The sequence below is a fragment of the Chryseolinea sp. H1M3-3 genome, from assembly GCF_029360725.1.
In the GTDB taxonomy this organism is placed as follows: domain Bacteria; phylum Bacteroidota; class Bacteroidia; order Cytophagales; family Cyclobacteriaceae; genus Chryseolinea.
On sequence record NZ_JARKMY010000001.1, the window covers coordinates 1,153,433 to 1,614,805 of the forward strand.

The following is a 461,373-nucleotide window of genomic DNA, read 5'->3' on the forward strand; positions in this document are numbered from 1 at the left end:
TATCAACTAAAAAGAAGTTGGTGAATTGACGATACTCGTTATTTGTGATTTCAGTGTCATCCATGAAGAATGAACCAATCGTAACTTGCTTGTTAAAATTAATCTGCGTGGAAGCAGGATCTTCATCAGCTTGCCCCATGTGGAAAGTACCTGAAGGAATTGGCACCATACCGAAGGGAATGGTCATCACCCAACCCTCACGTCCTGGAACGCCAACAAGTTCGCCTTGATCGCCGCCCTTGTTACCGCCTAGGCCAAGTAACCCACAAGCGCTGACTCCGGCTCCCGCCAGAATTAAAAGTATTTTAGAAACAACTCCTTTATTCATACTTCTTTTGCTCAGTTTGTCTACGCTAATTTTCGTATTAAAAAGTTAACTATTTATTCTCCTTTATTCTTGAGAAACTATTTACAAATTCCACAAATTCTTAGTGATCCTTAAACCAATTGTCGGTTAGTGCCTATACCGAGGGGTTCGAACGACTTTTTTACCGCTGCCCGGATTGACCGGTAGGTCATAACTCAACATTACCTCTAAAGAAAAGTTTTCTTTAGCTGCACGATCCCATATAATAAAATCCACAGCTGATCCCAGTTTTAATGATTTGTCCTTTAAAAGGCTATAACCTAACAACAAACCAACCGCCTCCTGACTTCTAAACGCCAAACCTCCCCACATCGTATCTTTGATGTGAGCAATTCCTGCAAAATCAAATTGCGTTTTGTTGAGATCCGTTCTAACATTGGTGCTGAACTGCACCTTCAAATCAAAACTCACTTCATAAAAATAACCTCCGGTAAAATTAATATGATTAGCAAGAGCGCCCCGTACACTGTCTGCGCCAAAATCAAATTTTGATCGTAGCAAGTGATTAAATCCGACGCCTGCATAATATTTTTCAGTACGATAAAATACACCCAGACCAATATCAGGTCTCACCTGTGATTCTTTACCTTCAACGATCAACGGATCTCCTTCTTGTATATATCTATAATATTTTCCGTTAATCGTCTGCGAATAAATTCCAAGCTTCACACCGAAACTTAATTTGGTTTCTTTAATACCAAGGTGATAAGCATATGATACTTGGGCTTCAAGATTATTTTGCGGACCGAGTTGATCACGTAAAATATAAGCACCAAAACCACTTCGTAATTTGTAGATAGGCGTAGTAAAACTTGCCATGGTTGTAGTCGGTGCGCCACCATCTCCAAAGCTGGACTGGTACCCAATCCATTGGCTCCTGTGAATCGCCTGCAGTCTAGTAACGCCATCGACACCCGCATATGCAGGAGTGAGGTATAAGTTATTAAACATGTACTGTGTAAAGAGCGCATCTTGCTGTGCAAAAGCACTGGCTCCAAAAAGGGATAGCACAAGGGTATAAAAAGTCCTTTTCAGCATTAAGATTAAAAAGTAGAAGTTAAAGTAAGCGCTTTTTCACGACACTTTCAAGGAATGTAATTAAAGTGTAATAAAATAGGCTACTTTCTAAAATTCAATAAATGAACGAGTTATTTGATGCCGTTTGCCTTCTTTATGTACAGCTCCAGAGCACCTGTCATCGATGGTGCGTTGGGTAGCGGAGCCTCTATATCAAGGATTAAACCAGCATCACGAACTGCCTTGGCAGTGGTGGGTCCGAATACGGCGATTCTCGTATTATTTTGTTTGAAGTCCGGAAAATTTACGAACAAGGAATTGATACCTGAAGGACTAAAAAATGCCAGGATATCATAATATACTTCTTTCAAATCAGAAAGATTCGCAGCAACCGTATGATAGATTATTGCTTCGGTATAATTGTATCCGCCATCCTTTAAAAAATCGGGAATATCATTCTTGCGGATATCCGAACAGGGGAAAAGGTATTTTTCGTTTTTGTGTTTTTTTAAAATTTCTAAAAGGTCTTGCGCTGTCTTAAGGCCAGTAAAAATTTTACGCTTGCGAATAACGATGTACTTCTGGAGGTAATTTGAAGTCTGTTCAGAGATGCAGAAATATTTCATTTCTGGAGGCATCTCGATTTTTAATTCTTGACAGATGTGAAAAAAATGATCTACAGCATTTCTACTGGTAAAGATGATCGCAGTATGATTTAGAATATCAATTTTCTGCTTTCGAAATTCCTTAACGGGAACGGGCTCGACCTGAATAAACGGTCTGAAATCAATTTTTAAATTGAATTTCTCTGCCAGTTTCAAGTAAGGAGAATTAGCATCGGCGGGGGCTTCTTGAGTCACTAGGATACTCTTTACTTTCCGCATCCTGTCAGTTGCAATTTCACTCATATCTTCGCGTAACGAAATCGGGCTAGTTGTAAAGAACCTTTATTGTAATTAATAAGGGTATTAATTCTGTGGCACAAATGTACGAAAATAAATGAAACATCGAGTGACTCATCCGCTTACTCAGTTTAATAACGATGAGAAACATCCAACCTATCAACAGCCACGAAATGATTTTTAATAATACAATATGAAAATTTTCATTCTGCCCATGCGAGATAAAATAGAAAAACAACAGGAGCGTTAATGATCCAAAAATTATTAAAAGCAGTCTAATCCAATTAAAAATATGCAGGCCTGCAATCTCGGTGAAGCCAAATAAAATCGACAAACAATACACCAAAACAACTTTAAAAAAAACAATTGCCAATATAATTCCACTCAGTTTAGCCCATAAAAACATTGCCTCCCCAAATGTATCGGACTGAAATCCTAAGGCGACAACGTACTGATGCGGAATGAATCTGAAAATGATCATCAAGTAATAACCGATCATTAAACTACAGTACACGTAAAAGAGAAAATTAATACTGCTGGTAATGCGTGAGTACATTTGACTGTCTTCGCCTTCACGCGAAAAAAACATTTTAATAATCGAAAAATAATCCGAGGCTAATTTTGGATTCAGTTGAACAACAATAATAAGCACACTGACCAATATCAACATTCCCACAATCACGAAATCGCGAAAAAATGAAAAGCGCATCGGGACTTCGGCCGATGCAGATTTGATTGGAGAAGATGAAAGGATGACCGTCCTTAAACCGCCTGGCCTTATTTTTTCCTGATGAATTCCTATCAATAACACAGGTGCCTTGTAGATCTGCTGCAAGCTGTCAACACGCACGTCGAATCTTGCATTGCCGCTTGTAAAGAGTTGTCCGTTTACAAAAATTGTATAGGGCTCATTACTTTCAATACGCAGCACGTTGCCTTTCAATTGCGATGGTTCAAGCCCAAAATATATTGTTGTTATTTTTCCTTTGTCAGCTTCAAAAGGAATGTAACGTTCGCCTTCGTATATCTGCCACTCGGACTGTAAATCACTGACGACAAAAAAATTCTGCGCGCTTACTGCCTGGTCAGCTAGGAGCAGCAATAGTAATAATGATATTCTAATCAAGGGTCTCATGAATGTTTCACCAAAAATATGCGTTCTGGCTTGATATCTGAAATCGACGTAATTTTACAATTGAAATGGCTGGTATTTACATTCACATTCCCTTTTGTAAGCAAGCGTGCCACTACTGCGATTTTCATTTCTCGACCAACACCCGTAAAAAACTTCAAGTCCTTGAGGGTATCGCTACTGAGATTGCCTTACAGCAGAATTATCTGGCGGGCGAACAAATCGACACCATATATTTTGGCGGAGGCACTCCATCGTTACTGTCCGCCGAAGCGTTAGATCGAATATTGAAAGTCATCGAACAAACATTTGAAATATCTGCCTCAGCAGAAATAACCTTAGAAGGAAATCCTGATGATTTGGATTTTGAAAAACTGAAGGAACTAAAAAATATTGGCATCAATCGCTTAAGCATCGGCATTCAATCTTTCGATAATGCTGTTTTAAAATTTCTGAATCGCGCCCACGACACTACAACGGCCTTAGCAAGTTTTCACAATGCACGCAAGCTAGGTTTTCAAAACATTAGCATTGATTTGATGTATGCAATCCCTGGTCAGAATGTTGAGGAATGGAGAAACAATATTCAGCAGGCAATTGAATTAAATCCTGAGCATATTTCCTCATACGCATTGACCGTTGAAGAAAAAACAGTCTTTGGGAAGTGGGCCGCGCGTAATAAAATTAAAATTATTGATAATGATGTTTCAGCTGAGGAGATGGTGTTACTGATCGACGCACTGGAGGGGGCAGGCTATCATCATTATGAAGTCTCTAATTTTTCGAAACCTGGGTCGGTTTCGAAGCACAATAGCAGTTATTGGAAAGGCGAAAAATATTTAGGCGTGGGGCCCAGTGCACATTCTTACGATGGAGGAAGCCGCCAATATAACATCAGCAATAACCACCTTTACCTAAACTCCATTCAGTTACAAAAAATACCTGCCATCGTCGAGCCTTTAACGCTCGATGACAAAATAAACGACTATTTGCTAACCAGGCTGCGCACATCGTGGGGAGCCGACCTCAAAAAACTTCTCCAGGACTATCAATATGATTTATTAAAGCTTCATGGCGATTATGTTAGCCGGTTAGTGGATCATAAACACGCTTTGCTATCGAATGAAACCCTCATATTGACGAAATCCGGACGATTATTAGCAGATAAAATTGCGGCTGACTTATTCTCAATGACCTGTATGTAGAAAAACAGTGACGAGAGTCATTGGGAAGGGTAACAGAAACTTGCTAATTTGTGCATCTTTAGAACCCAAATGTTATCAGTGGAAGAGAAAAAAGTATATATGCTTCTGAAATCGGTCATTTTCCATTACCACGGACTTGATGATCAGGAAAAGAAGGATTTAGACAAGACCGCAAACGATCTTAATGCACATGATGAATATCAATGGGCGATGAATTTTGTAGCAACTGACTATATCACGGCTTTTGACCGCGCCCGATTGTTCCTAAACGACATTATTGGAGATTACCAAAAAGAAAAGCGAATCGAATTAATCAATATGGTTTGGCAGGCTAATAATCTTAAAGGTTATGTTACTGAGATGGAAGCTACCGCAATGCTCAAATTAGCCAAAGACTGGAATGTGCAGAAAGAATTAATACAGCTTGTTTTAAACTAAAACTCAAAAAAAAGCGGGAGGTTAATCCCGCTTTTTTTATTCCTTTTTCTCTTTCGAAGAGGCTTTCGCCTTTTTGACTTTTACAGTTAACACCTCGCCTTTACCATCATAATCTGCGAAGATTGTGCCGCCTTCTTCAATTTCACCTTTTAGGATTTCCTCCGCTACCGGATCTTCCAGATATTTTTGAATGGCACGGTTCAAAGGACGAGCACCAAATTGTTGGTCATATCCTTTTTCAGCTAAGAAATCTTTTGCCTTATCACTAAGCTCTACATTATAACCAAGCTGAATAATACGGTCGAACAATTTACGAAGCGTAATATCAATGATTTTATGAATATGCTCACGCTGCAGTGAATTGAACACAATCAAGTCATCCAATCTATTCAAGAACTCCGGACTGAAGGCGCGCTTCAATGCATTTTGAATGGTGCTCTTCATGTTCTCGTCATCGCTTTGACGTTTCGTTGCCGAAGCAAAACCAATACCTGATCCGAAATCTTTTAAGTCACGGACACCGATATTGGAAGTCATGATGATTATCGTGTTTCTAAAATCAACACGTCTGCCCAAACCATCGGTCAAAATTCCATCATCCAAAACCTGGAGCAGGATATTAAATACATCAGGATGTGCTTTTTCAATCTCATCCAGCAATACTACCGAGTATGGTTTACGTCTTACTTTTTCTGTTAACTGGCCACCTTCTTCATATCCTACATAGCCGGGAGGCGCGCCGACAAGTCGAGACACAGAAAACTTTTCCATGTACTCACTCATGTCAATTCTTACAAGGGCATCTTCCTTATCGAAAAGATAGGTCGCCAAAACTTTTGCAAGTTCAGTTTTACCAACGCCGGTAGGACCGAGAAAAATAAATGATCCAATTGGTTTTTTAGGATCCTTCAATCCCACCCGCGTACGCTGTATTGCCTTGGTCAATTTCTTAATCGCTTCCTCCTGACCGATAACCTTACCGTTAAGCTCTTCGGCCATGTTCAGAAGTTTATTGCTTTCCTTCTGGGCAATTCGATTAGTAGGTATGCCTGTCATCATCCCCACTACGTCGGCAACATTATCTTCCGTTACCGTATATTTTTCCGTACGGGTTTTTTCTTCCCATTTCGCCTTAGCAATATCAAGCTGTTCAATGAGCTTCTTTTCGCGATCACGAAGTTGTGCAGCTTCCTCGTATTTCTGGCTTTTAACCACCCGATTCTTTTCTTTCTTCACTTCTTCGATTGCCTCTTCGAATTTTACGATGTCTTCAGGCACATGGATATTGTTTATATGCACACGGGCTCCGGCTTCATCTAATACGTCAATCGCTTTATCTGGCAAATAACGGTCGCTGATATATCGATCAGATAGTTTCACACAAGCTTCAATCGCTTCTTTTGTATAGATCACGTGGTGGTGATCTTCATATTTTTCTTTGATGTTGTCAAGAATTTGTATCGTTTCCTCAGGTGTAGTAGAATCTACCAGCACCATTTGGAATCTTCTCGCCAGTGCCCCATCTTTTTCAATGTACTGCCTGTACTCATCGAGTGTTGTGGCGCCAATGCATTGGATTTCTCCGCGGGCTAAGGCCGGCTTGAACATATTCGAAGCATCGAGGGAACCGGAGGCTCCACCAGCACCAACGATGGTATGTAACTCATCAATGAACAAGATGACATCGGGAGATTTTTCAAGTTCATTCATCACAGCTTTCATCCGCTCTTCGAACTGTCCACGATATTTTGTGCCTGCAACCAGTGAAGCAAGATCAAGTGTAACTACCCTTTTACCGAATAATACACGCGATACTTTTTTCTGGATGATTCTTAAAGCAAGACCTTCGGCTATAGCAGTTTTACCTACGCCTGGTTCGCCAATAAGAATTGGGTTATTTTTCTTTCTCCTTGAAAGAATCTGGGCAACACGTTCAATTTCTTTTTCACGACCAACGATTGGATCCAATCTGTTGTCTTCTGCAAGGCGCGTCAGATCGCGACCAAAATTGTCAAGTACCGGAGTGCGCGATTTTTCTGCCCCCTTTTTCTCTTTACCGGGATTGCCAGCGCCGGCGCCTCCAAATATTTTTGAGGAGTCATCATCTGGATCGTCGGTATCCTGGGATGCCATAGGGCCTTCATTTTGATATTCTAACATTTCTTTGACGGTCTCGTAGTTTACGTCGAATTTATTTAATATTTGAGTTCCCAGATTATCCTGATCACGAAGTATTGAGAGCAGAAGATGTTCTGTACCGATGAGCTGAGCTTTAAAAATTTTTGCCTCGAGATAGGTAATCTTTAATACTTTCTCAGAAGCTTTTGTCAGGGGAATGTTGGCCAAATTTTTAATCTGGTGTGTGGCCGTGCCTTTTGAAATTTTTTCTATTTCATTTCGCAGTTCATCCAGCGGCACGCCTAACTTTTTTAGAACGCCAACGGCCACGCCTTCGCCTTCGCGAACCATGCCTAAGACGAGGTGTTCAGTGCCTATATAATCATGACCAAGGCGTAACGCTTCTTCCCTGCTAAGTGAGATAACTTCCTTGACACGATTGGAAAATTTTGCTTCCATAGAAGTGTAATAAAATGATTAATGTAAATGTAAAGTATTTTGTGTGTTCAACGCTACCCAATCTCTAAGATTTAATAACGATAAAAAAACACACTCGACTTTCTATTTGTTCATTTTCGGATTGATGAGGCTTGAACGATTTTACTAGCTTCCGGTCCTGTACAAAATACCAAATCGATAAGGCTCAAGTTATCTACAAACGTATTGCCAAATACTTGATTATACATTGTGGGGTAATAAAATTTATAACATTGCTCCAATTTTTTCGGATTTATAGCGGAACGGAGGTCTAAAACAGTTTCCGACGGCGTTTGGAGGTAACATCCGCTTTCCTTTATTGGCATACTCCATTTTAGCCAGCCAAGACACATTGACAGCAACATGTAATTTAATTCATAAAGAAAGTCCACTTTCCTGAACAAAACAGCGTGAAGATCATCGGCGTAATGTTCAAAGAATGGCGCTTTCGCGTAGGCAGATTGAATGGTTCGCCAGTGATTATTCACCCATTTCTGGGTCATATCTAACCGAACATCCGTAATGAGTACCTTCCCATGCTTGGCGGTTACAGGTACACTCAGTTGTATCACACCATTCGCTGTTTGAACGCAGCAGCGGGTGCGAAAAGTTTGTTTAACGTAATGCTCATGACGCTCAAGCTGGATCGCCTCTGATTGTTGAATGGCGGCAAAGTAGGCTATGCAGGGCAGATAGTGGGCTTCAATAAGTGCTGTCAAAAGATTCTTGTAGAAAGATTTGAAGTTATTAGTATTGCACAAAAAAATAAAAGTTGTCCGTATTTAACCAACTACCTTTACCCGTCACATTATTTTTGGAAGACAATTGGTGTCGTTATACCTTCACTTTTCTGCGAACTATTAAAAATTTATTTCGTTTTATCCTCGGGTCATCAAATTTCTAATGAAAGAATTAAAATACCTCAATAAGTATCTAATTAAATATAAATGGCACTTAATTCTTGGAACGGTCTTCGTAATTATTTCAAATATTTTTCAAATCGTTCCCGGACCATTGGTTAGGCTTTCCATTGATTTGGTGGTCGATAATATTCGTGTTTATCAGACCTTTTCAGGCACAAATCTCCAAAATAATTTTTTTGATGTTTTTGCTTTTGGCATTGTGATTTATGCCGGTCTTATCCTTTTAATGGCGCTTCTACGCGGTATATTCTTGTACTTTATGCGGCAAACATTGATTGTGATGTCACGTCTGATAGAATTCGATTTAAAGAATGAAATCTTTGAACATTATCAGGTCCTGCCACTTAGTTTTTATCGAAGAAACAACACCGGCGACCTGATGAACAGAATTTCCGAAGATGTAGGACGAGTGAGAATGTATCTGGGGCCAGCCATCATGTATGGATTAACTTTGGTAACCCTGTTTTTGATGTTGATTCCCTTAATGTTTGAAATTAGTCCAACGCTAACGTGGTACGCTTTGAGCCCACTGCCGTTATTATCCATCAGTATTTTCTGGGTCAACAATAAGGTTGAGAAACGCGCTGAACAAATTCAGGAAAGTCAGTCAAAGCTTTCAACTTTTGTGCAGGAAGCTTTTAGCGGAATCCGGGTCATAAAATCCTTCAACCGCGAGCATGAATCAATTGGCAGATTTGATTTGGAGACTGACTATTATAGAAAACAATCGCTGAAACTCACCAAAGTTCAATCCCTGTTCTTTCCCCTCATCATGGGTTTAATCGGTTTAAGTACCATTCTTACCGTTTATGCGGGTAGCACTGAGGTTATAAAAGGCAATTTGACTTTTGGCAACATTGCGGAATTTATTATTTACGTCAATTTATTAACCTGGCCCGTCACTTCCCTTGGCTGGACCAGCAGCCTGGTTCAACGTGCAGAAGTATCTCAAAGAAGAATCAATGAATTTTTGAAGACACAAACCAGTTTAGTGTCCGAAAAGGAATTGGTTCATGAAATAAAAGGGAAGGTCGAATTCAGAAATGTAAGCTTTACCTATCCTGACACGGGCATTAAGGCTTTAAGAAACATTTCATTCACGATCAATCCAGGAGAATCGCTGGCGATTATTGGAACTACAGGTTCGGGAAAAAGTACCGTATCAAATTTAGTCTCGCGGTTATACGATGTAAGGGAAGGAGAAATTCTAATTGATGATATCCCCATCTCACATTATAATCTGAATTCACTTCGTAGTCAAATTGGATATGTACCTCAGGACGTTTTCCTTTTCAGCGATACAATTTTTAACAATATAGGATTTGGGATAAAAAATCCCGATGAAGTGAAGGTTATTCAAGCTGCTAGGGATGCAGATGTTTACGAAAATATCATGCAATTCCCCCAGGGATTTAATACCAGGGTAGGAGAGCGTGGCATTACACTTTCGGGTGGCCAAAAACAACGTGTATCGATTGCCCGTGCCATCGTGCGTGAACCAAAAATTCTTATGCTTGACGACGCCCTTTCGGCAGTTGACACCAAAACGGAGAACAATATTCTTAACAGCATGAAACGGATCATGGAGGGAAGAACAACCATCATCATTTCTCACCGGGTTTCATCCGCGAAACTTGCTAACAAAATCGTTGTTTTAGTCGATGGACTTATTGCCGAAGAAGGGACGCATGAATCATTGCTGATGAAGGAAGGTATGTATAAGGATCTCTTCGAAAAACAAGGACAGCTAGATCCAGCGGCAACCGAAGAATCTGAATCAGAAAACGTATCTTAAGCCAACACCGCCTTCAAAACGACTCCAGCCCGGATCAGCTTGTATATCAGTGAAATACTCTAACTCCATGAATGCAGAAATGGGTATTTTAAAATTGGCGTATTCAATGCCCGCAACGGCCTGTGGGCCCATCGTTAGGCGGGACCTTTCTATCCGTCCAAATTTTTTGTCATCGCCCATACTTTCCATATACGTATAGTCATACTGAATTTTGGTACTCTTCCATTCCCATCCGGCGCCTACATAAAGTTGCAGGCCAGGAGAAATCTGTTCTACATTAACGTGATAAAGCAATTTGATTTCACCTATTAAATCAGACTTTACTTTGTGCGTGTAGTATTCCAGTGAGTCCTCTCCATTCATGAATTTTTTGCGCTCCAATTCTTCGTAAAATTTCTCCGCAAAATAACGGTTGTACAAACCGCTGGAAGCCTTGCCAATGTCAGCGACAATGGCAAATTTCTTGTTCGCATAATACTTATAAGTAATGGCGAATGGATCACCCAGTTTTACGCCGATGCCATGGTAGGGATACTTACTATTCTCAAAAATAGGACAAACAGTTTTCGCTTTGGCGCCTCTAACACGTGCGGCAGCATGGTTGTGGCGTTCGCGGGTATACATACTTTTACCACCATTGTAAATGCGCGCCTTTTGGGCTATTACGAACTCCGCACTCAACAGGAAAAAAATGAATAAAGTAACCTTTGTAAAAAAGTGCATTTCGCAGTAAATATACTGCATTTGCCCCGGAATGACCTTCTAAGGCCCGGTTACCGACCGATTTAAGCTTTAAACAAACTCTTTATACTGCATCTTGTGGAGTTGCGCATAAAATCCTTCCCGAACCAGCAGTTCCTCGTGACGTCCAATTTCTTTTATTTCACCATGATCAAGGACGATAATTTTATTTGCTTTTTGAATCGTTGAAAGCCGGTGTGCTATTACTATGGATGTTCTTCCACTCATCATTTTACCAATCGCTTGCTGAATCAGCTCCTCGGTTTCGCTATCCACGGAAGATGTTGCCTCATCTAAAACAAGAATTTTTGGGTTATACACCATGGCACGAATAAAGGAAATGAGCTGCCGTTGCCCTACCGACAACGTTGAGCCACGCTCCATCACATTGTATTGAAGCCTACCTGGCAACCGTTCAATGAATTTTCTTGCGCCCACCACGTCGGCAGCATGCCAAACCATCTCTTCTGTTACTTCGGGATTGCCAAGCGTAATATTGTTAAGGATGGAATCGGAAAAGAGAAAAACATCTTGTAAAACAACGCCAATATTTTTACGAAGGGTGCCCAACTCATAATCTGCAAGGTCAATCCCGTCAACCTGAATTGACCCGCGATTAATTTCGTAAAACCGGTTTAACAAATTGATGATAGAAGACTTGCCAGCACCGGTCGCTCCCACCAATGCAACCGTCTCCCCAGGCTTAATATCCAGATTGATGTCTTTCAAAACATATTCCGCGTCATTATATGCGAACCAAACGTGGCTGAATTTAACTTCCCCTTTAACATGATCAGGTTTATACTTGCCGTTTTGCTGTATGTCATCCGTTGCATCCAAAAGATTCAGGATCCGGGATGAACTTACGATACCCATTTGTAGCGTGTTGTAACGATCGGCAATCATTCTGATGGGCCTAAAAAACATTTGAATGTACATGATAAAGGCAATCAGCTTTCCAATAGTGATTCCGGTTTCGTCATAATTGATAACGCCCTTTGCACCATACCATACCAGCAATCCAATTCCAGCCGCAGCGATAATTTCGGCTACCGGGAAATAAATAGAGTAATAAAGCACGGATTTTAAATTGGCCCGTTTATGTTCTTCATTTATTTCCTTAAACTTTTCAAATTCCCTTTTCTCACTACCAAAAATCTGTACAATGTTCATACCGGTAATGTGCTCCTGAACAAATGTGTTGAGGTTGGACACCGCATTTCGAACATCATTAAAAGTGACTTTGATTTTTTCTTTAAATATGTAAGTACTAATCAAAAGCAAGGGTAAGGTAGACAAGCTCACTAATGCTAACCTCCAATCTTGCGAAAACATAAACGCCAAAATAAAGATGATCTGAAGCAAATCCCCGACCATGGCGGCAAGGCCTTCACTAAAAACATCTGATAAAGTTTCAACATCTGAAATCGTCCTTGTGACAAGTCTTCCTATAGGCGTCTTATCAAAAAATTTCAGACGCAGCGATACAATGTGTTGGTATAGTTTGGAGCGAATGTCGCGAATGACTTGCTGACCAAGCCAACCTGATAAATAAGTATGGACATATTGCACAACAGAGTGAAAAATGAGCAAACCGAGCAGAACGATCATCATATTGACCATGCCCTGGTAGTTCCCGCTAGCTACATCGTTATCTAATGTATATTGAATCAAGAATGGCCGGGTCGGAGCCAGCAGGCCTAGTAACACAGTAAGTACAACCACTGTAATAAACCTTCCTTTATAAGGCATCACAAACCTCATTAGCCTGGACAGTACCGACCAATCAATAATATTACCACTGCTTACTTTTTCTTTCTCCACGGGTTACTGAATTTACTGAGTTGTGTATACGTCGAATTGTGGTCACCGGATAAAGATATGAGGTGGATATTTAACTTTAATGAGATATAAACCGTACGCGGGTACATTGGCGCCGGCCTTTTTTCGATCCCTGCTCTGAATAATAGACTGAAATTCTTTCATCGAAGTTTTTCCAGTGCCGATGTTCAACAGTGTCCCAACAATTGCTCTAACCATTCCTCTTAAAAAGCGATTCGCGGTTATTGTAAATTCCAACATATCTCCCTTTTTCTGCCATTCGGCTTTTTTGATCTCACTAAGAAAGTGATTCACATCTGTTTTTACTTTGCTAAAACATTCGAAATCATGTTCCCCCAAAAGCAACGCCGCGGCTTGGTTCATGGTCTCAACATCAACCTGCTTAAAATAATGCCACGCCAAGCCCTCCAAAAGCGGATTCTTTTTTTGCGTGATGAGATACCGGTACGTCCGTTCCACTGCATCATGGCGTGCACTTACGTCATGCTTAACCTTTCTAATAGATTGGATGGATATATCCTTTGGCAGAAATGAGTTCAACCGTGGTATAAGTAGCTCTGAATCAAATTCCTTTTCAATATCAACCTGGAAAAATTGCTGAGAGCAGTGTACGCCAGCGTCAGTTCGACCGCTGCCAAAAATCTTGAGAGGCTCGCGAAGAATTTTGCTTAACGCATCTTCCACCACAGCCTGAACACCAATAGCATTTAATTGGCTTTGCCAGCCAACATAATTTTTCCCATTGTAAGCGATTTCAAAAAAGTAGCGCATCCAGACAAATATTAACCGACATCAAATGGCGGCTCGGGGTAAGCATTTATTTTATTTACTTTGCGGCAAGTTAAAGCAACATCACTATGTGGCAAAGAATCCAAACTGTATTTCTGGTTATTGCAATTATCAGCCTTGTCGCCTCGATATTCCTTCCGATTTGGGCGCACATCGATGAAGAGGGAAAGAAGCATGTTTTGTATGCCCTGCATTATACCGCTACTGAAAAGGATCAACCGACCACCACTTACCTGCCGTATTCGATTACAGCTATCTTCGCCATTGCATCCGCTACCATTGCATTTATCGAAATCGGTAAGTTCAAAAACAGGATGTTGCAGATGAAACTGGGGGCACTTAATTCACTTTTTTTAGTCGCAACCATCGGTACCGCATTATATTTTGCCAGCCAAATGATCAAGGCACATGAGGGAGGAACCTATGGCTTGGGCATGTGGCTTCCTGGTATTGCAGTTTTGTGCAATTTACTGTCAAATCGTTTTATCCGGAAGGATGAGAAACTAGTAAGAGATTCAGAAAGGCTGCGATAGCTCCAAAAAAATTCCGTTTTTAAAATACGCTTACAAAGGTAGTTAAGATGTAAAAATTTACTGCAACTATTTTACAGATGTTTGAGTATAAGGTGCTTATAACTCCAAACATCATGAAAAAATATTTAGTTGGTTGCATTGTTTTTTTATCAATCGTGACCAATGTCGCTGCACAAGAGTATCGCATTGTAACTACCATTGAATCTATCGTGCCGATGGGTATTGGCCGATCCAGGATTTTGGATCACAAAACACCCGAAGACTACCACCCGCTTACGACCGAGCGTACCGATGGAAAAAAATCTGAACAGGGTGAAGTTAAACGGGAAGACATCAAAATTGAGAACTTTGAGGAAACCAAACTCCTGAACTTCTACAGTATAGCCGGTATAAATTTTCAAAACATCTCGTCAAATGATGCTGTGGTTTCTTCGAAACTCTCTGAAATGGCAAAAGAGGGTTGGAACCTAGTTTTCGTAACCAGTGGTGTAGAAAGCGATGCAGGAGAAAAAGACGGCAACGGAATTTTTATAACACGTTATGTTTTTAAACGCTGAAGGCCCCATAATCCCTCTCCTTTCGAAGAATTGAACTACATTTTTCTGCCAACCTGACACCCTTGCCGTGTTGGAATAAGATTTGAAAGCCCTGCCCTTCAGCAGGGTTTTTCGTTCCTTGCAGTTAAAATCTAAACATCAACCTGAAACAAGTACAATATGGCAGCAGTAACAGAAAAAGGTAACATTTCCATTCACACGGAGAATATTTTTCCAATTATTAAGAAGTTCCTTTATTCCGATCATGAGATTTTCCTCAGAGAGCTCGTGAGTAATGCTGTAGATGCAACTCAAAAACTTAAAAAACTTTCTTCGATCGGAGAATTCTCCGGTGAACTGGGAGATCTGACCATCGAGGTGAAGTTCGATAAAAAAGAAAAAACCATTACGGTTAGTGATAAAGGAATAGGAATGACTGCCGATGAGATTAAGAAATACATTAATCAAATCGCATTTTCGGGAGCAACAGAGTTCGTCGAAAAATTCAAGGATAAAGGTGACGCAAAGGATATTATTGGCCGATTTGGCTTAGGCTTTTATTCTGCCTTTATGGTGGCAGATAAAGTGGAAATTATTTCCAGGTCTTTTAAAGCGGATGAAACCGAAGCTGCCCGTTGGGAATGTGATGGATCCACTGAGTTTGAACTCACCGAGGCAATAAAGCAAGATCGTGGTACCGATGTTATTCTTCATATCAATAATGACTCAGAAGAATTTTTGGATGAATTCCGATTGAAAGGGATTTTAGAAAAGTACTGCAAATTTTTGCCTGTTGAAGTAAAGTTCGGTACAAAAGAAGAAAGCGTTGAAGATGGAGTGGACAAAGATGGTAAACCTCAATACAAGACGGTTACAAAAGATCGCATCATCAATAATCCGTCGCCACTCTGGACGAAATCACCTAAAGAATTAAAAGACGAAGATTACCTTAATTTTTATAAAGAATTATATCCGTTTTCAGAAGATCCATTGTTTTGGATTCATCTGAATGTTGACTATCCATTTAACCTTACAGGCATCCTTTACTTCCCCAAAGTGAAGAATGACTTCGAAATTCAAAAAAATAAAATTCAACTCTACTCTCGTCAGGTATTCATTACTGATGAAGTAAAAGATGTTGTGCCTGATTTCTTAATGATGCTACATGGAATTCTTGATTCACCCGACATCCCACTTAACGTGTCGCGAAGCTATCTGCAAAGTGACGCCAACGTAAAAAAGATAAGTCAGCACATTACCAAAAAAGTCGCCGACAAGTTATCGGAGTTGTTCAAGAAAGATCGAAAGGATTTTGAAAAGAAATGGGACGACATCAACATTTTCGTGAAGTACGGAATCATCAGCGATGAAAAATTCTACGATCGCGCCAAAGAATTTTCTTTACTAAAGAATGTGGACGGCCAGTATTTTACTTTTGACGAATATCGTGAAAAGGTAAAGGTAAATCAGACTGATAAGAATGACCAGGTGATTTACCTATATTCATCCAATCCTGGCAAGCAAGACAGCTTCATACAAGCTGCGAAGAATAAGGGCTATGATGTGTTAAACCTGGATGGCGTTCTCGATAGTCATTACATCAACAGTCTCGAACAAAAACTAGAGAAGACTCAAATCAAACGTGTAGATAGCGAGACTGCCGACAAACTCATCGAGAAAGATCAAAAATCAGAGAGTGTGCTGAGCCAGGAAGAGCAGGACCAGGTAAAAGGACTTTTTGAAAAGGCAATTAACAATAAAAATATGACCTTGGCCGTAGAGGCTATGTCGCCCGATGAATTACCCGTGGTGATCACCATGAGCGAATTTATGCGCAGAATGAAAGATATGGCAAAACTTGGCGGTGGAGGTTATAGTTTCATGGGATCTATGCCCGATAATTATAATGTGGCGATTAATGGAAACCATGCAATTGTGCAAAAAATATTGAAGGCAGAAAACGAGGACCAAAAAATTACGTTGGCAAAACAGGCTTATGATCTTGCATTGCTTTCTCAAAATATGCTTACCGGCGCTGATCTAACCAACTTTATCAAGCGCAGCGTTACACTTACCGCTCAATAAATTTACAGAGCTAGTCGTCCGACCATTCAAAGATGATCGGACGACTTTCCCCTTCCCCGGAATAATATTTTTTAGGTAACTTCGTTTCCAGAATCAACTGATGCCTATGCCGTTGAAGTTAATTTTTTCATGCTTTTTCATTGGACTTAGCGCTACCCTTTATGCTCAGGAAGGTGACCCGGAAGAACAACGCTTCACCATAGATACCCCCGCAAGCCTTGATTTTAAAAAAGAAGAGGATCCGGTAAGCAATAAGAAAAAGAAGAAGGTTAAGAAAAGGGTTTACTATGGCGTAAAGACAAAAAAAGGCTTCACGCGAAAAGGCCAGGGTGACCGCATTACTTATGAGCTTTTCTATGTCTTAAAAAAGCCCGAAAAACCTCAGACTTTCGTCCGGGATATTTATTGGTATGATTATACGCGTCGTGAGATCAGAAAGACTACAACTTTTGATCCGTCAAAGGGCGTATTGCTTCATGGGCCCTATGAAAAGCGACAGGGTGAAGTTGTTTTAGAGAAGGGAATTTTTTACAAGGGTACCCGTCACGGCCGTTGGATGAAGTACAACCGCGATAGCACCCTGATGGATAAAGACCGGTTTTATCGGGGCTGGCCAAAGGAATCTCTTGTCAGTTATTACGACCCACAGGAACGGAAACGTATGAAAGAAATGACTCCTATTGAATATGGGGAAAAGGAAGGATACTACTATTTCTTTCATGAAAATGGGCAGCTGGCGGTACAAGGTGAATATCATTGGGACGAAAAAGTGGGGGACTGGACTGAGTTTTATCCTAACGGAAAGCGGAAGAAAATACTTACCTACCCCAAAGAGCCATTCGATGAAACGATCAAGCCGTATGTAAAAGCTGAATGGAACGATAAAGGGAAAGAGTTATATAGGAATAACAAAATGGCGAAATAGATTAGATTTAGGTCTGAAGACAAGTCCAAAGTTCGTCGTCCTGGACCTCGGGCTTAATTCAACTCATTATGATTCCCGAAAAGAAAACTATTGAGGCAGCATACGGGCGTATTCAACCTTATATCCAGCGTACGCCAATAATGACATCCGCTGGGGTGGATGAAATGGCGGGATGTAAGCTGTTTTTTAAGTGCGAAAATTTTCAAAAGATTGGCGCTTTTAAAGCACGGGGCGCCATGAATGCAGCGCTTCAACTGCCACCTCAACAAAGATCCAAAGGTCTTGCCACCCATTCTTCGGGAAATCATGCACAGGCGGTAGCACGTGCAGCGAAAATTTTGGGAATAAAATCCTATATCGTAATGCCTAACAATTCCTCGGAAATGAAAAGAAGGGGCGTGTTGGGGTACGGTGGAGAAATCTTTTTATGTGAGCCCAACCTGCGGGCTAGAGAAGAAACGCTACATGGGATTATTAATAAAACCGGTGCAGCAGAGATACATCCGTTCAATAATTATGAGGTAATTGCCGGCCAAGCAACCGTCGCAAAGGAGCTTATTGAAGATGTAAGAGATCTAGATGTAATTGTCAGTCCGGTCGGTGGTGGAGGCTTGTTAAGTGGCACAGCCTTGACGGTCAAATTTTTTTCGCCAACCACAAAAGTAATTGGTGCTGAGCCTGAAGGAGCCGATGATGCTTTTCGTTCTATGCAAAGCGGAAAGATCGAACCAGCTGCGGTAAATTCTGTTGCTGACGGGCTTTTAACCTCTTTAGGTGAAAAAACATTTAATATTATTAAGACGGAAGTCGCTGAAATCATCACCGCTTCCGACAAGGAAATAGTAGCAGCGATGCGCCTCATCTGGGAAAGACTCAAAATTGTTATTGAGCCATCAGCAGCCGTACCGTTAGCCGTAGTGCTTAAATCAAAGGAAAAATTTTTTGGTGCACGAGTGGGGATTATACTTTCCGGAGGCAATGTGGATTTGGAAAAAGCATGCGAACTTTTCAACAAGTATCGATAGTCATCGAGACCGAACTACTGATTCCAACTCTACCTTTAATTATTTTTCCTAAACTGGTCGAATCTTGAGGGGGTGGACTTTTTTGGAAACACGTTATTTCTCATCTCCACATCAGCCAGCTCAAAATTAGGATCAAGAACAATGTTTACCACTTCTTTTTCCTTGATGAAGACTTTAGTGATGTCATTTTCATTAATTCTCCAAACTTCAGCGGGAATGCGCTCAATTTCTTTCGAACCATCCTTGTACGTCCATTCGATAACCAACGGTGTGACTAAGCCTCCAACATTTTTGAACTTAATCTGATAAATATTTTTACCGTTCAATTTCTCGCGAATGGCATTGTCATCTACGCGGCTTTTAAATTCTCCCTGTAAATATTCGGGAGTATTCATGAGCGTAAATTCCTCCGGGCCGTTGCTAAAATCATTGTCCTTAGTATCCCCGCTGCTGTTTCCCTTTGATTCCAGATCGCCGCGCTTAACCTTTAATTTTTTCTTTTCCGGATCAAGCGTTTCAGACTGCAACTTGAACCATTTAACCTCCTGCATGTCAACGTCTACATAATCTGTGGTATAAAACCAACCACGCCAGAACCAGTCCAAGTCAACTGCCGACGCATCCTCCATGGTCCTGAAAAAATCAGCGGGGCCAGGATGTTTGAAAGCCCAACGCTCGGCATATTCTTTAAAGGCTTTATCAAATAGTTCCGGACCCATTACTGTCTCACGAAGTACTGTGAGCGCTGCAGAAGGTTTTGTATAGGCATTTGAACCAAACTCTGAGGGGCGGACATTATCGGACGATGACATAATAGGTCGCATCTGACTTTTATCCCCTCGCATAAAAGGAACAATTCCTTTTGGAGTACCATGTGTTCCGTACAGTTCAGGATATCGGATACGTGTAGTTTCTTTTTCCAGAAAAGTATTCAATCCTTCATCCATCCATGACCACTGCCTTTCATCTGAATTGACAATCATGGGGAAAAAATTATGACCCACTTCATGCACCACGACTTGTACCAATCCTGTCAACGTCGCCTTTGAATAGGTACCATCTCTTTTTGGACGTTCTCCATTAAAGCAAATCATTGGATACTCCATACCCTGATGCACAGTATGCACGGAATACGCCACTGGATATGGATACTCGAATGTGCGTTCAGAATAAATTTCAAGCGCATTCTTAATTGCCTTAGTAGATTCTTTTTCCCATAGCGGGTTTCCTTCTTTTGAATATAGCGATTGTGCCAACACCGTTTTATCTCCAATCTTCACCGCTTGAGCATCCCAAATAAATTTCCGTGAGCTCGCAAAGGCGAAATCACGAACGTTATCGGCAGCAAATTCCCATGTTACTTTCTTGGAAGATTTTACTTTTTCCTTTTCTCTTGCTTCCGCTTCGGTGACAATAAATACCGGCATATTATAGGACTTCTTTGCTTTTTCATAGCGGTCGAACTGTTCCTTAGTTAAAACTTCCTTAGGATTTTGAATAGTGCCAGTAGCCCCTACGATATGATCGGCAGGCACGGTTATTTTCACACGGTAATTCCCGAAAGTAAGTGCAAACTCACCTTGACCCAGAAACTGCTTGTTCTGCCAGCCCTCGTAATCATCGTAGACACACATGCGTGGAAACCATTGGGCAAAGGTGTAAACATAGTTACCATCCTCAGGAAAGTATTCATATCCCCCACGTCCATCGAATACCTGACGGTTATATTCCGTGTAACTCCAATCCACAGAAAAAGAAAATTTCTCTCCAGTTTTTAAAGGTGCTGGCAAGTCGACGCGCATCATGGTATTATTAATGAAATAGGGCAGATTTTTTCCAGAAGCATCCTTCACGGATTTGATCGAATAGCCTCCTTTATAATCTGTGACGTTAACACCGGATGCGCCACTAAAAAATGCGGCAGGTATCGAATCCTTTACAGATCCTGTACTTGTCTTGTTCGTAATACTTTGATCGGCAAAAATATTCTGATCCAATTGTAGCCATAAAAATTTTAAAGCTTCAGGCGCATTGTTGTGATAGGTGATAGTTTCAGAACCAGTAAGAATCTGTGTTTGGTCATTCACTTCAACGTCAATCACATAGTCAGCCCGTTGCTGCCAATAATTTGCACCCGGCGCTCCGGAAGCGGTACGATAAGAATTTGGCGTTGGAAGTGCTTCTCCCAATTGCTCAAATTTACCCTTCCATTGATTTTGTGAATGCCCCTTTAAACTAGCGACAAAAAGAAAAAATAATATATATGAGAATCTCATCAGTTCTTTGATAATTAAGACACCAAGAAAGTACGTTGATAGCCTATCGATATTCCGTTAGAAAATCAATTTGCTCCTTTTTTAAAAGAATCAAATTTGGACGGAACACCACTTGGCCGTGGAAAAACATTGTCTTGCACATCCACGTCAGTTAATTCCTGATGTGGATCGAGCATCACGTTTGTTACTTCTTTATCCTTAATGAATACTTTATTCACTTTGCTTTCATTCACCCTCCAGATCTCCGCAGGAATCTTTTCAATTTCTTTTGTTCCATCGGCATAAGTCCATTGAATGATGACAGGCATTACCAAGCCACCTTGATTAGAAAGCGTTACTTCATAAATATTTTTGTTTTCTAGCTTTTGAATGATAGCCTTATCATCTACAACACTTGCAAATTCACCATTCAGTCGCGGGTCGGTTGGAATTAAAGTGAAAGGCTCCGGGCCGTTATTAAAATTTTCAAATTTTTTCTCAGTTTGATTTGTAGCAAGGTCACCCTTCTTTACTCTTAGATTTTTTCGCTCCGGATCTTTTTCTTCCTTCCTCACTTTGTACCACTTCACCTGGTCGATGGATTGATCGCAATTATCAGTAGTGTAAAACCAACCTTTCCAAAACCAGTCCAAGTCGACAGCGGATGCATCTTCCATTGTACGGAAAAAGTCAGCAGGCTTAGGATGCTTGAATGCCCAACGGTCGGCATACTCCTTAAACGCTTTATCAAAGAGTTCAGGACCCATGATCGTTTCGCGAAGCATATATAACCCCGTAGCTGCCTTTCCGTATTGTTCGTCTCCAAAAACAATAACCTGTTCTGAATTGGTCATCAACGGACGCATTTTTGTTTTGTCTCCCTTTAGATACGGGACCATTTCAGATGGTTTACCCCGGGTCCATTTGATATCCGGATAGCGTTCCACCTCTGTCATTAGCTGTACAAAACTATTAATACCTTCATCCATCCAGGTTGTTTGGCGCTCATCGTTGTTAATGATCATAGGAAAGAAGTTGTGTCCAACTTCGTGAACAATTACACCGATCATTTTCTGACGTGTGCTTTGAGAATAACTACCGCCCTTATTTGGACGGCCAAAATTGAAACATATCATCGGATATTCCATGCCGATGTTAGCTGCATGAACAGATATGGCCACCGGATAAGGATAGTCGATTGTAAATCTGGAGTACACTTCAAGGGTGTTTTTTACGGCTTTCGTAGATTCCCTTTCCCAGAGCGGATTACCTTCTTTTGGATAAAACGACATGGCAAGCGGCGTAGTTGTTCCGAGTTTTACCGCTTGTGCATCCCATATAAATTTACGAGAGCTTGCAAACGCAAAATCTCTCACATTATCGGCATGAAATTCCCAAGTTTTCTTTTGTGTTGATTTCGTCTTCTCTTTTTGTATCGCCTCCGCCTCTGTAACAATAATGACAGGCTTATCGAAAGTATTCTTCGCTCTTTGAAAGCGCTCTATCTCTGTTTTTGACAATACGTTCTGTGGGTTTTGAAGAATTCCAGTAGCCCCTACGATGTGATCGGCAGGGGTGGTTATCTTCACCTTATAATCCCCAAAAGGTAAAGCAAACTCTCCTTTGCCAAGGAATTGTTTATTCTGCCATCCTTGATAGTCATCGTAAACACACATGCGGGGGAAAAATTGTGCAATGGTGTAAACATAGTTGCCATCTTCCGGAAAAAACTCCATACCACTGCGTTGACCAAATATGCTTCGGTCTACGATGTTAAAAGACCATTCAATCCCAAATGAATACTTTTCACCGGAGCGAAGTGGCTGTGGCAAATCAATGCGCATCATCGTATTGTTAATAGTATGCGCTAGAGGTTTGCCATTTGTATCGTTTACACTTTTGATATTAAACCCCGCCTTAAAATCTGAAACATCGGCTGCATATGTTTTTGCTTCAGCAGAATCTTTTACAACTCTCGTATCTGCGTTTGATAAAGTGTTTTCTTCGGAGAGAATATTCTGGTCCAGCTGTAACCAAAGATATTTTAAAACATCTGGTGAATTATTGGTGTACGTAATCGTTTCGTTACCCGTGATGCTGTTGGTGCCTTCGTGTAACTCCACACTGATTACATAATCAGCTTTTTGTTGCCAATATTTTGGACCTGGCGCTCCTGAGCCCGTTCGGTATTCATTTGGGGTCGGCAAGGTTTGGCCAAGCTGCTCGAACTTGCCCTCCCATTGCCCCTCCTGCGCCAGTGCAACCAATGCGCAAAGGTTTAAGAGAGAAATAAAAAGAAACTTCATAAAAATTATGTTTAGGTTAATGAGTCATGAGTTGATGCAAAAGTCAATCCCGCCAATACGCGTTTTCATTCATCAGCACTAAGGCCATTCCTGCAATTGCAGACGAAATAACCATTTTCCAGTCCCTTCGGTTCAGTCCAAATAAATCTACTAGAACAAATGCGACCGACATAAAAATAGCAACAATGATGAGTTGCCCGAGTTCCAGCCCCACATTAAAAGCAAAAAGTGGTGTAAGAATATTTTCTTCTTTCCCCAGGATAGCCCGTAAGTAGGAGGAAAAGCCGAGGCCATGCACTAACCCAAAAAATCCGGCAAAAAAATAATTTATTTGAATGCTTTTGCCGGAGAGGTTGTTTTCATTTTTGAAAATATTGGAGAGCGCAGTAATGAAAATTGTAAGCGGAATAAGGAATTCAATTAACTCAGCTTTGACAGACACGATACGTAAAGTAGCTAATGCTAACGTTACCGAGTGGCCAATAGTAAATGAAGTCACCAAAATCAATATCTGTTTCCATTCACGCGTAATGTAAAGCGCGCACAATGCCACTACAAAAAGAATGTGGTCATAGCCATTTGCATAGTCCAGAATATGGCTTTTACCTAATCCAAAATACAACTGAAATTGACTCATCCACTAATTAATTCATGAACTCAAGTATACTAGATTATCTCTATATAAGCATTGATTTTAATCCGGTATTATTTTTGGAAAAGCTATCTTGCCACTAGATAATATTAAATGTTCATTCCTTATACGATTTTATCATTTGCCCAATACATTGGAATTGTGATGTTCTTTCATCCGCTTCATGTTTCGGTTACAGAAATAGAAATGGATGAAAAGGACAAGCGGTTAGAAATCATGATGCGTGTTTTCACGGATGATCTTGAGTTAGCATTGCGTCGGAGTTTAAATCAGCCTGACCTTGATTTATTGAGTTTATCCGAGGACGATCGGGATGAAATAGTGTCCCGATACTTAAAAACTCATTTTAAAATCACCCTGGATGGAAAAGATCAAAAGACAAATTACCTGGGACATGAACAAGAAGATCTTGCTCATATTTTTTATATAGAAGTTCCCAATATAAAGAAATGGAGAACTATTCAAATCCGGAATGACATCATTATGGAAACGCATGCTGACCAGTCTAACCTGGTTCATGTTACAGTGAAGCAAACTGTTCGAAGTTTACGGCTGACTAAAAGCAATCCTGTCGACAAACTCGCGTTTGATTTCTAAAAAAATACCATCTTCGCGTGATCGATTTTTGCCTATGTTCAGAGATATAACACTTTATGTGTTTTTTATTGTGTTGCTAGCCTCCTGCAATTCAGATAATGAAGAAGCGTGCGTGTTTCAGCCGGATGTACCAGCTAAGGTCTCATTGGACTTCGAAATATTACAAGATTCTTTAATGAATATTTCCTCCAAAAAAGATCTTGTGAAAATACTAACAAGCAATCCGGCCATTCGCGATTATACCTTTCGGAGAAGTGAATATCCGGACGATTCAGTTTTTGTTACAGAGATTTATAACCGCCTCACCAATCCACATCTTGATACCTTATACCAGGAGGTAAACCGTGTCTTTGGCGACGTCTCCGGCTTAAAGACTCAGTTTGAAGAAGCATTTTCAAATATGAAATACTACTACCCGGATTTTACGCCCCCTAAAATTCAGACTGTCATTTCCGGATTAGATACCGACTTACTGGTGACGGATTCACTCATTATCGTCAGCCTCGACTTCTTTCTTGGTAAGGAGGCAAAGTACAGGCCGAAGATGTATAGTTATTTGCTTCGCAAGTACGATCCTAATGATATCGTTCCTTCATGCATGCTAATTTATGGTATTAGCAATCGCTTCAATAAAAATCAGCAAACCGACAAAACTGTTCTAGCCGATATGATCACCTATGGCAAGTCATTTTATTTCGCGAAACGTATGTTGCCCTGTGAACCTGACAGTGTTTTCATTTGGTACACCCCCGAAGAAATCGCTGGATCCAAAAAAAATGAAGATCTAATCTGGGCTCGGTTCATTGAAAGCCAAGTGTTGTTTTCTACAAGTAATAAAGTCAGACAAGATTACTTGGGTGAACGTCCGGTAACTATTCAGGTAGGCGAAAAATGCCCGGGTAGAATTGGTCAATGGGTAGGTTGGAGAATCGTTAACAAATATGCTGAGCGTCATCCAGACACAGACTTGCAGTCGTTAATGGCAGTTGACGACGCTCAAAAGATTTTTAAACAGTCGGGGTATAAACCCGGATAGGTTACAAGTCATTTCTTTTTACCCTTTCGATTTTTCTCTTCTCATCCGGTTGCATGCACATCTTACATCATTAAAAGGACAGTGTGGACTTTTTAAAAGTTGTATATCTTTGATGCCGAAATTCAAATAACCAAAAACACAATGCGCAAAAAAATCGTGGCCGGCAATTGGAAGATGAACAAAACATTGGAAGAAGCTAATGTCCTTGCCTCCGAAGTAAAGGGAATGGTGGAAGCTGAAGTAAAAGGTAATGCTATTGTTATTCTTTGTACACCATCCTTGTTTTTATTGCCAGTAAAAAATATTGTTGGTAACAATACTCGTATTTTTGTTGGCGCTCAAAATTGCAGCGAACATGAATCCGGAGCTTATACAGGAGAAATTTCTGCGGCCATGCTAAAATCGATTGGGGTGCCGTATGTTATTTTGGGACATAGCGAACGCAGACAATATTTCGGTGAGGATGGTGCCTTACTTGCAAAAAAAGTTGACACCGTCTTAAAGCACAGTTTGACGCCAATTTTTTGCTGTGGCGAGCCATTGGAAGTTCGTGAGAGCAATGGACATGAAGCATTGGTAAAAAAGCAAGTTGAAGAAAGTCTTTTTCATTTGGATTCTTCGGCGGTTCAAAAGGTCGTTATCGCTTATGAGCCTGTATGGGCCATTGGGACCGGTAAGACTGCCAGTGCTCAACAAGCACAGGATATGCATGCTGTAATCAGAAAACATCTGGCATCAAAATACGGGCAAGACGTCGCCGATTCAATTTCAATTATATATGGAGGAAGTGTAAGTGCTGCCAATGCCAAAGAACTATTTGCCTGCCCTGATGTGGATGGTGGATTAGTCGGAGGAGCATCGTTGAAATCTCGTGATTTTACAGAGATTGCGAAATCAATTTAATCGCGCACCGCATGTACCGTAGCTTGTACCTTTAACAATTTCTTATGTATCATTCCCGTCTGCAAGTTCAATGCGATCCGGACTATTCCGAACTTCTCATGGCAGAAATTGCTGACGCAGGATTCGAAACTTTTTTAGAAACCGATAATGGTTTTGAGGCTTACGTTGAGATGGAGAAGTACGATAAAGAGCAACTTCAGAAAATAAAAGAAAAATACAGCGCGCAGACACCTGTGACATTTCTTGAAGATCGGATAGAAAAACAAAATTGGAATGAACAATGGGAGAAAAGCTACGAGCCCATTATTGTTGAGGACCAATGCTTGATTCGCGCAGACTTTCATAAGATAGACACGAAATATCCCTATGAGTTAATCATCACGCCAAAGATGTCCTTTGGAACGGGGCATCACCAAACAACTTACCTGATGATCAAGAATCAGATGACAATAAATCATCGAGGAAAACGTGTTATGGATGCAGGCTGTGGAACAGGAATACTTTCAGTGATGGCTTGTAAACTCGGTGCCAGGGAAATAGAAGCCTTTGATATTGATGAATGGAGCGTTAGCAATGGAAAAGAAAACATCGAAGTAAACGGATGCTCGAATATACACCATCAACAGGGTAAACTAAGTGAGCTAAATTTTAATGGTAAATTCGATATTATCCTCGCTAACATCAATAAAAATGTTTTAATCGAAGAGATGAATTTGTATGCCGGTTATTTGGCTACGCAGGGACAGCTTTTACTCAGCGGTTTTTACACGGAAGATATTCCAGATCTTCTTGAAAGCGCTTCGCTGAATAACCTCAAGGAAATAAAAAGGGATGAGCGTGATCAATGGGCAGCTTTGCTATTGGCAAATTGACTCTCCCACCGCTTTAACTTGACAGATAAATTTTAGATTTCTACTCAATCAAGATTCGTCTAGGTCGCAAGAAGCATTTCCATTTTTCTTCGGAAAGCCTCTATGCCAGTTGTAGGGTTACTTCTTCTACCTCAATTAACCCGCTATCCGTCTTTGAGATTCATAAAAAAGGGATACGAAACGTATAAATCTAAAGAGTACGATTCAACATGCCAATCCCTGAAATTTTACAAAACATTTTGCGGAATAATTGTAACTTGTGATAAAGGTGTATTCACGCTAAACAACTTGATCATGAGCACCACGCTAACACCCCAGCAAATCGAGTCCTATCATCAGAATGGATATCTCGTGATGAAGAAATTCTTTTCCGATGCCGAAGTAAAGAAAATGTATGAGACAGCACTTGAAGATGATGCGATGAGAAAAAATGCATTGGATCTAAACGATCAGTCGGGCAAGAAAACCAAACTATCGTTGTGGTTTACGCCAGGCAACGACGTCTTTGGGTATATGACCAGGAGTCAACGCATGATCCATGCCATCAAGCCTCTTCTTGACAGCGATGCGCCTGTATGTCATTTCCATTCCAAACTCATGCAAAAGGAACCGCGTGTAGGCGGTGCGTGGGAATGGCATCAAGATTATGGGTATTGGTACAAAAACCAGTTCATGTTTCCAGATCAACTGATCAGTGTCATGGTTGCTCTTACGGAAGCTAATAAGGCAAATGGTTGTCTTCAGGTCATTAAAGGCTCACACAAACTTGGCCGTGTCAACCATGGATTTGCAGGCGAACAAGTAGGCGCTGACATGGTGATGGTAGAAAATGCTTTAAAGTCAATGCCATTGGTTTATTGCGAGCTTGAGCCTGGCGACGCGTTGATATTTCACAGTAATATTTTACACCGTTCTGAAGCGAACCTTTCTGATCGTCCACGTTGGTCCATCATTTCATGCTACTGTTCCCAATCCAATCTTGCTTATAATGAAACGTCAACATCCTGGAAAGTACCGGTAGATGTGGTACCTGACGAAGCTATTTTGACATGGGAAGCTGAATCATTATCCAACGCCGATTTCTTAAGAAAAGAAAATGATCCTGCGTTGAAGGAAACCGGCTGGGAAAAGGAAGTGACTGTAAAGGGAAATGCTTAAATCGTAATCTTGCGGTTGATAATTTTTAGGAAACATATGGGCAGATATGTTTTCCCGGCACGCGCACAAGTAATATTCTCATGGCTATGTGTACTTAACACATTCGGATGGACGTGCAATTTCTAAAAAAGAACTTCCAACATAGCATTCATCCCTGTATATTTCTTTCCTTAATCCATTCTTTATGAAACCGACTGTGTTTGCCAAGCTCTCCGTAATGATGCTGCTAGAGTATTTTATTTGGGGCTCATGGTATGTTACGATGAGCACCTACATGTCGGAGTTCTTAAAATCGTCAGGTGTGCAGATTGGTGCGGCATACAGTGCATTAGCAATAGCAACAATGATTTCTCCATTTTTTATTGGAATGGTAGCCGATCGTTTTTTTGCTGCCCAAAAAATCATGGGAGTGCTCCATTTACTAGGAGGCGTGTTGTTGTACTTAGCAACGCAAATTACAGACAATACCACATTTTATTGGGTTATTGTTTTTTACTCACTATTATATATGCCGACTATTGCCCTATCCAATAGTATTGCCTTTCATCAAATGACCGATCCTGGAAAACAGTTTCCCTGGATTCGTGTATTCGGAACAGTCGGATGGATTGCAGCTGGATTGATGATAGCCGCCTTGTCGATTGAAAAGACGCCATTAACATTTCATATGGCGGCTATTGCCTCCGTTGGTTTAGGATTGATCAGCTTCATTTTGCCAAATACGCCTCCAAAAGGTAAGCCAGCAAGTTCAAGCGCATCAGCTGTGTTAGGCACGGAAGCGTTCGTATTGTTCAAGGACAAACCTTACTTTGTTTTCTTTATAGCCGCCATTCTGGTTTGTATCCCGCTGTCATTCTACTATGGATTTGCCAATTTGTTTCTCAATGAATTGGGCATGGAAAACGCCGCGGGAAAAATGATTCTGGGTCAGGTGTCCGAAGCTGTATTTATTCTCGCCATTCCGTTCTTATTTAATAGTATTGGAGTCAAAAAGATGTTGCTGCTGGGAATGACTGCGTGGATTCTGCGATACGTATGCTTCGCTTATGGGAACGTTGAGTCTAACTTATGGATGCTGTATGCCGGGATCATCCTTCATGGAATTTGTTACGATTTCTTTTTCGTAACCGGATACATGTATACCGAGGCGAAAGCAGGCGAAAAAATAAAGAATGCAGCTCAAGGGCTGTTTACCTTTGCAACGTACGGGGTAGGCATGTTCATCGGAACATGGTTCTCTGGATTTACCACCGACCATTACACCATTGACGGGGTGCATCAATGGAAGGAGATCTGGTTTGTACCCGCCTATATAGCCATCGCCGTATTGCTCTATTTTATTTTCTTCTTTAAGGAAAAAACAGAGATTAAGGCTGCCGGTACGAAATGACACAAACAAAACATCATATTAACGCAACAAACTAAAATTATCAGGATATGAATATTGCAATGCTAGGTTCGGGGTTTATTGGTAGGTTTTATGCGGATTCCTTGCAAGGATATCGCAGTAAAGATAAAATTGTCAGCGTTTTCTCGCGTCGTGAAGAGAGTACTAAAAAATTTGCCAGTGATTACAACGTGGCGTTTGCTACCACAAATATGGAGGAAGCGATCAATAGGCCCGAGGTTGAGGTAGTTTGTATATCACTTCCAAATAATCTCCATGAAGAGGCGGTCATGTTATGCTGCAAACATAAAAAGGCAGTGATCACCACGAAACCTCTTGGCAGAAATGCCGCAGAAGCTAAACGTATGTTAGAAGCGGTAGAGAAAGCCGGGATATTCAATGGGTATCTCGAAGATCTGGTATACACGCCTAAATTCATTAAAGCACTTGAAAGCGTGAAGAATGGAGCGCTGGGGAGAATTCTTTGGGCGAAATCCCGGGAAACACATCCCGGCCCACACAGTGATTGGTTCTGGGATATTGAACAAGCCGGTGGTGGCTGTATTCTTGACCTCGGCTGCCACTGCGTTGAAATCACCCGCAGCTATATTGGGAAAGACATCAAACCCATTGAAGTAATGTGTTGGGCCGATACCCAGGTTAAACCCATTGACGCGGAAGATCATGCTATTGGCCTTGTGAAGTATGAAAACGGTGCAGTTGGCCAATTTGAGGTAAGCTGGACCTTCCGCGGAGGACTTGATTTGCGCGACGAGGTGATGGGTACAGAAGGAACAATATGGATCAATAATTTTTTAAGAACTGGCTTTGAAATGTTTACTACCGGAAAAGCTGCCAATTATGTTTCTGAAAAAGCTGAAAGCGATAAAGGATGGTTATTTCCAGTAGGCGATGAGTTGAACGAACTTGGGTACAATCATATGTTTATGGACATGTTCCAATCCATCGAACAAAAGAAACAACCTAGGGAAACGTTTTATGATGGATACGTCGTAAATGCTGTGCTAGACGCCGCCTATAAATCGGCAAAAACAAAACAATGGGAACCGGTTGTACTGGATGTCTGGCGTGGGAAATCAGGGTTTACAAAAGACAGCCATCTGCAGGAATACGATGGAGACCATTACCTCGTGAAAGAGGAAGTGACACATTACGGTGCTAAGAAAGTTATCTTAAAGAATAAAAAAAGCGGAAAAATTATTGAGAAGGTATTAGCGTAGCACTTCACATTAAAGAGACATTCCGGCGTTGTTATCTCATGAAGATCGATGCAAACCTTTCTCCCAGGATCTTTCTGGAGTAAGCAGACTCAGCCAGCAGGCGACTTGCCTGCTGGTATTGTTTCAATCTTTGAGAATCGGAAATAAATGGTTCAATTTTTTTTACCATATCTGTGGGTCGCTTGGAGTCGACATAAACGCCGCATTTCCTGTTTTCAATTTCACTTTTTATCCAACCGCCAAAATTCACAAGGATGAGCTTACCTGCTGCCAGTCCATCAAAATACTTATTGGGAGAGCCCGTCTCCAGCACAGGCAACGGTTTATAGCAAATGAATGTGGCATCGGTGACGTTCATTATTTCATTTACGCCATTGCGATTTTGAAAAGGAAGAATTGATAAATTTTTCAATGCATATTGCTTAGCAATCCTTTTGAAATATTCTAACAACGCTCCGTCGCCGCATAACATAAAATGTATTGGTAATCCGGCTTGCTGACAAGCTCTTGCGCATTCCACATAAAAATCCAACCCATTAGCAAGTCCTATGGCGCCAATATAGGAGACCACAAATTTTTCTTTTACGCGAAATTTCTCGACCAGCACCGGGTCTTTTGTTTGAGGCTTGTAAAAAGCAGTGTCGGCCATGTTGGGAATTAAGTGAACAAGTTTCCCCGGTACTTTCTTTTCGATAGCAGCTTTAATCATTGGCGATAATGCGACAACGGATTCAGCTTTCCGATAAAGGAACTTTTCCAATCCGTATAAGAATGATTTAAGGAAATAGTTATTTACAAAACCCATTTGAATGGGGGCTTCCGGCCATAAGTCGCCTACTTCAAAAATGTATTTTATTTTATATCTTAACTTAATCCAAAAGGCCGCTAGTCCTATCGTTAGTGGAACTGAAATTGCATAACAAGTATCAATACTCTGTAATTTTCCCGTTAGTCTGATCACTCCCCAGTTATACCTGAAAAAAGAAAAACTCCTTTTCCAAAAGCCAAACCGATTATTATAAGGGACTGGTAAATAATGAACTTCAATTCCTTCAATATTTTCTAATTGGTAGTTCTTCCCTCCATAGCCCGTAATAACCACCACTTGAACATTGCGGTCGACAAGCGCCTTGGCCAAGTAATAGGAACGAAGTGAACCACCACTTTCAGGAGTATTGAAATGTTGATGAAGCAGGAGTACTTTCACCTTGCAAAGAAAAGAATTGTTGTGTGTGTTCTGTTTATGGGTAAGTATTTTTTGATTTGTGAAGAATATCGAAGTGCCTTGTAAAGGATATTAAACAGTGGAGAAGGCACGAAATATGTATTAGAATGAATGGCTAAGAACTTAATCATTCATAAACACGCTTATAAACTACATTAAATAATTACAGCCATGATCAAAAAAATATTAACGGCAGTTCTTCTGATTACCATGCTTAGTACCGGCTTTGGACAGACTAAACTTTTTAATGGTAAAAATCTTAAGGGATGGAAAGTACACGGCACGGAAAAGTGGTATGTAGAAAACGGAGAGCTTATATGCGAAAGTGGCCCAGACAAACAATATGGCTATCTGGCAACTGAAAAAGACTACAAAGACTTCGAGTTGACTGTTGAGTTCAAGCAAGAATCTAACGGTAATAGCGGTGTATTTTTTCACAGCACTATTGATGGAACGAAGATCACCGGCTGGCAGGCAGAAGTCGCGCCATTGGGTCACCATACCGGCGGAATTTATGAGTCGTATGGAAGAGGGTGGCTGATACAACCAGACGCAAGCCTTGAAAGTGTTTTAAAAGAAGGATCGTGGAATACCCTTGTGGTTAAAATGAAAGGCGACGTGGTCGAAACCTTTTTGAATGGCACAAAGATGGCCACCTTCAAAGATGAAAAGATTGGTACAGCAACCGGAAAGATCGCACTCCAAATACACGATGGTGGTGGCGTAAAAGTGCGCTGGCGCAAAGTAGAAATCAAAAAGCTTTAAAAAGACAAAGCTCTCGCTTCGATGGAGGCGAGAGCTTTATTTTTAGGAAGAACGCTCCTGCAAAGTTTTGGAGTAGCTCAAGATAGAAAGTACAGTACTTGAAGATGGTTCAAGCTCCGCAGCATCCATGTCCTTTTTTACACTACATAAGTCGGTATAAAGCGCTTTTAACTCGTTATCTAAAATAAGTGCTTTATCAATTTTGCGGTTCTCCTCCTCCGTCGTCTCTCGGTATAAATACCTGATCAAATCCGTTTGGGTAAAAGTTTGTATCATAGGCTCTGTGTTTGACCATCTTCTTACGCAGATTAATGAGTGCATAACGCATTCTTCCCAATGCGGTATTGATGCTCACATCTGTACGTTCAGCGATCTCCTGAAAACTCATTTGCAGATAATGTCTCATAATTAAGACCTGCTTCTGCTCTGTGGGTAGCTCCTTAATATAATCCCTGAGCTTTGTTCGTGTATCCCTGAAGATTTGCTTGTCTTCAGCAGATTCATCGGCGAAGTCCATAGAATCAAATATTCTGCTCCCGTCTTCCAAAACCACTTCTGGATATCGTTTGTTCTTTCTAAAGTTATCTATCGCCAGATTGTGCGCAATCCGGCTGATCCAAGGCAAAAATTTGCCTTCCTCGTTGTACCGTCCACCACGAATTGTATTGATGGCTTTCACGAAAGTCTCTTGCAACAGATCTTCAGCGGTATACCTGTCTTTGACGATCAGATAAATCGCTGTATAAATTCTGGATTTGTGGCGATGTAGGAGCATTTCGAAAGCTTCATCGTTACCGTTTTGATATAGCGACACTAGTTGGGAGTCGCTTAATCTACTGTCAATCATTCTGTCTCACATTTAGGTAACGTAGAGGTCTCTTTCGATATTGTGCGGGGTTAATAGAACAATTAGTTTGAAAAGATAGAAAGTTTTTGATATCGCGCCAAAAAAAACTTAAAAAATTCTTGCCTGTCATACACTTTGTTTAGCTAATTGCTCGAAATTCCAGTGTTCCTATTGTATGGCCATTAGCAAGAAAAAAATTATTAAGAGTCTTGAAAATCTTTCCGAGGATTTAGTTGAATTAATTCATCAGCAGTATCCAAATGGTTATCAGGCAAGTATCTCACGCATTACTAATGCAAAAAAAGAGCCGATTTTCGTTTTCCCCTTGGATACTGAAGATGCAATTTATTTGATTAAAGTTCCTGTAACTAAAAACAGCTCAGGCGAATACGACGTCGATTCGAAGGAGGAGGATGATTTAGAGAAGGAAGATGCGTTTGATTCAGGTGACGATTTCGAGGCGGCAACTGGCGGAGACGCGGACGCTGACTATGATGAGGAAGGTGGAAGCCGGGGAAACCGAGAGGCAAGCTATGATCCTGACTTTGATAGCTAGTTAAAAGTTGTGTTTAAAGGCCGAAACCGGTCTTTCCAACACAAATCTAGTTCTTGAAATACTCATAACTGGACGTCAATGTCCGAATGGGCCGCAAAGATTAAATTTTGCGGCCTTGCTCTTTTGGGCCATGGCTATAAGAGTTTAAGAATTGACACTATCCATCAGTAAATTCTTTAAGTTTATCCCTTGGCACCAAACTTTATGTTGAAAAGCTAAGTTTACCAGAGGGTAATTGAAATAATTTGAACACACAGGTGAGCCAACAATCTTTAGCCAAGGATTCTCTTTTAGATGAACTGGACCCAAAAGAATTTATAATAATAAAACGTGCCAGGGTTAATAACCTGAAAAATCTAAGTGTAGCTATTCCGCGAAACAAGCTCGTGGTTATAACGGGGCTTTCGGGATCGGGAAAATCCTCCCTTGCATTTGATACACTTTTCGCGGAAGGTCAACGCATGTACGTTGAAAGTTTGAGTTCCTATGCGCGGCAATTTCTGGGACGAATGGAAAAACCCGAAGTGGATTACATCAAGGGTGTTTCTCCGGCCATCGCCATCGAACAAAAGGTTAACACACGGAACCCTAGGTCTACCGTTGGAACGACCACAGAAATCTATGATTATCTTAAACTTCTTTTCGCGCGTATTGGCAAAACCTATTCGCCCATCAGCGGTCGAGAAGTAAAAAGGGATACCGTCACGACGGTTATTGACTACATTAATAAGTTGGGCAATGGAACGCGGATCATGGTTGCATGTCCCTTAACAATCAAGAAAGGGCGCAAATTAAGTGATGAGCTCAATCTCTTGTTAAGCAAAGGTTATGCAAGGATTCTCATCAATGGAGAAGTAAAATTCATTGAAGAACTTGTGGCTGCACCGCCCGTAAAAGAGAAATCAAAATCTGCCAAAACCAAAAATGTAAAAGACGACGTTTACGATGTCCTGATAGATCGCGCCAGTGTAAATCCTGAAGACGAAGACACGATTTTCCGATTATCTGATTCTGTGCAGACGGCTTTTTTTGAAGGTGAGGGAGATTGTACAATTTACATTGAAGGAAAAGCTAAAGTAAATTTCACAGATCGTTTTGAACTTGATGGAATGACTTTTACAGAACCTTCCATCAACTTCTTTAGTTTTAATAATCCATTTGGCGCATGCCAGACGTGTGAGGGATTTGGAAAAATTATTGGTATTGACGAAGACCTCGTTATTCCCGACAAATCACTTTCCGTTTACGAGGGGGCTATCGCTCCATGGCGGAGTGAAACCATGGGCGAGTGGCAGAAACCATTGGTAAAAAACGGTATCAAGTTCGATTTCCCAATCCATCGCCCCTATAACGAACTTACAAAAGAACAGCAGGAGTTACTTTGGAATGGCAATGAGCACTTTGACGGTCTCAATGACTTTTTCAAATACCTCGCATCCAAAACTCATAAGATTCAATATCGCGTATTGCTCTCCCGTTACCGGGGAAGAACTACTTGTCCCGATTGTCGTGGCACCAGATTAAGAAAAGATGCACAGTATGTTAAGATTGCAAACACGTCCATCACCGATCTGGTATTAATGCCAATCGAAGACTTGCTGACTTTTTTCAATGGAATTAAACTTCTCGAATACGATAAGAAGATCTCTGACCGTATTCTTAGCGAGATTAAGTCGCGGTTGGAATATATGGATAAGGTTGGATTAGGCTATCTGACGCTCAACAGGCTAACCTCGACTTTGTCAGGAGGCGAATATCAACGGATCAAGTTGGCCACGTCGCTGGGCAGTGCCTTGGTAGGGTCTATGTACGTATTGGACGAGCCTAGCATTGGTCTCCATCCCCGTGATACTGATCGTATGGTGACCGTTTTGAAATCTTTGCGTGATCTTGGCAATACGGTGATTGTGGTGGAGCACGAAGAAGAGGTAATGCGGGCTGCAGATCAAATCATTGATATCGGACCGGACGCTGGAAGTCATGGCGGGGAATTGGTATTTCAAGGGACGTTGGAAGAACTGGATGGAAATGTAAAATCACATACAACGGACTATCTAAGCGGCAGGGAAAAAATTCCTGTGCCGGCTGCGAGAAGAAAATGGAAAGATTCTATAACGGTGGTAGGAGCACGTGAGAATAATTTAAAGAACCTCACTGTAAAATTCCCACTTGGTGTTTTAACAGTGGTAACTGGGGTAAGTGGGTCCGGTAAATCAACCCTAATTAAAAAAATATTATACCCGGCAACGGGTCGTTTGAGCGGTTCCGCTGCCGAATCCCCAGGCAGGTATGACAAGTTGGAGGGAGATATGTCACGAGTCACGCAAGTGGAATTTGTAGACCAAAATCCAATTGGCAAATCATCACGATCAAATCCGATCAGCTACGTTAAAGCTTATGACATCATCCGTCAATTGTATTCAGACCAACCTATCTCGAAGCAGCGGGGATATAAGCCTTCCCATTTTTCGTTCAACGTAGAGGGTGGACGTTGCGAAACATGCCAGGGTGAAGGAGAGATAAAAGTTGAAATGCAATTCATGGCAGACATCTATCTTAAATGTGAGAGTTGCCACGGCAAACGCTTCAAACAAGAAATCCTGGAAGTAGAATACAATGGAAAAAACATTGCTGACATTCTGGACTTAACGGTAGAAGAAGGACTTGAATTTTTCCGCGACAAAAAAGGAATCTATGAAAAAATTCTGCCGCTCAATGAAGTTGGCCTAGGATATGTGAAGCTGGGTCAATCATCGAACTCCCTGAGTGGTGGAGAAGCTCAACGTGTAAAGCTTGCTTCGTTCTTAGGAAAAAATTCCACCGAAGGCCATATTCTTTTTATTTTCGATGAGCCTACTACAGGGCTACATTTCCACGACATTTTTAAGTTATTAAAAGCAATCAATGCCCTGGTTGACGTGGGTCATAGTGTAATTGTTATTGAACACAACCTTGAAGTTATCAAGTGCGCCGATTGGATTATCGACCTTGGCCCCGAGGGTGGTGAGAAGAAAGGTGGTCACATCATGTTTGAAGGAAAACCGGAAGACATGGTGAAGAAAGGTAAGGGTTATACTGCCGAGTTTTTGAGGAAGAAGTTGGGGGAAAAATAAATACTAATCCGAAATTGCCATCGGTACATTCTTACGCACTGCATTATACTCCTCCTTCACGATAGCGTAATAATTTTTTCCAAACGGGTTTGAGAACGCATCGGCTGGATCGCCGAAAAAAAAACAAACCAAGTCTGCCGTAACAGCCTGAACTTGAAGTTTAAGAATATTTTGCAAAATTATATTCGATAAATTCGGATTCCAAAACAGCGACAGCTGATAACAATGAGAATTCTCCTTTTAGGCGCAACCGGAAGAACAGGCAAATATGTTCTTGAAGAAGCAATTCAAAAAGGCTACGACCTTCACTGCTTAGTTAGGAATTCTCAAAGAATAACAATCCGTTCGAAACAACTAACAATCATTGAGGGTAATCCTGAAAATTTAGTCGATTTAGAAAAAGCCATTCAAGGCTGTGAGGCTGTAATCAGTGTTTTAAACGTTTCCCGTACTTCCGATTTTCCGTGGGCAAAATTAAGGACACCTCCAACGTTCATGTCTCAGGTGGTGCGTAACTTAATTCAGCTAGCTGCCACTGTGACCATCAAAAGAATAATCGTTTGCTCAGCATGGGGAGCTTCAGACACGAGAAAAGATTTACCAGCTTTGTTTCGATGGCTGATCGACCACAGCAACATCGGCTATGCTTATCGGGATCACGAACTCCAGGAAAAATTGTTAAAAGAATCCAGCCTTGCATGGACAATTGTCCGGCCAGTAGGGCTGACAAATTCAAAGAAATATCAACAAGTAGTGGAAAGTTATGACAATAAACCGAGACCAGGTATGACGATCACCAGATGTACCGTTGCAAGATATCTTGTTGATGCAATTCAGAATGAGTCGCTGATTCACCAAGCACCCGTGATTTCGGGCGGGTAAGTTTTCCAACCAACCACGAACGAATGCGACTGTCATTCGTCCGACGAGGAGATAGAATGTTTGGCGGTTCAAAAGATTAACCTTTGCAAACCTTTTTTTTCTTAGGATTCTCTAGAAATCAGTGATCTGGTAAATTCGATCAGTGTAGATTTAGCTTTGTCAGAACATTCCAATTGATTTAACTTTAAGAAGCCTCTATTGAAGTATCGTTTAATTCTTTTTTCTGTAATACGGGGTATCATCAACGAATCATAGATATCCTTTACCGCCCTTACCTTTTCGGGTTTGTGAAATTTTTTCAAAGATAGCCATTGCTCTAACTCAAGACGTTGCTTCTTCCGCGCTAGCTCCAGCGATTTAATAAGTAAAAATGTTTTTTTGTTTGCTATGATATCACCGCCAGGCTGCTTTCCGAATTTTTTCGAATCTGCATACGCATCCAGCAAATCATCTTTAAGCTGAAATCCCAGTCCAATATTGATTCCAAATTCACGCAAAGACTTACAATCTTTCTCCGAAGCGTCTGCGAGTATCGCACCAAGTTCCAAACTAAATCCTAGCAATACGGCAGTCTTAAGTTTGATCATGTTCAAATATTGAGGCTCAGTAACATTTTGCAGTGTTTCAAACTCCATATCCCACTGCTGCCCTTCACATACTTCAGACGCACACTTGTTAAAAGCTCTAAAAACTTTTTTTAACCTGCTGTCATCGATATTAAGAAGGCTGTCGTAAACCTTTATAAGCATTACGTCGCCGGAAAGTATGGCAGTGTTCACATTCCATTTCTCATGAACTGTTTGATGGCCTCTTCTTAAAGGTGCCCTATCCATAATGTCATCATGCATCAGTGTAAAATTGTGGAACGCTTCAACAGCGACCGCATATGGCAATATTGACTTTACGTTTTTTTTATAGAGGCTATAAGCCAATAATGTAAACATTGGTCTAAGCCTCTTGCCTCCCAGGGACATGAGATATCGTATAGGCTCATAAAGTGAAAGAGGCTGCGTGCCGTACTTTTGTTTTTTTATTTCGCGCTCAAGGAGCAGGGAAAATTGGCCGGTCATTAAATTTTCTTTTTCAGTATATACTTATACACAAAGAACGTAAAGTTAACGGCATGTTTTATTGATCTCTTTTAATGACAATTCATCTGTAACTTTAAAACGGGGCGTTCAGACTTGTCTGTAAACATGGTTACCTTAAACTACGGTAAAGCTTAACGTCGTCTGGAACGAGAACTTTTTTTCCGAGCTGTGGGACGCCGCTGGCTTTCGAACTCATCCTCTGAATCGAACTCTTTTACCCCTTCTGCTAGAACCAAATCGATCAGCCTTTTATCGATATCAGTTTTTTTAACAAGCACATTAACTTTATCACCCAGCGTAAACACTTTTCTATTTCTTCTTCCCATCAGACGATAATTCTTTTCATCAAACTCATAGAAATCGTCGGTCATATCGGCAAGCCGGATCATACCTTCGCATTTCGTCTCCACAATTTCCACGTAAATACCCCACTCAGTTACTCCCGAAATTAATCCTTCATAAACCTTCTTCTCTGCAGAAGCCATGAACTCAACCTGCTTGTATTTGATAGAAGCGCGTTCCGCGTCCGCAGCTCGTTTCTCACGCTCTGATGAATGCACACACTTGTCCTCATATTCATTTTTGTTCAGGTGTTTTCCATCGTCCAAGTAGTGCTGTAACATGCGATGTACCATCATATCGGGGTACCTTCTGATCGGAGATGTGAAGTGCGTATAGTGCGTAAATGCTAGTCCAAAATGCCCCTTGACATCCGTTGAATATTTGGCCTTGGCCATCGTTCGAATAGCAAGTTGTTCCAGGATATTTTGTTCCGGTTTGCCCTCAATCTCGCTCATTAATTTATTTAATGAGCTTGAGATCGAATTTTCGTCGATGTTCATTTTATGTCCAAACTGGCGGGCAAAGACAGAAAAGTCTTTTACTTTTTCGGGATCTGGAAAATCATGGATACGATAAACGAAGGTATTTTTTTCTTTTGCTTTCTTGTAGTTATACACGAAGGTAGCAACTTGTTTGTTAGCCAAAAGCATAAATTCTTCAATTAGCTTGTGCGCATCCTTTCTTACCTTCGGGATAACAGCAAGTGGTTTGCCTTTTTCATCCAATTTAAATTTCACCTCAGTGGTTTCAAAGTTCACTGCGCCTTTACTGAATCTTTCTTTCCGGAGTTTTTTTGCAATGTCATTCAGTATGCGAAGTTCTTCTGCCATAACTCCTTGCCCCTGCTCCAAGATCACTTGAGCTTCTTCATAGGAGAAGCGAACGTTGGAATGAATAATGGTTCGGCCAAACCATTCCTTTTTAATTTTTCCTTTCGCATCCATTTCAAAAACAGCGGCAAACGTTAACTTATCTTCCCGGGGTCTAAGCGAGCACAATTCATTCGATAGTCTCTCCGGCAACATGGGCACAGTACGATCCACCAAGTATACGGACGTCGCGCGATCAAATGCTTCCTGATCAAGTATCGAATTGGGAGCGATGTAATGAGTTACATCAGCGATGTGAATCCCGATTTCATATAAATCATTGTCAAGTTTTCGGAATGACAATGCATCATCAAAATCTTTCGCATCAACCGGGTCAATTGTAAAAGTTGTTACCTCTCTGAAATCCCAACGCTTTTTAATTTCTTCTTCTGTGATGCCTTCATGGATTTTTTGAGATTCACTGATTACGCGTTCGGGAAACCTGAAAGGCAATTCGAACTCTGCCATAATCGAATGGATCTCTGCTTCATTCTCTCCAGCCTTTCCTAATATTTCAACTACCTTAGCTTCTGGTTTGCGTTCGGCCTCCGCCCATGAAGTAACCTCGATGATGACTTTATCTCCGGTAGTTGCACCATTGATATTTTCGGGATACACAAAAAAGTCAGTATGAATTTTTCGTGCATCGGCCACTACAAAGGCGAAATTTTTTGAGAGCTCAACTCTGCCCACAAAACGATTTCTATTTCGATGAAGTACTTTGACAACTTTTCCTTCCTGATGTTCTCCATGTCGGGTGGGAAAAACTACTATTTGTACAGTATCACCGTCGACTGCCGAACCTAAGTCCCTTCCTTTGACAAAAATATCAGGCTGGTCATTGCCGAGTTTTACATAGCCGAAACGTGAGCTAACATGATCGACAATACCTGTAAGCTCTTCTTCTTTATGATTACTTTTATATGTTCCATTATCAATCTCCTGAATTCGGCCATCTTCTACAAGTTCGTCAACAAGCTGGCCAACCAATTTGATATCTTCTTTTTTCTTAAGAGTGAATTTCTTAATGATTTGCTTAAGCGAGTATGCTTTCCCCTGACTTTGATCCAGCAGGTTTAATAAGGATGTTTGTAATTCACTTTTTCTTTCCTTAGCCGATTTGGCCTTAGTTTTTGTTTTTTTACTCATATGTTGTTATGACCTATCAAGTCCTGTATCAATAACATGATATGGCTTGGAAGGTTGATGTTTGATAGTATTGTTTATTTGGTGCTGTCAGAAAGTTAAAGGATAAAGGTAACCCATCCTTATCAATGATTCCTGAGGATCACTCAATTAACTGCTCTCTATTAATAGTATCTATTCAATTCTTATTCAGCGTTGTGCACAACCAACGCTGGTGTATCGATGCATTTCAACTTCAGGAATAGCCGCGCCAGCACTACTACATCGCGAACACAGTAGTCTTTGATCTTGATCAAATTTTTTTCCTTGTAATACACTGAATTTACCTGGCTTCCGTCTATTCCATCTTTACTGGAAGGTATGTTAAAGATCGAAGCTAACAGATCAAGCGAAGTATAATGTTTATAATCCCCAAATTTCCACATGTCTAACGTATCAAGGTGTTGAACTTCCCAGGACTTTTTGCACATGATATTCAACGTTGCAGGCAATGGAATGCCGTTTACAAGAAGCCGCCGGCACAAATACGGGTAGTCAAATTCTCTGCCGTTGTGTGCGCATAGTTTCAGTGAAGCTGGATCCAATTTCTCAATCATGCTTTTAAATTCCGCTAGAAGTGCTGCTTCATCATCGCCGTAATACGCCTTTGTTCTCAGCCCAAGTTCACCCGATTCCGTTTCGATAAATTTTCCAACAGCTATGCAGATAATTTTTCCAAACTCCGCGTAAATACCTGCTCGTTCGTGGTAGATCTCCTCATCGGTTTGCTCACGTTCGCGTTTAAAAAAAAGAGCCTTTCTCGCCCATTGTTTTTTCAGGCGTTCATCTAAAGTTTCATAATCCTTAGTGCTGGCAACAGTCTCGATATCGAGAAATAATATGTCACGAAGTTCTTGGGTCATTTCACATCGGGTTAGATGCTAAAGTAAGAAATAGTTCAATGGGTCAAAATTCAAGAATGTAAAACTCCCTCCATTTCAAGTTCTTTTATAAACGAAATATTTTCTTCCCGGATGGAGTCCGGAACAAATACAAAGCGCTTATCAAAAATCTGAGGGCCGATATAATAGCTTACCCAATATTCATTGTTAAGATGAAACACCCCCGGGTCAATGGGTTCAATAAGCATAGCGCTTTTTGGAGGAATGGTTTCGAGGTAATGCCTTAAAATTGAAGTCTGCTGGGGTTCTCCGTCTTTTTCACCATAGCCTTTGCTGGCCACCAAAGTATTTTCAATTGCAACATCGTTATTATTAATCAAGTAAACTTTCCATTCTGACGTTTCACCTGGAGTTTGTTTTCGCGCTACGGCAAGCGTAACATTTTTTACTTCTGGTATTTTAATATCTCGAATCATGTCTGACTTTCAAATTCATTTCAAAAAGGCTAATAATTTTATCCTGCAATATTTCCTGAACCTCTTCAATTTTTACACCATGACCCAATTCCATTTCCAGAGAAGTCACTGCTTTATCCTGGATACCACACGGCACAATGTTATTGAAGTACTTCAGGTCAGGGTTCACGTTCAGCGCCAGGCCATGCATCGTTACCCAGCGACTGGTCTTAACTCCAAATGCGCAGATTTTTCTGGGGTTATTGTCGATGTCGATCCATACTCCCGTGAGGCCCGGAATTCTTCCCGCTTCCAATTTAAATTCTTTCAGCGTCTTAATTACAGCTTCCTCTAAAAATCGCATGTACTTATGAATGTCCGTGAAGAAATTTTCTAGATCTATAATCAGATATCCGACGATTTGTCCTGGGCCATGATATGTAATATCACCACCCCGATTGATACGATAATAAGCGGCATTGACAAGCGAAAGTCTTTCTTGATCAATTAGCAGGTTGTTTTCCTTACCACTTTTCCCAAGTGTATAAACATGGGGATGCTGACAAAACAAAAGAAAATTTTCGGTGATCTGTTGATTAGATTGAGGAAGTAAGCGGTTTTCTGTTTTAACCGCGAGGACTTTTTCAAATAAGGCAGTCTGGTAATCCCAGGCTTCTTTAAAATCTATCGAACCCAGGTCCGTTACAGTAATGTTCTTGTTAATAACAGAATTCAATTCAGAATGCAGCTTGATTAATTTTTTCGATTGGATTCATAATGTAGGTTAAGAATGATTTTTCCTTAACCAATTCTACAACACGAAAACCCCTGTAACTCGTTCCCCAACTTCCTCCGAAGTGAGCGTCAAACATGAATGGAATATTCTTTACCATTTTTACGCCATCCTGGTCGTGTTCATGTCCGTGAAACACACCTCGAACATTGGTATACTTTTGTAAAAGCTCAAAGAAAGCCGGTGTTTCAATTCCATTTTTTGTCCATTTGGCTTGTGGGATGTGAATGAAAATAAAAACATTGTCTTGCTTTTTGTTCGCGTCCAGTTTTTCTTTCATCCATTCGAGGTCAGGACTTAAATATTCACCTTTTTCGTTAGAGGTGGTAGCAAGCAGCAGGGTATTTTTTTTTAATTGAACATCATGATTGACCGGCATTCCCCACACCTCATTCCAATACTGGTCACTTACAATATCGTGATTGCCTTTAGTTACATAATATTTTACAGGCAGTTTATCCAGGTGCTGTTTGGCTGGGGTCAGCAATTCCTTTCCATCGTGTATTACGTCACCATTGATGACGCAAAAATCAAGGGTGTTGTTTGCATGAAAATCGGTAACGTGTTTTATCAACGTTTGATAAAAGGAATCAGATTCCGTTCCCGCTTGACCATAGTGGCCATCCGACGCCACCACAAAACGAAGCAAAGAGTTTTTCCTAAGTTCGGCAGCGTCTGCCGGGGTAAGATTAATTACATTTCCACCCAACATCACCAGGGATGCTGATGAAACGTGTTTTATGAAATCTCTTCTGGATAAAGCCATGGGGGTGGTGTTGAAGTTCGATCCGGTGACGGCTTAAGTTATCGAAATTTTTCCAGCTCCTGTTTAACCATAGTGATGGGATCGGTTGCATCCGGATCAATTCCATTTTCTTTTGCCAGGTATAAAGAAATCCAGTCGGTTAAGTGAATCAAGTAATAATACTGTTCAAGGAGGGATGCGCCCTCACCGATGATATCAACGATAGGATTTGATTTTTTCTCAAAGATATCGCGGCAGATCTCCATGCGCTTTTCGACACGTTCATGATCGTGATCTGAATATAAATATACGGGCTGCAATAATGGCATTATGGCTTCTGGAAAACGCCAGCCTGCCAACTCATTATGGTTCATTTCAGGAAATGTATTGATGTGCGCCATCTGTTTTGCGTTTTCATTTATCTGTTGTTGAAAACGTAGGGCCATCGCGTGCAGTCGGTTATCACAATAAATCACAGGAAGCTTTCCCTTCAATTTTTTTGCAATTAATTCCGCCTCTGATTGAATTCCTTTTTCTCCGCTGTCTAAGAACTCAATTGCATTTTCAGTTTCCTTGATGAATGCTGCGCCAATTAAATTGGTGTGATAAAGAATGTACAGCAGTGCATTCATATGATAGGGAAGCAACGCGCGCGGGCAATCGGGTAACGATGGTAGTTGAATATAAAAGAGGTTATATTCTTTACAAATATCCAGTAGCTTACCGGCTGATGCAACAGCAATAACCTGTGCACGTTTGAGCAATGCCTTATGCAAGGCGGCCACCGTCTCCTCCGTTGTGCCGGTATAAGAGCATGCGATAAACAACGTATGTGGACTTACAAACTGAGGAATGTTATAACTTTTGCATACTGTAATCGGAATAGGTATTCTCCCAAAGGTGAGCGACTCAATCAGGTTAGCGCTAATCCCAGAAACTCCCATTCCTGCAATGACAATATTTCGGATATCACTTCCTGGACGGTCAAGATCAAGCGTTCGTCCGATCTTTAAAGCATCACCTAGCTGACGGGTGAAACCCTCTATCGATTTTTTGGTTGTCGACATAATTGTAAATTGGGAATTCAAATGTAGAACATAATTGTGAGCGATAAAATTGAAATAGGCCGGGAAGGCGAAAATCTGGCCGCCGAATTCTTAAAAAACAAAGGCTGGGAAATTATTTCACGCAACTACCGATACGGTAAAGCAGAAATCGATCTCATCATAAAACGAGATGATTGGACAATTTTTGTTGAAGTAAAAACCCGCTCTTCGTCAACTTATGGTGAGCCTGAAGAATTTGTGGATGAGTTTAAAGCAAGACGAATTTATGACGCTGCTGAAGAATACATCTTTGCAACCAACTGGTTGGGTCATGTGAGATTTGACGTGATCTCAATTAAGCTGGGCTCACCTCCCGAGATCATTCACTTTGAAGATGCAATAAACTAAGTTCTTAACTCTTCTTTTCGGTGAGAATTCTCTTTACTATAGTAAAGCTGCTCAATATCAATGCGCTTCCAGCCAGTTGAATCCTACACCCACCTCAACCTCCATTGGAACCTCTAGATGAACAGCATATTTCATGAGGTTGACAACATTCTCCTTGACAACATCAACTTCATCCTTATGGACGTCGAATACCAGTTCGTCATGAACCTGCATGGTCATCTTTGATCGAAGTTTTTCCTTTTCGAGCCATCGGTGAATATTGACCATTGCGATTTTTATAATGTCTGCGGCGCTTCCCTGAATAGGGGCGTTGATGGCATTCCTTTCTGCAAAGCCACGCGTTGTCACATTTCGGGAATTGATGTCGCGCAGATATCGCCTTCTGCCTAACAGGGTTTCCACGTATTCTTTTTCGCGGGCATTATTAATAGAATCATCCATGTAGCGTTTGATGGCTGCAAATTCTGTAAAATAGGCCTGAATGATTTCTTGTGCTTCGCTTCTCGAGATACCAAGGTTTTGCGACAAACCAAAAGCAGTGCTACCGTAAAGAATTCCAAAGTTCACTTCTTTTGCTTTCCGCCGCATATCCGGTGTAACACTCGCGAGGTCAACCTTAAAAACCTTTGCTGCGGTTGTTGTATGGATATCACGTTTGTTTCTAAAGGCTTCAATCATTGTAGCATCCTTAGCGAACGAGGCGGCTATGCGCAACTCAATTTGTGAATAGTCAGCCGACATAAAAAGAAAGTCATCGTTGCGCGCGATAAATGCCTTGCGGATGGACCTTCCTTTTTCTGTTCGGATGGGTATGTTCTGCAAATTGGGGTTGTTGGAGCTCAACCTTCCAGTCACAGCCCATGCCTGCCGATAGTCTGTGTGCACACGTCCGTCTGTTTTGCTGATCATTCTCGGCAATGCATCCACGTAAGTCGAGCGCAGTTTTTCATACTCGCGGAAGTCCAGGATTTTGCGGGCAATTTCATGCTTAGGAGCGAGCGCCACTAAAACATCTTCGCCGGTTGCATACTGACCTGACTTCGTTTTTTTGGGTTTCTCCAACAACTTCATTTTATCAAAGATCACATCTCCAAGTTGCTTGGGTGATCCGATGTTGAACTCTGTTCCCGCCATCTGGAAAATGTCGCGCTGTACGCGTTCGCTTTCCAGGCGCAACTCTTCCGACATTTTAGCAAGAGCAGATACGTCTATGGTCACGCCTTCAAACTCCATCGCGGCCAGCACCCTACTTAAAGGCATTTCAGTATCCATCATTAGCTTAACATGTCTTCGGTGTTCAAGCTCATCATATAATTTGCTCCGAAGTTGTATCAGGAGGTCAGCCCTTTCACAAAGCTTATCTTTTAAATTAGTCTCCTGCGGCGGAAGCAAATCATAATTCAAATACTGAGCGCACAGAATTGCCAAATCATGTGAAGCTTCGGGTTCAATTAGATAATGCGCAATCATCACGTCAAACAACGGCCCGGATATGTCTGCCTGATGCTTTTTTAGGTTCAGAAGTGTTGCTTTGAGATTATGACCCACCTTCATAATCTTGTTATCCCCAAAAACAGGCAGCAATACTTTCACAACTTCTGCTGCCTTTTCCGTCGACTCCGTGGGAATATAATAGGCTTCACTTGCGCGATAAGATATTGCGACCCCTTTTAGCTCGAAATCAAAGTTAACACCATCATCAGTCACAGAATCGATAGCAATCATTTTCTGTTCTTTCAGCTTTACAGTCAGCTCGTTTAGCTGATTAATATTTTCTATCAACTGATATTGAAGGGATTTAGAAGTGAAGTTTTGTTTTTCTCCAACGTCTGGGATACGCGCTGTGGCTTCTTGCTCGAACATTGACAATTGCCCACCCCGTGGCAAAGGTCGCACCGCTTCCGCACTAGGTTCACCAAAGGCGCGAGCCATAATTGACTTAAACTCCAGGTCTGTGAATATAGGTTTTAGTTTTTCAACATCGGGCCCGGTGTATCGCAGGGCGTCCTCATCAAAAGCCACCGGCACGTCGGTGATAATGGTTGCCAGCTTCTTAGACAGAATTGCTTGTTCTCCATATTGAAGAACCAAGTCCTTTTGTTTTCCTTTTAATTCCGAGGCATTGGCAACAATGTTTTCGACGGTACCATATTGCTTTAATAATGTCGCTGCCGTTTTTGGGCCGAAGCCTGGAATACCCGGAATGTTATCTGAAGAGTCGCCCTGTAAGCCAAGCATGTCTATTACCTGAGATACATTTTGGATGTCCCATTTCTCACAAACCTCTTTGACACCCAGAACATCCACGGCATTTCCCATGTACGCTGGTTTGTACAGGAACACACACTCATTAACAAGTTGACCAAAGTCCTTATCCGGCGTCATCATGAAAACTTCAAAACCCTGGGTACAAGCTTGCATCGCCATAGTCCCGATAATGTCATCGGCTTCATAGCCATCCATTTCAAGAATTGGTATATTGAATCCGCGGATGATCTCTTTCACCTTCGGGATGCCAAAACGAATATCTTCCGGAACCTCCTGTCGGGTAGCTTTATACTCTTTAAATATTTCATCGCGGAAAGTTTTCGCTGCGGTATCGAACGCTATTCCAATGTGCGTGGGTTTTTGTTTTTGTAAAACTTCAAGCAAAGTGTTGGTAAATCCGAAGGGTACAGAAACATTTACGCCTTTGGAGTTAATACGGGGAGTTTTAGTGAATGCAAAATGCGCCCGATAGATCAACGCATAGGCATCCAAAAGAAAAAGTTTTTTATCGGGTTTACTCATGCTGCAAAGTATCGCACAATTAGAAAAGAATCCAATGTTTCACGCAAAAGGAAATTATATTTTTAATTTTGACAAGCGAAACAAAATCCCTATGAAAACAAAAGCGTCTGTTACATTTCTGGTTTTAATTCTTCTGCAATTTCATTTTGTGGGGAAGGCCCAACCGGCGGTTCAGGATTCCATACTTATTAAATACATTGATGATTTAAATCGAAAAATCGATAAAGCGGTAGTGGCGAAAGACCTAAAATTCTTAAATCAACACTATGGGGAAGATTTTGTGTTTACGCATGGCACCGGGCTCATTGATTCAAAAAAAAGCTGGCTTGAAAACATACAAAAAAGCAAAGGCTTTGCATCCCGGCTGCATGATTCTACCATCGTGGAGTTGCATAAAGGTATTGCTATCGTGACCGGTAAATTAACCGTAGGTCGCCTTGAACCGGCAAAGGATGGGACAACGAAATACAGCCTGAGGTACGTTCGTGTTTTTGCACTTCGAAAGAAAAACTGGGAAATGATTTCACACCGAACGACATCAGAGTGGCATCACTAACCGATAACCATACCTCAATTAGTGTTTTCTCCTGCTTGTTAGGATAATTTTTTACTTGCGAACTACATTGCAGTCATTTACTCCAACGTTGTTTGTCTTCCATCATCCACGCAAATGCAATCTGCCGGCTGAAAATATTTTAAGACACAAAAAAACGAAGCAGCTAAGTACGCTTAATTACTCAACGTACAGAACCAATCCTTTTAAATACTCTCCCTCCGGATGAAAAATGGAAACAGGGTGGTCGGGCGCCTGTGAGAGTTGATGCAAAACTTTAATCTGTCGTCCGGCTTGTATTGCCGCCGACACAATGGTATCATAAAAAAGCTTTTTATCAACCACTTGTGAGCACGAAAAGGTAAAAATTATTCCGCCGGCCCTGATGATTTTCATTGCCTCTACGTTTAATCGTTGATAGCCTTTAACGGCTTGATGACGTGCATCACGGTGTTTGGCAAAGGCGGGGGGATCCAGTACAATTACATCATACATGTTTTGTTTGTCTTTCATGAAGTCAAAAACGTCTTCGGCAAAACATGCATTGGCGACTGCATTAAATCCATTCAGCTCAATATTTTTTCGCGTTAGACTGATCGCTTTTTCCGATGCATCTACAGAATGGACGAGTTCGGCTTGTGCTACTAACGCATAAATTGAAAATCCTCCGGAATAACAAAATGTATTAAGCACGCGCTTTCCGGTTGAGTAGGTGCTTAGTAGTTTTCTGTTATCTCTTTGGTCAAGAAAAAAACCTGTTTTCTGTCCCTCCTCCCAATCGACCAGAAACCGATTACCGTTTTCATGGATCAGATGAGGCACGCCACTCATACCTAATAAATATTCATCGGAAAAATTTTCACGGTCTTTTCCTGGTAACGTAGTTTGACTTTTATAATAGACTGCTTTTAAATTTTCCTGGAAATTTTGTTTGAGACCTTCTACAATATTATTGCGATCGATATGCATGCCTACTGAATGTGCCTGCACTACAGCTATTCCGTTGTATACATCTATTATCAAGCCTGGCAATCCATCTCCTTCTCCATGAATAAGTCTAAAGGCATTTGTGGAGTCCGAAGGAATGCCGGCGCTTTTCCTAAGCTGTAATGCCCGATGAATTTTTTTTGTCCAAAAATCTGAAGACGGTATACCATCAAATGAAAGCATGCGTACAGTAATACTTCCTTTCTGATAATGACCCGCACCCAAGTGTTTGTTCCGATGGCTCAGCACCTCAACCCAACAGCCATCGGTTAAATCGCCCACCGTTTCTTGAATCGCTCCTGAAAAAATCCATGGGTGAAAACGTTCGATCGAGTATTCTTTGCCTTTCTTTAGAATTATTTTTCCCTGCATGTAGATTAAATTCAGCAAGGCAAAAGTATTTTAAAAAATGGAATGTTTACGTTTTACAAATTAGGTGAGATGGAAAACCAGACAATTGTTGCAAGGAAAGATATCAGCAGGATAATTAATAAAATTCGCAACCTCTTCAGCATACGCTTAGCAGATTCATTCTCTTTATTTTCCATCTTTGGATTAGCCGAATAAAGGTTTTCCATTATTCTCGTTACGGCACTTTTGTTGTACAAGTTTACCCTATGGATGCATGATGTGTTAAAAAAAGTCCGATTTGAGCAATAAATACCGAACTAAGGGTGACGAAATGCAAACCTGGGCGACCAAACAAAATCGAAGTTTGAAGAAAATTTGAATATACCTAAGCAGCCGATTGTGTACGGAACGTCCAGTCGAAACTCTGGGTCGAATTATTGAACCTAAATCCGAAAGATTTCGTACTTACTGTTGAGAAGGTGTAGGCTGGAAATTATACTATGCTGACAAAATTTCCTGGCAACATTGATCTGCAAGGTTTTTGCTTTTTGAAAAAATTGTGATATTAAATTTGATAACTATGAAAAGATTCGGAACACTGTTTTTGGCTGCGGTGCTGGGAAGCGTTAGTACCGTTGCAACTTTTAAATGGATAGATAAGGACGATGATAAACAAACTAAGATTGAATACCTCTCGGGGGTGCCGACGTCAAAGGTGGCATACAAACTAGATTCGAATGGAGAAGTTGTGCCCCTTGATTTCACAACAGCTGCTGAAAAAGTGATGCCGGCCGTTGTACATATTCGATCAACACAAGAGGCGGGCCGGAGATCTGACGAGACGCAGTACATTGATCCTTTCCGTGAATTTTTTGGTCCACGCGGACCTCAGGGGCCGAGTCAGGCATCAGGATCAGGCGTGATCATTAACGCCGATGGGTACATTGTAACCAATAACCACGTGGTTCAAGATGCAGATGTGGTAGAGGTCACCTTGTACGACAACAGAAATTACAAAGCCGAGGTAATTGGTATCGATCCAGATACAGATATCGCGGTCTTAAAAATAAATCAAAAAGGACTTCCATATCTTTCTTTTGTTGATTCAGATAAAGCAAAGATTGGGGAATGGGTGCTCGCCGTGGGTAATCCTTTCAATCTGAATTCTACTGTGACCGCCGGTATCATCAGCGCGAAAGGGCGCAACATAAATATTCTGAACCGTAATTCGGAACAAGGAAGTACAGCGATCGAAAGTTTTATTCAAACTGACGCCGCCATCAATCCTGGTAACAGTGGTGGAGCGCTGGTAGAACTTAATGGTGGCTTGCTTGGAATTAACACTGCTATAGCAAGTCCGACTGGCGCGTATTCAGGCTATGGTTTTGCAGTACCATCAAATATAGTAAGTAAAGTGGTTGATGATCTTGTGAAATTTGGGGTAGTACAACGAGGTTGGTTGGGCGTAACGATTGGCAATGTAAACAGCCAACTTGCCAAAGAATACGACCTGGAAGTGAATGAAGGTGCCTATATCTCCGGATTTGCAGATAAAAGTTCTGCTAAGGAAGCAGGAATAAAAGAAGGTGATGTTGTTGTCAAGATTGACGACACTCCAATTAGAACCAGCTCAGGACTTATCGAATACATCGGACGTCATCGACCTGGTGATAAAGTAAATATCCTTGTAAACCGGAAAGGCAAAGAGGTTGTTATTCCTGTTGAACTTAAAGGAAGAGACGGCAAAACAGGTACCATTAAGCCGGAAGAACGCGATGCTTTTGCCAGCCTTGGACTTGAATTAGAAGAAGTAGATGGAAAAGTGCTGAAAAAACTAGAACTTGAGAACGGTGTTCGTGTTAAAGACCTGGGTAATGGACGATTATCCAAATACACAGACATCCGAGAGGGTTTCATTATAACTAAAATAAATGATGTACCGGTGAAGTCAGTTAAAGAAGCAAATGACCTTTTAAAGAAAAAGAAAACAGGTGAAATGGTAATTCTCTCAGGTACCTATGAAGATTTCCCAAGAGAATTTAACTATGCCTTTAGAATGTAAAAACACCCGATTAAAATTATGAGGAGACTCTTTAGAAAGGGCGAACGTGTTCGCCACAAGATCGACGGAAAAGTGATGGAGGTTTTGAAGTACATTAAAAACAATTTTGTAGAAGTAAAATGGTTCGACCTTGAAACCAAGGAAATCAGAACTAACAAGATTAAGGAAGACGAGCTCTCAAAGGCTGCATAGATTAAAAAGAAACGTTATCCATTAAAACAAATAACTTTATTGGATAACGTTTTTCATCCTTCCACATATGGCTAACTTTACACCTAGCCTGATAAAATACTGTTATTAAAAAGTTTGAAATTCCAGCCTACTACCGATCGCCAATCACGGGTAAGATCAAAGAATTGCGCAGATTAAAAGACTTGCGTAAACAGGATTTTTCTCCGACACTTTTGGATTTTGGACCGGTTCAATTTTATATCGCGCGACATTTCGGCTTTTGCTACGGCGTTGAGAATGCTATTGAGATTAGCTACAGAGCGATTGAAGAAAATCTGCATAGGCGAGTTTTTCTCTTAAGCCAAATGATCCACAACCAGGAGGTAAACAACGACCTGCAAAGTCGAGGCATTAAATTCATTATGGATACAGACGGTCGCCAGTTTATTCCATGGTCAGATTTAAAACCCGACGATGTTGTAATAATTCCAGCATTTGGAACCACAGTTGAAATTGAAAATCTTTTATTAGACAAAGGGCTTGAAGTGCAAAAGTACAATACTACCTGTCCATTTGTTGAGAAAGTCTGGAATCGTTCTGAAAAGCTCAGCCTCGATCATTATTCAATTATCATACATGGCAAACCAAAACATGAAGAAACCCGCGCTACGTTCTCACATAGTGCGCGGCGTGGACCATCACTGGTTCTCCGTGATATGTCAGATGCAATTTCGCTGGGAGATTTTATCAGGGGAAGTAAGAACAGCCAGGATTTTCTGTTTGAGTTCGCCGGGAAGTACACAGAAGGCTTTAATCCAGAAAAAGATTTACAGCGTATTGGTGTAGTAAATCAAACTACCATGCTGGCGACAGAAACGCAGGCGATAGCCGACTACTTACGTGCGGTGATGGTTCAAAAATATGGCCTGCAGAATATCGCCTATCATTTCGCCGATACACGTGATACTTTATGCTACGCCACTAATGATAATCAGGACGCAACGTACGAGCTACTGAAAACTGATGCAGACTTTGCGTTAGTGGTTGGAGGTTACAACAGTTCTAATACTTCGCATATTGTTGAACTGTGCGAACGAAAATTTCCAACTTATTTTATCAATTCAGATCAGGAAATAAAATCAAGGAATGAAATTCACCACTTTAACTTCCATGAAAAAAAGAAAGTAATAACGGAAAATTTCATTCCTGAAAAGGATCCTGTACGGATAGTATTAACCAGTGGTGCTTCCTGTCCCGATACGCTGGTGGACCGGGTTCTGTTGAAAACACTTTCTTTTTTTGAGAATTCTAAGTCGGTGGAAAATCTATTGCAGGACTTTGAAAGAAAAATTTAAGCGACAGCCTTTTTGCTGCGAGCTTCTTCTACTTTCTTACCGTTTTTGTGCTCACCCAAAATGATTACATCCTTGGTGTTTTCGTACTGTCTGGCTGCTTGCATCATCGCTTCTCTTGTGTCGCGGATGACAATTATGCCAGATTTTGCGCCTTTATTGCGCAATTCGAGATAAAATCCATCTTTCTTCTTCTTCGGTAATACTGGAGGTCTTCCCATGATTGTAATTTATTTTAATGATTTGAGAGCCAATTTGTTGCTCACATCTTCTAAACCGGAAATGGCAAAGTTTAGTTCGATCGCGCAAGATGGCGAAACTTATCGTGTAATCCTTGAGAAATTTGTTTCGGAACGCACTAATTCACATAAATTTCCAACCTTCTGGTAACAATCGCCTGCCAATTATGAATTTATTTTCCTACTTATGCAGCTCTGTTTGTAACCTATGCATAAGATTTGGAGCTCGTTTTTCCTGTTTTCACTATTGGTTGGTAGCGCCTTGGCACAAAATGACCAAGATACCACGCGAATCCTTAATGAAATTGTAATCAAGGGCTATGCTTACAACCGGCCTGCCGATGAGGTACCCGCCGCAGTAGCTGTGGTTAACCAAAAAGATTTTGAACGGTTTAATAATACCTCTTTTCTGCCAGCCGTAAATACCATTCCTGGTGTAAGGATGGAGGAACGTTCGCCAGGCAGTTATCGCTTTTCAATTCGCGGAAGCCTATTGCGTTCTCCGTTTGGTGTCCGAAATGTAAAAGTTTACTGGAATGGTTTACCTTTTACAGATGGTGGTGGAAATACATACCTGAATCTACTTGATTTCAGTTCTGTTGGAAATATGGAAATCATAAAAGGCCCGGGGGGCAGCCTGTATGGTGCAGGTACCGGAGGCGTTGTGCTTTTACAAAGCCCCACATTAAAAACAAATCAGCTTCAGTTTTCCAGCGTCTTCGGAAGCTATGGACTACAGCGCTACCATTTGTCGGGCGAGACGCATTCCAAAAAAACAGATATCAGATTTCATTATGCACACCAGCAGTCAGATGGTTATCGGGAGCAGACCGCAATGCGTAGAGACGGCATCTCCGGCGATCTGACTTTCAGGTTGTCTAATCAGCACACACTTGCTGCGACTTTATTTTATACCAATCTGTTTTATGAAACGCCTGGCGGATTGAATAAGGCGCAGTATGATGCCAATCCCAGGCAAGCACGACCGGCATCACCCGTTACCAGGGGAGCTGTAGAACAACAGGCTACTGTTACAAACAAAACAGGATACATTGGATTCATAGACGATTATCAATGGAACGATGCCTGGTCAACTCAAACTGGAATCTATGGCTCTTTAACTTCCTTTGAAAACCCAACCATTAGAAATTACGAGAGCAGAGATGAACAAAATTTCGGACTTCGGACTCAGACACAATATGTCTTTGAAAAAACGGTGAAAGGAAAATTCACTTTCGGAGGAGAATATCAATATTTTAATTCACCAATTACCGTTTACGGCAACAGCTATGGGGTTATAGATACCGTGCAGACGGACGATAAATTAAAATCAAGTGTCCTTTTATTCTTTGTTCAAGCCGAGTTGGATTTGACCAATAACTTTTTTATAACTGTTGGGGCAAGCGCAAATTTTCTGAAATACAACTTCACAACATTATATCCAGCGCCTACCATAAACCAAAAAAGAAATTTTGATCCGGTACTTTCTCCCCGCCTGGCACTGTTGAAAAAGTTCAACCGATTTTCAGTCTATGCAAGCGTAAGCCAAGGGTTTTCTCCCCCGTCTTTAGCGGAAGTAAGACCTTCTGCCGGATCCTATAATAATGATCTAAAATCCGAACGGGGTCTGAATTTTGAAGCTGGTTTACGTGGAAACCTACTCCAACGACAATTACAATTTGACATTGCCGTCTATGATTTCAGACTTGATGAGACCATCGTAATCCAACGTACCGCAGACGGTGCGGAATTTTTTGTTAATGCTGGCAAAACTGCGCAACGTGGCCTGGAAGCATCGCTATCGTGGTCACCCGATTTAAGTTCAGAGGTCATTTCGTCTTTTTCCCTATGGTCTAGTTACACCTACAATCATTATCGTTTTAAAGATTATGAGAACGATGGAAACAATTTTTCTGGAAAGAGATTAACAGGCGTTGCCCCCACGATCGTACTCTGGGGTGCAGATATCTCATTTAAGAAGTTCTATGCAAATATCACTGCCAATTATACGGAGGCGCTGCCTCTCAATGATGCTAACACACAATATGCTTCCGACTATTTTTTATTGAGCGGAAGAATTGGGTACAAAACTGTGTTTGGAAAAAATCTCGGCTTTGAAGTATTTGCAGGGATTGACAATGCACTCGATAAACGTTACAGTCTTGGCAACGACTTGAATGCTATAGGTGGTAGATACTATAACACGGCAGCACCTCGAAATATTTTTGGAGGAATAAAAATTACACCGTCTTTTAACAGGAAAGATTAATGAAAACTTATGATTTCCCGCGTACCAGTCAATGTTCTTGAAGGTGTAGGGGAACTCTTAAAGATTCCTGTTTCTTCCTTTCTGGATTTTTCTTTCATCAGTGGCGGCTGTATCAACGAAGGTGGGCAGCTCAAAACATCGCTGGGTAAATTTTTCTTGAAGTGGAACAACGACAAGAAATTTCCAGGCATGTTTGAAGCGGAAAGTAGGGGTTTAAAATTGCTGCGTAAACAACAAGCGATCAAAATACCCGACGTAATCGGGAATGGTACTAGGAGTCCTCATCAATTCCTTTTGCTTGAGTTCATTGAGCAAAAAACGCAGATAAAAAATTACAGTCAGCACCTTGGACAACGGTTGGCGGCCCTTCATAGATGTACAGCACCGTCCTTTGGTCTTGACCATAACAACTACATTGGATCACTCCAACAATTCAATCAGTTCCATTCAAGCTGGATCGATTTTTTCATTAACCAGAGGTTAAATATCCAGTTGAAATTTGCCATTGATAATGGTCGCGTGTCTCCTGACTGGATCCAAAAATTTCAATCCCTTTACCTTAAACTGCCATCACTTCTTCCTCAAGAGAAACCATGCCTGCTGCATGGAGATTTATGGAGTGGAAATCTAATCACTGACGATAAGGGTGAACCATGCCTTATTGATCCTGCAGTTTACTACGGAAACAGGGAATCAGATCTGGCGATGACAAAACTTTTTGGTGGATTCGATGAAGAATTTTACGGGAGCTATGATGAGACATTTCCACTTCAATCCGGCTATCAAAAAAGAGCCGACCTATATAACTTGTACCCCTTACTTGTACACGTTAATCTTTTCGGAGGATCGTATATTCACTCCGTTGAAACCATCCTACGCGCTTTTAAATAAATCGCTATTTTTCAAGTGAGCTATGATCATCTCGGCATGGACCCTCGAATTTTCAATAAACCACTTATTTGTTTTTAGTCCCCCACATACTACCCCAGCCAAGTAAAGATTTTTGACGTTAGTTTCCATAGTTTTCTCATCATACACCGGGGTGTGAAATGGATCATCGTGAAATTTAATTCCACAAGCTTTCATAAAATCGAACGGGGGCTGGTAGCCGGTCATCGCGAGGACAAAATCATTTTCCAATTCTATTACGCCAGCAGGAGTTTTAACAATAACAGTATCAGTTTTGATCTCAACAATTTCCGAATTGAAATACGCTTTGATAGATGCTTCTTTTATTCGATTTTCAATATCGGGCTTAACCCAATATTTCACGCTATCTAGAATAGTAGGTTCCCGAATAACCATAGTAACTTTAGCTCCTTTCCGATATGTCTCTAGTGCTACATCGACCGCCGAATTTGCTGCGCCGACCACAATAATATTTTGCCCGAAGTACGGATGGGGCTCGTCATAATAATGTTTAACCTTGGGCAGATCTTCCCCCGGTACATTCAATAAATACGGCAGATCATAAAAGCCCAAGGAAAGTATCACAGCTTTCGATCGATATTTTGCCTTTGAAGTAATAACATGATGGTATCCGTTTTCGGAGACGATGGTGTTGACTTTTTCGTATAACTTCAAATGTAAATTCCATGAAGAGCATACCCGGCGGTAATATTCCAGGGATTCCGCCCGATTTGGTTTGGACCCATGTGAAATGAAGGGTACTTCGCCAATCTCCAACCGCTCGGAAGTTGAAAAAAAAGTCATGTTAAGTGGATAATGATACAAAGAATTTACAAGGCAGCCCTTTTCAATAATCAGGTATTTCAATCCTATTTTTTTTGCCTCAATTCCGCACGCCAGGCCGATGGGTCCCGCGCCAACGATTATTAAATCGTAGTTAGTTTCTGTCATCATTTAAGAAAGATTTCATTCGAATAACAAAACCGGCATGCCAGACTGTTATCCCTTCAAAAATAGGATTTTAACCAGTATCATTTTACCTAAGGTACAATCGGTCAACAAAAGACTGTCCCAAGTCGCAAAATCACTTTACATTTGCAGTCCTAAAGATTAAAGGATGAGAGAAGTTCGCGTACGATTTGCGCCCAGCCCTACTGGCGCATTGCACATTGGAGGAGTCAGGACGGCATTGTATAATTTCTTGCTGGCCCGCCAGCTTAAAGGCACCATGATTTTGCGTATTGAAGATACGGATCAAAACCGCTATGTGCCAGGTGCTGAAGAATACATACTTCAATCTCTTGCATGGGTTGGGATCAAAATAGATGAGGGAGTTGGAGTTGGCGGGCCTTATGCACCTTACCGCCAATCAGAACGCAAGCCGATCTACATGCAATATGCTCAACAACTTATTGATAGTGGAAATGCCTATTATGCGTTTGACACCGAAGATGAGTTGGAAGTAATGCGCGAGCGCTTAAAAACTGCAGGAGTGGCATTGCCACAATACAATAGCATTACGCGCATGCAAATGCGTAATTCTCTTACACTTCTGGAAGAGGAAGTAAAACAATTACTGGAAGCAAAAACTCCTTACGTTGTTCGATTAAAGGTACCTCGTAAAGAGGAGGTAAGATTGAATGACATGATTCGCGGATGGGTAATGGTACATTCTTCTCAAATTGATGATAAAGTCCTGATGAAAAGTGATGGCATGCCCACATATCACTTAGCGAATGTTGTTGATGATTATCTGATGAAAATTTCTCATGTTATCCGTGGAGAAGAATGGTTGCCCTCTGCACCGCTTCATGTGTTGTTGTATAAATATTTGGGATGGGAAAAAGAAATGCCTCAATTTGCCCATTTACCATTGTTGCTTAAACCAACAGGTGATGGCAAGTTGAGCAAACGTGATGCGGATCAAATGGGGTTCCCGATTTTTCCAATCGACTGGATAGATCCAAACACAAAAGAAAAGGCAATCGGATTTAGGGAAGCAGGTTATTTGCCAGAAGCATTGATCAATTTTTTGGCCTTTCTCGGATGGAATCCTGGAACACAGCAAGAAATATTTTCTCTCGATGAGTTGATAAATGCGTTTTCTGTAGAGCGCATCGGAAAGGCCGGAACAAAGTTTGATATCCACAAAGCGCAATGGTTTAATCAACAATATCTGCGCGCTAAGTCTGATGAAGCGCTCGCAGAATACTTACTCGATTCTTTGTCAAAGGAAAATATTTCGTGCACCAAAGAAAAGGCTGCTAAGATTGCTTCCATCATGAGAGAACGTATAACGTTTCCTAAAGATTTGTGGGAACACGGTAAGTTTTTCTTCCATGCCCCGACCACGTTTGACGAAAATGTGGCGAGTAAGCGCTGGAATGATGATGCTGTTAAGGTGTTAAATGCATATAAGATTGAATTGCCTACACTTGCTACGTTCGATGCGCCAACAGCGAAAGCAACATTGGAAAAAGTAACATCGGAACTGGGTATTGGCACCGGAAAAATTCTTCAAGCTTTACGCCTATCCATTACGGGAGCCGGAGCAGGTCCCGATTTAATGATGGTCATGGAAATTATCGGGAAGGATGAAGTCATGAAAAGAATTGAGTACGCGCTTAAAACTTTAAACGTAAAAGTTGCGTAACTTAGATTATGGCAAAAGCTGGAAAAAAATCGTCTAAACCTAAGCCCAAGGTACACAAGGACCTTCAGGGGCTTGATATTGTTATTGATCAATTTGGCGAAATCAAAGCCAATATGAATATCGAAAAACTAAACGACTTCCTCGATAAAAACGTGGATGATAAAAAACTTGCAGAGCGGGATGACTATGAAGAACTAAAGAAGGGAAAAAAGAAGAAAAAATAATCCTACCTTTTCAGAACAGTTTTGTTTCTAGCACGCTGTTCCATGACAATATTCTTCAAGGCATTTTTTATTTCATTTGTCTTAGCTGCACAAGTTGCAGCGGCTCAAACCACGTGGCCGGAATCACTAACAATCACCCCGGAGAAATCAGATTTTGTAAGAACGTCTACCTATGCTGATGTTATTCACTTTCTCGATCATTTAAAATCTAAAAGTGCAAACATTCGTATCATTTCCATGGGCAAAAGCCTGGAAGGAAAAGAAATACCTGTCGCTGTCTTAGCTAGTCCAGCCGTTGCAAATGAAGAAGAAGCAAGAGCTTCAGGTAAACCGGTCATCTATGTCCAGGGAAATATTCACGCTGGCGAAGTTGAAGGCAAAGAAGCGTTACTGATGTTGATGCGCGAAATTTTATTGGGTGACAAGAAAAATCTTATCGAGAATCAAATTTTGCTTTTCGCCCCAATATATAATACCGATAGCAATGATAAAATGGAAAAAGGGAGAAGGCCTTCTCAGGAAGACAGCCCTATTGAAGTGGGGCTTCGTGAGAATAGCAAAGGTCTCGACCTGAACCGCGATGGAATGAAATTGGAGGCGCTGGAGACGCAAGGGCTCATCATGAATATTATTTCAAGATGGGATCCTCAGCTTTTTGTAGATCTTCATACTACAAACGGCACTTGGCATGCTTATCCGCTAACCTGGGCACCCAGTTATCATTCAGCAGGGGAACATGGTACCTATGAATACACCCGGCAGATGTTAAAGTCTATCACCACTACCATTAAAGACAAGCATGGATTGAACTTTGGGCCCTATGGTGAATATCATTTGGAGGAAGGATGGCCATTGAAAAATTTCTATACCTATAATCATCACCCCAGGTACCTTGTAAATCAATTTGGACTTCGCAACCGTATGGCTATACTCAGCGAGGCATTTTCACACGAACGTTTTTATCAACGGATCAATTCTACCTATCAATTTGTGTTGGAAATACTTAACTACACGAATGTTCACACGAGGGAAATTGAAGCTGTTAACAAAAAAGCTGAGGACGACGCAATTCAACTTGTGATCAAGAGCACAGGAAAAGCGAAAAAGGGAGTGAGGTTTAAAATGGTTGAGGGAGAGAAACTTAATCAATTTATAACGTATGATTATATTTCAACAACAAAACCGGATGGCACTTCACAGCTCATAAGAACCGGAAAAATGGTTGCTTATGACAACATTAATTATCACGCAAGCTTTCGGCCCACGGTAGAAGCAACCTTGCCGCGGGGATATATCATCCCTGCGGAATTTGCGAACATCGCTGATCTCTTGCAACGACACGGGATTAAGATAGACGTGCTCTCTAAAGCGAAGTCATTTTCGGGAGAATTTTTTACAATCGAAAAACTTGATAAGGGTGAAAAGAAATTTGAAGGTCACGCTATGGCTACCGCCCATGGACATTTCCTTAAGTCGAATACCAAGTTCAAGAAAGGCGATTACGTCGTTGACTTGGCGCAGCCACTGGCAAACCTTATTTTCTATTTGTTAGAACCGCAATCCGATGATGGCTTGGTGACATGGAATTTTTTTGATTCTTACCTGGAAAAGCAGGGGGTTAACAACAAGCCGGTTCAATATCCCGTATTTAAGTACATAAATTAAAAAATTAATACCATGGGTAGATCACACGAAATTGATTATCAGATTAAAGGTGAAAGTATTCAAATAGTTGAAGTGGAACTAGATCCACGCGAAACGGTAATAGCGGAAGCTGGTGCCATGCTTTTTATGGAAGATGGAATCCAGTTCGAAGCAAAAATGGGTGACGGATCAAATCCCAATCAAGGGCTTTTTGACAAACTCCTTGCCGTCGGATCACGGGTTCTGACAGGAGAGTCCATTTTTATGACCCATTTCACAAACCATGGTAATCGCCGGGCAAAAGTTGGGTTTTCAGCGCCTTATCCCGGAACAGTAATTCCTATCGATCTTTTACAATGTCCGTCCAATCAACTCATCGTTCAAAAGGATGGATTCCTTTGTGCGGCCTTCGGAACGAAAGTTTCTATCACGTTCAATAAAAGATTAGGATCTGGCTTGGTTGGTGGTGAGGGATTCATTTTGCAGAAACTTGAAGGCGACGGAAAAGCTTTTGTTCATGCTGGTGGTACGGTCATTGAACGAACGCTGAACAATGAAACGTTACGTGTAGATACCGGGTGCGTTGTGGCCTTTGAGTCACAAATAGATTTTGACGTTCAAAGCGCCGGGGGACTCCGCTCGATGGTATTTGGTGGCGAAGGTATTTTCTTAGCCACGCTGAGAGGTACAGGAAAGGTTTGGCTCCAGTCGATGCCTATTCGCAAACTGGTTCAGGCCCTGGCTCCATACGGGCGCAATGCAGGAAAAGAATCAAGTTCATTGCTTGGCGGACTGCTTGAGCGGTCATAGAACAAACAGGCTACACGCGTTAAACCAACACTTTTCGTAACGCTTGTAGCCTGCGTTTTGAACGCCTACCTTTGCACGCTTAGCCCATTCTCCATGAACCCCGTCAAAATCGGACTCATTCGCGAAGGTAAAATTCCTCCAGACAAACGAGTCGCATTCACGCCTTTGCAGGTGGAAGAAATTCAACAACGATTTCCCCATGTAAAAGTGCGTTGTGAAAGCAGTCCGATTCGTTGCTTCAAAGATGAAGAGTATAAAGAATTAGACATTGAAGTAACTGACAACGTTCAAGACTGCGATATCCTGATGGGAATTAAAGAAGTGCCCATCAATTGGATTGTCGCTGGAAGAACATATCTTTTTTTTTCACATACACTAAAGAAGCAACCTTATAATCGAAAATTGTTACAAGTCGCCCTGGAGAAAAAAATCAGATTGATCGACTATGAAGCGCTAAAAGATAAACAGGGTAACCGTCTTGTTGCCTTTGGGAGATATGCAGGAATTGTAGGCGCCTATAATGGACTTTGGACCTATGGCCGCCGGTATAAGAAGTTCGAACTGCGTCGGGCCTTTGAATGTTTCGATGTAAATGATCTCAAGCTGGAGCTGGGGAAAGTCAACCTTCCGCCAGTCAAGATCCTGCTCACTGGTGCTGGCCGGGTGGGAAAAGGAGCGATGGAAACATTAGATAGTGCCCGCATCCGAAAAGTAAACATTCATGATTTCCTTTATAAAAAATTCGATGAGCCCGTTTACCTTCAGCTAAGTAGTGGAGACTATCATACGCGCAAAGAAGGCGGCCATTTTAATCGTGAAGAATTCCACCACCACCCCGACCGTTATTCATCTCATTTTTCCGATTTCACAAAAGTAACTGATATTTTGCTGGCAGGTGCTTTCTGGAACCCAAAGGCTCCCGTGCTTTTTACAAGGGAAGATATGCTCTCAACTGACTTTAAAATCAGGATTATTGCAGATATCACGTGCGATATTAATGGATCAATTCCCAGCACCCAACGTGCCAGTACAATTCCAGATCCTATCTACGACTTTGATGCATCTACCAATTCGATTCATCCCCCATTTAGTAACCCTGCTTTTGTTTCGGTAATGGCCGTCGATAATTTACCATGTGAGTTGCCCCGCAGTTCTTCGGAAGAGTTTGGACGCGATCTGATTGATCGTATTTTGAAACCGTTGTTACTTGAAGATTCCGAGGGTGTGATTGAAAGAGCGACCATTACGTTTAACGGGAAGTTAACGAACCATTTTAGTTACCTTCAAGATTATGCATCCGGCGCATAAAACAACCGTTGGATTAAACCCTCGGACGGCAAGCGATAATCGGTAAACAATCCAGGGAAAATTTTTTGATATTTGATCTAATTTTTGAATTCATGGGATCATCTGTTTTCTCCAAACGCGAAGAAATTTCAAATGCAATAACGCACGGAATTGGAGCGTTGCTCGCCATCTCGGCGCTAGTTTTGTTAGTAGTATTTTCCGCATTGCAAGGAACTGCATGGCACGTCGTAAGCTTCGCTATTTTTGGCGCCACGTTGGTAATCCTGTATACCATGTCTACGCTTTACCATAGCCTCACACACGCGAAAGCAAAGCACCTTTTTCGAAAGTTCGACCATATGTCTATTTTTCTTTTGATCGCGGGGACCTACACACCCTTTTGTCTGACGGTATTGAAGGGATGGTTGGGCTGGACACTTTTTGGTATCGTTTGGTTTTGCGCGATAACGGGGATAATTTATAAGGCATTCAATACTGGCAAAGGCGAACGTATCTCCACTTTTCTTTACATCACAATGGGCTGGATTGTCGTCTTCTTCATAAGCCCTGTTTACCATTATATGTCACCTTATGGATTTTCATTTCTCCTAATAGGAGGCGGATTTTACACCCTCGGTGCCTTTTTCTTTATCAAGGATAAGAATCCCTTTTTTCATAGTATTTGGCATCTGTTTGTTTTGGGTGGAAGCATTTTCCATTTTTTTGCTGTCCTAAGTTTGCTATAAGAGTCTTATTATTTTGCATTGAATTTCTGGAAATGCCAGATACCTTTGGGTATGCTTTTGTACAACATAACCGTCGGCATTGATAAAGAAGTTGAAGATGAGTGGCTTTATTGGATGAAGCACGAGCACATTCCTCAGGTGATGGATACAAATCTGTTTTTTGATTTTAAAATGTATAAGGTTCTGCACGACCAGGATGAGGGCAGTATTTCATACAGTATACAATACTTCGCGCATAACTTCGACCAGGTAAATTTATATTTTGAAAAATTTGCGCCGGCATTACAAGAAAAACTACGGCTTCGATTCAAGGATAAACACGTCGCCTTTATGACTTTGTTAGAGGAGATTTGAAATTGTTGTAGAAGATCAGAAATACAATAAATTAAATTTGTAACTTCCCTCACCACAGATGCGCCGAGGATGAGAGTTAAACTGACCATATTTGTTTTATCTGTTTTTCTTTTGGGTGTTAGTTTATTTGCCCCCAAACACCGCTCTGTTTTCTCCAACCATCCTGAAGTAAAAATTACGACTGAAATAGTCAGTCAGGCAGTGATCATGGATGAGGATTTTATCTGGAAAAAATCTTCAGCACATGTTTTCTATGTTATTGTAAACTTAACCCTGGCTAAGGCCCATGCGTCACAGGGTGTATTAAAAACGCTCCCGTACTTCTCGGCCAAGACTGTGAAGTACTACCTGCTCTATCGGGTTCTCAGGAATTAGATTTCCTCCATCAGACTTTCAGATTGCATCCGCGCATTCGCGCGGTGCATGCATTCCTTTTATTCACTTATTAATTTTTATGCCATGAAAAACACCCGACATATTAATCCATCGGATATAAGAATGTTTTATTTTGGTTCGCAAGATGTGCTCTCCAGTAATGAAGAGAAAGAATCTCGCAAACAAAAACTTGAACGCGCCATGATCCTTAGCAACTGTGAACACATTCCAATTAGCCTGTGTATGAAACTGCCAAACGGTGAAATGTTGGAGACCGAGTCTGACGTCGTCGACTATGCAGATGATATCGTGGTACTTAAAGGCGGTCACTATATACCAGTATGGGCAATATTGGATGTAGATGTATAGCCTATTTAATATTCTAGGTTTATAAATGGATAGGGCCAGCGTAAAAAACTGGCCTTATTTTTACTTGCTAAAGAAAGCTTTTATTTGAAAATTTTCTAACATGCAATTCATCCATTCGCTTTGTATTGTCGCGCCGTATTTTTTATAAAAATTGATTGCAGGCTCATTCCAATCGAGTACCTGCCACATCATGCCAGAGCAATTTTCATCGAGTGCATGTTGCATTGTTCGTTCAAATAAAAGTTTTCCGATGTTTTTCCCGCGTTCTTTTTCGGTAACGATGATATCCTCCAGGTACAGACGTTTGCCTTTCCATGTCGAATATCGCCAGTAATACAATGACAATCCTACTATTCCGTTCTCGTTCTCTGCTACAAAAAATCCATAAATCGGATTGGGCCCAAATCCATCTTGTTCCATCAATTCAACAGTATTGATTACTTCATTCGGCGCGCGTTCAAATTCGGCCAATTCCTTCACCAATTCAAAAACGCGGGGCAAATCTTCCTTTCGGCCTACGCGGATGCTAGTAGCAACATTCCTCATGTTCACAGTATATTAATGACTTAAAGAAAGCATGAACCATTCAATTTCAAAAGCCAAGTGTAAATGATATGATTCTTCGATTTGTAAAAGGAGGTTATGGATTTGGAAATTTAGGAATCAGACTTAAATTTGCACTCCTTATTCACCAAAATGCGGGAGTAGCTCAGTTGGTAGAGCACGACCTTGCCAAGGTCGGGGTCGCGAGTTCGAGTCTCGTTTCCCGCTCATTGAAAAAGTCCATAACCACCAAGGTAATGGAAATCCAAAAGTGTGAGACCAACTCGCACTTTTGTTTTTTAAGAAAAAGCTTGTCCGGGGGTAATCGCCTGGGCCTCGTTGTTTGAAACAAAACCAGCATTTTAAAATGCCCGGGTGGTGGAATTGGTAGACACGCAGGACTTAAAATCCTGTGGATAGTAATATCTGTGCGGGTTCAACTCCCGCCCCGGGTACTTGAAAGCAGAAGGCTGGCTGCTTGATTTTTCATTCATGGCCAGCCTATACATTCTATACTCTAGCAAATTGGACCGATTCTATACGGGAAGTTGCAAAGAGTTTCAATTTCGCTTTCAGGACCACCTTAATAAGGTTTATTCTAACAGTTTTACTTCCAACGCTGATGATTGGCAGTTATTTCTTCTTGTAGAAAATCTCACTTACTCTCAAGCTCGTGCAATGGAACGTCACATTAAGAAAATGAAGAGCAACGGGTATATTCAAAATCTTGCCAAGTACCCAGAAATGATAATTAAATTAAAAGATCGTTTTGATAATCATCGCGGTACCTAGAGACCACCTGTAGACACGCTGGCCCCGATAGCCATCGGGGTAAATCCTGTGGATAGTAATATCTGTGCGGGTTCAACTCCCGCCCCGGGTACTTGAAAGCAGAACTGGCTGCTTGATTTTCGTCATGGCTAGTGTATACATTCTCTACTCTACCAAATTGGACCCGGTTTTATACGGGAAGTTGCAAGGAGTTTCAATTTCGCTTTCAGGGTCACATCAATAAAGTTTATCCTGTCAGCTTTACTTCCAACGCTGATGATTGGCAGTTATTTCTTCTTATAGAAAATCTCACTTACTCTCAAGCGCGTGCAATAGAACGTCACATTAAGAAAATGAAGAGCAGCGTGTATATTCAAAATCTTGCCAAGTACCCAGAAATGATAATTAAATTAAAAGATCGTTTTGAAAATCATCGCGATACTTAGAGGCCATCGGTAGACACGCAGGCCCCGATAGTTATCGGGGTAAAATCCTGTGGATAGTAATATCTGTGCGGGTTCAACTCCCGCCCCGGGTACTTGAAAGCAGAAGGCTGGCTGCTTGATTTTTCATTCATGGCCAGACTATACATTCTATACTCTAGCAAATGGACCGATTCTATACGGGAAGTTGTAAAGAGTTTCAATTTCGCTTTTCAGGACCACCTTAGTAAGGTTTATTCTAACAGTTTTACTTCCAACGCTGATGATTGGCAGTTATTTCTTCTTGTAGAAAATCTCACTTACTCTCAAGCTCGTGCAATGGAGCTTGCCCTTGCAAACGGTACAAGGCGCCAGTTTTTAGCTCAAAACTTTGAAAATTATTTCTCGAAGCGGCCTTTGATGGATCCGGAAATTCGCCCAGGCGATTCCATGAATTAGCGCAATAATTCCTAACGAAGCGAAGCCTATGAAGATATTATTGAAGTAGATAGTTAAAAACACGCCTGATAAAACTGCAATGATAGTCCAAAGCACAAGATACATTCGCGTCATTGGCATAAGACGATAGCGAAAAAAGATTAGGCAGCCGGATGAGGTTGGGTCGATTTTACCTTCTACCATTGGCATAAAGCTGTTTAGCCGCCGTTGGCGGATGATTAACTGAAACCGATCATCTTGCACCCAACCAGCCAGTATTTTTGGCGTTCTTCCGACTTCTGCCAATCTATTAGCCGTAACTTCGGACAGCCGTCGCAATACCTCATCCCATTCCAGGGTAACAACCAGTGTCTCGCTTACTTCAGGTAGTAAATTAATCACATCACTGCAATGCAGGAAATTTCGACATTCACGTCTTTAGGCAAGCGGCTAACTTCCACAGTCTCGCGCGCGGGTGGGACTGATTGAAACGATTTCCCATAAACTCCATTCACCTTTGGAAAATTATTCATGTCTTTCAGGAAAATGGTTGTCTTAACCACGTTACTAAAATCCAGTCCCGCCGCTTTCAAAATTTCATTCAAGTTGACCATGACTTGCGCTGTTTCAGCCTCTATATCAGACGTAATAATATTCCCGGAGGACTTCTCAATAGCTATTTGTCCACTAACAAAAAGTAGCCCGCCGGCCTGAATTGCCTGACTATAGGGCCCAATCGGTTCAGGAGCTTTGTCGGAATAAACAACAGTTTTTACCATGTGTATGGGTTTAAAAATTAATTTTGTGTCGTCCAAAAATAACCAATCATGCACCTGATTTAATGTTTGGTGCAAATATTTTAGTGCGTGTATCAAGCAAATCAATTTGCAGTGAAGAAATTCCACGAAACACCGTAGTGATTAGCCAAACAATAAAGTGGAATCCCATCAACCTATCGAAACAACTTTGAAGTCACGGAGTAACATCCGAATCGGATTTTACATTTTTGGAGCGTTCCTTCTTTTTCTATTCGCATTGGATCTGATGACTTCCTCATTGCAGCATACTGGAAAAAATGTTTCAGAGACTATTCTATTAGCGACCGCCAATCCATTTACCGGCCTGTTTATAGGTTTGCTTCTAACGGCGATGCTGCAAAGCAGTTCAACTACAACGTCGTTGGTCGTGGCCCTTGTAGCTTCCGGTTCCATTACGTTGCAAAGTGCTATCCCGATCATTATGGGAGCGAATGTTGGAACGACAATTACCAGCACCATTGTAGCGCTTGGGTTTATTAATAAAAAGAAGGAATTCAAAAGAGCGGTAGCAGCAGGAACCTATCACGATTTTTTTAACATTCTTACCGTTATCATTTTATTCCCACTGGAATATTATTATGGATTTCTGTCCTCCCTTTCTGAACACATTTCGCACTTATTTTATACACCCGCCGTCGAGCCTATTGAAAATCGAATTACGCATTTCTGGTTTGGGTTTGGCCCAATCATTACTTTTTTGCTCGAACATATACCCAGTGCACTGGTTCTTTCGGTAATTGCCTTAGGGTTGCTCTTCGTTTCGATTCTGATCTTTAGAAAGTTAATTTCCGATTTACTGAAAGTACGGTCGCCAGAAGTTATAAGTCGTTTCTTTTTTAACGGCTTGTTGAAATCATTTATGTGGGGCCTCTTGACTACTGCAGCAATCCGGTCAAGTACCATCACAACCTCTGTTGTAGTGCCTCTCGTAGCGAAAAAAGTTATTAAGTTAAAACTTGCTGCTCCCTTCATCATGGGAGCAAATGTCGGCACAACCATTACGGCATTCCTCGCTGCTCTTTTAAATTCAAATTCAACAAGTGCACTGAGCATTGCCATTGTGCATTTCCTGTTCAACTTTTTTGGTGTGCTTATTTTTTTCCCAATGCCGATGTTACGAATGCTGCCAATAAAGCTGGCTAACGGTATGGGTATATTAACGTTAAAATACCGACTCGCCGGGCTGGTTTATTTGCTGACGACTTTTTTCTTTGTACCCTTTTCTCTTATCTACCTAAACAAGGATTCTGTTCAAACGATGAATCTCCTGTATGAGCAAACGAATTCAGAAAATGTGAAATCGCGATATAGAATGATTGCTAAAATCAACACGAGAACGCAAGCAGGCGAGTTTAGTAAATTTGATGATGAGTCGAGCCATATAAATACAATGCCAAACACTATTTATCCTGTTTCTATAAAAAACAATATTCTGTTTATTGGGAAGCAGATGTTTTTATTTAATGGACCGGGCTTTTGCTGGGATGGCGAAAATGAAAACGGCAAATTCCAATCGTGCATAGAAACAATTCTTCCCTCCTATCGGGCCGCAGACATTATGTTTGATTCAGTTTACGTTTGTCGCCTTCGCTACACACATCCCAACGATTCAATCGTGCATAGATATTATGTTAGCGCACCTTATAAAGTTTATTTACGCCATGAGATCGCATCGCCGCAAGAAAAAGTAAAGGTGGTAGAGCAATTGATCCATTTCGAAACGCCCTAATCCTCGGCTTTTTTCAAACTTCTATCTATATTGCATTATAAGTTGCAAACTGGTGCTTAAAGATTCAATTCTCAAATTTTTAAAATTAGATAGCCTGATCGAAAATCTTACCGGCTACGTGGAGGCTCGTATTGAGCTCACGAAGATGGAGATACGAGAAGAGATCGCTAAAGGCCTTTCGAAGGTCGCGCTGTTTATGCTAATGGGCGCCGTGTTTAGTTTATTTATAATTTTGATCAGCGTAGCTATTGCTCATCTGATAGCAAAATCTATTGGGGCATTTGGCGGGTTTGCCGTTGTTGCAGGTTTTTACCTTTTGCTAGGATTGTTACTACTTGCTTTCAGAGGCGCGATCACGGAAAAGCTGCAGGATTATTTAGTTCATAGCATGAAAAAAAAGAAAGAGAAAGAGTAAGTATGGAACTGCTGGAATCTGATGATGCTAAAAACCTCTTGCTACGAAAAACAGCAATGCATAAAAAAGAACTTGAGGATGAAGTGAAGTTACTTTCACACAATACCGAAAAATTTATTACCAACGCCTTAGTCATTGGCGGAACACTGGCTGTTACTTATTTTATTGTTAGAAAACTTTCAAAGTCGAAGGCCAAATCCAAATCTAAAATCCGTCCGAAAGTCAAAAAGGTTAAACTTGTTGATGAAAGAGGTGATGACCAGGAGATGGCAGCTGTTGCACCGTCAGAGCCTACAATCATGTCACAAATTGGTTCGGCGTTGGCTGCACAAGCAACAGTTTTTTTACTGGATCTGGCAAAAGATAAATTATCTGCCTTTTTACAAACACATTTTGACAAGGAAGCCGTAACACCGAATGAGCGTTCTTAAAACATTACGAGAGCGCCACCGCGAAGGAAAAAAATCCATCGCTGTATTGGTAGATCCAGACAAAGTAGAAGATGCTTCACGCTTAGTTCCGCTCATCAATTTGGCTGCGGAAAATTGTATCGATTTTTTTTTCGTGGGGGGAAGTCTGATTACGACAACAAATCTAGGCCAAGTTGTAAAGCAAATAAAGGATAATGTGAAAATACCAGTGGTATTGTTCCCAGGTAATTTTATGCAAGTAGAGCCATCAGCCGATGCGTTACTTTTTTTGTCCTTAATTTCGGGAAGAAATCCTGAATTACTTATAGGGCAACATGTTATTGCTGCTCCCATTCTGAAAAATACCAAACTTGAAATAATTCCTACAGGTTATATTTTAATCAACTCCGGGCCTATAACTTCAGTTGCTTACATCAGTAATACAACGCCAATCCCGGACGATAAATATTCACTGGCAGCATGCACGGCTATGGCTGGCGAAATGCTCGGCCTTCAATCCATTTATCTAGATGCGGGTAGCGGTGCTGATAAAGAAATCAGCGTGCGTATGATCGCTTCTGTGAGAAAAGCAGTAAACGTACCGTTAATTGTTGGGGGCGGAATTAATACAAGTCAAAAAGCGCTAAACGCGCTGGAAGCTGGCGCGGATATGATCGTTATCGGCAACGCGCTGGAAAAAAAACCAAACCTCCTCAGTGAAATTTCCGACAAAGTCTACGAATGGAACCAAAGTGTTGAAGCAAGAAATAGTCTTTAGCTCTTAGATAAACTGAGTCGTTATTCGCTTTTCTTATCCCTTTCCCTGACATCGCGGAATCTCAGGCTTTTCATTGAAGGTGTAACGGGAAGCCTAACAGCAGGATCAAAAGCGATCGGCCCATTAGCATGTAGAATTCAGTCCGGTTAATGATTAAATTCGTTCCGATAATATACCTTCTTCCAAATTGCATTGCCTATGAAATCCATACCGTATTTTTTTACTTTATTTTTACTTGCCGTTGGGTGCGAGCCCAAAACCATGAAAGAACAACCAAACATGATACAAGATTCTCATTCATTTTCTAAACCAAGCGAAGCCCGGGTAACGCATCTTCATTGGGTAGCTACAATTGATTTTTCTTCTAAAACAATCACGGCAACAGCTACCTGGCAAATCGCTGCTGCTGGAGATGCGAAAGAGATTATCTTTGATACAAAGGATCTTTCCATTGAAAAGGTTCTCCTGGACAATGACCAGGTTGCAACCTACAAATTGACCGATGCGGTTCCTACATTTGGTCAGGCTTTAGCTGTCGGCATCGAGCGTGATACAAAAACAGTTTCTATTTTCTATAAAACCAGTCCGGATGCGGAAGCGTTGCAATGGCTTTCACCTCAACAAACAGCAGGAAAGAAGAATCCGTTTCTTTTTACGCAGTCTCAAGCCATTTTAGCAAGAAGTTGGGTTCCTTGTCAGGATTCGCCGAGCGTACGATTTACTTACGACTCAGAAGTGACCGTGCCTTCAAACTTGTTGGCATTGATGAGTGCCTCTAATCCAAAAACAATAAATCATACTGGAGTTTACCAGTTCAGAATGACGCAACCCATCCCTAGTTATTTACTGGCGCTCGCCGTTGGCGAAATTAACTACCAGGATATTAGTTCACGCAGTGGTGTTTACGCCGAGCCCTCGATTGTTGACACAGCCGCGTGGGAATTTGCAGATCTTGAAAAAATGATAAGCGGGGCAGAAGAACTTTATGGTAAATACCGTTGGGATCAATATGATGTGATCGTATTACCACCGAGTTTTCCCTTCGGCGGAATGGAAAATCCACGGATCACTTTTGCAACGCCTACCATATTGGCTGGTGACCGGTCACTCACCTCTCTTATTGCACATGAACTTGCCCATAGCTGGTCGGGGAATTTGGTGACAAATGCAACTTGGGAAGACTTTTGGCTTAATGAAGGATTTACTGTGTACTTCGAGCATCGGATAATGGAAAAACTTTATGGTAAAGATTATTCCGAGATGTTAGCGCTGCTTGCCCGTCAAAGCCTGGATGAAACCATCGAAGATTTGAAAACCCATGACAACTATGCTGACACTAAACTGAAACTGAATTTGAAAGGAAGAAATCCTGACGAAGGTGTTACAGACATTGCTTACAACAAAGGTTATTTTTTTCTACGATCCATTGAAGAAAAACATGGTCGCGAAAAGTTTGATCGTTTTATCAAGGATTATTTTAATGAAAATGCATTCAAAGCCATGGATACCGAAGGCTTTACGGCTTACTTAAAGAATTATTACCAGACGAAGTACTCTATTTCTATAGAAGACAATTTTCTCAAGGCCTGGATTTACACGGAAGGGTTACCCGCTGACTGTCCCCAACCAGTTTCAACGCGCTTTGAAAAAGTTAATGCGTTTTTGCAACAATGGAAAGCCTCAGGAAAATTGGATCCGCAGCAAACTTCCACCTGGAGTACGCATGAATGGTTACATTTCTTAAAAAATCTGCCCGATTCGCTCGCCAGGTCACAAATGGAAATATTGGATAATTTTGGTCACTTCACGTCATCCGGAAATGCAGAAATACTAACTGTTTGGCTAACAAACGCTATCCGGTATGATTACACGCCTGCGGACGCAACATTGGAACATTTCCTTATTCATACAGGCCGACGCAAATTTTTGAATCCTTTATACCAAGAGCTGATCAAAACACCGGAAGGAAAAAAACGGGCTAAGGGTATTTACAGAAAGGCGCGACCAAATTATCACTTTGTAGCAACCAATACTTTCGACAAGCTTTTAAACTAAAAAGCGGTACGATTCAGGTTCATAATTGATTCAGGTTCATAATTTTAAAATCGCTTGATCTTAAGTCCACCTGTTTCAGATACGAAGTAATGCGGGCGGGAAAAAAATTTCTTTATTGCCTTACAACCTTTGGTTTACATTTCTAGTCTATTGAGAGTCATGATAAACAAAAAGGTCATATTATTGATTGTCGGGATTGGTGTAGCAATCGCGATATGCTTTTCGACCAGCCTTTTTGGAATGAAAATAGCTTATAATAAAGCCATAAAGATATCAGCGCCAAAGCTAGAATCTTACTCTGATTTCATCCTTATACCGAACGGGTACGCTGATTGGAAAACCGTGATAACTGAGTTTTAGAGAACCTTCATACACGACTTCAAATTTTTTCCCTCCAATCATTCCTAAAAGTGTATCCATAAAGCCAAGTTCCTTTATCGCAAGTTTTACTTCCAATGGAACCGAAAATTCATCATTAGCTGGAATGACGGTTTTAAGCTGCTGGTTTACCGAGGCAGCCTTTTTTCCGTTTACAAAAATATCAACGTTGATTCGTTTCAGTTTTCCCCGCATGGAATTTGGGTTGTAAAAAATTGCATTTGCCTTTAGCATGGGGTCTGTAGTCGCGTCTATAACAATATCTTTAATTTGTCGCAATACGATATCTTCCTTTGGCCGTTGACACCCCGTAAACAAAAGCACCACGAGAACTAATAAATAGGCGTTCCGCAGCAAGAATCTTTTAACACAAGAACATCTATCCATTGATTTGTTTTCTTTCATAATATTGTAAGTAAAGACTTTCTATTGACAAATTTGTTACATGTAACGTTCTGATAGTTTATTTGCCGTGCGAACATAATTAGACTCATTTTGAATTCCATATTTGAAAACATTGCAAATGGTTTGGCGGAAAATGGCTATGCGGTGGTGGATCATTTCTTAAGTGATGAAGAAGTAAAAAATATTCTTGGTTTAAAAGAATTCAAATCAGGACTTGATCATTTTAAAAAGGCGGGTATCGGCAAAAATCAAAGTCATCATATTAACGAATCAATTCGCGGCGATTATATCCATTGGGTTGACAAAAGTAGTGCGGATCCTTTTTTAAGAATATACTTGAACAGGTTGGAGCAATTGATACAGTTTCTTAATGAAAATCTCTTTTTAAGCCTGAAGGACTTTGAAGTGCACATGACTGTTTATCCTGCTGGCAGTTTTTATAAGCGGCATTTGGATCAATTTAACCGGGATGACCATCGAAAACTCTCTGTCATCTGTTATTTAAACGAGGATTGGCTAGAAAATGAAGGAGGACAGCTACGCATGTTTCTTCCAGAAGGCTCTGTTGATTTTTTTCCCACAGCAGGCAGGCTAATTTGTTTTCGCAGTGATCAGGTTGAACATGAAGTCTTACCGGCAACACGTCCGCGACTGAGCATAACCGGCTGGATCCTGGATCAGCATGCCGCTCTAAAACACCTTTAAAAATGTGTTTACTGGTTACAAAAGCTTCATAAATGATTTTAGATTTGTAGCCCATTTCTTTGCCAACCAATGAAAAAATATTTTCTTAAGCTTTATCAATACAATGCTTGGTCTAACAAACGTGTTTTAAATTGTTTGAAACGCCAGAATGTGGTTGATGAAAAGATTCTTACACTTATGGGACATATTGTGGCGGCCCAATTTCTTTGGCTTCATCGGATCAAAGGACTACCACCTCCGGATGTAAAGTTGTGGGGCAATTATTCTTTGGATCAGCTTCTTGTGATGGCCGAAGATGCTGGAACAAGATGGTTAGAGTTTGTGGAGAGCACCGACAATTTCGATCGCGAACTTACCTACACAAACTACGTCAAAGATCTTTATACAAATAATGTGGAAACGATCATGATTCATCTGGTTAATCACTCCTCTTATCATCGTGCACAAATTGCAATGTTGCTGCGTCAGAAAGGTTATGAACCGATCAATACAGATTTCATTACCTACGATCGCGTGATCCGTGGACAGTTAAAAGAGTAGGTTCCAACTTCCGCTCAACTCCTTGTGTCTAATGGGAAACATTGGATATGAAAGAATTAATTGCAGCTTTTTTTCTTGCCTGTCTTGCCTTCGGTTGCGCTGAAGATGAAGTGATTGAACATGATGATTTTAAAACATGTTCTACTCCCGCAACAATCCGTGACTATAGCGGACTCGATGGATGTGGATATGTCTTGGAATTGAATGATGGAACTGTCTTAGAACCAGCAGTCCTCATCACCTGTGGGCCGCCACCGCATTCAGTTATGAGCATAGACGATCCGTTATCATCGTTTAAGACAGATGGAATGAAGGTGTTGGTAAACTATGAGCCCTATGATGGTGGAAGCGTTTGTATGGTGGGGGAACTGGTGAAAATTACTTGTATACAGCAAGCGCCTGGGTCTTCGTCAAATGAATGATGCGTTCAACCCTGTATTGCACTTCTCATTTGTTTTTCGGGTGCTCTTTCTCATAATGCTCCTTTAAAATATCCTCCGCAAAATCGTTTGTCAAGTCACGAACAACGGAGTGGATATGGTTGGCATTATTCTGAGTGTTATCAAACTCAATAAGCAACATCGGCCCTTGAATACGGTAGTAGTGACCTTTTCCTGGCTTTAAGCTTCCGGCCCATGCAAAACTTAAATTTTCGATTCCTGCTTCCTTGATTTTATTCATGAGGGTTTCAGAAAAGCCCAACTCGTAATTCCTTACATATACATTCAACAAGGCCATGAACGTTTTCTTTTGCTCCTCATTCATTGCCGTATACAAAATCCCGGTTGGTGTTAAGGCCATCGCCTTTCGTTTGTTCTCCGAAAGAATATCTGAATAAGCCGAAGCCGAGACTATTGCGGTTTGCAGTTGGGTGCTTGAAAAAGAGTTTATTAAAGAAAAGCCGAGCGTAGATTCCTCTTTTAAAATTTGTTCTCCCTTTCGCTTGCCGGAAGGTATAGTCGCTGGGTTAGACCCAAAGAAAGAAGGTGTTGAAGACTGAATTTTATTATTGATCGTCGAAAAATTGAGGGATATATGATGCCCCTCCAGCCGCCATCCCCAGGGACTCTCTTTAGAGGGCGTTCCGAAAATGGTAAAAAAATATTTTTTTGGATCACGATAAGTGTCGTCAGTGCCACGTCCTTCCACCTCACGAAGCACGTTTTCCAATGTCATGACATCGGTAGCCTTTTTATACCCCTGGACACTCAATGAGTTCCTTAACAAGTTTAAGGCGGCATCAAGCTGGGGTTGTGTTAGGTCGTGTAACGAAACACCGCTCCTCCATCTAGGTACATAGTGCCAATTGAATCGCTCATTATCGTCAAATTTTAATTGCATTTGTTCTTTCACGTCAGCACTCAGGAGCTTCAGTAAATTATTCGCAGATTCAGTGATATCATCTGATTGTGAAAACCCATTGTGAAAAAACAGTATACCGATCAGAACAATGAATGTCTTTCTCATAAATAAATCGTTAAAATCCAACCACAACCACCCGGCAAACCGAAATGTAAAATCCCCGACATTTTAAGTCGGGTACAAGATCCAATTTTGAATTCGTATCGTAATTTAAGACATCTTATGAAAATAATGCTCTCTTTGTTGATTCTTGCTGTTACGGCAGGAGCCTCCTTTGGCCAAGCTGACGACAATCGAAAGAAACATTTCAATCTAAAACAAAACTTGGCCCTCGACGGATATGACCCCGTAAGTTATTTCGAAGGCGCGCCTTTAAAGGGCAAGTCAAATTTCAAATACACGTTTAACAACATTGATTATCAATTTGCATCGGCCAACAGCCTTGCCAAATTCAAATTAAATCCGGCAAAATATGAACCTGCCTATGGTGGCTGGTGTGCTTACGCCATGGGAGAAACAGGCGAAAAGGTTAAAATTGACCCAGAAACATTTACCATCTTGAACGGGAGGCTTTACCTTTTTTATAATTTTTGGGGTAATAATACGCTGGAGGACTGGAAAAAGAATGAGAAAAAATTAAAAGATGCTGCTGATCATAACTGGGATAATATTGTTAGATAATGTTCAAACTCCGTTCTGAAAGGACATGAGTTTTTATAAATGATTTCAATTAACTTAAATTGGGGCTTATTATGCCAATTATGAATTTAACAGAAGCCTGTTCTAATATTCTATCTCAACTTGCTTACCTGGTTGAGCAGATTCGTGAAGATGATTTTGTAAAACCAGCGGAAACCTTAAGTCATTCGACAATTGGACAGCATCTAAGACACACCCTCGAGTTTTTCATGTGTTTCGAGCACGGATTTGACGAAGGTTTAATTAATTACGATAAACGCGCGCACGACAAACTTATTGAAAGTGATAAATATTTAGCACTAGCCACTATTGAACGGATCTCGGACTTTGTCAATAACGTCTGTGATAAATCACTTAAATTGGAAGTGGGGTACGACCTAAAAAATGAGAGTTTCGTTACAATTGACACAACGGCAACTCGTGAATTGGTTTATAATATCGAACACGCTGTTCATCATATGGCAATTATGAAAATTGGGATAAAAGAAATCGCACCATATATTCAACTCGCCCCTGACTTTGGTATTGCGGCATCAACCATCCGATATAAAGAGAATTCTGTGACTACCTCCAACTAGTATTTATCGCTGAGAATGTTTTTTAATAAAGACGTTACTCGAAGCAATTTCTTCATTCGCCTAAAGAGTTGGGAATACTGGCCCTTTGGAATTGTTCAGCTTCCGGTATTCATTTATTTTTTTTGGTTGTCTTTAAGAGCAAGATCTTTCTTCTTCTTCTCAGCTTCCAATCCTGGAATTGTCATGGGTGGTATGTTCGGCGAATCAAAATTTGATGTCCTTAACAAAGTGCCTTCGCAATATATACCGGTTATGACGCTCGTAAAAACGCCTTGTAAGAAACAGGAGGTAATGGATAAAATGGCGAAACATGGTTTACAGTTTCCGGTGATTTTCAAACCTGATTTGGGTGAACGTGGATTCATGGTTCAACGGATAAATAACGAATCTGAAATAGATGCTTATCTATCGAAAATGAAGCATCCTTTTATTATTCAACAACTGGTAGACTTCCCGTTAGAATTCGGCGTATTCTATTTGCGTTATCCATATCATTCAAATGGGAAGGTGACTTCAGTAGTAATGAAGGAAATGCTTTCCGTTACTGGTGACGGACAATCGACCCTGCAGGAACTTATTTTAAAAAAAGATAGAGCCAAGTTACAATGGAGCAGATTGCAAAAATTGTACTCCAAAAAGTTGCACGAAATAATACCCAAAGGCAAATCGTTTGAACTATCCTCCATTGGCAACCATTGTCTTGGCACAAAATTTTTAGATGGCAGTCATCTCATTAATGAAAAACTTTCGTACACCTTTGATGAAATGAGCAAACAAATTGACGGGTTTTATTTCGGTAGATTTGATTTACGCTGTGCATCGTTGGATGATTTGTATAACGGCAATGTTAAAGTATTGGAGCTAAATGGGTGTGGCGCTGAACCTGCGCACATTTATCACCCGGGTTATTCTCTCTTGAAAGCGATCAGCGTATTGCTGGAACACTGGCGAAATATTTTTTTAATAGCACGCGCAAATGCAAAAAGGGGAGCAGCATATGTACCTTTTAAAGAGGCCAAGATGCATTATAGGAAATTTAAAGTGGCCACGCAGTTACCATGATTGCTACAATAAATTTTTTGCTCGGCTTTTTTTTCAGCTTTATTGGCTCAATTCCGCCGGGTACGATTAACTTAACTTGTGTACAGTTAGGACTTGAAAAGAAGATCGGTATCGCCTGGCGATTTTCAATTGCAGCGTCAGTTATGGAATATCCCTATGCCTGGATTGCAGTTGAGTTTGCAGAATGGATCACTTCGTCGCCTGTAATTGTTGACAATATGCAGCTTATCACGGCGATTGTTATGACAGTTCTTGGAATTCTAACACTTTGGTCTTCTACCAAACCGTCCGCCTTCTCAGCAAAACTAAATGAGAGCGGTTATATGAGAGGGATTATACTGAGTATTCTTAATCCTTTAGCAATTCCGTTTTGGGTCGGTGCAACAGCATATTTGAACAGCTTAAAATGGATTGACCTGTCCACACCGTTGAGACTGCATAGCTATTTAGTTGGTGTTTGTCTGGGTACCTTCGTAATCTTGATTATGTTGGCGTATCTGGCCAAAAGAGTAATATCTCAGTTCTCCCAAAATTCTTGGCTAAATCGAATTCCAGGAATCGCACTGATCGTTTTAGGTATTTACGCATTTATCCAATACCTAATTTAGATAGCGAATAAAAAAGCCCGCAGGATTACGGGCTTTCATTTATTATTGAAAATCTGGGCTTAATATACCAGGCTCTTTTCAGTCATGAATTCTGCAATTTGAACTGCATTGGTGGCGGCTCCTTTGCGTAAATTATCGGCTACAATCCACATGTTAAGTGTATTCGGTTGTGACTCGTCTCTACGCAATCTGCCCACAAAAACCTCATCGCGATTTTTTGAGTTAATCGGCATCGGGTAGATGTTATTTTTCGGATCGTCCTGAACAATAACTCCAGGTGACGTCGCGAGAATTGAACGGATCTCACTTAAATTGAAATCTTCATAGAATTCAACATTCACTGCCTCTGAGTGACCACCTATCGATGGTATTCTTACCGTCGTGGAAGTCACACCGATAGCATTATCTCCCAATATTTTCCGCGTCTCATTTACCATTTTCATTTCCTCTTTGGTGTAACCATTGTCGAGGAATGAATCAATATGCGGTAAGGCGTTCATGTCGATTGGGTGAGGATAAACTTTCGGTCCGTTAATTCCTTTGCGCTCATCCATCATTTGCTGAACAGCATCTTTACCTGTCCCCGTAACGGATTGATATGTAGATACAACAATACGTTTGATTCTATATTTCACGTGCAACGGAGCCAGTGCCATCACCATCTGAATAGTAGAACAATTTGGATTAGCAATGATCCGATCATCTATCGTAAGCTCGTGGCCGTTTATTTCCGGCACAATAAGTTTCTTGGTTGGATCCATACGCCACGCCGATGAATTGTCAATAACAATCGTCCCAGCTTCTGCATATTTTGGAGCCCACTCTAACGAGGTTCCCCCACCAGCTGAAAAAATAGCGATATCAGCTCCGGCTTTGCAGCCATCTTCAATACTAATAATGGTATATTCTTTACCCTTAAATTTTATTTTTTGGCCTACAGACTTCGGTGAAGCAACTAAAAAGAGTTCGTCAAACGCAAAACTTCTTTCCTCTAATACTTTGAGGATCTCCTGGCCGACCAATCCGGTGGCTCCTACGACTGCTAGTTTCATTTTTGTTTTTATATTTAAGGATTGCAAAAATAATGTTTTCCCGTTGTGCTATGAAAAAGAAGAAACAAATATGTTGGCTTTCCAACCTGCAAACGTTTACAGCTAAAATTTCTCTCCTAATTGTCTTGTTATTCCTAGGCCAACAAGCGTTCGCTCAGTTCCTGGAGGACTTTTCAGACAATGATTTCTTGTCATCACCGCCCTGGTCTGGTACCGATTCGCTATTCAAAATAGTTGATCAGCGCTTGCATCTTCATGCTCCTCAAGAAGGCGGCCATGGTTACTTGTCAACGTCAAGTAGCGTGGCGCGGTTCGGTTCTTGGGAATTAAATTTAGCAATGGATTTTAATCCCTCAGGAAGCAATTATACAAGGGTTTACCTGGTAGCTAGTGAGCCAGATCTTACCAAGCCGCTAAATGGCTATTACGTAATGGCCGGGGGAAGTGATGACGACGTAAGCTTGTACAAACAAAACGGTTTGTCGCACGAAAAAATAATTGATGGGCAGGACAAGGTTCTTAATGTTCCGACCGTCGTGCTCAAGCTCAAAGTAATTAGGGATGAAAGCGGCTGGCAACTATTTACGAGCGTCGATACAACGGGCGAATATAAGCTCGAGGGTATTTCTGATGATAATTCTATCCTGAATTCAAAGTATTTCGGCATAGTCTGTTCTTATACCGCCACCAGATCTGACAAATTTTCTTTTGATGATTTTCGTGTTCAGGGAGGGACAGTTCAGGATACGACTAGTCCAACGTTAACAAGATTTGAGGTCGTTTCTGCTCAGCAGATCAACCTCATCTTTTCCGAGCGCCTTGATCCTAAGACGATAAGAACAGAAAATTTTATAGTGGACCATGAGGTTGGTAATCCTGTATCGGTGACCATGAAAGACGATGAAAATAAAATTATGCTGACCTTTGCCAGAAATTTTCCCAACAGCGAATATGCCGTATTAATTATTTCAGGTGTCCAGGATACCGCTGGGAACGTTATGGCGCCCGTTGAAAAACGGTTCTTACACTTGCTCAAACAGGCCGCGGCTAAAGACGTTATCATCACTGAAATTTTTCCCGATCCCACACCATCGGTTGGGCTACCTGAGTCGGAATTTGTCGAAATCTACAACCGAAGCAGCAACGCATTTAACCTCGCAAATTGGACGTTAACGGACCAGAGTGAGTTTGCCATTTTACCGGACTTCACTATACTCCCGAGAGAATATGTGATACTCACTTCCCAAAATGTTCTTTTTCAAGATGGCGAAAAAATCCTGAAACTTGACAACTTTCCCAACCTCAACAACGCACGGGATGTGCTAATTCTTAAAGACGAAAAAGAAAACGTTATTGATTCCATTAACTATTCTGATTTGTGGTACAACGATGAAGAAAAACGAGCGGGTGGTTATACCATTGAAATCATCGACCCGGATAACACCTGCGCCGAACATAAAAACTGGCGCGCTTCTGAGGATGAACAAGGCGGTACGCCTGGTTTTCAGAATTCAATATTTGCAAGTAACCCAGATCTCACAGGTCCTTCACTGACCGCAGCCATACCCATTACCGCATCTGTCATCGAATTGCATTTTAATGAGAAGCTTCAGAAACCTTTGTCTCCCACGATCACAGCCATCATAGATCCCCCAATTGGCATTGAAAATATTTCATTTTCAAATGCTGCGCTCACTTCCCTTTATATTACACTGTCACAGGAGATTGAAACAGGAAAATCATATTCGATTTCTTTAGAAAAAATTTATGATTGTACGGGAAATGGCATTGAGAAAGATAATGCCTCCGCAGCCTTTGGACTGCCTCAACAAGCCGACACGCTCGACGTTTTAGTTAATGAAATACTTTTTAACCCCAGGCCTACCGGCGTCGATTTTGTTGAAATCTTTAACAACTCGAAAAAATACCTCAACCTTAAAGGTTGGTCAGTTGCTACGATGGAAGACGGTGTGATAAAAGACAAACAATCTCTGCCTTCGGAAAATTTCCTTTTCAAACCAGGTGCATTTCTGGCGGTTACTGAAAATCCTAATGTGTTAAAGGGTGAATACATCCTCGGACAAGAAAAGAATTTCATATTGATCCAAAATTTGCCAACGCTAAATGACGATGAGGGATCTGTTGTCCTGTTAGACAATGTCGATAATGTTATAAGCTATTTTAACTACACCAAAGAAATGCATTCCATTTTTCTTAAAGACGACGAAGGAGTTTCTCTTGAACGAATTTCAACGCAGGATATCGCTGGCACAGAAAATTGGAAATCGGCCAGCGGTTCTGTTGGATATGCAACACCTGGTTACATGAATTCAAATGCAATCGCGGATCTCACGTTAAATGCGGACGCCATTAAAGTTACGCCAGAAATTTTTAACCCTATGGCTAGTCAATTCAATTTTGCTTTAATCCATTACAACTTTCCACAAGGTGGACATGTAGCCAACATAAAAATACTAGGTCCCCAAGGCCACTTGATCAAGGAACTCGCTAACAATGATATTTTGGGCACTTCTGGCTTTTATCGATGGGATGGCGATCGTGATGACGGTACGAAAGCAAATATTGGCTACTATATGATTTGGTTCGAAGTGTTTGACCAACAAGGCGGGATCAAACGCTATCAAAATCGGGTTGCCATTGCAGCGTCATTTTAATATATCATTCTTTATAAATGAAAGTTTTTGCTTGGCCTTTTTTTGCAATGTATCCACGATACATTCCTTCTGTACAAAATGGCATTGCGAAATTGCCCTGACGATCCAAAGCAATCAAGCCTCCGTCACCTCCCAGGTTTGGTAGCTTTTTAAGGATTACCGAGTCCGCTGCCTCCTTTAGGGACAGATTACCATACGCCATCATCGCATGTACATCGTGCGCCGCACTTAGTCGTATAAAATATTCTCCCCACCCAGTTGCAGATACCCCGCACGTTAGATTGTTCGCGTACGTTCCCGCGCCGATAATCGGCGAATCTCCGATGCGTCCATACTTTTTGTTGGTCATGCCTCCTGTTGAGGTGCCCGCTGCCAGATTTCCATACTTATCCAAGGCTACGCAGCCTACCGTTCCAAATTTCTTTTCATCAGAAATCCCATCAGTTTTTTTCTCACCAGCTTTTAACTTTAACCATTGCTGATAACGTGTGGAGTCAAAAAAATACAAGGCGGGAACAATCTCCAGTCCCTGCTCTTCAGCGAATTCTTCCGCTCCCTTTCCCGCTAGCAACACATGTTCTGACTTCGTCATCACCGTATAGGCTGCCACAATTGGATTTTTGATAGTAGAGACGCCGGCAACAGCGCCTGCCGCTAAATTACTTCCATCCATAATAGAAGCATCCAACTCATTTTTTCCATCATAAGTAAAAACTGCGCCTTTGCCTGCATTGAATAAAGGTGAATCTTCCAGGATTTTGATGACAGCCACCACAGCGTCGAGGCTCTTGCCACCATTTTCCAGAATGTCATAACCATGATCGAGCGCTTGTTTCATCTGGCGATGATAAGCTTCTTCTTTTTCGGGGGTCATGTTGGCCCTGGTTATTGTGCCCGCACCCCCATGGATCACCAGTGTTATGGGACCTAAAACTGAGGATTCTTCCATTTTCTTCCTGGAGTTTAGGTTACAGCCAGTAACAAAAAATATCAGGGTAATGGCTAAAAAGGTCTTCATAATATCAATCTGGCATTTAGAAAGATAGGTATTTAAGGTTAAAATCAACATTATGGAATTAATTGTACATTATTTTTTGTTTTCGGGGGAACCGCATAATTTTGCGCATCTTTTATCAAACGGAGTCACAACTATGGCTAAGAACAAAAAGTCATCCACTAAGGCAGCAAAAAAATCTCCTGCCAAAGCAAAACCTGCTGCTAAAGTGAAAGCTAAAAAAGCGGCACCAGTTAGGGCTAAAAAAGCTTCGCCTAAAAAAGTTGTTAAGAAAGCTGCTCCTAAGGCCGTGAAGAAGGTTGCACCCAAGAAAGAAGCACCAGTGAAAGTGGTTGCAAAAAAAGAGGCACCGAAGAAAGAAACGCCTAAGAAAGCAGTCGCTCCCCAGGTAGAGAAACCGGAAAAAATTGAGCGCCCAGCACCGCTTCCTAAAGCAGCTGCGCCTCAAGCAGAAAAACCTATGCCAGTTGCTGTTCCGAAGCCGGCGCCTCCACAATTAAGTATTTTCCCTGTGCCAAATCAACGACCCATTGCCCATAAACAATCTAACAATGCTTCTTCCACCGACACCCGTACGCGGTATTCGGAAGATGAATTAAAAGAATTTGAAGAACTGATTCACAAGAAGCTTGATAAAGCCCGTGATGAATATCGAATCTTGAAAGAAACCCTCAATCGTAATAACGATGAGGGCACAGACGCGACTTCAGGTGGAAATACAAAAGTATTGGAAGACGGCGCTGAAACCGCTGAAAAAGAAAATTTAAGCCAGCTGGCAGCACGTCAGCAAAAATACATCATGAACCTTGAAAATGCGCTGGTCCGCATTAAGAATGGTACCTATGGAATATGCTCTGTCACGGGCAAACTGATCCCTAAGGAACGTCTTATCGCAGTGCCTCACACAACGCAATCTATTGAGGCGAAAATGATGCAACACGATTAGTAACTTACTAACTGTTCGGGAAGCAAAAAACAAAAGCATTGGACTTTTTACAAAATCATATCGAGGCCCTTATTTTCTGTTCACCTTCGCCGATACGCATCGGTGAAATCAAGGGCTGTTTGTCGGAAATGTTTAATGCCGATGTTCCTGAAGAAGACATTGTGGGTGCAATCCAACGATTGGAAGAAAAATATCAGGCCGAAGAGTTTTCTTTTCAGCTATTTAAAGCAGCAGGCGGCTACCATTTTTTGACCAAACCTGCATATCAGGCAAGCATTGGAATAATGCTTAAGCAGCAATCCAAAAAGCGGCTTTCAACGTCGGCCATGGAAACACTTTCCATTATCGCGTACAAGCAGCCCATATCAAAAACCGAAATTGAAAATATTCGTGGTGTCAACTGTGACTACGCCGTGCAAAAACTTCTCGACAAAGGTTTAATAGAAATCACAGGAAAAGCCGAAACCATAGGAAGGCCTATGTTATACGGGACCACTATAAAATTTATGGAATATTTCGGCATCAACGATATCGCAGAATTACCCACTCCTAAAGAGTTTGTAGCTGAGGTTAACACTATTGGCGAAAACTTGGATCAAGGCGAAAACTTAGATCAGAAGGAGACAGATGGCCAAGCGTAATACATCAAGACGATCTGGTTCCCGCCCAGGTTCTTCTTCAGACTCAGGTTCGTCCAAAAGACCTTTTAGCCGAAGATCAGACGGGCAATCATCCGCTAGACCCCGCAAATCATCGCCGTCAGGACGGCCACCGAGGAAGGAAGGCGATGGTGCCTTTAACTCAAGACGGAAACCTCGCACAACGTCACCCGGATCTGGCGGGAAGTTTGACTCGAAAAAGTCAGATAAAAACTTTGGGGATAAGCCACCTTACAAAAAAGCTAAAGGATTCACCTCTTCCCGTGGGGGCGAGGATCGACCGCGCAGGAAATTCGATTCAGGAGAAGCAAAAGGTGAACGGCCTTACAAGAAATTCGATCGCAAAGATTCAAGTACCAGAGGTGAATTCCACAAAGAAGGCTCACGCTTTAAGGCAAAATCATCTTCCTCCCCTGGTTTGAGGAGAGAGAGTTCTTACAAAAGGCCAAGTGAAGAACAAGGTGGTGATATAAAAAAAGGGGGCGGATTAAAGAAAAAAGATTTCAGAAGCGAGCCCCGAAAAAAATTGACAGGTAAGAAAGTGTCCACCTTCAGGGGCGACAGTACACAAGGCCTTGAAGCACCTGTTCAAACCGGAAAAATCAGGCTTAATAAATTCATTGCCAATAGTGGCGTTTGTTCAAGACGAGAGGCTGATGAACTAATTAAAATGGGCCTGATCTCTGTCAATGGAAAAACGATTACAGAACTCGGTTACAAAGTAAATCCCGGGGATGAGGTACGTCACGAAAGCAAAGTACTGCATGCTGAAAAGCCTGTGTACATTTTAATGAACAAACCCAAGGGCTTCCTTACAACGACCAGCGATCCCCAGGAACGCAATACGGTAATGCATCTTATCGGAAATCACGTGAAAGAACGCTTATATCCCGTAGGACGACTCGACAGGAATACAACGGGCTTGCTTTTGCTTACCAACGATGGTGATCTTGCTGATAAGCTCATGCACCCATCGTACAATGTAAAGAAGATCTATAAAGTTGAACTTGACAGACCCCTGACAAAAGCCGATGCGCAAACAATTCTCGACGGTGTAAAATTGGAAGAAGGCAAAGCAATGGTGGATGACATCGCCATCATTTCTGACGACAAAAGAACGGTTGGGATAGAAATTCACATTGGATGGAACCGAGTAGTAAGAAGAATCTTCGAAGCGTTGAACTATGAAGTAATAAAGCTTGACAGGTCGGTTTATGCTGGTTTGGATAAAAAAGATTTAGGCCGGGGTGAATGGAGATTTCTTACGAAAGAGGAGCTTGTTAGATTAAAGCATTACAAGTAATTCATTTTTCTTATCAAGCATTCTCTAACACAATTCTGAACTTGCTTCCTTTACCCAGCTCAGAATCCACAAAAATAATTCCCTTGATTTTGTTAAGGGCTTCCTTTACAATATAAAGCCCAAGCCCGGTGCCCTCCGTATCTTCGGCAGCCCTGAAAAACATGTCAAAGATTTTCGGCACATTTTCTTTAGAGATACCCCTTCCGTTGTCTTCCACACAAATTTCGACAACCTGCCGGTTTCGTTTAAACGTAACACTGATAAACGGTCGCTCCTGATCAAGGTTGTGATACTTAACGGCATTTGTAAGGAGGTTATTAAGAATAATTTTTATCTGATTGTAGTCAGACTTGAACGTATGACTAGGATGAGGCTGGTAATCTAAAAAAATGGAAGATGCCCCTTTATTAAATTTTATATCTGCCGTGGTTTCCTCAATCAGTTCCCGCAGATCCAGATCCTCAATTTTAACATCGATTTTTTTGCTTCTGGATAGGTTGAGAATATCACTGATAATTAAATCAAGTTTTTTGATTCTTTCCTCAATGATGTTCATAAATGTTCTGGCCTTTTCTTCCTGCAACTCGATTCTACCTAAATAAGTCAGACCAAGAATAGAAGCAATAGGTGTGCGTAAATCATGAGAAGTGCTTGAGAGAAAACTGTCCAGCTCTTTGTTTTCTTCATTCAGTTTTTGACGCTCATCCTCGAGGAACCACATCACCATACTCATCCCCATAAGGGAAATCAATAATAAGTCGACCGCTCCGAACAAATCCAAAACATCAACTTGAGTACCCAAAAGGTTGAGTAGTTTAATGGTGAAATAATATAATTGGTAGACGCTGAAAATGATGAGCGAGCTGGTCAATAGTTGTTGACCAAATCCTTTCGAAAATTTCTTGTTGGTCCATACCACAATCCCAGCAACCAAAAAGCCAATGCCTGTAATAATAGCGCGACTACCGGAACTTATTAAGTAATGGAAGAAAACGCCGGAAGAACTAAATGCGATAATCGAGACAAAAGCGATAATGATAGAGAGAAGGAGTATTAGGCTAAATCGTCGGCGAGAGAATGCCTTATCGTATATAAGCTCGTAAGTACCTCGCAGAATGAAAATGATTTGGAGAAAGCAGCAAAGCTGGGCGATAATGCTCAAAACGGTGCGTTGAAGTGAACGCTCCTCAATCAAAAAAACCATTACGATGCCAGAACTCGCCATATACAGGGCAAAGGCAATCCAACTATAGGACCAGGTGTGGAGAAACAGTCGGCGATAAAGATTACCAAAATGCCGAAAAATGAAGTAGAAGATTAGTCCAAGGATGATCTCGGACAAATAAATATAAATCAAACGTGCTGCACCTGCTGAAATGTCGGATAAATCCATTTCAATTTTTTGCAAAAATTAACATAAGGACACCAATACTGTTTGCTAAATTATCAAAATTGGTCATTGGTAGTGCTATAAAAATAAAAGCCTCCGTTAGTGGAGGCTGTTTTTTTAAAAGTGGTGATGGAGGGAATTGAACCCCCGACACAAGGATTTTCAGTCCTTTGCTCTACCAACTGAGCTACATCACCGAAAAATGAGGCACAAAAGTATGTAAATTTAGATTCCATGCAAAGCTATGAGCCGATTTCTAGAATTTAATGCGGCTCTGAAAGCTTCGTGAACCAATAGATTTTCCGGATTTGTTCATTATTTCATAGGTTTATAAGTAGTAAAAAGTTTTCGAACTTTATTCGCTTCAAGCGAAGTTAGTATTTAACAGAATATATGGTTCAGCAAATAGCTTTCATCATTACATTGGGTGTCGCGGTTTATTTTATTCGTAAAAGAATTCTATTGATCAGATCAACCATCAAGCTGGGCAAAGAAAAAATCATTAACGACAACAAATCAGCCCGTTTTAAAAACTTGCTTTTAGTTGCCTTTGGACAGAAGAAGATGTTCAAACGACCTATCCCCGCAATTCTGCACTTATTTATCTATGTAGGTTTTCTTGTCATCAATTTAGAAGTACTGGAATTTGTAATTGACGGCCTGTTTGGGACACACCGGATCTTCGCTCCTTATTTGGGCGGGTTCTACAATGTTCTAATGAATTTATTTGAATTCCTCGCCGTCGCTGTTTTATTATCCTGCGTTTTTTTTCTGATCCGAAGAAACATTTTGAAGGTTAAACGCTTTTGGGCAACCGAGATGAATGGCTGGCCACGGTTGGATGCGAACATTATTTTATTAACTGAAATTGTGCTGATGATAGCGATTCTTACAATGAATGCTTCAGATCAGGTTTTACAAGAGAGACTGTCAGATCACTATCCGGCTACAGGTGCGCTGCTGTTTAGTTCGCTTCTCGTGCCATCTTTTCAGAGCCTTGACACCGCTACGCTGATTTTTATTGAACGTGCGGCGTGGTGGTTTCATATTGTTGGCATTCTAGCGTTCTCCGTTTACATTACGTATTCAAAGCATCTTCACATTTTTCTGGGGTTCCCCAATACTTATTTTGCCAAGCTTGAGCCCAAAGGTCACATGGAAAATATGCCGGTGGTGACAAACGAAGTGAAGATGATGTTAGGAATTGCAGACGCCAATGCAGTCTCATCGGCAACACCTGGACGATTTGGGGCCAAGGATGTTAACGACCTCTCCTGGAATAACTTGCTGGCAGCCTATTCGTGCACAGAATGTGGGAGATGTACGGCAGAATGCCCGGCAAATATCACAGGCAAAAAACTTTCACCTCGAAAAATCATGATGGACACACGGGATAGGATGGAAGAAGTAGGCACAAGTCTGGCGAAAAATGGAAGCGGACTAAACGACGGCAAAAGTTTGTTAGGGGATTATATTACCAAGGAGGAAATCAATGCCTGTACCAGCTGCAATGCTTGCGTTGAAGCATGCCCTGTTTTGATTAATCCTCTGGAAATTATTTTGGAATTGAGGCGATATGTGGCCATGGAGGAATCCGGAGCTCCTTCTGCATGGAATTCGATGTTCCAAAATATAGAGACTAACTTTGCACCGTGGAAATTTTCTCCAAGTGATCGTTTTAATTGGGCTAATGAACTAAAAAAATAAGCATGCCAGAAGCGCCTTATCAAATTCCTACCATGGCCGAGATGAAAAGTAAGGGTGAAATACCGGAAGTACTTTTTTGGGTAGGATGTGCAGGATCGTTTGACGATCGTTATAAACGTGTGACGCTGGCATTCGTTAAAATTTTGAATGCTGCCCAAATTAGGTTTGCCGTTCTTGGAACAGAGGAGACTTGTACCGGTGATCCGGCAAGACGGGCCGGCAATGAGTTTCTATTTCAAATGCAGGCCACGAATAACATTCAGGTGTTAAATGGCTACGGCATAAAAAAAATTGTAACGGCTTGTCCGCATTGCTTCAATACGATAAAGAACGAATATCCTGAGTTAGGCGGAAATTATGAAGTTATTCATCATTCCGCTTTTCTCCAGCAATTAATTACCGAGGGAAAAATAAAATTTACCGGAGGCGCGTTCAAAGGAAAAAAGATTACCTATCACGATTCTTGCTACCTCGGGAGAGCTAACAATATCTATGAAGCACCACGATCGGTTTTAGAAGCGTTAGATGCTGACCTGGTAGAGATGAAACGTTGCAGGACCACGGGGTTATGCTGTGGCGCCGGCGGAGCTCAGATGTTCAAAGAACCAGAAAAAGGTTTTAAAGACATTAATGTAGAACGCACTGAGGAGGCCATTTCAACGGGGGCGACCACTATTGCAGTTGCGTGTCCATTTTGTATGACCATGATGAGTGATGGTGTAAAAAATAAAAATCGCGAGTCTGACGTCCAGGTTAAAGACCTAGCAGAACTTATTATAGAAGCCCAAGGTTAATTATCCGGTCAAGAAATCATTAAATTATGTTTGTCCCCTTTGAAAAAATTAATGAGCATGCCCGCATCTGGGTTTATCAGGCAAACCGTAAATTCAATTCCGACGAGTCTAACATAATTTCACAAACACTTTTAGCGTTTACAGAGAACTGGCTGGTACACGGCCAACCGATGCACGCGTCGTTTGATTTGAAGTTTAATCAGTTCATAATTTTGGCTGCCGATGACCAAGTGAGTGCTCCCAGTGGTTGCTCAATAGATGATTCGGTTAGAACGGTTAAAAAATTAGGCGCCGAATTGGGCATTGATTTCTTTGATCGAACGCTTATTGCATTCAGAAGCAACGAAGACATTTTTACCATTTCATCATCGGACTTGAAAGCAAAATTGAAAGAGGAAATGTGGAATAGGGATACTTTGGTATTCAATAATCTTGTCGGTACAAAGCGCGAACTAGTCCAATCGTGGATGGTTCCTGCAGGAACTACCTGGCTAAAACGTTATTTACCACAACAATCAGTGGTCGGGTAAGCCAGATATTTTGTAGCTTTATTACGTTATTTTATATTTTTATTTATGAGGCTGAGAGTTCTCGTGTTAATCTCCTCCATTTTTTTGATGTCATGTGGCATTGAAAAGAAGGCAAACAAAGCATTCATTTTAGGCAAGTATCAAAACTCAATTGACCTGTATAAAAAGGTCGTGAGTAAAAATGCTAACAACGGCAAGGCCAATTATTTCATTGCCGAATCTTACCGACTGAGCAATCGTCCGAAAGAAGCCGAGGCTTATTATGCAAAAGCCGGAGGCAAAGGAATTGACAAAGATTCCGTGCAGTTCTTTTATGCACAATCTTTAAAGGCTAACGGCAAATATGCAGAGGCACGTCAGCAGTTGGATGAGATGATTAAGAGCACCAGTAACAACGCGCTGAAGGACCGCGCACAGGCCGAGCGGAACGGATTAGCATACCTCGAGCAACTGAATGAAAAAACAAGCTACTATAGGGTAAAAAATCTTGAACTGATCAATACTCCTTCGAGTGAGTATTCTCCGGTGTTTTTAAACAACGAGTTATATTTCACCTCGTCACGCGGCAATGATAAAGTCTACGAAGCCACCGGTACCCCATTTACTGATATTTATAAGGTAGCAAGTCGCGGAGCAATTGTTGATGTTGCCACGGTTGCCCCGTTACCTGCAGGAATTAACTCATCAAGCATTAACGACGGATGTATCACCTTTTCTCCAGACGGTAAAACCATGGTCTTTGCAAAAGGTAATTCAGGCAAAAGAAAAAGTACAGAAGACGTTGACCTCTATATCTCAAGGTTTAGAAATGGCGTATGGTCTGACCCTATTATGATCAACATCAATGAGCCCGGTGCATGGGATTCGTCTCCGGCGTTCAGTCCTGATGGTCGTACATTATATTTTGCATCTAACCGAAAGTCGCGGGGCAGAACTCAGATTAGTTATGGTGGTACGGATATTTACTCAGCACAAATGGATACGCGCGGAAGATTTTCCCGCGTGAGAAATCTTGGACCTGAGATTAATACACCAGGCAATGAACTTTTTCCCTACATGGCGGAAGACGCAAAATTATATTTCGCATCTGACGGACATCCTGGGTATGGCGGTTTGGATTTATTCGTAGTGAAACGTGCTAACGGAAAAACAGTCATTGAAAATCTGGCCCAGCCCGTTAATTCCTCCGGCGATGATTTTGGAATATTTTTATTCCGTCCCGATCGTGGCTTTTTAACCTCAAACCGTGAGGGCGGCAAAGGCGATGATGATATCTACACTTTCGTAAATGAAGACCCCAACCTGAAGGTTGTAAACTACTACCTTCAAGGCATTACCTATACTCAGGATAAAGAGGGTAAGCTTCAAATTCTTCCTAACACAAGAGTTAATCTACTGGATGGCAAAGGAGAATTGATGCAAGACTACGTCACGGGAGACGACGGAAAGTTTTTGTTTCGTGTATATGACAATGAAGACTACAACCTCGTTGGGGAAACTGATGGATACTTGGTGAAACGCCAGCCCTACACGACGAAAGGCAGAGGTGTTGATCCATCGACATTGAAAGATCTGATCACCAATGTCACGTTAGATACGATACTCGTGCTTGATAAGATTGAACTCAATAAAATTTTTGCGCTCGAAAATATCTACTACAATTATAACCGGGCCGATATCCGGGAAGATGCTGCTAAAGAATTGGATAAACTGGTCCAACTCCTTATTGATAATCCCGAAATTAAGATTGAGCTAAGTTCCCACACCGACAGCGTCGATACGGACGCCTTCAACTTAAACTTATCTCAACGACGCGCCGAATCTGCCGTCAAGTATATAGTTCAAAACGGCATAGCTCCGGATCGATTGGTAGCCAAAGGGTATGGTGAGTCCAAGCCAATTGCAAGAAATACAAATCCCGATGGTACTGATAACCCAGTCGGTAGACAGAAAAATAGACGAACAGAGTTCAAAATTCTTGAAATTGGTGTCATCCCAAAATCACTTCAAGGGGATGAGCCCATAGACGATGAGGAGGATAAATACTTCAATGAAGGAAATTGATAAATCAATTAATAAGACAATAAACAAAAGGCTGCCCTATACAGAGCAGCCTTTTATCTGAACTTAAAGATGTTGATTAGGCCGCTTTTGCCTTCTCAATATTTTCCAATTGAACTTCCTTGTGTCTTTTCAATGTAATGACTCCAATTTTATCCAAAACTTTCATAACCAAATAAGTTGGATCGATCTCGTGCCAGCGGATTCCGCCAAAATTAGGGCGTGATCCATTTTTATGGTGATTGTTATGGTAACTTTCTCCCATCATTAAGAAATCTACCGGAAGAAAATTCCGTGAAGTATCGCCCACTTCGAAGTTTCTGTATCCGTATTTATGCGCAAACCAGTTAATAATTGCACCATGAATCGGGCTTAATAAAAATTGGATAGGCAATAATAACCATAACCACCACACGTCAGCGTAGACATAGTATATGGTAATGTATACACCAGCCCAGAAGATCCGTGACGGCCATGAGCGAGCGATTTTATCAAAGGCTTCCCACTGAGGCACACCTTCCGTGAAACGTTTTTCCGGGATAAGTTTTTTGTTAGCGATGTCCGAATAGATCGTTTTTGTTTTCCACATCATATTCCAAATCGTTTCGTCGTATTTAGGAGAATGTGGATCATCTTCAGTGTCAGCAAACGCATGGTGCATGCGGTGCATAACTCCGTAGCCGTAAGGGCTTAAATAATTCGAACCTTGAAATATCCAGGTAAGCACATAAACGACCTTTTCCGTGAATTTACTCATCGTAAAAGACTTGTGCGCAGCATAGCGATGCAGAAAAAATGTCTGAAAGAATAGCGATAGATACCAGCTCGCTATGAAGAATACCAAAATTACGGTCATAATTAAAATATAGGTTTAGATACTACAAAAGCGAAAAAGCCCGGAAAGGGTTCATTTAGTGTAAGACAGATCGAATGGAGATTTGTGACAGATTAAGAGAAAAAAATTTTAAGATTTCTTAATAGAATCCGAAATACCTTCCTTTTGAAGCTCATTTACCAGTTCAACAGCGTTTCCCATATAACAGGCTTTACGAAAACTTTCAACAAACTTTGACGTGTCAGGCAGTTCAAAATTTATTTTGGAAGTCTCCTCTGCCAACTTCTTTTTGGCTCTGCAAAAAAGTTGACGGCAATGATCTTTCTTTTTATCCAAAGCCTCCTGAAGAGCTTCGTAGTCAAAGTCAAAAACTTCTTTCAATACGTAGACAGCCCGTTCCAAGGGTTCTAGTTTTGCTTGTAAAATTTTGTAGGCCTTGGCCATTTCCACATCAAAATCCAAATGAGCGAAGCTGGTTTCCTTAAACCTTCCAAGGAGTTCTGACAAATTGTGTTGGTTGAATAACTCTTCTTTCTTTTTTCTCAACGCATTGAGGTGATTGATGCAATTGTTCTTAACGGCCTTGATCAGGTAGGCTTTTGTATTCTCAATCTTCTGAGGCCCGAGCGTTAACCATTTCAAAAAGGTTTCCTGTACGATGTCTTCCGCATCTGCTTTACAGCGCACAAGGTTATAAGCAATGGCTTCTAACAAAGGGCGGTAGAGGATGATGGTCTTTTCGTGATTCATAAATCAAAACAAAGATACGATGCATTTTATTCTATTCCTCGCACCACTCATCATCTCACCGTAAAAAACTTTAAGTACTACCATACAATCGTTTGGCGGTGGCTAAGTTATCAAGTGTTAAGAGGGAAACCTTACCTTTGATTTATTTTGTGATTATTAGGTTCGGTAATGACACTATATTTTATTTTTTTTGTTCAAGTAATATGACAAATCCAACTGTATCCCCCGAAGTAAGAAGTAAACCCATCATTGCACAGGAAATTGCCTTTGCAGGTATGCATCTTTTGCCGCTCGGGGCCTTATTTACTGGAGCAACGTGGTTTGACTGGACGATTTGCGCAGTTCTTTATGTTACACGAATGTTTTGGGTCACCGGTGGTTATCATCGCTACTTTGCTCATAAATCATACAAAACATCGCGCTGGTTTCAATTCATCATTGCCTTTATGGCACAAACAACAGCTCAAAAAGGAGCTTTGTGGTGGGCTGCCCATCACCGCCATCACCACAGACATAGCGATACCCCTGCCGATCCGCACTCAATGAAAATATATGGTTTTTGGTATTCACACATTGGATGGATTGTAGGTCCTGATTTTAAAAAGACCGACTACAAGGTTATTGGTGACTATGCGAAATATCCTGAACTAGTCTGGCTGAACAAACATTATCTTGTACCGCCATTCATTCTTGCGCTGGTAGTCATGGCGTTGGGCGGAATTGTGAACGGTGGAAGCATTACCATGATGTTTACTACCGCCGGCTTTTCTTCTTTATTTGTCGGTTTCTTCTTAAGTACCGTGATACTATATCATGCTACGTTTTCGATCAATTCCATTATGCACAAATTCGGAACGCAACGTTACGAATCACATGATGAATCCAAAAATAGCATCTGGCTTGCACTATTAACACTGGGAGAGGGTTGGCACAACAATCATCACTACTATGAAGTAGCCGCTCGTCAGGGTTTTTTCTGGTGGGAGATCGATATAACTTACTATATTCTCCGAGGTTTTGCAGCGGTTGGGTTAATCTGGGACCTGAAAGAAGTTCCAAAGCACATAAAACTTTCAAAAAACAAACAGGAAGCTGCTGCGTTACGTAAAGAGTTTGATGCGGAAAAAATTAATGCTGCGTAATCCCCGTATTTGCATCAGATTTTCAAATTTTAAATAATTAGTTGTATTTGCATTTAATTTCCGGATCACCATTTCAATCAAATTTTGACTTTTCACGACTTTAATTTCGATAGCAGACTTGTTGATGGATTAGATTCCATGGGCATACGCACGCCGACTCCTATTCAAGAGAAGGCAATTCCAGTTATCATGCAACAAAAAGATTTAATTGCCTGTGCACAAACTGGAACAGGCAAAACAGCCACGTACCTTTTGCCAATTCTTAACAAAATCATTCACACCGAAAAGCGCCACTTAAATACGCTGATCATTGCTCCAACCCGAGAGTTAGCACAACAAATCGACCAGCAAATTGAAGGCTTTGGATATTTTCTTGGTGTTAGCTCCATTTCCATTTACGGAGGGGGCGATGGTGCAACGTGGGATCAGCAACGGAAAGCGCTGGAAGAAGGTGCGGACATCATCATAGCTACACCTGGCCGTCTCATTGCGCTGTTGGCAACTGGCAAAATAATTTTAGATCATTTAGAACACCTTGTTTTGGATGAAGCCGACCGTATGCTGGACATGGGATTTTATGATGACATTGTTAAGATTATAAATTATCTGCCTAAACAAAGACAGACGGTATTGTTTTCAGCAACAATGCCACCAAAGATCAGGACATTAGCAAATAAGATTTTAAATCAACCTGTAGAAATAAATATAGCCATTGCTAAACCTGCCGCCGGCATTTTGCAGCAGGCATATGTTGTTTACGATGAACAGAAATGGGCGCTGATAAAACATGTGTTAAAGACCTATACCTGGAACAGCGTTCTTATTTTTGCCTCCACCAAAGAGAATGTAAAAAAGCTAGATGCCGCCTTTGAACGGGCTGGGTTAGCCGCAAAAGCGTTCCATTCAGATCTTGATCAACAAGAGCGCGAACAAATTTTGCGCGCTTTTAAAAACAAACAAATAAACATGATCATCGGAACCGATGTGCTTTCGCGCGGCATCGATGTTGAGGGGATCAGTCTGGTGATTAATTTTGATGTTCCGCCTGATCCAGAAGATTATGTTCACAGAGTTGGCCGGACTGCAAGAGCAGAAACAACAGGTACAGCAATTACTTTCATCAATGAAAAAGATCAGCGCAAATTTTTGAGCATTGAAAATTTAATTGGGGAAACTATTGAAAAACTACCTTTGCCCGCCTCTGTGGGCGAGGGGCCAGTGTACCAACCGCAGCTTAAAAGGAAAACCAATTTCAGAAAACGAAACTCTGGAAAAACCTTTAAGAAAAATAATTCGCGAAAGAGCTAGTTGCGATTTGGGGAATGCTTCCACAGCACATAGTCCTGCGTTAAAAAAAACCGTACCATTTATTATAACTTGGAGATTGGTTACAATGGAAGGAAGTCAGTATATGAAAACAGCTAAATGGAGCTAAACGGTGTAAGTTTATTTCTTTTTTAAAATCCCGATTACTTCGTTCAGTTTTAACAACGCTTCTACCGGGCTCACAGTATTAATATCCACTTTCCCCAATAATTCCTGAATCTCCTTAAACCGCGGATCTGCTTCAAACAGACTCATTTGAGGAGTAGGTTTAGGAACTTCTTTCATCTTCCGATCACCTTCGTTTTTATGCTTTTCCTTTTCAAGGAAATGTAAAATTTCATTTGCTCGTAAAACCACGCGGTTAGGAATTCCTGCGAGCTGTGCTACATGAATGCCGAAGCTGTGCTCGCTCCCACCTTCTTTAAGCTTGCGCATAAAAATGATCTTGTCACCCACTTCTTTCACCGACACATTGAAATTTTTGACGCGCACCAAATCTTCTTCAAGTTGATTCAATTCGTGATAATGCGTGGCAAACAATGTTTTTGGACTATAGTCTTTGTGATTATGTAAATATTCTACGATAGCCCAAGCAATAGACACACCGTCATAAGTACTTGTTCCCCTGCCAATCTCATCCATCAGAATCAAACTGCGATCACTCAGGTTGTTAAGAATACTGGCCGTCTCAGTCATTTCTACCATGAATGTTGATTCACCGCGCGATAAGTTATCGGACGCGCCAACCCGGGTAAATACCTTATCAACAATACCTACTGTCGCAGCCTCGGCCGGAACAAAACTTCCCATCTGCGCCATCAAAACAATCAACGCGGTTTGACGCAACAGCGCTGACTTACCTGCCATGTTCGGGCCAGTGATCACCAGTATTTGCTGTTTGGTGCTGTCTAAAAAAATATCATTCGGCACGTAAGTTTCTCCGACCGGCAATTGCTTTTCAATAACAGGGTGACGTCCCGATTTAATATCAAGGACAAGGGAATCATCGATAGAAGGTCTAGCGTAACGGTTGGCCTGTGCTACGCGCGCAAAAGACAACAAACAATCCAACTGTGCAAGTACACGTGCGTTCTGTTGAATTTGCGGAATAAAATCAGTAGCATGATGAACAAGCGCATTGAATATCCTTTGCTCAATAACCACGAGTTTGTCTTCTGCATTTAATATCTTTTCCTCATAAACTTTTAACTCCTCCGTGATGTATCGTTCACCATTTACCAATGTCTGTTTCCGAATCCAGTCGGAAGGAACCTTTTCTTTGTTAGCATTACTTACTTCCAGGTAATAACCAAAAACCTTGTTATAAGAAATTTTGAGTGAGTTAATAGACGTGCGTTCTATTTCCCTTTTCTGAATTTGAATCAGGTAATCTTTTCCAGAGAAAGCAATCTTTCGTAGTTCGTCTAATTCAGCGTCAATGCCATCCTTAATTAAGTTGCCTTGATTAACCATAATGGAAACATCTTCACGAAGCTCCTGCTCAATTTTCTCTACCAGAAATTCACAAAGATGAAGTTGATCCGCTAATTTTTTGAGTTCGGCAGACTGATGCACTCTTAACGCTTGTTGAATTGGTTGAATGCAGCGCAATGATTTTTTGAGTTGCAGCATCTCCCTGGGATTGATACGGTTGACCGCTACTTTTGAAATCAGTCTCTCCAGATCAGCAATTTGTTTTAATGGCTCTAATATTTTATCCGCTAAAACCCGATCTTTAAAAAACGTATCTACCATGAACAACCGTTCTTCTATAGCAGACTTTTCCTTTAGTGGAAGGATCATCCATTTTCTCAACTGCCGTGAGCCCATAGGGGTTACGGTACAGTCAAGAACATCAATTAAAGGAACACCACCATCATTGTAAGAATGGACGATCTCCAGATTTCGGATTGTAAACTTATCGAGCCAAACGAATTTGTCTTCGTCAATACGTGAGATCGATGAAATATGAGAAGTATCTTTATGTTCGGTATCCTCCAGATAATGAAGCACCGCACCTGCGGCGATTATTGCTTCACCGAGTTCGTCAATACCAAACCCTTTAAGCGATGCTGTCTTAAATTGATTGATTAATTTTTCGTAAGCGTAGTCATATCCGTAAACCCACTCATCTAAGGCGAAGGTGCTGTAGTCGTCACCGAACAGCACTTCAAAATGTCCGCGAGTTTGTTTGCCAAAAATAATTTCAGACGGTGCAAAACCCTGGATTAATTTCAGCACATAATTTTCGCTGCCCTGGGCAACATAAAATTCACCAGTTGATACATCAAGAAACGACACTCCAAATGTGTTCTTCCCCATAAAAACGGAGGCGAGAAAGTTGTTCTGTTTTCTTTCAAGAACGTTATCGTTGAAAGAGAGTCCTGGAGTGACCAACTCCGTTACTCCTCTTTTCACAATCCCTTTAACAAATCGCGGATCCTCCAGCTGATCACATATGGCAACGCGGTGACCTGCTCTTACCAATTTCGGAAGGTAATTGTCTAATGCATGGTGAGGGAATCCAGCCAATTCAATTTCTGAAGCTGAACCGCTACCCCTTTTAGTAAGTACGATATCGAGAACCTTGGCAGCAGTAATAGCATCTTGCCCGAAGGTTTCATAAAAATCACCTACCCGAAATAATAACAACGCACCTGGGTACTTTGCTTTGATGGCATTGTATTGCTTCATCAATGGTGTTTCAACGGCCGATTTCACTTCACTCATAGTGAGCAAATATAAAAAAGTCGTGGGAGCAGTTTATCGTTAGAAATTAAAAGTTATTCCAGCATTACTCCTTGGGCAGCAGGTCATCAAGTCTATTATTTGTAATGCGAGACGATAAATTGCATTAATTGGATTTCTCACAGACAATTAGCCACATTGTATCACCTTTTTCTTTAAGTCGATCCACAAATGATTCGTCCTTCAAAAGAATTTTAAACCCTGCCTTTTTTAAATCTTCTATGGCATAGTCTATTCCCAGTTCATGTTTTCTTTCTTGATCTTCCCGCGAAAATTTTCTTCTTTCTTCTGCTATCGGTTCACAGAGTACAAGTTTGCCTTTGGTTTTCAAAGTGGCCTTAATAGCCTGAAGAATTTCCTGGTGTGCGTCCATTTCATGATATGTATCTACAATTAGCACTGCATCCAAAGCTAGCGTTGGAAGGCGCGGATTGTTTTCCGCGCCAAGGATTACATTAACATTATTAATTTTGCGTTCTTCAAGGTGTTTTTTAAGTTTTTCAGTTTTGTCGCGGCTCACATCGACAGCGTATACCCTGCCCTCGTCACCAACAACGGTTGATAATTTTATTGTAAAATAGCCTTCATGACAACCTACGTCGGCGACTTTACTTCCTATTCCGACACCTAATTTTTTAATTATTTCATCCGCGCGCTGCCACGTGTCCCGTTGCTTCCAGGCGCTTTCTTTGTAGACATCCTTCCAGGCGTCTTGCGCAAATGCGCCCACCGAGGAAAAAATGAGCAACAACAGCAAAAGGTAATATTTCATAATCTTTCTTTAATGCATTTTAATGCGTTCGGGATTTCAGAATAAAGTTTGAAGTTAATTTCTGCTTACGTAATACAAAAGTTTATGCTGTTTAGTCACCCTACACGTTTATTTTTGCCCTTTAAACAGTCAATAGCTGATAACTGATGAAAAAGCTCAAACTGGAAGAACTTGGCCGGATATCGGTCGAACAGTTCAAAGCATCCGAAAAAATTCCAGTCTGTATTGTATTGGACAATATCAGAAGCCTTCATAATGTAGGTTCGGCTTTTCGAACAGCCGATGCTTTTAGGATTGAAAAAATTTTTTTGACAGGCATAACCGGGATTCCCCCGCATCGTGAAATTCAAAAAACAGCACTAGGAGCCACAGAATCTGTCCCGTGGGAATACAGTGAACGACCGTCTGATATAGTAAAACGCCTAAAGGATGCGGGATATACGATTATAGTTGTTGAGCAGACTACCGAAAGCATTCCCCTTCAAAAATTTGAGCCTTCCAAAAATTCGAAGTATTGTCTTGTTTTTGGCAATGAAGTGAATGGTGTCAGCGAAGATGTGATTGAGTTCGGCGATACCGCATTGGAAATCCCGCAAGAGGGCACAAAACATTCTTTGAACATATCCGTCTGCCTGGGGATTGTAGTGTGGGAATTATTCAGGAAAGCTATTCTTACTGTTTGAGCCTTTTACGACACCTTAAAAATATTTTGAAGCTCCTACTGCCCTTTAGTCAATCAATCTTAATTTGCGGCTTGATTGATTTACTTTGAACTCTGATCGTTATTCACAACGCGGCGTTTCCGCTTCCAAAGAGGATGTTCATCAAGCTATAAGCAAGCTTGACAAGGGATTATTTCCTAAGGCATTCTGTAAAATTGTTCCTGACTATCTGGGTAATGACGAAGATTATTGTACCGTAATGCATGCTGATGGTGCTGGTACAAAATCATCGCTTGCATACATCTATTGGAAAGAAACCGGCGACATTTCCGTATGGAAAGGAATCGCGCAAGATGCCATCATCATGAACATAGATGATTTGCTTTGCGTCGGTGCCACCAATAACATCCTGCTCTCATCAACAATTGGCCGCAATAAAAATCTTATTCCAGGTGAAGTTGTATCTGCCATTATTAACGGAACTGAAGAAGTGCTCGAAATGCTGAGGAAATATGGTCTCGGCATTCTCAGTACCGGCGGCGAGACAGCTGACCTCGGTGATCTGGTGAGAACCATTATTGTAGATAGCACGGTCGTGAGCCGTATGAAACGCAGAGATGTTATTGACAACAGTCGCATTAAAGGTGGTGATGTTATTGTTGGGTTAGCTTCCGATGGCAAAGCTTCTTACGAGGATGAATACAATGGTGGCATGGGAAGTAACGGTTTAACGTCAGCACGCCACGACGTTTTTCACAACACATATGCTTCAAAGTACCCGGAGTCTTACGATATGAATATTTCCGCGGATCTAGTTTACAGCGGGAGCTACAAACTAACGGATAGGGTAGTGGATGTACCGGTAAACGCCGGTAAACTTGTGTTATCGCCGACAAGAACCTACGCTCCAATCATTATTGAAGTTCTGAAAAATCTTCGTCCACAAATTCATGGGATGATACATTGCAGTGGAGGAGCGCAAACGAAAGTGCTGCATTTCATCGACAACGTTCATGTCATTAAAGACAATCTTTTCGATACACCCCCACTTTTCAAAATGATTCAAGAGGAGAGCAAAACGGATTGGAAGGAGATGTATAAAGTTTTTAACATGGGACATCGAATGGAGCTGTATATGGATAGCAAGCATTCGCAGGAAGTGATTGAAATTTCAAAAAGTTTTGGCGTCGATGCGAAGGTAATTGGACGCGTTGAACATTCGTCTGAGAAAGGGCTTACACTCATCGGTAAGCACGGAAAATTCACTTATGCTTAAGCACCTGACCGCTTTACCTTCCCCCTATTTCAAGAGCTCTCTCGAAATTACCATTTTTTGAATTTCAGTCGTCCCTTCGTAGATCTGCGTAATCTTCGCGTCGCGCATCATTCGCTCTACATGGAACTCCTTAACATATCCATAGCCACCGTGAATCTGTACCGCCTCCGTTGTAACATCCTGCGCAATTTGTGATGCGTAAAGTTTTGCCATGGCGGCGGCTTTAACAAAATCCTGTTTTTGATCTTTTTGCCACGCTGCCTGATGGACAAGCAACCGCGCCGCATCTATTTTAGTAGCCATATCTGCTAATTTAAATTGAATGGCCTGATGCTCCGACAGATTTTTTCCGAATGCCTTTCTTTCCTTGGAATATTTAAGCGCCAATTCGTACGCACCGGCCGCGATACCTAGCGCCTGCGAGGCAATCCCGATACGACCTCCGTTTAAAGTGCTCATCGCGAAAGTAAATCCAAAGCCTTCGTCGCCTATTCGATTTGCCTTAGGGATTTTCACGTCCGTAAACATCAGTGAATGTGTATCTGATCCCCGAATGCCCATTTTATCTTCTTTCTTTCCGACAACAAATCCAGGCATGCCTTTTTCTACAATCAAAGCGTTTATACCCTTGTGTCTTTTAGCCGGGTCCGTCTGCGCGATAACAAGGTATACGTTTGCCGTACTGCCATTGGTAATCCAGTTTTTTGTACCATTCAAAAGATAATAGTCACCTTTGTCCTCCGCAGTAGTTCGCTGGCTTGTGGCATCAGATCCTGCTTCCGGTTCTGACAAGCAAAATGCCCCAATGCCTTTTTGCGCAAGCGGTTTTAAATACTTTTCCTTTTGTTCGTTGTTACCATATTTTTCCAAGCCCCAACATACCAATGAGTTATTAACCGACATGCATACCGACGCGGAAGCATCCACCTTAGAAATTTCTTCCATTGCCAGCACATAAGAAATCGTATCCATACCACCGCCGTTGTATTTTGGATCGACCATCATTCCCATGAACCCCAATTCCGCCATTTTTTTAATTTCCTCTGTCGGAAATTTTTGGTTTGTGTCCCGATCAATTACTCCAGGAAGCAATTCAGTTTGTGCGAAATTTCGCGCGGCTTGCTGTACGGCCAGATGTTCCTCGGTGAGTTGAAAATTCATAAGTTTTTGAATGAAAATATGCTATTAACAAAAAGGCCTAAGCGAAATACTTAGGCCTTTAAATTAATGATTTATAAATCTTATTCAGTGCGTTTATTCATCCTTTGAACCAAGGAACAGCATTACATAATAAAATAATGTTGTCAGTGCACCAATAGCCGCAACCACATAGGTCATCGCTGCCCATTTCAACGAATCTTTGGCCATGCCATACTCAGCAGTATTGACGATGCCTCGGGATTGCACCCAGGCCAATGCTCGTTTGCTGGCGTCAAATTCAACCGGTAATGTAATCAATGCAAACAGTGCAAAAACACCGTAACAAGCTATGATTACGAGCAGTGCGGTTTGCCAAGGTATTAAACTCTGTGCGAAGAACGCACCAAACATCATAATCATGAATAGAAAGTTAATCACCTTCGCACTAACGTTTTGAATAGGCACTAGCGCAGACCGCAATTCCAGCATACTATAGGCTTTTGCATGTTGAACCGCATGTCCACATTCGTGCGCGGCTACCGCTGTTGCTGCCGCATTTCTGCCGTGATAAACGGCTTCACTAAGATTTACAGTTTTTGTTGCCGGATTATAGTGGTCACTCAATTCATCACCTTGCACACTCGTTACTTGAACATCGTGAATTCCGTTATCGGCAAGCATCAATCGCGCAATATCAGCACCTGTTAAGTCCCTCGATAGATGAACTTGCGAGTATTCTTGAAATTTGCTTTTTAGCCTGGAACTCACCCACCAACCAATTGCCATGAAAAAAAGACCAATAATTAAAGCTCCCATATTTCGTTTTTAGTTTTTAAACATCTTTGTGAAGATGAGAAGAATCAAGCTTTACGCCAAATTCAGATCTCTGACAAAAAGACATTCAAATAACGCTCCGGTTAAAAATTCCGTTCAGAAAACACGCAATCCAGCGTTAAATCATTTACTTTTTCTAGAGCTTGACAGAAACCATCGCCAGGAAATTTAATCCCGCCTGTGGATAGAAATATGGCGTACCGTCATACCCATAGCCGTTGGAAGAATATTCCACATCAAGCAGGTTATTTACCAGAAAACCAAATTCAATTTCTTTGATTCCTTTTGGGTGAATCTGGTAGGTTAGTCTGATGTCATTGATGAAATAATCATCCAGTGTAACGCGTTCATCTTGTGTGTTATCAAGATATTGTTTGCCAACATATTTGCTAAGCAAGGAAGCCTGAAAATTCGTGAACGGTTTCCAATTAAACTGACTGCCAGCAATCCAGGCGGGAGAAAGAATAATCGTGGTGTTTCTGTTTATTGCATTGTTATTTTCATCAAACAGTGTGTAGTCCTTATTCTTGTTGACACTCCAGGTAGCGTTGACGTTCCAACTTATTTTCTCCGTAAAATTTATCAATGCCGAAAGCTCAATACCCATTCTGTAACTTCTGCCAACATTAGCCCTGATAGGAGAGCCCACATCATTTAATTCACCAGTCAGTACAAGTTGATTGGTATAATTCATCAAATAATAATTTGCCTCAACACCGAATTTTGAGGTTGTTTTTCTCCATCCTAATTCAAGGTTTCCGAGTCGTTCACTTTTAGGTTTTTCGAGACCGTCGAGGTAATCCGTACGATTCGGTTCCCGGTTGGCAATCGCATACGAAGCGTAAAGTGTACTGTTTCCGGAAAGGGAATAACTCAATCCAACTTTCGGATTGAAAAAATCGAACTCATCCTTAATTGCATACAAGCTTTGATCATTATCAACTCCTGCCGTTTCATAGTTAACTGCACGGTATTGCAAGTCTACATAGGAAGTCAATACATCTGTTAACGAATAATTCCATTTTGCGTAAACATTAAAATCGGTTTTTTGCGATTCTCCATCGTAATAAACATGACGAAGTGGTGCATTAATCGCAACCTCGGCCCACAGGATCTCTCCAAAATGCCGGGCATTATCATATTTGCTTGCAGCCCCGCCAATAGTCAAGTTCGTTTTTCCCTTTGTATAATTGGCAGAAAAAGTTGTTCCATAGTAGTCGTTATCGAGCCATCTTCTAACAACTACATCACTCGATTCAATTGTTGAGTTGCCAATGGTGACATCAGGCAATCCAAGATTTGCAAATGATTCGTCCTGTTTATATTGTTCAAAATAGCCCTTTCCATCTGTATAATGAAAAGAAATATTTCCATTCCAGTAGGCCGAGAGTTGCTGAGAGATATGCAGTTGATAGTGATCCTGCCGATAGTCATCTACTTCTCGATCATAAAAGCGAATGATGTTACAGTCATCATCATAAATTGCTCCTGAATAATTAAAACGTCGGTCTTGCTCCATGGTAGCCTGATCAACGCCATACCATGCCTGATAGGTTTGTTCATGGCCTCCAAACATTATAGCTTTTATAATCGTCTTATCACCATAATAACCTCCGCTGAGATAGTATGAATTAAGATCCGATGTGGCCCTTCGCAGATAACCATCAGATGTTATTTTTGAAACTCTCGCGTCGAACGACCAGCGATCTTTAATAAGACCCGTGCCACCTTTAAAAGTATAACGTTGAGAATTGAAGGATCCAAATGATGCAATGCCCTCTGCATAGGCCTCTCTGGAAAGCACATCAGTTTGAACACTTACCGTGGCTCCAAAAGCTCCTGCCCCGTTTGTAGAAGTCCCTACACCCCGTTGCACCTGAATACTCTGTATAGACGAAGCCAGATCTGGCGTATTCACCCAGAACACACCCTGTGACTCGCTATCATTCAAAGCAATACCATTAATGGTTACATTAATTCGTGATGCATCGCTTCCGCGTATACGCAGTCCGGTATATCCAATTCCTGCACCAGCGTCTGAAGTAGTTACCATCGAGGGACTCCAGTTGAGTAACATGGGAATATCCTGCCCGAAATTCTGCTTTTGGATGGCTTCTTTATTGATGTAAGAAAAGGTGGTAGGAGTCTTTTCATTGGCGCGGGTAGCATATACAACTACTTCTTCGGTCACGGTTGAAGAACTCTCCATTCTGATATCCAGGTCTACATCACGATCCAGCGTTACCGACTTCGTTGTCGGCAGGTAGCCAAGAAAGCGAACGACAACGGTGTAATTACCCGTCGGCACGTCTTTGACAACAAATTTTCCCAGATCATTGGTTACTGCCGAATGATCAGTGTTTTGAATTTGCACCGTGGCTCCGGCCAATACTTCATTTCTTTGCACGTCCCGAACAGTTCCGGTAATAGCATACTTTTGCGCAAGCGCGCCTGTTGTCCACAGCATGGCTGCGGCAACAACAATTGATTTGAACATTTGATTTTAATGGTTTAAACCTGCAGCGCACAGGGGAATGCACCTGCTTACGTTTAACCTTGCCTTCCCTTCGGCCGCATTACCGGCATCAGGTTCTTTGGGTATAATCTCAGCCCGTTGTTTTATGGCACCCCTTGTCTTTTGGACGCACAAAGTTATACCTGCATTTTTTACATTGACAAGTTTTTTAGGTAGTTTTTCAAAAAGTGTTTAAAGGAAGTGGATTTGTTGACCCGAATCAGGGAATTTTAACACTTTAGACTTAATTCAATATCACTACATGTACAAGGCCATTGTCAATTCCAAAAATCTTGAAATCATAAATCGTGATCAAAAATTACTCATCAGCGGCTCGCCTCTGGAATGGGACATCTTAAAAATATCGGAGAGGTACTTTCACATTTTGATAAACCATAAAAGCTACCGTGCGGAAGTTGTAAGCGCACAACCCGCCACCAAATCGTTCGTCTTGAAAATCAATGGAAACGTGTATTCTGTAGAACTGAAAGACAAATTTGATTTATTGCTGGATAAAATGGGTATGGCCAATGGGCTGGCAGGTAAAGCTAATAATGTGAAGGCACCAATGCCTGGATTGATCATTGATCTGCGTGTGAAGGAAGGAGACATAGTGATGCCTGGCGATGCACTTTTGATTCTTGAAGCTATGAAAATGGAAAATATGATTAAAGCTTCGACGCAAAGCATTGTTAAAACAGTGAGGGTAAAGAAAGGTGACAGCGTAGAAAAAAATCAGGTATTGATTGAGTTCTAATGCATGCAGCCTTAAGTGCTTTCAACTTTTGGCAAAATCGTTTTTTAAACCTTGCTCCTTTCTGAATATATTGCGCCATCAAAAAAATTGTAAATGAAATATAAACGCATCTTACTTAAACTTAGCGGAGAGGCTCTTCAGGGATCATCTAAAAGTACGAACATCGACCCTGCAGTTCTGGAGCAATATTGTGCAGAAATAAAACTGGTAAAAGATGCAGGTATTGAATTAGCAATTGTCATTGGAGGAGGAAATATTTTCCGAGGTGGTCAGGCTGAAGCATTGGGTATAGACCGTGTTCAGGGAGATTATATGGGAATGTTGGCCACTGTTATTAATGCAATGGCATTGCAAAGTTCGTTGGAACGCCACGGTATGTACACCCGCTTGATGGCAGGTATCAAAATGGAGCAGGTTTGCGAGCCCTTTATCCGCCGACGAGCTATCCGTCACCTTGAAAAAGGACGAATTGTTATTTTCGGAGCGGGTATTGGTAATCCTTATTTCACAACAGATTCGACAGCAAGTTTGCGTGCAGTAGAATTACAAGCAGATGTTGTATTAAAAGGAACTCGTGTAGATGGTGTATACACCAAAGATCCCGAGAAGTTTCCGGACGCTGTACGGTACACCAAATTATCTTTTCAAGAAGCATATGAAAAGAATTTAAATATTATGGACATGACCGCTTTCACGCTGTGCATGGAAAACAAACTTCCCATTATCGTATTCGATATGAATAAGAAAGGCAACCTGCTCAAAGTTGTGCAAGGTGAAGAAGCCGGAACATTAATTAGTTAGTTTCAATAAAGTCATTCCTTTATCACGCACTACATATTTAATTAAGCATGTTATGGACGAGATTGAGTTATATCTTGATGATGCAAAAGCTCAAATGAACAAAGCGCTGTCGCACGTTGGTCAAGAACTAAGTAAAATTCGGGCCGGCAAAGCGAACCCAACTATGCTGGATGGAATTTTTGTCTCTTATTATGGAACGAACACACCCTTGAATCAAGTGTCATCACTGACCACTCCAGATGCACGTACAATATTTATTAAACCGTGGGAAAAAGGTATGATTCCGGAGATTGAAAAAGCAATTCTAACGGCCAATCTCGGATTGAATCCTCAAAATGACGGTCAGCAGGTAATTATTAACATCCCAATGTTAACGGAAGAAAGACGGAAACAACTTGTAAAACAAGTTGGGCAGGAGTGCGAACACGGCAAGATAAGTGTGCGAACAGTCCGTAAAGAAACAAATGAAGAACTGAAAAAAATCAAAGGTGTATCCGAAGACGACGTGAAAAATGCTGAAGAACGTGTTCAGGAAATGACCAACGATTTCATCGCGAGAATTGATGCGCTAATGAAGAAGAAAGAAAGTGAAATCATGACGATTTAATGGTCATGATTTCACTTCATGTCAACTGAATTTCCTCGCCTTCCTTGTTCAAAAATTTATACTCGATTATCGCCATCGAGGTGTCTTTAACAAGGCTAACCCAGCGTTTATATTTAAAGTACCAGCGCATCCGTTGTGAGATAAGACCCTGAGTAAAATAAGCATGCAAATAGGGATGAACTGCTAACACCAAATTCCGTTCGTTTTGTTTGACTAAAAGGTGTTCGATATTTTTTTCAATTAAATCGGATACAAGAATCGATGCAGTAATTTTACCAGTACCGTTACACGTTGGACATACCTCCTTCGTAGCGATATTCATCTGAGGTCGAACGCGTTCACGTGTGATTTGCATCAATCCAAACTTGGAAAGCGGAAGTACGGTTGATTTTGCTTTATCATCCGCCATCTCATCTTTCATAATCTTGTAGATGAGTTTTTTATTGTCCGGATTCTTCATGTCAATGAAGTCTACGACAATAATTCCACCCATGTCTCGCAAACGCAACTGGCGAGCAATTTCTTTTGCAGCTTCCATATTTACCGAAAGCGCCGTAGTCTCCTGATTCTCTTCGCGATTGGATTTATTACCGCTATTGACATCAATTACGTGAAGGGCTTCGGTATGCTCAATGATGAGATAACCGCCAGCCCTTAAACTGACTGTCTGCCCAAAAGCGGATTTAATTTGTCTTTCGATACCATAATGCTCAAAAATTTTGGCCTTACCGGTATAGAGTTTTACGATCTTTTCTTTGTCGGGAGCGATGTTTCGAATGAAAGTTTTGACATCTTCGTACATCTTCTTATCGTCAACATGGACATTGTCGAACGATTCATTAAGCATGTCACGTAACAGGGAAGATGTCTTGTCTAATTCACCAATAATTTTGTCGCGAGGGTTCGCGGCGACGAGCCTGGTCATTCCCTCCTCCCACGTTTTCACCATGGAGCGCAGGTCACGGTCAAGTTCTGCAACCTCCTTACCCTCTGCTACTGTACGAATAATTACCCCGAAGTTTTCCGGTTTAATCGATTGAATGAGCCGAAGTAGTCGCTTCCGCTCCTCACTGCTGGTAATTTTTTTTGATACGCTTACCGCACTGGAAAATGGTACCAATACCAGATATCGCCCAGCCAGGGCTAACTCGCAGGATAATCGTGGCCCTTTCGTTGAAATTGGTTCTTTGACAATTTGCACTGGTAATACCTGGTTCTTTGACAATTGCTGGGTGATTTTCCCATGCTTGTCAATGTCCGGTTCACCATTGAATTTGTCTAGTTTACCGCCATTAATCTTTTTGGCTCGAACAAGTTTTGTAAACTTTTGAAGTGAACTAAACTGGGGCCCAAGATCGAGGTAATGAAGAAAAGCATCTTTGTCGTAACCAACATCAATAAATGCTGCATTAAGGCCCGGAACAACTTTTTTTACTGTACCCAGGTAAATATCCCCTACAGTAAACTTGGTGCCTTCTTCTTCATTATGAAATTCAACAAGCGTCTTATCTTTAAGAAGGGCTATACGACATCCGTCCTGAGTGGCACTAATAATTAGTTCGTTACTCAAAACTTAAAAAATTTGTTTAATGATGTAAGTATAGGCTGGAACATTTCCAGCTTATAGCCGGTAAACCGGCTATTTCTTCTTATGCCTGTTTTTTCTCAGACGCTTTTTACGCTTGTGCGTGGCCATTTTGTGTTTCTTCCTTTTCTTTCCACTAGGCATAGTAATGTGTTAATTATTTTAAATCCTTCAGATACGAATCTACCGTTGCTTGCACAGCAGGATCGTTATCCATTTGTTTTACTTTTTCAAACTGTTGTTTCGCTCTTGCCTTTTCACCCGTATTCATCAATGCAATGCCCAGCAATAGTTGCGCTTGTGCATGATCCGGATTAATTTTTATCAACTCCTCCAATCTTTCAATAGCCCTCTCATGCTGACCGGATTGAATTGATAGCATTCCCATATTAAGGAGTGCAGCTTCATTTTTTGGATCATCAGCCAGAACTTCTCTCAACATCGTAACACCTTGCATAGGGTTTGACGAAACATAAGTCATTGCCAATTTCGTTTTCACATCCAGATTTTTAGGATTCACATCCAATACCTTTTTGAAAAATGCACGCGCCTTTTCTGCCAGCTCATTTTGCTTGGCCTGATCTAGTGCGAAGGTATAAGCCTGGTAATATTGATCACCTGCCTTGATCCAACTTTCAGTCGTATTAAAGAACTTCGAAGCCTCCTCGGCGAACCATGCAGCGCTGTCAAATTTGCTCGCGCGCTGATACAGGTTTGCTAAAGAGTCGGCAAAGATAGCATTTTTTTCTTTCGGCAAGCGTCCATCCATCTGGACCCTCAACTGGCTGATGGCATTTTGAATTTCGGGTGATACTTCAGTATGCATCTCTTCTGTAGTCTGACCCGGCGAAGGGGCAGGACCATTCCCGTTTTCTGATATTTCTGCTTCGTTATTTACTACAACTTTTGGCAACAGGAATATCAGCCAGATTACGATAGCACTACCAACAACTAACAGAATACGAGTTTTGAGCATTATTTACGTGCTACACGATGGGTGTGGAGATTATAAGATTGTTATTAATTCAGTTTGGAGATTTTTCTTCCAGTTGCTTTACCTTGTCGCTGTTTTTAATCTTGTTTACAAAAATCTTTGCGGGTTTAAAGCTTGGTACAAAATGCTCGTCAATAACTAAAGCGGTATTACGTGAAATGTTCCGGGCAATTTTTTTCTTGCGTTTCTTGTTGATGAAACTCCCAAAACCACGAATGTAAATGTTATTCCCATTGGACATGGAACTCTTTACAACGCTAAAAAAAGCTTCTACTGATGCCGTTACATCAGCTTTGTCAACCCCAGTCTTTTCTGCGATTTCGTTAATAATGTCTGCTTTGGTCACTGTGTTATATTTTTAGTCTAGTACGTTTGAAAATTTACGGGAGGGCAAATTTAAATGCCGACTTCAGAATTAAAAATGAATATTGAAAAAATCTGATACTCAGGAGGATGGACAACCGATATTTCTCTGATAAAGTCGTTGAATGGTATAAAAGTAACAAGCGCGACCTTCCTTGGCGGGATACCCAAGATCCTTATAAAGTCTGGTTGTCAGAAATTATTTTGCAACAGACAAGGGTAAACCAGGGAATGCCTTACTACTTAAAGTTTGTCGAACGGTTTCCTACCGTGCAGGAATTGGCTGCCGCCACCGAGCAGGAGGTACTTCGGTTGTGGCAGGGATTAGGATATTATACCCGTGCCCGAAATCTGCACAAGTGTGCTAAAGTTGTGGTGGCGTCTTATGGAGGCGTCTTCCCTAACACTTTTGAAACACTTTTGAAACTCCCCGGGATTGGAGAATATACGGCGGCTGCCATTGCATCGTTTTCCTTCAAAGAGCCGGTGGCCGTTGTAGATGGGAATGTCTTTCGAGTATTGTCTCGGGTATTTGGTATTGAAGACGAAATAAATAGTCCAGAGGGAAGAAAAATTTTTACCACGCTGGCGAACAGCCTTATCAGCAAAAAGTATCCTGATTTTCACAATCAGGCGATCATGGAGTTCGGGGCTTTACATTGTGTGCCGAAAAATCCCTTCTGCAGCAGTTGTAGTTTTCTTCAGTCGTGTTTTGCGGCAAAACACAACTTACAATCAGCATTGCCCAGAAAAATCAAGTTGAAGTCTGCTCGAAGGAGGTATTTCTACTATATCGTGTTTCAAAAAGGAAAATCTTTAATGATGAAGCGACGGGCCGATAAAGATATTTGGGAAGGTTTATTTGATTTCCAATTGATTGAAAAGCTTAGGTCTATAAAGCCTGAGAAAATACTATCTGAATTTCAGCAGGCTTATAGAAAGCCTGTTGAGATTGAAGAGGTTGAAATTTCGCGTGATTACCGGCATGTGCTGAGCCATCAAGTTATCAATGCCAAGTTTATCATTATAAAGCTTCGAAAGTCTCCGCCAATCAAGGATAAAAATTTAAAATTCTATACTTTCGAAAAAATATACGACTTGCCAAAGCCTGTGCTGATTACCCGCTTTTTATCAGACTATAAAAACTTTTATAGTTGATTGGAGAATGGTACTTTTACCAAGTCGTTATGTATCACTTTAAACAATTATTAGTATGTCAGGAGTAAATAAAGTTATTCTGGTAGGCCGCTTAGGCAAAGATCCAGAAGTTAGAAATCTCGAAAACGGTGCAACCGTCGCCAATTTTACCGTGGCCACATCGGAAAGTTACAAGGACAAAACAACCGGCGAAAAAAAGGAAATCACAGAATGGCACAATGTTGTCACTTGGAGAAGTCTTGCTGAAATTGTACAGAAGTATCTTCACAAAGGCGACATGGTCTATATAGAAGGCAAGTTGAGAACCCGGTCATGGGAGAAGGAGGGTGTGACCCGCTATACCACAGAAATAATTGCTGATAATATGACCATGCTTTCCTCAAAAGGAAGCGGCAGCAGTGCAAGCTCAGGCTATAGCTCAGCGGAATCAAGTTCTGCCGACAGCTATCGTGCTCATGCACCAGTTGATAATAGTACAGACGATTTACCGTTCTGATGTTTCATCAAATAACCCCTGAGTGAAAGAGCCTCCCAGTTATTCCTTACTGTTAAGTATCTTTTCAGATCAGGGGTTATTCTATATTTTAAGTATTGGCGGAATAGCCTTTCTGCTACTCCTTTCCTCCATTGTGTCTGCTTCAGAAGCAGCATATTTTTCATTCACCTCCCATCATCTGGATAGGTTCAAAGCCAACGTTGATAAACGCAATAATTTAATAGCCGAACTGCTTGGACGGCCGCGTCTGTTGCTGGTGTCCTTTATAGTTCTAAATACTTTTGTCGACGTAAGTATCATCACCATTTCCACGTCTTTGGTGTGGGAAATTGCGAGCACCTTAAAATCAAAAGTGGAAGTAATTCTTTTAGCGCTATTCCTGTGCATTGTTGCAATTGCTGTTGTTGGTGAAATTATTCCCAGAATTTACGGTGTAAAAAACAACATTCGGGTAGCACAACGGACTGTCTATGCCTGGAGGGTGTGGATTCAAGTGTTAAGACCTTTTTCGGTTTTTATTATAAAAACCGGACAGCTCCTGGAAAAAAAAATGGACAAAAGCGGTATTCAATCAGGAGCCAGCGCATTAAGTCATGCGTTAGAACTAGCCGCAGAAAATACGCTGGAGTCTGGTGGCGATACACTTTTCCTTAGGAGACTAGTGAACTTCGGCACGTTAACCGTGAAAGAAGTTATGAGACCAAGACATCAAATCTCCGCAATTAAAACAGAAATGAATTTTCAGGAATTGATAAATTATATAAGTAAAACCGGGTTTGCCCGAATTCCTGTTTACCGGAAAAGCATTGACAACATTGTTGGCGTTTTATATCCAAAAGACCTACTACCTTTTATTGAGGAAAAACATTACCCTTGGCAAAACTTAATCCGGCCTGGTTTCTTTGTGAATGAATCGATGAGAATTAGCTCTCTCTTGAAAGACTTCCAGGAAAAGCATGTCCACATGGCGATAGCCCTCAATGTTTCGCTAAACACCGTAGGCTTGATAACATTGGAAGATATCGTTCAGGAAATCATGGGCAACGTAAAAGAACATGAGATAAAATAGTATTTAGGGTAATCCAATAAAGAAATTCAAAACGAGGAGTTACTTTTGTTTGTGCCCAGTAAAATGAATTTGCCTCAGAAAAATATTTTTACTAATCTGTTAAAAAGGAAAGATTTAATCTTTTTAGGAATAGGGCTCTGCTTAATCTTTACTTCATGCCAACAAGATTATTCGCCGAAGCCGTTAGGTTATAACCGGTTAAACTTGCCTGTACCTTCCTATCAATCACTTCCGGATTCCTTGCCTTATACCTTTGAATATTCGGTGCACGCAAAATTACTCGATGACACTTCAGCCATCAGTGAAAGGTTTTGGATTGAGATTTATTATCCCGGAATTAAATCCAATGTTCATATCACGTATAAATCTATTCCTAGCAAAACAGTATTAAAAGAATTTTTAGATGATGCTTATACGCTTACTTCAAAGCATCAAATCAAGGCCTATGCTATCAATGAAGTGATTACAAAAACACCACATGGAAAAACTGCAGTTATAGCTGAGTTGGAAGGTGAAGTGCCCAGTCAGTTTCAGTTTACAGTTACGGATTCCGCAAAAAACTTTTTACGTGGCGCCCTTTATTTCAATACAAAAGTGGCAAACGATTCACTTGCACCTGCCATTGAGTATATGAAGAAAGATATCATGCATATGATAAACACATTGGAGTGGAAAACAAATTAATCATCATGCTCTTTTAAGATGAAGCTCCAGCATTTCAAATTGTATTTGGTTGGAGTGCTGCTTTGTGGCTGTCAGGGGTGGAATGGAGATGCCGACAAAATATATGAAAGCGGCAACTTTAAGCAATATTGGTATTCCGGAAAAGCAGAAATCAATTCTTATTCCTTAGATCAGTCCAGATACGGTGAGCAACGAAGTGGAAAGGCTGTCTTAATTTTTGTTACCGAAGATTTTTCCAAAAAGAAACACGTAAAATTGGATGATCCTTCTGAATCTGAAAGTGACAAAGTCAGCATTTTAAAATTAAATTTTACAAAAAATTTCTTAACTGGCATCTATCCGTACTCAATGATGCAATCGGTATTTACTCCCGTCAATCGCGAAGAATATCCGCACTCGCTCAAGTCGGTAATGTCTGCGCAGGAATGGTGCGGTCAAGTTTTTACACAAATGAATCTCAGGGGAAATCAGTTTGATGTAAAATCATTTTCATATTTTGAAAAAGAAGGAGATGCTAATTTCTCCTTAAAAAAAATGTTAATAGAAGATGAAATCTGGAACCTGATCCGTCTTGACCACACAGAGCTACCAACAGGCGAGATCGATATAATTCCGGGACTATTTTTTTCGCGTCTGAATCATGTCGACTTAAAGGCTCAACAAGCAGAGGCTTCGAAAGGCGAATCCAATAATTTGATAACTTATTCGATCTCGCTACCCGAGCAGCAGCGTAAACTCTCCATTCAATTTGAAAAGAACTTTCCCTACAAAATTTTAGGATGGACCGAAGAATTTGTAGAGCGCGGCAAAACCCAATACACCAAGGCATCTCTCGATAAGACATTAGTCACCGATTATTGGACCAAGAATAAAAATGAATTTCAATATTTGAGAGATTCGCTTAATTTGTCGTCGCCTCAGTAGATTTTAAACTTTAGCAGATATGCATTGTTCTGCCTAGATCAATAAACCTTAATTTGCTTCTATGATAAAAGAATATATTTTAAACAACAAAGATCGATTTTTATCCGAGCTTTTCGAATGGCTTAGAATTCCGTCTATCAGTGCTGACAAAAAGTATAAAAATGATGTTCGAAAAGCCGCTGAGTTTTTAGCCGACAAATTAAAAACTGCGGGAGCCGATAAAGTGGAAATCTGCGAAACTGCGGGAAACCCGATTGTATATGGTGAGAAAATTATAGATGCGTCCTTTCCAACGGTGTTGGTATACGGTCATTATGATGTGCAGCCCGCGGACCCTCTTGAACTTTGGACATCGCCTCCTTTCGAGCCTGTTATAAAAGATGAAAAAATTTATGCGCGTGGTTCATGTGACGACAAAGGCCAGGCTTACATGCATGTTAAGGCCTTTGAGGCGATGACCAAACTTAATCTTCTCACATGCAACATCAAGTTCATGATAGAAGGTGAGGAAGAAGTGGGTTCGGACAACCTGGGAATTTTTGTTACTAACAATAAGCAAAAATTACGAGCAGATGTGATTTTGATTTCGGATACTGCAATGATTTCATTGGAAAACCCTTCAATAACGACGGGGTTAAGAGGATTAAGTTACGTCGAGGTAGAAGTTAAAGGCCCTAATCGCGACCTGCACTCAGGTGTATATGGCGGGGCCGTTGCAAATCCCATAAATGTTCTTTGCTCCATGATAGCCTCGTTGCATGATAAAGATGGCCGAGTAACGATACCAGGCTTTTACGATAAAGTCGCAGAACTAAATGTATCTGAACGTACTGCTATCAATAAGGCTCCGTTTGACCTGACCGCTTATAAGGAAGAGCTTGGCATCAAAGATATTAAAGGAGAAAAAAATTATAGTACACTTGAGCGCACAGGTATACGGCCAACATTGGATGCAAATGGAATTTGGGGAGGATACATAGGCGAAGGGGCTAAAACAGTATTGCCTTCAAAAGCTTCTGCAAAGATTTCAATGCGGCTTGTTCCCAATCAGGTTAGTAGCGAAATTACGGAGCTGTTCACAAAGCATTTCGCTTCTATAGCGCCTGATTATGTAACTGTCAAGGTCAGCCCTCTGCATGGTGGCGAGCCCGCCGTAACACCAACCGATTCAAGTTCTTATAAAGCAGCCAGCAAAGCGTTCGAAGAAGTTTTTGGAAAGACTCCCATCCCCATGCGCGATGGTGGAAGCATCCCCATTGTCGCATTATTTAAAAAAGAACTTAATCTTGATACCGTTCTCATGGGTTTTGGTTTTGACACGGACGCAATCCATTCGCCCAATGAACATTTTGGTGTAAAGAACTTCACCTTAGGTATCGAAACCATTATTTGTTTTTACAAACATTTCGGCAAGAAGTAGTTTTTCCGACGTCTATTAAAACAAATTTAAGTTGCCGCCTTTTCTAAATTTAGTTAAATCTAATGGTGGCATGGATCTATCTGCAAAGTACTTTTTCTTTGATGTACTGAACAACTGGTGAACCGCTTCAGCATAGTTACCTGCTCCCGTCATTCGTCTTCCAAATGTTGAGTCGTTTACTTGTCCCCCATGGACAGCACTGATCTGATTCCATACCTTATCAAATCTATCAGGAAAATTTTTCCTTAGCCAATCTTCGAAGATTTTCCCAATGCTGCCATTTAACCTAACCATAGTCATGCCGGCACCGAGCGCGCCGTGATCGGCTGCAGCTTTGAGTACGGCAGGAATTTCATGATGGTTTAACCCAGGAACAATTGGAGCATTCATGATTCCGACCGGTATGCCGGCTTTGGCAAGCGTCTCCACTGTTAGCAATCTTTTTTTAGCACTTGCCGTCCGTGGTTCCATGGCCCTGCGCAGGTCTTCATTTAAAGTGGTTATCGATATATGAATTTGGACAAGATTATCTTTAGCAAGATCGGACAGGATATCAATATCTCTTGTTACCAGACTGTTTTTTGAGATCATACCAACGGGGTGCCTATACTTTGCAAACACCATGAGCAATTTGCGGGTTATCTCTAGCTTTCTTTCAAGTGGCTGGTAACAATCGGTATTGCCTGAAACCATGATTGGTGTTGCATGCCAGTCAGGATGCATTAAGAATTTTTCTAACAATGCAGGGGCATTTTCCTTTACCACGATCTTACTTTCAAAGTCTAAACCTGCACTAAACCCCCAGTATTCATGCGTATTTCTGGCGTAACAATAAATACATCCATGCTCACATCCCTGATACGGATTTAGGGAATACATTCCTGCCAAGTCAGGACTCTCAACCTTATTTACAATTTTTTTAGCGTTTTCATAAAATACCTGCGTCGTAGGCGCCGAAAGCAACGGTTCATCAAGTCCTTCAATGTGATCAGTAACGTATTGTGCTTTTAAGAACTTGTTTTCGGTTTTAATTTGCGCTCCTCTTCCTTTGAAATAATCCACTTTCTCCTCTTCCATAAACTAATATTTTTAGTTGAAACACTAACAATATTAGTGTTTCTGATTTGCTTGGGCAATTTTTTCAGGAAAATATTTACTTTTAAATCGAGAATATAATGTTACACTATCGAGACACTCCAGTTCAGAAAATTCACGATGAAGTACTCGAAAGAGCGCAAGTAAGCCTGCTCATTAAGAGAGAAGATTTGAATCATCCTTATGTTTCTGGAAACAAATGGTGGAAATTAAAATACAATATTAAAGATGCAGTAGATAACAATTTTAAGACGTTAGTCACATTTGGGGGTGCCTATTCGAATCATATTTTTGCAACTGCAGCGGCGGCATCAGAAGTAAATCTTAAAAGTGTTGGAATAATCCGTGGCGAGCGGACTTTGCCGTTAAATCCTACACTCTCGTTTGCTGAGCAGAAAGGCATGAAGCTATACTTCATACCACGGGAAGCCTACCGGGAAAAAAAGATACCAGAACGACTTCTTGACGAATTGGAGGATCCATATGTTATTCCCGAAGGAGGGTCAAACTTGTGGGCAGTAAAAGGGGTTAGGGATTTCGCCGACACACTCAAGTGTGAATACGATTACCTTTGCTGCCCGGTTGGTACTGGTGGAACACTGGCGGGACTTATTGAGCAAGTGAACGTGAGAAAAATTATTTTAGGATTTCCTGTTTTAAAGCAAGCTGACTTTTTAATAAACGAAATATTGAATCTTAGTAAGAAAAGTAAAGATGCAACCAACTGGCGCTTAATGTACGACTATCATTTTGGAGGGTATGCCAAAACGACGTCACAGCTTTTAGAGTTTATTGAGCGTTTTAAACTTCTTCACAACATTCCACTCGAATTTGTATATACCGCCAAGATGATGATGGGAGTTTATGATCTGATCGGGAAAAATTTCTTTAAACCAGGTTCTACTATTTTGGCTATTCACACTGGCGGACTTCAATTACAGAATGGCAGCCCGGAGTAGTAGGATTTTATTTTCTGAGTGTTTCTTTGCTTCCCATCAATTGAAAATCCTGAAACACTTCCCAAACTGCACCCGAATGTTTCAGCAACGCAATTTTATCGGCAAGGAAAGCTGCCTGATAGTTTTTTTCTGCAAATTCTTCCCAAGCTTTTTGATAATTGGGTTTCTTAAGATCTCTAAATGCCAGGGTTAAGTGAGGATGAAAAGGTTGTTCTTTATAATTTGCATTGAAGAGGTTTAGCTGCCTTTTGAAATACCGTTCAAGATTCTTTTGCAAACTTTCAAGTTCAGGAGTTATTTCAACATTGATAAAAATCACGCGCGGAGGAAAAGATGAAAAGCCATTCAGCTTAATCGTAACAGGTAGGTTTTCGCGGGCAAACTTTGCCAAATGTGACGCGAGTTCATCCTCATTTTTCTCAACCCATTTAAAAGGCATATGGAGCGTAATGTGAGGGGGCGAATTCAAAGAAGCCTTACTATTATACTTCGTCTTGAAATATACCTTTTGTTCGAACGCCTCCTCATAAATGGGTGAGGGGGGTACGATAGCAATGAAGTATTGCTTTTCTACCTTATCTTTTTTTGATGCCTTTCCCACATTCATATTTAATAAAGGTAAGGTTAACAAATCATCTTATTACCATTAAATCGATGTTTATGGTCCCTTCACTTAATTTTACGATTCATTTTCGTTTATCCTTTCCTATTTTTATGCCACAAATTAAAGAAACATGACTTATCGCATTGAGAAAGACACCATGGGTGAAGTTAAGGTACCAGCCGATAAATATTGGGGTGCTCAAACCGAACGATCACGCAACAATTTTAAAATTGGTCCGGAAGCCAGCATGCCGAAGGAAATAATATATGCGTTCGCGTACCTTAAAAAAGCTGCGGCGCAGGCAAATCATGAGTTGGGTGTTTTGCCAGCCGACAAAAAACTACTGATTGAAAAAACGTGCGATGAAATTTTAACTGGAAAACTGGACGGCGAATTTCCATTGGTAATTTGGCAAACAGGGTCTGGCACCCAAAGTAACATGAACGTGAATGAGGTCATTGCGTATCGTGCTCACGTCTTGCAAGGGGGGAAACTAGATGATGAAAAAAAGATTCTGCATCCTAATGATGACGTAAATAAATCACAATCATCCAATGATACATTTCCGACCGCGATGCACATTGCGGCCTACAAGCAAGTGATTGAAATCACGTTGCCTGGGATGAAGAAATTAAGGGATACGCTCGCACAGAAATCTGCATCTTTCAAGAATATTGTTAAAACAGGCAGAACACATTTCATGGATGCTACACCGCTTACCCTGGGCCAAGCATTTTCAGGATTTGTTCAACAATTAGATCAAAGCATGCGGGCAATAAAAAACGCTTTGGAAGTTGTTCGCGAACTCGCGCTCGGTGGAACTGCAGTCGGCACCGGACTTAATGCGCCTAAAGGTTACGATGTACTGGTGGCCAAAAAGATTGCTGAACTTACCGGTTATCCCTTCATCACAGCACCCAATAAATTTGAAGCATTGTCGGCTCACGATGCCATGGTAGAACTTTCCGGTGCACTCAAACGATCTGCTGTTTCGTTGATGAAAATTGCCAATGACATTCGTATGTTAAGCTCCGGACCCCGATGTGGTATCGGTGAAATAATCATCCCCGATAATGAGCCAGGATCGTCTATCATGCCCGGAAAGGTTAACCCTACTCAGCCTGAAGCGCTCACGATGGTGTGTGCTCAAATCATCGGTAATGATGTAGCCGTGTCAATCGGCGGCGCGACTGGCCACTTTGAATTAAACGTTTTCAAGCCCCTCATCGCCTATAATGTTCTTCAATCATCCAGATTGCTTGGAGACGCATGTGTATCCTTCACGGAAAAATGTGCAGAAGGTATCGAACCAAATCATGAAGTGATTAAGAAGCATTTGGAAAATTCTTTGATGTTGGTAACGGCATTGAATACCCATATCGGTTATGAGAATGCTGCAAAAATTGCTAAGACTGCGCACAAGGAAAATAAGACTTTAAGAGAAGTTGCTGTTGAGCTTGGTTTATTAACGTCCGAACAGTTTGACGCATGGGTTAAGCCGGAGAAGATGGTAGGTAATCTCGACTAGTTGAGCATATTAATAAAATTTGTACCTTTAATTTAAATTTTTTAACCTACCAGAATGAAAAAAAGTATCATCGTATTCTTCTGCTTAGCGTTGATCGTTGCGTCGACGCAAAGCTTTGCTCAGCTTTCCAAAAAAGAGAAGAAAGAGTGGAAGAAAAAAGCTAAGGAGTATGCCAAGAACCCTGCAAACCTAAAACAACTCGAGGAAGATAAGCAGGCTGCCGATAATAACGTGTCGACGTTGAATCAAAAAATGACGCAGATGCAGTCTTCCATTAGCGAAAAGGATTCGAAAATCGCGGAACTTGAAGACCAGCTTTCTCAAGTTCGTGGACAATTAACCGCAGCAAATGCAGAACTAACTTCTCTTAAAGAAAACCCTTCAAACTCTATGGATTTTTCTAAGGGAGTTGTTTTTAAAGTTCAGATCGGCGCATTTAAAAATAAGAATCTTGCAAAGTACTTCGAGAATAATCCAAACTTTGGTGGTGAAGCAAAAGACAAAGAACCTCAAAAGTTGACGATAGGCGTATTTCGTGACTATTGGGAGGCTGATACTTTTAAGAAGTACATGCGGGAAATGGGTGTTAAAGACGCTTGGATCGTTCCATATCAGGATGGGCAACGCGTAGAAATTAAAGATGTACTAGAGGGAGTAGTGGGCGATAAACCCGCTCCTGAGTCAAAATAAATTTGAAAATTTCTGTTTTTATAAAGCAGTGCGCGAGTGCTGCTTTATTTTTTTATAAATGGCACGCAGGTTGTGTTAACTTTATTTTCATAACATTATTATACAGGCTTGTTTGTAAGGATGACCAATTTCAAAGTTCTTCTTTTGCTGTTACTTTTATCCCATCCATTATGGGCACAGGTTAGAGTGAGTAAGTTGGTTATCAAATCCAAGGAGACTTACGTTTTAGATCAATCGGATATTTTGGTAGCCGATACGTTGGTGATGATGGATTCATCCCGTCTTGTGTTGAACAAACTGAAAACCGATAACTTCATTCGAACTAAAGTCACGATAATAGGCAACTTTTGTACGATTGATGGCAAAGGCGTTGCAGGTAAACCCGGACGCCAGGGAAGAAGTGGATTATCTTACAATGCGCCTTGTCGTGACGGATTACCTGGCGGGCCGGGAACAAGAGGATTGGATGGAAGACCGGGGGTAAATCTTTTTCTGTATCTTGAAAAGGTTACTATAAGAGGTCCACTTATTATTGACCTTTCAGGCGGGGATGGAGGTCAAGGTGGCCCTGGAGGAAGTGGTGGCGGAGGAAGTCCAGGTACTCTGCACTGCAATGGAGGAAAAGGTGGAAATGGAGGTGATGGTGCTCCAGGTGGAAATGGAGCCGCCGGGGGAAACTTGGTATTATCGAGTCCGAAGATCAAATTACTTGAGCCCGCCATTGGAACTAAAATAGTGATTAGAATAAGTGGAGGAAACCCTGGTGAAGGTGGCCGCGCTGGCTATCATGGTGGTGCTGGTCTAGGCCCTCGTGGTAAAAATGGTAAGAATGGTGAACCTGGGGCGGAAGGAAAAAGTGGAAGCACCGGAGTTGAAGGCACTTTAAAATTTGAATCCAACTAACGGCATGAATAAACGATGGGTAATAAAGGAACTCCCTGAGAAAACTCAGATAGAATTGCTATCTCAGGCCATCAACATAAATTCTTATCTCGCTGCCATTCTAATTCAGCGGGGCACGGCTGATTTTGAAAGTGCTCGAAATTATTTTCGGCCATCCTTGAAAGAATTGCATAACCCCTTTCTCATGAAGGGTATGGAGAAAGCAGTGACGCGTTTAAAAAAAGCAATCGACTCAAAAGAAAAAATTCTTATATACGGTGATTATGATGTGGATGGAACGACGTCGGTAGCACTCGTGTACAGTTATTTAAGCAAGTTCTACCCACATTGTGAAGTGTATGTTCCCGACCGGTATGCAGAAGGTTACGGGATATCACTTGCAGGTGTTGAGTACGCCGAACAACAAAACTTTACGTTGGTTATAGCCTTGGATTGTGGTATTAAATCATCCGAACTTGTAGACTTAGCCACACTTAAAGGAATCGATTTTATAATTTGCGATCATCACCTTCCTGGAGATGACATACCCAACGCAGTGGCTGTATTGGACCCCAAACAAGAAACTTGTGATTACCCTTATTCTGAATTGAGTGGATGCGGGCTGGGATTTAAGTTTATGCAAGGGTTCGCTCAAAAGCATCGTTTTGAACACGAGTTATACGAATACCTAGATTTGGTAGCCGTCAGCATCGCTTCAGACATTGTTCCCATCACTGGTGAAAATCGCATCCTTACTTATTTCGGACTTCGGCAATTGAATGAAAATCCTCGCCCGGGGTTAAAAGCTTTGAAAGAAATTTCCGGAATAAAAGGTGACCTCGATGTTTCAGGAATTGTATTTACACTTGGTCCCCGTATCAATGCTGCCGGCCGGGTTGCGCATGCACGAGGTGCTGTGGAGCTTCTAGTATCTCAGACAGAGGAAGAAGCCAATTCACTCGCTGAAAGACTAAACTTGAAAAATGAAATTCGAAAGCAGTTTGATTCCGATATAACTGTTGAAGCACTTGCAATGATTGAGAGTAATGAAATTCTTCGCAGTGCTAAGTCAACTGTTCTCTTTAAGAACACCTGGCATAAGGGAGTGATTGGTATCGTCGCAGCACGGTGTGTCGAAAAGTATTATCGTCCAACGGTTATCTTAACTGAGTCAAACAACAAAATCACCGGATCCGCCCGAAGTGTAAGTGGTTTTGATTTATACAGCGCAATTTTAGAGTGCAGCGATTTATTAGAAAAATTTGGAGGTCATAAATACGCAGCTGGACTTACACTGGATGCCACTAACCTGGAGCTTTTTCAGCAAAAATTTGAACAGGTTGTATCATCCACTATCACCGAGGCTATGCTGACACCTGTCGTTGAAATTGATATGCCAATATATTTTGATGTGATCACGCCGAAATTTGTAAATATCCTTAAACAAATGGCGCCGTTTGGTCCGGGAAATCCAAGGCCGTTATTTGAAGCTTCGAATGTTTATGTCTTCAACTCGCTTTCCAGTTTCAAAGACAAGCATGTTCGGTTTTTAGCGAAGCAAAGTAATAATGAAAATGTGTTCCAGGTAGTTGGCTTTGACATGGCAGAACATTACGACAGTTTAGCGCGTGGAGATGATTTTAAAATGGCCTTCACGATAGAAGAAAATACTTTTAATGGTTCGACGAGTGTTCAACTAAGAATTAAAGACATCAAATTTTCCTGACGATGATTTTGCGCGCGGAGCATTTAATGAAGAAATATAAAACCCGAACAGTGGTAAATGACGTTTCCGTTGAGGTGAGACAAGGCGAAATTGTTGGTCTATTAGGTCCAAATGGCGCAGGGAAAACAACATCTTTCTATATGATCGTTGGCCTCATCAAACCAAATGAAGGCCGCATTTTTCTGGATGATGAGGAAATAACGCCGTTACCGATGTATCAACGTGCACGGAAAGGATTAGGATATTTAGCTCAGGAGGCATCTGTTTTTCGAAAACTTACGGTTGAAGAAAATATCATGTCAGTATTGGAAATGCGCTCATTTACCAAGCAACAGCGCAAGGAGAAAGTAGACATGCTGGTTGAAGAATTCAGTCTTCAAAAAGTGCGGAAGAACTTAGGGATGTCTTTGTCTGGAGGTGAAAGACGAAGAACGGAAATCGCCCGCGCCTTAGCCGTTGATCCGAATTTTGTTTTGCTCGATGAACCCTTTGCAGGAGTGGATCCTATTGCTGTCGAAGAAATTCAATCGATCGTCTCACGTCTCAAAAGAAAAAACATCGGCATATTGATAACCGATCACAATGTTGATGAAACTCTCTCCATCACAGATAGGGCATATCTGATGGTAGACGGAAAGTTATTTAAGGCAGGTACTGCAGAAGAACTTGCCAGCGATCCGCAAGTAAGAAAAGTTTATCTGGGACAAAATTTCGAATTGCGAAGATCAAAAGTTGCTCAGCAGGCCAATGACAGTTGGTCCGATCCTTCAGAAGCAATTTAATTTTAATACCCGCACTTTATTAGGCTGCTAAATCATAACAGTTTATTATTTTTGAAGTTAACGTAAGCTATTATGGGCCTGATTAATTCAATTTTGACATGGGTGATGAAAAAGCGCATCCATCAAATTGAACTGTTCATAAAGTACCCTCACGAAGTCCAGGAAGAACTGTTTAAAAAACTAATTCAAACTGCTAAAAATACTGAATTTGGAAAGCAGTATGATTTCTCTTCGATTACCACCTACGAGCAGTACAGGGAACGTGTTCCCATTCACACGTACGAAGAAACATTTCCATACATAGATCGCTTGATGAAAGGCGAACAAAATATTCTCTGGCCTTCCGAAATAAAATGGTTTTCAAAATCGTCAGGAACAACTAATGCCCGCAGTAAATTTATTCCAGTCTCCCAGGAAGCGTTAGAAGATTGTCACTTTAAAGGGGGGAAAGATCTGCTCTCCATTTATGTAAACAACTTTCCTGATACAAAACTTTTTGATGGTAAAGGTCTAGCGGTTGGCGGCAGTCATCAAATGAACGAATTCGATCCGTCGGCATCTTCATACTACGGCGATGTATCTGCAGTTATCATGCAAAACCTGCCGCCCTGGGCTCAATTCATAAGAACGCCGAGTTTGGAAACAGCTTTGATGGGGAACTGGGAAGAAAAGATTGAAAAATTAGCACAAGAAACAATTAAAGAAAATGTAACGAACATCGCCGGAGTTCCAACCTGGACTGTGTTGCTTATTCAACGCGTGACGGATATGGCGATGAAAAAAAACATTCTCGAAGTCTGGCCAAATCTTGAAGTGTTCTTTCATGGTGCTGTTGCATTTGCGCCTTATCGAATGCTCTTCAAATCTCTTATTCCATCCGATAAGATGCAGTACTGGGAAACTTATAATGCCAGTGAAGGTTTTTTTGGTATACAGGACCAGAAAGACACAGAAGATCTTCTGCTCATGCTCGACTACGGAATATTTTATGAATTTATTCCCATGGAAGAATTAGAAAAAGAGAATCCAAAAGCTATACCGTTAAGTGAAGTTGAATTGGATAAAAATTACGCGTTATTAATCTCTACAAATTCTGGATTGTGGCGATACAACATTGGAGATACTGTTAAGTTCACATCAAAATATCCCTACCGGATAAAAATCTCCGGAAGAACCAAGCACTTCATGAACGCCTTCGGTGAAGAAGTGATTGTTGAAAATGCAGAAGCAGCCATAACGAAAGCCTGTGAAATGACAGGGGCCGTGATCGATAACTTTACCGCCGCACCAATTTATTTGAAGGAAGGGAAACAGGGTCGCCACGAATGGATCATCGAATTTAAAGTACCTCCAATTGATCAGGAAGAGTTTACAAGGATACTTGATCAAACGTTACGCGAAATCAATTCCGATTATGATGCAAAGCGTGCTCAGAATTTAGCACTGATTGCGCCAAAAGTCCATAGCGCAGGCGAAGGAACATTTTATAACTGGATGAAACGTCGCGGAAAGCTGGGCGGTCAAAATAAAGTACCTCGCCTGGCAAATTCCCGCGAATATGTAGATGATATCTTAAAGATGATGGAGGAGGTTTAACCTTTACCAATCGCTTCTGATACTTCGTAACCAGGATACCAGACTCCAACGCGTCGACTGTTCAGCAATAGTTCCAATTTCCGCTGCGCGATTAACTTTTTCTACTGTGTAAAAAGCAGTGGGAAGAATCTTTTTCAGCGTTAATAGCAGTTGCTCGAGGTCCTCACGCTCTAATACAGTAAAAACAAGATTTTCATGCCCATCAGGACCTTCCGCATTCACATGCGTGTATCTATGCCGTTTAGAATTAAGGTAACCAAGTAGCTCATTAATTCCTTTTCTTGTAATAATTCGCACAATTACTTTTCCGTAGGCGATGCGTTCTTCGATAATCATTCCCACGAAAATACCGGTTGCAAAACCCGCGGGATATGCTACATAACATATCCAATTATCCAAGTGCTCAAAGATTTGACGAATTGCCATGAGCCAAATAAAAGATTCAAAAAAACCTAAAAGCGTAGCTGTAAAACGACGACCACCCAAAACATAAATAATCCGGATCGTATTGATAGATACATCCCCAATGCGCGCAATAAATATGAGCAACGGCAATAAAATGTAACTAAACACATTTGGTGATATGCCAAGTGTTTCAGTAAAAAAATTCTCCATAATCTACTTTTCCTAAATGTTTTTTATCCAAACAAGTCCTGAAACACATCATTCAATTGCCCAAATGATTTGACACCTATTTTAAACTTTTTAAAATCAACGGATTTATGGCTGTATTTAGAAATATAAATTTCCTGAAAGCCTAACTTCTCAGCTTCGGAAATTCTAAGATCAATTTTATTCACAGCCCTCAGCTCTCCACCGAGACCTATTTCTGCGGCAAAGCAAATTTTATCGGATATAGAAATCTCTTCCATAGAAGAAATAATAGAAATGCATGCTGCCAAGTCAATGGCTGGGTCTTCTACCCGAATACCTCCGGCAATATTTAAAAAAACATCCTGCATACCCATTTTGAATCCACAACGCTTTTCAAGTACAGCAAGCAACATATTCAACCGCTTATGATCAAACCCTGTGGGCGTGCGTTGTGGAGTTCCAAATGACGCGGGGCTAACAAGGGATTGAATTTCTATTAGCAATGGCCTGTTCCCTTCTAGTGTGGTTCCAATAGTTACTCCGCTGATTGGTCCGTCCTTTTGCGAGATCAGTATTTCCGACGGATTCGAAACTTCACGCAACCCTGTGCCTACCATTTCATAGATTCCAATTTCAGACGTTGATCCAAATCGATTTTTTGTTGTGCGCAAAATACGATAGGATAAATGCCGGTCTCCCTCAAATTGAAGCACTGTGTCAACCATGTGTTCCAATACTTTCGGGCCAGCCAGCAAGCCATCTTTGGTGATATGTCCAATTAAGAAGACTGGCGTCTCTGTCTCCTTTGCAAATTTCATTAGTTCTGCGGTACACTGCCTAACCTGCCCGATGCTTCCAGGCGCAGAGTCAAGCTGATTGGATTGTAAAGTCTGTATGGAATCAATTATCACTATCGCAGGCTGAATTTCCTCGATCGCTAAAAAAACATTTTTTGTATTTGTTTCCGTAAGGATGTAAAAGTTTTGAGACGTGTTTCCCAATCGCTCTGCCCGCATCTTTATTTGTTGCTCGCTTTCTTCACCAGATACATACAGCACGCGATGAGACTTTAACTGTAGGCCTACCTGCAGCATTAGGGTTGATTTGCCGATGCCTGGTTCACCGCCCACTAATACCAACGATCCTGGCACAATTCCTCCCCCTAATACGCGATTTAATTCGTCATCGGTAGAAGATAACCTTACCTCCTCGGTTGTTTTTATTTCCTGAAGAGTTCTCGCTTTGAGAGTTCTCGATCTTGAAGATTCCTGGCGCCATTCATTTCTATTGCTTTCTTCCTTCACCAAAAGTTCCTCCACAAAAGTATTCCAGGCACTACATGATGGACATTTTCCTAACCATTTTGCAGACTCATACCCGCAGGATTGACAAAAAAATGATGTTTTCGATTTGGCCAAGTTTTTTTCGATTAATGGTTTGGTTACTATAATCTTACAAAGGAGATAAAGTTGCACGATTTTTTTATAACTTTTCAATTACCAAACCTTAAACCTTAACCAGTTGTATGAAATCAACATTTCTAGTGACATTAGTATGTCTCAGTATGAACTTTGCCTCCGCTCAAAAATCCCCTATTAAATATGGCGTAATTCCTCTCGAAGATTTAAAAATGGTTGTTTACGATAAGGATTCATCTGCGTCTGCCGTTATCTTAACCGACTATGGAGAAGCGTATATTTCAGTCACCTCAGCATCTGCAAAGTTAAATTTCGAACGACATGTCCGGATTAAAATTTTAACAAAGGATGGTTTAGAGTGGGCTAACGCGGCAATTCCTTTATATCATGCCAATTCCAGTGAGGAAAAAGTATATAGGCTGAGAGCATCCACTTATAATTTAGAAAATGGCAAGTTAGTGGAATCTGAAATGTCCAAGGATGCTGTTTTCAAAGAAAAGTTTAATCGTTATATAAATCTGCAAAAATTCACATTGCCAAACGTAAAAGAGGGTTCGGTCATTGAATATACTTATACCGTTTCTTCAGACTATCTTGCAAATTTTCCCAATTGGCAGTTTCAGTATGAAATACCAGTACGATGGAGCGAATATTGGGGCATGTTCCCTGATTTTTTCATTTTTGAAAAATACATGCAAGGCTACATTGCCCCTACTTCTTATGAAGTAAAAAATAAGACAGCTGCAAACTTCAATACCCAGGCGCATCACTGGATTTCTAAAGATGTCCCCGCTTTTAAGTCTGAACCCTTTATGACAAGTGAAGATGACTATGTGTCGAAAATTAATCTGGCACTATCGCATATTAATTTTCCGGGACAACCTGTACAGGAAATAATGGGAACTTGGTCTAAACTTAATAGCAGATTACTTGAAAGTGAAAGCTTTGGTAAGGCCATAACCGGCTCGGGATTCTTAAAGAAGAAAGCGGAGGAAGTGACAAGTGGCATAACCGATCCTCTTCAAAAGGTCACAGCAATATTTAATTATGTACAAAAAAATTTGGAATGGGACGGTACGAAGGATACGTATGTGGACAATCTCAAAAAAGTGGTGGAGGACAAAAAAGGAACTGCCGCCGACATCAACATTATTTTAGCATCAATGCTTGAGAAAATAGATGTCGCGTTTGACATGGTTTTAATAAGCACACGTGATCACGGATTTATTCGCCAGCAATACCCTATGGAAAAGCAATTTAATTATGTCATATGCATGGTGAAAATTGGCGACAAAAATTTCTTTCTCGACGCAACGGAGAAATACCTTCCTATGGGGATTTTACCGGAACGTTGCTTGAATGGGGAAGGCCTAGTTATTTCTAAAAACAATCACGGTTGGATAGCTATCGATGCAAAAGCGAAGGCTCGTACACATATAAATTCGGAACTTTCGCTCAACGAAAATGGAGAATTAAAAGGAAAGGTAAATTACACATGCGATGGATATGATGCTTTTAGGCTTCGTGCGGATTATCATAAAAAGGGTGAAGCCGATTTTGTGAAAGAGTTTCTTGCAGACAAGAACTGGGAAATAGCAAAAAGCGAATTTCAACATGTCAATGAAATTGACCAAACTATCAAACAAACACACGAGTTCACAATAAATGAATACGGCACCTTGGCTGGCAATGTGATTTACCTAAATCCATTTGTGACAGGCCAAACAAAAGAAAACATCTTCAAATTACCGACCCGAGAGTATCCAGTCGATTTCGGGAGCGCTATTGAAAAAACTTATTTATCAAGAATTGCAATTCCTGAAGGATTTACTGTTGACGAACTACCGAAACCAAGGGTTATTATTCTTCCCAATAATTCAGGAAAGTATACCTACAACATTACCCAAATGGGCAATCAATTAAATGTTGTAAGCATTATGCAAATAAATAAAAGCCTTTTCATTCAAGACGAATATCCTTACCTACGGGAATTTTATAATCAAATTGTTGCCAAGCAGGCAGAACAAATTGTATTGAAGAAAAAATAAGATGTTATGCGAAAGTGTATTCTTCTGTTAATCGTCCTTCTGGTAGTCTTACATACAAATGCCAAGGAAGATCCACGTTATCCCGTTTCCGAAATACCTGAAGACATGAAAACAGGTATGTATGCCGTTATCCGCGAGCAGGAAATAATGTTTGAAATAAATTCCGAGAAGAATGCAACTACGTATGGCCGCTTAGTTATAACCATACTCAATGCAAACGCATTATCGTATGCAAAGAAAATTTTATTTTATGATAAATTTAATATTATCAAATATTTTAAGGGAACAGTATACGATGCAGACGGAAAAGTAATCAATAAGTTAAAAGCTTCTGAAGTATATGACCAAAGCGTTTTTGATGGATTTACCTTGTATAGTGATAACCGATTAAAAAAAGCTGACCTTTCCCAAGGTAGTTATCCCTACACTATAGAATTCGAGTATCAAACGGAACACAAGGCGCTGCTGTATGTTCCTGATTTCGATTTATATGAAGATGATGAAATATCGATTCAAAAATCCAAATATACACTCGTATACCCACCTGCCTTAAAGCCTCGCTATGTTTTATTTAAAATTCCCGAACCAAAGGTCAGTAACAACAACAACAAAGAGGTTCTTGAATGGGATTTTAAAAACATTAAACCTGACAAGTTTGAAAAGCTAAGTCCTGATTTTGATCGTATAATCCCAAACATTTCCGTCGCACCAAATGCATTCGAGTTTGATAAATATGCCGGACGCATGGATACTTGGGACAACGTTGCCAAGTGGATCATCTTATTAAACAAGGATCGAAACATTTTGCCGGAGCAGACAAAAAAACATATCCAGAATCTGACTAAGAATGCAAAGACAACTGAAGAAAAAGTAAAGATTCTTTATGAATACCTTCAGTCCAAGACGAGGTATGTGGGTATTCAATTGGGTATTGGCGGCTACCAACCTTTTGAAGCATCGGTCGTCGACCAAACCGGGTATGGCGACTGCAAAGCCCTTTCTAATTATATGGTTAGCATGTTACGTGAAGTGGGTGTTAAAGCTAACTACACGCTTATACGAGCTGGGGCAAATGAGCCGGGGATGAATATCGCTTTCCCAAGTTTACAGTTTAATCATGTTGTTGTAGCAGTTCCAAACCAGGCGGATACGATATGGCTCGAGTGTACAAGCCAAACTAATCCCTTTGGCTACGCGGGAGATTTCACCGGGGATCGTTACGCACTAATGATTACCGATGATGGAGGCAGAATTGTCAAAACGCCAAGTTATGATGCGAATGACAATACACAGACCCGCACGGCCGACGTCTATGTGTCGCTTAGTGGAGATGCAAAAGCAAAAGTAAAAACAACGTACCGCGGGCTTCAATATGAAAATAACGACCTTAATTCCATTCTTAATGACCAATATGACGACCAGAAAAAGTGGCTGCAAAAAAATGTAAAGATTCCAGCTTTTGATATTGACAAGTTTAGCATGATTAATAATAAGGACATCATCCCGTCGGCAATTGTAAATACCGATTTAATATTAAAACGTTTTGCAACAATCAGTGGTAAACGAATTTTCCTGACGCCAAACCTGATGAATAAATCTTCGTTTATTCCAGAAAAATTAGAGGTTCGAAAAACAAATGTCGTGATGCGTAAACCCTTTACACATCTTGATACAATCCGATACCATCTTCCAGAAGGCATCTACCCTGAATTTTTACCGGAAGCCACGACAATGAAATCGCAATTCGGAGAGTATGAAACGATTTACCAATTAGATCAGGGAAGTTTGGTTTATATTAGAAAACTTAAAATAAACAAAGGAGAATATCCTGCAGATGCTTATAAAGATTTTTCAGAATTTTTTAAGAATATAAACAAGGCAGACAATACTAAAATAGTTTTTCTTAGCAAAACCTAGGTTAGGAGATTGGTGCATTAGCTTCCCTAGCCATTACGTTGTATACCAACCTGTCCGCCAAACCTGGCAGCCACTTATTAAGGAATACAGCAAATTTTCCCTGTGTAGTTAGAATAATGGAACGCCTTCGGTTTACAGTAGCCTTATAGATGTGACGCGCGCAAACTTCTGCAGACATCATTTCTTCCTCTTTTCTCGGGGATTCCCCTTGCATTGTACCGTCTTTTGTAAGAGACCGTTTTCGAATATTCGATGCGGTGAATCCGGGGCATGCCGTCAATACATGAACATCACGTTTTAGGTATTCGGTACGGAGCACTTCTAAAAATCCATTTAGGGCAAACTTGGATGCAGAATAGCCGGCTCGGCCAGGCAAACCGCGATATCCAGCAATAGAAGAAATTCCAATGACGGAGCCTTTGTTCTTGATGATCTCTGGTAAGCAATACTTTGTCGCATAGAGTGCCCCAAAGAAATTTATGTCCATAACTTTTTTTATCACACTAAGATCCACCTCCTCAAACAACGCCCGCATCGAAATTCCTGCATTGTTAATAAGTATATCGATGGTACCAAATTTCTTAATTGCCTCTTCAGCCATCAGTCGATTGTCATGTTCATCACTCACATCGGCAACAAAACCTGCCGCGGTAATACCCTTTGTTTTCAACTCCTCAACCGTGGACTGTAGTTGTTCTTTATTGCGTCCTGTGATTAAGATTTTCGATCCATGAGAACCAAATTCTTTTGCCAGCGCTTTGCCAATGCCTGACGATCCACCTGTTATGATCACAACTTTATCTCTCATACGCTAAAAGTAATTATACTTGTTTAACTTGCTTGTTGAAGGTTAAATAAATGTTTGCATTAAAACTTTTGTCAAGGCTGCCTTTTGCTGTGCTCTATGTAATTTCCGATTTCCTGTTTTTTGTTAGTTATCGCCTCGTCAAATACCGCCGAAAATTAGTTTGGAAAAATTTAAAAAATTCATTCCCTAATAAAAGCGACTCTGAATTAAGGAAAATTGAAAAAATTTTCTATAAAAATCTTTGTGATTATGGTGTGGAAACGATAAAGCTCCTTACGATATCAAAAGAAGAACTGGGTAGAAGGGTAAAGTTTGTAAATCCTGAACTCTCGATAAAGTATCTTAGTCGCGGTCAATCCCTTTTGAATTTAGCTTCACATCAATTCAATTGGGAATGGTTGCTCGTCGCCGGATCCTTTGTCCTTCCCGGTCAAATGGATTTCGTCTACCAGCCGGTGAACAACAAGTTCTTTGACGAATTCACACGGATATGCCGAACCAGGTTTGGTGCCCATGGGATCAAAAGAGATTCCGTAGCTAGAGAAATAATTAGAAGGAAAAATATTGTAAGAAATATTGCCATTGTCGGCGATCAATATCCCGGGTGGGGACATGATAAGCGATATGCTGCAACGTTTCTTCACCAGCCAACGGTCTTTTTCAGTGGCCCCAATCAACTCGCCCAGTTAACACAATATCCGGTACTTTATTATGCTATGCGTAAGGTGAAAAGAGGTTATTACGAGACAAAAATTGTTGAACTTTCATTACCTCCCTATGAAAAGGAAAATGCGGATGTATTAAAAAATTACATCCGGGAAGTTGAGCGGGTTATTCACAACGATCCGGCTGGATGGCTTTGGTCTCATAACCGATGGAAAACCAGACACCTTAAAGAAAACCAACTGGCCGCTCAACCCTAAAGAAGAATTTGGCTAATATCATCGCGGGTAAGTTGCTTCATGAAACTTTCTTCGGTTGTAATTAACTCCGTTGTAAGTTTGAGCTTTCGCTGCTGAAGCGTAAGTATTTTTTCTTCGACTGAATTCCGTGTGATAAATTTATAAGTAAACACTTTTCTTTTTTGACCGATTCGGTGGGCGCGATCTACCGCTTGCGCCTCTACAGCCGGGTTCCACCATGGATCTAAAATAAAAACATAATCAGCCTCGGTAAGGTTTAATCCCAATCCGCCAGCCTTAATAGAAATGAGGAATACCTTTAAGTTTGCGTCTTTGTTAAATCGATCAACTTGTTCTTTCCTATCGGTACTTGCACCGTCCAGGTAAGCAAAATCAATCTTGTGATTTTTTAAATATTGACGAACCAACTCCAGGTGTTTTACAAATTGACTGAATATTAAAACTTTATGTCCTTCTGCTATGGCATTCTCTAACATACAAGTAATGTCTTCCAGTTTTCCAGAATCGCCGGCGTAACCTTGTTCCACCATCTTTGGATGATTCGCCAACTGACGAAGTTTTGTAAGGCCTTCCAGGATCATAAACCTGCTGTTGCCCAAACCTTCCTGGTCAATCAACTTAAAAATCTTTTCTCGGTAGTGCGCTTTAACTTCTTCGTAACGTTTTTCTTGTTCCGTGGTCATGGAACAATATTGAATGTTCTCTACTTTCTCCGGAAGCTCTGTTGCAACTTGTGATTTGTGTCGCCTTAGTATAAAAGGTTTAATTACGGCATGTAATTTCCTGGAACGTGATTCATCATTCTTTTTCTCGATCGGATATTGAAATTCGTTTCTAAAATAGGTTTGGGTTCCTAAAATACCTGGATTAATAAATGACATCTGAGACCATAAGTCCATCGTCGTGTTTTCAATTGGTGTTCCCGTCAGCACAAGCTTGTGCCTGGATTTCAATTCACGTACGGCTTTGGCAATATTCGACGTTGGATTTTTAATAACCTGCGATTCATCAAGAATGATATAGTTAAAATAAAATTGCTGAAGCAACTCTACGTCTAAGCGCGTAATGCCATAGGATGTGAGAACCAAGTCATAATTCTCAAATCGTTTTATATCTTTATTTCTAAGCGTTCCGGTATAATTTAAGATCCGTAACTCGGGTGTGAATTTATTTGCTTCCATTTCCCAGTTATAAATCAGGGAAGTTGGCATTATCAACAATGACGTACCTACGCCGGCATCTTTTTCAGCTTGCAGCATCGTCAGGGTTTGAACAGTTTTTCCAAGACCCATATCATCTGCGAGACACCCACCGAGTCGATATTCATTCAAAAATCTTAGCCAGTTATAACCAGCACGTTGATATGGACGTAATTCGCCTTTGAAACTTGGGGGTAATGGATAATTTTTAATTCCACTAAAAGAATTCAATGATCGCAGCTTTTCGCTGAGATGTACCTTTGCCAAGTTACCTTCCTCCAGTTCCTTCACCAAATTAAGGTGGTGTTTTCGCAGAACAGGTTTTTCATGTTCTCCATCGGTTTCGCTAAGCGCGAACAAGTCGGCGTATTTTGTAAGCCATGCTTCCGGTATAATGGCAATCTCTCCGTTGGGTAGTTTGAACTCCACCTTTTTTCGCATGATTAACTTACGAAGCTCTTTAAAAGGAATTTCAAATTCTCCAAACCGGATTTTGGCATGAATATCGAACCAATCGATGTTTTCTTTGACTTCAACTTCAATGACTGCTTTACCTACAAAGTATTTTTTGTCTCTGCTTTCAGGCTGGCTAACCTCGAAGCCAAAATTTAAAAGATTTACCCGATTTTCATTAAGCCAGGAAAAAGCCTCAGATTTAGGAATAGCAATGCGAAATCCTTTCATTGGTAAACCCAGCTTTTGTAGCGTGTGGAGAAAATTCTTCTCCTCCTCTATTCGGCGCGTGATACGATGAAAAACATAACCGTCTCCTTGCTTTTCGAGCGTAACACTTACGGGCCCGATATTGTCTCCGCGAAAGCGATGTTTGCCATACTTAAAGGAAAGATCAAATACAATTTTTCCTGCTTCATCACTGTGATCTTCACTAACAGGTTTATCATCAAAAAGTGAAATTGGAGAAGAACTTTGTGCTGTATGCAATTCCGAAAGTGTTAGAACGGGATGCGGATCGTATGTGCTTTTGTTGATCTCAAATCCTCGAGCGTCAACATCATCAAACGATGCAATTAAAGGAGCAACAAAACGGTTGTAGTACGTTTCCTCAACGTTCTTTGGAATAACGACATATTTCTTGGTAAAAAATGGAATCAGCTTTTTGCCGTCAACATGTTTCTCAAATCCGTAAAGCTTTCCGTTCAGTACCATCCACGCTGGATTTTTGCAAACGAGGTATGCAGAAGTGTTGGGTAAATCGATTTTCTTTCCTTGATAAAAAATGGTAGGGTAGTAGTTGGTATGTTCTGCCGTACGCATAAAATGAAATTGGATCGTTGCTCTCTTGTCCAATACTTCGATTTTACGCCACGTCGGTTCGCCATCGTTTCCCATCTCAAAAAGAATTTTGCCTTTAAGCTTATCAAGAACTTTAGCGCGACGCCTTTCCATGTAGTCTTCGATCTGCTCTTGAATTAATTCGTTACCCTTTGTTTTATCATAGGTCTTCGAAAAAAACTCTTCCGGCTTCATGAATTTTGCCGAAAACTTTTTGACAATAGATTCCTGGGCCATCGAATCCATGATTTCAATCAACTCGAAATCGCGGTCATCGAGACCTTTCGAGAATTCCCTGGCATTCTTTGGTGAAATATTTTGATGTTGATAGGTGAGTTTGCCCTTCTCATCTAAGTGGACAATGTAGGATTCAAACACGAATCCCAGGTATTCGTGTTGATACAGCGAATATATGATTTGAAACGGCTGTGACGCAGAGACTTTCATCTAAAAACAACGTTTTGATGATTCAGGAAACTTGAAAATTAGAGATAATCCATCAAAAATGGATGGTTTTCTTTGAATAATTGGTACACCAACCTTACAAATTTTGTACAGAGACAAATCGTGACGCTAATGTCGCTGGTCTGGAGGAGATTGCAATTGTCACGGCGCTCATGGCAATGAACACATAAATAAAGTCGACAACTGCCAATTTAACGGGATAACCATCGACTACAGACGAGTCCATTCCCATGGATATCAAACTAAAATGCTGCTGCAGTAGCACAATGCCAGCACCGAGCAATAAACCGAAACAGGTTCCAATTGCTGCTATAAGCAGCCCCTCCGTTACAAATACTCTCTTTAATAATGCGCTATCGGCGCCCATCGAGGCAAGAATGGTAATGTCTCTCTTTTTATCCAGTGCTAACATCATCAGGTTAAAATATATGTTAATTGAACCTATTACCAACAATAGCACCGCAGCGATTGAAGCAAATAACTTTTCCAGCTTTAATACCCGATAGACATCCTGATGTTGTTCTTCGGAATTAAGCACATTAAAGGCGTCGCCTAAAGCACTTTGTATTTGTTTTTCTACTGACATTATACTTGCCCCGGGAGCGATTTTAACCTCTAGCGAAGTGCGTTTGTCTCCATAATTCAAAAGATCTTTGGCGAATTCGAGCGGCACAATAACATAATTTTCATCAAAATTCTGGATGATGGCAAAAACTCCACCGGGCGAAATTCCTTTTTGCGTATACAATTTGGAAGGGTCAAGCACGCCACTTTTAACATTCTTTACATAGTAAAGTTGTAACATGTGAAAGTCTTCCTCCAGCGATATAGAAAGCGTATTTCGTACACCATACCCAATTAACGCCTTCGCTACTCCATTTTTTGTAAGCGCTAATTCGCCTTCTACAATACTCTCTTTTGGAATCCGTTTCTGATCTATGAAGTTATTGCTTACACCCTTTACGGTTACTACTTGATTTGCATTGTTGTACCTGGCATACGCATAATCTTCGATCACCTCAGTCACCACCCCCACACCCGGGATGCCTTCAATTTTTTTCAACAACGCGGGGCTTACTGGAAAAGATTTCCCTTTGACAGGCTCAATTTTAACCTCTGGATCAAAAGAATTATTTAATGAATGAATCAGGTCGCCAAGGCCGTTGAATATTGAAAGAACGATAATGATTGCAGCTGTAATGATGCTTACGGCAACAACAGATATAATCGAAATTACATTAATAAAATTCTTTTTCCGCTTGGATACCAGATACCGCTGAGCTATAAAGAGGGGGAGATTCAAGGCAGTTCTATTTATTCTCCTTTGGGAGCAGGTGGGATGTTTAAGTTCTTAATCAGTTCGTCTAAACGGCTTGCTGTCTCCTCCACTTCGTCTTTGATAAAAATCAGTTCGGGAATAATACGCACTTGTTTGCCAATCTTATTCCCAAGCGCTTTTCGTATTTCGCCTTTGCGCGAATTTATATTTTCAAGAACTCTTTCTTTATCCTTGACGAGCAACATACTTAAATACACCTTCGCCACACTGAGGTCCGGACTCATCCGGACATCTGCAATAGAGATAAACGCATTTTCCAATATTCCTCTTTTATCACGAAGGAATATATCACTCAGTTCCTTTTGAACCAGCTTAGAATATTTCTGCTGTCTTGTCGATTCTCCCATAGTCACAAATATCTTGCATCATTTAACAATTACCAATGAACCATTGGCAATTATAAAAACCTAGTCTAATTTGCGTTCAAAGCTATTTTTCTTTGTTACGATACTTTCGCATTAACGATCCATATCGGCTACTAGGTCTGCTGGTCATCCTTATTATTATCTATATACCATTTTTTATAGATATGCCTGAAATGACTGTATCTGAACTTAAAAGTCTAGTTATAGGTGAAAAAGTTCACGAAGGAAACGGATTGTACACAGAGCTGGTTGACTTCACAGGTCCGTTGGCAGCCTGGTTTAATGGGTTTTTTGATCTGGTTTTCGGGCAATCTATTTTTGCGAGGCGCATTTTTGCTTTTATCGTATTATTCTTTCAGGCTGGCTTCATTGGGATCATATTTGCCGATAAAAAGGCATTCTCAGAGAATACCTATATACCATCATTGTTATATGCCATCTTGTTTTTCTTTTCATTTGATACCTTATCGCTTACCCCAGAGCTTCTGGGCATGGGTTTTATCTTACTTGCCCTGAATAATCTTTTCAAAGAAATTGAATTCCGAGAACAGCGCAACGAGTCCATTTTTAATCTTGGTTTATACATCAGCATTGCTTCACTTTTTTCATTTTCACTCTTCATATATCTGCCAGGAGCGCTGTTGATTCTGATAATTTTTACCAGACATCCTGCCCGGAAATACTTTTTATTGATTTGTGGTTTTCTTATTCCCCATCTCTTATTGATGAGTATTTTTTATCTAGGGGATTCGTTCTGGACGATGTGGGACTACTATTACCTTCCTAATCTCAGCATGAAGGGCATGCGATACATATCCACAACGAGTTTATGGTGGTTAGGTGCTATACCACTTCTCTTTTTGTTCATATCCTTATTCATGCTTAACCGTGAAGCACGGTTAACAAAGTATCAGACGCAGTTGGTACAGAGCATGTTTTTCTGGATGATCTTCTCATTTTTGCATCTCTTTTTTGCAAAGGACATTCGTCCGCAAAGTTTCATAACATTGCTTCCGAGCTTAAGTTTCTTTTTAACACATTCTATCCTGGTGATTCATAAAAAGAAATTTGCTGAGATTGGAGTTTGGATTTTGCTTCTCACAACGGTGTGCATAAGCTATATGGCACGGTACAACGTATTGCCTGTAGATTACAGTAAGTTGATAGTAAGAGACGAAAAGCTAACGGTGCCAGCCAAGCGGATTTTAGTATTAGATGAGGGTGTTAACTTATATAAAAATTATCAGTCAGCGTCACCGTTTTTCAATTGGGAATTATCTGAACGAATTTTTTCAGCACCAGCTTATTATGAAAATGTCATCAAGGTGTATCAAGGTATCAAAAACGATCCTCCCGATGTAATACGCGATAGAGACGATAAATTAAAACCCTTTCTCGATCGTATTCCCGAACTCAAAAAACTGTACGCGAGACAAGGAATTTTCTACATAAAGAAAACCGCTAGCAACTGATCTTATTTACGCGGATGGAGTGACGGCCTCCTTCAAATTCAGTTTTAATAAATTTCTCGACGATTTTTTCAGCTAACGCAAAATCAATAAATCGAGCTGGTATACACAGTACGTTTGCATCGTTATGTTTTCGTGCAAGTAACGCCAGGTCTTCGTTCCAACAAATTGCCGCACGGATGCCTTGGTGCTTGTTTGCCGTAATCGCGACGCCATTGGCACTCCCGCAAACCAGAATTCCTAACTCGAATTCTTTGTTCTCTACCGCAGCAGAAACCGGGTGAGCAAAGTCAGGATAATCGGCAGATGCTTCGCTGTAGGTACCGAAATCCTTTATATCATATTCTTTTCCCAACAGCTTCTTTAATTTCTCCTTGTATTCAAATCCTGCATGGTCACTTCCAATTGCTAGTTTCATGGTGGTCAAAGTTCAGGTGGATGAAATATGAGTTGGAGTCTCTCCTGTAAAAGTAAATATCACGAAGGAGATATGTTTTGCTCCTTTAATAATTCCTCAGCTTCTTCGCGCGCCTTACGTTTTGCTACCGATGCTGAGATTATCACACTTATCTCAAAAAGCAGGTACAAAGGAATTGTAATCAACATTTGACTTAGCAAATCAGGTGGTGTTACAATTGCTGCTACAACCAAGATAATGACGAAGGAATGCTTCCTGTATTTCCGCAAAAACTCAGGTGTAACTATTCCTATTTTAGTTAAGAAATAAATGACTACAGGCAATTGAAAAAGTAAGCCTGAACCCAAGACCAGCATAACGACCGTTGAGACGTATGATGTAATGTCAAATTCGTTTACAATCATATCGCTGATGCTATAGTTTGCCAGAAAATAAATCATCCATGGGGCGATGATATAATAACCAAAAGCAACCCCAGAGAAAAACAAAAAAGAAATTGAACCAACGGCTCCCCTGGAGTATTTCCGCTCGTTCACTTGGAGGCCGGGTTTTATGAATCGCCAAAACTCCCAAACGACATACGGAAATGCGATGACCAAGCCGAGGATAAAGGATGACATAATATGCATGGTAAACTGACCTGTCATATTACGACTCTGAACTTTGAAGGGGATTTCCTGTACACATAGGGCGTCCGAACCAATAAGATTTCCGAGTTTACAAATCCATTTGAAGGTTGGGAAATCTACTCTAGCGGGCGCAAAAATTATGTTTTCAAAAACCCAGGGCGCCATTATAAAGGCGGCAATCGTAAATACAATTACGGCGACTAAAGCTCTGACAACATGCCACCGTAACTCCTCGAGGTGTTCGAGGAAACTCATCTCCTTTTCTCCGCTTTCTTCCTGATCTAATGGCATAATATAAGGTCGCTCTCCACTTGGCTGTGAGCGTTGTTACAATTGTTGAATTTTAATATAAGGGAAACTTCTGCATGAATCGATTAACCTTCTTCTTGACCGACTTCAGGTGTTTTACATCACTAGGTTTTTGTAATGCTTCGTCGATAAGATCAACAATTTTAAGAACATCTTTCTCTTTTAATCCTCGAGTGGTTATAGCTGGTGTTCCTATGCGCATGCCTGATGTGACCATAGGCGATTGTGTATCAAACGGAACCATATTCTTGTTAATGGTAATATCCGCCTGGATTAATCCTTCTTCAGCCTGTTTTCCTGTTAGATTCTTTGAACGAAGGTCAATTAGCATCAGGTGGTTATCGGTTCCGCCAGAAATGATTTTGTATCCTTTATCCAGGAAGGCGGTAGCCATTGCCTTTGCATTTTTAGAAACCTGCACGATGTACTCCATGTATTCATCAGAAAGCGCCTCATGAAAGGAAACTGCTTTGGCTGCAATCACGTGTTCGAGTGGTCCACCCTGTGTACCGGGAAATACGCCGGAGTCAAGGATCGAAGTAATCTTTCGAAGTTCACCTTTTGGAGTTTTCAAGCCCCAAGGATTATCAAAATTCTTCCCCACCATAATCATCCCTCCACGCGGTCCGCGCAGGGTTTTGTGTGTTGTCGTAGTTACGATATGGCAATACTCCATAGGATCGCTTAGCAGTCCACGCGCAATCAATCCTGCCGGGTGAGCGATGTCTGCCAGTAATAACGCACCAACGCTATCTGCAGCTTCTCTGAGTTTTTTATAATCCCAATCACGACTGTAAGCGGAAGCCCCACAAATAATCATCTTTGGTTTCTCACGTTCTGCAATTTTTATAACCTTATCGAAATCAATGGTTCCAGTTTCTTCTTCCACACCATAGAACGACGGCTGATAAAGTTTACCCGAAAAATTTACGGGCGAACCATGGGTTAAATGACCACCATGTGACAGATCAAACCCCAAAATTTTATCTCCCGGCTTCAAACATGCCAACATTACGGATGCGTTTGCCTGAGCTCCGGAATGAGGTTGAACATTTGCCCATTCTGCTCCAAAAAGTTCTTTTGCTCTATCGATTGCAAGTTGCTCCACCTCGTCAACGACCTCGCATCCTCCATAATATCGCTTCCCAGGCAGGCCTTCAGCATACTTATTAGTGAGTACCGAACCTTGGGCCTTCATTACTTGAAGGGACGTAAAGTTTTCGGAAGCAATTAGTTCAATTCCACCTTCCTGACGTTGTTTTTCTTTTTCGATGAGATCAAAAATGGCTTTATCGCGTTTCATTTTTTATGGATGAGGTTTAAAAAGAAGGGGCAAAAATAAGAGAGTGATATGAGATGGCATAATAACAGATTGAAAAAGAACAGCTATTCCAAAACATAAGCGATTTGTGAAATTTCGGTTCTTGGACAATTATGCTTGTTGTTTTTGAATCCATCGGTTTACAATGTTCTCCAAAACATCCAATGGAAGGCACCCATATTTCAACACTTCGTCATGAAAAAGCGCCAGGTTAAATTTATTTCCCAGGGCGCTTTCCGCCTTCTTCCTCAACTCCAGGATTTTCAGTTGACCAATTTTATAGGAAAGGGCCTGAGCAGGAATTGCCATGTACCGTTCGATTTCCGCAGTGGCATTCTGATCGTCAATGGCTTCATTATCTTTCATGTATTGAATAGCTTGTTCGCGGGTCCATCCTTTCGCATGAAGTCCCACATCAACCACCAATCGAATTGCCCTGTGTATTTCATCTCCCAAATTGCCAAAATATTGATATGGGTCGGTATACAATCCCAGTTCCTTACCAAGTGATTCTGTATAGAGCGCCCAGCCCTCGCCATATGCTCCGTACCACAAAAACCTTCTGAATTTCGGAAGCTCCTCATTTTCATATTGCAATGCAATCTGGTAGTGGTGGCCTGGTATTGCTTCGTGAAGAAATAACGTCTCCATTCCGGTATAATTAAATGTTGATGCATTTAAAATCGGAACATAAAAAATTCCTGGTCGTGAGCCATCAGGTGTTCCTGGATTATATTCTGCACTGCTGGATGCCGCACGAAAAGCTTCTGTTTGGCGAACTTCAAATCCGGTTTTGGGAACCATATTAAACAGTTTTTTTAATTGTGGTTCCATTTTTTTATGGATTGCATTGAATCCTGCAATTACATCTTCGGGCGTCTTGTAAGGCGTAAACTTTTTGCTGCTATTTACATGTTCGAAAAAAGCTTTTAGGTTGCCTTTAAAACCCACAGCCGTTTTTATTTTTTCCATTTCCTGACGGATACGTGTCACCTCGCTTTGACCAATTTGAAATATGTCATCTGCCGAAAGATTGGTGGTAGTCCAAAAATTTATGAGATGCTGATAGTGCTCATTCCCCTTAGGAATATCGGAGAATCCGGCCGTTGTTCTCGTCTTTGGTATATATTCATCTCGTAGAAAATCGTGCAGTTTTTCGTAGCTGGGAACGATCTTATTTTTAATGGCATCCGCGTATGCCTGTGTGATCCTGTCCTTTTCAGGTGAGGGAATAGCATCAGGCATATTTTTTATCGGTTCCCAGAAAATACTTTTTTTCACATCCTCCACCATCATGTCTTTGGCTTGCGGTAGGACACGTTCCATCAATACCTTCGGAAAAGTGTAGCCCATCGACAAGCCTTTCCTCATATTGACAATCGCCGTATCCACCCAGATCGCGAATCCATCTATACGAGCCAAAAAATTGTCATATTCTTTGACAGTCTTAAACGGTTGATAACTTTTACCACTTCCAATTTGCGGTATGGTAAGGGTCATTCCCCAAAATTGATGCACGGGCATGTAATGGTCGTTAAATTCCAGCGACCGCAAATTCACTTCCATTTCGCGCTTGAAAATATCATAACTCACCTGTTCTTGTTCCGAAAGGGAATCTCGATGATACGTGCTGAGCTCAGAATGAAATTTGGAATAGAAATTTTTGATATCAGTTCGGAAACCCTGGCTTATATCGTTCGGCAGTAAATGATTATAGCGGTTGTCACCAATTTGTGTTGCCTCTAATGGAAAGAACTTGAGTCGTTCTTCATAATATGTATCCAGCAAATCATTAAATGGTTTTTTCATTTCAGAGATTTTTTTATCCTCTTTTGGATTACACCCTGCCAATACAAGTACAAGAAACAGTAAGTAATAAAAGTTATACATATGATGTGAATGATTTAATTACCATGAACCACTACTGCCGCCGCCACCGAAACTTCCACCTCCGCCAGAAAATCCTCCTGATGATCTGCCCCCACCCGATGACCATCCGGAGCCTGACGACCACCCTCTGCCACCTTGCGATTTTGCGGTAGCCATCTTCTTCGCCATTTTTTTCCCCCAATCGCTTCGGTTCAGCATTAGTTTTAATATCGGAAATCCGATAACGTATGCTATCAAGACGGACACACCCGTAGCCGTTCCCAATACCACCATTGGGAAAGCTGCATAAAAAGGAATTAGAAAGGCGTATAAAAACCATCCACCACAACCCGGAATAAACAGACCGAGGAACGTAAATACACCAAGAATTCCAAATACAAAGACGCTGATAAGAATGCGTGCTGGCCAGCCTAATTCAGCTGCATCGTCATCGCCTGCCTGGTATTCTCCTCCAATAGCCCGGGTTATTCCTGTTATTGCCGCCAACACACCTTCGTCATATTTATTTTGCCGAAACTTCGGCGCTATTTCATTGCGAATGATCCTGCTGCTAAGTGCATCGGTTAATACTCCTTCCAACCCTTCTCCCACTTCGATGCGCATTTTATGATCGTCGATCGCAATGAGCAAAAGAACGCCGTTGTCTTTATTTTCGTCACCGAGTTTCCATTTCTCTGCTACACGGAGGGAGAATTCCTCGATAACTTCTCCTTCAAGCGAAGGAATAATGAGTATCGCTATTTGGTTTGTTGTTGAATCTTCATAAGCGATAAGTTGCTTTTCGAGTTTATCTACCGTTTGTTGAGAAAGAATATGCGCTTCATCATGCACGTGCAATCCCCAGAGTTCTGGAATTGCCCGTTGCGCTTGCACAGAAACGGTCGAAGAAATTGTCAACAGGACCAATAACGAATAGGCAAGCCGTTGTATATTGATTTCTGACATAACAAAAGAAAACATCCTGCTGATAAACGGATAAATTTTAAAATACATTTTACTTCATTAAGTTACCACGATCCGCTGGAGCCTCCTCCACCGAAACCGCCGCCACCTCCAAAACTTCCTCCAAAACCACCCCCTGATCCAGATCCCCAGGAACCACCACCCATTCCGCCTACCGGTCCAATCCATCCGCGGCCCGATGACCAATGACCACCTCCGCCTCCACCTCGTCGGCTTCGTGAGGTGATGATGATTATAATAATAATGATAATAATAGTTAGCCAGGGCGACTTTTTAGAGTTTCGTTTTTTTACAACTGGCTCTTCGTTTACATACTCACCTCTTATCGCCTGAATAATGGCCATTACACCTGCTTCAACCCCGCCCTCATAATCGCCATTTCGAAAGCGTGGTGCAATTTCATTTCGAATGATTCGGCTAGCGATCGCATCCGTCAGCGCACCTTCTAATCCATAACCTGTTTCAATCCTCATTTTGCGATCATTCACTGAAATTAAAAGCAAGACACCATTATCTTTATCGCTTTTGCCCAATTTCCACGCTTCAGCTACACGCAAAGAATACTCTTCCAGTGCATTGCCGTCCAACGAAGGGATAATAAGAATAGCAATTTGATTGGAAGTTGAATCACGTTCCGCCTGAAGTATTCTCTCAAGGCGGGAGGTGCGCTGTACAGATAAGATATCGGCCTCATCATGGACCCAATAACCTCCATGATCAGGTATGGCCGGCTGGCTATAAACTATCCTTGCAAAAAGAAGTATAAGCGATATAAGTGTAATTCTCATGCCATAAGCCCATTAGCAAGATCAGTATCAACTGCTGTGAGGCAAATATTTTTAAAACCGAAGATTGTCATGTAATTCATTGGTGTCGTCATCCGTTTTCTTAAATCCTTTTTCCAATAATAATTTTCCGCACTGTTGAATACCATCCTCCATCGCCTCGACTATCTTTCCACGTCGAATGTTGTTGATAATATCTTGAACTATTTGATCCCATTGTGCTTGCGCTACCACTTGGCTTATCCCCTTATCGGCCATGATAATAACTTCATGTTCAAAAAATGAAACGAAAATCATGATTCCTGTGCGCTGACGGGTATTAAAAACCTCTTCTTCCAAGAAAGCGTTCTCTGCGCTTTGGCGAGTGACCAGATCTTGATATTTTCTGGCGACTAAAAGCCGTTTAATTGAGTCTGAAAAATTAGGAATGACAGCTCCCAAGACTCCTCCCAGAATAACGACCAGGAAAATAAAAACCGGATCGTAAAAAAGAGTAGTGACGGCATCTTTAATGATATACCTGTCAAAAATAATCATGACAATAAATGCCAGCGAGCCACCAATGAGACTTCCCTTATAATTCGCGATTGTATAATTTCCGCTTCGTTCCACAATGACCGGCACAATTTCACCTGAAATTTTTTCTTCCGCGGATTTTACAGCCGCCTTGATTCGTTGTAGATCGGCATCACTCAGTTTCTCTTTAAAATTCATTAATTAGGAGGTTTGCATTCAAAGATAGGAACGTGCATTTAAATCAGGTGAAATATTGTGTTACTCTATTGAGTTCTCGTAAATAAAGTTGAATGGTGTTTTCTAACCCATAGTAAAGCGCGTCACAGATCAATGCATGACCGATAGAAACTTCATCCAAATGTTCAATATGCTGGGCAAAAAAATTCAAGTTTTCCAATGAAAGGTCATGGCCAGCATTAATACCTAACCCTGCCTGATGAGCGACCTTGGCACTTTCTATATAGGGTTTAATAGCGATGTCTCTGTTGAGCGAAAACTCGTGCGCATAAGGTTCGGTGTAAAGCTCAATACGATCTGCGCCGATTTCTTTCGCTGCCTCCACCATTTTTGGAATTGGATCGACAAAAATTGAAACTCTTACCCCGTTCGATCTTATTTTAAAAACAACCTCTTTCAGGAAGCTTCTATGCTTTATGGTATCCCACCCTGCATTGGATGTAATGGCTTGCGGGGGATCAGGAACTAGCGTTGCCTGCGCGGGCCTCACTTGTTCGATGATATGGAGATATCTTTCGTCAGGATATCCTTCGATATTAAATTCGGTTTTGACAACACTCTTCAGCGCCAGCACGTCACTATAACGAATGTGTCGCTCGTCTTGGCGAGGATGTACCGTGATTCCTTGTGCTCCGAATCGTTCACAGTCCTGTGCAGCCTTTATAACATCTGGATTATTTCCGCCCCGCGCATTTCGGAGTGTTGCAATTTTATTAATATTGACGCTTAGTCTTGTCATTGTGCGAAGGATTAAGAATGATACAAGTGTAGTAACTGACTCATTAAAATATTCGTTACGAAATTACATTAACAAAAATTACTATGACTCTTAAACAACAGATTGACAATGATATTAAAAAAGCCATGCTTGCAAAAAATAAAGAAGAACTTGAGGCATTGCGGGCGATAAAGTCATTGATACTCCTGGCCGAAACCGATAAGAGCTCTACCGGGGATATTTCAGCTGATGTAGAGAATAAACTACTGCAAAAAGCTGTTAAGCAAAGAAAAGAATCAGCCGATATTTTTCAGCAGCAAGGCCGTCAAGAACTTGCCGACAAGGAAAATTTTCAACTTGAAGTAATCAGCCGATATTTGCCTAAGCAGCTATCCGAAGAAGAAGTAATGACTGCCTTAAAAAATATCATCCAGCAGGTCGGCGCCAAAGGACCTCAAGATATGGGAAAAGTAATGGGCGCTGCTACCAAATCGCTATCTGGCCAAGCCGACGGCAAGCTTATTTCAGAACTCGTTAAAAAGCTTCTCGTACCTTGACGATTTCTGACATAGTTTTAGTTATACTGATTATACTGGGCGCTTATAGTGGCTATAGGGATGGTTTTATCGTCTCTTTGTTTTCTCTCGTTGCAATCGTACTTGGCATGCTCGGAGGATTCAAGCTTATGGGTAGCTTTATGATACTACTAAGCAATAAGTATAATATTGATGAAAAGGTACTGCCTTACCTGGCTTTTGGTTTGGTATTCATCATAATAGTAATCGCTGTCAACCTTCTGGGTAAGTTAATCAAAACCACGCTTGACAAGTCTATCTTAGGTTGGTTTGACAAAGGTGCCGGCGCACTTTTTGGAACGGTCAGAATGGCTTTCATGATTAGCATTCTCCTTTGGATTATCGATTCATTGAAAGTCCCGTTTCCAAAAGAATGGGTTGAAAATTCCTGGTTACACACAAACACAGCGAATTTTGCGCCGATGGTTACAAAATGGGTTGGTGGCTTTCTGCCTATTTTCAAAGATATATTCTAGTATCGCGTAAGCGCACAAATTTTTACGTTCTAATTATTTTCCTTTACTTATCCCTTTCTAATTTGTTTTGAGTATGGCCATTCCGGTGAAAGAAGAAAATGGATTTAGATTTGTTGACGAGGGTCAGGGGGAGGTTCTATTCTTGTTGCATGGATTATTTGGAGCCCTGAGCAATTGGGAAGGGGTAGTGAGCAGATTTTCAAGAAATTTCAGGGTCGTGATTCCGATGCTCCCTATTTATGAAATGCCCATTCGTGAAGCGGGGCTTGACGGGCTTCGCCAATTTGTGGAAGATTTTGTTTCCCAAAAAAAACTCGACAACATGATTATTATGGGTAATAGTCTAGGAGGGCACATTGCGCTTATGTACACATTGAAAAATGCGAGTAAAGTTAAAAAGCTCATCCTGACCGGCAGTTCCGGCCTTTTCGAAGACTCAATGGGTGGATCCTATCCTAAACGCGGAAATTATCAATACATTAAAGAGCGCGTTTCCTACACTTTTTATAATCCAGATGTAGCCACAAAAGAGCTCATCGATGAAGTATTTGAAATTACGAATAGTATCCCAAAATGCCTGAGAATCGTAGCAATTGCTAAATCGGCCCAGCGCAATAACATGGCTGAGGAAATTCCTAATATTAAAACGCCAACTTTATTAGTGTGGGGCTTAAATGACACCATTACTCCGCCCATGGTTGCGCATGAATTTAACCGACTTATTCCCAATTCTGAGCTTAAGTTTATTGATAAATGTTGTCATGCGCCGATGATGGAGCATCCTGAAGCCTTTAATGAAATTGTGGAGAATTTTTTGCTTAACAATACTTCAAGTAAATGAACGGACTCCTTCAATGATAGCAGAAGATTTAATTAATCACATGTTGCCACCTCTAAAGGGAACAGATGATGCGCATAAGGCAATCGTCTGGATGGAGGAATTTCGGTGTGCCTACATGCCCGTGGTGGAGGACGAAAAATTGCTGGGTTTCATCTCGGAAGAAATCATTCTAGAGACAAATGATATTGAAAAGCAGGTAAAAGACTTTGAACTTGTGGGACAAAACTGCTACGTTCATTTGGACACTCATTTTTATGATATTTTGAAAATCGCTGCTAACAATAAACTACAAATGGTGGCAGTGCTTAATCAAGACCAGAATTACTGCGGTGTAATTACTATTCAAGATACGCTCATTTCATTTGCGCAGACAGCTGCAGTCCAATTACCAGGAGGAATATTGGTATTATCAATGAATCATAATGATTACTCACTGGCGGAAATCAGCAGACTTATTGAGGAAAATCACGCTAAGATTTTAAGTAGTATTGTTAAAGAAGACCCACTGGATGCTGTTAAGTTAAGACTTACGCTTAAAATAAATCAGGTAGATCTTTCCCGCATTGTGGCAACGCTAGAGCGTTTTGGTTATAAGGTAATTGGACGCTATCATGAAACGAAACCTGAAGGAGACGATAAAGACCGTATAGACATGCTGCTTCGTTACCTGGATATCTAGATAAAATGGTTTCACTTCATTCTTAAAACCATCTGATAATTTATTATAGATTTGGAGGGCTTTCCCAATTCTATTACCCTGAAATGAAAATAGCAATCCATGGCAAAGAATTTAATCGAATAGCGGCTCCGCTCATTGCCAGGATTTTTGACATTCTTACAGAAAAGAGTGCTACGCTTTATGTTTCATCCAAGTTTGGGGAATACCTTAAGCCACCGCTTACCAAAGAAAAATTTAATGTATATCATCCTGGAGATTCTCTTGACGAAATAGAGCTTTTTATAAGCATTGGTGGAGACGGAACATTACTTGAATCTGTCACCCATATCGGGAAATTGGAAATTCCAATTCTTGGTATTAATACAGGTCGCCTCGGTTTCCTGGCTACTATTAGTAAGGAGGAAACAGAAACAGCTTTGCAAAAATTCTTCCAGGGAGCTTTTATACTGGACAAAAGGGCGCTGCTAAAGTTGGAAACAAACAAAGATATTTTTGGCGGGTTGAATTTCGCTTTAAATGACTTTACCGTGGTGAAAAAAGATTCTTCTGCCATGATCACCATTCACACCTATATCGATGGCGAATTTTTGAATTCCTATTGGGCTGATGGTATCATAGTTTCCACGCCAACAGGTTCAACAGGCTATTCATTGAGTTGTGGAGGCCCATTAATCTTCCCACGATCTGGTAATTTCGTTATTACCCCCGTTAGTCCTCACAACCTCACCGTGCGTCCAATTGTAGTTTCAGATGCTTCCGAAATAACATTTCGGGTTGAAGGAAGAAGCAAACGGTTTCTTGTCTCTCTTGATTCCCGCGTGGCTTCTGTTGACCCATCTGTTAAACTCAAAGTCTCAAAAGCAGATTTTAAAGTCAATTTGGTACAGCTTGAAGGGAATCATTATTTTAAAACCTTGCGTCAGAAGCTGAATTGGGGGTTAGATGTGCGTAACTAGCCGTTTGGTTACCATCGTATGGTATTTGCTAATAAAGAATAATTAAGTGGGAAACATTTTTTCAACTTTCATTCTTTACGCAAATGAGAAAATCTTTATACCTGATTGGCACAATCCTCTTAATTTTTTTAGCATCCGAATCGGCGTTAGCCCAGATGAATCGGAAAAATATTAAGAGAAATAATAAAAAAATTTCAAGCTATCGCGGTAAGAAGGAGTGGTTCAGCAAGGAAAAGCGGTACAATACGCTTGGCATTGGCTTAACTGCCTTAAATTACTACGGTGATTTGGCGCCTAAACCTACTCAGTTTAGTACTGATATTTCGTTTACCAGACCAGCCGTGAGTCTCAATTTTTCTCACCGATTCGGCCCGCGATATACCATCGCAGCAGCATTTATGTATGGAACTCTAAGGGGTGCCGATAGCGAGTCCGCTAATTCAGGGGACTTGAATAATGGGGTTTATCGTTACCAGCGCAACTTATCATTCCGCAATAGAATCAAAGAATTATCTGTAGTTGCTAGCCTTGATTTATTTTCCAACATGGCTACATATATAAGTAGAGTTAAATGGACGCCTTATGTTTTCATGGGCGTCGCCGGACTATTGCATAATCCGCAGGCCCTTGCGCCTGCCACAGACTTAAATGGTAATCCTTTGCCGGAAGCTGGTACTTGGGTAAATCTCCAGTCTCTCGGTACAGAAGGTCAGAAAGGAACTCTTTCGGAAGGTGACGTAAACAATGGAATTAAATCTTATAAAAAACTTCAAGTTGCCATACCATTTGGAATTGGTGCGCGTTTCAGATTGAATGAAGTGCTAGATTTGTCAGCTGAATTAGGTTTCAGGTATTTGTTTACTGACTACATTGATGATGTAAGTCAGAATTATGTCGATCTAGGTGTGTTTGGAGATAACGAGTTGGCGAAGGCCATGTCATACAGAACCAACGAAATTGTAGACCCGAATCTGTTAACCCCGACTCAGACCCGCGACGGCAAGACATATAATTTGTTGAGCGGATATGGTCAGGAATACATTGATAATAAACGAGGAAATAAAAATGATAAGGATACCTACATGGTAACCACAATAAAACTTACGTATATTTTGGGCAAAACTTTTCATAGGGCTAAATTCAGATAATGCATTGTGTAGTTAAAAAACCTCTCTTCGTTGCTTTATTCTTTTTAATCTCTTCAAGCGCAAGTGCCCAACGTTCTGAGATCGGCTTTGGACTTGGAACATTTAGCTACACCGGAGATCTTGTCCGGACCTACAACTTCAAATATTCCAAACCGGCAGCTACTGTCTTTTATCGCTCCAATCTAAGTAACGTAGTCAGTTTCCGTGCTGCAATAACCGGGGGGAAAATTGGTGCCAGTGAAAAGCCGATAGATCCTTTTGCTGTTAATCGTAATGCTTCCTTTGACTTGTTTTTGCTAGAGGCCTCGACTGTCATGGAGTATCACTTTCTGAATTGGAGAGATACAAAAAGGTTTGTACGGTTTACCCCTTATATATTTGCAGGGCTAGGATTATTTGGACTATCGGGCAATGTGGAAAAAACTGATGAGTATAGTAATGTACAAGCATCTGTTCCGTTTGGCGCTGGCGTAAAGTATGTATACAATCCCAAGTGGTACATTTCACTAGAATTTGGCATCAGAAAAACATTCTTCGACTATCTCGATAATATATCAGCAGGTGATCCAAGGGATAAAAACTATCAGTATGGAAATCCGAACGACAACGACAATTATTATTTCCTGGGTATCACATTGACCAGGACCTTCTATAGCATTCCCTGCCCCACAAATCCCTACAAGTAATCCATTCTTTATTCCTTTCGAGCTCGCCTATCCGCGAATACCGATATCTTTTACTAATTTTGAAACCCTGTGAAGTCTTATAAGGAAAATATCGACTTTAATAATTTGCCTCGACACATCGCCGTTATCATGGACGGCAATGGAAGATGGGCCAAGAAAAAAGGAGCTATGCGCATTTTTGGTCATAAAAATGCAATTCAAGCTGTGAAGGATGTAACGGAAGGCTGTGGGGAGCTAGGAATTAAGTATTTAACACTTTATGCCTTTTCAACAGAAAACTGGAGCAGACCTAAAGCCGAGATTGACGGGTTAATGGAATTATTGGTTAGCACATTGAAGCAGGAAATAAAAACCTTAATGGATAATCAGGTGAAACTGAAGACCATCGGTGACACGTCTAACCTGCCTATCGATTGCCAAAAAAATTTAGCATGGGCCATTGATCAAACTAAAAATAATAGCGGGCTAACTTTGGTTCTGGCCCTAAGTTATAGCGGCCGCTGGGAAATAATTAAGGCCACAAAAGCCATCGCTGCAGAAATTGAGCAAGGTAAAATTAAAGCTAGTGATATAAATGAGTCGCTTTTCGAAAACTATTTGCAGACTTCCGGCATCCCAGATCCTGAGCTACTGATTCGTACGAGCGGCGAGTTACGGGTGAGCAATTTTTTATTATGGCAAATAGCGTATTCTGAACTGTACATCACACCCACCCTATGGCCAGATTTTAGAAAAGAACATTTATATGAAGCGATCTGGTCTTATCAGCAACGCGAACGAAGATTTGGAAAAACAAGCGAACAATTGAATCCTGTAAGTTGATGAAGAGAGTTTTATTCCTAGCTATTATTTTGAGTATCACAGTTGATAGTTGGGCTCAATTTAGACGAAATCGTACGGAGCGCTCAACCACTCCTTCAGAGAACAATTTGAGTTATACGAATCCTGCCGAATATACTATTGGCGGTATTGAGGTTACTGGACTGAGTGTGTTGGATAAAAATGCGATGGTATCTCTGACCGGTTTAAAGGTGGGCGATAAAATAAAGATTCCCGGCGATGGCATTTCCAATGCCATCAGAAGCTTATGGAAGCATGGTTTGGTGGGCGATGTCACCATTAAGGTGGATAGAATCGAAGGACAAAATGTATTTCTTAATATTACACTTGCCGAACGTCCTCGGTTAACCGGCTTTTACTTCAATGGAATCTCAAATGCACAAGAAACCGGGTTGAAGGAAGATCTCAATCTTATCCGTGGCAAAATTGTAACAGATGCTATGGTTCGCAATACCGAAACCGGTGTAAAAAAATATTTTATCAAAAAAGGATTCCTTAATGCTGAGGTAAAGATTGTACAGGAAAAAGACACCCTTAATAAGGATGGAATTCGATTAAGAATAAATGTAAATCCAAAATCTAAAGTAAAAATCAATCAAATATCGTTCGTTGGCAATAACACGATTTCAGATGCCAAGCTGAGGAAGAAAATGAAGAAGACTCACGAGCGTCCAAGGTTTTCCATTCACCGGGCAATCCTTAGCGAGATCCTCCACCTTAATCCAAAAGAGTTTATAGACTCCAGCTACACCGTTGGTTCGAATGAGTTAAAAGAGTTTTTAAACGATAATGTTAAGCTCAATTTATTTAGCGGTTCCAAATTTATTAAAACTGATTATGAAGATGATAAGAAGAAAGTGATTGAATTTTATAATGCGAAAGGATATCGCGATGCTGAACTTGTTGTTGATACGGTATATGCAAATGATGAACGCACTATAAACATTGATTTCGAAGTTTCTGAGGGACCAAAATATTATTTCCGAAATATTATCTGGACTGGAAATTACATTTATACAGATAAACAATTAAGCGCAGTACTGGCCATCAACAAAGGAGATGTCTATAACAATGAACTCCTACAAAAAAAGATTCAGTTCAACCCAAAAGGATTAGACATTAGCGGCTTATATATGGATGATGGCTATTTGTTTTTCCGTTGTGTTCCAGTAGAAGTTGCCGTTGAAGGTGATTCCATCGATGTGGAAATGCGAATTTTTGAAGGCGAACAAGCAACTATCAATGAAGTAACCATAACCGGTAATGATAGAACAAGCGATCATGTTATTCGACGGGAGTTAAGCACAATACCTGGGCAAAAATTCAGACGCTCTGATATTATCCGGACACAGCAACGACTTGGGCAATTGGGACATTTCGCTCCTGATAAGATTAACCAAAATTTAGTTCCAAACCCTGCTAAAGGTACAGTAGACATAGAGTGGCAGGTAGAAGAACAATCGAACGACCAGGTTGAGTTATCGGGTGGCTGGGGTGGCTATTATGGATTTGTTGGAACCCTCGGATTGACCTTCAACAACTTCTCTTTGCGTAACGTGCCTAACTTAAAGGAGTGGAACCCGCTTCCGAGAGGCGATGGTCAACGTCTATCCCTCCGACTACAGGCGAATGGAAGATCCTTTCAAAGTTACAGCTTCTCATTTTCAGAGCCTTGGTTAGGTGGCAGAAAGCCGCATTCACTCAGTATAAGTTATGTTCACTCACAATCACGTTATGCTGGACGTGGGGCCAGCAGTTATAATGACTTAAATTCAAAACTTAAGGCCGACAACATATCCGTAGGCTTAGGCCGGGCGTTAGAATGGCCTGATAACTACTTTACTCTAACGAACTCTTTAGGATATGCCGTTTATACGCTGCAGAATATTGATTATGGCTTGGGATGCGATAATTGCTCTTCTTATGCGGTAACCCTGAACACCACGCTGTCACGAAATAGCGTTGACAACCAGATGTATCCTTCTCAGGGCTCAAGCCTTTCTTTGAGCGTTACCCTGACCCCACCATATTCGTCATTCAATAATATTGATTATACAACAGCAAGTGCAGAAACTAAAAATAAACTGCAGGAATATCACAAGTGGATGTTTGACGTTCATCAATATTTGCCTTTGGACAACAAGAAAAAATTAGTGCTCGAAGCCAAGGCACACTTCGGTTTCATCGGCGCTTATAATAAAGGTAAAACAGGAATCGGGCCGTTCGAACGTTTTGTTTTAGGCGGCAGTGGTTTAGCCGGTGGATTTAATTCCTTTGTACTAGGAAAGGAAGTTATTGGTCTGCGAGGCTATCAGGATAATCAGATTACACCTCCGTCCTATACTGTTGGAAACAGTACCTCACAGGAGGGTGGGATAGTATATGAAAAACTTGGGTTAGAGTTACGATATCCGGTCACGACCGGCAATGCTGCCACCATCTATGGTTTTATCTTTACTGAAGCTGGAAACAATTGGGGCAATTATGAAGATTACAATCCGTTTAAGTTATATAAATCCGCCGGAATTGGTGCGAGAATTTTTATGCCTGCGTTCGGGTTAATTGGATTAAATTGGGCGTATGGATTTGACAGGGTCCCCGGGACATCAGATGTGAGCGGATCGCAGTTCCATTTCACTATTGGTAATCAACTCAGATAGTATGAGGATATATTTAATTACAATATTTTTTCTCATTTTCGGCCTGAATTTTGTCAATGCTCAGAGGTTCGGCTACATTGATACTGATTTTATCCTGAACAAAATGCCCGAATACAAAAAGGCTCAGGATGAAATCAATCAACTTTCGCAGGCCTGGGAAAAGGAAGTCCAGGAAATGTCGAAGAAAATCGAAGGAATGTATAGTGCACTTCAAGCTGAGCAGGTACTTCTTACAGAGGAGATGAAGAAGGAACGTTCTGATGCAATTCAAAAAAAGGAAGCTGAATTGAAAGAGTATCAGAAGAAGGTTTTTGGGTTTGGGGGCTTATTTTTCTTGAAAAAACAGGAGTTGATAAAGCCTATTCAAGACAAAGTATGGGATGCAGTTGATAAGGTTTGCAAAGAAAATAGTTTGGCAATCATGTTTGATAAAGCGGGGGAATTAGTAATGATTTATACAGATCCGCGATACGATTATACTGACTTTGTGTTAGACCAATTGGGTTTAGGAGACCCAAATGATAAGATTAAAAACTAAATTTGAAATTACGAGAATGAGAAAACTTGTTTTACTTGCGGTGTTAGGAGTGACAACTTTCATGTCCTATGCACAAACTGCCACCACAAAAGTAGGCTATGCCGATGTGGATTATATTTTTACCCAAATGCCCGAGTCTAAACAAATTGATTCGGAGCTTAAATCCCTCCAAACGCAGCTAAAGAATCAAATCGATACAAAATATCAGGATTTCCAAAAAAAGCTTGCAGACTACCAAGCCAATTTAAATACGATGATTGATGCAGTCCGCTCAAATACCGAACGTGAGCTTCAACAAATGCAACAAAACATAGAAAAGCTACAGCAGGATGCCCAAACCACCGTTCAAACCAAACAAACACAATTGATGGAACCAGTCTTTAAAAAGGTGGGTAAGGCTATTGAGGAGGTTGCCAAAGAGAATGGATACACTTTTATTCTGAGTCAACAGATCGGTGGCCTGGATGTAATTCTTTACGGTGATGAAAAAATGGATGTGTCAGACTTGGTCTTGAAAAAACTGGGTGTTACACCAAAGCCCGCTGCGCCAGCGCCCGCCCCAAAGTAAACTTTGATTATAATATTGAAAGCCTTCTGTACACAGAGGGCTTTTTTTATTTAACTTTTATTAAGTGAGCAATGATTAGCCCCCCATTACTGAAAAAAGGCGACAAAATTGGTATTACTGCGACTGGCAGAAAAGTAAGCCCAAAAGATGTTGAAATAGCATACACTTTTTTTAGATCATGGGGTTTAGAGATTACTACGGCACCTAATCTTCACAGCAACGCTCACACCTATCTTGCAGGGTCGGACGCTGAACGACTGCAAGATTTCCAGCAGCTGATTGTTGATCCAGATATCAAAGCCATTGTATGCGCACGTGGCGGCTATGGCACCACACGAATTTTAGATCAACTAGATTTTACCTCTCTTTATAAGACTCCAAAATGGATAATTGGCTTTAGTGATGTTACTGCCCTTCATCTTAAATTATTCAAACTAGGTATCAAAAGCATCCATGGCACGATGCCCATTTTATTTCCAAAAGCCGAAAATGCAGATTCTATTGAAAGCTTAAAAGGAAGTCTTACAGGAGAAAGTATTGTAATCTCGGCGACATCCAGCAAAAGTAATAGACTTGGGAAAACTACGGCACCAGTAATCGGCGGGAACCTGTCATTGGTTGTCGATGCCATCGGTACCTCAAGTGACCCGGACACCAACGGAAAGATTTTAATTTTGGAGGAAATTGATGAATACAAGTACAAGGTTGATCGCATGTTTATGCATTTAAAAAGGTCCGGTAAACTTGATAATTTGTCCGGACTTATCATTGGTCATATGACTGACATCAAAGATTCTGATTTGTCATTTGGAGAGACCCTTGAGGAGGTTGTGTTAAGTAAAATATCTCAGAAAAATTATCCCGTAGCATTCAATTTTCCTATTGGTCATCAATATCCCAATCTGGCTTGGGTGCATGGATCGGTGATGACCTTGAACGTTACTGATAGTGAATCACAGTTAATGCCTCTTTTTTAAAAACCAGAAGCAATACTTTTTGCAGCGATAAAGGATGTCGTCCATGCGTTTTGAAAGTTAAACCCACCTGTCTCTCCGTCAATATTTAATACTTCGCCTGCAAAGTAAACGTTGTTCATCTTTTTACTTTCCATCGAATTAATATTTATTTCACTCAAATCAACACCACCGCAGGTTACAAACTCCTCTTTAAATGTCGTTTTGCCTGTAATGTTAAACGGGCATCGAATTAAATATTCAATCAACCTGTTTAGTTCTTTTTTTGAGAGTTCCGACCAAATTCTATCGTCCCCTATTTCGGCCAGCGCATATAACCTTTGGGCTAAACGCAACGGCAACTTGAACAAGGAATGCGTGGTAACTTTTTGTTTGCTTGTGGATAACTTGTTTCTCAGCAGAATTTCTCTCAGCTCATCTTCTTTCATGCCTCCTAACCAGTTCACCAAGACCGTAAACTTGTACTGTACCTGGTACAGGTATTCTGCCGCCCAGGATGAAAGTTTAATTACAGCTGGCCCACTTAATCCCCAATGCGTAATCAACACAGGACCTTCCTGTAAAAATTTCGTTCCTGCAATTTTCACTTCGGCGTGAGGTACTGAAACCCCCATTAAATCCTTGAATTTTTGATCCGAATCGTTGAATGTAAATAATGATGGAATAGGTGTTTTTATGGTGTGATGTAGATCAGCAATAAACTGATAAGCGTGAGCTTGTGGACTTCCACCTGTGGCAACAAGAATTTTTGTCGCCGAATAACTGTCTCCATCCGCACAGAAAATCTTTATTTCGTTTTTTTCTTGTTTGATTTGTGAAACATTTTTACCCAACATTATTTTTATTTTCAATTTTTGGGCTTCGCTAATAAAACAATCTATGATGGTTTGCGAGGAGTTTGTATGAGGAAACATTCGTCCATCACTTTCTGCATTAAGAATTACTCCTTTCGATGCAAACCATTTTACGGTATGCTCAGCATGGAATATGCTCAATAAATTTTTTAGTGCTTTTTCGCCCCGGGGATAATGACGAGAAAATTCAAAAGGATTGTAGTTATGGTGCGTAACGTTACATCGGCCACCACCTGATATTTTAACTTTCGATAATAATTTATTCGATTTTTCCAGAATTAAAATCTTCAAACCCGCCCTCATTTCCGCAGCTTGGATAGCCCCAAAAAATCCAGCGGCGCCCCCGCCTATGACGATTAGATCAAAATGCATTCGTTACTCCTTTCGCGGTTAATGTATGGCACGCAAAGTTACTATGCAAGGTGGTGCTTAAATTCACTTTCGTTAGTTTTGTTGCATTGAACAAACTTACTGCATTGACCCAACAGCTGTTTTCATCAGCCGTGCAAAGCTTCATCGATGAACATGAGCTTGATGATATCCATGAGCTTCTATTGAAATATAAAGCGATTAACACTGTGCCAATAAGCGTTATCATTGACCAGATTATAGGAAGGAGAAAGGCAAGAGAAAAATTTAGGAGTTGGTCTGAGCAAAAACGAGTTATTTATCCTCCGTCGATAAATCTTGAACAATCATCGTCTGAACAGACAGCGCGCAATAAAGTAGCAATGCTTTCAAAGGAGTTGGCGTTAAACACAAGCAGCCTTCTTGATCTTACGGGAGGCTTTGGCATTGATAGTTATTTTTTTAGCCGGTCATTTAGAGAGGTGCATTTTGTTGAGCCAAATGGTGATCTCCTTAAGATTGCACAACACAACCATGCGCAATTGGGTGTAAATAATATTCAATACCACAATTCAACAGCCGAAGAATTTTTGGAGTCATTGGATAGAAAATTTGACCTGATCTATATTGATCCGTCGCGCAGGCCAAAGGATAACCAAAAGGTGTTTTCATTAAATCAATGTGTACCAGACGTAGTATTGCTACAAGAAAAAATTTGGCAAGTCACTGACAGGCTATTGGTAAAAGCGTCGCCGTTATTGGATATAGAAAAAGCACTGAAAGATCTGAAACATGCAAAGAAAGTATCCGTCGTGTCAGTGCATAATGAATGCAAAGAACTTCTTTTTTATTGCGAGAAAACTTTTGAATCAGAACCGTTAATCGAGGCAAAAAATTTAACAGAAACAGAATTTGCATTCTCTTTCAAAATTTCAGAGGAACGAAAACTTGAAGTCAAATACAGTGATCCTTTGCAGTTTGTCTACGAGCCGAACGCCTCGTTGCTCAAAAGCGGCGCTTTTAAAACCATCGCATTTAGGTTTAAAATAAATAAACTTCATCCAAGTACTCACTTTTACACATCCGAAAATCGCATTGACTTCTTTCCTGGACGAGTTTTTAAAATAGAATCTCACGTTAAGCTTCGTGATAAAATGCTTACGTTTTTCCCCGATGGAAAAGCAAACATTATAACCCGTAACTATCCACTCACCGTACAGGACCTTCGAAAGAAGACAGGTTTAAAAGAAGGTGGAGAAAGATATTTAATCGGTTGTTCGGGAATGTCTAAAAAGTTTTTATTAGTGGCAGTTAAACTAGATAGCTTGTAATATTTTTTCAATGGCAACTTCACCATTAAATTTTTGTTGAAGCTGTTGATTCGAATAAATATAGACCGACGGCGCTGGGATAGACCCGAAATTATTTAAGACATTGTCAACAGTAGTTGTTCCAAAATAAATGTTTGCATATCCCAGAAGTCCGTAATCTTTTGCAAACTTTTCAATTGCCGGCATTTGATCTGCAGAAATAAAATACAAGTTGTAATCTTTAAATGAATCAACGTATTCCCTAATTTCCTTGGCTTCGCGCTGACAGTGATCACAATCTGGTTGGAAAAGAATGAGTATGGTATTTCCCTTTATCAACCGGATATTTACTCGTGCGTTGTCCAACGTTGTGATCAACATATTTGGCAGATCATTTCGCGTTTGAACTGCCTGCTTCTCTTCAGTAATTTCATTTGTTTGCTGAGAAGGGTTTGAACAAGAGAATAAAATAAAACTTAAAAATAGGTTCAAAAATATCGATCGTTTTTTCATGTGGTCACAAGTCGCATCAATGAATATATTAGAATGCAAATTAATGAAATGCTGCCATAGAGTTTAATAACCATCCTCCTACTCTGTACTTCCCTCCACCAGAGCAGCAACCACGGAATAAACATCCCTAATAACAGCATTGCCAGGGCTAACAATGCCATGGGAAAAAAAAATAATTCAATTTGTTTCACCCTTTAAAGGTATACAGAATTTTACTTCGTTCCTGGAGAATGAACTTGGTTTAATGCTATCTTTGCTGCCTTTCAATTTCAAGTGACGTGAGGGTGAGCGACTTTTTGAATATCTACCGCGCAGATGGTTTTGTTAAAACCGTGGCTGCAGGAATTAAAGCGTCTGAAAAAAGAAATATTCAATTAAAAGGCCTTTCAGGAAGTCTCGACGCAGTTGTTCTCGCTGCTATCTTTAAAACTCATCCCCAAGATTTTCTTATCATTCTTCAGGACAAAGAGGAGGCAGCGTATTTTCAAAATGATTTGCAAAATTTGCTAGCGCGTGAAGTTCTTATTTTTCCGATGTCCTATAAACGCCCGTATGAACTGGACGAGATCGAAAATGCCAACATCCTCATGCGTACTGAAGTTCTAAATCACTTATCTAACAAAACGTCGCCAGAAGTTTTAGTTACGTACCCGGAAGCGCTGGCTGAAAAAGTCATTAATAAAAGGTCTCTTGCTCAAAACACTTTTTCGGTTAAATTGAAGGAGAAGCTTGACATCAACTTCCTGGAAGAATTTCTTCATAGTTACGATTTTGAAAAAACTGATTTTGTTTATGAAGCGGGGCAATTTGCAATACGCGGAGGTATCATCGATATATTTTCGTTTGCCTATGAATATCCATATCGAATAGAGCTTTTTGGGGATGAGGTGGACAGTATTAGGACATTTGATCCCGGATCCCAGTTGTCAGTTGAAAACCTTGAAAACGTTAATATTATTCCGAACATACAATCAAAGTTAAGCCTCGACGAACGCCAATCTTTCTTTGAATTTATTTCGCCGACGACCAAACTATGGTTTAAAGATTATCAACTGACTCGCGACGTCGTGCAGAGAACTTTTGACAAGGCCGGGGAGTCGTTTAATAAAATTATTCAGCCGAGTGCTACACAGATCATCTCAACGCCTGAGAAATTATTTGATGATGGAGTTGCATTTAAAAATCAGATGCAAAATTTCACATTGGTTGAGTTTGGAACGCGTTTCACATTGCCGGAACCAAAATCATTTCAGTTTCAATCAGCTCCTCAGCCATCATTCAATAAGAATTTTGAATTATTAGCCAAAGATTTGTATGACCATCAAATTCAAGGCTATCATAATTTCATCACTGCAGAAATTCCCAAGCAAACGGAAAGATTAAAGGGAATCTTCGAAGAAATAAATGATGAAGTGAAATTTGAGCCCCTGGATTTTGCTTTAAGACAAGGTTTTTCTGATTCTAGTCTCAGCATTGTCTGTTACACAGATCACCAAATATTTGAGCGCTTTCACAGATACCGCGCAAAAGAAAAATTTTCGAAGTCAAAAGCCATGACTTTACGCGAGTTGCAAACGCTGCAGCCTGGAGATTTTGTAACTCACATTGACTTTGGAATTGCCAAGTTCGCTGGGCTTGAGAAAAAAGAAGTCAACGGCCATGAGCAGGAGGCAATTCGCCTGGTTTATAAAGATGACGATTTGCTTTATGTAAGCATTCATGCTTTGCACAAAATCTCGAAGTATTCCGGGAAGGAGGGTGCCCCGCCAATCATCAGCAAATTAGGTTCACAAGAATGGGAAAATAAAAAAGCAAGAGCTAAAAAACGCGTAAAGGATATTGCAAAAGAGCTGATAGAGCTTTATGCGAAAAGAAAGTCTGCGCCAGGATATGCTTATACGCAAGATGGATTTCTTCAAGCCGAATTAGAATCTTCTTTTATGTATGAGGATACGCCGGATCAAGCGCGTGCGACAGAAGACGTAAAAAAAGACATGGAACAGCCTCATCCGATGGATAGGTTAGTCTGCGGCGACGTTGGATTTGGGAAGACTGAAGTAGCCATTCGCGCTGCTTTTAAAGCAGCAACAGATGGAAAGCAAGTGGCTGTTTTAGTTCCTACCACCATACTCGCGATGCAGCACTACCGCACCTTTAAAGAACGGCTTTCTAATTTTCCTATTAAGGTTGATTATGTTTCGAGGTTTAAGACAGAGAAGGAAATCAAACAAATACTGGAAGACGTTCGGGCAGGAAAGATTAATATTCTAATTGGGACTCACCGGATTGTAAGTAAGGATGTGCATTTTAAAAATCTTGGCCTTCTTGTTATTGACGAAGAACAAAAATTTGGCGTAAAAGTAAAGGACCGCTTGAAAGAGTTAAAAGTAAATGTTGATGTTTTAACCTTAACGGCCACACCTATACCACGTACGCTTCATTTTTCCTTAATGGGCGCTCGCGACCTAAGTATCATTTCAACTCCTCCTCCTAACAGACAACCCGTAACAACCGAGCTGCACACTTTCAACGAGGAGGTTATACGCGATGCCATCAGCTATGAACTGAGGAGAGGCGGACAAGTATTCTTCGTGCATAACAGGGTAAGTGATATAGAGTCAATGGCCAATACCATCTATAAACTTGTGCCCGACGCCCGCATTGGAATTGCACATGGGCAAATGGATGGAGATAAGTTGGAGAAAGTAATGGTGAAATTTATAGATGGTGAATACGATGTCCTGGTGTCGACTAATATTATTGAGTCTGGGTTGGACATACCCAATGCTAATACTATTATGATAAATCAGGCACACATGTTCGGGATGTCCGATCTTCATCAAATGCGCGGTCGGGTAGGCCGATCCAATAAGAAAGCCTTTTGTTATTTACTTACACCTCCAACCTCAGTCCTATCCGCGGATTCCAGAAAGAGGTTGGCTGCATTAGAAGAATTTTCGGAATTGGGCGACGGCTTTAAAGTTGCTATGCGCGATCTGGATATCAGAGGTGCTGGAAATCTTTTGGGAGGAGAACAGAGCGGGTTCATAACTGATCTGGGCTTTGATACTTATCACAAAATTTTGGACGATGCAATCCAAGAACTAAAGGAAACTGATTTCAAGGATCTTTTTTCAAAGGAACTAGAAGAAAGAGCCAAGTTTATAGTTCAGGATTGTGTAATAGAAACTGACTTGGAAATTCTCATTCCAGATGGATATGTAAATAATATTAGCGAACGACTTCAACTTTATTCCAGGCTAGACAATATTAAAGATGAGGAACAACTGAAAGAGTTCGCCGACGAAATCCGCGATCGATTTGGTGCATTCCCTACGTCAGTAAAGGAGCTCATCAATACCGTGCGGTTACGGTGGTTAGGTGAACTCCTTGGATTCGAAAAACTCACCTTAAAAAATGATGCGCTGCGGGCTTACTTTATTACAAACAACGATAACTACTTCAGTTCAGAAGTCTTCGGAAAAATTATCTCCTATGTTCAGAAGCATCCCCGGCAGTTTAAAATGAAGGATACCGCCGGAAAAGCTATGCTTGTTATAGATCAAATTAAAACCGTGGATTCCGCAATTGAATTACTTAGCAGGCTAGCCGATCAGCCAACCAAGTCGGCTAACGAAATCTTATCCAAATAAGGTTCCAGGCCAATAGCTTTATCAAAAGCATTTATCATTAGTACTTTCTGATATTTAGGAGAATAAAAGACTTCGATAAAGAAGCCATCGGTATGATATAAGAATACTTTACAATCCGCACAATTTCTTTGAGCCAAATAATTGCCATAAAACGTAATAACATCACATTTCCTTTCGAAGGGCATTACTCGGAAATTTTGAAGCGTAAACATGTTGGTCATCATTTTTATGACCGGTATTAAAAATTCTATGCCAGCCGGCTTAGCCCCTCAAAATGTTACTTTATCCCCGTTAACATAATTTTAACTTCCCAAAACTGGATAACCCATTCTCAAAACAATAGAATTGATCGTTGATCGTTCATAGTGACAAGGTTTGTTGTTCTATTACTCATTGATCATAAAACTTGCACCAACTTGGAAAACATGGTTTTATGGCTTTAATTAGCATTTATTAAACTTTTTAAATAAGATGAATTACTCTTTCAAGGTTGTCTTGTATGTGCTGTGCGGATCGGTAGTATTATCTGCCTGTTCCTTGTTTGGCGGTAAAGGCGGAAAGCCAACGGCTCAAAATCCCGGTCAAGTCAGTACAGCTACAGGGCTGGCGTACAATGACGAAGATCAAGGAGGATTTATGGTTAATCCATATGAAGGACAGCCAGATGCTCCTAATATGGTATTTATCGAAGGAGGAAGAGCCGTTATGGGTTCCTTTGAAGAAGATGTGATGTCATATCGGGATAATATTGAAAGAACAGTTTCGGTTGCCTCCTTTTATATGGACGAAACTGAAATAGCCAATGTACACTGGTTGGAGTATATGCATTATCTAGCGAAAGATTCTTCACAAGAAGCTTATCAGGATGCTCTTCCAGATACTACAGTTTGGGTAGGTAAGCTTGCCTTCAATGATCCTTATGTGGAACACTACCTGAGATATCCCGGTTTCAGATATTTCCCCGTGGTTGGAATTACCTGGAATCAGGCAAGCAAGTTTGCAGTTTGGAGAACACGTGCAGTTAATATAAAGCTGGCTGAAGATGCTGGTGAAGAATATGCAGAAAGTGATGGACGTATTCCATTAGAGTCTGGAATTGTGGTACCTGCGTATCGTCTGCCAACTGAGGCTGAATGGGAATATGCGGCGCAGGCCTTGATAGGAACGCAATGGTTGGAGGAGCTCCAAACTCACCAAAGAATATATCCATGGGATGGACATGCAGTTCGGAATCCTTACGGGAAGCAAATGGGCTTTATGCTTGCAAATTTTAAACGCGGGCGGGGAGACTACGCTGGTATCGCAGGACGTCTGAACGACGGTGCACTGATAACCTCTTACATTTATGAATATCCTCCTAATGATTATGGCCTTTATAATATGGCGGGTAATGTAAGCGAATGGGTGCAGGATATATACCGGCCAATGTCATATCAAGATTTTGATGATTTAAACCCAATTCGTAGAGATGGATTTCTTGATCCTGCCTCTGGAGCAAACTCGGGATATAATAGTGATTTTGAAAAAAATCCTGGATCGTTCACATCCTTGATCACTGACAGAGCTCGTGTTTATAAAGGCGGTTCGTGGAAAGATGTTGCTTATTGGATGTCTCCTGGAACTAGAAGGTATTTAGATCAGGATTCTGCTACAGCTACAATAGGATTCCGTTGCGCGATGATTAGAGCTGGATCGAACTACTAAAAAACTCAAAACATTTTTGATAGTAAACCCTGGCCACCCAGGGTTTTTTTATGCTTCGGCAATGCAGGCAATACTCAATGACGCGCACTCGGCCTTAAGAAGGCAATTACCACATGCCTCGAGTGTGGCACCCGTTGTAACAACATCATCAACTAAAAGAATATTCTTGTTTTTAACGGAGACCGCATCAGTTACGTTGAATACTTCAGCCATGTTTTCCCATCGGTTTAATTTCGTTTTTCGTGTCTGAGTGTCTGTTTTAACCCTTCGTTCGATCACGTCATCAGAAAAAGGAATTCCGAGGCGTTGAGAAAGTCCTTCTGCGAATTTTGCTGCCTGGTTATAGCCTCTTTTTCGTTTTCTCGATGGATGTAGCGGCACCGGCACAATAAGTTCAAATAAGTTGGCGACATCAGCTTCGGCCATACGATCACCGTATAAATAACCTAACATCATGCCGAGTTCAGGGTGATTTCTGTATTTCAACGAGTGGAGTAAGGTTTGGACTCTTCCACTTTTGCTAAATCTAAACAAAGCCATCGCGCAACGAATATTAAGTCGCTGAGAAATTCGATTCATCAACGGATTTATGGGCGAGAGATGGTAATTCGTCTGAGGCATCTGTAGCATACATCGTGTACAAACTAGCTTCTCACCTTTGACTAAAGTATCTTCACAGGCTAGGCAATAATTTGGATAAAGCAGGGAAATAAAGCCCTGAAAGACTTCAGCTAAAATTGATTGGTTCATTTGAAATATATTTGCTGCTAACCGTGTTATCAAATTTATCAAACGGAATGAAAATTACTAGCTGGACGAACTAAAATGATCGTATGTTTAAAAGAGATCTTGAACTAGATAGAATATGGGCAAGCCTTATAAAAAATATTGAGGCGACAATAGGCAAAAAACCGAAAGATCTCAATGCCGTAATCTTTTTGATCGGTGTGCAGGAGCTGGGCAAAGGAAGCAAAAATTTTAGCAAAGAAGAAAAACAGGATTTGATGCACATTGGCATATGTAAAGTGCTAAGCCTTTCCGGGTATTATGAGCTAGAAGGCTTGGATGAAGATGGCTGGCCCCATTGGAAAATGCTAAAGAAACTTCCGCATTTTGATTTGCTGGAACAAGAGCGTCTTTTAAAAATGCATGTTATCGAATACTTTGAAAAAGAATTTAACTGGACTGCTCCGGAATTCACTTCAGAAGGCCCGACGATATGAAGTATTTTGTCAATATCGGTTTAAGGGATTATCTTGGTGTAATCAACTTTCTACATGCTAGTTGCGTTTGTACTTAATGACTGAAGTATGGGAGCAGGATTAGATAGTATTCACAAAAAAATAAAATCATTCAACAAGAAATATTACCTCAATATTTTTGTTCGAGGCGCTATTCTATCCTTATCAATCCTCTTCTCTTATTTTTTGTTAGCTACAGTTCTTGAACATAATTTATGGTTAGGCCCTGTACCAAGGCTTCTGATTCTTTTAACATTTATAGGAATAGCCGTTTTTTGTGTTTTAAGATTTTTGAAGGAGCCACTGAAATGGTGGTTGATAAAACGAGGCCTCAGCGAAGAACAAAGTGCGAAAGTCATTGGTAGCTATGTTCCTCAAGTAAAGGATGGATTGCTCAATCTTATTCAGTTGGCATCTTCAGGGAAAAATTCTGCACTTACATATGCGACTATAGATCAAAGGTCCAAAGAATTTGATCCAGTCGCATTCGATGCTTTCATTAATCTTAATGAAAATAAAAAATACCTGAAATTTCTGTTCGTTCCAGTTGTCCTTATAGTTCTAATCTTATTAATAAACCAAAGTATATTGACTCAAAGCGCCGATCGAATCGTGCACTTTACTCGTAAATATTCACCAACGGCCCCTTTTTCATTTTCGGTTCCTAAGACGCTCACCGGATTTTATAATGAACCCTATGTCCTGGAGGTGGAACTTCTTGGAGACGCCTTGCCGACTGACCTTTATTTGTTGAGCGGGAACCAACGTCTCAAGTTTGAAAAAACACAAGCGTTAAATAAATTCTCCCACACTTTTGAAAATTTGCAAGGCGACTTTAATTTTCAATTAGAGGCTGCCGGATATTTCTCAAATGAATATCACATGGCCGTTGTTAGCCGGCCTGAGCTTTCGGGATTCAACGTCGGTCTTCAGTTCCCTAAATATATTCAACGAAAAAATGAGACCTTATTGAACGCAGGGAATTTGGAAATTCCAGAAGGCACCGTCGTGCAATGGAAGCTAACGACGGAGAACGCAAACAAAGCTGCCATCTTGTTTGATAATGATAAGTCAAAGGAACTTTTTAGTGATGTTGACGGGGAGATATTTACCTTTCAAAAAAGTTTTAAACATCCAGACCATTATGAAATTCTTTTAGAAAATGAACAAAGTTCTAACAAAGAAAAAATATCCTACCACATTGATGTCATAAAAGACCAATATCCAAAAATCAGTGTCAATAATTTCAAGGACTCAGTCTTATATAAAACGGTTGTACTAAGCGGCGTGATCGGGGACGATTATGGGGTGACGAAGTTGGCTTTGCATTTTAAACTTCGTGACCAAAATAGGAAGGAAATACTAAATAGGACTACGAACATCCCGATTTCCAGAAATCAGATTCAACAGACATTCTTCCACCATTGGACTTTAGATTCCTTAAAACCTAACCCTGGGGAACAACTGGAATACTTCTTAGAGGTATGGGATAATGACGGTGTAAATGGGAAAAAATCTACTAAGACATCCAGTTATACTTTTTTAATCCCTACGGAGGACAATCTTGTGGCTGAAATAAAGCAATCGCAAACTAAGACGCAGCAGAAAATAGATCAAAGTGTTGGAAAAGCAAATAAACTTCAAGACCAATTGGAACAAGCCAATCAAAAATTAAAAGGAAAACAGACGCTGGATTGGCAAGACAAAAAAATGTTAGAAGATATTATTCAGCAGAAAGAAGGACTTGACAAGATGGTTGAAGAATTGAAACAACAAAATAAACTCCTGGAAGACAAGAAAGACGCTTTTACAGAACAAGATGAACGGATCCGCGAAAAAGCGGCGCAAATCCAAAAACTGATGGAGGAATTGTTGGATGAAGAAACCAAAAAGCTTTTTGAAGAATTGCAAAAATTATTGAAGGAAAATGCTGACATGTCCCAACTGCAAAAGTTGTTGGACAAGCTCAATCAGAACACCAATAATTTAGAGAAGGAGTTGGAGCGGACACTTGAGTTATTTAAACAGCTTCAATACGAAACCAAACTTGATCAGATTGCGCAGAATTTGAAGGAACAAATTGAAAAACAAAAATCTCTCCTAGAAAAAACCGAATCCTTAGATAAAAAGGATGATGGGAATAAAAGTAAGGACAAGAACGCAGACAATAAAAATACAGAAGAAGCTACGTCGGAATCTGAAAACGAACAGCTAGCGAAAGATCAGGAGGCATTGCAAAAAGAGTCAAAAAAGACCGCCGAGCAAATCGAAGAATTGGAAAAGCTCGGTGAGGAGATTCAAAAGAACGAGGACCTACCGTCAGAGGAAGACAGCCAGGAAATTCAGGAGCAACAGGAGCAGAGTAAAGAGATGCTTAAACAGAACAGCCCCTCCAAATCAAAGGCGCCACAACAAAAAGCGTTGCAAAAAATGAAGCAAATGCAACAACAAATGGAAAGTGCGCAGAATTCCATGTCTATGGAAATGGATATGCAAAATATTGAAAGTCTTCGTCAAATAATTCATGGGCTTGTGAAGCTATCATTTGACCAGGAGAACCTGATGAAGGGCTTTAATGACCTTAACCAAAGCGACCCCAGATTCAATACCCTAGCGCAAAACCAAATCAAATTGAAGGATGATGCTAAAGTTCTGGAAGACAGCCTGTTAGCTTTAGGAAAGCGTGATCCTTTTATGGGTTCTATCGTTACTAAAGAGGTCGGCGAACTTAATGATCATTTAGATAAAGTCATTGAAGCGAACCGCGAACGTCGAAAACCCAAAGCCTCAAGTGAAATGCAAATGACTATGACGTCAATAAATAATCTTGCATTAATGTTGGACGAGCATTTTGATATGATGATGCAAATGATGGCTAATGCTCAGCCCTCTATGGGTAAGTCAAAGAAGAAAGGTCAGAAACCCAGCTTAAGTCAAATGCAACAACAATTGAATGAGAAAATTCAACAATTGAAAGGTGGAGGAAAGTCTGGTCGACAATTGTCTGAGGAGTTAGCGGAAATGGCGGCGGAGCAAGAACGTATCAGGCGTGCATTAAAGGAAATGGAGGATAAGATGAAAGAAGGAGGCAAAATGCCGGGGGGGGATCTTCCATCTAAGATGGAACAAACCGAGATGGATTTAGTTAACAAACAGTTGACGGACCAATTGATAAAAAGACAACAAGAAATCCTTACCAGGCTTCTGGAAACAGAAAAGTCAGCTCGGGAACAAGACATGGATGAGGAACGGAAAGGTGAAACCGCAAAAGAATATGACAAAGAAATTCCAAGAGCGTTTGAAGACTATTTGCGCCTAAAAGAAAAAGAAGTAGAATTGTTAAAAACAGTGCCACCGAAACTTTACCCGTACTACAAAAAGGAAGTAAACGAGTATTTTAAAAGAATCGGGAATTAATAAATAAGAAGAGCCAATTCATGAATACCATTAGCATCCAGGTTCCGTCTATCGCGGAGAACATCAGAATGATTGAAAGTTTTATAGATAATGCAAAAGAACGTTTTCATTTAGATGATGACATTTATGGTAACATCATGATAGCTGTCACTGAAGCGGTAAATAATGCAATCAAGCACGGGAATGCGAATAACAAAGATAAGAATGTCCACCTGGCTCTTTCCTTAGATGACAGTATGATTCGCTTCGTGGTTAAGGACGAGGGTGAGGGGTTTGATTTTGACAATTTGCCGGATCCTACGGCTCCAGAAAACCTTGAAAAGCTGGGTGGCAGAGGTATTTTTCTAATGAAACATCTTTCTGATGAAGTCGACTTTAAGGATAGGGGCCGCGTCGTTGAATTGTCCTTTTATATTAATGTTTAATGCCTGCGATCCATATTTTCTATGAAGACGTTTCATTTCGTCTCAAATTGATCAGAAATAAGAAATCCTGGATTAAGAAAGTAATCGAAGCTGAACACAAGAAACTTGGTGTATTGAACTATATTTTTTGTTCTGATGCTTTATTGCTTAAAATGAACTTGGAATATCTAGGGCACAATACTCTAACTGACATAATAACCTTCAATAACTCACAAGAAGAAACCCTGATTGAGGGAGATATTTATATCAGTATTGAGAGAGTAAGAGAAAATGCCCATAAGTTTGCGTCTGGCTTTGAAAACGAACTCCACCGTGTGATGATCCATGGCGTATTGCATCTGCTTGGGTACTCGGACAAAACCAGGGCTCAAAAATTAGCCATGCGAAAAAAGGAGGATGAGTGTTTAGCTTTGGGGACGAAATTGCATTGAATTGTTCCACGTGAAACTAATTGTGGAAATGTGGATGAAATTGTGGGTAACATTTATAAGTTCCACGTGGAACAGCGACTATGTTTAAAGAATACGATGTAATAGTAATTGGTGCGGGTCACGCCGGGTGCGAGGCCGCCTATGCGGCAGCAACAATGGGTTCAAAGGTGCTGCTGGTAACCATGAATATGAACACAATAGCTCAAATGTCGTGCAATCCCGCTATGGGAGGTGTGGCAAAGGGGCAAATAGTGCGAGAAATCGATGCGTTAGGTGGACAGTCTGGCCTTGTCTCGGATAAATCCATGATCCAATTCCGGATGTTGAATCTATCCAAAGGTCCGGCGATGTGGAGTCCTAGAACGCAGAATGATCGCATGCGCTTTTCGGAGGAGTGGCGATTAACTCTTGAACGGAATCAAAACGTTGATTTTTGGCAGGAAATGGCGAGCAGCCTTGTCATTGAGGGGGGTAAGGTATCCGGCATTATAACAGCATTGGGATTAAAAATCAGGGGAAGGGCCGTAGTCCTTACCAATGGAACTTTCTTAAACGGCAAAATTCATATTGGTGAAAAACATTTCGGTGGAGGCCGGGCGGCGGAAGGTGCGGCCTTCGGCATAACAGAACAATTGACCAAAGTTGGTTTTGAGGCAGGCCGAATGAAAACAGGCACACCTCCTCGAATAGATGGGCGAAGTCTAAATTATGCCAAGATGGAGGAGCAAAAAGGCGACCTTAACCCCGGTAAGTTTTCATTTCTTCCCGAATCGCAACCGTTGTCGGCCCAAGTAAGCTGTTGGATAACATATACCAACGAAGAGGTACATAATGAACTAAAGAAAGGATTTGACAAATCTCCAATGTTTCAGGGTAGAATAAAAGGGCTTGGTCCTAGGTATTGTCCATCAGTGGAAGATAAAATTAACAGGTTTGCCGAAAGAGAAAGACACCAAATTTTTGTCGAGCCTGAGGGCTGGAATACGGTGGAGATATATGTAAATGGGTTTTCCACGTCGCTACCAGAAGATGTCCAATATAAAGCACTTACCAAGATTCCTGGTTTTGAAAATGCCAAAATGTTTAGACCTGGATACGCAATTGAATACGATTATTTCCCGCCTACGCAATTGAAGTCTACTTTGGAAACACAACTAATTGATAACCTGTTTTTTGCAGGTCAAATTAATGGAACTACAGGATACGAGGAAGCCGCCAGCCAAGGCCTAATGGCAGGGATTAATGCGCATAATAAAGTTCATGGATGCGATCCATTTATTCTAAAAAGATCCGACGCATACATTGGCGTTCTAATTGACGATTTGGTAAACAAGGGCACTCAGGAACCTTATCGTATGTTTACGTCTCGGGCAGAGTATCGCATCCTTCTTAGACAAGATAATGCGGATATCCGACTAACTGAGCTTGGACATAAGATAGGACTGGCCAGCGACGAGAGGTTAGACATAGTCAAGTCGAAAATATCGGCCGTGGCCACGTTGACACAGGAACTCAATAAACTTCGACTTAACCCGGATTCCATTAATTCAAGCTTGGCTCAATTAAATACTTCCGAAATCAGGGAAAAAATAACCGCTTCCCAGCTATTAAAAAGGCCACAGATAGGCATCGAGGATTTGAAAAAGCTGCATGGGAATATAAAAACGATGTTGGAATCTTATTCGCCCGAGGTTCTTCAACAAGCCGAAATAAACATTAAATACGAGAGTTACATCGAACGCGAGCAACACAACGCGCTAAGGATAGGAAGCCTCGAAAGTTACAAAATCCTGGAAGACTTTGATTATGACCGAGTTAAGGCATTGTCCTCGGAGGCGCGCGAAAAACTAAAAAAGGTTAGGCCAGAAACCGTCGGTCAGGCATCAAGAATTAGCGGTGTTTCTCCAGCCGATGTTTCGGTACTAACTATTTACATGGGCAAATGATTGAGGTGACTAATTGCCCCATTTGCAATGGCAAGAACTTTGTGCCCTACCTCCAGTGTTGCGATCACTCAGTTACACAAGAAACGTTTAGCCTTATTAAATGCACCAAGTGTGGACTTGTCATTACCTCACCGCGACCCGACGATCTCGAAATTCAAAAATACTACGCGTCGTCTACATATATCTCTCACTTAGGCACCGCTCAAACGTTACTCGACCGAATCTACCTTTTTGCCAGAAGCTTTACGTTGCGTTGGAAATGGTCAATAGTCGAACGAAACATTCTGCCAACACTCGAAAAAAAAATCTTAGATTTTGGGTGTGGCACTGGCGAGTTTTTAAGAACCGCCAAACAACATTCCTGGAACGTAGCCGGTGTCGAACCGTCGGAGAATGCCCGGACACAAGCCTCACCCGAAGTTTTTAATCACATTAAAAGTTCTTTGCCAAATTTTTCAAATCAAACATTTAATGTTATTACACTCTGGCATGTTTTAGAACATGTAAGCGATTTGGATTCTACCATCGGTGACCTTAAAAATCATTTAACACAAGAGGGCACACTATTTATTGCAGTACCAAACCACAGCAGTTGGGATGGGAAACATTACCAGGAAAAATGGGCTGGATATGACGTGCCAAGGCATTTCTGGCACTTCAACTCCAAAAACATGTTAATGTTACTTGAGAATCACTCTCTGGAGCTGGTTGAAATAATACCGATGAGGCTAGACGCGTTTTATATCAGTTTGTTGTCAGAAAAATACAGTCACAACCGCATGTCGGCGGTCGGCTTAATTAAAGCGTTTTTTTATGGATGTTTCAGTAATGTCAATGCTAAAAAAAATAACGAATATTCAAGTTTAATTTATGTAGCACGTAAATGAATATTTTAAAAAATACTCATTGGCTACTGTTTTGCATCTTCCTTACAGCTTGTGCAAGGCAAACTACGCCAACCGGTGGGCCCAAAGACTCTATACCTCCCACATTAGTAAACTCAAACCCAGTCCATGAGCAACTAAACTTCAGTGGCAAAACTATCGACATGACGTTCTCTGAGGCCGTTATTCTAAATAATCCAAAAGAACAATTGATCATCACGCCCGACCTTGGAGAGGACGTCGATGTAAAAACAAAAAAAAACCAAGTTACAATCACACTTACTAACGCACTAAAGGAAAACACTACCTACTCGATAAACTTCCGAGAGGCGATACAAGACATCACTGAAAAAAATCCGGCACAGATGTTAAAGCTCGCATTCAGCACCGGCGACTATATTGACTCTCTATCCATCGACGGGACTATTTACGATCTGCTAACAGGTAAAGAATTGAAGGATGCAACGATTGGCCTATACACATCAGATACATTTAATATCTTCAAGCATCGTCCAACATATCTCACTAAATCAGATAGTAAGGGAAAATTCAAAATCGAAAACCTTAAACCAGCACAATATTTTATCTATGGTCTAGATGACAAAAACAAAAATCTTATAGCCGACAGCCGCACAGAGTCATATGGCTTCCTCCGAGAACCGATTGTTTTAGCGAAAGATACATCTCAAATTAGCATACCCCTGTTTCGTCTCGACAGTCGTCCATTAAAACTAACAAGTGCAAGGCCATTTGGAACATACTTCAACATAAAAACCACTAAAAGTTTAACATCATACGCCCTTTCTGCCAACAAAGAAAAGAACATCGTCTCAAGCTTCGGAGAAGACCTTTCCAACATTAAAGTATATAACACATTTAAGGATATGGATAGCGTACAAATTCACTTTACGGCACGAGACAGCCTAAGCAATATCCTCGACACTTTATTATATGTAAAGTTTCTTGAACGTGACACAAGACCAGAGCCGTTCGAGTTTTCGTTGCAAAATTTCCAGCTCACCAACACAAAAGGAATTCTTAAAGGGCAGATAAAATTCTCAAAACCGATAGAGCAGATAAATTTCGACAGTCTATACTATGTTATAGACTCTACCCGAATAGTACCATTTTCTCCAGAAAACTTTTCCTGGGACACCCTCAACAACCTACTCTCTATCGAGAAAAAAATTGATAGAAGCCTCCTAATACCTCAAAAAGAAGAACAACAAAAACAACCCTCCACACCACAACTCACCACCAAAAACAAACAAACAACAACAACAAATAACCAATTGCACCTAGGAAAATCGGCATTCATTAGCATCGAATCTGACAGCTCAAAACGAATAACAGAAAAAATTACTCCGATGAAATTAGAAGATACAGGAATAATTTTTGTCCAGGTAGAAACAAAAGCGCCTCATTTCATTATACAACTGCTAACATCTGACTTTAAAGTCATCGACACCAAACGTAACATCAAAAAAACAAGCTTTGAAGACCTTAAACCAGGAGACTATCAAATTCGTTTAATAGTAGATAAGAATGACGATGGAAAATGGGACGCTGGTGACTATTTTCTTAAGGATGAACCTGAACATGTAGTCTTTTATAAGAACGAAAAAGGAGTCGCTCTAATAAACCTAAAAGCAAATTGGGAGCTTGGCCCTTTGTTGATAAAAGACTAACAACCTGTGGATATCTTTTGAAAGTGCGATCATAATCAAACAAATTTCCTAAGGTGCCCTATATCTGCTAGGCCTATGTGTATAACATAGACTTTACCAACATCCATCAACAATACATTCGATCCACAACTCATTTTTCCACACCGACTAACGCATGTTTAAAAACTACAAAACCAACTGATGTTTAACAACTTACTCCTAGATACATATCCACATTAACTCAACACTGAAAAACAGGATGAACTAGTTCACATATACACACTGTTAATTATAGTAATAAAAATATATATTATATAAGAATAATAAGGACCAACCCATGCGGATAACATTCTTACTAATATTTCTTGCCACAATAGTGCAGGCCCAGAATCAAGAGGAGATTCAGTTAGCAAACGAATATGTTTTGAAGGGAGATAAAAAGAAAGCACTTGAGCTTTTTAAAGAACTCTCAAAACATGATGTTAATTATCCTTACATTTATAACAACTACTTTAATTTATTACTGGATCTAAGTGCATATGACGACGCTCAAAAACTTGTACAAAAACTTTCAAAAAAAGATCCACTTAACATCCAATACAATCTTGACCTTGGACTGATTTACGTTCGATCCGGTGACTTGGCCAAAGCAGATCGATACTACAAAGACCTAATTTCAGGCAACAAAGGCAGTGTCCAACGGATCAAAATGATGTCTGATTTTTTTATGTCAAGATCCCTGATCGACTACGGTATTCAGGCGTTGACTGAGAGCAGGCAAGCGTTGGGAAATCCTTATCTTTTTTGTCTCGAGTTAGCAATGCTTCACCGAATAAAGGGAAATCAGGATAAGATGGTTCAAGAATACCTTAGCTATGTCACCCAGAGTTCAGCCAATATTCAGTATGTAAAAAACGTGATGCAAGCGTTATTGACGAAGCCTGAGGAGTTGGAAAGCCTAGAAAAGCTTTTGTACGAAAAAATCCAAGCAGACCCAGACATAGAAGTCTATTCCGATCTTTTAATCTGGGTAACGATGCAACAGAAAAACTTTTACGCATCATTCATTCAAGCTCGTGCCTACGATAAACGCTATAAGCGCGAAGGTGAAAAATCTATGGAGGTCGCGCGTGTTGCGCTCGACAATGAGGATTATGACAACGCGCTAAAGGTCTATCGTTGGGTTATACGTGAATTTCCCAATGGACAAACCTACTTGTTAGCCCGACTTGGCCTTATCCGTACGCGTGAAGCACGAGTCAAAAATACATTTCCAATTAACAGAGATTCGGTCAACATCCTTATTGCTGATTATAAAGATTTTATTAAGCAATATCCGGATAATGTGAATGCATTGGAAGCAGCAAGAAGCGAAGCGTTGCTTTTTGCGAATTATTTGGACCAAAAGGATTCGGCTGTACAAATAATTTCAAAACTTATCGCTAACCCTCGGGCATCGTTACATCTTAAATCAAAGGCCAAACTCGATCTTGGAGACATATATTTATTAAAAGGAGAGCCATGGGAATCGACTTTACTGTATTCACAGGTTGAAAAAATCCAAAAGGAGAACCCATTAGGATACGAAGCAAAACTAAAAAACGCCAAACTTTCTTACTACAAGGGGAATTTCCGTTTAGCTCAAGAACATCTAGATATACTTAAGCAAGCAACGACGAGGGAAATTTCAAATGATGCATTGGATCTTAGTATGCGCATTAAAGAAAACATTGCTTTTGATTCTATTGGAGAAGCCTTAAAGCAGTATGCATCAATAGAGTTGTTATTATATCAAAACAAAAATGATCAGGCACTCCAAAGAATTCAACAATTGAAAGAAGGCCGGACTTCTAACCTTTCAACATCTAGTTTGGATTCTGCGAAAATGATTTCCAACCAAGCCATTCTTGACGACGTATATTGGCTAGAGGCAAATATTAGAATGCGGCAGGGGGAATTTGAGAACTCAATTTCTTTGCTACAAAAAATCATCAAAGATTATGGTGACGATATCCTGGCAGATGATGCATACTTCTTGCAGGGGGAAATCTACGAACGTCAACTTGCACAAAAAGACAAAGCGATGGAGATTTACCGCGAATTTTTAAACAAATATCCAGGCAGTGTATATGCCGCCGAGGCCCGAAAAAGATTTAGATTACTGCGTGGAGATTTCAGCGGGCAAGAACAACCTCAACTGTAGTTACGGTAGTACTGTAGTCTTCCTGAAGAAGCAAGCGAGTTAGATATTCCACCAATAAGTAAACTTTACAACGAGTGCCCTATTCCTAATTCCGAAATGCTCCGGAAAATAATTGTCTGTGTAAACTATAAATAAGTCGGACGCGGGCTTATAGCGCCATTGTAATCTCGTATTTAAATTTACATTGTCTTGTTGCTCGTTGTATTGAACAAACGCAGTAAAGAACAGCTTGTTTGTCATCGTTACATCAAGGCGAGGTCCTACCAACCAAAAAGTTTTGTTATTCCATGGATTTGGTAGCCGAATATCGTTGTAGTTAAAGTTGATGGCAAAGCTCAAATATGGTTGAAGACGATAACCTAGTTCGCCACTCAAATTTAAGCGGGTTCCGTTGGCATAATAGCCCCCATATCGAGTCAATAAAGAATACGTGAATAAACTCTGAGGTTTTGAATAGAATTCCGTTCCAAAAGAATTCCATCGATGTTCACTTCCTATTTCCAATGAGTCTAGTTTGGAATTAGTAGGATCAAAAGGTTGAAGCAAGTGTACAAAGTTGTGTGCTACCCATCCGGTGAAAATGCTTTGCTGTCTGAATGTAATGGTGTAAGATAAAAAGCTCTCATTATCTGTTTGTGAGAACGAATCGTTAAAGAAATATGTGGAGCTTACTTTTGGACCGTGACTTAAGACACTTTTACTTTTAGGAAAAAACAAATATGAGAGAACCGGATTTATCTTGACGTAATTTTTTCGCGGTACATATCCCACCTCTGCATTATAATTCTCTCCTACATATTCATGTTGCCAGCTAACGGTCAACCTTCTGCTTGCGTACTGCAAATTCGCGGCATGTGATAGCTCCTTGTCTCTCTTTTCAGGGTTAAAGGATTTTAAAAGCAATGCTTTTCCAGTCCATAAATTATTGGATGAAGCTAAATTGTATTCTAGACCTAAGTTTCTGTTGAATTTGGAATAGACGGGTAAGGAAGGATTATCACTGGGTGTGTAGTTCATAGATTCTTTGTCGATGAAAATTACACCGACGTTGGATCGTGAAAAAATTCTTCGTTGAAGTGCCACCACAGCGAAGTTTTGTCGGGGTAGATAATCCTTTGAAACTTTATCTGTTTGCATATTCATCGCGCCGATTCTCCAATTTTTATCAAGCTTTCCGCTAAACCGAATTCCATATTCAATGGGCGTTCCTAAACCGATTCGCCGGGAAAAAAAAGGACGGATATTCGCGTAACCAAAATTTGCAAATAGATCTCCATTCTCTAAAAAAAATTGTCGGCGTTCTGGAAAAAATAATTCAAAGCGATCAAGATTGGTTACCTGTCGATCAACTTCAACTTGTGAAAAATCAGGGTTGAAGGTGAGGTCCAGGTTTAATGAAGAGCTAACAGCAACTTTTGCATCAAAGCCAATTTCTTTTCTATAAGATGTTGATGTACGTGCCTCATGATTTTTTGAGGCGCCACCTAGCACGTACGGAATAATAGAAATGTTTAAACCGGCCTGCGGTGGTGGTTGATCCCACACTAAAGTACCAGTGTACGCTAGGGATGCCGTTGGAAATTGCCGTGGTACTGGTGCCCAACTTGACTTCTCAGTAGTTTTCAAATCCAGTCTGCTAAAATTTATTCCCCACTTAGTAATACCTTTTTTGTAGCGAATACTTTTGAATGGAATTGCCGCCTCAAATACCCATTTGTCGTCATCTTTTTTGACTGCCGATGTCCATTTGTTATCCCAACTTAAATCCACTTTTCCACCTTCGTACATTAATCCGTCCCATTGAGCGCCAGCAGCGTTTGCGCCAAAAGAAAAACCATTTGTTTGGTCATCAAAAGTATCCATGAACAACAAAAAATTATCATTCTTGCCGAAAGCAAAGTCTCTCCTCAGTGATTCTACAAAATATCTTCCCGGTAAAAGATGGAAACATGTAGCGAGTATGTATAAGTTTTGAGTATCATAAGTCATTCTTACTTCGGTCATCACTTTAGCCATGCTTGTATCCATCGGAAGCACCATATAAAAATTAGTGGCAATAGCAGCTTGATGCCAGGAATCCTCATTCATAATTCCATCAATTTCTATGGGGGAAGTCGACGCCTTTATGAAGAGTTGAAAACCTTCATTTTTTTTCTGACCAGTAGCCCTTAGAAAGAAGATCGAAAGCAGGCAAATAAGGATAATTCGCATAGTCGAGTTTGAAACCGAAAATTAGGAAACATTTAGGACGACAATTTAAAGCGATTAGATTTTAACTAACCTGGAAATTACTTGCCCGGTCAATAGACGCAGAACTTTACATGTCCGCCCGGAATAAGGTCAGCTTGCGATTGCTTTCATATTCTCCTCCGTTAGGGGACATCGATTTGAACTAAAAAAATGACTATGAAATATTCTTTTCATAGTATGCATGCATACTAAAATTTACTACCTTCGCCCTACCTATGCGAAGAGAAGAGACCGTAGACCATACCATTAAGTCCGCATGGCATGCAATTTCTCGTATGTATAACCAACAGGCAAGCAAATACGATGTAACAACCTCTATCGGATTTGTACTGTTGAATATACATTCGGAAGAAGGTACCCCTGCAACAAAAATAGCTCCGCTGATGGGACTTGAGGCCAGAAGCCTTACGCGAATGTTGAAAACCATGGAAGAGAAAAAACTCATATTCCGTCTTCCTGATCCAATTGATAAACGTTCAGTAAGAATTTACCTCACCGAACTTGGGAAAAGAAAAAAAGACCTGTCGAGAGCGTCCGTTTTGTTGTTTAACAATAGGGTTAGAGAAATTGTACCAGAAAAGAAATTGAATATCTTTTTCGAGGTGATAAATGAGATCACCCAACTCGCGACAAATGAAAAATTTGATCCTTCTATGTTCAAAACAAAGTAACGCTGTTGAAAAATTATCATGAAACGTTCTATCCGTAAAGTTGCTGTTCTTGGTTCCGGCGTAATGGGTTCGGCGATAGCCTGTCATTTTGCTAATGTAGGATGTCAAGTATTATTGTTGGACATAGCGCCACGGGAGTTAACTGACGAAGAAAAGTCGAAAGGCCTCACCCTCGATAATAAAGTTGTGAAAAATAGAATTGTCCAGGGTTCTTTTGATAGATCCATCAAATCGAATCCCGCACCGTTGTATAGCAAAAAATTCGCATCAAGAATTTCCCTGGGTAATTTTGCGGATGATATGAGTCGAATCAAAGATTATGATTGGACAATTGAGGTTGTGGTGGAAAATTTAGAAATAAAGAAGAAAGTTTACGAAGAAGTTGAAAAATATCGAAGGGCCGGCACGCTGATAACTTCAAACACTTCGGGAATTCCTATCCATTTAATGACCGAAGGTAGAAGTGATGATTTTAAAAAACATTTTTGCGGCACGCATTTTTTTAATCCACCGCGCTATTTGCGCTTGCTGGAAATTATACCCACCGCTTTTACCGACCCAGAGGTCACAAAGTTTTTAATGTACTATGGTGATTTGCATTTAGGTAAGACAACGGTCTTGTGTAAAGATACCCCAGCCTTTATAGCAAATAGGATTGGTGTTTACAGCATCATGAAAGTTCTTGATTCAATGCAGAAGTTTGATCTGAATGTTGATGAAGTTGATAAACTTACTGGTCCGGTGATTGGAAGACCAAAGTCAGCTACATTTAGAACAACCGATTTGGTCGGACTCGACACCATGGTTAAGGTCTCCTCAAATTTACACCAAGCCTTATCAAAGGATGAGGAACGCGACAGGTTTGTTGTGCCTGAAGTCGTATTAAAAATGGAACAAAATAAATGGCTTGGCGATAAAACAGGACAAGGATTTTACAAAAAGAGTAAGAATGCAAACGGAGAAACGGAAATATTAACATTAGATCTTAAAACGTTGCAGTACGGCCCTAAAGCCAAAGCCAAATTTGTAACGCTCGAAGGGACAAAAACTATTGACAGTTTAAAGCAGAGGCTTCCAATGCTCTTGGCAGGGAACGATAAGGCAGGTGAATTTTATCGTGATTCTTTTTACTCGGTTTTCAGCTATGTGTCAAATAGAATTCCTGAAATCGCAGATGAGCTTTATAAGATTGATGATGCTGTCTGCGCTGGCTTTGGATGGGAATTAGGTCCCTTTGAAACTTGGGATGTCGTCGGCGTAGAGAAAAGTCTTGCAATCATGGAAGGGTCAGGAAAGCGAGCTAATGATTGGGTGTATGAAATGTTGGCATCCGGTCACAAATCCTTTTACGTCATAGAGAATGGTCAGCGCAAATATTATGATATCGCCTCGAAGTCATATAAAATAATTCCCGGGAAAGAGGAATTCATCATTCTTGAAAATTTGGTTGACCAAATCATTTGGAAAAATGCCGAATCAAAGATCACCCACCTGGGAGATGGCATTTTGAACTTTGCCTGGCACAATAAAGGTTTTGTCTTGGGCAGTCCTGTTTTTGATGGACTAAAAAAGGCCATAGAAATCGCTGAGAAGGATTATACAGGGCTCGTAATAGGACATCAAGGCGCTGATTTTTCTTTAGGTGCTAACCTTGGGTTGGTATTCATGTATGCGATAGAGCAAGAGTATGACGAGATTGATTTTATGGTGCGCCAGTTTCAAAATGCTGTCATGCGAATTCGATATTCTTCTATACCTGTTGCGGTATGTCCCCAGGGCAGAACTTTAGGGGGTGGCTGCGAGATGACCATGCATTCAGATATCGTTCAAGCGGCTGCGGAAACATATATTGGTCTGGTTGAAGTAGGTGTAGGGCTGATACCCGCCGGCGGAGGAACGAAGGAATTTACAAAGCGTGTTAGTGATTCTTTGGAAGAAGGTGACGTTGAATTAAATGCCCTTCAAAATGCTTTCATGAATATTGCCACTGCTAAGGTGGCTTTGTCTGCCGAGGAGGCCAGAGAAACGGGCGTTCTTCGAAAGAATGATCGGATTTCCATTAACAAGGATCGGCAGTTGAAAGATGCCAAATCAGCAGTCCAGGAAATGGCAGAGGTTGGTTATACCATGCCCATGCAGGCTAAAAATATCAGGGTACAGGGGAGATCAGGTTTAGCGCTGTTCACGGCTGGGATATACGGCATGCGAATGGGCAATTTCATATCTGACCATGATCAAAAAATTGCTTTGAAAATAGCCAACGTTATGTGCGGAGGCGATCTCACTTCCCCTCAAGAAGTAAGTGAACAATATCTTTTGGACCTTGAACGCGAGGCGTTTGTTTCGTTGACTGGTGAAAAGAAAACCTTAGAAAGAATAAAATCAATATTGACAGGTGGTAAACCTTTAAGAAATTAATTATGGATGCATATGTGGTAGCTGCAAAGAGAACTGCAAATACTCGGGCAAAGAGAGGGGGATTTCGTTTTAGCCGTCCAGATGATTTTGCAACTGAAATAATAAAAGCTTTAGTACAATCCATTCCTGGATTAGAAAATAAGATGGTTGACGATCTTATAGTCGGCAATGCCGTGCAAGAAGCTGAGCAAGGGATGCAAATGGGAAGAATGATTGCTCTTACCGCGTTGGGGATGGAAAATGCTGGTATGGTAATAAACCGGTACTGTGGTTCTGGCATTGAAGCGATTCATTTAGCCTCAGCTAAAATAAACGCAGGCATGGCTGACTGCATTATTGCCGGAGGCACTGAATCCATGTCGCTGGTGCCGGTCATGGGTTGGAAAACAGCCCTTAATTACAAGATCGCCAAGGAAAATCCATCCTATTACACAAGCATGGGCCTTACCGCTGAGGAGGTAGCCAAGCAATTTAAGATATCGCGAGATGATCAGGATAAGTTTGCGTACGAGTCACACATGAAGGCAATCAAAGCCCAACAGGAAGGAATATTTAGAGATGAGATTCACCCCATTACAGTGCAGGAAGTGTATGTGGACGATGCAGGAAAAAAGAAGTCGCGTGAGTTTGTTGTTGATACCGACGAAGGACCTAGGCCTGATACAAATTTAGAAGCTCTTTCAAAATTAAAACCTGTTTTTGCCATGGGCGGAACTGTAACGGCTGGTAATTCATCGCCAACTACAGATGGAGCGGCGTTTGCAGTTGTTATGTCTGAACGGCTGATCAAGCAGCTTAACATTCAACCAATTGCCAGAATGGTTAGCTATGCCGTTGCAGGCGTGGATCCTAAAATTATGGGTATCGGTCCGGTAGCTGCAGTCCCGAAGGCATTGCACCGTGCAGGCATGAAGCTGGGCGATATCCATCGCATTGAATTAAATGAAGCTTTTGCCGCACAGTCGTTGGCAGTAGTGCGTGAACTAAATATTGATCCGACAAAGCTGAATGTTAATGGAGGAGCAATTGCCATTGGTCACCCTCTCGGAAGTTCAGGCGCGCGCTTATCCCTTACGTTGTTTAATGAGTTGAGGCGAAGTAAAAGCAAATATGGAATGGTTACAGCTTGTGTTGGTGGCGGCCAAGGCGTCGCGGGAATTTACGAGTTGCTGAATTAGCGGTGATCATTTTCATTTAGTTTATCCTTGATGCATCTTAAGATAAAATTATGAGCAAAGTCGAAAACAAAAGGGCAATCAAAGGCGGTGAATTTCTGATCCGTGAAACACAGGCGCACGAAATTTTCATTCCTGAAGAATTTAATGATGAACAGAAAATGATTCGCCAGCAGTGTAAAGATTTTTTAGAAAAAGAAGTCTTTAATAAACTGGATGAAATAGATTCTATGAAGGATCCGAAATTGATGCCTTCATTATTGGATAAGGCGGGTGAATTAGGATTATTAGGTACTTCGGTACCGACGGAATACGGAGGTTTCGGGATGGACTTTAATACTACGATGCTTGTTGCGGAAGTCATCGGTGGCGGCCATTCATTAGCAGTAGCCTTATCAGCCCACACCGGTATAGGGACTTTGCCGATTGTTTATTACGGAAATGAGGCACAAAAGAAGAAATACCTGCCCAAACTTGCAACAGGTGAATGGAAAGCAGCCTATTGCCTAACAGAACCAGATTCGGGATCTGATGCTAATTCAGGTAAAACCAAGGCAACCCCATCTTCAGACGGCAAACATTATCTTATCAGTGGGCAAAAAATGTGGATCACGAACGGAGGTTTTGCCGATGTGTTCATTGTTTTTGCAAAAATAGAAAACGATAAAAACTTGAGTGCCTTCATTGTAGAGAAAACGTTTGGCGGGATAACAATGAATGAAGAAGAGCATAAAATGGGTATAAAAGGCTCTTCTACACGACAAATCTTTTTTAATGATTGTAAAGTACCCGTTGAAAATCTTTTATCGGATCGTGAGAATGGTTTTAAGATCGCAGTTAACATTCTGAATGTTGGCCGGATAAAGCTTGGCGTTGCTGCAATTGGCGGTTGTAAACGAACCATATCGCTTGCAACTAACTATGCAAAAGAGCGGAAGCAGTTTGGTACATCTATCTCGAACTTTGGAGCGATTAAGCATAAGATTGCCGAAATGGTTTCAAAAGTATTTGCGTGCGAATCGGCATGTTACCGGGCTGGACAAAATATAGATGATGCTTACAATGGCTTAGTTGCGAACGGCACTGATCCGGCGAAAGCAAAATTGAAGTCACTCGAAGATTTTGCTATTGAATGTGCAATACTAAAAGTGCACGGATCGGAAGTACTTGATTTTGTAGTTGATGAAGGTGTTCAGATCTACGGAGGTATGGGTTATTCAGCGGAGGGACCCATGGACCGAGCATATCGGGATGCACGGATAAACAGAATCTTCGAAGGCACCAACGAAATTAACCGAATGCTTACGATAGACATGTTGGTTAAGCGTGCCATGAAAGGAACAATCGATCTGATGACGCCGGCTATGGCTGTTCAAAAAGAACTTTTGGAAATACCGGATTTTGGTTCAACGGAAGAGGAAGGAATATTTATCAGGGAAAAAAAGGTCCTGGCGAATTTGAAGAAGGCAGGTCTCATGGTGGCCGGCGCGGCGGTGCAGAAGTTCATGATGAAATTATCCGATGAACAGGAAGTATTGATGAATCTCGCTGATATTCTAATAGAATGTTACGTAGCTGAATCTACTTTACTCCGGGTTGAAAAATTAATTCAAACGCAGGGCGAGCAGGCCGCGTCGATACAAAAAGAAATTGCGTTGATCTATCTGCACTATGCAGTTGAAAAAGCGTCGTCTGCCGCAAAACACTCGATAGCTGCATTTGCGGAAGGAGATGAGTTACGACTGATGCTTTTAGGTCTTAAGAGGTTCACTAAAATTGATTCATATAATCTGAAAGAGGCACGAAGGAAAGTTGCCAATTATGTTATCGAAAAAGGAGAATATCCTTTTTAGTAAAGATGTTTATTAACCTAGACTGAGAAGGTCGGTTCTTTTTTAGGGCTGGCCTTTTTTATTGGAATTGTACGAATCTCTTCAATCGAATGTTCATTATTCGACACTCATCAAATTAGAAAATGGTTTTTTACAGTCCAAATGGCATTTTTCCGAACTGCATGATTTTTGGGCGGGAGTTAAAAAAAAATTATGCGATCTAAAAGTTCTACCCCTACCGTTCTAATTGTACTCATTCTAGTATTCACTTTTCCCCTTTGGATTGGAATTGCTGGCGGACTATTTGGGCTGGTCATGGGGTTATTTGGAGGAGTGATTGGCATTGTCGCTGGTTTTTTTGGAGCCATCGCCGGGATTTTCGGATGGCTTTTTAACTGGCACTGGCCACTCATAGGCTTTTTCCACTGGAATTTTTTTTGGGTTCTGGTGATCCTGTTGGGCGTCTTAATGATCAGCAGGTCTAAACGTCGGGTTTAACAATTCTAACGGTTAGGCTGTGGGATGTTTATTATATAAGTTATTATTCAGAAAGAACTTTGAATACATAGGGTACTTTTTAACTTCCCGCAATTCAGGTTTATACCTGTTTACAAACACAATTTTATACTGAAATTCATAACCCTTTTCGACGCGGATATCTTTTTTAATCACGTACCATAATTTGTTCCAGGGATTCATGACCTTTACCTCCAAATGAAAGAGACCCGGCGTACTTCTTACTCTAAGAAAGTTTCCGGATTGTTTATTGAAGAGTTTTCCATTAACATAAACTTGCATGGTTGTACCCTTTTCAATTTGTACTGCGATCCCGGAATCATACGCCAATAACTCAAAGCTTATTAAAAGCAAAGCTGCCGCCCCAAACATTTTCATAGCTCAATTGTTTTAAGCTATTTAATGCAACCTCCGTGCCATCGTTTTTGCTATTTTAAACAACAAAATACGTATTCATTACATCACTAATGGGAGTTCTGAGCTGATCTCTCACAAAACAAAAAAGTTATGGCTTGGATATATTTGATCAGTGCTGGTCTCTTTGAAGTTGCGTTTACAACGTGCTTAAAACTCTCCAATAACTTCACACATCGTTGGTGGTCGCTTGGATTTTTTGTTAGTATAACACTAAGTTTTTACTTGTTAAACAAAGCGATTCAAACCATCCCGATAGGCACAGGTTATGCTGTGTGGACAGGAATAGGGGCCGTAGGAACCACGATCGTGGGAATTTTTCTTTTTCAAGAACCCGCTTTTTTTTGGAGGGTATTTTTTATTACACTTCTTATAAGCTCAATTATTGGGTTGAAGGTTGTCTCAAGTTAATCGGCCTTATTTACGTATTTTTCCATTTAATGGTACAACCAATTGCTTTTGTATTGGGAGTCGATACTGGCTTTCCATTGAGTAGCGCTTCTACCGCATCTTCAACGTACTTTTTCTTGGCGGCAGATGCATCTCTGCTGTTATCATCAATGGTACCAATGTATGCAACTTTGAAAGTGTTTTCAATTCGTTGAAGAACAAAAACGTGAGGCGTATTAGAGGCACCAAACGCCCGGGCCACCGTTTGGCTTTCGTCTATTAAATATGGAAATGTGTAGTTCTTTTTTTTGGCCCGCGACACCATCTCGTCATAGGAATCGCCTGGCGATATCTGTGCGTCGTTTGCATTTATGGCTATGACGGGAAAACCTTGCTCCGAATATTTTTTATCCAAAGCGATAATTCTATCATTATACGCTTTTGAATAAGGACAAGTATTACAGTCAAAAATAACGATCACCCCTTTTTCCGATTTATAATCTGAAAGAGCAACCATTTTTCCATCGACATTTTTCAGTTTGAAATCGCCAACAGCATCACCAATCTCGTACTTCATTGATTTACTGGAAACCAGTAAAAGAATTAAGCCAACCAATCCTAGTAATTTAATCTTTTCCATAGGGTTATTTTTTAATGATAACGAATAATCTACTGTAAGGACGCAATTAGATTCTCTAGCTCACCTTCTTTTAACTCCTTCTCGACAAACATCCTTTTGCCCGTCTTTGGATTCAAAATTAACGTGGCTGGTATTGCGCCGCTCCAGGTTTTGTCCACTTTATCGATCCAAGAATTGTAATCTATCTCATCGAGTAACAGCACCTGAGATTGAATGTTTTTTCGGTGTATAAAGGCATCCACTTTATCCACCTTGTCAGCGTAATCCAGGCAGACAAGCGTAATTTTAACATTAAAGTCTTTATTAGCATTTAATTTTTCCAAGAGCGGAATTTCCTTTACGCAGGGTGCACACCAAGTTGCCCAAAAATTAACCACTTGAATCTGACTGGAATTTGTGTTCAATATTTTTGCCAATGCGTCAAACTTGACCACTGTTGCCTGTTGGGCAATGGTAGTGCTAACACAAAATATTACCATCAACAAAACCATAAAAAAAGAATGGTGCTTACCCATATATAGATTGTTAAAAGAATGATAACAACATTATATTAATCCCATTATAATTCAAGTACTTAGAATGTAAAGAATTTCGTTCAAAAAGAATTCCACAATTCTGTCCACTTATCCACATCCCTATGAGGCAATGACTTATATTAAAGATAGTCAGCTACTTACAACAATTTTTTTCAATTAATTCTTGTGGACAACTTAAAATTGACAATAAATCCAACAAATTGTTAGGCTTTTTGAGTTGAATTTAAAATGAAAATTAAAAGATGTTTAAATGAATAATAATGACAAGATCTAACAGCGTAGTCGATCTTTTTAAAATAAAAATCCCAGTGATTCAAGCTGGTATGGTTTGGTGCAGCGGATGGAGGTTAGCAGCCGCGGTGAGCAATGCCGGAGGTTTAGGACTAATAGGGGCAGGATCAATGTATCCCGACTGTTTACGTGAACATATTCGGAAATGTAAGCTTGCAACGGACAAGCCATTTGGTGTTAACGTTCCTTTGCTGTATCCCGAGATAGGTCAGTTGATGAAAATTATCGAAGAAGAGAAAGTAGACATTGTGTTTACATCGGCAGGAAACCCTGAGACATGGACTCGCTTTTTAAAAGCGCGTGGTATTAGGGTCGCTCATGTGGTGTCCAGTGTAAAGTTTGCAAAGAAAGCTGAGCATGCAGGTGTGGATGCCATTGTCGCGGAAGGTTTTGAAGCGGGCGGGCATAATGGGCGTGAAGAGACCACTACTTTTGTTTTGCTCCCAATGGTTCGCGATGCAATTTCACTGCCACTCATTGCAGCTGGAGGTATCGCTACGGGCAGGTCTATACTGGCCGCCGAGGCATTAGGTGCAGACGGATTTCAAGTCGGTAGCCGATTTGCTGTAAGTGAAGAGTCTTCAGCCCATCCTAATTTCAAAAGACGAATCACAGCGTTAGAGGAGGGAGGAACTTGTTTAAGTTTGAAGCAGCTTACACCAGTTCGAATGGTTAAGAATAAATTTTTTGAATCGATACAGGCAGCGGAGCTTCGCGGCGCATCAAAAGAAGAACTTACTCAGCTTTTGGGAACACGCAGATCGAAACTAGGGATTTTTGAAGGCGACATTGAAGAAGGAGAATTAGAAATTGGGCAAGTGTCTTCAATGATAAAAAAGATTCAACCCGCTTCCGCTATCCTAGTAGAAATGTGGGATGAGTATCTGGAAATTAAAAAAAATATGTGCTCATGAATTTTATAAAAATTAAGGAGACATGTCTATATGTTCATGATCTTGAGAAGACCAAAAAGTTTTATCATGAAGTGTTAGGGCTTGAAATCATTAACTATGAGGAGGGCAAGCATATTTTCTTTAGACTCGGTAGTTCTGTTTTGCTTTGTTTTAATCCGGAAGATTCAAAAACTAAAAAAACACCTCCACCTCACTACGGCGGCGGTAAACAGCATGTAGCGTTTGAGGTAAAAAAATCTGATTATAATTATGCCAAGGCGGAAATAACATCTAAAGGTATAGCGATCATTGACGAAGTCATATGGAAAAGCGGAGAAACATCTTTCTATTTCGAAGATCTGGAAGGAAACGTTTTAGAAATACTACCAGATAAAGGAATCTGGGACTAAATTTGGAAATTTGGCTTCAACTCTGCATCCCTGGATTCAGCGATAGCGTTCGATTCTTTTTTGTCAATTAGAGAAGATTGATATGAGTTTTCATACCACTCTTCATAATATTTATATTGTATACAGCGAGGCATGAGTTTTCCATCTACAAGAATTTTGATGAGTAACTCTGGATTTATCGTTTGCAAGAGCGACGTTCTCTGTTCATTAGGTAAAGTGGAGATTTCAATGAACTCTATACCTTTGTAAACTGTCGAATTAACTTTCATGTCTTGGCTGGAACTAATTATTCTACTTAAACAGAATTTGTAACCGAAGGTTTAATTCGCTTGCGAAGTTAAACAGAAAAATTTCTTGATATAATTCAAAGCCGATAAATCTTTGAATTTTATACCGCACCTTTTTTTCATGGCACAATTTTTTGCTACACCGATTGAATATCTAAAAGGCGTTGGGCCGCAGAAAGGTGTATTACTAAATAAAGAGTTATCCATTTTTACTTTTGGAGATCTGATTCAACATTACCCATTTCGTTACGAAGATCGTACGAAGTTTTATTCGATTAGTGAAATTCACGACGAAATGCAGTATGTTCAGATAAAGGGTTTTATTAAAAAAAAGGAGTTGATCGGAGCTGGTTTTAAGAAACGTCTGGTTGCGCAAATGCGTGATGAGACAGGCGATATTGAACTTGTATGGTTTCAAGGTATTAATTGGATCAACGAAAAAATAAAACCAGGTATAGAATACATTGCATTTGGAAAGCCCAATCGCTTCGGAAATAAATTTAACATCGCACATCCGGAATTAGAGCCGGCGGCCGAGAAGAAAAACGGGAAACATGGATTTCTTCAACCAATTTATTCAGTCACGGAAAAGTTAAGGGCGAAACATGTAGACAGTAGAATGCTGTCGAAATTAATAAACGAGCTCCTGTCCTTATCAGCAGATAAAATTCGCGAAACCCTTCCCGGACCCATTATCGCTTCCGAAACACTTCTTTCAAAAAAGGAAGCACTTAATAATATTCATATTCCCACAACGCATGACCTACTTGCTAGAGCTCAGCATCGATTAAAATTTGAAGAACTATTTTATATTCAGCTTCGGCTGTTGAAATTAAAATTAATCAGGCAAAATAAATTCCGCGGCCAGGTATTTCAGAACACGTCCCTTTTGAATGAATTCTATAAAAACCATTTGCCCTTCTTATTAACGGATGCACAGAAGCGGGTTATTAAAGAAATATATGCCGATTTAAAATCCGGAAAACAGATGAATCGATTACTGCAAGGGGATGTTGGCAGCGGAAAAACAATTGTAAGTTTTATTTGCATGCTCATCGTTCTGAGTAGCGGTGCGCAGTGTGCGTTAATGGCGCCCACAGAAATCCTCGCCCAGCAACATTTTAAAAATTTGAAGATATATGCAGATCAAATGCAAATATCGATTGCATTATTGACGGGATCGACAAAAAAGGCGCAACGAATCACCATTCATGAACAATTGAGAAAAGGTAATCTTCACATCCTTATCGGCACCCACGCTTTATTGGAAGAAGAAGTTCAATTTCATAATCTCGGACTTTCAATCATTGACGAGCAACACCGCTTTGGGGTTGCTCAACGATCAAAATTGTGGCAGAAAAATAAGGATGTCTATCCTCACATATTGGTCATGACCGCAACGCCAATTCCGCGAACTTTAGCCATGACGTTGTATGGCGACCTGGAGATTTCGGTGATTGACCAGCTACCGGTAGGAAGAAAACCTATAAAAACCATTCACCAATATGATGCGCATCGATTGCAGGTAAATAGATTTTTAAAAGATCAGATCTCCCTTGGTCGCCAGGTATATTGTGTCTATCCATTGATTGATGAATCCGAGAAACTTGACCTTAAACATTTAATGGATGGATATGAAAGTATTTCGCGGTCGTTTCCTGATATTCCGATCAGCATTGTTCATGGGAAAATGAAAGCCGATGCCAAGAGCTACGAAATGAAACGTTTTGTTACTGGGGAGACTAAAATTATGGTAGCCACCACCGTAATTGAAGTTGGTGTAGACGTGCCCAATGCTTCTGTAATGGTGATAGAAAATGCTGAACGATTCGGACTGTCGCAGTTGCATCAATTGCGTGGCCGGGTGGGTCGAGGTGCAGAGCAGTCCTATTGTATTTTGATGACAGGTTATAAAACTGGTACTGATTCAAAAGTGAGAATTGATACCATGGTAAAGACGAATAACGGTTTTGAAATCGCAGAAACAGATCTTAAACTTCGGGGACCTGGCGACTTGCTAGGTACGCAACAAAGTGGGGCGTTGGACTTGTTAATAGCCGACCTGGGTACTGATGGCAAGCTTTTGCAACGCGCACGCGAAAAGGCTATTGAAATATTAGCGGAAGATCCGGAGCTTACACGTGCTGAGAATCAGGTTATCCGTAATCAAATCGAAAATATGCGAAAAACGGTTGTGAATTGGAGCCGAATAAGTTAAAACAACATTCATGGTAAATTTCTTAATTTCACTTTTTCACCCATTTAATCCGCGGCCATGAACTTGAATAATTCTCTTGTATTGCTGGTGATCATTGTATCGCTCACTGCTTGCAATAGATCTGATGAAACCTCTGGCTTTAGTAACCCAGCGGCAGAAGGATTTGATCTTGCTAATTCTGATCCTGCGGCTGTAGAACTTGCTGATAGCATAATGGTGGCAATGGGGGGATGGGCAAACTGGAATAATACTAGATTTATAGCCTGGAATTTTAATGACAACAGAGAGCTTCTTTGGGATAAAAAAGACGAGCGTGTGCGAATCGAATCGATTAAGGATTCAATTACATATATCGTTAATCTAAAAACATTGACAGGAAAAGTTTGGGTGAAAGGTCAGCCGCTTACCGAATCGGATTCCTTAGACAAAATGTTAAATCGGGGAAAAAGCATTTGGATAAACGATTCTTATTGGCTTGTCATGCCCTTCAAATTAAAAGATAGTGGCGTGACACTAAAATATCTGGGAGAGGACACATTAAGAACGGGCGGCCGATGTAATGTGATTGAGCTCACATTTAACAACGTTGGCGATACTCCTCAAAACAAATATTTGGTATACGTTGATCTGGCGGATAACCTTGTTAAACAATGGGCTTACTTTAGCAATGCAAGCCAGGATTCTGCCAACTTTGTTCGACCGTGGGATAATTATAAAAAGTATGGAAATATCTTGTTGTCGGCAGACCGATCGGACGGCGTGGGTCCAAAAGACGTATCGGTTAGAAATAGAATGGATGAAAAAGCTTTCAACGACATAGGATGGAAAGACAACAATTAGCATTATATGATCAACAACGAACGAATGAAGTAACATTATGACAAGACCCGACTTTAACACAATTCCAGATTTTCACAAGCGTTATGTTGAACATGTAAAAGATTTTGATGTCCTAGAAGCATTAAGAATCTCATCCAAACGAACAGTAGATGTTGTCAGATCTATACCTGAAGACCAAGGGAATTATCGATATGCACCTCTCAAATGGAGCATAAAAGAATTGCTCTGCCATATGATGGACACCGAACGAATATTAGCGTATCGCGCACTTCGATTTGGACGTAACGACAAAACTGCACTTCACGGGTTTGAAGAGAACGATTACGCGCCGGAGGCAAATGCCGAAAACAGGAAGGTAAAACAGATAGCGGATGAAATGGAAAGATTGCGACTTACAACCCTTGATCTATTCGTCAATTTCACCCCTGAAATGTTGATGCGAAAAGGCCTTGCTAACAACCTTGAACTTTCCGTGATTAACCTCGGATACATTATTTCAGGGCATGAATCCCACCATCTTCAAATTTTGAAGGAAAGATATCTGCCGGGTCTGCAATGAAAAACTGGTCTGTTGTAATCCTGGTTTTAATATTTTGGAATTTTTCATGTTCACCACTCTCCAAAAGATCCTTAGACAAAACTTTTAAGTCGACAGATGAACGATTTAAGGATCATACCGGATTTGCATTGTACGACCTGGACAAAAAGAAATCTGTATATGAGTACAGGTCCGGTCGCTATTTTACTCCCGCCTCCAATACAAAAATTTTTACTTTGTTTTCTTGCCTTACATTACTCGGAGACTCTATTCCTGCACTTAAATACATTACGACAAAAGATTCATTGATTTTTTGGGGAACCGGCGATCCTTCATTCTTATACAAAGAAGTTTATGACAACAATCGAATCTATTCATTTCTAGGATCGTCTACGCTTCCACTTTATTTTTCTGACAGCAATTTTCAAACAACCCATTGGGGACCAGGATGGGCGTGGGACGACTACAATGATTATTACTCAGCTGAAAGGTCCGCTTTCCCGATTTATGGCAATATCATGACACTTCAGGCAACCGGCAGAAAATTTTCAGTTCAGCCTCCTTTTTTAAAAAATTACGTAAAGACTGGGCCTTCCGAGCAAAAAGCGAAAGTATTGAGGAGGTTGGAAAGCAATGATTTTATTTTTTATCCAAATTTTTCTAAAAGTGGATTCAAGGCAGATGTTCCATTTAAAGTGTCAACTGAATTGACGGCTAATTTGCTTACCGATACGCTAAACAAAATGGTAAGAGCAGTGCATAAGCCCGTTCCAAAAAACGCACTCACGGTGTATAGTCTACCCGTTGATAGTCTTTATCGTGTAATGATGCAGGAGAGTGATAATTTTATTGCGGAACAACTTTTGTTAATGTGCAGCCAGGTCATAAGTGACACGTTACAACCCGAGATTGCTATACATCACATCAAAGAAAATTTCTTAAAGGATTTGAAAGACGAGCCTCGCTGGGTAGATGGATCAGGTTTATCCCGGTATAATCTTTTTACACCGCGATCAATTGTTCAGGTATGGGAGAAAATTTATCAACTCCTCCCACGCGAACGCCTTTTTGCACTTTTGGCGACAGGTGGTAGATCTGGGACGATCAAAAATTGGTATAATGCGAATGCGCCCTATATCTTTGGTAAAACCGGTTCATTGAGCAATAATCATAGCTTGAGTGGCTATTTGATCACAAAAAATGGGAAGACCTTGATTTTTTGTTTTATGAACAATAATTACACTACTTCTATCAATGAGATAAGGAGAAACATGGAAAATATTTTAAGGACTATTTATGAAAAGTATTAAGGTTTGCTGCTTTCTTGCTTGCTTACTGGCAGCATCATTTCAAATTAAAAGCCAGAGCCTTGATAGCCTTGATATCAAGATTGGTCAAATGCTGTTGATAGGATTTCCAGGTACCGCAGTGGATGCGAATGTTTTGGAAGAAGTAAGACAAGGGAAAGTCGGATCCATAATCATTTTCGAGAAGAATATTCCACCAACAAACTCATTCGTTGCATTAAAAAAAATAATCTGGACGTATCAACAAGCTGCTCCCATTCCGCTTTTCGTCAGCATTGATCAGGAAGGGGGTCGGGTAAACAGACTAAAAGATAAATATGGTTTCCCCCGATCAATAACTGCGGCAGCTATGGGCAAATCTCCATCTCTAGATTCAGTCCAGTTTTATGCAGAAGCTACAGCCTCTACGTTGGCGGGGCTTGGTATCAATATAAATTTTGGTCCTGTTGTTGACCTTGCCTCGAACCCTAACAATCCCATTATTGCCAAATACGGTAGAGCATTTTCCGCCAATGAAGATTCGGTGATTCTTTTTGCCAAGGAATTTATAAAACAACATCGTAAGTATGGAGTGTTAACGGCGTTAAAACATTTCCCCGGCCATGGAAGCTCCAAGGATGATACTCACTTAGGAATTGCGGATGTCACCAATACCTGGGAAGAAAGGGAACTTAAGCCTTATCAAAGTCTCATTGATTCTGGGTATGCAGATGCCATTATGACTTCGCATATCGTTAATAAAAAATTAGACAAGCAAGGTAATCCAGGGACGTTGTCGGCCGATATCCTGGGCGGCATTCTTCGGAAACGACTAAAATTTAATGGTGTCATTTTTACAGATGACATGCAGATGCACGCCATCACCAAACACTATGGATTGGAGGAAGCGATTAAGTTAGCTATTAATGGTGGCGTCGATATCATGACGTTTTCAAACAACATTCAAGGCAGCGACGAACGCACGGTAGATAAAGTTCATTCTATTGTCAAAGACTTAGTAAAACAGGGTATCGTTAAAGCGGAGCGGATCGATGAAAGCTACCGCCGGATAATGAACCTGAAAGAACGTCTTTCACAAGAAGAACTCAATATTTATTACCAACAGGTCCTGGAGAAAACAAATCGCGAACTGGAAGACGCACGTCGTGCGCTTAAATTGGCTGAAGAAAAAACCTTGACTAAAGCAGAGCAGCCTGAAGAGACCACTAATAAAAAGAAACGGAAGAAACGAAAAGATAAAAATTAGGGACTTTTTAAAGGCTTCAGGTTCTCTTCGAAAAGCTTTAGAATTCTTTTGTACTCATCTGTCCAACTGCTGGGCTCAACAAATCCATGATCTTCCATAGGATAAACCGCGAGTTCCCAATTTTCCTTACCCAGTTCAATAAGTCTTTGCGAAAGACGAACTACATCCTGAAAATGAACATTAGTATCGACCATTCCATGGCAAATCAGCAAGGCACCCTTTAGGCCCTCGGCATAATATATCGGTGAGCTTTTAGCATACGCCAAACTATCCTGATATGGCATATTTAGGATGCAGCCCGTGTAAGAATGATTATAATGCGCCCAATCAGTAACAGGGCGTAGTGCGGCACCTGCAGCAAATACATCAGGTGTAGTGAACATTGCCATGAGCGTGATAAACCCCCCATAAGACCCGCCATAAATCCCAATTCGTTTAGGATCAATACCGTATTCATCCACCAGTACTTTGGCTGCATCTACATGATCAGTAAGATCTTTGCCTCCCATATGCCTGTAAATTCCCGTTCGCCACTCTCGTCCATAGCCCGCACTCGCCCGGTAGTCGATATCTAACACCGTATATCCTTTGTCTGCTAAAAGGTTATGGAACATGTATTCCTTATAGTAATTGCTCCACCATCTATGTGCATTCTGCAAATAGCCTGCACCATGTACAAAAACAACAGCCGCACCGTTGGGTTGCGCAGGTTTATAAATTCTTCCGTAAACATCTGCATTATCGCGTGCTTTAAATGTTATTATCTCCGGATCTCGCCAGGGGTATGATTTAAACTCGTCGGTGAGCGAATTTGTAATTTGTTTAACCTTTGCTCCAGGTCTGTTTTCCATTATAAATAATTCCCAAGGCTTGTTGCTGTAGGAATATCTGAATGCTATTGTTTTTTCGTCAGGTGAAATTTCTGCCTCAGTTGCACCTTGCATGGTGGTTAGCCGCTCGGCTTTACCACCTTCTGCGGGTAAGCGATATAAGTGTTTTTCGCCAGGATGTACTTCGTTGGTAATTAAATAGAAATATTTTTTACTCTTGGCGGTTTTCACTTGTTGTACTTCATATTTTCCTTGCGTTAGAGCCTGCTTCTTTTTAGTAGTTACATCTATTGTGTAGAGATGAGAATAGCCTGTTTCTTCTGAAGTAAACCAGATTCGTTTATTGTCGCTTAACCATCCCATTGGAGAGATTTCTCCGAACCCTCTTGTGGTCGGTCCACCTACCCAGGCATCATCGTGTTGGCGATCCAAAAGTGTAAGTTTTTGAGAGGCAGGATCCAACAGCATAATCCAACAATCTTTAAAATCCAATGAACGAATAACTACAACACAATGTAAACCATCGTCGGACCAACTAATAAGTGAATAATTTATTGGACGCAAGGTGGGAATGTTTCTTTTTGAAGAATAATCCTTTGCAAACGCGGGTTGATCTGTTATGCCAGGAATATCATCTACCCTTACAGTGTAAACTGTATCTTTTGCGATGTCATAGATATTCAATTCGCTTGATGCTTGCGCTTCACCAACCTTCGTCCGCGATGCAATGTCCTCAGTGAAGCCAGAGGCTGTTACATAGTTAGGCACCACTGTTTTCTTAGGGTTGGTATTTTTGGATAACTCGTATAAAACAAATTTCTCATCAGGACTCACCTGTACCATTTCGACGATCTTATCATCGAGATATATCAACTTAGGTTTCTTAAGATGTTCGGCTTCTTTATTCTTTTTCTTTAGGGCGTGTTTTGTATTTCTTTCTTTCAATACCTGAAAGTGAGCTAGCTGATTATTTTTCAGCCATTTTTCTTGTTCTGACATCGGAACGGACGGCTTGCTCCCAATTTCAAAATGGGTGAACTGTGTTAATTTTCCGGATGTGATTTCCCAGCTAAAGGCATCGTGACCGATGGTAAAAATTATTTTTTTCTCGTCCGCAGAAAAATATGGACCAAACTCCTGAGAAACAGTATTCGTTATTTGAGAAATTTTCCCGGTAGGCACATCATACAAAAAAATATCCCCATTTTTTTCATATGCCATTTTTGTGTACGCTTTGTTATACCGGCCATACCTGGAAGGAAGGTTGCGCCTTTCATGAAGCGTTGCTTTGTGAGGAACAGGATTATGAATTGTAACTGAATATAAAGAATCTGATAGGGCGCCTTCTGGATTCCAATAAAAATTAACCGTCTTGCTATCTGGCGACCAAAATACATGATTCGGGGCGATTCCGATCCACTTCGGATGGCGCATAATTTTTTCAACCGTTAGCTCGTCCAGGGATTGTGCTTTCAAAAAAAGGGGCGTAACAAGCAACAAAAAAAGGCACCAGCGCATCATGGACAATCAGAAAATTAGAAGGACAAGATAATGTAAATGCTTTATTTTACTAAGACCTCAACATACAGTCTTTGTCTTTTATTACTCAGATGGCATAATAAAAAAATGCCCGGTAAGGCACCGGGCATTTTCATCAAAAGGGAAGATTAATAGGATACTAATAGTTCAGCTTTTGGAGGTAATCGAAATCATATTTCATGCTTTCCATGGCTGTACTTGCATATTCCTCCTGCTCAACGAAAATGTGTTTAACTCCCGATTTTTTTGAATTTTTCAGCATGTCTAACACCTTGATTTGCCCCTTCCCGAATTCTGTGCTTTCTTTCTTCGTGGTATCCATGTCTTTTAAATGCCAGAGGGAGAACCGACCCGGATATTTATTAAAATAGGCCAGTGGATCATTACCTGAAGCAACCACCCAGCCCAAGTCAAGTTCCATTGTTACTAATTTGGGATCTGTATTGTCCAACAAAATATCATATAACACTTGTCCGTTCTCTCTTTCAAATTCATACTCATGGTTATGGTATCCAAAGATGATGTTGGATTTTTTACAATCTTCAGCTGCTTTGGTAAATGCTTCAGCTACCTTTTTATAATTATCAATGGTTTGACCTTTTGAAGGAAGAGATGAGCACACCAGGTAACTCTGGCCAGCCTCGGCTGCACCATCGATTGAACGTTGAAAATCTTTATCGATATGCACATGGCCACTCCGCAAGGTCATTCCTAAGTCTGACGAAATCTTTTTAATTTCTTTAGGTTGAAGGCCGTAATAATTTCCCTTTTCACTTCGTGCAGATTCCAGCTCTTTGTAACCGATCTTCGCGAGCTGTTTTAATGTCCCAACAGCGTCTGTAAGCATTTCTTTACGAACGCTGTAGAGTTGAATGCCAACTTTTTTCAGTTTTTCGCCTTTTGAAAAATTAGGAAGTAGTAAAGCACCAACGGCTAGTCCTCCTGTTATTTTAAGAAAATCACGTCTAGTTTTCATAATGTATTTTTAAGTTTAGCTGGCAAATGAGCTTGCCTAAATCTCCCATCATCATGGCCGAGTATTTGGACCAATCCTTCTCACATGACGGAATAAATTACGCTTTTGAATTAGATGCTGTTGGAAAAATATTATAGAAGGAAAATAGAACTGATTACATCTTATTTTCGGGGGAGATACATGTAATCAAGGGTAACATTCAGCATTGCTTTCAAACCCACCAGCATACCACGCTCATCTATCATAAAATCGGGAGTATGGTGCGCAGGTACGGTTCTGGGGTCCTGATCCGGCATCATAGCTCCAACAAAGAAAAACAAGCCTGGGACCTTTTGTTGAAAAAAGGCGAAGTCCTCGGCACCAGTAACGGCATTAATCCGCATAACATTGTCCTTGCCTGCAGCTTTTTCAAGGCTATGAACCATTTTCTCGGTTAGCGTAGGGTCGTTATAAGTTATGGGGGTTTTATTTTCGATCAATACTTCTGCAGTAGCTCCTCCACTTTCTGCAATTTTAGTTGCTGTCAATTTTATCTTTTCGTGAATTTTCAAACGCATGTCCTCATCTAGCGTTCTTATAGTACCCGCCATCACCGCTTCCTCTGGTATAATATTTTCGCGAATGCCTGCATTTATTCTTCCTACACTTATCACGGCCGCTTCTTTTGTAAGTTCAGTTTGCCTGCTGACGATGGTTTGAAGACCATTGATAATTTGTGCTGAAATAGCAATTGGATCCACGCCCATCCAGGGGGCGGCACCATGACTTTGTTTGCCTTTTACTTTAATTGTAAACCAATCTGAGGCCGCCATCATACCGGCTGGCCTATAGGTAATTTTACCCAGCTGACTAATAGATTGAATGTGCATTCCAAAAATCACATCTACTTTCGGATTTTCGAGAGCTCCTTCTTTTACCATAAGCCCTGCGCCTCCCTCTTCACCAGCCGGAGGCCCTTCTTCTGCAGGTTGAAAAATGAATTTGACTGTTCCCTTTAGTTCACTTTTGTTTTTTGAGAGGATTTCGGCAACGGCCATTAAAATTGCTACGTGCGTGTCGTGGCCGCAGGCATGCATTACCCCAGTTTCCTGATCGTTAAATATTGCTTTTTCTTTAGATGCAAAAGGCAATGAATTTCGTTCGGTCACAGGCAATGCATCCATGTCCGCACGCAACGCGATGACGGGCCCGGGCTTTCCACTTTTAAGAAGTCCGATAACCCCAGTCTTAGCGACTCCAGTCTGGACTTCAATACCCAATTTTTTTAAATGCTCAGCAACAAACGCCGCGGTCTTGACTTCCCTGTTGGAGAGCTCGGGGTATTGATGAAAATGTCTTCGCCATCCAATGACCTGCTCTTCCATTTCTTTTGCTTGTTGGTCCACTTTGGTTTGCAGCTTAGCGTTCATTTGAGCTGTTGAAACTCCCATTATCAAGGTGCATAGTATGATTAAAAAAAATTTCTTCATGTGGTTTAGCATTGAGTAAAAAACAAGGTAAAATATTTCGCGTCTACACCAAAACTTAATTATTGAATGATTAAAAAATTGCCCTGCAAAAGACACATTTTTTAGTTAAGAAATTACCAAACAAAACGAATGCGCCTCATGCATCTTCGTAGTTTTCGAACGTTGCCCTGAGATTGCCCATCGCATATTTGGTGGATTATTCGATTAAAACTATTGATACATGATTTTTTGTTGGCATAAGAAAATGATTAATCCTTATTTTCGTTTTTATATCGCAGTGAAGCTCTCATGATTAGAAAACGGATTTTGAATTTTAAGTTAATATTTTTCATACTGTTGTCAGGCCACATCTCATCCTTTGGTCAACTTGTTGTTACTGAAAAAACCTGGATTGAAGACCTTAATCTGCAAGGAGGATTGCCCGAAAAGCTTCTCAGTACCCGGACTGCCGTATTCGACGACTATACGTTAACACAAAAAGAATTGCTTGAAATTCAATCCTACTTTCAACGTATTGGTATCGATGCGATTATTCATTTTGAGTTGGATATACTTTTCGCGAGTAAAGATGTTACCAAAGCTGTAAGCGATTATCTTGTGAAGAGGGAAATAACAAATCTAATCTTCATTGAAAAGGACGAGCAAGCATATCGCATTTCGATCACGACATTTTCAGGTAAAGAAAACGTTGTTGAACCGAAACAAGCAGCGTGGTCTACTTCTAACCGTTTACTTACGGAAGCGTTGAAGACGCTATACACCACCGCAGCCAACCAGCAAAAGAAACAAAATCTGTTAATCAATGATTTACCAGAAACTGACGCGAAAATTGATCCAATCGTTGGCAAGCGAAATGAATTTTACGCCACGGATTTAAAGGTAGATCCCCTGGCGGTTCCAAAAACAGGTGATGAAACCATCGATAAGGAGCTGGAGGAAATCTTTCAAAATAATTATCCGCTGAAATTTAAAATGACAGAGCCAGGTGTAACTGAAAAAGAACTTCGCAGACAGGGTCAGTTATATGTAATGGGTTTTATTTATACCCGCGGCGCTGTAGCAAAAGAACTGTTAGGTTATGATATGACCAAAACTGAAAGCGCCTTGCTTTCTGTTACTTATCCTGATAATCAGCAACAGCTAAAAAATATTCCTTCAAATACACCTGTCTTTAAATTCTATTTCAAGCATATCGATTCGGGAAATATTTTCCTTGGAACAAAATGGGATGCCGATGTCACCTGGCAACAAGCGCTGCTGAATTATATCCGAGGGATGAAAGCAGAACTAAGACTTAACTAATCGCCTCCTCCATAACTTCGAGCGATAACGTTCACCTTTTAAGCCACTGCTGACATAAGGTTGTCATCATTGTATTCCTATTTCGAAACAATTTAATCTTAGCCGACCAAGCATCAGATTCTAGTCCAAGAAATAGAAATATGAGCGAGCCTCTTAAACACATGTATAGCGTTCAATTTTTTGAACAACTATGCCCAGTGCTAAATGAAGTAATTCCAAATTTTAACGAACGTAGATTTGTGTATGACGTGTTTGACACGACATGGCCGGACCTGGAATTAAAACAACGAACACGGCAAATAACCTTAGCATTAGGACGTTGTCTTCCCTCGGATTATAAAGAGGCCATTGAGCTGATAATACGTCTTTCTAATTTGCTTCGCGAAAAAGAAAAGCAACAAAGCTACCCATATGTTTTTCTTCCCGACTTCATTGAGTTATTTGGTCTCGATCATTTTTCCCTTTCCATGGATGCCATTGAGGAATGCACAAAATTTGTGAGTGCGGAGTTTGCCATACGGCCATTTATCATTCGCTATCCACAAAAGACCCTGCAGCGCATGTTGAAATGGTCTACCCATCCTAACCCTTCGGTGCGTCGCTTGTCATCTGAAGGATGCCGTCCACGGTTGCCCTGGGCGATGGGGTTACCAGCATTTAAAAAAGACCCATCCTTAATTTTGCCAATTCTTGAAAATCTGAAATGTGATCCCTCGGAATATGTGAGACGCAGCGTTGCCAATAATCTAAACGACATCGCCAAAGACCACCCTGAACTTGCCTTAAAGATTGCCAAGCAATGGAAAGGTGTAAATCCAGTCACCGAGTGGATCATCAAACACGGATGCCGCACCCTTTTAAAACGTGGACATGAATCAGTATTGAATCTTCATGGCTTTAACCCAAAAGCAAAATCGTCTGTTAAAGATCTTACGCTTTCCAAAAAAGTAATCATTGGTGATAGCTTGGCCTTTGATTTCACATTCCTTAATCAAGAAGCTAAGGCAACTTTATTTCGATTAGAATATGTAATTGACTATCTGACGAGTTCGGGAAAAACATCACGAAAGATTTTTAAAATCACTGAGAACACTTTTGAAGCAGGTACATGTATTAGATTTGCGAGGAAGCAATCCTTCAAAGATTTTACAACCCGTAAGCATTTTGCCGGGAGGCATTATCTTAGAATTCTATCCAATGGTAAAGAATTAGCCGCAAGTGAATTCTTCGTGTGCTGAAGATGTTGAGGTATCGTATCTTTAAAAAAATTTTCAATGCCACGTTCCGGTTATGCCGATCTGCCCCTTCACTATGGCAAGGTTCCTCCCTGGCTTGCTGAACGCATGACAAAATTAGGAGGAGCAATTGTTGAGGCCCTTGTTTTAGAATATGGGAAGTCTGAAGTTTTAAAAAGAATAAGTGACCCGATGTGGTTTCAGGCATTTGGGTGCGTTTTAGGAATGGATTGGCATTCCTCGGGAATCACAACATCGGTAATGGGCGCTCTAAAGCGGGCAATTAATCCCCTTTCAAAAGAACTTGGGGTTTATATTTGTGGTGGACGAGGAAAGCACTCCCGACAAACACCAAATGAACTACTAAGAGTCGCTGATCAAACCGGGCTGGACGGAATTGCTTTAGTACGATCAAGCCGGCTAGCAGCAAAAATCGACAACACAGCGGTCCAGGATGGATTTCAATTATACCTTCACAATTTTATTCTTACCGATAAGGGCGAATGGGCCGTTGTGCAGCAAGGGTTAAATGATTCTACTGGCATGGCCCGACGATACCATTGGCATTCAGCACAGTTCAATTCATTTTTGGACGAACCTCACGTAGGTGTATGCGGCGAAAATCAGGGAATGATTTTGAATCTGACAGATCGCAACGCAATGAATACACGCCACGGCATGTTGAACATTGCAGCGGAGCATCCTGAAAAAATGTTGCGAGAGATACGACAAATAACCATGCCCCGTCATCATGAAGTTACCGTTACAGATGTTAATCTAAAAAGGCTTGGCGCGGTTCTGACTTTAGCACACGAAATGCAAACTAATAACTTCGAATCTTTGCTTTTATTGGAGGGGGCAGGTCCACGAACCATTCAGTCATTAACGCTTGTAAGCGAAATTATATACGGAACTCCTTCACGTTTTAATGATCCGGCACGATATTCATTTGCGCATGGTGGCAAAGATGGTCATCCTTTTCCCGTGCCATTAAAGGTCTACGATGAAACGATAGGTATTTTGAAAACATCTATCGATCGGGCAAAGCTCGGCCTGGGCGAAAAACAGCAGGCCATTCAGAAACTTTCTGCCATGGCTCAAAAAATTGAAAAGTCTTTTGTGCCCAATCCATTCTTTGACGAAGTATTAGCCACAGAAAGAGACAATTCATACAAATACGATGGCATGACCGTTATGGGAAAGGCACAGCCACCGAAATTAAAAAATCAGCAATTGAAACTTTTTTAATTTTCACCAGACCGCGGCATGTGGTCAGTATTTGGTGCTGAACAAAACATTAACTTTCGTGTAGTATACCGTTGTAATCCCTTCAAAGCCAGAATCCGTCCCTACCAACAGCCATAGTTCGCCGTCATTATTACTCTGTGCAATATACGGTTGTGACGAGGGAGACGCATTACTTCTTGATATCAAGGTATACTCTGAGGTAGAGGATGGTATCGCGATATCGCCAAGAACAATGGCGTTAACTCCTGGCATACTTTGATTGCCTTTATCTACATTCAGCACATAACGATTATCTTCAATCATTTTTTTTGGCTCAATTTGACTTGCGCCTGCCTTTATATAGACACTCTCACCAGGTGAACCTCCAGCACCAACGGATCCATAAGGTGTGTTTGAAGCTAACTCTACTTCAAAGACCAGATTGTAAGACGTATTCGGCATCAACCCTGTGATTTTCTTTTTTATGAACATAAATAGATCATCGCTGTGGTTATTGCCAGAAAGCATTATTGATTTACGAAAACCTAGATTTGGAGGTAAATGAGTATATGCAACTTGTAATTCATAGAAAGAGGAATCGGTTGGTAGCGCGGGCAAATCCGCGAAGTCAGCTTCCCATCCACTTTGCGAATGATTGAAATCGAATGAAATTGAAAAAACGGCAATTTCCGGATGGTTATCAGGAAATGAACAGCTGCTCAAAAAAATCAAGCCAATGAACAAAAGAGTTCTGCAACACATAGTGCCAATGCAATTTTCAACATTTTAGACACGAATGCTTCAGCGAAAGTTGGAACTTGATCCCGTTTTTGTAAACGCCGACATTATAAAATGCAACGTCGAAAAATATATTTAAGGTACATACGTCTTTGAAAACGGAACCTCTTACTATTTCTTTCGTTGACTCCTTTAAACAAATACAGATGGACGTTTTTACTCATAATAAGTTTCCCTTTCCTTCCACTCTTAACCTCCGGTTACTTCTTGAGTACTGGGAGAAAAGCATCGTGCAGGAAAATGTGCCCGGGTTTGCTCAAGGTCTTTTGCAGGCGATCAAGAATGCGCCTGAATTGAGGGAGCCCATTCATGACCTGTCGGTGCTTGAGAAGCATCGAAGTTTAATCAATTTTTTACTGACGGCGGTTATTCCATCTGCTAATCAGGAAACAGAAATTTCGGCGGCAATCTTTCCTTTTCAATTTACTGCATTATACAGCACACAGGCATTTAAAAAAACACTGGATTTAAATGATGTCGAAAATTGTGTCAGAACCAATCTGCCGAACAACAGGATGATTTTAGGCAAAACTGTTAAGGCATGTTTGATGATTCTCGAGAAATTCTACGGAGTAAAAGTCGGTTTGGAAAAACCAGTACATTTTACGGTACGCAATCCTCAAACAGGACTTGACAAAGTTTATCGCGTTGAAAATAACCATCAGTTTTGTGAAATAATTGCAAAAGGGAAAATAAATCCGATTGAAAAACACGTCATTAAATTTTTGACGGAGAAGATGTATGACCTCGATCTTTGGATGCAATACATCAAACCTGAAGACTTCGAGTTTCAAGGATTTATGGTTATGCGACTTGTGGACGTAACTGAACAAGAAATGTTGTCGTCCATAAAATATGACCTGTTGAAAAAAAATGCAGTTGAAGAGCAAGAAAGTTTTAACACCATTCAGCATAAACTGCGCTCACTCTTTGGCATTCAGGAAATTAAACTGGGGCTTGCATATTGCGATACAGCCAATAATCTAATCGTTACTAATTCAGCTTCGGATGGGTGGAGAAGCCTGATTGAGCAAACGGTAAACAGTACGCCTTGTAATGACTTCACAGGTTCAGTTTATGAAAGAAGCTGGACTGAAAAGCGTTACATCACAGTAGAAAACTTAGAGGAGTATCCGTTTCGCTCAAAGATCGAAGAAGCATTGTTGAGCAATGGCATTAAGAATGTTTTGCTCGCCCCATTAATTGATGGTGAAGAAACTATTGGGATGCTGGAACTTGCAACACCCACTCCGGGCCGATTGGATGCTATCAGTGCACATAAGGTGGAAAATGTTTTGCCCATGTTTACGGCGGCGGTGAAACGGGTAAAAGAAGAAATGGCGACTGAAGTAAGAGCGATTATTCAAGAAGAATGTACCGCAATTCATCCTAGTGTTCAGTGGCGCTTTTTTGAAGCTGGCATGAATCTATTGAATAAAAGAAGGTTGGATGCAAAAGCTTTAATGGAGGAAATTGTCTTCAAAGATGTTTATCCGCTATATGGCATGTCGGATGTACGCAATTCCTCTATTGAACGAAACTCAGCAATTCAAAAAGATCTACAGCAAAATTTAAAGTTAGCAAAGGGACTTCTTCAAGAGATTTATGATAGCAAAAAATTTCCTTTAGTGGAGGAAGTGATTTTCAAAACAGATGACCAGCTCAAGAAAATTAATCGCGGACTTGCGTCGGGTGACGAAAGCAATGTGTTGGATTTCTTAAAAACGGAAATCAATCCCCTAATCGAACAGTTTGAGGACGATGACATGTTGAAAATACTAATTGACAATTATCGGCAACATCTGGATCCGCAGTTTGGTGTGGTTTACAAAAGAAGAAAGTCTTTTGAAAAAAGTCTGGCAATGATTAATCAGACAATAGCTACGCACCTTGATGAAGCAGAATCGGAAGCGCAAAAAATGTTTCCGCACTATTTCGAAAAATATAAAACCGATGGGGTCGAATTCACATTGTACATAGGAAGTTCATTGGTGAGACAGCAAACATTCGATGCTTTCCATCTTCGAAATTTTCACCTTTGGCAATTGCTGACAATGATTGGCATCCATCAAAAAATCCAGGCGTTAAAACCAACATTGGCAAACGACTTAGATATTACACAATTAATTTTGGTACATGATCAGCCGATTTCAATCCGTTTTAGGCCCGACGAAAAACAATTTGATGTCGATGGTGCTTATGACATTAGGTATGAGATTGTAAAAAAGAGGATTGATAAGGCTTACATCAAAAATACAGGAGAACGTTTGACACAACCTGGTAAAATAGCCATTGTTTATAATCAGAGTAAAGTTGAAGAAGAATACAAACGCTACTTCAGGTATTTGGTCGGTAAGAAATTAGTTACTGGCAAACTAGAAACACTTGAGTTGGAAGAGTTGCCTGGAGCAAATGGACTCAGGGCTTTAAGGATGCAAATTGGGACTGATTCAAATGTGTCGAGCCAGGAAAACTTGTTGAAGGACGTTCAAGATGTTCTGGCCCTTCAATAACATGAGTCATAAGATTCCCTATCTTAGCTGTACAAGCGCTTATGTACAAGCTATTCATTACCATTCTGGCCTCACTGTTGATTTGCTGTAAGGAGGTTTCGTACAAAGAACCACAGCCTAAGGGCAGGTCCGCGCTTTCGGAAATACCCGCCGAGCTACGCGGCAACTATTTGATTATGGAGGAAGACGGCACAAGTAAGGACACGCTCATTGTCACAAGAACAGGATACCATGTAACAAATGACTCTACCAGAGCTGAACTGGGAGATAGTTTAGTTTTAAAAAGATATAAGGGCTACTATTTTTTTAACGACAACCACAAACCTGAATGGCTTTTGAGAATTGTTAAAAAAGAAAAGAATGGAAACCTGTCGTACATGTTGATGGATCGCGGTGACAAAAGTTTTAATGATTTTCTTTTCAAACTGAATAAGGAAATTGAGATTGATTCCTTTGAAGTAAATAATGAAAAACTCTATCAAATTGATCCATCTCCTAAACAATTGGTTGGGCTTATTAGGAAAGGATACTTCAAAAAAACCATTACACTTCAAAAGTTAAAGTGATGCCGAAATTCCCCTGTTAAACTAGGCGGGATTTTTAGTGGCGCCTTGTTCAAAAAATTTCTGACGCAGTCTTTGGAATAAAGTTCTATTCGTTAGCGATGAATGGCGACGTCTGCTGATGTAATTGGATTGCTTTACGAGAAAGAACAAAACCTATTATTAAAGATACTACCGCCCCAGTCCAGATACCTGGAACATATGAAATGAACAAGAAGTAATCATAAGAACCATGAAAAATGGCCGCGCTAAGCAACGCAATGAGACTAAAATAAAATACACGACGGTGTGTAAATTTCGCTTTTCCAAGAAAGAAGCCCATTAAGATGGCGAAGGTAGCATGTGCCGGGACTGCCGTAAACATACGCATGATTCCGGTAGCCACACCGTATTGATATACGTACAATACATTTTCTAAGGTTGCGAACCCCATACTCACCATAACTGCGTATACAATGCCATCAAACGGTTCATTAAAATTCTTATTATAAAAAAGAATAAATCGAACAAAGAAGAATTTGCTGAACTCTTCGACTAGGGCGACTTTAAAAAACGCATTCCAAAATTGATGAACCACGTCATCTTCTTTTATTAAAATTAAAGCGTTAACCGGCCAACTAATAAATAATGTAAGTAAAGTACTCAGTCCGCCGTAAAGAAAGCTGATCATCAACAAGCTGAGAGGTTCGCGTTCATGCTTATCCTTCAAATAGATGTATAGCATTATGGCTGCGCCAGGAGCAAGGGCTAATGCAAATAAACTAAGAGCATCCATGAAGACAATTTGACGACTCAAGGTAGTGGATAATCGTCAGCTTCCGAAAGCATGTACTACTCAATTACATTCTCAATTTCATCCATTTTATCCTCGCTGTATTTGCCCAGCGTAGCATGAACTATTTTGCCGGCGGGGTCCAAAACAAAGAAATAGGGCACATCTTTTTTGTCAAATTCAAGCGACTCTTTATAGGTCTTTAACTCCCCTTTATAAAAAAGGACATATGGCAATAACTGCGGATCAATATTTTTTAATGCTTTGCGTTTGGCGGTTCCCGTAGCTGCTGCGTTGATACCGGTAAACATGGGGATAAAATACACATTAACATCGTAGCCAAAACCAGACATAAGGCCTTTTGTCTTTTGAATGTATTTTTCAAACACAGGCTGAAACCACGAATTTAAATCATCTTCTGATTTTTTTGAATAAGCTAATCCGAGCAATGTGTATTTGCCTTTCGTATCCTGTGGCAGATTGATTTTCTTATCTTCTACGGTTTCTGCCTCCATGACTGGAAACATCTTTCCAGTCACCTGAGCCGTTGTACTCAACGACAAAAAAATTCCAAATGTCAACACCATTAGTTTTTTCATAACCCTTCACGTTTATGCTCCAAGTTACGAAAACGATGCCAGAAAGGGGCCGAACTGTATGTGTGGTTAATGATTCAGAAGTTATAAAGCCGTGGCAATAGTTGAACTGCATTTTATACCTTTAACCATTCTGATTATCATGAAACCCAAAGATCATTATGACAATCATTTGGGAAATTTTTATTCCTGGATGGTGGGTAATTTCGAGGAGAAGCAAAAAGAACAGGAGAATTTTTTTGCTGAACAGTCCTTAGCGGTCAAGAACTATAAAATTGCTTTTGATCTAGGCGCTGGTCATGGCCTGCAAAGCATTTCTCTGGCCCATCTAGGCTATGACGTTCGAGCCGTAGATTTCAGTAAGCAGCTTTTGGATGAGCTGAATATCCGAAAGGAACATTTAAACATTAAGACGATCAATGATGATATTCTCAGCTTTTTAAAGCGAACTTCTGAAAAAGCTGAACTTATTGTATGCATGGGCGATACGCTAACGCATCTTGAAAGTATCGGTGCGCTTGCTGATCTGGTGACAGAAATATCAAAACATTTGGAGCCGGATGGCCACGTGATTTTGTCGTTTCGTGATTTAACACAGGCGCTTATAGATGAACAAAGATTTATCTTAGTTCAAAGTGATGATTCTAAAATTCTGACTTGCTTTCTTGAATATTTTCCTGACTATGTAATGGTTCATGATGTTTTGCATGAAAGACAAAACGGGAAATGGACTCAAAAAGTAAGCGCTTATCCTAAGCTTCGTGTAAATCAAGATATGATTTCAAAAATGCTTCAGGAAAATAATATTGAATTTGTCAAATCAGAAGTAATTCACAGAATGATTTATCTGACTGGCAAACGAATCTCATGACCCACAACGGCATGGTTACTTATCTATCCACCTTATCTTTTCTTCAATTGGTTTTCGTTTTCCGTGTGGCATATCTCGATTCGGCATGCCGATGTTAAAAAATCCAAGCAGTTTATCGTCAGGCCCGAGTCCAAGAAATTCCTTCGCGTCTTCAAAGTATGTAACACCACCAGTACTTAAATAGGCACCCACACCGTATGCCGTTGCCGTCAGGTACATATTTTGAATGGCGCAAAAAACCGCGCCGATCTCTTCAATCTCAGGTACTGATTTTTTTGGATCGCGCTTCATTCCGACAGCAATTATATGCGAAGATTGCATCGGCTTGGTGAGAAGATTTTGGTACCGATCTTCCTTAAAACTATTATCATTAGAAGTAACCTTTTTATACACTTCAGCTTGAAATTGAGCCAATCGTAATAAGCCATCGCCCGTAAAGACAACAAATCTCCATGGCTCAGTTAACTTATGAGTAGGCGCCCAATTGGCGTTTTTTAGCATTTGATTGACAATAGCATCGCTAACCCGCTCGCCAGTATATTGTTGTTGATAAACAGACCGGCGCCGCTCGATTACCTCATTAAGCCATTCAGGATTAAAGTTCATTATCTTTGTTTTTTGGGTAAATTTACTATTATCATTTTTTAATTATGAAAACGTCCCTCCTCTTAATAGCGGTCATAGCCTTGCTTATTTCCTCTTGTGCTCCAGTATATGTTCCGAATGCCAGAAATGCGCCATTATTTACAAAGGCGGGCGAATTTCAAGGGTCCATTCAGTTTGGTAATGGAATAGATGCGCAAGGTGCGATTGCTGTCACCAATCATATTGGGTTGATGGGGAATTTCTCTTATGCCGATAACAAAAGTCCTGATCCGGATGATATAGACGATTATCACCGTCATAAGTTTTTTGAGGGAGGTATTGGATATTTTGAAAATGAAGGCAAGTGGTGTTATGAAATTTTTGCGGGATATGGAAGAGGCGAGGGATCAAGTTATGACACCTATGATTTTTGGAATAATAATACAGGAGATCCTGTTAGAGCCACCGGTAAATTTGAACGATATTTTATCCAGCCGGCGTTTGGATTGAATAAAAAGGTAATGCACGTCGCCTTCGTTCCTCGAATCGCTTTGGTTGACTTTAACGAGTTTAGCAGTGATGATGCAATTTCACCTTATATCGCTGATGATGATCCGAAGTTATTTATAGAACCCGCAGTTGTTGGAAAAGTAAACCTCATGAACAATCATATGTTCTTTACTTTTCAGGCAGGGTTTTCTATACCTGTAACGAAAACTTACTATGAATACCGCCCGTTTTATGTTTCAACGGGAATTGGTTTCAGAATTGGCGGACTGAAAAAAGAATCTTCCGAGACTACGAATTAATCTTACTTAGGAAACTGACTCGCGTCAATGTTTGGAATCACCTTCAAAGCGTTTTTGTAGTAAATCTTTTTCAAAACATCGTCTGGCAGATCTAAGCCGTACATGCGCCAAAAGGCATGGTAGCGCTTGTGGTAAGGAAAGTATTCATCGGCTGTTTCAAGCACCCGAAAATACGTTTGATATTCCTCCGGCACCCATGAATCTTTGCCAAACATAACACGGTCCTGATATTTAGTTAAAAATTCGCGAGCCGCCCTTGGTTGTCTTCCCAACTCAGCAATTACAGCACCTATTTCAGTGTACATATTTGGAAACTGATTCATCAACTCGCCCAGCTTTTTCAAATCACTTCCATACCAACCCAAGTGCGCATTGATAAATTTTGTCTTGGGGTGTTTCTTAAAAATATTGTGCTGTTCAGCAATGATGGTCTCCCATGATACAGGGTCGTTATCATGTCTTCTGCCCGGGTGGGTTTTCAACTCAAGCCATCGTTCATTATTCTTATCAATAGGTTGCCAAAACTGCTTTGGATCTGCTGCGTGTATCAACACCGGTATGCCGAGCTGGCCGCATTTTTCCCAGATCGGATCAATGCGGGGATCATCAATGCGGATGCGGTCTCCTTTGCTGTCTTTATTGAACATCCCCAGACTTTTATAAATCTTTAGTCCATTTGCACCTTTTTTTACATCGTCCTCCAATTGCTTGACCATCCTGCTTTGCCATTCCGGATCGTCGATGCCGCCAAAGTCAACATTCGTAAAAATGATAAAACGTTTGGGAAAGGATTTTTTTACATTCTCCAATGACTTCTCAAGGTGATCCGTGCTGCCTCTTCCTCTTCCGCTAAGATTGACCATCACGGCCATATTGAGCTTGTCCATTTGAGCGACCAAATCACTCAGGTTTTGGGAAGTCATTCCAAACTGATGATTATGAACATCGATAAAAGGGAACTTCGCCCGGGTAACATGATGCTCGGGCACAACCAATGTTGAAGGCGGATCATAATCTTCAAAATCCATCTTCATATCCAGGGGCTTTTCCTGACCGCAAGCATAGATCATGCTCAAGCAAAACGAAGAGGCAAACAATAATCTTTTCATAACTGTAAATATCTTTGAAGATACTTTGAATTATAGAACTGGAATCTAAAATTTTCTGAGTGGAGCATAAGAGTCTTTAAATGGTTAGACTCGCTATTGTTTTTACACTAGTCTTTTCGCAGCAAGACAATTGATGGGATAGCCACGTTAATATTATTTATAACTTAGCTTAGAATTTGCACATACAATGAATCGATATAATAGGCATGCAGTTGCCTAAATAATTAATATTTAACGGGTCGACTCCAATACACAACAAGTTTGTAAATCCATGAAAAAACTCTCTATTCTATTATGGCTTTTAAGCATTGGCCTTGCATATGCTCAGGATCCACAATTAGATGCGGCAAAAGCGAAGATTGAATCAAAAAAATTTGAAGACGCAAAAGCTGACTTAAAAAAAATCATTGATGCTTCCCCGAAGAATAAACATGCTTATAACTTACGTGGCTTGGCACGTGCCGGGTTAAACGACTTCTATGGAGCGATTGGCGATTTTAATGTAGCCCTTGAAATAGACTCTACATTTGCCGATCCTTGGAATAGTAGAGGTGAAGCGAAAATGGCACTTGGAGACGACGAAGGGGCGATATCGGATTTTAACAAAGCAATCAAATTCAATCCCAAATTTACGAATGCCTATACCAACCGTGGACTGGCAAAATACAACTTGGAAGATCTGCAAGGCGCTTACTTCGATTTTTCTAAAGCCCTGGAGCTTGGACCCGTCGATGCTGATAAATATTTTAACCGGGGCGTGACCAAAGCAGAGCTCGGTGAATTTATCAGTGCGATCGACGACTATTCCAAAGCTATTGAACTTGAAAAAAAAGATGCAAGTCTGTACAACTATCGTGGCGTGGCTCAATATAACGTGGGCAATCTTGATCTTGCCATTACAGATTATAACGAGGCGATAAAACTTGAACCTAAGGATCCTCAGATTTATGAAAACAGGGCGCTGGCAAAGGGTGCGAAAGAAGATTTTAAAGGGGCCTTGGAAGATTACGATAAAGCAATCGAGTTAAATCCTGAAGAACCCGAAACCTATAACTTGCGCGGTGTAACAAAATATAATCTTGGCGATCAGACGGGCGCTATTGCCGATTACACGAAGGCCATAGAATTAGATGCTTTGAATCCGGTGTATTTTGATAATAGAGCATTGAGTAAAACCGAGAAACAAGACTATGCCGGTGCGATCGAAGATTATTCTTCTTCGATCGAATTATACCCAACGGATCCAGAAACTTATTTTCAACGCGCGATGGTGAAGTTAAGCATGAACAATAAATATGATGCGTGCCTTGACTTTAAAAAAGCAGAAGAACTTGGGTCAGCCGAGGCCAAAGCAGAAATCAAAAAAAATTGTAAATAAATATTCCCCCCACCGATTTGTTTCCGAAAATGATTTTACAAGAGTGTTTATTTGATTGGTTCAAATAAAGTATATTTTTAAGACTATAATTATTTTATACCCTGATCTACCTTCAATTTTCTTATATGAAGAAAGCTTCCTTCATTTTCATTTTTCTTTGCTGTATACATTTGTCCAATGCTCAGAAGCTCCTTTCTCCTAAAGAGTTTTTAGGATATGAACTTGGAGACAGATTTACACCACATCATAGGGTGATGGCTTATTTCAAACATGTAGCTGAAGTAATGCCAAACGTGGATCTGAGACAATATGGAGAGACATATGAACACAGACCGTTGGTATATGCGGTGGTAACTTCTGTCGAGAATTTCAAAGACCTTGAACAAATTCGAACTAATAATTTAAGAAGGAGTGGATTGATGGAGGGAACTGCCACCGCAGACCCACGCGTGCTTGTGTGGTTGAGTTACAATGTTCACGGTAACGAAGCGAGCTCCTTGGAAGCCTCTATGCTAACGTTATTTGATCTGGCAAATGCTAACAATACAAAAACTCAGGAGTGGTTGAAAAATACCGTTGTCATTCTCGATCCGTGCATTAACCCCGACGGACGGGACCGTTATGCAAATTTCTATAATCAATATTTAAATAATCCCCCAAATAGCGATAAAGATGCGAAAGAACATCATGAGCCGTGGCCCGGCGGCCGAGCAAATCATTACTTGTTTGACTTGAATAGAGACTGGGCGTGGGGTACTCAAATAGAAACACAACAACGTTTAAAGGTTTACAATGAATGGATGCCACATGTTCATGTTGATTTCCATGAACAAAGTTATAACAGCCCCTACTACTTTGCGCCCGCAGCGGAGCCGTATCATGAAGTAATATCGCCCTGGCAACGTGAATTTCAGAACATCATCGGGAAAAACAATGCAAAATATTTTGATGAGCAAGGATGGTTATATTTTACGAAAGAATTTTTTGACCTTTTTTATCCAAGTTATGGTGACACATACCCCATGTATAGCGGCGCTATCGGCATGACCTATGAGCAAGGTGGTGGAGGTTCTGGAGGCTTAAGCATTACAACAAAAGAGGGTGACCCTTTAACACTTAAAGATCGCCTTACACATCATTACACTTCCGGACTTGCAACCATAGAAGTTACATCCGGAAATGCAGGGCGGGTGATCAAAGAATTTGAACAGTACTTCAAAGACAACCTTAGTAACCCACGCACACCTTACAAAGCCTACGTTATCAAAGCTGATAACAATCCGGATAAGTTAACACAGTTAACCCGGTGGATGGATCTTCACCTTATAAAATATGGACAACCGACAGCAGGAAAATCGCTGCGTGGCTTTGACTATCAAAATCAGGCAACAAGTAATTTCAGTCTTACAACGGATGATCTGGTGATTAATGTGTATCAACCGAAATCACGTTTTATCACAACCGTATTTGAACCCCAATCGAAATTGGCAGATTCCGTTACTTACGACATTACAGCGTGGAATCTAATGTATGCCTACAATCTGAAAGCGTATGCTGTTAACGAACGGATTCCGGTAAAAAATTTCCAGGCAAAAGACCTTCTGCACGCGGCTTCGGTTGACAAACCATACGCTTATATTTTCAAATATCAGAGTTTACAGGATGTCGCTTTTATGGCTGAGTTAATGAAGCTGGGGATAAAAGTGCGGGCTGCGGAAAAATCGTTTTCAATCAATGGTGATAGTTTCGAACCAGGATCTCTCATTATTACACGAAGAAATAACGAAAATGTAAATGAATTTGACAAAAGCATTAGAGATTTAGCAAAGGGAATGAACAGAAAAGTTTTTACCTCTCCAACCGGATTTGCCAGCAAAGGCAAAGATGTTGGCGCTGAAGATGTGAAATATTTAAAGGCCCCAAAAGTGGCCATGCTGTTCGGTGAAGAAACTTCGTCCCTGTCTGCAGGAGAAGTTTGGCATTTTTTTGAAACCCAAATCAAGTATCCGATCACTCAAATAGGTACTGACTACTTCGAAGAGATTGAATTAAGTAAATACGATGTGTTAATTGTTCCCGAAGGTCGTTATAAAGTTATCGATGAGAGCCAGCTAGAGAGGATTGCAAATTGGGTGAGCAAAGGGGGCAAACTGATTATCATAGCGAATGGTTTAAATGCGTTTGCTGAAAAAAAGGGCTTTAATTTAAAAAAGTATATCACGGAGGTGGAAAAGAATGAGGCTGAACGTAAAGAAAAATTAGCTAAGGAAAAGGAATTGTTGACACGCTATGCAGACGCAGAACGCAAGGAGATCTCAAATGTCATCTCTGGGGCCATTTATAAAATCTCATTGGACACATCACATCCCCTGGCTTTCGGTGTTGGAGACACATATTATACGTTGAAGACAAATGAGCTGCGTTTCGCCTATTTGGAAGCCGGCTGGAATGTTGGTGTTATCAAAGGCATCGCCAAACCGGTACAAGGTTTTGCCGGAAAACACATCAACAAAAAAATGGATGACAGCCTTGTATTTGGTGTGGAGGAAAAAGGTGATGGCACTATTATTTACCTGGTCGACAATCCACTCTTTCGAAGTTTTTGGGAGAATGGTAAAATGATTTTTTCGAATGCTGTATTTATGGCCGGACAATAACAATTGTTCGAGCTTATGAGGAGGAAGGTGGCAAATCATAATCATAATAAATTCTCATCGCCATAATTGTCCGTGACTTCCTCAAGATAGAAATAACGGACGTTGATGTTTATTATCGTCTTATAAGGAATAGTGATGTATCTGCCAGGTATATCATAGTATCGGTTTTCCACCAGATCATCCTGTAAAAGTCTCCGCTTCGCATCTTTTAATACAATGTTTTCCAGACCGCCTTCGTCCGACAAGGTAAAATGAATCAACTCCCCAATGTAAATCATTTGTTGATTGCCCACAGTTGTTAATGCATTCACCAGTTTAAAACTGACTTCCTCCGGATGGTCTGGCACTTCTGGAAAGTCCAGGAATTCGCCACTCAGTAAATAATGCCAATCGTTGGTAAACCTGAATAATTTAAACTTGCGATCAAACTTGAGTAACCGGATTGCTTTGCGGCTGGCATGACCTGCAAAAAAAGATACGGTCATGACGAATGTGCAGTATAGAAGGTATGATACGAAGATATCTCCATAGCCAGCATTAGTTTGTTGAAGCAACGCTGCGCTTAGTACGGTTTTTAAATCAAACTCAAAATAGAAAACAGATGAAGCGGCGAGTAATAGGAAGTACGACAGAATATGCATGATGATGGACGGAAACAGCGCCCAGAACACTTCATCTAATATACCTGAGAATTTAAGTTTTCTGGAAAAAACAGAAGAAAGGTAAGCCCGCTTAAATGTTATCCCGGGAAGAATGAATAGGAAAAGGAAGAGAGTAGATACTGCTAACGCCACAATTCGTTCTTCTGGTTTAGCCCAGTTCTCTTACGAAATATACTTTTTCGCCCAGCCTGAAAGTTTTTCCCTCTCCATCAATTTCTTTGTTGATGTCGATTAACTTATAAACAAGCTCGCGGCTCTTCTTTACTTTATTGGATATCCAATGTTGCTTACTATCAGATTTCGATTTCATAGCAATGATCTCATGAAGCTTAACGCAAATTATCATAAAAAAGTGACAAATCCTCCAACTTCATTTGGTTTAAGCACCTATCACTATATGCTTTCAATCACTTTATCCTCTCTTTTATAATTCTCCAGACGAGTTCGGGCTCAAATCCCTTTTGAATAATGTATGCCGCGAGCTTGTCGCGTTTGATAAAAGGATTTTCCTCAGCGATTTGTTTCGTTTTTTTCTCGATTAAAGTTTCAACTGTTTTGATGTAGTCGGATTCATCAATTTCTTTGAGACCTGAAGCAATGCAGTTTTTTGTTAGCCCCTTGCCCTCTAACGCTTGAATGATCTTTAATCTTCCCCAACTCTTTAGTCTAAACTTTCCACCGGCAAATGCTTTTGCAAATCGCTCCTCATTCAAGTAGCCTTCTGTAATGAGATGGGAGATCATTTCATCCACCTCATAAGACGGAAGCCCGAAGTCATATAGTTTGCTTTTTACTTCCTGGTGGGAGCGTTCCTGATATGCACAATAATGATAAATCTTCTTTTTTGCTTCTAACGGGCTAAGCTTTTTATAGGGCTGTTGCACAACGTAAAATTAAGGGTTGATATCATTTGCGGATGAGTCTTGCCGTTTGTTTAAAAAAAGCCTCACTTCTGCTCTTTCACAAGTCCCTTATTCCGTAGGATGCTGGCAATAAATTTCCGCTCGTTTTCAGTGTTGAAAATTTTGAATGGCCAGTAAATTAATTGTGCTTTGTTTACAAACAACACGAAATGATCCTTGCCTATTGAAGCACTTTTAATTTGGTCCCATTTTAAAGGCATCCCTTCACGGGGATTGAGCTTCATCAGAATTTGCTGACTGCTGATTTCATATGAAAATTTTTCAAACAGCATTTTTCCTTGCTCTAGTTGAGTGACACCATAAAATTGGATCCACCAAAACAATAAATACAATCCGAATGCGATGACAGCACCGATGAACCACCAAATGGAATCAGCTCCAGGGATAAAATAACCAAGACAAATAACCAGCGCACCTAGAACTGCAATCCAACCTTGCTTTTTCATAATAGTTTTGAATGCAGTATTAATATAGGTCTTCTTATCCAGTTTGTAATTTTTAGTTTTAACAATCATATAATTTCGATTCTCTTTTCTGCTTACTTCTTAAAATGCTTTCAAACTTAAATCAAGGCTTTTTATACTATGGGTTAGGGCACCTACTGAGATGAAATCGACGCCGCATTCAGCTACCCCTCTAATAGTTTCTTCCGTAACATTTCCGCTCGCCTCGGTTTGATACTTTCCACCGATCAGCTTCACTGCACTTTTCATTGTTCCAAAATCCATATTATCCAGCATAATAATATCAACGCCGCCTATTCTAAGAACTTCTTCAACTTCTTTAAGGGATCGTGTTTCGATTTCAATTTTCAAATGCTTATTTCTGGCGCGAAGATAATCTTTTGTTCGAATGATTGCGGGTTCAATGCCGCCCGCCATATCAATATGGTTGTCTTTTAACATAATCATATCAAACAGTCCTATTCGGTGATTATATCCTCCGCCCAGTAAAACGGCCCATTTTTCAAAAAGTCGGAAGTTTGGGGTTGTTTTACGCGTATCTAAAAGTTTAGCAGACGTACCCCTTATCAAAGAATTGAGATGATGCGTCTTTGTAGCAATAGCGCTCATCCGCTGCATACAGTTAAGCACCAACCGTTCGGTGGTTAAAATAGATTGGGCTGAACCTTCCACTGTAAAGGCGATGTCCCCTTTTTTTATGGAAGCGCCGTCACATAGATTCAGGCTGATGCTGAGGGCTGGGTCAAAAGTCTTAAAAATCTGTTCGGCTAATTCCACTCCTGCAAGTATCCCATCATCCTTGACCAAAAGTTTGGCTCTTTTGGTGACATTGGAAGAAATGGCTGCAAGGGTAGAGTGATCGCCATCGCCAATATCTTCCTTTAAAGCCGAATGAATAAACTGTTGGAGAAGCGCTGGAGTTAAATAGGATGGCCGCATCGCGTAAAAATATAATGCGGATTTCGAGAATCTTTCAGCGGCCTAAAAAATTTATCGTCATTCCTTAGCAAAGGATATTTCGTGTACAAGTTGTTGGTTGTTTATAACCTTGATTTTCATGAACACTCGATAAGTTTCGCTTCCACTTTTAAATTGACCAATAGCGAAAGGCTGACCGCCCTTCGATGATCCCTGGTGAATGATGCTAAATTCTGAGGGCGGATGTTGCTTAAAAAAGTCGCGAAAAACGAACTCCGCCTGGGCTTTGCTGTAAGATTGCACGCTACCGTCAAGGGTAACATCAACCGTTTGATTTAAATATTTCGTGAGCTCTTTGGCGCTACCAGCCTTGATCGTTTCTTTAACTTGATCAATTACGTCGCTTTGTGCGAAGGTTGAAAAACTGTGAATACTGATACATAAAAAAACGAACGCTGATAGAAATCTTCTCATTTTCATGGTGTATTAGTTTGCTAAAACTATGCCATTATCGAAAGATAACAAATTAAGTGATCCTGCATGTCTTATTTGGAATCGTTTGGCCCTCCCTGACCTTCAACTGACTTATATTCCTTTAATCCTCATTATATTTGCGCGCTTTTGAATGCATAAAGTAAGTTTATGAACAGAAACACCCAACCCCAGGAATATTGCATGCTTTGGCGTTTTTCCTTTTAATGAATTATAACAACATATATGAATAAGAAAGTCCTACTAATGATACTCGACGGTTGGGGAATTGCAACCAACAAAGCAGTATCTGCAATTGATCAAGCTAAAACCCCTTTTGTTAGTTCTTTATACACCCAGTACCCACATAGTAAACTCGAAGCTTCCGGCCTAGCCGTGGGATTGCCATTAGGGCAGATGGGTAACTCGGAAGTAGGCCATATGAATATCGGTGCAGGGAGGGTAGTTTACCAGGACTTAGTCCGGATTAACAAAGCTGTTGACGAAAAGGAATTGGATAGTAACCGGGTTTTGCTTGACGCATTTGCGTATGCCAAAGCAAACAACAAAAGCATACATTTTATGGGGCTGCTGTCCGATGGGGGCGTGCACTCTCACATCAATCATTTAAAAGGCCTCATTACTATAGCTCATAACAATAGAATAAAAAATCTTTTTATTCATGCATTCACCGATGGGAGAGACACCGATCCGAAGGGTGGAATTGACTATCTGAAAGATTTAATGAATCACCTTGAAAAAACGACCGGAAAGTTGGCCACCGTTATCGGGCGTTACTTTGCAATGGACCGGGATAAAAGGTGGGAGCGCGTTAAACTCGCATACGATCTGTTGGTTCGCGGAGTGGGTGAAAAGACAACTGATCCCATAAAGACCGTTCAATTCTCATATGATAATGGTATTACAGACGAATTTATTAAACCCGTGGTAGTGGTTGATCAACTTCAAGAACCTGTTGGTACCATAAAAGAAGGAGATGTTGTGTTATGTTTCAATTTTCGAACGGACCGAGGAAGAGAAATCACAGAAGTACTTACGCAGCAGGATTTTCCTGAGTATGGAATGAAGAAATTGCTGCTCTACTACCTTACGCTCACCAATTATGATGATTCGTTTAACAATGTGAAAGTACTTTTCGATAAAGACAATCTGGAGAATACTTTAGGAGAGGTTGTTTCGAAAGCCGGAAAGAAGCAAATCAGAATCGCAGAGACCGAAAAGTATCCCCATGTCACTTTCTTTTTCTCCGGTGGAAGAGAAGAGCCTTTTGTTGGTGAATCGCGAATACTCTGCCCTTCTCCAAAGGTCGCGACGTACGATTTGGCGCCTGAAATGAGTGCTAACGAGATAAAGGATAAAATCATTGTCGAGTTGGACAAAAAGGAACCAGATTTTATCTGTTTAAATTTTGCTAATCCGGATATGGTGGGGCACACTGGAGTTTTTGCTGCCGCCGTAAAAGCTTGTGAAACTGTAGATTCGTGTGCAGCGCAGGTGACCGCAGCGGCGCTAAGAAATGGTTATTCCACCATTATTATAGCCGACCACGGAAACGCGGACATGATGATCAATGAAGATGGATCACCTAACACCGCGCATACTACTAACCTGGTACCTTGTATACTTGTTGATGACAGCTATAAAGGACAATTAAAGAATGGCAAATTAGGAGACTTGGCGCCAACAATTTTAACGCTCATGGGTATTCCAATTCCTGAGCGAATGACTGGAAATGTGCTTGTTGAAAAATAATTACCTATTCTTGAAACACCTTCAAATGGGTATGGGAAGATTACGGTTTAGAATGTTTTTTACTTTGACAGGGATTTTCATATCAACGATCTTGTTAGTGTCATGTTCTGCGGAGAAGAAACCACAAATCGCTGGGCTTCTTAATATCGATAGTATTCTGCAGGCGCACATTCGTTATTTGATTCGCGAGCGTGCAACAATTCATAAAAAGGCAGTTTTGAACGGTGTGGAACAACTTACCACGGTAACACCTAAAGATTCTGCTGACTGGAATGAGGAACTTGCAATATTTTTTGAGCTCAGTGCTATAAATAAGCCAAGTAGCAAAGGGACTTATATGGTTGACGAGTCCGCTGATAACAAAAGCAATTTGACCGTGAAGTCGTTTGTTACAACGGAAGACCTACCCGTTAAATATTTGAAAGTTTACTATTATAAATCCATATCCGAGATCCGTAAAATTGAAGCCCAATATCGCGAGGCAAACGCATTGTATTCGAGCACACGTTTTTTAATAATGGAATTCGAAAACGTTTATGGCAAACCACTACTAACATCTTATTCTATAACAGGCGGTCAGAAAATGTTTTTGGACGATTCGGTTGAATACAATATTGCAGCTCGTGTCTCTTTAAAAAAATAACAAATGGCCAAGCGGAAGACCAGTGAAGAATTGAAGGAAGAAGAGAAGAGGTCTCTCAACGCTAAAAATTTCAAACAACTTTTAGGCATTTTTAAATTTACATTGCCATATAAAGGTTGGTTTATTGTAGGCTTCGTCTGCCTGATTTTATCAAGCGCCACCATTCTTGCCTTTCCTTATTTGGCAGGAAAACTCCTCGATATTGCCGAAGGCAAAACAGTGCCATATTTCGATTCAATAAATCAAATAGCTTTAACACTGATATTGATTTTGTTTGTTCAGGGAATTTTCTCGTTTATTCGTGTATATACATTTTCTATCGTGAGCGAGCGATCGCTGGCCGATGTGCGCAAATCGGTATACCAAAAAATAGTGTGGTTACCATTAAGTTTTTTTGATAACAGGAGGGTAGGTGAGTTGATGAGTCGCATAACCGCCGATGTTGGCACCCTTACCGATATGTTTTCTTTTACACTTGCAGAACTATTGCGACAGTTTCTAACACTTATTCTTGGTACGGTAATCATTTTTGTTCTAGCCCCGAAGTTAACAGGTTTCATGCTTCTGACATTTCCAGTTTTAGTTATCCTTGCCTTGCTGTTTGGGAAATTTATCAGAAAGCTTTCAAAGAAAACGCAAGACAAACTAGCAGAAGCAAATGTGGTTGTGGAGGAATCTTTGCAATCCATTTCGGTAGTAAAGGCATTTACAAATGAGAATTTTGAAATCAACCGCTATACCAACACCCTTAAAGAAGTTGTAAACGTTGCTATCCACACAGCTCGTTTCCGCGGCCTTTTTATTTCATTTATAATTTTTGTGTTGTTTGGGGGAATAGTAGCCGTAGGGTGGTACGGAGCTTTCCTTGTACAGTCGAAAGAGATAACCGTAGGTGAATTATTCTCTTTTGTTATCTATACATCCTTCATCGGAGGTTCAATCGCCGGCCTTGGAGATATCTATACGCAACTTCAACGCTCTATAGGAGCGTCAGAACGTCTTCTTGAAATTTTAAAAGAAAACGACGAACAAGAAACAGAGGTAACGCCCTTTAAGCTTCAAGGTACAATTGAATTTGATCACGTGTCATTTTCGTATCCTACGCGAAAGGATTTTGAGGTTCTGAAAGATTTGAATTTTAAAATTGAACCTGGCGAGAAGGTGGCATTAGTTGGTCAAAGTGGATCAGGAAAATCGACCATCATAAATTTATTGCTCCGTTTTTATCCAGTCGAGCGAGGACTCGTAAAAGTGGATCAGACCGTTATAAACGTCTATAACCTGACAGGTTACAGAAAGAATCTGGGGATCGTGCCCCAGGAGGTAATGCTTTTTGGCGGAACCATACGTGAAAACATTGCATATGGGAAACCGAATGCCACTATTGAAGAAGTCCGCGATGCAGCCCGGCAAGCAAATGCGTTGGAGTTCATAGAGAGTTTTCCGGAGCGCTTTGATACAAGAGTAGGCGAACGTGGTGTAAAACTTTCCGGTGGTCAACGCCAGCGAATTGCCATTGCCCGGGCCATTCTCAAAAATCCTTCTATCCTCATTTTAGATGAAGCTACAAGTTCCCTGGATGCCCAGTCGGAAGTCTTGGTACAACAGGCATTGGAGAAATTAATGGAGGGTAGAACAACTATTGTAATTGCACATCGACTTAGTACAATTAAAAAAGTAGATCGCATTTTTGTGATTCAGGAAGGAAGGCTTGCCGAAATGGGGACGCATCTGGAACTCAGTGCGTTAAATAATGGTATTTATCGTAACTTGCTTACGTTGCAATTGCAGTAACGTGAAAAATAGTTGAAAATGGATAGTATGAGTGCTGTAACAGGAACTTTATTAAGAGATTTTAAACTACGGTCGACGCCAAACAGGGAGGAGATATTGCATCTTTTTCTATTAAAGAAGTATGCCTTATCACATGGGGATATTGAGAAAGAGATTGATAATTCACTTGACCGTGTTACGGTATACCGCACGTTGAAGACTTTTTTGGATAAGGGGCTTATTCATAAGGTACTGGATGATGAGGGAAGTTTAAAATACGCACTTTGTAAGGAGGCGTGCAGTGTGGCGGAACACCACCACGACCATGTTCACTTTAAGTGCACTAAATGTGGCCAGACAAGTTGCCTGAATGTTAATGTCCCGACAATAAAGTTGCCAAAGGGTTATGAAGCAAACGAAGTCAATTTATTAATTCAGGGAGTTTGTGAACATTGCAATTGAGTGATTTTTTAGCGGAAGGTTTCTTTTAAAAGGGCCCCTATGGATTTAAATCGACGTGGCAAGTTTTTGGGTTTAAAATATATTCGTAGTTTTGAAATCCACTAACTCCGAGTATTGAATTTTTTAATGTTTTTAGGCTTGAATAACCGCAAATAATCTCCTTGCTCCCATTGGTGAACATACTTTTATTTTCCCTTTTCAGAAATAGTGAAAGGGAGACTATTCTTTTTGGAATTTTTGCTTTTATCATTCTTCTATTTCTGGTTCTGGATTTGGGCATATTTAATAAGCGTGCTCATAAAATTTCCACCAAATCAGCGCTATACCAATCCATCTTTTGGGTTTCAATATCTACGTTATTTGGCTTCTTTATTTATAAATACGATGAAAGTGGGGCCAACGGGGCCGTGGAATACTTTTCAGCATATCTAACTGAATATGCGCTTTCGGTGGATAACATTTTCGTCATTCTGCTTATACTAAAATATTTTCAGGTTAAAGAGGAGTACTATCACAAAACGCTTTTTTGGGGTATCCTGGGGGCCATCGTGTTTCGTGGCATTTTCATTTTTGTTGGCGGATACTTAATACATCAATTTCACGGGCTTTTATACATATTCGGAGTTTTCCTCATTTATTCTGGTATTCGAATATATTTCGAAGATGGCGACCAGAAAATTGAGCCTGAGAAAAATCCCATCATGCGTTTATGCCGCAAGTACTTGCCAATCACAAAAGATGACCATGGTGGAAGTTTTGTTGTAAGACATGAAGGTAAACTTATGTTCACCCCACTTTTTCTGGTGATTGTTCTTATTGAAACTACCGACCTGCTTTTCGCAGTTGATTCTATTCCGGCGGCTTTTGCAATTACTCAGAACGAATTTCTTGTTTATACTTCAAATATTTTCGCAGTGATGGGGCTCCGTGCCATGTTTTTCTTATTGGCTGGGATCATCGATAAGTTTTACTTATTGCAAAAGGGATTGTCTATCATCCTTTTCTTTATCGGCGCAAAGATGTTACTGGAAATATTTGACATTCAAGTAGGCGTCTATACTTCCTTTTCAGTCATCATCGCTACCCTTACATTATCGATTATACTTTCGGTGGTTGTTCCCCGGAAAAATAATCAAACTGAAATCTAGCTATTCTTTTATTCCTTCAGCGAATAAATTCTGAGGCAGTATCTTTAACAATATTGGCAGTGTAAGAAATTGCTGTGGCAGTGCCAGAATGCCAAAGGTAGGGATAGATTTTAGTACAAGGATAAGCTGCTGTCTCACTTTCTCTTTTTCTTCAAGCGTAAGCTCGTTAGAACTTGCTTTTTTCATCAGCAAGACAGCCTCCTCATTCTCCTGAATTTTTTTCAAGAGCCTGGTTTTATTTTTTTCAGCAAGTTTGTTTACACGTTTGATAAACTGTTCACTTACCTGTTGATAGTCCTGTTTGTCTTGTAAATATTCCAACTCGCCCCAGTGCTCCAGCATAAATCCCTCGATAGAAATCATGCTATTTTCCAAATCGTCATCAGAGAAGCCTAAATAATGACAGAATTGTTTCAAGAAATCCAACTCTATTTGTTCAACTTTTTTGTCAGCCCAAATTGTGAGAATTGCCACTTCAAGAAAAAATCGTTTTAGGATCCATGAATTTTCGGAAGGTAGATTGATGTCTTCAATTGAAAAGCCCTCTTCAAAAATTTTTAATGCCTCCTTGCGTCGCTCAGAATTCAGGTCCGTGCTTTCGACAAAATATTCGTATAACCTTCGCTCTTCCATAGCCACCTCTTTGTTAGCATGCGATGCGGCTGCTATTACTTTTACAACGGAGAATCGCAATTCCTCCCGCTCATAACGAAAAAAATCTGCGACGATGCGATCGGCATTGGTGTGAATCCACTGACCAAAAATAAAAACGTCAAGAAACAACAAGCTATTGTGAAAGAAATAGATCCAGAAGTTTCCGCCGAAATTACTGGCATGTTCTATTCTCTTATCTAACACTTTTTCCGCAAGCTCAATGGGAGACTTTTTCCGACCAAAAATAGTTTTTGTTGAGGTTGCCAGTTCAGGGAAAATGTTGTTATAAAAGTTTCCAATGTTTTCTATCGTTTTGGCGATAGCATTGGTTAGATCCTCCTCAGTATTTAAAGGCTTATCATAAAAGAGAAGCGAACTACTGATGAGACTTTCGGTAAGAAGAATTTTAAGTTTTTCTTTTTCATCCCAATGGTCAATGTCAGGAATGCCCATCGACGCTACCGATTGCCCATACATTAATCCGGTCGGTTGTAACACGCGATATAATGTGTATTCGGGATGTGATGCTCTTCGAATCTCCGGACTCGAAAGATTCATTAGGGCACTCTTACGTAAATCGAGATATTCTTTGAACCAACCTTTATCGCTAGGTCTCATAAACCGGTATTCCAAAATTCAAATTACTGATTTTATGTTAAATCAGAACTTTTTTTTATAAACCGCTTTTCCAACCTTCCGATTCAATTTTTTTTGCTGCAGATTCAACTTTTAACTTTAGCGATTCTTTGAATTCGTCGAGGCGAAGCGAGACTTCTTTATTGGATGTGCCTATGATCTGCGCCGCTAAAATGCCGGCATTACGTGCGCCATCCAATGCTACTGTTGCCACCGGCACCCCTGCAGGCATTTGCAGAATTGATAACATCGAATCCCAGCCATCAATAGAGTTAGACGATTTAACCGGCACACCAATTACCGGTAGACTTGTTAGGGATGCTACCATGCCGGGCAAGTGGGCAGCCCCGCCTGCTCCGGCGATAATGACCAATAGTCCGCGCGAACGCGCATTGTTGGCGTATTCCACCATTCGTTCCGGTGTGCGATGCGCTGATACAATTGTGAGTTCATATGAGATATCCAGTTCATCCAATATTTCGGCCGCCTCTTTCATGATTCTTAAATCAGACTGGCTACCCATTATGATACCTATTACTGGTTTGCTCATGCAATTACTTTTAAGGTTTGCTTCACAAAATTTGCTTTCTCCTTGAGACGGTCAACATCAACATCAACAATGGTTACATGTCCCATCTTCCGAAAGGGCTTGGTAATGCGTTTACCATAAAGATGAACATGTACGCCCGCAAGTTTTAAAACGTCATCTATCCCTTCATACCGTGCCTCCCCTTCGAAGCCAGGCTCGCCTAATAAATTTACCATGGCGCTCGGCAATAATAAATTTGTATCTCCCAAGGGTAGATTCAAAATTGCGCGAAGATGTTGCTCATACTGAGAGGTGCTGTTTGCCTCTATTGTTTGATGTCCACTATTATGAGGCCGTGGAGCGATTTCATTGACAAGTACTTTCCCGTCGCGTGTTACAAACATTTCCACAGCCAATATACCAATCAAACTAAGTTTTTTAATTATCGTTTTTGCGATGTTGTCAGCCTCCTGTAAAATTTCTTCTGAAAGATCGGCCGGAGCAAAAAGATACTCCACCAAATTTTGTACAGGATGAAAAGCCATTTCCACCGCGGGGAAAGTTTTTATTTCACCGCGCTCATTACACGCCACAATTACTGCGATCTCTTTTTCAAATGGTATTAGTTTTTCGAGGAGCCCTGGAGCGTCAAAAGCTTTTTGTAAATCATTCTCATTGAAGATAATCTGCACGCCTCTCCCATCGTATCCTTCACGACCTAGCTTATTGACTGCCGGAAAAAAGGAGGTTTTACTTTTTACTTCCTCAGCGTTATCGACTAAACAAAATTCCGCAGTTGGAATATTATTCTTTTGATAGAAAAGCTTTTGTGTTCTTTTATCCTGAATCAATTCAATAATCTCTGGCTGAGGGTATACTTTCTTGCCTTGCTTTGCCAAGGCCTTGAGTGCAGCTGTATTTACATTTTCAATTTCAATGGTAATGATATCACACGAAGCGCCAAACTTCATCACGGTATCATAATCGGTAAGTCTGCCATGATGAAATTCCGCAAGTGTGGCACATGGCGCATGTTTATCCGGATCAAGGACGGCAAATGGAATATTGAAGTCTATTCCTGATTGTATAAGCATTCGGCCAAGTTGGCCACCACCTAAAATACCTAACTTATTGTTTCTGCCAAAGTCGTGTATCAAGCTTAGAATTTTAGCTTGCAATTTAGTTGTTGTGAGCGAATATCAATGGGCAGACAGGTTGATAATCTCTACGGAAGTTATACGATCGCCTACTTCAATTTTATGAACAACGTCCATTCCGATTAGTACTTCAGCAAATAGGGAATATCTGCCTTCCAAATGTGGCGTTGGTGAATGGGTAATAAACCATTGCGTGCCTTCCGTATCTTTTCCGGCAGAAGCCATCCCAATTGAGCCAGTCTTATACTGGTGGGGAAAAAATTCTGATCGTATTGAATACGCTTCGCTACCCCATCCATCTCCGCGGGGACAGCCACCCTGTACAACGAAGTTAGGAACCACGCGATGAAAGAATTTGCCATCATAATATTTTTCTAATGCGAGCTTCACAAAGTTTGTTACGGAACCAGGGGCTTCGTCCACCATCAATCGAATTAAGATTTCACCTTTTGAGGTTTTAATAATAGCCCGTTGATCCGAAGAAATATTTTTTGCTAAACTCCAATCTATGGGATGATTAAATTCATTTCGTACGGGCCTGTTTAATTTCCTTTTTTCAAAATACGCGATCGCGGTCTCGAGTGGCAGGATAGACTCAAAATCCTTAGGCAATGATAGTCGTGCCAGTGCATCTTTTAAGAAACTGATATCTTTTATCACTGATTCGTACTTTAATGTTGAATCTGCAAGGGCATCCGCTACAATTCCGATTACAGCGGCATCGCCATCGGCAATCGCCTCCTGATATATTTTAGAAAACTCTGATTTTAAGGAGGTGTCAAAATTTTTTTTGTAATTCATGCTGACCAGACAAGTGGCTGCTGCCACTTTAATTACCGGCTCCGGCCTTTTCAATTGATCCATCACAAACCTATAAGAACTTGTAGAATGTTGGAGGGCTGAGAGCAGCGAAGCGGATTTATATGAATTTGCAGATTGATTATAAACAGTTTTTATTTCTTCCGCCAATTCCTTGTCATCGGACACGGCAAGGGCTGCTTCGTACAAAATGGCTTGTATCCTCCAATTGTCATTTGTCCGTGCTATTTCGCTAACCTCGCGCCAGTATGGTTTTTGGATGGTGCTCCTAATGGCCTCTGCAGCGGCTATACCAACGTTAGAAACAGAACCCTGAGTAGCCTCGATAAGCACGGCTTTTGTATCATTCATGGGAAATTCCTGTAGCGCACGTAGCGCATTGACCCGTGCACGGTAGTCCGGATCACTTCTTGTGATCAACTCAAGAGCCCGTCGGGATGAGTCTGATTTTATTTTGCGCAAGCCAAGTATGGCAGCCATTCTTACTTCCGGCGAAGTGTCCATCTGAGCTGTCTCAATGATTATCTTCCTATGAGCGTCATAATTCTCTGCGCCTCTTGCAAAATAATGAGCTGCACCCAAACGAGTATTTACATAGGGCGATTTTAATAGCTCACTTGATTTTCGATTTAATTCGTCATCACTTTTTCCTCGCACTGCCATTCTATAGTATGACCACGCCAACGCACAGCTAATGATTGAATCGTCGGCGAGAAGATTCAACTGCCAATGCCGGGATACTTTGCCGTATGCTTCAACAACTTCGACAAGCACAGATTTCATTTTTTCTGTTTGCGCTGCCGATAACAGGGCTTTTTCACTGGCTAAAGAAGGCGTTTGCCCAATTGCAAAAGCTGCAGCCTTTCTTGTAGCGCTGTCAGAATCGGTTGTTAATATAGAACTTAGAGATTCAACAAAGGAAGAATCTTGCAGTGATGCAAAAGCTAAGGCTGCATTTTTTCGATAGGACGGCTGTGGGTGACTTAGGTATTTCAGCAAGCTATCACCCAATCTTTTATCTTGAAAATCCGCAATCCTGATCAACACAGGATCACTGAATTTATTTATTGGTTTCTCCGACTTCGTGCAACTTGAAAAAACCGCGAGGATGTAAAAATATAGAATGCTGTATCGCATAGCGTTAGCGTGGTCACGCATATGAAATTTAAATTAAATCAGGACAAAAGCTGATACACAAATAAAGCTGATAGATACGCCAGCGCAGTCATATAAGTAAGTTGGATCAGGGGCCACTTCCAACCTTTAGTCTCGCGATAAACAATGGCTATCGTGCTCATGCATTGCATCGCGAAAGTATAAAATACCAATAGAGAAAATCCAACGGCTGGAGTAAAGCGAGCGCCACCCGTCTCCGGATTGATTTCAGCCTTCAGCCGTTCTTGTATGGTTTCTGCATCTGAGTCGCTAACGCTCCCAATACTGTAAATAGTTGCCATCGTTCCAACAAACACTTCGCGAGCGGCGAACGATGTGATCAAAGCTATTCCGATTTTCCAATCATAACCCAGTGGTTTAATGATCGGCTCAATGGCCTTGCCTATGATTCCTGCGTAAGAATGTTCTAGCTTATACGCAGCAATTCGATCAGCTAAACCTTCCTCTGTCAAGCGGATATTTTTCGATTCTTCCAGGACAACAGCCTCCGCTTTTTGGAAGGAATCTCCGGGGCCATAACTCGCGAGCACCCATAAGATGATCGAAATGGCGAGGATGATTTTACCAGCTTCAAATACAAAGGCTTTGGTTTTCTCTACGATGGTGTATCCTACATTCGACCATTTAGGGATGCGGTATGTGGGAAGCTCCATGATTAAAAAGCTACGTTCTTTCACGCGTATTAAAAGCTTCATGATCCAGGCTGATCCAATCGCCGCTAAAAATCCGAGCAAGTATAATCCCATAAGGGCAAGACCCTGAAGATTAAAAAAACCTAATGCTTTTTGATTTGGCACAATTAAGGCTATGAGAATAGTAAAGACCGGCAAGCGCGCCGAGCAGCTCATTAACGGAGTAACCATGATTGTTATGGTTCGCTCTTTCCAGTTATCTATGGTGCGGGTTGCCATGATTGCAGGGATGGCACAAGCAACACCCGACATCAGGGGTACCACGCTTTTTCCATTTAACCCGAACTTCCTCATCACTTTATCCATCATGAAGACAACGCGCGCCATGTATCCCGATTCTTCGAGTATAGAAATGAATGCAAACAAAATTGCTATCTGGGGAATGAAAATCATTATGCCGCCAATACCCGGTACAATTCCTTCTGCTAATAAGCTGGTCAGGGGCCCCGCAGGTAATACAGAAATTAAGTAGCTGCTTAATTCAGCGAAGACACTATCGATGAGATCCATTGGCAGTTCTGCCCAAGCAAAGATGGATTGAAAAATAAGAAAGAGAACCGAAAAGAAAATTACATAGCCCCAGACCTTGTGAAGCAATATGCGGTCTAATCTGGTAGAATTTTTTTTCCAGCTGTGGTCGGAAGCATTTAGCGTGACTTCATTTAGCAAATCCTGTATGTAGCTGTACCGTTGAATCGTTTCAGCGCCCTGGAACTTACCGGGGAAAAATTCATACTTTGCCCTAATGTCTTCAACAACTTGTTGCTTTTCTTTGGTTAGAAACCTCAGTGACTTCGGCTGTTCAAGAAATTGGTAAGCCTCATAATCATTATCGACTTTTAAAAGCGCGCGTAGTTCTTTAACTGGCTTCTCCACCTCTTTCCATACAGCATTTATGTGGTTTGCAGGAGGACCTTGAGGTTTACTCATTATTTTTTTAAGCTCATCCAGGCCTATGCCATTACGGGCATTGATGGGTACGACGGGGATCCCTAGTTTTTTGGAGAGCGCATTTAAATCATAACTGATCCCTGCTTTCGCGGCCAGATCCATCATGTTCAGCGCAAGTATGGTCGGGAGTCCAATGTCAATGATCTGGCTAAGCAAGAGAAAGCCTCGCTTTACATTCGTCGCATCGATGATTACCAATACTTTGTCTGGCGTAGTGGGAGAATGATGATTTAACAAAACGTCGGCAACGATTTGTTCGTCCAGGCTTCTGGGATAAATGCTATAGGTACCGGGCAAATCAATTATTTCAGCCGCGGTATCGTCTGGCAAAACACAGTATCCTGATTTTTTTTCTACCGTAACGCCAGGGAAATTTCCGATCTTTTGATTGAGTCCAGTGAGATAATTAAATAAGGAGGATTTCCCTGAGTTGGGATTTCCCACCAATGCAATCTTAAGCTTCCTGGAACTCACCGTTAATTTATAATTGAAATCGTGGAGGCTTCTTCTAGCCGAAGTGAAAGTTCATATCCGGACACACTGATGCAAATTGGGTCGCCGAAAGCGGCTGTAAAATTAAATCGGACTGGGGCGCCTGGCAAGCAACCCATTTCCATGAGCTTCACGGAAAGTTGTTCGTCAGTAAAGCCAGAAATGATGGCAACTTCTCCCGGGCGCATCTCTGCCACGTTTTTAATATACCCTGACATTTATTTAGATTAATTTTAAACAAGGCAAATATAAAAGTGGTTCCTATGCTATCCAATCAAATAATTAGTTTTGAATAATCTCGTAGAAAATCTTTTCAAGCCACAGATGAAGAAAAAAGAGAAATCTGAAAGGTCTAAATCACCGAATAAAAAGGTGGTTAAGGTTGAACCGCCGCCCACAACCCAGGAGCCAGACAGCAATTCAATGGATTTTGGGGGCATTCCGAACCGTGATTTAAAAAAAAATATGGGCTGTAGCTAATGTTATATGCCGTCTGAGATGAAAATCCGCTTTACCCGCTCACTAACCTGGGTTAAGATTTCGTAAGGTATGGTCTTCAACTTCTCTGCCATTACTTGAATCGGTAAATCATCTCCGAAGATGATAACTTCGTCTCCTTCCTGGGCATCGGTGTCGGTAATGTCGACCATCGTCATGTCCATGCAGACATTTCCCATCACTTTTGCACGGCGCCCGCCAATCAAAACTTCTCCCACTCCGCGGCTAAGACCCCGACTAAAACCATCCGCATATCCAATGGCAATGGTTGCAATTTTTAAATCCCTGTCCGCAACACCTTTTCGCCCGTAGCCTATGCTCTCGCCCTTCGGAACACGCTTAATTTGTGAAATAACAGTCTTTAGGGTTGCCACAGGTTTTAGATCCGTAAAATTTTCCTGCGTGGGGTCTACCCCATAAAGTCCTATACCTAATCTTACCAGATCGAATTGAAGATGCGGTAACCTCAAGATTCCCGGAGAATTCAATATATGATATAATGGTTTGTAAGAAAGTGAGGCCGAGATGTAATCAGCGCACTCTTTAAACAAAGCTGCCTGACGATTGGAAAATTCATCATGATTATGCTCATCGGCCCCGGCCAAGTGACTAAAAATCGAGGCGACTCGAATATTAGGATGGGCTTTTAACAATTGAGTGACGTCCGGAAGATCCTGCTTTTCAAATCCCAGGCGGTGCATGCCTGTATCTAGCTTTAAGTGAATGGAGCATGATCTCTCTTTCAGGTATTGAATGAGCGCGTGAAAGATTTTGAAATTAAAGATTTCGGGCTCAAGATTATAACCGGTCAGCGAATCAAAACTATCTTCTGAAGGATTCATTACCATGATTGGCACCGTAATATTATTCTTTCGCAAATCAACACCCTCATCAACATAAGCTACCCCTAAGTAATCCACTTTATGATATTGGAGGATATTGGCAACCTCTGGGCTACCGCTTCCATAGGCAAATGCCTTTACCATTACCATTATTTTGGTTTCAGGCTTTAATCGGGCTTTAAAGAAATTAAGATTATGAACCAAAGCGCCTAAATCGATCTCCAATACCGTACCATGGACTTTGCGCTGTAAGCGCTTGGCGATATTTTCAAAAGCAAAAGTGCGGGCGCCTTTTATCAGCACTATTTCCTCGGAGATAGAGGACAGGTTAAAATGATTTAAGAATTCGCCTGTGGAATTATAGAAGATTGAATTAGGCGGAAAGAGTGCTCGATGGTTTGTCAACACCGGACCTATTCCAATGAAATTTTGTACGGGATATTTTTCTAAAAGAGTTAGTATTTGACGGACCAATGCTCCGTCTGATAATCCAGATTCCAAAATATCCGAGAGAATCAACCGCTTCCTGCTTTTCTGATTTTGATGCATCAAAAATTGCAGGCTTAATTCCAATCCACCCAGGTCATTGTTATAAGTGTCGTCGATAATGTAGGATTGATTGATACCCTCCTTCATCTCCATTCTCATGGGAACTGATTGTAAGCTATTAATTGCTCGCTGAATTTTTTTGAAATTGAAACCCAGATATAACATCAGCGTCACACAATGCAGGCAATTCTCGATGGAAGCCTTATCAAAGAACGGTAACCGAAGCATATGATTTTGGCCCGATTGAGTGATATAACAGGTGCTCCCCTGGATGGATACACTAACATCAGCCTCATTTTCAATAGCCCATGAAAAAGTCTTCAACTTGTTTTGCTCAACAGCTTTTCTAACCTCGAAATGATCTGAACAATAAATCAGAACATCTGAATTTTTAAAGAGCTTAAGTTTTTCTTGGATTTTTTGTTCCTGGTTTGGAAAGCCTTCATCATGAGCTGAACCAATGTTGGTGAGAATTCCAATAGTAGGTTGAATCACGTTTTCCAGATTGTCCATTTCACCTGGTTTGGAAATGCCAGCCTCAAATATTCCCAACTGATGATGAGATTTCATTTGCCACACCGACAACGGAACGCCTACCTGCGAATTGTAGCTGCCCGGGTTTTTCACAACGACTTGATCTTTTGAAAGAACCTGAAAGAGCCATTCCTTGATAATTGTTTTTGCATTGCTTCCGGTAATTCCAATAACTGGATAGGAAAACTGTTTTCTGTGGAACGCTGCGATTTTCTGAAGCGCGTCAACGGCAGATGGTACTATTAAAATATTTGCTTCGGGGAAATCGGCCAAGTGTAATGTTGGTTGCTCGACTACAAATTGCCGCAGCCCTGCCCTATACAATTCCCTCAGAAATGCGTGACCGTCGTGCCGCTCGCCCTTGATTGCAAAAAAAAGAGATCCAGGTCCTGCCGAGGCTTTTCGGCTATCAATAAAAATGGATTCAATAGGACCGTCTGTATTACGTTGGAGATTCTTACCTCCAGTTATTGCCTCCAGTTGTGAGAAGTAAATCATAACTAAAAAAGTCTCGCTCCGTTCGGAACGGTTTTATCAATACTGCACAATACAACATTACCGTTTTCATCCGGGAATCCTGTTACTAAAACTTCGGAAACAAAATTGGCGATTTGCCGTGGTTCAAAGTTTGCTACACAAACCACTTGTCTTCCCACCAGGTTTTCAGGTCGATAGTGGACGGTCAATTGAGCGCTGGATTTTCTAATTCCAATTGGACCTAAATCAATCCATAATCTATATGCAGGTTTCTTGGCCTCTGGAAATGCTTCAGCGCGTACGATTGTACCTGCTCTAAAATCCACTTTTTCAAAATCCGTATATTTTATAGTGCCTGGAATCGGTTTTCTGTCCATAAAAAACTTGAAAAGGTCTAAAAAATTGGGCGTTTGGGCAAAAATCAATATGTTGGTGTGATTAAGAAAGTAGTAATGCAAGTTTAATTTTGTACTTTTCAGATGCGAAGAATAAAATTGGGCCGTTTAAAACCATTCTTAAGATGAGGATTAATTTTCGGAGTGTCCTTTTTGCCTTCTTATTAAGTATTGTAACCCCTTGCGGGTTTATTCTTGTTAAAGCGCAAGATGCAAGCTTTCCCGGCACAGAAGTGGATGATTTGGGTGTCGACAAGGAGAGTGAGAAGATGATGTACAGTCCGGGGGAATTAGACCCTGCGTTTAGAAAAGCCCAAACATCTTCAACTATCAAAGATTCGGTTACTTTAAAAGTACCCAGGCCTACAAAAGTACAGACTCCCGACTCGAAAACTCCTGTTAAGCGGCCATCCGAGGAAGATGATTCTATACTATCCTTTAACTTTCTCTACTACATTTTTCAAAAATATAAAATGCAGGATATTGTAGACTGATTCAGTTCTTCACGCCTGTTTTCTTACAAGAAATTGCTCAAGCTCTTTTAAGTTCAATACGCCTTCATAATATGCTTTGCCGAAAATAACGGCAAATATTCCCATATCATTTAGCTTCTTTATATCATCCACACCGCGGACTCCGCCGCTGGCCAATACACTGATCTCAGGGAAAGCCGTCAGAATTTCTTGATAGAAGTCGAAAGCAGGTCCTTCAAGAACACCATCTCTCGATACATCTGTCGATTTTACATATTTTAATCCTCTAGAGTAAAAATATTCAAGATGTTCAAACAGGGTAAGTTTGGTTTTTTGACGCCATCCTCTGTATAACAGTTCCTTTGTTTTAATATCAACAACGTCCGCGCCTAAAGTCATTTTTTCGCGACCATAAGACACAATCCATGAGGCAAAAAGTTCTGGGTCTGTCACCGCGATACTGGCAGCAGTTATATATGCAGCGCCAAACTCATAGGCCTTGCTGATGTCTCCATCTGTTGAGATACCCCCGGTGAAATCGATTTTTAGGTTAGTGTGGCCAGCGATCGCCTCCAATACATGCCAGTTAACCGGTCTTCCTTTCTCAGCGCCATCAAGGTCTACCAAGTGGACTACATCGATGCCATGATCCTCAAAACGACGGGCAAGATCCAAAGGATTTTCATCATAAGACTTTTCACTTGAGGGGTCGCCCTTGCGCATTTTAATCACTTTGCCTTTTCGTATGGCGATTGAAGGAATTACTTGAATCATTTCCGATAAATAAAGTCGATTTTGAACTTTAGCGAAGTTACAACGAAATATGAATAAATCGTGCTATACATTTTTTGGCTAGCCGATGCCAATGGAAGAATTAACTTATTTTAGTAGGAGATTACTCCCCATGAAAAAACTTATTTGCTTTTTGTTTACGCTTCAAGCGTTTTCCACGGTCGTCAGCGGTCAAGCGAAAACAAGGCGGTTGCCGGGTATCATAAACCACCCGTCCTTCAACAATTATGCGCCCTACATAAGTCACGATGGTAATGCCCTATTGTTTGTTTCTGACAGCGGTGAAGATGGCGCACTCACGGTTTCCTACACCTCTCGGGAAACCGATTGGTCAGAACCAGTCGAGCTTCCGAAAAATGTAAATCATCGATTAGTCTACCTTAAAGGTTTTGCGCTTAGCGCGGATGGTAAAAAATTGTTTTTTACTTCTACAAAATCTCCAATAGTGGGTGGATATGATATCATGAGCAGTGATCTTAAAGGAAAAGTCTGGTCTGAGCCGCAGAATCTGATGCTTCCCATTAACACAAAAACTAACGAAGGATGCCCTTCAATAACGGCCGATGGAAACACCCTTTATTTTATGCGCTGTGATAAGATGGATCAACAAACCGCGGGTGGCTGCAAAATTTTTCGTAGTGATAAAAAATCCAATGGACAATGGGAAGAACCTAAAGAATTACCGTCTATCATAAACACAGGGAATTCTCAAACACCTCGTATTATGGCTGACAGTGAAACCTTAATTTTTTCTTCAGATAAGATGCCATCCTCGAAGGGTGGTATGGATCTGTTTATCACAAGGCTAAGCGACGGTAAATGGTCAGAGCCAGTTCCCTTGAATTTTGTGAACTCAGAGCAGGACGATCAATTTGTTAGCGTTGCTGCACTGGGTCGGTATCTTATCAAGGAAGCGCCGGGCCCTAGAAAAAACAGCGAACTGGTTGAGTTTCTTATTCCGGATGAATTGCGTCCAAAAGGAATGATGAAGGTTGAAGGAAGAGTTACAGCAGCTAATAATGATCCAGTACCGGCTTATATTACACTCACAGACCTATCAAAAGGTAAAAGAGTGTATAGTGGTCGTCCTGCGGCTGACGGATCTTTTTTCGTTTATATTCAAGAAGGTTCTAAATATGAAATGTCGTTCGACCCGGAGCAAAGTAAGCTGGGTTACTTTGCTAAACAGTTCGATCTCACTACAGAAAAAATACCTCAACGCGAAAGAGTAAACGTGGTATTGAAAGAACCAACTCCCGGTGATGAGTTGTTATTGGACATGATACAGTTTAAACCGTTTAGCAGCAACCTCGAACCGACCTCTGAAACTGAAATGAAAAGACTGATTAGGTTTATTAAAGCAAATTCTCAGCTTAATTTTGAAATACAGGTCACATTAAATGGCTTACAACAGGACTCTATTCAGTCCTCACCTGACTTAACTGAGTTGGCACTCGATTCTATACCTACTCAAATAGACGAAATAGATTCACTCGGTCAAGTTTATAAGCGTGATACAATTATTGTTAAAAAGAGATTTCATAATGATCGAACGTTAGCACAGGCTAATGCTATTAAAGCTTATTTGATACGCGCTGGTCTAAATCCGGACGACTTGAAAGTTTCTACGAATGCTGCCCCTGCGGTCTTACCAGAAAATAGAAAATTGATTGTTAAAGCTGTAGCAAGGTCGAAATAGTTAATAGGAAAACGGAACGGCCACAAGCGTCTTATCCCACATAAAAACCATTTCAGCATCTTCTCCTACTTTTTCAAATGAAATGGTGAATTGTTCAAAAACCCGTTGCTGCTGCACCGCATGAACATCTATGACGAGTGCATCTTTATCAGGATCACGATTGGCCTCTCCATCCGACCCAATACCCCATTGGCCGTGTTCTGAATTAAAGATCACCTGCCAGGTCTCCTCTCCTGGTATCGTCCATAAAGAATACTTGCCTTTTTTCAAAGTCCGGCCTTCAATCAAAAGATCTTTGCTTGTTTGAAATGTAGTGGCTTCGTTGGCTCCCGTTCGCCAGACTTTGCCATAGGGAACTAAACTCCCGAAGATTTCCCGTCCCTTTTTAAAGGGGCGGTTATAGAACACTTTAATGGTTACATCGTCAGCATTGAACATCACTTCCTCCTCCGGACTAAAGGATTTGTCATGTTGCTTTACAAAAAAATTCGCCACAAACCCTAAAATGATCAAAAGCGCAACGGCCACGCCAGCTACAATTATAAATTTTTTCATGGTCCCTGCTATAGTTGGGCTTTTAAAACGAAGGTTAACAAGCTAAAAACAATTTTCGAATGTTTAGTTAAAATTAATGAGAATGGCCTATTTTTGAGGGTCAAAAAAATAAGATTATGGACTTTGCATCTTGGTGGCCTTTTTTTGTTGTAATCGCACTTTTTATTCTTGCCATAGTTTCTCCATGGATATTTCCCAATGACATGGTTAGTAAAAACAAACACGACAATAAATTCTGATTTTACAAGCTGGTAAAATCCTCAAGTCTGGAAGTCGTAATTTCATGATTCAGGTCAGCTTCTTGCTTATTACTGTGCTATATTTACGTAAGGAGCGGCAGGTAACGTTGCACTGATCGTGAATTAATCAGCAGTATTTTCCAATTTACCCTTTTGGATTATTGATAATTTACCTTGATTAGCTGTAATCGGGTGGACTGGGAGATAAGCAATACGCTTCATTATTTTTTACTTGAAACATGTTCATTTGAACTATGGTCTGGAGAAGCCTGGTATTTGGAATATTTTTTTTAGCTGCAACTAATCTTCAGAGCCAAAATCTGGGTTTTTCCCTGAACGACGGAAAGAGGAAAGTTCAGATTCCCATTGAAGTATACAACAACCTGGTGGTTATTCCGGTCGTGCTAAATGATGCACTACCATTAAAATTTATTTTAGACACCGGCGTGAGAACCACCATACTCACTCAAAAGACATTTTCAGATATTCTCAATCTCACTTATACGCGTAAATATACAATCTCTGGCCCGGGAGAGACCAAGCTTGTCGATGCATATGTAACTAATAACGTATCGATCGATTTACCCGGAGTAAGCGGCCGCGGCCATGCTATGCTGGTATTAGCCGAAGATTATCTTGAATTGCGCAATTATTTGGGCACTGATGTTCATGGAATTTTGGGATATGAGTTGTTCAGCCGTTTTATTATTGAAATTGATTATCAAAAGAAACTGCTTACACTCATGACTCCCGATCGATTTCACAAGGGGAGCAAATTCCAGGCTATCCCCATGGTTATTCAGGATACGAAACCCTACATCATGGTGCCGCTGGTCTTACACGATGGCACAACCATGGAAGCAAAACTTTTAATGGACTCTGGCGCGAGCCATGGGTTGATGCTTGAACCCGCGTCTGATCCACGCATTAAAGTGCCGGAGCTTACCGTTAGTAGTTTACTTGGAAGAGGATTGGGCGGAGAAATCCATGGCAAAGTGGGCAGAATTAAATCATTCAAACTGGGAACCCACAAATTGGAGCATGTGGTTGCCAACTTTCCGGATCCTAACAGCTATACAGATAGCTTGAAGACCGGTAATATATTTCGAAACGGCGCCATCGGTGGAGAGATCATGAGTCGATTCACTATTATTTTCAACTTTCCAAAGGAAAAAGTTTATGTCAAGAAAAATTCTGCCTTTAAAAAAGAGTTTTATTACAACCTCAGCGGTATAACAGTCAAGGCCAAGGGATCGGCATTAAACATTTTTGAAGTGACCGAAGTTCGCGAGAAATCGGCCTCTCAACGTGGCGGAATTTTGCCTGGCGATCAAATATTAAGCGTAAACGGCATTGCCTCTAAAAATCTGGATTTAAACAGCGTAAATGGTTTGTTTAACAGCAAGCCAGGTAAAAAAATAAAAATTGAGATTTCCCGCCAAGGCGAAAAAATGAAAAAAGAAATTCTTCTTCAAGACCAGATTTAATCAATGCGCAAGCAGCAATTCTGTTTTCCTTTTTTGGTGAATCATATGAAGATAGAGCTGTGTCTTACGGAATCTCAAGGAATTTTTTACGGTGCTACACAAAGCATCAGCTGAAAGGTTTTGTTTTAATAAGTAATCCAAAATACTAGATGCTCCAAAGGACTCACTGTAGTTGGAGCTTTTAAGAACGGTGATTGGAACATCTTTTGTTTTTCGGTTGCTTGACAATTGTTTGATTGTCTCTTGCAATTCTATGCGGCCAATATTATCGTCGATAAAAATAAAATTAGGATTGAAGCGAACCAACCGTTCGAGAATGGTTCTCAAATCAAATGCAATTTCTGTGATAAATTTTTGGGTGCGTACTTGTTTGAGTTTCTCTAAAACACTTCCCAACTCCATGGGATTGTTTCCAATTAACAAAACATTTAGTGGATCGGGATTTTCTAAGATAGGTTTCATAAGCCAACAGTAGTTTAACAGGGTATCAACGTAAAAGGTTACCCCGCAAGATGTGTTCCGATTGAAATTTTGTTTGCAAGGGGCATTTATTATCTTAAAGTTTCTCATTTATAGAATCAGAATACCATTCTTGAAAAATGTAATTATAATCGGAGGGGGCATTTCTGGATTGTTAACCGCAATCCAACTTACAAGTGCGCTAATTCCTACGATTGTAATTGAAAAAAAAAATTACCCGTTTCACCGGGTCTGTGGAGAATATATTTCAAATGAAACAGTGCCGTTTCTTAGATCACTCGATCTATTTCCAGAAAATCTCAACCCTCCCTTTATTCGGCGGTTTCAATTGTCTTCTATGAATGGAAAGAACCAAATCCTTCCTCTCGATCTCGGAGGATTTGGAATTAGTCGCTATACATTTGATAATTTGTTATACGAGCGCGCTAAAATGTTAGGAGCTACTTTTCTATTAAATGAGGAAGTTGAAAAATGTTCTTTCGACCATGAAAGGTTTAAGCTAACAACGACATCAACACAATTGGAAGCAGACGTAGTTGTAGGCGCTTTTGGCAAGCGCTCTAAAATGGATATGCATCTTCAAAGAAATTTTATTAACAAAAGATCTCCCTATGTCGGCGTTAAATATCATATTAAGACTGATCATTCCAACGATCTCATCGCTCTTCATAATTTTAAAGGAGGGTACTGTGGCATTAGTAATGTAGAAGGGGATAAGACAAATCTATGCTACCTGACTCACCGCGACAACATCCGACAACATAAAAGCATCCGGGAAATGGAAGAAGCGATTATGTTCAAGAATCCTTTGCTAAAAAGTATTTTCAAAAACTCACAATTTCTTTTTAATAAGCCTGAAACGATCAATGAAATTTCTTTTGAAACCAAATTGCCCGTTGAAAATCATATTTTAATGACCGGAGACGCTGCTGGTATGATCACCCCACTCTGTGGTAATGGAATGGCAATGGCAATGCATTCATCTAAAATCTTAAGTGAACTAATCATCGACGAGTTCGCGAAAACAAATTTCAACAGGGAGATACTGGAAAAAAAATACGTTATGAAGTGGAATGCACTTTTCAGAAGACGACTTTGGTTCGGGAGACAAGTACAAAAACTATTCGGAAATGAATGGGCCTCTAACCTCACCGTTAACCTTGCTATAAATGTACGTCCGCTTGCTCAGTTGATTATTAAAGGCACGCACGGGAAACCGTTCTAAAGAACTCCTTGTCTAAAGAACTCCTTGGTTGTTGATTATACTCTACACCAAAGGCCAAAAAATTTTCATTCATAAATAAATAATCGGCCTTCTTTTACAGAAAAGTCAACTAGAAGCTCAGGTACATTTTTTGTCATGCTTGAACTAAAAAACACTATGGCAAAATATTCAAAAACCGCACAAAAAAAAGTGAAGAAAGCTATGCACGAAAAGAAGCGTGGCACATTGAAAAGTGGGAGAAGTGGAAAAAAGGTTACGAGCCGAAAACAGGCGATAGCTATTGGCCTATCGGAAGCTCGGAAAAGGGGAGCAAAAGTTCCCAAAAAAGCTGCGAAGAAAGCCGGTAGAAAAGCTGCAAAGAAGTCGCCAAAGAAAACGGGAAGAAAAACCGCTAAAAAGAGAAGCCGGTAATCTTGTTATTGAAAGGCTTGCAAAATATGAGTCGAGTCAAGGAATAAATAAAGAAAGAAGATGTTTAAGCAAGTCGCTGAAATAAAGTTTAGCCACATTGTATGTCTATAGTCGGCTTTTGTTTCATCACGGAATACAAGGAAGAACCAAATGAAAAAATAAACGATAACGGGAAAGAGCGCAGCAAAAAAAACCACGACATATTTCACTGAAAAAAAGGTAAAGAAGTAGAGGACAAACCCTACAGTAACGATTGAAAAAGTAGCACCAACAAAATAGAATGTACCACGAATCCCCAGGCTTCTGCTGAGGGTTAAGTCGCCACGCTTCTCATCTTCATCATGTTGATAAATTTGAGTCATGGGGTAGTTCGCCCAAAGCATAACAGTGGACAGGATTCCCGGAACTAGAACGGTCGGCTTAAACACATTTTCTATTTCGTAGTTATTAATGCCAATGTAACACATCATGAATGTAAATAAACCTTGAAATAGCCCCGCTACAATCCAACTGGTGATAGGATATTTTTTTAGCCTGATGGCTGGATGGCTGTATGCTTTGGAGACAAGACCATAAACAAAAAGCATCAAGGCAAATGTGATATTCACGTAAATAATTGCCAGCCCAATGGCCAAAAGGTCAAAGAGTAAGGACAAATAATACAATCCCTTATTCACAGGAGGAGGATTTTGTAACCCCCCAATGCTTTTCTCATCTTTATCAAAATAACTGTTGTATCCATTGCTCGCGGGATAAAGGAAAATATGAACGATGATGAACGTCCATAGCAATTGTTTGGTACTGATGTTAGGGGAGATGGCCAGACTAAAAAGAAAGACAGGAAGTAAAAAATAGGAAAAGGGAATGCGTAAATGAAGCCATGAAGAGGAAGAAAACATGTTGCGAAATTTATGACAGCAGCCGTTGAACCGCTTTCCCTAAATTATGGTTTTTTGACTTATATTGAAATTAATGAGTTTTATCACTGCTATAGGGATTGCCAATCCTCCTAATAGATTTAGCCAAACCGAGATTGCCAACTTTATGGTAAAGGCAATGCAATTAAATCAAAATGAAAGCCGACTCCTTCAGACCATATTTAAGGCCAGTGGAATAGATTACAGGCATTCTGTTTTAGAAGACTATGGCAAGGATAAGGATTTCAAATTCTATTCGAATGCTGCGGACTTTGAACCTTTTCCAACAACGGAGATGCGGCTATCTGTTTTCCGTAAACACGTTGTCGATTTAAGTGCGCACGCAATAGATAACATGTTACAATCAGTGCCTTCTTTTAATGTCCAACAGGTCACACATCTAATTGTTGTTTGTTGCACGGGCATGTATGCACCAGGCTTGGATATCGATCTGGTTAAAAGATATAATCTGGCTCCTTCGGTTCACCGCACGGGAATAAATTTCATGGGATGTTATGCTGCATTCAATGCCATTAAGGTAGCTGACGCATTTTGTCACCAAGATGAGCACGCAAAAGTTCTCATTGTCTGCACTGAACTTTGCAGCTTACATTTTCAGAAGAAACCCACGGAGGATAATTTACTGGCAAATGCGTTATTCGCTGATGGATCTGCTGCGATTCTCATCGAGTCCAGAACTCAACAGGCAGTTAGGCTTAAGCCGGAAAGTTTTCACAGTTCGCTAATGGCAAGCAGCGAACAAGACATGGCATGGACCATTGGCGATCTTGGGTTTGAAATGAAGCTATCAACGTATGTCCCTTCAATTATAAAAAATGGAATCGCAGAACTCACCGACACGCTTCTGACTAAAATCTCCAAAAAAATTTCTGACATTCAGTACTTCGCGATTCATCCTGGCGGAAAGAGAATTCTGGAAAATATCGAAGTTGCGCTGGGGATTGCACCTGAAAAAAATTTACCGGCATATTGTGTATTAAGGAATTATGGAAACATGTCGTCGCCTACAATTCTTTTTGTGCTTCATACCATTTGGAAACAAATTCAGGAGAAAGATCAAAACCAACACATATTAAGTTTTGCTTTTGGTCCAGGGCTAACGTTAGAAAGTATGGTTTTGAAAATAGAGATGAACTAATGCCAGACTTAACCAAAAGATCAAGCGAGCTTGAGATTATGGATGACCTCACCTGCGAGGGTGAAACGCTGAATCAGACCCTCCGTGAACTCGAGTTTATCAATAAGTGGCTCGGCGGAAATCAAATAACCATTAACGCAATCTCAGAGTTGCTAGAATCTCACCCTCGGGATGCCCGGCCAATAACTATTGTAGATCTTGGATGTGGAGGTGGTGAGATGCTAAGAGTAATCGATACGTGGGCAAAAAAAAATAGTCGGAGATTTAATCTTATTGGGGTCGATGCCAATCCTTACATTATTGGCTTTGCAAAAAAAAATCTGAAGGATCTTTCACATTTGCAATTTGTAGCCATGGATATTTTCAGTGAGGAATTTAGCAACCAAAGATATGATATCGTCATCGGCACACTGTTTTATCACCATTTTTCAGATGCACAGCTAATAGGTTTTTTCAAGCAACTAAGAAATCAAGTTAACCTTGGTTTTATCATTAATGATATCCATCGCCACTGGCTTGCTTATCATTCAATTAAAATGCTTACGCATTTTTTCTCGAAGTCTTCCATGGTCAAGTATGACGCTCCGCTTTCTGTTAGAAGAGCGTTTAAAAAGGATGATTTAATAAAAATATTATCGGAAGCAAAGATCGATGAATTCAAAATCAATTGGAGATGGGCCTTCCGTTGGCAGGTTATTGCGAAGATATCTGGTTAATGGCTAGAACGAGATTTTCCGTTTAACTTTCTCTGGCACAATTTTCGTACTTTAACGTCCACAAATCATGCTTTTAATATGAAGACTTCAAACGCTTTTGTTGTCGTTTTAATTACGGTATTCATTGCAAGTTGCTCTCCTGGTCCCATGGGGAAAAAAGTTAAGGAACCTTTTCGTGGAAATGCTTATGAATCCAATAATAGATTCTTTCGGGGAACAGGTAAAGGAGTTAGCGCTCAGGATAACATTGCTCGCGGGAAGGCAGATATAGAAGCAAAGGCACAACTTGCAGGCCAGGTAAATACAACCATGAAGCAAGTTGCTGATCAATACCTTGGTCAGGCAGAAAACGAAAAAGGTGCTGATGTTGCAGACAAGTTTCAGAGTTTAGTTCGGCAGGTAATGAATACGAACTTAGCCGATCTGCGAAAAATCGGTGAAGAAAAGTACTATAATGAAAAGTCCAACGAGTATACAGTCTTCATTGCTTATGAAATTAAAAAGAATGCCATGTTGCGCTTTATGAAAAAGCAAGCTAAAGTTGATAGATCCATTGACGAGCGGCAACGAGAAGTAATTGAAAAAATAATTGACGAAGAGTTAAAGAAAGCAGACGAAGCCGATCAAGACTCAGAGCGTTAATAAAAAATACTTTACAGGTTGAATTGGACCTGTTGGGTTTAGTGCCTGACAGGTCTTTTTCTTTTGATTACAAATCACGATCGTAAGTCAATTATAAATTATTGGTTATAAATTGCACTGGAATGACATGAGATTATGATCCGGGTTTACACAACTATTCATGGGAAACTTATTCAATACAAGAATATTTCATTTGATGAAATTAGAAACATCAATAATATTATTTGGATTGATTTACAGTCACCTTCGCCCGAAGAAAAGGAGTTTGTAGAAAAGAATTATAAGATAGAATTTTTTACATCACTCGAACTTCAGGAGATTGAGAGTAGTTCACGGTTTCTGGAAACGGAGGAAACTATCGAAATAAACCTAGGGGTTGTATCCAGTGAAAACGAATTCGCCGTTCAAAACACTACTTTTATTTTAAAGGGTAATACGCTTTTTACATATCGCCAAGGAGATCTTAAAATCTTTGCTGAAGCGGTGCGTAAACTTAAGTCTGCGTCGTCGGAGATGAAAGAACATGGTTTGGATGTCTTTCTCTCTATCTTGGAAACGCATATCGACAGCGATGCTGATTTAATTGAAAGCATTAATCGGAAAGTAAATTTAATCAGCAAAGAAATGATCGCACAACGATCGCTAAAAGAAGATTTGCTCCTGGGCATTGCGCAGTTACAAGAGAACGTGATGTTGCTGCATGAAACAACCACGGAAAAACAACGCGTAGTCAGTTCATTAATTCGCATTCCTGAATTTAACAAAATTGAAAATGAACGCTTGAAGATTATTATGAAGGACATCGCGTCATTACTTCAGCATTCTCAGTTCAGCTCTGAACGGCTAGAGTACATGCAAAACACTTTTCTCGGTTTGGTGAATATTGAACAAAATCAGGTAATCAAAATTTTCACAGTCGTTACGGTCGTGTTTATGCCGCCAACCCTGATCGCCAGTATTTACGGTATGAATTTTAAATTTATGCCCGAGTTACAGTGGATGGGCGGATATCCTTTTGCCATTGGCTTAATGGTGTTTTCTTCGATGATTTTTTTATGGTATTTCAAAAGAAAGAAATGGTTATAAAAATCTGTTGAGGAGAGATTGCCTAAATTTTTGTATTGATGAATCAACTTAAGCATATCGCCATCTGCGGCAACATAGGTTCGGGAAAAACGACATTGACGGAGAAACTTGCCAGGCATTATGGATGGAATCCACTTTATGAGTCTGTTGATACAAACCCCTATTTGCGCGACTTCTATCAGGATATGACTAAATGGGCCTTCCACGTTCAAATTTACTTCCTGAACAGCCGCTTCCGTCAAGTGAATGAAATTCACGGCAACGATAAGCCTACCATACAAGATAGGACCATCTACGAAGACGCCTATATTTTTGCGGCGAACCTGCATCAAAGTGGACATATTTCAGATCGCGACTATAAAAGCTATCTGGATATTTTTCAGTCAATGATAACGTTTGTGAAACCGCCCGATTTGTTAATCTATTTAAAAGCCGGAATTCCGAAATTGGTAAGACAAATCGAAAAGAGAGGCCGGGATTTTGAGTATTCCATTCGACTGGATTATCTACGTCAGCTGAATAAACATTATGAAAACTGGATTGGGAGCTATAGTGATGGAAGGCTTTTAACAATTGATGTTGACCATCTCGATTTTGTTGAGAACATCGATGATTTTGGATTTATTGTGAACAAGGTGGATTTGGAACTGAACAACCTTTTTAGTTAGAACCAAGCTACTTTTTGGTAATCATTAAAATGCCAACTAATATCAATCCTGTTCCTATTAATTGCATGGCGTGAATAGGTTCCTGCAGGAAAAAATAAGCTTGGACAATAGTGGAGACGGGGCCTACGCTCCCAATGATAGCTGCATTGCCGGAGCCTACCCTTTTAATACCATTAGCAATTAAATACGAAGGAATAACGGTACTAATAATTGACATCAGAAAGCTATAGACATAGACTTCTCTATCCATGGTTAAAAGCGAATTCTCATTCGATATAAAGAAATGCAGGACCACCGCTAAAGCTGCAAAGCTCATAGCATAACTATTAAATTTAGCAGCCCCAATAGCTGGTATTAACTGGCCGCTTCCGACAATATAAATCGCATAAGTGATCGCACAGATGAAAATCAATAAACTTCCGATAAAAAATTTTTCAGATTGCTCATCCAGCTTTATCTCTCCCCAAAATGCTATGAACAACCCAATATATGTGGTCAAAAGAGCAAGCCATTGCAACCGCCGGATTTTAACCTTGAAAATACCAACAGACATAAGCAACACCATTGTAGGGTAGGTGAATAATATCAATCGTTCAATGCCGGCAGTGACATAGCGCAAGCCTATGAAGTCCAACAAACTGCTCACATAATACCCTACACAACCAATGACAGCTACGGCAAGCCATTGCTTCCAGGTAAAGGGTATGTTGTCACTTTTAGATGAAGACCACCATGCAGAAATGATAAAGAAAGGCAAGGAAAAGATCATACGTAAGGCAAGCAATGTGACGGGGTCTACGGTTGTTTCCTTGTAAGCCAGCTTAACGATTATGGCCTTTGTTGAAAAGCAGATTGCACCCAACAAGCAGATTGCCACACCCCCGATAAAATAACTGTAAGATTTCTTTTCAGCCATGAATGGGTGTGTACGTTGGGAGGAGAAGCTTAGTTTTTTAGTTTGTTGTAAAAATAAAGCAGAAGAGAAAGTACAATGCTAATGAGGATGCTAGTGGCCAAAGGAAAGTAAAATTTAAAATTTTCTCTTTCAATCGAGATATCGCCGGGTAGTTTCCCTAAAAATGGAATCTTTGGAACATACATTATTAAAAGCCCCGCAAGGATACTGACAATTCCAACGATAATCAGCAATTTGCCCATGTTCGTTTTTTCTTTCGAAATTTAATGGAATAACACTTTTGTTAATGAACATCGGAAAGCTATTTCTTGTCCCTAATATAATTTCAGATAATACCCATTTACAAGTTATCCCCCCGCATGTTTTTCACGCATTAACATCGACACAACACTTCTTGGCCGAGGATATCCGGACAGCCAGAAGATTCCTAAGCAGCTTAAAAATTTATGAGAAAATAGAGGAATTGGAATTTCAAGTGCTTGATAAAGATTCAAAATATGAAAATCTGCGAGCACTGTTTGGTCCCCTTTTCAAGGGGGCCAATATGGGCATAATTTCGGAGGCAGGATGCCCGGGAGTAGCCGACCCTGGCGCACTGGCCGTAAAATTTGCTCATGAAAACGATATTCAGGTAGTTCCCTTGGTCGGCCCTTCATCAATATTGTTGGCATTAATGGCCTCAGGTCTAAACGGTCAACGATTTGCTTTTCACGGATATTTACCAATTGAACCGAAGGATTGCGCAAGGGCTATTCATGATTTAGAGAAGGAATCGCTTCAAAAAAATCAAACACAAATCATTATTGAGACGCCCTATCGAAATAATCATCTGAAGGAGTTGTTAATGAAGCATCTTAAGAATGATACGCTGCTTTCCATTGCTCAGGATGTAACTGGCCAACAAGAAAGCATAAGAACGTATCCCATTAAAAAATGGAAAACCATTAGCATAAATATGCCTAAAATACCGGCAGTCTTCATGTTCTTATCTTTTTAATTTTTCTTTACTTGCCTCCATCTTTTTTGGTTTTAACTAAATCGATCTAAATTTGGGCCGTCCATTTTTTAAGTTATCATTACAAAATAAAAATTAGAAAAATCCTTATGCCGTATTTATTCACCTCGGAGTCCGTTTCAGAAGGACATCCCGACAAAGTTGCCGACCAGATCTCAGATGCGCTGATCGATTATTTTTTAGCTTATGACCCTAACTCTAAAGTAGCTTGTGAGACATTGGTTACAACAGGACAGGTGGTATTGGCAGGCGAAGTAAAATCCGAAGCCTACTTAGACGTGCAGGATATTGCGCGCGAAGTAATTCGTAAAATTGGATACACCAAAAGTGAATATATGTTCGAGGCTGACTCGTGCGGTATTCTTTCCGCAATTCATGAGCAATCGCCTGACATTAATCAAGGGGTAGAAAGAAAGAAGAAGGAAGATCAAGGCGCTGGTGACCAAGGTATGATGTTTGGTTATGCAACCAACGAGACTGACAATCTTATGCCACTTCCGCTTGAGTTGGCCCACCTGTTGCTTCGCGAACTTTCACAAATCAGAAAGGAAGGAAAGACAATGACTTACCTTCGGCCTGACGCAAAATCCCAAGTAACGATTGAATACAGTGATGATAACAAACCTCAACGCATTGATACGATTGTAATCTCAACACAACATGATGACTTTGCAAAGGATGGCGCCATGTTGGGGAAAATTAAGGAAGACGTAATTAATATTGTTGTACCGCGTATCAAAAAGAAACTTCCTAAGCGCGTTCAAAAGCTCTTCGGTAGTGACATTAAATATCACGTGAACCCTACTGGTAAATTTGTTATAGGAGGACCGCATGGTGATACTGGATTGACCGGCCGAAAAATTATTGTAGACACATATGGAGGTAAAGGAGCCCATGGCGGAGGAGCATTTTCAGGCAAAGATCCTTCGAAGGTAGATCGATCAGCTGCTTATGCTACTCGTCATATTGCAAAAAATCTTGTCGCTGCAGGCGTATGCGATGAAGTCCTTGTTCAAGTAGCGTATGCAATCGGTGTAGCGCAACCTGTAGGTTTATATGTGAACACATATGGAAGCTCGAAGGTTAGTGTGAACGATGGGGAAATTGCAAAACGCGTTGCTAAAATTTTTGATATGCGCCCATATTTTATAGAAGAACGCTTCAACTTAAGAACCCCGATTTATGCTGAGACTGCAGCGTACGGTCATATGGGGCGTGAATCAAAAGTGGTTGAGAAGATCTTTAATAAAGGGAAGAAGAATGAAAAGAAATTGAAAGTGGAACTATTTCCTTGGGAGAAACTTGACTACATCGACGAAGTAAGGAAAGCTTTTAAAATCAGCTAGCATATTCAACTAAGAATGTATAATAAAGAAGGGCTCACTGAGCCCTTCTTTATTATACAGCCATAATTGGATCATTAGGTTCTGTTGTTCACTTTGTTCTTAAATTTTTTTAACTGCATACGCAAAGCGTCGGCTGCAAGATCGGTCGCAGCTTCAAATGATTTTGCTTTTTCTATCGCAAAAAGTTGATTCCCCGGAACACGTACTTTTATTTCTACTGTTTTATTTTCGATACCTTCATTATTTAGGCGCAGGAATACTTCGCCATCCACCATTCGATCATAAAATGTTTCTAGCTTGTCAAGCTTCTTTTGAATGAATGAGATTAACTTACTGTCAGCATCAAAATGAATGGAGTGAACTTGTAACTTCATAATTGTAAAAATTTAAGTTAAATAAAAAACTTGCGTGTTGCTGGTATGCATTTCGCTCTTAAGTAGTCATCTTATCATGCGGTATAGTTTTTAATTTTCTTATGCTTTAGGGTGAGCTTGGTCAAAAACCTTTTTTAATTTTTCGATAGAGTTATGCGTATACACTTGTGTAGCGGCCAAACTGGTATGTCCTAATAAATCTTTTACTGCATTTATCTCCGCGCCTTTGTTCAAAAGATGCGTTGCATATGTATGACGCAAAACATGTGGACTTTGTTTCTCACAAGAGGTATTCTTGAGATAAGCATTAATGCTTCTATAAATCAACATGGGGTAACATGGCTCTCCTTTATCGGTGACAAAAAAATATCCATGCCCTTTTGTCTCGATGTCGCGGTTCCTAACGGTTATATAATCCCTGATCTTAGGAATAATACTTTTCGGAAATGGAATTAGTCTCTCTTTGTTGCGCTTACCAATAACTTTAATGGTCTGATTCCCTAAGTCAATATAGCTATCTTTTAAGGTTATCAATTCGGAAAGGCGAATACCTGTGGCATAGAATAATTCCAACACTAATTTTTCCCGTATGCTGTTAAAGCTTCCATCGGAAAAGGATTGATCCAACAAACCTATTATTTCCGATTCTTTTACAAAGCTGGGGAGCTTCTTCTGTGTTTTAAGCACCTTAATTTTAAGCATCGGATCTTTGCTAATAAATTCTTGGCGCAAAAGGAATTTGTAAAAAGATCGCAGGCAAGCAATCTTCCGGTTTATTGTACGCGGTTCCACGCCTGTTTCCACAAGGCTGATCATCCATGAACGAATGACACCATAATCCGCAGCCTCTGGTTTGGATTCCGAATATGTAAGGAGAAAATCTGAAAATTGTTTGAGATCGGTTTGGTAAGCCAACAAAGTGTGGCGACTCAGGCGTTTTTCGTATTCAATATATTTTAAAAACGAATCTGTCATGCTACTACACAAACCATTCAATCTGTAATAGCAATGTAAAAAAATAATCCCCTTTAAGAAAGCCTTAAAGGGGATATGTTTATAACATGTGGATAATTTGAAAGTCTATCCACAATTTGATTTCTTGTCTACGACGCAATTAGGAATTGCTTTCCTTTAGCTTTTGCTGTTCACGATACGCCGCGCGAATGATCTGACTTCTGCGGGTAATGGATGGCTTTTCAAAAGATGTACGAGCGCGAAGTTCTTTAAGAACACCGGTCTTCTCGAATTTCTTTTTGAAACGCTTTAAAGCTTTGTCAATGGATTCGTTTTCTTTTACGTTTACAATTAACATTATTTAATATTTAGGGGTGCAAATATACGTGGAAACTGCCGAATAATCCAAGCCTCTACTTTAAAATTGCTCGTGAGATGACGATTTTTTGAATCTCAGAAGTCCCCTCGCCTATGGTACAAAGTTTTGCATCCCGAAAATATTTTTCCGCAGGGAAATCTTTGGTATAACCGTAGCCTCCAAATATTTGTACACCTTCATTAGATACTTCCACAGCGACTTCTGAAGCATACAATTTCGCCATGGCAGATTCCTTTTTCACCTCATAACCTTTGTTTTTAAGTTCTCCCGCACGGAATGTAAGTAATCTTGCGGCTTCAATTTTAGTCGCCATGTCCGCCAACTTGAAAGCGATTCCCTGAAATTTTGAAATTGGTTGGTTAAATTGATGACGTTCCTTAGAATATTCAAGCGCGGCTTCATAAGCGCCAATGGCAATTCCCAAGCTTAATGAAGCAATGGAGATGCGACCACCTTCCAACACTTTCATAGCTTGAATAAAGCCATCACCTGGATTACCAAGCATTTGAGACTTATGAATTCGGCAGTCATTAAAAATTAATTCAGCCGTTTCAGAAGCGCGCATGCCCAATTTGTTCTCCTTTTTCCCGGACGTAAATCCAGCGGTATCTTTCTCTATAATAAAAGCAGACATGCCCTTGGAATCACCAATTTCGCCTGTCCTGACAATTACTACTGCTACATGCCCAGATTTTCCGTGAGTGATGAAATTTTTTGCTCCATTAATCACGTAGTAATCGCCGTCTTTTACAGCAACAGATTTCATGTTGGCTGAATCCGATCCGGTATTGGGCTCTGTCAATCCCCACGCACCAATCCATTCACCAGTTGCTAGCGCTGGCAGATATTTTTGCTTTTGCGATTCATTTCCAAAGAGTAATATGTGATTTGTACAAAGGGAATTATGTGCCGCCATGGACAACCCAATCGAGCCATCAATTTTAGAGATCTCAATTAAGGCGGTTATATACTCTAAATATCCAAAGCCGGAGCCGTTATATTTTTCAGGTACCAATATACCCATCAATCCCAGCTTACCCATTTTGTGAAAAAGTTGAATGGGGAATTCTTGCGATTCGTCCCATTGCATAGTGTACGGACGCATTTCCTTCCGGCCAAAATCTGTAATGGATTGGGCTATCAATCTCTGGTTCTCTGTTTCTGTAAACGATAACATGGATATTGGATAAGTTACAAGCCGCAAAATTAAGCGGAAAAAACGAACTAACAAACGAGTGTTAGCAGCACGAACATCTCAACGGTTGCCGTCGGCGGTCAGTTTGCGGTTACAATAAAAGTTATAATTTGGCGGTTCTTTAAATTTAAACCATGAAAATCGCAGTTATTGGAACAGGGTATGTTGGACTTGTTACGGGGACTTGTTTTGCCGAGACCGGAAATACCGTCACTTGTGTCGACATAGACGAGGCAAAAATCAAAAAACTCCAGGAAGGTGTCATTACCATCTACGAGCCGGGCTTGGAGCAATTATTTGAAAGAAATATCAAACAACAACGACTTTTTTTCACGACAAATCTTGAAGAAGGAATTAAGGGCGCAAAAATTATTTTCCTGGCTTTGCCCACGCCTCCAGGTGAAGATGGATCTGCCGACTTAAAATACATTCTTAAAGTTGCTGAAGATGTAGGTCCGCTTTTGAAAGATTACACCGTTTTAGTAGATAAAAGCACTGTTCCAGTTGGCACTACCGAAAAGGTAAAAGCTAAGATCGCTTCTCGCGCCAAAGTAGATTTTGATGTTGTATCTAATCCTGAATTTTTGCGGGAAGGTGTGGCTGTAGAGGATTTTATGAAGCCTGATCGCGTGGTTATTGGAACGAATTCTCCGAAAGCACGAAAGGTTATGGAATCCCTTTATGCGCCGTTTGTGCGGCAAGGCAATCCTATTATTTTCATGGACGATCGATCGGCCGAGTTAACTAAATATGCAGCAAATTCATTTTTGGCGACGAAGATTACTTTCATGAACGAAATTGCCAACTTATGCGAGCTATTGGGAGCTGATGTAGATTCCGTTAGAAAAGGTGTCGGAACTGATAGCCGTATTGGAAAAAGATTTTTGTTTCCGGGAATCGGATATGGAGGTAGCTGTTTTCCGAAGGACGTTCAGGCTTTAGCAAAATCGTCACAGGATGCAAAATATGATTTTAAGATCCTAAATGCTGTAATGGAGGTAAATAATGCGCAGAAAACGCGGCTGATTCCGCGCATAAAAGAATATTTCAAAGGAAATTTGGCAGGGAAAACAATTGCGATTTGGGGTTTAGCATTTAAGCCTCATACCGATGATATCCGGGAAGCTCCGTCACTTTATAATATCGAAGCACTTTTAAATGAGGGTGCAAAATTAAAGGTTCACGATCCCGAAGGCATGGAGAATGTGAAAAAAGTGATCGGAGACAAAGTACTGTATTGTGAAACACCCTACGAGGCTGCCGAAAATGCTGACGCGATTTTTATTGCTACAGAATGGCCGGAATTCAGAACGCCAGATTTTGAAAAACTTTCTAGCATTCTCAAGAACAAAGTAATTTTTGATGGTAGAAACGTATATGATTTAACAAATATGAAAGAATTAGGCTTTTCTTATTTCAGCATTGGAAGGGAGGTAGTAAATGGCTAACCAACGCGTCCTTATCACCGGTGGAGCCGGCTTCCTCGGTTCACATCTTTGCGACAGGTTTATCAAAGAAGGTTTCCATGTAATTGCAATGGATAATTTGATTACTGGCGACCTTCGTAACATTGAGCACTTGTTTAAGCACCCCGAATTTGAATTCTATCATCAGGATGTTTCTACCTATGTTCATATCCCAGGCGAACTGCACTACATCCTCCACTTTGCATCGCCAGCCAGCCCTATCGATTACCTCAAAATTCCGATACAAACGCTTAAAGTAAGCTCCTTAGGCACGCATAATTTATTAGGACTAGCACGTGCAAAAAAAGCAAGAATATTAGTTGCTTCAACGTCCGAAGTATATGGTGATCCATTGGTTCATCCGCAAGTGGAGGAATATTATGGTAACGTAAACCCTATTGGCCCACGCGGAGTATATGATGAAGCTAAACGCTTCCAGGAAGCTATAACAATGGCTTACCACACGTTCCATAATTTGGAAACCCGCATCGTAAGAATATTTAACACTTACGGTCCTCGCATGCGTCTCAATGATGGTCGTGTTTTGCCTGCATTTATTGGCCAAGCTTTAAGGGGCGAAGACCTGACAGTTTTTGGCGATGGAACACAGACCCGTTCTTTTTGTTATGTCGATGATGAAGTCGAGGGGATTTACCGATTGCTGATGTCAGACTACCACTTGCCGATGAATATTGGTAATCCGAATGAGATAACCATTGGAGATTTTGCCGAGGAAATTGTGAAACTAACGGGGACAACACAAAAAGTGGTATATAAGCCATTGCCTCAGGACGATCCCAAACAACGTCAGCCTAATATAGATAAAGCGAGAAAAATCTTGGGGTGGGAGCCAAAAGTTTCGAGGTCTGAAGGTTTGAAAATCACTTATGAATACTTCAAATCACTTCCAAAAGAAGTCCTCTATCAACGCGATCACAAAAATTTCGAAAAGTATATACGCTAACCCTTACTGATGTCAAAACGAAATATTTTAATTACAGGTGGTGCAGGTTTTATTGGATCACATGTGGTTCGGTTATTTGTCAACAAGTATCCCACATATACAATTGTTAACCTCGATAAGTTAACATATGCCGGTAACCTGGAAAACCTGAGAGACATTGAAAAGAAACCCAATTACCTTTTTGAAAAGGGTGATATATTGGATGTGGAATTTTTATTCGACACGTTTAAGAAATATGAATTTGATGGAGTGATTCACCTCGCGGCAGAATCCCATGTCGATAGGTCACTTCACAACCCCAATGAATTTGCTGCTACCAATATCATTGGCACCTTGAATTTGTTGCGTGTAGCTCAAACGTCATGGCACGAAAATTACCAGGATAAACTATTCTATCACATTTCGACGGATGAGGTATATGGGTCCGCAGAGCATGGAGAATTTTTTACAGAGACTACTCCGATAGATCCAAAGTCACCGTATTCTGCCTCCAAGGCTAGCAGCGACCATTTTGTCAGCGCATTTAACAACAGCTATGGTTTACCAACAGTCATTAGCAGGTGTTCCAATAACTATGGGCCTTATCACTTTCCGGAAAAACTAATTCCTCTATTGATTAACAATATCCTTAATAACAAGCCTCTACCAGTTTATGGAAAAGGTGAAAACATCCGGGATTGGTTATATGTTGAAGATCACGCGCGGGCAATTGATACAATATTTCACAAAGGGAAGAGAGGAGAAGTGTACAACATCGGAGGCAACAACGAATGGAAAAACATTGATCTCATTCATTTCCTTTGTCATTTAATGGATAAAAAACTTGGTAAAGACGAGGGAACTTGCGCAAAGCTAATCACCTACGTTAAAGACCGTGCCGGACATGATTTACGATACGCAATCGACCCTTCGAAACTGATAGGCGAAACCGGATGGAGACCGGAAGTTACATTTGAGGTAGGAATCGAAAAGACCATCGACTGGTTTTTGGCCAATCAAGAATGGCTGAGAAACGTTACCTCGGGAGCTTACCTGCAGTATTACTCTGCAATGTATCAAGGCCGATAATGCTTGCGATTAAATATCTACTATGAAAGGAATTATTCTTGCCGGCGGCTCGGGCACCCGCCTTTATCCATTGACATTGGCGGTGAGCAAGCAACTCATGCCTTTGTATGATAAACCTATGATCTATTATCCGTTATCAGTCTTAATGATGGCGGGCATTCGCGATATCTTGATCATTTCCACTCCGCATGATATGCCCATGTTTCAAAAATTGTTGGGGGATGGTAAGAGCCTTGGCTGCTCTTTTTCGTATGCCATTCAACCGAAACCTGAAGGACTAGCGCAGGCATTTATTATTGGCGAGGAATTCATCGGCAGTGAAAAAGTAGCGTTGATTCTTGGGGACAATATTTTCCATGGGTCCGGACTTCAAAAGCTGTTGTCAAATATTGATCCGGATGGAGGGGTGGTATTTGCTTACCATGTGCTGGATCCGGAGCGCTATGGTGTTGTAGAATTTGATGAAAATAAGAAGGTAATTTCGATTGAAGAGAAGCCGGAACATCCGAAATCAAATTACGCGGTACCGGGGCTATATTTTTATGATAACGAAGTCATTTCCATTGCAAAAAATCTCAAGCCCAGTGCCCGTGGTGAGCTGGAAATAACGTCTGTGAATAACGAGTATTTAAAGCGAGGAAAATTAACTGTTGCGACAATGAGCCGGGGAACGGCTTGGTTAGACACCGGAACTTTTGATTCCCTGATGGAAGCTGCGAACTTTGTTCAGGTCATTGAGCACCGTCAAGGATTAAAAATTGGATGTATTGAAGAAGTCGCCTACCGAAAAGGTTTTATTGCTAAGGATCAATTGCTTGAACTGGCAAAACCGCTGGAGAAAAGTGGTTATGGAGTATACCTAAAGAACCTTCCGAAGTATATTTAAAGGCATAGCTTTAAGAAATATTACGCTTGCTTTTGATGGAAAGGTAAAAAACATTTACTTTTGCAAAAGTTTCTGAATACTCTTTGCAGGGGGCGGCAAGTCCCCTTTTTTGTTTATAGAGCTTTTAAATGGAATTTATTGAAGAACTCAAGAAGATAATTACAGGTAAATTAACTGATCCCAGTCAGTTTCTAGTTGATGTAATTGCCAAAGGCCAAAAAAGTTCTAAAAAGGTTCTTATTGTAATAGACGGCGATAAAGGGGTAACGATAGACGATTGTGCTAATCTAAGTCGTGAACTTTCAAAAGCGTTTGACGATGCGCAGTTATTTGACGATAGCTATATGCTGGAAGTCTCAACACCTGGCTTGGATCACCCCTTAAAATTACAGCGACAATACAACAAGAACATTGGCCGACGAGTAAAGGTGGCTACGCAACAGGGGTCTGTAGAAGGGAAACTGGTTGATGTAGGTGAGGAAAAAATTACGATAGAACAAGAGATAGGAACCGGCAAGCACACGGAAATTAAAAAAGTAGAAATTTTATTTTCAGAGATCGATAAAACATTTGTGTTAGTTAGTTTCAAATAGATTATGACCATGGATGCACATGAATTAATTCAGTCATTTGCTGAATTCGCAAAACAGAAAAATATTGACCGGCCGACGATGATTCGGATACTGGAAGACGTTTTTCGCAACATGATTAAGAAAAAATTTGGATCAGATGAGAAGTTTGACATCATCGTGAATTCGGATAAAGGTGATTTAGAAATTTATCGCTTTCGCGAAATTGTGGATGATGATTCGGAAGACATTTGGGATTTTGATAAAATCAGTTTGTCCGAAGCTCATAAAATCGAACCCGACTTTGAAGTTGGCGAAGAAGTTTCCGAACAAATTTTTATTGATGATTTCGGTCGTCGTGCCGTGACAACTGCTAGGCAAACGCTCATTCAAAAAGTAAAGGATCTTGAAAAGGATATTTTATTTCAGAAGTATAAGGATATAGTTGGTGAAATAATTTCCGGTGAAGTATATCAGGTTTTAAGCCGCGAGGTTTTATTAACCGACGCGGAAGGTAATGAAGTTTCCATTCCCAGAAATGAGCAGATTCCAAAGGATAGGTATAGAAAAGGTGAAACTGTTCGGGCCATTGTTCATAAGGTTGAAATGGTGAATGGCAATCCTAAAATTATCTTATCACGGACATCGCCGGTCTTCCTGGAAAGACTCTTTGAACAGGAAGTTCCTGAAGTTTATGATGGATTAATCACCATAAAGAAGGTAGTGCGTGAGCCAGGCGAGCGGGCCAAAGTAGCTGTTGAATCCTATGATGATCGAATCGATCCGGTAGGTGCTTGCGTTGGAATGAAGGGCTCAAGGATACACGCAATAGTTAGAGAGCTGCAGAATGAGAATATCGATGTTATTAATTATACAGAGAACCTCGAACTTTACATCCAGCGGGCATTGAGCCCAGCGAAGATCGGATCTATAAAAATAGATAAGGATAACGGCAGGGTTTCAGTTTATCTTAAACCTGATCAGGTATCACTCGCCATCGGAAAAGGTGGATTAAATATCAAATTGGCTAGTCGTCTGGTTGGATACGAAATCGACGTATTCCGTGAATTGGCAGAGGGTCAAACAGAGGAAGATGTAGACTTGAGTGAATTTTCTGACGAAATTGAAGGTTGGGTAATCGATGAGCTTAATAGAATTGGTTTGGATACAGCCAAGAGTGTATTAGCCTTGTCAAAAGAAGAACTGGTCAGAAGAACTGATCTGGAAGAAGAAACAATTGATGGCGTTTTAAATATTTTGAAGAAGGAATTTGAATAAAACCCTAATTGGCAGTTATAACGTAGCGGTAGTTATCGGCAAGTTATATTTTGGTTTATAGATCACTTTGGGTTTTATTGTTTTTAAAAAACAGGCATATTTGAGTATGGCAGAAGAGAAATTGATCAGGTTAAGTCAGGCAGCGAGGAAGCTCAATGTGGGCCATAACACCATTTTAGACTTTTTGACAAAAAAAGGTTTTGAAGTGGAGAATAATCCCAACGCTAAGCTTACGCCTGAGCAAGTTGCACTTTTGTCAAAGGAGTTTGCTTCCTCAGCCACGGAAAAATTGGAAGCTTCAGGGCTTTCCATTGGGGTTAAACATGTTGACACGCATCTTGAGTCTGAAAAAGAGGTTACCAAGAAGAGAGTTGAAGACGAAGAAAGTAACATCATGATCAAAAATTTGGGATCAAAAGATCTCAAAGCTAAAGAAGAGTCAAAGTTTGAAAAGGTTGAGCGTGAAAAACCCAAATTGGAAGGAATAAAAGTGCTGGGTAAGATTGAACTTGAAAAAAAGGCAGCCCCTGCACCAGCACCGAAAGAAGAGTTGGTTGTACCCGAACCACCGAAAGTCGAGAAAAAAGTTGTCGAACCCGTAGTTAGTGAGATAACAAAAAAGGAAGAAATAAAGGAAGTAAAAAAAGAGGACGTCAAAATTGAAACTCCTAAGGTTGAAACACCTCCCATTATTGAAAAACAACCAGAGCAGGAATTGATAAAAGCACGTGCAGATAAACTTCAAGGTTTGAAAGTTGTCGATAGAATCCAACTTCCCGTCGAAAAGGAAAAGAAGAAAGATGCTCCGGTAGCGTCCTCTGACCTACAAAAAGATAAAGCTAAAAGACCACGTAAAAGAATTACTTCTTTTGAAAATCAGCAAGGACAACAGCCTCAGGGCCAACAGTCGGGTCCACCTAAAGGACCTCGGCCTCAACATCCGCAGCGGAGGGCGCCTCAACCGCCACGCGTCCAAAAAGCTGAACCTACAGAAAAAGAAATTCAGGATCAGATCAGGGCTACGCTTGCCAAGCTTAGCGGCGGCAGTAAGAAAGGTACAGGAGCAAAATACAGAAGAGAGAAACGTCAGGCAAACGTTGATGCGCAGGAGCAGCAATTGATTCAGGACCAGGAAGCATCTAAAACCCTAAAGGTAACGGAGTTCATTTCGGCAAATGATTTGGCTTCAATGATGAACGTTTCAGTAAACGACGTAATCTCCACCTGCCTTAGCCTTGGAATGTTTGTTTCTATAAATCAGCGTCTCGATGCTGAAGCTATTACGGTCATCGCCGATGAATTCGGATATGGCATACAATTTACCAGTGCAGAAGAAGAGCTCGATATGGAAGAAGAGCTGGATGAAGAAGAAGATTTACTTCCCAGAGCTCCTATCGTAACAATCATGGGCCACGTGGATCACGGAAAAACTTCCCTGTTGGATTACATCCGTAACACCAAGGTGACAGCATCTGAAGCAGGTGGAATTACTCAGCACGTTGGTGCTTATGATGTAATGACTAAAAGCGGGCACAAGATTGCCTTTTTGGACACACCAGGTCACGAAGCATTTACTGCTATGCGTGCCCGCGGTGCGAAACTTACCGACATCGCTATTATCGTTGTAGCGGCTGATGATGATGTCATGCCTCAAACCAAGGAAGCAATTAACCACGCTCAAGTAGCAGGGGTTCCTCTCGTTATTGCTATCAACAAAATTGACAAGCCCTCGGCAAATCCTGAAAAAGTTCGGGAATCGCTTTCAAAAATAAATATTCTTGTAGAAGAGTGGGGTGGAAAATATCAAAGTCAGGAAATATCTGCGAAGACCGGACAAGGCATTGATAATTTGCTGGAAAAAGTATTGCTCGAGGCTGAGTTATTGAACCTCCGTGCTAATCCTAACCGGCATGCAACAGGTTCTGTTATTGAAGCTTCACTTGACAAGGGCCGTGGTTACGTTTCAACAATCATGGTGCAGAGCGGAACATTAAAAATCGGTGACATCTTATTAGCAGGCGCAAACTACGGTCGAGTGAAAGCCATGTTTGATGATACTGGAAAAAGGATCAACGAAGCTGGGCCGTCTACCCCAGTAGTTGTATTGGGGCTGGATGGTGCACCCCAAGCCGGTGAAAAGGTGATGGTGACCGATACAGATCGTGAAGCAAGGGAAATTGCTACCAAGCGAGGACAAATAATCAGAGAACAAAGCATACGGACAAAGAAGCACATTACGCTTGATGAGATCGGTAGACGTTTGGCCATTGGTAACTTCAAGCAATTAAATGTCATTGTGAAAGGTGATGTGGATGGTTCTGTCGAAGCGTTGACGGATTCGCTGTTAAAGCTTTCTACGCCTGAAATTCAGGTTGCCATTATCCACAAAGGCGTCGGACAGATTTCTGAGTCTGATGTATTATTGGCTTCTGCGTCAGATGCCATTATCCTTGGCTTCCAAGTACGTCCATCAGGACCAGCAAGACGCGTTGCCGAAAATGAAGAGATCGAGATTCGCCTGTATTCTATAATATACGATGCTATCAACGATGTGAAAGCCGCAATGGAAGGTATGCTTGCACCGGAGACTGAGGAAGTGATTGTGGGGAATGCCGAAGTTCGAGAGGTGTTTAAAATTTCTAAAATTGGAACAATTGCCGGCTGTATGGTTACGGATGGATCCATCAAACGTAGTAATCCAATTCGTTTGATCCGCGACGGTATTGTAATTTATGCAGGTAAACTAGGCTCCTTAAAGCGCCACAAAGATGATGCTAGTGAAGTTAAAACTGGTTTCGATTGTGGTATTGGAATCGATGGCTTTAACGACATAAAAGAAGGTGATGTGATTGAAAGCTACGAGCAACGAGAAGTAAAGAGAACGTTGTAAAAGCACGAAATTCTTCAACATTATTTTATACCCTATAGAGAATGCCTAAAAAGCGCATTCTCTATTTTTATAACCCAAGCGTATTCGCAAGGTATATTGCCGGGAGAGAAAGTTGGTGGTTATTTTTAGGTTCTTTCCTTGTACGCTATATTTTATTTTCCCGCTGTATCCCAGCATTTTTACGGAGGATGTTTTGCCCACGCCTTTAATAAAAAAGTCTTGCTCCGGCCACTTTGTGCAAATAGCATACAGATCATTTCCTTTTTTCGTGAAGTATAAAGTGGTTTCGGCGGACAATGCGGATGCCTGGTCCCACGCTCGTGTGTTGTATATAGCCTCGCCGTTAACATTTAGCCAGCTGCCGATATCATAAAGCCGTTGTTGCATAATTACAGGGATGCGGCAGTCAGCGGTGTGCCCGATGTTTAACAGCAAATTTCCGCCTCTGGTGACTTTGTCAATTAGAATATGAACCAGTTCTTTTGAACTGGAATAGTCTGCCAAGTTCTCGTTTCGATTGTAGCCGAAAGAACCGCCGATACCTCTGGAATTTCATACCGAAGATAACTTTTTTACGAGGAAGGGTTGATCCAACAAAGCGCATGCTCTGGCAAATCTTTTTAAAATAAAAAGCCCCACCATTTGGCGGGGCCCTCTCAAAGCAAGCAGAGAGTTAAGATAGTTTATTAAAATTCTACTGTTGGTGCTTGTTCTGCGCCCTGGGCAGCTTCGAAATATCCTTTGGGCTCAAAGCCGGAAATTTTTGCGACAATTACGCCTGGAAAAGTTCGAACGGCAGAGTTATAAGTATTAACGACATCATTGAAGCGCTTTCGTTCGACTGCTATTCGGTTTTCTGTTCCTTCAAGTTGAGACTGAAGATCAAGAAAGTTTTGGTTAGCCTTAAGATCCGGGTACTTTTCTACAACAACCAACAATCTTGAAAGAGCAGACGTTACTCCTTCCTGAGCTTGCTGGAATTGCGCGAGCTTATCAGGAGTTAAGTTTGTGGGATCTATTTTAACAGAGGTAGCATTAGACCTTGCTTCAATCACCTTTGTTAAGGTTTCTTGTTCAAATTCAGCATAGCCCTTTACCGTATTAACCAAGTTTGGAATCAAATCCATTCTGCGCTGGTATTGACTTTCAACAGTACCCCATTGGCTTTTAACGGCTTCTTCTTTATTAACTAATCCATTATAAGAACCGAAAATCCAAAGCACGAGTATTACGATTGCTCCAATACCGATCCATTTTCCCATAGTGTGTTTTATTTTATTGTATAAATCTAATTCAAAGTTTCTGAAGCCAAAAATATCTGCCAGAGGTATTAAGTGTTATTAAACGTAGGATACAGGTCAAGAGGTTCCGTTACACGCCTTCCATCATGCGTTCGGCAGTATCGGCAATGCGAAGTTGTTCTACGAAACCATCCAAATCACCATTCATTATTGACGGAAGATTATGCTCCGTGTAACTTATTCTATGATCGGTGACCCTACTTTGAGGATAATTATAGGTTCGGATCTTTTCAGATCGGTCGCCGGTGCGAACAATCGATTTTCTCGTAGCACCAATTTCAGATTGCTGTTTCTCAAGTTCTATTTCGTAGAGCTTTGTTTTTAACATCTGCAGTGCACGTTCCCTATTGGCATGTTGGGATCGTTCAACCTGACAGGTAATGACAATACCACTTGGCTTATGCGTAAGCTGAACTTTTGTTTCTACTTTATTAACATTCTGACCGCCGGCACCGCTTGATCGTGCGGTTTGATACTCTAAGTCTGCGGGGTTTATTTCGATGGCAACGTCCTCCACCTCTGGCATCACAACGACAGACGCGGCGGAAGTATGTACCCGCCCCATTTGCTCGGTAGCAGGTACGCGTTGTACACGATGCACTCCGGACTCAAACTTCAACAACCCATATGCCCCTTCACCGCTGACGCTGCAAATTACTTCTTTGTAGCCGCCGGCCGTTCCTTCGGTAACATCTAGAACGGACATTTTTAAGCCCCTCCGCTCACAAAAACGTTGATACATTCGCCAAAGATCGCCAGCAAAGATCGCAGCCTCATCTCCTCCTGTACCGGCCCGGATTTCAAGCATTACATTTTTGTCGTCATTAGGATCTTTCGGAATCAAAAGCTCCTTTAGATCGGATTCAATCTTTTCAATTTTGGGCTCAAGATCGTCAATTTCCATTTTAGCCATCTCCCGCATTTCTTCATCTTTTTCTTTCTGAAGCACTTCTTTCGCTTGTTGAAGATGGTTGCGTGCATCCCTGAACTGATTGTATTTATTCACAATCTTTTCAAGATCTTTATATTCCTTATTGAGTTGGGAGAACTTTTTCATATCCCTAACAGTCTCCGGCTGCATGAGCAGCTGACCAACTTCCTCAAATCGAAGCTTTAATTCTTCCAGTTTTTCGATCATACTTAAAAACGACTTGCAAAGTTAATAAAAAGCTACGTCTTGAACGTTTATCATGCTCAACAAACACATGTCCTTGGAATTATTGCAACCTTGCAAGAACTTTCGGACATGAAAAACGATGTTGAGTCAACGCTCAATGTCATGCCTCGAAACATAACTGTTCTCTAATCAACCCATGAAAAAACTACTTTTTATACCCTTAATAATGGCAATGGCCTGTGGTGGATCACTCTCTGACGAGCAACGAAAGAAACTGCATGAAGGAATGGAAGAACAAAAAATCGTAAAAATCAGCGATGCGGAAATTGTAACGGCCTCTTTGGAAAGAGGAAGGACGATTTATAAGGCAATGGAAAAATTAAAATTTGATAGCCTAAAAATGGACTCCATTTCCAAGCGCTATCATGTAAAAATAAAATTGATTACACCTGGATCTTCCCAGGCCCTGGAAGTTGAACAGCAACTTATTGAAGCTTATGTGGTAGGCGCAGAAACTGGTTCAGTGCAAGACAACATCCAAAAACTGCACACAACAACGGATGCTAAAAATTATGATTCATTGATTTACACCAGACCAAAAGTTTTGCCCATGCCAGATGGTGCTGTAAAAGTGGAAGGGATTTGGAATATTTACTTACCGAAGAAGGATGTTATCCTTTCCATTGACAAAGATAAATGATATTATTCGGCCATCACTTTTTTGTATCTCCAGCAATCTATAAGGTGATCGTTCACTAGTCCGCACGCCTGCATGTGCGCGTAAATAACTGTACTGCCAACAAACTTAAATCCCCGCTTGATTAAATCTTTGCTAAGCGTATCAGACTCTTTCGAAGTCGCCGGAATGTCTTTTAGCGTTTTCCATTTATTGATAATTGGTTTATGATTTACAAACGACCAGATGTATTTATCAAAACTTCCAAATTCCTTTTGAACTTCTAAAAAACATTTCGCATTATTTACTGCCGAATGTACTTTAAGCCGGTTTCTGATGATGCCCGGATCTTGCAGGATTTTCTCTAGGCGAGCAGTGGTAAATCGACTTACTTTGATCGGATCGAAATTAGCGAAGGCCTTTCTATATCCTTCTCGCTTCTTTAACACCGTTGACCAGCTCAACCCCGCTTGAGCTCCTTCCAAAATTAAGAACTCAAAATGCTTTTGATCTTGGTGGACAGGAACCCCCCACTCGGTGTCATGGTATTCGATGTATTGATCAAATTTTAAACACCAAGGGCAACGAATTTTTTTATGGTCAACCATATGAGATAAATCTTTATGAAAAGTGATAACGGCGCCTAAAAAGCCAAAAAAATAATTTATTAAAAATTTTCGATACTTTAACACATGTTTCACCTTAAACTTAGCAACTATGGCAAATGAATTTAAGTCAAATGTGGGGAGTAAAGTTTCGAAGAAAGATGCGATGGAGTGGATCGATAAATATGACAAAGAAATGCGAAAAGATAAAGGTGCGGACACGCGATCGATATTTTATGGGCGAGACGCGTTGCTCAGCATTCTAAGTCAAGAAGGTAGTACAGGTATTACCTTTTACCTTGCTTTAAAGTATAATGAAGCCGTCAAGAAAGAGACGGTTCAATTGGTATTGGTGCCTACGAGGGAAGACGGAACGCTTATTTGGCCGGAAGATGACATAAGTGCGAAAGTGGATGGAAGTGCAGGAGCATTTGATGTCGGACTTGGATGCCCACCATATTGTCCGTGATGTAAATTTAAAAAATGACTATTGAACAGTTCTTATTACTTACTTTAATTCAGACAATCTTAATAGCCATAGGTGCTGCTTTATGCCTGATTAAATTTCGGTCGCGAAGTTTAATTATTCGGTTAATGGGTTTTATTTTTTTAACAGGTGCATGGGCAAATGTTTCAGGGTATCTGTTTATGCAGATCGTGTGGCTTCGTCCCTTTTCAAATATACCTGCTGTTATATACGCGATAGTCAGCACATGGCTTTACTCGTGGATGTATTTTAGTTTAATTCAAAAGAAGAAATTATGGTTTATAGCCGCCTCAATCTTATTGGTGATTTTTGCCGTTGTGAATCTCTTGTTCATCCAAACGATATCTTTTGCCAATTCTTATACGTACTTATTCCAATCAGCTTTACTTCTTATTTATACCCTCTCCTATTTTTACCATTTGATTCAGGATTTACCCTCCTTACACATACATCAACTGCCCGCGTTTTGGTTTAGCGCAGGACTTTTATTTTACCATGCTGGTGCTTTTTTCTTATTTTCGTTTACCTCTTATATATACAATGTGCTTAATAATAATTTGATAACGTATTGGAGCTTTCACAATACATTGAATATTCTAGCTCACCTGGTCTTTTTCGTAGGTCTGTATTATGATTTAAAAATGCTGAAGGCAAAAGAAACGCATTAAGTAAAATCAAATGTTGTAAAGAAACGGATGCTAAATTTCTTATTGATGTCGTTCATTTTTATTTTCGGGGATGGATGCTGAGGTTTCCCAGTTCACGCTTATTTTTTCGCTGGCAACGGTCGGCATGCTGGTACTCGCCGGTTTTATAATTGTATTCGTTGTATTCTATCAAAAAAAAATGATTCAGGAGCAGGTGAAACGTCAGCAACTTGAATTGGACTTTCAACAAAAGATGCTGGAAGCCACCTTGGAATCAGAAGAAAATGAGCGCCGGAAGCTCGCTGGCGACCTCCATGACAGTGTTGGAGGAATGTTGTCTACCATCCGCGTTGGCTTGACCTCGATCGCCAAGCAACTTCCTGATCCAAAAATAATTGACCAATCAAAACAAATGCTTGATGATACCCTTACTTCTGTACGAAGAATAAGTCTTGACTTGATGCCTTCTACACTCGAGAAATTTGGATTGTTACCTGCATTGAAGGAAATTTGCGAACGGTTTCAGGCAGCGTCATTGATTCCGGTGACCTTTAGCGAAGAAGGCGAAGTACAATTCATTGAAACAAAAAGCGAATTAAAAATATTTCGTATAGTCCAGGAGTTGATCAACAATGCTATTAAACATGCACAGGCATCAACGATAGAGGTTAAGGTTATTGGAGGAGATCAATTGACCATTAGTGTAGAGGACGATGGCATAGGCTTCGATCCTTTTTTAAAACATCATGTTACACCAAATGGCTCAGGCTTGGGGTTATATAATATGGAAAACCGGGCGCGGTTATTAAATGCAAAGCTGGAGTACGATACCAAAAGACCGAAAGGAAGCAAGATAACATTGAGAGTTCCCTATGAAAAAACTGAAAGTCTACATCGCCGATGATCACACCTTATTTCGCAAGGCTATGGTCAATTTGCTGCGAAGTTTTGACCGTATCAGCGATGTAAAAGACGCAGAAAATGGAAAGGAGCTTTTGACTCTTATTAAAAATGAGGTCCCTGATGTTGCTATCGTAGATCTGCAAATGCCCATCATGGATGGTACCGAAACCAGCACCCAGATAGTTCAAAAATATCCTGAGGTAAAAATTATTATTCTCACGATGCACGACAGTAATAAATTTATTCTCCACATGATGGATTTAGGCGTGCATGCATTTCTCTTGAAAAATACCGAACCTGATGAGCTTGAGAGGGCTATTTATGCCGTTGCAGACAAAGATTTTTATCATAACGATCTGGTGGCCTCGGTTCTACGGAAAAATGTCACTGAACGTAAGATTGCCCAACGCCCGAACTTTAAACCTGCAGAACTAACCGAACGGGAAAAGGAAATACTGTTCTTGATTTGCCAGGAATTAACAATGAAGGAAATAGGCCAACGCTTATTTTTAAGCGAAAACACTGTCCGGAACCACCGCGTAAATATTATGGAAAAAGTTGGCGTACGTAACATTGTTGGCTTGGTCAAATACGCTTATGAGGCGGGTGTCGTAATTTAATCCTCGACGCGAGGGATAGTATAATTGTACTATTTTTGTTGAATCTGAGCGCTGATAAATTCTTCTGTAATCCGCTTAATTGCGTCAATGCGCAAGGTACCTGTCTTTTTCAGGCAATACACATACGGACGGAAGACCCTCTCTGCAAATGCAATTGAAAACCTTATGCGATATTCATATCAGTTATTTGGCCGCGTGCCAAATAAATAAAAGCATGAAAATTCTTGTGGTTCACAGGCAGAAGAAAACCGTTAACGTAATTGCGTCGGTGCTTAGCGAAGATAAACCCGTTGTGCTTCAAACAGAATCTGGTTTGGATGGGCTCCTAACCTCTCGAATCGAACATTTCGATCTGATAATTTGCGGCACTGACCTGCCTGTGGTCACAGGTTTCGAACTCATCCGTTCCATTAGAACGAATACAATAAATCGCGATACACCTGTTATTTTGATAACAGATACTGCACATTCGGATTTGAAGTTCAACAGCCTTGTAAAATCTTTGGGTGTTGAGGCTATTCTGCCTGTTTCGGAAGTGGAAGATCGTTTAAAAGCTGCGGTAAAAAATTTAAATTTCTCTCCTCACTCGAACCCGAATGATATATTTTCTGGCAGCCGAGTAAATTAAAGTTTCTTTCCTTAGGCGAAAACATCCGTAAGAGAATTCCTTCTCCCAGTCTCCTAATAGAAATCTGCATGCAGACAGGAAAGTATTTACCTACTGTCGTTTTCTTTGGAACTTGTCAATTCAGAAAACATGCTGTTAAAAATTGACAGTATCAAGCTAAATGCTAAGGCCCACCAAAACCCATCGACTGCGAATCCGGGTACCAGCGCCTCAACTATCAAAATTATCAAAGCGTTGATCACCAAAAGAAATAAGCCCAACGTGATAATTGTAATAGGGATCGTCAATATTATTAATATCGGCTTGACAATCAGATTGGCTAGTGAAATTATGAGTGCTGCAAGGAGTGCATAGCCGTAATGCTCAACATGTACGCCAGGCAGCAGGTACGCCGTCAACAATACCGCTAATCCTGACAGTAAAAATCGTATTAGACCGTTCATTTTTACGTATTTAAAAATTTGGTTGAAGTTCCGCTTTTAAGTGAACAAGTCAAATTTTAACTTACACCCATGTACGCGATTGTTGACATTGAAACGACAGGTGGATACGCTGAAAACCATCGCATCACAGAAATAGCGATCTACCATCATGATGGAATGAGGGTAACCGACTCCTTTCACACCTTAATTAATCCCGAAAGAAATATTCCTTATTATATAACAGGGCTGACGGGTATCACATCGGAAATGGTTTTCAATGCGCCATCATTCAAAGAAGTAGCAGAGGATATTTTCAAAAGATTAGACGGGAAGATTTTTGTAGCGCATAATGCACATTTCGATTATTCTTTTCTAAAAAAAGAATTTGAGGATGTAGGTATTAACTGGCAATCCAAGAAACTTTGTACTGTTCGATTAAGTCGTAAAATAATCCCAGGATTGCGCTCTTATAGTTTAGGTAGTCTCTCAGAGAGTTTGGGGATACAGATACTTAACCGCCATCGGGCGGGAGGTGATGCAGAGGCCACTGCGAAAGTCTTCGACCAATTATTGAGACGCGATCGGGATAGTTTTATTCTAAAAACGCTTAAACGCAATTCCGGTGAAACCATTTTGCCTCCTAATCTCCCCAAAGAAGAATTTGATCAACTGCCATCGATGGCTGGGGTATATTACTTTCATAACGCACACGGCCATGTGATTTACGTTGGGAAAGCAATTAACATAAAAAAGCGAATTGCAGGACATTTCACGGGCGACGCCAGGGAATGGAGTCGTTCAAAGATCAGAAATGAAATTCATCATATCAGCTATGAGCTTACTGGTAACGAGCTCATCGCATTTATTCTTGAATCTCAGGAAATTCGCCGGCTTTGGCCGAAGTATAACCAGGCGCAGAAATATAAAAGTGAGGAGTGGGGAATTTTCGATTACGAAGACCGGAGCGGCTACCTGCGGTTTTCGGTCAACTTAGTAACACGTGGATCGCGACCCTTAAAACGATTCAATGCCAAGGGCAATGCATGGGGTTTTCTGTGGGAAAAAGTCAGAGCTTTTGACTTGTGTCCGAAACTTTGCGGTTTGCAGTTAGCCAAAGGGTTGTGTTTTGAATATCAAACCGGTGAATGCCACGGCGCATGTATGGGTGTAGAATCTGCAGCCGTTTACAATGCGCGGGTCGAAAACGCAATTAAATCATTCAACGCGCAGGGCGAGTCCGTTGCAATTATTGGAAGGGGGAGGAATATCGAAGAACAATCGCTGGTGTTGGTTGAAAAAGGTGCCTACGTTGGCTATGGTTTTTTTGATAAACAATTTTCAATTTCAGATTTCGAATCAGCTAAAACGTTTGTTAAACGAAGTGTTGATACGCCTACCATACAAACCCTGATAAACGGCTACGTTACTAACCCGCGAGGTGCAGAAGTCGTTGTTTTTTAGAACAGTCTTTATCTTTTTTTCATCCTGCCTTCCACACCTGGATAGAGCAGAGGCACCGCGTCACTGGTAAAAAATTCTTTCGTAGCGATATTCATCATTGATAAAACGCCAGACCAGCCAGCACCTGTGTCCATCATCCAAATTTCGCAAGACTGAATGGGCCTGTTAAATGGGATTGGAGTATGACCAATATATACTTCATCAAATTTAGTGAGCTTACAATCTTGCTCATCCAGCAAAAGCTGCCATGCCTTTTGAATCAGATTTCGATCCCACAAAAGCGTTCGAAGATCTTGTTGTTCGAGCGTGAACTCCGGATCAATCCCTGCATGAACAAAAAGTCTATTGTTGAACAAATAATAGGGTAGCGCTTTTTCAAATAGTTGAGCGTGGGGGTATGGAATTCCTTCCGAATACGAGGCCATTGTAGCTATTCCTCCTTGAGATTTCCAGGTACTTTCTACCTCACCGGATTTCATCCAATTCATCAACCATAAGTCATGATTACCTAAAATGTAAGTGAGATTATTGATTTTCAAGAGTTCATCAACGCACTGTTTCGTCTCAGGCCATCCATCGCATATGTCCCCAAGACAAATTAAGTGATCGGTCTCATAGTTAAATTTAGACCGCGCCAAACACTGCCTTAAAGCCTTACAGGCACCGTGAATATCACCAATGACGTAGGATGCCGGCATAACCTTTTATCTTAGCCTATTGTTTTTCCTCCAAAATTTCCACCGTAATTGGTAATAATTACGTTATTTTATCGGTTTAAACCTGAATATATTCATGGAAAGTATAGCGATTGAAAAGCATGAAGAGCACAAAGAAAAAATAAAACAAGTTTTCCATGAAGTTGCCAAAGTGGTTGTTGGCCAAGAGTACATGGTTAATCGCCTGATGATCGGTTTATTTACAAATGGCCACGTGTTGTTAGAAGGAGTTCCAGGTCTTGCTAAAACGTTAACAGTAAGTACGCTGGCCCAGGTATTACATCTCGAATTTCAGCGTATTCAGTTTACACCAGATTTGCTTCCTTCGGACCTGGTAGGAACAATGATTTACAACCAGCGTGAAGGAAAATTTGAAGTCAAAAAAGGACCAATTTTCGCGAATATAATTTTGGCTGACGAAATCAACCGATCGCCAGCGAAAGTGCAGTCTGCTTTATTGGAAGCGATGCAGGAAAAACAGGTGACTATTGGAGAAACCACTTTTAAACTCGATAGACCGTTCTTGGTCATGGCAACGCAAAACCCGGTTGACCAGGAAGGAACGTATCCACTACCCGAAGCACAGGTCGACAGATTTATGATGAAGGTCTTTGTTGATTATCCTACCAAGAATCAGGAAATGGAAATCATGCGCCGGATTTCAAACATGAAATTTGACTACACTGTTAATACAGTTTTAAGCAAGGAAGATATTTTTGCTATCCGGGATCAGGTAAATAAAGTCACTATTTCTGATTCACTTGAGCGTTACATCATTGAACTTGTTTATGCTACACGGAAACCTTTGGATTATAAATTGAACGAGCAAGCGCAGTATATTCAATTCGGCGCTTCACCACGCGCAAGTATAAACCTCAATCTTGCTGCGAAAGCAATGGCTTATATGGAGGGACGTGATTATGTATTGCCAGAAGACATTAAAGAAATCGCGCTTGACGTAATGAACCACCGTATTATTCTGAACTACGAAGCTGAAGCAGATAATGTACGCACGCCTGATATTATTAAAGCTATTTTAAATAAAGTGCCGATTAACAAATAAATTCTTATTTATACTTTTATTGTCGGCAACCACAGCTGCGCTCTGTTGATGAGAATTACATGCCCGCGAAATAACCAGCACGTAACAATTCGTTAATATAAAACCTGCCGTAACAGAACGGAAAAAGGCAAATGTTTTCTCTAATGAAAAAGCGTTAACATACCGATAAAGGAACCTTCACGTTCCTAACAATTTCGTAAAATCTCGATTGACTTGGTTTAACATTAGATGACCACCTTTGGCGTCAAGAAGAAATCAAAAACTAAACTTTAAGTCATGAAAAAATTTTTGTCCATGCTTGCCATTGCTGCCATGGTAATGTCATTTGTGGCGTGTGATGATGATGAAGCCACACCTGATGGACCATCTATTGCCACGCCTGCAGTTACAAATGTCCAGGTTGAAGCTGCGGCAGATATTACATTTGAAGCCACGATTCCTGGGGGCTATAAATCAATGAACGTGGCGGCTACCGGCGGAACAGCGGTAAAAAAGTCAGAGCCAGCTGCTGGGGCAACGTCAGGGAATGTTGTGGTCACATTTACAGCGGATGCAACTGCCGGTGCCGGAACAGTAACGGTTTCGATAACAGATAATAATGACAAAGCAGAATCGGAGACAGCAGCGATCAATAAAACAGGAGAAGTGGTGCCCGACGTAATTGTTGTAAGCGGTGTTATAGATGAAGACGTAACCTGGACAGCCGATAATATTTATGAATTGGCAGGACGCGTCATTGTGGATGACGGAACAACGTTAACAATCGAAGCAGGCACGATAATTAAAGGAAGAGAGGGGGAAGGCATTAATGCGTCTGCCCTCATGGTTGCGCGTGGTGGTAAATTGAACGCAGCGGGTACTGCTGAGAAACCTATTATAATGACTTCAGAACTTGATGACATTATGCCAGGTGAGACTGCAGGTTCAAATCTTGATGAGGAAGATAAGGGTTTATGGGGAGGACTTGTGATTTTAGGGAAAGCTCCAATATCAGTATCAGGAGCTACCGAAGCCCAGATAGAAGGTGTGCCGGCCAGTGAAACACTTGGACTTTACGGCGGCGACGTTGCTAACGACAATTCAGGAACCATCAGCTACGTCTCCATCAGACATGGAGGAACCGTACTTTCAGGGGGAAGTGAAATCAACGGGCTTACTTTAGGCGGTGTCGGCTCTGGGACAACCATTAACAACATTGAAGTTTTTGCGAACGTTGATGACGGAGTTGAGTTTTTTGGAGGGTCCGTAAATGTTTCCAATTTATTAATTAGCTATCAGGGTGATGATGGGGTCGATATTGACCAGGCCTATGCAGGTACACTAGATGGATTTATGGTTATTCATGGCGGTGACACAGATGAAGGATTGGAGATAGATGGGCCGGAGGGAGCTGCAAACGCGACAGGTAAATTCATCTTAAAAAATGGGACTTTAATTGGTGATCCAACGAAGCCTAGTGATGCATCCAGTTTGGCTGACTTTAAATCAAAAGCACAGGGTACGCTGGAGAATGTAGTATTTTCGGGATACACTGCGGGTAAAAAAATCAAGCTTGCGAGTAGCTATGATGGATCATGTACACCAACGTTGGATGCTTATAAGAATGTGGTAGACAACAACCTGGTTTTCACCACGGTGCAATTCACAGGGTTTACAGTAGACGTTTATGCGGCTTCCGGAAGCTGTGACACAGCCGCCAGCGATACCGCTGCCGCAGCTAAGATTACATCGGCAACTGCGACTGGTGCACCAGCGATTTCAACATGGAGCTGGACAGTCTCAGCAGCCAAGTCAATTTTAAAATAGTATTGTTTCAGCTTAACAAAAGCCCCAAAATCTTTGGGGCTTTTTGTTTTTATTGGTAAAATATTTTTAACACTACCGATCGATTGTAAACAGTAGGGTAATGTTAAAGTAATGTTAAGAAAACACTTGAATTGGAATAAAAGCTTAAAGACCTGATAATCTGATTTCTTATTTATCATGGGGTCCGCCTGGTAACTTTGCCGTTGTTCAAGATCTATAAAAATGAAAAAGCTAATCATCCTTCCATTCATCTTGTTTTGTTTTGCTGTGCTAGCTCAACAAGGACACATTCGAGGTAAAATATCCGACGGTGAAACAGGTGAAGGGCTCTTTGGTGCCACCATTTTGAAGCAAGGCACCACTACAGGTATCAGCTCAGATTTTGAAGGTAATTATTCTCTTGCATTAGAGCCCGGGGTACACACGATCGTGATCTCTTATATTTCCTATCAGGCTCAAACCATTGAAAATGTAACCGTAAAAGGTGGCGAGGTAACTACATTGGATGTTGTTCTAAGGCCCGATGTAGCGCAACTTGGAGAGGTAGTCGTGACAGCGGAGGCCATGCGCGATAGTGAACTGGGGCTGATGACATTTCAACGCAAATCTGCAAATGTATTAGATGGAGCGTCTTATCAAACATTTAGAAAAACTGGTGATCGCGACCTGGCTTCTGCGATAAGAAGGGTCACCGGCGTATCAATCCAAAGTGGAAAATTCGTGTATGTACGAGGCCTGGGTGATCGGTATACACGCACAACGCTCAACGGTATGACTATACCCGGATTAGATCCCGACAGAAATGATGTTCAAATTGATATTTTCCCTACGTCAATTCTGGAAAATGTTATCGTCTATAAAACATTTTCTCCGAACCTGCCGGGTGATTTTACTGGTGGCATTGTGGATGTGGAAATGAAAAGTTTTCCTGAATCGAAGACCACAACGGTGTCACTTGGCTTTGGCTTTAATCCGGACATGAATTTAAAAGATAACTATTTACATTATAAGGGGGGTAAAACGGATTGGCTTGGATTTGATGATGGCACGAGGGAATTACCTTTCCCTTCCAATACTATAATTCCGAACGAGTCATCCAACGATCCTCAATTGGAAACGTTGACGCGGAGTTTGAACCCACAACTAGGTATACAACGCAAAAGAAGTTTTTTAAATACAACTTTCACATTCAATCATGGTAACCAATTAAATGTTGGCAAGAAGACCATCGGTTACACTGCAATATTTAACTATCAAAACAGATATGAATACTACGACGACATCGAGTTTGGCGAATACACTAAGAATGACGATGCTAGTCAAACTGAATTATTCAAGGAGGAAGTTAGAAAAGGTGAATTATCACAGACCAGTGTCTTATGGAGTGGATTATTGGCTGGATCTTTAAAATTTGACAAGCATAGTTTCTCTGCCAGTGTTTTCAGAACACAGAATGGTGTATCCGAAGCGTCTGATAGAATTAATCGAAATTATGACGAGACGTCGGCCACGCTGTATGAAAATATCCTAACCTATTCTCAACGCTCGGTAACGAACGGAATCCTTTCTGGAACGCATCAAATTAAAAAGCTTCGTGCTGACTGGAAAAATTCTTTTACGATTTCAAGAACTTATGATCCTGATTTCAGATCCACATCCATATCGATAACTGACCCTGAAAACCCTACCATTAATCGTGGAGATGGTGCAGGGATAAGAAGATTTTGGAGAGACTTAAATGAGTTCAATGAAAATTTGAAACTGGACTTCACGCTCCCTTATGGCAAGTCTAACAAACTTCAATTTGGAGCAATGGGGATTTACAAAGACAGAGAATTTAAAGTCGATAGTTATCTCCTTGATGCAACCAGCAGATCGGGAGTACCTTTGGATCCTGATTATTTTTTGCAACCTGAAAATATCTGGACCGCCGATGGCCAACGCGGAACATACCTGGAAGGTAATTACGAAGCGCCCAACAACTATGAGGCTAACTCCAGTGTGTATGCTGGGTATGTGATGACGGAAATGACATTCCAACGATTGAAAGCGGTCTTTGGAGCACGTGTTGAAAAAGCAGATATGTTTTACACCGGTGCAGATATTTTTGGCAACACGTTTGACAACGACCACACGCTCGACGAATTAGATATTCTTCCTTCTGTAAACTTAGTATACAGTCTCACCGAAACGATGAGTCTTAGAGGGTCTTTTGGTCAAACTTTAGCAAGACCTTCGTTCAAAGAAAAATCAGCCGCGCAAATTTATGATCCTATTACCAAGAGATTCTATAATGGAAATCTCAATTTGAATCAAACTATGATAAATAATTATGATTTAAGATGGGAGAATTTCTTCGTAGGTGGTGGAGGCGATATGATAGCCTTGTCACTCTTCTATAAACAATTTGATGGACACATTGAACTGGTAACTTTTGATGTTGCCCCTGATAACGTAAGGCCTAGGAATTCTGGGGAGAGTGTGGTATATGGTATGGAATTCGAGTTTAAAAAGAAGCTTGATTTTATCACCCCTTCACTTTCCGGATTATCCTTTGGTACAAATGTATCGTTGGCGAATTCTGAGGTGGATTTGGAATCGGTAATCGTAAATGAAAGTGGGTTGAATGAATTTCAGTCCAGGCAGTTTAACGCCCGGGCTGGTGAAACAATAGATAAGACAAGACCTATGGGCGGACAGTCACCGTATTTGATCAATGCATATCTCAACTTTACAGACAAGGAAGGCACCATGAATGCAAATGTTTCATATAATGTTCAGGGAGAAAGCCTCTTTATAATTGGTGTCGGTGCGGTACCGGATATTTATACCCAGCCATTCCACAGTTTGAACTTTAATGTGTATCGGAACTTCGGAGCAGAAAATAAACATCGAATTACATTTCGGACAGACAATATCTTGAAATCGGAAAAGAAGGATCTTTACAAAAGTCACGGTGATGCTGAAGCAATTTATTCGGTATTCAAGCCAGGAAGAACTTTTACCGTGAGCTATTCTTTGACTTTTTAATTAGTAAGATCGCTTCCTTCGGAAGGGTTTAAACTAAATAGACAAAACCCTGTTAATTGTTTCTTGACTGCTAATGTTAATTTGGCGGTCAAGAAACTGTGGTTAAAAACATTCTTATTACTGGCGCATCCGGACTAATTGGTACACGGCTCACCACATTACTTCATGAGAAGGGATACCGAATAGCGCATTTAAGTCGCACAACGCGTTCTGGAAACGCTCAAACTTTTTTGTGGAATGTTGATAAAAATCAACTCGATCCTGCGGCGATTCAACCAGCCCACGCCATTATACATCTGGCGGGTGCAGGCGTAGCAGACAAGCCATGGACGAAAGAGCGAAAGAATGAAATCATAAGCAGCCGTACATTATCGACTCGCTTGTTGTATGACGAGTTAAAAAAGGGCAATCACCAAGTCCGTACATTTATATCCGCATCCGGAATTGGATACTATGGCAGTGACGATTCAGAAAATTTCTTTACAGAGAATGATAAGACTGGAGACGATTTCCTGGCTGACGTTGTACGACGATGGGAGGAAGCGGCTGATCAGATTGCTGAACTCGGCATTCGGGTGGTCAAAATCCGTATTGGTGTTGTGTTAAGTGAAAAGGGAGGGGCATTGCAAGAAATTATGCGGCCGGTTAAGTTTTATGCCGGCGCGCCGTTAGGATCGGGAAAGCAATACGTGAGCTGGATTCACCTGGACGATTTATGCAACCTATTTATTAAAACGCTGGAAGATGAAACCTTACAAGGAGTTTACAACGCAGTGGCTCCTCATCCCGTTACCAACAAGGAGTTAACTTATGCCATTGCAAAAGCGCTTAACAAACCCCTGATCATTCCAGCTGTACCTTCATTTGTGTTAAAACTTTTGCTAGGTGAGATGGCCGATTTGGTATTAAAGGGCGCTAAGGTTTCTGGACAGAAAATTCAGTCCGCCGGCTTTCGATTTAAGTTCGAACACATTCAAGATGCCCTGAAAGATTTGTTGGTGAAATGATAAATTTCCAATTGCGATACCTCTTCACACTTTTTTTTCCGTTTTACAACGGATTATGTACAAGGTAAGAAGCGTGACCCGAAGTGCTATTTCAAGTAGCTTGTTTTCCATTTCAGACTTGTATATTCGTTGCCTAATTGGGAAAGATGCAAGGCCTACCAAACATACAGGTTCGAGAACGAAGGCGCTGCAGGAATAAAAATGTAATCCATGAAGTTAAAAAAGAAAGATATTAAAAATGTAATGACCCAGGAAGAGCTTGAAGAAGAGCAAAAAATTCGTCAAGCATTTAAAGATAAAGACTGGGCAGAGATAAAGGGTGCAAACAGTTGGATGATTTTTAAAGTGATGTCGGAGTTTGTTGAAGGACTGGAAAAGCTCGCGAAGATTGGCCCATGTGTGACTATTTTTGGTTCTGCCCGCGTAAGGCCGAGCAACCCATATTACAAAACGGCCGAGGAAATTGCTTTTCAGCTTGTACAACATGGCTATGGCGTTATCACCGGCGGAGGCCCTGGAATTATGGAAGCTGGAAATCGCGGGGCGCATCGTGCGAAAGGAAAATCAGTAGGCCTTAATATCTACCTGCCACACGAACAAAAAGGCAATATCTATATTGATCCGGATAAGCTTATCACCTTCGATTATTTTTTTGTTCGTAAGGTGATGTTCATGAAATACTCCCAGGGATTCATTGTTATGCCCGGGGGATTTGGAACATTGGATGAACTGACGGAAGCACTTACTTTGATACAAACCAAAAAAATCGGACGCTTCCCTATTGTTTTGGTGGGCAAGAAATTTTGGAAAGGTTTGGTGGACTGGTGGATGAAAGTACTTATGCACGAAGGTATGATCGGTGATAACGACGATCATTTATTTAATGTTGTGGATACGCCCGAGGACGCAGTGAAAGTGATCGACGATTTTTATTCTAAGTACTTGTTGTCTCCGAACTTCTAACAAAAATGGAAAGCATCAAGCTTACACAATACAGCCATGGCGCAGGCTGCGGATGTAAAATTTCGCCTGCAATACTCGACTCCATACTGCATTCAGATCTTCCAAAACCTTCGTTTAAGAATTTACTAGTTGGTAATGAATCCAAAGATGATGCCGCCGTATTTGATTTAGGGGATGGCACATGCATCATCAGCACGACAGATTTTTTCATGCCGATTGTCGATGACCCGATTACATTCGGTGCAATTGCCTCTGTCAATGCAATAAGCGACGTATATGCTATGGGTGGCGTGCCCATTATGGCAATTGCTATATTGGGATGGCCAGTCAACAAGATTTCTGGTGATGTTGCAAAATTGGTATTGGAGGGCAGTCGCCAGGTATGTAAGGAAGCAGGCATTCCATTGGCAGGCGGTCATAGTATCGATTGTCCCGAACCCGTTTTTGGATTGGCTGTCACAGGTACGGTTAAAAAACAATATCTTAAAAAAAACAATACCGCAATTGCCGGTTCGTTGCTTTACTTAACGAAGCCCCTGGGGGTTGGTATCACCACAACAGCTCAGAAAAAAAACTTGGTTAAGCCGGAACATCTCGGCAAGGCAATCGAAAGCATGTTGAAGTTGAATAATTTTGGCAGTGCTCTTGGTGAATTGTCTTATGTTAATGCGTTGACCGATGTAACCGGCTTTGGATTATTAGGACACTTGTGCGAAGTATGCGAAGGTAGCGGTGTGTCGGCTGTCATAGATTTTAATGAAATCCCACGGTTTAACTTTCTGGATTATTACATCCAGCAAAAATGTATTCCAGGGGGAACAATTCGAAATTGGGATAGTTATGGAATGAAGATTAACTTGATAACGGAGGACCAAAAGGTGTTATTGGCCGATCCCCAAACTAGCGGGGGTCTGCTTGTTTCAGTGGCTGAGCAGCACGCAAAATCTTTTGAAATATTTGCGTTACAGCACGGACATGAATTAAAACCTTTTGGTAAACTTGTCCCAAAAGAAAGCCATGCAGTCACTGTTCACTAACCTTGAAGCGATTACAAAACAACTTTGGGCAGCGGCTACCGCGCGAAATATCTGCAGTATCAAAATGAAGCATGAGAATGGATTCCGGTTAGTCCATCCCCATGGAGTATTTATGAGCAAACAAAAACATTTGATTATTGCTTGCTGGCAGAAATCCGGATTTAGTGAAAAAGGGGTAACCACTGGATACAAAAATCTATCGCTAGAAAAGTGTGAGACTGTAATGGTACTGAACAAAAAATTTACAAAGCGCAGGGATTTTAATCCAAAGGATGATCAGTATGGCGAATGGTTATTTCATATATGAGTAAGGAAATGTTCTCGCTACATCATCAAATTAGTTTCATCAACGACGCTTCATAAAGTTTTGCCAACACCCGCTCTTGACCAGTTAATTCTCTAAAGTTGAGTTCGAGCTGCTTCACATTCTCATCGAGTCTTTGTGTGTCATATGTCTGTTGATTCATTAAAATGGTAAGAATATTTTGTAAAGTACCATTCATCATCAGGTCTTGATGTGAATATACTTTCGTTAATTCTTCTACCAATTCAAAATCAAATTCTGTTATAATTCCGGTTGATTTAGCAGTATCCCAAGCCGTGTTGCTCAACATGTCGTTGATTATTTGTTTCTCGTCAGTCAATATTCCGAAGTTGAAATATTTGTCTTGTGCTAAAGCGTTTCGCAGGGTATCATTTTTACCTGTCGCCAAGGAATTTAGAAGATCATAAACTTTTTGATGTTTGGGAATCCACTCAACGAGTATTCTTGAGTTACGTTCCACTTCCAGTTTTATCCTTTGGATGGCAATTGTCTTCTGATTTTTAATCTTCAGCCGCTCAACATAATTTTCAATAGAAAGCGCGAACAACACGCTGAAGACAATTAGGAAGGCTTCGAAAAGATAGTGGCTCCATTTCTTCATCGTTCTAACGGAATGGGTATGGGAAAATTAATAGGTGCCCTCCGGTAATTTAATCTGGTCCGAATAGAATTTCATTCGGGAATGCATTGTATCCAGCGGTACGATTTTTTCAATCATCGTGTGTTTATGATTGATGAAAACCTCCAGGTAGTAGTTGCCCAGTAGATATAAATTTATCTTGTAGCCATAATATCGAATGGCCATTACAAATGTACCTTTTTCGTAAAGAGTTGTGATCTTCTCTTCCAGTGTCAGATTTTTGAATTCAGCCCATGCGATCATAAATTAAACATAAAGCAAAAATACTTTGATCACAATGTTGACTCTAGCGAAGTTTTTCCTTAAGCGTTCGGCATCTACTTCTTTCGAAACCATTAAACAATGTGGAATTGTTTGAACACCATTCGAAGTGAAGTTTTTTAATGTTTTAGAGCCTGTTAGCTCATAAGGAAAACTATTGAAACGTTAGTGACTTAGATGCGCCTAAGAAAGACTTAATTTTTTGCAATGTCACACCAACCGAAAACAATGAACTGACCACTGTTGCTCAAAATAAATTTGACAATCGTTGACCTGAAAAGTCGCAGCTCTCTTAAAAAAGAAAAAAACCCCTTGTTTGGGGTTTTTGGGTGAATGATGGGACTCGAACCCACGACCCTCAGAATCACAATCTGATGTTCTAACCAACTGAACTACATCCACCATGTAGGGACGCAAAGGTATACAGCCACTATGAATTAACAAAAATGATTAACATTGATTTTTACAGGCCGGTTCACCTTTCTCCATAAAATCTAGGCCTTTCGGTTGAAGAGAAGTCGATTACCTTTCTGGCTTTCATCAAAACCTCCATCCGCGTATACCAAATGACCCGAAACAAACGTCTTTTGAACCTTAGCCTGAAATGTCTGATTTTCAAACGGCGACCATTTGCACTTGGCAATAATATTCTCTTTTTCAACTTTCCACGGATCGTTCAAATTAACCAGGACCAGGTCGGCAAAGTACCCTTCACGGATGTATCCCCTATCTTGGATTTCAAAGACAATTGCCGGGTTGTGACACATTTTTTGAGCAATCTTTTCGAGACTTATTTTTCCTTGATGATAGAATTCAAGCATGGCCACAAGGCTATGCTGGATCAAGGGGCCACCGGAAGGCGCGTTAAAGTATTTATTTTGTTTTTCTTCCCAGGTATGCGGCGCATGATCGGTTGCAATGACGTCGATGCGATCGTCAAGCATAGCCTTAAATATTTCCTGTTGATCGTGCGCCGTTTTTATTGCTGGATTCCATTTGATTAGCGTACCTAATCTTTCATAATCTGCCTCATTGAACCACATGTGATGGATACATGCTTCGCTCGTAATTTTCTTTTTCTCCAAGGGTACAGTGTTATCGAACAGCGACGTCTCTTTTGCGGTCGATATGTGCAGTATATGAAAACGGGTGCCATGCCTTCTTGCCAGTTCTACTGCAAATGACGAAGAAATGTAACAAGCTGCCTCGCTTCTAATTAATGGATGGCAATGAATAGGTACATCTTCACCATATTTTTCCTGGAATGCAGCAGAATTTTTTCGGATGGTGGTTTCGTCTTCGCAATGCGCAGCGATAAGCGATGGAAACCTGGAGAAAAACCCTTCCAGCGTTTTTGGGTCATTAACCAATAGGTTGCCCGTTGACGAGCCCATGAAAATTTTTAATCCACAAACTTTTTTGATGTCGGTCTTCATAACTTCAGCGAGGTTATCGTTCGACGCCCCCATGAAGAAGGAGTAATTGGCAAGAGAAGTCTGTGAGGCGATCTGGTATTTCTGTTCCAGGAGCACCTGCGTAAACGTCGGGGGATTTGTATTGGGCATCTCCATAAAGCTGGTGACGCCACCGGCCACTGCGGCCCTGGATTCCGAATAGATATTTCCTTTATGCGTTAAGCCAGGTTCACGGAAATGGACCTGATCGTCTATTACGCCAGGTAATAAATAGTACCCTTTGGCATCAATAACCTGCGTTGCACGATGAGATGATAGGTCCTTTCCAATAAGCTCAATATGTTTTCCCTTAATAAGAACATCTGCTTCATAGACCTTCCCTTCATTGACTATATTTGCGTTGACGATCAGTTTAGTTTCCATCGGGTAAAATTAATATCTAACGTGTCAGCCTTTACAAATTTTGAAAGTTTTAATCTCAATAAGCAGCTTTTAAACGCTGTGGCTGACCTTGGTTTTTCGACGCCAACAGAAATACAAAAGAAATCCATCCCAATTATTCTTGCGGGCCAGGAAATTATTGGTATAGCCCAGACAGGAACAGGGAAAACAGCAGCTTATCTTTTGCCGGTGCTGATGAAAATAAAATTTGCCCAGGGAGAAGGACCGAGAGCCGTGATTCTTGCCCCAACGAAAGAATTGACGATTCAAATTGCAGAACATGCTATTCAATTAGCAAAGTATACGGATTTACGGATTATGCCGATCTATGGCGGAATTGGTCCCAAGACTCAGATTGAGATGCTGCAACAGGGAATCGATATCCTTATAGCTACGCCAGGAAGGTTTACTGAACTCTATCAGCGCAATGAATTGTCGACTAAAGAAATTAAAATCCTTGTTCTTGACGAAGCAGATCGAATGATGGATATGGGATTTATGCCTCAGTTGAGAAAAATTCTAGAAGTGCTTCCGCGCAAACGGCAAAACTTATTATTCTCGGCAACTTTTTCGGAACGAGTTGAAAAACTTTCAGCTGAATTTTTAGAGTTTCCTATTAAGGTCGAAGTCACACCGCAGGCGACGGCGGCGCAGCAAGTAGAGCAGGAATTGTATCATGTTCCGAATATTAAAACTAAAATCAATTTTCTCGCATACCTGCTTGAAAATAGAGAAGAGTTCAATCGTGTAATGATCTTTACCCGCACCAAAGAATCTGCCGATAATGTTTTCAATTTCATTGAACGCAAGGGTCTCGGACCGGTTAAAGTAATTCATTCGAATAAAGGTCAGAACAGTCGTATCAATGCCGTGAATGAATTTAAGGAAGGCAAACTTCGTGTATTGGTTTCAACTGATGTGACGGCGCGTGGCATAGACGTTGTAAAAGTTTCTCACGTCATTAATTTCGATGTGCCTGCTTTTCACGAAGATTATGTTCATCGAATTGGTCGCACGGGCCGGGCTTTTCAGGAAGGAAAGGCAATTACATTTGCAACGAAAGCCGAACTCTATCACATTGAAAAAATAGAGAAATTGATCCGCGAAAAAATTCCTGTAAAAGATTTGCCAGCCAATGTTGAGGTTGAGAAAACACCTTTCGAGGAAGCTCAAGCGATGGCGTTGGATATTGATTGGCAAAAGAAAAAAGAGGATCCTTCTTTTAAGGGTGCATTTCACGAAAAAAAAACAAAATTTCCAGAATGAGTTTTTGATTTACTGCTCCAGGGTAACGGTGTAATGAAAGTATGCAATGAAATTTTGAAAATTATGATCAAGTTCAAACTGCATAATGGTAGCAAAATCTGATATTTTGACAAGTCGCTTCGTTACATCATCGTAGAAGATTGCATGTTCATCAGTGATAGCGAAAATTTGAACAAATCTTTGCTGCCACATTTCGCCTATAAATCTGAATCGAATACAAGTATAGGGTTGCCTGTCATGCAACTCATGAAACAACCGTTTTATTTCCGATATAGTGATCGTTTTTTTATCCCAGGACATGGAAATCTATACACGCATTGCCGGCAATTATACGTGAAATAAATTTCAATATGGACAGGTCGGTTGTTATCATAAAAGATAATTCATCTTTGTGAATTTAATTCCACAAATTTCTACACATTATTCATGCACAACGTCTTAAAGTTGGTTTGGATTTTAATTTGCTTTAAAGCAATTACAAACTCATCATATCTTTGAACTTGGCAGCTTGTCTTCGGCTCACTTCAACTTTATCACCTCCGCGCAGTTTCACCATCAGTCCTCCGTTAAACCAAGGTTCAATACCTTCAACCCAACTTAAATTTACAATGTGTTTCCTGCTGGCTCTGAAGAAAGCACGTTCGTCCAGTTTCTCATCCAATGCATTTAACGATTTGTGGATCATCGGTCGATTGTTATCAAAGTATACCTTGATGTAGTTACCATCGGATTCAAATAGACGAACATTATTCAGGCTAACAAACCAGCAACGATCACCGTCTTTTACAAACACCTGATCGTTGAGTCCAAGTTTCTTTTCTGGTCCGCGTATCGCAGCGATTTTAGCGCGCTCCTTATCTGCGAGTTTTGACACGGCTTCAGCAAGGCGCTCGGGTTGGATTGGTTTTAATAAATAATCGAGCGCATTCACCTCAAAAGCTTTTAAGGCAAATTCATCATAGGCTGTTGTGAAAACTACCAACGGAACGGAATCCAATTCTTCCAATAATTGAAATCCCGTTTTGCCCGGCATTTGTATATCTAAAAATAGAAGATCCGGATTTAACTCATTTACCATTTGAATGGCCTCTTCGGCATTCATGGCCTCGCCAACAACTTCTATACTTGGATGGTCTTCCAGTAACTTCATCAGCTCTTTACGCGCTAAACGCTCGTCATCTACGATTAATGCTCTCATGGGTGTTGTTTTGGGGAATTACTATTTCAGTTAATACAAAATTATCGTTTTCGTTTACAATCCGAAAAGAGGCCTCATCACCGTACAAAAGTTTCAGGCGTTGTACGGTATTCTTCAAACCAAGTCCTGTTTTACCGCGCTTCGCGCCGTTCATCATGTGGCCGCTATTGCGAATGTGAATTTTCAGATGATTGTTTTCTACTAGGGTTTTCAGTTGGATCACGCCGCCCGGTGTAAGTTTTGAAATTCCATGTTTGATCCCATTTTCAACCAATGTTTGAATCATGAGCGGCGGGACCAGAAACTTATTAGAATCAGGATGAATATCAAATTCGGTTTTCAATCTTTCCTCAAATCGAATGCTCTCGAGACCAAGGTAGTCTTTTACAATTTTTAACTCATCGTCAAACTTTGTCAGTCCTTTCTTATCAGACGCAAGGCTGCTTCTCAAAATATTTGAAAGCTGATTGATTGCTTGCTTGGATTTCTTTGGATTTTCGTCAACCAGGGCGCGTATGCTGTTTAAAGCATTAAAGATGAAATGTGGATTGAGTTGAGATTTCAGATTATTCAATTCGATCTCAATCATGGAAGCATCATACTTCAACGATGTGTTGTATCGTTCAAAATAATGATAGGTAAAATAAAACACTGTCCATAAAAAAAACAGAAACACGTACCACGACGATTGTCCCAGAACCTGTGAAATACTTAATGCCAGTGTGAGGTTTAAAGTAGTAACAGGTTGAAATAATTGTCCGAGTGCAGAAGTTATTGGCAGGCGAAGAAAGTAAATCATCAGCCCCATAACAAAAAGCGAGAAGAATACACTTGGAATCAATTTATGCATGGGCAGGTATAACCACTTATACCGGTTTAAGAGTATCCGAAACCAGTTCGTAATGATCAGGCAAAGAAATGCCTCAAGCACCAGGAAAATAATTCGCCTCGGGGTTACACTTCCTGAGGCCAGGTAACTGGATACGATTTGAACGACAGCATACAACAACCACCCTCCAATCTGCAATGACCAGTATATTCTTCGTTTGTTTACCATTTCCTGACTGATCACAAAATTACGCAAATCAGCCAAGGGAAAGGGCGAATTTATTTAGGTGGTTATAGGAACTTGAATTGAAGGACGTATAGAAATATAATTGATGCTGCAATAATAAGCGCCCAGGTTATGGCCACCAGAGCTTTCTTGTACGCATAGAGTCTGGGTTCCGATACGAGATTATTGCTTATGAATGCAAGTCCGGCAGTTAGGTAAACGGAAGCTTCCAAAGGATCATCCTTCATGAACTCGTAAACACCAAACCCAAAAAATACTAAACCAAACAAGTATTGGCGTAAACGTGAATCCATATTTCTGATGAGGGCTTTTTCAATTCAGGTAAAAATGTGAAAAGTAAAAAATAAAACAAAATTACGTTAAACTGTCGTATGACCCTCGGATTGGTCAGGCGACTAATTCAGTCTTTAGGAATTTGCCAGTATAACTCGCTGGATTTTTTGATACTTCTTCAGGAGTTCCTTTTGCAATAATCCTACCTCCTTTTTCTCCGCCTTCCGGGCCAAGGTCAACAATATAATCCGCAGATTTGATTACGTCCATGTTGTGTTCAATAACAAGCACTGTATTTCCTTTGTTCACTAATTTTTGAAGGACGTCAAGCAGGTGCGCAATGTCTTGAAAGTGTAAGCCGGTCGTTGGTTCATCTAAAATATAAAACGTTTTTCCTGTGTCGCGTTTTGACAGTTCTGTGGCAAGCTTAACCCGTTGCGCTTCACCGCCAGATAACGTTGTTGCATGTTGTCCAAGTGAAATGTATCCGAGCCCCACTTCACAAAGCGTCTGAATTTTTCTAAGAATGCGCGGTTGATTTTCAAAAAAAGTTACTGCCTCTTCTACAGTCATGTCCAAAACATCACTGATTGATTTTCCTTTGAAACGAACTTCCAATGTTTCCCTGTTATAGCGTTTACCCTTGCAGGTTTCACAGGGGACATAAACATCCGGCAGAAATTCCATCTCGATTAAACGGAGTCCTGCGCCTTCACAAGTTTCGCATCTGCCACCTTTAACATTAAAAGAAAACCGCCCGGTTTTATACCCTCGGATTTTTGATTCAGGTAATTGCGAGAATAAATCACGGATATCAGAGAAAGCACCGGTATACGTAGCTGGGTTCGACCGGGGTGTTCTTCCGATAGGTGATTGGTCAACTTCGATGACTTTATCAATATGTTTTAGTCCGGTCACTTTTTTATGCGCCAACGGTTCAGTTCTCGAATTATAAAAATGCTGATTGAGTATGGGGAACAGCGTATCGTGAATTAAAGTAGACTTTCCACTTCCCGACACGCCTGTGATGCACGTAAGGGTGCCTAACGGGATGTCTAAATCAACATTCTTCAAATTGTTACCACTTGCGTTGGTCAAAGAAATACTTTCACCGCTCCCTTTGCGTCTATCCTTTGAAAACGGAATGCTGATTTTTCCGCTTAGATATTTGGAGGTTGTGCTATTGCCTTTAAGAAAGGTTGCAGGATCGCCCTCAGCCACCACGTGTCCGCCGTGACGCCCAGCACCTGGACCAATGTCTAATATATAATCAGACTCAAGCATCATATCTTTGTCATGCTCAACAACAATTACTGAGTTGCCGATATCACGTAAATCTTTCAGCGCTTTAATGAGCTTAACATTATCCCGGGCATGTAGTCCAATGCTGGGTTCGTCAAGAATATAAAGTACACCAACAAGTTGAGTTCCGATTTGCGTGGCAAGGCGGATCCGCTGCGATTCACCGCCACTTAATGTTCGGATGGGCCGGTTTAGATTTAAGTAGTCTAACCCTACGTCTAACAGAAATCCGATACGCTTACGAATCTCCTTTAGAACTTCTGTTGCTATGATGCGTTGTTTTTCGTTGAGCCGATCTTCTAAGCCCTCAAACCATTTTTTTAAGGCATTGATATCGAGCTGTGCGAGCTCTGCAATATTCTTACTATCGAGTTTAAAATGGAGAGATTCTTTTTTTAATCTGGCTCCGTTGCATTCGGGGCAAGTTTTGGAAACGGTAAAATCATCTACCCATTTTTTGATGGCGTCTGATCCTTCTTCCTTCTGCTTCTCAAGAAAACTAATGATACCTTCAAACTTTGTATTCCACTCGCTACCCGGATATTTTACTGAAGCCACTGCTACAGGTTCATCATCGCCATAAAGCAAAATATTAATGACATCCTTCGGAATATCCTTGATGGGAGAGCTCAGCGTTAGTTTATAACGCTTTAAAATGGCTTCGATTTTTTTAAAGATCCAGATGTCGCGATATTCTCCTAACGGCAAAATACCTCCTCTGCTTACGCTTAGCGAAGCGTCGGGTATAACCGACTCTTTGGTGATCTCCTCTATTTGTCCTAATCCATTGCAGGTAGGGCATGCTCCATAAGGTGAGTTGAACGAGAATGTATTGGGAGCAGGTTCATCGTAGGCCAATCCTGTTTTAGGATCCATCAGGAACTTTGAAAAATGGTGGACTTTCCCATTTTCCTCCATGATCATCATAACGCCCTTTCCTTCCTTAAGGGATTTGTTGATTGATTGTCCAATCCGGGCACGATCCTTAGAATCGGCAACAATGCGGTCCATTACAATTTCAATGTCGTGAATTTTATAACGGTCAACCTGCATCTTGGCCGTAATGTCCTGAACTTCGCCGTCAACCCTTACTTTTGTAAATCCCGATTTTCTGATCTGCTGAAACAATTCGCGATAGTGGCCTTTCCTGCCCTTTACCACCGGCGCGAGCAGATGCAGCTTTTTGCCATTGAAATTTTGCAACAGCGTATCCAATATCTGATCCTCCGATTGACGAACCATTTTTTCGCCTGTTAGATAAGAAAATGCTTCACCTGCGCGGGCAAAAAGAAGCCGCATGAAATCATATATTTCTGTGACAGTGCCTACAGTAGATCGCGGGTTTCTGGAGGTTGTTTTTTGTTCAATTGAAATTACCGGGCTCAATCCATTTATCTTGTCGACGTCTGGGCGTTCAAGATTTCCCATAAAACTTCTCGCGTAAGCGGAAAAACTTTCCATGTAACGGCGCTGACCTTCGGCATAAATCGTATCAAAAGCAAGTGACGACTTTCCGCTCCCGCTAATGCCCGTTATCACCACCAGCTTGTTTCGTGGGAAACTGACGTTGATGTTTTTTAAATTATGTTCGCGGGCGCCGACTATTTCAATAACGTCGTGGCCAGTGGAGTCAAATATTTTCTTTTCAGGAGAAGCTTTAGTCATGAAGGAAATTGAGTATTAGAAGAATACAAAAATGGACCCAGGATGGTTGCAGAACAAGTAAAAAAGATTTAAAGGTTCGAGCGTGAGTTTTCAGGAAACCTTCAAAGCCACCGGGCCTATTTAAATCAAGTCTTTCGGCGATTCGAGACTGAATTCTTTGTGCGGAAATCTGTTAAGGCATTTCTTTTCCCTGAACCACAAGCAACATTTCGAACCAATCTTGTACATCCATTTTAAAATCAACAGCTTTTGCGGCTTCTGTGATGCGCTCCGGCTTTGTTGTACCTATTACAGGGAAAATATTTCCTGGATGCCTTAGTAACCAAGCTAAAGAAAGTTGTGATTGCGTAGCCCCGTACTTAGATGCTTTGTTGAACAACTCCTGGTTTCCCTCTTTAACTAATTTTCCGCCGCCGAGAGGTGACCACGCCATGGCACCGACGCGGTGCTTCATTAAAACGTCCATCGTGCCATCAAACAGCGGTGCATGCGACGTGAGGGAAAGCTCGATTTGATTCGTCACCAATGGAAAAGGCAAATAGCTTTGAAGCATTTCAAATTGAGTAGGTGTAAAGTTTGAAACACCGAAGTTCAAGACCTTCCCGCTTTTCCGTAGTTGACCGAAAGCTTCTGCAACTTCCTCAGGATTGAGCAAAGGATCGGGCCTGTGAATGAGCAAAAGCTCGATTCGATCAGTGTTGAATAATTTTAGAGAATTATCGGCTGTCCAAAGGATGTGTTCTTTTGAGGTATCGTAGTGTTTTACCCAGGTCTTTGGCCTTCTTCCCGAACAGAATTTGATCCCAACTTTTGTAACGATCTCCATCTTATTCCGGAGGCCTGGATTTTTTTTCAAGACATTACCAAAGATTTCTTCATTGCTGTGATCACCATAAATATCGGCATGATCGAAGGTGGTAATATCAGCATTAAGAGATGTCTGTATGAGTTGTTCAACCTTTGATTCTTCAAGATTCCATCGCCATGCCCCTGCGATTAAACGTGAAAATGTAGGGCCTTCTTTGTGAATAGCTTTGTGTTCCATAAAAATGAATGTGTGAGATAGTTGTGAGGGTTTGTTATTTAGATAACCATTGCATGACTTTTTCAGCAAACGCCTGTGGCTGTTCCGCTTGTACCCAATGACCGGTATTCATGGTCTCCAGTTCAGCGTCCGGGAAAATTTCCGTTATCCTTTTCCAATCCTCATCGCGAACATAATTTGAGTTGGCGCCGCGAATGAATAATGTAGGCTTTGTAAACTGTCCACGGTATTGCAGGTCCACACCAATGTTCGACAATTTTTCACCGATCACTGGAAGATTTATTTTCCAGGAAAAGCCACCCGTGCTTTTGCGCTGAAGATTTTTAAGCAGGAATTGGCGGACATCAGGATCAGAAACATGCCCGGCCAGGATTTCATCAGCTTCATTTCTTGAAGTAAGGGAGTCGACAGGAATTGCTTTTAATCCTTCGAGGATTGTATAATGTTCCAGGTTATATTCTCTCGGAGAAATATCAACGATGATCAATTTCGAAAGCATGTCCGGATGAGCCAATGCGAAATTCATAGCTGCTTTGCCTCCCATAGAATGACCGATAATTACTGGATCTTTGATCTGGTGGTCTTCTATAAATTCCTTTAAGTCATTCACCATGGATTGATAATCGAACGCATCGTTATGTGGCGATTGTCCGTGGTTTCGCTGATCGACGCTATAAACTTTAAAGCGTGGTCCAAATAACTTTGCTTGCGTCAGCCAATTGTCGGACGAGCCAAAAAGTCCGTGAAGAATAATGATCGGCTCACCTTCTCCTAGTTCGCGAAAAAATAATTTCATGGCCAAAAATAGAATTAAGTCGGCAGAAGTCAGAATTGAACGATGTGAACGGTATATTTGGGGCTTTAATTTTTAAGATGGAATTATCACAAGGAGCCTACACCATTCAGGGTATTAATGTACTTGACCTCGCGCAACAATTTGGAACCCCGTTGTATGTTTACGATGGCGAAAAGATCGCTCAGCAAATAAAGACACTTCGAAATGCTTTCTCAGACACAGAGATCAGGGTGAAGTATGCAGCGAAAGCATTAACTAATATTTCAATACTGAAGTTGATTCGTAAACATGGTGCCGGCGTTGAAGTGGTTTCTCTGGGTGAGGCTCACATTGCCATGAAAGCGGGTTTTACACCTTCCGAAATCGTGTTCACTCCCAGTGGAGTTGACTTTAGTGAAATCGAGCAGGCTGTTGACCTTGGATTGGCTATTAACATCGATAATCTTTCTACCCTTCACAAGTTCGGAGATAAATATAAGAACACATATCCCTGTGGCCTTCGGATAAATCCACACATCATGGCTGGTGGAAATTATAAAATTTCAACGGGTCACAGTAACTCTAAGTTTGGCATTTCAATCTATCAGTTTCCCCAAATAATGGAAATTGTGCAGAAGCATGGCGTGCAGGTGAAAGGACTGCATATTCATACAGGTTCAGAGATAGCTGAAACTGACGTGTTCATCAAAATGGCAGACATTCTCTTTGGAATGGCTGCAGATTTTCCCAACCTGTCATTTATTGACTTTGGAAGTGGTTTTAAAGTCGCTTATAAAGAAGGCGACATGGTTACTAACATTTACGATCTTGGGCTGAAGCTTTCAAAAGCATTTAATGATTTCTGCTACCGCTACGGTCGTAAACTGGAGATGTGGATCGAGCCGGGGAAATATATTGTAAGCGAGTCTGGAACATTTTTGGTGAAAGCAAATATTGTGAAACCTACTCCATCAGTAACATTTGTTGGTGTTAACTCTGGATTGAACCACCTGATCCGGCCGATGATGTATGACGCATATCATCACATAGTAAATGTTTCGAATCCAACGGGCTCCCAAAAAATTTATACTATCGTTGGATACATCTGTGAAACGGACACCTTTGGTTCTGACAGGAAACTTCATGAAGTCCGCGAAGGTGATGTCCTAGCGTTAAAAAATGCAGGTGCGTATTGTTTCTCAATGTCTTCTAACTATAATTCAAGATTGCGGCCGGCGGAAGTGTTGATCGTTAATAAAGAGGCTAAGTTAATTCGTGAGCGCGAAACAATTGATGATTTGTTGAAATTGCAGATCGAGGTAGACGTTTAACAATCTGAAGGTCTTCCGCTTATCACATGATATCAACTTTTTTGAATTGCAGTTCGTTATTTTAGGAACCTAATTTTATAGGATGTTCATACGATCTGTCGCTGTTCTCTTTTTGCTTGCGTTGAATTTATTCGTGCAGGCGCAAATTATCCAACCTGCCAAATTAATTGCAGAAACTCCCTCGAAGACTTACCAGGTTGGCGACGAAGTGGAGTTGGTGTTTAAAGCTTCCATAGATAGAGGATGGTATATCTATTCCGTTGGTTTTGACGGAGAATGCGGGCCGATCCCCATGGCGGTTACAATAGAGAAACATCCCAGCTTTGAGTTGATCGGCGACCTTGTTGCGATAAATGACCAAGCCAAACATGATAAAATTTTCGACTGCGATGTTCGGATCTTTATCAACAGCGGGGAGTTTCGGCAAAAAATAAAGTTGCTCTCGCCAGATGTAACTTTAGTTGGATCTTATGAAGGTCAGGTATGCTCAGAGGTTGAAGGCAAATGCGTTTTGTTTTCTGGTGACCTAAGTTTCAACAAGATAACTATCACTGGAACCAAATCAGGCAGCCTGAAGACTCAAACAAAGGAAACGCCAGCTATTCAACAGCAACCCGTCGATACGTCAGCGGTTAAACAATCACAATCACAACCATCATCAGCCATCGGACAGTCCACGGAGCCCAATAAAGGACCTCAATTGGACCCGGCATTAATAAAAGAGGACCCGCGTACCAGCTCTTGGACAGGCTTCTTCTTATTGTCGTTTCTTGCCGGGTTGGCCGCGTTACTCACGCCCTGTGTTTTCCCGATGATACCAATGACTGTAAGCTTTTTTACAGGAAAGGTCAGGCATAAGACCTATGCATTTCTATATGGCACTTCTATTATCGTGATATATTCCGTAATCGGGATGGCGGTGGCCCCACTTATGGGACCCGAAACAGCGAATCATTTGTCGACGGAATGGATACCCAATCTTATTTTCTTTGCCGTATTTGTCGTTTTCGGCTTATCATTTTTAGGCCTATTCGAAATCACATTGCCCGGGCGATTTATCAATAAGGTGGACAGCCAGGCTGAAAAAGGGGGATTCATTGGTGTATTCTTCATGGCCTTTACACTGGTGCTGGTTTCGTTCTCTTGCACCGGTCCTTTGGTGGGAAGCATCCTTGTTTCTTCTGCCGGTGGAGAATTTTTGAAACCCATCATCGGCATGTTTGCCTTCTCACTGGCTTTTGCTATACCCTTCACGTTGTTTGCATTTTTTCCGGGCTGGTTAAATGCGCTGCCAAAATCAGGTGGCTGGTTAAATGCTGTAAAGGTTGTTTTAGGCTTTGTTGAATTGGCATTGGCATTTAAGTTTTTGAGTATCGCCGACCAAGCCTTTCATTGGAGAATCCTTGATCGTGAAATTAACATTGCTATCTGGATTGTTATTGTCACCTTGATTGGAATATACCTGATGAAAGGTTTCCGGCTACCGGGAGATACGGGCAGGGATTCGGAAGATAAACGGGTTAGTATTCCTCGTCTTACGCTGGCAATTTTTGCCTTTACATTTGTGGTGTACCTGATCCCCGGCATGTGGGGTGCCCCGCTTAAAGCCTTGGCAGGTTACCTACCTCCGTTATATACCCACGACTTTGATTTGATCTCATCGGCACGAACTCAAAGCCAAAATGAAATTTGTGACGAGCCAAAGTATGCCGACTTCCTCCATCTGCCTCACGGACTGAATGGATATTTTGACTACGATCAAGCCATCGCGTGCGCACGTCAGCAAAACAAACCTTTGTTCATAGACTTTACGGGGCATGGATGCACAAACTGCCGCGAGATGGAAGCTGTAGTTTGGTCAGATCCAGAAGTTTTAAGTCGGCTGCAAAACGATTATGTTGTCGTTGCATTATATGTCGATGACAAGACTCAGTTGCCGGAGTCTGAATGGTATACTTCTAAATATGATAACAAGGTTAAAAAGACCATTGGTAAACAGAATGCAGACCTTCAGATTACCAACCTTAATAACAACGCTCAACCTTTTTATGTATTGGTAGGCCAAGATGAACGCGTCCTTGTTAGTCCTTATGGGTATGATAAAAGTGTACAAAGCTTTGTTAATTTCTTAGATGAAGGAAAAAAGAAATATGCCGAACTCTACCTTCAATGATTAACGTGTAAATACGCAATTTTTAAAGGTTTAGGTACAGGGTAACAAAATCTAATGTCTGATGCAGAACGCTTCAACGTTCCTTTCGCTCAGCATTTTCAACATGAGAAATACTTATCAACGGAATACTAAATCGTTGATTTACACCGTTTCAAGGTAAAGAGTGTTACGGATCCTTTTATTAGGTCGGCACCGTCGCTTTGTCAGTGTCCATTTTAGAGACAACATAAAGAATGATTTTTGGATTAGTTGACTGGATCTTGATAATCAGCAGGTTAATTTTTGCATTTCATTTTAAAATATTACACTTTTGATTTTGAACAGTTAGGAGGGTCCTTACCTCAATTTTTTTTAACTACCTATCTTTGGAATATATTTTTAATCGCCTTCGGGTATAAAAGAATTTTAGTATGAGAAAAAGCTGGTTTGGATTTTTAGTGGTTACCGTTTTTGTTGTGGCCGTCGTTACTGTTAACCGGTTTTATATTGTACCCACATTAATGCAAGACCAGGCATCGGCCGATTCTATGGCTACCGGTTCTGATTCCACTTATGTTGCAGAAATTAAAGCGCCGAATTTTTTATATGGGATGGTGGTAGACAACTACACTGTTATCGAAGACAAAATTAAACGAAACGAAGTCTTAGGTGATATTCTAATGGAGTACAACGTGCCCGCAAATATCATTCACCAGATATCCAAACTTTCCAGAAACGTTTTTGATGTTCGCAAGATCGCTGCTAATAAAAAATATACATTGATTTGTGACCAAGACTCACTTAAAACAGCAAAGGCTTTTGTTTATGAGCCTAATCCAACTGAATACATTGTGTTCCGTTTTGAAGACACTCTTTGGGTAGACGTTTGCCAAAGAGAAGTTACTATTGTTGAGAAGAGTATTGCAGGTGAGATTAAATCAAATCTCTCCGAAACGATAGAAGAACTTGGCATCTCGCATGACCTTACCAATCGTTTTGTCGATGTGTTTGGCTGGCAGGTAGATTTTCAACGGCTGCAAAAAGGTGATAAGTTCAAGCTCATTTACGAAGAAGCACAGGTAGAAGGTATCTCTGTCGGGATAAAACAAATAAATGGAATTTACTTCGAACATTTTGGTCACCCCTACTATGCATTTCCATTTGATCAAGGCGAAGGGACTGATTATTTTGATGATGAAGGAAAAAGCCTTCGCAAGGCTTTGTTAAAATATCCTATTGAGTTCACCCGTATTAGTTCACGGTATACGATGAGCAGGTTCCATCCGGTCCAAAAACGGTGGAAGGCACATCTCGGAACCGATTTCGCTGCGCCAAAAGGAACTCCGATTCGGGCAGTTGGAGATGGATATGTAGAAGAGGCGCAGTATAAATCCAACAATGGCAATTATGTTAAAATAAAACATAACGGTACGTATACTACGCAATACCTTCACATGTCGCGTATCGCGGATGGTGTAAGGGCAGGGACGCGCGTTCGTCAGGGACAAACTATCGGATATGTAGGGAGCACGGGATTGGCAACTGGTCCGCACCTTTGCTATCGCTTTTGGAGAAATGGCGTTCAGGTAGACGCTTTGAAAGTTGAGCTTCCTCCGTCACAACCTGTGAAAAAGGATTACCTTGAATCCTTTGAAGCAGTAAAGGCTGAGCTCACGAAAAAGCTTGACGACATTTCGTTCCCGGTTCAAGCAGATCCAATAGCATCATTATAAATTGCAATTAAGGATTTATAATTTTTCTGTTCACTTTTTTGTTAGAAGAGTGGAGATCTTCCTTTTTATTAATGAGGTTCTGTTTACTCATATTTTTTCTATTCACGTGCACCGTAATTCAAGCTCAGAAAGTAGGACTGGTGTTAAGTGGAGGCGCGGCCAAAGGGCTGGCGCATGTCGGCGTTTTGAAAGCGCTTGAGGAAAATGAAATTCCGGTGGATTACATTGTAGGGACCTCCATGGGAGGAATTATCGGTGGCTGTTACGCGGCAGGCATGAGTCCCGATGAGATTGAACAAATGGTTCTCTCGGAACATTTTCTAAGGTGGATCAACGGATTACCTGAAACCGGCTACAACTATTACTACCATCGAAGTGACGAAACGCCGCAGTTTCTAAAACTCAACCTTGCACTCGATTCCACCTTAAATTTTAGATTCAATTCAAGCATCGCCAGTGATGTTTCTTTGAACTTCGCCCTGGCTGAAAAAATGGCGCAAGCTTCAGTTATCTCAAATAATAATTTCGACAGTCTTTTTGTGCCGCTTAGAGTAATCGCTGCCGATATATTTACGCAAAGTGAAGTTGTAATTTCAAAAGGGTTGTTGAGTGATGCACTTCGTGCCACGCAAACCGTTCCTTTTTTTTATAACCCGATTCGTGTGGATGGAAAGTATCTTTTCGACGGGGGCGTTTACAATAATTTTCCTGTTGATGTTGCTGCGCGCGAGTTTAAGCCCGATGTACTCATTGGTGTCAATGTGTCCAGCAAGATTTACGATGAGTATCCATACGACAACGATGAAAAATTAATCTCCCGATCCTTACTCCTCTTGCTGCTTGACAAATCAGATCCTTCTCAGATTCCTGATCGTGGAATTTATATACAACCTAATTTGAAAGGCTTTACTTCATTCGATTTCGGTCGTGCAAAAAGTCTTATTGATAGCGGTTACGCCCAAACCATCCGACAAATGGATGAAATCAAAAGCAAAATTGAAACCCGTACGCTCTGCGACGATGTGGCAGCAAAGCGAAATACCTTTAAAAGCCAAAGTGTTCCATTTGCGTTTGATCAAGTCACTTTCCAGAAATTTAATTCAAAACAACGTATCTACATCCGCAGGATATTCAAGACCAGAAAAAGAGGCGGAGAGTTCTACTATGGCGACATTAAAAAAGGATATTTTAAACTGGTCTCTGAAGATTATTTTAGTAATGCCTATCCAAGAATTCTTTATGACTCAACGAAAAAGAAATTTAATTTTGAATTAACCAGACGCCCGCAGCAAAATTTTCAGGTCGACTTTGGTGGCGTCATCGCTACACGAGATATCAGCAATATTTATTTGGGTTTCAGTTTCTATAATTTTAACAGAACCTTAACGCATGCTTATGCGGGTTTCCAGACAGGAAGTTTTTATAAGTCGGCGTTGTTAAAGGTCAGAAAAGATTTTCCCTATCAGTTTTATATCGAGCCTTACTTGGCTTTTGATAGTTGGGACTATTTTGAGAATGACGATTTACTTAAGAATGTGTCGAGTGCCTATCCGCCCACTGTACTCCGAAGAGTCAACAGACGATTAGGATTGCGTGCGGGTGTGCCATTCAAACATTCGTTTAAAGCCACTCTTAATTTCGAAGGATTTAGTAACGACGACAGATATATAAACGGCGAAGTATTTACCAGTACGGACAAGTTGGATAACCTTCAACTCAAAGGTTATAAAACAGGTGTAAGCCTGTCGGCCAACACACTTGACCGAAAACAATATGCTTCCGCGGGACAAGCCTTTAACTTTACTTTTGATCTATTCCAGGTGACAGAATATTTTACACCGGGTAGTACGTCGGTAGATTCTAACTATACGGAAGCCCGCTACCATTGGTGGCGCGCAAAGGTTAGTGCAGAGCAATACTTTGGTTCAAGTTGGTTTAGGCCCGGCTATATGATAGAGGCGGTGTTTTCTAATCAGCCATTCTTCCAAAATTATTATGGTACCATCATTAACACACCTGGGTTTTTTCCTTTGCAAGACAGCCGCACGTTGGTGCTCAGAAATTTCAGAGCCTTCAATTATATTGGGGGTGGCGTGAGAAATGTTTTTAAAATTCACAATAAAGTTGACTTCCGTTTAGAGGGATATTTCTTCCGGCCCTTCGAATACATTCGTCCGAACGAAGATCAAAACGCATTTGCCAAGAATAACTTAAAAACGGTGTACTTATGTGGCACTGCTGGTTTCGTATACCATTCTCCTATTGGTCCGGTGAGTCTAAGTCTAAATTATTATGATGATGACAGGAACCAGTTAGGTGTGTTGATGCATGTTGGATTTTTATTGTTCAACAAACATTCACTCGATTGACCCTTGAATTTTACTCCTCCGGCTTGTAGCTTTGTATATTTCCCTTCGTCTACTTTTAGTCATTTGGTGAATTGGTTTAGCCTAATTCTAATTTTTTTAGCTAAGTTTAAACCATGAAATTAACATAGCTGTAATGAAGCGATATTTATTGCCCCTGTTTTTACTAGCAATAGTTTCCGTATCCTCACAAGCTCAGGTTGTACAGTGGGCATCAAAAGTTATCGAGTTCTCTTCTGAATTAACACCTATTCAATACTCAGCTAAACAGGTACTGGGAAAACCCAACGTACTGCCTGCTGGAGGACAAAGTCCGAACGCGTGGGCACCTGACCGTCCGCAACGAAAGGAGTTTTTAAAGTTAGGATACGACAATCCTATCAGCATTCGACAGATCGCCATTGCCGAATCTCATAACCCCAGTGCAATCTACAGGGTACTTGTTTACGATGAAGCGGGGAAGGAATATGTAGTCAACACACTCAACCCTATGGCTGTACCTCTCAAAGGTAGGATGTTGAATGTGTTTATGGAGCTTACACCATATAAAGTGGCTGCCGTTAAAATCGAATTTGACGGTGCGGCTGTTCCCGATTATTACAGCATCGACGCCGTCGCTATTTCTGATTCTAACTATCCTATTATTGCTGATATACCCACCATGCAATTGCTTGCGTCTGGCATTTTAATAGAAGCGCTTGATAAAAATGTTAACAGTGAATACAAGGAATTGAATCCTTTACTTTCACCAGATGGCAAAACCCTTTATTTCAGCAGACAAAATCACCCGGAAAATGTTGGTGGCGACCGAGACAAAGAAGATATCTGGTATTCTGAACTTGATTCGGCTGGTCGCTGGCAACTTGCCCGCAACATGGGGAGCCTGAACAATGCAGGTCCGAACTTTGTGAATACAATACAAAGTATGACGCCGGATGGAAAGTCCGCGATCATGTTGCTGGGAAATAAGTACCTTAACAATGGTAAAATGCTTGCAGGTGTTTCCCTTAGCACCAACGTTGGTGGCTCATGGAGTAAACCGACAGCACTGAATATTGTAAACGACTATAATTATGCGGAAAAGGCAAATTATTTTCTGGCTGATAGTCGTAAAACCTTGTTGATGTCTGTGGAACGGGACGATACTCAGGGAGATCGGGATCTTTATGTTACGTTTATGAAGGCCGACAGCACATGGTCTGAGCCGTTGAACCTTGGCGATGTTGTAAATACAGCAGGTGAAGAGTCGGCGCCATTTTTAGCTTCTGATGACAAAACATTATACTTTTCGTCAAACGGGTTCAGCGGATATGGCGGCGTAGATATTTACGTAACAAGAAGATTGGATGATACCTGGACGAAGTGGTCAGAACCAGAAAATTTGGGACCTGAGATTAATTCACCATTGGAGGATGTATTCTTTAATATCCCGGCTTCGAGCGAATTTGCTTACTACTCACGTGGTGTCAGCGATACGAATACCGATATTTTCAGAGTAAAACTTCCCATCGTCAAAGCTCCTGAAACTTACGTGACCGTGAAAGGTAAAGTTATCGACCAGGCTACTGGAAAACCGGTCAATGCTAAAATTATTTATGAACGACTTCCTGATGGCACTGGCGCAGGCGTTTCTCAAACCAATCCCGAGACCGGAGAATATGAAGTTCGACTTCCAACGGGCCATCTTTACGGACTACGCGCGGAGGCCGATGGCAAGATCTCGGAAAGCCAAAACATCGATTTAAAAGATGTAAAGCCAGATCAAACAATTGAAACGAAGGATTTCAATCTTACCCCAATAGAGGTGGCTACGATTGCACCTAACGTAACAATCGTTCTGAATAATATTTTCTTTGACTTCGACAAATCCACTCTTAAATCGGAATCAGGACCTGAACTTGATCGCATCGCTGATATGCTCAAGGAGAAATCAACAATGGAAATTGAAATCACCGGCCATACCGACAATGTCGGCACCGACAGTTACAATATGTCATTATCGGAAAGAAGGGCCAAGAACGTTGTTGCTTATCTCATTAAAAAAGGCGTTGACAAAGATCGATTAGAGGTGCAATTTTTTGGAGAATCAAGACCGATAGAAACTAACGAAACAATGGAGGGACGGGAAAAGAACCGAAGGGTTGAATTTAAGATCCTTAAGTTATAATGTTTAACAAAGATCACATGAGTAGAAAATTTTTTAAACTTTTCAGCCTAGTTCTTCTCATTTCAGCATCAGCATTTTGTCAAACAACCGATAGTCTTATCTACGCAGAAGGTAAGATTCTAAATGCAGAAACGAAAGAGCCGGTAAATGCCCGCGTTACTTATCAGAGTTTGCCCTATGGCAACAAGTTAGGCACCCTCACCAACAGCTCGTACTCATTTCCGATGTTCGACAACGAAAAATATTCTATAACAGTAGAGGCGCAGGGATTTACCACGGCGAAATATATGCTTGACCCGGCAACTGCCGATGGTAACCGAAAGGTGATTAAGGATATCGAATTAGTAGTAGGTGAAATAAAGAAGCATGAGGTGGGCCATGTTATGCGGCTTGACAATGTGATTTTCCCTGTAGGACGCGCCAGAATTAGCGAAGAATCTTTTGCCGAATTGGATGTAGTGGTTGACATGATGAAGGAGAATAAGACCATGATAATTCAGCTAGAAGGACATACTGATTATCAGGGAAACGCTAGGGATAATCTCAAACTTTCAAAAGAACGCGTGGAGTCCGTTAGGCATTATATTACGTCAAAGGGAATAGCGAAGAGCAGAGTAAAAACCAAAGCTTTTGGTGGAACTATGCCGCTATCACGTGATAATACTCCAGAAGCCCATCGATTAAACAGAAGGGTGGAACTTCGTATTTTACAGAACTAAGGATTCATCCGGCTTGCCATAACAAGATTTTGCCTTTTCCGGAGCGCATGAATCTGCCTTAGATATTTTTCCTTCAACCCGTTATCAAGTTGGCTTTCAATGACGGCCAATAAAAGCACGGATGAAAATTCTCGGATTCTGGACGAATGGTACAGATCAAGAGCCTTGTCCAGATGAGCGATGGCCAGATCAAACTTTTTTTGATTGTATGCGTCGATTGAAACGTTAAAATGCAAGAGGCCTCTTACCTGTTTAAGATCAACCGCATTGAATAAGTTGGCTGCATATTCATAGTATTTTTTGTCGCTCGCGTCAACCGGCTGTAAGTTGTTTTTCTTATAGGTATCAATTCTTTTCTCTATTTCAACAGGGTCAGTTACAAAGCCATGTACCGGATCCGTTGCTTCGAACAACACTTTGCCTTCATCGGTTGAGGCAACTAAAAAAATGTGGTAGTTCGTTTCAATAATAGAAAACTGTATTCCAAAATGCTGGAGCAGTACCGCATACAAAGCTGTTCCTGTTAAACAGTTGTAGTTACCGTGATTCAGGGTTTCCTTAAACGAGGCATATTGTGTGTAGTGTCGAAAAAATTCATGACGGGTTTTGTGAAAGAGAACGCGGCAAAACTTCACACTATTTCGTGGATTCTCCTTTTGCTCGATACGCCTTATGAAAGTTGTTATATCAGGGATTGTATTATCAATACCCTCTACCTGACTAAACATGGAGACATGATGGAAAAGCGTTTCAAGGCTGCCAACCGATGTGTGATTCTTTTCTTGGCCATACACAAGAAAAGGGACTAGAACCAGAATCATCCCTGCTAACTTCATGTTATCCCTATGTTACTTCTGCTTACCCAATTTAACAAACGCTTAACATAATTCAATGGTTTGCAGCGCTGACGTAATATTTCAAGTTAAGTTGTAGATTCACTTATGGACAGCCAGACCTTAGAAACTTTCCTGGATAAAATTTTTGCCCTTCAAAAACGCAAATCGAACGAACTTCGGATTGAACCTATCCATAACCGTAAACTCCGTATTCACAAGCTTCGTGAATGGATTCACGTTAACCGTACAGCTATACAAGAGGCTATGTATGTTGATTTTAAGAAACATCCCCTTGAAACCGATGGTATTGAACTCTTAAATGTGCTAGCGGAAATTAAAAACACCTTGTCCCATCTGGACGATTGGGCAGCCCCAAAAAAGGTTGATGCCCCGCTCACCATGCTGGGAACTCGTTCCTTCATACAGTATGAGCCTAGAGGTGTATGTTTAGTCTTGGCCCCCTGGAACTATCCATTTTTGCTTTGCGTCGGGCCAATGGTTTCCGCCCTGGCAGCTGGAAACACGGTAATACTAAAACCTTCAGAACTGACACCGCATGTTTCTGCCGTTATAAAAAGAATGTCCGACGAAATCTTTGATCCTGCTGTTGTTTCAACATTTGAGGGTGGGGTCGAAGTTTCTCAACACTTGCTTCGCCTTCCATTTGATCATATTTTTTTTACTGGTAGCCCAACCGTAGGCAAAATAGTAATGAAGGCTGCTGCCGACAATCTAGCTTCTGTTACATTAGAGTTGGGAGGGAAGTCGCCTTCTATCATCACCCGAACTGCTAATTTAGCCGATGCGGCTGAACGCACGGCTGCTGCAAAATTTGTTAACAATGGTCAGACTTGCGTCGCCCCAGATTATATCTTGATCGATCAAGGTATCGCAGAAACATTTATTCCGTTGTTAATAGGGCAAATCGAGAAATTATTTACCGAAAATGATCAGGCGTTCGAAGTATCTGAACACTATTGTCGGATAATCAACGACAAGAACTTTTTACGTGTGCAAGGATTGCTTGATGAAGCAATAGCCCAGGGAGCTCAAGTGAGATATGGAGGAAGCAGTGACAGACCGTCGCGATTTTTTCATCCAACGATTTTGTCAAACCTTTCGCTCACTTCAAGAATCATGAAGGAAGAAATCTTTGGACCAATTCTGCCTATTGTTACTTATGATAACCTCGGCAGGGCTATTGCTTTCGTCAACGACATGCCCAAACCTCTTGCACTCTATATCTTCTCAACAAGCAAAAAAGAGCAATCCAACATATTGCAAGAGACGAGTTCCGGTGGAGTTTGTATAAATGATAGCGCTATTCATTTTTTACACCACAATCTTCCTTTTGGCGGTGTTAACAACAGCGGGATCGGTAAGTCACACGGATATTATGGGTTCCTTGCCTTTTCCAATGAAAAACCAGTACTTCGGCAACGAAAAGGACTCACCACAATCAAGACATTTTACCCGCCGTATACCAAACGCTCCCAAAAGTTAATGGAGTGGTTTTTGAAGCTTTTTTAAGAAGAATAACGAATGTGGGCTGCGGGTACGCTCAAAACTCTTTAAATGGCGTCTACAATATTTAGCCTGACGCCCGATTTGAATAATTTTTTGTTCTGTTTAGTAACTTTGGAACCTTAAACGTTAGATAAAAAAACCTCATATGAAAAAAGCTTTGAAATGGACACTGATCATAATCGGTGGACTATTTGTTTTGATATTGGCAGCAGCCTTAATTCTTCCAAATGTCTTTAAGGATGATATTAAAGCAGCAATAGATAAGGAATTGGCTAAATCAGTCAACGCCGATGTGCTGTTTGATGCCGACAATTTTAGCCTTTCCTTCTTTCGTCATTTTCCCAATGTAACGGCAAACTTAAAAGACCTCGGTGTTATAAACCGTGCGCCCTTTGAGGGCGAAGTATTGTTTGCAACGGAAGAATTTGAGGTAGAAGTAAACCTAAAGGATATTTTATTTGGAGATCAATTACGCGTAAAAGGGATCTCGCTTATAAGACCCGTCATTAATATTAAAGTAAACGAAGATGGTAAGGCGAATTATGATATCGTAATACCATCAGCAGACACAGCGCAGGTCACTGAAAAAGCTGAAGATTTTTCATTTGGAATAGATCATTGGGAGATTGTTGATGGGGATGTCTCATACGATGATCGCACCTTGCCTTATTTGCTTACCATAAATGGTTTGAATCACTCTGGAAGCGGAGACTTCTCTCAAGATGTGTTTGACATGAGTACGCACACGGTAGCCGATACGGTCACCACTTCGTTTGACGGTGTTGAGTATCTGTCGAACAAGCGGGCGGAGATCGATGCAACGGTTACCATAAGCGAAGCCTATTCAAAATATGCCTTCAAAGAAAACTCCATTAAAGTAAATGACTTTGCGATGAGTTTTGATGGCTGGGTTAAAATGAATGAGAATGATTTTGATATGGATCTTTCATTTAAGAGCCCGGACAATTCCTTTAAAAGTTTGCTTTCCTTAGTTCCCGGTATGTACAGCAAAGATTTTAACAACATCGATACAAAGGGGGACTTAGCTTTTAACGGCGCTGTGAAAGGAAAATATGCAGAAAAACAAATGCCCGCGTTTAACTTGAACTTATTAGTTAAGGATGCGATGTTCAAATATCCCGACCTTCCAACAGCTGTAAATAATATCAACGTTGATTTATTGATAGATAATAAAGACGGTGTGATTGATAATACCGTTATCGATTTGAAAAAACTGCACCTCGATTTTGGTTCTAACCCTGTGGATGCACGCGCATTGATCACGAAAATATATCCAACCAACCTCGATGCAAATGTTGCGGCAAAATTAAACCTTGGCGAACTCAGCAAAATGTTTCCTATGGAAGGTCTTGAAATGAAGGGTAACTACGCTATCAATTTATCTGCGAAGGGTGTATATGATAGCTTAAAGAAAGTAATACCTTCGGTTGATGCATCAATGTCCCTTGCAAATGGATACGTAAAGTCTAAAGAATTCCCAATTCCAATCCAGGATTTACATTTTACCTCTACTGTTAAAAATGCCACTGGTAAAATGGAAGAGACTGTCATCAACGTAAATGATCTCTCCATGCTGATGGATGGTGAAAAAATCACTGCGGACCTTCTTCTTCAAAACTTGAACGACTACACCTGGGATTTGAAAGTAAATGGCGGTGTTGATCTCGAGAAAATCACAAAAGTATTTCCGGTCGAAGGAATGGCCCTTGCGGGAAAAGTGAAAGCTAACATTCAAACAAAAGGAAAATATTCCGATGTTAAAGCAGAAAAGTATGATCGTTTACCTACGAGCGGAACAGCATCATTGGCTGACTTTAAATATACTTCTAAGGACCTGCCTTATGCAGTCACTCTTTCGCAAGCGTCTATGGTATTTGATCCCCGGAAAATCGAACTTCAAAAAGTTAATGGAAAAATTGGGCGGAGTGATTTCAACATCAATGGATCAGTATTGAATTACCTGGGGTATGTATTTGGCGACAATGATATCATAAAAGGGAATGTTACTTTCAATTCCACATTGCTCGATCTAAACCAATTCATGTCTGATACAGAGGAGACCACCACCACTGATACAGCGTCGTATGGAGTGATACCTGTGCCAAAAAATATCGACTTTGTATTGAAGTCATCCATCAAAACAATAAAAGTAATGGACTTTACCATGACCAATGCCTCTGGTGATGTTATTGTAAAAGATGGTGTTGCTAACTTGAGTGGGCTCAGGTTCAACATGCTCGGCGGCGCTTTCGTGGTCAATGGAGCATATGACACTCGTAACCTGAAGCATCCTAAATATGATTTTGCATTAAAGATTGAAAACGTCTCGATACGTCAGGCCGCGAGTGCATCTACACTTGTACAAACTTATGCGCCTATTGCAGGCCTGGTGAATGGAAATTTCTCGACTGATTTTAAACTGAACGGAGAGCTTCTGCCGAACATGTCGCCAAATCTAGCAACGGTCAACGGAGGTGGCTTAATTAAGATTGCCCAAGCTGCATTAAAAGAATCGAAAATATTGTCAAGCATTACTTCTCTGACCAAACTTGAAGACACCAATGAAGTAACTTTCAAAGATGTGCTGATGTCGGCATCGCTTAGCAACGGTCGGCTTAGTGTAAAACCTTTTGATGTTAAATTCGGAAACTATAAAACAACTGTAGCGGGAAGTACTGGTTTAGATAAATCGATTGACTATACTTTGAAGATGGATGTACCTGCAGGAAAATTAGGGACACAGTTCAATAGTTTTATTGCGTCGAAGACCGGTGCAAAGACAGATCCGAATGGCACAATACCTATTACAATAGGATTGGGTGGAAGCGTAACAGATCCTTCACCAAAGCTTTTAATGGAAAGCCAAAAAGAACAGGTTAAAGAAGCGTTAACAGAAACTGCAAAAGAAGAAGGTGCAAAAGCGCTTGAGAAGGCAGTAAAAGGTACCGAAGCAGAGAAAATAGTTAAGGATATTTTGGGTGGGGGAACCAAAGATACAGCGGCGGCAAAGACAGCAGATACCACAGCATCAAAACCCGCCACGACAGAAGATGTCCAAAAGAAAGTCGAGGAGGAAGCAAAGAAGAAAATTCAAAACTTCCTGAAGAAAAAGAATTAGCAGGAAAAGTCGTCAGGTCTGAATAGCCTGACGACTTTTTTTACTTTTTAGAAATCCTTTCATCCTTCCGCAAGGTTTCCAGGTATGAAACCAAGTCAATAAGATCTTGCTCGCTCATGGCCGACTGTAAATCGGAAGGCATTAATGAGCTCTCCAGTTTCGTACGCGATGTCACGTTTGCTTTTTCAACAGATTGCTGGTTATTCATGTACTGCAACTCTACCTTATCGGCCGTCTCTGACACAATTTTGCCAACGGCAGTAGATCCATCGTTGAGTTGCAAGCGATAGCCTTCGAAACCAAAACTGATTCCCTGATCAGGGAAAAGAATTGAGGTATACAAAGCTTCTTTTGAAAGCTTAGAGCCGATTTCACTTAAGTCGGGCCCAAAGTTCACACCTTCACCCTTTACCTGGTGGCAATTACCGCAGACCGACTGGAAAACGGTCTTGCCATTTGCCTGATCACCCTTTTTATCAACCAGTACTGAAACAGAAGGCAACGGTGCACCTTCTTTGCTACCAGGAATCTTTAAATACTTAGCGGCTTCCTCCTTTAAAAGGGCACGCCACGCGGTCTGAAAGACGCCGCCGGCTGCTGTATGAAGTTCAGAGGGAATTTTACTTTCTTTTGCCAACACAAGTAAACGATCCTCGGCTTGCCATGGCCCACCAAAAGTTTTCACCGCCAATTTTCGTAAGTCGATATTTTTTGCGCTGTCCATCATCACACCTTCCATCAAGGAAATTGCCTTGGCGTTGTACATGTGCGGCCAGAGCGATTTAATCATGGCCTGTACGACATCTTTGTTAGTCGAATTCAATGCATTTTGAATCAGATCGACTTTATTCCAGTCCAATAACGTTTTCGCAGATTCCTTACCCACAGTACTATCGGGATACTGTAAGGCCAATTGCAGCAAATCGCCAGATCGATCTTGTAGTTTGAATGAAGTCACGAGCTCAACAAACTCAATTTTTCCGCGGTGCTCCTCGAGAACTTTATTGAGCGCTGTTTTTACAGGGGCAGTCATTCTTAATTTTGTAGGCTCCATGTGTTTTAAAGCATACAACACTTTGGATCCTTCAGTCTGTTGAAGTAAATCTGCCAGAACTTTTTGTTTTGACGGATCGGTATGAAAATCAAATGCGCGATAATATTTAAACATCGTTTTTTCATCCGACGATTTTATTAAGTCAGCTAATAAAGGCATGGCCGATTTGCTCCTGCTTCTCCAAACAATTTCAATGTTGGCTGGGGTGTTCCAGTTTTTACCAACAGCCGCCTTCCAGGTGTTAAAGTATAGATCCCAATTTCCTGAGGCACTGATGCCTAACGCCTCTAAATACCAGCGATCCTTCCCGTCATATTGCTGTGCGAGTTGGGTCCAAAGATTCGCTGCCTCTTTAGAAGAATTTCCGCGGAGGGCTATAGCGAGTTCGCGCCGAACTTGTGGAGAAGGATCTTTTACAAGCTGAGCTGTAACAGTCGGAATGTTCTTTTCCAAAAACCGGGCTGCCCTTATTCCCGCAATGCGAATGTTTGGATCTTGATCAGACAGTGCCTGTGACAGATATTCATCGGCTTTTCCTTGCAGTTTTATAAGCAACCAAAACGCCTGAGCTCTGTGTCTCTGATTTTTTGAAGTCCATATTTTTTTAAGCGCCTCTTCAGCTTTTTCTCCCATAGCTGCCAAGGCATTCCATCCCAAAATCCTGGAACTCGCATTTGGGTTTAGCAATGCAGTGATTGCACCGTCAGTCGTGCTTACATCTATTGTTGGAACAGTGTATTTTGATTTTATCGGTGCCACACGGTATATCCTTCCTCTATTCACATCTCCCACCTGATGACCGCCTACGCCTGGGTCATACCAGTCCGCGACAAATAACGACCCGTCGGGTGCTACTGCGACGTCAATCGGCCGGAACCATTGATCCTTTTGGGATTTCAGAATATTAATAATGGTTGCTTTATAACCCGCGCCTTCATTTTCAACCGGATAAGATCGAACGACATTGTTGCCAGGCTCCGCATGAATCATTTGTCCATAAAAGACTTCCGGAAGCAAATTGCCTTCATACAACGTTAACCCTGCTGGTGAGCCTGCACCAGTTTGTAAAACATTCGGAACAACCCCTGGATCATTTAAATGCCAATGACGCAATGGAATTTCTTTTTCCATGTTCGTTCTTCTGGCTCGCCATCCTGCTCCGGTCATTTCATCCTGGTAACCATAGTTTCCATATTCCATCACATAGTTAATCCGTGTACCCTTATTGCCATCATCATCGTTATCCGATTGCCACATCGTTCCGTATGGATCAAGAGCTACCTCATAATTGTTTCTAAAATTACTTCCCAGTACTTCAACGTTCTGGCCATTGATATCGCTTCGCATCACCAACCCTTGGCGAAAAGGTTTCCCGTTCGTCACTACTTTATGACCGTGAATGTCGACGACTGTATCGCCAGCGGCATTGAGAAGTGATTTACCTTCATTTCCAAAATTAAAATACAATCTACCTTCTGGTCCAAAAACGAAAGTGTGCATGCCATGGTCGTGTTGCACGCCTTGAATCCCTTGGAATAATATTTCCTTCTTATCCGGAACGTCATCACCATTTTCGTCAGTAAATACAAAAACATTCGGGCTACAAGAAATAATTATTCTGTTGCCGACTAATGAAATTCCAAGTGCAGAATTTACGTCAGTTCCCTGGTAAAATACTTTGCTCTTATCAGCCTTGCCGTCGCCATCCGTATCTTCCAGAATCATGATCCTATCTCCCTCTGCCTTCACTGGATTTTTTGGATTGTATTGATTTCTATAGTTGAAAGCCTCACAAACCCAAACACGTCCGCGCTCATCGATGGCCATATTTGTTGGATTTGAAAACATGGGTTCGGAAGCGAATAGCGAAACTTCTAAACCGTTGTGTACCGTCAGGTCGGCTAGCGATGCCTCTGCTGAATGCTCCTCTGCTGTCTTTGGTTTACTGCAAGAAAGTATGCATAGCAAGGAACAACATAATCCGATGTTCCTGAGAATTGAGTAAAACATACGTTTGAATTTGGTAGACTTGAAAGATAAGCACTGTTGAACTTCTAATCAATCATAATTTTTGTGCGTGGATATGCAAGTGCTCTTCAATGAGATGCCCAAACCTGGATTGTTTTAACTTGAACAAGCCGTGCCGCGTGTAATTGGTCGGGCCGCTATACGTCAACCCATTCGCATTCAAATATTACGACAGTGTTGTATTACTGTTAATAGCATTTAATCGATCGAAACACCGAACGCTTAATTGCGTTATTTGCAATAGCAACAACCACTAATTTTTGCTATGACATCAATCAATCAAAGACACCAGATCCTGGAATCGTTGGATTATTTGGATCAAGGTCAAACGGAAAAAGTGTTGGCGTATATTCAAACACTTATGCATACGCACAAAGATGAAATCTCTCATCAAAAATTAAAGCGCGAAGCGCTGCGGGAGATTCGCCTGGCGCTTGGACAAGACCGGAAACTAAAACCGTTTTTTTAGGCGAAGAATCTTCGTTGCAAGAATGAACAGGTGCGTTATTTAATGCATCTTAGAATCCTTTTCACCTTAAGTTTTTGGGCATCAATTGTACTTTACATAATGCTCCCACTTCTCAATTACTTCTTTAAAGTCATTGGGCAAATCCGAATCGAATAACAGCCGCTCTTTTGTTATGGGATGAACAAAGCCAAGACTTTTCGCATGCAGTGCCTGCCGGGGTATAATAGTGAAGCAGTTATCAACAAACTGCTTGTACTTTGAAAACACGGTGCCTTTTAAAACCTGATTGCCGCCATACATGCTATCATTAAACAGTGGATGTCCCAGATGTTTCATATGCGCTCTGATTTGATGCGTGCGTCCGGTTTCTAATTGGCATTCTACCAAGGATACATATCTTAAATCTTTCAATACGCGGTAGTGGGTTATCGCGTGACGACCCATATCTCCTTTGGGAAAGGTTGTGGTAACCCTTCGGTCTTTTAAACTTCTCCCAACATTCATATTGATCGTGCCCTCAGCAGGTTCGGGTATACCCCAAACCAGCGCGTAATATTTTCTCTCAATGGTATGGTCAAAAAATTGCTTAGCCAGTCCGTTAAGGGTCATTTCATCTTTTGCTACAACTAAAAGACCCGACGTATCCTTATCGATACGGTGCACTAATCCTGGACGTCCATCATTGCCTGGTAATTGCGGCAGATTTTGGAAATGATAGGTCAAAGCGTTTACCAAAGTTCCAGTCCAGTTTTGATAAGCAGGATGTACTACCATGCCCGCCGGTTTATTGATAACCATGAGGTATGCATCTTCAAAGACGATATCCAATGGAATATTTTCTGGTATGACATCGGTGTCCCGCGGCGGTTCTGGAAAAAGGACGGTGATCACATCTCTTGGATGAACTTTGTAGTTGGGCTTAATAGGTTTGTCGTTAACCTTAACAAAACCCGCATGAATTCCAGCTTGGATTTTCGTTCGTGTAACATTCGGCAACCGCGCCATCAAAAATTTGTCTATTCGAACCAGGCCCTGTTTTTGATCCGCAACAATGCGATGATGCTCAAAGAGCACATCATCTTGTTCTTCCGGAATTTCTGTATCACTCATTCGATTGCGTATAAAAGGGCATTGAATTTATTTACAAAATATCTTTTCAGTGGTGGATTGTTTCCTTTCATAAAGGTTTACCTACACGTAAATTGAGGCGCAAAATAATCAGATTACGCTAATATCATTTCGGACATGAACAAATACACCTATCTGCCGTTTAACCTCCACGGATGTCGCGCTTTGTAAAATATAAGTTTTGTTACTACATCCGCCAACGCTAGATGAAAACGTTATTTTTTATATTGCTGGGCATCTCAGCATTTTCGTGCGCTAAAAAGGACTCTATTGAACAACCTGCGAGTGAATTTGAACCTGGTGTAAAATTAGCGGAAATAAAGGATGATAAACTCGAAGAGATTTCCGGCCTCGCCGCAAGCATTAATAATGCGCCTTTACTTTGGGGTCACAACGACTCCGGCAATAAAGCTGAAATATACTTATTAGATAAAAACCTCGATATTAGGTTGACGTGTGAATTGAAAGGCGTTGAAAATCGCGATTGGGAGGATATCACTGTGGGGCCTGGACCTGATTCGTCAAAAAACTATGTATACATTGGAGAGATAGGTGATAATGATGCGCAGTACAAGTATAAATATGTGTATCGTTTTGAAGAACCGACCTGGAAGGAACATCAACAAAAGAAAATTGTCATCACTGAATTTGATAAGATTACCTTTCAATTGTCCGATGAGCAAAAAGATACGGAAGCGTTGATATTGGATCCTAAAACCAAAAATCTGTACATTATCTCAAAACGTGAAGAGCCGGTCTATCTGTATGAATTAAAGTATCCATACTCCTCCAACGATACCGTCACAGCATTAAAACTAATTTCGTTGCCGTTTACCAAAATTGTTGGTGCAGATTTGTCGGCTGATGGTCGCGAATTGCTGATGAAAAATTATTCGCATGTTTTTTACTGGAATTCTTCAATTGCCAAACCCCTTAACGATTTATTGAAGGACCCGCCAAAGAGTGTTCCTTATGAAATAGAACCACAAGGGGAATCAATAACGTGGGCAACTGATGGAAGTGGTTTTTATACCCTTAGCGAGGTAAATAAAAATAAAAAGTCTTACCTGTATTTTTACAAAAGAAGATAGTTGATCTATATCTTTTTCCCTTTCCATCTTCCCGATCTCATATACAAAAAGGCCATTGAAAACATAGAGATCCAGTACACCCATTCTGAACCCCATCCCCATGTAATAGGAAGTTTCCAATATTCGAGAACTAAGTAAGTATAGATGCTGTAGATGACGATAGTTATAGCTTCGATTCGGAGGTTCACGATGGTATTACCGGTTCCGGTCACGGCATTTAGCCACACCGTTCCAACTGACATCATCAGCAAAGCCACCGACACAATTCGAATGACGGGTATACCATGCGTTATAAATTCCTCTCCTTGACTAAAGAAAGATAAAAACCATTCCGGCCATATGTTCAGTACGGTAACGACAACCAAGGAGATCGAAAAACTAATGGTAATAATTTTTCGAATCAATGGGAGTACTTCATTGGTTTTACCTTGACCTAATATATTGCTCACCATACTATTGGTCGCTGAGGCAAAGGCCCAAGAAAAAATGCCCGACAATCCAAAAATATTTCGCATGGTGTTAGAAATTGCAAGATCTCTCGCTCCATGGTGTTCTACTAAAATGTAAAAGTACTCCCAGCTAATTATGCTGATGGCATATTGTACAACAAGAGGTGACGATTGAATTAGAATGAGTTTGATAATTGAAAAATCAAAAGGACCACGTTCGAAAAGCCCAAAGACCTTGTGCAGTCCCATCGACCGGATGACAAAATAGATTACCAATAAACCTGATCCTTCGGCAATAATGGATGCGTACGCGGCTCCATTGAATCCGATTTTAGGAAGCCCAAAGTGACCATAGATCAACCCGTAATCCAGAAAGATATTTACCAGTGCTTCTGACAACGTGCCCCATACCAGGAAACGTGTTTGATTCGTCCCCACAAGGAAGGCGTTGCGCATAACATATAGATAAAGAAGCGGCAAGCCCCAAATGCGTATCAACAGAAAATCAACAACTTGATTGGCTATTTCCCGGTCGTGAATAACAGCGTGCATGATGATGGGCGCAAATAGATAAGTAATTGCAATTCCACACGCGGCCACTGCCAATGATACCCATGCGCCGTGATTAAATAATCGCCCGATTTCCTTTGGCAAATTCTGCCCTGCTCTTCTGGAGATCAATGCCTGAAGACCATTGTTTAACCCGTTACCGATAACTGCAAAAATCAGATAGTATACACCGGTTATTCCTGCACTCGCTAATTCTTTTTCTCCCAGCTTGCTCAAAAATATATTATTGGTGATGAAATTAATTTGAGGCACGAGCAAGGCCAGCGAAATGGGAAGAGCCATTCCCAAAATCTGACGATAGCTTGTGTTGAGTTGTAATTCCATACCCGGTGCGCAAAGCTAATAGGAACGGTCAATAACGAATAGTGTTGGCGCGTGATGAAAATTAATTTTGGGCGGAAGCTAATACAAATGCACTAGTCAGGTAAATAGGGTTTGACTCTTGCATAAACCCATGTCCCGAGCACTGCAGAGAAAAATGTAATTAACGTTACCCCATAACCCGCTCCTATTTGTGCATAGAGAGGTCCAGGACAGGCACCGGTCAATGCCCACCCGAATCCGAAAATTAGTCCGCCGATGATGATGCCGTGATGATACGGTTTTTCCGGAACGTCTATAGCTTCACCGTTAGCCGTTCGGAGGTTAAGTTTACGGATGAGAAATATGGACAATGCACCGACGGGTAAAGCGGTCATAAAAATGCCAAACATGTGAAAGCTTTGGAAGTGAAACATTTCCTGCATCCGGAACCATGAAATAGCTTCTCCTTTTGTAAGCGCCAAACCGAATACGACGCCAACGAACAAATATTTTAGATTTTTCATAGTAATAAGATTGCAGGGAGGATTAGATGACTACATATAATTCCACCAACAAAGAAACAGATCACTGCCACCAACGAAGTCCATTGCAGCGCAGAGAGCCCAAATATGCCATGGCCTGACGTACATCCTCGTGCATAACGTGTCCCAAAACCAATCATGAATCCACCCACTATGATAAGCCAGAAACCTTGCCAGGTAAATACGTTGCTCCAGGTAAAGAGTTCTCGGGGTAACAACCCAGATACATCATGAACACCGTTCGACTGCAACACAGCAACGGTATCAGGCGCCAGTGTCGTCGTTGCCGGATTTTCAAAAAGCCATCCGCCTATGAAACCACCAAGGAGGATCCCACATACAAAAAAAAGATTCCAGCTGTCTTTTTTCCAATCATAGTTAAGGAAGGGAATGTCGCTGGGATAACATGCGGCGCAAAGTTGTCGCAGCGTGGAAGAGATTCCAAGGCGTTTATTTCCTAACAAAAGCAATGCAGGAACCGTAAGCCCGATTACCGGACCGGCGATATACCAGGGCCACGGCTCATATAAAAATTCCATGTGACGAAAATTAAAGTAAAGCGTTTGTTACGATGGCAAGTTAAAGTATTTTAATTTTCACACCTTCGTATTGAAGAGTTCAACAATAAACACAACATGAAAAATTCAAAAATTGCTATTATCGGGGGAGGAAACTTAGGCGCAGCGATTGCGGAAGGTCTGATAAAAAGCAAGTTTATTTCACCACAGCATTTAACTGTTACGCGCCGGAGTATTGAAGCACTGTATAACCTTAAATCGTTAGGCGTAAACGTTACAAGCGATAATGCTGCGGCGATTCAAAACAGCGAAGTTATTATTGTGGCACTCAAGCCGTATAATGTAAGAGAAGTTTTGGAAGGTCTTCGCGAAAATTTCGACCCGTCAAAACATATCGTCATCAGTGTAGTAACAGGGGTTGCTGTAAAAGATCTTGTCGCCATTGTTGGTAATCGCGCGCCTGTGTTTCGGGCCATGCCTAATACGGCGATCGCTATCCAGGAGTCGGTTACTTGCATTTGCCATCAAGGTGCATTGAACGAACAAGTAAATTATGTTACGGAGTTATTCAATCAACTGGGCGTGACAATTTCAATAGATGAAAAATTGATGGATGCAGCCACAGTCTTAGGTGCCTGTGGAATAGCATTTGCGCTACGTTTTATTCGGGCGGCGACTCAAGGAGGAATCGAAATTGGCTTCGACGCTAAGACTGCGAACCTGATCGCAGCGCAAACAGTTAAGGGATCAGCTGAATTATTGTTGAAACTTAACCGTCATCCTGAGGAAGAAATAGATAAAGTAACAACACCCAAGGGTTGTACCATTGCAGGGTTAAATGAAATGGAACATCAGGGCTTTAGTTCTTCCCTCATCAAGGGAATACTAACGTCCTATGAAAAAATCGGAAAGTAAAAGACTTCTTCTTAAGCATTCGTCCTAATTCAAACATCGATGGAAGGACTTGAAAAATCACTAAGTGCAGCGGAGGCCATGGTGAGTGCAGAGCAGGGGGCGAAAAGAAGTACTACGGATCACTCCCGCCATTGCCTTAACTGTTCTACGGCATTGACGGATCTTTATTGTCCTCACTGCGGCCAGAAAGATATTCCCAGGCGTCAAAGTCTTGCTGAATTGTCATTCAGTTTCATTTCATCCTTTTCGGGCTATGAGTCCAAATTTCTAAAGACCTGCAGATACTTACTTTTAAAACCAGGGTTTCTTGCAACAGAATATAATGCTGGAAAAAGAGAAAGTTATTTCCATCCGGCCAGGATGTATGTGTTTATTAGTTTTATTTATTTTCTGCTTTTTACATCGCTTCCCGATGCAAATGAGAAATCTATCGTCACCATCACAAGTGAGAATGATACTGAAGATGTAGATTACAATAAAGGTGAAGGAGATGCGATAGAAACTCGCGCGCAATACGATTCGATTCAGCAATCGTTAATGCCTCAGGACCGGGATGGATGGCTGACTAAAAAATGGAAATACAAGGAAATAGAATTGACGAATCAATTTGAGGCTGATCCAAAAGGATTTGCAAGCAAAGTGATCAATGGGTTCACTGCCCACTTCTCCCAAGTATTTTTCTTTTTACTCCCGGTTTTTGCCTTTTTACTATGGTTATTATACATCAGAAAAGATTTCTTTTATTATGAACACCTGGTATTTTCAATATGCTATTATAACTTCTTCTTTCTAGCCGGTTCTTTTGCTATGCTTGCTAATTCGATTCCGTGGCTTAGATGGCTGGGTATACTTCTAGAATTGGCTATAGTTGTTTACTTATTACTTGCCATGAAGGCGGCATACAAGGAGACATGGCGTAAAACCATTTGGAAATATGCGGTTTTTATTGGCCTTTTTGGAATTTGCATCGCCTTGGGATTGTTAACTAATTTACTTATCACCCTAATGTTTATCTGATGCTGTTGAATGCCCAAGTGCCATTAGCCGAACGTATGCGCCCAAAGACGTTGAATGAATTAGTGGGCCAGGAGCACCTTACAGGGCCAACCGGAGTGTTACGCATGGCCATTCAGGCAGGAAATATTCCTTCTATGATCTTGTGGGGTCCGCCCGGAGTTGGGAAAACTACAATTGCCAACATCATTGCCCATGCAGCTAAAAAACCTTTCTACACGCTCAGCGCTATTAGCGCTGGTGTAAAAGATATTCGGGAAGTTATTGATAAAGCTAAATCGACGCCACGCTCTATATTGTTCATAGATGAGATCCATCGTTTTAATAAGGGTCAGCAAGATGCGCTGTTGGGTGCCGTTGAAAAAGGCATTCTAACGTTGATCGGCGCAACTACCGAAAACCCTTCGTTCGAAGTGAATGCCGCATTGCTCTCCCGTTGCCAGGTCTATATTCTTAAAGCGCTGGGGGAAGAACAATTAATGGAACTGGTAAGACAAGCATTAAGGCGCGATGAAGATTTAAAACAACGAAATATCATAATTCAAGAACATCAGGCGCTGTTAAATATATCGGGAGGTGACGGCAGGAAATTGCTGAATCTGATTGAACTTATAAGTGACGCCCTACCAGGCGATATTGTTATCACAGATAAATTGGTGATGGAGCTTGCGCAAAAACACGTCGCTATTTACGACAAAAGTGGCGAGCAACATTACGATATCATTTCTGCATTTATCAAATCGATTCGCGGCAGCGATCCCAACGCTGCTGTATATTACTTGGCACGAATGGTAGAGGGTGGTGAGGACGTTAAGTTCATTGCAAGACGCCTGGTTATTCTTGCGTCAGAAGATATTGGTAACGCGAACCCTACCGCCTTAATCATGGCGACCAATACCTTTCAGGCTGTGAATGTCATAGGATACCCTGAAGCCCGAATCATCTTGGCGCAATGCACCGTATATTTGGCAAGTTCACCCAAAAGTAATGCAAGTTACATGGCAATCGAAAATGCATTGAGTAACATACAGGAAACAGGTGACTTGCCTGTGCCGCTGTCCATACGCAATGCGCCCACGAAGCTCATGAAGAAACTTGATTACGGCAAAGGATACCAATATGCCCATAGTTATGACGGGAATTTTGCAAACATGGAATTTCTGCCTGATAAGATTAAGGGAACAAAATTCTATGAGCCAGGCAACAATGCCAGGGAAGAAGAGTTAAGGAAATACCTCCGGTCTTTGTGGAAAGAAAAATACGGTTATTAAAACATGCATCAACAGAATATCATTTTTGAATCGTCCCCTGGTTACATTATTGTTTGCATAATGGTGGCCGTTGGGTTTGCCTTTTTGTTATACAAGTCAAGGCATCCGTGGAGTAAGCAGTGGAATAGAATACTTTTCGGAACCCGCACTGTGCTGGCATTTCTGCTCGCATTTCTATTACTGGGTCCAATTGTAAAACAGATCAATAATATTTTCGAAAAACCCTTTTTCATTTTATTGTACGATAATTCTGTTTCTGTAAAGGAAGCTGTGGATTCAACTTCACTAATAAAGTTAAATGATAACGTCAAGGATGTAGCCGCTGTTTTGAATGAGAAAGGATATGACGTAAAAATCAATAGCCTGGCTGGTGAAGAAATTATTGCTCCCGCTTTTACGGCCGAAAACTCTGATCTTACCGGAGCATTAAAAGCAATCGCTAACCGCTATGAAGGAAGTCGTATGGGCGGTATTGTGTTGATCAGCGATGGAATTTATAACGCCGGTATTTCTCCGTTGTATTCAACATATAATTTTCCCGTTTATACCATAGGGATAGGCGATACGTTGCAGCATAGTGATGTAGGGATTAAAAACGTGTCCTACAATAAGATTGCATATCAGGGAAATAAATTTCCATTACGCGTTGAGGTCATCGTAAAAAATCTTCAGAATGCGGCCGTTACTGCTTCCGTATTGCAGCGTGGTAAAGTGATCGACAAGCAAACGAAGGCATCGAAAGAAGGCGAACTCTTAACATTTGATTTTCAGCCTTCAGCAAATGAACAAGGCATTCAGAAACTCGATATCCAATTGGATGTAAAAGAAGGAGAGCACAATACGCAGAACAATCAAACCTCAGTTTTTGTGGAAGTGGTGGAAGGAAAGAAGAAAATTTTGGTGGTCGCATCTTCTCCGCATCCAGATATTAAAGCCCTTCGTGAGGTTATTGAGAAGAATTCGAATTATGAGTTTATTCTTTATACACCAACGATAAATGCACCTGCAGCAAATGCGCTCCGCCCCGAAGAAATTGACTTGGCCATCTTCCATCAGGCACCTGATTTACGAGGAAAAACCAATGCACTATTCCAACAATTTGCAACCAGCAAAACGTCTTTGTTTATAATCCTTGGGCAGCATTCAGACCTGCGTCAAATAGAAAAACAAAATATGCCCGTAAAATTTGAGGGAACGCCACAAGATTATGACGAAGTAACACCGGTGGTGAATTCATCTTTTTCAAGTTTCATTATCTCACCTGAGTCAAATACAATGTTAGCAGATTTTCCGCCAGTCTCCGTTCATTTCGGAAAGGTCGGCGTATCACTCGGAGCTTCGCCATTATTATTTCAACGGGTTGGTAGCGTTTCTACAGACAAGCCATTATTAGCAGTCTCACAACAAGACGACAGGAAAATTGGTATCATGCTCGGAGAAGGTTTGTGGAGATGGCGTCTTAACGAATTTGACCGTACTGAAGGCACAGCAGCATTCGATGAAGTCTTCGGAAAATTAATCCAGTATCTCAGCACTACGGAGGACAAGCGCAAATTCAGAAGCTATCCGATCCAGCAAGAATTTTCGGATACCCAGCCCGTTGTTTTTGAAAGTCAGGCATACAATTCGATTTATGAACCCGTTTTCGGAAATGAAGTCACCATCGATCTGACCGATGAGCAAGGCAAAAAAAATTCTTACTCATACACAACCAGTCCGGGCAATAGCCGATATCAGATTGGCGGATTGAAAGAAGGTGTATATCGGTATCGGTCCCGAACTACATTAGATCAAAAGCCTGAAGAAGTACGCGGCGAATTTGCTGTAGTAAAGCGGCAGGCTGAGTTACAAAATCTGACAGCAGATTTTGATTTATTAAAAACATTATCAAAGAATACCGGAGGTAAATTTTATTCGGCAGTTAATGTTGAGGGCTTGAAAGCAGAATTGCAAAAGGTGCAGGCAAAAAGTGTTATTCACACCGAAGAAACTTATGATACATTAATCAATCTGAAGTGGGTTTTTGTGCTGCTCCTATTGTTGGCAACTTTCGAATGGACGCTGAGAAAGTATTTTGGAGGATATTAATAAATCGTGGCGCCGCATGAAACGGCGCCACTATAAAATTTATCCATTCATTGAAATCAAAAATTCTTCGTTGTTGCGTGTACCTTTCATTTTGCTTTGCAGGAAGTCCATCGCTTCAATAGAATTCATGTCAGCCATAAATTTCCGCAATATCCATACTCGTTGCAATTCTTCTTCTTTTAGAAGCAAATCTTCGCGGCGCGTACCTGATGCAGGCACATCCATCGCAGGATAAACCCGGCGATTAGAAAGTTTGCGATCAAGTTGTAACTCCATGTTACCAGTTCCCTTAAACTCTTCGAAGATTACCTCATCCATTTTTGAACCGGTGTCAATAAGGGCTGTTGCAATAATTGTAAGAGATCCACCATTTTCAATTTTACGGGCAGCTCCAAAGAAACGTTTTGGTTTGTGTAGAGCATTCGCATCAACACCGCCAGAAAGAATTTTACCGGATGACGGAACCACTGTATTATAGGCACGTGCTAAGCGCGTGAGGGAGTCAAGGAGGATCACAACGTCATGACCACACTCAGTCATCCGTTTTGCCTTTTCCAGCACAATGCTGGCAACCTTTACATGGCGCTCTGCTTGTTCGTCGAATGTTGAAGCTACAACTTCAGCATTTACGCTCCGGGCCATATCAGTTACCTCTTCAGGTCGCTCATCGATAAGCAACACGATCAAATAAACCTCAGGATGGTTGGTGGCAATTGCGTTGGCGATATTTTTCAATAATACCGTCTTACCAGTCTTAGGCTGTGCCACGATCATCCCACGCTGACCTTTACCAATAGGGGCAAACAAATCGAGGATACGAGTCGAAAGATTATCAGGCGTTGTTGCAAGTTTTAATTTTTCGTTCGGAAACAAGGGTGTTAAATATTCGAAAGCTACGCGGTCGCGAATTTCTTCGGTTGTTTTTCCGTTGACGGATTCAACTTTCAGAAGGGCAAAATATTTTTCACCTTCCTTAGGAGGCCGTATGAATCCTTTCACAGTATCACCAGTTTTCAAACCAAATAGCTTGATTTGAGAAGGCGATACATAAATATCATCAGGACTAGCCAGGTAGTTATAATCGGATGAACGAAGGAATCCATAACCATCTTGCATGATTTCCAATACACCTTCGTTACTGATAGCACCATCAAACTCTCTTATTGCCAGACGAAATTGTGGCGATTTTTCTTCGCGAGATTCGGGACGTGTATGACGCGGTTCTTCCATTGCTGGAATTCCAGATTCTGGTTCCGAATTAAATGTTGGAGGCGTGCTGTCGAAATTAATATCGATTGAATCTAATATCTCATCAGATGAGAAATCAGTTTCGGTTTTTGGTGCGGGTGGTGGTGTTGGCGCTACGTTTTCACGTCTTCTGGGCCTCATTTTACGTTCTGGCTCTGCAGTAGATGCTTCGGGTGCAATAGTCTCCGTTGTAGGAGCAGATTTGGCAGATTCTCCGGCAACGGCTTGTTGATCGAGGATTTTGTAGATTAGGTCTTGTTTGGCGAGTTTCTTGGCGTTTTTTACGCCCATATCCTCCGCGATTTCTTTAAGTTCAGAAAGGAGTCTGACGTTCAGATCATCAATAGTGTACATGTTAATTTAAAAATGAGTTGGAATTAAAAAAGATATGTTAGTTGAATTAATCGATTGTAATCAGCCAGGCTGAGATTAGGACCATGAGAACAACTAAAATGAAAACAAAAGACGAAAAATAAAATTCGGATTTATATTCAGAGGGCTTGAGATAAAGCCGTATGACGTTGCAAGTATAGCCGAAATTTAAATTATTATCAAATCATTAAAATAATTTATTCAAATCAAAAGGTCAGAAAACCTTCAAAAAAACTAATTTTAGGCCCTTCAAAATAAAATAAACATGCTGCAGGTTGCTGTAATACGCGAACAAACTAACAAGGTTCTGGAAGGCCTTCGTAAGAGAAACTTCAAAGACGCAGAAAATTTAATCAACCTGATCCTGAAGAAAGATGCCCTTCGAAAGGAGACTCAAAAAGCCCTCGACGACAGAAAAGCAAAAGCAAATGCCGATGCGAAGAAAATCGGTGAACTTATCAAAGCTCAGAAAAACGATGAGGCTAATGCACTGCGAGCTTCAATTGGAGAAGCCAAGGAAACGACCAAAGCAATGGAGGCATCTCTCAATGAGTCTGAGAAGGAGGTTATTGACTTGTTATATAAAATTCCCAACATACCTCATGAATCCGTGCCTGCTGGCTTTGGGGCGGATGACAACCTGAAGGTTTACGAACATGGGTTATTGCCTCAGCTTTCCTTGGATGCACTACCTCACTGGGAGCTCATTAAAAAATACGACATCATTGACTTTGACCTGGGAAATAAAATAGCGGGGGCCGGTTTTCCCGTTTACAAAGGGAAGGGAGCGAAACTTCAAAGAGCATTAATTAATTTTTTCCTGGATGAAGCCGAAAAACAAAATTATAAAGAGATACAGCCTCCGATTGTCGTTAATGAAGCTTCTGGTTATGGAACAGGTCAGCTTCCCGATAAAGAAGGCCAGATGTATTTTATTCAGGAGGATGGTCTGTACATGATTCCAACTGCAGAAGTTCCAATTACCAATTTATACCGAGATGTGATTTTAAATGAAGAAGATCTTCCAGTTAAGAATGCCGGCTATACGCCGTGTTTCAGACGCGAGGCAGGTAGTTGGGGAGCACATGTTCGGGGATTAAACAGACTTCATCAATTCGATAAAGTTGAAATCGTTCAAATTAGAAAGCCGGACGAATCGTATCAGGCGCTCGATGAAATGTGTGCTTATGTTCAAAGCTTACTCGAAAAGCTGGAATTGCCTTATCGTAAATTATTGTTGTGCGGAGGCGATATGGGTTTCAACTCTGCTCTAACTTTTGACATGGAGGTTTATGCCGCGGCACAACAAAGATGGCTTGAAGTGAGTTCGGTCAGTAACTTCGAAACATTTCAGGCAAACCGCTTAAAGCTGCGATATAAAACCAAAGAAGGTAAAATTCACCTGCTTCATACGTTGAATGGAAGCGCGTTGGCCTTGCCTCGAATTGTTGCTTCGATATTGGAGAACAATCAAACATCCGACGGAATTAAAATTCCAAAAGCGTTGATTCCTTATACCAAGTTTGATATCATTAATTAGAGAATTTCTTAAAGAGAAATTTACTTTTTAAAGTTTCATTTTGGGTACAGGCTATTCTGTTTTACCTTGATGATATGATCGATTATTCTGAAAGCAAAGTACTGCATGTGTCTGCGCATGTCGTGGGAAATGGCGTTAATGGCGAAAAATTAAAACTGTCTTCAGAGACTCTCGAAACTGAAGATGATGCCTTACAAAACGTCTTGCTAACCTATTTTCTTTCGAGTTTTAATGCATTCGAGTATTACAGGTTTACTTTTACGAATGATCAAATCGCCGAAAATGGATTGTATAAATTAGTATCTGAGATCTTCGAAGATCCCGATTCCCTTCATGAAAATTCTATTAACATTGCCAGCCATCTGTATGCAGTGACACTGCTTCCAAATATCAAATCCGGCGATTTATATGTGGCTTATCTGTCAGGCGTTCGTATCCAGAACCAAGTTTATAATGCCATTGGAATTTTTAAGTCTGAGAATAAAGATTCCTATTTAAAACTTAACACCACAACACCTTCTTTCAAATTAAAAGCAGACAACGGTATAAATATCCGAAAACTGGATAAGGGGTGTTTGATATTGGATGTTGAGCAGGAAGAAGGTTATAAAATTCTTGTTGTGGATAACCGGAATGCAAATGAAGCGCATTTCTGGATGAACGATTTTCTACAAGTAAAGCCGCTGGCGGATAACTTTCACCATACGCAAAATTTCATGAATCTTACCCGCCAGTATGTTGACGAACAACTCGACGAAGAGTTCAGTGTGTCAAAGGCAGACAAAATTGAATTGTTAAACCGGTCCAGGAATTTTTTCAAAACAAAAGATCAATTCAACCAACATGAATTTGAGGCAGAAGTATTGGAGGACCCTTCGGTCATTGAATCTTTTCGTAATTATGAAAGCACCCTTATATCCAGGAATGAAAGTGATATTGTAGATAATTTTGAGATCTCTGCTCACGCTGTAAAAAAACAGTTAAGGGTATTCAAGAGCGTGCTCAAACTCGATAAGAATTTTCATATTTATATACACGGTAATCGCCAGTTGATTGAAAAGGGTTTCGATGAGGACATAAAAAAACATTACTACAAGATTTACTTCGACGAGGAAACTTAGATGCTTCGGCTCCCGGAAATATCAGATTCTATTGAGTATCTTTAATAACAACACAATTCAAGTTTATGGAAGTAGAAAGTTTCGGCACCCGGGTTAAAAGAACATCAAAAAAAGTTATGAAAGTCATTGGAATTTCATTGCTGCTCATCGCGATCGTAGTGTTTAGTTTTCTGTATTGGGCTACTTACGAAGAAGGTGTTATGGCAGGGAAAGTTTTACGTGTAAGTGAGAAAGGAATGTTGTTCAAAACATACGAGGGTAAAATCAATCTCGAAACTTTTGGTGCCCTAAAGGGAACCAGCCCGATTGCAGAATCTTTCGATTTTTCAGTTTATAAAAGCGATACTGACCTTATTAAGGAACTCCAGCAAGTTTCGCTTAGCGGTGAACGGGTTAATCTTTATTTTGAAAAACATTATATGACTTTCCCCTGGCGAGGTGACACAAAATATTTTGTTACCCGCGTCGAACGGTTGGGGCATTAATTATAAGATCACACCCGTTTGTGATTTAATATTTGGTCGATCTTGGCAATCAACTATAAATGAAAAGCCCTTACTCCGTTTGAAGTAAGGGCTTTTTTAATATTTTATTTTACTGACTTAAGCAGTTGCAGCGGATGACTCCTCGAACTTCTGGGATACACGCAACACAACAGTCTTCTTTGCTTTGTAACCACAGTAACCGCATTGGAAGTGTTTCAGCAATTGACCTTCTTCAAGGCCCATTGGAGCTTTCAAAATCTCTTCGCGAACAACTTTGAATGTTTGGTAATTACATTCAGGACATTGGAGTGCATGTAAGTGACCTGAATAACGTTCGATCTTAACATATCCTGTTTCTTCGTCTTTCCACACATCATAGTCGATAGAGAATACTTGCTCTTCAGCTTGCATACCTTCGTCCAGGTAAGCATCTTCTTCCGACTCGCCTAATAGTTTCATAGGTTTTCCTGTTTTCGGAGAAACCCGTGGTTTGTAGCGAAGTGCTTTTAATCGTTTCTCGATGAAAAAAGGATAATAGAACTTTAACATGTTTTGCACGATGAGGGCAACGATCATACCCATGGCGAACGTCGTGAAACCACGAACAAAAATCCAAAGTGTGCTCAATTTGTCAATGGTAGAATTTGCGAAAAAGCAGCATCCTACAATAAGTACGATGGCAGCGATCCATAACGTTCTGATTTCTGTTCTGTTAATAAAATCATACTTAGCCTTCGCATCGCCCATTGTGGCTAAGCGGAAAACGTGATACAATACTATCAAAATAGAGATCGCCCATGCTACAAAGGCTACATTTCGAGCCATTGCATTCCATGCGTCATAGTTTTGGGTAGCAATATCTTCCATAGTTACGGATTGGTTATTTTTATTCTTGATAACAAATATAAAGTACTACTTTAATTAAACCTAGCTTTCCAGCGGGGTTTAGGGAGGCACAATTTAGCAAGGAATTTGGGACATAATCAAAAGCGAAAAGGGCCTTGCCGAGAATCTACGTGTTAGATTTCATTACGAAACCTTTGATTTTTGAGGCCGTTTCTGCTGGTTTTTCAAACATGCCCATATGGGCCACCTTCTCAAAAATATGAATTTCCGGTTTTTGGCACGAAGCGGCTTGTTTTCGAATCGAATCAACGGGAATGCCCGGATCGCTCTCGCCGGCCAAAAAGAGCGTAGGATTTTTAAAGCTTTCCAATGTTTTAATTTGATCTTTTCGCTCCCGCATGGCTACTGTGTACCCGATAACAGCCTCCGCCGTCGCTTGACTTGCTATTTCGGTTACCTTTTTGATAGCGGGATGGGTTGGATCTGCAAAGAGCGGTGGAATAAATCCACTGGTAAAAGGTAGTGCGCCATTTTTTCTCACGAAATCTATAACCTTAGTTCGTGACTCTTTTTTTTCATCGCTATCGGCGTAGGCCGTTGAATGAAATAACACCAGCGATGAGAATAATTCAGGACGTTTTTCCACCATGGCTAATGCCACATAACCACCAAGTGAGTGCCCCACAATGGATAACGCATTGAGGTTTTTACTTGCAATGAAACTTAATAACGTGTCGGCTACCTGACCGAGACTAAAAGGTGATGGCAGGCTTGGACTTTTGCCAAAGCCAGGCAAATCAACAGTTAAAACTCTGAACGAATCAGAAAGCCTTCCAACATACTCCTCCCAGATCAGCTGATGAAACGGGAAACCATGGATAAGCAGAATAGGTTCTCCACTTCCAGTGTCCGTCGAGGATAGGTTGATCATGTCAGCGATTTTGTAACGGGTTCTAACATTTCCAGAGCGGTTCTTTCAATTCCTTCGGGATCGAATCCACACTCGTGTTGAAGTTCGATTTGCTCGCCATGTTCGACCACTAGGTCGGGGATACCAAGTCTTCTGATTTCAGAAAAATAATTATGCTCTGCCATGAATTCTACGACTGCACTTCCGAATCCGCCCTGAATGCATCCATCTTCAACAGTAATAATCTTCTTAAACTTTTGAAAAATCTGATGCAGCATCACTTCATCCAACGGTTTGACAAAGCGCATGTCGAAGTGTGCAACATTTATGTTTTGTTTCGCAAGACTTTCACAAACTTGTACAGCATAATTTCCAATGTGACCAATGGTCAGGATTGCAAGATCTTCGCCGTCTTTGATCATTCGACCAGTGCCAAATTTAATTTCTTCCATGGGAAGCTTCCAATTTGGCATTACACCCTGCCCGCGGGGATAGCGGATAGAGAATGCTTTTTCTTTACGCGGCAACTGTGCCGTAAACATCAGGTTTCGTAATTCCACTTCGTTCATGGGAGCAGCAACGATCATGTTGGGAAGACAGCGGAAATAGGCGAGGTCATACGCGCCGTGATGCGTAGGCCCATCGGCACCGGCAAACCCGGCACGGTCCAAACAAAAATTAACAGGCAAATTCTGGATGCAAACATCGTGTATAACTTGGTCATAGGCCCGTTGCATAAACGTGCTGTAAATATTGCAGAAAGGAATAAGACCCTGTGTGGCTAAACCAGCAGAAAACGTGACTGCATGTTGCTCAGCAATGCCGACATCAAAAGCACGGTCAGGCATTTCCTTCATCATGATATTCATAGAAGATCCTGAAGGCATTGCGGGTGTTATCCCGATAATTTTATCATTAACTTTTGCCAACTCAACCAACGTGTGCCCAAAAACATCCTGATAACGGGGTGCCTGGGGGTTATCGTAAACCTTCTTGTATATCTCTCCCGAAATTTTATCGAAAGTTCCTGGCGCATGCCATGTGGTAGCGTTGCCCTTTTCAGCTGGCGCATAACCTTTTCCCTTCGTGGTTATGCAGTGAAGTATCTTCGGTCCTTTAATGCTCTTTAGATCATTGAGTATAGTCACCAAATGATTCACATCGTGCCCATCTACAGGTCCGAAATACCGCAGGTTCAGCGATTCAAATAAATTGCTTTGGCTGAGTAAAGTCGCCTTGATACCACTTTCAAGTTTAGAAACAATTTCCTGTGCACTCTTACCAAACATAGAAAGCTTGCCTAGCAAATTCCAGGCTTCATCTTTCAATTTGTTGTACGTCTTGCTCGTTGTAATATCCGTTAGATAATCTTTTAGCGCACCGACATTTGGGTCAATGGCCATGCAATTGTCATTGAGGATGATTAGAATATTCGTATCAGAAACACCTGCATGATTGAGGCCCTCAAAGGCGATACCTCCTGTTAAGGCTCCATCACCTATCACGGCAATGTGTTGTTTGTCTTCGATATTCAAATATTTGGAGGCGGCGGCCATTCCAAGGGCTGCAGAGATGGAGGTAGAGGAATGCCCTACACCAAAAGTATCGTACACACTTTCACTTCTTTTTGGGAACCCTGAAATCCCCTTGTATTGACGGTTAGTATAAAACTCGTCTCGGCGACCTGTTAAAATTTTATGTCCATAAGCCTGGTGTCCTACATCCCAGACCAGCTGATCATATGGCGTGTTAAAAACGAAATGTAGAGCAACGGTTAGTTCGACAACACCCAGACTTGCGCCAAAATGACCCCCATAAACAGACACATTATCAATGATAAAATGGCGAAGGTCGTCACAAAGCTGAACCAATTGCGCTTGATCCAGCTTCTTAACATCGTCTGGACTGTTGATGCTGGCTAAAATTTTTCCAGGTGTTATAAGCATGTAAAAATCATTAATGCCATTAACAAGCGTTTGACCTCTAGGGTTCTAAACCGCTTATTTAATATCAAATAAACCATAAAGGTAGTTATTTCCTAGATGTCACCATTTTTTAAGGGATTATAAATAAATTTGCGGGCCACTATGACAACACACGAAAATTTTGAGGTAAAACTCCCCCTTTTTGAAGGTCCTTTTGACCTTTTGTTGTTTTTCATTGAACGCGACGAATTGGACATCTACGATATACCTATTTCTAAGATCACCAACGATTTTCTTGATTACATGCATCACATGGAGCAACTTGATATTGAAGTGGCCAGTGAATTTATCCTTGTGGCGGCGACGCTGATGCGTATTAAATCGAAAATGCTGTTGCCAAGGCCTCAGTTGGATGGGCAAGGTAATGAAATTGATCCTCGAGAAGAGCTTGTGCGTCATTTGCTTGAGTACAAGAAATATAAGTCGGTCATAGAAAGCTTCCATAAACTGGAAGAAACGGAGCTGATGAAAGAGCGCCGTGGAAATATTATGAAGGAACTTAAAACATTGGCGGAAAGCACCAATGTGGAAGCCGAACTTCAGGACGTGACCATCTTCAAATTAATGACGGTCTTCGAGAAAATCTTAAAGCGTCAGGAGGCTGAGAAAAATAAACCCGTTCACCACGTTATCCAATACCCCTACACGGTTGAAGCGCAGAAGAAACATTTGCTGGAAGAACTCACTAAAAAACCGAAGCTTTCATTTACTGAATTGATTGCTGAGTATCCTACGCGAATGGGAGTGATCTTTAATTTCCTGGCAATCCTGGAAATGCTGGCATTGCAGGTTCTTACTATTCAGATAGGAGAAGGATATGGCAACTTTTGGATTTCGAAGGCGGAACCCACGGAAGCTATTCTTTAAGCATAGAGATCTTTACGGTCGACTTTCGCCACTTCTGTAAAGAACTTACCCACTTTTTCCGTCACTGCTTTAAAATAGCGCATACCTTTTTCTGCGGTGGCTTGGCGTGGGTCGCCTACGCCGGTGTCTTTCGTAACTTGCATCCATTTACGTTCGGCCCATGCCCATCCTTCGCGTATGCCAGTTATCCTTGATTTTTTTGACGCGCCATCACCTGCTTCAGAAAGAGGCTTTACCAATCCGGGTGTTAGATGCATCATCACACTGGTCTCCATTTCTCCGGCATGGTCATCCTTATTCTCGAAAAAATCTTTCTGATCTACAGCCTGATACCAGTTGCAGGCGCTTAAAAACATATTAGGAAATTTCAGTCCTAATTCCCGAATCATGGTTTTAAAGTCATTTCCACCATGGCTGTTAAGGATGATGAGTTTATAAATTCCTTGACGATTCAATACTTCTACCACGTCTTTCAATACCGCGAACTGCGTACTTGGATTCATATTCATGTCAAGCATCACATCAAACTGACCTGTGTTAACGCCAAACGGAATAGTTGGCAATACAATAACTTTTGAGCCGCTCTCCCAGGCAATCCGCGCAGCTTCAGCCGCCACGTTGTCGGCTTCAATGATGTCGGTGCCATAGGGAAGGTGATAGTTGTGGGCCTCACAAGCACCCCACGGTAGAACAGCTACTTCGAAGACAGTTTCTTTGATGTTCTTCCAATTATTCTCAGCAAGGATATACGGACGCATGATTTTAGATAATCAGGTACAAATGACGACGAAGTTAACAGTTATCATGGAGATCGAAAACACATTCACCTTGACCTGTACTTATGCTGTACTTCCCTGGCAACTGCTTCCTGCACCCGCAGTGCACGCAAAACAATGTTGTCCAATAATAATCTCCCTCGATTCAAGCTGGGAAAGGTCAAATGTGCTGATATGTTGGCCTGCTGATTTTGACGTTTTAAGTCCAAGCATTTGGTTGAAATCACAATCGTATAGGTTGCCTTGCCAGTCGATGGAGATTGTATTTCGGCACATTACGCCCTCCACAGCCGATGGGTTAAATGCAGTGATAAGTTTTTCCATGTAGTCTTCATAGTTGCCAGATTCGATAAGAAAATCAAGGAATCGACTAATTGGAATATTGGTGATGGTAAATAAACTATTGAAGTCAACGTCGAAATGATTCTTCAATTCAATTTTAAAGTCGCGCTGTAATTGTTCTTGATTACCAGGAAGAAAAGCACCTGAGGGGTTGTACACTAAGTCCAGTATCAATCCTGTTTCAGGAATTCCATAACCCACTTCATTCAGCATCCGCAAGCCTTGTATGGATCTTTCGAAAACACCTTCCCCGCGTTGGCGGTCAGTTTTGCCGGCGTTATAAAAAGGTAACGATGAGCATACACGCACATTATTAGCTTTAAAAAATTCCGGAAGTGAATGATATTTGGGATTAGCTGTGAGAATGGTGAGGTTAGACCGGACAATAATTTCACCAACACCTGATGCATGTGCCTGCTCGACAAACCACATGAAGTCGGGATTCATCTCCGGGGCACCACCGGTAATGTCAAGGGTTTTGATTTTTGTTGCAGCCAGAACGTCAACACATTGCTGCATCGTTTCACGGGTCATTATTTCAAGTCGGTCTGGGCCCGCATCGACATGACAATGCTTGCAGACCTGATTACACATATATCCCACATTCACTTGAAATATTTCAATCCTGGAAGGTTTTAAAGAATGATACCCTGTGGATTCAAGCTTCTTCCGGAAGGTTGGAAATTGCCCTGATTTAAAAATGCCATTCTCAAGGATTTCCAGTTGCCGTTGCTGATTCGCCAGCTGATGATGTCGTGCGTGAAGCGACTTGATCATAACTTCTACATGGAAATTTTTTTGGCCTTGTTCATCATTTGTACACCATGTACCAAAGATGAACCTCCGCGAATGGCAGCGGCAACATGAATTGCTTCCATCATCGCTTTTTCAGTTACACCTTTTTCAAGCGTGTCTTGTGTATAAGCATCGATACAATAGGGACATTGAATGGTGTGCGCGACGGCTAATGCAATCAAAGATTTTTCCCGGGCTGTCAGATCGCCTTCTTTAAACACGTCGCCGTACCAATCAAAAAATTTTTTTGCAAGGTTCTCTTCCCATTCTCCGATGTTTCCAAATTTTTTAAGGTCTGCGGGATTGTAATAGGTTTCCATAATAAAAGGTTTGACTCCAAAAGTAAGAAAGGCCCGCAACATTACTTTAGCGGGTGGGCGACAAATAAAGAACATCAAATCAAAGTTTGATGTTCATATCGGAGCAATTTTTACTAGGATGGTATCGCTATGCGATAGCTTTTACCCTTTTTTACAGTAAGACGGTCTTCTCGCAGCCAGGGATTATGGCGTTTTAACAACTTGTAGTTTGTCCCATGCGATTTTGCAAAAGTTACCAGGTCTTTTACCGTTTCGTTAACTTCTATATATCGCAACGGTTCTTGTTTGTATAAATGATCTTCTTCAATTCGAAAACCATATCGCAGAGGATTCTCAGCGATTTCCTTTATGGCCAGAATTCTAAACACGTAGCGAGACGTTTCGTCATTAAGATATAAGTCGTAGTAAGAGTCAACGGACTGATCTTCAATTGCACGTTCTATTCCGCCCATGCCGCGGTTGTAGGAGGCCGCAACCATCGTCCAGTTTCCAAATTTTTTATACGCTTTCTTGAGGTATTTGCAAGCCGCCTCAGTCGCTTTTAAAGGATCATAACGTTCGTCTACCTCATCCGTAATCTCTAGATCCAATTCCTTGCCAGAAGTTTTAAGAATTTGCCAATAACCAACAGCATCCCGATGAGAAGTTACATTCAACAAATTGCTTTCAATGAGCGGTAAATATTTGAAATCTTCCGGTATGCCATGTTTCTCTAAGATTTCTTGCATCTGGGGCAACCAACGATTAGCTCTTTTAATAAGAAAGATCGTATTGCTGTGGAGGTAGCAGTTTATCTGAAGTTCTTTGTCAAGGCGCTCGTGTACATCAGGGATTTGTAAAGGGACGGGTTCGTCTGCGAAGGAAATTTTTTGGGGGACATTAAAAGATATTGCTGGCAATCGTTGATCTGAAGCTGTTTCAAATTGAACTTCGAAAACTCCATTATCAGAGATTTTATCTTTGCTGGGTTTTAAAGACCATTCCTTGTAAGAAATATACCCGAACAGTATAATCAATGAACAGATTGATAGAAAGTTTGAGAGGTGAAATTTCATATTCAATACATTCAATTTGTGAGAGGATAGCGCGTCACGCAAAGGTAGAGAGCGTCGTGGCTTCCTTTATTAATTGCCTTGCATAAACATGTACGTCTGTACCATTCCATGAAGAATAAAGTTTTATTCGCCTTTTTTTCTTCTCGATTCCATTGCGGTAGGCCTTATCGTAATAGGAGAGAAGTATATCAATTACAGAACTCATATCGCCCTCTAAAAGTTTTTCCTTCGCCGCGATGTAGTGCTGTCCGCCTAGTTTTTTGGTAATTTTTGTCATAGCCTCAAGAAATTTCTCCCTATCTGCATGGCCATATTCTTTCACCAGTCGGTTGATTCGAATTTCTTTCGGCACATTAATCTCCATCAGTGTGCTTGTGGTCATTTGTTTCCAAAAAGGTTCTGGAAGAAATATTTCACCTACGGCAATGGATTCATCTTCAATCCAAATTCTTTTAGAAAGATCTAACTTGAGAATTTCCTCAAACAAATTATTTTGAAATTGTTCCGTAGTGGGTTGGGGAGGCATCATTAATCCCCCAAACACAGAACCTTTATGATGAGCAATTTTTTCCAGATCCAAAATCTGCTCACCTTCATCAGCCATGGCGCGAAGAATCTCCGTTTTGCCACTTCCTGTAAAGCCTGTTAATGAAAATAATTTGAATGGTTTTTTGAACGACTCCACCGCGACTTGCCTGTAAGCTTTATAGCCTCCTTTCAGCTGATGCGTTTTTATTTTTGTCATGCTGATGAACTGACAAAAATTAGACGATCGCATGCCGCCGCGCCAACAATGGACGATTAATTCATTGCCTATTACTTTAGTATTTTCAATAATATCTGCCAGACGTGGGCCTACCAGACGAAATCCACTCATGATGGCCTCTTGTTGCCCTTTTTGCTTGTATGTAGTGCCCACAACGACGCGCTCCTCGTTGTTAAGCAGTGGAATATTTATGGCAGATATAACGTGCCCTGCTTCATATTCACCTTCAGACCGCACATCAATAACAGGGAGTTGGTTTCGAAGATAAAGAAAGTCATCAATCGTGAGGATCACGTTATTTTAAATTTGTCCCAAAATTAAAGAAAGTAATTGAGCTATTACGCAATGTCGGTGGTTCGGGGGAAATGTCGCCAGCTTTTACTTTTAGTATATTTATAAGCAAATTGGCAATATGTTTGACTTCATCAAAAGAAAACTTCAAAAGCTAAAGTTAAAGCGAACGTTCAAAGAGTATGGTTATGAATTAAAAACATTTGAGGTCGATGGCATTGGTACCGTTGAATATGCTCAATGGTTACATCCTTTTGAGCAGCAGAAGTCAATAACGAACTCGAACATTAATTTTTACAGAAAGCTTGCCAGACCTGGTGCTATGATTATTGACATCGGCGCGCATACGGGTGATACGTCAGTACCCATGGCGTTGGCGGTAGGGAAACAAGGTCTGGTGGTGGCATTGGAGCCTAACAAGTTTGTGTATAAAATTCTTGAAAAGAATGCGGCTTTAAACCGTGATTATACAAATATCAAAGCGCTATGTTTTGCCGCAACGAAAGAAGACGGGGATTTTGTTTTTAACTATTCGGATGCCTCGTTTAACAATGGCGGCTTTCTATCAGAAATTCATGTGAAGAATCATCATCATGATTACACCTTGAATGTACAAGGCAAAAACGTTGAACGTTATTTGTTAACTCACTTTCGAGATCAATTGGAAAAATTAGACCTGCTCAAGATAGATGCAGAAGGTTATGACAAAGAAATTCTAAAAACCATACCTGAAATCCTAAAGCAGTATAAACCGAACCTGATGGTAGAGTGCTACAAAAGGCTGGATGAAAATGAAAGACATGAGTTGTATGATATTATTCACGACCATGGTTATAATCTTTACTACCTTGAAAATTTCGAGGAAACAGGCAACAAGATTTTGGTCGAAAAGAAAAACATGACAGACCGAAAGCATTTCGAGATGCTGGCTATTCATCAAGACAGGCTATAATCATGGGTTTGAGCACGTGTTGCAGTGCCGCAATTAGTTATCAGAAAAATTCGCTGTAATGTAGGATGCTATTCCGATTCTGAATCCGTAGTTCAAATACCGTCCGTCCTGAAAAGCAGCCGCTGCTTCAAGCCTGAAAATTCTTAAGATGCCATCAATGGAATAACCTACTTCGGTATAATTCTTAGATGTTGGGGTGGCAAGATAGTTAACAAACACATTTTCGCGTACGCCAGCCAATCTAACAAGCGGGATATTTGTAATAAGCAGTTTTCGGAATTGGTAGTGAAAATTGCCGGCGAAGTATTTGTCCGATGTGCTGAACTTATAGTAATCGAGCAATCTGAAACTGCCAACAGGATCATTCGTGATAAATGGCGTTTGATTTCCCTGGAAATGTTTGTAGTCCATGAAATACATTTTGTCGGCATTCAAAAATAATCCTCCTCGGAGCGCAACATCAACATTGCCTCTAATGCCGATCTTAAAGCCGTGTTTAAATCCCAATTCAAGTTGATCAAAGCTTACATCACTGTTCAAAACGTCCTTGAACCCTCGGCGATAGTCAAGGGAAATGATTGGAGATGAGTTAGGAACTTCAAATTGCCGGTCGTTCCTGATGGTATATTTGATCCAGGGGCGCGCTGTTAATCCGATTGATCCTATGAATGCCTGATGTTTAGGAAAGGATGTATCTATTAATTCTTCATTGAAGGGTCTGTTTTCAGTATACCCTTCGATTTTTCTCCGGTTGACAATTTTGAAATCCGTCGTGTTGGTTAATTCCCGTCGTTCTGCCCATGACCAATTTGTGTTTATTGTAAAATATGTACTCAATTTTCTGCTGAACGAGAGGTCGAGGTAATCCCTTTCATAAATCTTCATCAGGTTCTTTTCTAAAAACAAGGTCATCAGACTATTCACTACCGGAAGGATAGGTTCATCAGGATTATATTGTTTAATGAACCTGCCGCCTTGCACATCCATTCTGTAATTTTTATTCCGTGCTGAAAAGTTTAAATATCCTGAAGCAACCTCCCGGGAAAATGCATAACGGAAAACAGGAGTAAGGGTAAGTCTTGTCTTGTTGGTATCCTGAAGTATTGTGCCGAATGAAACCTTATAATTAAAATTCCATCCATCCACCGTGTTGAATCCGGGTATTGGAAAGTAAATTTTGAAATTCGAATGCTTGGAGATCTTGTAATTGTCGCCGATGATTAAATCCCACGGTTGAAAGCCTTTATGCTTCGATGCTTTCAGCGTGTCACCCGCTTCCTTTTTACGCTCAATTTCGGCGATGCTGTCGGATTTATGATATCCCTTTACTTCTTCTTTTGTTAATGGCACCGGCCTTACAGACGCCCAATAAGCCGAATCTTTTTTGTAAGCCCCACTGTCAATTTTAAAAATGGAATTGGAAATTATTTCCGGAGCTTCCAATTGTTTTACCTCTGCTTTTTCGTATTCCTTGATGATGGTATTGAGTTCTTTTCGTGTAATTTCCTTTCCTTCAGCTAGTCGCTTCTGCAGTTCTTTTGTTTGGTCCTGCTTCACCTGTGCCCTTTTAGAAAGGGGTTTAAATTTTTCCTCAATTTCTTTCGCGGTTTCTTTTTCTATTTTTTCATCGATTACTTCCATCTTGTCGCTTTCCACATATAACTCCGGATTGAGTTGAATTTTATAATCGCTTACAGTAGCCAGGTAGTTAAATTCGAATTCAAAGCCAAAAACTTTTCCATCCACTTTAAAGCGATGGGATACGGGCATCCAGGCTTTTTCTTCTATGGGCGCATATACTGCTCTGATATTAACATCGATCCCCAGTTTTGAAGTATGAATGTCCATGCTGTGAATGCTCCACCAATCTTCCACTATATAAATCACACCATCGATAACGTCATCCCCTTTCGAGCGCGGAATAACTTTAATTCTACTAACTTCATAATTCCGATCCTTGAATGTTCCCATATACTCGAACTTGTAGTAGGAGAATGATTTCGGAGAAAGTGGCGAAATAGTTTCTGCAACTTCCGGTTCGTAAAAGCTTCCGAAGATGTAGGGGTTCGGAGAAGTATTGTTGTCATTCCCGTCGCTTCGAATTGAAATCACCTTCTCCTCAAATTTCCCAGGCCTTGTATATTTTATATCGCTGATTGATTCCGAGACGAAGACTCTACCTTTCTCAATTCCTTCTTTCTCCAGCCGGCGCTTAGCCAGCCATGGATAATCTTTTAATTGCCCGGAGCCCTTGATGTAGACCCGCGCGGAATAACTGTCCAGTTGTTGTAAATGGTACTGGGCTTTGGCAATGGCTTTTCGCATAATCGTATATGCCGGGTCTTCTTCTCCGGCCTTAATTGTTACCGTTTGCAAAACGGTCGCCTGTGTACGAAGCGTAACATTCACTTCGACAAATTCTGAAGTGATATCAACTTCTCGGGTGATTGTTTCGTAGCCGAGATACTGATATACCAATTCATAATGCCCAGCCGCCAAACCAATTTCATATTCGCCGTTTACGTTAGTAGTTGTTCCGCTGCCGGTTTGTTTTACGAAGATGGTTGTATAGGCAAGGGGTTCGCCATTTTCGTCTTTAACAAAACCCCGCACCCCCGCTCCCTGTGCCATGGTAAAGACGCCGAGTAGAAGTAGGATAGTAAATAGAAATGGATTTCCGCCAGGTGTGAACTTGTCAGGTAACGATTTTAAACGCATTGAAATTCTTTAGCCGTTTTAATCCTGATAGAAGCCTTTAGCACGGATTCTTTCTTCAACTGCATCAGGAACAAGATAACGTACCGATTGTTTTTTCTTGATGCATGATCGAATAAAAGTTGCCGAAATATCAAGCATAGGCGCTTCTATACATGTAACGTTAGGATGCGATCTGAGTTCAGAAAGTTGCGTGTTAGGTCGGGGATAAACATATAATCCGTAGTCGAGCAAGATCTGCTGATAGTTTTTCCATTTGGCAAAGTTCACCAGGTTGTCCTCGCCGATGATTACTTTAAAGTCCTTTTCGGGATGTTTTTCTCTGAGGTGGACCAGTGTGTGAATGGTATAACTGGGCTTTGGAAGATTGAACTCGATATCCGAAGCTTCCAACTTATAATTGTCAAAGATTGCTGCGCGTACTAAATCGTAACGGTCAAATTCGTGAAGCAGGCCTTTACTTGGTTTAAAGGGATTTTGCGGAGAGATAACAAACCAAACTTTTTTTAAATCGGTCGTTTCCACCATCAAATTAGCGATGATAAGATGGCCCATGTGAATGGGATTAAAGGAACCAAAAAAAAGTCCGATCTTCTGTGCGCTCATACTTGTGAAGATAGTAAAAAAGCGAAGGGCTTACTTCGTTTTGAATTCCTCATAAAGCCGTTGTGCTTCTTTGAGAGATTTGTGAAGATTTTCATTGACCAGTACAACATCAAACTGATCTTGAAAAGACATTTCAAAATTTGCTTTGAACAGCCGGCGGGAAAGACTTTCAGGAGATTCGGTACCGCGGTCATTTAATCGTTCTTTAAGAATATCCAGTGACGGAACTTTGACAAATATGGCCAATGCTTTGTCACCAAAATATTTTTTCAGGTTGAGTCCGCCTTTCACATCTACATCGAAGATCACATTTTTTCCTTGCTTCCAGATCCGATCAATTTCCGATTTCAACGTGCCGTAAAAATTTCCTTCATATACTTCTTCCCATTCAATAAAATCGTTGTTATCAATCTTCTGCTTAAAATCTTCGGGCGTGAGGAAATAATAATCGTGACCGTGAGCTTCCGTACGTCCTCTTTTATCACGTGTTGACGCAGAAATAGAAAAACCTAAATCAGGATTTTTTTCGAGAAGATGTTTTACAATAGTGGTCTTGCCTGAACCGGAAGGAGCAGAAAAAATAATGGCTTTACCTTCCATCTATCGAGACAAGAAATTAGGAATCACTTTAGCTTTAATGCTATCGATCAGCTCCTGCGGAGCTTGGCCTGTGCAATTTGTTTTAAGAAGTTCACGTACAGTTAACTCTAAATGATAGTTCTTGTAGCAAGGAATGCAGTCTTCTAAATGATGCATTAAAAAGTGTTCTTTCTGATCAGGTGAAGCTTCTCCGTCAAGAATCAACTGAAGCATTTCCATACATTCTCGTTGATTTTGACACTCCTGCTTCTTTTCGTTTTGGTCGGGATTACTCATAGGCTCAGGCATTTTTATAACCCATTTGTTTAGCGTATTCACTTAATTTTTCTTTCAGCAGGTTGCGCGCCCGATGCAATCGGCTTCTTACGGTCCCGATAGGGATGTCTAATATCTTAGCCATTTCATCATACTTAAATCCTTCTAAATCGCACAATATTATTACTGTTCTGAAATCTACATCAAGAGCGTTTAAGGCATTCGAAATCTCATCACCGATCATATCTTTCAGCGCCTCCACACGCAGATCGGGAGTTATTTGCCTGTCAACCTCTTCGGAGTTATAATAGCTTTCTACCTCTTGATAATCCACCTTCGAAGGCTCTTTGCTCTTCTTCCGGTAATCATTAATAAAGCTGTTTTTTAAAATTCGGAACAGCCATGCTTTAGCATTAGTTCCTTGTTGAAAAGAATCAATGAAGCGATACGCTTTTAAATAGGTGTCCTGAACGAGATCTTTTGAGTCATCCTGATCGAGTGTTAACCGATAAGCAAAGTTGTACATCGAGTTAATATGAGGCATAAACTCGTTATTAAAGATGTTTTCTTTCTCTTTGTCGGAGTATTGCTGCTTGGGTGACTCTTCTAATTCCATGTGGTCCATGTGGGTCTAAAAATAGTTAAAAAAAGCTTTACGCTTGTTGCGCCTATCTATTCTCAAACAAGAAATTAGCCAAAGTATCTTTTGCGCCGACGGCTTTTGTATGTATTTCTGAAAAGACATCACGTGCGCGATAGGGGCTTTTTTGTGGTCCTATTCAATTCCAAAAGCTTGGCGTACTTATAAAACACTCCGTTTGCATTAGAAACGGAGATGAGGAGGCCTTCGTAACCATCCCAGATTCCTCCCTTTAGAAAGTAGCTCTTGAAAAATGAAAATACGGTTTTATAAATGATTTTAAATGTTGTAACATGTTGTTTGTGCATATGCTCTTTTGCAAACAAGTCGGCATACTGCTGCTGCATCTTGTTTATCAGCTGCGAGGCATTGTCATACGCCAAGTGCAGAAGATCGCCTTTCAATTGAATGACTTTTGTTTCAGCCCGCATAACAACAGTCTCATGAACCAATCCTCCACCCCACGTACCTTTTCGTCTATCCCATAACCTGATTTTTCGATCCGGATACCAGCCGCATGACTTAATCCATTTGCCGGCATAGCTGTTCAACCGGTTCATGCTATAGCCATCTGCCTGCCAATTTAACTTTGCGCTTAATATTGAGTCTTGTAATGTTGTTGATAGATACTCATCAGCATCGAGCGCCAATATATACTCATGTGATGCTTGTGCAACAGCAAAGTTTTTTTGTGCTGTGAATCCTTCAAATTTATGTTCCACAAATCTTGCCCCTTTGGATAAACAAATAGCACGAGTATCATCAGTGGAAAAGGAATCGACCACCACTATTTCATCCGCCAAGTTTTTTACAGAATCTATACAACGGCTGATATTTTTTTCTTCGTTGAATGTGATGATGACCACACTTAAACTGATCATGAAAGTTTTATGTTTCCCCGCAAGTAACACAAGACTATCCTAAAACGGAACAGGTCCTTTCGAAAATGTAATTCGAAGGACCTGCCAAACACCAACTACTACAACTACTTACGGCTTGCTACGGCCCCAAAAGATTTCACCATATTGATAAACTCAATACGATAACCTTCTTTGTCTTCACCTCTTGCATGCTGTGCCATTTGCACCACCGCATCGTAGTTGAAATTTTTAATGTATTCAGAATCTCGTAACAACATTCCGAAGGCTGCAACGGAAGCGGACCACCGGAAATTATCAGAGGTTTTTGCTAAGATCGTGTTGGCATCAATTAATGGATGCACGATCAACTTACTCACGTCGCCATCGGGTTTCTTGTACCTGAATTTTATTGTCATCAGCTCTTTTGATTTTTCTGCTTTGGGATCAACCTTTGTATTTTGGTATTTAAGGTCATCGATTTTAAAGAATTCACTCTCAACACCGACAGGTATGATTTCGTACAACGCGGTGACTGTATGCCCTGAGCCTAAATCGCCTGCATCTTTCTTGTCGTTATTGAAATCTTCATTTTTTAGCATTCTATTTTCATAGCCAATGAGTCGGTAGGCTTTCACTTTTGCAGGATTAAATTCGATTTGAAGCTTGACGTCTTTCGCGATGGTGAAAAGCGTTCCGCCAAATTCATTCACCAATACTTTTCTTGCCTCTGTTATGTTGTCGATATAAGCATAATTGCCATTTCCTTTATCGGCCAGGATTTCCATTTTCGAATCTTTATAATTCCCCATCCCAAAGCCGAGCACAGTTAAAAATATGCCGTCTTTTCTTTTTTCTTCGATCAATCTTTCCATGGATGCATTGCTTGACTCGCCAATGTTGAAATCACCGTCGGTGGCAAGGATCACCCGATTATTTCCTTCTTTCTTAAAATGTTGTTTGGCTATTGCATAGGCGAGGTTAATTCCCGCGCCACCTGCCGTAGATCCCCCAGCCTGAAGTTGGTCCAACGCGTCCAGAATTTTTCGTTTATCATTTCCTGCTGTTGGCTCAAGTACAAGTCCTGCCGCACCAGCATAGACAACCATAGCAATATGATCCTGAGGACGCAGTTGTTCTACTAGCATTTTGAAAGAACTTTTAAGTAGCGGAAGTTTATTCGGCTCATCCATTGATCCGGATACATCAATTAGAAATACCAGATTTGAGGGTGGTAACTGATCTGTCGGGATGGTTTTTCCTTGCAACCCAATGTGTACCAGTTTATGTTTGTTGTTCCAGGGCGCTGTCGAGATTTCAGTGTGAATGGCAAACGGATCTTCACCTTTGGGTTGATCATAATCGTAATCAAAATAGTTGACGAGCTCTTCAATTCGAACTGCATCTATAGGGGGGCGTTGACCATTGTTTATGAACCTTCGTATGTTGCTGTACGAGGCAGCATCCACATCAATTGAAAAAGTTGATAAAGGATTTTTAAGCGCTTCGCGGAAAATATTTTCTTCAATAGCATCATATTCTTCTGTATTCCATTGAGGACGTTGATAATCTTGCGCAGGGGCGTATGCCATCGCCTTTGACTCCTCGGCTGCCGCAAAATCTTTTTTGGATCTTCTTGATATGCTATACCCCGTAACTACAACTTCTTGCAAGGATTGAACATCTTCCTCGAGACTTATATTAAGGATTGCTGAGTTTCCAATCTTTACTTCTTTGGTTACATAACCTATATAAGAGAACACAAGGGTACGTCCCGGAGTCGAGGTAATTGAATAGAAACCATTTACATCTGTTGAGGTTCCGTTTTGCGTGCCTTTAATAATAATGCTTACACCAGGTATTGCATTGCCATCTGACTTTGCCGTTACCGTACCTGTGATGGTTCTGCTTTCTTGTGCTGTGAACCCGAAGGTTAGCAAAGTGAAAACAGCAAGAATCCAAAGTGACTTTTTCATACCGTAATAGATTTGTTTGACAGTGAGATGCTGTTCGCCATCGGATTCCATACGCTACCAAGATATTTTTTTACTATTTTTCAAAAATGCTTTCTGGAAAAGACCATAACACATTATCGGATACTGAGCTCGTATCTCAATATAAAGTGTCTGGCGACCTGGCGCTGGTTGGCGCATTGTTTAACCGTTACATGACTTTGGTGTATGGGGTTTGCAAGAAATACTTCAAAGACCGTGAGGCAAGTCGTGATGCGGTGATGCAAATCTTTGAAAAGCTGATAGTAAGCCTCAGGGAGCACGAAGTCACACACTTTAAGAGTTGGTTATACGTCACCAGCAAAAATCACTGTTTGATGGCCCTCCGCGCGAAAAAAGGAAGGAATTTCCAGGTTATTTCTTCAGATTTTATGGAAAATGAGTCGTTTATACATCTTCAGGAGGAGCCGGAGATGGAAACAAATCTTGTTAAATTAGAAAGGTGTATTGAAAAATTGGTAACGGAACAGAAAGACTGTGTAACGTTGTTTTACATGCAACAGAAGTGCTATAAAGAAATTGTTGAAATCACAGGATTTGACGATAATAAGGTTAAAAGTTATATCCAGAACGGCAAGCGGAACCTGAAGCTGTGTATGGAGCGAAATGAATGATTATAAAAACGATATTGACAAATACCTGAAAGGAGAGCTCACTCCGGCGCAGATGCATGCCTTGGAAAAAAAGGCATTGGACGATCCATTTCTGGCGGATGCATTGGAAGGATTTCAGCAACTTCCCCCGGAAGATTTCGCGGCGGATATAAAGGCGTTGGAGGCAAGTCTTAACAAACGTGTTCACAAAGGTAATAATCATAAGTGGGTATGGCTGGGACGCATAGCGGCGGGGTTATTATTGATGGCCGTGTCAACGTATGTCATCGTTTTACTTTCTAATCGTTCGGAAAAAGATTCAGCGGATCATTTGGCAGTGAATAAGCAAAAAGAATTAGCACCCCCCAGCCCTTCTGAAAACCCTGCTGCTGCGTTCAGCGATTCTGTTTATTCTGAAAATGAAAAATCAGCTGAGCCTTCATCGATTCAGGAAGAGAAGAAAAAAGATGAATCTGAACTAACACCACCCATTACCTCCCGCAGTGGCGGAGAACAAGCAATAGCGGAAATTCCAGAAGAGCGCAGTGAAGCAGATGAGGCGCCTAAAGTTGAAGAGAAGCCTGTAGCAACTACGGAAGATATTTCAAAGGAACTTGACGCGGGAGAAAAAATTGCCGCTGAGCAACAGCCAGGCCCCGCGAATTCAGGCGCGGCAGACAGAACATCAGAAAGGATACTGAAGAATGACGATCTCGCATTGGCCAGAAAAAAAACTGCGCCGGCAGCTGCGAAGGCGCCATCGAATGCTTACAACGAAAACAGGAAGGTAATACGTGGAAAAGTAACTTTTGCTGATGATGGAACCGGCTTGCCCGGAGTGAATGTCCTTGTCAAAGGATCAAATGAAGGAACGGTTACAGACGCCAATGGCAACTATCAGATTCCTGTTGCCGACGATCAAAGCACACTGCTTTTTTCTTTTATTGGGTTTGCGAGTAAAGAAGTTGAGACGACTGATGAAACTACAGACGTACAGTTAGAAGCAGACGTTTCTGAATTGAGTGAAGTTGTGGTGGTGGGTTATGTAAGTGCAAGCGAAGCAAATAGTCTTTCTTCTCCTACGCCGCCCGTCATGGAACTTGCCGCACCGGCTGGAGGACGGAGATACTTTAAAAAATACCTGGAAGAGAATCTTCGCTATCCGGAACAAGCATTAAAAAATGAGGTGGAAGGAAAGGTAACGGTACAATTTTCAATCGGCACCACGGGACAATTGTCTGATTTTAGAATTATTCGCGGAATTGGTCATGGATGCGACGAAGAAGTGATTCGACTTATTAAAGAAGGGCCGAAATGGGCACCTACCAAAAGGAACGATGAGCCTATACGGGATCGTGCAAGGGTTCGGATGCGTTTTTCATTACCTAAGAAATAATATCTTTAGTACAAATTCACCTGCATGTTTACGAATCGTAAGCTTTTTTTAGTTACTGTATTCCTCGTTGTTGTAAGTATTACCGCATACATGCTGGCGGTGTACATTCCTTCTCAGATTATGGAACGGAGTTATGAAGGAGCAAAACAAATTGGCCACGATATCGCGCAGGTCTTCAACGTCACACCAGAAGTTACCGTTAACCACACCGTTGTTTTACAACAACAAACTCCCATTCTGGAGTTAGCTACGGTCTCTCAAAAATTTCAGCATCGCTATGACTGGACCAACACCTGGTTAGGCAGCACTAAGAAAATTAATATTGCCGGGAGCTTCGAAGCGAAAGCCGGGTTCGATCTTCATAAAAAATTTTTAGTCGAGATAGCCAATAACAAGGCTGTTGTCACCTTGCCGAAGCCGCAATTGCTGTCAATGGAGCCCTTGGGTGATGTGACCTTCCGGGATGAGAATGGAGTTTGGAACTGGGTAGATGCGGACGATCGGGCGAAAGCGATGAATGCATTTACCACTGATGCGCGTAAATATGGACAGCAAGCCCAATTTGTAGATCATGCGCGCCTTGAGATGGAAACCAAACTACGGGAAATCTTTTCGGTTCACGGGATGCCGGTGGAGATTCGATATGCAGATGGAGAACGCGTGAGACCTTTTTAAAAATGATAATCAGCAACGGGTAGGTGCTTATCGATCACCCGTTACTGAATATCATCGGATAACTATTGATCTAAACGACTTTCTTACGAATTAACTTCGCGTAGGTACGACTGACAGGGAAGCTTTTGCCATTGAGCATTTTTACAACCATCCCGCCATTGAAATGTTTTTCAATTTCTTTGAGACTGTTGATGTTGATAATTGTGCTTCTGTGAACACGGATGAATGTCTCAGGATTTAAAATTTCTTCCAGCTTGCCAATGCCGGATGAGCTAACGAACTGATCATTCTTTGTAGAAAGAATGGTATAGTCGCCGGATGCCTCCAGGTATACAATTTCGTCAACGGGGAGGTTAAGCAGTTTTTCAGACTTCTGAACAAAAATATGTGAGTCGTATGACGTCTTGTTTTCGGTTTTCATGTTCCTCAACAATTCGCCCACGTTATTCTGCTCCAGCTTCATCCTGTTGATGGCGCGCTCCACACCTTGTTTGAAACGTTCTTGGTCGAGGGGTTTCAGGATGTAATCAACCGCATTTTTTTCAAATGCTTTAATAGCATATTGGTCATAAGCAGTACAAAATATTACATAAGGATCATGGGTTATTTCATCCAAAACATCAAATCCTGTCATGCCCGGCATTTGAACATCGAGAAATACCAGGTCTGGTTTTAATTTGTCAATCATTTCAACGGCATCCTTACCCTTCGAGCATTCACCCAATACCTGAATGTTGGGCATCTGTTGAAGGTATTCTTGGAGTAAGTCGCGTGCTAATTTTTCATCGTCAACGATAACGCAGGTAATGTTCATACGGCTTTATTTAGTTCTTTTACTGATACTGATTCATGGTTTGCGTCTTCGAAAGGTATAAAGAAGCTAACAGTATATCCCCATTCATTAGACAATATCCGGAGGCCTGACCCAGGTCCGAAAATACTCTTTAAGCGTTTATCAGTGTTGGTAAGTCCTACACCGCCGCTTGGAGTTCCATCCATTACTTTCTTCGCGTTAGATCCCAGTCCGTCATCTTTAACCTCGAAATAAATCATATTGTTAAAGCGTTTTACGGTCAATATAATTGTACCTCCGTCATCTTTCGGAGCAATGCCATACTTCACAGAGTTTTCAACCAGGGGCTGAAGAATCATAGGAGGAATTTTCACACTCAAACATGAGAAATCTACTTGTTTCACAAACTTCATTCTGTCCCCAAAACGTACTTGCTGTATACGAATGTAATTATCGATGAAATCCAGTTCGTGAATAAGCTTCACCATCTGGTCTCCATGCGAGTCCAACGCATAGCGGAAAATGTCAGAAAGCTGGGTGATTACTTTTCGCGCCTGCTCTTTACTAGAGCCAATTAAGGTGTTGATAGAGTTTAATGTATTGAATAAAAAGTGCGGATTGATTTGCGACTTGAGCAACGAAATTTGCATCTCACGATTTTTGAGTGTGAGTTCGCTCTTCTCCATTTCCTGTTTTTGTAACCCTTGAAAGTACCGAATTACATAATAGACACCAACGGTAATGATATACTGATCATGAAAGTGCAGCCCTTCCGTCCCTAATAACATGATCAGATGATCTTGCCAAATATCCCAACCGATGTAACCTTCGACATAATTTTCCAAATAGTATGATAAGGTGCCCATCATGAAGAAATGCAGCATCGCTCCAGCCAGGTGGCCAGTTATCTGTACATAGACACTAAATTTGAAAAGCCAATTAGAATAAAAAAAGACACCTATTATTAAAAGGCATAGTGCCTGGAATAGTCGTAAGGCATTCCAAAAAACATATGTGTGATGGGTGTTTAACTCGTAATCAATAAATGCACCGACGCCATAATTAAGGGCGTACCAGAAGCAAAGCCACAGGTAGGCGCGCTTCCAAATTCCGGGGATATCATCAAAAAATTTCAAGCCGGTAAAATTGAACAATAAAGTTACGCAATGAAAATTAAAACCGATTAGAAAAGGTTTATGGCGCTAAATCTTCGTTTTATGGCAATATCCTACAAACGGTTTGAAAAAATCCGTCGATTAGCCAACTTGAGCTTCCAATTTAATTATGAGAGCTTTATTCACAATGCTATTTTCTATAGCGGTGTTTTTTGCTCACGGGCAAAAGATAACGCTGTCAACGCGTGTTTTGGATAGAGTAACGTCCGAGCCATTGCCGTTCGCATCTGTAGGCATTAAAGGAAAAGCCATTGGCACGGTTACTAATCTTCAGGGCGAATTCGATTTTCATATCCCTGCCGAATATCGCAATGAAATTTTGGTGATCAGCATGTTGGGTTACCAAAACTTTGAGGCACCTATTTGGTCGCTGCTCGAGAGTAAACCTGAAAACATCGGCATGGAAAAATCAACAACGGTCTTGCAAGAGGTTGTTGTAACAGATTCTCTTTTAGGAGGAGAAATTGTAAAAATTGCGTTGAGCCGGATCGAGAAAAATTTTCCGATGGAACCTTTTCTAATGGATGGATTTTATCGCGACGTTAAGAAAGTAGCCGGGACCTCCGTTGCATTGTTGGAAGCGGCCGTGAAAATCTTCGACGAAAATTATATTGCACCACGAAACCAATCAAAATTAAGGGAACGTGTCAAGTTAGTTGAAGTGAGAAAAAGCCTTGGATACGATAACAAGTTCACGCCTTTTTTCCGGCAGAAGAATTTGTTAGAAGATCTCTTGCTTCACAATAACATTCGATATCGGCAAATCGATGATACGGAGGGATTCTTTGCAAGCTTGAAACGCGAACCGGACTCCTATTATAATGGGCATGAAATTTTCGTGGTATCGCATACAGAAGATTTTCATTTTAAAATATTCATTGATAAAGAAAACTATGCTGTTAATCATCTTGAGTTTGAAATCAGCGGCGACAACCACGAACGAAAGAAGGATCTGGTAAGCAAGCACGTCACCTATCGTAAAACCATCGATTTTAAACCATTTAAAGGGACGATGTATTTAAACTATATCACCGTCACGACAAAAGAAAAGTGGTATGATGAAATAACCTCAGAATTCAGATTCGAGACGGAACTTCAGCAACACTTGCTTATCAATGAAGTAAATCCAAATACAAAAGAACGCATCACTTCGACTGATAAAATGCGAAATTATGGACTGCAGTTCCAGGATTATCCTTATAACAAAGAATTTTGGGACGGATACAATGTCATCAAAGAAACTCCGGTCGATAAGGAAATTCTTGCCGACCTTGAGCGACTTGCACCACTGGAAAAGCAGTTTGAAAATAATTAAACCTCAAACCTAGCTTCAGAAAAAACGGGGTTCTCACCACCTACAAAAAAAGCAAGGCACCTAACCTTGCTTTTTTTTTGGGTTCACCAATGATGCTTATAGTCGGGTAAGTTATTTACACGACCGTAACTTGCTAAAATTTTATTTCAGCGTCGCCAGCGTCTCTTTAATTCTCTTCAATGCTTCTTTTAAATCTTTTTCAGATGCAGCATAAGAAAGACGTACGCATTTCTCATCACCAAAGGCACCACCGGGCACTAGAGAAACGTGCGCTTTCTCTAACATATAGTAACAAAAATCATCACCGGTTTTTATGGTGAACGTTCCATCTGACTTACCGTAATAAGCACTTACATCAGGGAAGAAATAAAATGCTCCTTCAGGATAATTTGCCTTGATCCCCGGTATTTCCTTCAAAAGATTGTAAACGATTTCCCGTCTGCTCTTATATTCCTCTACCATTTTCAGGGTAGGGGTGATGTCGCCGGTAAGCGCTGCAAGTGCAGCACGTTGCGCAATGGAGCAGTTAGCCGAAGTGATTTGCCCTTGAACTTTATTGCAACCATCGGCAATCCATTTTGGTGCTGCAATGTAGCCAACTCTCCAGCCTGTCATGGCAAATCCTTTTGCAAAACCATTCACGGTAATTGTGCGATCGAACATACCAGGAAAAGACGCAATACTTACCTGTTCGCCGGTAAAGTTGATGTGCTCATAGATTTCATCAGCGATGATCATCAGGTCAGGATGTTTCAATACCACCTTTGCAATCGCTTCGAGTTCTTTTCTGGAAAAAACTGAACCGGTAGGATTACAAGGCGATGAGAAAATAATCGCCTTTGTCTTTTTAGTAATCGCCTTTTCCAGTTGGTCTGCCGTTACTTTAAAATCATTTTCAATGCCGCCTTTGATGATAACGGGAACTCCTTCAGCGAGACGGACCAAAGCATCATAACTTACCCAATATGGAGAGAACACAATTACTTCATCGCCTGCGTTGATCAATGCAAGCATGGTGTTGGCAATGGATTGTTTTGCTCCATTGGATACAACAATATTTTCAGCCTTATAAGGTACCTTATTTTCCTTCTGATATTTCGCAGCAATCGCTTCACGCAAATCCTGATAGCCGGCTACCGGAGGATAAGCAAAGTACTTACCGTCATCAATGGCCTTCTTGGCAGCCTCACAAATGTGTTGGGGCGTTTTAAAATCAGGCTCCCCCAGGCTTAACCCAATAACATCAATTCCTTTTGTTTTGAATTCACGGGCTTTGGCGGCCATCGCCAAAGTTGCCGATTCTTCAATTGCTTCAATTCGATCTGATAGTTTGTTCATGGTTGTATTAAAAACGGGCCAAAGAAAATAATTAAAAACGGAAGTTGGAAGGATTGGTTAAGAGAAGATTAAAATGACCTCTCATTCGACCGCCTCTGCGGCCATAGCAATTGTAAAGAGGAATAAAGGACTGTTTTAAAAGAAGAAATAATATTGCCGTCGAAATGACGGACGACAGACACACTAACGGAAGGTAGGCACTTAGTTGAAGAGTGTTCGTCCAAGAATGCTTCTTCCCAAAGTAATTTCATCTGCGTATTCCAAATCACCGCCAACAGGAACCCCCCTTGCAATAACTGTTATCTTTCCTGTCAGATCTTTAATTCGTTTGTTGATATAGAATGCAGTTGTATCGCCTTCCATGGTGGGACTTAGTGCAAGAATTACTTCTTTCACTTCGGATTGTTCCTGATTCAACCTGCTCACCAACGATTCAATTTTTAAATCGGTAGGTCCGACGCCATTCATGGGAGAAATGACCCCGCCAACGACGTGATAAACGCCATTGTATTGCGATGTATTTTCAATGGCCATCACATCTTTGGCATCTTCTACAACGCATAAAATTCTGCGGTCGCGCTTATGACTGGTGCAAATGAAGCAAAGGTCGGTATCCGAAATATTATGACAACAATTGCAAAACTTTATACTCGATCGCAGTTTGTTTAGCGCCTGCGTTAATGCAAATGTGTTTTCCTCTTTATTTTTTATCAGGTGCAATACGAGTCGCAATGCTGTTTTCTTCCCTATCCCCGGAAGTTTGGCAACTTGATTAACAGCATCTTCAATTAATTTGGAAGGATAGTCCACAGCACAGCACGTTTGAGCGAAAAAAGATAGATTATAAAATGCGGGCATCAATGCCAGCTTCACAAATGGCCTCTCGCATAGGACGCAGAAAGTCAAATGTTCCATTCTTTACCTGGCATTTCCCCTTGTAATGGATGATCATCGTGCATTGTTCCGCTTGTTCCGGTGTATGTTTGCATACTTTGATGAGCGTACGGATAACATGCTCAAATGTATTAACATCATCATTGAACACCACGAGGTCCATTAGATCTGTTGTCTCTACAGCATCTAAAACATCCACTAATTCGTCTTCTTGATATTGTGGTTTCATAAATGCAATTTCTTAACGTCAGATTTTACTTGCAAAGCTACTAATTTCATTCTTTTACGCGAAGCAACAAAATGACAACGATTTGGATTTTAGATTAATTCCTGATTCTTTGCTCCGTTAAATAGAAAACACATGAGTCCAATCCTGGTTCTAACAATTTTGACAGGTTATTTCGCGATGTTAATCCTGATCTCAGTGGTGACATCAAAAGGTGCCGACACCAATACATTTTTTACCGGGAACCGCCAGTCACCGTGGTATCTGGTGGCGTTTGGTATGATCGGCGCTTCACTTTCGGGACTTACTTTCATCTCTGTACCAGGCAACGTCGGAAAGGTCGGATTTGGTTATTTTCAAGTAGTACTAGGGTATCTGTTAGGATATTGGGCAATCCTGGGCGTGCTCATGCCTTTATATTACAGGCTTAACCTTGTTTCTATTTATACATACCTTGAGCATCGCTTTAGTTTCTGGTCTTACAAAACCGGCGCATTCTTTTTTCTCATCTCTCGTACCATCGGTTCTTCTCTCAGGCTCTATCTCGCTGCTACCGTATTACAACTATTTCTTTTTGACGCATGGAATGTTCCATTCTTTGTTACAGTAGCCACGACAATTGCGCTGATCTGGATATATACATTTAAAGGTGGTATTAAGACAATTGTATGGACGGATACCTTTCAAACTTTTTTTCTGGTTACAGCAGTCATTATTACCGTTTGGCAGATAACCAATAAGCTGGGCATGTCATGGTCCGAGATGGTGTCGGCTGTTGAAGCCAGTAAATACTCGCGCATATTTTATTTCGATGACGTCAACTCCCCGATGTATTTCTGGAAACAGTTTTTAGGAGGTGCATTTATTGCGTTAACAATGACGGGGATGGATCAGGAGATCATGCAAAAAAATCTCACCTGCAGAAGCTTGGGAGATGCGCAGAAGAATATGTTCTGGTTCAGTATTATCATGGCCATCGTTAATTTGTTGTTCCTGGTGTTAGGTGCCTTACTGTATCTATACACTGAAAAGTTCAATATTCCGATACCAGCCGCAACGGACGAGCTATTCCCAAGACTGGCATTCAATGACCTAGGCCTGTTAGTCGGTATATTTTTCCTGCTGGGAATCACGGCTTCATCGTATGCAAGTGCAGACTCCGCATTAGCGGGTTTGACAACTTCCTTTTGCATTGATTTTTTGAATTTCAAAGAAAAAAGTGAAGCACAGCGCGGACGGCAAAAGTTTGTGGTTCACTTAAGTTTTTCGTTGTTATTTCTTGTCATCATTGTTGTGTTTAAAGAAATAAACGAGCGATCGGTAATCGATGCTGTACTGAACATTGCCGGTTACACGTATGGACCTTTGTTAGGATTATTCTCTTTCGGTGTACTCACAAAACGCGTAGTAAACGACAAGCTGGTTCCTCTCATCTGTGTTATCTCTCCCATCCTTTCCTACCTGGTTAGTTTAAATAGTGAAAAACTTTTTGGAGGATATAAAATCAGCCTGGAGATTCTGATCATCAATGGGCTGATAACATTCATCGGATTGTGGATAATATCGAAGCGTCCAGTGCAGGCGTTGGAAAAGGCATAAAAAGGAAAAGGCCGCCAGTGGCGACCTAAACCCGATTAAAACCAACCCCGCTTTTTTAGAGCCTCATGTAAGTGCTCTTATTTTTTCATGTATTGGAACTCTTTTTTTGAAGAGCCCTTTACGATTTTGATGGTATACATGCCAAACATAGCATCACCAAAATCGATTATCATTTTTCTTTTTTGCAAACTTTGAGACGTAATCAATTCACCCTTTGAATTGTAAATCTCCACTTGCGCTCCTACCAAATCCTTTTGTGTTTTAAGAACAAAAAGATTTTTTGCTTTTGGAGGCTCAATGTCATGCCCATTTGTCGATGTGGAGGCATACAAGCCTGTCGATAAAAAAAGTAAGGAAACGAACAGAAATTTTAAAGTTATCTTCATGGCTCAGTTGCGTTTTGTTCTTATACCAACTCTATGCCATTTATTTTGCAGGTGAAAATTTTACAGGCTTGGCGCTTCTTCCGATCAATTCCGATTCATTTTGGGATGAACTTTTCTTAGATCGGATTTATTTTACTTTTAACTCACGGGCGGGATCCCAAAAAACGGACTTAAAGTTCTGAATTTTATCTTTCATGATAACAATGCCTTCTTTCTCTAACCGCGATTGCATCGTGTGTAATGTGTCAAAATGATGTTTGCCGGTCAAAAGGCCAGCGCTGTTTACCACGCGGTGCGCAGGAAGTTTGGAGGGGCAGCCATGCATTGCCCATCCTACCATTCGTGCGCTCGATTTTACACCTAAAAAATTTGCAATGGCACCATAGCTGGTCACCCTTCCTTTGGGAATTAGTTTGACAACATCGTACACATCGTCAAAAAAAGTAGGTTCGTCGTGCTTCTTTTTCAATCGGGGCATGTTCACAAAATATGATCTGTTAAATTTACGTTTCAACTTATTAAAAGAATGCTCAAATATATTTTTCTTGTTCCGCTTATGATGATGGGCCTAACAGCCTTTGGCCAAACAGACTCCTCTTTTTTTATATTCCCGGATTCATCAGGATGGAACGTGCTTCGAGAAAATGAAGTTTTGTCCTTTCAACTTAAAAGCGCCTACGCCGACAGTGTGGAGTTTGGGCTCGAGGGTGCTGAAGGACTGGAAATAAAATTTGATTCCATAGGATATTTTAACTGGAATCCATCCTTTAACCTTGTGGACCGTGTTTCCAAAACAAAGGACTTTACGGTTGTTTTTACAGCGGAGCTTAAGAATGGGAAACGTGAAAAACAACCGGTTACGTTCACAGTAAACCATGTAAATCAGCCGCCGCACATAGAGGAGCTTCCGATTTTTTATGTTCGCCAATCCAACGCCAACACATTTCAAATTCCGGGCGAATATGTGTATGATGCCGATGGTGACCCGCTTGTATTCAAGTCGATACCTTCACAAATGCCGGAAGGAGCGTCGCTATCCTCCATCGGACAATTTAGCTGGACACCTTCGCGAACACAGTTTGCCCAGTTAAAAAATAATCCGTTGCTGGTAGAATTTATTGTTCAAGACCAGCCTGATAAAGCAGAGGCGCGGGGCAGAATCAGAATTGCACAAACCCAGCAAGATTTGCCTTCTGAAATTTTAATTGTTCCTGGTGATTCGTTGTTTTTAATCAAGGAAGATGAAACGATAAATTTAAAAATATACATCTCTGACCCGAATGGTGATGACAACGTACGGAGTACTGGTTTTATCCCATCCGATGTTCGCGTGCCAACGCAGTCGCTAAAGGAAAATACCCATCTGCAATATGAATTTACTTGGATGCCGGGATATGATTTTGTCGATGACACGCAAACGGCACTCACCACGGAAGTGACTTTTTTTGTGTTGGATAAGTCGAATAATCGCACTCAGAAAAAGATTAAAATAAAAGTAGCAGAAACGGAGAACCTTGTTAAGAAAGACGCGCTTCAGTTCCAGAAGTATCGCAGTAATCTGGTGGAAGCTTATTTATTGATTGAGCAACTCGACGTCAATCAACGCGCGCTGAATCAGGATTATAAAAAAGCTAAGAAGGGGAAGAAAAACCGTTCCATTGTAAATGCATCTCTTGGTGCTGTTACCGGATTTACACCAGTATTTGTAGAGGGAGACCAGTCTAAAGTTGTTTCGGGTATTGGAGGGACAACCGTGCTAACGCTTGGTACACTGGAAGCAACGGAGGTAATTGGCCGTTCGAAGGAAAATATTTTAGAGAAGATTAAGATCGGCATTGATATTCGTAACCGGGTACAATCACAAGGCGATGAATTTGCGAGAAAGTATGCATTGAAGTCAGCTAGAAGGACATACGAATTTGAAAAAGACATTGAGAAATTTCGAACGGTATTGAATGACCAGCGCATTGTTTTGTTGGAATTGGATGCCTATTCAAAAAACGCTGCCAAAGTCAGCGATCGTGATCTTAAAAAAGGATTTGTTGATTATGCTGACGACGGGCGATAGAAAGTTATATTCAGGATTTGTCAGAAAGGTAGAAACGTATACATTTGCACTCCCAATCCCGATAGCTGTCGGGATGTTGTTTAAGCGTAAGACTAGGAGCTTTTGAGTACAAGCAGCTCGATAGCTACTTGACGTTTTAAAGGGACAGATGGCAGAGCGGTCGTCCCGACAGTTATCGGGAGCGGCGGACGAAGAAAATTAAAACAGAGGAGTGGCAGAGCGGTCGAATGCGGCGGTCTTGAAAACCGTTGAACCGCAAGGTTCCGGGGGTTCGAATCCCTCCTCCTCTGCTGAGTATCAATCAAAGAGCATCAAAACCTCGAATTCGTAATGGATTCGAGGTTTTTTGTTTTTCAGACCACCCCAAAAGAGTCATATTTTTCCATTCGTGAGGTGGAGATTCGGGAGCCGGACAAGAGCCTCGAAGTTTACTCCCGAATTTTGAGGCTAATTCGTTGATCTCCAACTGGTTCAATCGTTGGACATCTTGATTTCCGGTTCCGGACTAAATACATTTTCCACCTAAACAATTTTTTATGAGCACATCAATGAGTGTATTGTTCCTGATTCGCAAGGACAAGGGGAATCATCAAAGTGAATCGGCCATTTACATGCGTGTTACCATCGCAGGGCAACGATTTGAGGTAAGTACAAAACGTTCGGTACATCCAGCAAACTGGTCTGCTGAAGCCGGTCGTGTCAAAGGCATAACCTCCAGTGCAAAGTCGGTTAATAATTTTCTTGAGTCTCTGCTTTCAAAAGCATACAGTCATCAGCGACAGATTCTCAATGAAGGCAAAGAGTTTTCAATGACCGAATTTAAAAACAGATGGCTTGGTGTCTCAACCGAACGAATCTACATGCTGATGGAAATTTTTGAAGAACACAACACGCAGATGAAAGCTTTAGTCGGTCATGAATTTTCTCCGCTCACACTGGAGCGATATACAACTTCAAAAAAACACACGCAGGAATTTATGAAGTGGAAGTATAAAGTGGATGACATGGATATCCGGAAACTGAATTACCAATTCATGACGAATTATGAATTCTGGTTGAAGTCAGTTCGCAAGTGTGATCACAATACCTCCATGAAATACTTGTCCAACTTTAAGAAGATCGTGAACATTTGCATTAAGAGCGGATGGCTTGACCGTGATCCCTTTGTTGGCTTCAAAATGACTAAACGCGAAGTCAAGAGACCATTCCTTGTTGAAGAAGAATTGAACAGGATCATTGAGAAAACATTTCTCATGCCTCGCATGAGCCAGGTGAGAGATATTTTTATTTTCTGTTGCTACACCCGCCTCGCTTATGCCGATGTTGAAAAATTAACGCGCGAAGAAATCACTACAGGGATCGACGGTGAAAAATGGATCTGGACCAGGCAGACAAAAAACGGAACCAACAACACGCATTCCTTTGCTTCCGCCGGCACTTGAAATTCTTGATCGCTATAAAGATGATCCGCAATGTTTGATTAAGAAAAGGTTGTTGCCGGTGCTTAGCAATCAAAAGATGAACACGTATTTAAAAGAGATTGCTGATGCTTACAATATCACAAAGAAGATGACCTTCCATACTGCACGGCATACTTTCGCTACGACTGTGACTTTAACGAATGGGGTTCCAATTGAAACCGTAAGTAAGATGCTTGGTCATCGTAATCTTAAAACGACGCAGCATTATGCGAAAATTCTGGATTGAAAGTGAGTACCGATATGAGCGTGCTTCGTATGAAATACAAGAAGGAACCAATCGGATAGAAATGCGGATCGAGAAAAGATGTTATAAAGCCCCACTGAATCTTAGCCTTCTTTATTTAGGTACCCTGAGCACCTAAATTCCATCTTTTTGAGTTGTCTTAAGTGGGGTAGTTGGCAAGCTTTGGGATATAGGTATTAGGTATTATAATATGTAATATATTAATATAAGTATTTGATATATAGTGTTTAATGTACTAATATTACGTATTATAATATGTAATACTTAGAATATGAAGCTGCAACAGGCATCAATGAGCCCACAGGATGTGGTGATTTTACTAAAGATCGCCAGCTATGAGCAGAATCAATGGAACCAGGTGAAATTAGCTGAAGAACTGAGTTTAAGTCAGCCGGAAATCAGCAATTCATTGGCACGGTCCCGCTATGCTGGTCTGTTGGATGAATCGGGAAAAAATGTTCGTAAACTGGCGCTGATGGATTTCCTGCAATATGGAATAGCTTATGCCTTTCCGGCCAAACCAGGCCCCATTGTGCGTGGCGTACCTACTGCCCATTCCGGACCTCCGTTAAATACTTTAATACAATCAAATGGTGATGAATATGTATGGCCATCCGCAACGGGACACTTACGGGGTCAGGCAATTTCTCCTTTATACAAGAATGTCGTGAAGGCAGTAAAAGGTGATCATGAATTACATGAATTGTTGTCGCTTGTGGATGCTATTCGAGTAGGACGAGTACGAGAAAAAAATTTGGCTGTAGAAGAATTGAAAAAACGGTTAGTGTGATGCTGACGAACAAGACCATCAACATGGGTGTGGTAAAAAAAGTAGCCATAGCTCTCGGAGAACTGAATGACGAAGTTGCTTATGTGGGTGGAGCAACGGTTAGTATTTACGCCAATGATCCAACAGCTGAAGATGTTCGTCCTACAAAGGACATTGACATCATGCTTCACATTATTTCATTTTCTGAACTTACTGCTTTACAAGATAAACTGGCTCAGAAAGGCATCCTTCCTGATCCTGAATCCAAAATCAATTGTCGATTTAAATACGAAGATGTACTCATCGATGTTATGTCAACGAAAGAAGTGGGATGGGCACCTTCGGATCCATGGTTCGAGCCAGGATTCAAAAATCTGATCAAGTTTAAATTAGATGATGAAACAACGATCCGTGTATTTCCTGTCGCCTATTTTCTGGCAACCAAATTTTCAGCCTTTCATGACAGAGGAAATGACCCCAGGACGAGCAAAGACTTTGAAGACATTGTGTACGTGCTTGATAACAGACTGGATATAGCGAATGAAATAAAACAAGCGCCTGATGATGTGAATACTTATTTGAAAAATCAATTGAAAGAGTTCCTAAAAGAAGCGATGAGTGAAAATATCGCCTGTCATCTTAGTCCATTTTCAGCAGAAGAAAGATTAGAGATGTTAAGAGACAAGGTTAAATTCATTCTCGATTAGAACGTATGGTGCGATCAAATAGTTTTAAAAAAACGAGCGATCCCTGAATTCCATGGAAACTTCAAGTTCGTCTCCAGTGGGCAAGCCAACGAAAACAACTTTGTGTATTTGCAAAATTGATTGCCATGGGTGACTAGTTAATAATCAACATTGCTTTTTGACTTGCTGTACCGATTTCAACCTTAGTTCCTGAATTAAAGTTGATAAAGTCTGTTTCAATTCCATCACTGAAGATTATTCCATTCGACGGCATGAACGATTCTATCGTTAATTTTTCATTTGTTTTTATCATTCCTGCTGACAAATCAATTTTTGAATATTTACTTTGAAACGGTTCTCTCACGACGTATACCAGTTGGTTGGTGTCCCATGGCAGTGAAAAATTTACTTTGCCCGGTTGACTTTTACTGAAAGTGTTTTGAATACCATTGGCCATGTTTAAAAGTGAACTAAGCCAGCCCGTTGACCCTGCGCCTGTAGAAACAATTATACCACTCGAACTTTGTTCTTCTGTTTTGTTTTCATAAGTGATTTTATAACGCGCAGAAGTGTGTGAACCTGGTCCAATGAATAAATCATTGAAAGCAAGTAAACGCTGGCCATCATTTGTTTTGGCTTCGGCTAATGTTACATTTTTAAATTTTGCTTTACCCCTCAGGACGTTTTCGAGACCAAGTTTGAAATTGGTTACTTCAAACGGCAACAGGAAGCCATCATACCGATTTTTATCTGGATTCACTCCGAAAATCGGAAGACCATTAACATATTTCGCTGCATTTGCAACCAACCCATCTTGACCCACAACAACAGCAACATCTTTTTCGCTAAAGAGAAAATTGGGTACGAATTTCCTTTCAAGAACTTTTAATTTCAATTGGTCATGGACGGTTTCAATCACTTTATCAAGAGAGCGATGAAATATTTCATGCTCACGTTCATAATCGCTAAAATCCCCACCGGCATGTTCAATATAAAATTTCGCCTGGGCCTTTGTATTGAATCGTTCGATAAGAGCTTCAAGCCGTGTTTTATTAATGATAACAATGGCGTTTTCAATATTCATGATGAAACACTTTGAATCGAACTTATTTTGCTTTTTGATTCTTAATGACTGACTCTAAAAAGTCCGGTGTAATGTTCAGCGTTCCAATCTTGCCTGCATTTTCGGCCAGTTCGCGAAAAGCGAATCCGATGTTATCTACAGCGGAAATACCTTTGGCATTTATAGCCATGAGCGTTCTCCAATCAAACTGTTTGTACGGGTTCAAGGTTTTTTCTAATGTGTAACCCTTTGCATCTGCGGTCTTTCTTTCGTTTTCCACTTGCATCTCAATTAGCTTGGTTTTTTGCTCTTCAACAGAAAGGTCTGCAGCGATTGTCATCTCGCGAAGTTTCCTAGCATTTTCTGCCTCATTAATTTTGAGCTCAGCTTGTTTTTCATGGATTTGCTTCTTTTTCTCTTGAACCGCTATTTCGGTATTCAATTCGCTTTCCTTAATTCTCCGTTCTTGTTCAACGGCGAAGTTTCTTCTTTCATAAATTGCTTGATCCGCTTCGCGCTGTAAACTTTCCTTCATTTCCGTTTCAAGAGCCTTGGCCATTTCCGGTGTGGGCTTAATGGCCAGCACGTCTACGCTAAGGATACTTACACCAAGAAGCCTTACAGCATCAGACTCTTTTAGTCCCGTTTCAATGGTGCTGCTGATAGGTTTAGCGCTTCGAAGCGTTTCCTTGAGGCCGAGTCCTTGAATAAATGCTGAAGCCGCAGTCTGAGCTTCGTTATTTAGTCTCTGATTTAATTTTTCGAAATTCGTTTCGTTAACCTTTTGCTGCTTATTTAATGTGAAATCCAACATTTCAGAAAGCTGTTTGGGATTTTCAATGGCATAAGTTATTTGACCTTGAATCGTAATGGTTTGAAAGTCTTTGGTTGTTTCGCTGAAAATGAATTGAATATCCTTGCTGCCTAAAGGGATCGCAGTAATGGATGAAGTTGGAGAGTAATAAAAGAAAGATAATCCTCTGCCTTCTCTTTTTGCATTTCCATGGGCATAATGGATAGCGTAAGTCATGGAGTCGAACTTGATGTAATTAATTCCGAACATATTGGTAAAGTTTAAGTGATTTGTTTAAAGCTGTTTCGTGGAATGTGTCAATCAATCCCAATCTTGTTGATAATGGAAGGGTCAGAGGGCTTATAAATACGTTCTATCGGAACCAAAAGACTATCCAATGTTTTGTTTTGTACATGCTTATATTGTTCGATTGAAAAATCAGTAATATCCTGAATGGCTACAATATTTTCGGTGGCATATTTTCGAAGCATTGATCCCTTAAGTCCCAATTGTAAGGCCCTTCTTTCAATAGGAGTTCCATAAGGATCATGGTCGGGATCCCATTGGAGCCTGACTTCCTTTGAAGCCAAATCCTCTTTCCATCTATCTTTTTCTTTGTAGCCACTTTTCTCGAAAGAAGACATAACAGACTCTTCTAGTATCATGTCTAAAAAGCTTTGCTTAATCCAAATGGCTAATATTCTTTCTTGACCTTCCTTGGTAGCCCATCCACTCCTAAACATCATCCATAAAAAGTTTGGCTTAATCCAGGACATACGGTTGAAACCAAAATCGACCCCTCCGAATTTTTGATGTTCTACCGCAAAATCAGCTATCGATTTTCTATAGGCTTGATACACGATGATATCATCGCCTTGCGTTTGGGCCATAATGTGATTCCCTGTCGAAGGGTAATTCAAGTTATTGTACGGTTCAAATTTTAACGTAAACTTCATTTGCGTAGATTATACACAAATATAATTAGATGCTTTCAATCATCAAAGTCAATTTGCGTATTTTTTACGCTAATTATAAATATTAGAAGAAAATATCGAAGTTATAGCCCTTTTCTTTCAGCTCGAAATACTTCTTTTTATTGAATTTAAAGAGCCGGGCTGGTCTTCCCGCTTTGCGTTGAATGGTTTCATCTAACTCTTCCAAAATGCCGAGACTGACGATTTTCTTTTTGAAGTTTCTGCGATCAATTTCCTGATCCAACAGGGTTTGATAGAGTTTTTCTAAATCGGAAAACGGAAATTCCTTTTCAAGAAGTTCAAAGCCTACTGGTTCATAAGTGATTTTTCCACGTAGTCGTTTGATTGCAACATCGATAATTTTTTTGTGATCAAAGGCCAGCTTAGGTAGCTTCTTAATATTATACCAGGCAACATCCTCAGCGTCCGTTTGCGCTGCAATTTGAAAATCTTGTGGTCTTACAAGTCCAAAGTAAGAAATCGAGATCGCATGATTCCGTGGATCTCTATCAGGAGAGCCAAAGGTATACAGCTGTTCCAGGTAGTTAACGTCTATTCCTGCCTCTTCTTTTAATTCCCGAGTCACTGCGTCATCAAGGGATTCGTGATTAAGCACAAGGCCACCTGGTAATGCCCACATTTTTTGAAAGGGTTCATTTTTACGTTTAATCAATAAAACGGAAATTCCCTTTTCCTGGTCGTAACCAAAAACAACAGCGTCTACTGATACCTTGATATCTTGCTTCATTTAGTAAAAATAGTAAAACCAAGAAGAACACTTTCTTAAAGCAAGTTGTGTAGTAGGTTAAAATTTGTCGATGTCAACGTTCCAACGAAAGGAACCGTGGGGTACTAATTCAATTACAAAGTCCCAAAATAAGTATTTAAGGTATGCACGGTCGTCAGCCGCCAAACATCAAATGCCAGTTGGTTACATACCGCATGATCGATCTCCAAACTACTTCTTCGTCACCAAATCCTCCTTTGCCGCCCACATTGCAATATCTTGTTTACTTAAAGCCGTGGCCATCAGTTCAGGAAATTTATCAGGAGTACAGGCGAACACTGGAATACCCAATGACGCCATATATTCGGCATTGCCATGATCATAGCCAGGAGCTCCATCATCATTTAATGCTAAAAGCACAATTACCTGAACACCTGCCTCGATCAAAGCCTTGGCACGTTTGCGCATCTCTGTCGCATCTCCACCTTCATATAAATCGGTGATCAGCACGAGCACAGTATCAGCAGGACGTTGGATAATCTGCTGACAATATGTGAGCGCTCGGTTGATATCCGTACCACCCCCAAGCTGTACGCCGAATAATAACTCGACGGGATCATCAAGTTCATCGGTAAGGTCTACCACATTGGTGTCGAATACAACCATCCTGGTTTGGATGGCTGGAAGAGAAGCCATGACTGCTCCAAAAATTCCAGAGTAAATCACAGATGCTCCCATGGAACCACTTTGGTCCAGGCACAAGACAACATCTTTCAATGAATTCCGCCGTTTGCCATAACCAATTCGTGTTTCAGGAATTATCGTCTTGTACTCTTCTTGATAATGCTTTAGGTTTTTCAAGATGGTGATATGCCAATTGATTTCATTATGGCGCGGCCTCCGGCTGCGGGATGAACGATTAAGACTACCCATAATGGCTTGTTGTGTGGGCTGAGAAAGTTTTTTCATCAGTTCATCGACCACCTTTCTTACAACCTGCCTCGCGGTGTCTTTGGTCTTTGATGGAATAACACGGCTCAAAGTCATCAATGTCGCAACAAGATGCACGTCAGGTTCTACGTTTTCAAGCATCTCTTTTTCAAGGAGCATAGAGGTGAGATTGAGACGTTTCAACGCATCTTGCTGCATTACTTTTACAACGGTGTTGGGAAAATAAGTCCTGATATCTCCCAACCAGCGGCTAACGTTTGGAGAGGATGGTCCAAGTCCTCCCGTCCGCTCGGTATCATAAAGCGCTTCCAGTGTTTTATCAATTTGAAGATCAACATCATTCAACGAATAACCTGTTCCATCGTTCTGATCTCCTCCTAGTATCATTCTCCATTTCCGCAGATGATTTTCCATATCCTGGCTTTAAGTCGAAATTTCATTTTTCTTTTTTTGTATCCCCAATAGTTGTGCGACTACGGGCAAGGCATTCATCGCACGCGCTTCATCCAAATTATCCAGTGAGGTTTCTGTTACTTTAACTGTTATCTCGCCGCCACCTTTTTTTGCTTTCTCACCAATCTTTCTTCTTTCAGCGTGTGAAAATTGAGAAAACGTCCTGCGCATCAATGGGAGCAAAGCAATAAAATCTTCCTCGCTCAGGTGCTGCACCCATTGGTCTACCAACGACCATAGTCTTTCATCAATAATGAGAATTGTACCGCTTCCCTTCAAGAATCCCTCTATCCAGGAGGCGCTCTCCGAAACATTTCCTGAACGTGATAAAGCAAAATTGAATTTGACAGCGAGCATGTCGCCTTGATAAACTTTAGCATCTGACAAAATGCGCGTGCAGTACCCTGCTATTAACGGAGCTGTATGCTGATGATCACAGATGAGATGTAGGGTGTCATACCATTCCTTTCGTTGCGCTTCCTGATTTAACAACGAAACCGATTCGTTTAGTTGGTAAATATGTCCTGTAAGCGCAGATGCAGATTCTTCATCTATTCCAACACAAGCAGTAGGGATGCTCACAAAAACACGGGCAATCATTGAATTGACAATGCTCAGCATCATCGTCTCGTCTGTCTGTCTGACATTACCATATCGCGAAATGGAGACCAGCGAGGGCAACGCTTCAAGTAATTGCACCACATCGTTGGTGGCCGCTGCGAGGTTATTGATTTGGGTGATTAGCGATTCGACAGCCTTTGGAAGATCGGATGGTATTACCTTTTCAAGCAGCACGCAAACAACCTGGAGGCTGGATGCTTCTTTGGCCTGGTGAGAAGCAAAATTTGCGGAGGCTTCTTCCAATGTGTTTCCCCAATTCCCCCTCTCTATTATGCTGATGGAAAATTCAGGTTCCCATTTGAGCTGCCATGACTCCTTGAAAGTCCCTTTGCTTCTTACATTAAGTGGATGCGCCCATACAATTTCTATTAACAATAAGCGATGCAGAAATACACTCCGTTCCAGTTGTAGCGCTTCACGTAAATCCAAAGTCAATTCTTTTATTCCCGCCTCGGCAGGTAGGCGAAGGCGCTTTTGCGTTTTTTCTACATCCTGCAACAACGGTGGCTTTGGAACCTCATAAGGTACGTGACCAATTTTATCACTTACAATAAGTTCTTCCCGGATGAGCTGAAGCAATATGTCATCGCCATTACACAGCACAGCGAGCGTCGCTTCGTTCAACTCGGCTAATCCAATCTTACTAAGTCCCCTTAATGAAGTTAACGATTCGGCTAGCCGCACCGCCTCAATAACATGGGCCACCGACGTGTCCATATCTTTGCTTCGAAAAAGCTTGGCAATTTTTGCCATCCACAATGTACCATCATCAGCCGGATGGTGCCACACGTGATCGTACCATCCGGGAGACTGAATGCCTGCTCCATATCCGCTGGCAAACGTTAGACGGTTGTATGTCCAGGGAATCCAGGTAGTTTCAACCTTGACTTTTGCAAGACCTTTAAGCAGATCGGTATCTTCTTTCTGCTTTGGCATGTTTACGAGCACCGGTGCATGCCACGCGCCACAGATTACAGCAATGTTATTGTATCCATCCTTCTCTGCCTGGCGGATTATTTTCCGCATATACGCTTCGCGAAGTTTTTCAACAAGATTATCTTTCTCTGGAATTTCCGTTCGCAAAGTTTGGATGGCTTCATGCACTGCGTCAAATACGCCATCATTATTTATACGATGCTCAAACATGGATTCCCACCAACGCTCACCATCATCAAAGCCTGCGGCCTCGGCGAGATAGCGTAGCGGATCCCTGTACACCTCGGCGTTAGCTGCAGCATTACTGGTGCATGTGTAGTTTGAAATGTTATCTTCTTTCTTTTCTTCTTTTTGTTCTAATGCAAACTTGTGACTCAAGGGTAGATCCATGAAACGGACTGGCACATTGTTGTGTGCTCCAAGATGAATCGCTTGCCATTCGGGAGAAAATTCAGCGAAGGGATAAAATACGGCACGATTTGGTTCATCGGGGCGGTAAGCTAAAATGGCAACGGGAGGTTTTAATTCGCTGTGAGCGGACCATCGTAAAAGTTCATCTCCTTCCGGGGGACCCTCCACGAGGATAATGTCTGGCTTCGCCTGCTGTAAAAAAGTTTTTACATTTCTCGCTGAACCTGGTCCGTGATGCCGTATACCGAGAACATGAATACTCATACACCAAGATCACGGCAAGCTCTATAAATGTCTTTCCATTCATCGCGGGGCTTTACGACAGTTTCCAGATATTCCTGCCAAACAATTTTATCCTGAACCGGATCTTTCACTACCGCACCAATGATGCCGGCAGCAAGGTCGGCAGCCCTTAAGGAACCATCACCAAAATATGCAGCCATCGCCATACCACTATTCACAACTGAAATTGCTTCGGCAGTGCTCAAGGTACCGGATGGAACTTTGATTTTGGTTTTACCATCTTGTGTGACGCCGGATCGTAGTTCTCTGAAAATTGTGACGATCCTTTTTATCTCAGCTACCGCCGGAGGTTCAGCAGGAAGCTCCATTATTTTTTCAAAGCTTTGAACCCTTCGTTTTACAATATCAATCTCTTCGTCCATGTCATCAGGCAACGGTAGGATTACTGTATTGAACCTGCGCTTCAATGCTCCAGACAATTCATTCACACCTTTGTCTCTATTATTTGCTGTAGCGATAATATTAAATCCTTTTATCGCCTGAACCTCCATATTTAATTCTGGAATGGGCAGTGACTTTTCCGACAAGATGGTAATCAATGCATCCTGTACGTCAGAGCCGATACGCGTTAACTCTTCGATGCGCACGATCTTTCCATCCTTCATCGCTTTCAGTACCGGCGTTTCAACCAATGCTTTTTCAGAAGGACCTTCCGCTAATAGACGTGCGTAGTTCCAGCCATAGCGAACTGATTCTTCACTTGTTCCTGCGGTTCCCTGAACGATCATTGTGGAGTCTCCTGAAATGGCGGCAGAAAGATGTTCTGATACCCATGACTTTGCTGTTCCGGGCAATCCATATAATAGCAGGCCGCGATCCGTTGTTAACGTAGCAACGGCTATTTCAATGAGTCTTTTTTTACCAATATATTTTGGTGAGACTTCAAATCCATTTTTTAGTTTGCCGCCAAGCAAGTAAGTAACAACCGCCTGCGGCGATAACTTCCAGTTGGGCGGACACTTATCCTTATCATTTTTCTTAAGCTCTTGAAGTTCTTCAGCAAAGAGTTGCTCGGCGTGTTGTCTTAGTAATGTACTCATGCGGTAAAGGATTGCAGGGTTTGTTGTTTTATTGTTAGAAGGCGTGCCAATTCATCCGATTGATTTTTCCAGTAAACTTTCTTTTGTTCTTCCGTTGGAGTAAATGATTCAAGGATTTCTAAAATCGCTACAGGAATGAGGGGCGCAGCAGGGCGATAAAAGCTACGGTTATAATTATAGATTTCGTTGGATGTATAGTGGATGATAAGCTTTGCCAGGTCCAAACTCCACTCTTCTTCCTGATCAATCATTACTTGTATGATCTCACGTGGCTTTTCTTTTAGAAATTTCCGTGCATATCCATCGCGATCTTTACCCGATAAACTATTTATCATTGGGGCGACTGAACTATCGATAATGGTAGGGTCAGCATGATCGAGAATACTTTTGCTCCAATTTATGTCCTTGAACTTTATTGAAGCGATGGCTAAAGCGGGAATATAAAACGCGGTCTTCTTTTCCTTTTGAAACAACTCAATGATTGCTTCCGCCGACAATTGAAGATGATCGTTCCAGAACGAGGGTGGGACGGCTGATATCAGTTGAGCAAGTATGTACTGATTATCAGAAACATTTTTGTCGCTGCTTAATTTTTCAACACCTGATTTAAACACGATGTCTGGAATGGTGAGATTATCGCTCACATCCAAATTGGTTTTATTGACCATTCCCAATAATGCTTTTCCTTTTTTGATGTTAATCGCATTTTTTAAAACATTGGAATACTCTGCCACGATTGAAGAAGTAGGAATTGATTTCATTAAATCCAGGACGGCCGCATTAACTTTTTGCCCCTTTTCTTTCAAACTCTCGAGCCAGCTGAGATCACTTTGCGACAAATTAATTCGAAGGATTTCAAGGTACGTCAGTTTTTCATTTGCTCCCTCTGTCGCCCACGTTGTTTTAAGTAATTCAAGCGCCTCACCTGGATTGTTTGTTCGAAGATCGCGCAATAATTCTTTTCGCTCCTCTGAATTTCCCGTCTCCCAAACAGCATGTTGATCCGTTGATGATGAATTGAAATTCCACCGGAGATTTAATTTGCAGAGCCACTCCCCTCTCTTCCCGCTAATATCACGGATCAATTTTCTAAATTCCTTTTTCCGTAAAGCAATGTCTAATAGCGCAGGAATCAATTCGGGTGTTACGATCAATTCTTTCGAGGCACACTGTTTGATCCATAATTTTAAAAAGGGCATGAGATCTTCTTCCAAGATGGTATTTAGTACACCACTAGCTTTTGGAGAGCAATAAGATTTAATCTCCAATTCAGCTTCAGCATGAGCAATATGTTGGAAGTTCAAGGGCAAAGAACCTGCTCGTCTATATTGATAGATGAGCGATGAGAAGCGTAAAAAATCTTCTTCCGGATCTTGCGAGTCGAACACCTCATATTTCTGTGTAATGATCTCAGGAATATCCGAAGATTTTAAAGGCAGCTTTCCGCTACCCAACGTGGCCTTATTGATAATGTCTTCCCACAACTTCATACGAGCAACTTATATTGATTATCAATCCAGGCGCCTAGCGGCTCAAAATTATTCTCCCTGCCCACTGCAAATATCCGTAGAGGCTTACCTCCGCTTAGAGACATTAGCTTCCAGGAATTTTGAAAGCCGTGATCGATTATAACTCCATTACCGTGCTCATCTTTTAATAGCCATTGATTATTGGTAATAACGGGCACAACATTTTCAACGATCGCGGGCAGATGATTCATCCATGGATTGACGGCATGAACGCGACTTGCATACTCAGAAATTTCTTTCCAGTTTTTGAGACCTTCAATAGATGTTTCAGAGGTTACACTAAATTGTTCTTTCACCAATGCTCTTAAAGGGTTAGCACCCTTAAAATAGACGAGCTCCGCATCCACACAAGAGCCTGGAAGAAGATTTACCTCGGGTAGTTGTCCTTTTACATAGAACTGCAAGATCAACCCATAACGCTTTGATTTCTGTCCATAAAGCCAATTGCGTTCTTTAGTGAGATTCTCTTCCTTATCTACACGTTTTGCTAATACAAACCAATCATCACGAACACCAGCTTCAGCTTTTATTTCCTCCTGACTTTGTGTAAACCCTACGAGTGTCATCAGCTCCTCTTGCAACGCGCCAGATAAATTAGACATGCGTGGAAAACCTTCGAGGACAAGATAAATTCGCAAAAGCTGGTCTAAAAAATTGGTCTGCCATCCTTCTTGGTAAAAGTTGGTACCCTGAAGTGATCGGATCATCGTTGCAAGACCTGGCGCCTGGGCGTCCACCATCCGTTTAGCGATGGTCTCGAAATACGAAGAATCTTTTCCTGGAATATTTAGCAATCCATTTCGGACGATGTCCTTTATCCAGAGCCGTAAGTCCATCATTCCGTCTTCGACGCGTTTCAGTCTGTTCTCCTGACGTTTTGCTTGTGACGCGGGATCGATCTTTTTCTCCTTTTCTTTTTTCTCTAATTTCTTTTCATCCCGTTCACCGCGTTTATCCAGCCACCCAGTAACCCAATCTGGTTCAGTAGCCGATGAGAATATTTTCTTATCCCGAGCGTACAGTAATAGCAGTCCGAGGCCATGCTTGCACGGAAACTTGCGACTTGGGCATGAACATTTAAAGGCGACATTGATTAAATCGACCTGTGTTTGATAAGGAAGTTTTCCACTTCCTTGACATTCGCCCCACAATGCTCTTTCGCTTACTTCGCGCTTTACCCATTTGGATTCATTCGCTAATTCCTTTCCTGATTTTTTGGAAGATTCATCAGGGGCCATCGAAAGAATCTGTTCTTCGGAAAAATTCATTAAGACAATGGATCAGATATCATAACAATGATATTGAAAAAAATCAGAAAAGAATACTGCTAGAAGATGTCTAGTGATGATTGTACGTCTGAATACCTGCGTCGGCTCTGCGTGCTCGACAGCTTCTTTTAATAACAATAATACCCCGGGTTTCCAAGGGTTTGACTTGCTGTTAACTCTTTCGGTGTATTCCTTTAGATGTCAATTGATTTTTTACTTGTCTTTCAATGTGCAACTCCATAGGGGCCGTATTGATCTTCTCCCAAAATTTGGTTGAAAGAAAGACGATTGTGCTAGCCACGTCATCCCGAAGAGTAGATAGCGATGAATCCACGTTGAACGGGCGTTTTTAATTTCCACCAGTAACTTCCGTCATATCAGAAGATCTACAATCATCGAATCAATCGAATCATTCAAGCGTTTTTAATTGCTCTTTAATAATTCGATTAAACTGATAGTATTCTTCTTTTTTAATAAATCCGTTTTCTTCAATCCAATCTTCTATGCTGTATTTGCGAACAAACAATTCAATGGTTGAGCCTTCCATGCGGGAATTTGAAGTCAGGTATTCAGCCATTTTCAATAGTAATAATTTGTTCCGTTGCAAAATTTCAAATGCTTGTGCCTCGCAATCTTTAATGATTTTGATAGCTTCAACGGCATGTTTCTGAGAGTTGAAAAAAGCATTTTCATTCTGAGTAGATTCTACAGCGAGGTGAATAGGGTCGGCCCCCATGGCGTATTTGCGTATCGCCTTGTTTGCAAGTGCAGATGCTTCTTCAATATCACTATAAACGCCAGACGAAGTAAGCTCTTCTCCAAAAATCATTTTCTCTGCTACATAACCACCTAACGTTATAACAATATCTTTCTTCAGGCTTTCCCGGGTCATGGGTCCTTTTGGAAAATTTATCAGGCAAAAGCCTTCTGCCTCCGATGCCGTTCTTGAAACCACTGCCGATGGAATGATCCGCAAAGTGAGCGCAGCCAGGATAGCGTGAGCCGCTTCATGCACAGCAACGTGGGCCTGAATTTCCGGATCAATACTTTTTCTCAAATTTTCCAATTTGAGCTTGGCCTCGTCTGAAATAGTTGAGACCGCGTCACCATTTTTATCCTTAATGGTATAAATAAAACTACCATCCTTATAAATCCAAATAATTTCGGCTATTGGCAATTGATACTCAAGAATGGAAACGACAAGATTGCTTATCCTGGATTCGATCAAGTTTTTAACGGTGGTCAAAACGGGTCTCGTGCCTTGCGCTGGGTAGACTCCTTCGGCATACACGATGTCAACAACTGATTCATCAAATGTCATTTTCCATCCGAACCGGTGTATCACAAAAGCAGCTACTCTTTTTAATTCTTGCCTTATTAAAAGCCGGAATTGTGCATTGTTAAAAGATTTATAAACCACATGGTTATTACCTAATCTGGCAATCTGCTCAGAGCGGAACCTTTTACGCAGAGCTCTTTTAATATGCGCAATCGTGATTTTTGAAGTTGCCTCATGAAATTCGTCAGCGCTTATATCAGGGTTCATGCTATGACTCATAGCATAAGCTTCGTCCAGATTTCCCAGGATAAATATTAAAGCACGAGACAAATCCAATTCTTTAGTTGCCGGCCTTGAACGCATGCCTTCCAAAATAAATACTTTAAGATCCGACACAGAACAAGTTTTTACGCGCTCTTTGATTTGATCTTTTGAATAATCATCGTTATCAAATAAACAAAATAAGCCTTCGATAAAATCTTCTGAAAGGAAATATGCTTTGTCTAAAGCCACACCATCACGACCAACGTTCTCGAAATAGAAACCATCAAAGAGCTTCGTGAATGTTTCGATACCATTAACAACTTCTCCATTTTCCAATAGTACTTCACTTTTGATAAGTTTATCTAACCTTTTAATACAATGATCAGCTCTGAAAAGATAATAAGTACTATGCCCTGGGATATAATCAATCTTCCCGGAGTCCAACAGATCCCATATCACTCTTAACTTATCCTTTCCCAATTCATTTGCGTTGCTATCTAATGTTTTTGCAAACTGAAATTCATCAAGGCAAATTAAAGCCGGCTTCTGATGAAAGAAATCAAGATCATTCGTGAGAATGTTTTTTATCCATGACGCCGAGTCGGATTCAAATTCGCCCATGTCAATGTGCGTATAGAACCTACGATAATCCAGAAACTCAACAATGCTTTGTACCAACGCAGTTTTACCTGAGCCTGTAAGACCCCAAAGGTTAATGACGGTTGGTCTCAACTGAGCTTCGGGAAATAGATACCAAGGCATAATCAGGGACATAACTTCATCAATGATGCTGTCTAATCCGAGAAACCGTTCTTTTAGTTTGAGCGTGATTTGTTGCAACGTCTGCTTCTTAACAATCAACTCATTATGTAAAATTTGTGTGTTCATAATTTTAATCTTTAGCCATCCGCACAATTCGGGGATGAAATTTTCCTTCTACATTTACTAATGTCGTCTGGCTCTTCATAATCAGGTCGATATCTTTATAAGCCACAGGCGCTTCCTCCGGACTGCCACCGATCAAGATGATCTTCTCGCTTTGCAAAACTTTTTTTAGAGCACTTACTGTAATTGTATTCTTTGCTTTTTGGCGAGACAATTTTCTTCCTGCACCATGGGCAGCAGAATTCAACGAAGATTCATTACCCAAACCACACACCACATATCCTGGTGCAGTCATACTTCCCGGAATTATTCCAAGGACTCCTTCGGCTGCAGGTGTAGCACCTTTGCGATGAATCACATACTCATTTCCGTCGTAAAGTTTTTCCCTCCACGCGAAATTGTGGTGATTCTCAACCCTGCTTAAAACAGAAAGTCCAAGTGCATCGCACAAATTTTTATGGATGCGATCGTGACAGGCTTTTGCGTATTCACCTGCCAAGTTCATAGCGATCCAGTATTCGTTTCCTTCTTCACTATCCAAGTCAAGCCACGCCAGATGCTTTGCTTCTCTTGGAATCTTGCACTTACTCATCGCGATGTTAGTGTAATGCTGGGCAATATTAGCGCCCAAGCTTCTTGAACCTGAGTGCGATAATATTGCTGCATAATTACCTTTCGGAAGATGAAGATTATTGCTTTTTTCAAGCGATACAATTCCAAATTCTACAAAGTGATTCCCCGAACCAGAACTACCTAGTTGCCTAATAGCTTTCCCACGTAACCGTCTAAGCAGATCGGTTAATTGAAAATCCGGATGATCTAATACGTCATGCTCTTGTCGTGACTCAAGACCGCCGTCATTACCAAAATGTGTTTCATCATGCAAAACTTTCTTTAATTCATAAGCATGATGCTCCACATAGCTCCCAGGCAGATCAAGAATACTCAGCGCCATCCGGCAGCCGATGTCCATTCCGACACCATATGGGAGGACTGCATTCTTCGTTGCAAGTACTCCGCCAATAGGCAAGCCGTAGCCCTGGTGAGCATCGGGCATCAAGGCACCTTTTTCTGCAATCGGTAGGCGCATGACTAATTCCATCTGCTTCAACGCATTTGTTTCAATGTGCTTGTTTCCAAAAACATCAAAATGCTTGGGTTCATCACTCAATTGAAAAACGTTAAATGAATCATTGCTAAGCGTTTTCGAAACCAGCTTCAGTGCGAGAATTCCAAGCGTACTATGACCTACATATGACTCCGGCTGCTCCAACACCGTGCTAATTAATTTTAGTTTCTCTTCGTTCGGTGTATGCTTAAAGTGCCTGTTCATAATATTTAAGGCGAGGCTTCTTGCTACATCCGAAGGAAAATTGACGACTGTTAAATCTTTTATATTAAGTTTTTGTGTGCTCATAAGATTAGCACCTCATCCTTTAAAGAAAGTTGAGTGAAGAGAAATGGTTTCTGTTCATGCTTATGTCAAAGCATAGGGCAGAAAATTTCTCAAAGCCTGTGCGTGGCTTTGTTGTTTAATTAGAATTTACTTTTTTGAATTGACAACAGCGGTTATGATCGGGTAAGTATGCTTACCGTAGCTGTTATTTTGGGATATGTAAACTGAAGACCAACATAATTTCCTCTATTTAAATAGAACATAAGAGTGAAATGCTATGCAAAGGTAAGACGAGTTGATGAAATGACAATGACTTTAATTACTTTAATACGAAAGTTAGAATTTTTCTAAACAGAGCTATCTTGATTTAGTGTGGTCAATACATTTTTTAAAGCCTTAATCTCTTCGCCGCTGATTGCAATCATGATTCTAATCGTGATGGCTAATGTGAACAATAACTATCAACCTCAGGTCAAATTAGACGATGGCAGAATCGTGAATGGCGATCTTATAAAAGGAATACGTGGGTTGAAGAATGCACTGAATGCAGATGAAGATCTCGAGATGCAGCGGATGTATCCTGAAGGCTACATGTTTCTGAATGTAATTTATTCCCTCGCATGCTGTAACCTGCTTGAAGGAGATAAAAGTGCAGAGATTGTGAAGGAAGGGCTCACTGAAATTCAAAAAGCGTGGCAGAAGATCAGCGATTCACGTGGACGTGCACCTTTTAGCGAAGAGCTTTCTCCACCGTTTGGATCGTTTTATAAAGGTTGGAGCACATATCTGTTAGGGAGGAAGTTAAACCTCGAAGCTGAACATCAAAGAGATGAAAAGGAAGTAGCTCAATTCAGATACCAGTGTGAGGAGATTTCGAAAGCTATTCAGGAAAAAGTCTATCCAGTAAGTTACTATGGCGGGGCGTGGCCAGCGGATGTGCTGGTGTCCGTGGCTTCGTTATCTCTACACGATAAAATCTTCGAAACGAAATATAACCAAACAATCCACGGCTGGTTGGACAAAGTTAAAACAATTAGATGTCAATGGGCTGATTCCGCATGCCGTACGGCCATCAGATGGTAGACCAATTGAAAAAGCACGGGGTTCCTCGCAGGCGCTCATGCTGATCTTTCTTCGCGATATTGATGAGCGCCTGGCAAACGCTCAATTTAAACTGTTCAAAGAAAATTTTATTGACACAAAGTTTGGTTTGACTGGAATTCGAGAATATTCTAAAGGTGAATTTGGAATGGGTGATGTAGATTCCGGTCGTATCCTTTTTGGTTTTGGCGGTGCTGCGACAATTGTTGGAATGCAAACTCTATTTCTATACGGTGAATATGAGTTAAGCATCAAAATAAGAAATACAATTGAAGCGTTCAGTTTTCCTTTTATGAATGGGAACGAAAAAAAATACTTTTTTGGTATGTTGCCAATAGCAGATGCGTTTATAGCATGGAGTCATTCCCGGGTTTCTCCTGACGTCGCGATAGATCCATCATTTACAAGCTTTCGCATATACAGTATTCTTATTTTTGCATTGCTTTCGATATTCTCTTGGATGTTGGTGGTGTCAAAAAAGTCATCAAAAATGTCTTTGCATATTCTCTGGGATTAGAGCGCCAGGAAAACTGATCGGTCAGACATCGACGAGCTGAATAAAATAAGGAAGAAAAAGCGAGGGAGAGGCATTTAGTTCAGAGTGATAAACCCGGTGTAATAAAATCCACCGCAGTGATGCGCTGTTTCCAAACTGGCTGTTGCCGAATAAACTTATTTCTCGATTTCAACAAATACGTTTTCGGTTTCCATCTGCTCAATAAATTCTGATATTAATAAATCCCATTCTACAATTTTTAGGGTATTATTTGTTTCAAAGTTTATATTTCTTGTTGGAGGATCTACTTCCCATCCCATTTGTTTAAGCTCTTGAATACGTTCTTTCGATAATTTTGAATTGTCAATTTTGTCCTCTTTAAATTCTCTTAAATCGAAAAAGTCAAAGTATTTATGGAGGACCTTACCTTTTGTAAAAACTTTAAAACTTCTAAAGCAGGAATGTGGTCTTGAGACATACAATTGGCGAGTAGAGTCTGACCTATAAGCAAACGACTCTGCCTCTTCTGAGAGCAGCTGATCACCATTTGCGTTATAAAAAGCAAAAAAGATTGAATCGATGATTTCAATTGGTCGAAATCTTTGAACTGGGTTTTTGTCATATTCTGAATCACTGAATTTTTGAAAAAAAGTTTTATCGTTCTCATACCAGAACAAATACGCAGTCGCAGTAATTCCGTAATTTACACAAGCCATTTTCGTATAGCCAATCGTGGATATATTTCTTGTTTTATGCTTTTCGATTTCAAGGTCAATTATTGAGTCAATGCTTAATTCAAACTTTTGGCTAAAGGCACTAATCGAAATCATTAAACCAGATATTAAAATCAGATATTTTCTCATTTCACAACTTGGATTAACCCATGTTTAAGGCAGTAAGAATTTGATTTGCCCAAGGCGCATCGTCATTGATTATTACGGTTCTAAATTTGAACCGTTGGCCTTCTAACCCAACACCAGGAGAGTCATCTATATGAAGATCAATCCTGAATGCGGGAGGATATTTGGAGCAAAGATTTTTCTTCTCCTTTAAAACTTCGTTATGCCTGGTTTGATTGATGACTGAGTGTAAAACAATTCCAAAGGTCCAGAAGGCCAAACGAATGGCAAGCGTCTTTCTATACGATGTAGTGTAGATGCAAATCGAATGGCCTTCGGTTTTTAATTGCTTCATTAAATTTATTGTGCCTTCGCGAATACGCTCAATACCAAGCAATTTTTGAAATGCATTTTGTTTCTCCGTTGGGAAAGCGATACAGCCTGGAATTAAGGTGTCGTCTAAATCAAAGGATATTTTCATGTTCTATCCTTCAATCAATAAACAGACCAAATTCCATTACAGATAAAATTTATTACGAATCTCAATGAGGAGACTTTCGGCAAGTATTGGATCCGACGTTTCTGGGAGATCCGATTTCTGAAACAACTCGTCAAGAACTTGAATCTTCTCTTCAGCCTTCGTCAGCAAATCCTCATATATAAATTCGCCTGCACGGATATGCAATAGCCATTCACGCTCTGGTCGTCGTACGTTTACTTTTTTCTGACTGGCAATTTCCTCGGCCATGTTCAATAAACGAAATACATGCATCATGTTCTTCGCATCATAATTTTTGCCATGACTTACCGTATTTTCATATCGTTCTTCATTCCGTTGTTCAACCCATTCCCAATACTGACGATATTCCCTGCAATAAACAGAGTAGCCATCTTTGTTAAAATACAAAATGGCTTTTGGTTGCAGACCTTCAGGCACTGAGCTTAGTGAAACTTCATCAGCCTCGTGTCCTGAAAAGATTCCGGAAAATTTCCGGTCCGCTTGAGACTGATGGAACAGCGCATACATATCCCGCATATAATCAATCCTAACAAGACCACAACCTTCTTGAACATACCCTTGTTCAGCAAGCCATTCCGCAACAGGAACGGAACCTTGTCCCTTAACCACGTGACAAAAATCAAGAATCGTCTTTCTCTTTCGGTCTAATGGATTCAGGATTTTCTTATTCAGTCCTCTTGCCTTCTTGATTTGTGCGTATGCATATTGACCGAAGGTTTGATTGCAGAGCCTCGACAAGAACATTTCAGGTTTAAGCAGATTCATCACTGCATGACGATACAATACACAGTCTTCCGGAGTACTCAACAGCTCGAGAATATTCGGATTGTTCTTCAGTAGCAGTTCAACAAACTTCTTGATCTCATAGTACATGATATCATTTGTTTCATTGTTGATCTGATCAACGTAAGTCAGTCCATAGAATTCATTCTTTGGTAAGATAAAAACACCCTTGATGTCAGTATCTGAATGTGGTAGAGCCAGACCATAAGCCTGGCTACCACTAATGCACTTTAGCAAGAGATGTGAGGAATTATTTTGAAGATCCTTGAGTGTCATGCGATAGACTTCTTAAACAGTTTATTTATTTCAGCATCTTCTCCTTTGCTGCTAGCCGCAGGAACTCTCGCTTCACAGTAACGTATACTTCCATCAATATAAGCATTGAGATCAGAATGTCTTTCAATCATAAAACTTTCATCAACATTCGCCTTAATCGCAAGCAGTTCGTCCACTACACCATCAAATTGTTCAGGCATCAGCATACGCAGGCTTTTGAAATCCATCGGCGGAACTGACTTAAGGTCAGCGATCCATTTTGCTGCTAGAACAGGCCTCAGCGAATAAAAGTATTTTTTGAGCCGTACCAATTCACCAGACAATTCGCTTTCCAAAACTCCCTTTGCCATGCTAAGATAGTGATGCATTCCGGCGCGTGCTGAGAAATGACAAGCCATCAGTGACCTTATCGATTGCGAAAAGTCTTCGTCCTCGTGATACACTATCGGTGATTGCAACCATTCGTAAAGTGGAGCATTTGATTTCCGGAAAAGCCTAAGTGCCTTTCTCAGTTCCCATCCGTTGATATCAAGCACATCATTGATCGGAAGTTCAATTACATCACGCTGTTCATCAATAGAAAGATAGTAATCCATCTTGTGAACGTAGATGAAACGAACATCAAAATCACTGTTGGGAGAAGCAAAACCCCAGGCACGGCTGCCAGACTCACAGGCATAGAGGATCTTGACATCAAATTGATATTCTATGGATTTGAGTTTTTCGAGAATGATTTCTTTCACGGCTACAACTTTATGATACAATGTTATAGCCGATGTGCGCAGCCTTTTTGCGCAGGGGTCTATTTCTCAGAATTTTTTAGCCGAAACATAATGTCCGTCCTCAAAACATACTTAATGCCTTCAGTTACTTCGGTCCCCTCATGCTCGAGATAGTGATAAAATACCAAGGCGGCCCCTTTCGTAGGAGCAACAACGAGATTATTAAATTTTGTTTCTCCACCTTTAAAAGTATCATTCAGGTAAACCATGAAAGTATAATAACTTGCCTCTCGATTATTCCGAATATAACTCTGATCCCGATGCTTTCGGAATTGCTGACCAGGTTGATACCTGTAGAATCGAAATAATTCATTCAATCCAATTGCCTCGGAATCGCCAATTGCCTTTGGTGCATGTGGCTCAAGCTCCTTCCACAGTTCCTGCGCAAGCATAGAGTCTTTGTACAAAACACGATTGTTATTGCGAATGTGGTCGACAACACGTGGCCCGGTGTCAGTCTGAACTGTCGCAGCTTCATACCCTTTGCTTTCAGATTTAGCGATGTATTCATCGCATTTTTCTACCGACCAGAAATTTTCAACTAGAAAGATATCTTTCGACAGTACAACAGTTTTCATAAGGAAGATAACCCCGACTTTTCAGTCAGGGTATGTTTAATTTAGAACATTATTAATTTTCTCTGGCATGATGAATTTACTTCCAACGAAGGATTTAGTAACTCTTATGCCATTTACAATTTTGTCATTGAATTGGTCTAACTCTTCTGCCGGAACCCAAAGCTCCTGGTGGTGATCGAGTCCAACAGTTTGAATTGGGAATTTTCCGAAGTATTCTTCCGGAATTTCGAATTCCGTGACAAATCCAACTCCATCGGAATCGGGATCGCCCATATTCCAGCGCTCAGCGATTTCCGCTGCATATTGAAAGTTCAGCACAGGATAAAAGATGGGCTGCCAGAAAAGACGTGGTGGAAATCTTTTCATTCCACTGTCTATGATCAATGCAAGTTCATTTGCACCGGTTGGCCTATATAAAGTAATATTCTTAATCATTATTTCGAATTCGTTAATATGTCTTTAATCAATGACTCATACTCCATTTTCAATTAACAACAAACTTTTGTTGTAGCGTGAATGCGAGATTCATAGATCGTTTTTCTACTGCATTTTCTAAATCATTTAAAAAAAAAGCCCGGACTCTAATGCCCGGGCTTTCGTGTATTGTATTTGTGATACTAATACGTTCGTAAACGCCAGGCAAAACAATTTCCTTCATAGGTATGACCTATGAAATCTTGTTCGAGCATATGGCGTTGTACTAACATCATGAAGCAAAGGTATAAAAATTTCGAATCCTGTTAATCATATCTTAAGTAATATCTGATCTCATCCCATAGTTTCTGTCTGGATGGGCTGATTTCAGTTCGGTTGAAAACAGTTTGTTCGTAGTAGCGCGTTGCCTTATCCATCGCTTCTTTTGGTGGCCTTGTAAAAAGTCGTAACGCCTTATCCTTCCATTTTTGTAGAAAATTCCATGCAAGTTCTTTCACAGTTGAATCTTTATCAGACGTGGCTTTGATAAGCATGCCGAGTACGTCCCATCCTCCAACGGTGGTATAAAGAGTCAGAATCATCCTCTTCAAAGTAGGATTTGCGTTTTCGTACAATTGTTCTGTTTCTAGTATTACATCCCGGTCCCAGGTGCGCGAAAGTATTTCAATGCATCTCTTTCTGATTTTGTTTGGTTCATCAGCGAAAAGCTTAAGTGCAAAACCTTTAGCCTGCTGCACATCAAGTTTCTGAATTCCGACGAGGCAGGCGAGTCGCGTGTTTTTATCTTCAATTTCGATTACAGTTTTTAGAAAATCAAGGTCATTGGTTGTTGCTACCTCTGCTAGCCCAAGAATACTCCCTACCTTGTGTTCATGTTTCTGGATTCGGTCTTTATATATCTCCCTGAAATTTAATTTGTGTGTCCTTAAAAGATACCGGGCCAAGTCTCTGATAGAAGCCGACAAATCTGAGGTTAATTTCAGAATTATATCATAGTACTGAATTGAATTGTCTCGCAGATAGTAAAGCGTTTGGAGTCTTACCTGGCTCGATTTATCGTTAAGTAGCTGTAAAATTATTCTGGATTGTTCTGACGGATTGAGTTCGTTCAGATGCTTTAACACCTGAATCCTTGTCAAAAAACTCTTATCAGAAATCAGAATTTTAGTCAGCTGGGAGTCGATGCCGTTCTTTTCAATGTATTTCTTGAGATATAACAACCTTGCTTTATCGGTAACAGTGAGCGCACTGTAGCTTTCGGTGTTTAGTTTCTTTTCGAGGATGTGGCCAAGGATCGATTCGTACTCGGTTGTGAGATCGGTTCTACCAACATTTTTTAGTCCGTCAATATTATCCAGCTCACTGATGAACTGCTCTCTATATTCATCAATAAAATATTTGCGGATGGAACTAGCCGCGGCTTCACGCACGTTCTTTACCCAATCACTCAAACGTAGGATAAGAAAGCGTATAGCCTGCGGATGCTTTGCTAAAGTTAGTGCTTCAATGGCACGCTGCCGAACATAACCGCTGTGATTGAGACTTGACAACGCCAAAAGTTTAACCGAAACGTCGCGCGGGAATGATTTGCTAAAAAAATCTACATCTGACACATCGACGGGTAGATACTTTAATGAATCGTAAAGCTGGTTTTGAGATTTGAGTTTATCAAACAATGATGTGATCACTCCGGCAGTACGTTGTCGGAAGATTTCATCATTACTCTTCAAGAATGGAATCAATGCATGGATATTAGATGGCGACCCTTTGGATCGGAATGTTTCAAGACAATCTAGCTTCATTGGAATGTTCTCGTCCGTCCCAAACCATTTGGGTTTCAACCTCAGAATTTCAATGCATTTGTTATATTCCGCGTAATCCATTTAAATACTCAATTGTATCTTACTTTTTTAATAAAGACTTCAGTCTGTTGTATTCATCAATTGGAAAATCATGTTCGATCCACTTCTCTTTATATCCCTCCATTCCATATTTGTCAAGAATCTGCTTTGCGTTATTAAAGATCTCAGTCGAAAAATTTAAAATGGTGTCTTGGCATTTAAGAACCATTTCAAATTCCTTTTCAGTTATCAGATTCCAGCTAGCCCAATCTTTGAACCATCTTATCTCAATATCAAGATTTGTCGCACTAAGTGATTGCAGGTGAACAAGGTGCTCACCAGGCTCATCCATAGTGATCACCTTGGCATCGGGGGCACCTTTAAGAAGCAGATTCGCTGCTGTTATAAATTCAGCCAACGTATCATGAAGGTATGAGACTGTCATGTTAACTCCTTCACGGCCGTCATGCATGTCTACGCTCGCCCAACCATGGTCTCCTAATTGCAATTGATCTATAAAGCCATCGCGTTCGCCTAGTCAACCTCCTGAAATTTCTCATCCCCACACATTCTTACAATCTTCGGCATGAAAGAGCCTAGAACTTCCACGAGATCTTTTTGATAGTTCATTACCTGATGTATATCCTTATATGCCATTGGTGCTTCATCAAGACCGGAGCCTATCAGTTCAACTCCGGCTTCCTTAAGAAATTTGTTTACGTGTCCTGGAAGAATAGTTTGCTTTGCTTTTGTTCTTGACATCGTTCGTCCCGCTCCATGTGAAGCGGAGTTTATAGATTCTGCCAAACCTTTACCACGAACGATGAACCCTGGTGTTGCCATCGATCCAGGAATAATTCCGAGAACTCCGTTACCTGCGGGTGTTGCACCCTTACGATGAACAATTATCTCATTGCCTTTTACATCTTTTTCTTTCCATGCAAAATTGTGATGGTTCTCGATCATAGCCAACGGAGTCTCGCGCAACCCTATAGCCATCCGCTCGTGGATTTGATGATGGCATGCGGATGCATAATCTCCGGCAAGATTCATAGCAAGCCAGTATTCTTGTCCGGCTTCTGTATTGAGATCAAGCCAGGCTAAATGCTTTGCTTCTTGTGGAAGTTTGCAAACATCCATGGCAATCTTGGTGTAATGTCGTGCAATATTGGCGCCTAAGCCACGAGAACCCGAATGTGAAAGCACAGCTACATATTGGCCAGTAGCCACATTAAACTCATTAATGGGATGCAATATCTCTATAATACCAAATTCAACAAAGTGATTTCCCCCGCCCGAAGATCCCATCTGTTGCCACGCCCGATCTTTCATTTCCCGTACAATGCTTAGCTCGCTGAATTCTTTCCGGTCCAGGACTTCATGATCTTTTGGTTTTTTGAAAGTGGCCTGCCCGAACTTTGTATTGTTAATCAACATTTTCTTAAAGTCCTCTTTCTTATCTTCCAAAAGAGTTGAAGGAAGATTATAAAGTGTCATACACATCCGACAACCTATATCCACGCCTACTCCATAAGGAATAACTGCGTTTTTTGTAGCAAGTACACCTCCAATGGGAAGCCCATATCCTTGATGGGCATCCGGCATTAACGCACCTGCCACCGTTACAGGCAATTTCATCGCTGTCTCCATTTGCTCAAGGGCACCTTGCTCGATGGCTTCTGCTCCATAAATCTGATAAGATTTCCCCTCCACATTAAGAGCAATTGTTTCGTCAGCCGGTTTTAATAATTCCGTTGCAACTGGAGCCAGTATAGTATCATTAATAAATGACGAAGGATTGCTCAGTATTTGCTTCAACAAGGCAAGCTTGTCATCGAAGCTTAAGGTTGCATATTGTTGTTCTACGAGATCAAGTGCAAGACCTAGAGCCTTGCCTTCTATAACACCAATCTGCTTTAAGTCATTTCCTGTTAAGTTCATGTTCTTTTTTTGATGATTCAAAGATCGGGAAGTAGTGCGCAACCTTTTTGCGTAGCTTGAAGTTATGCGCCTGTCGAATTACTGTTGATTAAAACGCTAAAAAAATAAGAGGATGCTCGCCGGCGCTGATCCTACGGTTGTTAATATGAGCGGAACATTCAAGGAGCGCAATATAAATATCGTGTGCCTTCATTTTAAGCTCGGCGACATTAACCAGACGAATTACAAGGTATTCTCCTTTCCTTATCGAAAAATTAGTTGTCATTCCATGCTCTGGTTTATCCAGATCGCCCATGCAGTCAATCCAGGCATTCATATTTCGTCCATAGAAATCGGGGAAACCAAACTTCTTTTGAAAGTAAGAATGGAACGCATTCCAGCTGACTATTTTCGATGCATTGATGTTGACGATGTGTATTCGATTGTCGGGTTCCATGGGGCGATTTGGGATTGTTTTTCTAACATGCAAGCGTTACGATATAGAGAGGAGGACGTCTCAACGTCCTCCCTTTTTCAACCTACTTCCGAGGCACGAAGATATCCTTCAACTGATCAATGATCTGGTTACCACCTGACAACGAGATGCTGTTGATCTTATCTGCAATTTTCTCCACGTACTCCATTTCTTTCAATTTGAACAACATGGAGTTCTCTTCCATCAATTTAGCAGTGTTCAACAAGCTTCTTGTCGAAGCTGTCTCTTCACGCCTCATGATGACGTTGGCCTCAGCTTTCTTCTGAGCTACCAACACCTGGTTCATGATCTCTTTCATTTCACCAGGCAAGATGATATCCCTTACGCCGCAGTCCCTGATCTCTACACCCAAGTTGTAAGCTTTGTCTTTCAACGTTGCCAAAACGTAGGATGAGATGGATTCTTTCTTTTCCAACATTTCGTCCAAAGAAAGCGTACCAATGAATTCTCTCAATGCTAACTGCATCAGGATATACAATTGTTTCTCATAATCCTTGTTCTCAATCAAAGCTTTGATAATATCAACAACTTTGTATTGCGTATAGAAGTTGACTCTCAACGCAGCTTTGTCCTTAGTCAGAATTTCCTGACCTGAAACTTCAAGCTGCAATTGTCTCAAATCAGCCTTCAAGACTGAGATCACAACAGCATTCTTCCAGAAGTAATAAACTCCGGTATCCAATACTTTTGAGAACTTACCATCGATTAACAAAATACCTTTCTCAAATGACTCAACCGCATATACTCTTACGTAAGGCAATATTTCTTTTCGCATGATCGTATTGGTATCGATGTTCTCGGTAACCTCGATCTTGCTCAAATCTGCTTTAATGAATGAGTAGTCAGTTACACCTTTCCAGTAAGCATATCTCCCTGGCCCCAAGACGTTCTTGAAGTTACCGTTCTCATACTGCAAGGCGATTTCGTTATCTCTCACCTCCACAACGGTCAGCATGTGTGCCAACTGTTCATCCTTCACCAGGATATTCAAATCGATGGAAGGATGGAAAGGTTTTGTCAGATCGTACTGGAATACATCCTCATTCGGAAGCAACCAATACGCGCCTTCCGTAACTATTTTTCTGTAGTTACCATTTCTGAACACCAAACCAATTTTGCCTGTGTTAATTCTGATCCTTTTCATCTGTCCTATTTTTAAATTAAAACGTTCCTTACTATCTAAGTTAGCAGTACCTAATTTTCGCACCCTGTCGTACCGATGGAATGCTCAAGCACAGTCCAATGCTCTTTTCAAAATTTTTAACGTGAGCATTTCATCGTTATAAAAATTAATTAAATAAAGTCTTTAAAAGAAAGTAGTTCACGACATATCATCCTCTGATAACGGGAGTGTAATTGAGAATAGCGCTATCTGTTTAGTTTTCTCCACCGCACCTCCGGATAGCTATCGGGACTTCTTCAAGAGGTCTTGATAGAAGACAGGATTTTAATGGAGAAAAGTAAGCTGACTTACCATCCGGTATCCTTACACCTACAAGTTTTCAAATGACTGGTCCTCAGACTAGCCCGTTCCCGAAGGTGACGGATTTCGACTTAGACCTGACATGCCCCGAACTACTTTCGGGAAACCCTTTTTAGAAGAGGTCAACTTCTTTACCATGGATTAACAGTCCATTGCTCTACCAAACTGAGCTATCACATTCGAAGTGTGAGGGGGATTCGAACCCCCGCTATCCTGTTGCTCTAACCAAACTGAGCTATCCGCCAGTTGGCGGAGAAGGAATCGAACCTTCGACCCACAAGGTGGTGGAAAACAACATCGAGCTAAGCAGCATGTTATATTGTACAACAACACAACACTATGGCGCCATATAGAAACGCTCATCAGGTCTTATACTTTCTGTTTCTTCCGCGCTCCCTCCAGACATAGTCATGGAGAAAGATTTTAAGTCCACCAGTTGGCGGACAATATTTTTATCAAAGAACATTTGTGGCCTTACTCAGATTCGAACTGAGATTCCTTTGCAGGCAGCATGGCTCTAAATGCGCTTCCCTACTAAACTTCTCCGAGAGGTTTTTCGGTGCATCTGCAAAATCTATCCGTTATAGCGTATAGCAGTAACGGAATCATCCATGCACTCTACGGAACGTCAATACTTTTACCGTAGGCTTTTCCTTTTAAGCTATAAGACCTTTCAAAACCTCTCCTTCCAACTGAAGGAGAGGGTGGCACATTCACTTTATCACTTTCACGTAAATGATAATTCAAAATTGAAGCCCTACTGCGCAGTCTTTTTGCGCAGTAAATATTTTTTACGTTTTTTATTAAAAAATTTCAGCATGCCGGTAAACAGGAACGCCCTTATTCGTTATAGAACCATTGACAATTGCCTCAAAAACAGGAAAAGAAAGTGGACATTGGAGGATTTGATAGAGGCATGCTCGGAGGCGCTCTATGAGTATGAAGGAATAGATAAGGGCGTAAGCAAGCGTTCTATTCAAATGGATATTCAATTCATGCGAAGCGATAAGCTTGGTTACAATGCTCCAATCGTTGTGTTGGAAAAGAAGTATTATAGTTATGAAGACCCGAATTATTCTATTACAAATATTCCGTTGACAGAGCAGGATCTGGGAAAGCTAACCGAAGTAGTAGGAATTCTTAAGCAGTTCAAAGGATTTAGCCACTTCCAGGAATTGAGCGTAATGGTTCAGCGTCTTGAAAATAAAATATACGCTGCCAAGACAAATACTGAACCAGTCATCGATTTTGAAAAGAATGAAAATCTCAAAGGACTCGAACATATTGAAGCATTGTATCAAGCTATTATTAAAGAATGCACGGTTGAATTATGTTATCAGTCTTTCAAAGCCAGAAGCGCTAACACATTCACCTTTCATCCATACTATTTAAAGGAGTATCGAAACAGATGGTTCGTCATTGGCGTGAAAAAAAGAAAATCTCCGATTCTTACGTTGGCACTGGATCGCATTGTTAGTATCGGGGAATGTGACAAAGCCTATGTGCCGAGGGATAAAGAGTTCGCACTTCCGGAGTTTTTTAAAGATGTTCTGGGTGTTACAGTCAATCCCGATGGAAAAACTGAAAGGGTATTGCTTTTTGCCGATAATCAGACCGCTCCATATATATTAACTAAACCCATCCACCATTCTCAACGGGCAGAGGAAACACTTCCCAACGGGATGATATTTTCATTACAGGTACAACTTAATTATGAGTTAGAGCGGGAAATACTTGGTTTCGGAGACCATATTAGAGTACTTTCTCCTGAACGGCTTAAGAGAAGAATAAAAGAATGCCTGACGCATGCCCTTGATCAGTATCAATATGAATTAAGTGAAAACGCCCTGCATGGAGCGATACAGAAACTTACATACAAAGGGTTCATGATTCTCCACCATGTTTTTTCAAAAAAGGAGATCAATCAGATTAAATCCCGGATCGACTACTATTTTAAGATCAGGAATGAGGAAAACGCTCACGCGATTCGAAATGTCTTGGGCGAAATTCCTGAGTTAAAATCTCTGATTCTAAATGCAAACCTTCTACACATATTGAGAAAAATAGATCCTAAGCTTTTTTTGACCAAAGCGATCTTTTTTGATAAGACACCGGAGTCCAATTGGTATGTCACCTGGCATCAAGACATAATTATCAATGTGAAGGAAAAAATAGAGACAAACGGTTTTACAGGCTGGACAAAGAAATCAGGGGTGCATGGTGTATGTCCTCCAGAAGAAATTCTGAGAGATACTATCACAATCAGAATTCATCTCGATGACACCGATGAAACAAATGGTGCCTTAAAAGTCGTTCCCGGCTCGCATAACAAAAAACTGTCTGATGAAGAAATAAATTTGATCACTCAAAATGGGATTCCTTATATATGTGAGGTGGCCGCGTGTGGTATACAGATAATGAAACCTCTGCTACTTCATTCTTCATCAAAAGCCACAAGTCAGAAGCATCGAAGAGTAATTCACCTTGAATTTAGTACAATGGATTTACCGAATGGATTGAAATGGGCGGAACGCCAGGAATTGTGATTTTTTAAAATAAAAGTTAACTACGCCTCTCTCAACAGAATAAAATTCCTGCAACTGTAAAACTTCACGTTCGGCATTATTGGAAGTGTGCTAAAAATCAGATCAGCATTTTTTGCTTCATTGTCCATTAGGAATTCTTTCTCTGTGATGTACACTTCCAACTGAGAATAGTAAGAACGAAACCAATGTAATTTATTTGTCAATGCCTGCGAGCGAATTTCCTGCTCAATTGATTGGAAGAATTGTGCAGGGGGAACGAAGTGCTCACCAGCACCTATCGACTTCGGAATAAGGTTGCCAATATAAACTTTCCATGTTCTCTCATTGACAAGCCACTCTTCAATTTCAACCTGTCTTAAGGTTTCCTGGTCGTGGCATCCAAATGCCGCGAGTATTGGATGCAGACTGCTCAAAGAGAAGTTTTGAAAGTTTTTGTTTATCGCTTCATCTACAGTACCACCAAAATCTCCAAAACATTCGATAATCTTTTCACCGGTGTCAGTCACTGCCATCACATCAAGACGCGAACTAATACCACCGTTGATTTCATGATAGACAAGTCGTGTCTTAAACTTTAGATCATCAGCAAGGCTGGTATTAACAAATTCGTTGTCGACATCAACATTCACGCCATGGTTTTTGAGTAAGCCAGCAAGTTGTAGGTTGACAATAATTTCGTTTGCCATGCTCGCATCTATTCATTCGTGAGACTTTGAGGTTTAATTTTAATCCTTAATCAATCGCTTCACTCTAATCTTAGTTGCCTCTTTATATCCTTTCGCGAGGTCATAGTTCATCTGCGCCTGTAACCAGAATTCAGGGGTAGTATCGAACGCCTTGCTAAGCTTGAATGCCATTTCTACAGATACGGAATACTCTCCTTTAATAATAGCGTACAGATTTTTTCGTGCAACGCCCAACGCACTCGCGACCTCGGTGATTGTCAGATTATGTGGCTTGATGTATAATTCTTCAAGAATCTGACCGGGGTGCGCTGGGCTGTGCATTCGTGGCATAGATACTTAGTTTAATTCCTGTTTATAATCCAACTGTCGTATCTCTCCATCTATAAAGCGGAACGAAAATGTTCCTACTCCGTGAACTCTTAGGCGATAACTGTTCGCGCCCTCTTCGAGAATACTAATATTCTTAATAGATAGGTCACGCAAATCTTTCGCTGCATGTATTACGGAAAGCCATAGCAATAAAAAGCCCTTCAACTCCCGTGATATCCCGGCAGCTGTTCCTTTTTCGAAAAGGCTTTTTAATACGCTATGACGAATTGATACGATCATACTTTGTGCGCCGAAGCTTTTCTTCGATCGCCATAGCCTTGGCGAAGGAGATAGCGTAGGCGTAAAACCTGTAACGTATATTTTACGTTAGGGATGGCAAAGGTAAAAAAATCTTTGTTACCTGTTGGGTAACAAACAAAAAGTTGTTTTATCTTTGTATCACAATAAGACAAAAATGAAACCGAGTATCAACTATATCAATCTGAATTCACGCCAGCATATATGCTTTATGGCGAAGAATGATTATTGGGAATACCCGGGAAGATATTTGCATCTATAAAAATAGATTTTATTATAAATAGAAGCCCCGTGTAAATAGCCCGGGGCTTTTGTTTTTTATAAATATTACGGACACATAGCTCAGTCGGTAGAGCAGGGCTTTGTTAAAGCTCAGGTCGGTGGATCATGCCCATCTGTGTCCGCTATTGTACTTGGATACTGAGGCTGCTAGGTGTGGCCGCTGGTCCCGATAGTTATCGGGAGTCGCTCCAGAGAATTAGACGGGTTCGATGCCCGTAGTATCCGCAATGAATCCAGTCTACGAGTTTACCTCAAGGTTACACAGGTAGTGTAACTAGACTGGATCAAGTAATTAACACCCGAATGTTCCGCGGTGGCGAATCCTATTCAACTTGAATTGGATTGCGGCAGGTTCAACTCCTGCTGGGTGAGTTATTATTTTATCGAGGTGTATCGGCTCACGCTTATACCGTGTTGAAACCGTAGTTGGTTACACGTTGGTTCAACTCCAGCCACCTCGACAAGAAAGTTTAGTTACAATATATATGGACATAGACAAGAAGGCCGGAGAATTTCCGGCCAAAGCATTAAGGTGATGCTCCTGCCTTTTAAGCAGGAGAACACGGATCGTTACCGTGTGGCCGGACATACTGTGTGATATAGCTCTCCCGATAGCTATCGGGAGGTAGAGCACCATGCTGATACCATGGAGGTTGATGGTTCGTCCCGATAACTATCGGGACCATCTATCACAACGCATTGCACATTGGCGTAGTTGGTAGCGCACAGGGCTCATAACTCTGGGGTCGCAGGTTCGAATCCTGCATGTGCAACATTTGGAGATTAAGCTAACTAAGTAGAAGCGTCCCGCTGAAGCCGGGAAGGACTGGAGCGTTACCAGTAGTCTCCACAAGGGCAAGTCTTTATTAAATAAGAATGAATTTTCTTTTTGGTGGACCGTGCCGGTGGCGTGATAGCATAGTCGCAGATAAATGCGTGGCGCAAAGCGCGCCAAGATCGAGGTTAAAGCCCTTCCACGCTACAGACATTAAATAAAAAAGTCAGATAACAATTATGAAGTACATTCAGCATCATATCAATGGCCAGTCTATTGCAGAACTCAGCGCCGAAGGTGTTATGCTCAGCACTGCACAACAATTTCTCCAGATGATCATGGACTCTTCTGCCGAAGGAATTATTGTTCATCAAGAGAGTATTGATCAAAAATTCTTTGACTTACGAAGTGGTCTTGCCGGAGAGATGCTGCAAAAAGTGGTGAACTATAGGTTGCGGCTGGCGATTGTTGGCGACTTCTCCATTTATGAAAGCAAAAGCTTGAAGGCTTTTATTTCGGAAAACAATAGGTCAAACGCAATTGTCTTTGTTAATACAATTGAGGACGCACTAGTTAGATTAAGTAAATAAAAAAGTGTTACCTAATAGGTAACAAATAAAAATCATTTATATATTTGAGCCATGAACAAAAGACATTCACATAGCTCGTATCGCCAACCCCAGCCGTCACAACAGGACCGGGAGGACGAACTATGTATGCCTGAATGATGATCTAGAATACTGTCATTACAACTCATACTAGCCTCCCTTACCAGGAGGCTTTTTGTTTATATGCACATAGGGAAATGGAGGAGCTTGGTCGTCCTCGCCTGCTTTGGACGCAGGAGACCCTGGTTCGAATCCAGGTTACCCTACTTCGTTCCCCATAGCTTTAGCGAAGGCGAACAAATATTTCGGAGAGTAGTCCGTAAGTAGATCCGTCAGCTGACGGACTGTAAAAGCGGTGCTTAATCGCCTTGGGTGTTCGATTCGCCCCTCTCCGACAGTGTCCGCCATAGCTTTCACAACGCTGGGCATATTTGCTCTAGTGGCAAGCGAAGGCGGACAAAAATTCCGGGATCGTCTAAAGGCAGGACGATTGACTTTGGCTCAGTAGATGCGTGGTTCGAATCCCGCTCCCGGAACATATGGTGATGTAACGCAAACTGGCTTCGCGGCAAGATTGTGGATCTTGTGTTTATGAGTTCGAGCCTCATGCATCACCCTTGTTATTGCTCTGTCGTCTAATGGATGAGGATACAAGGCTACGGACCTTGGGATGCGAGTTCGAATCTTGCCAGGGCAGCAAATAGAGGGTATCCGGCCGGATGAGGAGCTTGTCTTGAAAACAAGTAACGGGTAACGCCGTTGTGAGTTCGAGTCTCACACCCTCTACAATTTTCTTAAATCAACCTCCAATAAAGATTTTTCCAAAAAATCTCTCCCACCTTGGTACCAACTATGTAGTTTCCCTCTTTTTCATCGTGCACTTTTGAATCATAACAAATCAACGAGTGCATTATGATGACGAACGAATTATTAACGCGTGACGATTTGCAGCAATTTCGAACGCAACTGTTAGGCGATCTGAAGGAAGTTCTGGCGCAAGCGAAACCATCACCAAAGCAATGGCTCAAAAGCTCTGAAGTGCGGAAGATGCTGGGGATCTCTCACGGTACTTTACAAAATCTAAGGATCACTCGAAGCCTACCGTACACCAAACTCGGTGGTATCATGTTCTATAAATATGAGGACATCGAAAAAATTCTTGAAGCTGGGTTCGTTCCCAAAAAATATTGAGAAATGGAAATGCCACATCAACTCGGCAGATTAATCAGTAGCGTTGCTTCCGACGAACGTCTGAAGCCTACTCATGTTTCACTATACGTTGCGTTGTGTCATGCCTGGATCGCGAGCAGGTTTCAGCGATGCTATAATGTTTCCAGACGCCAGCTGATGATGCTGTCTCGTATTCGGTCTAAGACGACTTATCATAAAACAATTTCAGAACTAATAGAAATGGGCTACATCAGTTACCGGCCATCCTACCATCCGGTGAAAGGGAGCAGCGTGACCTTATTAGTGAGATAATTCTAGACTTATTAAAGACAAATTCATGAACAAGAAAATATATTTCATTACGCAAGCTAAGGGCGGAGCAGGCAAATCAGTGTTGGCATTCATGCTTGCGGAAAAATACAAGGAAGCTGTCATACTTGATCTAGATGACGCCACGACAACTACGATCAAACAACTCGCTTATCGGAAACCCATTCAGGTTTCATTTCTTGATCCAACCACTAAGCGAATCGACAGAGGTGCTTTCAACGGGCTCTTTGAAAGTGTGACAGGAGCGAACAAAGAATTATTCATTGCAGACCTGGGCGCGAGCGTCGCGGAACAATTGCCAAAATACTTCTCCATAAATGGCGTGGACGTGATCATGGAAGTGCTTCACGCCAGTAACATTCAGGTACAAATTGTTTGCGTGGTTGGTGGTGGGAATATCTTCAAAGCAACTATGGAACATTTGGATGAACTGGTTCAATCAACAAGTGGACACCTCGATATCACTGTCGCGCATAATGGTTTTTATCCTTGCTCCGAGGAACAGCATGCCACGCTTCTTGATTACATCGATGAGCATGACCTGACGTTAATAAATTTCGATTTGGTTAAGGACAAGGGTGAAATAGCAATGAGGACGATAGAGAATGTATTGAAGAACGGTAGAGGAGTAGCGGGGTTAAGTCCATTCACAGCAATCTACTTTAAGAAGCCGATTGAAGAATTAAATCTATGAGGCATGACAATGACGGAAAAGGAGCAAAGAAGTATACGCTCTTATTGCGCTTTCCTTCTTACAGAATATGGAATTCATTTTTCCCCGGACGATCCAGTTATTCCCGCTCTGTATGTTATTCATAAAGAGATGCAGCTAAGTAACGCTAGCAACAAAGCAATTGCTTCGGAGATCAAAGAGGCAGCTGCGAAAATAAATCCTACAGTTTTCCATTTCAACAACGGAGATGCCGCCTACAAGTTCCATGTAGGTATAGCCATCAAATATATCTTGATCGGTTTTTTGGTTTTGTTGTTCACCGTAGTGGGCATTTGGTATTGGTCAATGGCAAATAATGTTCATGAGGCTAAGACCATCATTGAAACATCCGGAAGCATAGGAGAGCTGATGAAGCGTGTGAGAAGGGACGACGAGGGTTTTTTCGTTATTGATTTCACCGCAGCCAAAGGTGATTCGATTCAACGCTTCACGGAATTTCAAAAACTTGATGCGAAGACGGTCCGGATAGTTGTCGGTAAAGCGTCCGAGTAATTTCTATTTCACCAGTTGCCAATGGAAAAGAAACACATCGTCAAATTCCTGAATACAAAGAAAAGAGGGGTTTACACCTTACTGGTCGAAATGTATGCTGATGTCATTACTTCGATGGCAACAACGATGGCGCTGGAGATAATCCGTACGGATCTGGAAAAAGATTCTGAAGAGAAAGTTAACATCAACTATTACAGCTTGGTGCAAGCCGTTGCTAAGTTCAAAAAGAAAGCGAAGGCAAAACCGGAATCACGAAAGCCGGCATTCAAAGATGCCCATGAGCTAGATGATAAGCAAAGATCTCCAGGAACGTTCACATTAAATCAATGAAAATCAGCCAGCTTAAATCAAGCTAAATCAACATCAATTAAGATCACATGACCACAATTAAACACAGCTAAATGCAAAAGAACCACCGTACGGGTTAGGTACGGAGCAAGATGTACGTTTGTTAACACAAACGTTGCTGCTCCTGCATTCCTATCGTCATTCGGAGAAGAAAAGCACTCGGAACTCGCGCTTTTTGAGGACCTAAAAATATTTTAACATGCCGAAGAGAAAATCATCAGACCGAGAATCACTCTTAACTCATTTGGTTGGTGTGCGACTGAATACAGCATTATATACCAAACTCGAAAAGATCCAAAAGGAAAGCTATAGTCAATCCATTGGTGAAGTGATCAGAAATATTTTACTCAATAAGAAGATTACATGCTATTATAAAGACAGGACAATGGATGAACCTACAAAGGAACTTATCAAAGTAAAAAATGAGCTTAATGCCATTGGTGTGAATATCAACCAGATCACTAATTTCTTTCACACGGCGGATGTTCCCACTCAGAAAGTTTTTTTTGCTTTAAAAGTGGCGGAACAATATAACCTGGTGAAGGAAAAAATTGAGGACCTCAAGAGACTCCTAATTGAAATGCATAACAAATGGTCTGCAGAGTAATCAGTGGAAAAAGTATAAAGGGTGCGCTGAATTACAATGAAAGTAAAGTGCGTGAGGGCTTAGCCGAATGTATTGGTGCGGCGAACTTTATTGCGGAACCTGAGCAGCTAAATTTTTACAACAAGCTTTCGAGGTTTGAAAACCTTATTGAAAAGAATGGTCGGGCGAAAACAAATGCCGTTCACATTTCGCTAAACTTTGATGTAGGTGAGAAACTAAGCCAAACCAAGCTAAATGAAATAGCAACGACCTACATGAACAAGATTGGTTTTGGTGACCAGCCTTATTTAGTATACGAGCACCGGGATGCTGCCCATCCTCACTTGCATATCGTGACTACGAATATCCAGGAAGATGGAAAGCGAATTTCAATTCATAACCTTGGCAAGAACCACTCCGAGCAAGCGAGAAAAGAAATCGAGGAAAAGTATGGACTTGTAAAAGCTGGATCAAAACAGAAACAAGGTTTTGAGCCAACGCTTAGCAAGGCTATTTACGGTAAATCTGAGACCAAGCGGACCATCAACAATATTGTAGCAGAGGTGATGAAACGCTATAAGTTTGCTTCATTGACAGAACTCAATGCTGTTCTTCGCCAATACAACGTGATGGCTGACCGTGGCAAGGAAGGCATGACCATGTTCGACAAGAACGGCTTGATTTATACGATGCTTGATTCAAAGGGCAACAAGGTTGGTGTTCCAATTAAGGCAAGCGCGCTTTACTGTAAGCCAACCATGAAAAATCTCGATGGCCATTTTAAGCTCGGTGGCGCACTCAAGGAAGTTCAAAAGGGGCGGCTAATCAAGATCATCGACTCTTTCTTTCATGCCACAGACCGACATACACGCGTGAACTTTTGTGACTACATGAATTTCTATGGCGTCAACACAATGTTTCGCGAAAACAAAGATGGAAGAATATACGGCTTGACTTTCATTGACAACAGAAAGGGAGCGGTCTTTAATGGAAGTGATCTTGGAAAACAGTACAGTGGGCAGGCGGTGATAAAACGGTTCGGCATCGGGCTAGTTGCTGGTGAAAAGGAAAGTCAGGAACGGATTGACAGAGAATTTGAACGGCAGTTTGAAAGGTTTGATCATACTCAGGCCAATTGGACACTCGACATTCCTAAGGGATTTTTGGATTTGATGAAAGCGGAGAAATTTTATCCGGGGCCAACGAATCCACTGCCGAGAAGGAAAAAGAAGCCAAGAAGAAAGAAGTCGATTTGAAGCGTTAATAATTAATAATATTAGGTTCAGTGATGAGAGAGGTTCATTGGAATTCAGTAAAGTGCTTCGTCAGTACAACGTAATGGCTGATCGCGGGAATCAAGGAATGACCATGTTTAACACGAATGGATTAGTTTATTGACTTTTGAATGACTTCCGCCGTAAGGTTAGAGTTCCCATAAGAGCCAGTGCATCGCCGGCACAGCAAGCCATCCATGGTAATTCTCCGCCCGTCAATAAACTTCATTGTTCACGAAATAATTCTTTTGGAATATCTCTTTCGTTAATTACAAGATTGGGGCTTATTTGTTGAGATGCCGGGTCAGCATTAATATAGAAATAATAACGGATAACATTATAGCCTTCTTTTTTTGGCTGATGTGTTTTATTCAGAATGGATTTTGAAACAGCAAAATCTTCGTGGGCACCGTCTGCAAAATGACATCGGAAAGTATGCACATTTGGAATGTTGAATGAAAATGTGTCACCATTTTCAAAATTACCTTTAAGAACAAAGCAGTTGTTATCAATAGTGGAAACGGACTGAACATCCTTGAGCCCATAACTAACAGCCCAGTTATATTTCCAATTCGATTCGCTCTCTTTTCCACCATTGTATTCATCTGCATATTCCTGACTGTATTCAGGATTGATAACTTTGAAATTCACTTGCACTTCCATTACTTGAATTTTTTTAAGCTTGAACATTATTTAACCAAACTGTTGTCCGCAAATTACTAAAATGGTTGTCAATTAGTTGATTATGGAAAGAGGCATAAGCCGGAAATCCTTTTTATGGCTTCACTTTTTCAATTTTATCTACGGATTCTATTCCAAAGAATTTCAGCAACAGTATGCCGGTAAATCGGGGCAGGTGTTCAAACCAGACCGCTTTTTTCAGCGTATCAAGAGAATCATCTAACTTTCTTCCGTGAAATATTTTATCTCTAAGTGATTTCAATTTCGAGAAATCAAGACCAAAGGTATCAGGATTAACCTTGATGAATTCAAAATAGCTACGAAATTGATTAGTCATCGACATGACGCGTATGCCCAATACCTTATGTTTAATGTCCTGCCTGAACATTGCTTGCTGACGTGGGTCCACGACAGAAACCAGGAGTTCAAGTGCTTTTTCAATTTCAGCATCCACGTCTTTTCGTCTTAAGACAAAGTCATATTCTTCTTTTGCCCGATTGGGATTACCATTTGAATCTTTCTCTATAAGTTGGTTCTGGATATATTGATTTCTCAATTCCTCCAGTAAGCCATAGAGGATCATAAACTTGGACTCATCTGGTACTTTGAAAGAATAGTTAAAACGGCGAATCATCTTTCCGACAAGGGATGCTTCTTTGAACATGAACGCTGTATCAACCTTGCGTATAAGATTCAAGGGATTTTGAATGAAGTCCCAGATAAAGATCCCGTGTGGCATCTTATTATCCTCGCTGGGAGCCCTCTTGACTTCGTAGTATAATTTGTCCGCCGAATAGATTTTAGATTCTGTCCACGTAATTTCTTTATGACAATAAAACGAATATAGGTCGCAGAGCAAGTTCACGTGGGTTTTAATTTCACTTTCAGACAGGTCGTTATTATTCTTAATGCGTAGTCTTGGAAGTTTTTCAAGCGAAACCTTCGTATCGGTAGACTTTGTACTGGTTATAAATCGATGCTCAGGTATAAAAGATATGTCATTGAATTTTATCCAATCCTTCACTTTGTTCGTCGGCTCCCACTTGAACTGATCATTTTTCCAGGGAAGGTTATAATGGTAACGATAATGTAATTCAATGAGATTGAATGCAGTACCATTGAGGTATATTTCGCTGTCGGATTGGATGTCAGATTTATAAATTAGTTTAATCCCCGTCAGTTGGATTGTAAAGTACTCAAATCCTGATTCATGAAATTCTGTGCTGTTTTGCATGCCTGAATACTCATATTCAGTAAAGTCGATCATTAAAAGGTTTTGATAGGATGATTTTACTTCCGAGACTATGAATTTGGAGAGAAGCCGGTAAGAGTAATCCGTTTGCCACCCCATTATTTTCCGGTCGAGACGCTCCAATGGGAGATAGAAAATTTTAAGTGTAATATTGGTAGGGTCTTTAAACAATAGCTCCCCGTGATGCTCACATACGGAGGTTTGTGAATCCGGTTCAGATTTGTCGATGTCCGGAATGTCTATGGTAAATTTGAAGAATATCCTTTCGTCCATGGTGATATAAAGTATTAAATAACATTAAGCAATTTCGTCACTGGCGGTGACTTTGAAAGACAAATGGATAAAATATCGCCGCAGGTCTTGGGAAACTGGTTCGACAAATACTTATTTTATCATTACGATGAAATTCAGTGCGAAACCAATACGCGCTGCTTGAAAAAATCAAACAAGGTAGGGAACAAGATTAACCAGACACATGGAACAAGGGGGCGGTGAAATCATGGTCGTTGGCCAGAGCAACGTTGTATCAAGCGACATCCAAGTATCGCAGCCGGCTAGCGTATACATTGACACGTGTAGTCTGATCAACTTACTGACCGGACCAAAGGCTAATTTTCTAATTGCGAACCTGGAATTTTGGATTCTCAACAATAAGATTCAATTGTTTACCTGCAAAGTCATCGTGGAAGAATGGAACATTCAAAAAGAAAAACATCGCGATGCTTTCAGGCAGAGCCTGCAGGCAAAATATAGTCACACACACGAGGTCGCCAAAATTGAAAATCTCACAGTTCCCAAAAACCTACAGCCAAATACAGAGGTTTATGACAAACTAATAGGCAGGATAGATGACCTCCTGAAGGGTGCAGTGTTGTTAGAGGTCACCAAGGATGCAAAGGCCAGAGGCGCGGAGCGATTCGTTGTACCGAGGAAAGCTCCATTCCACAACAAGGCGGACAGCATGAACGATGCTTTCATTATTTTCACTGCCCTAGAATATTTTCATCGGCTCAATCAATCTTTCATTTTCATTTCAGATAACAAAGGCGAGTTTGCATCTGTCGACGATAAAGAGCGGCGGATTCATCCGGAACTGATTGAAGACTTTCCAGGTGTTGAAGTCGAATACTACCGCGATATTGGGTGGGCAATTTCCGATTTACGAAAACGACTTGGCATCTCGTTAACTCAAGAAGAAAGCGCCGTCACGATTGAAGTAAAGGAGCCGTTGATAAAAATATCGTTAGACAGAAGTCAACACTTGCTTGATCAGCTGGCTCAGTACATGCACATTATGCATCAGGATATTGTCTATGTACCACCGATGTTCATTGTTAATCAATATCCGTTTCGAATCGGCAACCAACACAGCTCTGGTTACGGCCATTTTAATGCCGAGACAAGTAATGAGAAATTGCTCGACTTATTCGTCCAACTCAGCGTCGACCAGGATGGTGCTCCGTTGCCTCATGCGCTGCAAGACGTTTTCCCTGAAGTTGTTGACGCCGTGGGGAAATCCAAAGAAGTGCTTCGGCTTTTGACGCGGGATCTAATTTTTTCAATATCCAACAACAGAGGCGGTAAGCGCATTTCAACGCGGTTTACCGGAGACCGAAATACTTGCCATTGTCCGATATGTGAGTTTCGAAGATTTAACTTTGTTGATGCATTGAAACAATTGGCCGATGAGCCAGTAAATGAGCAGCAATACTTACAACTTGCTTACGCAAACTATCTTTGCGGAAACTATATGGCAGCGACTCGAATTCTCCAAAGGGCGCTTCCATTGCTAAAAGATAAAAATCTAAATACTTCGGCTTTCATTTCAGAATTCAACTTATCGAAGCTTGGAATATTTCTATTCAACAGTTATTTCAAAGACAAGGACATAGAGCAACTGGCAAATTTGTTAATGGCTATAAATCCAGCCGAGCGAATGCCCAACTATGCTGCACCTCACAATCGCGAGGTATTGGAATATTTGTCCGAAGACAATTTCTTGAAATCAACTAAAGAGAAGGCACATGAACTTCACTACAAGCTTCTTGATAATTACTTTCATAGTTTGTCCGGTGGATTTAGTTCAAACACCTATGTGTGGTCGCTGATAAATCAACTTGCGCAGATCGATTCATTTTTGACAGACAATCGCATTATCTTCAACAAATTCAACGAATTTTCGAATCTAGCTGATCGGATTTTTGAAGCGATGTTTGCATCACATGCCGTGAAAGCAGAGTCGGGAAGTCGCCTGGTAAGTTTCGACGATTGGATACTTCAGCGAATGATGCTGTACGGTACAGCGGAAAACCTTAATAAGTACTATTTACGATACAAGATTAAGAAACTTGCCTACGAAAGAGAAGATGATCAAGAGGGAACATTTGTTGACAGCTTGAATAACTTTTTCTCTGGCGTGAGAGAACTCTCCAAAGCAGTAAGGAAATATTGTGAGTTGGACGGTGACAGCTTTTGGGACTATTACAACCGGTTGTTTTCGAATGCGATCGTGCTAATTTCCATAACACAGATATCACCGCCTACCCTCATGGCGTTGATCGGGAAAGTCATTGATTTTCTTGAGAGCGAAGATTGCATCGATGCGGAAAACTTGAAGCGTGTCCGATCCCTAATCGTCCGGGTCGGAATGGACTTGGATATAGAGCTCCTAAATAGAGCGATGTGGGTGTTCGTTCAAAACAGAAAGTATTTAAAAACTGGATGTGTTGAGTCTATATGTGAAATCTATTCGACTCGCAAGCTCAAGCTTTCGGTAAGAGATGCTCAACTGGATTTTATAAAGCATGCCTATACCAAGGTAGATGCCGGCGGTATTCTACAGCTGCATAGTCCGTTGATCCAGATTTGTAGGATCGTGCAGGAGGAGAGCGTTGCGCAGGAGTTGAAAGCAATTATTCGCAATAATCTTCACGCAAATTTCAGATTTGAGATTTACTACGAGTCCGTCATTTTCGGAATAATACCGTATGATGATTCTGATTTTGAGAAATTGCTTGCCAGCGTGTTACCAAGTGCAGGCCGACAGGAAATTAAGGGATTCTTGTTGGGAAGGCCCAGTGATCGATATGATGGAGTGAACCATCTACTGAATTTGGTATTCAAGATTGGTCTTGACACAAATGCGGCGAGATTCGATGTTATTCGAAAACTAAGTCCATATTACGAATGGCTGCTGAACATGGAGGAATTCGACTATGGAAATTTTGATCCGGCGTGGATTTCTGAATATAAAACGAGATACTATTTTCGAAGAATTGCAAGTTGCACCAAAGTTCGTGAGTATTTAGAATCTCAATTGAAGGACGAGGTAATATCTGATTTAGAAAAGCAATACTATTCGATCTATATTCGAAAGCCGTGGGACGTGCGGGAAGAATAGACTTTTGTGCAAGCCAATAGTTTCGATTTTTTGTATATTTACTCCCAATTACGAATTGAACTAAACGACTCTTTTTGTAAAGGTGGAAATTCGGGATAAAGAATATTCATTCCTTACAAAAATTTGACATACAACGCATAGGCTGGAGTTAAAAACTCCCTCCTCCTCTGCTGAGCCCCGATAGCCATCGGGGTCAAAGAGAATCAAAACCTCGAATTCGTAATGGATTCGAGGTTTTTTGTTTTTCAACGCCTTTCACACGGTATAATATCTCCCTTATTATTTTGCCTTCTTAGAGACAACAAAAATTTTGCCCGTGGGGGCGTAATCACCAAATGGTTCTGATTCAAACTGAGGATTCTCTTTCAGGAATTCTTCAAAGGCCTTGTATTCACCAAAATCCTTGTCATCCTTCCAGTCGTCAAAAAATACAATAGCAAGATCTTTAATAAGGGGAACACAAAAAGTAAGCGCAGCCTTGGAGGAAGAGTAAATATCACAATCTATCATGATGACACTGGCTTTGGTAATCGAATGTTTTTTCACTGTTTCTGGGGTTAACGTCTCATTGAACCAGCCTTTGATGAGGAACGTTCTAGACCAATCTACCCCTCGGTCAGTTAAAAGTTTTCTGGTAAATTCAATGGGGCTGGCAAATTGTCCAGGCTTCCACACACCGCCATCTTCGTTCGCAGCACTTTCTGGCATACCTTCAAAAGAGTCGAAGCCAAAAAGGCGAACATCGTTCAACTTTAATTCTTTTAATACACGATGCATACAACTCAACGAACTCCCGTGGGAAACGCCAAATTCGAGATAATCACCTTTCGCATCATGACCAATCCTTTCAATGATGTATTTCCATGCCCTGTTATACTTAGGTTCAATTTCGGCTGAACTGACCAACGGGATAAAAACATTATCCATCGTAAGCTTTTCAATTTTTTTATTGGCTGACTCCGGTAAAAGCCCCCGTACCATTCGGTAAAGTTTATTAAGACGGAAAAATCTAGCAATAATTATTAGAGCACTGTCAGAAGTTCTCATAAGTAAAAAATATAGTTGGAAAAATTTTAAAATATAAATCACTCACTGCCTAGACGAAGCAGCATCATTAGAGGGGAATCCTGTGGTTAATACTCAGTCCTTGACTAAGGGATTCATAGTGATTATTTTATTTCAACGTTTATTGGAGTGATGAATGTAACAAAAAGATTTGAATAATTAAGCGTCAAAATTATAAACCAAGGTACCTGGTGGGGGCATGTGATGCACTTCAATGTGGATGGCGACGATCTTTTTATCTGATTCATAAATAATCACAACTATGGACAAACAAAAAGTAAATGTTGTAGGACTCAGGAAGGGAGATAGTCTCTATCGTCGGTGATACGACTAAAGTATTGCTCTCAGGAAGGGCGAATTGTTACTAAGAAACGCAAAGATATCGAATCGGCAAATTACGGAATACGGGTTGACCTTTAAAGCAAAAGTTTGGTGTAAACGTCAGTTTTGATCTTAGTTAAAGCAGTGGTCTGTCGGGTGTCGATATCTCGTACTGCAGCTTATGAGAAATTAAAAGGCTCAACACCGAAAAAGATGTAAACGCGAAGAATCCGGCTTGCAGGGCAGATTTGTTCGTTGTCAGAATATCAATGTTCTGAGCTAAGGTTTCTAATTGTTTTAGCTGTTCGGTAATAATTCCTGCAAAGCCAATGTAAGCCATAAAAATCGCCACAACCATGACGTCGGCCATAGACCACTTGCCGGTTTTAAACACCATGAATTGTATAAATTTACTTGACTTTAAATTCGGCAAATAAACATACAGTATAGATGAGATTGATTTTGCAACAGGAAATAGGATGCTGAATGTCAGCACCAATATCCCAACACAAATCAAATCAACGCGACCTTGTGTTATCATCAGCCTGACTACCTCTAATATGCTTTTGCTTTTATAATATAACACTTGATCCTGAAAGCTCACGGACTCGCCTAAAAGACTAAAGGTCATGTTAGCAATCCGCGCATCGATTTCGATCATGGGTAATAAAAGTCCGATGATGAGAAGGACAAAACAGCTGATCGTGATAACGAGAAATTCATTTTTCGACAATCGTGTTGAAAGGATGATATATAATCCGGTTAACCCCGCCACGATCAATAAGCTATTCTCATAAGCTTTGCTCTCATCGTCCAGCGTTTTAATTTTATCTGTGAGGCCTGTTATCGCTTCGCCTCTATCCTTGTAGTTGTACTTCGTTAATATTTCGTTGTGAGTTGAGTAGTCAATCTTAGAAAAAGTATTGTCTGCATAAGCATTCATTTTTTGAATGATAAATTCTCTGACAGCTTTTCTGTTTTTCGGATTATTCATGAAATCGATAATGTCTTCGGTGATTTTGGGAATATCTCTTTTTATGTCGCTGAATCCACCGGCCAGGGAAAGTATACTTGTTTTAAAGAATCCTGTGAGGGTTCCGGAATTTTGTTCCCGGAACCGCTGCTCGAACTGATCTATCTGTTTGTAAAGAAACGCGGAAATTTCTTTTCGCATATTATCGCGATTAGCGCCGTCGAAATTGAATTCTCCTACTTTCTTTGTGATTATCGAAGCAAGGATCTGCTTCCATTCATCAACGCTAAAAAGACCGTATTTAATTTTTGATAATTCGATCAGGTCTTCCTTCACCATTCTTTTCTTATTCGCCGTCTTGTATACATTGAATGATAAAAAGACAATGGCACCGAAGAGAATGATAAGAATAAAGATTTTGGGTTCTTTCATTGTGATGCGTTTAAATGATGCGATTAATGGTTTACGTTGTGATTGAATCGCGTCAGAATTAAAACACAAGTTAACAACAACGCGTTGGTTTCGGTTCGAACACAATATTTGCCAAGCACATAATCAGATATATCAATAGTCGTAATGCGCTTAATTGCTCAATTAGGTTGCAGATAAATCACGACAATGGTGAAAAAATTAAAGACGCAAGGAGATTTGTAGCAAGACGAGTCACAAATGCTAAGCGTAGCCCGGTGGGCAATGTCAAATACTGAAGAGATTCAGTCAATAATGCAAAACGATTTAACGACGATTGATATCACCCGTGTTTTAGTAGGGCAGGGAATATGGAGCATCACAGAACCAGAATTTATTTTTGCTGAGAACGAAGTGCGATCCAGCTGATGCTTGCACCAATGAGTCCAAGGAAGAGCGCTACAATAGCTCCTGCCTTTCCTCCACCCGAGCCGAAACCTCCAGTGACATTCGCCAGATGCGTTACACCGAGGAACAGCGCTACCAGCCCGAGTGCCAAGGCCGTGATGGCCCAGTGTCGCTGCGTACGCGTTCCAACTGCAGACCTTTTTTTAGCACGCCATCCAATAATCAAGCTGCTCAATCCGACTGCAACGCCTATAAGTGACTTGGCTCGCGCAGTGGTGATGCCCGTGACGTACGAATGTTTTTCACTACCGGTAGCTGCTACGTTAGACTTTTGTTCTGTTTGCGAAAACACGGTGTACGTTGCTAAAAGCGAAACGGCGATGGTGAGTATGGCTGGAAAGATGAATGGAATAAAGCTTCTCATATGACCATTTTTTTTGAGAATTAAGAGACTATGAAATTTTTCGTTGAGGCTCGATGAGTTCGATCAAATTATCTGACGGATCAATCATTAAAATTTGCTTTCCGCCATTACCCATTACAAGTTCGTTTCTAAACCTGGCCTTCTGGTTTTTCAGTTCTTTAATCGCAGCGTCAAGATTTTGTGTTTGTAATTGAATTCTATTCCATCCCCCTGGCTCCGGCACGGTTCCATCGGGCATTGCTTGACCAGCACCACCTGCGCCCGGTTGATTGAGTAAAAGACGCAAATTGCCTTTTGATAACATTGCAAAGCCACCTGGCGGATTCATCACCACATCAAAGCCTAATAGCTCTGTATAAAATTTCACACAAGTGTCTATATCATTAACAATATATCGAACACTTACGGTTTCGGAATTTAAAAAAGTGCTGCCCATAATTTTAGTGTTTTGAATGTGCGATCGTTACGTGAAAAAATTAACCTCATTGTGGTAAACATCAGGCAAGGATACTTGAGACAAGATTGCATTCAAGTCCTGCTCATTGTTTAACCTCGGCCTTACGGGATGTTTTTGTTGCAAAGAAGAAAACCTACAAAGAAATATTCTTGGAAAATTGCGACATTCTAATACTTGAAATCGCGTGTAGCCCGGGTGTCGATTTCCTCAGGATAGTTGATGGCATATTCTTTGGGGCTGTAGCCGGAATATTTTTTGAATTCGTTTGTAAAGTGTGACTGATCATAATAACCTGCTTCGATGGCGATTTGCGCAAGAGGTTTCCGTTGTTGGTCCATTGCCTTTAAGACATTCTTAAAACGGACGACGTTGAAAAAATCTTTTGGACTAAACCCAGAAAACTCTTTAAATTTTCTTTCGAATTGTCTTCGTGAAAGATTACAGTCGTGCGCAAATGAAGGAATAGAAAGAATGCTGTCATTATCAACGACCGACTTAATTTTCCGCACAAAGGCTTTATCATGATTCGGGATCATTTTAATCCTATCGAGCAAAAATTGAGAAGCCAGCTGCACGCGTTGATGATCAGTATCGGCTAACATAATTTGCTCTTCGAGCATCTTTCCCCTAAGCCCCCAAAGCGTTTCAGTGTCAATCTTCTCATTGTGCAAATGATGTGCTGGCAAATTGAAAAGCAGTTTGAATGAATAGGGATACAGGTAGACACCAAAAAGGTGAAAGCTATGCTTTGTCGAAAACTGTCTGAACTTTTGAGCCTGTCCGAAAACTCCTGAGGCAAACGTGGTCCCTTCGTCTCCGGCTAACGAGCTTATCGCCAACTTTCCTTTACAATAAAATATAAGTTCTACACAGTTGTCGGGTAGTGCACGGTGAACAAAAGTATCCATCGCGTCAACGAGCACGTCCAAACTCCAAAAGAAGCGCACGTATTCACCAAGAATTCCTTGTGGCGTGTGCATACTATATTGCATCATTACTTAAGCCTCGTTTGTAGTTGCCATAATCAGTTCAAAGCGCCGACCGATGTTGATGATCTTAACTATTTACTTAAGTGTCGAAATCTTTAGAATCATTTTTCAAATCTTAACATGCGCATCATTGACTAAATTAATAATGTTATCAATTTCTGCATAAAAAAGATTCGCGTTGCATGTTGATTTCCTATCCAAGTTAATCCACCTCCTGGAACTTCTCATCACCACACATCCTTACAATCTTAGGCATAAAGGTACCAAGCACTTCCACCAAATCTTTTTGATATTCCATAACCTGATGAATATCTTTATAAGCCATGGGCGCTTCATCAAGGCCTGAGCCTATCAATTCCACGCCCGCTGCTTTCAATACTTTATTTACATGACCGGGCACGATGGTCTGTTTTGCTTTTGTACGTGACATTAATCGTCCTGCTCCGTGGGATGCTGAATTGATCGACGCGGCCAATCCTTTTCCCCGGACAATAAAACCTGAGGATGCCATTGAGCCAGGAATGATACCCAGCACATCTTTTCCTGCTGGTGTCGCACCTTTACGATGAACGATGATGTCGTTACCAAAAGTATCTTTTGCTTTCCATGCAAAATTGTGATGGTTCTCTATCATAGCCAACGGGGTCTCACGCAACCCTATAGCCATGCGTTCATGAATTTGGTGATGGCAGGCAGACGCGTAATCCCCGGCAAGATTCATGGCAAGCCAGTATTCTTGTCCGGCTTCTGTGTGGAGATCAAGCCATGCTAAATGTTTTGCTTCTTGTGGTAGTCTGCAAACTCCCATAGCAATATTGGTATAATGGCGTGCGATATTGGCGCCTAGTCCACGAGAGCCTGAATGCGAAAGCACAGCTATATATTTTCCGGGTGCTACATGAAACTCATTGATCGGATTCAATATTTCTACAACTCCAAATTCAACAAAGTGATTCCCGCCGCCAGATGATCCAATTTGTTGCCACGCGCGATCTTTCATTGCGCGCGCAATGCTTAACTCGCTGAATTCCTTTCGATCCAGGATCTCGTGATCCTTTGGCTTTTTGAAAGTAGCTTGTCCAAACTTGGTGTTGTTAATCAATATCTTTTTAAGATCTTCTTTCTTATCCACCAAAATAGTTGATGGAAGGTCATAAAGGGTCATACACATTCTGCAACCGATATCGACTCCAACACCGTAGGGTATTACCGCATTCTTTGTAGCCAATACGCCTCCAATGGGGAGACCGTAGCCCTGATGTGCATCAGGCATCAACGCGCCGGCTACTGTTACGGGTAATTTCATCGCAGTCTCCATCTGCTGAAGGGCACCTTGCTCAATTGCTTCGGCACCATAAATCTGATAAGATTTGCCCTCCATGTTAAGCGCAACTGTTTCGTTAGCTGGTTTTAATAATTCAGCTGCAACCGGGGCCAATATGTCATCGCTGATAAAAGACGAAGGATTGCGTAATATTTGTTGTAGCAAGGCAAGCTTGTCGTCGAAGCTTAAGTGTGCGTATTGATTTTCAACAAGATCAAGTGCAACGCCAAGTGCTTTGCCTTCTATAAAACCAATTTGCTTTAAGTCATTTCCTGTTAACTTCATAGTCTTCTCTTAACGATTCAAACGACCGGAAGGTAATGCGCAACCTTTCCGCGTGGATAAAAGTTATTTTTTTAACTATGTCGTCTGTTGATATGTTTATTAAAACGGCAAAAAAATAAGAGTGATCTGTCGTTGGTGATGCTGCTGTCGTTAATTAGAAGCTGAAGATTTAAAGGGAGCAAACCCCTATCATGCGGCTCCACCCTTCACATAACGTAGGGCAACACATCCCGATGTAAAAACCTTCGTCTCGACGAGTTGCAGCTTTTCTTGCAATGCAGCGTGGTCAAATAATCGTCTTCCTGCTCCTACAACGAGGGGTTGAAAGACAAAATAATACTCATCTACAAGACCAAGTCCGATAAGCTGCGAGGGGATATCCACACCGCCTGTTAAGATGTTTTTACCTTCCTGCTTTTTTAGTTTCAGAATTTCATCTTTGAGGTTCGTACGAACAATAGTTGTTTTTTTATCGTCGACGTTTTCTAAGGACCTGGAGAACACAACAATCTTTTTGACAGCATTAAATGCCTGAGCAAAATTGTTCATCGACTTGGTGGGACCAGCATTAGTTTTGGCAATGTCAGGCCAAAACGGAACCATCAGGTCGTAAGTTTTTCGCCCATAAACAAAGGTATCGCCATCACGTAAGAGCTGCGCATAAAAGTCATGCAGTTCTTCATCAGCAATACCTTTAGTATGATCGCAGCACCCATCCAGCGTAAGATTGATTGCAAAGATTAGCTTTCTCATCGTAGTTTTTTGTTTGAAGTCTTCATTTATTCAGTTTCTCATGAAGCATATATTTCCCTCACAAAAAATCTCTCGTCACAAATATCATCAACCCTTTTGTATCAAAGCGGGTGTAAAAGCGGCATCGTGGGGGTGTTTTATCCGAAATGGCTACCAAAAGGATTACTTTTAGTTATCGTCTTACCAGGGTCCATCAGCATGCTAGCGACCTGATCCAGGGACGGCAAGTGCATCAAATGAAAATAGTGCTCGTGATTGACTCACCCAATTCATGCGAGAAAAGGGGCGCAATACATTACAACCTATAGCCTGGTGCTTTGAAATATCTGTGAAGTGGCCTCACGACTTGATCAGGTGTTTACCTTTACGCCCGAATTCTTCTCCAATAAGCTGTTCGTAAAATTTTTTCACAGCTTTCTTTTCGTAGGCTTCTTTGAGAGAAACAATCATGATAGTCCGTTTCATGTTTTTTCCTTCAATGGGGATACCCACTACATGGGGGTCGTTTACGCTAGTCTCACTCAAGATAGTATGCCAATGACCTGTCTTTACAATTTCAAATAGCGTAGGAATATCATTTATTTCCATGCAGATATTCGGCCTAAGGTTTTTTTGACGAAAGGATTCCACAAAAAATTGAATCGTACTATAACCACTGAAAGGTAAAGCCAATGGAAGGTCGGCAACTTCGGTAAGTGAAATACTGCGTTTGTTAGCCAGGGATGATTTTTTAGCAGTCACCAATACCATATTGGAGTTTAAAAGTGCTTGATATTTTAAATTCGGTTGTTTAACATTTTCGTAAAAGGTCAAAATAAAATCAAAATGATGTGTATTAAGTTTTTCGAGAAGATCTTTGGTAGTGCCAAAGACTACTTGAATTTTGATATTGGGGTATTGCTTTGCAAACTGTATCAATGCCTTTGCAAAAAGGATTCGCATGGAGTAGATCACACCGATGGTTATTTTCCCGGTATTGATATTATTCAAATCCTTTAAAAGCAATAGTCCTTCGTTCGCTCTATTGATGCTTTGCAAAGCATACTCACTAAACATTTCACCCGCCTCTGTAAGCATTATTCGTTTGCCAATCCGGTCGAACAATAACACATTCAATTCGTCTTCCAACTGCTTGATTTGTTGAGACAATGTGCTTTGGCTGATATTCAAAACCTTTGCGGCTTCAGTAAAGTTTAAAAGTTCCTTTGCTTTCAGGAAGTATTTCAGTTGTCTTAGTTCCATGTTTCTAAATCGGTTTTATCGATTGTTTCAATCGAAAAATAGAGTTTTGCGAATATAAGCTTTTTGCTGACCTTGGGGCCTCAGGTTTCGAATAGAATATGTCACTACTTCAATAACTAAAAAAATTAAATTATGAATGCTAAGCTCATTATCTCGTTTTTACTTTTGATCACTTGTTTTGCCGCTTTCAGTCAGGAAAAGCAATCGCGAAAAGAAAAAAAGCACAGTTCTACCGTTGTGGAGAAAGGATTAATTAAAGTGTCTGTGATGTACCCATTTGCAGAAGGCAAGACCTTCGATATGGCGTATTATGAAACCAAACACATGCCGATGGTAGCAGGGTTTTTAGGATCAAATCTGGTAAAGTACACCATTGAAAAAGGTGTTGCCAGTGGAATCCCTAACACGCCATTGCCATTTATGGCTATTGGGACTTTTTATGTAAAAAGCCTGAGCGATTATCAGGCAGCCATCGGACCCAATAGAGACGCCATCAGAGCAGATTTTCCTAATTACACGAATATTAGTCCTGTCATATTGGTGAGTGAAGTTGTCCGGTAATATTAGAAATCATGGTTACTGCGGTTCATTATAAAAAATTGAGATTCATTATTGTTTTAATAAATTAAGTTGCGTCATGCCCAACCCGACGATTGACTGCTAGCGATTTGGTGGATTTCGTTTTACGCTAGCCCATAGAGAAGATTGCTATCTTTCGTTGTTTATGTTACGAAATGCCTTTATCGGTGTTCAGGGATGATAATGGAATCAAAGAAAATATATGGATTATTTAGGAATGCTTTTGTTCAGCTGAAAAGTAATGAGCCGCTTATTCTCGCGAGTGCTACCGCCTTTTTCACGTTGTTTTCACTCACACCAATCCTTGTTGTCCTTGTTAATATCTTAAGCATCCTTTTTAGAAACAGTAAAATTGCTGGAAAGCTCTTTCAGCCAATAGAAAAAGTATTTGGAGCCGAAACCTCCGAACAAATAAAATCTATTGTTGAAAATGTTAAATCGTTTGGAGGAGATTGGTATATCACCGTAGGTGGGTTCATCTTTCTGCTGTTCGTTGCGACTAATCTTCTCAACATCATTAAGAAGTCTATAAATCAATTATGGCGCATCCGTAAAAGTACGTCCAAAAAAATAAGATATAATTTGAGAGAGCGATCAATCGCCATTTTACTGATCCTGTCGATAGGTTTTTTATTTATCATATCACTCTTATTGGATACATCTGTGGCTTTCCTTCAAGGGTACGTAACGGAACTAATTCCTAGCGTTGACGCCATTCTTATACGAACAGTCAATATTATTTTTTCCGTACTTGTTGTCACCGCATGGTTCACGATACTCTATAAAATTCTGCCCGATGCCATTGTGCATTGGAAAGTTGCTCTTGTTGGCGGGCTACTTACGGCAGTGCTATTCACGATAGGAAAATGGATTCTGGGCCATCTTCTTGATTACAGCAACATGGTGTCCATCTTCGGCGCATTCGCCTCCGTATTTTTCATCCTTTTGTTCATCTTCTACTCGTCGCTAATCTTATATTATGGCGCTTCGTTTACATACGGCTATGCCAGCGAAACGGATAGACCTATAAAGCCACGGAAGCATAGCGACAGCTATGAAGTGAAAATCGTATCATCGAAGTAGCGAGACGCTGGCTTGACAACGAGGTTACATGCGCTAAGCCCGTCAGAACTCGAGTTAATATGTTCTGCTTGGTTTGAAGCGTTCATCCAGCTTCTTTGCTATTCAAGTGTTAACACTAGGCCAAGAGTTGTACCTTAACTTACTGCCCGTGAAAAAACCGGTATCATAAACTGAAGGTCGAGTTAGATGTTCTGGCGACCGTAGGCTCAGATTCGTGCACTATCAGTTTGAAAGTCTACCGCACTGATTTACTAACCCTTCGTTGAACATTTCCGCAGATTGTTTGCAAAGGGATGATCCAAATTTGTTACTCGTATTTCAACGTTTCCGCCGGTTTTGTCAACGCTGCTTTCAGTACTTGAAAGAAGATGGTTACTGCGGCAATGAGTACCACGATAATTACGGGTAACGCAAAAAGCAGCCATCCCAGATTTATTCTGTAAGCATAACCCTGCAGCCATTCATTCATAAAATAGTATGCGATGGGAAGAGAAAACAATGCCGCAATTAAAACCAGTTTGATAAAACCAAAACTAAGGATCGAAACAATGTTTGAAACAGAGGCACCTAATACCTTGCGGATACCAATTTCTTTCGTTCGTTGTAATGCTGTGTAAGATGATAAACCGATCATACCCAGTGATGCTACAATCATGGCGAGAACAGTAAAAATCGTAATCACTTTTCCAAATCTATTGTCGTCTTGATATTGTCTTTTGTATTGGCTCTCAAGAAAGAAATATTCAAACGAATTGCCTGGGAAAAATTTCTTGTAGATTCCTTCAATGCCTGCAAGTGTCTGGTCGATATTTGCTCCTTGTACCTTGATGGAAATCGGCGAACCTGGGCTATACGCCGGACGGAATAGCATCGGCTCCATAGGCTTTTGAAGTCCTTCCTGGTGATAATCGTTCACCACACCGATTATTTTCCACTTGCGCGTTCCGTCATTTCCCCACAGCACATCGCGTCCCAACGCGTCATCAGGATTGGCAAAGCCAAAAAGGTGCATGGCGTTTTTGTTGATGATGATTGTGTTGAGCTTTTCAAAATTCGCATGGTGGTCGCTGGGCAAGAAGGGTCTGCCAGCAATAACACGAACGCCCATCGTTTTGAAATAATCGTAGTCTACACCCACGTGGCTAACCGTATAATGTGTTTCCGCAGGTTGGCCATCAATTCTGATGTTAAAGGCACGGCCAAGCCGATCGCCCGGAATACGCCATGAGGTGGTGGCATTAGTAACGCTGGAGAACTGTTTTAACGCTTCTTTAAAATCCTCCACGCGTGTGATAAACGTTGAATCATACGCAAGCAATTCAGGCGATCGTACAACAACAATGTTGTTTAAGCCGAAGCCCAACTCGGCTTTGTTCATGAATTCAATTTGCCGCGTTACGATTAGTGTTCCGGTAATCAAAGCCGCAGATGCGGTAAACTGAAAAATCACAAGCGACTTCCGGAAGAAGTTGCCAGTTGCGCTTCGCGCGAATTTTCCTTTGAGCACCATGACCGGTTGATACCGGGAAAGGATGAATGCGGGATACATGCCTGCGATCAAGGCGCCGCCAACAAGCCCTGCAATAATTATTGCGACTTGTTGGGTCGTGAGGTTTTCCACCAGGAGATTCCATGTTAGTCCGGTACCCACGAGTTGGTTGAACGAAGGCTGCAAGGATGTAACAAGTATGATGGCAATCAGAGCCGCCGCTCCGGTGATCAGCAGCGATTCAAGGATGAACTGGGAAACTAGCTGCGATTTAAAGGCGCCCATCACTTTACGAAGTCCTACTTCTTTCGCGCGTTCCATCGCGCGCGACGTTGTCAGATTGACATAGTTGATCCATGCGATCACCAAAATAAAAACTGCAACGATTACCATAGCCCAAACCGCTTTGCCACTGGCCGTAACAGCAAAATCGTATTCATAGTCAGAATACAAATGTGTTTTACGCATAGGCTGCAGGTAAAATTTTTCAATACTGCCCGTAACCTTGTCGCCTTTAAAATAACGTTCACTGAAGTCCTCGAATTTTTTTTCCAGGGATTTCGGATCAGTACCAGGTTTTAAGACGAGATAATGATACATGTCTGACCAGGTCCAGCTGATATCCGCGTCTTTATCAGTGGTGGTCACTGTCGAGTAGGAAATAAGCGCAGCAAATTGAAAATGGCTGTTAGCCGGTGGGTTGGATACGATCCCTTTAACTTCGTAGGGTTGTGGATCAAGTCCCCAATAAAATGTTTTGCCGATTAACGTCGAGAGGTTATTGCTATCGGGACTAAAATATTTTCGGGCGGTGCTTTCCGTCAGGACAGCCGTGTAAGGATCTTTTAGTAATGTTTTTCTGTCGCCGGCAAGTAGTTTGAAATCAAATACGGTAAAAAAATTCTGATCGGTAAAGTAGCTGTCATCACCTCTGAAGTTTTTGTCGTCAATCCTGACGTTGAGTGTTCCTCCTGGCATGATGCGTACATAATCTTCAATCTCCGGATAATCTCTTGCCATTACCGGTCCGATGGTGGGATAAGTAATCGTTCCATGTTGAATGAGTTTCCCGTTTTGAAAACGATCATTGGTAACGCGATAAGTACGATCAAGTTTGGAATGAAAAGTGTCGAAGCTCAGTTCGAAAATCACAAACTGAAGGATGAGAAGACAAGCCGCCAGCCCGATGGCGAGACCGAAAACATTGATTGCTGCAAAACCCTTGTTCTTGGTAATGGTTCTCCAACTGGTGATGAAATAACTTTTTAACATACCGTAGTGATTAAGGTTGACGTCAGATTTTATTGGCCCGATAATGCCAGGGCGAAAGAGCAGCATCACGTCAATGGCAAAACGGATATCCGCCTTTCGTTTGCCAGCGCGTACACGTTGCAGGTGATATAATTCCACGAGGTCTCCTTCAATGTGCCTGCGCAGTTCCGGATGACAGAACCACCGGAAAAAACGCAGAAACAATTGGGGAGGATGATTGCTATGGGTTGCCACAATATAGGGTAAGGTGTTATGCCTGTTATCTTCCGACAATTTTTGGGTGCAAGGCTGCTTTAGGGATTGCCTTCCACAGTGCTTCGCGTTGTGCCCTGCTGTGCTCGATGGCACGTTTGCCGAGCGCTGTAATCTGAAAATATTTCTTGGGTCTGCCAGCCCGTTCTTCTGTCCCTTCTCCTTCGCGTGATTTAAGATAACCTTTATCTTCGAGTCGCTTCAGGGCTATTTGCAAAGCGCCCACACTGACGGTGCGATTGAGACGCTGTTCAATTTCCATTTTGATGGATACGCCGTAGGCACTATCATACAAAACCCCCACGGTTAGCATGACGACTTCTTCGAACTCTCCTAAAGTAAAATTCTTCATGGCAAGGAATAAATTCTCAAATGTAGTATTAATAATGATGCCAGGTATGAATATCGGGTTTACACTATAAAAACAAGTGACTGGCTGATGGGCCGATGATCGATAGCGAACAACAACGTTCGACTTTGATGCAACGGGTAAGCCTTCAATACTACTTCCAGGTTTGTTGGTAAATCGTTTCCTAAAAAACTGGAGTAGCAGGGCAGCTTCTCAGGTAAATCCATTTAACAACGGCAAGGTCCAATATGAGGTTGAATTGTGGCTGTATCTTTTTCCGGACCTGGCGTTATGGAGTAAACAGAAAGTATGACACGTTTGAAGTTTCTTATTGCGCTGTTTGCAGTAGCGCTACTGGCATCGCGTTGCACGGAGGAGGAAGGTCCTTCTTCACCCGAGGTTGAATCAGGCGACATTATTACTATTGCAGGCATACCACAAGAGGTTGGTTTTTCGGGAGATGGCGGAAGTCCTGCCGGCGCGAAGCTGGGTTGGGTCGTAGGCCTTTCCATTGACGGAGCCGGAGACTTGTATCTCGCCGATGGAGCAGCCAATGTTATTCGGAAAATCTCGAATGGCCAGATCACCACCGTTGCAGGCAAGTTCCGTGGATTTAACCAGCCATACGCTGATCCCGCGCCCGAAGGTACAGATGCGTTGGATGCTGTGCTCGACGCGAGCTTCGATGTCGCTATTTCAAGTACAGGTGATATCTTTTTTAGTGAGACAAGTCGCGCGCTGCTGCGACAGGTCAAAAAATCAAACGGGCAATTGTATACGTTCGCCGGCAAGGCTGGAATCAGAAACTATCCCGGCGATGGTCAGTTGGCCTTGGATGTCGGCATATATGCGCCACAGGGAATTGCTGTTGATCATGCGACCGGTGATATCTATTATTCGGACACACAGAACAACGCCGTCAGAAAGATTTCAAATGGAAAAGTCACCACCGTTGCCGGCCTTGGTCCGGATGAGCCAGGATATAGTGGAGACAACGGCCCGGCTACTGACGCAAGACTTAACGTTCCCATAGGGCTCGCCGTTGATGAAGAAGGCAGCCTGTACATCAACGATTCAGGCAACAACAGGATTCGAAAGGTGACCAATGGTATCATTACAACAATCGCGGGCACAGGGCAACCAGGTTATAGCGGCGACGGTGGACCTGCTACCGAAGCAACATTTTTCGGCGGGCATGGCATCGCGGTCGACAAGGAAGGGAACGTATATCTTGCCGACAATAACAACGCTGCTATCCGAAAAATCACTGTAGCGACAGGCATCATCACCACAATTGCAGGCACCGGTGTTCACGGTTTTGCCGGCGACAACGGACCGGCTACATCAGCGCTTCTGTCCAATCCCTGGGCCGTTGCCGTAGATAACGCCGGAAACGTCTACATCGCTGACACTGACAATGCGGTGATACGAATGGTGGTGAAGTAGGGATGGGTGCAATATTTTGCTGCGTGTTTGTGTCAATAAAAGTTGATTTACGCCAATGACTTTTCCAGCTTCATCTTCCACTTCTCCCAATCAGGCATTGCCTTAAATATTTCATGAGGGCATTTTATCACTATTTTTGACCTTGTAAATACAATAAGGGCGTGCAATGCCCTTGACCAAGGAAACTCGATTACTGTTAAAAAGTAGCAATTGTGTTTTGTTGACCGAAGTAATTGCAGAATCATTTTCAATAACATTTCAATACCTTTGCCCCTATCACAATGAAGCATGGCCTTCAAACACTACACAATCGGTCACTTTATCAATCAGCCAAAAAATTCTACGGAATTTGAAATTCTCCTGTTTAATGAAATGGAGGAACCAGATGTTGATGACTTCCATAAACATACCTTCTACGAAATCTTATGGACAGAAGCCGGCATCAGTAAACAGATCATTGACTATAAAGAATACACCGTTCGGCCTAATTCGTTATTTTTTATTTCACCGAACCAGGTACATCATTTCGAAGAGTGGAAGCCTTTAACCGGCGGCACAATTTTATTTACCGAAGATTTTTTTCTCTCTAATCAAAACAACAAGGAAAAGCTTTTTGAATTGAGTTTTCTGGATAATTTTTATGCAAATCCCTGCATTCACCTGAACAAGAAAAACTTCAAGGAAATTAAAGACACCATCGATCAGATTCTTCTGGAGCAGAAGCGAAAGGACAGGAGCAAAACAATTATTCAATCCCTCCTTCATATTTTAATGGTGCGCGTTCAACGCAGTGTCGATAGCCGGGAAGAAAGGACTATCCCCAAAAAAAGCATTGTGTTATTTAAAGAATTCAAGCGTCTGCTTGATATTCACTTTACAGAAAACAATACCGCCTCTTTCTTTGCTGATAAACTGCATATCACAACGCACCATCTGAATCTGATTACTAAAGAAGTCACGGGAAGAACAGCCAGCGAGATTATTCGGGCAAGAAGCATCCTGGAAGCAAAGCGACTTTTAACTTTTACCGACCTTACCGTTTCTGAAATCGCCTTTGAACTTAATTACACGGATAGCTCTTACCTGGCAAAAATTTTCAAAGCCGAAACCAGCCAGTCACCACTTGTATTCAAAAACAAAATGTCCGAAAAATACCGAATAAGGTAGGACTTGTTTGGATACGAAGCTTGCCTTTCATTGCACTTTTGCATTGTTAATGAAGTGATAAACATTTAGAATATTTAGCAATGCAACAGACAGAAAAATGGGTATTTGATTTTAGCCATTCCAGGATTGGATTTAGTGTAAAGCATTTTGGCATCACGGAAACGGAAGGACTTTTCAAGAAGTTTCAGGGAAAGGTTTTTAGTGACAAAGAAGATTTTTCCGATGTTCAGGTAGAACTCGCCATTGAAACAAACAGCATCGACACCAACGACCTCCAGCGTGACACGCACCTCAAATCAATTGACTTCTTCAATACCGAAACGTTTCCGGTCATGACGTTTAAAAGTTCAACAGTAGAATTCGTCAGTCAAGGACGCTACAAAATGAGGGGTGACTTAACGATCAAAGACATTTCAAAATCTGCAATCTTTGATTTGGAGTTTGCAGGGATTGTGCCGAAAGATCCGTTTGGAAACACAAAGGCCGGTTTCTTGCTGACAGGAAAAATAAACCGAAAGGACTGGGGTATTAATTGGAATGCAGCACTTGATCATGGCGGTGTTGCTGTAAGCGAAACGGTGGCAATTTCATGCCCGGTTCAATTGCTAAAAGTAACCTGATAAAATATCTTGCTGAACATCGCCTTCTGGGTCAACATCCGGAGGGATCGAATCCACAAACACAACGTCACGGATCAGTCGTGCGTCAGTGTAGCTTCAGTCTGGCGTTAGATGTTCATCAGATGTTCTCCGTTGTTGTCCAGATGCGCATTAGTCTTACTAGGCATTTCTTCGTCGGCGCGTCGTTTCCGCATCAGACAAGCACCAGTCATGGATCGTAGGTGTTCGTTAAAAAAACGACTTCTATAGAACGATTACTGGTGCTACACTGGTGCAAGACTAATGCAATACTGATGTAAAGCCAATCGCTAGGATTTTTGTGGCCAATATTTTCGTGTAGCATGGGGGTTCTGAATGGATGAAATATCGGGCGGTCAAACCAAGGTACAATTTCGTCGCATTATTTGCGCGATGATGCTGTCCTTTTTTTAGTTAAATACATTAGGGTAGCCGTTGGATTAAAAATTTCCCTCGTCGTTGGTTGTCGATTGAATTGACCCGGCGTTATTTACTGTTAATTATCGCGCGCAAAAATTATTCATTTATAATTCTATTACCTTTCTTCCAAAATGCAATGACTCAACATGAAGCCCTTTATTTAAATAAAACTTATATGCATCGTGTCGATGGAATCCGGAATCTAAATGAATATGATCGCAGTTTTCCTTTTTAGCGTAGTTCTTAATCCATTGAAATAACCTCCCTGCATATCCTTTATTTCGCTGACTGGCCAAGGTTGCCAGGTCATCAATTTTTAATGTTTTTCCTGAGAATATAAAGGTGATGATTCTGAATCCCAAAATAGAAAATGCCAATTCAGAATCACCTATATAAGCAACCCGATATCCTTCTTGGAATGCGGCCAAGAGCAATTGCCGAAGTTCATGTTCATTTCTATGGGGTCTTAATTCTTTAAATGCAGGAATAAGTTTTTCAATCTCATTACTTGTGGCAATTTTAATTTCCTGAGTGTTCATGACGATGTATTCATAAAGGATTGAAAAATTTGAAACGATTCGTAATACTTTAATTTTTATCGGGGACATTTTTCCGTATGCTTGCTGTCATACTGCTTGTTTATTTTGCAACTTGAATAAAGACTGTGTGCATTTTAAGCAAGACGGTCACTGTCGCATATTAAATTCCATAACACAACGAAACAGCGATGGACTAATCTTTGAAAATCTTTACTTCGTACAGGGAGTATCCCCATTTCTGATTTGCCCGCTCCGTACCCAGAATTTTAATGTAGCGTGCTGAAGCAGGCTGAAACGTTAACTCGTCAGTATCGCCATCACCGGCGGAAGCTTCGTGCAATGTTTTCCAATCGCGGCCATTCCTGGATGTTAAGACAAGATATCGGCTGGCAAATGAAGCTTCCCATTCCAAAACTATTCTGCCAATCTTATAGGCCTTCTGAAGATCAATAACGACCCAGGCAGTATCAGCCGGTGCGCTCGACCAACGCGTAGAAAGATCTCCGTCTACTAAATTGCCTGCATCAAAAACATCACTGTTATTTTCATAAGAGGAGCATTTCACAGTATTGCCAAAGTATGATGCAATGTTCCCTGACCCATCGTCCAATATGGTAATATCGAAGTTTTTTGTCGAACTAAATCCCGCTTTAGTTTTTGCTCCAACAGAAATTTTTCCTTTACCCTGCCTTCCTAAAAACATGATATCCACTCCTCCTTTGTCTGTGGTACTTACCTTGAACAATTCAGGATTGGCATTTTTTTCTATCCAAAAGGTCAAAGGATCAGTGCTGTCGGATTGAGTTACCGCGTTTAGCGATATCGAATTCTTATACGCCAGTTGCCGGTTAGAAAATGGTTTAGGACTTACAGCCTGAATCAGCGGGATACCGGTTAACCACCGAACGCCATTAAGTAACAGATGCTGATATCCCGGACTATTTTTCGCCGCTTCATCATGACCGAGCGTCAAACTCATTACTTTCCCTTTGCCGACGGGATGCCACCACATTACCGGAAGATTTTCTGCACGGGCCAGTACATGGAAGTCTGGTGTACTCGGTTGAAAATGGTATAGTTCATCGGTAGTCGTAAAATCGTCAACCACCCTTGATACCGGATGCACGGAAGATTTGCGAAATTGGTATTCGTATCCCCAGAATTCGATATTGTCGGTAACAACCTTGAAACTTTGGGGAACTGACGAAGGTCCGCCGATAAAAATTCCGCCGATAAATCGTTCGTACTGATCCCAATTCAACAAACTCAGGATGCCACAGTGGAGTGTTAAATAAGATTTCCCCGCCGACACAAAGTTATAGAGAGCGTTTAGTTGATCTTTACTTGGTGTCAGAAAGATTGAGTTACTAATAATCACGTCATACTGCGCAAGGTGGTCTGGCTGAAGGACGTCTAGATCTTCCGTTACATCTACAATGAAGTCCTTTCCCAGGATCTTAACGACAATGTCATTTTGAAATTCGTGAACCCACGGTGGGTACTCCCTTTTATGTTGAGGCACGTTTCCATTGCCTGTGAGAATCAGTACTTTGGGCATCGCCTGACCAAGACTTACCGTGGAGGGTGTGAATGATAATATTGTCACCAGCAATACGATGCCTGAGACAATCGATGATTCTTTAAACTTATTCATTTCAATTTTCATAGGATCACAAAGCAGTTGAATCTATGCAATCAAATCAGTTGCTAGTAATGTTAATTTTTCAATGTTTCATTGTATAAAAAAGACATTGCCTCGAACAGTTGCTACTGAATCCTTGGTTACGGATGAAGTCATAAACTAATATTTAAGCAACGCCGGGGTACAACGCCTTACCACTATTACGAAAATCGAGGCGATCCGTTTCTGTTTTAATACAGATGCGCAGCACGTCAGTCTAATATTTTTTCCATGAATATGGCATCAACAATAAAATTGTCGTTGTAAGGCGCAATCTCATAGAACCCCATGGATTGATAAAGTGAAATTCCGGCGGCCATTGCAGATCGACTTGTGTCAAGACGCATTTTCGTGTACCCAAGATCTTTGGCCTCTGCCATTACACGTTCGGCCAATTGTCTCCCTAATCCCATCCCTTGAAATTTTGGTTTAACAAAAAGTCTTTTCATTTCACAGGTATTCGCATCAATGCGTCTTACGGCTACAGTCCCCGCTGATTCATTATTCACGTATGCAAGTAAGCAGATCCCATTCGGACGTTCGAAGCCTGATGGCATTTTATCGATCTCCAGCTGAAAATTTTGACTTTCGAAATACTCCCTTGTAATCATGTTTTTACTTAATGTCGCCAGATACTCATATCCCAAATTACGGAGCGCTTCTACATCCGATTCACTTGACGGAACAAGGATTTTGATTTCCATACAATGTATTTTACCAGATTTTATTTGTTGGTAAGAAAACACCGTATGCGTCCGGAGTATTGTAAAAAAAGGAAGACCCTTTGTGGCAAACCCGGGCATTCTGGGCGCGTTAAATAAGTAATATTGTAAAGAATGGAAGTCAGTGACCTTTGGAAGTTGCTGTGTCAGCGTAGCTTGGCTATGGGTAAATCTCGTTATGAAGGTTTTGGCGAGAGACGTGCACTTCGTTCATGAAGCGCAACTTCCGACGATTATAAACTTAAGGCTGTGAATGCTGGATTAGGTGAATATTTGAGGACGCTAAGAAACAGGGCCAATTTGTCAGTGGACGATCTGGCCAATGTATTGGAATTGCCTGCTTCAGTCTGGGCAAGGATTGAACGAAATGAAATCAATCCGGAGAACCGGGTGCTCTTAAAGGCTGCTGGTTATTTCGGGCTTTCCGAAAAGAAATTGCTGGCTGAATGTTTCAAGGAGAAGGTTTTTAGTGAAACGACGAACAAATATAACCGGATAGAAAAGTCTATGTTGCTTAAAAGCAACGGACTTGGTATGCGCCGTATCGATAACATACGGAATAGCTCCTCGGCCCTTGAACGTGTTCCCTATGCAGCAAAATTTTTTAGGCCACCCGTAGATCTTGATCATGCTTTAGAATGCGTTGTATATTGCAAACATCATAACCTGGATCGCCCGTTTGAGCGCATCCTTCCCGACGGTGGAACCCAACTTATTATAACGTTCGGCGAAACGGGTCGCGAGTTTATTTGGAAAAGGGATCGCAGCCGGATCATCCATACGGCATTGATCGGACTCCGGCAGATCCCGATAACAAGTCGGTTATTAAAAACAGGCGTTACCATTTACGTGCGGTTTAAACCTGGCGGTCTCTTCACGGTTACCGGTTTGGATTACAGTAAGGTTTCGTGGCCAGCCGTTTATGCTGAGGAAGTATTTAATGCATCGTTTGGATCGCTATTACGCCGGCTCATCGCGCATGAAACGCCGAATGAAGCAGCAGAAAGTGTGTTTCAATACTTCAAAAATGAGGCACGACATGGAAGTCAGACGGGTCCGCTCGTGCGATTTTTCCTAGAGCATTCGCATCTTTCATTGGATGAAATCAACAAACGGACCGGCTACTCGTCGAAGTATCTTACAATTTTGTTTAAACGGCATACCGGCATGACGCCAAAGCTTTTTCAACGGGTTATCAGATTTAACAAGGTCATTGAAGATATGAATTCGTTCAAACGGGAAATTGATTGGGCAACGCTCGTGTACAATCACCGGTATCATGACCAGGCACACTTCATAAAGGATTTTAAAGAATTTTCCGGCTGGACTCCTCAGGAATTCCTTTCCATGGGGGCTGGGTGCAGCAAGTATGTCCACTTTTCGGAAATGGAGTAACGGAGCTGAGGCCAGTACGACTGCAAATGGATTTTTGCGGAAATGACTTTCCTTTCCGCTGTTAACACTACAATTCTTTCTTTTACAATACCATCTGGAATGGACTTGCTCTCTTTGCAGCAAATCATTTTGTAATGGAAAAAGAATTAAGTCACCAAGAAAAAATTAGTTATCTGCCGCCGGCAGGGAAGCATTGGCTTTTGCCATTGTATGATCCGTTGTCACGGTTGTTTGGAATTGACGCCTACAGAGATCGATGCCTTAAACAAGCGAACCTTGCTTCGCATCATTATGTGCTGGACGTGGGTTGTGGGACTGGTTCCCTCATGGAAGCGATCGTGCAGGGTTATCCTTTTGAATGTTTATTTGGTGTCGATCCAGATGATAACGCTCTCCGGTTTGCAGTAAGAAAATTACGAAGAACATCCAACGTTCAAATCAAATCAGGATTTGCTGATCAACTTGATTTTCCCGACCATTTCTTTCATCGGGTTTTCTCCACTTTCGTTTTTCATCATTTAACGCGGCAGGAACAGGTGCGTACATTAACCGAGATTTGTAGGGTCTTGAAGCCTGGTGGTCTGTTCAACCTCCTCGATTTTGATCATTGGAACCCGCATAAGCATGGGAGATCCAACAGGAGTGCTCATCCTTCACCTGCCTATGCGCAACTACTTAAACAATGCGGATTTACACTCCTCCGCGAAAGAAAAGAAAGGCATCTTTTCCTTGGAAGAATTTCATTTTTTGTTGCTTCAATTTAGTCGTATGAATAACCTTAGAAAATTACTATTGCATTTGGTGTTAACATTAATAATGACCATCATTCATCATGTGTATGGCGCAAACATTTACAAAGATGCTTTTCGCCTCCATGTTGTTTTTGCAGCAGTGCCGGTCTTAGCCATCCTAATCTTAAGTTATCGGACAATGCTCGCGTCACGCAATAGCTTGTTGCGCAAGACCAGCTCGGTATGTTTTATTTTATCGGCTGGGCTGAGCGCAATAGCGATCGGAGTCTATGAAGGAGGGTACAATCACCTGGTGAAAAATATTCTTTACTTCGGGGGTGTTCCCGTGCAAATTCTAAATCGCCTGTATCCTTCCATCTATGAATTGCCGAATGATTTCTTTTTTGAGTTTACCGGCATATTGCAATTCGCCACCGGGGTGTTATCTATTGTATATGCCCGCAGAACTGACTTTAGAAAATTGATATCAGTACCCGACAAGAAATGAAGCGGTTCTTGTACGCTGATGGTACGGCCAGCTCGCCAAATTTTTGGTGCACCGACCTGTAGAAAGAGGCCTGCTGCAATTCCATCACCCGGTAACAAAAAGCGTCGTATCGCATCGATTACTTTTTGCCCCCGAATACCCGTTTGTAGCTGAGAACTTCAGGCTTCTGACGTAACAGGCCGGCCACCATGAAGGCAATGCCGCTAAATCCGAGTGCGTGAAAAGTGCTTGTGAGCGCGTGGCTACTCCCGGTTTCCGGTTCTGCAAGTGCACCGGGAAGATGCAAAACGAAAACCCAGATCAATATCATGATACCCGCAAGGATTGCTATCAATTGCGGTCTTATGCGAAACAGTATTGCCGTGCCCGATCCTATTAGTGCCACGGCTGAGAAATATGTCCAGAATACTTTGAATGGTATCCATTCCGGTACGAGGCGTGATACACCTGTTGTATATAAAAAGTGATCTGTTCCAAAAGCAATCAGCATCAGTGAAAACAATAATGCTCCAACAGGTGTCAAAGTGTCTGAAAAAGAAACCCAGGCTGAATTGACATTTTCCGCTTGAGCGCTGGACATGCACCCCGCTGCAACGAATGCCCCACCCGCAAATGTCAGGCATTTGATAGCGATTGTCCATACACCCAGGTTATTCAGATCCTGACTCAACCTGTAAGGCACATGTGCTATTAAGAAAAGGATAATAAAAACCAGGCCTAATATCAGTGGAACGTTTTTGTTTTTGCCAAATAGAATCATGACAGACGAACCAATGAGGAACAGGCTAAAGAGGTATACCCATATTTCGGGATTTGCAAGCCATGATGGGGTCTCAGGAACAAAAAGATTCCGAAACACCGGGTAAAAAAGTTGCTGCGTTGCCATGCCGATAATTGAAAATGAAAAAAATGTCCGGCCTACTGTTGTTAAATTTATCATTGCTTTTTATTCTTTTGAGAAAAAGAATCCGGTAGTCTTAAACGTCAATCAGGCTCTTCAGGGGAGACTAATCCGAATCTTCCGTTTCGAAATTAAGCGCGACTTGTTTTATATGATTGTAAAAAAAGGAACAGGCATGAAAGTAAATCGTACACCGTATTGACCAGCCTGGACCCTCAGGGCTCATCAAGACAAGATCATCAGTCTTGCGTCAGTGCAGCTTCAGTCTGGCAGCAGATGCCGGCACGAAGTCAATTGGTAGAAAACGACTGCCGGAATTCCAGTGGCGAAACATTCGTTTTTGTTTTAAACAACTTACTGAACGACTGCGGATGTTCGAAACCTAATTCATAAGCGATCTCACTTACGGATAGGACAGTGGTGGATAATCTTTCTTTCGCTTTTACAATAAGCTTGTCATGGATATGTTGCTGCGTACTCTGTCCTGTTAAGTGCCGCAGCAGTCCGCTTAAATAGCTTGGCGATACATTCAATGCATCTGCAACGTATTGGACCGTTGGCAACCCTTTTTGTACGATAGCCTCACCGTTAAAATAGTCTGACAAAATATTTTCAAGGCGATCCAGTATCTTATGGTTCGTTATCTTCCTGGTAATGAACTGACGATGGTAGAATCTTTCGGAATAGGCCAAGAGTAGTTCGAGCTGCGCAATGATCACATTTTGTGTGAACTTGTCGATGTTGGCGCGATACTCCTGGTGAATGTTTTGCATGATTCCCGTAATCGTTATTTCTTCTTTCTCGGAAAGGAACAGCGCCTCGTTGACGGAGTAATCGAAGTATTCATATTGCCGGATGGTTTTGGCGAGTGGCGTGTTCCATAAAAAATCGGGATGGATCAGCAGCATCCAGCCCGAGTGTTGTAACGATATATTTTCTGCCGCCTCAATCCTGAAAACCTGACCTGGCGAAATAAAGAACATGATACCTTCATTGAAGTCATATTCCTGCTGACCGTATTTAAGTATGGCGTTATAATTTCTTTTCAGTGCAATGGAATAAAAATCCAACACCAGGCTTGTTTCACCAGGTGATAACCGTTTGACCTCCTCCAGGTTAATCACGCTGACCAGTGGATGTTCTGGTTTTGGTAAATTTCTGAACTGGTGAAATTCGCTTATCGTCTTAAACCGGCGCGGCTTCATGATGTGAAGGTAGAATGGATTATATATTTTGTTTTATTATCGCGGCAAATTCTTTGGCGAAATCCGCCATCTTAACCTTCCCCATGATGGTGGGTCTGTGGCGGAAATAGTCTGCCGACAATTCTCCATTTTGCAAGCTGGCGTACATCTCCACCAGACCTGCCGCCGATGTTGGGTTCATGCCGACAGCCTCCAGGCCATGCTGCATTTCATCATCGGTGATGATTACCCATCGAAGATCCGGCTTTCCAATGGCCTTTCCTAAAATGCTAGCTACCTCGGCACCGGTAAGTTCTTCGCTTGCCACGTAGCGTACTTTTTGCGCGGCGACGGGTCGGGTCAGTTCTTCAGCAACCGCTGCTGCGATGTCGAGCGGTGAAACCCAGGGCACTAGCTTTGTCCCATAATTTGTGGCGATAATGCCATCCTTTTTTATGGTGCCTGCATAGGCATACAAGTTATAATAGAAAGCGGTGGGTCGCATTTGTGTTACGATGACATCCGGAAGTGCGTCCAGTATTTTCTCTACCTGGTGCGCGCCAAGTAAAAGGCCTGAGCCTTTTTCCATCTCGCCACCAATGGTGCTGAGGTTCACCACGCGCTTTACGCCAGACCGTTGAATCGCCGCTGCATAATGTTGACCAAGCCTATGAAAATACGGTATGACATCGACGCTATGGTCGAAGTAATTTGCCGGAGGCACCATGGTATACACGGCGTCGGTACCTGCAAAAGCGGCTGCCAGGAAATCAACGTCTTCCAGTGTGCCGACGGCTGGCACGGCGCCGAGTGCTTCAATGTCTTTTTGTCTTTCAGACTTGCTGGTGATCACGGTCACGGCATGTCCTTCTTTTACCAACGTCTGGGTTAGTGGTTTTCCGATGTGTCCTAATGATCCTGTTATTGTAATTTTCATATTCGTGTTTTTTGATACCACAAAGGTGGAACGCGCCCAGGACACCGATGTAGTCGAATCTGTGGTTGTTGTAGTCAAAGCTGCGCATCACAAGCAATGAGTTTGGAAGCCTAAAGATGGTGGAGGAAACGGACCATCTAAAAAAGCCCTGGCAATGAGAGACTGAGCTAGTTAAAAAGTTAACATGCATGGAAAAAATTTCCCTCGTAAAAAAAATCATATCAACGATGAAAGTCTTATTTTCAGGACACAGTGTAACGCTAAAGCTATGTTCCTTTCTTGTTTCTTGCGCATGATGTTCCCGCTATTGTTATGCATGGCGTTAGGGAGCACAATGGCCCAACAAATAGAAATCCTTCACGACAATCGACCTGTTAGTCTGCGGGGATTGAGCGTTGTGAATGACAACATCGTGTGGGTCAGCGGGAGCAAAGGGACCGTTGGGAAAAGTATTGATGGTGGCAAAACATGGTCGTGGATGACAGTGCCGGGATACGAAAGTCGCGACTTCAGGGACATCGAAGCCTTTGATCAGAACACCGCAGTGATTATTGCCATAGCAGCACCGGCCCACATTCTCCGCACTACAGATGGGGGAAAGCATTGGATTTTAGTATATGAAAATAAATTAGACGGAATGTTTCTGGATGCGATGGACTTTGTCGATGACATTCATGGAACTGTGATAGGCGACGCAGTGAATAAAAAGTTTTTTATCGCGCATACTGCTGATGGCGGGAAGAGCTGGAAAGAAGCTGACAATAGGTATGCTGCATCAGACAGCACCGAAGGCTGCTTTGCTTCAAGCGGGACCAATGTGAGGTTAGTAGCTGCGGGAAAATACTTTTTTGTTTCAGGTGGAAAAACTTCACGCCTGGTATCTGACCATGGATCGTATGAAATGCCATTCGACAAGAGCAAGTCTTCAACCGGAGCAAACTCCATCGCCATACGCAGATCACGCATCACCAACAAGCCTGATCTTTGGATTGCTGTCGGTGGAGATTTTACCGTGGATTCATTGCGTGACAGAAATTGTTTCATTAGCAAGGATGAAGGAAAGTCGTGGACTAAGCCCCGCACCTCGCCAGGTGGATATCGTTCATGTGTTGAATTCGCATCTGACAAAATGTTGGTCACGTGTGGTTTGAATGGTGTTGATCTTTCCGATGACGAAGGTATTAACTGGAGGAGGATTTCTTCCGATAGCTTCCATGCCTGTCGAAAAGCAAAGAACGGTAATGCTGTGTTCTTCAGTGGAAACAACGGAAAGATCGGGAAGCTGAAAATAGACTAAAGTATTAACGGGGGATTTTTTAGTCGTGTTCTGATTTTGTTTGGAGGATCGATCAGACTATTGGTACAGGCGCATCGTTTTACTGACCATCTCTTTCATCTGTTCTTTTAGCGATGAAGGCTCTAACACCTTTACTTCAGGGCCGTATGCGAGCAGCGTTTGTAATAGTTCATAGTTTGGAATGAGCTGCAGGGAGAGGATCATTCCACTGTTGTCATCGGAAATGATTTGTTGTGTAGCATGGAGATGTTGCGTTTTCAGATAATTGCTTTGAGACGGTGAAACCCATAAGCGTATTTCTTTTACTCCCGTGGTATTTATCGTGACGCCTATGGTATGATCGAAATACTTTTGCACATCTATACCTTTATAGGGCTTGAAAGGAATTTTCTTATTTGTGATATTTTCAATCCGGTCGAGTGCCAGGATCAATTTACCGCGGCGGCGTTCGCTATACCCAAGTACATACCACCTGAATTTATATTCCTTCAGTAAGTAGGGATGGAATACATGTTCATTGACGGTAAGTTCATCAAATTTTTTATACGCAATCACGATAGGTTGTTGCTTGATGATCGCCTGGTAAAGTTTGTCAAAGTGTTCAATGCCTTTTGAGTATGGCATCTTTTCAAAATCCACAACGGGATAATCGATGGAAGACTTTTTCGGCTTGACCTGTTGCATGACTACTTTATCAAGCTTGTCGAACATGCCCTCTACCTGGTTCAATACCTCCGCTCCCCGAAAGCGTTTAAAGGACTCCACTATGAGTTCAAAAGCTTCCAATTCATCTTCAGTCAGGGGAAGCTTGTCGATCGTGTAGTCAGGGTCGGTATAATGATATCCTTTAAACTTTTTGGAATAAGCAATGGGGGCATGATAACCCAGGCTTTTATCGTAGCGCATGGCTTCGAGATCGTTCTCGATCGCCCGTTGTCCGACAGTAATGTCATGCTTTGCCAGTGCCGTTTTAAAATCATCGATTGTGGGATAGGGCTTTTTCTTATTGGTGATGCATGCGTTTATGATTTTATAACGCAGAAATGGATTTCTTCCGGCGGGCATAACTGGTAAATTTTATGTAAGATAGTTTCAAGCAATCATTTTTTTGACATATTTTTTTAGGGATGGCTTATTCCACGCTGTTTTTTATTCGCCAATAGCGCCTAAAAAAATCTTTTCGCTGAGGATCAGGCAGTTGTAAAAAAAGAAGAAAAAATCTTTCATTATTTTTTACTCCGCAGATGCCATGCGGTGTGCCGACATACATTTGTAACATCATCCTGCAGGTGATAAAAATTTAAAACTATTTATTTAACATTTAAAAAAAATTACAATGGGTAAAATTAAAAACAACGTTGTCACTAAGGGATTTAGTGGCAAGTTCGGCGAGGACATTACGTTCCGCCAAGTAGACGGCAAAACTGTTTTTGCCAAACGTACGCTTACTTCCGTAGCACCGTCTGAACGACAAACGCAGGTGCGAAATAAGTTTGCAGAAGCTTCGCAGTACGCAGCTGCGGCGATTGCAAATCCACAAGTGGGGCAGGACTATAAAATTATGGCCGCGCTTCAGGGTTTGAAAAGCGCTTATGTTGCGGCACTGACTGATTTTCTCAGTCAACCTGAGATAGGCGGTGTACACACCAGGGCCTACACTGGTAAAGTCGGCGACATGTTTACGATGACGTCTAAGATCCTTTACAAGATCACAGAAATCAAGGTCACTGTTTTACGCGCTGATGGCACTGTATTGGAGTCAGGTAAGGCAGAAGCCATTGAGCTCAAGTGGCGTTACGTCGCAACGGTGGCTAATCCCCAGGTTGCAGGAACGAAACTCGTGCTGGTGGCGCGTGACAGAGAAGGTAAAGAATCGACATTGGAACGGGTGCTGTAAAATCAGCGACTTCAAGGTCTTCAACCTTTGGCATCCTTGCGTCAAAATTAAAACTATGTTAAACTTAAATTTCAATTTATGAGTATCATTAAAAGAATGAAGGCACCAACGCCTAAATTTTTCAGGGTCTTAAGAACAGTAGGCATTGCGTTAGCTGCAGCCGGCGGCACGTTGCTTACTGCACCGGTAGCACTCCCTGCAGTTGTTCTTTCCATCGCTGGCTATGTTTCAGTAGCAGGCGCTGTAATGACAGCAGTAAGTCAAACTGCGGTAGAATCTGAAAATTTACCTGAAAACGAGGTAGAGTAACATACGGAAAAATCACTAATTTCTTTAAGAAAATGAGTCAATATGACATCTGCGTCACGCCAGAGAGCGTGACGCTTCTTTTTACTGGGATTTATGGATTGGCGGGTTTTCTTGATTGATTTCTTCGATAATCCCCGTCCTATTTTTTCTCCGCCAACCAGCGTAAGCCATTCATGATCAACTTATTTTGCGCCTCGCTGGAGAATGATGATGACAGTGCCTTGTTAGTTCCACCATAATCCATGTCGTTATGTCCCATGTTAAAATACAACATGTTAAATTTCTTGTTGGTCCATACTACCGGATAATAACCTTCGTGCCAGATCTCGTGAGCTTTCGGACCGGTGCCCAGTGGAAAACTGGATGAATCGATGGATAGCAATATCCGTATGTCTTTGTTTTTCGCGAGATCATTCTGCCAACTATACCACTCATTGGGGGCTGCCTGAAATATTTTAGGTAGTCCATCCGTTGCCTGATGTTTTAATTCCACCTTGAGTTTAGCCCTGGTTGGTCTCCAAGTATTTCCCTTGTATTGTCCGGAACCGAGGAGTTTTTCGTGATACCAATCCCAATTCTGCGGATAAATTGATGGCGTTAAGGCGAATGCCGCAAAGTGAAATCCCATCCATGCCCCCCCTTGCTCCATGTATGTTTGAAAAGCTGCCCGCTGTACGGAATCTTCCGGTCGCGTATCCAGGAATAACACGACATCATATTTTTTCAAAACATCCGCTTTTAAATTGCTCCAGTCATTGGTAGAGTCATACTGGAAATTATTTTTTTGCCCTTGTTCCCAAAACCATTTGTTTGCTTCATGAACGAAGCTAATGTGCGCAGGATCATGTTGCGCAGTGAAGAACCCAATCACCCGAAACGACTTCTCAGGTGTAGTTTGCCCATGTAGGTCGATGACCAGCGAAAGGAAGAAAAGTATTTGAAGTATTGGAAGGTTTTTGATCCGCATAATAGTCTGAACTGGGATTTATTGATGAAAGGATTTGACGGGGATTTATTGATTGAAGGGATTTCTTTGATTGGCTGTTCTTGGTTTTGAGGCGACTCTCAATATTCACCGCGACCCGTCTTGATTCTCCCAACCATCCTACCACCCAGTCCAAGTCAATCTCAAAAGTTCATTAATCCCAGCGACCAATCAAAGTCAATCTCAAAAATCCCTATAATACCAGTCTTATTTTGGTACCCTATACTTATTCTGAAGCCTTCGATATTGCAAAGATGTAGCCCCGAAGTTGATAAGCAAGGCTACTTCAAGTTCGAAAGCTTCTAGGTAATTAATAGCTTGAGCGAGGTGAACATTTTCAAGTTGCGTAGTCGCCTTTAATTCAACCAAAAACTTTTCTTCAACGGGAAAGTCAACTCTTTTGGTACCCACCAGGACCTCTTCATAGAAAACGGTCTGTTCTTTTTCTCTTTCAAAATTGAATCCGAGTTTTTTCAATTCGATTTCAAGACATCTTTGGTAAATAACTTCATGAAATCCATTTCCCAGATAACGATGAATCTTCATAGAAGCCCCGATAATTTTTTCGGTGACATCCGCATACAGGTATACATAAAACACGATAACTAAGGCCAATCCCCCACAATTTTCCGGAGTTTTCAATACTGCACCCCTCTTAATCATCCGAGCGCATCATCAAAATCATCAATCAAACTTTATTTCCCAAATGCCCCATTCCCAGTACTTTGACAAGGAATGCAGATATTTTTAAGTAGCTCAAACAACACATTATTTATCAAAAATACATACTCAGCGCTGACACGCCTCTTAATCATCCCAACACATTATCAATGCATCAATCAAAGTTCAATCCCCCAAATCCCCTCAATCCCCGTCAGAATTACCCACCACCACGGATACCCCACTCACCGTTCTTTCCCTTTATTTGTACGTTATGGAAAACGCAGGTATTTTTAAATTCTTCAAACCAAAGCGATTGAACCTGACACGGATCATTCTCGTTGACGACCACGCCATTTTACTCGACGGCATCAAAAGCCTCCTGGAAAAAGAACAGCATCTTCGCGTTGACCGATCTTTTTTGTCAGCGGAAGAAACCTTGAAATATCTGGAGACTCAGGACGCCGATTTACTCATCACGGATTTTAACCTGCCTGGAATGGACGGGTTGTCACTTATCCATACAGTTAAACGGATAAGGCCAGATATGCGCATCGTTGTACTGAGTATGCACAATGAAATTCACCTCGTCAAGGAAATTCTGAAGGCGGGGGTCAATGCCTTTATACTGAAGAACGATTCTCACCAGGACTTGCTTCTGGCCATCGACGACGTTATGAACGGAAAGGTGTTTCTGAGCAGTGAGGTGAATCGCATGCTAATACAAAATCTCCAGAATCCTGATGAAGGAAAGTTGCTCACAGATCGTGAACGTGAGATCGTTAAACTGATTGCAAAGGAATATTCCAACAAGAACATCGCGGAAGAACTATTCATCAGCGAAAGGACCGTCGAGACGCACAGAAAAAATATTTTCCGGAAGACAGGAACGAACTCACTGGTCGGTTTGATCAAGTTCGCTTATGCCAATAACCTTATATGACACTAACCAATTTTCTTCGTGACGTTTCTTTTCCATACGGAGATTCTCCATATTCATGGTAAAGTATTTACCTACCTGACGATGGCGCAAGTTAAATCCCTCTCTTCGTTCCTCCTGTTATCGATCACCTTTAGTTTATCGGTCGCGCAGACATCAGCACCGCGGCTGGATAGTCTCGCGCGGGTAGCCAGCCTTCACAAAAGCGACACGTTAGGCGTCCTTGCCTATGCAGACCTTTGTTATGAATATCGTTTTATCAACCAGGATTCTGCGTTACGATTTGGTGAAGAAGGAATAACGCTGGGGAAAAAACTTGGATTTAAAACAGGACTCGCACAGGTCTATAGTGATGCTGCATTTATTTATTATGACCGCAGCGATTTCCAAGCTGCGTTGTCGTATTGGTCGTCAGCGCTTAGCCTTCGCATGGAATTAAAGGATAGTCCGCGGGTGGCCAGTTTACAGCTGAAACTCGGCGGTGCTCATTTCAGGGCAGGAAACTATAATGAAGCCTTGCGCTTTCAGCTAGACGCCTTAAGGTCTTACGAAGCACTGAACATGCCACAAGGCATAGCCCAGGCGTTGAATAATGTCGCCGCTGTGTATGAACAGCAACTGCACATCGATAAGGCACTGGAATATTATCAGCGGGCATTTGATATCCATCAGCGAACCAATAATGCGCATCAGATGGGTATTACCCTGATCAATATTGGAAACGTTAACTTCAGGAAGCATGACTATCGTCCCGCCAAAGTGAATTATCAACGGGCCATTGGGCTCTTGCCAGAGAATGCTGACCCAGGGAGCAAAGCTATTGCACTGAATAACCTTTCAGAGATCTATACACTTGAAAATAGAAATGACAGTGCGCTTTATTATTCAGAAAAAGCGCTGGCCCTGCGTAAAAAGACTGGCGATTTTTCGGGGATGATTTCCAGCTTGAACATGATGGGCCGCATCCATACCCGGATGGGAAACTATAGGATGGGAGAAAAGTATTTGCTTGAAGGTCTTGATTCTGCGAATAAGAAAAGCATCCTGCCTGAAAAAGGAAAGATTTACCTGAATCTTTATGAGCACTACAAGCAGCAGGGCAATTGGAAAAAAAGTCTCGAATCGCATGTGAACTATGCCATGATCCAGGATTCACTGTTGAATGAATCCGGTCGCAAGGAGATCGCTGCCTTGCAGGTGCAATATGAGACAGCCAAGAAGGAGCAACAAATAGCGGCGCAGGCCGCGGCTCTGTCGGAAAAGGAGTTGCGGATTGAAAGGGACTTCATCGTTATCGCCGCACTGGTTGTAACGCTGGCGCTATCGGCCGTTGTTTTTATGCTCCTGCGCAGCCGTCAGCGCCGAAAAGAGGAAGTGGTAAGGAAGGAAGGTGAGATCGCATTGCGGGAGGCATATATCAGAGCTTCTATAGAATCGCAGGAAAACGAACGTAAACGATTCGCGCGTGATCTTCATGATGGAATGGGTCAATGGATATCCTCCCTGAAGCTCGCCTTGTCAGAGATACACGAGGCTAGAACGGATGCGCAAAAGGTTGAAGTCCTGGAGCGAAGTGATCGCATCATGAAGGATATCAATCATGAATTCCGGAGTATTGCTTTCAATCTGATGCCCTACACGCTGATTCATTATGGATTGAAACCAGCGGTGGAGGAAATGGTAACCAGACTCAATGCGTCGGGCAAAACATTTTTTTCGGTGACAGCTTTTGATTTCCCTGGCAGGCTTAGGGAACTGGAGGAGATCTCGCTTTACCGCGTAATTCAGGAATGGACCAATAACATTTTAAAGTATGCCCACGCTTCCAAAGTAGAGATACAACTCACAGGCCATGACGATGAACTGGTTATCATGATTGAAGACGATGGCAAAGGTTTCAATGTTCAGACGCTCTATACTGGCATGGGAAATGGCTGGAAAAATATTCAGTCGCGAATGAACCTTATCAAAGGAAGTGTTCATATTGACTCTGATCCCCAACGTCATGGCACGAGCTTCACGATCAGAGCGATTGGCGTTAAAGCGACCTCAAGAGAGCAGTCCGTTGAAAATGAAAACAGTCATACAAAACATCTGGCCTGACAAACTCCGTCTCGGCTGACATCCTGATAAGCCTATATCCGTGTTGGTGGGTATATCAAAATCCAGGCGGGGCGGTATTTCGTCTACCCCACATTAGCGGGACCTTTACTTACCAAACAGTAAAGTGAAACCTTAAACCAATTGTATGACAAACAGATTTTTTGCTGCGATCATGCTTAGCATGATGGTCGTGAGCGTATGGGCACAATCATTAGGGGAATTTAAACCTACCGACACTTCGTATGGACTCAATAAGATCGCGAAGTCTAAGACCAACCGTATCTACATTGCGGGCTTTGACGTCAATTTCCAGGTGTACAATGAGAAACAAGACTATCGGCAAGGTGGCGCGATGATGGGGGGCGGCATGCGTGGGGATGCATTGGCAGAAGTTTCTGTCGGGCTAGAAGGATTGGATGAGAAGACCGTTCAGGAAATAACGGATAAGCTATACAAAGATTATATCGCCAAACTGGAAGCAAAAGGGCTTAACATTATCACCGCGGACGAAGCCGCTAAAACGGACAGCTATGATGGCTTCATGCGTATAAAAGGTGGGGCCGTCACCATGGCTGAGATCCCGGGGGTGATGAGTTGTTCACCGACAGGTTATGAATTTTTTGTTAAAGATGTGAACAAGGATGGCAAGTCTAAGAAAGGCGGATTTCTGGGCAATCAGGCGATGATGTACCCCAAGCTTTCCAAAGAATTAGGCGATGCCATTGTTGGTACGGTTGACCTTACCGTACTTTTTATCTCAGAACAAGATGGTTTTAAAGGCAATGGTGCCAAAGTAAAAGTGAAGACTTCCCTTCGCCTGATTGGTCGTGAGGCCGTGACCATGACATCTGATGCGAAGATCAAAATGAAAGGCCAGAACACCATTACAATGGTAGTGAGTGACGTCTCTTTCTACCATGGTAAAGCTGGAGCAGGTGCGACATCGGTGTACCAGGGGACGCTCTCAAGACCACTTGCTATTCTCGGCGTGCTGGATGATGAAAAGGTTACAAGCTATGCGCGTGGCGGAACGTCGGCAGGGACAGCGACGATCTACGGAACATTCTATAGCGTACGGAACGATAAAACAAAAAATGCCAAGATTGTAAATGTAGATCCTGTGAAATACAGTGAGGGCGTCTATGCCGCTGCCAATAAATTCATGACGTACCATACCGATGAATTTCTGAAATCACTTTAAGATCGCACGAGGAATTTTCTGATCGTTGTCTGTAAAGTTGGAATATAGACACCGGAGGGTTACGGCTCCGGTGTTTCTTTAGAAATCGGGCCGCGGGATTGATTGAAGAACTTGTCCTTCTTTAGCTAGCTAGTTTTTGTGAGTTTCTCCTACTGTTAGTACTGTCGCTACAGTTTTGGCCAGGAGTTGAACTCCTTTTATTTCGTTGTCGGAGGGGACACGCCTTTCTATAAAATAGGTTCCGAAGGTGCCAAGGACCTTACCGCTTGTATCTAATATAGGCATACTCCACGCTCCTTTAAATCCAAGGGCGAGTGGAAGATGCCGCAGTTCCGCCCATTTATTGTCGTCAATAAAATTTTCAGTGATTACCATCTGGCCGGTTGCAGCAGCTGCGGCGCAGGTTCCAACTTTAGCGTGTGGCTTTAAACCATCAATAGCTTTTAAATAGTCGGAAGGAAGTCTGGGCGAAGCGCCATTTCGAAGCAAGCCGTCTTTGTCCAATAGCAGAATGGATGACACAGTACCACTGCCAGCGGCCATCTCTGCAGCAGATGTGAGATAGGCAAGGATTACTTCTGTTTCTATCCCCTCGTCAATCATCTTCGTTGCCCGGTCACTGGCGTGTTCGTACATGCTCATACTACGAATGTAAAAAAATTCGGCTTCACTGATGACGATATCTAAAACCATTTTTTGTATGCGGAGGCTGTTCGTTACACAGTCCGTACATTGGCTGAATAAGGTAACTTGTTATAGTCCAACGCTCCAATGAACTATTAGCGTAAAATATTGAGATCAGACCAGTCGTCTCTAATGCAACGCATGAAAAGTATGTTTTGCGTTTTCCCAGAAGCTGTCCAACGCAATAATTCTTTGCTTAAAAAATGAAATCAGTTCGGGCCACTGATCTTTATTAAAAACCGAGACGTCTGAAATTTCTTTGTAGATTCTGGTGGTCACATTTCCATCCGCAGTGGGTGTATGCAACTGCCATTCCCATTCTTCCTGCAACGTAGCATGAAGAAGTTCTTTCAATTCCAGGAATTGCTCAAAATACAATTCCTGAATTCCGGGATCAGCATGTTGAATGGCAATGTAAATCATAGCCGACTTTGCACCAGCGTCCATACGGAAATAAACATTCTTGACCCGCGTATGATAGTTTACCCAATTAATCCTATTACCCTCTGCCGACGGTATTGGACTCATGTATTTTCCAAAGGTGGTCCAGAATTCCTGCTTGATAAGCGATGCTTGCTCCCGGGTAAACATGGTGCCAAGATAGCGATCAATATCACATCCTTACGGGACTTCGGCTTTCTTTAGGATTGATGCTACCGATATCATATCCCTACGGGACCTTCTGTCCTTTCCCCTGACCTGGGAATCGGTAGCTAATCGTCATCCAATTCACAAAAGATGTGTACCATGTCTTTATCACCTTTATGATAATTTGGACCGGGACGTACAAAGTGTTCGTTTTGGATTTTGAAGTCAAGGGCATCATCCAATAAAAACATCTGCTCCGGCCGGCTACCGCCTTCAACCAGATGGACGCGTAATGCTTCTTTACCCTTTTTGTTGATACCATAACACTGCGGATTTCCCTTTCTTAGTTTCCCGTGATAAAGGAACGCTATCTGCTGCTTGTTTCTAATGGCATCGCATATTTCTGGTCGCTGCGGGTGAAATTTCATATTCATAAAGTCATTATGGAAAAGTCAAATAGCGGCATCCACCCGACATGTACCTGCATCCCGGAATAACGGAAGTATTTAAGATGCTCCACACGCAACGATAATAGGGTCCGGAAAGGGTTACTGCCGCTCTAACTATGGCAACAGGAAATAATGAGTACTTGTTGCATTGCAAAGACGGCCTTTTCCGACATTTCAAGCGTTCGCTAGCCGAACATTTGTTTTCTGAAGGTAAAAAGAACCAGAATCAAGTTATTTTTGTTGAAATTCTCACCCTGCAGGATGTGTACCCGTAAAACATGCATTGTTTTATTGATTTCAGGTTTTATTTCCTGTAGTATTTTTGCGCAAATAAAGTCTGCCGATAGCCTTGAACAACGGCTTGATAAAGTCACTGGAAAGCAGAAAGTAGATCTTCTCAATGCCCTTACTTATAAACTCATCACCCATGATAACGAAAAAGTTATCGCCTACAACAAACAAGCCCTGGCGCTCAGTAAAAGTATCGATTATCTTTCCGGTGAAGCCCGCGCCTATACATACCGTGGTGTCTTTGAATATTTAACGGGTCAACTCCAGGAAGGGCATCGTGATCTTAATCATGGATTACAATTAGCCACGCGGGCGGGGGACAAACCTCTCCGTGGATATATTTTCCTCCAACTTGGCAACTGCAGTCTTGAAGAGGTACAGATGGATTCTGCACTCATTTTCTTTAAACAAAGCCGGGAAATTTTTAAAGATAGTACCGATCCGGCAACACTTTCCAAACTTTACCGAAATATCAGTGCTTTATATGGTCAACGTTATCAACCCGACTCACAACAAATCTATTTGGATCGGGCAATCCGAATCCGCAGATTGTTACCCGATAAAGCACTGCTTATCGAAGCACTTGTAGTGAAAGCCAATACGATGCTGATGTTGGGGGAATTTTCCCCAGCCCAGGCGTTGGTTATCGAAGCAAAGAAGATTTTAAGCAGCCGGCCGGAAGACGATGAGAACAGAAATGACATTCGCCGTATTGAGGCGCTGATTTTATTTCAAAAAGGTGCGTTTGATCAAGCATCGGTTTTATTCGACTCGGCGCGAAACTACTTTATGCAGAAAAGCCTGTTTCGTAAGTATGTTACATTACTGATCGATCTAGGTACAATCTTTTCTGAAAGAGGTGACTATGAACTTGCTTTGAATAATCTTTATGATGCATTGAAACTAAGTCAGCTTCATCACTTCGATGCTGAATCTACCATCATTCGTATTCAAATCGGGTGGGTTAATCATTATTTGGGTAACCCGGAGCAGGCGCTGTTGATGGTAAACGAAGCCATGCGTTTGAGTCCGAAAAAACTGCTCAGGGGCGATCTGGCAAACGGTCTTACTTTGAAAGGCGTAACCCTTACTGATTTAAAAAAATATTCGCAGTCACGGGCATGCCTGGATTCCGTGGTCCAGATATATCACGAGTTTGGGAGTGTTCAGGGCAAAAGCGAAACGTTGATGCATATTGGTTATCTGGAATTGCAGCGTGAAAAATATGCGGAAGCCCTTAAGCTTTATACAGAAAGTATTCAGTTGGCAGAGGGGAATCCCAACAACTATGTTCTTGCATGGGCTTACTGGGGCAGGGGACATGCGTGTTTTAAATTGGGTGATTTAAAAAATGCGGTATCGTTTTTAAACAAATCGGAAGAATATGCGAAACGAATAGGATCGAACGAAGTGATGGTAGCTAATTATAATACCCGCAGAGATCTGTTGGCTACTCAGAATCGTTTCGAAGAGGCGCTGCATTTTTCGATGCTGGCAAATCAACTGAAAGATTCCCTGCGTGGAAGTGATGTCGCCCGAAGATTTGTGAATCTCGAAAAAATACAAGAGATCGAACAACGAAATCGGGACATCCGGATATTGCAGCAGGATAAATTACTTGCAGAAAATAAGATCCAGCTTCAGGACGATAAACTGAAACAACAATCAATCTTACTCATCGGAGGTTTGATTGGTCTTTTAATGCTAGGCTTTCTCGCACTGGTTTATTACCGTTTCTATTACCGGATTAAAACGTTGAACGTTTCTATTGTCGAAAAAAACACGAGAATACAGGCACAGGCAGACAAACTCCAGGAGGTTAACAATGAACTGAATCGTCTGTATAATGAAGTGTCTGAACAGAAAAAAGAAATTCAGCTACAGACCGATAAATTATCTGAAAGCAATCAGAGCATATTGGAGATGAACCGCGGTCTCGAGAAAATTGTAGCGGATAAAACGGTCGAGCTGAGAAAAATCAATGCGGAATTGATTAAGAAAAACAATGAGCTGTTTCAGTTTTCCTATACTGTTTCACATAACCTTCGCGGGCCCGTGGCAAGGTTGTTAGGTCTTGCAGATTTGGCTGAGAAAGAAAACATCCCAGACCAAGCAAAGCAATTAACAGATTTTATCGGTGAGACGGCGCTTGAACTCGATCAGATTGTCAATGATTTGATCAGGATACTCGAGCTCCGGAACGAACCTCAGCATCATCGGGAAATCGTTAGCCTTGAAGATGAATGGTATCAGACCGTCGGCCTTCTAAAGGACAACCTTACCGGCAATGAAGAGATCTCCATAAACTTTGAAGCACTACCTGAAATTACGACTGTACGAAGTTTGCTGAAGAATATTTTGTACAACTTATTAAGCAATGCCATCAAATTCAGATCGCCGGAAAGAAAATTGAAAGTGAAAGCTACCAGTCGTACCCAGGATGGAAGAGCGATTTTAGAAATTGCCGACAATGGTCTTGGGTTTAATATTGAACTGAACCACGAAAAAGTCTTTAAACTTTACAGACGCTTCCATGCGCATGTTGGAGGTCGTGGTGTGGGCCTATACCTGATCAAGACGCAGGTTGAAGTGCTCCATGGCTCTGTGGAAGCAATTTCTCAACCGAATAAGGGTTCTATGTTCAGGGTTATTTTGCCTCTAAGTTCTGAAGAAAATCTTGTCTGACCCGTTCAGAACTCCATGTTGATCATCAAGCCTCACGGAGCAACGTGTTATTTTGTCTGTTAACAATTGCCACGGAGATTGCCTATTCCATTGGGTTTGTTTATCAACAAAAGCACCTGTAACCAATTATACTTCTAAATTAGACACTGCTGTAATCTTTCAAAAAAGATTCTAAGACATTCTTAATATTAGAATACCATGAACAGAAGAAACTTTCAAAAAACGCTAGGACTAATGGCCGCCGGTTTAATGGTGCGCCCGGCCTTTGGCATTTCATTACATAATAAGGTCGCCGATCGTCTTACAATGTCGACGGTTAATTTCAGAGAACGGTTTGTTCAAACAAAATCCAGCGACGTCTCTTATAAATCTGCTCCGTTAACCCTTGATCAAATTCCTGAATATTTTAGGGACAGGTTTAAACTTAGCCAAGTAGAATTCTGGAGTAAACATTTTGAATCACTCGATCAAAATTATCTGAAAGATCTTAAAGCTGCGCTTTCAAAAAGTAAAAGCAAGCTTGTCAATATTCAGTTCGATGAAGATTATCAAATAGGTTCTCCCGATGAATCAGTCAGAAAAAAAAGTCTTGACCTTGCACTAAGGTGGCTTGACGCAGCACATTTTTTAGGGTCTGGTGCTTTTAGAGTTAACCCGGGAAATGGAGAAGTTGGTCATGCCATAAACTCGCTGAAGACTATCAATCAGGCATGTCAATCCAAAGGACTTATACTGATGGTGGAAAATCATTTTGGTATGGAGATGGATCCTGACATCCATCTACAGATTGTGCGCGAGGTAGGAAAAAACATTTATACGTTGCCGGATTTCGGAAACTATGATAAGGCCGTGCGATATGATGCACTTAAAAAAATAATGCCGTTCGCCTATCAGGTGTCTGCTAAGACGATGGCATTCGATGAAAAGTTGAACCACGTTTCATTTGATTTCGATCATTGTATGAAAATATGCGTGGACAGTGGATTCAAAGGAATTTATTCTGTTGAGCAATGGAGCAGGGAACCCATCAAGGAAAATGAAGAGGCCATCGCCGATTGGATGATTTCCAAAATAAAAACTTATCTCTAGGCCTCCGGCTCTAGAGTAATCTGTACCAACCAACTTTTAATTTAATTCACGGATGACCTTTATTCTAATGAAAAGAAGCGATGGGCTTAACCGGTTTCGTCTGCTTTTTCTAACGGCACTATCTGCGATCCTGCTGCCAGCTTGCAAAAATGTGGATGATAAAGCATACCGCACCTGGCAAGGGTATGGCAGTGGCCCCGACCAATCCAAATATTTTATCCAGGATCAGATTACAAAGGAGAACGTCAACCAACTTGAAGTAGCGTGGTCTTACGCCACCGGAGATGAACGCGATTATCAATGCAATCCAATTATCGTTGACAGTGTGATGTACGTGATGGCAAAAGACAATTCGCTCGTGGCGCTAAATGCTGTTACCGGTAAGGAAATTTGGATTCACGCCAACCTCAATGGTATCAGTCGACGAGGTATTACCTACTGGGAAAATGCGGACCGTTCAGATCGAAGATTGTTGTTTACATTGCGGAACAGTCTGCAGGCAATTGATGCCGTTACCGGTAAGGCTATACTTAACTTTGGCAAAGATGGCGCCGTAGATCTGCGGCAGAATCTCGGCATCGACCCTGAACAAATCGGCAGAATTGCTTCTCACACTCCCGGCACAGTTTACAAAGACATCATTATCCTTGGGTCATCGCCAGGTGAGTCTTACTTGTCGACACCTGGGCATGTGAGAGCATACAATGTAATTACCGGCAAACTGGAATGGAAATTCAATACAATTCCTCAACCTGGCGAATATGGCTACGACACCTGGCCACCAGATGCTTACAAATATATCGGAGGTGTGAATTGTTGGGGTGAAATTACAGTCGATGAAAAAAGTGGCATCGCTTATGTACCCCTTGGCTCGCCAACGTATGATTATTATGGCGCCGACAGGCATGGCGCAAATTTATTTGGCAACTGTCTGCTGGCATTGGATGCAAAAACAGGAAAACGCATTTGGCATTACCAGACCGTTCATCACGACTTGTGGGACTACGACCTTACGGCTGCGCCCCAACTCATCCGCGTGAATCACGATGGAAAAAATATCGATGCTGTGGCTATTGCCACCAAACAGGGATTCATGTTTGCTTTCGACAGAACTAATGGAAATCCGCTATGGCCAATCGAAGAACGACCTGTACCTCCCAGCGACATGCCAGACGAAAAAGCCTGGCCTACACAGCCCTTCCCCACGGTGTTAAAACCGTTCAATAGGCAGACCGTTACAGAAGATGACATTAGCCCGATATTTTTAAGCGACCAGGAATTAAAGGAATGGAAAGAGAGGGTAGCAAAAGCAAGAAAAGGTTTGTTTACGCCGCCGTCGGCCATCGAAACCATTGCAATGCCAGGGGCAGTGGGCGGTGCTAACTGGGGAAACACGGCATCGAATCCTGAAAAAGGTCTTGTCTATGTACTCACGCAGGATTATCCATCATTCTATAAATTAGCACTCAAGCCCCCACCAATACCAGCTCGTTTTTTGGCAAGGTTTGAATCGCAGCAGGCTATTGTAAAAGGGAAAGTTGCATACGAAGCCTTTTGCCAGACATGTCATGGTAAAGATTTGTCGGGTACTGGCGCTGCGCCATCGTTACTTGGACTCGGTCCAAAATTGAACGAAACAACAATTCACGAAGTTGTCATGCAAGGTATAGGAAGGATGCCACCAGTCCAGCACATCAGTGACGCAGACGTTTCCAATATAACGGCGTATCTGAAGGAAAAATCTACCGGGGTAGCAACCACACAAAAATTAGAAGAAGTGAAGATCTCGGGCCCAGTGGTAGCTGCCGGAGGAGCGCCGGGAGAAGTAGCAACTCGATCTACTGTCGCTTTCAGTATGGGCGGTAATGCATACCCCGCAGGCGTTAAGGTTCCAGCGGAACGATATTATACTGATTATGGATTAGGAAGACCTTTTATTTTAAATCCGCCGTGGTCCAGTATAACTGCGTATGATATGAATACGGGCAACATACAATGGACGAAACCTTTAGGAGAAGAGCCGCAGGCTGTGGCCAAAGGTTTTAACAATACCGGTGTGCCTACCGGGTCACAACGAAACGGGATCATCGTTACGTCAAATGGTTTACTCTTTGCGACCGTTACTAACGGTAAGATATATGCTTACGATGCATCCAATGGTGAAATATTATGGACAGGACAAACACCTTTGGGTATTGCTACCATGCCTTCCATGTATGAAGTTGATGGCCGTATATTTATTGTCGTGAATGCCACAACACCACAAGTTGAAGGCTGGAATCTAACCGAAGAACAAAAAGAGGCTATGGCAAAAAACGCAAAAAAAGGTGGCGCATATTATGTGTATACTTTACCTAATAACGATAATAAGTAACATGAGACTATCATTTCATTTATACCGCTATAAATTCGGTTTAGTAACTCCAACACTTCGAACCTCAACACTCGAGTCTATGAAAATATTCCTTTCCAGTATTTATCTGTTGGTTAGCCTGAACACGGCGTACAGCCAAACCAAAAAAATTTCATTCGATAAAGTTGTCATCGATTCCACCTATGTGTCGGAGGGAGTTACCACCGGTGACATTGACCGCGACGGATTAATGGATATCATTGCCGGGGACGTTTGGTATAAGGCACCTGATTGGAAACGATATGAAATAAGACCCCTTGGCCTTTACTATGGCATGATGCCGGATCCAACCAGACCGAGAGGTTCTGGTGCGAGTTATTATGCAAGATCCATTGCCAACTTTGTGAAAGACATTGATAGAGACGGATGGCTTGATGTAATCACGATGAATACACAAGGCGGTCCATGTTATTGGTATCGTAATCCAGCAGGGAAGTTTAATAATTTATGGCAAGAATATTTAGCAATCGAATTATTTCATAATGAAAGTCCGCAGATGGTTGATATTTTCAGTGACGGAAAACCCGTAATACTTGCTGGTAACCAAATCGGAAATAATAAATACACCTTAAGCTGGTTTTCAATTCCTGATGACCCCACACAATTGTGGAAGGCGAATGTAATTGGCCACCCTGATACGCTTACCTACTCCGTTAAATATCGCGAGACGATTTATTTTGCGCCAGGGGGTATGGGGCACGGACTGGGCATTGGCGATGTTAATAAAGACGGAAAGCAAGATATTCTAACGGCAAAAGGTTGGTATGAAAACCTATCAGCAAATCGGGACAACACGAAATGGAGATTCCATGCAGTTCCGCTCGATTCGCTGGCGGACGTAGAAGGACGCGGGTTAACTTTTTCGCACATGCACGTGAATGATTTTGACGGTGATGGCGACAATGATATTATCGGCTCATCTGCTCACCGTTACGGCCTGTGGTGGTTTGAAAATCAGAAAAAAGGAAAGGAAATTAATTTTATAAAGCGTGAAATATCGATGGCATATTCTCAGCTTCATTCAATTGCTGCTACCGATCTTGACAAAGACGGTGTGTTAGAATATGTGACTGGCAAACGATACCTCGCGCATCTCGGCAAAGATCCAGGCGAATTCGATGCTGCCGTGATCTTATATGTTCGTCCGGAAAAAATTGGAAAAGGGAAAGTTCAAATGCAGACGCATGTAATTGATGAAGACTCCGCATCTGGAACCCAGATATGGTTTGAAGATTTTAACAAAGATGGCAAAACAGATATCGTTACCTCGAATAAAAAAGGGACACGAATTTTTACGCAGAAATAAAATGTGCTTTGCTGAATAGTGTGGCAACGGCTTCGTGGTTGAGGATTTCAGTTACACCTGGCAATTGTCTCGCAGGGCCTCAGATCGTATGAAATTCTTTTGATATTGTTTTCTTCATGAAATTGGTATTCAGTCATGCCACGTAGGTCAAGCGCTCGGTCTAACGAATAGGTTGGGTTGTAATATTATGATCACTTAGTACTGCGATTTTCCTTCGGATTTTATAACGTTTCTATTTATCTTGAAAGAAAAAGTGCTTGAATAAAACCAGTCAAGAATCTCCAGGGTTCACACTGTTTGCTTTTACATGGGCAGTTGCTGGGTTGTTCCATCAATTGTCGTTTGAGAGTTGGCGATGGTACGATATTAAGGGTATAGTACTCACTGGTGTAATACTGTTGGTATTATTAAAGCCTTCCTCCTGGAAGCGTTTTGCGTTTTATTTAATAGTCGATTGGATTGTTGTAGCGTGGACATTTCCCTATCATCCGAATCATATTGTTTTTTCATGGATCGTCAACAGCACACTTCTGACTGCACTTTTTATTGCTGTCCTCAGAGATCGCTCTGAACTAAATTTAGGTTCCCGATGGTACAGTATTTTTGCTCCCTGGCTTCGCATCGAGCTTTGTCTGCTATACTTCTTTACCGTCTTTCATAAATTGAACACCAGCTATTTCAACCTGGACTGGAGTTGCGCAGCCCAGATGCACAGGGAAATAAATGAATGGATGCCATTGTTGCCAGGAGCCAGATGGGCTCAATCTTGGGCGATCTATGGTACGTTGATCATTGAAACAGCCATTCCATTACTTTTGTTGAAAGGGCGAACACGTTTAGCCGGTGTTATCCTGGGTATGTTGTTTCATGGACTGTTGGCGCTTCATCATCATCCCGGTTTATATAGTTTTTCTTCTACCATGACAGCGCTCTTCATGGTGTTTCTGCCGTTGAATGCTTCTGAAACATTGCTTCCACCCCGTCGTTTTCGACAAGTGCTGCAATGGGGATTGATAGTATTTGGTGTCGGTGTGTTCCTCTGGATTATCCGCCGGTGGCTGCCTTTTGAACTGCGCGTAGAGGATACGTTAGAATATAAAGTAAAAAGCGGATTTGTTGCGTACTTTGCATATCTCGGCCTGGGCCTTTATTGGATCTGGCGAAATTTCAAGTCACTGCGAATTCAGTCTAAGGTCTCCAGCGAGGGACGTTGGCGGGCATCTCCCTTATTAATTATTTTTCCATTGTTGTTGATTGTCAATGGATTTGGGCCCTATATCGGATTGAGAACGCAGACATCCTTTTCGATGTTCAGTAACCTTCATACCGAGAACGGTGTAAGTAATCATTTGATTGTGCCGGATGGAATTCAGATTACTGACTGGCAATATGATCTTGTTGAAATCGTAGACGCGAGTGATCCTGACCTTACCGCAGCGCGCGATAGTAATTTAATGGTAGTTTATTTAGATTTACGAAGAAGGCGTTCCGGGGGAAGTTCTGACTTCTGGGTAAAATTCCATCGAAAGGGAAGGACTGAAATCTTCGATTCGGCACGACCGGAAACACACAGCTCCATACCATCGATTGGGCTACTGGCCCGACGTTATTTTTATTTCCGTCCCGTAGAAAAGGATCCATTGAACGTACGTTGTAAACATTAAATATTATAATATGAGTCATCTTTCACCTGAAGATCCAGTCATTTCTTATTTCTGTCCACATGATGGCATGAACAAAAGTCGGTATTTTTTATTTGTTGTCGCTGGTGGTTGTTTATAAGCCAGGATGGATCAAGGATCAAATTTGAGCAGAAGATATGAACTGGATTGGCTACGTGTATTTGCGATCCTGATTCTCTTGCTATTCCATACCGGCAGGATTTTCGATATGAAGGAATGGCATATCAAAAATAATGAGCTAAGCGATAATTTTATTTACTGGATGCCTTTCCTCCAGTCGTGGCGAATGCCTTTGCTACTTTTTATCTCGGGTGCAGGATCCTACTTTGCTTTGGGAAAGCTAACGGCACTTCAGTTTTTTTTCCAACGCTTCAAGCGCCTTGTAATACCATTTCTGTTTGCCCTCGTGGTCATCATTCCGCCTCAACCCTATTACGAACACATCACAGCGTTCGCCAACTATTGGGATTTCTATAAATCGGTGCTCGATTTTATTCCGATTTATGAAGGAAGGATTCACCTGTATCATATATGGTTTATCGCGTACTTGTTTGTTTACACGCTGATGGCATTCCCCGTACTGCTTTTTTTGCGTTCACCAACATCTGATGTGTTTAAGGATGGAATATTGAGATATTTTTACAATCCTGTGCTGCTTCTTTTAATCCCGCCCGCATGTATTTTGATCACCCAGCTGATACTGCTTCCTGAATATGTGGGCCGAGCCTTTTTTGTTTATTATTTGTGTTTTTTTCTCCTTGGTATTATTTTTTACAGCAACCGCCGCCATACCGAAAGAATAGGAAAAAACAGGAAATATTTGTTGGCCGGCGCTGTCCTGGTCCTTATCCCATATGTAGTCAATTATATTACTGACGATACCATATACATATCAGATACGCTGACGTTAGCGTCAATATTGGAACGCGGCGTCGTGTTCGTTGGTTGGTTTTGGGTAATTACATTAATTGCATTCGGACAACATTATTTAAATCGTCCCCATCCCTGGTTAGCAACCATGACAGAAGGCATATATGCTTTGTTCATTTTGCATCAAACGGCGATTGTTGTGATTGGATACTATATATGCAAGCTTCCCTGGGGGATTACCACAAAATTCTGGACCATCAACATTCTAACATTATCATTTTGTGTAGCTTTTTATCTACTGGGTATACTACCATTTAACACAATGAGGCTTGTTTTCGGCATGAAACCAAAGCCAAGGTAAAAGGATCAGACTGATAGAGAATGATCCTTTCTCCAGGGTAGAAAAGTTTACAGATAGTCACCACGTTGAATGCATGCAAAATCTATTTTGATTTTCTTTTATACTTCGCCACACGTTTGTCGTTGATAACACCCTTCCAATTTAATCCAAAACTGAAATCATAAGCATTCCCTTCGCTGTCGATATGAGCACGCATGTCATGAGGAACATCTTCTAATTGTTGTTCCACTGTTTCCATGTCTGCCGGCATCTGAACAGGCAACAGTCCCGAGGGCTCAACGCCGGTAAGCACATCCATCACCGCCTGATCCATCACACCAAAGCCGAACAGTATTCCATCAACTTCCCTTTCAAATTCCGAAAACACCATCGGTCTGTTTCCATTGATTACTACAATGACGGGCTTTCCTTTCATGGTTGCTTTAGTCTCTAATATAGATTTAAGATCAGTGATGTTTGATGCTGTCACTTGTTTTCCTTTGTAAGACCTGTTTGTTATTGTAGGATCTATAACAGGATCACCAGCGGCTATACTTTTATCGCGGGCAGAGGATGCAGTATAGGGTCCGTACTGTAATGAAATGGGTACATAACCGTTGCCGCCTTTGTCTCGGTCATCCTTGCTGTAACCCACACCACCGTCGGGAGTTTTAACAAACACAATAGCAAAATCTGCTTTAGACGGATCGTCGGTGACATTTAAATACTTTTTTACGATTTCCATGTTAACCGGATTTTCGATACGCTCAGGCGTGACATTTCCAAACCAATCTCTTCCAGCGGGAACAACACGCTTTGGGATATATACGGTTTTGTTTTTCTGAAGAGGAAGGGTTTTGTTTTTATTCTTCAGCAAAACCAATGATTTCAATTGCGCTTCATATCCGGCAGCCATATATTCAGAATGACCAACAGTCTGTTTGGATAGCTGTGGATCCAGGTATGGATTATCAAAAAGACCTACACGAAAAATATTTTTTAACAGTCGCACAGCCGATTCCTCAAATCGTTTTCTTATCGACACTTCGCCGAATTCTTTAACTCCCATCTGATAAGCCTCGATGACCGGCCCAGCATCATTGTTACCACCGAACTGATCTACGCCTGCTATGATAGCTTTATAATGACGCTCCGCCACGGTCAATGTTTCAACGCCCCATGACTTGCCAGCAAAGACATCCGGGGTTTTACCTTCATCGGCCGTGATGACCCAATCCGTGCAGACGACGCCGTCATAACCATACTTTTTTCTGAGAAGATCCGTGACAATATATTTGGAAAAGCTGTTGCCAACGTTCTCTCTATTTGTTTTATCCTGATTGAATGAGATAGTATAGTAAGGCATCACGGCAGAAGCCTTTTTTGTAGGCCCGGCCAAATTAAAAGCACCTTTTAAGAAAGGTATCAGGTGCGTTTCAAAGTTATTACCAGGATATACAGCAAATTTTCCATAAGCAAAGTGACCGTCTCGTCCACCCTCTTCTGCCCCGCCACTGGGCCAATGTTTCACCATGGCGTTGACACTGTTGTAACCCCAACCGTCTTTGATTTCAGCAGCGCCCGATGAAGTTTGAAAACCGTCGATGTAAGCTCTCGCCATTTCTGCGGATAAAATCGGGTCTTCCCCAAACGTGCCGTTAATTCTATTCCAACGAGGTTCGGTTCCCAAGTCAATCTGTGGAGACAGTGCGGTAGCAATCCCTAGTGCACGATATTCTTTGGCGGCGATCGAACCAAATTTTTGCACGCGCTCGGGATCGAACGTTGCTGCAAGACCCAGTGCTTCTGGCCACATGGAGATCCTGCCACCACTTCCCAAATTATACTCGGCGTTGGCAACTGCATTGTGACGTGGATCAGAGCTGATGTTAACCGGAATGCCCAGCCCTAACCCTTCGGCTAGAGTTTGTGCATTGTTGTTCCAGCGTGCTGCAATCTCGGGACTTTCTACTGTTGTAATTAAGACATGTCGCAGATTGTCGTTTGTCAAAAAGTCGCGCTGCTGATCACTGAGGTCGGAAGGCTGCGCACCGCTTTCTGCCAGGGGCTTTCCATTATAGGTGCCGCTTCCAAATCCGCGTGCTCTGGCAGGAATAGACTGATGACCACTATACAGCATGAGGCCGGCGATTTGCGGCACTGTCATTTTTGAGGCTAAATCTTTTGCACGTTCCTCGGCTGTCAGTCGCCAGTCTTCATATTTATCCAGCGTTTCATTTTTATTCAAGTCTTTAAATGCAAGACCGTCGACAGTCAAAATTTTTATTCCTGATGCAGCAGCGTATCCGATCGCCTGGCCTTTTGGGTTGGTGATGATGGTATAATTTTCATGCTTCTGCTCAGTCCATCCTTGTCCAAATGACGCGGATGTGATTGCCGCAAGAAAAAGTATAAGGAATAGTTTCATAGTGTAAATAGATTATCAATGTGTAAGGTGTACACAATATATTTTTAATATTGCGTCCATCCAATTCCATTAGACATTTATCCCACATTATTCGACGGATTCATATAATTTACAAAGGATACAATTCGCCCGCGCTCGGTATATGATTTGGTCCATCCATTGTCAAATTAGTTTAGAACTCAAAAAATATATAAGTTAAGGCCACTTTGGACGGACTTACATTCAAATCTAAAGTCAACCCATACCGCTGATTAAAAGTGAATGACCTTCCCCATTGAAATTGCTTTTGGTGAATTCAGCATCAATGCCCACATTATTTTTGAAACCCTTGCATTCATTATCGGCTTTCAATATTTCATGCGATTAAAAAGAACACACTCAGATCCCATTTCAGAATCGAACAGAATATGGATTATCATCGGAGCGGCTTTCGGCGCTTTCCTTTTCTCGCGATTGCTGGGTTCGCTTGAAAATCCAGAGGCATGGCATCGATCTGATTATCCCTGGCTTTATTTTTATTCCAG

Annotated in this window: 422 protein-coding genes, 11 tRNA genes and 1 riboswitch (2 of these 434 only partly in view); of the genes, 237 read left to right on the forward strand and 196 right to left on the reverse strand. The window is 41.2% G+C overall.

Annotated elements, in window-relative coordinates:
• The 4 genes from P2W71_RS04930 to P2W71_RS04945 all read right to left on the reverse strand — a co-directional run.
• Window positions 1–328, reverse strand: partial view of an SUMF1/EgtB/PvdO family nonheme iron enzyme gene (locus P2W71_RS04930; RefSeq protein ID WP_276367838.1) — the 5' portion only. The gene continues 758 nt to the left of window position 1, outside the view; only the first 328 of its 1,086 coding nucleotides appear in the window; its start codon is at window positions 326–328; its stop codon lies off the left edge, out of view.
• Between the two features lie 126 nt (window positions 329–454).
• The gene (locus tag P2W71_RS04935) at window positions 455–1,405 is read right to left on the reverse strand and encodes a type IX secretion system membrane protein PorP/SprF (protein ID WP_276367841.1); all 951 of its coding nucleotides are present in this window, start codon (window positions 1,403–1,405) and stop codon (window positions 455–457) included.
• 110 nt (window positions 1,406–1,515) lie between these two features.
• The gene (locus tag P2W71_RS04940) at window positions 1,516–2,292 is read right to left on the reverse strand and encodes a uroporphyrinogen-III synthase (RefSeq protein WP_276367844.1); all 777 of its coding nucleotides are present in this window, start codon (window positions 2,290–2,292) and stop codon (window positions 1,516–1,518) included.
• Between the two features lie 22 nt (window positions 2,293–2,314).
• On the reverse strand, window positions 2,315–3,421 hold the full coding sequence (locus P2W71_RS04945; RefSeq protein ID WP_276367846.1) for a DUF4271 domain-containing protein: 1,107 nt from the start codon (window positions 3,419–3,421) through the stop codon (window positions 2,315–2,317).
• A gap of 65 nt (window positions 3,422–3,486) precedes the next feature.
• On the opposite strand from P2W71_RS04945, the gene hemW reads away from it, so the two are divergent.
• Complete coding sequence (hemW, locus tag P2W71_RS04950; RefSeq protein ID WP_276367849.1) at window positions 3,487–4,623, forward strand: radical SAM family heme chaperone HemW; 1,137 nt, start codon at window positions 3,487–3,489, stop codon at window positions 4,621–4,623.
• A 69-nt stretch (window positions 4,624–4,692) separates the two neighbouring features.
• Window positions 4,693–5,061 (forward strand): hypothetical protein, encoded by a 369-nt coding sequence (locus tag P2W71_RS04955; RefSeq protein ID WP_276367851.1) that lies wholly within the window; start codon window positions 4,693–4,695, stop codon window positions 5,059–5,061.
• 36 nt (window positions 5,062–5,097) lie between these two features.
• On the opposite strand, the gene P2W71_RS04960 is transcribed toward P2W71_RS04955, so the two are convergent.
• Window positions 5,098–7,638, reverse strand: coding sequence for an ATP-dependent Clp protease ATP-binding subunit (locus P2W71_RS04960; RefSeq protein WP_276367854.1), 2,541 nt, complete (start codon window positions 7,636–7,638; stop codon window positions 5,098–5,100).
• 110 nt (window positions 7,639–7,748) lie between these two features.
• Window positions 7,749–8,375 carry a WbqC family protein gene (locus tag P2W71_RS04965; RefSeq protein ID WP_276367856.1) on the reverse strand — a complete coding sequence of 209 codons (627 nt, stop codon included), beginning with the start codon at window positions 8,373–8,375 and terminating at the stop codon, window positions 7,749–7,751.
• Between the two features lie 184 nt (window positions 8,376–8,559).
• On the opposite strand from P2W71_RS04965, the gene P2W71_RS04970 reads away from it, so the two are divergent.
• The gene (locus P2W71_RS04970; protein ID WP_276367859.1) at window positions 8,560–10,374 is read left to right on the forward strand and encodes an ABC transporter ATP-binding protein; all 1,815 of its coding nucleotides are present in this window, start codon (window positions 8,560–8,562) and stop codon (window positions 10,372–10,374) included.
• Here the strand turns inward: P2W71_RS04970 and P2W71_RS04975 are convergent.
• From P2W71_RS04975 to truA, 3 genes are all read right to left on the reverse strand, one after another.
• Entirely contained in the window at window positions 10,357–11,097 is a 741-nt protein-coding gene (locus P2W71_RS04975; protein ID WP_276367863.1) for a hypothetical protein, read from the reverse strand. The two genes, P2W71_RS04970 and P2W71_RS04975, sit on opposite strands and share 18 nt — an antisense overlap.
• A 69-nt stretch (window positions 11,098–11,166) precedes the next feature.
• Entirely contained in the window at window positions 11,167–12,939 is a 1,773-nt protein-coding gene (locus P2W71_RS04980) for an ABC transporter ATP-binding protein (RefSeq protein WP_276367866.1), read from the reverse strand.
• A gap of 42 nt (window positions 12,940–12,981) precedes the next feature.
• Window positions 12,982–13,728 carry a tRNA pseudouridine(38-40) synthase TruA gene (truA, locus tag P2W71_RS04985; RefSeq protein ID WP_276367869.1) on the reverse strand — a complete coding sequence of 249 codons (747 nt, stop codon included), beginning with the start codon at window positions 13,726–13,728 and terminating at the stop codon, window positions 12,982–12,984.
• 86 nt (window positions 13,729–13,814) lie between these two features.
• Between truA and P2W71_RS04990 the strand changes: the two genes are divergently transcribed.
• The 5 genes from P2W71_RS04990 to P2W71_RS05010 all read left to right on the forward strand — a co-directional run bounded on the left by P2W71_RS04990 (window position 13,815) and on the right by P2W71_RS05010 (window position 18,850).
• The gene (locus tag P2W71_RS04990; RefSeq protein WP_276367872.1) at window positions 13,815–14,279 is read left to right on the forward strand and encodes a DUF4293 domain-containing protein; all 465 of its coding nucleotides are present in this window, start codon (window positions 13,815–13,817) and stop codon (window positions 14,277–14,279) included.
• A 113-nt stretch (window positions 14,280–14,392) separates the two neighbouring features.
• Window positions 14,393–14,836: a hypothetical protein gene (locus P2W71_RS04995; RefSeq protein WP_276367875.1), complete on the forward strand. Its 444-nt coding sequence runs from the start codon at window positions 14,393–14,395 to the stop codon at window positions 14,834–14,836.
• A 159-nt stretch (window positions 14,837–14,995) separates the two neighbouring features.
• Window positions 14,996–16,900 carry a molecular chaperone HtpG gene (gene htpG, locus P2W71_RS05000; RefSeq protein WP_276367878.1) on the forward strand — a complete coding sequence of 635 codons (1,905 nt, stop codon included), beginning with the start codon at window positions 14,996–14,998 and terminating at the stop codon, window positions 16,898–16,900.
• A 106-nt stretch (window positions 16,901–17,006) separates the two neighbouring features.
• On the forward strand, window positions 17,007–17,825 hold the full coding sequence (locus P2W71_RS05005; protein ID WP_276367882.1) for a hypothetical protein: 819 nt from the start codon (window positions 17,007–17,009) through the stop codon (window positions 17,823–17,825).
• Window positions 17,826–17,893: 68 nt separating this feature from the next.
• Entirely contained in the window at window positions 17,894–18,850 is a 957-nt protein-coding gene (locus P2W71_RS05010; protein ID WP_276367883.1) for a pyridoxal-phosphate dependent enzyme, read from the forward strand.
• A gap of 35 nt (window positions 18,851–18,885) precedes the next feature.
• Here the strand turns inward: P2W71_RS05010 and P2W71_RS05015 are convergent, their stop codons facing one another.
• The 3 genes from P2W71_RS05015 to P2W71_RS05025 form a co-directional block, all read right to left on the reverse strand.
• Window positions 18,886–21,126: a M1 family metallopeptidase gene (locus P2W71_RS05015; protein WP_276367884.1), complete on the reverse strand. Its 2,241-nt coding sequence runs from the start codon at window positions 21,124–21,126 to the stop codon at window positions 18,886–18,888.
• A gap of 65 nt (window positions 21,127–21,191) precedes the next feature.
• A complete protein-coding gene (locus P2W71_RS05020; protein ID WP_276367885.1) occupies window positions 21,192–23,411 on the reverse strand; it encodes a M1 family metallopeptidase in 2,220 nt (739 codons plus the stop codon).
• A 43-nt stretch (window positions 23,412–23,454) separates the two neighbouring features.
• Window positions 23,455–24,048, reverse strand: coding sequence for a HupE/UreJ family protein (locus P2W71_RS05025; RefSeq protein ID WP_276367888.1), 594 nt, complete (start codon window positions 24,046–24,048; stop codon window positions 23,455–23,457).
• Window positions 24,049–24,156: 108 nt separating this feature from the next.
• Here P2W71_RS05025 and P2W71_RS05030 point away from each other — a divergent pair, with 108 nt between their 5' ends.
• The 7 genes from P2W71_RS05030 to P2W71_RS05060 all read left to right on the forward strand — a co-directional run bounded on the left by P2W71_RS05030 (window position 24,157) and on the right by P2W71_RS05060 (window position 31,257).
• Window positions 24,157–24,660, forward strand: a complete 504-nt coding sequence (locus P2W71_RS05030; RefSeq protein WP_276367890.1) for a DUF6702 family protein — start codon at window positions 24,157–24,159, stop codon at window positions 24,658–24,660.
• A 34-nt stretch (window positions 24,661–24,694) separates the two neighbouring features.
• Window positions 24,695–25,696 (forward strand): gliding motility lipoprotein GldB, encoded by a 1,002-nt coding sequence (locus P2W71_RS05035; protein WP_276367895.1) that lies wholly within the window; start codon window positions 24,695–24,697, stop codon window positions 25,694–25,696.
• A gap of 141 nt (window positions 25,697–25,837) precedes the next feature.
• Window positions 25,838–26,599, forward strand: coding sequence for a triose-phosphate isomerase (tpiA, locus tag P2W71_RS05040; protein WP_276367897.1), 762 nt, complete (start codon window positions 25,838–25,840; stop codon window positions 26,597–26,599).
• A gap of 44 nt (window positions 26,600–26,643) precedes the next feature.
• Window positions 26,644–27,471 (forward strand): 50S ribosomal protein L11 methyltransferase, encoded by an 828-nt coding sequence (gene prmA / locus P2W71_RS05045; RefSeq protein ID WP_276367899.1) that lies wholly within the window; start codon window positions 26,644–26,646, stop codon window positions 27,469–27,471.
• Window positions 27,472–27,765: 294 nt separating this feature from the next.
• Window positions 27,766–28,629: a phytanoyl-CoA dioxygenase family protein gene (locus P2W71_RS05050; RefSeq protein WP_276367902.1), complete on the forward strand. Its 864-nt coding sequence runs from the start codon at window positions 27,766–27,768 to the stop codon at window positions 28,627–28,629.
• Between the two features lie 184 nt (window positions 28,630–28,813).
• A complete protein-coding gene (locus P2W71_RS05055; RefSeq protein WP_276367904.1) occupies window positions 28,814–30,019 on the forward strand; it encodes a nucleoside permease in 1,206 nt (401 codons plus the stop codon).
• Between the two features lie 47 nt (window positions 30,020–30,066).
• Window positions 30,067–31,257, forward strand: coding sequence for a Gfo/Idh/MocA family oxidoreductase (locus P2W71_RS05060; RefSeq protein ID WP_276367907.1), 1,191 nt, complete (start codon window positions 30,067–30,069; stop codon window positions 31,255–31,257).
• Window positions 31,258–31,288: 31 nt separating this feature from the next.
• On the opposite strand, the gene P2W71_RS05065 is transcribed toward P2W71_RS05060, so the two are convergent.
• Entirely contained in the window at window positions 31,289–32,464 is a 1,176-nt protein-coding gene (locus P2W71_RS05065) for a glycosyltransferase family 4 protein (RefSeq protein WP_276367909.1), read from the reverse strand.
• Between the two features lie 189 nt (window positions 32,465–32,653).
• On the opposite strand from P2W71_RS05065, the gene P2W71_RS05070 reads away from it, so the two are divergent.
• A complete protein-coding gene (locus P2W71_RS05070; RefSeq protein WP_276367911.1) occupies window positions 32,654–33,247 on the forward strand; it encodes a DUF1080 domain-containing protein in 594 nt (197 codons plus the stop codon).
• 196 nt (window positions 33,248–33,443) lie between these two features.
• Here the strand turns inward: P2W71_RS05070 and P2W71_RS05075 are convergent, their stop codons facing one another.
• Window positions 33,444–34,094 carry a sigma-70 family RNA polymerase sigma factor gene (locus tag P2W71_RS05075; RefSeq protein WP_276367914.1) on the reverse strand — a complete coding sequence of 217 codons (651 nt, stop codon included), beginning with the start codon at window positions 34,092–34,094 and terminating at the stop codon, window positions 33,444–33,446.
• Window positions 34,095–34,269: 175 nt separating this feature from the next.
• Between P2W71_RS05075 and P2W71_RS05080 the strand changes: the two genes are divergently transcribed.
• Both P2W71_RS05080 and uvrA (P2W71_RS05085) read left to right on the forward strand, forming a co-directional pair.
• Entirely contained in the window at window positions 34,270–34,650 is a 381-nt protein-coding gene (locus P2W71_RS05080) for a hypothetical protein (RefSeq protein WP_276367917.1), read from the forward strand.
• A gap of 257 nt (window positions 34,651–34,907) precedes the next feature.
• Entirely contained in the window at window positions 34,908–37,763 is a 2,856-nt protein-coding gene (uvrA, locus tag P2W71_RS05085; protein WP_276367920.1) for an excinuclease ABC subunit UvrA, read from the forward strand.
• 3 nt (window positions 37,764–37,766) lie between these two features.
• Here uvrA (P2W71_RS05085) and P2W71_RS05090 read toward each other — a convergent pair whose 3' ends face one another.
• Window positions 37,767–37,940 (reverse strand): hypothetical protein, encoded by a 174-nt coding sequence (locus P2W71_RS05090; RefSeq protein WP_276367923.1) that lies wholly within the window; start codon window positions 37,938–37,940, stop codon window positions 37,767–37,769.
• Between the two features lie 48 nt (window positions 37,941–37,988).
• On the opposite strand from P2W71_RS05090, the gene P2W71_RS05095 reads away from it, so the two are divergent.
• Window positions 37,989–38,645: an NAD(P)H-binding protein gene (locus P2W71_RS05095; protein WP_276367925.1), complete on the forward strand. Its 657-nt coding sequence runs from the start codon at window positions 37,989–37,991 to the stop codon at window positions 38,643–38,645.
• A 101-nt stretch (window positions 38,646–38,746) separates the two neighbouring features.
• On the opposite strand, the gene P2W71_RS05100 is transcribed toward P2W71_RS05095, so the two are convergent.
• The 7 genes from P2W71_RS05100 to P2W71_RS05130 form a co-directional block, all read right to left on the reverse strand.
• Window positions 38,747–39,715, reverse strand: coding sequence for a polyprenyl synthetase family protein (locus P2W71_RS05100; RefSeq protein ID WP_276367928.1), 969 nt, complete (start codon window positions 39,713–39,715; stop codon window positions 38,747–38,749).
• Between the two features lie 152 nt (window positions 39,716–39,867).
• Window positions 39,868–42,096, reverse strand: a complete 2,229-nt coding sequence (gene rnr, locus P2W71_RS05105; RefSeq protein ID WP_276367931.1) for a ribonuclease R — start codon at window positions 42,094–42,096, stop codon at window positions 39,868–39,870.
• A 182-nt stretch (window positions 42,097–42,278) separates the two neighbouring features.
• Entirely contained in the window at window positions 42,279–42,995 is a 717-nt protein-coding gene (locus P2W71_RS05110) for a 3'-5' exonuclease (RefSeq protein ID WP_276367934.1), read from the reverse strand.
• A gap of 50 nt (window positions 42,996–43,045) precedes the next feature.
• Window positions 43,046–43,450, reverse strand: a complete 405-nt coding sequence (locus P2W71_RS05115; RefSeq protein WP_276367937.1) for a hypothetical protein — start codon at window positions 43,448–43,450, stop codon at window positions 43,046–43,048.
• Window positions 43,434–44,165 (reverse strand): lipoyl(octanoyl) transferase LipB, encoded by a 732-nt coding sequence (gene lipB, locus P2W71_RS05120; RefSeq protein WP_276367939.1) that lies wholly within the window; start codon window positions 44,163–44,165, stop codon window positions 43,434–43,436. The genes P2W71_RS05115 and lipB overlap by 17 nt, the downstream gene beginning before the upstream one ends.
• A 1-nt stretch (window position 44,166) precedes the next feature.
• Window positions 44,167–44,988, reverse strand: coding sequence for a metallophosphoesterase (locus tag P2W71_RS05125; protein ID WP_276367942.1), 822 nt, complete (start codon window positions 44,986–44,988; stop codon window positions 44,167–44,169).
• Window positions 44,989–45,026: 38 nt separating this feature from the next.
• Complete coding sequence (locus tag P2W71_RS05130) at window positions 45,027–46,034, reverse strand: bifunctional phosphoglucose/phosphomannose isomerase (protein WP_276367944.1); 1,008 nt, start codon at window positions 46,032–46,034, stop codon at window positions 45,027–45,029.
• 36 nt (window positions 46,035–46,070) lie between these two features.
• Between P2W71_RS05130 and P2W71_RS05135 the strand changes: the two genes are divergently transcribed.
• Window positions 46,071–46,421 carry a YraN family protein gene (locus P2W71_RS05135; protein WP_276367947.1) on the forward strand — a complete coding sequence of 117 codons (351 nt, stop codon included), beginning with the start codon at window positions 46,071–46,073 and terminating at the stop codon, window positions 46,419–46,421.
• A 57-nt stretch (window positions 46,422–46,478) separates the two neighbouring features.
• Here P2W71_RS05135 and polA read toward each other — a convergent pair whose 3' ends face one another.
• Complete coding sequence (gene polA, locus P2W71_RS05140) at window positions 46,479–49,211, reverse strand: DNA polymerase I (protein ID WP_276367950.1); 2,733 nt, start codon at window positions 49,209–49,211, stop codon at window positions 46,479–46,481.
• A gap of 91 nt (window positions 49,212–49,302) precedes the next feature.
• Here polA and P2W71_RS05145 point away from each other — a divergent pair, with 91 nt between their 5' ends.
• Window positions 49,303–49,767: a nuclear transport factor 2 family protein gene (locus P2W71_RS05145; protein ID WP_276367952.1), complete on the forward strand. Its 465-nt coding sequence runs from the start codon at window positions 49,303–49,305 to the stop codon at window positions 49,765–49,767.
• Window positions 49,768–49,944: 177 nt separating this feature from the next.
• On the opposite strand, the gene P2W71_RS05150 is transcribed toward P2W71_RS05145, so the two are convergent.
• Window positions 49,945–51,141, reverse strand: a complete 1,197-nt coding sequence (locus tag P2W71_RS05150) for a class I SAM-dependent rRNA methyltransferase (RefSeq protein ID WP_346659942.1) — start codon at window positions 51,139–51,141, stop codon at window positions 49,945–49,947.
• Window positions 51,142–51,682: 541 nt separating this feature from the next.
• Between P2W71_RS05150 and P2W71_RS05155 the strand changes: the two genes are divergently transcribed.
• From P2W71_RS05155 to P2W71_RS05165, 3 genes are all read left to right on the forward strand, one after another.
• A complete protein-coding gene (locus P2W71_RS05155; protein ID WP_276367955.1) occupies window positions 51,683–53,164 on the forward strand; it encodes a Do family serine endopeptidase in 1,482 nt (493 codons plus the stop codon).
• An 18-nt stretch (window positions 53,165–53,182) separates the two neighbouring features.
• Window positions 53,183–53,356: a hypothetical protein gene (locus P2W71_RS05160; protein WP_276367957.1), complete on the forward strand. Its 174-nt coding sequence runs from the start codon at window positions 53,183–53,185 to the stop codon at window positions 53,354–53,356.
• Window positions 53,357–53,460: 104 nt separating this feature from the next.
• Window positions 53,461–54,690, forward strand: coding sequence for a 4-hydroxy-3-methylbut-2-enyl diphosphate reductase (locus P2W71_RS05165; RefSeq protein ID WP_276369051.1), 1,230 nt, complete (start codon window positions 53,461–53,463; stop codon window positions 54,688–54,690).
• Here P2W71_RS05165 and P2W71_RS05170 read toward each other — a convergent pair.
• Complete coding sequence (locus P2W71_RS05170; RefSeq protein WP_276367960.1) at window positions 54,687–54,908, reverse strand: hypothetical protein; 222 nt, start codon at window positions 54,906–54,908, stop codon at window positions 54,687–54,689. The two genes, P2W71_RS05165 and P2W71_RS05170, sit on opposite strands and share 4 nt — an antisense overlap.
• Window positions 54,909–55,134: 226 nt before the next feature.
• Between P2W71_RS05170 and P2W71_RS05175 the strand changes: the two genes are divergently transcribed.
• The gene (locus P2W71_RS05175; protein ID WP_276367962.1) at window positions 55,135–57,195 is read left to right on the forward strand and encodes a TonB-dependent receptor; all 2,061 of its coding nucleotides are present in this window, start codon (window positions 55,135–55,137) and stop codon (window positions 57,193–57,195) included.
• 9 nt (window positions 57,196–57,204) lie between these two features.
• A complete protein-coding gene (locus P2W71_RS05180; protein WP_276367965.1) occupies window positions 57,205–58,086 on the forward strand; it encodes a fructosamine kinase family protein in 882 nt (293 codons plus the stop codon).
• Here P2W71_RS05180 and P2W71_RS05185 read toward each other — a convergent pair.
• Complete coding sequence (locus tag P2W71_RS05185) at window positions 58,069–59,055, reverse strand: YpdA family putative bacillithiol disulfide reductase (RefSeq protein ID WP_276369053.1); 987 nt, start codon at window positions 59,053–59,055, stop codon at window positions 58,069–58,071. The two genes, P2W71_RS05180 and P2W71_RS05185, sit on opposite strands and share 18 nt — an antisense overlap.
• Before the next feature lie 166 nt (window positions 59,056–59,221).
• Here P2W71_RS05185 and gltX point away from each other — a divergent pair, with 166 nt between their 5' ends.
• The 9 genes from gltX (at window position 59,222) to P2W71_RS05230 (ending at window position 66,566) form a co-directional block, all read left to right on the forward strand.
• Entirely contained in the window at window positions 59,222–60,757 is a 1,536-nt protein-coding gene (gene gltX / locus P2W71_RS05190; protein ID WP_276367968.1) for a glutamate--tRNA ligase, read from the forward strand.
• Between the two features lie 8 nt (window positions 60,758–60,765).
• The gene (locus tag P2W71_RS05195) at window positions 60,766–60,981 is read left to right on the forward strand and encodes a hypothetical protein (protein ID WP_276367970.1); all 216 of its coding nucleotides are present in this window, start codon (window positions 60,766–60,768) and stop codon (window positions 60,979–60,981) included.
• Between the two features lie 42 nt (window positions 60,982–61,023).
• Window positions 61,024–62,646 (forward strand): M14 family metallopeptidase, encoded by a 1,623-nt coding sequence (locus P2W71_RS05200; RefSeq protein WP_276367973.1) that lies wholly within the window; start codon window positions 61,024–61,026, stop codon window positions 62,644–62,646.
• A gap of 12 nt (window positions 62,647–62,658) precedes the next feature.
• Window positions 62,659–63,435 carry a TIGR00266 family protein gene (locus tag P2W71_RS05205; protein ID WP_276367975.1) on the forward strand — a complete coding sequence of 259 codons (777 nt, stop codon included), beginning with the start codon at window positions 62,659–62,661 and terminating at the stop codon, window positions 63,433–63,435.
• 93 nt (window positions 63,436–63,528) lie between these two features.
• The gene (locus tag P2W71_RS05210; RefSeq protein WP_276367977.1) at window positions 63,529–64,743 is read left to right on the forward strand and encodes an NAD(P)-dependent oxidoreductase; all 1,215 of its coding nucleotides are present in this window, start codon (window positions 63,529–63,531) and stop codon (window positions 64,741–64,743) included.
• Between the two features lie 92 nt (window positions 64,744–64,835).
• Window positions 64,836–65,468, forward strand: coding sequence for a hemolysin III family protein (locus tag P2W71_RS05215; RefSeq protein ID WP_276367979.1), 633 nt, complete (start codon window positions 64,836–64,838; stop codon window positions 65,466–65,468).
• A 51-nt stretch (window positions 65,469–65,519) separates the two neighbouring features.
• Complete coding sequence (locus P2W71_RS05220; RefSeq protein WP_276367980.1) at window positions 65,520–65,822, forward strand: DUF4286 family protein; 303 nt, start codon at window positions 65,520–65,522, stop codon at window positions 65,820–65,822.
• A gap of 69 nt (window positions 65,823–65,891) precedes the next feature.
• A complete protein-coding gene (locus tag P2W71_RS05225; RefSeq protein WP_276367982.1) occupies window positions 65,892–66,197 on the forward strand; it encodes a hypothetical protein in 306 nt (101 codons plus the stop codon).
• Between the two features lie 84 nt (window positions 66,198–66,281).
• A complete protein-coding gene (locus P2W71_RS05230; RefSeq protein WP_276367984.1) occupies window positions 66,282–66,566 on the forward strand; it encodes a hypothetical protein in 285 nt (94 codons plus the stop codon).
• 60 nt (window positions 66,567–66,626) lie between these two features.
• Here the strand turns inward: P2W71_RS05230 and P2W71_RS05235 are convergent, their stop codons facing one another.
• Entirely contained in the window at window positions 66,627–67,112 is a 486-nt protein-coding gene (locus P2W71_RS05235) for a GNAT family N-acetyltransferase (protein ID WP_276367987.1), read from the reverse strand.
• Window positions 67,113–67,264: 152 nt separating this feature from the next.
• Here P2W71_RS05235 and P2W71_RS05240 point away from each other — a divergent pair.
• The 3 genes from P2W71_RS05240 (at window position 67,265) to P2W71_RS05250 (ending at window position 68,761) form a co-directional block, all read left to right on the forward strand.
• A tRNA-Gly gene (locus P2W71_RS05240) sits at window positions 67,265–67,337 on the forward strand.
• Between the two features lie 141 nt (window positions 67,338–67,478).
• A tRNA-Leu gene (locus tag P2W71_RS05245) sits at window positions 67,479–67,564 on the forward strand.
• Between the two features lie 891 nt (window positions 67,565–68,455).
• Complete coding sequence (locus P2W71_RS05250) at window positions 68,456–68,761, forward strand: hypothetical protein (RefSeq protein ID WP_276367990.1); 306 nt, start codon at window positions 68,456–68,458, stop codon at window positions 68,759–68,761.
• Window positions 68,762–69,138: 377 nt separating this feature from the next.
• On the opposite strand, the gene P2W71_RS05255 is transcribed toward P2W71_RS05250, so the two are convergent.
• The gene (locus P2W71_RS05255) at window positions 69,139–69,519 is read right to left on the reverse strand and encodes a RidA family protein (RefSeq protein ID WP_276367993.1); all 381 of its coding nucleotides are present in this window, start codon (window positions 69,517–69,519) and stop codon (window positions 69,139–69,141) included.
• A 187-nt stretch (window positions 69,520–69,706) separates the two neighbouring features.
• On the opposite strand from P2W71_RS05255, the gene P2W71_RS05260 reads away from it, so the two are divergent.
• From P2W71_RS05260 to P2W71_RS05280, 5 genes are all read left to right on the forward strand, one after another.
• On the forward strand, window positions 69,707–71,287 hold the full coding sequence (locus P2W71_RS05260; RefSeq protein ID WP_276367996.1) for a Na/Pi symporter: 1,581 nt from the start codon (window positions 69,707–69,709) through the stop codon (window positions 71,285–71,287).
• Window positions 71,288–71,339: 52 nt separating this feature from the next.
• Window positions 71,340–71,702 (forward strand): phage holin family protein, encoded by a 363-nt coding sequence (locus tag P2W71_RS05265; protein ID WP_276368001.1) that lies wholly within the window; start codon window positions 71,340–71,342, stop codon window positions 71,700–71,702.
• Window positions 71,703–71,704: 2 nt separating this feature from the next.
• A complete protein-coding gene (locus tag P2W71_RS05270; RefSeq protein WP_276368004.1) occupies window positions 71,705–72,133 on the forward strand; it encodes a hypothetical protein in 429 nt (142 codons plus the stop codon).
• Window positions 72,120–72,890: a geranylgeranylglyceryl/heptaprenylglyceryl phosphate synthase gene (locus P2W71_RS05275; RefSeq protein WP_276368007.1), complete on the forward strand. Its 771-nt coding sequence runs from the start codon at window positions 72,120–72,122 to the stop codon at window positions 72,888–72,890. The genes P2W71_RS05270 and P2W71_RS05275 overlap by 14 nt, the downstream gene beginning before the upstream one ends.
• A gap of 198 nt (window positions 72,891–73,088) precedes the next feature.
• A complete protein-coding gene (locus P2W71_RS05280; protein WP_276368010.1) occupies window positions 73,089–74,945 on the forward strand; it encodes a M1 family metallopeptidase in 1,857 nt (618 codons plus the stop codon).
• A 285-nt stretch (window positions 74,946–75,230) separates the two neighbouring features.
• Here P2W71_RS05280 and P2W71_RS05285 read toward each other — a convergent pair whose 3' ends face one another.
• Window positions 75,231–75,728: an LEA type 2 family protein gene (locus tag P2W71_RS05285; RefSeq protein ID WP_276368012.1), complete on the reverse strand. Its 498-nt coding sequence runs from the start codon at window positions 75,726–75,728 to the stop codon at window positions 75,231–75,233.
• Window positions 75,729–75,818: 90 nt separating this feature from the next.
• Between P2W71_RS05285 and P2W71_RS05290 the strand changes: the two genes are divergently transcribed.
• From P2W71_RS05290 to P2W71_RS05300, 3 genes are all read left to right on the forward strand, one after another.
• Window positions 75,819–76,433 carry a 2OG-Fe(II) oxygenase gene (locus tag P2W71_RS05290; RefSeq protein WP_276368014.1) on the forward strand — a complete coding sequence of 205 codons (615 nt, stop codon included), beginning with the start codon at window positions 75,819–75,821 and terminating at the stop codon, window positions 76,431–76,433.
• A gap of 69 nt (window positions 76,434–76,502) precedes the next feature.
• Window positions 76,503–76,973: a DinB family protein gene (locus tag P2W71_RS05295; RefSeq protein WP_276368017.1), complete on the forward strand. Its 471-nt coding sequence runs from the start codon at window positions 76,503–76,505 to the stop codon at window positions 76,971–76,973.
• Window positions 76,974–77,020: 47 nt separating this feature from the next.
• Window positions 77,021–77,395, forward strand: a complete 375-nt coding sequence (locus tag P2W71_RS05300; RefSeq protein ID WP_276368020.1) for a hypothetical protein — start codon at window positions 77,021–77,023, stop codon at window positions 77,393–77,395.
• 25 nt (window positions 77,396–77,420) lie between these two features.
• On the opposite strand, the gene P2W71_RS05305 is transcribed toward P2W71_RS05300, so the two are convergent.
• Entirely contained in the window at window positions 77,421–78,440 is a 1,020-nt protein-coding gene (locus P2W71_RS05305; protein ID WP_276368026.1) for a DUF3500 domain-containing protein, read from the reverse strand.
• Window positions 78,441–78,557: 117 nt separating this feature from the next.
• Between P2W71_RS05305 and P2W71_RS05310 the strand changes: the two genes are divergently transcribed.
• The 4 genes from P2W71_RS05310 to P2W71_RS05325 all read left to right on the forward strand — a co-directional run bounded on the left by P2W71_RS05310 (window position 78,558) and on the right by P2W71_RS05325 (window position 81,282).
• The gene (locus P2W71_RS05310) at window positions 78,558–79,016 is read left to right on the forward strand and encodes a YHS domain-containing (seleno)protein (protein ID WP_276368029.1); all 459 of its coding nucleotides are present in this window, start codon (window positions 78,558–78,560) and stop codon (window positions 79,014–79,016) included.
• An 80-nt stretch (window positions 79,017–79,096) separates the two neighbouring features.
• Window positions 79,097–79,612, forward strand: coding sequence for a DinB family protein (locus P2W71_RS05315; protein ID WP_276368031.1), 516 nt, complete (start codon window positions 79,097–79,099; stop codon window positions 79,610–79,612).
• 15 nt (window positions 79,613–79,627) lie between these two features.
• Window positions 79,628–80,674, forward strand: a complete 1,047-nt coding sequence (locus P2W71_RS05320; RefSeq protein WP_276368035.1) for a hypothetical protein — start codon at window positions 79,628–79,630, stop codon at window positions 80,672–80,674.
• On the forward strand, window positions 80,671–81,282 hold the full coding sequence (locus P2W71_RS05325) for a LysE family transporter (RefSeq protein WP_276368038.1): 612 nt from the start codon (window positions 80,671–80,673) through the stop codon (window positions 81,280–81,282). Before P2W71_RS05320 ends, P2W71_RS05325 begins: the two co-directional genes overlap by 4 nt.
• A 59-nt stretch (window positions 81,283–81,341) precedes the next feature.
• Here the strand turns inward: P2W71_RS05325 and P2W71_RS05330 are convergent, their stop codons facing one another.
• Window positions 81,342–82,334, reverse strand: coding sequence for an aspartate-semialdehyde dehydrogenase (locus P2W71_RS05330; protein ID WP_276368041.1), 993 nt, complete (start codon window positions 82,332–82,334; stop codon window positions 81,342–81,344).
• A 50-nt stretch (window positions 82,335–82,384) separates the two neighbouring features.
• Here P2W71_RS05330 and P2W71_RS05335 point away from each other — a divergent pair, with 50 nt between their 5' ends.
• A complete protein-coding gene (locus P2W71_RS05335) occupies window positions 82,385–85,009 on the forward strand; it encodes a lamin tail domain-containing protein (protein ID WP_276368043.1) in 2,625 nt (874 codons plus the stop codon).
• Window positions 85,010–85,013: 4 nt separating this feature from the next.
• Here P2W71_RS05335 and P2W71_RS05340 read toward each other — a convergent pair whose 3' ends face one another.
• Window positions 85,014–86,027, reverse strand: coding sequence for an isoaspartyl peptidase/L-asparaginase (locus P2W71_RS05340; protein ID WP_276368046.1), 1,014 nt, complete (start codon window positions 86,025–86,027; stop codon window positions 85,014–85,016).
• Window positions 86,028–86,553: 526 nt separating this feature from the next.
• Between P2W71_RS05340 and P2W71_RS05345 the strand changes: the two genes are divergently transcribed.
• Genes P2W71_RS05345 through P2W71_RS05355 form a run of 3 tightly spaced genes read left to right on the forward strand, consistent with a single transcriptional unit; the run spans window position 86,554 to window position 88,932 of the window.
• Complete coding sequence (locus P2W71_RS05345) at window positions 86,554–86,970, forward strand: TraR/DksA C4-type zinc finger protein (RefSeq protein WP_276369056.1); 417 nt, start codon at window positions 86,554–86,556, stop codon at window positions 86,968–86,970.
• Between the two features lie 38 nt (window positions 86,971–87,008).
• Window positions 87,009–87,611: an SMC-Scp complex subunit ScpB gene (scpB, locus tag P2W71_RS05350; protein ID WP_276368049.1), complete on the forward strand. Its 603-nt coding sequence runs from the start codon at window positions 87,009–87,011 to the stop codon at window positions 87,609–87,611.
• Window positions 87,598–88,932 (forward strand): pseudouridine synthase, encoded by a 1,335-nt coding sequence (locus P2W71_RS05355; protein ID WP_276368052.1) that lies wholly within the window; start codon window positions 87,598–87,600, stop codon window positions 88,930–88,932. The genes scpB and P2W71_RS05355 overlap by 14 nt, the downstream gene beginning before the upstream one ends.
• Before the next feature lie 13 nt (window positions 88,933–88,945).
• Here P2W71_RS05355 and P2W71_RS05360 read toward each other — a convergent pair whose 3' ends face one another.
• Together P2W71_RS05360 and P2W71_RS05365 are read right to left on the reverse strand one after the other, a co-directional pair.
• Complete coding sequence (locus P2W71_RS05360) at window positions 88,946–90,325, reverse strand: HAMP domain-containing sensor histidine kinase (protein WP_276368054.1); 1,380 nt, start codon at window positions 90,323–90,325, stop codon at window positions 88,946–88,948.
• A gap of 121 nt (window positions 90,326–90,446) precedes the next feature.
• Window positions 90,447–90,519, reverse strand: a tRNA-Phe gene (locus tag P2W71_RS05365).
• A gap of 196 nt (window positions 90,520–90,715) precedes the next feature.
• On the opposite strand from P2W71_RS05365, the gene P2W71_RS05370 reads away from it, so the two are divergent.
• From P2W71_RS05370 to P2W71_RS05385, 4 genes are read left to right on the forward strand one after another with little or no spacing between them, the layout of a single operon-like run.
• Window positions 90,716–92,029: a (Fe-S)-binding protein gene (locus P2W71_RS05370; RefSeq protein WP_276368057.1), complete on the forward strand. Its 1,314-nt coding sequence runs from the start codon at window positions 90,716–90,718 to the stop codon at window positions 92,027–92,029.
• Between the two features lie 2 nt (window positions 92,030–92,031).
• Window positions 92,032–92,823 carry a (Fe-S)-binding protein gene (locus P2W71_RS05375; protein ID WP_276368059.1) on the forward strand — a complete coding sequence of 264 codons (792 nt, stop codon included), beginning with the start codon at window positions 92,032–92,034 and terminating at the stop codon, window positions 92,821–92,823.
• A gap of 26 nt (window positions 92,824–92,849) precedes the next feature.
• Window positions 92,850–93,353, forward strand: coding sequence for a hypothetical protein (locus P2W71_RS05380; protein ID WP_276368061.1), 504 nt, complete (start codon window positions 92,850–92,852; stop codon window positions 93,351–93,353).
• Between the two features lie 45 nt (window positions 93,354–93,398).
• Entirely contained in the window at window positions 93,399–95,417 is a 2,019-nt protein-coding gene (locus P2W71_RS05385; RefSeq protein ID WP_276368064.1) for an OmpA family protein, read from the forward strand.
• A gap of 76 nt (window positions 95,418–95,493) precedes the next feature.
• Here P2W71_RS05385 and P2W71_RS05390 read toward each other — a convergent pair whose 3' ends face one another.
• A complete protein-coding gene (locus P2W71_RS05390; RefSeq protein WP_276368066.1) occupies window positions 95,494–96,270 on the reverse strand; it encodes an acyl-CoA desaturase in 777 nt (258 codons plus the stop codon).
• Window positions 96,271–96,378: 108 nt separating this feature from the next.
• The gene (locus P2W71_RS05395; RefSeq protein ID WP_276368068.1) at window positions 96,379–96,999 is read right to left on the reverse strand and encodes a sigma-70 family RNA polymerase sigma factor; all 621 of its coding nucleotides are present in this window, start codon (window positions 96,997–96,999) and stop codon (window positions 96,379–96,381) included.
• Window positions 97,000–97,202: 203 nt separating this feature from the next.
• Here P2W71_RS05395 and P2W71_RS05400 point away from each other — a divergent pair, with 203 nt between their 5' ends.
• Together P2W71_RS05400 and P2W71_RS05405 are read left to right on the forward strand one after the other, a co-directional pair.
• Window positions 97,203–98,141, forward strand: coding sequence for an acyl-CoA desaturase (locus tag P2W71_RS05400; protein ID WP_276368070.1), 939 nt, complete (start codon window positions 97,203–97,205; stop codon window positions 98,139–98,141).
• A gap of 84 nt (window positions 98,142–98,225) precedes the next feature.
• A complete protein-coding gene (locus P2W71_RS05405) occupies window positions 98,226–99,449 on the forward strand; it encodes a DEAD/DEAH box helicase (protein WP_276368073.1) in 1,224 nt (407 codons plus the stop codon).
• Between the two features lie 138 nt (window positions 99,450–99,587).
• Here the strand turns inward: P2W71_RS05405 and mutS are convergent, their stop codons facing one another.
• Both mutS and P2W71_RS05415 read right to left on the reverse strand, forming a co-directional pair.
• On the reverse strand, window positions 99,588–102,197 hold the full coding sequence (mutS, locus tag P2W71_RS05410; RefSeq protein WP_276368075.1) for a DNA mismatch repair protein MutS: 2,610 nt from the start codon (window positions 102,195–102,197) through the stop codon (window positions 99,588–99,590).
• A gap of 124 nt (window positions 102,198–102,321) precedes the next feature.
• Window positions 102,322–102,987: a methyltransferase domain-containing protein gene (locus P2W71_RS05415; RefSeq protein ID WP_276368078.1), complete on the reverse strand. Its 666-nt coding sequence runs from the start codon at window positions 102,985–102,987 to the stop codon at window positions 102,322–102,324.
• 146 nt (window positions 102,988–103,133) lie between these two features.
• On the opposite strand from P2W71_RS05415, the gene P2W71_RS05420 reads away from it, so the two are divergent.
• Both P2W71_RS05420 and P2W71_RS05425 read left to right on the forward strand, forming a co-directional pair.
• On the forward strand, window positions 103,134–103,670 hold the full coding sequence (locus P2W71_RS05420) for an RNA methyltransferase (RefSeq protein WP_276368080.1): 537 nt from the start codon (window positions 103,134–103,136) through the stop codon (window positions 103,668–103,670).
• Between the two features lie 85 nt (window positions 103,671–103,755).
• A complete protein-coding gene (locus P2W71_RS05425) occupies window positions 103,756–104,925 on the forward strand; it encodes an AIR synthase related protein (protein WP_276368083.1) in 1,170 nt (389 codons plus the stop codon).
• 24 nt (window positions 104,926–104,949) lie between these two features.
• Here P2W71_RS05425 and P2W71_RS05430 read toward each other — a convergent pair whose 3' ends face one another.
• The 3 genes from P2W71_RS05430 to P2W71_RS05440 form a co-directional block, all read right to left on the reverse strand.
• Window positions 104,950–106,086 (reverse strand): acyl-CoA dehydrogenase, encoded by a 1,137-nt coding sequence (locus P2W71_RS05430; RefSeq protein WP_276368085.1) that lies wholly within the window; start codon window positions 106,084–106,086, stop codon window positions 104,950–104,952.
• Between the two features lie 93 nt (window positions 106,087–106,179).
• Window positions 106,180–106,881, reverse strand: coding sequence for a zinc metallopeptidase (locus P2W71_RS05435; protein ID WP_276368087.1), 702 nt, complete (start codon window positions 106,879–106,881; stop codon window positions 106,180–106,182).
• Between the two features lie 154 nt (window positions 106,882–107,035).
• Window positions 107,036–109,396, reverse strand: a complete 2,361-nt coding sequence (locus tag P2W71_RS05440; RefSeq protein WP_276368090.1) for a TonB-dependent receptor — start codon at window positions 109,394–109,396, stop codon at window positions 107,036–107,038.
• 48 nt (window positions 109,397–109,444) lie between these two features.
• Window positions 109,445–109,541, reverse strand: a riboswitch (TPP riboswitch).
• Between the two features lie 135 nt (window positions 109,542–109,676).
• Here P2W71_RS05440 and P2W71_RS05445 point away from each other — a divergent pair.
• The 3 genes from P2W71_RS05445 (at window position 109,677) to frr (ending at window position 111,579) form a co-directional block, all read left to right on the forward strand.
• Window positions 109,677–110,171: an acetyl-CoA carboxylase biotin carboxyl carrier protein subunit gene (locus tag P2W71_RS05445; RefSeq protein ID WP_276368092.1), complete on the forward strand. Its 495-nt coding sequence runs from the start codon at window positions 109,677–109,679 to the stop codon at window positions 110,169–110,171.
• A gap of 93 nt (window positions 110,172–110,264) precedes the next feature.
• Entirely contained in the window at window positions 110,265–110,972 is a 708-nt protein-coding gene (gene pyrH / locus P2W71_RS05450; RefSeq protein WP_276368095.1) for a UMP kinase, read from the forward strand.
• Window positions 110,973–111,024: 52 nt separating this feature from the next.
• Entirely contained in the window at window positions 111,025–111,579 is a 555-nt protein-coding gene (frr, locus tag P2W71_RS05455) for a ribosome recycling factor (protein WP_276368098.1), read from the forward strand.
• A gap of 16 nt (window positions 111,580–111,595) precedes the next feature.
• Here frr and P2W71_RS05460 read toward each other — a convergent pair whose 3' ends face one another.
• From P2W71_RS05460 to P2W71_RS05470, 3 genes are all read right to left on the reverse strand, one after another.
• Window positions 111,596–113,149, reverse strand: coding sequence for an Rne/Rng family ribonuclease (locus P2W71_RS05460; RefSeq protein WP_276368100.1), 1,554 nt, complete (start codon window positions 113,147–113,149; stop codon window positions 111,596–111,598).
• A 172-nt stretch (window positions 113,150–113,321) separates the two neighbouring features.
• Entirely contained in the window at window positions 113,322–114,140 is an 819-nt protein-coding gene (locus tag P2W71_RS05465) for a tetratricopeptide repeat protein (protein ID WP_276368103.1), read from the reverse strand.
• A gap of 49 nt (window positions 114,141–114,189) precedes the next feature.
• The gene (locus tag P2W71_RS05470; RefSeq protein ID WP_276368104.1) at window positions 114,190–114,504 is read right to left on the reverse strand and encodes an HU family DNA-binding protein; all 315 of its coding nucleotides are present in this window, start codon (window positions 114,502–114,504) and stop codon (window positions 114,190–114,192) included.
• Window positions 114,505–114,611: 107 nt separating this feature from the next.
• On the opposite strand from P2W71_RS05470, the gene mutY reads away from it, so the two are divergent.
• The 6 genes from mutY (at window position 114,612) to P2W71_RS05500 (ending at window position 120,272) form a co-directional block, all read left to right on the forward strand.
• A complete protein-coding gene (gene mutY / locus P2W71_RS05475; RefSeq protein WP_276368105.1) occupies window positions 114,612–115,679 on the forward strand; it encodes an A/G-specific adenine glycosylase in 1,068 nt (355 codons plus the stop codon).
• Window positions 115,680–115,734: 55 nt separating this feature from the next.
• Window positions 115,735–116,175, forward strand: a complete 441-nt coding sequence (locus tag P2W71_RS05480) for a single-stranded DNA-binding protein (protein WP_346659943.1) — start codon at window positions 115,735–115,737, stop codon at window positions 116,173–116,175.
• Window positions 116,176–116,197: 22 nt separating this feature from the next.
• A complete protein-coding gene (locus P2W71_RS05485; RefSeq protein WP_276368106.1) occupies window positions 116,198–117,244 on the forward strand; it encodes a CNNM domain-containing protein in 1,047 nt (348 codons plus the stop codon).
• A gap of 63 nt (window positions 117,245–117,307) precedes the next feature.
• Window positions 117,308–117,928, forward strand: a complete 621-nt coding sequence (gene gldD, locus P2W71_RS05490) for a gliding motility lipoprotein GldD (RefSeq protein WP_276368107.1) — start codon at window positions 117,308–117,310, stop codon at window positions 117,926–117,928.
• 18 nt (window positions 117,929–117,946) lie between these two features.
• Window positions 117,947–118,852: a hypothetical protein gene (locus tag P2W71_RS05495; RefSeq protein ID WP_276368108.1), complete on the forward strand. Its 906-nt coding sequence runs from the start codon at window positions 117,947–117,949 to the stop codon at window positions 118,850–118,852.
• 61 nt (window positions 118,853–118,913) lie between these two features.
• Window positions 118,914–120,272, forward strand: a complete 1,359-nt coding sequence (locus P2W71_RS05500) for a dipeptidase (RefSeq protein ID WP_276368109.1) — start codon at window positions 118,914–118,916, stop codon at window positions 120,270–120,272.
• A 15-nt stretch (window positions 120,273–120,287) separates the two neighbouring features.
• Here P2W71_RS05500 and P2W71_RS05505 read toward each other — a convergent pair whose 3' ends face one another.
• A complete protein-coding gene (locus P2W71_RS05505; protein WP_276368110.1) occupies window positions 120,288–121,349 on the reverse strand; it encodes a PA0069 family radical SAM protein in 1,062 nt (353 codons plus the stop codon).
• 98 nt (window positions 121,350–121,447) lie between these two features.
• On the opposite strand from P2W71_RS05505, the gene P2W71_RS05510 reads away from it, so the two are divergent.
• The gene (locus P2W71_RS05510; protein WP_276368111.1) at window positions 121,448–122,326 is read left to right on the forward strand and encodes a pyridoxal-phosphate dependent enzyme; all 879 of its coding nucleotides are present in this window, start codon (window positions 121,448–121,450) and stop codon (window positions 122,324–122,326) included.
• Between the two features lie 7 nt (window positions 122,327–122,333).
• On the opposite strand, the gene P2W71_RS05515 is transcribed toward P2W71_RS05510, so the two are convergent.
• Entirely contained in the window at window positions 122,334–122,933 is a 600-nt protein-coding gene (locus tag P2W71_RS05515) for a 2'-5' RNA ligase family protein (protein WP_276368112.1), read from the reverse strand.
• Between the two features lie 127 nt (window positions 122,934–123,060).
• Between P2W71_RS05515 and fumC the strand changes: the two genes are divergently transcribed.
• The 6 genes from fumC to P2W71_RS05545 all read left to right on the forward strand — a co-directional run bounded on the left by fumC (window position 123,061) and on the right by P2W71_RS05545 (window position 130,134).
• On the forward strand, window positions 123,061–124,458 hold the full coding sequence (gene fumC / locus P2W71_RS05520) for a class II fumarate hydratase (protein WP_276368113.1): 1,398 nt from the start codon (window positions 123,061–123,063) through the stop codon (window positions 124,456–124,458).
• Window positions 124,459–124,512: 54 nt separating this feature from the next.
• Complete coding sequence (locus tag P2W71_RS05525; protein ID WP_276368114.1) at window positions 124,513–125,148, forward strand: Ezrin/radixin/moesin family protein; 636 nt, start codon at window positions 124,513–124,515, stop codon at window positions 125,146–125,148.
• Between the two features lie 144 nt (window positions 125,149–125,292).
• Window positions 125,293–126,051, forward strand: coding sequence for a hypothetical protein (locus tag P2W71_RS05530; RefSeq protein ID WP_276368115.1), 759 nt, complete (start codon window positions 125,293–125,295; stop codon window positions 126,049–126,051).
• Window positions 126,052–126,055: 4 nt separating this feature from the next.
• On the forward strand, window positions 126,056–127,756 hold the full coding sequence (gene recJ, locus P2W71_RS05535; protein WP_276368116.1) for a single-stranded-DNA-specific exonuclease RecJ: 1,701 nt from the start codon (window positions 126,056–126,058) through the stop codon (window positions 127,754–127,756).
• Between the two features lie 2 nt (window positions 127,757–127,758).
• Entirely contained in the window at window positions 127,759–128,538 is a 780-nt protein-coding gene (gene lptB / locus P2W71_RS05540; RefSeq protein WP_276368117.1) for an LPS export ABC transporter ATP-binding protein, read from the forward strand.
• Window positions 128,539–128,610: 72 nt separating this feature from the next.
• The gene (locus P2W71_RS05545; protein WP_276368118.1) at window positions 128,611–130,134 is read left to right on the forward strand and encodes a GH3 auxin-responsive promoter family protein; all 1,524 of its coding nucleotides are present in this window, start codon (window positions 128,611–128,613) and stop codon (window positions 130,132–130,134) included.
• Window positions 130,135–130,137: 3 nt separating this feature from the next.
• Here P2W71_RS05545 and P2W71_RS05550 read toward each other — a convergent pair whose 3' ends face one another.
• The gene (locus tag P2W71_RS05550) at window positions 130,138–130,749 is read right to left on the reverse strand and encodes a DUF5698 domain-containing protein (protein WP_276368119.1); all 612 of its coding nucleotides are present in this window, start codon (window positions 130,747–130,749) and stop codon (window positions 130,138–130,140) included.
• 23 nt (window positions 130,750–130,772) lie between these two features.
• Window positions 130,773–132,146 carry a DNA repair protein RadA gene (radA, locus tag P2W71_RS05555; RefSeq protein WP_276368120.1) on the reverse strand — a complete coding sequence of 458 codons (1,374 nt, stop codon included), beginning with the start codon at window positions 132,144–132,146 and terminating at the stop codon, window positions 130,773–130,775.
• A gap of 107 nt (window positions 132,147–132,253) precedes the next feature.
• On the opposite strand from radA, the gene P2W71_RS05560 reads away from it, so the two are divergent.
• Window positions 132,254–134,194: a transglutaminase domain-containing protein gene (locus P2W71_RS05560; protein ID WP_276368121.1), complete on the forward strand. Its 1,941-nt coding sequence runs from the start codon at window positions 132,254–132,256 to the stop codon at window positions 134,192–134,194.
• 6 nt (window positions 134,195–134,200) lie between these two features.
• Window positions 134,201–136,111 carry a DUF3857 domain-containing transglutaminase family protein gene (locus P2W71_RS05565; protein ID WP_276368123.1) on the forward strand — a complete coding sequence of 637 codons (1,911 nt, stop codon included), beginning with the start codon at window positions 134,201–134,203 and terminating at the stop codon, window positions 136,109–136,111.
• Window position 136,112: 1 nt separating this feature from the next.
• On the opposite strand, the gene P2W71_RS05570 is transcribed toward P2W71_RS05565, so the two are convergent.
• Entirely contained in the window at window positions 136,113–136,919 is an 807-nt protein-coding gene (locus P2W71_RS05570; RefSeq protein WP_276368124.1) for an SDR family oxidoreductase, read from the reverse strand.
• Between the two features lie 50 nt (window positions 136,920–136,969).
• Between P2W71_RS05570 and P2W71_RS05575 the strand changes: the two genes are divergently transcribed.
• Window positions 136,970–137,842 carry a lysophospholipid acyltransferase family protein gene (locus P2W71_RS05575; protein WP_276368125.1) on the forward strand — a complete coding sequence of 291 codons (873 nt, stop codon included), beginning with the start codon at window positions 136,970–136,972 and terminating at the stop codon, window positions 137,840–137,842.
• Here the strand turns inward: P2W71_RS05575 and P2W71_RS05580 are convergent.
• The 3 genes from P2W71_RS05580 to rbfA form a co-directional block, all read right to left on the reverse strand.
• A complete protein-coding gene (locus P2W71_RS05580; protein WP_276368126.1) occupies window positions 137,839–140,781 on the reverse strand; it encodes an SNF2-related protein in 2,943 nt (980 codons plus the stop codon). The genes P2W71_RS05575 and P2W71_RS05580 overlap by 4 nt on opposite strands.
• A gap of 94 nt (window positions 140,782–140,875) precedes the next feature.
• Window positions 140,876–142,102 (reverse strand): FtsX-like permease family protein, encoded by a 1,227-nt coding sequence (locus P2W71_RS05585; RefSeq protein ID WP_276368127.1) that lies wholly within the window; start codon window positions 142,100–142,102, stop codon window positions 140,876–140,878.
• An 11-nt stretch (window positions 142,103–142,113) separates the two neighbouring features.
• Window positions 142,114–142,485: a 30S ribosome-binding factor RbfA gene (gene rbfA / locus P2W71_RS05590; RefSeq protein ID WP_276368128.1), complete on the reverse strand. Its 372-nt coding sequence runs from the start codon at window positions 142,483–142,485 to the stop codon at window positions 142,114–142,116.
• A 92-nt stretch (window positions 142,486–142,577) separates the two neighbouring features.
• On the opposite strand from rbfA, the gene P2W71_RS05595 reads away from it, so the two are divergent.
• Window positions 142,578–143,975 (forward strand): DUF6427 family protein, encoded by a 1,398-nt coding sequence (locus tag P2W71_RS05595; RefSeq protein ID WP_276368130.1) that lies wholly within the window; start codon window positions 142,578–142,580, stop codon window positions 143,973–143,975.
• Here P2W71_RS05595 and rpiB read toward each other — a convergent pair.
• The 8 genes from rpiB to P2W71_RS05635 form a co-directional block, all read right to left on the reverse strand.
• Entirely contained in the window at window positions 143,965–144,390 is a 426-nt protein-coding gene (gene rpiB, locus P2W71_RS05600; protein WP_276368132.1) for a ribose 5-phosphate isomerase B, read from the reverse strand. The genes P2W71_RS05595 and rpiB overlap by 11 nt on opposite strands.
• A gap of 59 nt (window positions 144,391–144,449) precedes the next feature.
• Window positions 144,450–145,310, reverse strand: a complete 861-nt coding sequence (tatC, locus tag P2W71_RS05605) for a twin-arginine translocase subunit TatC (RefSeq protein WP_276368135.1) — start codon at window positions 145,308–145,310, stop codon at window positions 144,450–144,452.
• Between the two features lie 52 nt (window positions 145,311–145,362).
• The gene (glyA, locus tag P2W71_RS05610; RefSeq protein WP_276368137.1) at window positions 145,363–146,631 is read right to left on the reverse strand and encodes a serine hydroxymethyltransferase; all 1,269 of its coding nucleotides are present in this window, start codon (window positions 146,629–146,631) and stop codon (window positions 145,363–145,365) included.
• A 129-nt stretch (window positions 146,632–146,760) separates the two neighbouring features.
• Window positions 146,761–148,458, reverse strand: coding sequence for a DUF885 domain-containing protein (locus P2W71_RS05615; RefSeq protein ID WP_276368139.1), 1,698 nt, complete (start codon window positions 148,456–148,458; stop codon window positions 146,761–146,763).
• Window positions 148,459–148,557: 99 nt separating this feature from the next.
• Window positions 148,558–149,532 carry a TPM domain-containing protein gene (locus P2W71_RS05620; RefSeq protein WP_276368142.1) on the reverse strand — a complete coding sequence of 325 codons (975 nt, stop codon included), beginning with the start codon at window positions 149,530–149,532 and terminating at the stop codon, window positions 148,558–148,560.
• Between the two features lie 14 nt (window positions 149,533–149,546).
• Window positions 149,547–150,290 (reverse strand): TPM domain-containing protein, encoded by a 744-nt coding sequence (locus tag P2W71_RS05625; RefSeq protein ID WP_276368144.1) that lies wholly within the window; start codon window positions 150,288–150,290, stop codon window positions 149,547–149,549.
• Window positions 150,291–150,341: 51 nt separating this feature from the next.
• The gene (locus P2W71_RS05630; RefSeq protein ID WP_276368147.1) at window positions 150,342–151,001 is read right to left on the reverse strand and encodes a TPM domain-containing protein; all 660 of its coding nucleotides are present in this window, start codon (window positions 150,999–151,001) and stop codon (window positions 150,342–150,344) included.
• A 43-nt stretch (window positions 151,002–151,044) separates the two neighbouring features.
• Complete coding sequence (locus P2W71_RS05635; protein ID WP_276368149.1) at window positions 151,045–151,779, reverse strand: pyridoxine 5'-phosphate synthase; 735 nt, start codon at window positions 151,777–151,779, stop codon at window positions 151,045–151,047.
• A gap of 83 nt (window positions 151,780–151,862) precedes the next feature.
• Here P2W71_RS05635 and P2W71_RS05640 point away from each other — a divergent pair, with 83 nt between their 5' ends.
• From P2W71_RS05640 to P2W71_RS05695, 12 genes are all read left to right on the forward strand, one after another.
• Window positions 151,863–152,315 carry a GatB/YqeY domain-containing protein gene (locus P2W71_RS05640; RefSeq protein ID WP_276368152.1) on the forward strand — a complete coding sequence of 151 codons (453 nt, stop codon included), beginning with the start codon at window positions 151,863–151,865 and terminating at the stop codon, window positions 152,313–152,315.
• Window positions 152,312–152,809: a CvpA family protein gene (locus P2W71_RS05645; protein ID WP_276368154.1), complete on the forward strand. Its 498-nt coding sequence runs from the start codon at window positions 152,312–152,314 to the stop codon at window positions 152,807–152,809. Before P2W71_RS05640 ends, P2W71_RS05645 begins: the two co-directional genes overlap by 4 nt.
• Before the next feature lie 73 nt (window positions 152,810–152,882).
• Window positions 152,883–153,650, forward strand: a complete 768-nt coding sequence (locus P2W71_RS05650; RefSeq protein ID WP_276368157.1) for an alpha/beta hydrolase — start codon at window positions 152,883–152,885, stop codon at window positions 153,648–153,650.
• A 13-nt stretch (window positions 153,651–153,663) separates the two neighbouring features.
• Window positions 153,664–154,329: a CBS domain-containing protein gene (locus P2W71_RS05655; protein WP_276368160.1), complete on the forward strand. Its 666-nt coding sequence runs from the start codon at window positions 153,664–153,666 to the stop codon at window positions 154,327–154,329.
• Between the two features lie 83 nt (window positions 154,330–154,412).
• A complete protein-coding gene (locus P2W71_RS05660) occupies window positions 154,413–155,285 on the forward strand; it encodes an NAD kinase (RefSeq protein ID WP_276368163.1) in 873 nt (290 codons plus the stop codon).
• A gap of 83 nt (window positions 155,286–155,368) precedes the next feature.
• Window positions 155,369–156,433 (forward strand): DUF6089 family protein, encoded by a 1,065-nt coding sequence (locus P2W71_RS05665; RefSeq protein ID WP_276368165.1) that lies wholly within the window; start codon window positions 155,369–155,371, stop codon window positions 156,431–156,433.
• On the forward strand, window positions 156,433–157,119 hold the full coding sequence (locus tag P2W71_RS05670) for a DUF6089 family protein (protein WP_276368168.1): 687 nt from the start codon (window positions 156,433–156,435) through the stop codon (window positions 157,117–157,119). The genes P2W71_RS05665 and P2W71_RS05670 overlap by 1 nt, the downstream gene beginning before the upstream one ends.
• Before the next feature lie 69 nt (window positions 157,120–157,188).
• Entirely contained in the window at window positions 157,189–157,941 is a 753-nt protein-coding gene (locus tag P2W71_RS05675) for an isoprenyl transferase (RefSeq protein ID WP_276368173.1), read from the forward strand.
• Window positions 157,941–160,619 (forward strand): POTRA domain-containing protein, encoded by a 2,679-nt coding sequence (locus P2W71_RS05680; RefSeq protein WP_276368174.1) that lies wholly within the window; start codon window positions 157,941–157,943, stop codon window positions 160,617–160,619. Before P2W71_RS05675 ends, P2W71_RS05680 begins: the two co-directional genes overlap by 1 nt.
• Window position 160,620: 1 nt before the next feature.
• The gene (locus P2W71_RS05685; RefSeq protein ID WP_276368176.1) at window positions 160,621–161,157 is read left to right on the forward strand and encodes an OmpH family outer membrane protein; all 537 of its coding nucleotides are present in this window, start codon (window positions 160,621–160,623) and stop codon (window positions 161,155–161,157) included.
• 16 nt (window positions 161,158–161,173) lie between these two features.
• Window positions 161,174–161,725 (forward strand): OmpH family outer membrane protein, encoded by a 552-nt coding sequence (locus P2W71_RS05690; protein WP_276368179.1) that lies wholly within the window; start codon window positions 161,174–161,176, stop codon window positions 161,723–161,725.
• Between the two features lie 71 nt (window positions 161,726–161,796).
• Entirely contained in the window at window positions 161,797–162,702 is a 906-nt protein-coding gene (locus tag P2W71_RS05695) for an LD-carboxypeptidase (RefSeq protein WP_276368181.1), read from the forward strand.
• Here the strand turns inward: P2W71_RS05695 and P2W71_RS05700 are convergent.
• Window positions 162,699–163,925 carry an NAD(P)/FAD-dependent oxidoreductase gene (locus tag P2W71_RS05700; protein ID WP_276368183.1) on the reverse strand — a complete coding sequence of 409 codons (1,227 nt, stop codon included), beginning with the start codon at window positions 163,923–163,925 and terminating at the stop codon, window positions 162,699–162,701. The two genes, P2W71_RS05695 and P2W71_RS05700, sit on opposite strands and share 4 nt — an antisense overlap.
• Window positions 163,926–163,978: 53 nt before the next feature.
• Between P2W71_RS05700 and P2W71_RS05705 the strand changes: the two genes are divergently transcribed.
• Window positions 163,979–165,232: an RsmD family RNA methyltransferase gene (locus tag P2W71_RS05705; protein ID WP_276368186.1), complete on the forward strand. Its 1,254-nt coding sequence runs from the start codon at window positions 163,979–163,981 to the stop codon at window positions 165,230–165,232.
• Here P2W71_RS05705 and P2W71_RS05710 read toward each other — a convergent pair.
• On the reverse strand, window positions 165,218–165,724 hold the full coding sequence (locus tag P2W71_RS05710; protein WP_276368191.1) for a redoxin domain-containing protein: 507 nt from the start codon (window positions 165,722–165,724) through the stop codon (window positions 165,218–165,220). The genes P2W71_RS05705 and P2W71_RS05710 overlap by 15 nt on opposite strands.
• Window positions 165,725–166,002: 278 nt before the next feature.
• On the opposite strand from P2W71_RS05710, the gene mfd reads away from it, so the two are divergent.
• Window positions 166,003–169,377, forward strand: a complete 3,375-nt coding sequence (gene mfd / locus P2W71_RS05715) for a transcription-repair coupling factor (RefSeq protein WP_276368193.1) — start codon at window positions 166,003–166,005, stop codon at window positions 169,375–169,377.
• 471 nt (window positions 169,378–169,848) lie between these two features.
• A complete protein-coding gene (gldJ, locus tag P2W71_RS05720) occupies window positions 169,849–171,081 on the forward strand; it encodes a gliding motility lipoprotein GldJ (RefSeq protein WP_276368196.1) in 1,233 nt (410 codons plus the stop codon).
• Between the two features lie 48 nt (window positions 171,082–171,129).
• Here the strand turns inward: gldJ and P2W71_RS05725 are convergent, their stop codons facing one another.
• On the reverse strand, window positions 171,130–171,567 hold the full coding sequence (locus P2W71_RS05725) for a phosphoribosyltransferase family protein (RefSeq protein WP_276368200.1): 438 nt from the start codon (window positions 171,565–171,567) through the stop codon (window positions 171,130–171,132).
• A gap of 347 nt (window positions 171,568–171,914) precedes the next feature.
• On the opposite strand from P2W71_RS05725, the gene P2W71_RS05730 reads away from it, so the two are divergent.
• The 8 genes from P2W71_RS05730 (at window position 171,915) to P2W71_RS05765 (ending at window position 183,295) form a co-directional block, all read left to right on the forward strand.
• Window positions 171,915–172,304: a hypothetical protein gene (locus P2W71_RS05730; RefSeq protein WP_276368204.1), complete on the forward strand. Its 390-nt coding sequence runs from the start codon at window positions 171,915–171,917 to the stop codon at window positions 172,302–172,304.
• Window positions 172,305–172,391: 87 nt separating this feature from the next.
• Window positions 172,392–175,739 (forward strand): DUF4175 family protein, encoded by a 3,348-nt coding sequence (locus tag P2W71_RS05735; protein WP_276368207.1) that lies wholly within the window; start codon window positions 172,392–172,394, stop codon window positions 175,737–175,739.
• Window positions 175,740–175,759: 20 nt separating this feature from the next.
• Window positions 175,760–176,164 (forward strand): ATP-binding protein, encoded by a 405-nt coding sequence (locus P2W71_RS05740; protein ID WP_276368210.1) that lies wholly within the window; start codon window positions 175,760–175,762, stop codon window positions 176,162–176,164.
• Window positions 176,164–176,595: an rRNA maturation RNase YbeY gene (gene ybeY, locus P2W71_RS05745; RefSeq protein WP_276368212.1), complete on the forward strand. Its 432-nt coding sequence runs from the start codon at window positions 176,164–176,166 to the stop codon at window positions 176,593–176,595. Before P2W71_RS05740 ends, ybeY begins: the two co-directional genes overlap by 1 nt.
• 80 nt (window positions 176,596–176,675) lie before the next feature.
• On the forward strand, window positions 176,676–178,541 hold the full coding sequence (gene mnmG, locus P2W71_RS05750) for a tRNA uridine-5-carboxymethylaminomethyl(34) synthesis enzyme MnmG (RefSeq protein ID WP_276368215.1): 1,866 nt from the start codon (window positions 176,676–176,678) through the stop codon (window positions 178,539–178,541).
• Window positions 178,538–179,428 carry a class I SAM-dependent methyltransferase gene (locus P2W71_RS05755; RefSeq protein WP_276368218.1) on the forward strand — a complete coding sequence of 297 codons (891 nt, stop codon included), beginning with the start codon at window positions 178,538–178,540 and terminating at the stop codon, window positions 179,426–179,428. Before mnmG ends, P2W71_RS05755 begins: the two co-directional genes overlap by 4 nt.
• Entirely contained in the window at window positions 179,425–181,113 is a 1,689-nt protein-coding gene (locus P2W71_RS05760; RefSeq protein WP_276368221.1) for an Ig-like domain-containing protein, read from the forward strand. The genes P2W71_RS05755 and P2W71_RS05760 overlap by 4 nt, the downstream gene beginning before the upstream one ends.
• Before the next feature lie 316 nt (window positions 181,114–181,429).
• Window positions 181,430–183,295, forward strand: coding sequence for a tetratricopeptide repeat protein (locus P2W71_RS05765; protein ID WP_276368223.1), 1,866 nt, complete (start codon window positions 181,430–181,432; stop codon window positions 183,293–183,295).
• A 39-nt stretch (window positions 183,296–183,334) separates the two neighbouring features.
• Here the strand turns inward: P2W71_RS05765 and P2W71_RS05770 are convergent, their stop codons facing one another.
• Complete coding sequence (locus tag P2W71_RS05770; protein WP_276368225.1) at window positions 183,335–185,506, reverse strand: DUF5916 domain-containing protein; 2,172 nt, start codon at window positions 185,504–185,506, stop codon at window positions 183,335–183,337.
• A 254-nt stretch (window positions 185,507–185,760) separates the two neighbouring features.
• Between P2W71_RS05770 and P2W71_RS05775 the strand changes: the two genes are divergently transcribed.
• The 5 genes from P2W71_RS05775 to P2W71_RS05795 all read left to right on the forward strand — a co-directional run bounded on the left by P2W71_RS05775 (window position 185,761) and on the right by P2W71_RS05795 (window position 192,139).
• Window positions 185,761–186,216, forward strand: a complete 456-nt coding sequence (locus P2W71_RS05775) for a MarR family transcriptional regulator (RefSeq protein ID WP_276368228.1) — start codon at window positions 185,761–185,763, stop codon at window positions 186,214–186,216.
• A gap of 18 nt (window positions 186,217–186,234) precedes the next feature.
• Window positions 186,235–188,634, forward strand: a complete 2,400-nt coding sequence (locus P2W71_RS05780; RefSeq protein WP_276368231.1) for a 3-hydroxyacyl-CoA dehydrogenase/enoyl-CoA hydratase family protein — start codon at window positions 186,235–186,237, stop codon at window positions 188,632–188,634.
• Window positions 188,635–188,636: 2 nt separating this feature from the next.
• Window positions 188,637–189,812: an acetyl-CoA C-acyltransferase gene (locus P2W71_RS05785; RefSeq protein ID WP_276368234.1), complete on the forward strand. Its 1,176-nt coding sequence runs from the start codon at window positions 188,637–188,639 to the stop codon at window positions 189,810–189,812.
• Between the two features lie 50 nt (window positions 189,813–189,862).
• A complete protein-coding gene (locus P2W71_RS05790; RefSeq protein ID WP_276368237.1) occupies window positions 189,863–191,662 on the forward strand; it encodes an acyl-CoA dehydrogenase family protein in 1,800 nt (599 codons plus the stop codon).
• Window positions 191,663–191,854: 192 nt separating this feature from the next.
• On the forward strand, window positions 191,855–192,139 hold the full coding sequence (locus tag P2W71_RS05795; RefSeq protein ID WP_276368240.1) for a hypothetical protein: 285 nt from the start codon (window positions 191,855–191,857) through the stop codon (window positions 192,137–192,139).
• A 12-nt stretch (window positions 192,140–192,151) separates the two neighbouring features.
• On the opposite strand, the gene P2W71_RS05800 is transcribed toward P2W71_RS05795, so the two are convergent.
• Window positions 192,152–192,535: a hypothetical protein gene (locus P2W71_RS05800; protein WP_276368242.1), complete on the reverse strand. Its 384-nt coding sequence runs from the start codon at window positions 192,533–192,535 to the stop codon at window positions 192,152–192,154.
• 129 nt (window positions 192,536–192,664) lie between these two features.
• Here P2W71_RS05800 and P2W71_RS05805 point away from each other — a divergent pair, with 129 nt between their 5' ends.
• The gene (locus tag P2W71_RS05805; protein WP_276368244.1) at window positions 192,665–192,982 is read left to right on the forward strand and encodes a multidrug efflux SMR transporter; all 318 of its coding nucleotides are present in this window, start codon (window positions 192,665–192,667) and stop codon (window positions 192,980–192,982) included.
• A gap of 10 nt (window positions 192,983–192,992) precedes the next feature.
• Here the strand turns inward: P2W71_RS05805 and P2W71_RS05810 are convergent, their stop codons facing one another.
• The gene (locus P2W71_RS05810) at window positions 192,993–193,601 is read right to left on the reverse strand and encodes a thioredoxin family protein (RefSeq protein ID WP_276368247.1); all 609 of its coding nucleotides are present in this window, start codon (window positions 193,599–193,601) and stop codon (window positions 192,993–192,995) included.
• Window positions 193,602–193,630: 29 nt separating this feature from the next.
• Window positions 193,631–194,116: a TlpA disulfide reductase family protein gene (locus tag P2W71_RS05815; RefSeq protein WP_276368252.1), complete on the reverse strand. Its 486-nt coding sequence runs from the start codon at window positions 194,114–194,116 to the stop codon at window positions 193,631–193,633.
• Between the two features lie 281 nt (window positions 194,117–194,397).
• Between P2W71_RS05815 and P2W71_RS05820 the strand changes: the two genes are divergently transcribed.
• Entirely contained in the window at window positions 194,398–195,342 is a 945-nt protein-coding gene (locus tag P2W71_RS05820) for a nitronate monooxygenase (RefSeq protein WP_276368254.1), read from the forward strand.
• Entirely contained in the window at window positions 195,339–195,731 is a 393-nt protein-coding gene (locus tag P2W71_RS05825) for a VOC family protein (protein ID WP_276368257.1), read from the forward strand. The genes P2W71_RS05820 and P2W71_RS05825 overlap by 4 nt, the downstream gene beginning before the upstream one ends.
• On the opposite strand, the gene P2W71_RS05830 is transcribed toward P2W71_RS05825, so the two are convergent.
• Window positions 195,728–196,000 carry a hypothetical protein gene (locus P2W71_RS05830; protein ID WP_276368259.1) on the reverse strand — a complete coding sequence of 91 codons (273 nt, stop codon included), beginning with the start codon at window positions 195,998–196,000 and terminating at the stop codon, window positions 195,728–195,730. The genes P2W71_RS05825 and P2W71_RS05830 overlap by 4 nt on opposite strands.
• 139 nt (window positions 196,001–196,139) lie before the next feature.
• Between P2W71_RS05830 and recG the strand changes: the two genes are divergently transcribed.
• Genes recG through P2W71_RS05855 form a run of 5 tightly spaced genes read left to right on the forward strand, consistent with a single transcriptional unit; the run spans window position 196,140 to window position 202,167 of the window.
• Complete coding sequence (recG, locus tag P2W71_RS05835) at window positions 196,140–198,236, forward strand: ATP-dependent DNA helicase RecG (protein WP_276368262.1); 2,097 nt, start codon at window positions 196,140–196,142, stop codon at window positions 198,234–198,236.
• A 57-nt stretch (window positions 198,237–198,293) separates the two neighbouring features.
• On the forward strand, window positions 198,294–199,076 hold the full coding sequence (locus tag P2W71_RS05840) for a hypothetical protein (RefSeq protein WP_276368264.1): 783 nt from the start codon (window positions 198,294–198,296) through the stop codon (window positions 199,074–199,076).
• Between the two features lie 37 nt (window positions 199,077–199,113).
• A complete protein-coding gene (locus P2W71_RS05845) occupies window positions 199,114–199,635 on the forward strand; it encodes a DinB family protein (RefSeq protein ID WP_276368267.1) in 522 nt (173 codons plus the stop codon).
• Window positions 199,632–200,924, forward strand: coding sequence for a D-alanyl-D-alanine carboxypeptidase (locus P2W71_RS05850; protein ID WP_276368270.1), 1,293 nt, complete (start codon window positions 199,632–199,634; stop codon window positions 200,922–200,924). The genes P2W71_RS05845 and P2W71_RS05850 overlap by 4 nt, the downstream gene beginning before the upstream one ends.
• Complete coding sequence (locus P2W71_RS05855) at window positions 200,911–202,167, forward strand: glycoside hydrolase family 3 N-terminal domain-containing protein (RefSeq protein ID WP_276368272.1); 1,257 nt, start codon at window positions 200,911–200,913, stop codon at window positions 202,165–202,167. Before P2W71_RS05850 ends, P2W71_RS05855 begins: the two co-directional genes overlap by 14 nt.
• On the opposite strand, the gene P2W71_RS05860 is transcribed toward P2W71_RS05855, so the two are convergent.
• The 3 genes from P2W71_RS05860 to P2W71_RS05870 all read right to left on the reverse strand — a co-directional run bounded on the left by P2W71_RS05860 (window position 202,164) and on the right by P2W71_RS05870 (window position 206,981).
• Entirely contained in the window at window positions 202,164–204,473 is a 2,310-nt protein-coding gene (locus tag P2W71_RS05860) for an alpha/beta fold hydrolase (protein ID WP_346659944.1), read from the reverse strand. The two genes, P2W71_RS05855 and P2W71_RS05860, sit on opposite strands and share 4 nt — an antisense overlap.
• A 202-nt stretch (window positions 204,474–204,675) precedes the next feature.
• Window positions 204,676–205,512, reverse strand: a complete 837-nt coding sequence (locus tag P2W71_RS05865) for a sugar phosphate isomerase/epimerase (RefSeq protein WP_276368276.1) — start codon at window positions 205,510–205,512, stop codon at window positions 204,676–204,678.
• Between the two features lie 161 nt (window positions 205,513–205,673).
• Complete coding sequence (locus tag P2W71_RS05870) at window positions 205,674–206,981, reverse strand: amidohydrolase (protein ID WP_276368278.1); 1,308 nt, start codon at window positions 206,979–206,981, stop codon at window positions 205,674–205,676.
• 306 nt (window positions 206,982–207,287) lie between these two features.
• On the opposite strand from P2W71_RS05870, the gene P2W71_RS05875 reads away from it, so the two are divergent.
• The 3 genes from P2W71_RS05875 (at window position 207,288) to P2W71_RS05885 (ending at window position 210,766) form a co-directional block, all read left to right on the forward strand.
• On the forward strand, window positions 207,288–208,283 hold the full coding sequence (locus tag P2W71_RS05875; protein ID WP_276368281.1) for a hypothetical protein: 996 nt from the start codon (window positions 207,288–207,290) through the stop codon (window positions 208,281–208,283).
• A gap of 140 nt (window positions 208,284–208,423) precedes the next feature.
• On the forward strand, window positions 208,424–209,521 hold the full coding sequence (locus P2W71_RS05880) for a DNA alkylation repair protein (protein WP_276368283.1): 1,098 nt from the start codon (window positions 208,424–208,426) through the stop codon (window positions 209,519–209,521).
• 36 nt (window positions 209,522–209,557) lie between these two features.
• Complete coding sequence (locus tag P2W71_RS05885) at window positions 209,558–210,766, forward strand: DUF763 domain-containing protein (RefSeq protein WP_276368286.1); 1,209 nt, start codon at window positions 209,558–209,560, stop codon at window positions 210,764–210,766.
• A gap of 24 nt (window positions 210,767–210,790) precedes the next feature.
• On the opposite strand, the gene P2W71_RS05890 is transcribed toward P2W71_RS05885, so the two are convergent.
• Entirely contained in the window at window positions 210,791–211,507 is a 717-nt protein-coding gene (locus P2W71_RS05890) for a hypothetical protein (RefSeq protein ID WP_276368288.1), read from the reverse strand.
• 182 nt (window positions 211,508–211,689) lie between these two features.
• Between P2W71_RS05890 and P2W71_RS05895 the strand changes: the two genes are divergently transcribed.
• Both P2W71_RS05895 and P2W71_RS05900 read left to right on the forward strand, forming a co-directional pair.
• Entirely contained in the window at window positions 211,690–214,056 is a 2,367-nt protein-coding gene (locus P2W71_RS05895) for a GAF domain-containing protein (protein ID WP_276368291.1), read from the forward strand.
• A 41-nt stretch (window positions 214,057–214,097) separates the two neighbouring features.
• Window positions 214,098–214,622, forward strand: a complete 525-nt coding sequence (locus tag P2W71_RS05900) for a hypothetical protein (RefSeq protein ID WP_276368294.1) — start codon at window positions 214,098–214,100, stop codon at window positions 214,620–214,622.
• Between the two features lie 85 nt (window positions 214,623–214,707).
• Here the strand turns inward: P2W71_RS05900 and P2W71_RS05905 are convergent, their stop codons facing one another.
• Together P2W71_RS05905 and P2W71_RS05910 are read right to left on the reverse strand one after the other, a co-directional pair.
• Complete coding sequence (locus P2W71_RS05905; protein ID WP_276368296.1) at window positions 214,708–215,394, reverse strand: PrsW family glutamic-type intramembrane protease; 687 nt, start codon at window positions 215,392–215,394, stop codon at window positions 214,708–214,710.
• A 56-nt stretch (window positions 215,395–215,450) separates the two neighbouring features.
• On the reverse strand, window positions 215,451–215,990 hold the full coding sequence (locus P2W71_RS05910) for a hypothetical protein (RefSeq protein WP_276368298.1): 540 nt from the start codon (window positions 215,988–215,990) through the stop codon (window positions 215,451–215,453).
• A 139-nt stretch (window positions 215,991–216,129) separates the two neighbouring features.
• Between P2W71_RS05910 and P2W71_RS05915 the strand changes: the two genes are divergently transcribed.
• Window positions 216,130–216,858: a class I SAM-dependent methyltransferase gene (locus P2W71_RS05915; RefSeq protein ID WP_276368301.1), complete on the forward strand. Its 729-nt coding sequence runs from the start codon at window positions 216,130–216,132 to the stop codon at window positions 216,856–216,858.
• A gap of 15 nt (window positions 216,859–216,873) precedes the next feature.
• Here P2W71_RS05915 and P2W71_RS05920 read toward each other — a convergent pair whose 3' ends face one another.
• The gene (locus P2W71_RS05920; protein ID WP_276368304.1) at window positions 216,874–217,464 is read right to left on the reverse strand and encodes a nitroreductase; all 591 of its coding nucleotides are present in this window, start codon (window positions 217,462–217,464) and stop codon (window positions 216,874–216,876) included.
• Between the two features lie 44 nt (window positions 217,465–217,508).
• Between P2W71_RS05920 and P2W71_RS05925 the strand changes: the two genes are divergently transcribed.
• Complete coding sequence (locus tag P2W71_RS05925) at window positions 217,509–218,252, forward strand: hypothetical protein (protein ID WP_276368308.1); 744 nt, start codon at window positions 217,509–217,511, stop codon at window positions 218,250–218,252.
• Between the two features lie 2 nt (window positions 218,253–218,254).
• Here P2W71_RS05925 and P2W71_RS05930 read toward each other — a convergent pair whose 3' ends face one another.
• On the reverse strand, window positions 218,255–219,361 hold the full coding sequence (locus P2W71_RS05930; RefSeq protein WP_276368310.1) for an amidohydrolase family protein: 1,107 nt from the start codon (window positions 219,359–219,361) through the stop codon (window positions 218,255–218,257).
• 271 nt (window positions 219,362–219,632) lie between these two features.
• On the opposite strand from P2W71_RS05930, the gene P2W71_RS05935 reads away from it, so the two are divergent.
• Both P2W71_RS05935 and P2W71_RS05940 read left to right on the forward strand, forming a co-directional pair.
• Complete coding sequence (locus P2W71_RS05935; protein ID WP_276368313.1) at window positions 219,633–220,739, forward strand: tetratricopeptide repeat protein; 1,107 nt, start codon at window positions 219,633–219,635, stop codon at window positions 220,737–220,739.
• A 125-nt stretch (window positions 220,740–220,864) separates the two neighbouring features.
• On the forward strand, window positions 220,865–223,396 hold the full coding sequence (locus P2W71_RS05940) for a M14 family metallopeptidase (RefSeq protein WP_276368317.1): 2,532 nt from the start codon (window positions 220,865–220,867) through the stop codon (window positions 223,394–223,396).
• 41 nt (window positions 223,397–223,437) lie between these two features.
• Here the strand turns inward: P2W71_RS05940 and P2W71_RS05945 are convergent, their stop codons facing one another.
• The 6 genes from P2W71_RS05945 to P2W71_RS05970 form a co-directional block, all read right to left on the reverse strand.
• Window positions 223,438–224,190, reverse strand: a complete 753-nt coding sequence (locus P2W71_RS05945; protein WP_276368319.1) for a hypothetical protein — start codon at window positions 224,188–224,190, stop codon at window positions 223,438–223,440.
• Between the two features lie 16 nt (window positions 224,191–224,206).
• Window positions 224,207–224,368, reverse strand: coding sequence for a hypothetical protein (locus tag P2W71_RS05950; protein WP_276368322.1), 162 nt, complete (start codon window positions 224,366–224,368; stop codon window positions 224,207–224,209).
• 97 nt (window positions 224,369–224,465) lie between these two features.
• Window positions 224,466–224,942, reverse strand: a complete 477-nt coding sequence (locus P2W71_RS05955) for a regulatory protein RecX (protein ID WP_276368323.1) — start codon at window positions 224,940–224,942, stop codon at window positions 224,466–224,468.
• A 62-nt stretch (window positions 224,943–225,004) separates the two neighbouring features.
• Window positions 225,005–225,427 (reverse strand): hypothetical protein, encoded by a 423-nt coding sequence (locus tag P2W71_RS05960; protein WP_346659945.1) that lies wholly within the window; start codon window positions 225,425–225,427, stop codon window positions 225,005–225,007.
• Window positions 225,428–225,526: 99 nt separating this feature from the next.
• A complete protein-coding gene (gene nadC / locus P2W71_RS05965; protein ID WP_276368325.1) occupies window positions 225,527–226,384 on the reverse strand; it encodes a carboxylating nicotinate-nucleotide diphosphorylase in 858 nt (285 codons plus the stop codon).
• A gap of 57 nt (window positions 226,385–226,441) precedes the next feature.
• Window positions 226,442–226,843 (reverse strand): DUF4783 domain-containing protein, encoded by a 402-nt coding sequence (locus tag P2W71_RS05970; RefSeq protein ID WP_276368326.1) that lies wholly within the window; start codon window positions 226,841–226,843, stop codon window positions 226,442–226,444.
• 237 nt (window positions 226,844–227,080) lie between these two features.
• On the opposite strand from P2W71_RS05970, the gene gpmI reads away from it, so the two are divergent.
• From gpmI to P2W71_RS05995, 5 genes are all read left to right on the forward strand, one after another.
• Window positions 227,081–228,607, forward strand: a complete 1,527-nt coding sequence (gene gpmI / locus P2W71_RS05975) for a 2,3-bisphosphoglycerate-independent phosphoglycerate mutase (RefSeq protein ID WP_276368327.1) — start codon at window positions 227,081–227,083, stop codon at window positions 228,605–228,607.
• A 10-nt stretch (window positions 228,608–228,617) separates the two neighbouring features.
• The gene (locus tag P2W71_RS05980) at window positions 228,618–229,250 is read left to right on the forward strand and encodes a hypothetical protein (protein WP_276368328.1); all 633 of its coding nucleotides are present in this window, start codon (window positions 228,618–228,620) and stop codon (window positions 229,248–229,250) included.
• 3 nt (window positions 229,251–229,253) lie between these two features.
• Entirely contained in the window at window positions 229,254–231,044 is a 1,791-nt protein-coding gene (locus tag P2W71_RS05985; protein ID WP_276368329.1) for an ABC transporter transmembrane domain-containing protein, read from the forward strand.
• Between the two features lie 27 nt (window positions 231,045–231,071).
• Window positions 231,072–231,485 (forward strand): transcriptional repressor, encoded by a 414-nt coding sequence (locus P2W71_RS05990; RefSeq protein ID WP_276368330.1) that lies wholly within the window; start codon window positions 231,072–231,074, stop codon window positions 231,483–231,485.
• 173 nt (window positions 231,486–231,658) lie between these two features.
• On the forward strand, window positions 231,659–232,633 hold the full coding sequence (locus tag P2W71_RS05995; RefSeq protein ID WP_276368331.1) for a TerC family protein: 975 nt from the start codon (window positions 231,659–231,661) through the stop codon (window positions 232,631–232,633).
• Here the strand turns inward: P2W71_RS05995 and P2W71_RS06000 are convergent, their stop codons facing one another.
• From P2W71_RS06000 to P2W71_RS06025, 6 genes are read right to left on the reverse strand one after another with little or no spacing between them, the layout of a single operon-like run.
• Window positions 232,634–233,905, reverse strand: a complete 1,272-nt coding sequence (locus P2W71_RS06000) for a hypothetical protein (protein ID WP_276368333.1) — start codon at window positions 233,903–233,905, stop codon at window positions 232,634–232,636.
• A 55-nt stretch (window positions 233,906–233,960) separates the two neighbouring features.
• A complete protein-coding gene (gene purE, locus P2W71_RS06005; protein WP_276368337.1) occupies window positions 233,961–234,473 on the reverse strand; it encodes a 5-(carboxyamino)imidazole ribonucleotide mutase in 513 nt (170 codons plus the stop codon).
• On the reverse strand, window positions 234,470–235,606 hold the full coding sequence (locus P2W71_RS06010; RefSeq protein ID WP_276369065.1) for a 5-(carboxyamino)imidazole ribonucleotide synthase: 1,137 nt from the start codon (window positions 235,604–235,606) through the stop codon (window positions 234,470–234,472). Before P2W71_RS06010 ends, purE begins: the two co-directional genes overlap by 4 nt.
• 45 nt (window positions 235,607–235,651) lie before the next feature.
• Window positions 235,652–237,586, reverse strand: a complete 1,935-nt coding sequence (locus P2W71_RS06015) for a peptidylprolyl isomerase (RefSeq protein ID WP_276368340.1) — start codon at window positions 237,584–237,586, stop codon at window positions 235,652–235,654.
• 17 nt (window positions 237,587–237,603) lie between these two features.
• A complete protein-coding gene (feoB, locus tag P2W71_RS06020) occupies window positions 237,604–239,721 on the reverse strand; it encodes a ferrous iron transport protein B (protein ID WP_276368341.1) in 2,118 nt (705 codons plus the stop codon).
• A 2-nt stretch (window positions 239,722–239,723) separates the two neighbouring features.
• A complete protein-coding gene (locus P2W71_RS06025; RefSeq protein ID WP_276368343.1) occupies window positions 239,724–239,957 on the reverse strand; it encodes a FeoA family protein in 234 nt (77 codons plus the stop codon).
• A gap of 70 nt (window positions 239,958–240,027) precedes the next feature.
• Here P2W71_RS06025 and P2W71_RS06030 point away from each other — a divergent pair, with 70 nt between their 5' ends.
• Window positions 240,028–240,219, forward strand: a complete 192-nt coding sequence (locus P2W71_RS06030) for a hypothetical protein (protein WP_276368345.1) — start codon at window positions 240,028–240,030, stop codon at window positions 240,217–240,219.
• A gap of 2 nt (window positions 240,220–240,221) precedes the next feature.
• Here P2W71_RS06030 and P2W71_RS06035 read toward each other — a convergent pair whose 3' ends face one another.
• Both P2W71_RS06035 and P2W71_RS06040 read right to left on the reverse strand, forming a co-directional pair.
• Window positions 240,222–242,660 carry a bifunctional UDP-N-acetylmuramoyl-tripeptide:D-alanyl-D-alanine ligase/alanine racemase gene (locus tag P2W71_RS06035; protein WP_276368347.1) on the reverse strand — a complete coding sequence of 813 codons (2,439 nt, stop codon included), beginning with the start codon at window positions 242,658–242,660 and terminating at the stop codon, window positions 240,222–240,224.
• A 2-nt stretch (window positions 242,661–242,662) separates the two neighbouring features.
• Window positions 242,663–243,016: a tRNA-binding protein gene (locus tag P2W71_RS06040; protein WP_276368350.1), complete on the reverse strand. Its 354-nt coding sequence runs from the start codon at window positions 243,014–243,016 to the stop codon at window positions 242,663–242,665.
• Between the two features lie 143 nt (window positions 243,017–243,159).
• Between P2W71_RS06040 and P2W71_RS06045 the strand changes: the two genes are divergently transcribed.
• Entirely contained in the window at window positions 243,160–243,528 is a 369-nt protein-coding gene (locus tag P2W71_RS06045; RefSeq protein ID WP_276368353.1) for a hypothetical protein, read from the forward strand.
• A 9-nt stretch (window positions 243,529–243,537) separates the two neighbouring features.
• On the opposite strand, the gene P2W71_RS06050 is transcribed toward P2W71_RS06045, so the two are convergent.
• Window positions 243,538–244,281 (reverse strand): 1-(5-phosphoribosyl)-5-[(5-phosphoribosylamino)methylideneamino] imidazole-4-carboxamide isomerase, encoded by a 744-nt coding sequence (locus P2W71_RS06050; protein ID WP_276368354.1) that lies wholly within the window; start codon window positions 244,279–244,281, stop codon window positions 243,538–243,540.
• Window positions 244,282–244,411: 130 nt separating this feature from the next.
• Here P2W71_RS06050 and P2W71_RS06055 point away from each other — a divergent pair, with 130 nt between their 5' ends.
• Window positions 244,412–245,998: a hypothetical protein gene (locus P2W71_RS06055; RefSeq protein WP_276368356.1), complete on the forward strand. Its 1,587-nt coding sequence runs from the start codon at window positions 244,412–244,414 to the stop codon at window positions 245,996–245,998.
• Here P2W71_RS06055 and P2W71_RS06060 read toward each other — a convergent pair whose 3' ends face one another.
• Window positions 245,999–246,553, reverse strand: coding sequence for a DUF2911 domain-containing protein (locus P2W71_RS06060; protein ID WP_276368358.1), 555 nt, complete (start codon window positions 246,551–246,553; stop codon window positions 245,999–246,001).
• Window positions 246,554–247,046: 493 nt separating this feature from the next.
• On the opposite strand from P2W71_RS06060, the gene P2W71_RS06065 reads away from it, so the two are divergent.
• Window positions 247,047–248,279 carry an aspartyl protease family protein gene (locus P2W71_RS06065; RefSeq protein ID WP_276368360.1) on the forward strand — a complete coding sequence of 411 codons (1,233 nt, stop codon included), beginning with the start codon at window positions 247,047–247,049 and terminating at the stop codon, window positions 248,277–248,279.
• On the opposite strand, the gene P2W71_RS06070 is transcribed toward P2W71_RS06065, so the two are convergent.
• Window positions 248,280–248,741 carry a hypothetical protein gene (locus tag P2W71_RS06070; protein WP_276368363.1) on the reverse strand — a complete coding sequence of 154 codons (462 nt, stop codon included), beginning with the start codon at window positions 248,739–248,741 and terminating at the stop codon, window positions 248,280–248,282.
• A gap of 52 nt (window positions 248,742–248,793) precedes the next feature.
• Between P2W71_RS06070 and P2W71_RS06075 the strand changes: the two genes are divergently transcribed.
• Both P2W71_RS06075 and P2W71_RS06080 read left to right on the forward strand, forming a co-directional pair.
• Complete coding sequence (locus P2W71_RS06075; RefSeq protein WP_346659946.1) at window positions 248,794–249,984, forward strand: FAD-dependent monooxygenase; 1,191 nt, start codon at window positions 248,794–248,796, stop codon at window positions 249,982–249,984.
• Between the two features lie 156 nt (window positions 249,985–250,140).
• Entirely contained in the window at window positions 250,141–250,395 is a 255-nt protein-coding gene (locus tag P2W71_RS06080) for a DUF6496 domain-containing protein (protein ID WP_276368366.1), read from the forward strand.
• Between the two features lie 5 nt (window positions 250,396–250,400).
• On the opposite strand, the gene P2W71_RS06085 is transcribed toward P2W71_RS06080, so the two are convergent.
• Window positions 250,401–251,294 carry a UbiA family prenyltransferase gene (locus P2W71_RS06085; RefSeq protein ID WP_276368368.1) on the reverse strand — a complete coding sequence of 298 codons (894 nt, stop codon included), beginning with the start codon at window positions 251,292–251,294 and terminating at the stop codon, window positions 250,401–250,403.
• Between the two features lie 73 nt (window positions 251,295–251,367).
• Here P2W71_RS06085 and P2W71_RS06090 point away from each other — a divergent pair, with 73 nt between their 5' ends.
• From P2W71_RS06090 to P2W71_RS06110, 5 genes are all read left to right on the forward strand, one after another.
• A complete protein-coding gene (locus tag P2W71_RS06090; protein ID WP_276368370.1) occupies window positions 251,368–252,471 on the forward strand; it encodes a type III polyketide synthase in 1,104 nt (367 codons plus the stop codon).
• A complete protein-coding gene (locus P2W71_RS06095; RefSeq protein WP_276368372.1) occupies window positions 252,471–253,187 on the forward strand; it encodes a methyltransferase domain-containing protein in 717 nt (238 codons plus the stop codon). Before P2W71_RS06090 ends, P2W71_RS06095 begins: the two co-directional genes overlap by 1 nt.
• A 78-nt stretch (window positions 253,188–253,265) precedes the next feature.
• The gene (locus tag P2W71_RS06100) at window positions 253,266–253,829 is read left to right on the forward strand and encodes a hypothetical protein (protein WP_276368374.1); all 564 of its coding nucleotides are present in this window, start codon (window positions 253,266–253,268) and stop codon (window positions 253,827–253,829) included.
• A 135-nt stretch (window positions 253,830–253,964) separates the two neighbouring features.
• Window positions 253,965–254,915: a magnesium/cobalt transporter CorA gene (gene corA, locus P2W71_RS06105; protein ID WP_276368376.1), complete on the forward strand. Its 951-nt coding sequence runs from the start codon at window positions 253,965–253,967 to the stop codon at window positions 254,913–254,915.
• A gap of 38 nt (window positions 254,916–254,953) precedes the next feature.
• Entirely contained in the window at window positions 254,954–255,583 is a 630-nt protein-coding gene (locus tag P2W71_RS06110) for a deoxynucleoside kinase (RefSeq protein ID WP_276368378.1), read from the forward strand.
• Between the two features lie 7 nt (window positions 255,584–255,590).
• Here the strand turns inward: P2W71_RS06110 and P2W71_RS06115 are convergent, their stop codons facing one another.
• A complete protein-coding gene (locus P2W71_RS06115) occupies window positions 255,591–256,499 on the reverse strand; it encodes a DMT family transporter (RefSeq protein ID WP_276368380.1) in 909 nt (302 codons plus the stop codon).
• Window positions 256,500–256,528: 29 nt separating this feature from the next.
• Window positions 256,529–256,741, reverse strand: a complete 213-nt coding sequence (locus P2W71_RS06120; RefSeq protein ID WP_276368382.1) for a DUF2905 domain-containing protein — start codon at window positions 256,739–256,741, stop codon at window positions 256,529–256,531.
• 44 nt (window positions 256,742–256,785) lie between these two features.
• On the opposite strand from P2W71_RS06120, the gene P2W71_RS06125 reads away from it, so the two are divergent.
• Both P2W71_RS06125 and metK read left to right on the forward strand, forming a co-directional pair.
• Window positions 256,786–257,496 carry an SAM-dependent methyltransferase gene (locus P2W71_RS06125; protein WP_276368384.1) on the forward strand — a complete coding sequence of 237 codons (711 nt, stop codon included), beginning with the start codon at window positions 256,786–256,788 and terminating at the stop codon, window positions 257,494–257,496.
• A 107-nt stretch (window positions 257,497–257,603) separates the two neighbouring features.
• Window positions 257,604–258,860 carry a methionine adenosyltransferase gene (metK, locus tag P2W71_RS06130; RefSeq protein WP_276368386.1) on the forward strand — a complete coding sequence of 419 codons (1,257 nt, stop codon included), beginning with the start codon at window positions 257,604–257,606 and terminating at the stop codon, window positions 258,858–258,860.
• Window positions 258,861–258,934: 74 nt separating this feature from the next.
• Here metK and raiA read toward each other — a convergent pair whose 3' ends face one another.
• The 4 genes from raiA to P2W71_RS06150 form a co-directional block, all read right to left on the reverse strand.
• Window positions 258,935–259,234, reverse strand: coding sequence for a ribosome-associated translation inhibitor RaiA (gene raiA / locus P2W71_RS06135; protein ID WP_276368390.1), 300 nt, complete (start codon window positions 259,232–259,234; stop codon window positions 258,935–258,937).
• Window positions 259,235–259,333: 99 nt separating this feature from the next.
• Window positions 259,334–260,209: a tyrosine-type recombinase/integrase gene (locus P2W71_RS06140; protein WP_276368394.1), complete on the reverse strand. Its 876-nt coding sequence runs from the start codon at window positions 260,207–260,209 to the stop codon at window positions 259,334–259,336.
• Between the two features lie 139 nt (window positions 260,210–260,348).
• The gene (gene rpsU / locus P2W71_RS06145) at window positions 260,349–260,546 is read right to left on the reverse strand and encodes a 30S ribosomal protein S21 (protein WP_276368398.1); all 198 of its coding nucleotides are present in this window, start codon (window positions 260,544–260,546) and stop codon (window positions 260,349–260,351) included.
• 55 nt (window positions 260,547–260,601) lie between these two features.
• On the reverse strand, window positions 260,602–261,744 hold the full coding sequence (locus P2W71_RS06150) for an acyl-CoA dehydrogenase family protein (RefSeq protein WP_276368401.1): 1,143 nt from the start codon (window positions 261,742–261,744) through the stop codon (window positions 260,602–260,604).
• A 152-nt stretch (window positions 261,745–261,896) separates the two neighbouring features.
• Between P2W71_RS06150 and P2W71_RS06155 the strand changes: the two genes are divergently transcribed.
• The 7 genes from P2W71_RS06155 (at window position 261,897) to infB (ending at window position 270,883) form a co-directional block, all read left to right on the forward strand.
• Window positions 261,897–263,210: a UDP-glucose/GDP-mannose dehydrogenase family protein gene (locus tag P2W71_RS06155; RefSeq protein WP_276368403.1), complete on the forward strand. Its 1,314-nt coding sequence runs from the start codon at window positions 261,897–261,899 to the stop codon at window positions 263,208–263,210.
• Entirely contained in the window at window positions 263,203–264,192 is a 990-nt protein-coding gene (locus tag P2W71_RS06160; RefSeq protein WP_276368404.1) for a UDP-glucuronic acid decarboxylase family protein, read from the forward strand. The genes P2W71_RS06155 and P2W71_RS06160 overlap by 8 nt, the downstream gene beginning before the upstream one ends.
• A gap of 9 nt (window positions 264,193–264,201) precedes the next feature.
• Window positions 264,202–265,260, forward strand: coding sequence for a dTDP-glucose 4,6-dehydratase (gene rfbB, locus P2W71_RS06165; protein WP_276368407.1), 1,059 nt, complete (start codon window positions 264,202–264,204; stop codon window positions 265,258–265,260).
• A 22-nt stretch (window positions 265,261–265,282) separates the two neighbouring features.
• On the forward strand, window positions 265,283–266,146 hold the full coding sequence (rfbA, locus tag P2W71_RS06170) for a glucose-1-phosphate thymidylyltransferase RfbA (RefSeq protein ID WP_276368410.1): 864 nt from the start codon (window positions 265,283–265,285) through the stop codon (window positions 266,144–266,146).
• A 128-nt stretch (window positions 266,147–266,274) separates the two neighbouring features.
• On the forward strand, window positions 266,275–266,739 hold the full coding sequence (gene rimP, locus P2W71_RS06175) for a ribosome maturation factor RimP (RefSeq protein ID WP_276368412.1): 465 nt from the start codon (window positions 266,275–266,277) through the stop codon (window positions 266,737–266,739).
• 9 nt (window positions 266,740–266,748) lie between these two features.
• On the forward strand, window positions 266,749–267,993 hold the full coding sequence (gene nusA, locus P2W71_RS06180) for a transcription termination factor NusA (protein ID WP_276368415.1): 1,245 nt from the start codon (window positions 266,749–266,751) through the stop codon (window positions 267,991–267,993).
• Window positions 267,994–268,099: 106 nt separating this feature from the next.
• Window positions 268,100–270,883, forward strand: a complete 2,784-nt coding sequence (infB, locus tag P2W71_RS06185; protein WP_276368417.1) for a translation initiation factor IF-2 — start codon at window positions 268,100–268,102, stop codon at window positions 270,881–270,883.
• A 45-nt stretch (window positions 270,884–270,928) separates the two neighbouring features.
• On the opposite strand, the gene P2W71_RS06190 is transcribed toward infB, so the two are convergent.
• The 3 genes from P2W71_RS06190 to prfA all read right to left on the reverse strand — a co-directional run bounded on the left by P2W71_RS06190 (window position 270,929) and on the right by prfA (window position 273,322).
• Window positions 270,929–271,387 carry an alpha-L-fucosidase gene (locus P2W71_RS06190; RefSeq protein ID WP_276368419.1) on the reverse strand — a complete coding sequence of 153 codons (459 nt, stop codon included), beginning with the start codon at window positions 271,385–271,387 and terminating at the stop codon, window positions 270,929–270,931.
• 182 nt (window positions 271,388–271,569) lie between these two features.
• Window positions 271,570–272,145: a LemA family protein gene (locus tag P2W71_RS06195; RefSeq protein ID WP_276368421.1), complete on the reverse strand. Its 576-nt coding sequence runs from the start codon at window positions 272,143–272,145 to the stop codon at window positions 271,570–271,572.
• A gap of 109 nt (window positions 272,146–272,254) precedes the next feature.
• Window positions 272,255–273,322: a peptide chain release factor 1 gene (gene prfA / locus P2W71_RS06200; RefSeq protein WP_276368424.1), complete on the reverse strand. Its 1,068-nt coding sequence runs from the start codon at window positions 273,320–273,322 to the stop codon at window positions 272,255–272,257.
• Between the two features lie 175 nt (window positions 273,323–273,497).
• Between prfA and P2W71_RS06205 the strand changes: the two genes are divergently transcribed.
• Window positions 273,498–274,001 (forward strand): hypothetical protein, encoded by a 504-nt coding sequence (locus P2W71_RS06205; RefSeq protein WP_276368427.1) that lies wholly within the window; start codon window positions 273,498–273,500, stop codon window positions 273,999–274,001.
• Window positions 274,002–274,003: 2 nt separating this feature from the next.
• Here the strand turns inward: P2W71_RS06205 and P2W71_RS06210 are convergent, their stop codons facing one another.
• Window positions 274,004–274,585 carry a DNA-3-methyladenine glycosylase I gene (locus P2W71_RS06210; protein ID WP_276368430.1) on the reverse strand — a complete coding sequence of 194 codons (582 nt, stop codon included), beginning with the start codon at window positions 274,583–274,585 and terminating at the stop codon, window positions 274,004–274,006.
• A gap of 109 nt (window positions 274,586–274,694) precedes the next feature.
• Between P2W71_RS06210 and P2W71_RS06215 the strand changes: the two genes are divergently transcribed.
• The 5 genes from P2W71_RS06215 (at window position 274,695) to P2W71_RS06235 (ending at window position 277,867) form a co-directional block, all read left to right on the forward strand.
• On the forward strand, window positions 274,695–275,051 hold the full coding sequence (locus tag P2W71_RS06215) for a hypothetical protein (RefSeq protein ID WP_276368432.1): 357 nt from the start codon (window positions 274,695–274,697) through the stop codon (window positions 275,049–275,051).
• 125 nt (window positions 275,052–275,176) lie between these two features.
• Complete coding sequence (locus tag P2W71_RS06220; RefSeq protein WP_276368434.1) at window positions 275,177–275,737, forward strand: hypothetical protein; 561 nt, start codon at window positions 275,177–275,179, stop codon at window positions 275,735–275,737.
• Between the two features lie 70 nt (window positions 275,738–275,807).
• Window positions 275,808–276,620: a sensor histidine kinase gene (locus tag P2W71_RS06225; RefSeq protein ID WP_276368436.1), complete on the forward strand. Its 813-nt coding sequence runs from the start codon at window positions 275,808–275,810 to the stop codon at window positions 276,618–276,620.
• Window positions 276,589–277,239: a response regulator transcription factor gene (locus tag P2W71_RS06230; protein WP_276368439.1), complete on the forward strand. Its 651-nt coding sequence runs from the start codon at window positions 276,589–276,591 to the stop codon at window positions 277,237–277,239. The genes P2W71_RS06225 and P2W71_RS06230 overlap by 32 nt, the downstream gene beginning before the upstream one ends.
• 214 nt (window positions 277,240–277,453) lie before the next feature.
• Window positions 277,454–277,867, forward strand: a complete 414-nt coding sequence (locus tag P2W71_RS06235) for a response regulator (protein ID WP_276368441.1) — start codon at window positions 277,454–277,456, stop codon at window positions 277,865–277,867.
• 86 nt (window positions 277,868–277,953) lie between these two features.
• Here the strand turns inward: P2W71_RS06235 and P2W71_RS06240 are convergent, their stop codons facing one another.
• Window positions 277,954–278,310, reverse strand: a complete 357-nt coding sequence (locus P2W71_RS06240; RefSeq protein WP_276368443.1) for a phage holin family protein — start codon at window positions 278,308–278,310, stop codon at window positions 277,954–277,956.
• Between the two features lie 69 nt (window positions 278,311–278,379).
• Here P2W71_RS06240 and P2W71_RS06245 point away from each other — a divergent pair, with 69 nt between their 5' ends.
• Window positions 278,380–279,750: an exonuclease domain-containing protein gene (locus P2W71_RS06245; RefSeq protein ID WP_276368445.1), complete on the forward strand. Its 1,371-nt coding sequence runs from the start codon at window positions 278,380–278,382 to the stop codon at window positions 279,748–279,750.
• 8 nt (window positions 279,751–279,758) lie between these two features.
• Here the strand turns inward: P2W71_RS06245 and P2W71_RS06250 are convergent, their stop codons facing one another.
• Window positions 279,759–280,448 carry a metallophosphoesterase gene (locus tag P2W71_RS06250; protein ID WP_276368447.1) on the reverse strand — a complete coding sequence of 230 codons (690 nt, stop codon included), beginning with the start codon at window positions 280,446–280,448 and terminating at the stop codon, window positions 279,759–279,761.
• A 94-nt stretch (window positions 280,449–280,542) separates the two neighbouring features.
• On the opposite strand from P2W71_RS06250, the gene P2W71_RS06255 reads away from it, so the two are divergent.
• The 7 genes from P2W71_RS06255 (at window position 280,543) to P2W71_RS06285 (ending at window position 289,679) form a co-directional block, all read left to right on the forward strand.
• Window positions 280,543–281,529, forward strand: coding sequence for a MoxR family ATPase (locus P2W71_RS06255; RefSeq protein WP_276368450.1), 987 nt, complete (start codon window positions 280,543–280,545; stop codon window positions 281,527–281,529).
• Window positions 281,530–281,805: 276 nt separating this feature from the next.
• On the forward strand, window positions 281,806–283,335 hold the full coding sequence (locus tag P2W71_RS06260) for a hypothetical protein (protein WP_276368452.1): 1,530 nt from the start codon (window positions 281,806–281,808) through the stop codon (window positions 283,333–283,335).
• A 222-nt stretch (window positions 283,336–283,557) separates the two neighbouring features.
• Window positions 283,558–286,365, forward strand: coding sequence for a TonB-dependent receptor (locus P2W71_RS06265; protein WP_276368454.1), 2,808 nt, complete (start codon window positions 283,558–283,560; stop codon window positions 286,363–286,365).
• A 98-nt stretch (window positions 286,366–286,463) separates the two neighbouring features.
• Window positions 286,464–287,372 (forward strand): TIGR01777 family oxidoreductase, encoded by a 909-nt coding sequence (locus tag P2W71_RS06270; protein ID WP_276368457.1) that lies wholly within the window; start codon window positions 286,464–286,466, stop codon window positions 287,370–287,372.
• 243 nt (window positions 287,373–287,615) lie between these two features.
• The gene (locus P2W71_RS06275; protein WP_276369067.1) at window positions 287,616–288,335 is read left to right on the forward strand and encodes a TIGR00730 family Rossman fold protein; all 720 of its coding nucleotides are present in this window, start codon (window positions 287,616–287,618) and stop codon (window positions 288,333–288,335) included.
• A 5-nt stretch (window positions 288,336–288,340) separates the two neighbouring features.
• The gene (gene selD, locus P2W71_RS06280) at window positions 288,341–289,372 is read left to right on the forward strand and encodes a selenide, water dikinase SelD (protein ID WP_276368459.1); all 1,032 of its coding nucleotides are present in this window, start codon (window positions 288,341–288,343) and stop codon (window positions 289,370–289,372) included.
• Window positions 289,353–289,679 carry a hypothetical protein gene (locus tag P2W71_RS06285; RefSeq protein WP_276368462.1) on the forward strand — a complete coding sequence of 109 codons (327 nt, stop codon included), beginning with the start codon at window positions 289,353–289,355 and terminating at the stop codon, window positions 289,677–289,679. Before selD ends, P2W71_RS06285 begins: the two co-directional genes overlap by 20 nt.
• 25 nt (window positions 289,680–289,704) lie before the next feature.
• On the opposite strand, the gene P2W71_RS06290 is transcribed toward P2W71_RS06285, so the two are convergent.
• The 4 genes from P2W71_RS06290 to P2W71_RS06305 form a co-directional block, all read right to left on the reverse strand.
• Complete coding sequence (locus P2W71_RS06290; RefSeq protein ID WP_276368464.1) at window positions 289,705–290,298, reverse strand: hypothetical protein; 594 nt, start codon at window positions 290,296–290,298, stop codon at window positions 289,705–289,707.
• Window positions 290,299–290,325: 27 nt separating this feature from the next.
• The gene (locus tag P2W71_RS06295) at window positions 290,326–290,580 is read right to left on the reverse strand and encodes a hypothetical protein (RefSeq protein ID WP_276368467.1); all 255 of its coding nucleotides are present in this window, start codon (window positions 290,578–290,580) and stop codon (window positions 290,326–290,328) included.
• 346 nt (window positions 290,581–290,926) lie between these two features.
• A tRNA-His gene (locus P2W71_RS06300) sits at window positions 290,927–291,000 on the reverse strand.
• Between the two features lie 92 nt (window positions 291,001–291,092).
• Window positions 291,093–292,436: a dihydroorotase gene (locus P2W71_RS06305; protein WP_276368470.1), complete on the reverse strand. Its 1,344-nt coding sequence runs from the start codon at window positions 292,434–292,436 to the stop codon at window positions 291,093–291,095.
• Window positions 292,437–292,457: 21 nt separating this feature from the next.
• Here P2W71_RS06305 and P2W71_RS06310 point away from each other — a divergent pair, with 21 nt between their 5' ends.
• Window positions 292,458–293,720, forward strand: a complete 1,263-nt coding sequence (locus P2W71_RS06310) for a DEAD/DEAH box helicase (RefSeq protein WP_276368473.1) — start codon at window positions 292,458–292,460, stop codon at window positions 293,718–293,720.
• 9 nt (window positions 293,721–293,729) lie between these two features.
• Here P2W71_RS06310 and P2W71_RS06315 read toward each other — a convergent pair whose 3' ends face one another.
• The 7 genes from P2W71_RS06315 to P2W71_RS06345 form a co-directional block, all read right to left on the reverse strand.
• Complete coding sequence (locus P2W71_RS06315; RefSeq protein WP_276368476.1) at window positions 293,730–294,020, reverse strand: hypothetical protein; 291 nt, start codon at window positions 294,018–294,020, stop codon at window positions 293,730–293,732.
• 175 nt (window positions 294,021–294,195) lie between these two features.
• Window positions 294,196–294,918 carry a response regulator gene (locus P2W71_RS06320; protein WP_276368478.1) on the reverse strand — a complete coding sequence of 241 codons (723 nt, stop codon included), beginning with the start codon at window positions 294,916–294,918 and terminating at the stop codon, window positions 294,196–294,198.
• The gene (locus P2W71_RS06325) at window positions 294,896–296,011 is read right to left on the reverse strand and encodes a histidine kinase (RefSeq protein WP_276368481.1); all 1,116 of its coding nucleotides are present in this window, start codon (window positions 296,009–296,011) and stop codon (window positions 294,896–294,898) included. The genes P2W71_RS06320 and P2W71_RS06325 overlap by 23 nt, the downstream gene beginning before the upstream one ends.
• A 26-nt stretch (window positions 296,012–296,037) precedes the next feature.
• The gene (locus P2W71_RS06330) at window positions 296,038–296,286 is read right to left on the reverse strand and encodes a hypothetical protein (RefSeq protein ID WP_276368484.1); all 249 of its coding nucleotides are present in this window, start codon (window positions 296,284–296,286) and stop codon (window positions 296,038–296,040) included.
• 94 nt (window positions 296,287–296,380) lie between these two features.
• Window positions 296,381–299,233, reverse strand: a complete 2,853-nt coding sequence (gene uvrA / locus P2W71_RS06335) for an excinuclease ABC subunit UvrA (protein WP_276368486.1) — start codon at window positions 299,231–299,233, stop codon at window positions 296,381–296,383.
• Between the two features lie 172 nt (window positions 299,234–299,405).
• Window positions 299,406–300,278, reverse strand: a complete 873-nt coding sequence (locus P2W71_RS06340; protein ID WP_276368489.1) for an aldo/keto reductase — start codon at window positions 300,276–300,278, stop codon at window positions 299,406–299,408.
• 34 nt (window positions 300,279–300,312) lie between these two features.
• Window positions 300,313–301,074: an alpha/beta fold hydrolase gene (locus tag P2W71_RS06345; protein ID WP_276368491.1), complete on the reverse strand. Its 762-nt coding sequence runs from the start codon at window positions 301,072–301,074 to the stop codon at window positions 300,313–300,315.
• Window positions 301,075–301,151: 77 nt separating this feature from the next.
• Here P2W71_RS06345 and lysA point away from each other — a divergent pair, with 77 nt between their 5' ends.
• The 6 genes from lysA (at window position 301,152) to P2W71_RS06375 (ending at window position 311,521) form a co-directional block, all read left to right on the forward strand.
• Window positions 301,152–302,384 (forward strand): diaminopimelate decarboxylase, encoded by a 1,233-nt coding sequence (gene lysA, locus P2W71_RS06350; RefSeq protein ID WP_276368495.1) that lies wholly within the window; start codon window positions 301,152–301,154, stop codon window positions 302,382–302,384.
• Window positions 302,385–302,466: 82 nt separating this feature from the next.
• Window positions 302,467–304,557: a cytochrome c biogenesis protein CcdA gene (locus P2W71_RS06355; RefSeq protein ID WP_276368497.1), complete on the forward strand. Its 2,091-nt coding sequence runs from the start codon at window positions 302,467–302,469 to the stop codon at window positions 304,555–304,557.
• A 410-nt stretch (window positions 304,558–304,967) separates the two neighbouring features.
• The gene (locus P2W71_RS06360; protein WP_276368500.1) at window positions 304,968–306,269 is read left to right on the forward strand and encodes a peptidoglycan DD-metalloendopeptidase family protein; all 1,302 of its coding nucleotides are present in this window, start codon (window positions 304,968–304,970) and stop codon (window positions 306,267–306,269) included.
• A gap of 71 nt (window positions 306,270–306,340) precedes the next feature.
• Window positions 306,341–308,638: a patatin-like phospholipase family protein gene (locus P2W71_RS06365; protein WP_276368503.1), complete on the forward strand. Its 2,298-nt coding sequence runs from the start codon at window positions 306,341–306,343 to the stop codon at window positions 308,636–308,638.
• Between the two features lie 133 nt (window positions 308,639–308,771).
• Entirely contained in the window at window positions 308,772–310,802 is a 2,031-nt protein-coding gene (locus P2W71_RS06370; protein WP_276368505.1) for an OmpA family protein, read from the forward strand.
• Window positions 310,803–310,819: 17 nt separating this feature from the next.
• Window positions 310,820–311,521, forward strand: coding sequence for an OmpA family protein (locus P2W71_RS06375; RefSeq protein WP_276368508.1), 702 nt, complete (start codon window positions 310,820–310,822; stop codon window positions 311,519–311,521).
• On the opposite strand, the gene P2W71_RS06380 is transcribed toward P2W71_RS06375, so the two are convergent.
• Window positions 311,518–312,357 (reverse strand): hypothetical protein, encoded by an 840-nt coding sequence (locus P2W71_RS06380; RefSeq protein ID WP_276368510.1) that lies wholly within the window; start codon window positions 312,355–312,357, stop codon window positions 311,518–311,520. The genes P2W71_RS06375 and P2W71_RS06380 overlap by 4 nt on opposite strands.
• Window positions 312,358–312,462: 105 nt before the next feature.
• Between P2W71_RS06380 and P2W71_RS06385 the strand changes: the two genes are divergently transcribed.
• Window positions 312,463–313,887: an aldehyde dehydrogenase family protein gene (locus P2W71_RS06385; protein ID WP_276368512.1), complete on the forward strand. Its 1,425-nt coding sequence runs from the start codon at window positions 312,463–312,465 to the stop codon at window positions 313,885–313,887.
• 142 nt (window positions 313,888–314,029) lie between these two features.
• A complete protein-coding gene (locus P2W71_RS06390; protein WP_276368514.1) occupies window positions 314,030–317,023 on the forward strand; it encodes an AsmA family protein in 2,994 nt (997 codons plus the stop codon).
• Between the two features lie 40 nt (window positions 317,024–317,063).
• Here P2W71_RS06390 and P2W71_RS06395 read toward each other — a convergent pair whose 3' ends face one another.
• A complete protein-coding gene (locus tag P2W71_RS06395) occupies window positions 317,064–320,087 on the reverse strand; it encodes a PVC-type heme-binding CxxCH protein (RefSeq protein WP_276368517.1) in 3,024 nt (1,007 codons plus the stop codon).
• Between the two features lie 283 nt (window positions 320,088–320,370).
• Between P2W71_RS06395 and P2W71_RS06400 the strand changes: the two genes are divergently transcribed.
• Window positions 320,371–320,574, forward strand: a complete 204-nt coding sequence (locus P2W71_RS06400) for a hypothetical protein (RefSeq protein ID WP_276368519.1) — start codon at window positions 320,371–320,373, stop codon at window positions 320,572–320,574.
• An 81-nt stretch (window positions 320,575–320,655) separates the two neighbouring features.
• Here the strand turns inward: P2W71_RS06400 and P2W71_RS06405 are convergent, their stop codons facing one another.
• On the reverse strand, window positions 320,656–321,684 hold the full coding sequence (locus tag P2W71_RS06405) for an RluA family pseudouridine synthase (RefSeq protein ID WP_276368521.1): 1,029 nt from the start codon (window positions 321,682–321,684) through the stop codon (window positions 320,656–320,658).
• A 224-nt stretch (window positions 321,685–321,908) separates the two neighbouring features.
• Here P2W71_RS06405 and P2W71_RS06410 point away from each other — a divergent pair, with 224 nt between their 5' ends.
• Window positions 321,909–322,793 (forward strand): hypothetical protein, encoded by an 885-nt coding sequence (locus P2W71_RS06410; protein ID WP_276368524.1) that lies wholly within the window; start codon window positions 321,909–321,911, stop codon window positions 322,791–322,793.
• Between the two features lie 5 nt (window positions 322,794–322,798).
• On the opposite strand, the gene P2W71_RS06415 is transcribed toward P2W71_RS06410, so the two are convergent.
• From P2W71_RS06415 to P2W71_RS06425, 3 genes are all read right to left on the reverse strand, one after another.
• Window positions 322,799–324,136, reverse strand: coding sequence for an MATE family efflux transporter (locus P2W71_RS06415; protein ID WP_276368526.1), 1,338 nt, complete (start codon window positions 324,134–324,136; stop codon window positions 322,799–322,801).
• A gap of 92 nt (window positions 324,137–324,228) precedes the next feature.
• Window positions 324,229–324,639 (reverse strand): DUF6691 family protein, encoded by a 411-nt coding sequence (locus tag P2W71_RS06420; RefSeq protein WP_276368529.1) that lies wholly within the window; start codon window positions 324,637–324,639, stop codon window positions 324,229–324,231.
• Window positions 324,636–325,196 (reverse strand): YeeE/YedE thiosulfate transporter family protein, encoded by a 561-nt coding sequence (locus P2W71_RS06425; RefSeq protein ID WP_276368531.1) that lies wholly within the window; start codon window positions 325,194–325,196, stop codon window positions 324,636–324,638. Before P2W71_RS06425 ends, P2W71_RS06420 begins: the two co-directional genes overlap by 4 nt.
• A 96-nt stretch (window positions 325,197–325,292) precedes the next feature.
• Between P2W71_RS06425 and proC the strand changes: the two genes are divergently transcribed.
• Genes proC through P2W71_RS06445 form a run of 4 tightly spaced genes read left to right on the forward strand, consistent with a single transcriptional unit; the run spans window position 325,293 to window position 330,463 of the window.
• Entirely contained in the window at window positions 325,293–326,090 is a 798-nt protein-coding gene (gene proC / locus P2W71_RS06430; protein ID WP_276368533.1) for a pyrroline-5-carboxylate reductase, read from the forward strand.
• Between the two features lie 39 nt (window positions 326,091–326,129).
• Window positions 326,130–327,107, forward strand: coding sequence for a DUF3667 domain-containing protein (locus P2W71_RS06435; protein WP_276368536.1), 978 nt, complete (start codon window positions 326,130–326,132; stop codon window positions 327,105–327,107).
• Complete coding sequence (locus tag P2W71_RS06440) at window positions 327,107–328,375, forward strand: replication-associated recombination protein A (RefSeq protein WP_276368538.1); 1,269 nt, start codon at window positions 327,107–327,109, stop codon at window positions 328,373–328,375. The genes P2W71_RS06435 and P2W71_RS06440 overlap by 1 nt, the downstream gene beginning before the upstream one ends.
• 3 nt (window positions 328,376–328,378) lie before the next feature.
• Window positions 328,379–330,463, forward strand: coding sequence for a vWA domain-containing protein (locus tag P2W71_RS06445; RefSeq protein ID WP_276368541.1), 2,085 nt, complete (start codon window positions 328,379–328,381; stop codon window positions 330,461–330,463).
• 39 nt (window positions 330,464–330,502) lie between these two features.
• Here the strand turns inward: P2W71_RS06445 and rho are convergent, their stop codons facing one another.
• Window positions 330,503–332,065 (reverse strand): transcription termination factor Rho, encoded by a 1,563-nt coding sequence (gene rho, locus P2W71_RS06450; RefSeq protein ID WP_276368543.1) that lies wholly within the window; start codon window positions 332,063–332,065, stop codon window positions 330,503–330,505.
• 283 nt (window positions 332,066–332,348) lie between these two features.
• Here rho and serS point away from each other — a divergent pair, with 283 nt between their 5' ends.
• From serS to P2W71_RS06465, 3 genes are all read left to right on the forward strand, one after another.
• Window positions 332,349–333,623: a serine--tRNA ligase gene (gene serS / locus P2W71_RS06455; protein ID WP_276368545.1), complete on the forward strand. Its 1,275-nt coding sequence runs from the start codon at window positions 332,349–332,351 to the stop codon at window positions 333,621–333,623.
• 74 nt (window positions 333,624–333,697) lie between these two features.
• Window positions 333,698–334,744, forward strand: coding sequence for a nucleoid-associated protein (locus P2W71_RS06460; protein WP_276368547.1), 1,047 nt, complete (start codon window positions 333,698–333,700; stop codon window positions 334,742–334,744).
• A 116-nt stretch (window positions 334,745–334,860) separates the two neighbouring features.
• Window positions 334,861–335,229, forward strand: coding sequence for a hypothetical protein (locus P2W71_RS06465; RefSeq protein ID WP_276368549.1), 369 nt, complete (start codon window positions 334,861–334,863; stop codon window positions 335,227–335,229).
• A 117-nt stretch (window positions 335,230–335,346) separates the two neighbouring features.
• On the opposite strand, the gene P2W71_RS06470 is transcribed toward P2W71_RS06465, so the two are convergent.
• From P2W71_RS06470 to dxs, 3 genes are all read right to left on the reverse strand, one after another.
• Complete coding sequence (locus tag P2W71_RS06470) at window positions 335,347–336,096, reverse strand: hypothetical protein (protein ID WP_276368552.1); 750 nt, start codon at window positions 336,094–336,096, stop codon at window positions 335,347–335,349.
• A 145-nt stretch (window positions 336,097–336,241) separates the two neighbouring features.
• A complete protein-coding gene (locus tag P2W71_RS06475) occupies window positions 336,242–337,006 on the reverse strand; it encodes an alpha/beta hydrolase (RefSeq protein WP_276368554.1) in 765 nt (254 codons plus the stop codon).
• A complete protein-coding gene (gene dxs, locus P2W71_RS06480; RefSeq protein WP_276368557.1) occupies window positions 337,003–338,931 on the reverse strand; it encodes a 1-deoxy-D-xylulose-5-phosphate synthase in 1,929 nt (642 codons plus the stop codon). The genes P2W71_RS06475 and dxs overlap by 4 nt, the downstream gene beginning before the upstream one ends.
• A gap of 141 nt (window positions 338,932–339,072) precedes the next feature.
• Between dxs and P2W71_RS06485 the strand changes: the two genes are divergently transcribed.
• The gene (locus P2W71_RS06485) at window positions 339,073–339,837 is read left to right on the forward strand and encodes a segregation/condensation protein A (RefSeq protein WP_276368560.1); all 765 of its coding nucleotides are present in this window, start codon (window positions 339,073–339,075) and stop codon (window positions 339,835–339,837) included.
• On the opposite strand, the gene P2W71_RS06490 is transcribed toward P2W71_RS06485, so the two are convergent.
• The 5 genes from P2W71_RS06490 to mnmH form a co-directional block, all read right to left on the reverse strand.
• Window positions 339,834–340,595: a creatininase family protein gene (locus tag P2W71_RS06490; RefSeq protein WP_276368562.1), complete on the reverse strand. Its 762-nt coding sequence runs from the start codon at window positions 340,593–340,595 to the stop codon at window positions 339,834–339,836. The genes P2W71_RS06485 and P2W71_RS06490 overlap by 4 nt on opposite strands.
• An 81-nt stretch (window positions 340,596–340,676) precedes the next feature.
• The gene (gene arsS, locus P2W71_RS06495; protein WP_276369069.1) at window positions 340,677–341,729 is read right to left on the reverse strand and encodes an arsenosugar biosynthesis radical SAM (seleno)protein ArsS; all 1,053 of its coding nucleotides are present in this window, start codon (window positions 341,727–341,729) and stop codon (window positions 340,677–340,679) included.
• A gap of 8 nt (window positions 341,730–341,737) precedes the next feature.
• A complete protein-coding gene (locus tag P2W71_RS06500) occupies window positions 341,738–342,070 on the reverse strand; it encodes an arsenosugar biosynthesis-associated peroxidase-like protein (RefSeq protein WP_276368565.1) in 333 nt (110 codons plus the stop codon).
• Window positions 342,071–342,183: 113 nt separating this feature from the next.
• Window positions 342,184–343,125: a lytic transglycosylase domain-containing protein gene (locus tag P2W71_RS06505; protein WP_276368567.1), complete on the reverse strand. Its 942-nt coding sequence runs from the start codon at window positions 343,123–343,125 to the stop codon at window positions 342,184–342,186.
• A gap of 34 nt (window positions 343,126–343,159) precedes the next feature.
• On the reverse strand, window positions 343,160–344,185 hold the full coding sequence (gene mnmH / locus P2W71_RS06510) for a tRNA 2-selenouridine(34) synthase MnmH (protein WP_276368569.1): 1,026 nt from the start codon (window positions 344,183–344,185) through the stop codon (window positions 343,160–343,162).
• Between the two features lie 118 nt (window positions 344,186–344,303).
• Between mnmH and P2W71_RS06515 the strand changes: the two genes are divergently transcribed.
• Window positions 344,304–345,134, forward strand: a complete 831-nt coding sequence (locus P2W71_RS06515) for an FkbM family methyltransferase (RefSeq protein ID WP_276368571.1) — start codon at window positions 344,304–344,306, stop codon at window positions 345,132–345,134.
• A 33-nt stretch (window positions 345,135–345,167) separates the two neighbouring features.
• Here the strand turns inward: P2W71_RS06515 and P2W71_RS06520 are convergent, their stop codons facing one another.
• From P2W71_RS06520 to P2W71_RS06550, 7 genes are all read right to left on the reverse strand, one after another.
• Window positions 345,168–347,852 carry a DUF5686 family protein gene (locus P2W71_RS06520; protein WP_276368574.1) on the reverse strand — a complete coding sequence of 895 codons (2,685 nt, stop codon included), beginning with the start codon at window positions 347,850–347,852 and terminating at the stop codon, window positions 345,168–345,170.
• An 18-nt stretch (window positions 347,853–347,870) separates the two neighbouring features.
• On the reverse strand, window positions 347,871–348,455 hold the full coding sequence (gene nadD / locus P2W71_RS06525) for a nicotinate (nicotinamide) nucleotide adenylyltransferase (protein ID WP_276368577.1): 585 nt from the start codon (window positions 348,453–348,455) through the stop codon (window positions 347,871–347,873).
• Window positions 348,456–348,485: 30 nt separating this feature from the next.
• Window positions 348,486–349,055: a guanylate kinase gene (gene gmk, locus P2W71_RS06530; protein ID WP_276368579.1), complete on the reverse strand. Its 570-nt coding sequence runs from the start codon at window positions 349,053–349,055 to the stop codon at window positions 348,486–348,488.
• On the reverse strand, window positions 349,056–349,331 hold the full coding sequence (locus P2W71_RS06535; protein WP_276368582.1) for an anti-sigma factor: 276 nt from the start codon (window positions 349,329–349,331) through the stop codon (window positions 349,056–349,058).
• Between the two features lie 4 nt (window positions 349,332–349,335).
• Window positions 349,336–349,926 (reverse strand): sigma-70 family RNA polymerase sigma factor, encoded by a 591-nt coding sequence (locus P2W71_RS06540; RefSeq protein WP_276368584.1) that lies wholly within the window; start codon window positions 349,924–349,926, stop codon window positions 349,336–349,338.
• 128 nt (window positions 349,927–350,054) lie between these two features.
• Window positions 350,055–350,831, reverse strand: a complete 777-nt coding sequence (locus tag P2W71_RS06545) for a glycosyltransferase family 2 protein (RefSeq protein WP_276368586.1) — start codon at window positions 350,829–350,831, stop codon at window positions 350,055–350,057.
• Between the two features lie 104 nt (window positions 350,832–350,935).
• Entirely contained in the window at window positions 350,936–352,783 is a 1,848-nt protein-coding gene (locus tag P2W71_RS06550) for a von Willebrand factor type A domain-containing protein (protein WP_276368588.1), read from the reverse strand.
• An 86-nt stretch (window positions 352,784–352,869) separates the two neighbouring features.
• On the opposite strand from P2W71_RS06550, the gene P2W71_RS06555 reads away from it, so the two are divergent.
• The 3 genes from P2W71_RS06555 to P2W71_RS06565 are packed head-to-tail and all read left to right on the forward strand — an operon-like array spanning window position 352,870 to window position 355,483.
• Window positions 352,870–353,433, forward strand: a complete 564-nt coding sequence (locus P2W71_RS06555; protein WP_276368591.1) for a sigma-70 family RNA polymerase sigma factor — start codon at window positions 352,870–352,872, stop codon at window positions 353,431–353,433.
• Window positions 353,426–354,808, forward strand: coding sequence for a TonB family protein (locus P2W71_RS06560; RefSeq protein WP_276368593.1), 1,383 nt, complete (start codon window positions 353,426–353,428; stop codon window positions 354,806–354,808). The genes P2W71_RS06555 and P2W71_RS06560 overlap by 8 nt, the downstream gene beginning before the upstream one ends.
• 24 nt (window positions 354,809–354,832) lie before the next feature.
• Complete coding sequence (locus P2W71_RS06565) at window positions 354,833–355,483, forward strand: DUF4230 domain-containing protein (protein ID WP_276368595.1); 651 nt, start codon at window positions 354,833–354,835, stop codon at window positions 355,481–355,483.
• Window positions 355,484–355,553: 70 nt separating this feature from the next.
• On the opposite strand, the gene P2W71_RS06570 is transcribed toward P2W71_RS06565, so the two are convergent.
• Together P2W71_RS06570 and P2W71_RS06575 are read right to left on the reverse strand one after the other, a co-directional pair.
• A complete protein-coding gene (locus P2W71_RS06570) occupies window positions 355,554–356,297 on the reverse strand; it encodes a LytTR family DNA-binding domain-containing protein (RefSeq protein WP_276368597.1) in 744 nt (247 codons plus the stop codon).
• Complete coding sequence (locus P2W71_RS06575) at window positions 356,294–357,412, reverse strand: histidine kinase (RefSeq protein ID WP_276368600.1); 1,119 nt, start codon at window positions 357,410–357,412, stop codon at window positions 356,294–356,296. The genes P2W71_RS06570 and P2W71_RS06575 overlap by 4 nt, the downstream gene beginning before the upstream one ends.
• Window positions 357,413–357,560: 148 nt before the next feature.
• Here P2W71_RS06575 and P2W71_RS06580 point away from each other — a divergent pair, with 148 nt between their 5' ends.
• Entirely contained in the window at window positions 357,561–358,766 is a 1,206-nt protein-coding gene (locus P2W71_RS06580; protein ID WP_276368603.1) for a carboxypeptidase-like regulatory domain-containing protein, read from the forward strand.
• A gap of 141 nt (window positions 358,767–358,907) precedes the next feature.
• Here the strand turns inward: P2W71_RS06580 and P2W71_RS06585 are convergent, their stop codons facing one another.
• From P2W71_RS06585 to P2W71_RS06595, 3 genes are all read right to left on the reverse strand, one after another.
• The gene (locus tag P2W71_RS06585; protein ID WP_276368605.1) at window positions 358,908–360,104 is read right to left on the reverse strand and encodes a pyridoxal phosphate-dependent aminotransferase; all 1,197 of its coding nucleotides are present in this window, start codon (window positions 360,102–360,104) and stop codon (window positions 358,908–358,910) included.
• Window positions 360,105–360,305: 201 nt separating this feature from the next.
• A complete protein-coding gene (gene recR / locus P2W71_RS06590) occupies window positions 360,306–360,914 on the reverse strand; it encodes a recombination mediator RecR (RefSeq protein ID WP_276368608.1) in 609 nt (202 codons plus the stop codon).
• Window positions 360,915–360,945: 31 nt separating this feature from the next.
• Window positions 360,946–361,227, reverse strand: a complete 282-nt coding sequence (locus P2W71_RS06595) for an ATP-dependent Clp protease adaptor ClpS (protein WP_276368611.1) — start codon at window positions 361,225–361,227, stop codon at window positions 360,946–360,948.
• A gap of 132 nt (window positions 361,228–361,359) precedes the next feature.
• Here P2W71_RS06595 and P2W71_RS06600 point away from each other — a divergent pair, with 132 nt between their 5' ends.
• Window positions 361,360–362,823, forward strand: coding sequence for a sodium:solute symporter (locus tag P2W71_RS06600; protein ID WP_276368614.1), 1,464 nt, complete (start codon window positions 361,360–361,362; stop codon window positions 362,821–362,823).
• A gap of 77 nt (window positions 362,824–362,900) precedes the next feature.
• On the opposite strand, the gene P2W71_RS06605 is transcribed toward P2W71_RS06600, so the two are convergent.
• The gene (locus P2W71_RS06605) at window positions 362,901–363,209 is read right to left on the reverse strand and encodes a hypothetical protein (protein WP_276368616.1); all 309 of its coding nucleotides are present in this window, start codon (window positions 363,207–363,209) and stop codon (window positions 362,901–362,903) included.
• A 127-nt stretch (window positions 363,210–363,336) separates the two neighbouring features.
• Entirely contained in the window at window positions 363,337–363,678 is a 342-nt protein-coding gene (locus P2W71_RS06610; protein WP_276368618.1) for an MGMT family protein, read from the reverse strand.
• A 57-nt stretch (window positions 363,679–363,735) separates the two neighbouring features.
• Between P2W71_RS06610 and P2W71_RS06615 the strand changes: the two genes are divergently transcribed.
• The 6 genes from P2W71_RS06615 (at window position 363,736) to P2W71_RS06640 (ending at window position 368,478) form a co-directional block, all read left to right on the forward strand.
• On the forward strand, window positions 363,736–365,277 hold the full coding sequence (locus P2W71_RS06615) for a hypothetical protein (protein ID WP_276368620.1): 1,542 nt from the start codon (window positions 363,736–363,738) through the stop codon (window positions 365,275–365,277).
• Window positions 365,278–365,482: 205 nt separating this feature from the next.
• Window positions 365,483–365,567, forward strand: a tRNA-Ser gene (locus tag P2W71_RS06620).
• A gap of 246 nt (window positions 365,568–365,813) precedes the next feature.
• Complete coding sequence (locus tag P2W71_RS06625) at window positions 365,814–366,719, forward strand: site-specific integrase (protein ID WP_276368623.1); 906 nt, start codon at window positions 365,814–365,816, stop codon at window positions 366,717–366,719.
• The gene (locus tag P2W71_RS28665) at window positions 366,643–366,984 is read left to right on the forward strand and encodes a site-specific integrase (RefSeq protein WP_346659947.1); all 342 of its coding nucleotides are present in this window, start codon (window positions 366,643–366,645) and stop codon (window positions 366,982–366,984) included. Before P2W71_RS06625 ends, P2W71_RS28665 begins: the two co-directional genes overlap by 77 nt.
• Before the next feature lie 289 nt (window positions 366,985–367,273).
• The gene (locus P2W71_RS06635; protein WP_276368628.1) at window positions 367,274–367,792 is read left to right on the forward strand and encodes a hypothetical protein; all 519 of its coding nucleotides are present in this window, start codon (window positions 367,274–367,276) and stop codon (window positions 367,790–367,792) included.
• Window positions 367,792–368,478, forward strand: coding sequence for a nucleotidyl transferase AbiEii/AbiGii toxin family protein (locus P2W71_RS06640; protein ID WP_276368631.1), 687 nt, complete (start codon window positions 367,792–367,794; stop codon window positions 368,476–368,478). Before P2W71_RS06635 ends, P2W71_RS06640 begins: the two co-directional genes overlap by 1 nt.
• 133 nt (window positions 368,479–368,611) lie before the next feature.
• Here the strand turns inward: P2W71_RS06640 and P2W71_RS06645 are convergent, their stop codons facing one another.
• From P2W71_RS06645 to P2W71_RS06695, 11 genes are all read right to left on the reverse strand, one after another.
• Window positions 368,612–369,541 carry a sugar kinase gene (locus P2W71_RS06645; RefSeq protein ID WP_276368634.1) on the reverse strand — a complete coding sequence of 310 codons (930 nt, stop codon included), beginning with the start codon at window positions 369,539–369,541 and terminating at the stop codon, window positions 368,612–368,614.
• 22 nt (window positions 369,542–369,563) lie between these two features.
• Complete coding sequence (locus P2W71_RS06650; RefSeq protein WP_276368637.1) at window positions 369,564–370,583, reverse strand: SPFH domain-containing protein; 1,020 nt, start codon at window positions 370,581–370,583, stop codon at window positions 369,564–369,566.
• 47 nt (window positions 370,584–370,630) lie between these two features.
• A complete protein-coding gene (locus tag P2W71_RS06655; RefSeq protein ID WP_276368640.1) occupies window positions 370,631–371,269 on the reverse strand; it encodes a DUF4291 domain-containing protein in 639 nt (212 codons plus the stop codon).
• 82 nt (window positions 371,270–371,351) lie between these two features.
• Window positions 371,352–372,035: an NUDIX domain-containing protein gene (locus P2W71_RS06660; protein WP_276368643.1), complete on the reverse strand. Its 684-nt coding sequence runs from the start codon at window positions 372,033–372,035 to the stop codon at window positions 371,352–371,354.
• 210 nt (window positions 372,036–372,245) lie between these two features.
• Window positions 372,246–373,379 (reverse strand): VWA domain-containing protein, encoded by a 1,134-nt coding sequence (locus P2W71_RS06665; RefSeq protein ID WP_276368646.1) that lies wholly within the window; start codon window positions 373,377–373,379, stop codon window positions 372,246–372,248.
• 9 nt (window positions 373,380–373,388) lie between these two features.
• A complete protein-coding gene (locus P2W71_RS06670) occupies window positions 373,389–375,650 on the reverse strand; it encodes a DUF5682 family protein (RefSeq protein WP_276368648.1) in 2,262 nt (753 codons plus the stop codon).
• A complete protein-coding gene (locus P2W71_RS06675) occupies window positions 375,647–376,729 on the reverse strand; it encodes an AAA family ATPase (protein WP_276368651.1) in 1,083 nt (360 codons plus the stop codon). The genes P2W71_RS06670 and P2W71_RS06675 overlap by 4 nt, the downstream gene beginning before the upstream one ends.
• Window positions 376,726–378,219: a DUF5691 domain-containing protein gene (locus tag P2W71_RS06680; protein WP_276368654.1), complete on the reverse strand. Its 1,494-nt coding sequence runs from the start codon at window positions 378,217–378,219 to the stop codon at window positions 376,726–376,728. The genes P2W71_RS06675 and P2W71_RS06680 overlap by 4 nt, the downstream gene beginning before the upstream one ends.
• Window positions 378,216–379,526: an SWIM zinc finger family protein gene (locus tag P2W71_RS06685; protein WP_276368657.1), complete on the reverse strand. Its 1,311-nt coding sequence runs from the start codon at window positions 379,524–379,526 to the stop codon at window positions 378,216–378,218. The genes P2W71_RS06680 and P2W71_RS06685 overlap by 4 nt, the downstream gene beginning before the upstream one ends.
• Before the next feature lie 409 nt (window positions 379,527–379,935).
• Window positions 379,936–381,957 carry a hypothetical protein gene (locus P2W71_RS06690; RefSeq protein WP_276368660.1) on the reverse strand — a complete coding sequence of 674 codons (2,022 nt, stop codon included), beginning with the start codon at window positions 381,955–381,957 and terminating at the stop codon, window positions 379,936–379,938.
• A 4-nt stretch (window positions 381,958–381,961) separates the two neighbouring features.
• Window positions 381,962–383,371 (reverse strand): RtcB family protein, encoded by a 1,410-nt coding sequence (locus P2W71_RS06695; protein WP_276368662.1) that lies wholly within the window; start codon window positions 383,369–383,371, stop codon window positions 381,962–381,964.
• A 351-nt stretch (window positions 383,372–383,722) separates the two neighbouring features.
• Here P2W71_RS06695 and P2W71_RS06700 point away from each other — a divergent pair, with 351 nt between their 5' ends.
• Both P2W71_RS06700 and P2W71_RS06705 read left to right on the forward strand, forming a co-directional pair.
• Window positions 383,723–384,433: a hypothetical protein gene (locus P2W71_RS06700; RefSeq protein WP_276368665.1), complete on the forward strand. Its 711-nt coding sequence runs from the start codon at window positions 383,723–383,725 to the stop codon at window positions 384,431–384,433.
• A gap of 37 nt (window positions 384,434–384,470) precedes the next feature.
• Window positions 384,471–384,968, forward strand: coding sequence for a hypothetical protein (locus tag P2W71_RS06705; RefSeq protein WP_276368668.1), 498 nt, complete (start codon window positions 384,471–384,473; stop codon window positions 384,966–384,968).
• A 155-nt stretch (window positions 384,969–385,123) separates the two neighbouring features.
• Here P2W71_RS06705 and P2W71_RS06710 read toward each other — a convergent pair whose 3' ends face one another.
• From P2W71_RS06710 to P2W71_RS06760, 11 genes are all read right to left on the reverse strand, one after another.
• Window positions 385,124–385,810 (reverse strand): hypothetical protein, encoded by a 687-nt coding sequence (locus P2W71_RS06710; protein WP_276368670.1) that lies wholly within the window; start codon window positions 385,808–385,810, stop codon window positions 385,124–385,126.
• 13 nt (window positions 385,811–385,823) lie between these two features.
• Window positions 385,824–386,267, reverse strand: coding sequence for an HAD family hydrolase (locus tag P2W71_RS06715; protein WP_276368673.1), 444 nt, complete (start codon window positions 386,265–386,267; stop codon window positions 385,824–385,826).
• 36 nt (window positions 386,268–386,303) lie between these two features.
• Window positions 386,304–387,365, reverse strand: a complete 1,062-nt coding sequence (locus tag P2W71_RS06720; protein WP_276368677.1) for a nucleotidyltransferase domain-containing protein — start codon at window positions 387,363–387,365, stop codon at window positions 386,304–386,306.
• Window positions 387,362–388,108, reverse strand: coding sequence for a nucleotidyltransferase domain-containing protein (locus P2W71_RS06725; RefSeq protein ID WP_276368680.1), 747 nt, complete (start codon window positions 388,106–388,108; stop codon window positions 387,362–387,364). The genes P2W71_RS06720 and P2W71_RS06725 overlap by 4 nt, the downstream gene beginning before the upstream one ends.
• 59 nt (window positions 388,109–388,167) lie before the next feature.
• Window positions 388,168–388,725 (reverse strand): 2OG-Fe(II) oxygenase, encoded by a 558-nt coding sequence (locus tag P2W71_RS06730; protein WP_276368682.1) that lies wholly within the window; start codon window positions 388,723–388,725, stop codon window positions 388,168–388,170.
• Between the two features lie 36 nt (window positions 388,726–388,761).
• On the reverse strand, window positions 388,762–389,160 hold the full coding sequence (locus P2W71_RS06735; protein ID WP_276368687.1) for a hypothetical protein: 399 nt from the start codon (window positions 389,158–389,160) through the stop codon (window positions 388,762–388,764).
• A 305-nt stretch (window positions 389,161–389,465) separates the two neighbouring features.
• Entirely contained in the window at window positions 389,466–391,043 is a 1,578-nt protein-coding gene (locus tag P2W71_RS06740) for a HEAT repeat domain-containing protein (RefSeq protein WP_276368691.1), read from the reverse strand.
• A 19-nt stretch (window positions 391,044–391,062) separates the two neighbouring features.
• On the reverse strand, window positions 391,063–391,446 hold the full coding sequence (locus tag P2W71_RS06745; protein WP_276368694.1) for a hypothetical protein: 384 nt from the start codon (window positions 391,444–391,446) through the stop codon (window positions 391,063–391,065).
• An 89-nt stretch (window positions 391,447–391,535) separates the two neighbouring features.
• Entirely contained in the window at window positions 391,536–392,942 is a 1,407-nt protein-coding gene (locus tag P2W71_RS06750; RefSeq protein WP_276368697.1) for an RtcB family protein, read from the reverse strand.
• An 88-nt stretch (window positions 392,943–393,030) separates the two neighbouring features.
• Window positions 393,031–393,378, reverse strand: a complete 348-nt coding sequence (locus tag P2W71_RS06755; RefSeq protein WP_276368700.1) for a barstar family protein — start codon at window positions 393,376–393,378, stop codon at window positions 393,031–393,033.
• An 82-nt stretch (window positions 393,379–393,460) separates the two neighbouring features.
• The gene (locus P2W71_RS06760) at window positions 393,461–394,561 is read right to left on the reverse strand and encodes a slipin family protein (protein ID WP_276368703.1); all 1,101 of its coding nucleotides are present in this window, start codon (window positions 394,559–394,561) and stop codon (window positions 393,461–393,463) included.
• Between the two features lie 1,157 nt (window positions 394,562–395,718).
• Between P2W71_RS06760 and P2W71_RS06765 the strand changes: the two genes are divergently transcribed.
• A complete protein-coding gene (locus P2W71_RS06765) occupies window positions 395,719–397,446 on the forward strand; it encodes a WYL domain-containing protein (RefSeq protein WP_276368706.1) in 1,728 nt (575 codons plus the stop codon).
• Between the two features lie 20 nt (window positions 397,447–397,466).
• Here P2W71_RS06765 and P2W71_RS06770 read toward each other — a convergent pair whose 3' ends face one another.
• The 3 genes from P2W71_RS06770 to P2W71_RS06780 are packed head-to-tail and all read right to left on the reverse strand — an operon-like array spanning window position 397,467 to window position 398,741.
• On the reverse strand, window positions 397,467–398,132 hold the full coding sequence (locus tag P2W71_RS06770; RefSeq protein WP_276368708.1) for a DUF6348 family protein: 666 nt from the start codon (window positions 398,130–398,132) through the stop codon (window positions 397,467–397,469).
• 39 nt (window positions 398,133–398,171) lie between these two features.
• A complete protein-coding gene (locus P2W71_RS06775) occupies window positions 398,172–398,462 on the reverse strand; it encodes a HigA family addiction module antitoxin (RefSeq protein WP_276368711.1) in 291 nt (96 codons plus the stop codon).
• Window positions 398,463–398,468: 6 nt separating this feature from the next.
• Window positions 398,469–398,741, reverse strand: a complete 273-nt coding sequence (locus P2W71_RS06780) for a hypothetical protein (protein WP_276368712.1) — start codon at window positions 398,739–398,741, stop codon at window positions 398,469–398,471.
• A 349-nt stretch (window positions 398,742–399,090) separates the two neighbouring features.
• Here P2W71_RS06780 and P2W71_RS06785 point away from each other — a divergent pair.
• The 14 genes from P2W71_RS06785 (at window position 399,091) to P2W71_RS06850 (ending at window position 405,339) form a co-directional block, all read left to right on the forward strand.
• A tRNA-Asn gene (locus P2W71_RS06785) sits at window positions 399,091–399,163 on the forward strand.
• Window positions 399,164–399,741: 578 nt separating this feature from the next.
• A tRNA-Met gene (locus tag P2W71_RS06790) sits at window positions 399,742–399,814 on the forward strand.
• Window positions 399,815–400,055: 241 nt separating this feature from the next.
• The gene (locus P2W71_RS06795; RefSeq protein ID WP_276368714.1) at window positions 400,056–400,406 is read left to right on the forward strand and encodes a DUF4180 domain-containing protein; all 351 of its coding nucleotides are present in this window, start codon (window positions 400,056–400,058) and stop codon (window positions 400,404–400,406) included.
• 209 nt (window positions 400,407–400,615) lie between these two features.
• Window positions 400,616–400,690 (forward strand) — tRNA-Pro (locus P2W71_RS06800).
• Window positions 400,691–400,888: 198 nt separating this feature from the next.
• A tRNA-Gln gene (locus tag P2W71_RS06805) sits at window positions 400,889–400,960 on the forward strand.
• A gap of 88 nt (window positions 400,961–401,048) precedes the next feature.
• Window positions 401,049–401,121: transfer RNA gene (locus P2W71_RS06810), tRNA-Arg, on the forward strand.
• Window positions 401,122–401,126: 5 nt separating this feature from the next.
• A tRNA-Ser gene (locus P2W71_RS06815) sits at window positions 401,127–401,210 on the forward strand.
• Between the two features lie 126 nt (window positions 401,211–401,336).
• Entirely contained in the window at window positions 401,337–401,615 is a 279-nt protein-coding gene (locus tag P2W71_RS06820; protein ID WP_346659948.1) for a helix-turn-helix domain-containing protein, read from the forward strand.
• 3 nt (window positions 401,616–401,618) lie between these two features.
• The gene (locus P2W71_RS06825; protein ID WP_276368717.1) at window positions 401,619–401,906 is read left to right on the forward strand and encodes a hypothetical protein; all 288 of its coding nucleotides are present in this window, start codon (window positions 401,619–401,621) and stop codon (window positions 401,904–401,906) included.
• A 25-nt stretch (window positions 401,907–401,931) separates the two neighbouring features.
• On the forward strand, window positions 401,932–402,618 hold the full coding sequence (locus P2W71_RS06830) for a hypothetical protein (RefSeq protein WP_276368720.1): 687 nt from the start codon (window positions 401,932–401,934) through the stop codon (window positions 402,616–402,618).
• 3 nt (window positions 402,619–402,621) lie between these two features.
• Window positions 402,622–403,149 (forward strand): hypothetical protein, encoded by a 528-nt coding sequence (locus P2W71_RS06835; protein WP_276368722.1) that lies wholly within the window; start codon window positions 402,622–402,624, stop codon window positions 403,147–403,149.
• A 21-nt stretch (window positions 403,150–403,170) separates the two neighbouring features.
• Window positions 403,171–403,479 (forward strand): hypothetical protein, encoded by a 309-nt coding sequence (locus P2W71_RS06840; protein WP_276368725.1) that lies wholly within the window; start codon window positions 403,171–403,173, stop codon window positions 403,477–403,479.
• A gap of 217 nt (window positions 403,480–403,696) precedes the next feature.
• Complete coding sequence (locus P2W71_RS06845; protein WP_276368727.1) at window positions 403,697–404,104, forward strand: hypothetical protein; 408 nt, start codon at window positions 403,697–403,699, stop codon at window positions 404,102–404,104.
• Window positions 404,089–405,339 (forward strand): relaxase/mobilization nuclease domain-containing protein, encoded by a 1,251-nt coding sequence (locus tag P2W71_RS06850; RefSeq protein ID WP_276368730.1) that lies wholly within the window; start codon window positions 404,089–404,091, stop codon window positions 405,337–405,339. Before P2W71_RS06845 ends, P2W71_RS06850 begins: the two co-directional genes overlap by 16 nt.
• Window positions 405,340–405,582: 243 nt before the next feature.
• On the opposite strand, the gene P2W71_RS06855 is transcribed toward P2W71_RS06850, so the two are convergent.
• Both P2W71_RS06855 and P2W71_RS06860 read right to left on the reverse strand, forming a co-directional pair.
• Window positions 405,583–406,047, reverse strand: coding sequence for a hypothetical protein (locus tag P2W71_RS06855; protein ID WP_276368732.1), 465 nt, complete (start codon window positions 406,045–406,047; stop codon window positions 405,583–405,585).
• A gap of 85 nt (window positions 406,048–406,132) precedes the next feature.
• Window positions 406,133–407,563: a hypothetical protein gene (locus P2W71_RS06860; protein WP_276368734.1), complete on the reverse strand. Its 1,431-nt coding sequence runs from the start codon at window positions 407,561–407,563 to the stop codon at window positions 406,133–406,135.
• A 202-nt stretch (window positions 407,564–407,765) separates the two neighbouring features.
• On the opposite strand from P2W71_RS06860, the gene P2W71_RS06865 reads away from it, so the two are divergent.
• Complete coding sequence (locus P2W71_RS06865) at window positions 407,766–410,690, forward strand: PIN domain-containing protein (protein WP_276368737.1); 2,925 nt, start codon at window positions 407,766–407,768, stop codon at window positions 410,688–410,690.
• Window positions 410,691–410,969: 279 nt separating this feature from the next.
• Here P2W71_RS06865 and P2W71_RS06870 read toward each other — a convergent pair whose 3' ends face one another.
• The 8 genes from P2W71_RS06870 to P2W71_RS06905 all read right to left on the reverse strand — a co-directional run bounded on the left by P2W71_RS06870 (window position 410,970) and on the right by P2W71_RS06905 (window position 419,339).
• Window positions 410,970–411,671, reverse strand: coding sequence for a TylF/MycF/NovP-related O-methyltransferase (locus P2W71_RS06870; protein ID WP_276368739.1), 702 nt, complete (start codon window positions 411,669–411,671; stop codon window positions 410,970–410,972).
• 541 nt (window positions 411,672–412,212) lie between these two features.
• Window positions 412,213–413,481, reverse strand: a complete 1,269-nt coding sequence (locus tag P2W71_RS06875) for a paraquat-inducible protein A (protein ID WP_276368742.1) — start codon at window positions 413,479–413,481, stop codon at window positions 412,213–412,215.
• Between the two features lie 370 nt (window positions 413,482–413,851).
• A complete protein-coding gene (locus P2W71_RS06880) occupies window positions 413,852–414,289 on the reverse strand; it encodes a DUF6223 family protein (RefSeq protein WP_276368745.1) in 438 nt (145 codons plus the stop codon).
• Between the two features lie 28 nt (window positions 414,290–414,317).
• A complete protein-coding gene (locus tag P2W71_RS06885; RefSeq protein WP_276368748.1) occupies window positions 414,318–414,725 on the reverse strand; it encodes a VOC family protein in 408 nt (135 codons plus the stop codon).
• A gap of 188 nt (window positions 414,726–414,913) precedes the next feature.
• The gene (locus tag P2W71_RS06890; protein ID WP_276368750.1) at window positions 414,914–415,741 is read right to left on the reverse strand and encodes an AraC family transcriptional regulator; all 828 of its coding nucleotides are present in this window, start codon (window positions 415,739–415,741) and stop codon (window positions 414,914–414,916) included.
• A 196-nt stretch (window positions 415,742–415,937) separates the two neighbouring features.
• Complete coding sequence (locus tag P2W71_RS06895; protein ID WP_276368753.1) at window positions 415,938–417,344, reverse strand: RtcB family protein; 1,407 nt, start codon at window positions 417,342–417,344, stop codon at window positions 415,938–415,940.
• 189 nt (window positions 417,345–417,533) lie between these two features.
• On the reverse strand, window positions 417,534–418,097 hold the full coding sequence (locus tag P2W71_RS06900; protein WP_276368756.1) for a dihydrofolate reductase family protein: 564 nt from the start codon (window positions 418,095–418,097) through the stop codon (window positions 417,534–417,536).
• 339 nt (window positions 418,098–418,436) lie between these two features.
• Window positions 418,437–419,339: a LysR family transcriptional regulator gene (locus P2W71_RS06905; RefSeq protein ID WP_276368758.1), complete on the reverse strand. Its 903-nt coding sequence runs from the start codon at window positions 419,337–419,339 to the stop codon at window positions 418,437–418,439.
• Between the two features lie 132 nt (window positions 419,340–419,471).
• Between P2W71_RS06905 and P2W71_RS06910 the strand changes: the two genes are divergently transcribed.
• Together P2W71_RS06910 and P2W71_RS06915 are read left to right on the forward strand one after the other, a co-directional pair.
• Window positions 419,472–419,900: an EthD family reductase gene (locus P2W71_RS06910; RefSeq protein WP_276368760.1), complete on the forward strand. Its 429-nt coding sequence runs from the start codon at window positions 419,472–419,474 to the stop codon at window positions 419,898–419,900.
• Window positions 419,901–420,101: 201 nt separating this feature from the next.
• Window positions 420,102–421,001 (forward strand): YihY/virulence factor BrkB family protein, encoded by a 900-nt coding sequence (locus P2W71_RS06915; RefSeq protein ID WP_276368763.1) that lies wholly within the window; start codon window positions 420,102–420,104, stop codon window positions 420,999–421,001.
• 307 nt (window positions 421,002–421,308) lie between these two features.
• On the opposite strand, the gene P2W71_RS06920 is transcribed toward P2W71_RS06915, so the two are convergent.
• Window positions 421,309–424,035, reverse strand: a complete 2,727-nt coding sequence (locus tag P2W71_RS06920) for an ABC transporter permease (protein WP_276368765.1) — start codon at window positions 424,033–424,035, stop codon at window positions 421,309–421,311.
• Window positions 424,022–424,366 (reverse strand): helix-turn-helix transcriptional regulator, encoded by a 345-nt coding sequence (locus P2W71_RS06925; protein ID WP_276368767.1) that lies wholly within the window; start codon window positions 424,364–424,366, stop codon window positions 424,022–424,024. The genes P2W71_RS06920 and P2W71_RS06925 overlap by 14 nt, the downstream gene beginning before the upstream one ends.
• Window positions 424,367–424,672: 306 nt before the next feature.
• Between P2W71_RS06925 and P2W71_RS06930 the strand changes: the two genes are divergently transcribed.
• The 3 genes from P2W71_RS06930 to P2W71_RS06940 all read left to right on the forward strand — a co-directional run bounded on the left by P2W71_RS06930 (window position 424,673) and on the right by P2W71_RS06940 (window position 427,596).
• The gene (locus P2W71_RS06930) at window positions 424,673–425,809 is read left to right on the forward strand and encodes a hypothetical protein (protein WP_276368770.1); all 1,137 of its coding nucleotides are present in this window, start codon (window positions 424,673–424,675) and stop codon (window positions 425,807–425,809) included.
• A 288-nt stretch (window positions 425,810–426,097) separates the two neighbouring features.
• Window positions 426,098–426,976 carry an AraC family transcriptional regulator gene (locus P2W71_RS06935; RefSeq protein ID WP_276368772.1) on the forward strand — a complete coding sequence of 293 codons (879 nt, stop codon included), beginning with the start codon at window positions 426,098–426,100 and terminating at the stop codon, window positions 426,974–426,976.
• Window positions 426,977–427,056: 80 nt separating this feature from the next.
• Window positions 427,057–427,596, forward strand: coding sequence for a YceI family protein (locus P2W71_RS06940; RefSeq protein WP_276368774.1), 540 nt, complete (start codon window positions 427,057–427,059; stop codon window positions 427,594–427,596).
• 542 nt (window positions 427,597–428,138) lie between these two features.
• Here P2W71_RS06940 and P2W71_RS06945 read toward each other — a convergent pair.
• From P2W71_RS06945 to P2W71_RS06955, 3 genes are all read right to left on the reverse strand, one after another.
• Window positions 428,139–428,642 (reverse strand): GNAT family N-acetyltransferase, encoded by a 504-nt coding sequence (locus P2W71_RS06945; RefSeq protein ID WP_276368777.1) that lies wholly within the window; start codon window positions 428,640–428,642, stop codon window positions 428,139–428,141.
• A gap of 124 nt (window positions 428,643–428,766) precedes the next feature.
• The gene (locus P2W71_RS06950) at window positions 428,767–430,239 is read right to left on the reverse strand and encodes a ThuA domain-containing protein (RefSeq protein WP_276368780.1); all 1,473 of its coding nucleotides are present in this window, start codon (window positions 430,237–430,239) and stop codon (window positions 428,767–428,769) included.
• Window positions 430,240–430,466: 227 nt separating this feature from the next.
• Window positions 430,467–430,958 (reverse strand): GNAT family N-acetyltransferase, encoded by a 492-nt coding sequence (locus tag P2W71_RS06955; protein ID WP_276368782.1) that lies wholly within the window; start codon window positions 430,956–430,958, stop codon window positions 430,467–430,469.
• A gap of 267 nt (window positions 430,959–431,225) precedes the next feature.
• On the opposite strand from P2W71_RS06955, the gene P2W71_RS06960 reads away from it, so the two are divergent.
• The 3 genes from P2W71_RS06960 to P2W71_RS06970 all read left to right on the forward strand — a co-directional run bounded on the left by P2W71_RS06960 (window position 431,226) and on the right by P2W71_RS06970 (window position 433,610).
• A complete protein-coding gene (locus tag P2W71_RS06960; protein ID WP_276368785.1) occupies window positions 431,226–432,371 on the forward strand; it encodes a helix-turn-helix domain-containing protein in 1,146 nt (381 codons plus the stop codon).
• A 134-nt stretch (window positions 432,372–432,505) separates the two neighbouring features.
• On the forward strand, window positions 432,506–433,135 hold the full coding sequence (locus P2W71_RS06965) for a class I SAM-dependent methyltransferase (protein ID WP_276368787.1): 630 nt from the start codon (window positions 432,506–432,508) through the stop codon (window positions 433,133–433,135).
• 4 nt (window positions 433,136–433,139) lie between these two features.
• On the forward strand, window positions 433,140–433,610 hold the full coding sequence (locus P2W71_RS06970; RefSeq protein WP_276368789.1) for a hypothetical protein: 471 nt from the start codon (window positions 433,140–433,142) through the stop codon (window positions 433,608–433,610).
• A 118-nt stretch (window positions 433,611–433,728) separates the two neighbouring features.
• On the opposite strand, the gene P2W71_RS06975 is transcribed toward P2W71_RS06970, so the two are convergent.
• Complete coding sequence (locus tag P2W71_RS06975; protein WP_276368792.1) at window positions 433,729–434,496, reverse strand: hypothetical protein; 768 nt, start codon at window positions 434,494–434,496, stop codon at window positions 433,729–433,731.
• On the opposite strand from P2W71_RS06975, the gene P2W71_RS06980 reads away from it, so the two are divergent.
• Window positions 434,495–434,713, forward strand: coding sequence for a hypothetical protein (locus P2W71_RS06980; RefSeq protein ID WP_276368794.1), 219 nt, complete (start codon window positions 434,495–434,497; stop codon window positions 434,711–434,713). The genes P2W71_RS06975 and P2W71_RS06980 overlap by 2 nt on opposite strands.
• 88 nt (window positions 434,714–434,801) lie before the next feature.
• Here P2W71_RS06980 and P2W71_RS06985 read toward each other — a convergent pair whose 3' ends face one another.
• Both P2W71_RS06985 and P2W71_RS06990 read right to left on the reverse strand, forming a co-directional pair.
• Entirely contained in the window at window positions 434,802–435,716 is a 915-nt protein-coding gene (locus P2W71_RS06985) for a response regulator transcription factor (protein WP_276368796.1), read from the reverse strand.
• Between the two features lie 19 nt (window positions 435,717–435,735).
• On the reverse strand, window positions 435,736–436,632 hold the full coding sequence (locus tag P2W71_RS06990) for an NmrA family NAD(P)-binding protein (protein WP_276368798.1): 897 nt from the start codon (window positions 436,630–436,632) through the stop codon (window positions 435,736–435,738).
• A 184-nt stretch (window positions 436,633–436,816) separates the two neighbouring features.
• On the opposite strand from P2W71_RS06990, the gene P2W71_RS06995 reads away from it, so the two are divergent.
• Window positions 436,817–437,929: a YCF48-related protein gene (locus P2W71_RS06995; RefSeq protein ID WP_276368800.1), complete on the forward strand. Its 1,113-nt coding sequence runs from the start codon at window positions 436,817–436,819 to the stop codon at window positions 437,927–437,929.
• A 57-nt stretch (window positions 437,930–437,986) separates the two neighbouring features.
• Here P2W71_RS06995 and P2W71_RS07000 read toward each other — a convergent pair whose 3' ends face one another.
• Window positions 437,987–438,994 (reverse strand): WYL domain-containing protein, encoded by a 1,008-nt coding sequence (locus tag P2W71_RS07000; RefSeq protein WP_276368802.1) that lies wholly within the window; start codon window positions 438,992–438,994, stop codon window positions 437,987–437,989.
• Between the two features lie 271 nt (window positions 438,995–439,265).
• Here P2W71_RS07000 and P2W71_RS07005 point away from each other — a divergent pair, with 271 nt between their 5' ends.
• Together P2W71_RS07005 and P2W71_RS07010 are read left to right on the forward strand one after the other, a co-directional pair.
• Window positions 439,266–439,826 carry a hypothetical protein gene (locus P2W71_RS07005; RefSeq protein WP_276368804.1) on the forward strand — a complete coding sequence of 187 codons (561 nt, stop codon included), beginning with the start codon at window positions 439,266–439,268 and terminating at the stop codon, window positions 439,824–439,826.
• Window positions 439,827–439,904: 78 nt separating this feature from the next.
• Complete coding sequence (locus P2W71_RS07010; RefSeq protein ID WP_276368806.1) at window positions 439,905–440,135, forward strand: hypothetical protein; 231 nt, start codon at window positions 439,905–439,907, stop codon at window positions 440,133–440,135.
• 139 nt (window positions 440,136–440,274) lie between these two features.
• Here the strand turns inward: P2W71_RS07010 and P2W71_RS07015 are convergent, their stop codons facing one another.
• Together P2W71_RS07015 and P2W71_RS07020 are read right to left on the reverse strand one after the other, a co-directional pair.
• Window positions 440,275–441,102, reverse strand: a complete 828-nt coding sequence (locus tag P2W71_RS07015) for a ThuA domain-containing protein (protein WP_276368808.1) — start codon at window positions 441,100–441,102, stop codon at window positions 440,275–440,277.
• A 225-nt stretch (window positions 441,103–441,327) separates the two neighbouring features.
• Window positions 441,328–441,783 (reverse strand): GxxExxY protein, encoded by a 456-nt coding sequence (locus P2W71_RS07020; protein ID WP_276368811.1) that lies wholly within the window; start codon window positions 441,781–441,783, stop codon window positions 441,328–441,330.
• A gap of 271 nt (window positions 441,784–442,054) precedes the next feature.
• Between P2W71_RS07020 and P2W71_RS07025 the strand changes: the two genes are divergently transcribed.
• The 3 genes from P2W71_RS07025 to P2W71_RS07035 all read left to right on the forward strand — a co-directional run bounded on the left by P2W71_RS07025 (window position 442,055) and on the right by P2W71_RS07035 (window position 446,024).
• A complete protein-coding gene (locus tag P2W71_RS07025) occupies window positions 442,055–442,723 on the forward strand; it encodes a response regulator transcription factor (protein ID WP_276368813.1) in 669 nt (222 codons plus the stop codon).
• An 18-nt stretch (window positions 442,724–442,741) separates the two neighbouring features.
• The gene (locus tag P2W71_RS07030; RefSeq protein ID WP_276368815.1) at window positions 442,742–444,823 is read left to right on the forward strand and encodes a tetratricopeptide repeat-containing sensor histidine kinase; all 2,082 of its coding nucleotides are present in this window, start codon (window positions 442,742–442,744) and stop codon (window positions 444,821–444,823) included.
• A gap of 145 nt (window positions 444,824–444,968) precedes the next feature.
• On the forward strand, window positions 444,969–446,024 hold the full coding sequence (locus P2W71_RS07035; protein WP_276368817.1) for a hypothetical protein: 1,056 nt from the start codon (window positions 444,969–444,971) through the stop codon (window positions 446,022–446,024).
• Window positions 446,025–446,153: 129 nt separating this feature from the next.
• Here the strand turns inward: P2W71_RS07035 and P2W71_RS07040 are convergent, their stop codons facing one another.
• The 3 genes from P2W71_RS07040 to P2W71_RS07050 all read right to left on the reverse strand — a co-directional run bounded on the left by P2W71_RS07040 (window position 446,154) and on the right by P2W71_RS07050 (window position 447,730).
• On the reverse strand, window positions 446,154–446,717 hold the full coding sequence (locus tag P2W71_RS07040; RefSeq protein ID WP_276368819.1) for a GAF domain-containing protein: 564 nt from the start codon (window positions 446,715–446,717) through the stop codon (window positions 446,154–446,156).
• Between the two features lie 120 nt (window positions 446,718–446,837).
• A complete protein-coding gene (locus tag P2W71_RS07045) occupies window positions 446,838–447,299 on the reverse strand; it encodes a DUF4268 domain-containing protein (protein WP_276368822.1) in 462 nt (153 codons plus the stop codon).
• A 122-nt stretch (window positions 447,300–447,421) separates the two neighbouring features.
• On the reverse strand, window positions 447,422–447,730 hold the full coding sequence (locus P2W71_RS07050; protein WP_276368824.1) for a hypothetical protein: 309 nt from the start codon (window positions 447,728–447,730) through the stop codon (window positions 447,422–447,424).
• Between the two features lie 276 nt (window positions 447,731–448,006).
• On the opposite strand from P2W71_RS07050, the gene P2W71_RS07055 reads away from it, so the two are divergent.
• From P2W71_RS07055 to P2W71_RS07080, 6 genes are all read left to right on the forward strand, one after another.
• Complete coding sequence (locus P2W71_RS07055) at window positions 448,007–450,721, forward strand: tetratricopeptide repeat protein (RefSeq protein WP_276368826.1); 2,715 nt, start codon at window positions 448,007–448,009, stop codon at window positions 450,719–450,721.
• 198 nt (window positions 450,722–450,919) lie between these two features.
• Complete coding sequence (locus P2W71_RS07060) at window positions 450,920–451,810, forward strand: sugar phosphate isomerase/epimerase family protein (RefSeq protein WP_276368829.1); 891 nt, start codon at window positions 450,920–450,922, stop codon at window positions 451,808–451,810.
• A 52-nt stretch (window positions 451,811–451,862) separates the two neighbouring features.
• Window positions 451,863–454,184 carry a PQQ-binding-like beta-propeller repeat protein gene (locus P2W71_RS07065; protein ID WP_276368831.1) on the forward strand — a complete coding sequence of 774 codons (2,322 nt, stop codon included), beginning with the start codon at window positions 451,863–451,865 and terminating at the stop codon, window positions 454,182–454,184.
• A 79-nt stretch (window positions 454,185–454,263) separates the two neighbouring features.
• Window positions 454,264–455,529: a VCBS repeat-containing protein gene (locus tag P2W71_RS07070; RefSeq protein WP_276368833.1), complete on the forward strand. Its 1,266-nt coding sequence runs from the start codon at window positions 454,264–454,266 to the stop codon at window positions 455,527–455,529.
• A 257-nt stretch (window positions 455,530–455,786) separates the two neighbouring features.
• Window positions 455,787–457,193 (forward strand): hypothetical protein, encoded by a 1,407-nt coding sequence (locus tag P2W71_RS07075; RefSeq protein WP_276368835.1) that lies wholly within the window; start codon window positions 455,787–455,789, stop codon window positions 457,191–457,193.
• Between the two features lie 124 nt (window positions 457,194–457,317).
• Window positions 457,318–458,442, forward strand: a complete 1,125-nt coding sequence (locus tag P2W71_RS07080; RefSeq protein WP_276368837.1) for an acyltransferase family protein — start codon at window positions 457,318–457,320, stop codon at window positions 458,440–458,442.
• Between the two features lie 82 nt (window positions 458,443–458,524).
• Here the strand turns inward: P2W71_RS07080 and P2W71_RS07085 are convergent, their stop codons facing one another.
• Complete coding sequence (locus P2W71_RS07085; RefSeq protein WP_276368840.1) at window positions 458,525–460,849, reverse strand: glycoside hydrolase family 3 N-terminal domain-containing protein; 2,325 nt, start codon at window positions 460,847–460,849, stop codon at window positions 458,525–458,527.
• A gap of 261 nt (window positions 460,850–461,110) precedes the next feature.
• On the opposite strand from P2W71_RS07085, the gene P2W71_RS07090 reads away from it, so the two are divergent.
• Window positions 461,111–461,373, forward strand: partial view of a prolipoprotein diacylglyceryl transferase family protein gene (locus P2W71_RS07090; protein WP_276368842.1) — the beginning only. Its footprint extends 505 nt past the window's final position; the window shows 263 of its 768 coding nt (coding positions 1–263); it begins with the start codon at window positions 461,111–461,113; its stop codon lies off the right edge, out of view.

Excerpts from the sequence above, each read along its gene's own strand:
- P2W71_RS04935 (WP_276367841.1), bottom strand. The coding sequence starts at position 1,405 with ATGCTGAAAAGGACTTTTTATACCCTTGTGCTATCCCTTTTTGGAGCC.
- P2W71_RS04940 (WP_276367844.1), bottom strand. The coding sequence starts at position 2,292 with ATGAGTGAAATTGCAACTGACAGGATGCGGAAAGTAAAGAGTATCCTA.
- P2W71_RS04945 (WP_276367846.1), bottom strand. The coding sequence starts at position 3,421 with ATGAGACCCTTGATTAGAATATCATTATTACTATTGCTGCTCCTAGCT.
- hemW (WP_276367849.1), top strand. The coding sequence starts at position 3,487 with ATGGCTGGTATTTACATTCACATTCCCTTTTGTAAGCAAGCGTGCCAC.
- P2W71_RS04955 (WP_276367851.1), top strand. The coding sequence starts at position 4,693 with ATGTTATCAGTGGAAGAGAAAAAAGTATATATGCTTCTGAAATCGGTC.
- P2W71_RS04960 (WP_276367854.1), bottom strand. The coding sequence starts at position 7,638 with ATGGAAGCAAAATTTTCCAATCGTGTCAAGGAAGTTATCTCACTTAGC.
- P2W71_RS04970 (WP_276367859.1), top strand. The coding sequence starts at position 8,560 with ATGAAAGAATTAAAATACCTCAATAAGTATCTAATTAAATATAAATGG.
- P2W71_RS04975 (WP_276367863.1), bottom strand. The coding sequence starts at position 11,097 with ATGCACTTTTTTACAAAGGTTACTTTATTCATTTTTTTCCTGTTGAGT.
- truA (WP_276367869.1), bottom strand. The coding sequence starts at position 13,728 with ATGCGCTACTTTTTTGAAATCGCTTACAATGGGAAAAATTATGTTGGC.
- P2W71_RS04990 (WP_276367872.1), top strand. The coding sequence starts at position 13,815 with ATGTGGCAAAGAATCCAAACTGTATTTCTGGTTATTGCAATTATCAGC.
- P2W71_RS04995 (WP_276367875.1), top strand. The coding sequence starts at position 14,393 with ATGAAAAAATATTTAGTTGGTTGCATTGTTTTTTTATCAATCGTGACC.
- htpG (WP_276367878.1), top strand. The coding sequence starts at position 14,996 with ATGGCAGCAGTAACAGAAAAAGGTAACATTTCCATTCACACGGAGAAT.
- P2W71_RS05005 (WP_276367882.1), top strand. The coding sequence starts at position 17,007 with ATGCCGTTGAAGTTAATTTTTTCATGCTTTTTCATTGGACTTAGCGCT.
- P2W71_RS05010 (WP_276367883.1), top strand. The coding sequence starts at position 17,894 with ATGATTCCCGAAAAGAAAACTATTGAGGCAGCATACGGGCGTATTCAA.
- P2W71_RS05015 (WP_276367884.1), bottom strand. The coding sequence starts at position 21,126 with ATGAGATTCTCATATATATTATTTTTTCTTTTTGTCGCTAGTTTAAAG.
- P2W71_RS05020 (WP_276367885.1), bottom strand. The coding sequence starts at position 23,411 with ATGAAGTTTCTTTTTATTTCTCTCTTAAACCTTTGCGCATTGGTTGCA.
- P2W71_RS05025 (WP_276367888.1), bottom strand. The coding sequence starts at position 24,048 with ATGAGTCAATTTCAGTTGTATTTTGGATTAGGTAAAAGCCATATTCTG.
- P2W71_RS05030 (WP_276367890.1), top strand. The coding sequence starts at position 24,157 with ATGTTCATTCCTTATACGATTTTATCATTTGCCCAATACATTGGAATT.
- P2W71_RS05035 (WP_276367895.1), top strand. The coding sequence starts at position 24,695 with ATGTTCAGAGATATAACACTTTATGTGTTTTTTATTGTGTTGCTAGCC.
- tpiA (WP_276367897.1), top strand. The coding sequence starts at position 25,838 with ATGCGCAAAAAAATCGTGGCCGGCAATTGGAAGATGAACAAAACATTG.
- prmA (WP_276367899.1), top strand. The coding sequence starts at position 26,644 with ATGTATCATTCCCGTCTGCAAGTTCAATGCGATCCGGACTATTCCGAA.
- P2W71_RS05050 (WP_276367902.1), top strand. The coding sequence starts at position 27,766 with ATGAGCACCACGCTAACACCCCAGCAAATCGAGTCCTATCATCAGAAT.
- P2W71_RS05055 (WP_276367904.1), top strand. The coding sequence starts at position 28,814 with ATGAAACCGACTGTGTTTGCCAAGCTCTCCGTAATGATGCTGCTAGAG.
- P2W71_RS05060 (WP_276367907.1), top strand. The coding sequence starts at position 30,067 with ATGAATATTGCAATGCTAGGTTCGGGGTTTATTGGTAGGTTTTATGCG.
- P2W71_RS05070 (WP_276367911.1), top strand. The coding sequence starts at position 32,654 with ATGATCAAAAAAATATTAACGGCAGTTCTTCTGATTACCATGCTTAGT.
- P2W71_RS05075 (WP_276367914.1), bottom strand. The coding sequence starts at position 34,094 with ATGATTGACAGTAGATTAAGCGACTCCCAACTAGTGTCGCTATATCAA.
- P2W71_RS05080 (WP_276367917.1), top strand. The coding sequence starts at position 34,270 with ATGGCCATTAGCAAGAAAAAAATTATTAAGAGTCTTGAAAATCTTTCC.
- P2W71_RS05095 (WP_276367925.1), top strand. The coding sequence starts at position 37,989 with ATGAGAATTCTCCTTTTAGGCGCAACCGGAAGAACAGGCAAATATGTT.
- P2W71_RS05100 (WP_276367928.1), bottom strand. The coding sequence starts at position 39,715 with ATGACCGGCCAATTTTCCCTGCTCCTTGAGCGCGAAATAAAAAAACAA.
- rnr (WP_276367931.1), bottom strand. The coding sequence starts at position 42,096 with ATGAGTAAAAAAACAAAAACTAAGGCCAAATCGGCTAAGGAAAGAAAA.
- P2W71_RS05110 (WP_276367934.1), bottom strand. The coding sequence starts at position 42,995 with ATGACCCAAGAACTTCGTGACATATTATTTCTCGATATCGAGACTGTT.
- P2W71_RS05115 (WP_276367937.1), bottom strand. The coding sequence starts at position 43,450 with ATGATTCGAGATATTAAAATACCAGAAGTAAAAAATGTTACGCTTGCC.
- P2W71_RS05125 (WP_276367942.1), bottom strand. The coding sequence starts at position 44,988 with ATGGCTTTATCCAGAAGAGATTTCATAAAACACGTTTCATCAGCATCC.
- P2W71_RS05130 (WP_276367944.1), bottom strand. The coding sequence starts at position 46,034 with ATGTCGACAACCAAAAAATCGATAGAGGGTTTCACCCGTCAGCTAGGT.
- polA (WP_276367950.1), bottom strand. The coding sequence starts at position 49,211 with ATGAGTAAACCCGATAAAAAACTTTTTCTTTTGGATGCCTATGCGTTG.
- P2W71_RS05145 (WP_276367952.1), top strand. The coding sequence starts at position 49,303 with ATGAAAACAAAAGCGTCTGTTACATTTCTGGTTTTAATTCTTCTGCAA.
- P2W71_RS05155 (WP_276367955.1), top strand. The coding sequence starts at position 51,683 with ATGAAAAGATTCGGAACACTGTTTTTGGCTGCGGTGCTGGGAAGCGTT.
- P2W71_RS05160 (WP_276367957.1), top strand. The coding sequence starts at position 53,183 with ATGAGGAGACTCTTTAGAAAGGGCGAACGTGTTCGCCACAAGATCGAC.
- P2W71_RS05170 (WP_276367960.1), bottom strand. The coding sequence starts at position 54,908 with ATGGGAAGACCTCCAGTATTACCGAAGAAGAAGAAAGATGGATTTTAT.
- P2W71_RS05175 (WP_276367962.1), top strand. The coding sequence starts at position 55,135 with ATGCATAAGATTTGGAGCTCGTTTTTCCTGTTTTCACTATTGGTTGGT.
- P2W71_RS05180 (WP_276367965.1), top strand. The coding sequence starts at position 57,205 with ATGATTTCCCGCGTACCAGTCAATGTTCTTGAAGGTGTAGGGGAACTC.
- P2W71_RS05185 (WP_276369053.1), bottom strand. The coding sequence starts at position 59,055 with ATGACAGAAACTAACTACGATTTAATAATCGTTGGCGCGGGACCCATC.
- gltX (WP_276367968.1), top strand. The coding sequence starts at position 59,222 with ATGAGAGAAGTTCGCGTACGATTTGCGCCCAGCCCTACTGGCGCATTG.
- P2W71_RS05195 (WP_276367970.1), top strand. The coding sequence starts at position 60,766 with ATGGCAAAAGCTGGAAAAAAATCGTCTAAACCTAAGCCCAAGGTACAC.
- P2W71_RS05200 (WP_276367973.1), top strand. The coding sequence starts at position 61,024 with ATGACAATATTCTTCAAGGCATTTTTTATTTCATTTGTCTTAGCTGCA.
- P2W71_RS05205 (WP_276367975.1), top strand. The coding sequence starts at position 62,659 with ATGGGTAGATCACACGAAATTGATTATCAGATTAAAGGTGAAAGTATT.
- P2W71_RS05210 (WP_276367977.1), top strand. The coding sequence starts at position 63,529 with ATGAACCCCGTCAAAATCGGACTCATTCGCGAAGGTAAAATTCCTCCA.
- P2W71_RS05215 (WP_276367979.1), top strand. The coding sequence starts at position 64,836 with ATGGGATCATCTGTTTTCTCCAAACGCGAAGAAATTTCAAATGCAATA.
- P2W71_RS05220 (WP_276367980.1), top strand. The coding sequence starts at position 65,520 with ATGCTTTTGTACAACATAACCGTCGGCATTGATAAAGAAGTTGAAGAT.
- P2W71_RS05225 (WP_276367982.1), top strand. The coding sequence starts at position 65,892 with ATGAGAGTTAAACTGACCATATTTGTTTTATCTGTTTTTCTTTTGGGT.
- P2W71_RS05230 (WP_276367984.1), top strand. The coding sequence starts at position 66,282 with ATGAAAAACACCCGACATATTAATCCATCGGATATAAGAATGTTTTAT.
- P2W71_RS05235 (WP_276367987.1), bottom strand. The coding sequence starts at position 67,112 with ATGAGGAATGTTGCTACTAGCATCCGCGTAGGCCGAAAGGAAGATTTG.
- P2W71_RS05250 (WP_276367990.1), top strand. The coding sequence starts at position 68,456 with ATGGCCAGACTATACATTCTATACTCTAGCAAATGGACCGATTCTATA.
- P2W71_RS05255 (WP_276367993.1), bottom strand. The coding sequence starts at position 69,519 with ATGGTAAAAACTGTTGTTTATTCCGACAAAGCTCCTGAACCGATTGGG.
- P2W71_RS05270 (WP_276368004.1), top strand. The coding sequence starts at position 71,705 with ATGGAACTGCTGGAATCTGATGATGCTAAAAACCTCTTGCTACGAAAA.
- P2W71_RS05275 (WP_276368007.1), top strand. The coding sequence starts at position 72,120 with ATGAGCGTTCTTAAAACATTACGAGAGCGCCACCGCGAAGGAAAAAAA.
- P2W71_RS05280 (WP_276368010.1), top strand. The coding sequence starts at position 73,089 with ATGAAATCCATACCGTATTTTTTTACTTTATTTTTACTTGCCGTTGGG.
- P2W71_RS05285 (WP_276368012.1), bottom strand. The coding sequence starts at position 75,728 with ATGAAAGAAAACAAATCAATGGATAGATGTTCTTGTGTTAAAAGATTC.
- P2W71_RS05295 (WP_276368017.1), top strand. The coding sequence starts at position 76,503 with ATGAAAAAATATTTTCTTAAGCTTTATCAATACAATGCTTGGTCTAAC.
- P2W71_RS05300 (WP_276368020.1), top strand. The coding sequence starts at position 77,021 with ATGAAAGAATTAATTGCAGCTTTTTTTCTTGCCTGTCTTGCCTTCGGT.
- P2W71_RS05305 (WP_276368026.1), bottom strand. The coding sequence starts at position 78,440 with ATGAGAAAGACATTCATTGTTCTGATCGGTATACTGTTTTTTCACAAT.
- P2W71_RS05310 (WP_276368029.1), top strand. The coding sequence starts at position 78,558 with ATGAAAATAATGCTCTCTTTGTTGATTCTTGCTGTTACGGCAGGAGCC.
- P2W71_RS05315 (WP_276368031.1), top strand. The coding sequence starts at position 79,097 with ATGAATTTAACAGAAGCCTGTTCTAATATTCTATCTCAACTTGCTTAC.
- P2W71_RS05320 (WP_276368035.1), top strand. The coding sequence starts at position 79,628 with ATGTTTTTTAATAAAGACGTTACTCGAAGCAATTTCTTCATTCGCCTA.
- P2W71_RS05325 (WP_276368038.1), top strand. The coding sequence starts at position 80,671 with ATGATTGCTACAATAAATTTTTTGCTCGGCTTTTTTTTCAGCTTTATT.
- P2W71_RS05330 (WP_276368041.1), bottom strand. The coding sequence starts at position 82,334 with ATGAAACTAGCAGTCGTAGGAGCCACCGGATTGGTCGGCCAGGAGATC.
- P2W71_RS05335 (WP_276368043.1), top strand. The coding sequence starts at position 82,385 with ATGAAAAAGAAGAAACAAATATGTTGGCTTTCCAACCTGCAAACGTTT.
- P2W71_RS05340 (WP_276368046.1), bottom strand. The coding sequence starts at position 86,027 with ATGAAGACCTTTTTAGCCATTACCCTGATATTTTTTGTTACTGGCTGT.
- P2W71_RS05355 (WP_276368052.1), top strand. The coding sequence starts at position 87,598 with ATGGCCAAGCGTAATACATCAAGACGATCTGGTTCCCGCCCAGGTTCT.
- P2W71_RS05360 (WP_276368054.1), bottom strand. The coding sequence starts at position 90,325 with ATGGATTTATCCGACATTTCAGCAGGTGCAGCACGTTTGATTTATATT.
- P2W71_RS05370 (WP_276368057.1), top strand. The coding sequence starts at position 90,716 with ATGGTTCAGCAAATAGCTTTCATCATTACATTGGGTGTCGCGGTTTAT.
- P2W71_RS05375 (WP_276368059.1), top strand. The coding sequence starts at position 92,032 with ATGCCAGAAGCGCCTTATCAAATTCCTACCATGGCCGAGATGAAAAGT.
- P2W71_RS05380 (WP_276368061.1), top strand. The coding sequence starts at position 92,850 with ATGTTTGTCCCCTTTGAAAAAATTAATGAGCATGCCCGCATCTGGGTT.
- P2W71_RS05385 (WP_276368064.1), top strand. The coding sequence starts at position 93,399 with ATGAGGCTGAGAGTTCTCGTGTTAATCTCCTCCATTTTTTTGATGTCA.
- P2W71_RS05390 (WP_276368066.1), bottom strand. The coding sequence starts at position 96,270 with ATGACCGTAATTTTGGTATTCTTCATAGCGAGCTGGTATCTATCGCTA.
- P2W71_RS05395 (WP_276368068.1), bottom strand. The coding sequence starts at position 96,999 with ATGAATCACGAAAAGACCATCATCCTCTACCGCCCTTTGTTAGAAGCC.
- P2W71_RS05400 (WP_276368070.1), top strand. The coding sequence starts at position 97,203 with ATGACAAATCCAACTGTATCCCCCGAAGTAAGAAGTAAACCCATCATT.
- mutS (WP_276368075.1), bottom strand. The coding sequence starts at position 102,197 with ATGAGTGAAGTGAAATCGGCCGTTGAAACACCATTGATGAAGCAATAC.
- P2W71_RS05415 (WP_276368078.1), bottom strand. The coding sequence starts at position 102,987 with ATGAAATATTACCTTTTGCTGTTGTTGCTCATTTTTTCCTCGGTGGGC.
- P2W71_RS05420 (WP_276368080.1), top strand. The coding sequence starts at position 103,134 with ATGAAAAAGCTCAAACTGGAAGAACTTGGCCGGATATCGGTCGAACAG.
- P2W71_RS05430 (WP_276368085.1), bottom strand. The coding sequence starts at position 106,086 with ATGAATTTTCAACTCACCGAGGAACATCTGGCCGTACAGCAAGCCGCG.
- P2W71_RS05435 (WP_276368087.1), bottom strand. The coding sequence starts at position 106,881 with ATGGGAGCTTTAATTATTGGTCTTTTTTTCATGGCAATTGGTTGGTGG.
- P2W71_RS05440 (WP_276368090.1), bottom strand. The coding sequence starts at position 109,396 with ATGTTCAAATCAATTGTTGTTGCCGCAGCCATGCTGTGGACAACAGGC.
- P2W71_RS05445 (WP_276368092.1), top strand. The coding sequence starts at position 109,677 with ATGTACAAGGCCATTGTCAATTCCAAAAATCTTGAAATCATAAATCGT.
- pyrH (WP_276368095.1), top strand. The coding sequence starts at position 110,265 with ATGAAATATAAACGCATCTTACTTAAACTTAGCGGAGAGGCTCTTCAG.
- frr (WP_276368098.1), top strand. The coding sequence starts at position 111,025 with ATGGACGAGATTGAGTTATATCTTGATGATGCAAAAGCTCAAATGAAC.
- P2W71_RS05465 (WP_276368103.1), bottom strand. The coding sequence starts at position 114,140 with ATGCTCAAAACTCGTATTCTGTTAGTTGTTGGTAGTGCTATCGTAATC.
- mutY (WP_276368105.1), top strand. The coding sequence starts at position 114,612 with ATGGACAACCGATATTTCTCTGATAAAGTCGTTGAATGGTATAAAAGT.
- P2W71_RS05480 (WP_346659943.1), top strand. The coding sequence starts at position 115,735 with ATGTCAGGAGTAAATAAAGTTATTCTGGTAGGCCGCTTAGGCAAAGAT.
- gldD (WP_276368107.1), top strand. The coding sequence starts at position 117,308 with ATGAATTTGCCTCAGAAAAATATTTTTACTAATCTGTTAAAAAGGAAA.
- P2W71_RS05495 (WP_276368108.1), top strand. The coding sequence starts at position 117,947 with ATGAAGCTCCAGCATTTCAAATTGTATTTGGTTGGAGTGCTGCTTTGT.
- P2W71_RS05500 (WP_276368109.1), top strand. The coding sequence starts at position 118,914 with ATGATAAAAGAATATATTTTAAACAACAAAGATCGATTTTTATCCGAG.
- P2W71_RS05505 (WP_276368110.1), bottom strand. The coding sequence starts at position 121,349 with ATGGAAGAGGAGAAAGTGGATTATTTCAAAGGAAGAGGAGCGCAAATT.
- P2W71_RS05510 (WP_276368111.1), top strand. The coding sequence starts at position 121,448 with ATGTTACACTATCGAGACACTCCAGTTCAGAAAATTCACGATGAAGTA.
- P2W71_RS05515 (WP_276368112.1), bottom strand. The coding sequence starts at position 122,933 with ATGAATGTGGGAAAGGCATCAAAAAAAGATAAGGTAGAAAAGCAATAC.
- fumC (WP_276368113.1), top strand. The coding sequence starts at position 123,061 with ATGACTTATCGCATTGAGAAAGACACCATGGGTGAAGTTAAGGTACCA.
- P2W71_RS05525 (WP_276368114.1), top strand. The coding sequence starts at position 124,513 with ATGAAAAAAAGTATCATCGTATTCTTCTGCTTAGCGTTGATCGTTGCG.
- recJ (WP_276368116.1), top strand. The coding sequence starts at position 126,056 with ATGAATAAACGATGGGTAATAAAGGAACTCCCTGAGAAAACTCAGATA.
- lptB (WP_276368117.1), top strand. The coding sequence starts at position 127,759 with ATGATTTTGCGCGCGGAGCATTTAATGAAGAAATATAAAACCCGAACA.
- P2W71_RS05545 (WP_276368118.1), top strand. The coding sequence starts at position 128,611 with ATGGGCCTGATTAATTCAATTTTGACATGGGTGATGAAAAAGCGCATC.
- P2W71_RS05550 (WP_276368119.1), bottom strand. The coding sequence starts at position 130,749 with ATGGAGAATTTTTTTACTGAAACACTTGGCATATCACCAAATGTGTTT.
- P2W71_RS05560 (WP_276368121.1), top strand. The coding sequence starts at position 132,254 with ATGAAATCAACATTTCTAGTGACATTAGTATGTCTCAGTATGAACTTT.
- P2W71_RS05565 (WP_276368123.1), top strand. The coding sequence starts at position 134,201 with ATGCGAAAGTGTATTCTTCTGTTAATCGTCCTTCTGGTAGTCTTACAT.
- P2W71_RS05570 (WP_276368124.1), bottom strand. The coding sequence starts at position 136,919 with ATGAGAGATAAAGTTGTGATCATAACAGGTGGATCGTCAGGCATTGGC.
- P2W71_RS05575 (WP_276368125.1), top strand. The coding sequence starts at position 136,970 with ATGTTTGCATTAAAACTTTTGTCAAGGCTGCCTTTTGCTGTGCTCTAT.
- P2W71_RS05580 (WP_276368126.1), bottom strand. The coding sequence starts at position 140,781 with ATGAAAGTCTCTGCGTCACAGCCGTTTCAAATCATATATTCGCTGTAT.
- rbfA (WP_276368128.1), bottom strand. The coding sequence starts at position 142,485 with ATGGGAGAATCGACAAGACAGCAGAAATATTCTAAGCTGGTTCAAAAG.
- rpiB (WP_276368132.1), bottom strand. The coding sequence starts at position 144,390 with ATGAAACTAGCAATTGGAAGTGACCATGCAGGATTTGAATACAAGGAG.
- tatC (WP_276368135.1), bottom strand. The coding sequence starts at position 145,310 with ATGCCATTAGATCAGGAAGAAAGCGGAGAAAAGGAGATGAGTTTCCTC.
- glyA (WP_276368137.1), bottom strand. The coding sequence starts at position 146,631 with ATGAAACGCGATAAAGCCATTTTTGATCTCATCGAAAAAGAAAAACAA.
- P2W71_RS05615 (WP_276368139.1), bottom strand. The coding sequence starts at position 148,458 with ATGAAAAAACCATTTAATGATTTGCTGGATACATATTATGAAGAACGA.
- P2W71_RS05620 (WP_276368142.1), bottom strand. The coding sequence starts at position 149,532 with ATGTATTTTAAAATTTATCCGTTTATCAGCAGGATGTTTTCTTTTGTT.
- P2W71_RS05625 (WP_276368144.1), bottom strand. The coding sequence starts at position 150,290 with ATGAGAATTACACTTATATCGCTTATACTTCTTTTTGCAAGGATAGTT.
- P2W71_RS05630 (WP_276368147.1), bottom strand. The coding sequence starts at position 151,001 with ATGAATTTTAAAGAGAAACTGAGTGATGCCGATCTACAACGAATCAAG.
- P2W71_RS05635 (WP_276368149.1), bottom strand. The coding sequence starts at position 151,779 with ATGACAAGACTAAGCGTCAATATTAATAAAATTGCAACACTCCGAAAT.
- P2W71_RS05640 (WP_276368152.1), top strand. The coding sequence starts at position 151,863 with ATGACTCTTAAACAACAGATTGACAATGATATTAAAAAAGCCATGCTT.
- P2W71_RS05650 (WP_276368157.1), top strand. The coding sequence starts at position 152,883 with ATGGCCATTCCGGTGAAAGAAGAAAATGGATTTAGATTTGTTGACGAG.
- P2W71_RS05655 (WP_276368160.1), top strand. The coding sequence starts at position 153,664 with ATGATAGCAGAAGATTTAATTAATCACATGTTGCCACCTCTAAAGGGA.
- P2W71_RS05660 (WP_276368163.1), top strand. The coding sequence starts at position 154,413 with ATGAAAATAGCAATCCATGGCAAAGAATTTAATCGAATAGCGGCTCCG.
- P2W71_RS05665 (WP_276368165.1), top strand. The coding sequence starts at position 155,369 with ATGAGAAAATCTTTATACCTGATTGGCACAATCCTCTTAATTTTTTTA.
- P2W71_RS05670 (WP_276368168.1), top strand. The coding sequence starts at position 156,433 with ATGCATTGTGTAGTTAAAAAACCTCTCTTCGTTGCTTTATTCTTTTTA.
- P2W71_RS05680 (WP_276368174.1), top strand. The coding sequence starts at position 157,941 with ATGAAGAGAGTTTTATTCCTAGCTATTATTTTGAGTATCACAGTTGAT.
- P2W71_RS05685 (WP_276368176.1), top strand. The coding sequence starts at position 160,621 with ATGAGGATATATTTAATTACAATATTTTTTCTCATTTTCGGCCTGAAT.
- P2W71_RS05690 (WP_276368179.1), top strand. The coding sequence starts at position 161,174 with ATGAGAAAACTTGTTTTACTTGCGGTGTTAGGAGTGACAACTTTCATG.
- P2W71_RS05695 (WP_276368181.1), top strand. The coding sequence starts at position 161,797 with ATGATTAGCCCCCCATTACTGAAAAAAGGCGACAAAATTGGTATTACT.
- P2W71_RS05700 (WP_276368183.1), bottom strand. The coding sequence starts at position 163,925 with ATGCATTTTGATCTAATCGTCATAGGCGGGGGCGCCGCTGGATTTTTT.
- P2W71_RS05710 (WP_276368191.1), bottom strand. The coding sequence starts at position 165,724 with ATGAAAAAACGATCGATATTTTTGAACCTATTTTTAAGTTTTATTTTA.
- gldJ (WP_276368196.1), top strand. The coding sequence starts at position 169,849 with ATGAATTACTCTTTCAAGGTTGTCTTGTATGTGCTGTGCGGATCGGTA.
- P2W71_RS05730 (WP_276368204.1), top strand. The coding sequence starts at position 171,915 with ATGTTTAAAAGAGATCTTGAACTAGATAGAATATGGGCAAGCCTTATA.
- P2W71_RS05735 (WP_276368207.1), top strand. The coding sequence starts at position 172,392 with ATGGGAGCAGGATTAGATAGTATTCACAAAAAAATAAAATCATTCAAC.
- P2W71_RS05740 (WP_276368210.1), top strand. The coding sequence starts at position 175,760 with ATGAATACCATTAGCATCCAGGTTCCGTCTATCGCGGAGAACATCAGA.
- ybeY (WP_276368212.1), top strand. The coding sequence starts at position 176,164 with ATGCCTGCGATCCATATTTTCTATGAAGACGTTTCATTTCGTCTCAAA.
- mnmG (WP_276368215.1), top strand. The coding sequence starts at position 176,676 with ATGTTTAAAGAATACGATGTAATAGTAATTGGTGCGGGTCACGCCGGG.
- P2W71_RS05755 (WP_276368218.1), top strand. The coding sequence starts at position 178,538 with ATGATTGAGGTGACTAATTGCCCCATTTGCAATGGCAAGAACTTTGTG.
- P2W71_RS05760 (WP_276368221.1), top strand. The coding sequence starts at position 179,425 with ATGAATATTTTAAAAAATACTCATTGGCTACTGTTTTGCATCTTCCTT.
- P2W71_RS05765 (WP_276368223.1), top strand. The coding sequence starts at position 181,430 with ATGCGGATAACATTCTTACTAATATTTCTTGCCACAATAGTGCAGGCC.
- P2W71_RS05770 (WP_276368225.1), bottom strand. The coding sequence starts at position 185,506 with ATGCGAATTATCCTTATTTGCCTGCTTTCGATCTTCTTTCTAAGGGCT.
- P2W71_RS05775 (WP_276368228.1), top strand. The coding sequence starts at position 185,761 with ATGCGAAGAGAAGAGACCGTAGACCATACCATTAAGTCCGCATGGCAT.
- P2W71_RS05780 (WP_276368231.1), top strand. The coding sequence starts at position 186,235 with ATGAAACGTTCTATCCGTAAAGTTGCTGTTCTTGGTTCCGGCGTAATG.
- P2W71_RS05785 (WP_276368234.1), top strand. The coding sequence starts at position 188,637 with ATGGATGCATATGTGGTAGCTGCAAAGAGAACTGCAAATACTCGGGCA.
- P2W71_RS05790 (WP_276368237.1), top strand. The coding sequence starts at position 189,863 with ATGAGCAAAGTCGAAAACAAAAGGGCAATCAAAGGCGGTGAATTTCTG.
- P2W71_RS05795 (WP_276368240.1), top strand. The coding sequence starts at position 191,855 with ATGCGATCTAAAAGTTCTACCCCTACCGTTCTAATTGTACTCATTCTA.
- P2W71_RS05800 (WP_276368242.1), bottom strand. The coding sequence starts at position 192,535 with ATGAAAATGTTTGGGGCGGCAGCTTTGCTTTTAATAAGCTTTGAGTTA.
- P2W71_RS05805 (WP_276368244.1), top strand. The coding sequence starts at position 192,665 with ATGGCTTGGATATATTTGATCAGTGCTGGTCTCTTTGAAGTTGCGTTT.
- P2W71_RS05810 (WP_276368247.1), bottom strand. The coding sequence starts at position 193,601 with ATGGAAAAGATTAAATTACTAGGATTGGTTGGCTTAATTCTTTTACTG.
- P2W71_RS05815 (WP_276368252.1), bottom strand. The coding sequence starts at position 194,116 with ATGGGTAAGCACCATTCTTTTTTTATGGTTTTGTTGATGGTAATATTT.
- P2W71_RS05820 (WP_276368254.1), top strand. The coding sequence starts at position 194,398 with ATGACAAGATCTAACAGCGTAGTCGATCTTTTTAAAATAAAAATCCCA.
- P2W71_RS05825 (WP_276368257.1), top strand. The coding sequence starts at position 195,339 with ATGAATTTTATAAAAATTAAGGAGACATGTCTATATGTTCATGATCTT.
- P2W71_RS05830 (WP_276368259.1), bottom strand. The coding sequence starts at position 196,000 with ATGAAAGTTAATTCGACAGTTTACAAAGGTATAGAGTTCATTGAAATC.
- recG (WP_276368262.1), top strand. The coding sequence starts at position 196,140 with ATGGCACAATTTTTTGCTACACCGATTGAATATCTAAAAGGCGTTGGG.
- P2W71_RS05840 (WP_276368264.1), top strand. The coding sequence starts at position 198,294 with ATGAACTTGAATAATTCTCTTGTATTGCTGGTGATCATTGTATCGCTC.
- P2W71_RS05845 (WP_276368267.1), top strand. The coding sequence starts at position 199,114 with ATGACAAGACCCGACTTTAACACAATTCCAGATTTTCACAAGCGTTAT.
- P2W71_RS05850 (WP_276368270.1), top strand. The coding sequence starts at position 199,632 with ATGAAAAACTGGTCTGTTGTAATCCTGGTTTTAATATTTTGGAATTTT.
- P2W71_RS05855 (WP_276368272.1), top strand. The coding sequence starts at position 200,911 with ATGAAAAGTATTAAGGTTTGCTGCTTTCTTGCTTGCTTACTGGCAGCA.
- P2W71_RS05865 (WP_276368276.1), bottom strand. The coding sequence starts at position 205,512 with ATGAAAACTAGACGTGATTTTCTTAAAATAACAGGAGGACTAGCCGTT.
- P2W71_RS05870 (WP_276368278.1), bottom strand. The coding sequence starts at position 206,981 with ATGAAGAAATTTTTTTTAATCATACTATGCACCTTGATAATGGGAGTT.
- P2W71_RS05880 (WP_276368283.1), top strand. The coding sequence starts at position 208,424 with ATGAGCGAGCCTCTTAAACACATGTATAGCGTTCAATTTTTTGAACAA.
- P2W71_RS05885 (WP_276368286.1), top strand. The coding sequence starts at position 209,558 with ATGCCACGTTCCGGTTATGCCGATCTGCCCCTTCACTATGGCAAGGTT.
- P2W71_RS05890 (WP_276368288.1), bottom strand. The coding sequence starts at position 211,507 with ATGTGTTGCAGAACTCTTTTGTTCATTGGCTTGATTTTTTTGAGCAGC.
- P2W71_RS05895 (WP_276368291.1), top strand. The coding sequence starts at position 211,690 with ATGGACGTTTTTACTCATAATAAGTTTCCCTTTCCTTCCACTCTTAAC.
- P2W71_RS05900 (WP_276368294.1), top strand. The coding sequence starts at position 214,098 with ATGTACAAGCTATTCATTACCATTCTGGCCTCACTGTTGATTTGCTGT.
- P2W71_RS05905 (WP_276368296.1), bottom strand. The coding sequence starts at position 215,394 with ATGGATGCTCTTAGTTTATTTGCATTAGCCCTTGCTCCTGGCGCAGCC.
- P2W71_RS05910 (WP_276368298.1), bottom strand. The coding sequence starts at position 215,990 with ATGAAAAAACTAATGGTGTTGACATTTGGAATTTTTTTGTCGTTGAGT.
- P2W71_RS05915 (WP_276368301.1), top strand. The coding sequence starts at position 216,130 with ATGAAACCCAAAGATCATTATGACAATCATTTGGGAAATTTTTATTCC.
- P2W71_RS05920 (WP_276368304.1), bottom strand. The coding sequence starts at position 217,464 with ATGAACTTTAATCCTGAATGGCTTAATGAGGTAATCGAGCGGCGCCGG.
- P2W71_RS05925 (WP_276368308.1), top strand. The coding sequence starts at position 217,509 with ATGAAAACGTCCCTCCTCTTAATAGCGGTCATAGCCTTGCTTATTTCC.
- P2W71_RS05930 (WP_276368310.1), bottom strand. The coding sequence starts at position 219,361 with ATGAAAAGATTATTGTTTGCCTCTTCGTTTTGCTTGAGCATGATCTAT.
- P2W71_RS05935 (WP_276368313.1), top strand. The coding sequence starts at position 219,633 with ATGAAAAAACTCTCTATTCTATTATGGCTTTTAAGCATTGGCCTTGCA.
- P2W71_RS05940 (WP_276368317.1), top strand. The coding sequence starts at position 220,865 with ATGAAGAAAGCTTCCTTCATTTTCATTTTTCTTTGCTGTATACATTTG.
- P2W71_RS05950 (WP_276368322.1), bottom strand. The coding sequence starts at position 224,368 with ATGAAATCGAAATCTGATAGTAAGCAACATTGGATATCCAATAAAGTA.
- P2W71_RS05960 (WP_346659945.1), bottom strand. The coding sequence starts at position 225,427 with ATGAAAAAGCAAGGTTGGATTGCAGTTCTAGGTGCGCTGGTTATTTGT.
- nadC (WP_276368325.1), bottom strand. The coding sequence starts at position 226,384 with ATGCGGCCATCCTATTTAACTCCAGCGCTTCTCCAACAGTTTATTCAT.
- P2W71_RS05970 (WP_276368326.1), bottom strand. The coding sequence starts at position 226,843 with ATGAAAATGAGAAGATTTCTATCAGCGTTCGTTTTTTTATGTATCAGT.
- gpmI (WP_276368327.1), top strand. The coding sequence starts at position 227,081 with ATGAATAAGAAAGTCCTACTAATGATACTCGACGGTTGGGGAATTGCA.
- P2W71_RS05985 (WP_276368329.1), top strand. The coding sequence starts at position 229,254 with ATGGCCAAGCGGAAGACCAGTGAAGAATTGAAGGAAGAAGAGAAGAGG.
- P2W71_RS05990 (WP_276368330.1), top strand. The coding sequence starts at position 231,072 with ATGAGTGCTGTAACAGGAACTTTATTAAGAGATTTTAAACTACGGTCG.
- P2W71_RS06000 (WP_276368333.1), bottom strand. The coding sequence starts at position 233,905 with ATGAGACCTAGCGATAAAGGTTGGTTCAAAGAATATCTCGATTTACGT.
- purE (WP_276368337.1), bottom strand. The coding sequence starts at position 234,473 with ATGAGCAAACCAGTAATAGGTATCATAATGGGTAGCCAGTCTGATTTA.
- P2W71_RS06015 (WP_276368340.1), bottom strand. The coding sequence starts at position 237,586 with ATGCGTGACCACGCTAACGCTATGCGATACAGCATTCTATATTTTTAC.
- P2W71_RS06025 (WP_276368343.1), bottom strand. The coding sequence starts at position 239,957 with ATGTCAGGGTATATTAAAAACGTGGCAGAGATGCGCCCGGGAGAAGTT.
- P2W71_RS06035 (WP_276368347.1), bottom strand. The coding sequence starts at position 242,660 with ATGATTTACTTCTCACAACTGGAGGCAATAACTGGAGGTAAGAATCTC.
- P2W71_RS06040 (WP_276368350.1), bottom strand. The coding sequence starts at position 243,016 with ATGGACAGAAAACCGATTCCAGGCACTATAAAATATACGGATTTTGAA.
- P2W71_RS06045 (WP_276368353.1), top strand. The coding sequence starts at position 243,160 with ATGAGGATTAATTTTCGGAGTGTCCTTTTTGCCTTCTTATTAAGTATT.
- P2W71_RS06050 (WP_276368354.1), bottom strand. The coding sequence starts at position 244,281 with ATGATTCAAGTAATTCCTTCAATCGCCATACGAAAAGGCAAAGTGATT.
- P2W71_RS06055 (WP_276368356.1), top strand. The coding sequence starts at position 244,412 with ATGAAAAAACTTATTTGCTTTTTGTTTACGCTTCAAGCGTTTTCCACG.
- P2W71_RS06060 (WP_276368358.1), bottom strand. The coding sequence starts at position 246,553 with ATGAAAAAATTTATAATTGTAGCTGGCGTGGCCGTTGCGCTTTTGATC.
- P2W71_RS06065 (WP_276368360.1), top strand. The coding sequence starts at position 247,047 with ATGGTCTGGAGAAGCCTGGTATTTGGAATATTTTTTTTAGCTGCAACT.
- P2W71_RS06070 (WP_276368363.1), bottom strand. The coding sequence starts at position 248,741 with ATGAAACCTATCTTAGAAAATCCCGATCCACTAAATGTTTTGTTAATT.
- P2W71_RS06080 (WP_276368366.1), top strand. The coding sequence starts at position 250,141 with ATGGCAAAATATTCAAAAACCGCACAAAAAAAAGTGAAGAAAGCTATG.
- P2W71_RS06085 (WP_276368368.1), bottom strand. The coding sequence starts at position 251,294 with ATGTTTTCTTCCTCTTCATGGCTTCATTTACGCATTCCCTTTTCCTAT.
- P2W71_RS06090 (WP_276368370.1), top strand. The coding sequence starts at position 251,368 with ATGAGTTTTATCACTGCTATAGGGATTGCCAATCCTCCTAATAGATTT.
- P2W71_RS06095 (WP_276368372.1), top strand. The coding sequence starts at position 252,471 with ATGCCAGACTTAACCAAAAGATCAAGCGAGCTTGAGATTATGGATGAC.
- P2W71_RS06100 (WP_276368374.1), top strand. The coding sequence starts at position 253,266 with ATGAAGACTTCAAACGCTTTTGTTGTCGTTTTAATTACGGTATTCATT.
- corA (WP_276368376.1), top strand. The coding sequence starts at position 253,965 with ATGATCCGGGTTTACACAACTATTCATGGGAAACTTATTCAATACAAG.
- P2W71_RS06110 (WP_276368378.1), top strand. The coding sequence starts at position 254,954 with ATGAATCAACTTAAGCATATCGCCATCTGCGGCAACATAGGTTCGGGA.
- P2W71_RS06115 (WP_276368380.1), bottom strand. The coding sequence starts at position 256,499 with ATGGCTGAAAAGAAATCTTACAGTTATTTTATCGGGGGTGTGGCAATC.
- P2W71_RS06120 (WP_276368382.1), bottom strand. The coding sequence starts at position 256,741 with ATGGGCAAATTGCTGATTATCGTTGGAATTGTCAGTATCCTTGCGGGG.
- P2W71_RS06125 (WP_276368384.1), top strand. The coding sequence starts at position 256,786 with ATGAACATCGGAAAGCTATTTCTTGTCCCTAATATAATTTCAGATAAT.
- metK (WP_276368386.1), top strand. The coding sequence starts at position 257,604 with ATGCCGTATTTATTCACCTCGGAGTCCGTTTCAGAAGGACATCCCGAC.
- raiA (WP_276368390.1), bottom strand. The coding sequence starts at position 259,234 with ATGAAGTTACAAGTTCACTCCATTCATTTTGATGCTGACAGTAAGTTA.
- P2W71_RS06140 (WP_276368394.1), bottom strand. The coding sequence starts at position 260,209 with ATGACAGATTCGTTTTTAAAATATATTGAATACGAAAAACGCCTGAGT.
- rpsU (WP_276368398.1), bottom strand. The coding sequence starts at position 260,546 with ATGTTAATTGTAAACGTAAAAGAAAACGAATCCATTGACAAAGCTTTA.
- P2W71_RS06150 (WP_276368401.1), bottom strand. The coding sequence starts at position 261,744 with ATGTTATCGTTTACAGAAACAGAGAACCAGAGATTGATAGCCCAATCC.
- P2W71_RS06155 (WP_276368403.1), top strand. The coding sequence starts at position 261,897 with ATGAAAATCGCAGTTATTGGAACAGGGTATGTTGGACTTGTTACGGGG.
- P2W71_RS06160 (WP_276368404.1), top strand. The coding sequence starts at position 263,203 with ATGGCTAACCAACGCGTCCTTATCACCGGTGGAGCCGGCTTCCTCGGT.
- rfbB (WP_276368407.1), top strand. The coding sequence starts at position 264,202 with ATGTCAAAACGAAATATTTTAATTACAGGTGGTGCAGGTTTTATTGGA.
- rfbA (WP_276368410.1), top strand. The coding sequence starts at position 265,283 with ATGAAAGGAATTATTCTTGCCGGCGGCTCGGGCACCCGCCTTTATCCA.
- rimP (WP_276368412.1), top strand. The coding sequence starts at position 266,275 with ATGGAATTTATTGAAGAACTCAAGAAGATAATTACAGGTAAATTAACT.
- nusA (WP_276368415.1), top strand. The coding sequence starts at position 266,749 with ATGGATGCACATGAATTAATTCAGTCATTTGCTGAATTCGCAAAACAG.
- infB (WP_276368417.1), top strand. The coding sequence starts at position 268,100 with ATGGCAGAAGAGAAATTGATCAGGTTAAGTCAGGCAGCGAGGAAGCTC.
- P2W71_RS06195 (WP_276368421.1), bottom strand. The coding sequence starts at position 272,145 with ATGGGAAAATGGATCGGTATTGGAGCAATCGTAATACTCGTGCTTTGG.
- prfA (WP_276368424.1), bottom strand. The coding sequence starts at position 273,322 with ATGATCGAAAAACTGGAAGAATTAAAGCTTCGATTTGAGGAAGTTGGT.
- P2W71_RS06205 (WP_276368427.1), top strand. The coding sequence starts at position 273,498 with ATGAAAAAACTACTTTTTATACCCTTAATAATGGCAATGGCCTGTGGT.
- P2W71_RS06210 (WP_276368430.1), bottom strand. The coding sequence starts at position 274,585 with ATGGTTGACCATAAAAAAATTCGTTGCCCTTGGTGTTTAAAATTTGAT.
- P2W71_RS06215 (WP_276368432.1), top strand. The coding sequence starts at position 274,695 with ATGGCAAATGAATTTAAGTCAAATGTGGGGAGTAAAGTTTCGAAGAAA.
- P2W71_RS06220 (WP_276368434.1), top strand. The coding sequence starts at position 275,177 with ATGGGTTTTATTTTTTTAACAGGTGCATGGGCAAATGTTTCAGGGTAT.
- P2W71_RS06225 (WP_276368436.1), top strand. The coding sequence starts at position 275,808 with ATGGATGCTGAGGTTTCCCAGTTCACGCTTATTTTTTCGCTGGCAACG.
- P2W71_RS06230 (WP_276368439.1), top strand. The coding sequence starts at position 276,589 with ATGAAAAAACTGAAAGTCTACATCGCCGATGATCACACCTTATTTCGC.
- P2W71_RS06235 (WP_276368441.1), top strand. The coding sequence starts at position 277,454 with ATGAAAATTCTTGTGGTTCACAGGCAGAAGAAAACCGTTAACGTAATT.
- P2W71_RS06240 (WP_276368443.1), bottom strand. The coding sequence starts at position 278,310 with ATGAACGGTCTAATACGATTTTTACTGTCAGGATTAGCGGTATTGTTG.
- P2W71_RS06245 (WP_276368445.1), top strand. The coding sequence starts at position 278,380 with ATGTACGCGATTGTTGACATTGAAACGACAGGTGGATACGCTGAAAAC.
- P2W71_RS06250 (WP_276368447.1), bottom strand. The coding sequence starts at position 280,448 with ATGCCGGCATCCTACGTCATTGGTGATATTCACGGTGCCTGTAAGGCT.
- P2W71_RS06255 (WP_276368450.1), top strand. The coding sequence starts at position 280,543 with ATGGAAAGTATAGCGATTGAAAAGCATGAAGAGCACAAAGAAAAAATA.
- P2W71_RS06260 (WP_276368452.1), top strand. The coding sequence starts at position 281,806 with ATGAAAAAATTTTTGTCCATGCTTGCCATTGCTGCCATGGTAATGTCA.
- P2W71_RS06265 (WP_276368454.1), top strand. The coding sequence starts at position 283,558 with ATGAAAAAGCTAATCATCCTTCCATTCATCTTGTTTTGTTTTGCTGTG.
- P2W71_RS06275 (WP_276369067.1), top strand. The coding sequence starts at position 287,616 with ATGACCCAGGAAGAGCTTGAAGAAGAGCAAAAAATTCGTCAAGCATTT.
- selD (WP_276368459.1), top strand. The coding sequence starts at position 288,341 with ATGGAAAGCATCAAGCTTACACAATACAGCCATGGCGCAGGCTGCGGA.
- P2W71_RS06285 (WP_276368462.1), top strand. The coding sequence starts at position 289,353 with ATGCAGTCACTGTTCACTAACCTTGAAGCGATTACAAAACAACTTTGG.
- P2W71_RS06290 (WP_276368464.1), bottom strand. The coding sequence starts at position 290,298 with ATGAAGAAATGGAGCCACTATCTTTTCGAAGCCTTCCTAATTGTCTTC.
- P2W71_RS06295 (WP_276368467.1), bottom strand. The coding sequence starts at position 290,580 with ATGATCGCATGGGCTGAATTCAAAAATCTGACACTGGAAGAGAAGATC.
- P2W71_RS06305 (WP_276368470.1), bottom strand. The coding sequence starts at position 292,436 with ATGGAAACTAAACTGATCGTCAACGCAAATATAGTCAATGAAGGGAAG.
- P2W71_RS06315 (WP_276368476.1), bottom strand. The coding sequence starts at position 294,020 with ATGTCCTGGGATAAAAAAACGATCACTATATCGGAAATAAAACGGTTG.
- P2W71_RS06320 (WP_276368478.1), bottom strand. The coding sequence starts at position 294,918 with ATGAGAGCATTAATCGTAGATGACGAGCGTTTAGCGCGTAAAGAGCTG.
- P2W71_RS06330 (WP_276368484.1), bottom strand. The coding sequence starts at position 296,286 with ATGGATTCACGTTTACGCCAATACTTGTTTGGTTTAGTATTTTTTGGG.
- uvrA (WP_276368486.1), bottom strand. The coding sequence starts at position 299,233 with ATGACTAAAGCTTCTCCTGAAAAGAAAATATTTGACTCCACTGGCCAC.
- P2W71_RS06340 (WP_276368489.1), bottom strand. The coding sequence starts at position 300,278 with ATGGAACACAAAGCTATTCACAAAGAAGGCCCTACATTTTCACGTTTA.
- P2W71_RS06345 (WP_276368491.1), bottom strand. The coding sequence starts at position 301,074 with ATGAAATTATTTTTTCGCGAACTAGGAGAAGGTGAGCCGATCATTATT.
- lysA (WP_276368495.1), top strand. The coding sequence starts at position 301,152 with ATGGAATTATCACAAGGAGCCTACACCATTCAGGGTATTAATGTACTT.
- P2W71_RS06355 (WP_276368497.1), top strand. The coding sequence starts at position 302,467 with ATGTTCATACGATCTGTCGCTGTTCTCTTTTTGCTTGCGTTGAATTTA.
- P2W71_RS06360 (WP_276368500.1), top strand. The coding sequence starts at position 304,968 with ATGAGAAAAAGCTGGTTTGGATTTTTAGTGGTTACCGTTTTTGTTGTG.
- P2W71_RS06365 (WP_276368503.1), top strand. The coding sequence starts at position 306,341 with ATGAGGTTCTGTTTACTCATATTTTTTCTATTCACGTGCACCGTAATT.
- P2W71_RS06370 (WP_276368505.1), top strand. The coding sequence starts at position 308,772 with ATGAAGCGATATTTATTGCCCCTGTTTTTACTAGCAATAGTTTCCGTA.
- P2W71_RS06375 (WP_276368508.1), top strand. The coding sequence starts at position 310,820 with ATGAGTAGAAAATTTTTTAAACTTTTCAGCCTAGTTCTTCTCATTTCA.
- P2W71_RS06380 (WP_276368510.1), bottom strand. The coding sequence starts at position 312,357 with ATGAAGTTAGCAGGGATGATTCTGGTTCTAGTCCCTTTTCTTGTGTAT.
- P2W71_RS06385 (WP_276368512.1), top strand. The coding sequence starts at position 312,463 with ATGGACAGCCAGACCTTAGAAACTTTCCTGGATAAAATTTTTGCCCTT.
- P2W71_RS06390 (WP_276368514.1), top strand. The coding sequence starts at position 314,030 with ATGAAAAAAGCTTTGAAATGGACACTGATCATAATCGGTGGACTATTT.
- P2W71_RS06395 (WP_276368517.1), bottom strand. The coding sequence starts at position 320,087 with ATGTTTTACTCAATTCTCAGGAACATCGGATTATGTTGTTCCTTGCTA.
- P2W71_RS06400 (WP_276368519.1), top strand. The coding sequence starts at position 320,371 with ATGACATCAATCAATCAAAGACACCAGATCCTGGAATCGTTGGATTAT.
- P2W71_RS06405 (WP_276368521.1), bottom strand. The coding sequence starts at position 321,684 with ATGAGTGATACAGAAATTCCGGAAGAACAAGATGATGTGCTCTTTGAG.
- P2W71_RS06410 (WP_276368524.1), top strand. The coding sequence starts at position 321,909 with ATGAAAACGTTATTTTTTATATTGCTGGGCATCTCAGCATTTTCGTGC.
- P2W71_RS06415 (WP_276368526.1), bottom strand. The coding sequence starts at position 324,136 with ATGGAATTACAACTCAACACAAGCTATCGTCAGATTTTGGGAATGGCT.
- P2W71_RS06420 (WP_276368529.1), bottom strand. The coding sequence starts at position 324,639 with ATGAAAAATCTAAAATATTTGTTCGTTGGCGTCGTATTCGGTTTGGCG.
- P2W71_RS06425 (WP_276368531.1), bottom strand. The coding sequence starts at position 325,196 with ATGGAATTTTTATATGAGCCGTGGCCCTGGTATATCGCCGGTCCGGTA.
- proC (WP_276368533.1), top strand. The coding sequence starts at position 325,293 with ATGAAAAATTCAAAAATTGCTATTATCGGGGGAGGAAACTTAGGCGCA.
- P2W71_RS06435 (WP_276368536.1), top strand. The coding sequence starts at position 326,130 with ATGGAAGGACTTGAAAAATCACTAAGTGCAGCGGAGGCCATGGTGAGT.
- P2W71_RS06440 (WP_276368538.1), top strand. The coding sequence starts at position 327,107 with ATGCTGTTGAATGCCCAAGTGCCATTAGCCGAACGTATGCGCCCAAAG.
- P2W71_RS06445 (WP_276368541.1), top strand. The coding sequence starts at position 328,379 with ATGCATCAACAGAATATCATTTTTGAATCGTCCCCTGGTTACATTATT.
- rho (WP_276368543.1), bottom strand. The coding sequence starts at position 332,065 with ATGTACACTATTGATGATCTGAACGTCAGACTCCTTTCTGAACTTAAA.
- serS (WP_276368545.1), top strand. The coding sequence starts at position 332,349 with ATGCTGCAGGTTGCTGTAATACGCGAACAAACTAACAAGGTTCTGGAA.
- P2W71_RS06460 (WP_276368547.1), top strand. The coding sequence starts at position 333,698 with ATGATCGATTATTCTGAAAGCAAAGTACTGCATGTGTCTGCGCATGTC.
- P2W71_RS06465 (WP_276368549.1), top strand. The coding sequence starts at position 334,861 with ATGAAAGTCATTGGAATTTCATTGCTGCTCATCGCGATCGTAGTGTTT.
- P2W71_RS06470 (WP_276368552.1), bottom strand. The coding sequence starts at position 336,096 with ATGGAAGATATTGCTACCCAAAACTATGACGCATGGAATGCAATGGCT.
- P2W71_RS06475 (WP_276368554.1), bottom strand. The coding sequence starts at position 337,006 with ATGATCAACCTATCCTCGACGGACACTGGAAGTGGAGAACCTATTCTG.
- dxs (WP_276368557.1), bottom strand. The coding sequence starts at position 338,931 with ATGCTTATAACACCTGGAAAAATTTTAGCCAGCATCAACAGTCCAGAC.
- P2W71_RS06485 (WP_276368560.1), top strand. The coding sequence starts at position 339,073 with ATGACAACACACGAAAATTTTGAGGTAAAACTCCCCCTTTTTGAAGGT.
- P2W71_RS06490 (WP_276368562.1), bottom strand. The coding sequence starts at position 340,595 with ATGCGTCCGTATATCCTTGCTGAGAATAATTGGAAGAACATCAAAGAA.
- P2W71_RS06500 (WP_276368565.1), bottom strand. The coding sequence starts at position 342,070 with ATGGAAACCTATTACAATCCCGCAGACCTTAAAAAATTTGGAAACATC.
- P2W71_RS06505 (WP_276368567.1), bottom strand. The coding sequence starts at position 343,125 with ATGAAATTTCACCTCTCAAACTTTCTATCAATCTGTTCATTGATTATA.
- P2W71_RS06515 (WP_276368571.1), top strand. The coding sequence starts at position 344,304 with ATGTTTGACTTCATCAAAAGAAAACTTCAAAAGCTAAAGTTAAAGCGA.
- P2W71_RS06520 (WP_276368574.1), bottom strand. The coding sequence starts at position 347,852 with ATGCGTTTAAAATCGTTACCTGACAAGTTCACACCTGGCGGAAATCCA.
- nadD (WP_276368577.1), bottom strand. The coding sequence starts at position 348,455 with ATGAGCGCACAGAAGATCGGACTTTTTTTTGGTTCCTTTAATCCCATT.
- gmk (WP_276368579.1), bottom strand. The coding sequence starts at position 349,055 with ATGGAAGGTAAAGCCATTATTTTTTCTGCTCCTTCCGGTTCAGGCAAG.
- P2W71_RS06535 (WP_276368582.1), bottom strand. The coding sequence starts at position 349,331 with ATGAGTAATCCCGACCAAAACGAAAAGAAGCAGGAGTGTCAAAATCAA.
- P2W71_RS06540 (WP_276368584.1), bottom strand. The coding sequence starts at position 349,926 with ATGGAATTAGAAGAGTCACCCAAGCAGCAATACTCCGACAAAGAGAAA.
- P2W71_RS06545 (WP_276368586.1), bottom strand. The coding sequence starts at position 350,831 with ATGATCAGTTTAAGTGTGGTCATCATCACATTCAACGAAGAAAAAAAT.
- P2W71_RS06550 (WP_276368588.1), bottom strand. The coding sequence starts at position 352,783 with ATGAAAAAGTCACTTTGGATTCTTGCTGTTTTCACTTTGCTAACCTTC.
- P2W71_RS06555 (WP_276368591.1), top strand. The coding sequence starts at position 352,870 with ATGCTTTCTGGAAAAGACCATAACACATTATCGGATACTGAGCTCGTA.
- P2W71_RS06560 (WP_276368593.1), top strand. The coding sequence starts at position 353,426 with ATGAATGATTATAAAAACGATATTGACAAATACCTGAAAGGAGAGCTC.
- P2W71_RS06565 (WP_276368595.1), top strand. The coding sequence starts at position 354,833 with ATGTTTACGAATCGTAAGCTTTTTTTAGTTACTGTATTCCTCGTTGTT.
- P2W71_RS06570 (WP_276368597.1), bottom strand. The coding sequence starts at position 356,297 with ATGAACATTACCTGCGTTATCGTTGACGATGAAAAATTAGCACGCGAC.
- P2W71_RS06580 (WP_276368603.1), top strand. The coding sequence starts at position 357,561 with ATGAGAGCTTTATTCACAATGCTATTTTCTATAGCGGTGTTTTTTGCT.
- P2W71_RS06585 (WP_276368605.1), bottom strand. The coding sequence starts at position 360,104 with ATGAACAAACTATCAGATCGAATTGAAGCAATTGAAGAATCGGCAACT.
- P2W71_RS06595 (WP_276368611.1), bottom strand. The coding sequence starts at position 361,227 with ATGAAACCACAATATCAAGAAGACGAATTAGTGGATGTTTTAGATGCT.
- P2W71_RS06600 (WP_276368614.1), top strand. The coding sequence starts at position 361,360 with ATGAGTCCAATCCTGGTTCTAACAATTTTGACAGGTTATTTCGCGATG.
- P2W71_RS06605 (WP_276368616.1), bottom strand. The coding sequence starts at position 363,209 with ATGAAGATAACTTTAAAATTTCTGTTCGTTTCCTTACTTTTTTTATCG.
- P2W71_RS06615 (WP_276368620.1), top strand. The coding sequence starts at position 363,736 with ATGCTCAAATATATTTTTCTTGTTCCGCTTATGATGATGGGCCTAACA.
- P2W71_RS06625 (WP_276368623.1), top strand. The coding sequence starts at position 365,814 with ATGAGCACATCAATGAGTGTATTGTTCCTGATTCGCAAGGACAAGGGG.
- P2W71_RS06635 (WP_276368628.1), top strand. The coding sequence starts at position 367,274 with ATGAAGCTGCAACAGGCATCAATGAGCCCACAGGATGTGGTGATTTTA.
- P2W71_RS06640 (WP_276368631.1), top strand. The coding sequence starts at position 367,792 with ATGCTGACGAACAAGACCATCAACATGGGTGTGGTAAAAAAAGTAGCC.
- P2W71_RS06645 (WP_276368634.1), bottom strand. The coding sequence starts at position 369,541 with ATGAATATTGAAAACGCCATTGTTATCATTAATAAAACACGGCTTGAA.
- P2W71_RS06650 (WP_276368637.1), bottom strand. The coding sequence starts at position 370,583 with ATGTTCGGAATTAATTACATCAAGTTCGACTCCATGACTTACGCTATC.
- P2W71_RS06655 (WP_276368640.1), bottom strand. The coding sequence starts at position 371,269 with ATGAAGTTTACGTTAAAATTTGAACCGTACAATAACTTGAATTACCCT.
- P2W71_RS06660 (WP_276368643.1), bottom strand. The coding sequence starts at position 372,035 with ATGAAGCAAGATATCAAGGTATCAGTAGACGCTGTTGTTTTTGGTTAC.
- P2W71_RS06665 (WP_276368646.1), bottom strand. The coding sequence starts at position 373,379 with ATGGAAAATCATCTGCGGAAATGGAGAATGATACTAGGAGGAGATCAG.
- P2W71_RS06670 (WP_276368648.1), bottom strand. The coding sequence starts at position 375,650 with ATGAGTATTCATGTTCTCGGTATACGGCATCACGGACCAGGTTCAGCG.
- P2W71_RS06675 (WP_276368651.1), bottom strand. The coding sequence starts at position 376,729 with ATGAGTACATTACTAAGACAACACGCCGAGCAACTCTTTGCTGAAGAA.
- P2W71_RS06680 (WP_276368654.1), bottom strand. The coding sequence starts at position 378,219 with ATGAAGTTGTGGGAAGACATTATCAATAAGGCCACGTTGGGTAGCGGA.
- P2W71_RS06685 (WP_276368657.1), bottom strand. The coding sequence starts at position 379,526 with ATGAATTTTTCCGAAGAACAGATTCTTTCGATGGCCCCTGATGAATCT.
- P2W71_RS06690 (WP_276368660.1), bottom strand. The coding sequence starts at position 381,957 with ATGAACACACAAATTTTACATAATGAGTTGATTGTTAAGAAGCAGACG.
- P2W71_RS06695 (WP_276368662.1), bottom strand. The coding sequence starts at position 383,371 with ATGAGCACACAAAAACTTAATATAAAAGATTTAACAGTCGTCAATTTT.
- P2W71_RS06705 (WP_276368668.1), top strand. The coding sequence starts at position 384,471 with ATGCTGATCTTTCTTCGCGATATTGATGAGCGCCTGGCAAACGCTCAA.
- P2W71_RS06710 (WP_276368670.1), bottom strand. The coding sequence starts at position 385,810 with ATGAGAAAATATCTGATTTTAATATCTGGTTTAATGATTTCGATTAGT.
- P2W71_RS06715 (WP_276368673.1), bottom strand. The coding sequence starts at position 386,267 with ATGAAAATATCCTTTGATTTAGACGACACCTTAATTCCAGGCTGTATC.
- P2W71_RS06720 (WP_276368677.1), bottom strand. The coding sequence starts at position 387,365 with ATGACACTCAAGGATCTTCAAAATAATTCCTCACATCTCTTGCTAAAG.
- P2W71_RS06730 (WP_276368682.1), bottom strand. The coding sequence starts at position 388,725 with ATGAAAACTGTTGTACTGTCGAAAGATATCTTTCTAGTTGAAAATTTC.
- P2W71_RS06735 (WP_276368687.1), bottom strand. The coding sequence starts at position 389,160 with ATGATTAAGAATATTACTTTATATAGGCCAACCGGTGCAAATGAACTT.
- P2W71_RS06740 (WP_276368691.1), bottom strand. The coding sequence starts at position 391,043 with ATGGATTACGCGGAATATAACAAATGCATTGAAATTCTGAGGTTGAAA.
- P2W71_RS06745 (WP_276368694.1), bottom strand. The coding sequence starts at position 391,446 with ATGACAGTCTCATACCTTCATGATACGTTGGCTGAATTTATAACAGCA.
- P2W71_RS06750 (WP_276368697.1), bottom strand. The coding sequence starts at position 392,942 with ATGAACTTAACAGGAAATGACTTAAAGCAGATTGGTGTTATAGAAGGC.
- P2W71_RS06755 (WP_276368700.1), bottom strand. The coding sequence starts at position 393,378 with ATGGAACCCGACAATCGAATACACATCGTCAACATCAATGCATCGAAA.
- P2W71_RS06760 (WP_276368703.1), bottom strand. The coding sequence starts at position 394,561 with ATGAAAAGGATCAGAATTAACACAGGCAAAATTGGTTTGGTGTTCAGA.
- P2W71_RS06765 (WP_276368706.1), top strand. The coding sequence starts at position 395,719 with ATGCCGGTAAACAGGAACGCCCTTATTCGTTATAGAACCATTGACAAT.
- P2W71_RS06770 (WP_276368708.1), bottom strand. The coding sequence starts at position 398,132 with ATGGCAAACGAAATTATTGTCAACCTACAACTTGCTGGCTTACTCAAA.
- P2W71_RS06775 (WP_276368711.1), bottom strand. The coding sequence starts at position 398,462 with ATGCCACGAATGCACAGCCCAGCGCACCCCGGTCAGATTCTTGAAGAA.
- P2W71_RS06780 (WP_276368712.1), bottom strand. The coding sequence starts at position 398,741 with ATGATCGTATCAATTCGTCATAGCGTATTAAAAAGCCTTTTCGAAAAA.
- P2W71_RS06795 (WP_276368714.1), top strand. The coding sequence starts at position 400,056 with ATGAAGTACATTCAGCATCATATCAATGGCCAGTCTATTGCAGAACTC.
- P2W71_RS06820 (WP_346659948.1), top strand. The coding sequence starts at position 401,337 with ATGATGACGAACGAATTATTAACGCGTGACGATTTGCAGCAATTTCGA.
- P2W71_RS06825 (WP_276368717.1), top strand. The coding sequence starts at position 401,619 with ATGGAAATGCCACATCAACTCGGCAGATTAATCAGTAGCGTTGCTTCC.
- P2W71_RS06830 (WP_276368720.1), top strand. The coding sequence starts at position 401,932 with ATGAACAAGAAAATATATTTCATTACGCAAGCTAAGGGCGGAGCAGGC.
- P2W71_RS06835 (WP_276368722.1), top strand. The coding sequence starts at position 402,622 with ATGACAATGACGGAAAAGGAGCAAAGAAGTATACGCTCTTATTGCGCT.
- P2W71_RS06840 (WP_276368725.1), top strand. The coding sequence starts at position 403,171 with ATGGAAAAGAAACACATCGTCAAATTCCTGAATACAAAGAAAAGAGGG.
- P2W71_RS06845 (WP_276368727.1), top strand. The coding sequence starts at position 403,697 with ATGCCGAAGAGAAAATCATCAGACCGAGAATCACTCTTAACTCATTTG.
- P2W71_RS06850 (WP_276368730.1), top strand. The coding sequence starts at position 404,089 with ATGGTCTGCAGAGTAATCAGTGGAAAAAGTATAAAGGGTGCGCTGAAT.
- P2W71_RS06855 (WP_276368732.1), bottom strand. The coding sequence starts at position 406,047 with ATGTTCAAGCTTAAAAAAATTCAAGTAATGGAAGTGCAAGTGAATTTC.
- P2W71_RS06860 (WP_276368734.1), bottom strand. The coding sequence starts at position 407,563 with ATGGACGAAAGGATATTCTTCAAATTTACCATAGACATTCCGGACATC.
- P2W71_RS06865 (WP_276368737.1), top strand. The coding sequence starts at position 407,766 with ATGGAACAAGGGGGCGGTGAAATCATGGTCGTTGGCCAGAGCAACGTT.
- P2W71_RS06870 (WP_276368739.1), bottom strand. The coding sequence starts at position 411,671 with ATGGTACGGGGGCTTTTACCGGAGTCAGCCAATAAAAAAATTGAAAAG.
- P2W71_RS06875 (WP_276368742.1), bottom strand. The coding sequence starts at position 413,481 with ATGAAAGAACCCAAAATCTTTATTCTTATCATTCTCTTCGGTGCCATT.
- P2W71_RS06880 (WP_276368745.1), bottom strand. The coding sequence starts at position 414,289 with ATGAGAAGCTTTATTCCATTCATCTTTCCAGCCATACTCACCATCGCC.
- P2W71_RS06885 (WP_276368748.1), bottom strand. The coding sequence starts at position 414,725 with ATGGGCAGCACTTTTTTAAATTCCGAAACCGTAAGTGTTCGATATATT.
- P2W71_RS06890 (WP_276368750.1), bottom strand. The coding sequence starts at position 415,741 with ATGATGCAATATAGTATGCACACGCCACAAGGAATTCTTGGTGAATAC.
- P2W71_RS06895 (WP_276368753.1), bottom strand. The coding sequence starts at position 417,344 with ATGAAGTTAACAGGAAATGACTTAAAGCAAATTGGTTTTATAGAAGGC.
- P2W71_RS06900 (WP_276368756.1), bottom strand. The coding sequence starts at position 418,097 with ATGAGAAAGCTAATCTTTGCAATCAATCTTACGCTGGATGGGTGCTGC.
- P2W71_RS06905 (WP_276368758.1), bottom strand. The coding sequence starts at position 419,339 with ATGGAACTAAGACAACTGAAATACTTCCTGAAAGCAAAGGAACTTTTA.
- P2W71_RS06910 (WP_276368760.1), top strand. The coding sequence starts at position 419,472 with ATGAATGCTAAGCTCATTATCTCGTTTTTACTTTTGATCACTTGTTTT.
- P2W71_RS06915 (WP_276368763.1), top strand. The coding sequence starts at position 420,102 with ATGGAATCAAAGAAAATATATGGATTATTTAGGAATGCTTTTGTTCAG.
- P2W71_RS06925 (WP_276368767.1), bottom strand. The coding sequence starts at position 424,366 with ATGAAGAATTTTACTTTAGGAGAGTTCGAAGAAGTCGTCATGCTAACC.
- P2W71_RS06930 (WP_276368770.1), top strand. The coding sequence starts at position 424,673 with ATGACACGTTTGAAGTTTCTTATTGCGCTGTTTGCAGTAGCGCTACTG.
- P2W71_RS06935 (WP_276368772.1), top strand. The coding sequence starts at position 426,098 with ATGGCCTTCAAACACTACACAATCGGTCACTTTATCAATCAGCCAAAA.
- P2W71_RS06940 (WP_276368774.1), top strand. The coding sequence starts at position 427,057 with ATGCAACAGACAGAAAAATGGGTATTTGATTTTAGCCATTCCAGGATT.
- P2W71_RS06945 (WP_276368777.1), bottom strand. The coding sequence starts at position 428,642 with ATGTCCCCGATAAAAATTAAAGTATTACGAATCGTTTCAAATTTTTCA.
- P2W71_RS06950 (WP_276368780.1), bottom strand. The coding sequence starts at position 430,239 with ATGAAAATTGAAATGAATAAGTTTAAAGAATCATCGATTGTCTCAGGC.
- P2W71_RS06955 (WP_276368782.1), bottom strand. The coding sequence starts at position 430,958 with ATGGAAATCAAAATCCTTGTTCCGTCAAGTGAATCGGATGTAGAAGCG.
- P2W71_RS06965 (WP_276368787.1), top strand. The coding sequence starts at position 432,506 with ATGGAAAAAGAATTAAGTCACCAAGAAAAAATTAGTTATCTGCCGCCG.
- P2W71_RS06970 (WP_276368789.1), top strand. The coding sequence starts at position 433,140 with ATGAATAACCTTAGAAAATTACTATTGCATTTGGTGTTAACATTAATA.
- P2W71_RS06980 (WP_276368794.1), top strand. The coding sequence starts at position 434,495 with ATGCCGATAATTGAAAATGAAAAAAATGTCCGGCCTACTGTTGTTAAA.
- P2W71_RS06975 (WP_276368792.1), bottom strand. The coding sequence starts at position 434,496 with ATGGCAACGCAGCAACTTTTTTACCCGGTGTTTCGGAATCTTTTTGTT.
- P2W71_RS06985 (WP_276368796.1), bottom strand. The coding sequence starts at position 435,716 with ATGAAGCCGCGCCGGTTTAAGACGATAAGCGAATTTCACCAGTTCAGA.
- P2W71_RS06990 (WP_276368798.1), bottom strand. The coding sequence starts at position 436,632 with ATGAAAATTACAATAACAGGATCATTAGGACACATCGGAAAACCACTA.
- P2W71_RS06995 (WP_276368800.1), top strand. The coding sequence starts at position 436,817 with ATGCATGGAAAAAATTTCCCTCGTAAAAAAAATCATATCAACGATGAA.
- P2W71_RS07000 (WP_276368802.1), bottom strand. The coding sequence starts at position 438,994 with ATGCCCGCCGGAAGAAATCCATTTCTGCGTTATAAAATCATAAACGCA.
- P2W71_RS07005 (WP_276368804.1), top strand. The coding sequence starts at position 439,266 with ATGGGTAAAATTAAAAACAACGTTGTCACTAAGGGATTTAGTGGCAAG.
- P2W71_RS07010 (WP_276368806.1), top strand. The coding sequence starts at position 439,905 with ATGAGTATCATTAAAAGAATGAAGGCACCAACGCCTAAATTTTTCAGG.
- P2W71_RS07015 (WP_276368808.1), bottom strand. The coding sequence starts at position 441,102 with ATGCGGATCAAAAACCTTCCAATACTTCAAATACTTTTCTTCCTTTCG.
- P2W71_RS07020 (WP_276368811.1), bottom strand. The coding sequence starts at position 441,783 with ATGATTAAGAGGGGTGCAGTATTGAAAACTCCGGAAAATTGTGGGGGA.
- P2W71_RS07025 (WP_276368813.1), top strand. The coding sequence starts at position 442,055 with ATGGAAAACGCAGGTATTTTTAAATTCTTCAAACCAAAGCGATTGAAC.
- P2W71_RS07035 (WP_276368817.1), top strand. The coding sequence starts at position 444,969 with ATGACAAACAGATTTTTTGCTGCGATCATGCTTAGCATGATGGTCGTG.
- P2W71_RS07040 (WP_276368819.1), bottom strand. The coding sequence starts at position 446,717 with ATGGTTTTAGATATCGTCATCAGTGAAGCCGAATTTTTTTACATTCGT.
- P2W71_RS07045 (WP_276368822.1), bottom strand. The coding sequence starts at position 447,299 with ATGTTTACCCGGGAGCAAGCATCGCTTATCAAGCAGGAATTCTGGACC.
- P2W71_RS07050 (WP_276368824.1), bottom strand. The coding sequence starts at position 447,730 with ATGAATATGAAATTTCACCCGCAGCGACCAGAAATATGCGATGCCATT.
- P2W71_RS07055 (WP_276368826.1), top strand. The coding sequence starts at position 448,007 with ATGTGTACCCGTAAAACATGCATTGTTTTATTGATTTCAGGTTTTATT.
- P2W71_RS07060 (WP_276368829.1), top strand. The coding sequence starts at position 450,920 with ATGAACAGAAGAAACTTTCAAAAAACGCTAGGACTAATGGCCGCCGGT.
- P2W71_RS07065 (WP_276368831.1), top strand. The coding sequence starts at position 451,863 with ATGACCTTTATTCTAATGAAAAGAAGCGATGGGCTTAACCGGTTTCGT.
- P2W71_RS07070 (WP_276368833.1), top strand. The coding sequence starts at position 454,264 with ATGAAAATATTCCTTTCCAGTATTTATCTGTTGGTTAGCCTGAACACG.
- P2W71_RS07080 (WP_276368837.1), top strand. The coding sequence starts at position 457,318 with ATGGATCAAGGATCAAATTTGAGCAGAAGATATGAACTGGATTGGCTA.
- P2W71_RS07085 (WP_276368840.1), bottom strand. The coding sequence starts at position 460,849 with ATGAAACTATTCCTTATACTTTTTCTTGCGGCAATCACATCCGCGTCA.